Raw genomic sequence first — 405,445 nt, 5'->3', positions numbered from 1 at the left:
CAACCCTCCACCCGCTTGCCTTGGAGCTCGGTCAGGCGTCGTGCTCGATGGCCTCGAGCACGTCGGCGTCCTCGGCGTCCTCGTGGTCGTAGCTGACCTCGGAGTCGTACTCACCCGTGACGAGGTAGATGACGCGGCGAGCGACCGACACGGCGTGGTCGGCGAAGCGCTCGTAGTACCGGCCGACGAGCGTCAGGTCGAGGATCGAGCTGCGCGACCACGACGTGTTCTCGTCGAGCAGGGCGGCGAAGAGCTCGCGGTGGAGGTCGTCCATCGCGTCGTCGTCCTTCTCGAGCGCGATGGCCGCGGCGACGTCCTTGCTCGCGATGATCGACCCGCACTTGGCGACGATCGACTCGGCGACCTGACCCATCTGCAGGATGTGCGAGCGCAGCTCCGGCGGCACGGCCGAGTCGGGCGTGCGCAGGCGGGCGACCTTGGCGACGTGACGGGCGAGGTCGCCCATCCGCTCGAGGTCCGAGCTCATGTGCATCGCCGTCACGACGATGCGCAGGTCGGTGGCCACGGGCTGCTGGCGGGCCAGCAGGTCGATCGACAGCTCGTCGAGCTCGATGCGGATGTCGTCGAGCTTGCGGTCGGCCTCGATGACCGACTCCGCGAGGTGGACGTCGGCGTCGAGGAGCGCGGTCGTGGCGCGGGAGATGGCCGACCCCGCGAGCCGGGTCAGCTCGACGAGCTGGTCCGAGATCGTGTCGAGGTCCTCGTGGAACTGGTCGCGCATGGTCTTCCTGTCAGTTGCCGGTCGTGCGTGGTCGTGCCTGGTCGTGCGTTGCCGTCTGCACCGGTGTGACGTGCGGCGGCGCCGTGTCGGGAGCCAGCCTGCCACTCGCGACGCGCGCGGGACGGCATACGTTCGCGGTGTCACGTCCCCCGCTGGTGCAGAGGTTGGCAGGGCTTCGTGAATGGGTGGGGACGCCAAGGTGAACAGTGGGTTCGCGCTCCGCACGAGCGTGTCCCGCGTGGTCCGAGTCTGTCGGCCTGATGCGTACGCTGAGTGTCGTGGACCCGACGACAGCGGCAACGCTCGGTGGAATCGCCGGCCTCGCCCTGGGCGGCGTGGCGATGGTCGCCGTGCGCCTGTCGGACCGCTCGACGGCGGCCGAGATGCCCCCGCCGCCCGCCCCGCCGCTGCCCCCCGGCGTCGGTGAGGTCATCGCAGTGCTCCGCTCGAGCGGCATCCTCGTCGACTCGTCCGACCGGGTCGTCAACAACTCACCCGCCGCCGTCGCCCAGGGCCTGGTGCGCGGCCAGGAGCTCGTCCACCCGGAGCTGCTCCACCTCGCCCGCGCCGTGCGCCGCGACGGTGTCATCCGCGAGGCGGAGCTGACCCTGCAGAAGGGCATCGGCGACGGCCGTCTCGTCGTCGCGGCCCGGGTGGCGCCCCTCGGCGCCGACCACGTGCTCCTCCTCGTCGAGGACCGCTCCAAGGCGGCCCGCGTCGAGGAGATCCGCCGCGACTTCCTCGCCAACGTCAGCCACGAGCTCAAGACCCCGGTCGGGGGCATCTCGCTGCTCGCCGAGGCCGTGCTCGACGCGCACGACGACCCCGAGGCGGTCGCGCGCTTCGCGAAGCGGATCAGCGTCGAGTCCGAGCGTCTGACGCGACTCGTCAAGGAGATCGTCGAGCTCTCGCGCCTCCAGGGCGCCGACGTCATCAAGGACCCGACGGTCATCGACGTCGGTGCGTGCGCGCGCGACGCCGCCGACCGCAGCCGACTCATCGCCGACGAGCACCGCATCGAGATCGTGACGGCCGTCGACGAGGGCTGCGAGGTGTGGGGTGACGCCGAGCTCGTGACCACCGCCATCAGCAACCTCGTCGGCAACGCCATCGCCTACTCCGACGGCGGCACCCGTGTTGGCCTGATGGTGCGTCGAGGTCGCCCGGGTGTCATCGACGTCTCCGTCACCGACCAGGGACTCGGCATCGCGCCCGACGAGCAGCAGCGCATCTTCGAGCGCTTCTACCGCGTCGACACGGCCCGGTCGCGGGCCACCGGCGGCACCGGGCTGGGCCTGGCCATCGTCAAGCACGTCGCCGACAACCACGGCGGCAACGTGTCGGTGTGGTCCGAGCCGGGCCGGGGGTCGACGTTCACCATCGAGCTGCCCGCCGCCAACGCCTCCGCCGCGATCGCGCCCGCCGATCCGACGACGTATGCCGCCCTCCCGCCGTCCGAGCCCGACGTCCCCTCCGAGTCCCTGACCGAGTCCGAGGCCGAGACCGAGGTCGACGCGGGGCGCGGCGCCGCGCCCGAGGCCGAGCCGTCCCGCGGCGCCGGTCCGACCCCGTCCGTCAACGCCTAGTCACGTCCCCACTGCCTGAGCAGCCCACCAGCCCCACGCTGCCCGACCCCGAGAGGCCCGTAGTGAGTCGCATTCTCATCGTCGAGGACGAGGTGTCGTTCTCCGACCCGTTGTCCTACCTGTTGAAGAAGGAGGGCTACGACGTCGCCGTGGCCGAGACCGGGCCCGACGGCCTGGCCGAGTTCGACAAGAACGGCGCCGACCTCGTCCTGCTCGACCTCATGCTGCCCGGCCTCTCGGGGGTCGACGTGTGCCGCGCACTGCGCCAGCGATCCTCGGTGCCGGTCATCATGCTGACCGCCAAGGACAGCGAGATCGACAAGGTCGTCGGCCTCGAGATCGGTGCCGACGACTACGTCACGAAGCCCTACTCGAGCCGTGAGCTGCTCGCGCGCGTCAAGGCCGTGCTGCGTCGACTCGCCGAGCCGGAGGACCTGCTGCCCTCGACGCTCGAGTCGGGCCCGGTCCGGATGGACGTCGAGCGCCACACCGTGAGCGTCCAGGGACGGTCGGCGTCGCTGCCGCTCAAGGAGTTCGAGCTGCTCGAGATGCTGCTGCGCAACTCCGGTCGCGTCCTGACCCGCATGCAGCTCATCGACCGCGTCTGGGGCAGCGACTACGTCGGCGACACGAAGACGCTCGACGTCCACGTGAAGCGCCTCCGCGCGAAGATCGAGCCCGACCCCGCCAACCCGGTGCACATCGTCACCGTGCGCGGGCTCGGCTACAAGTTCGAGGCCGGCTGAGCCGAGCGGTGTGCGGCGGCCGTGCCCCGCACACCTCGCGCCGTCGAGAGGCCGCCTCGGTGCCGCCGCGGTGCCGCCTCGGTACGGCTGAAGGGCCACGTCTCGCGACGAGACGTGGCCCTCCTGCTGCGGTCTGACGATCGGGAGCAGTCTCCCGACGTGGGGCTCAGCTGCCGGTGGGCGCGGGCGTCACCGTGGCGTAGTAGCCGCTCGCCGTGAGCACAGGCACCTTGACGACGGTGGTGCCGCCGGCACTTGACGTGATGGTGACGGGGACGAGGCCACCCGGCTTGGTCTTGACGTCGGTCAGCTGCAGACCCTTGCCGGCGAGGTTGACCTGCTCGCGCGGGCCGAGCTGCACCTCCGAGCCGCTGGGCGCGCTCGTGGCGTTGGGGTCGGCCTGGGGCGCGATCTGGACGGTCATGTCCTGCTCGCCGAGGTTGATGGCCGAGCCGGAGATCACGACCGTCCCGCTGCCGTCACCGACGAGCGCGAGGTCGCGCACGGCGAGCTCTCCCACGTCGGCGGGGACGCCGTCGGCCGGGACGTAGGGCGTGTTGGTCTGGACGGGCGAGTTGACCTGGCACCCGGTCGTCACGACGGCGAGGGCGACACCGGCGAGCACCGTCGACACCCGGCGGGTGGACGAGCGACGCGCGGGGGTCAGGGCGGGGTATCGACGCTTCACGGGCGACAGCCTACCGGCGTACGACTCGTCGGACCCGTGCACCCGCCGTCACGGCTCGGCGGGGCCGCCGAACCGACGTCGGCCGCGGCTCCGACGCGATGTCCAGCGGCCGCCGACGGGCGCCTCGGCCGCCCTGATCCGTCGCCGCGAGGCTGGCGCGAAGCATGCCGAACGGCGTTCTGTCAAGACGTCACATATCGCGTCCCGGGCCTCGACTGTGGCTCTGACCTGCACAGATGCCGGATCCTGAGATCGCGATGTGCACAGCTTCGTGATAATCTGGAGGTCGCGAAAGGGGAAAACAGCAGATGGTTTTCAAGGTCGGCGAGACGGTCGTGTACCCCCACCACGGGGCTGCACTCATCGAAGAGATCAACACACGCACGATCAAGGGAGAGGACAAGCTCTACCTCAAGCTCAAGGTCGCCCAAGGTGACCTGACGATCGAGGTCCCCGCCGAGAACTGCGACCTCGTGGGTGTCCGCGACGTCGTCGGCAAGGAAGGCCTCGACCGCGTTTTCGAGGTGCTCCGCACGCCGCACACCGAGGAGCCGACCAACTGGTCGCGTCGCTACAAGGCGAACCTCGAGAAGCTTGCGTCGGGTGACGTCATCAAGGTCGCCGAGGTCGTGCGCGACCTGTGGCGTCGTGACCAGGACCGTGGTCTGTCGGCCGGCGAGAAGCGCATGCTCGCCAAGGCCCGCCAGATCCTCGTCTCCGAGCTCGCGCTCGCGGAGAAGACGAACGAGGAGAAGGCAGAGACCATCCTCGACGAGGTCCTCGCTTCCTGATCAGGGCAGCACACTGAACAACGAGACCGGAGCCGGTCGCGTCGGCGTCATCGTCGTCGCGGCCGGCTCCGGCTCGCGTCTGGGGGCACGTGTGCCCAAGGCGTTCGTGCCCCTCGCCGGGCTGCCCCTGCTCGGGCACGCCCTGCGGGGGGTCCTGTCGTGCGCCGCGGTGGCCCAGGTCGTCCTCGTCGTCCCCGACACCCACCGGGCGCAGGCCGACGAGCTCGCCGAGGGCGTATGCCGTGAGCTCGGGTCCGCGACGCCGGTGACCGTCGTGCCGGGCGGGGCCGAGCGGGGGGACTCCGTCGCGGCCGGTCTGCGGGTGCTCGGCGGCGACGTCGACATCGTCCTCGTCCACGACGCCGCCCGGTGCCTGACGCCGGTCGACGTCTTCGACCGGGTGGTCGCCGCCGTCGCGGCAGGCGCCGTGGCGGTCGTGCCCGGCACCGCGGTCGTCGACACGATCAAGCAGGTCGACGGCGACGGGTTCGTCGTCGGCACCCCCGACCGCTCCGGCCTGCGCGCGGTGCAGACGCCCCAGGGCTTCCGCCGTGACGTCCTCGAGCGCGCCCACGCCGTGTCGAGCGACGCCACCGACGACGCCGGGCTCGTCGAGCGGCTGGGGGAGCGGGTCCTCGTCGTCGAGGGCGACCCACGGGCCCTCAAGGTCACGACGCCGAGCGACCTCGAGGCCGCGGCCCGCCTGCTCGGGGCCTCCTGACCTCGGACCCGACCGCGGACCCGAGCTCGGGCCCCACCGTCGTTCGAGGTGTTCTGCGGTCACGGGTGACCGCGGCACGCATCGAACCCGGGAGTTGCCTATCCTCGGCAGCGTGACGACCGACCTCAGCACCGCCCTGTCCCGACCGACGGCTCTCATCACCGGTGGTGGCACCGGCATCGGTGCGGCCATCGCGCGGCGGCTGTCGCGCGACGGCTTCGACGTCGTCGTCGCCGGCCGTCGCCGCGAGAAGCTCGACGAGGTCGTGGCCGACATCGAGGGCGCCGGCGGCTCGGCCCATGCGCTCGTCATGGACGTCACCGATCCGGCGTCGGTGACCGAGGGCGTCGCGTCGCTCGGTCGGTGCGACGTCGTCGTCAACAACGCCGGCGGCGCGCTCGGGGTGACCCGCGTCGAGGACGGTGACCCCGAGGAGTGGGAGCGGATGTTCGCCTCGAACGTCGTGGGGACCCTGCGCGTCACCCAGGCCGTGCTGCCGCTGCTGCGACGCTCCTCCCGGGCCACGATCGTCGACATCAGCTCGATCGCCGGTGAGCGCGTCTACGAGGGTGGCGCCGGCTACGTCGCGGCCAAGCACGGCACGTCCGTCGTCTCCGAGACCCTGCGCCTCGAGCTCAACGGCGAGAACATCCGCGTCGTCGACATCCGGCCCGGCATGGTCCACACCGAGGAGTTCTCCCTGACCCGGCTCCACGGGGACCGCGCCGCGGCCGACAAGGTCTACGACGGGGTCGACCGTCCGCTCGTCGCCGACGACGTCGCGGAGTGCGTCGGCTTCGTCGTGGGACTGCCGCAGCACGTCAACATCGACACGATGGTCATCAAGCCGGTGGCGCAGGCCGCCCCGCACAAGATCCACCGCGGCCCGATCGACTGGAAGGACGTCTGATGACGGCGCTCCCGCGCGTCGGGGTGGGCGTCGACGTCCACGCGTACGCCCCCGAGGGGTCCGACCGCGAGCTGTGGGTCGCCGGGCTGCGCTGGCCGGGGGAGCGGGGTCTCGACGGCCACTCCGACGCGGACGTCGCGGCCCACGCGGCATGCGACGCGATCTTCTCGGCGGCCGGGATCGGTGACCTGGGCGCGCACTTCGGCACGTCGCGCCCCGAGCTCGCCGGAGCCTCCGGCGTCATGCTGCTCACCGAGGCGGCGCGGCTCGTGCGCGAGGCCGGCTACGAGATCGGCAACATCGCGGTCCAGGTCGTCGGCAACCGGCCCAAGGTCGGCACCCGCCGTGCAGAGGCAGAGGCGGTGCTCACCTCCGCCGCAGGAGCGCCCGTGTCGGTGAGCGGCACGACGACCGACGGGCTGGGCCTGACCGGCCGCGGCGAGGGCGTCGCCGCCGTCGCGACGGCTCTCGTCGTCCCCACCTCCCCGTCGAGTGAGCGCTTCGCACCAGTCGAGTGAGCGCTCCGTCCCAGACGGGGCACGCGCGTACGCACCGGACGTGACCGGCCGCTCACTCGGGTGTGGCTGGGCGCTCACTCGAGGGTGACGGGGAGGCCGCCCGCGTCGAGCGGTGGGAGGGTCTGTCAGGATCGAGGGGACCGCAGGGACGCACGCCGAGGGAGCCAACATGCCGCAGACCGTCAAGGGTGTCATCAGCCGCAGCAAGGGGGCCGACGTCGAGGTCGTCGACGTCGTCGTGCCGGACCCGGGCCCGGGTGAGGCGGTCGTCAAGATCGAGACCTGCGGGGTGTGCCACACCGACCTGCACTACCGCGAGGGCGGCATCAACGACGACTACCCCTTCCTGCTCGGCCACGAGGCCGCCGGCTACGTCGAGGCCGTGGGCGAGGGCGTCACCGACGTCGCCCCGGGCGACTTCGTCATCCTCAACTGGCGCGCCGTGTGCGGCCAGTGCCGGGCCTGCGCCAAGGGCAAGCCCTGGTACTGCTTCAACACGCACAACGCCACGCAGAAGATGACGCTGACCGACGGGACCGAGCTGACCCCCGCCCTGGGCATCGGAGCCTTCATCGAGAAGACGCTCGTCGCCGCCGGCCAGTGCACCAAGGTGCCCGAGGCCGACGCCGCTGCCGTCGGTCTGCTCGGCTGCGGCGTCATGGCCGGATTCGGTGCGGCCGTCAACACCGGCGGCGTGGGGCGCGGCGACTCGATCGCCGTCATCGGCTGCGGCGGCGTCGGCAACGCCGCGATCGCCGGTGCCAAGGTGGCCGGCGCGACGACGATCATCGCCGTCGACGTCAGCGACGCGAAGCTCGAGCAGGCCAAGCACTTCGGCGCGACGCACACCGTCAACAGCACGCACACCGACGCCGTCGAGGCGATCCGCAGCCTCACCGACGGCAACGGCGCCGACGTCGTCGTCGAGGCGGTCGGCCGCCCCGAGACCTACGAGCAGGCGTTCTACGCGCGAGACCTCGCCGGCACCGTCGTCCTCGTCGGCGTGCCCACGCCGGACCAGCAGGTCACCCTGCCGATGATCGAGATCTTCGGCCGTGGGGGCAGCCTCAAGTCCAGCTGGTACGGCGACTGCCTCCCGAGCCGGGACTTCCCGATGCTCGTCGACCTCTACAAGCAGGGCCGTTTCGACCTCGACGCCTTCGTCTCCGAGCGGATCGGCCTCGCGGACATCGAGGCGGCGTTCGACAAGATGCACGCCGGTGAGGTCCTGCGATCGGTGGTCGAGCTGTGAGCGCCGACGCGGCAGGCGACCGGGTCACGCCCTCGCAGGGCGGCGTCCGCATCGACCACACGACGACCTCGGGCACCTTCAGCCTCGACGGCGGCACGTGGGAGGTCGAGAACAACGTCTGGGTGATCGGCGACGACACGGAGTGCGTCGTCATCGACGCCCCGCACGATGCCGGCCCGATCCTCGAGCTCGTCGGTGACCGCCGCCTCACCCACGTCCTGCTGACGCACGCCCACGACGACCACGTCACGGTCGTGCCCGAGCTGCTCGCCGCCCATCCCGGGGCGAAGGTCGCGCTGCACCCCGACGACAGCGTCCTGTGGGACCAGAGCCACCCCGACCTCGCCCCGTCGCTGGACCTCGCCGACGGCGACGTCGTGCAGGTCGGCGACGTCGAGCTCTTCGTGCTGCACACCCCCGGCCACGCGCCCGGAGCCTGCTGCTTCCACGCCCGCGACCTCGGGGTCGTCTTCACCGGTGACACGCTCTTCCAGGGCGGCCCCGGCGCGACCGGTCGGTCCTACTCCGACTTCCCGACCATCGTCGATTCGATCAAGGACCAGCTGCTCTCCCTCCCACCCGAGACCGTCGTCCTCACCGGTCACGGCCGCGCGACGACCATCGGCGACGAGAAGCCGGACGTCGAGGAGTGGATCCGCCGGGGTCACTGACCCACCTGCCGAGCCACCCGGCATACGCAAGCGGGCGTATGCCGGGTGCCCGGGTCGGCGGTCCCCGCTCGCTCAGGCGCGGGGCGCGTCGCGCAGCAGGCTGATCTTCTGCCAGATCTTGCGGCCCATGCCGGTCGTGAGGTTCTCGATCTCGCTCACGGTGTCGAGGACGAGGGCGTCGGTCGACTCCTCGGCGCACAGGGCGGCGGCCTTGGACGTCAGCGACAGGAGCTCGGAGCAGTACTCGAGGTAGAGGGCGTAGTCGCGCACCGACATCGTGCGCGGGCTGACGACCTCGTCGCCGGCCACGGTGCCGAGCCGGGTGTCGGGCAGCAGGGCCGCCGGGTCCTTGCTCATCTGGTGCATGTCGATGATGTGGGCGAGCGAGCGGAGGCGGTGCAGCCGGCGGATGAGGTCGTTGCGCACGACACGGTCGGCGAGCGACAGGAGGAACCAGATCGCGATGCCGGCGAAGACGAGGTCGTTGATGAGGCTCTCGACGACGGGCAGCCACTCGAAGGCGGCGACGGACCCGGCCCGGCCGACGGCGTCACGCACCGCGATGCCGACCGCGACGAGCGACACGACGAGGACGACGACGATGAGGGCCCGCGAGGCCCACACCAGGGCGGCCCGCTGGGCGGGAGCGCGGCGGCGGCGGTCGAGGAGGGCGTCGACGACCTTGCCGAGCTCCTCGGTGGCCGCTCGCAGGCCCGGGTGGCGCGGCAGGTAGGTGTCGATGCGTTCGCCGAGGTAGCTGATGACGGCGCGCACCTCGGAGCCGTCGAGCCGCTCGTAGCTCGTGAGCCGCGGTTGCGCCATGGGCCGACTGTAGCCGCGCGGCGCCCGGGGGAGGGCTCGCTCGTGGGCCGGCCGGACGGCATACGTGCTCGTACGTGCGTGGTCGGGTGCGCGGCGACGCGCCGATAGACTTCGGCGGGTGAGCCTACGACTGTTCGACACCGCGACCCGGGAGCTGCGCGACTTCACGCCGCGCGAGGCGGGCAAGGTCGGCATGTACATCTGTGGCCTCACGACGCAGGGTGCGCCGCACATCGGGCACATCCGGTTCGCCGTCGCGTTCGACGTGCTGCGCCGCTGGCTCGAGGTCGGTCACGGCTACGACGTCACGCTCGTGCGCAACGTCACCGACATCGACGACAAGGTGCTGCGCAAGGCCGCCGACGCCGGTGAGGACTGGTTCGCCCTGACCTACCGCAACGAGCGCCTCACCTCGCAGGCGCTCGACGCGCTCGGCGTCGAGCCGGCCACCTACGAGCCGCGGGCGACCGGTCACGTCCCCGACATGGTGACCCTCATGGAGACGCTCATCGAGAAGGGCCACGCGTATGCCGCCCCCGACGGCAGCGGCGACGTGTACTTCGACGTGCGCTCGTGGCCCGAGTACGGCTCTCTGACGGGCCAGTCGCTCGACGACATGGTGGGCGCCGACGACGCCGACCCCCGCGGCAAGCGCGACCCGCGCGACTTCGCGCTCTGGAAGGGCCACAAGTCCGACGAGCCCGAGAGCGCGTCGTGGCCGACGCCCTTCGGCGCCGGTCGTCCGGGCTGGCACCTCGAGTGCTCGGCGATGGCCCGACGCTGGCTCGGCGACGAGTTCGACATCCACGGCGGTGGCATCGACCTGCGCTTCCCGCACCACGAGAACGAGCAGGCGCAGTCGCGCGCGGCCGGGCTCGGCTTCGCCCGCTACTGGCTCCACAACGCGTGGGTCACGGTCAAGGGCCAGAAGATGGGCAAGTCCCTCGGCAACGCCCTCGAGGTGCGTCACCTGCTCGAGCAGACGCGACCGATCGTGCTGCGCTACTACCTCACGGCCGCGCACTACCGCTCGATGATCGAGTACCACCCCGGCTCGCTCGAGGAGGCCGCGGCCGCCGTCGAGCGCATCGAGGGCTTCCTCGAACGCGCCGCACGACGCGGCACGATCGTGCCCCTGGCGGCTGCCGCGCTCCCGGCCGCCTTCGTCGCCTCGATGGACGATGACCTCGGCGTCAGCGGGGCGCTCGCCGTCGTGCACGACACGGTGCGTGCCGGCAACAGCGCCCTCGACGAGGACGACGACGAGGCGGCCCTCGAGGCGGCGGCCGCCGTCGTCGCCATGACCGAGGTGCTCGGCATCAACCCGCTCGCTGCGCACTGGGGCTCCGGCGGCAGCCGCGAGGACGCCGCCTCGGAGCTGGCCCTCGACGCCCTCGTGCGGGCCCAGCTCGACGCCCGCCAGGTCGCCCGCCAGGAGCGCGACTTCGAGCGGGCCGACGAGATCCGCGACACGCTCACGGCGGTCGGCATCGAGATCACCGACACCCCGTCCGGCGCCCAGTGGTCGCTCGCCCGCCCGGCGCGCGGCGACGCCGAGACCGCCACCACCACCGACCACCCCACCGCGGCCCCCCGGGCCGAGAAGGCACAGGGCTGACATGCCAGGCAACTCCCAGCGGCGCGGCGCCATCCGCAAGAACAGCAAGGGCGCGACCGTGGGCTCCGGCGGCCAGCGCCGCCGCGGACTCGAGGGCAAGGGCCCCACGCCCAAGGCCTCCGAGCGCGAGTACCACCCCGCCCACCAGCGCGCCAAGGCCGCGGCGAAGCGGTCCGGCTCCGGTGCGCCCGGACCGGGCGGACGCGGCCAGGCCCGCTCGAAGAGCCGCAGCAAGGCCTCGAGCGAGATGGTCTACGGCCGCAACTCCGTCGTCGAGGCGCTGCGAGCCGACGTGCCGGTGGCGACGATGTACATCGCCACCCGCATCGACACCGACGACCGCGTGCGCGAGGCGCTCAAGATCGCGACCGAGCGTGGCCTCGCGATCCTCGAGACGCCGCGTGGCGAGCTCGACCGCCTCACCGACGGCGGCGTGCACCAGGGCATGGCGCTGCAGGTGCCGCCCTACGAGTACGCCCACCCGAACGACCTCATCGACCCCGAGATGCCCGGCATCCCGCTCGTCGTGGCGCTCGACGGCATCACCGACCCGCGCAACCTCGGCGCCATCGTGCGCTCCGTGGCGGCCTTCGGCGGCCACGGCGTCGTCGTGCCCGAGCGTCGCTCGGTCGGGATGACCGCGTCGGCGTGGAAGACGTCGGCCGGTGCTGCGGCCCGCATCCCCGTGGCGCGCGCGAGCAACCTGACCCGCGCCCTCGAGGAGTTCAAGAAGGCCGGCTTCTTCATCCTCGGTCTCGACATGGACGGCGACGTCGAGCTGCCTGACCTCTCCCTCGCGACGGAGCCGCTCGTCATCGTGACCGGGTCGGAGGGCAAGGGCCTCTCGCGACTCGTCCGCGAGACGTGCGACCAGATCGTGTCGATCCCGATGAGCTCTGCCGTCGAGTCGCTCAACGCCGGCCTCGCCACGGGCGTCACGCTCTACGAGATCGCCCGCCAGCGCCGCCGCTGACTCTCGCCGGTGACCCCGGCCGGCCAGCCGGTGGCGGGCGGCGGGCGGCCGAGGTCACGATCCGGCCACTGGCGACCGTCCGGCATACGCTCAGGGAACTCCTACGGCCCGCCCGACGCTGGTCAGGTGGTGCTCGATAGAGTGCTGTCGACCTCCACTACGCCCTGTAGTACGCCGTGACGTGCCGGTGAGGGCGCGCAACCGAGCGCTGCGGCTCCGCAGCGGGACCGACCGAAGGACAAGATTCGTGGCGAAGAGCAACCGTGCCGAGACGGCCGCCAGGGCAGCGCAGCTGCGCGCCGAGGCCGCCCGCAAGGACCGTCAGCGCACGCAGGTCATCGCCGCGTCGGTCGCGGTGGTCGTCATCGTGATCGCGGTCGTCCTGGGGATCGTCATCTCCAACCGGCCCCAGGCTGCCCCCGCGGCGAGCGGCGGGGCGGCCGCGCTCGCCACCCTCGAGAAGCTGCCCGCCTCCCTCTTCGACCAGGCTCCCGCGCCGACGCCGGAGCAGGCCCCCGCCAAGCTCCAGGGGGGCACGGCACTGACCCAGGACGGCAAGCCGAAGGTGCTCTACATCGGCGCCGAGTACTGCCCGTTCTGCGCGATGGAGCGCTGGGCGCTCATCGGGGCGCTGTCCCGTTTCGGCACGTTCACCGGTGTCACCGAGACGACGAGCTCGAGCGACGACGTCCACCCGAACACCCCGACGTTCTCCTTCAAGGACGCGAAGTACACCAGCGACGTCGTCGCGTTCGAGGCCGTCGAGACCCAGGACCGCAACAAGCAGCCGCTGCAGACCCTGGACGGCGAGAACCTCGCGCTCTTCCAGAAGTTCAACCCCGGTGGCGGCATCCCGTGGATCACCTACGGCGGCACCCACGCCACCGACGGCGCGACGGTCGACGCCAACGCCTTCGAGGGCAAGACCTACGACCAGATCATCGCCGGCATCCAGGACCCGACGTCCGACATCGGCAAGACCGTGACGCCGGCCATCAACATGATCACCGCCCAGATCTGCGACCAGACCAAGGGCAAGCCCGCCAACGTCTGCACGAGCCAGGGCGTGGCGGCCGCGTCCGTGCTGCTCAAGCGGTGACGTCGGCGTGCGCCCGCAGCGTGACGACGTGACCACGGTCGACGGCGTCCCGGTCCGTGCCGGGCGAGTCCGACCCGGGTGGCTCGCCCCGGTGTCCGTCGGCCTCGCCGTCGTCGGGCTGATCGTCTCGGTCTACCTGACGTTCGAGCACTTCACCGCCAACGCGACCCTCGCCTGCAGCATCGGCGGCGTCGTCGACTGCGCGAAGGTGACGACGAGCGCGTGGAGCACCCTCATCGGCGTGCCCGTCGCGCTGCTCGGCCTCGTCTTCTTCGTCGTCGCCCTGGGCCTCTGCCTCCCGTCGGTCTGGCGGCGGCCGGAGCCCTGGCTCGACGCCGTCCGCCTCGCCTGGCTCACGATCGGCCTCGGCATGGCGCTCTACCTCGTGTGGGCCGAGCTCTACCGGATCCACGCGATCTGCCTGTGGTGCACGGCCGTCCACGTCGTGACGTTCCTGCTCTGGATCGTCGTCCTCTTCGGCCAGATCCTCTCGGGACCGGCTGACGACCTCGCGATGGGCACCGACGAGGACGCCGTGGCGGGTTGAGGTGTGCCGTCGCGCCGGGCGGCGACGAACCACCTCGACCCAGCCGGACGGCATACGTCCTCAGTCGAAACGGCCGATGACCGGCATCTCCTCGGTGTCGACGCCGACCACGGACTTCTCCTCGGGCTTCATCGGCAGCACCGTCGCGACGTAGTCGCGCAGCGCGTCCTCGATGGGGGTGTCGTGCCCGGCGCGCTCGCTCATGTACCAGCGGTGCTCGAGCACCTCGTGGAAGATCTCGGCCGGCTCGAGGCGGCCGGTCAGCTCTCGAGGCACGGCACGCGTCACCGGCTCGTAGATCTTGGCGAGCCAGTCGTGCGCGACGATCTCCTCGTCGTCACCCTGGCGGTCGGTCGCGGCGGCGTACGCGTCGAGGTCGTTGAGCAGGCGGCGGGCCTGGTTCTCGCCGACGTCGAGGCCGGTCAGGCGCAGCAGGCGGCGGGAGTGGTGGCCCGCGTCGACGACCTTCGGGGTGATGACGATCTCGGTGCCGCCGATGTCGGTCGTCATCGACAGCTCGTCGACGTCGAAGCCGAGCTCGTTGAGGCGCCGGATGCGCTCGTCGACCCGCCAGCGGTCACCGACCTCGAAGCGCTCCGTGCCGGTGAGGGCGTCCCACAGCGTGTGGTAGCGCTCGATGACCGATGCAGACACCTCGAAGGGGTCCGCGTGCTCCTCGAGGAAGCCCCCGGCCGCGAGGTCCATGAGCTCGCCGGCGATGTTGACCCGGGCGATGTCGAGGTCGTGCTCGCGCTGGCCGTTGGACAGCCGTGCGTGCAGCTCACCGGTCTCGGCGTCCACGAGGTAGGCGGCGAAGGCGCCCGCGTCACGACGGAAGAGCGTGTTGGAGAGCGACACGTCGCCCCACCAGAAGCCCTCGAGGTGCAGGCGCACGAGCAGGACCGCCAGCGCGTCCATGAGACGCACTGCCGTGTCGGGCCGGAGGTTCTGGCTGTAGAGCGCGCGGTAGGGCAGGGAGAACTGCAGGTGGCGCGTGATGAGGCAGGCGTCGAGCGGCTCCCCGTCGGCCGTCGTGCGACCGTGGACGACACCGAACGGCTCGACCGACGGCACGTCGAGGCGACGCAGGTTGCGCAGCATGGCGTACTCGCGGTCGGCGATGTCGTCCTTGATCTCCTTGACGGCGAGGACGCGCGGCCCGAGCTTGACGAAGCGCACGACGTGACGCGAGATGCCTCGGGGCAGCGCGGCGAGGTGGCTCTCGGGCCACTCCTCCAGCGGTGTCGACCACGGCAGGTCGAGCAGGGCGGACTCGGGCCTGGCGGTGGTGATCTCGAGCGTCACGCGTTCATCGTGGCACGGTCGCGCGACAGGCGTCGATCAGCCCAGAGCGCAAGGGCGGCCAGCGCCAGGAAGAGGACGGCGATGAGGGCGCAGTTGAGCAGGGTGCGGCCCAGGCCGATGGAGCCGACGTTGAGGAAGGGGTAGGGGTACCAGTCGACCAGCGGCCCGAGGGCGAGGGTGGCCACGAGCCAGAGGACCGGCCAGATGAGCGAGGGCAGCAGGTCCTCGCGGGTGACCTTGCCGCGCGGGCCGAAGACGGCCCACCCGACGAAGGTGAGGACCGGCACGACGATGTGCAGGAGCCGGTCGCAGACGAGAGAGCCCGTCGTGTAGTTCGGCGACGGGGGGAGTGCGATGGCGGCGACGATCCCGGTCACCGTGATCCCGACGAGCGACGCGAGGCGGACGACCCGGAAGACCTGCGACTCGATGCGTCCGCGCACGATGAGGAACGTCGAGACCGCGACGAGGAAGTTCGCCTGGATCGTGAAGTAGGAGAAGAAGCGCCGCACCTGCTCGGGTCGGGTGGTCGTCACCGCGCTCGAGTCGAGGATGTTGTCGCCCGTCGCCACGAGGTAGAGCTGGAAGGCGAGCGCGAAGACCGCGACGACGAGCGTCGCGACGTGCCAGTACCGCCCGATCGTCGACTTGGTCACACGCGGAGCCTAGGGCTTGCCGAGGTCCCGGTGCCGGATGCTGTCCAGCGTTGCGCCACAACGGCGCCGGGCCGGCACCCAGGAAGGGTGCCGGCCCAGCGGCGTGATGCGGTGGTACGCGAGTGGCTCAGTCGCCGACGCGCAGCCCCGACTCGGCGTTGAAGACGTGCACGTGGCCGGACTTCGGCTTGAGGTAGATCTTGTCGCCCTTCTCCGGGGGGCGGCGACCGTCGACGCGCGCGATGAACGGCACGGCGCCGGCGTTCTCGCCGGTGGCCTCGAGCAGCTTCTGCTCGGTGGAGCCGTAGATGTAGGCGTCGGCGCCGAGCTCCTCGACGACGTCGACCGTGACGGGGATGCCCGACTGGTCGGACGACAGCTCGAGGTCCTCGGGGCGGACACCGAGCGTGACGTTCTTGCCGACGTTGGCGAGGTCCTCACGCGCCACGGGGACGGTGTGGCCGTGCAGGTCGACGCCGCCGTCGGTGACCGGCACCTCCATGAGGTTCATGGCCGGCGAGCCGATGAAGCCGGCGACGAAGACGTTGGCCGGGTGGTCGTACATGCGGCGCGGGCTGTCGCACTGCTGGAGGATGCCGTCCTTGAGCACCGCGACGCGGTCACCCATCGTCATGGCCTCGACCTGGTCGTGCGTGACGTAGACCGTCGTGACGCCGAGACGGCGCTGGAGCGAGGCGATCTGCGTGCGGGTCTGGACGCGGAGCTTGGCGTCGAGGTTGGAGAGCGGCTCGTCCATGAGGAACACCTGGGGGGAGCGCACGATCGCACGACCCATCGCGACGCGCTGGCGCTGGCCACCGGAGAGGGCCTTCGGCTTGCGGTCGAGGTACGGCGTCAGGTCGAGGATCTTGGCGGCCTCCTCGACGCGCTTGCGGATCTCCGCCTTGTCGACGCCGGCGATCTTGAGCGCGAAGCCCATGTTGTCGGCGACCGTCATGTGCGGGTAGAGCGCGTAGTTCTGGAAGACCATCGCGACGTCGCGGTCCTTGGGGGACAGGTTCGTCACGTCGCGGTCACCGATGAGGATGCGTCCGCCGTTGACCTCCTCGAGGCCGGCGAGCATGCGCAGGGAGGTGGACTTGCCACACCCGGAGGGGCCGACGAGGACGAGGAACTCCCCGTCCGCGATCTCGATGTTGAGCTTGTCGACGGAGGGAATCGGGTTCCCGGGGTACTGCCTCGTCGCGTTGTCGAACGTCACTGTTGCCATGGCTTCATTGCCTTCCTTCACCGGCAGGAACGTGCCGGACGATCCGTTGTAAAGGTGTGCCTGCCCGGGTGAGCAGGCCTCGTCATCATGACCCATGCCCGCCCCGAAGGCCACCCCTGGTCCATCTGCACCCCTCTGACCTGCGGATTCGTGTTGTGTCCAGAACGTTGCAAAAAATTGCAGCAAGCGGGTTCCCGGTATCTGCAACTTCTTGCTAGATTCCGGGCACCGGTGGCGGCGTGTGCCACCTGGCTTCAAAGGAGAATCCATGCACAAGCGTGCGCTCGGCGCTGCTGCTGTCACGGGTGTTGCCGCCCTGGCCCTCAGCGCCTGCGGTGGGTCCAGCCCCACCACCCCGTCCGACACCGGCGCCGCCGGCACGAGCAAGGCGGCGACGACCACCGGTGTCCCGGAGACGCCGAGTGGCACCGCTGCTCCCGTCCGTGACGCCAACGTCGACCTCGTCATCTGGACCGACGCCGACCGCTCGAAGGCCGTGCAGAAGTATGCCGACCAGTTCGCCGCCGAGAACGGTGTGACCGTCAAGGTCCAGATCTCGACCGACACCCGCGCCCAGTTCAAGGACGCGACCAAGGTCGGCAAGGGCCCCGACGTCATCGTCGGCGCCCATGACTGGCTCGGCGAGCTCGTCCAGAACTCGACGGTCGCTCCGGTCAACCTCAGCTCCGACGTCGCGGCGAAGTTCCTGCCGAAGGCGATCGAGGCCACCAAGTTCAACGGCCAGTCCTACGGCGTGCCCTACGCCGTCGAGAACATCGGCCTCATGTACAACAAGGACCTCGTCCCGAACCCGCCCAAGACCATGGACGAGCTCGTCGCCACCGGCGAGAAGCTCGTCAAGGAGGGCAAGGCCAAGCAGGTCCTCAGCCAGTTCGTCTCCAAGGTCGGCAACGCGTACTTCGCCTACCCGTACCTCTCGGCGTTCCCCGAGGGCGGCATCTTCGCCATCAAGCCCAACGGCGACTACGACCCGAACAAGGTCATCGTCAACACCCCTGACTCGATCAAGGGTGGCGACGTCCTTGCCGAGCTCGGCAAGAAGAAGGTCCTCTCGACCAACGTCGACGACACGAACCAGGACGCGCTCTTCGACACGAAGGCCACCCCGTTCATGATCTCCGGCCCGTGGAGCGTCGCCAAGGCGAAGGAAGCCGGCATCAACTACGGCATCGCCCCGCTGCCGAGCCTCACCGGCGGCGGCGCCATGCGTCCGTTCCTCGGTGTCCAGATGTTCTACGTCTCGAGCAAGGCCAAGAACGCGGCCCTCGCGCAGGAGTTCGTCACGAACTACATCCCGCGCAAGGACGTCCAGCTGGCGCTCTTCGAGGTCGGCAAGCGTCCGCCGGCTCTCAAGGAGGCCTACGCCGAGGTCGCCGCGAGCGACCCCGACGTCAAGGCCTGGTACGAGGCCGGCATCGACGGCTCGCCCATGCCGAACATCCCCGCGATGAACTCGGTGTGGGGCCCCTTCGGCCAGGCGACCGCCGACATCATCGCCGGCAAGGCCGGCGCGAAGGAGCGTCTCGACGCTGCTGCCAAGGAGATCACGGCGAACATCGCCAAGGGCTGAGCTCCTCAGTCTTGACAAGGGTTCCGGGGTCCGTCCTGAGGGCGGACCCCGGAAACCCGGCCCGCGCACGGGCCACCGGGGAGCTCCGCGAGAGCTCCCCTTCGTGCATCTACGGCAACGGCGCCGGGTCGGCGCAAAAGGACGTGTCACATGACCAAGCCCATCGCTCTCGCGATCAAGTGGGTTCTCATCGTCGCGACGCTGGCCGGCATCCTGTGGATCGCCACCAGGCTCGCGCAGGCAGGCAACACGACGGCCGTCGTCATCGCGGGGCTCGTGGGGATGGGAATCCTCGTGGTCTATGCGACGAGACGTTCGGTCCCGCTCAAGTACCTCGTCCCGGGTCTGATCTTCATGACCCTCTTCCAGCTCTGGCCGGTCATCTACACCGCGAGCCTGTCGACGACGAACTACGGCGATGGACACCTCTACAGCAAGCAGGAGTCGGTCACCGACATCATCGCCCAGTCGGTGCGTGAGGTCCCTGACACGCCCCGCTACAAGATGTCGGTCGCGACCGCCGAGGGCGGCGACCCCACCACTGCAGACCTCGTCCTGCTCCTCACCAAGCCCGACGGCAGCACGTACGTCGGCGACAAGACCGGTCTCAAGCCGCTACCTGCGACCGGTGTCGAGAAGACCCCCATCGGCAAGATCACCAAGGCGCCCGGCTACACCGTCCTCACGGCCAAGCAGGCGAACGCCCGAAGCAAGGACCTGTCGGCCATCGCGGTGCCGACGAGCGACGGGGGTGGCATCAAACCGGTGGGTCTCTCAGAGGCCTTCGAGGGCAAGGCCACGGTCACCTACGACCCGGCCGCCGACAAGCTGACCGACACGTCCACGACGCCGGCCACGGTGTACGAGCCCAAGGATGCCCGCTGGGTCAACGTCGCCGACCCCAGCCAGTCCTTTCCACAGGGTTGGAAGGAGGGCGTCGGCCTCGCGAACTACTCGCGCATCTTCACCGACAGCACGATCCGAAGCGGCTTCCTCGGCATCTTCATCTGGAACATCGCCTTCGCAGTCCTGTCGGTGCTCACGACCTTCCTGCTGGGCATGCTCATCGCACTGCTCTTCAACGACCCGCGCCTGCGCGGCAAGTCCATCTACCGGTCGCTGCTGATCCTTCCCTACGCCCTGCCGTTCTTCGTGACGGCGCTGGTGTGGAAGGGCATGTTCAACCAGGACTACGGCATCATCAACCAGACGCTGGGACTGGACGTCGACTGGCTCGGAACGACGGGCGGAGCCCGTGCCGCGATCCTCATCACGAACCTCTGGCTGGGCTTCCCGTACATGTTCATCGTGTGCACGGGCGCGCTCCAGTCGATCCCGCAGGACGTGCGTGAGGCCGCGATCATCGACGGCGCGAACGCCTTCCGGACGCTCCGCTCGATCATCATGCCGTTGCTGCTCGTGGCCGTCGGCCCGCTGCTGCTCGCGTCGTTCGCGTTCAACTTCAACAACTTCGGGCTCATCTACCTGCTCACCAAGGGTGGCCCGTTCAACGGCGCCGACACGAGCATCGGCTCGAGCGACCTGCTCATCACGTACGCGTACCGCCTGGCCTTCTCGGGCAGCGCGCCCAACTACGGCTTCGCGGCCGCCGTGTCCGTGATCATCTTCCTGCTCGTGGCGCTGATGAGCATCCCGGGCTTCCGTCGCACCAAGGCCCTTGAGGAGGTCAACTGATGGCGACCGTCAACGCTCCCGTCCCTGCCGACCCGCGCATGGACACCCGCATCACGGAGGAGACCGGTGCCAGCACGCCGGCCTCGCCCAAGCGTGGCGGTCTCGGCGGCTCGGTGTGGTGGCGCCACGCCCTGGGCATCCTCGCCCTGATGTGGGCGCTCTTCCCGATCCTCTTCATCTACTCGGCCGCGACGAACCCCAGCGGCACGCTCAACACGGCGAGCCTGTGGCCCTCGGGCTTCTCGACGAAGAACTTCACCGACCTCTTCACCGACAGCTCGCGCCCGTTCTGGACCTGGTACAAGAACTCGATGATCATCTCGCTCTCGGGGGCGCTGGGCGCGGTCTTCATCGGCGCGTGCGCGGCCTTCGCCTTCTCGCGCCTGCGGTTCAAGGGCCGCCGGGGCGGCATGATGTTCCTGCTGCTGACGACGTTCTTCCCGGCGCTGCTCGCCATCGTCGCGCTGTACATCATCTTCGCGGGCATCGGTGACGTGCTGCCGGCCCTCGGCCTCAACACCGTCACCGGTCTGATCCTCGCCTATCTCGGTGGGGCGCTCGGGGCCAACGTGTGGCTCCTCAAGGGCTACTTCGACACCGTGCCGCGCGAGCTCGACGAGGCGGCGATCGTCGACGGCGCGAGCCACGTTCGCATCTTCTTCACGATGACGCTGCGCCTGGTCATGCCGATCCTCGTGACGGTCTTCATGCTCGTCTTCGTCGGCCTCTACGGCGAGTTCATGCTGGCGAGCGTCTTCCTCACCGACGTCGACAACCAGACGCTCGGTGTCGGCCTCTACGGCATGACGCTCGGCAACGACGCGAACACCCTCTTCGGGCGGTTCACGGCCGGCGCCCTGCTCGGCTCGATCCCCGTCATGCTGCTCTACCTCGCCTTCCAGCGTCAGCTGGTCGGTGGCCTGACCACGGGATCCGTGAAGTGACGCCTGCCCCGACCCGCCAGCTGACGTGGCTGAGCCAGCCGCACCACGACGGGTCGGGGCGGTACGTCTCCAACCAGGCGCCCCGGCTCGGCGACCGCGTCGACGTGCTCGTGCGCGTCCCGCTCGAGGCCGGGGTCGAGGCCGTCCACGTGCGCACCTCGCCCGACGGCGAGGCGACCTTCACGGTGGCGCGCAAGGTCCGCACCACGGGCGCCGACGACTGGTGGCGTGCCACCCTGACCTGCCACAACCCGGTCACGAACTACCGCTTCCTGCTCACGGGCGGCCCGACGAAGTACGCGTGGCTCAACGGGACCGGCGTCCACGATCGGGACGTCCCCGACGCGAGCGACTTCCGGTTCGTGGCGCACGCCACGCCGCCGCCCGAGTGGGCACTGGGGTCGGTCGTCTACCAGATCTTCCCCGACCGCTTCGCGCGCTCGAAGGGTGCCGACAAGCACGAGACGCCCGACTGGGCCGTCGCCGCGGCCTGGTCCGACCCGGTCGACCTCAGCCCGAAGGGTGTCGCCCACCAGCTCTACGGCGGCGACCTCGACGGCATCACCGAGCACCTCGACCACCTCGAGTCGCTCGGCGTCGACGTCGTCTACATGACGCCCTTCTTCCCGGCGCGCTCCAACCACCGCTACGACGCGTCGTCGTTCGAGCAGATCGACCCGATCCTCGGCGGGGCCCCGGCCCTGCGCCGGCTCACCAAGGCAGCCCACGATCGCGGCATGAAGGTGATGGGCGACTTCACGACCAACCACACGGGCAACGCCCACGAGTGGTTCCTCAAGGCGGCCGGTCCGGGCGGGAAGAACACGCCCGAGCGCGACTACTACATCTGGGAGGACGGGACCTACGTCGCCTGGCTCGGCGTCCCGTCCCTGCCGAAGCTCAACCACCTGAACGCCGCCCTGCGACACCGCATCTTCGAGGACCCCCAGGGGGTCGTACGCAAGTGGCTGGGCCGCTCGGGCGGGCTCGACGGATGGCGCGTCGACGTCGCGAACATGACCGGTCGCTGGCGTGCCACCGACGTCAACCACGACGTCGCCCGACAGATGCGTGACGTCATGGGCCGGGTCGCGCCGGACGCCCTGCTCGTCGGGGAGCACTTCCACGACTACACGCCCGACATGCCCGGCGACGGCTGGCACGGCGTCATGAACTACGCCGGCTTCTGCAAGCCGACGTGGACGTGGCTGCGCGAGGAGCCGAAGGACCCGCGCTTCCTCGGTGCCCCCGTGCCGCTGCCGCTCCTCGAAGCCGGTGCGGTCGTCGAGACGATGCGTGACTTCACGTCACGGATCGCCTGGCAGTCGCTCGTCCACTCCTTCAACCTCGTCGGGTCCCACGACGTGCCGCGGATCCGCACCCTCGTCGGCCCCGACGCCGTCGAGACGGCTGTCGGCCTGCTCATGACCTTCCCGTCGATGCCGATGATGACCTACGGCGACGAGATCGGCATGGAGGGAACCTTCGGCGAGGACGGTCGCCGTCCGATGCCGTGGGACGAGAACGCTTGGGACGCAGACACGCTCGCCGTCTATCGGGGCCTGATCCAGGCGCGCCAGCGCTCGGTCGCGCTGCGGCGTGGAGGTCTGCGCTGGGTGCACGCCGAGGGCGATGCCATGGTCTACCTCCGCGAGACGCTCGACGAGGTGGCACTGGTGCACGTGGCGCGCGCGGCGCACGAGCCCGTCGTCCTCGACCCGCGACACCTCGCGGGAATCGAGTCGGGCACACCGGCATACGGACCGCGTCCGAAGGTCGGCAAGCGTGCTGTCACACTGAGCGCCAGCGGGCCCGGGGTCAGCATCTGGACGTGGCGCCCGACCGACGACGGTCCACGACACGTGCGACGAAGGGGGAGGTGACGTGAAGGCAAGACTGCGTGACATCGCCGACCAGGCGAGCGTGTCGGAGGCCACCGTGTCACGGGTGCTCAACGGCAAGCCCGGGGTGGCCGAGTCGACCCGCCAGGCCGTGCTGACGGCGCTCGACGTCCTCGGCTACGACCGGCCGAGTCGCCTGCGGCGCAAGAGCGCCGGGTTGGTGGGGCTCATCGTCCCCGAGCTGACCAACCCGATCTTCCCGGCGTTCGCACAGATCATCGAGAACTCCCTCGCGCAGAACGGCTACACCCCGGTGCTGTGCACCCAGGTCGCCGGGGGAGTCCACGAGGACGACTATGTCCAGATGCTCCTCGAGCGCGGTGTCGCCGGCATCATCTTCATCTCCGGCCTGCATGCCGACACGACGACCGACTCGGCCCGCTACGTCGCGCTGCGTGACCGCAACCTGCCGCTCGTGCTCGTCAACGGTTACATCGAGGGTGTCGACGCGCCCTTCATCAGCAACGACGACGTCGCCTCGATGGGGCTCGCGCTCGAGCACCTCGTGAGCCTCGGGCACCGCGAGATCGGCCTCGCGGTCGGACCCGACCGCTACGTGCCGGTCATCCGCAAGATCGCCGGGTTCCGCCACTCGATGCAGGAGCTGACGGGTCGCTCCGACGTCGACGACCTCATCGAGCGCTCGCTGTTCAGCGTCGAGGGCGGCGCGACGGCGGCCGGCCGCCTCCTCGACCGCGGCGCCACGGCCGTCGTGTGCGGCTCGGACCTCATGGCTCTCGGTGCGATCCGCGAGGCTCGCAAGCGCGGTCTCAACGTGCCGCGCGACTTCTCGGTCGTCGGCTACGACGACTCGACGCTCATCGCCTTCACCGACCCACCCCTGACGACGGTTCGCCAGAGCGTCAACGCGATGAGTGCTGCGACCGTGCGCGCCCTGCTCGACGAGATCGCCGGGCAACCTTCTCCCCGAGCGGAGTACGTCTTCCGCCCCGAGCTCGTGGTCCGCGGGTCGACCGGCGCCGTCCGGCGCCACTGAGGGGCGTCACCCGACGCCAGCGGACGGCATACCTGCCCTGACCGACGGTTCGGGGGCCGTGGCGCCCTGATCTTCGGGTGCGTATGCCGGGTGGCCCGGTCGCGTCCGTCAGCTCGGGGCGTGGGCGGCGGAGCTGAGCTGCTCGAGATGCGTCAGCAGTGCGGCCACCGCCTGCTCGTCGTCGACGCGATAGCGGGCGGCCGTGGAGCCGGTGCCGACCTTGACCGTGATGTCCTCGGGTCGACGCATCCGCATGAACGCATCCTCATCAGTGACGTCGTCGCCGAGGTAGACGCGTGCGACGGCGCCGACGTGGCGGCCGAGGGCGGTGACCGCGGATCCCTTGTCCGCGTGGGAGACCGACAGCTCGAGCACCGACTTGCCCTTGAGCACCTTGACGCCGGGGTGGTCGAGGGCGACCCGCCGGGCGTCGGCGATCGCGGCGTCGCCGGTCTCGCGCGGGATGCCCCGGACGTGGACGACGACGGCGGCCGACTTGTACTCGATGCCGGCCTCGGGGTGATGCTCCTTGACGAGGGCCTCGATGTCGGTGCGCAGCTGGGCGAGCGTCACCTCGTCGTCGGGGGTGACGGCGGCCGCCTCCATGGCCTCGCGCACGGCCGGGCTCGACGACTCGGCGCCATGGCTGCCGATGAGGACGATCGGATCGTCCTCGGTGATGCCGGTGAGCTCACGCAGCGTGCCGAGGTCGCGGCCCGAGACGACGGCGACGTGCACGCCGGGCAGGCTCGCGAGCGACCGGAGCGTCTCGACGGTGCCCTCGACGGGAGTGGCCTGCATCGGGTCGGCGTCGAACGGCGCGAGCACCCCGTCGAAGTCGGTCGCGACGAGCAGGACGTCCGCGGAGGCCGCGGCCTCGAGGGCCTCGGTGGTCGGTGCGCCGGTGCTCATGACCGCGTCCCGTCCGTCGCGCTGCGGGATTCGTCGCGGGAGTCGCTGCCCGGACGGTCGGACGACGTGCCGGACGACTCGCTGGGCGCCGGCATGAGCGGTGTCTCCTCAGCGTGCGGTGTGGGCCGCGGGCGCGACTCGGCCCCCGGCATCTCGGGCGCCGCGGCGAGCGCGGCGAGGTAGCGGGCCGCCCAGCGCTGGACGTCGTGGTCGGACACGCGGCGGCGGAGCGCCTTCATGATCCGCTGCTTGTCCTTGGCCGGGGTGTTGATGGCGCGCAGGATCGTCTGCTTGAGCCCCTCGATGTCGTGCGGGTTGCACGCGAAGGCCTGGTGCAGCTCGTGCCACGCGCCGGTGAACTCCGACAGCACGAGGGCGCCCCCGAGGTCATGGCGGCACGTGACGTACTCCTTGGCAACGAGGTTCATGCCGTCGCGGAGCGGGGTGACGAGCATGACGTCTGCGGCCTGGAAGAGGGCCGCCATCTCCTCGCGCGGGTAGGAGTGGTGCAGGTAGTGGACGGCCGGGGCGCCGATCTTGCCGAGGTCGCCGTTGATGCGGCCGACGGTCTGCTCGATCTCGATCTTGAGGTTGCGGTAGGCATCGACGCGCTCGCGGCTCGGGGTGGCGACCTGCACGAGCGTGACGTCGGGCGGCCCGATGCGGCGCTCGCTCAGCAGCTCCTCGTAGGCCTTGAGACGGTGCCGGATGCCCTTGGTGTAGTCGAGCCGGTCGACACCGAGCATGAGGACCTTGGGGTTGCCGAGGCTCTCGCGGATCTCGCGAGCGCGCTCCATGACGTCGGGGCGCTTGGCCAGTTCCTCGAGTCCCTGGAAGTCGACGGAGATCGGGATGGCCGCCGCCCGGACCTGGCGGTGGGCACCCTCGACGGTGACGCGGTCGCGCTTGGTCGCGGCGCCGAGCAGCTGGCGGCAGGCGCGCACGAAGTTGCGGGCGTCGGCCTGGCGCTGGAAGCCGAGGAAGTCGGCTCCGAGCAGGCCCTCGAGCAGCTGGGCCCGCCACGGCAGCTGGGCGAAGAGCTCGACGGGCGGGAAGGGGATGTGGTTGAACCACCCGATGCGCACATCGGGCCGCAGCTGGCGCACGAGGGCAGGGACCAGCTGGAGCTGGTAGTCCTGCACCCACACGGTGGCGCCCTCGGCCGCGACCTCGGCGACGGCCTCGGCGAAGCGACGGTTGACCGTCTGGTAGCTCGACCACCACTCGCGGTGGAAGGTCGCGGGCACGATGACGTCGTGGTAGATCGGCCACAGGGTGTCGTTGGAGAAGCCCTCGTAGTAGTCCCGGACCTCGTCGGTCGACAGCGGCACGGGGTGCAGGTGGATGCCGTCCTCGTCGAACGGCTCGGGTGCCTCACCGGCGTCTCCGGCCCAGCCGACCCAGGCGCCGGGCTGCGTGCGCATCACCGACTCCATGGCCGTGACGAGGCCGCCGGGACTGCGTCGCCACTCGACCGCGCCGTCGTCGGTGACGACCTTGTCGACGGGCAGGCGGTTCGCGGCGATGACGAGGTCGTAGGTCGGCCGAGGGGTCGACACGCAATCAGCTCCTGCTGCTCGAGGGGAGGGCACGGCCCTCGACGTACCCAGACCCGGGGGAGGGGCGCCGCGGGGCGCGATCGGTCCCACTCTAACGAGCGAACGGTGGCGCCCGGTGCGGTCCCGCTCTAGGGTCGATACAGGGCATCTCTGGTGGAGCGGGTGGCCGCCTGAGGGCATCGCGCCGAGGTGAAGGAGTCGCCGTGAAGATTTCTGACGTGCTGCGCAAGAAGGGCAGCGAGGTCATCACCATCAAGCCCGACGAGACGGTCGCCGGCCTGCTCGGCCTGCTGGCCGAGCACCGCATCGGCGCGGTCGTGGTGAGCACGGACGGCACGAGCGTGGACGGGATCGTCAGCGAGCGCGACATCGTCCGGCACCTCCACAGCACCGGCACGAGCGTGCTCGAGGCGCCGGTGTCGCAGATCATGACGAGCGAGGTCACCACCGGTTCGGCCGACGACAACATCGCCGACCTCGCCGGGACGATGACGGAGATGCGAGTGCGCCACGTGCCGATCGTCGACGCCGACGGCAAGCTCGCCGCGATCGTCAGCATCGGCGACATCGTCAAGCACCGGCTCTCCGAGCTCCAGTCCGAGCGCGACCAGCTGCGCGACTACATCAGCAGCTGACGCCCCGGAGAAACCGGACAGAACCGACGAACCAGGACACTCCGCGGCTCGCTGCCGCAGGGTTCCTGCCGTGGCGCCCGTGTCGCATACCGTAGGGGTATGACTGCGTACGACCGGACCGAGCGGGTGCCCAACCCGCGGCCCGGCGCGCGCACCGGTGGCGTGCCCGTGGCAGCGCGCCCCGGCGGGCCGGGGTCCCCGCAGCGGATCGGCCCGTACCGCCTCATCGAGGAGATCGGCGAGGGCGGCATGGGCGTGGTCCACCTCGCCCTCGACCCGCGCGGCCGTGCCGTCGCGATCAAGGTCCTGCGCGCCCACGTCGCGCACGACGCCGACGCCCGGCAGCGACTGTCCCGTGAGGTCGACACCCTCTCGCGCATCCGCGACGCGCGGGTCGCGAGCGTCATCGACGCCGACGTCATGGCGCCCCGCCCCTACATCGTGACCCGCTACGTGCCCGGCCCGGCCCTCGACGAGGTCGTCGAGGACCACGGCCCGCTGGCCCCGGCGGACCTGCTTCGCCTGGCCCGCGGGATCGCCGAGGCGATCCGCGCCATCCACGCGTGCGGGGTCGTCCACCGCGACATCAAGCCGGGCAACGTCCTCATCGAGGACGGCGACCCGGTCCTCATCGACTTCGGCATCGCGCACCTGCAGGACGACGTGCGCCACACCGTCGGCGGGCTCGTCATGGGCACGCCCGGCTACCTCTCGCCCGAGCTCGTCGAAGGTGCCGCCATCACCGACGCCACCGACTGGTGGGGCTGGGCCGCCACGATCACGTATGCCGCGTCGGGCCGTCCGCCGTTCGGCCGCGCCCGCATGGACGCCGTGCTCACCCGCGTCCGTGCCGGCGACGTCGACCTCGAGGGGGTCGACCCGCGCCTCGTGCCGCTGCTGCGCGCGTCCCTCTCTCCCGATCCGCGGCTTCGCCCTCACGCCGACGAGGTCATCGCAGCGCTCGAGCTCTACGCCGCCGGCCGCGCGGCGACCGTGCCGACGCCGAGCGGCAACCCGTGGGACGACGGCCGCGTCAGCGCGACCCCCGGAGACACCCAGGTCGTGCAGCACGGCAGCACCGCCGTCATGCCGCCCGTCGGCACAGCAGGCACGGCAGGCGCGGTGGGCGCGGTGGGCGCGGTGGGCGCTGGCGCGGCCGCGGCGAACCCGGTGCGGTGGGCCCCGCCCCCGACCGGTCCGCGGTCGTCCGACCCCGGCCCGGCGGCATACGACCACGGCTGGGACGACGAGCCCGCGTCGCCGGACGACTGGGGCGGCGCCCAGGCCTACGATGCCCGGCACGGGCGCGGCGGGCAGGACGTCGAGCCGGCTCCGCAGGACGGCTACTGGCCCGACGACGAGTGGGACGAGGACGACGAGCCCGCCCAGCGCGAGGGCGACCCGCGCATCGGACTGCCGATGCGCACCGGACTGCTCGCCGCTGTCGCGATCGCCTGGGTCGGTGCCCTCATGGCGTGGCCGGGCATCGCCCTCGTCGTGCTCGTCGTCCTGTCGGCGCTCGCCCGGGCCACCGACCGCTCGGTCACGGCGCTCGTGCTGCGCCGCTACGACTTCGGCCGCCGCCGCAGCGACGTGCCCTTCGCCGTCGTGTCGAGCCCGTGGCACCTCGTCGTCGGCATCATCGCAACCGGGGTCGGGCTGCTCCTGCCCGTGGCGGTGGCGCTCGCCGGCGTCTTCGCGGCCGCCCTGCTCCTCGCCGGCACGCAGGGGACCGACCTCGGCCCGGGCACACCGATCACGCTCGCGATCGGCGGTGTCCTCGGCCTGCTCATGCTGTGGTGGGGCCCCGGCGGCGCCTCGCTGCGACGCGGTTCGCGCTCGATGGCGCGGCGCCTCGTGCCGGCCGGCCTGGCCGCGCAGATCGTGTCCGGGCTGCTCGCCGTCTTCGGCGTCGCGGCTGCGCTCGTGGCCCTGCAGCACGGGTCGAGCCTCACGTGGGACCCGTTCACGACGAACCCGTTCGGGAAGTGACGGCTCGGCGCGCGAGACGGTTGAGCGTGCGGGGCCGGGGCCTGTGGGGCGCCCGGGCGGCCCCTGTGCGAGGCCTGTGTGCATAGCGCATCGACCTGCATCTGGGGCTGAAAAAAAGATCACGGAAGTGTCTCGACGTGCCTTGTGCGCTGCGGAAACGTCCCGTACCGTCAGTGCTCGGCGGCCTCGACTTTCGGGTCGAACGGGAGCAGCACCACTCGGTTCCCGGGTCGCTTCGTCGCGTCCGGCTCCACACGAACGCTCCCACAACTTCACATGGACACCCATTTATCCGTTCCCTGAGCGCGCCGAGCCTCGCCAGCCAGGGATGTAGCCCACACCCGTGGGCCGGGCGAGGACGGGGGACCCAGTGTGGCCAGTGAGTGCATGTGTATCGAAGCGCATGTCAAGAGGACGAGATCTGGTCTCGGGGTGAAGTCGCATCCGCGACGGGGCACCTGACGCCCCAACCCGACAGCTAACCCCGCAGGCGCGCGTCAGGAAGGATCACCCATGCAGTACATGTCCAAGCATGCTGCGGCCAAGAAGATCTCGGTCAAGCAGCGCATCGCGGGAGTCGGAATCGCTGGAGCCGCCACCATCGTCGGTGGCATCGCCACGGGCGGGTCGGCCAAGGCCGCCTCGGTCTGGGATCGCGTCGCCCAGTGCGAGTCGAGCGGCAACTGGCACATCAACACCGGCAACGGCTACTACGGCGGCCTCCAGTTCGTGCAGAGCACGTGGCGTGGCTACGGCGGCACGGCCTTCGCGTCGCGCGCCGACCTCGCCACGCGGGCCGAGCAGATCGCCATCGCGCAGCGCGTGCTCGCCTCCCAGGGCCCCGGCGCCTGGCCGGTGTGCTCGCAGCGGGCCGGCCTGACCCGGGCCAACGGTGGCGCGACGACGACCCCGGTCTCGCGGTCGACCGTCCGCAAGCCCGTGACGACGAAGAAGGTCGTCAAGAAGAAGACGTACGCGACGAAGCCCACGGTCAAGAACACCGCCAAGGGCGCCAAGGTCACCGTGCGCAGCGGCGACACCCTCGGCAAGATCGCCGCGCGCTACCACGTGGCCGGCGGCTGGAAGGCCCTCTGGAAGGCCAACGGCGCCCGGGTCACCAACCCGAACCTCATCTTCGTGGGTCAGACTCTGCGACTCCCGTGAGTTCCTGATACAACTGAGCCGGACGGCCTCGCGCGACCAACCCCTGGGTTGCGCGGGGCCGTCCTTCTCATGTCCGGCGTCGGTTCGCGCCCGGTGTTTGGGCGTATGCCGTCTGGCTCGGTTACGCTTTCGCCCGTCCGCGGCGCTCGCGCCGAGACGTGCTGGCGTGGCGCAATTGGTAGCGCACCTGTCTTGTAAACAGGCGGTTAGGGGTTCGAGTCCCCTCGCCAGCTCCACCGTGACGTGCGAGTCCGGCTGACGGGGCCGCATCTGCGTGCCCACGGCGAGAGGCTCATCCCCGGCGGATGACGCGGCACGGACGAGCGGCTCCTAGCGTTGAGATCGGTCCCCCATCGGACGCACCGACCACCGGACGCACCCCAAGGAGAAGATGACATGACTCTCAACGTCGACGAGCTCGGTCCGGTGGACTGGATCGTCGTGGAGTTCGAGGGCAGCACCCTCAACGGCAAGATCGCCCCGATCCTCAAGGACTACGTGGATCGCGAGCTCATCCGGGTCCTGGACCTGCTGTTCTTCAAGAAGGCGGAGGACGGCAGCTTCGAGGCCTTCGAGGCAACCGACCTGGAGGACTCGGAGATCGGCGAGCTCCGTGCGTACGAGACCGAGCTGGCCATGCTGCTCAGCGAGCAGGACGTCGCCGACCTGGCCGACACCATCGAGCCCGGCAGCTCAGCGGCCGTCCTGGTGTGGGAGAACCTGTGGGCGGCTCCCTTCGGCGCGGCGGTGCGCCACGCCGGCGGCCAGCTCGTGGCCAGCGGGCGCATCCCGATCCAGGCCGTCATCGCCGCCATCGAGTCCGACCAAGAGGAAGGAGCCTGACATGCCACTCGCAGCCAGGCGCAGGAGAAGGACAGTGGCCGCCGTCGGCGGCGCCGTCGTCGTCGCGCACGGGATACACCGGCGCGGTGAACGCCGTGAGGACCGGCGCGACGATCGCCGCGATCGCCGCTGACGCATGACCCGGGCCGTGGGGCCCTCTCAGGGCTCCACGGCCCGTTGCGCTGCCCTACGCCGTCGCCGGCCCCGGTCGGAACGACGTGACCAGCAGGTGCAGGCTGAGGAGCAGGACCCACAACGGGAAGAGCAGGACGGCCCAGACCGTCCGCGGTGGTGCGAGGAGCAGGACCAGCGCGACGACGAACCCCACGGCCACGAGCCAGCGCGGCACGATCCCGGTGCGACGGCCGAGGTTCGTGACGACCATCGTGAAGACCGCTGCCATGCGGATGCCGAACGTCGTCAGGAGGGCCGTGCTGACCGCCCCCACCTGCCGGACGTACTCCGGCGAGACGCTGTCGGGCCCGTCGTAGAGGGCGAGCAGGGCTCCGACATCTGCAGATGCGGCGAAGAGCATGGCGACGAAGAGCAGCCCCGACCCGAGGAAGGCTGTCGCGAACAGCTTGTCCTCGCGGTGCCCGAGACGGGAACGGATCACCCCGATGAACCACAGGAAGGCGATGCCCGCGTACGGGGTGAGCTGCATCGCCAGCGTGACCCTGCCGCGGCGCTCCGCATCGGTGATCCACGTCGAGCGGCCGCCGGTGCCCGGGAGCGCCAGGTACATGAGGATGACGACCGCCCCCAGGAGCACGGCGAAGGCGATCCCGGCGATGGCCGCCGCCCGCGGTGTGCGGATCTCGTCGAGCACCCGCCCCCGTGGTTCGAGGTCGGCCGGTGACTCGGCCCGACCACGCTCGTCCTCATGCATGCTCATGCTCCAGCCGTGGGCCCGTGCGGCCTTCGTCGGGACCGATCGTGTGACGCCCCTGCAGGTCAGTGGCGGTTCACTCACGCATCAACATGCCCTGCGCCTCACGTTCCAGGTCGACGTAGGGCTCGCCGCTCACGTCGACGGCGACGCGCCTGATGGTGCCTCCCGTGAACCGGTACGGGCGCGCGCCGGGGTAGTCCTGCGTGACCGGGTCGCCCATGTCGCGCCCCACCGCCAGTCCCTCCCCGGCGATCATGTAGCTGCCGGGCTGGAGCTTGATCTGGCCTTCTCCGACCACGGTGTCGCCGTGGTAGAGCGACAGGGTGCCGGTGGCGACGGGGGTCTGCTCCGCGCCGTCCTTGACGAACGACGCCGACAGGATGAGGTTCTCGCCCGTGGGCAGGTCCTCGGTCGCGACGACCTTCTGCTCGAACAAGCCCACGAAGCTGTTGACGTAGTGCAGCCGGTTGTCCTTGACGTAGAGGCTGTGTCCGCCGAACCTCGACCCCTGGGCGAAGAGCACGCCCTGGGCGCCCGGCTCGGGGATGTCGACCAGCGCACCGATGACGAATGACCGGCCGCGCACCACGACGGCCTGGGCCTCGGGCACCTCGGCGTGGTTGGGGTAGTAGACGTACCGGTCGCGCGGGGCCGACAGCTGGGGCCGGGGGGACACGAGGATCTCCAGCGCCGAACGGTCATCGAGCGGGAACCCCTCGTTGGCGCCCGCCTGGGCGTACCAGAGGTTGACCATCTCACGGAGCTTGTCGGGCTGCTCCGCCGCCAGGTTGTGCAGCTCGGAGCGGTCGACCTCGACGTGGTAGAGCTCCCACTCGTCGTCGTTGAAGTGCGACCAACCGCTGATCGTCGGGTGCGTGGTGATGGCCTTCCAGCCGTCGTGCCAGATGCCCCGCGAGCCCAGCATCGAGTAGAACTGCGTCTGCCGCCGCCCGGGGGCCTCGGGGTCGTCGAAGCTGTAGCGCATGCTGACGCCGTCGAAGTGGCTCTGTGTGTGGCCCTTGATGGTCTCCGGGGCCTCGATGCCGAGGGCGTCGAGGACGGTGGGCACCAGGTCGATGGCGTGGTGGTACTGCTCCCGGATCTCACCCTTGGCGGTCATGCCGGCCGGCCACGAGATCACGCAAGGGTCGGAGGTGCCACCGTTGAACTCGTAGCGCTTCCACATCTTGAAGGGCGTGTTGAACGCCATCGCCCACCCGTTCGGGTAGTGGTTGTACGTCTTGGGCCCGCCCAGCTCGTCGAGCATGGCGAGGTTGACGTCGATGTCGTCGGGGATGCCGTTCATGAACAACATCTCGTTGACCGACCCGTCCGGGCCGCCCTCACCACTCGCACCGTTGTCCGAGACGAGGATGACCATGGTGTTCTCCCGCTGGCCCGTCTCCTCGAGGTAGTCGAGCAACCGACCGATCTGGGCGTCGGCATGGGACAGGAAACCGGCGTACACCTCCGCCATCCGGGCGAAGAGGCGCTGCTCCTGCTCGGACAGCGAGTCCCACGGCCGCGTGGTGTCGACGGCCGAGAACGGCTGGTCGTCCGGGCCGGTGCGCGTCTCCGGCGTGCCGATCGGGTTCATCGGTGGAAGCTCGGTGTTCGCGGGGACGATGCCCATCTCGACCTGACGGGCCAGGGTGGCCTCACGCATCGCCTCGTAGCCCGCGTCGAAACGCCCGGCGTACTTCTCGATCCACGCCTTGGGCGCGTGGTGCGGCGCGTGTGCGGCACCCGGTGCGTAGTAGAGGAAGAAGGGTTTGTCCGGCGCGACGGCCTTGGCGTCCATGATGAACTCGATGGCCTTGTCGGTGATGTCCTCACCGAAGTGGTAGCCCTCCTCGGGCGACCTCGGCTGGTCGACCGGGTGGTTGTCGTAGGTGATCTCCGGGTACCACTGGCTGGTCTCGGCCCCGAGGAACCCGTACCAGCGCTCGAAGCCACGCCCGGTCGGCCAGTTGCGACGCGTCGAGGCGAGGTTCATCTCGACCGTGGGGCACAGGTGCCACTTGCCGACCATGTAGGTGTTCCAGCCCCGCTCGCCGAGGATCTCCGGAAGCATCCCGTTCTCGGGCGGGATGGTGCCGCTGGCGTTGGCGAAGCCACTGGCCCCTTCCGTGATGCACGCCATGGAGTTCCGGGTGTGGTTGCGTCCGGTGAGCAGGCACGACCGGGTGGGCGAGCACAGGGCTGTTGTGTGCCACTGGGTGTAGCGCACCCCGTCGCCGGCGATCTTGTCGATGTTCGGGGTCTCGATGGGGCCGCCGTAGCAGCTCATGGCGGAGAACCCGACATCGTCGAGCACGATGTACACGACGTTGGGCGACCCTTCGGGTGCCTTCGGCGGGGCGAACGGGGCCCAGTCCTCCACCGAGTCCCTGATGTCGACGTTGACCACACCACGAAACGGTTGCGCCATGTCATGACTCCTTGCTCGCGACTGCTCACGATCGTCGGCGCTCGCCGATCCGACGAAGGGACGGGTGCTCCTCAGGCGGGGCTCCGCCCAGCATGTGACGGGGACGGTGCCCTGTGCCTCACCCTCGGCGGATGAAAAGGTCGGCGCTCACGAGAGCCGTGGTCAGGGGCGCGCGTCATCGCTCGTGCCGGCACCATGGCAGTCCGCCCACACGGCGCCACCGAGGCATGAGCAGGGGTCACCCGGGTGGCGCTCGGCGTCGCGGACGGCATACCACTCCCTCAGCCCCGTGGCGTCCCGGCCTCGACGCAACAGGGACGCCATGACGCGCATGGGTGCGTCGACGTGTCGGAAGAAGAGCTGGTAGCCCTCACAGAGGTAGTGCAGGCCGGCCTCGCCGTCGGGGGCGGTGAGGAAGCGGTCCTTGGGGCAGCCGCCGTTGCAGGCGAACCGGACGTCGCACGAGCGGCAGTAGGCCGGCAGCGTGTCGAGCTTGGCCTGCCCGAAGGCGCGCTGCTGGGGCGAGTCGACGAGCTGGAGCAGCGTTCGTCCCTGCCGGATGTTGCCGAGGAGGTAGCCCGGCTCCACGTAGTGGTCGCACGAGTAGAGGTCGCCGTTGTGCTCGAGCGCGACGGCGTCCCCACACGTGCGGGCATGGACGCACAGGCCGGCTTGGTCCATGCCCATCCAGTGGGCGAGGGCGGTGTCGAACATCGAGACGAAGACGTCGCCGACGTCGTGGCGGGCCCACTCCTCGAAGACGTCGACGAGGAAGCGGCCGTACTGGTGTGCACTGACCGTGCGGTGGGTGACGAGGCTGCCGTCCTGCACGTAGAGCGGCCGGTCACCGGACCGGGCGCCCCATCCCGACTCGGCAAGCGGGAGCAGCTCGGGCGTCACCCGCTCCACGATGGGGATGAGCTGCACGAACGTGGCCCCGAGCTCGTCGCGCAGGAAGCCGTAGACCTCGCGGCCGTGGTCGCCGTTGGCGGCGTTCACCGTGGTGAGGGCGTTCCACTCGACCCCGTTGCGCTTGAGCGCCTCGAGACCCCGGATGACCCGGTCGAAGGTGGGTTTGCCGCCCTTGTCGACACGGTAGGCGTCGTGCATCTCGCGCGGTCCGTCGATCGAGACGCCGACGAGGAAGTGGTGGTCGCGCAGGAAGGCGCACCACTCGTCGTCGAGGAGCGTGGCGTTGGTCTGCAGGGTGTTGAGGATCCGCTGCCCCGGCGCGGCGAGACGTTCCTCCAGCTCGAGCGTTCGTCGGAAGAAGTCGAGGCCCATGAGGGTCGGCTCGCCGCCCTGGAACGCCACCACCACCTCGTCGGCGCCGCGCTGGGCCGCGAGGAGCTGGCCGATGTACGCCTCGTGGACCTGCGGGTCCATCCGGAAGCTGCTGCCCGGGTAGAGCTCGTCCTTGGACAGGAAGAAGCAGTACTCGCAGTCGAGGTTGCAGATGGCGCCGGTGGGCTTGGACATGACGTGGAAGGACCGCGAGGCCGTCAGGGGCGCCGCGGCAGCTGTCCGCCCGTCAGGAGCCGCGGCCGGGGTCACCGTCACCCACCGTCCACGGCGGAGGGGCAGCCATCCCCGGACCTCATCCTCGTCATCGACACTCGCTGAGCGTGACACCGAGCAGGCTGCTGCGGATCATCCGGACGGGGTGAACGCACCCGCGTCCGGTGGCCCGCTCACGGGAGCGGTGGACATCCGTGAGGGCGCATCCCTGACGAGGTCTGGACACGGCGGAGCGTCCGGTGCCACGGTGAGCGGCACAGGCCGGGACCGGCGGCCTGGGGCGTCGACTCGCGAGAGTCCGGGATCCGACCAAGGGAGACACGTGAGCGACAGCGTGTTCGTGCTTCACACCGGTGGGACCATCGGGATGGTCGACACCCCGGACGGCTACGCGCCCGTGGCGGGTGCGCTCGCTCCCTATGTCGACTGGATCGTGGAGAACTCGAGAGGGGAGCTGCCCCCGATCGTCTTCGAGGAGCTCGACCCACCCATCGACTCCGCCAACGCGACGCCCGACGACTGGTGCGCCATCGCTCGAGTCCTCTACGAGCGCCGCAGCCGTCACCGGGGCTTCGTCGTCCTGCACGGGACGGACACGATGGCCTACACGGCGTCCGCGCTCTCGTTCCTGCTCCCGTCGTTCGGCAAGCCGGTCATCGTCACGGGCTCGCAGATCCCGGTCGCCCGCACCCGCAGCGACGGACGGCAGAACCTCATCGGGGCGCTCCAGGTCGCGGCGCGGTCCGACGTCCCGGAGAGCTCGCTCCTCTTCGGCGAGGTGCTGCTGCGGGGCAACCGGGCGACGAAGGTCGACGCCTCGGGCCTCGACGCCTTCGACTCGCCACGCTTCCCACCGCTCGCCGCGATCGGCATCGACATCGACGTCCGGGACTCCCTGGTGCGCCCCGCCGACGGGGAACCCGAGCTGCGGGCCGGGCGGCTGGGGGAGGTGGCAGCGGTGCGGCTCTTTCCCGGGTTCTCGGCCTCCATCCTCGCGAACCTGTGTCGACCGCCGCTGCAGGGACTCGTCATCGAGGCCTACGGGGCGGGCAACGGACCCTCGAACGACCGGGAGTTCATGGCCGTCGTCGAGGCCGCCACGGCCGAGGACATCGTCGTGGTGGTCGTCACCCAGTGCGTCCGCGGATCGGTGCAGCCGGGGGCGTACGCGACCGGGTCGGCACTGATGCGGGCCGGCGCCGTGCCGGGCTACGACATGACGTGCGAGGCAGCGCTCACCAAGCTCGCGGTCCTGCTCGGCCAGGGCCTCGACACCGGTGTCGTCGCCGACATGATGCAACGCGACATCGCCGGTGAGCTGACGAGGAAGGACGACGTCGAGGTTTCGCCGGTGGGTGGGGCGACCTGAAAGCCCTCGGGTCGCCGCTCAGGCGCGCGGCGTCGTCAGGGCGCGGGCAGGCGCGACCGCCGACTGCGGGTCGAGGGCGTCCGCCGGTGCGAGCCGGCGCCGCCTGACCAGCTTGCCGAGCTCGACGACGGCGGGGAGCGCGGCTGCCAGGGCTGCGCAGACGAGCCACTGGCCCGGCGTGAGCTCGGAGGTCAGCAGTGCCTGCTGCAACGTCGGCAGCTGGGTCGCCAGGAGGAGCATCCCGACCGGAATGAGGGCGATCGCCAGCGCCCTGAGGATCGGGGGTGTGAGTCCGCTGGTGGGGTCGCGCCGGTTGACCACCGCGTTGAACGCGGTGCCCAGGCCCATCACCACGAACGTCATCGTCATCGACACGGATGCTCGCGTGGGGCTGGGCTCGTCCGGCCCGAGCACCAACGGCATGAAGGCGGCGACGAACAGCACCGCCGCGTAGGCCAGCCACATGACGACGGCCGACCGGTTCGTGATGGTGAGGCCGGGGTCGCGGGGCGGCCGGCTCATGACGTCGGGGTCACCCGGGTCGACGGCGATGACGATGACACCGACGGCCGTCGCGAAGAACAGCAGGAAGAGCACCATGGTCGGGGTCATCGCGACACCCCGGTTGACGTCGAACACGGTTGCCGCGAGGAAGAGGAACACCAGCGAGAGCAGCTGGGTCATCTGGTAGCGCACGTACGAGACGACCTTGTCGTACGCGCGCCTCCCGATCTCGACGGCGTGGACGAGCGTCCCGAAGTTGTCGTCCGTGAGCACCATGCGTGCGGCCTGCTTGGTCACCTCGCTGCCGCTCCCCATCGCGACGCCGATGTCTGCCTGCTTGAGGGCGGCGGCGTCGTTGACGGCGTCGCCGGTCATCGCGACGATCATCCCCTCCTCCTGCATCGCCCGAGCCAGCCGGAGCTTGTCCTCGGGCGTGACGCGGCCGAACACGTGCAGCATCGGCAGCTGCTGCTTCAGCTCCTCGTCGCTCAGCGCCTGCAGATCGGCGCCGCTGATGGCCCCCGGACCCAGCCCCAGCTCCTGGCCGATCGCCTGAGCCGTGACGGCGTGGTCACCGGTGATCATCCGCACGTCGATCCCGGCCGTCAGGGCCGTCGCGACAGCGCTCCTCGCCTCGGTGCGCAGGGGGTCGATGATCCCGGCGAGCCCGACGAAGGACAGGCCCTGCGTCAGAGCCATGGGGTCGGCGTCCATGGTTGCCACCTCGTCGTCGGTGACGAGGCGAGCCGCGAACGCGAGCACGCGCAGTCCCTTGCCGCCCATCCGCTCGTTGGCCTCCAGGACGCCGTCGAGCGCCTGCCCGATGGGGACCTGCGAGCCACTCAGCGGACCACCCGCCAGGGTGCATCGGGCGATGACCACGTCGGGGGCGCCCTTGACGAGCTCGATGAGGTGCTCGGCCCCCTTGAGGGTCACCCGGTGGAACGTGGCCATGAACTTGTACTCGGAGTCGAAGGGCACCTCGGCCAGGCGCGGGTAGGTTCGGCGGGTCTCCTCGGCGTCGATCCCGAGCTTCGCGGCGAGCACCACCAGCGCCGCCTCGGTGGGGTCCCCGATCACCGAGCCGTCGTCGCCGACCACCGCGTCGCTGTCGAGGCACAACCCGAGGCCCAGGCGCGTGAAGTCGGGGACCGGTGTGCCGGCCACGGCCCGGATCGCCCCGCTCTTGCGGTAGCCCTCGCCGTCGACGGTGAACCACGACCCGCTCGCGTACAGCGTGGACACCATCATCTCGTTGAGGGTCAGCGTGCCCGTCTTGTCGGTGTTGATCGCGCTCGTCGACCCGAGCGTCTCGACGTCGGTGAGGTTCTTGACCACGGCCTTGGACGCAGCCAGCTGCTTGGCGCCCATCGACAGGAGTCCGGAGACGAAGGCCGGCATTCCCGTGGGGATCGCGGAGACGGCCATCGCCGTGCCCAGCAGCAGCAGGTCCTTGGCCGGCGTCCCGCGGACGAGACCGACGACGACGATGACGGCGACCGCTCCCCAGGCGATGACGCCCAGCACCTTGGTGAGGGTGTCGAGCTCCTTCTGCAGCGGTGAACGCTTTCGCGTGACCGAGCTGAGCATGGTCGCGATCTGGCCCATCTGCGTCCGCTGCCCCGTCGCGGTGACCACGATGGTGCCGGTGCCGCGAGTGACGGACGTGTTCTGGAAGAGCATGTTGGTCCGGTCGCCGAGAGCGACGTCCACGGATCCCAGAGCGGAATGGTCCTTTGCTATCGGCACGCTCTCCCCGGTCAGCGCGGCTTCCTGGGCCTCGAGGGTGGCGGAACGGACGATGCGTCCGTCTGCCGGGACGATGTCGCCTGCCTCGACCTGCACCACGTCCCCGGGCACGATCTCGGTGGCGGGGACGAGGGAGAGGGCGCCGTCACGGACGACCCGCGCCTGCGGTGTCTGCATCTTGGCGAGGGCGTCGACGCTGGCTCGGGCCGTCAGCTCCTGCCGGGTGCCGAGGGCGAGGTTGAGGACGATGAGCAGACCGACGATCACGCCGGTCGACACCTGGCCGATGGCCAGGCTCACGACCACGACGGCCACCAGCATGATGTTCATCGGATCGCGCAGCTGGCTCGCGGCGATGGCCCAGACGGACGGCGGTCTCTCGGCGGCGATCGCGTTGGGGCCGACGGCCGCCAGGCGACTCGCGACCTGAGCCCCGGTCAAACCGGAGTCCGTGTCGGAGCCGGCTGCGGCCACGACCTCGTCGGCGTCCAGCGCGAAGGGTGGGGTCTCGGTGTCCGCGCTCGACGCCGACGTGCCGCTCTCGCTCATGGGTCGTCCCCCGCTCCGGCTGCCTCAACCTCAGCGCTTGTCAGGCTAGTACCAACGAGCCCCTGCGTGGCAGGTCTGCGGCGCAACGTCGTCCGATGATCCGCTGAGCGGCCGCCATTTCCGTGCGAGCCTTGTCCGCGTGACGAGTCAAGATCCGCATTCGGTGCGCGTCGCCGGGGTCGACCTGGACCTGGAGCGGCTCACCTACGCGACCATCGTCGTGATGGCCGTGCTGTCCGCCTACTCCGGCTGGTCCGACCTGTCGTTCCCATCCGCTGCTGTCGTCGTCGTCTCACCGATCGTGGCCGTGTGCCTGGCGCACGCGTTCTCGGAGGTCCTCCATGAGCATGCTGCGGAGAAGCGGAGGCTCACCACCGCGGAATGGCTGGCAGTGGCGCGCCGGCAGGTGCACCTCCTGCTGGCGGCCGTGCCCCCGCTCGCCGTCCTGGTCATCGGTCGGGTGACAGCGCTGGGGAACGCCGACACCCTTCCCGCCGTGGAGCTGACCGGGCTGCTCACCCTGGCCTTCCTGTCGGCGGTCGCCAGCAGGCGGGCCGGCCTGCGGGGACCGTGGCTGGTCGCCGGCGCGCTCGCCGGGGGACTGGTCGGGCTCACGGTCATCGCTCTGCAGATCGTCCTGAAGCCGCACTAGTGCGCGGTGCTCCGGATCCCTCGCTGTCGATCGCGCCGGCTCCCGCCGCCGGGCGGGGCGTCCGGCGGAGCCCGATGGGCCACCAGATGCGGTCGCCGAGGTCGTAGGACACCGCCGGGACGAGCAGGCTGCGCACGATGAGCGTGTCGAGCAGGACGCCGAAGGCGACGATGAAGGCGATCTGGACGAGGAAGAGGATCGGCAGCACCGCGAGGGCCGAGAAGGTCGCAGCGAGGACGATGCCCGCACTCGTGATGACACCGCCCGTCACCGCGAGGCCCACGAGGATGCCGGGCCGCGTGCCACGGGTGCGCGACTCCTCACGGACGCGCGTCATGAGGAAGATCGAGTAGTCGATGCCGAGTGCGACGAGGAAGACGAAGCCGTAGAGCGGCGTCGACGGGTCGGAGCCCGGGAACCCGAAGACGTGGTTGAAGGCGATCGCGGAGACGCCCATCGTCGCGGCGAACGACAGGACGTTCGCGGCGACGAGGACGAGCGGCGCCACGATCGAGCGCAATAGCAGCATGAGCACGACGAAGATGACGGCGAGGATCGTCGGGATGATGACCTTGAGGTCGCGCTCGCTGGCGAGGCGCACGTCGAGGTTCGTCGCGGTGGTCCCTCCCACGAGCACGTCGGAGCCGACCCGGTCGAGGGATGCGCGCAGCGTCTCGATGGTGTCCTCGGCCGCGACGCTGTCGGCGGCGGCGTCGAGCGTGGCCTGCACGACGACCTGGCCGTCGACGACCTTCGGCGGCTGGCCGGGGACGAGCCCCACCTGTGGGCTGCTGACCCCGTCGGTCGACTCGAGCACCGCGACCACGGCATCGGCCTTGGCCTCGGGGGCGGCGATCTGGACGGGGGAGCCGGACCCGGCGGGGAAGTGGCGCGCGAGCACCTCCTGCCCGGTGACGGAGTCCACCTGGGTGAGGAAGAGGTCGGACTGGGCGATGCCCCGCGCGTTGAGCGTCGGGAGGAACGCCGCGCAGGTCGCGAGGGCGAGGAGGGTGACCACCCAGGTGCGCCGGGGGTGGCGCCCGACCATGCCGGCGACCCGGCCCCAGATGCCGCGGGTGCCCACCGCGTCCGCGCTGTGCACGTGGTCGACGTGGGGCACCTGCGGCCAGAAGACGCGTCGGCCGATGAGGAGCAGGAGCGCGGGCAGGAAGGTCAGGGACGCGACGAAGGCGCCGACGATGCCCAGCGCGCCGACGGGACCGAGACCCTTGGTGCTGCCGAGATCCGACAGGCGCAGGCAGAGCAGGCCGAGGACGACAGTGGCGGCGCTCGCGGCGATCGGCTCGAGCGAGGCCCGCCACGCGATCTTCATCGCCGCCCACGTCGACTCCTCGTCGTGCAGCTCCTCCTTGAAGCGCGCGACGAGGAGCAGGGCGTAGTCGGTCGCGGCGCCGACGACGAGGATCGACAGGATGCCCTGGCTCTGGCCGCTCAGGCTGATCGTGCCGTTCTTGGCGAGGGGGAAGACGACGAGCGCCGCGAGGGACAGGCCGAACACGGCCGAGATGAGCACGGCGAAGGGCAGGATCGGGCTGCGGTAGACGATGAGCAGGATGAGGAAGACGACGCCGAGGGCGACGAGCAGAAGGATGCCGTCGATGCCGCCGAAGGCGATGATGAAGTCGGCGAAGAAGCCGCCGGCACCCGTGACGTGGACAGTCAGGCCGGACGCACCCAACGTCGACGCAGCGGACTCGCGCAGGGCCTGCGCGACGGCATACAACGCGGTGTTCCCGGCGATGGTGTCCTCGGCCTTGTCGGCAAGGAAGGCGACGGGGACGAGCGCAGCCTGCTTGTCCTGGCTGGGGATCGCGAGGGTCGGGGGCGACTGCAGGAACTCGCCGACCGTGCGCCCGGGGTCGGCGAGCTTCAGGCCGGGGATGCCGTCGACGTAGCGCTGGACGGCCGCGAGGTCCGCCGGGGTCAGCCCGCCCTGCCGCTCGACCACGACGAGGTAGGGGAGTGTCTGGGTGTCGGTCGTGCGGCCCACGAGCTTGCTCACCGACGTCGACTCCGCCGACGGGGGAAGGAAGTTCGCGTTGTCGTTGGTGGCGACCTCGGACAGCCGCCCCACGAGGGGACCACCGACGCCCCCGATGGCGAGCCAGGCCAGCACCGCCAGGGCGGCCACCCACCGGACGGCGGCACGGCCCTTCGGCCTGCTCGACCCGTGCCTGCCCGCGGATGCGTCGCTCATGGACTCATCATGGGGCAGGCGCGCGCCACAAGGTTGGACAGTCGGCGAAGCACGGTCAGGCGGGCACGTCGGCGCCCGTCGGGTCCGTGTCGGTCTTCGAGACGGCCGTCTCGAAGTACGGGGAGGCGAGGGCCGCGATGGCACCGCCGATGAGCGGCGCGACGATGAACATCCACACGTGAGCCAGCGGCTCGCCGCCGTTGAGCAGGGCAGGACCGATGGACCGGGCCGGGTTGACCGAGGTGCCGTCGAGCGGGATGCCGACGATGTGGATCACGGTGAGCACGAGTCCGATCGCGAGTCCGGCGAAGCCCGGTGCCGCGGCCCGGCTCGTCACGAGCAGGACGACGAGGACGAGGAGGAAGGTGAGGACGACCTCGAGCACGAAGGTGCCACCCGCGGTGATCGTCGCGCCCCAGTTGTTGGTCCCGAGGGCGCCGGTCTCGTCCTTGACGCCACCGAAGCTCGAGACCATGAGCTTGAGCAGGGCCGCGCCGACGATCGCACCGACGAGCTGGGCGATCCAGTAGTAGATCGCCTCGGTCGTCGTGATGCCCTTGCGCATGAGCACGCCGAGGGTGACGGCGGGGTTGACGTGGCAGCCCGAGACGGGGCCGATGGCGTACGCCAGTGCGAGCAGCACGAAGCCGAAGGCCACGGCGACGGCGAGCCTGCTCATCGTCTCGAGGCCGACGACGGCGGCGCCCACGGCGAAGAAGACGAGGATGAACGTTCCGACGGCCTCGGCCACGGCCTTGCGCGTGAGGTCAGGAGTCGGGCCGGCAACGGTGCTGGAGTCAGGCATGAAAGTCCTTCCTTAGCAGGGCGAGCGGGCCCGTTCCCCCGGGGCGCTCGTCTTCAGAGTAGGGGTGAGGCGGTGCCGAGTGCAGTCATCTGCGCGCCGCCTCGCGGGGCGCCGGCTGGACCCCGTCGTCGAGCTCTTCGTATTCCCATGGTGCGCCGACCGTTCGGGGAGGACACTCGTGTGGGGACCACAGGGACTCACAGGTCGATGGGGGACTCGCATGAGCGGGTTCGAAGAGACGGGCGACGAGGCGGTCGGGGGTGCCCACCAGCTCGCCGACCGGCTGGCGACGACGCAGGAGCAGCTGCGGGCGACGAGCGACATCCTCAAGGTCCTCACGGCCTCGACGACGGGCGGCGCCGCCAGCCGCGACGAGGTCTTCGACGCGGTCGTCGACAGCGCCCGGCGGCTCCTCGGCGCGCAGGTCGCGCAGATCTACCTCGTGCAGGATGACTCGTTCGTGCTCGCGCGGTCGAGCGGACTGACGCCGGAGTTCGTCGACTTCGTCTCGCAGCACCCGATCGTCCGCGACCGCGCGACGTTGGTCGGACGGGTCACCATCGACCGGAGGGTGCACCAGATCGAGGACGTCCTCGCCGATCCGGACTACCGTCGCACCGACTTCCAGCGGGTCGGTGGCTACCGGACGATGATGGGCGCGCCGATGGTGGTCGGCGACCAGGTCGTCGGCGCCCTCAACGTGTGGCGCACGCAGGTCGCGCCCTTCGACGAGGCCGCCGAGGAGCTCCTGTCGACGTTCGCCGAGCAGGCGGCGCTCGCCCTTCGGCACGTCGAGCTCTTCTCGGCGCTCGAGAGCAGGTCGGCCGAGCTCGCCCGCAAGGTCGACCAGCTCGAGGCGCTCGCCGAGGTGGGGGAGGCGATCAGCTCGACGCTCGTCGCGGACGAGGTGCTGACGACGATCGTCAGCCACGCGGTCGAGCTGTCGGACACCGACGGCGGCTCGCTCATGGAGTTCGACGAGGCGACGGGACTCTTCCGGGTGCGCACGGCCTACGGCACGAGCGAGTACGTCATCGATGCGCTGCGGGCCGCGGAGATCCACATCGACCGCACGTGGGTGGGCCGGGCCGCGCGCGGCCGGCGGGTGCTCCAGATCCCCGACCTCGACGCCGCGCCCGGGCCGCTCGACCCGCACCTCGCCGTCCTCCACGGGTCGGGCTGGCGCTCGCTCGTTGCCATCCCGCTCGTGCGTCCCGACCGGGTCGTCGGGGCTCTCGTCGTGCGGCGCAAGTCGACGGGCTCGTTCAGCGACGAGACGTGCGAGCTGCTCGCGGCTTTCGCGAGTCAGTCGGCCGTCGCGCTGACCAACGCCCGCCTCTACCAGCAGCTCGAGCAGCAGAGCGTCGCGCTCGCCGAGGCCAGCCAGCACAAGTCGGAGTTCCTCGCGAGCATGTCGCACGAGCTGCGGACACCGCTCAACGCCGTCATCGGCTTCTCCGAGGTGCTCCTCGAGCGGATGTTCGGCGACCTCAACGAGCGGCAGGAGGACTACCTCCAGGACATCCACTCGGCCGGTCGCCACCTGCTCGCCCTCCTCGGCGACATCCTCGACCTGTCCAAGATCGAAGCCGGACGCATGGAGCTCGACCTCACGACCTTCCCCATCGACGACATCCTCGTCCAGGCGCTCTCGCTCGTGCGCGAGCGTGCGGCGCTGCACGGCATACGCCTGACGCTGGAGGCGTCGAACGGGCTCGGCCTCGTCACGGCGGACGAGCTGCGCCTCAAGCAGGTCCTGCTCAACCTGCTGAGCAACGCCGTGAAGTTCACGCCGGACGGCGGCAGCATCGTCGTCCGGGCCTGGCGCGACGGTGAGGAGGTCGGCGTCACGGTCACCGACACGGGCATCGGCATCGCGCCGGCGGACCAGGAGCGCATCTTCGACTCGTTCCAGCAGGGCGAGCGGACGGCGTCGTCGAGCGAGGGCACCGGCCTCGGTCTCACCCTGAGCCGCCGCATCGTCGAGCTGCACGGCGGGCGACTCTGGCTCACGAGCACACCGGGCGAGGGGAGCACCTTCGGGATCTCGGTCCCGCAGCCCGACGCCGACCGGGAGGCCGGCGGTGATTTCTGGACGGTCGACGGCGACGACGTCGACGGTCCGACCGTCGTCGTCATCGAGGACGACCCGCGCTCGGCCGAGCTCGTCGAGCTGCACCTGCGTGCAGCCGGTCTCCGCCCCGTCGCCGCGTCGACGGGCGAGCAGGGACTCGACCTCGTCCGGGCCCAGGACCCGGTGGCGGTCGTCCTCGACATCCACCTGCCCGGGATGGACGGGTGGGAGGTCCTCACCGAGCTCAAGAACGACCCGGCCACGGCCGACGTGCCCGTGGTCGTGGTCAGCGTCGAGCCCGAGCGCGGCCGTGGCTTCGCCCTGGGGGCCACGGAGTACCTCGTGAAGCCCGTGAGCGGCGAGCACCTCCTCGCCGCCGTGACGCGGCTGCTGCCACCGCCGCGCGCGGACGAGCAGAGTCCTCGGCTGCGCGTCGTCGTCGTCGACGACGACCCCCTCGCCCTCAAGCTCGTGCGCAGCACGCTCGAGCCGCTGGGCTGGGAGGTGCACACGTGCGCGGGCGGCCAGCAGGCGGCGGACCTCGTGCGTGCGGTCGCCCCGTCCGTCGTCGTCATCGACCTGCTCATGCCCCACGTCGACGGCTTCGCCGTCATCGACGAGCTGCGGCCGCACCGAGACTCCGATGGGCCGCCGATCGTCGTGCTCACCGCGAAGTCCCTGACACCACAGGACCGCTCGCGTCTCGAGGGGCGCATCGCGTTCGTCGCCGAGAAGGCCGGCATCGACCTGCCGGGGCTCGCGCGCCGGCTCGCGACGGTCGCCGCCGAGCACGTGCGGGAGGGGGAGGGGCCGTGAGCGAGCTGCCCGTCGTGCTCATCGTCGAGGACAACCCGCGCAACCTCAAGCTCGCGCGGGACGTGCTGGAGTATGCCGGCTTCTGCGTCCTCGTGGCCACCACCGGTGAGGATGCGGTCGAGCAGGCGAGGACCAGCCTGCCGGACGTCATCCTCATGGATCTCCAGCTGCCCGGCATCGACGGCTTCGCCGCCCTCGAGCTGATCCGGGACCACGAACCGACGGCGCACATCCCGATCGTCGCGCTCACGGCGTTCGCGATGCACCGCGACCGCGAGCGGGCCCTCGTCTCGGGCTTCGCCGGCTACCTCGAGAAGCCGATCAGCGTCCGTGAGTTCCCGGCACAGGTGCGCCGTCATCTGCCCCGACGGGAGGCGCCGGAGCCGTGACGCCCCTCGACCGCGATGCCAGGGTCCCGCCGCTCACGGGCGTGCGGGTCCTCGTCGTCGACGACCTCGAGCAGAACCGCAAGCTCATGCACGCCGTCCTCGAGCCGCGGGGCTTCGTCGTGCGCTCGGAGGCCTCGGGGCAGGCTGCCCTCGAGGCGCTCGCCGTGTGCGAGGTCGACGTCGTCCTGCTCGACGTGCTCATGCCGGTCATGGACGGCTACGAGACGTGCGAGCGCATCAAGGCCGACCCCCGCACGGCGATGCTGCCCGTGGTCATGGTGACGGCGAGCGGGACCCAGCAGCGGCTGCGCGCCCTCGAGGTGGGCGCCGACGACTTCATCACCAAGCCGTTCGACCAGGCCGAGCTCGTGGCGCGGGTCCGCTCGCTGGCGCGCGTCAAACGACTGCACGACACGGTGCTCGAGCAGACCGTCGCGCTCGAGCGCTGGAACGCCGAGCTCGAGACCCGGGTGGCCGAGCAGGTGGACGACCTCGACCGGCTGGGCCGCCTGCGCCGGTTCCTGTCTCCGCAGATCGCGGGCCTCATCGTCGAGTCCGGCGACGAGTCGTTCCTCGAGAGCCACCGACGCGACATCACCACGGTCTTCACCGACCTCCGGGGTTTCACCGCGTTCGCCGAGACCGCCGAGCCGGAGGAGACGATGTCCGTGCTGCGCGACTACCACGGCGCCCTCGGGGAGCTCGTCTTCGCCTACGAGGGCACGTTGGAGCACTTCGCCGGCGACGGGCTGATGGTGTTCTTCAACGACCCCCCGCCGTGTCCGGACGCACCCGAGCGGGCCGTGCGGATGGCGCTCGACATGCGCGACCGCATCGACGACCTCGCGTCCGGGTGGTCCCGGCAGGGGCACCAGCTCGGCTTCGGGGTCGGCATCGCGCAGGGCTACGCGACGCTGGGTCGGGTCGGCTTCGAAGGACGCTGGGACTACGCGGCGATCGGGACCGTCACCAACGTCGCGGCCCGCCTCTGCGCGGCCGCTGCCGCCCGCCAGATCCTCATCAGCCCCCGCGTGCGTGCCGGGATCGACGAGCGCTTCGAGACGCGCTCGCTCGGGCCGGTGGAGCTGCGCGGCATCTCGCGGCCTCTCGAGGTCCACGAGGTCATCGGCACCACCGACCGGGAGGACGACCCATGAATGCGACGACCCAGGCCCCGATCGTCCCGACGGTGGACGGCGGTGGCCTCGACGCGCTCGACGAGGCGGCGCGCGGCAGACTGTTCGACGACCTGCAGGAGGCCCTGCCCGAGGTCTGGCGCCGCTTCGGTCAAGCCGACCCACGGGAGTCGGTGGTCGTCGTGCCGTCGATGAGCGTCGACAACCTCACGCAGTCGGCGGGCGCCATGAACCAGGCCATGGAGGAGCGTTTCCTCTTCATGCTGCTGCTGCTGCGTCAGCCGCGCCTCCGGATGGTCTACGTGACGTCGATGCCGATCAACGAGCACATCGTCGAGTACTACCTGTCGCTGCTCCCCGGCGTCATCCCGAGCCATGCCCGGGCCCGACTCGACCTGGTCTCGGTGGGTGACTCCTCCCCGCGGCCTCTGACCGACAAGCTGCTGGCCCGCCCCCGGGTCCTGTCCCGCATCGCCTCCCTCGTGACGGACCCGGCAAGGTCGCACCTCGTCCCGTACACGAGCACGACGCGCGAGCGTGACCTGGCGCTGATGCTCGGCATCCCCATGTATGCCGCGGACCCGCGCCTCTATCCGCTGGGCACCAAGACCGGCTGCCGACGGATCTTCGCCGAGGCCGGCGTCGACCATCCCTTCGGCGCCGAGGACGTCCACTCCGTCGACGACGTCGTCGACGCCGTGCTCGAGCTGCATGCGTCGCGGCCCGGCGCACAGTGGGCGATGGTCAAGCTCGACGAGGGTGTCTCGGGCTCCGGCAACGCCCTCGTCGACCTGACCGCCGTGGACGCGGCGGCCGCGGCGGCCGCGGCGGCCGCGGATCCGGGCGGCGAGACAGCCGCGCTGCGTGCGGTCGTCACCGACCGGGTGCTCGGCATGCAGCTCGAGGACGCACGCATCGAGACCGGTGCCTACCTCGGACGGCTCGACGAGCGCGGTGGCATCGTCGAGGAGCGCATCGTCGGTGACGAGGTGCGCAGTCCGAGCGTGCAGCTGCGCGTGACGCCCCTGGGGGAGCTGGAGATCCTCTCGACCCACGACCAGGTCCTCGGTGGCCCGACGGGCCAGATGTACCTCGGTGCGCGGTTCCCGGCCGACCCGGCCTACGCGACGACGATCACGAGGGAGGCGGAGAAGGTGGGTCGGGTCCTCGCGGACAAAGGGGTGCTCGGGCGGTTCGCCCTCGACTTCGTCGTCGTGCGCCGGGGCGAGCAATGGCAGACCCACGCCATCGAGATCAACCTGCGCAGGGGCGGCACGACGCACCCGTTCCTCACGCTGCAGTTCCTGACCGACGGCACGTACGTCCACGAGGAGGGGCGCTTCGTCACCCCGTCCGGCGCCGAACGCCACCTCGTGGCGACCGACCACCTCGAGGACGAGACGCTCCGGGGCATGGGTGTCGACGACCTCTTCGACCTCGTGGCGCGCGCCGGCCTGCACTTCGACCAGTCGCGCCAGACGGGCGTCGTCTTCCACATGATCAGCTCGATCACCGAGTGCGGCCGCGTCGGCATGACCGCCATCGGGGACACGCCAGACTCCGCCCAGGATGTGTTCGACCGGGCGGAGTCGGCGTTGCTCGCCGAGGCGCGTGCGTCGCTGGCGCCGCTCCCCGTGCCCCTGCGGGGGCGCCTCGGCGAGGGTCTGCGGTGACCATTCAGGGAGCGATCGAGGCCGAGTGGATGAGGGCACCCACGAACGCCTGGTGCCACGTCAGGCGGGCCACGACGGAGCGGGCCGAGGCGCCGCCGCAGTCGCACTCCCACGTCCACCCACCGCGCGTCAGGCGCGTCACCCGTGGGTGGTGGTGTGCCAGGTCGGGGTGGACCCGGCGTCGTGCCGTTGTCGTCGTCATGGAACTGCCTTCCCTCGGTGAGGGGTTCGCTGCCCCTCGTGCTGCGGATGTCCCGGTGCGGTCACGTTCTGGTGTCGTCTCCCACGACGGTCCCGCCGACGCGGGTTGCTGTCTGTGCGCGCGGCGACACCCCGGGAGTGCTCGCCGGCACCGGGTCCGGACGGCAGGGCGGCCGTGACCCTCGACCTCGGGCTGCTGTCCGACCTCGCGCCGGCCGAGCGTCGGGAGGTCGTGGCGTCGATGCACCGCCACACGTACGACGCGGGCGACGTGGTCTTCCACGAGGGGGACGCCGCCGACACCGTGCACTTCGTCGTCGAGGGCCGAGTCGTCGCCCGCCGGTCGTCGGAGCAGGGGGACCGGCTGGCCTATGCCGTCATGGGCCCGGGCCAGGCCTTCGGCGAGCTCGCGATGATCGTGCGCGCCGGCCGGCGGACGGCGACGATCGAGGCCGTCGAGCGGACCGTGACCCTGGCGCTGTCCTTCGCGGACTTCGAGCGGCTGTGCGACCGCCACCCTGAGGTCAACCGTCTCCTCGTGCGCCTCCTCGCCGCCCGGGTCAGCCGACTGACCGACGCGCTCATGGAGGCCTTGCACACGCCCGCCGAGCTCCGTGTGGTGCGCAGCCTCGTGTCCCTGTGTGGGGTGTATGCCGTGGCTGCACCGTCACGCTCACCGGTGACGGTGCACCTCAACCAGTCCGAGCTGGCCGAGCTGGCGGGGGTCACCCGGCCGACGGCCAACCGAGTCCTGCGTCGCCTCGAGTCGGCCGGGGCCGTGGTCCTCGACCGTGGCCGCGTCACCGTCGTCGACCCGCAGGCCCTGCGCCGGTCGGCGACCCAGGCTCTCGGGCCCGGGCCGGCCTGACCTCCGCGCGAGACTCGATGGCGTCTCGGGTCGCGGCCCACGCCGACGTCAGCCGTGGATGAACCGCTCGAGGACGCTCGCGAAGCGGTCCGGCTGCTCGAGGTGCGGGAAGTGGCCGGCGCCCTCGAACAGCACGACCTCGGCGCCGGGGAACACCTCGTGGGCGCGCTCGGCGTGGCCGACGGGGATCATCCGGTCCCGGGTCCCCCAGATGACGAGGGTGCGGATGTGGTCTGCGGTCGTCAGCTGCCCGTGCGCGTTGACCGTCTGGCCGCCGGGGTCGATGACGCCGCGGGTCGTGGCCAGGAAGGCCCGACGGCTCTCGGCGTCCGAGAGGGACGTGAAGCCCTTCCACGCGGCCGAGACGTCGGCGCTCGGTCGCCAGCCGAGGCCGCGGACGGCGCGCCCGACGGTCTCGACGCGGTCGCGCACCCAGGCCGAGGCGATGACCGGCAGCACGAGCTCGGCACCGGGGAGGGTCGCCGAGCGCAGCAGTGGGCTGACAGATCTCCCGAGGCCTCCGCTGGAGACGAGGACGAGGGCCTCGACGCGCTCGGGGAAGAGGTAGCAGAACTGCATGGCGATGCCGCCACCGAGAGAGTGGCCCACGAGCGTGACCTTCGCGATGCCGAGCCGGTCGATGAGGTCGCGCAGGATCGCGGCGTGCGACCCGAGCGAGTAGTCGCCGACGGGCTTGGCCGAGGCGCCGTGCCCGAAGAGGTCGGGGATGACGACCCGGTGCTCGGTGTCGAGGCGGTCGACGAGGTGGGTCCAGTTCTCGTGCGAGCCGAGCAGGCCGTGGATGAAGAGGATCGCGGAGCCGTGGCCGGTGTCGACGTAGGAGAGGTCGTGACCGCCGAGGTTCGCCACGCTCGGCGGGTATCTCAGCTCGGCCTCGTCCCGAGGGTCCTGCGTCCTGGTCATGGTGCGCCGTCCTCCCAGCAGGTGCGTGCGGCCAGGGACTGCGGTCGACCGCGATCCACACCTCCAGCCTCTCTCTCCTCAGGGGGCGTGGGCGCTGCCTGAGATACACGTCACCGCCCGCGGGCCGGCTTGGTAGCGTCGCGCCGCATGATCTACCACCTGGCCGAGCAGGCCCACTGGCAGCAGGCTCTCCGGGACGGCACCTATGCGCGTTCGACGCGCGGCCGCTCGCTCGCCGAGGAGGGCTTCGTCCACGCCTCGTCGGCGGAGCAGTGGCCCGTCGTGCGGTCGCGCTTCTACGCCGACGTCACGGAACCCCTCGTGCTGCTGCACATCGACGAGTCGCGGCTGTCGTCGCGCGTGGTCCACGAGGTCGGGGACCCGGCGACGGGTGAGACGTTCCCGCACGTCTACGGCCCCATCGACGTCGACGCCGTCGTCGACACGACGCTGCTCGAGCCTCCGCACGCCTGACGTGTCGAGAAGGCCCCGCCCGGTCGGTTCCCGTACGTCGAGTGCTCCCGTCGTGCGCTCCGTCAGTCGGGTCGGATCCGGCCCCGACCCGACTTGACCTCGGAGCGGCGCTTCTTGCCCTCGATCCGCCGCCGCTGCGAGCCGCGCGTCGGTTTCGTGGCCCGTCGGGCCGGCGGCGGGGGAGCGAGGCCGTCGCGCAGCAGGTCGACGAGACGCTCGCGGGCCGCGGCCCGGTTGCGCAGCTGTGAGCGCTGCTCGGAGGCCACGATCGTGAGCCGTCCGGCGACGAGCCGACCGTCGAGGGCGGTGACGAGGCGCTCGCGCTGGGCCGGCGTCAGGGCGGTCGAGGTCTCCGGGTCGAAGACGAGCTCGACCCGGCTGTCGGTCGTGTTGACGCCCTGACCGCCGGGGCCGGACGACCGGCTGAAGCGCTCGACGAGCTCGCCGGCGGGGATGACGAGACCGCGCCGCAGGCCGGGACCGGCTGCGATCACGAGGTCACTGCCGGGCTCGTTCACACCCCCAGTGTCCCAGCGGTGGCCGGCTCGGCGTCCACACGTGTGAGGTCGTGCCCATTCGAGGGCTCACTCGACTGGGAGGGTGGCACTCGAGTGGGCGCTTCTCACGGCACCGAGAAGCGCGGATGCCGTCCCTCCGTGACGGGGGGACGGCATCCGGTGGAGCGGCGTGGGCGACTCAGCGCGGCGGCATGCGCAGGGCGCCGTCGAGGCGGATGACCTCACCGTTGAGCATCGGGTTGTCGACGATGTGGCGCACGAGGTTGGCGTACTCCTCGGGGCGGCCGAGGCGCGACGGGTGCGGCACCTGCTTCTCGAGGACCTCCTTGACCTCGCCCGGCAGGCCGGCGAGCATCGGCGTCTCGAAGGTGCCGGGTGCGACGGTCATGACGCGGATCGCCTTGTCCGCGAGGTCTCGAGCCGCCGACAGGGTGAGGCCGACGATGCCGCCCTTGCTCGCGGCGTACGCCGCCTGGCCGATCTGGCCGTCGAAGGCGGCGATGCTCGCCGTGTTGACGATGACGCCCCGGTCGCCGTCGACGGGCTCGTTGCCGAGCATCGCCGCTGCCGCGAGCCGGAGCACGTTGAACGAGCCGACGAGGTTGATGTCGATGACCGTCTTGAACGTGTCGAGCGAGAGCGGCCCACCCCGCCCGATGACGCGGCCCGGTGTCGCCACCCCCGCACAGTTGACGGCGATGCGCAGCTCGCCGAGAGCGGTGGCCCGGTCGATCGCGGCCTGCACCTGGGACTCGTCCCGCACGTCGGCCGCGACGAAGACGGCGCTGCCCTCGCGCTGCGCGTTGAGCTCGTCGACGAGCGCCGGAGCCGTGGAGCCCTCGAGGTCGATGATGACGACGGTGGCGCCGTCGGCGACGAGGCGGCGCGCGGTGGCACCGCCGAGGCCGGAGCCGCCACCGGTGACGACGGCGACGGTGGACGAGTTCAGCTGCATGACAGGCCTTTCGGGCGTCGGGAGGTCAGCGGGAGCAGATGCCGGTCGGCGTCAACGGGCGAGGAGCTGGCGCGAGATGACGAGGCGCTGGATCTGGTTGGTGCCCTCGAAGATCTGGGTCACCTTCGCCTCGCGCATGTAGCGCTCGAGCGGGAAGTCCTCGGTGTAGCCGGCGCCGCCGAGCACTTGGACGGCGTCGGTGGTCACCTTCATGGCCGCGTCGGTGGCGATGAGCTTGGCGACGGCGGCCTCCTTGCCGAAGCCGCGGCCGGCGTCCTTGAGGCGGGCCGCGTGGAGGTAGGTGGCGCGGGCCGAGGTGACCGCGGCCTCCATGTCGGCGATGAGGAAGGCGAGTCCCTGGAAGTCGGCGATGCGTCGGCCGAACTGCTGGCGCTCGGTCGCGTAGTCGGCGGCGGCGTCGAGGGCGGCCTGGGCCAGGCCGGTGGCGGCAGCGGCGATGCCGAGGCGTCCCGCGTCGAGGGCCGACAGGGCCATCTTCATGCCGTCGCCCTCGCGGCCGACCAGCCGCGCGCCGTCGACGGGGACGCCGTCGAACATGACCTGGGCGACGGGGTCGCAGTGCAGGCCCATCTTGCGCTCGGGCTCGGCGAAGGTCAGGCCTGCGGCGTCACCGGGGACGATGAAGGTCGACAGGCCCTTGCCGCCGTTGTCGGACGTGCGGGCGAAGGTCGTGTAGTAGTCGGCGTGCCCGGCGTGCGAGATCCACGCCTTGGTGCCCTTGAGTGACCAGCCGTCGTCGGTGCGGGTCGCCCGCGTCGTCATCGAGGCGATGTCGGAGCCGGCCAGGGGCTCGGAGAGGCAGTAGGCACCGAGCTGCTCGCCCGAGAGCATCCCGGGCAGCAGGGCCTGCTGCTGCTCGCGCGTGCCGAAGGTCGCGACGGGGTAGGCCGTGAGGCTGTGCACGCTGACGCCGACGGCCACGCTCATCCAGACGGACGCGATCTCCTCGACGACCTGGAGGTAGACCTCGTAGGGCTGGTCGGCCCCACCGAACTCCTCGGGGTAGGGCAGCGACAGCAGGCCCGCCCGGCCCAGGGTGCGGAAGGTCTCCTCGGGAAAGGTGCGGGCGCGTTCGGCGTCGTCGACCTTCGGCGCGAGGTCCTTGCGGCAGATCTCTCGCGTCAGCTCGATCAGGTCGGTGGCTTCGTCGGTCGGCATCAGCCTCGTCGCTGGCATGGATCGATACTAGGACGTCCGAGCATTTCGTCCAAAGTGTGAGACGGACCCGGTGGTCAGGGGTTAGCCGCTGGTGAGGCCACGTCCGCTCAGTGGCTCGTACAGGGCACCACCTCACCGCTCGGCAGGACGCGAGATGTTCAGGAGATTCGCAGTCGGAGTGGTCGCCGCCGCACTGGTGCTGGGGCAGCAAGGTCAACTGCCACCACGACCACAACGCTGCCGACATCTTCGCCGCGACCGGCACCCCTGCTGCGCAACGCCTTCCTCGCGCTCCCCTGAGCGCCCGACCGGTGGCCGGGACCGCTGAGGTCCCGGCCACCGCCCTGCCCGGGTGGCCCGGGTGGCCCGGGTGGCCCGGGGGTCTGGGGAGCCACCACCGACGGAGCCCACGTATGCCGCCCGGCCGGCCGGGCGGCATACGCCCCGGAAACCCCGGCGACGCGGGCACCGCGTGGGCCCTACCGTCGAAGCGTGCTCACGCTCCTGCGGCGTCCGCTGCGCGAGGCGGACGCGACGTCCACCTTCTACGTGCTGACGGCCGTGGCGGCCTTCGCCTTCGCGGCGTGCTTCACCCTCAACCTCGTGTTCCAGTACCGCGTCGTCGGCCTCGACCCGTTCCAGATGGTCCTCGTCGGCACGGTCCTCGAGGCGACGTGCTTCGTCTTCGAGGTGCCGACGGGGATCGTCGCCGACCTGCACAGCCGCCGCGTCTCGGTGATCATCGGCTTCTTCCTCGTCGGGGTCGGCTTCGCCGTCGAGGGCGTCGTCGCGACCTTCGCCGCCGCGATCGTCGGCAACGTCATCTGGGGCATCGGCTACACCTTCACGTCCGGTGCGCTGCAGGCGTGGATCACCGACGAGGTGGGTGAGGAGCACGTCGCGCCCGTCTTCACGCGCGAGACCCAGCTCGACCTCGCTTTCGGCTTCCTCGGCACGCTGGCCGCGGGCGGTCTCGGTCTCATCGCCCTCCGGGTGCCGATCGTCGTGGCCGGCGTGACGCTCGTGCTCCTCGCGGTGGGCCTCGCGGTGGCGATGCCCGAGCGCCACTTCCACCCGACGCCCCGCGGTGACCGTGAGACGTTCGGACACCTCAAGGACCAGTTCGTCGCGGGTCTCGCCGTCGCTCGCGGGCGGCGGGTCGTGCGCGTCTTCCTCCTCGTCAGCGTGCTCGTCGGCCTGTCGAGCGAGGTCTTCGACCGGCTCTGGCAGGTGCGTGTGCTCGACACCTTCGCGATGCCGTCGTTCCTCGGCGGCGATCCCGCCGTGGCGTTCACCGTGTTCGCGCTCGTCGGGTCGGTCATCTCGCTGCTCGCGTCGGGTGCGAGCAGCCGCTGGCTCCCCGCCCGGGTGGTCGAGGAGAACCCGGGACTGCCGGTCGCCCTCGCTGCCGCGGCGCAGGTCGTCGCCGTCGTCGGGGTCGCCCTGCTCGGCAACCTGTGGCTCGTCCTCGCGGCACTGTGGCTGCACAACGCGAGCAGCGCCTTCAGCGCGCCGATCCAGGCGACGTGGCTCAACCGCAACCTCGAGTCGTCGTCGCGGGCGACGGTGCTGTCGATGAACAGCCAGGCCAACGCGATCGGCCAGGTCGCGGGCGGGCCGCCGCTCGGGGCGCTCGCGACGCGGACGTCGATCCCCGTCGCGCTCCTCGTGGCGGCGGTCGTGCAGCTGCCGTCCGTGCTGGCCTTCCTCCGCGTCCGTCACTCCACCACTCGAGTGGAGGTCGGTGGGGCTCAGCGCGGGTAGGTGCGCACCTCGGTGGCCTTGACGGCCGCCCAGACGTCGTGGCCGACCTGCAGCCCGAGCGCCGTGACCGACTCGAGCGTCACCTCGGCGGTGAGCGGCACCTCGCCCACGAGACCGATGCGGGCCGACTGGCCCTGCATGGTCACGGACGCGATGCGCAGCCGCCAGGCGTTGCGCGGCGACCCTTCCGGGTGGTGACGGTGCAGCGACACGGCGCTCGGTGGGACCGTCGCCCACACGGCCCCCTCGGTCGGGCTCGTCGTGATGATGAGCCCACCGTCCGCGGTGTGCACGTGACCGTGCGAATCACCCTGTGCGGCATACAGGTTGAGCCCGACGACGGTGCCGACGTAGGCGCTCCGTGGCTCGCTCAGCACCTCGGCGGGCGTGCCGAACTGGGTCACCCGCCCGTCCTCGACGAAGACGAGGTGGTCGGCGAGCGTCAGCGCGTCGAGCGGGTCGTGGGTGACGAGCACCGTGACGCCGTCGTATGCCGTGAGGCGGGCTGCGAGGTCGCTCCGTGTCCGTGCGCGCGTGTCGGGGTCGAGGGCCGCGAGCGGCTCGTCGAGGAGGAGGAGCGCCGGGTCGGTGGCCAGGGCGCGGGCGAGGGCCACGCGCGCCTGCTGTCCCGACGAGAGCTCGCGCGGGCGCGAGGCGGCTCGGTCGGAGAGGCCGACGCGCTCGAGCTCGGTGCGGGCGCGGTCTCGCGCCTCGTGCCGCCCGACGCCGCGGCTGCGCGGGCCGTAGGCGACGTTGTCGAGGGCGCGCAGGTGGGGGAAGAGCAGGCTGTCGGCGAGCATGAGCCCGACGGCGCGCTGCTCCGGGGCGAGGCGGTGCCGTCCGTCGTCCCACACCTGGCCGCCGACCCGGACGTGGCCCTCGGCGAGGTGCAGCACGCCGGCGAGCGCGAGGACCGTGGTCGTCTTGCCGCCGCCATTGGGGCCGAGGACGCCGATGACCTGGCCGGGCTCGGCGGTCAGGGCCACGTCCACCTCGATCTCGCCGCGGGACAGGCGGATCCGCGCATCGAGGCCGGCGCCGACGCGGCTCGCGGCGCTCATCGGAGCCACCGCCCGCGCAGCACGCCGAGCACGAGCACGCTGACCGCGAGCAGCATGATGCTGATGGAGACGGCCACCTGCGGGTCGCGCTCGAGCTCGACGTAGACGAGCAGTGGCAGGGTCTGGGTGCGACCCTGGAAGTTGCCGGCGAAGGTGATCGTGGCGCCGAACTCGCCGAGCGCTCGCGCCCACGCGAGCGCGAGGCCGCTCGCGATGCCGGGCAGCACGAGCGGGATCCCCACGGTGCGCAGGTAGCGCACGTCGCTCGCCCCGAGCGTCCGGGCCACGGACTCGAGCCGGGGGTCGAGTCCGCGCATCGCCCCCTCGACGGCAAGGACGTAGTAGGGCATCGCCACGAAGGTCTCGGCGAGCACGACGGCCACCGTCGTGAACGGGATCTGGATGCCGAAGGGCGTCAGGTACTGGCCGATGAGGCCGTTGCGCCCCCACGTCATGAGCAGGGCGACGCCGCCGACGACGGGGGGCAGGACCAGGGGCACGGTGAGCAGCGCGCGGACCCAGCTCGTGGCCCGGTGCTCGGAGCGGGCGAGGAACCAGGCCAGGGGAGTGCCGAGCAGCAGGCACAGGACGGCCGTGACCGACGTCGTCGTCAGCGAGAGCCGCAGCGCCGGCAGGACGGTCGGGGTCGCGAGGTCGGACGGGATGCGGGCCCAGTCGGCGCGGAGCAGCAGCGCCACGAGCGGCACGACGAGCAGGAGCAGTGCGAGCGCCGCCGGCACGCCGAGCGCGACGCGCGAACGCCACCGGGCGGCATACCTCATGTCAGGTCATCCTGCCGGTGGCCGGACGGGCCGCCGCTCAGGGCGCGCCGAAGCCGAACGACTGCACGGTGGCCAGGCCCTCGGCGCTCAGCAGGTAGGCGACGAAGGCCTGGGTCGCGGCGTCGTCGGCGAGTGTGATGACGGGGTAGGAGAGGCTCGTGTTGAACTGCGCGGGGATCTCGACGCCCGTGACGGCGTCCTTCGCCGCGACGACGTCGGAGTGGTAGACCACGGCGGCGTCGGCCTCGGCGAGCTTGACCTTGGAGAGGGTCGCCTTGACGTCGACCTCCTTGCTCACGACGTTGGGCACGATCCGGGCCTTGGCGAAGGTGGCCTGCGCGGCTTTGCCGCACGGCACGGTGTCGGCGCAGAGGACGACCTTGACGCTCGGCTTCGCGAGGTCGTTGATCGAGGCGACCGCGCCGGGGTTGCTCGGGGGGACGGCGATCTCGAGGACGTTGGTCGCGAAGGTCTTCGTGTCCTTGACCATGCCCTGGTCCAGCGGCTTGGCCGCGGCCGTGCCGGCGAGGGCGATGACCGAGGCGGGCGCACCGTTGTCGACCTGCTGCACGAGGGTCGCGCTGGAGCCGTAGGAGGTCTCGACGGTGACCCCCGGGTGGGCCGCCTCGAAGTCCTTCTTCAGCTGGTCGAACGACTCGGTCAGGGACGCTGCGGCGAGGACCGTCACGGTGCCCTGGAGGGAGGCCGCCGAGACACCGGACTTCCCCGGTTGCCCGGTGCCGTCGGCGGACGGCGTGGAGCTGCCGCAGCCGGCGAGGAGCACGGCGGTGGCAGCGGCGAGGGCGGCGACGGTGGGCGCGAGGGTGTGGCGGGGGCTTCGGGTGGCTCGCGGGGTTCGGGGGGTTCGGGGGGTTCGGGGGGTTCGGGCAAGCGGCGTGCTCATGCGGGGACCTCCACCACCACGTGGGTCGACTTGACGCTGGCGACGGCGACGGAACCGACCTCGAGCGCGAGGTCGTCGACGGACTCGCTCGAGAGCAGCGAGACGATGCGGAACGGCCCGCACTGGAGCTCGACCTTGGCCATGACGGTGTCCTTCGTGATGGCGGTGACGATGCCGCGCATCCGGTTGCGGGCGGAGGCACCCCCGATGGTGCCGACCGCAGCCGGATGCGCGAGCTCCTGGGCCACGGCTGCGAGCTGGGCGCCGTCCACGGTCCGGCGGCCGGCGTCGTCGGTGGACCCGTCGAGGCGGCCGGAGTCGACCATGCGACGCACGGTGTCGTCGGAGACGCCGAGGAGGGAGGCGGCCTCGGTGATTCGCAGATGCGGCATGAGCTGGACCCTACACCCGCACCTGCGGCACCCGCCGTAGCGGTTTCCGCCGCTTCGGCCTACGCATCGCGCGCTCGTGAACGGAGCGCGCGGTCCACGGCTCGAGCGCGCGAGATGCCGCGCGCCTCTGCGAATCTCGCGCGCTCCAGACAGGAGCGCGCGAAACGGTTGACAAGGCGCGGACGGTCGGTCTTTAATCAATGCATTAGTTGATCAAGGAGTTAGTTGACAATGATTCTCTCGCCCGTCTCGGATGCGGACCTCGACCGCGCCTTCGCGGCCCTGGCCGATCCCGTCCGGCGCGCCATCATCGCCCGCCTCAGCCGGGGCGCGGCGACCGTCAACGAGCTCGCCGAACCGTTCGAGATCAGCAAGCAGGCCGTCAGCAAGCACATCCAGGTGCTCGAGCTGGCCGGCCTCGTGAGCCGGACCCGCGACGCCCAGCGCCGCCCGGTCCACCTCGAGGCCGCTCGCCTCGAGGCGATGACGGCCTGGATCGACCGCTACCGGCTCGCCGCCGAGCAGCGGTTCCGGTCGCTGGACGCCGTGCTCGAGCGCAGCACCTCACCCGCAGGGCCCGCAGCGCCTGCGGCAACCACGCAGAACACCGACAAGGAGCAGCAGTCATGACCAACCCACTCACCCTCGACATCCCCGCCGGCCTGCCGTGGATCGACTTCACCCGCGAGTTCGACGCCCCCGTCGAGGCCGTGTTCAACGCCCACCGGGACCCCGAGCTCGTCCGCCAGTGGCTCGGCCCGCGGGGCTACGAGATGCAGATCGAGCGCTGGGACTTCACGTCCGGCGGCGGCTACCGCTACACCCACCGCGACGGCGACAACGTCTACGGCTTCCACGGCACGTTCCACACGGTCCGCGACAACGACTTCGCCGTCCAGACCTTCGAGTTCGAGGGCGCGCCCGACGAGGTCGCCATCGAGTTCATGCACTTCGTCGACCTGGGCGACGGTCGCTGCCGGCTCGAGGGCCGCAGCGTCGGCCGCACGGTCGAGGGTCGCGACCTGATGGTCGAGAGCGGCATGGAGCAGGGAATGGCCCAGGGCTACGAGCGGCTCGAGGAGCTCGTCGCCGCGCCGGCCTCCGCATCCGCATCCGCGTCCGCCTCGGCCCAGGGCTGAGCGCCGTGGACTGGACGCTCGAGGTCGTCATCGTGCCGGTCAGCGACCTCGGGGCCGCGATCGCCTTCTACCGCGACCAGGTCGGCTTCGACCTCGACCACGAGACCCAGAACGAGCACATGCACGTCGCCCAGCTGACGCCGCGAGGCTCCGGGTGCTCGATCGTCGTCGGCGACCTGCCGTCGCAGAAGGCGATGGCACCCGGTTCCCTGCACGGCATCCAGCTCGTCGTGTCCGACGCCGCCGCGGCGCACGCGGAGCTCGTCGGCCGGGGCGTCGAGTGCTCCGAGGTCCGGGTCATCGACCCGCGCGACGGGGGCACGTTCTTCGGCTTCTCCGACCCGGACGGCAACTCGTGGGCTGTCCAGGAGCTCAAGGTCCGGGCCGAGAAGCCGCTCATCCCGCACGAGGCCCGCGGCCGTTTCGGCGAGGGCGTCGAGCTCTGACCGCCGGCCGGCGGCACGACGACAGGGTGTGCCGCCGGTCAGCGCAGGACACGTCACGTCACGACACGACACAGACCCGTCACCGAGGAGGAGCCATGAGCAGGACCGTCTTCGACATCAGCCTGTCCCTCGACGGGTTCGTCACCGCCGCCCCGCAGACCGCCGAGGAGCCGCTCGGACCGGGCGGCGAGCAGCTGCACGGCTGGCTCGTCGACCGGGACTACCTCGAGCGTGCCGTCGCCGACCTCGGCGCCGTGGTCGCCGGCCGCACCACCTACGACCACGCGATTGCGGGCTGGGGCGCCGACGGCCCGTCGGGCGACGCCCGACGCCCGGTGTTCGTCGTCACCCATGAGGCCCCGGAGCCCGGCTCGGTACCCGAGGGCGGCGTCTACACGTTCGTCACGGGCGGGATCGAGTCCGCTCTGGACCGGGCCCGCGCAGCGGCCGATGGTCGCACCGTGACCGTCATGGGCGGGGCGGACCTCGGCCGTCAGTGTCTCGCCGCCGGACTCGTCGACGAGGTCTCGTTGCACGTCGCCCCGGTGCTCTTCGGCAGCGGCACGCCGATGTTCGCCGGCCTCGACCTCGGCCACGTCCACCTCGAGCTGCTCGAGGCGGTGGGCACCCCGGAGACCGTCCACCTGCGGTACCGGGTCGTCCGTCCCGTCCGCTGACGCCGAACGACGCGTTCGGTCGTGAACTCAGCGTTCTGCCGCTGAGTTCGTGACCGAACGCGTCGTTCGAGTACGGAATGAGCAGGTGCGCGCGCGCCGACCCGGGTTCCGCTCATAGGCGTCCGGACGGCATACTAACGGGCATGAGCAACGTCCCCCAGCAGCGGCTCCTGCAGACCGCGATCCCCGGCCCCAAGTCGGCCGCGCTCCAGGCCCGCAAGACGGCGGCCGTGTCCGCCGGCGTCTCCACCGGTCTGCCGGTCTACGTCGAGCGCGCTGGCGGCGGCATCCTCGTCGACGTCGACGGCAACCAGCTCATCGACTTCGGCTCCGGCATCGCCGTGACGACCGTCGGCAACGCCGCGCCGCGCGTCGTCGACCGCGTCACCGCGCAGGTGCAGGACTTCACCCACACGTGCTTCATGGTGACCCCCTACGAGGAGTACCTCGAGGTCGCCGAGGCCCTCAACGACCTGACGCCCGGCGACCACGACAAGCGCACCGCGCTCTTCAACTCGGGCGCCGAGGCGGTCGAGAACGCCGTCAAGGTCGCCCGCCACTTCACCGGCCGCAACGCCGTCGTCGCGTTCGACCACGCCTACCACGGGCGCACCAACCTCACGATGGCGCTGACGGCCAAGAACATGCCCTACAAGCACCGGTTCGGCCCCTTTGCCGGCGAGGTCTACCGCGCGCCGATGAGCTACCCCTACCGCTGGCCCGGTGGCGCGGCCGACTGCGCCAAGGAGAGCTTCGACGCGTTCGTCACGCAGGTGCACGCGCAGGTGGGGGAGGACAACCTCGCCGCCGTCATCCTCGAGCCGATCCAGGGTGAGGGCGGGTTCATCGTCCCCGCCCCGGGATTCGTCAAGCAGGTCGCCGACTGGTGTGCCGACAACGGCATCCTCTTCATCGCCGACGAGGTGCAGACCGGCTTCTGCCGCACCGGTGACTGGTTCGCGAGCGAGTACGAGGGCGTCGTGCCCGACCTCATCACGACCGCCAAGGGCATGGCCGGCGGGCTCCCGCTCGCCGGCGTCACCGGCCGTGCCGACGTCATGGACTCCATCCACGGCGGCGGCCTCGGGGGCACGTACGGCGGCAACCCCGTCGCCTGCGCGTCCGCGCTAGGCGCCATCGAGACGATGAAGGAGGAGGACCTCTGCGGTCGCGCCAAGCAGGTCGAGGCCCTCTTCGTCCCGCGCCTGCAGGCCCTCGCCGAGAGGTACCCCCAGATCGGCGACATCCGCGGCCGCGGGGCCATGCTCGCCGTCGAGCTCGTCAACGGCCCCGGCGACCTCACGCCCAACGCCGCGCTGACCGGCGCCGTCAACCAGGCCTGCCACGCCGAGGGCCTCGTGACCCTGACGTGCGGCACCTACGGCAACGTCTTCCGCTTCCTCCCGCCGCTCGCCGCGGGCGACGAGCTGCTCTCCGAGGGTCTCGACATCTTCGAGAAGGCGTTCGCAGCCTCCGTCTGATCCCGTGCCGAGGGCGTATGCCGTCCGGTTGCCTTCCAGTGCACCCGAGCCGGACGGCATACCTCCTCCACGACCGTGAGGCCCGCCCCCAGCTGGGGGCGGGCCTCACTGTCTCACAAGGGGATCCGCGTCAGCGGAGCCAGACCTTGACCTGCATCGAGGTGCCGAACTGGTTGTCGATGCCGATGTTGACGCCGTTGTTCGGGACCTTGACGCCGGTGTACGGCGTGCTCGAGTACCAGAACTGCTTGGAGTCGTTGAAGACCGGTCGGGCCGCAGCACCGGCAACCGGGAAGGCCGCCCCGTTCTTGTGGAACGTGAACGAGTCGGACTGCTGCGTCGAGAACGGCGCGTCGTAGCCGGCGATGCGAGCCCGCAGCAGCGTGCCGTCGGACAGCAGGCGGGGCTCCGGGTTGGCGTCGACCGGGAGGATCAGGCCCTCGCCGGGGTGGGCGCCCGTGTTGTTGTCCGCCTGCGAGGTGTCCCAGTAGCTGACGAGCAGACCGTCCTGGTACGGGAAGTGCTCCACCTTGTCACCGTTGGTGTTGAGCCACCCGAAGTTGTACGGGCCGCTCTTGAGGTAGGAGTCGAACGACACGTAGTTGCGGTACGAGGCGATGTAGTAGTTGTCGTACGCCGTGGAGACGCTCGCCCCGGCTGACGACCAGCCGCTCGACGTCCAGCCCTCGAGGCCGCCCTCGGCGCCGGTGTCGACGACCGTCGCCCCGTTGCTCACGACCTTGACGTCGTCGACGAACCAGCCGAGCTCGGTGTAGGCCGGGTCCGTGTGGTAGCGGAAGCGCACCTGCACCGTCTTGCCCGCGTAGGCGGACAGGTCGAAGGACGCGTCCTTCCAGCCCATCTGGCCCTCAGCCGCTCCGCTCCAGCCGGTGATGCCGTTGCCCTCGGTGGCTCGGGTGTCCGTGCCGGGGATGGCAGTCCAGCCGGAGCCGTCGTTGACCTCCACGAATCCGTAGTCGCAGCCGCAGTCCTCGATGGCGTAGTTCGTCGCGAACGTGAGCGTCGACGTGCCGGAGCCGAGTGCCACCGAGCGGGTCAGTGTCGCCTCGGTCGCGTTGGCGCGACCGCCGTAGAAGTCCTTCGAGCCCGTCTTGGGGGTGACGAGCGGCGAGACGACGTTCTTCTTCGGCAGCGGGACGATGACCGCCTGCTTCTTGTCGGTGTTGTACTCGTGCGGACCGACCATGACCTTGGTGCCCTTGGCCGTGGGTGTCACGACCTGGTAGTCGAGCCAGCCGAGGAAGAGCTTCTCCCAGGCGCCGAAGTCGGAGCCGCGCGAGCCGATGGACTGGTCGTTGGGACCGGCCTGGCGGCTCTGGCTCATCATCGACCACCAGTTGACGCCGTTGTCCTGGCCGGTAGCGGAGTCGTAGAGGTCGGGCAGGCCGAGGTCGTGGCCGTACTCGTGCGTGAAGACCGACATGCCGCCGTTCTCGGGCTGGATCGTGTAGTCGCCGACCCACATGCCGGTGTCGGCGATCGGGGTGCCGTTCATGCCGTGGGGCCCACCGGCAGCAGTCGACGCGTACCAGCGGTGCGACCAGATGGCGTCCTCGCCCTGGTAGGGGTCACCGTCGGCCTGGTCGCCGCCGGAGTGCACGATCTGGAAGTGGTCGATGAAGCCGTCGGGCTCGTTGAAGTTGCCGTCGCCGTCGACGTCGTAGCGGTCCCACTGGTCGTACTGCGCCAGGTCGGCCTTGATCTGGTCGAGCGTGCGGCCGGCGGCCTTCTGGTCGGCGACCCACTGGTTGACCGCGTCACGGACGAGCGACCACGTGTTGTTGCAGACGTTGCCCGCGCACGGGTAGCCGTTCGAGCGGCCGTAGCGCGCCTCGTTGTAGCGCACCTTGACCCAGTCGGAGACCTCGCCGTCGATGCTGTAGCGGCCCGAGCTCTGGCGCTCGTACCACTGCTTGACGCTCTCCTGGGTGCCACCCTGGCCGATGGGGCCGCCGGCACCGAAGTAGAGGTTCTGGAAGTACGCGCGGCTGTAGTCCGCGTTCCAGTTCGTCGAGTTGTCGAGGGTCCGGTCGGGCGCCGGGATCGCGTTGTGGAGCGGGCCGTTGAAGACCGCGGGGCCGGGCGTGTTCGGGTCGGTGTCCTGGTCCGGGTAGTTCGCGCTCCGGTCGTTGCCGAACTCGGCGAGGATGACGAAGATCTTGTCGGTGCCCTCGCGGCTCAGCTCGACGTACTCGTCGGTCGGGCCCCGGCCGTTGCTCGCGCCCTTGACCTTGACGACGGTGCTCTTGCCCTTCTTGACGGGCGTGGCGGTGCCGTTCAGGACCTGCTTGATCGCCGTCTCCTTGAGAGCGCGGCGCTTGTCCTCCTTGGGGTTGGGGAGCTCGTCCGACCCCTTCTGGGCGGCGGCGTCGGCCGGCTGGGTAGCGACCCGGGCGACCGTCGGTTGGGCGCCGACCATGGGCGCGCCGACGGCGACCCCCATGCCGGCTGCGAGAGCGAGGCTGAGCAGCCCCCTGGACGTCCTGCGCACTGTTCCTCCTCGACTGGCAGCCGTCGTCGGCCGCCGGTCCGCGCGATGCGCGTGGCCCGATCGGGGTCACGCGCACCAGTGGTGTCGGGTTGGGACTCCCCCGAGCAACCCGAGAAGGAGAATGGCAGTGCGGACCGCTCTGCGCCAGAGGTTGGAGCCATCGAATTTCAGGAGATCTTCAGGTGGCGGGCAGCGCGCTCCGAAGAAGTGGTCGTATGCCGAGTGGCCGGCGGAGGATCCGGAGCCACGCCCCGGGAGCGTCCGCGGACCCGGCCGGAGGTGTTCGTGGTCCGTGGCGCGAGCGGCCTCAGTCGAACGGGGTCACGTCGGGGCGCTTGGCCTGGCGGTGGTCGCCCGAGCTGCGGCCGGTGAGTCGGCGGTGCACCCACGGACCGACGTACTCCTTGGCCCACTGCGCGTTGGCCTGCAGCGCCTCGCGGCGGCCGATCGGGGGAGCGGGCTCGAGCGGTGTGGCCCAGTCGGTCTCGGCCGGGGTGTGGCCGAGGGCCTCGAGGGCCGCGAGGGCGACGCGGCGGTGGCCTTCGGTCGTCATGTGGATGCGGTCCTCGCTCCACATCCGCCAGTCGCGCAGCGCGTGCAGGCCCCACTGGTCGATGACGTGGGCGCCGTTGCGCCGGGCGATGCTCCAGATGTTGGCGGTGTGGATCGCGGCCCGGCCGCGGGTGGCCTTGACGAGCGGGGCGTCCGCGGGGTCGACGGGGGTCGCCATGAGCACGTCGGCGCCGGTCGCCCGGATCCGGGCCACGGCGGCCTCGAGCCGGGCGGCGAGGCCGTCGAGGTCGGCCTTGGGCCGGAGGATGTCGTTGCCGCCACCGACGATGCTGACGAGGTCGGGCTGCAGCGACAGGGCGTCCTCGAGCTGGGGCCCGACGACGTCGGCGAGCTTGCGCCCGCGCACGGCGAGGTTGGCGTAGCCGAAGTCGAGCCCGTCGGCACGGGCGATCTCCGAGAGGTGCGACGCGAGCCGGTCGGCCCAGCCGGCGAACTCGCCGTCGTGGCCGAACGTCGGGTCGTCGTCGCACATGCCTTCGGTGAAGGAGTCGCCGATGGCGACGAAACGGGTCCAGACCGTCGGCCCGGAGACCTCGGGGGTGGGCTGGGTCATGTCAGCCTCCAGTCGATGGGAGCCGCGCCCTGCTGGGCGAGGAGGTCGTTGGTGCGGCTGAAGGGCCGCGAGCCGAAGAAGCCGGAGCGGGCGGAGAGCGGCGACGGGTGGGCTGACTCGATGCGCGGCACGTCGCCGAGCATCGGCGCGAGGGACTGCGCCTGCCGTCCCCAGAGGATGGCGACGAGCGGCCCGCCGCGCGACGCGAGAGCCGAGATCGCCTGTGCCGTCACGGTTTCCCAGCCCTTGCCCTGGTGGCTGGCGCTCGCCCCGGGGCGGACCGTCAGGACCCGGTTGAGCAGCATCACGCCGCGCTCGAACCACGGCGTCAGGTCGCCGTTGCCCGGCGTCGGCAGGCCGAGGTCGGTGCCGAGCTCCTGGTAGATGTTCTGCAGCGACCGGGGGACCGGCCGCACGTCCGGCGCGACGCTGAAGCTGAGCCCCACCGGGTGGCCGGGGGTCGGGTAGGGGTCCTGGCCGACGACGAGCACGCGCACGTCGGGCAGCGGCAGCGAGAAGGCCCGCAGCACGCGGTCGCCTGCAGGCAGGTATCCGCGGCCGGCCGCGACCTCGGCGCGCAGGAACTCGCCCATCGCGGTGATGGTGTCGGCCACCGGTTCGAGCGCCGGGACCCACGTCGGGTGGACGAGGTCGCTGAGGGGCTGGGCTGGCACGGCCTCACGCTACCCCCGCCGGGTGTGCGACAGAATCGACCCCGATGAACCTCACACTCCGCGGACCCGCCCTCGTCGACGACACCGTGCTGCCCGACGTCCTCGTCCACGTCGAGGGCGAGCGCATCACGGCGGTCACCCCCGTCACCGCAGGCGACGGATCCCCACCGGGCGACGGCGCGACCGAGCGGGTGAGTGGGACGATGGTGCCGGCATACGTCGACATCCACTGCCACGGCGGCGGCGGGACGGCGTTCACCGACCTGCGCGACGACGCCGCGGCGGCGGCGGCCGAGCACCACCACGCGCACGGCTCGACGAGCCTGCTCGCGAGCCTCGTCACGATGAGCCCGCGCGACCTCGAGCGGGGCGTCGCGATGCTCGCCGAGCTCGCCGACGACGGGGTCGTCGACGGCATCCACCTCGAGGGTCCGTGGCTGGCCGAGGCCCGCTGCGGCGCGCACGACCCGGCGCTGCTCCGCGACCCGTCGCTCGCCGAGGTGGAGCGGCTCATCGAGCTCGGCCGCGGTCACCTCCGCCAGGTGACGCTCGCCCCGGAGCGCGCCCGTGGCCTCGACCTCGTCCGCTGGCTCACGACGGCCGGCATCCACGCTGCGATCGGCCACACGACGGCCACGTACGCGCAGGTCGAGCAGGCCGTCGCGGCCGGCGCCGACCTCGCCACACACCTCTTCAACGGCATGGACCCGTGGCACCACCGCAAGCCGGGCGCCGTTGCGGCACTGATGCGTTCGGCCGCGCGGGGCCACGTCACCGTCGAGCTCATCGGCGACGGCGCGCACCTCTCGGACGACACCGTGCGCACCGTCCTCGACCTGGTCGGCGCCGACCACGTCGCCTTCGTCTCCGACGCCATGGCCGCGGCGGGGGTGGGGGACGGCGCGTACGTCCTCGGTGGCCTCTCGGTCGTCGTCGACCGCGGCATCGCCCGCCTGGCGCGCGACCCCGACGGCACGAGCCCCGGCTCCATCGCCGGCGGCACGAGCCACGTCGCCGACATCGTCGCCCGCGCCGTCGCCGCCGGCGTCCCGCTCGCGTATGCCGTCCGGCCTGCCACGCGCACGCCCGCCCGCGCGCTCGGGCTGGCCGACCGGGGCTCGATCGCGGTCGGGTCCCGGGCCGACGTGGTCGTCGTCGACACCGCCGGCCGCCCGACCCGGGTCATGAGACGAGGGCGGTGGCTGGAGCCGTCGCTGCCCTAGGCTCGGCCGGTGACTTCTCCCCGCTGGTCCACCGCCGTCTTCGACCTGGACGGCACGTTGGCCGACACGATCAACCTCATCGTCGAGTCCTACCAGCACGCGTTCCGCACGGTCCTCGGGCACGAGGAGGACCCGGACGTGATCCGCTCGTGGATCGGGCGCCCGCTCATCGGAGCCTTCACCGACCACTCGCCCGAGCACGCCGACGAGCTCTACGCGACGTACCTCCAGTGGAACGCCGACAACACCGAGCGGCTCATCCGGGGCTACGACGGCGTCGTCGACGTCCTCGGTGACCTGCGCGCCGCCGGCATCCACGTCGGGGTCGCCACGTCGAAGCGGCGCGAGTCGGCGCAGCAGGCCATGGACATCCTCGGCATCAGCGAGCACGTCGACGTCCTCGTCGCGATGGAGGACACCGAGCGGCACAAGCCCGACCCGACTCCGCTGCTGCTCGCGCTCGACCGGATGGGCCGCGGATGGGGTGGCGCCGTCTACGTCGGGGACGCCGTCGTCGACGTCCTCGCCGGCAAGGCCGCGGGCATGGACACCGTGGCGGTGACGTGGGGTGCGGGCCTGCCCGACGCACTCCACGGCGTGCGGCCCACCGCCGTCGTCGCGTCCGCCGACGAGCTGCGCACGGCCCTGCTCGGCTGAGCTCCCGCCCCACCCGTCACGCGGCCCCCGGGCGGTCGGTCGCACCCGACCGCAGGGCCTAGCATCTGTGCGTGCACAGCTTCGACAAGGATGCCGACCACGTCGCCGTCGACAAGGTCCTCAGCTACGCCCGCGAGCGCCTGCTCATGGACCCGATCCCGCTCGACGGAGCGCAGCCGGAGGCCTACCTCCGGGCGGCCGCCGGCCAGACCATCACCGCCGGTGGCCTCGGCTCGACGCGGGCGATGGAGCTCTTCGAGCACACCCTCGCGCCGGCCTGCCTCTCGACCGACCACCGGCGCTACCTCTCCTTCATCCCGTGCGCCCCGACGCGGGAGGCCGCGGCCTTCGACGTCGTCGTCGGCGCCTCGTCGATCTACGGCGGGTCGTGGATGGAGGGCGCGGGCGCGGTCTACGCCGAGAACCAGGCGCTGCGCTGGATCAGCGACCTCGCGGGCCTGCCGGCCGAGGCCGGCGGCGTCTTCGTCCCGGGCGGCACGGTGGGCAACCTGTCGGCGCTCGTCGTGGCTCGGCACACCGCCCGGGCGAAGGCCAAGGAAGCGGGCACGGGCGCGCGTCCCTACCGGATCGCCGCCACGGACAACGCCCACTCGTCCGTCGTCTCCATGGCGGCCGTCATGGACGCCGAGGTCTGCGGCGTGCACGTCGACGACAAGCTGCGCCTGACCGGGTCCGAGCTGCGAAAGACCTTGGAGGAGAACGGTCCCGAGACGTTCTTCGCCGTCGTCGCGACGAGCGGCACGACGAACTTCGGCGTCGTCGACGACCTCGAGTCGGTCGCCGAGGTGTGCCGCGAGTACGGCCTGTGGCTGCACGTCGACGGGGCCTACGGTGGCGCCGGCCTCGCTGCACCGTCGGTGCGACACCTCTTCAACGGCATCGAGCACGCGGACTCCTTCATCGTCGACCCGCACAAGTGGCTCTTCGCGCCGTTCGACTGCTGCGCCCTCATCTACCGCGAGCCGGAGCTGGCGCGGGTCGCGCACACGCAGGAGGCGGGCTACCTCGACGTCATCACGAAGTCGGCCGAGTGGAACCCGACCGACTACTCCATCGGCCTGACGCGACGCGCGCGCGGCCTGCCGCTCTGGTACTCCCTCGCCGTGCACGGCACCGACGCCTACGTCGACGCCATCGAGAGCACCCTCGAGGTGACCCGCTTCGCCGCCGACGAGATGGGGCGCCGCGACTACCTCGAGGCGGTGCGCGAGCCCGACCTGTCGGTCGTCGTCTTCCGCCGCCTCGGCTGGGGGCCCGAGGACTACCAGGCGTGGACCGACCGGCTCCTCGCGCAGGAGTTCGCCTTCGTCGTGCCGACGACCTTCCGCGGGGAGACGCTGACGCGCTTCGCCATCGTCAACCCGCACACCACCAAGGAGGACGTCAACGCCATCCTCGATACGATGTCCTGACCCAGGTGGGTCGTCGGCCTGTCGAGGACGGCCACCTGGCACCGACGCCAGGACGACACCCGACGGGACCGGACGACACCGGACGACGCGATGGGGCGTCACGGGTGGGGCGCACGGGGCTCGTGGGACGCATGTTCCGGGCGGTGCGACAGCCCGCCGACGACATGCCGCGCCACGCCTGAGCTGAATGACACCCTTGTCATTTCGGTCTAGGGTGTGACCGGAGCCAACGCACGACGCGACACGCAGCACGACTGCAGCGAGACGGGGACATGAGCACAGAACACGCCACGGCGCAGCCGCAGCGCCACGAGTCCGAGGACGGCCTCAGCGCGCGCGACCTCGAGATCCTGGCGTTCGAGCGCCAGTGGTGGAAGTACGCCGGCTCCAAGGAGCAGGCCATCAAGGAGCTCTTCGACATGAGCTCCACGCGCTACTACCAGGTGCTCAACGCGCTCCTCGACAGCCCGGAGGCCCTCGAGGCCGACCCGATGCTCATCAAGCGGCTGCGCCGGATGCGCGCGAGCCGCCAGCGGGCGCGCACGAGCCGCCGCCTCGGCATCAACGTCTGAGCGCTCTCGTCTGAGGCGTCCCACCGGCAGGGCATCGCACCCGGCCGAGCCGTGGTTGCGCGCCCTCGCGGCACGCCCGTGGTTCACTTCCCTCATGGCCGAGGTGACGATCCGCCGCGCGTCGGCCGACGACGCCCTCATCGTCGCCGCGCTGCACCTCCAGTTCGCCCGCGAGCTGGGTATGCCGTCCGAGACCGGCTACCTCGACCGTTTCGTCGACGCGTGGCTGGCCGAGCGGCCCGACCGGCCGACGTGGATCGCCGAGAGCCGGGGCGACCATGCCGGCATCCTCGAGACCCGGCGCATCCGCGCGCTGCCGTGGCCCGGGCGCAAGGACGTCTCGTGGCTGCACGTCGGCGGCCTCTTCGTCGCGCCGGGCTGTCGTGACCGCGGCGTCGGGCGGGCGCTGACCGAGGCGATGATCGAGTGGTCGCGCACGACCGACGTCAAGTGGATCCGGCTCAACGCTCCCGACGGCCGGGCCCAGGAGTTCTACGAGCGGCTCGGCTTCAGCTCGCCGGGGCGCCTCATGGAGTTCGACCTCAGGGACCCGTAGTGAGCGATGCCTCCTTCGTCGTGGCCCCGGGCCCGACGAACTCCCTCGTCGACGTCGCGGGCCTGCGGGTCGGCCACTGCACCCGTGACGAGCCGGGCTGGCTCACCGGCGTGACCGTGGTGCTCGCCCCTGACGGCGGTGCCGTCGCGGGCGTCGACGTGCGCGGCGGCGGGCCGGGCACGCGCGAGACCGACCTGCTGGACCCGCGCAACCTCGTCGACCGCGTCGATGCGATCGTCCTCGGCGGCGGGTCCGCGCTCGGCCTCGCCGCCGCCGACGGAGTCATGGACGCCCTGCTGGACGACGGGATCGGCTGGCCCATGGGCGAGCCGGGACACGTCGTGCCGATCGTGCCGTCCGCGATCCTCTTCGACCTGGGACGCGCTGGCACGTGGGGCCACCGTCCGCGCGCGGAGGACGGGAGGGCGGCATACGCCAGCGCGACGTCCTCGGCCGTCGCCCAGGGCTGCGTCGGTGCGGGCACCGGCGCCAAGCTCGGTGGCTTCAAGGGCGGGATCGGCTCCGCGAGCGTCGTGCTCGAGTCGGGCACGACGGTCGCGGCGCTCGTCGCCGTCAATGCCGTCGGCTCGGCGGTCGACCCGGCCACCGGGGTGCCGTATGCCGTGGGGCTCGGTCTCGGCGACGAGCTGGCCCACGTGGGTCGGCCGAGTGCCGCCGAGCTCGAGGCTGCGCGGGCCCGGGCCGAGGCGCTGCCCGCGAACACCGGCCGGCCGGGACTGGCCACGACCATCGGGGTCATCGCGACGGACGCCACCCTGTCCAAGGCCCAGTGCCAGAAGATGTCCGGCATCGGGCATGACGGCTATGCACGGGCGCTCAAGCCGGTGCACACGCTCTTCGACGGCGACACCCTCTTCACGCTCGCGACGGGCGATCGTCCGGCGCCGGACCCGATCGAGCAGACCGTGCTCATGGAGGCTGGTGCGGACTGCGTCGCCCGGGCGATCGTGCACGCGCTGCTCGCCGCGACGTCGGTCGACCGGACGGCCGACGGCGGCATCGCGCTGCGCTCCTGGTCCGACGCCTTCCCCTCCGCGCTCTCCGGCTGAGGTCCGCGACCGGCGCCCCTTTACTGCCTGCGACTGCGCACGTCGTGGAGTTCTTCCGGCACCTGGTGCCGGAAGAACTCCACGACGTGTCCGTCGGTGTCCACATCCCCCGCGAAACGCCGGGGGTTGCCCACAGCTGCGGCCCTCTACCTCGTGGGTGGCCGGAGCCGCAGCGACCCTCGAGGAATGGACCTGGCGAGTGCACGCGACGTGCTTCACGCGCAGGACGGCGTGATCTCGAGGACGCAGGCCCTCGAGTGCGGCCTCGACGACAGCGACCTGGAACGGCTGTTGCGCCGACGGGAGCTGGCGCGGATCCATCCCGGTGTCTACGTCGACCACACCGGGCAGCCGACCTGGACGCAGCGAGCCTGGGCCGGCGTGCTCTTCCACTGGCCGGCTGCGCTCGCCGGGGACTCCGCGCTTCGAGCGCACGGCCTCAGGTCGGCTGCGGTCGAGGTCGCGGCAGCGTCCTGGCTCGACCGCGAGATGACTCGCGGGCGGGTCGCCCTGGAACCCGTCCAGGTGGTGGTCGACGCAAGCCGGCGGGTCGCTCCACCTGCCGGGGTGGTCGTGACCCGTCGACATGACTTCGAGCGCCGGGTGCAGCTCCATCTCTCGCCGCCGCGCCTGCGGCTGGACGAGGCTCTGCTCGACGTCGCCTCCGCCTGTGCTGACGAGGCCACGGCCGTCGCCGTCCTGGCCGACGCCTGCCAGCAGCGGGTGACGACAGCGGCCCGACTGCACGACGAGCTGTCGGCGCGAGGTCGATTGCCTCGTCGGCGCCTGCTCCTTCCGATCCTCGACGACGTGGCCGCGGGCACGATGTCGGTGTTCGAACGGCGTTACCTGCATGACGTCGAGCGGTCGCACGGCCTGCCGACCGCGAGGCGGCAGGTCAAGGTCGTCACGAGGCGGGGCGTGACGTACCGCGACGTCGAGTACTCCGACTTCGCCGTCGTCGTCGAGCTCGACGGGCGGTTCGTCCACACGGGACCGCGGCGCGAGTGGGCCGACCTCGAGCGTGATGTCGATGCCGTCGCCCGCGGCGAGTCCACGCTGCGACTCAGGTGGCCCCACGTCCTCGAGCCCTGCCGGGCGAGCGTGCTCGTCGGACGGCTACTCCGGTCCCGCGGCTGGGACGGAGAGCCCAGCTCATGCGGCCGCGACTGCCTTGCGGGCCCAGGTCAGCGGCGCCCGGCGTGAACTGCGTGTCGTGGGAGCGGTTCGTGGAGTTCTTCCGGCACCACATGCCGGAAGAACTCCACGAACCGGCCACGGAAGGCTTCCGGCGCGGCGGGCGCCGGGGCGGTTGTCGCGTCAGGGGGTGGGTGGGGAGAGGTGGTCCCAGCCGCGGCGGATGGCGGAGTCCAGGTGGTCGAGGGGGTAGGGCAGGCGCGGGTCCGGCGCGTTCAACGCCTCCGTGAGCGATGCCGCGCCGAGCCGGCGCTCGCGGATCACGGCGGCGACGACAGCGAGCTCGTCGCGCTGGCGAGCCACGAAGGCGCCGTCCACGGGATGTCCGTGTCCCGGCACGACGACCGTGCGGTCCTCGGCCAGGACGAGGTGCGAGGTGAGGGTGTCGGCCCACTCGAGCGGCCAGCAGTCGTCGCCGAACGACGGGTGGGCGCTCTCCTCGACGAGGTCGCCGAGGAACATCGCGTCGGTGTCGGGCACGAGCACGGCCACGTCTCCGTCGGTGTGGCCGCGGCCGGCGTACGTCATCGTGACGACGCGGTCACCGAGGTCGATCGTCGCGTTCGAGCCGAAGGTGCGGTCGGGCCCGCGGACCACGGTCGCCATCACCTCGGCGGCGTCGCGCGCGGTGTAGCCGTACTCCGGGCCGTCTCCGGGGTCGGCCCGAAAGGCGGCCTTGATCCGCTCGGCATCGGCGTCGATGGTGCGCCCGACGTTGTCGTGGGCGTGGACGATGGCGGTCTCGAAGGCGGTGTTGCCGAAGGTGTGGTCGAAGTGGACGTGCGTGTTGACGACGTGGCGGACCTCGATGTCACGGCCGAGGCGTCGGATGTCGTCGAGGACCTGGCTGCCTTGGATGCCGCTCGCCCGCGTGTCGATGACGACGGCACCGTGACGACCGAGCACCAGGCCGACGTTGACGTCCCACTGCCGGTAGCGCGCGACGAAGACCCGGTCGGCGACCTCGACGAAGCCGGTCGTCGCCGCGGGACGGTCCCCGGACGGCGGCGCGCTCACCCCGCGTACCTCGGTGTGATCCACGTCTCCCCGAGCATGGGACCACCGTAGCGGCCACCCTCTGAGGAGGCGTCTCCCGCCCGATTCCTCTACGTTTGTGGACCATGTCGACCGAGAACCACACCTCCACTCCCGGCTCGAAGTCCCGACGCAAGGTCCTCATCGCCGCCGTCCTCGCGGCCGTCGCACTGCTCTCGACCGGCGCCGTCGCCTACTGGTCGGGCGACAGCTGGAGCGACGAGGCGATGTCGTCCAGCGGCTTCCCCGGCCTGCCCGACGGTGACTGGACGAGCACGACCTCCGACGACGGCTGGGGCTCGGCCGACACCTCCTCTGCCGCGACCGGCACGCCCACCGCCGCGACCGGGACCACCCGCCCCGGGACCACGCGCGCCCCGGCGACCGCCGTCGTCGAGCCGGCCTCCGACCCGACCTCGTCGGTGCCGACCACCTCGGCTCCCGCCCCGTCGTCGAGCCGGGCCACGACGCCGCCCGCGCCGACCTCGACCGTGGCCCCGAGCCCGTCGTCGACGCCCACGAGGGGCAACCCGAACCCGAAGCCGAAGCCGACCTCGACGAAGAAGCCCACCCCGACGCCGACCCCCTCGCCGACGTCGAGCGACGGCGGCTGCTTCCTGCTCATCATCTGCTGACCTGCCCGACCGGGCCGACGCGACCAGGCGTGGGAGCCTGTCGCCATGGACTGCATCTTCTGTTCGATCGTGGCGGGGGAGGTGCCGGCCGACGTCGTGCTCGACGAGCCGGACCTCGTCGCCTTCCTCGACCGCCGCCCGGTCTTCAAGGGTCACGTCCTGCTCGTGCCGCGACGACACGTCGACACCCTCCTCGACCTCCCGGCCGAGCTGCACGCCACGGTGCTCGGGGCCACCCAGCGCCTCGCCGCGGCCGTCGTCGGGGCGCTCGGCGCACAGGGCACGTTCGTGGCGATGAACAACGTCGTGAGCCAGTCCGTGCCGCACCTGCACGTGCACGTCGTCCCGCGCACCAAGGGCGACGGGCTGCGCGGCTTCTTCTGGCCGCGGACGACCTATGCCTCGGAGCAGGAGTCCGCCGAGCATGCCGCCCGGATCGCCGCCGCGCTGGCACCGGCCGTGGACGCCTGACCCGAGCGGACGGCATACGCCCCATCCCGTGGGGCCAGACGTTTGCACTCTCACCCCGAGAGTGCCAATAATGGCGTTAGCACTCTCCCTAGGGGAGTGACAGAAATGGGCCGTATGCCGAGGGGCTGGGTTCGCAGCTACATGAAGCTGGGGAGACCGGTCCCGTCCGTCGCGGGCGTCATGCGGGCCACCACCAACGATTCGCGTGGAGGACCACCCGAATGGCCAAGACCATTGCGTTTGACGAAGAGGCGCGTCGCGGGCTCGAGCGGGGAATGAACATCCTCGCCGACGCCGTCCGCGTGACCCTCGGCCCCAAGGGCCGCAACGTCGTCCTGGAGAAGAAGTGGGGCGCCCCCACGATCACCAACGACGGCGTCTCGATCGCCAAGGAGATCGAGCTCGACGACCCGTACGAGAAGATCGGCGCGGAGCTCGTCAAGGAAGTTGCCAAGAAGACCGACGACGTCGCCGGTGACGGCACGACGACGGCGACCGTGCTCGCCCAGGCGATGGTGAAGGAAGGCCTGCGCAACGTGGCCGCCGGCGCCAACCCGATGGCGCTCAAGCGCGGCATCGAGAAGGCCGTCGAGGCCGTCACCGCCCGCCTGCTCGAGCAGGCCAAGGAGATCGAGACCAAGGAGCAGATCGCCTCGACCGCCAGCATCTCGGCGGCCGACGAGGAGATCGGTGCTCTCATCGCCGAGGCGATGGACAAGGTCGGCAAGGAAGGTGTCATCACCGTCGAGGACTCCAACACCATGGGCCTCGAGCTGGAGATGACGGAGGGTATGCGCTTCGACAAGGGCTACATCTCCGCCTACTTCGTCACCGACACCGAGCGCATGGAGGCCGTCCTCGACGACGCCTACGTGCTCGTCGCGAACTCCAAGATCGGCAACATCAAGGACCTCATCCCGCTCCTCGAGAAGGTCATGCAGTCGGGCAAGCCGCTGCTGATCATCGCCGAGGACATCGAGGGTGAGGCCCTCGCGACGCTCGTCGTGAACAAGATCAAGGGCACGTTCAAGTCGGTCGCCGTCAAGGCTCCCGGCTTCGGCGACCGCCGCAAGGCCATGCTCACCGACATCGCCATCCTCACCGGTGGCCAGGTCATCTCCGAGGAGGTCGGTCTCAAGCTCGAGAACGCCACCCTCGACCTGCTCGGCCGCGCTCGCAAGGTCGTCGTCACCAAGGACGAGACGACCATCGTCGAGGACGCCGAGGACCGCTCGCAGATCGAGGGCCGCATCGCCCAGATCAAGGCCGAGATCGAGAAGTCGGACTCCGACTACGACCGCGAGAAGCTCCAGGAGCGCCTCGCCAAGCTCGCCGGCGGCGTCGCCGTCATCAAGGCGGGCGCGGCCACCGAGGTCGAGCTCAAGGAGCGCAAGCACCGCATCGAGGACGCCGTCCGCAACGCGAAGGCTGCCGTCGAGGAGGGCATCGTCGCCGGTGGTGGCGTCGCTCTCATCCAGGCCGCCAAGGCGCTCGACGAGCTCGTGCTCGAGGGTGACGAGGCGACCGGCGCCAACATCGTGCGCGTCGCGACCGAGGCCCCGCTCAAGCAGATCGCGATCAACGCCGGTCTCGAGGGTGGCGTCGTCGCGGAGAAGGTGCGCGGTCTCGAGGCCGGTCACGGTCTCAACGCCGCGTCGGGTGAGTACGTCGACCTGCTCGCCGCCGGCATCATCGACCCGGTCAAGGTGACGCGCTCGGCGCTGCAGAACGCAGCCTCGATCGCGGCGCTCTTCCTCACGACCGAGGCCGTCATCGCCGACAAGCCCGAGAAGCACGCGCCGGCCATGCCCGGTGGCGACGACATGGGTGGCATGGGCGGCATGGGCTTCTGAGCCCACCCGTCTGAGCCGCACCGCAGCACGTCGCAAGGGCGGCTCCTCCTCACGGGGGAGCCGCCCTTCGCCGTCCGCGACCCGACGCCTGGCGGCATCGGGAGGGCGGATGCCGTGCGCCTGGGAGGGGGTCAGCGGGCGAAGAGGGCGCGGGTCGCGTTCTCGTGCTCGGCGTAGGCCGACGACGCCTTGAGGGTGAGGCGACCGACATCGGCCAGGGCGTCGGTCATCTGGGCCTGGATGCGCTGGTAGTCGTGCATGACGCGCTCGAACTCGACCTTGGCCGGGCCCTGCCAGTCCGCGCCCATGCCGGCGAGGCGCCCGCGCAGCTCGGCGGTGCTCGACGTGATGGTGTCGGCGAGCCGGTTGATGTCGCCGGCCGCGGCGGCGATGCGTTCGGTGTCAACGACGGAACGGGACATGGGTGCTCTCCTCGATCGTGGGCCGACCGGACGGTGGCCGCGTTCGTCCGAGGCTAGGTCGGACGGGGGAGAGGCGGCCGGCGTCGTCCACAGGGCACCGGACGGCACGCGTCGGCGGGCTGGCCTAGGCTTCGAGGCATGACCGTGTGGATCGACCAGCCGATCTGGCCCGCCCACGGTCGGCTCTTCGCCCACCTCGTCAGCGACACCTCCTACGACGAGCTGCACGCCGTCGCACATGCCGCGCAGCTGCACCCGCGGTCGTTCGACGGCGACCACTACGACGTGCCGCAGGGGCGCTGGCAGGACGCCGTCGACGCCGGCGCGACGCCGACGACCGGGGTCGACCTCGCGCGCCGGCTCAACGCGTCCGGCCTGCGGCTGCGCAAGCGCAAACGTGACCGGGGGGTGCGTCGCATCCTCGACGTGTCCTTCCCCAACGGCGCGAATGATGTCGACCTCGTCGCCTCCGACGACCCGCTGGACCCGGCCCGGGTGCTCGCAGCGATGGTCTTCGTCCGCGACCGGCGGGGCGACTTCGTCGTGGTGCACAGCGTCCGTCGCGGCGAGTGGGGCTCCCCCGGAGGCTGGCGCGAGGACGACGAGACGCCGGTCGAGAACGCCGTGCGCGAGACGTTCGAGGAGACCGGCCTGCGGCTGCGCCATCCGGACGTGCTCCCTTGCGGCTACGAGCGGTTCACGCCGAAGACCGAGGACAACCTCTTCGGTCGCGAGAAGCCGTTCCTCCAGGTCTTCCGCACCCGGCTCGACGACGTGCGACCCGAGCTGACCGACGGCGACGACGGCATCCACGAGACGCGCTGGGTCACGCCGCAGGAGTACGCCGAGCTGTGCGGCCACCTCTTCTGGTGGGCCCTCGCGGTCGAGGTCTTCCCCGACCTGCGCGGTCTCGCCCGCCCGCTCTGAGACGCACGTATGCCGCCCACCGAGGTGGGCGGCATACGTGGCCTGTCGTGGTGGGTTCGCCTGTCACGCAGGCGGACCCGCGCGCTCAGCGCTGGTTGGTGAAGTTCAGCGCGACGTCGAGGTCGGCCTCGCGGAGCATCCGCTGGACGGCCTGGAGGTCGTCGCGCGACTTGCTCGAGACGCGCAGCTCGTCGCCCTGGATCTGGCTCTTGACGCCCTTGGGCCCCTCGTCACGGATCAGCTTGTTGATCTTCTTCGCGTTCTCCTGGGAGATGCCCTCCTTGAGGGGCGCGTCGAGGTGGTACTCCTTGCCGGAGAGGCGCGGGCCGGCCTCGGGGACGTCGAGGTGCTTGAGGCTGACCTTGCGCTTGACGAGGTGCGTCTGCACGACGTCGAGCACTGCGAGGCAGCGCTCCTCGGTGTTGGCCTTCATCTTGATGACCTCGCCGGCGAGGTCGACGGAGGCGCCGACGTTCTTGAAGTCGTAGCGCGTCGCGATCTCCTTGCTGGCGCTGTTGACCGCGTTCGCGATCTCCTGCTTGTCGAACTTGCTGACGATGTCGAACGAGGAGTCGGCCATCGGTGGGGTCCTTCCGGATGCTGTTGTCTGGTCTGTCGGGCGGGTGCGCTGAGGCGGTCCGGACACGACGGAAGCGTCGCCGGAGGCCCGATTTCGGACCGCGCCCGATCTCTTGCTATCCTTCCAGACGCACCAAGGCAGGTTGTCCGAGCGGCCAATGGAAACGGACTGTAAATCCGTCGCGAGAGCTACGAAGGTTCGAATCCTTCACCTGCCACCCAGTGCTCTGAAGGGCCTCTGACCAGCGTAAACGCCGGCCAGAGGCCCTTCTGCCGTGCCCGCCGCCGGTCGGGTCCTGCTCGGCACGGTGCGGGTCCGCACCGCCGGCATCCTGGTCGGTGAAGGCAAAGCCATCGTGGATGCCGTGAACCCGGAGCCTCCGCGCTCGGACGCGACACCAACCTCGGAGGGCCTCCCCGGGACGGGACGATCCCTGGAGGGCCCTTCGTGGTCCGTTCCCCCGACGTCGGTCGAGCGCATCCGCGGGGCGACCATCAAAAGTGACGGTCGCCTTGACGGGTCACTGCGGAGTGTCTCAATGCGACCAGGTGGTCGTAGGGTTGAGGCATCGCGGGACTGCTGGCAGCAGGCGACTGCCGCCACCCCCGCTGTGTGGTCGCGTGGGCCGCTTCGCACGCAGAAGTCGGCCCGTTTGCTCCTCCCGGGACTGCCGGGTCGGGCCTGGTGTCGAGCACGGCTCGGCGACGAAGAGGAGCGACCCGATGGATACGCATTCAGTCGAGGTGGAGCGTGGGTGGGCCGCTGAGAAGCGCGACTTCGTCGGTGACCGCCGTGACGAGGTCGCTGATGAGCGAGACGTGGCCGGCGACGTGCGAGACCTGAAGGCCGACGCGCGAGAACGAGCGCTCGACCAGCGGGAACGGGAGCTGGCCGCCAAAGAGGCCGAGCTGGGTCTGGCACGCGACTCCGCTGGGGCAGTGACGAATCGGGACGACGCCGAGGCCCGCGAACGGGCCCGGCAGGACCGAGACGGGTCAAGGGCCGAGCGACATGCCGCGGCTGGAGCGCGCGAGGATGCCACGGATCGACGGTTGGAGGCCACGCCCACGACGCGCCTGGCCTCAGCTTTCGCCGACATCGCCGGGAACCTCTACGCCGCCGACTCATACGACGCGATCCTCCTGCGCATCGCAGAGACGGCAGTCAGCACGGTCGCAGGGTGCCGGATGGCCAGCGTCACGGTCGGTGAGGACGGGACCTATCGCACGGCCTCTACGACGGACGCGAGTGCGTCGGCTGTCGACCAGGCGCAGTACGACGCGCGAGAGGGCCCGTGCCTGGACGCCATGGCCGCCCCGATCGTGTACGCGAAGTCATTCCCTGACAACCGCTGGCCCACGCTCTCGTCGCGTCCGGCTGACCTGGGCGCGCACTCGGCCGCGTCGTATCGCTTGGCTACGGTGAGTCAGGCAGCACGGAGCAGCGGAGCCTCGCTGAACACCTATGGCGCCGAGCCGGATGCGTTCAGCGAGGAAGCGCAGCAGATCGGGCTGATCCTGGCGGCGCACGCCTCGATGGCGTCAAGGGCGGTCCGCGAAAGAGACGGGCTTGCGGATGTGGCCGAGAACCTGCACAAGGCACTGCTGAACCGGGATGTCATCGGCCAGGCCAAGGGGATCCTCATGGAGCGGCTCAAGCTCACTCCCGAGGACGCCTTCGATGCCCTGCGTCAGGCGTCGAACCTGCTGAACGAAAAGCTTCACAGGGTGGCGCTCACACTTGCAGAGACCGGCGAGCTCCACAGCCCGGACAGCCCCGAGTGACGCCCACCAGTTCTGCGAGCAGTCAAGGCCTCGGCGAGGTGGTCGCGACGGTCGACGCGCAGCGGGTGATGCCGGCGAGGTCCTACCGGGGGTCGTTCTCGCTGACGCCGAGCCGGACCTTGCCCTTGCTCGGGCACTCGTCGGAGTGCGCGAGCGCGTCCTTGCGGGCCTTGTCCCGAGCCCGACGGGCCGGGCCCGTCCAGTCGCAGCTCTTGCAGTAGCCCAGCACGAACGAGCCGTCCTCCTGCGTCGAGTCGGCGTCGACGCGTTCGAGCGTCGCCTGGTGCTTGTTGCCCTCGCCGTCCTTGACCGTGAGCTCGTCACCGCGGCGCTTGAGGAACCGCGGACCACCCCCAGACTTCGCCATGGCGACATCGTCGCCTGCTTCGGCGCCGAGGCCAAGTCGCTGCCCAGCGCGCGGATGCCGCCCGAGGGCGCCCGGCTGGCACGAGACACGGATCGACCCGGGGAGGGCTCTGTCCCGGTGAACAGGGTCGGGTCACTGAAATCTGCGAATCATGATCTTGCACAGACGAACTCGTCGGTGCTACAACATTCCTACAGCGCATGCCACGACTCGTGAGATGCGGTCGTGGCCACCATGGAGCATCTGGACATGATGGAGGTGACGACGATGCTGATGCGCACTGACCCCTTCCGTGAGGCCTTCCGGGACCTCGACCGGGTGGCCCAGCTGGCCCTCGGGACCAGCGGCACGCTGGCCAGGCCCTCGGCCATGCCGATGGACGCCTGGCGAGATGGAGACACCTTCCACGTCGAGCTGGACCTGCCGGGCGTGGACCCGCAGTCGATCGACCTCGACGTCGAACGCAACGTGGTGACGGTCAAGGCCGAACGTCCCACCCGCGCGAGCGATGCCGACCTCGTCGCCGCTGAGCGGCCGCGTGGCGTGTTCAGCCGCCAGCTCGTGCTGGGCGACAGCCTCGACACCGAGCACATCCGCGCCAACTACGACGCCGGCGTGCTGCGGCTCGCGATCCCGGTGGCTGAGCGCGCCAAGCCGCGCAGGATCGAGATCTCGCACGACGCCGACGACCGGAAGACCATCACCGCCTGAGGGATGTGACGGTCATGGTCACACGCACCGAGGTGGTCGCCGACGTCGACGAGGTCTTCATGGCCCTCGTCTGCGACGACGACGAGCTGCTGCGCGCCGAGTTCGAGGCGATCGTCGGCGCCGGGTGGCCGCCCGTCGGCACGCCCTGCCGACCCGACCGCCCCGGTGGTGCTCCTCGCGAGCGCAGGCGCCTCGAGGACGGCCGCCGCGAGGAGACCCAACGCGCCGTGCGGCGGGACGGCGGTCCCGTCGACCGTGGTCGGGAGCGCGCTCCGCCGCCGTGAGCGGGCGCCCAGGAGCTCGTCCCACTGCCGGCTCACCGGGTGGCCCGCGCCACCCGGTGAGCCGGCGTCACGACGTTGGTGCGTGTGTCGTCTCGAGCACGCGGCGGGCGCTGCTGGCGCCCGTCGAAGTGCCTCACCCACCGGGTGGGCCCGGTGCTCGTCGGAGAGGATCTCGACACCCACGGGACGTCAGTGCGCGGGGATGCGCGGGGGGATGTTGTATGCCGTCACGACCTCGACGTTGGCCGCGACCGACGTGGGTGCCCCGGGCACGAGGCGGTGGGCACGCATGACCTGACGCACGCCGGCCCGCATGTCGGCGTGGAGGTCGTGGTGGAGCACGGCGGTGAGCACCCCGGAGCGCAGCAGGTCGAGGTTGTCCTCGTCGAGGTCGTGGCCGATGAAGACACCGGGTGACCGGCCGGCCGCGACGAAGGCCGCCGAGATGGCTCGGTTGCCGCCGCCGACCGAGTAGGCGGCGCGCACCTCCGGCTCCGACCGGAGCACGTCGGAGACGAGCGCGGACATCGTCGCGTCGAGCCCGTCGCTGTCGGTGATCGTGTGGACTCGCCGGTCGGGTGCCAGACGACCGAGGGCGACCGTGAACGCCTCGGCCCGTTCTCGCTCGCCGAAGAAGAACGACCGGCTGAGGCTCAGCAGCACGTCACCGGGCCGGTCGCCGAGCACCTGGGACACCAGGTAGGCGGCGGTGGCGCCGGCCGCGGCGTTGTCGAGCCCCACGTACGCCACCCGAGCGCTGTCGCGGACGTCGGTGACAAGCGTGACTACGGGGATGCCGCGGTCGGTGAGGCGGCCCACGGCCGCGGCCACGGCCGGGTCGTCCGGCGCCTTGAGCACGACGCCGTGGCAGACGCGCCCGCGCCGGCCGAGGCTGTCGAGCACCTCGACGGCGGCCGCGACGTCGGCGTTCTCACGCAGGTGGAAGCGCGCTCGGACCGCGGCCGGGCGCAGCGCGGGCAGCTCCTCCTCGAGCGCCGACCGGACTGCCGTGCTGAAGCGCGTCGGCGCCTGGATGACGACGTCGAGCAGGAGCGTGCGGGCCGCGAGGCGCAGCTGGGTCTGCTGGCGATCGAGGTCGAGCACGGCCTGCTCGACGGCGCGCACGGCGCGCGCGCTCGCCCCAGCCCGGCCGTGGAGCACCCGGTCGATCGTCGCCTCCGACAGCCCCGACTGCTCGGCGATGTCGCGGACGCGGTGCGACCGCGCGCGGTGCTGAACCATCCCCGGAGCGTAGTCCCGAGGGAACGCGCCTGAGGTGTTTCTGAGGTCATCCGGTGGGTCGCCGCCCCCGCCGTGGCCCGCATCCTTGAGGCACGGCCAGCGCTGCTCCGGGCGGCGCACGGTCGGACCCCGATCACCGTCGATCCGCCCGAGGAGGGCACCATGGCCATCACGCCGACCAGCTCACGCGCCGGCTGGATCCGTCCCGAGGACGCCCAGCTGTCCGACCTGCTCGAGGTGCTCGTCGAGCGGACCGACCTCGCCGACTACCCGCACGCAGCCCGCGTCGAGCAGGAGGTCCTCGTCTACGACTGGGCCACGCTGCGGCATGCGGCCGCGGACGACGTGACACGGCGTGACATCCAGGCCGAGCTGGCGCGGGCCTTCTCCGTCGGCCCCGGAATCGTCGTCCTGGCAGGCGCTTTCGAGGCCGAGCCCCTCGACCGGGCGACCGCAGCCTTCGAGTGGATGATCGCCGAGCAACGCGCGAGCGGCACGGCGGCGGGTGACCACTTCGCCAAGCCGGGCGCCAACGACCGCATCTGGAACGCCCTCGAGAAGCTCGCCGTGGCCGACCCCGGGGCGTTCGTCGACTACTACGCCAATGACGCCGTCGCGCTCGCTGCGCAGGCCTGGCTCGGGCCGGGCTACCAGGTCACCTCACAGCTCAACGTCGTCAACCCCGGCGGCGCCGGGCAGACGGTGCACCGCGACTACCACCTCGGCTTCCAGTCCGCCGAGACGTGCGCCCGCTACCCGTCGCACGTGCACGCGCTCTCGCAGGCGCTGACCCTGCAGGGAGCGGTCGCGCACGTCGACATGCCGGTGGAGTCCGGTCCGACGCTCTACCTGCCGCACAGCCAGAAGTACACGCACGGCTACGTCGCCTACCAGCAGCCGGATTTCCAGGCGTACTTCGTGGCCCACCACGTGCAGCTGCCGCTGTCGGCCGGCGACGCCGTCTTCTTCAACCCCGCGCTGCTCCACGCCGCCGGCACGAACCACACGACGGACGTGCGCCGGATGGCCAACCTGCTGCAGGTCAGCTCGGCCTTCGGCCGGGCGATGGAGACCGTCGACCGGGCGCGGGTCGTCGAGGCGATCCACCCGGCGTTGGTTGCTGCGCGCTCTGCCGGGATGCAGCCGCGGGAGATCGGCAACGTCGTCGCCGCGAGCGCGGAGGGGTACGCGTTCCCGACGAACCTCGACCGCGACCAGCCGGTCGACGGTCTGTCGCCGCGGACGCAGGCCGAGCTCGTCACCGAGGCGCTCGCCGCCGACCGGCCTCTCGACGAGCTGCGGGGCGCTCTGACGCGCCAGCTGTCCGGCCGCGAGAGCCACTGAAGAGGGGCGCAGTACCCTGAACCCCACGCCCTGACCGTTCGACCCCACAGATCCGGAGACCCCAGCACCGTGACGTCGCAGCCCGACTGGAGAAGCGGAACCCGACACCCCACCGGCGGCTACGACAAGGTGATCGTCGCGCGCGGGGACACCCTCTACTTCATCGCGGCGCGGCTGCACCGGCTCGACGGCCCGGCCGTCGAGGCCGAGGACGGCTCCGTGCAGTACTGGCTCTACGGCACGCGGGTGACCGAGCAGGAGTTCCACGACCGTCCACAGGCCTAACGGCCGACGGTCCGCCCGCTGGCGAAGCGCAGGGGTCCGGCCGCCCGGACGAGCGGCTAGCGGTGGGCGTCGTCGTACGCGGTGACCACGGCCTGCGGGATCCGGCCACGGGCGGGGGTGTGGTGTCCCGTCTCGGCCGCCCAGGCCCGGATCAGCGCGTTGCGGGACTCGCCCACCGCGGGCAGCACCGTCGTCGACCGCGCGGGCGCCGTGTGCGTCCGGCGCTCGTCCCCGGCCCGTCGAGCCCGGGCCACCCAGTCGTCGAGCGTCGAGCGGAGGGCGTCGGCGTTCGCCTCCGAGAGGTCGATCTCGAAGGAGTCCCCGTCGATGCCGAAGGTGACGGTCTCGGCGGCCTCGGTGCCGTCGAGGTCGTCGACGAGGGAGACGATGGTCCGGCGCATGGGATGAGCCTAGTGGGCGCCCCGGGGGGTGGAGGGAGGCACTCCCGACCGTGTGTAAGGTAAGGCTTACCTACTCAGGCGCGCCGTCCGACGGGACCGGCGCGCCCCTCCGGATCCACGAAGGCAGCTCACATGACCTCCCGCCCCCGCACCACCATCGGCGTCGCGCTCGCGGCCGTCGGCGCCCTCGCCCTGACGGCCTGCGGCTCCGGCTCGTCCGGCAGCGGCTCGACCGACGGAACGGGCAGCATCACCGTCTACAACGCGCAGCACGAGAGCCTGACGAAGGAATGGGTCGACGCGTTCACGAAGCAGACCGGCATCAAGGTCACCGTCCGCAACGGCGACGACTCGGAGATGTCCAACCAGATCGTCCAGGAGGCCGCGGCGTCGCCGGCCGACGTCTTCCTCACCGAGAACAGCCCCGCCATGACCCAGGTCGAGAACGCCGGCCTCTTCGCCGATGTCGACAAGGCCACCCTCGACCAGGTCCCGGTCGGGTTCCGCCCGTCCACCGGCAAGTGGACCGGGATCGCGGCCCGCTCGACGGTCCTCGTCTACGACAAGCGCAAGCTGCAGGAGAACCAGCTCCCCGCCTCGATGCTCGACCTCGCCAAGCCCGAGTGGAAGGGCCGCTGGGCGGCCTCGCCGTCGGGCGCCGACTTCCAGGCCATCGTCTCGGCGCTGCTCGAGCTCAAGGGCGAGACCGTGACGAACGACTGGCTCACCGCGATGAAGACCAACGCCAAGGCCTACAAGGGCAACAGCACCGCGATGAAGGCGGTCAACTCCGGCGAGGTCGAGACCGCGCTGATCTACCACTACTACTACTACGGGGACCAGGCGAAGACCGGCGAGAACTCGGCCAACGTCGGCACCCACTACTTCAAGAACGAGGACCCGGGCGCCTTCGTCTCCGTCTCCGGTGGCGGCGTGCTCAAGGCGTCGAAGAACGCCGCGGCCGCCCAGTCCTTCCTGAAGTTCGTCACCGGCAAGGCCGGGCAGGAGGTCCTGCAGAAGGGCACCTCCTTCGAGTACGCCATCGGCTCCGACGTGCCCTCCAACCCGGCGCTCGTGCCCCTGAAGGACCTCAAGGCCCCGACGGTCGACCCCGCCAAGCTCAACTCCGCCACGGTCACCGATCTGATGACCAAGGCGGGTCTGCTGTAGTTCTCGGGTGACCACCGACCTCACCGCACCCGGCGCGCACCGCGCGACCGGCACCGGCACGGCTCCCACGCCGGGCCCGGGCACCCGCCCGGGCCCGGCGTCCGGGCGTCGGCGACCACCCGCCCTCGCGGTCATCGCCGTGCTCATCGCGCTCTTCTCTCTCGTGCCCCTCGGCTACGTCATCGCGATGACGGTCGCCACCGGGTGGGACACCGCGGTCAGTCTCATCTTCCGGGCGCGCGTCGGTGAGCTGCTGCTCAACACCATCCTGCTCATGGCCGTCTCGGTGCCGCTGTGCCTCGTCCTCGGCGTCGGTGGCGCCTGGCTCGTCGAGCGGACCGCCTTGCGCGGCAACAGGTTCTGGGCCCTCGCGCTGGCCGCGCCGCTCGCCATCCCCGCGTTCGTCAACAGCTACGGCTGGGTCTCGGCCGTGCCGTCGCTCGCCGGCCTGTGGTCGGGCGTGCTCATCTCGGTGCTGTCGTACTTCCCGCTCGTCTACATCCCGGCCGCGGCGACCCTGAGCCGCCTCGACCCGTCGCTCGAGGAGTCCGCGGCCTCCCTCGGGCTCGGCCCGTGGCACGTCTTCCGCCGGGTCGTGCTGCCCCAGCTGCGGCTCGCGATGACGGGCGGCGCGCTGCTCGTCGGACTGCACCTGCTCGCCGAGTACGGCGCCTTCGCGATGATCCGCTTCGACACCTTCACGACGGCGATCATGGTGCAGTACCAGTCGACCTTCAACGGCGCCGCCGGCAACATGCTCGCCAGCGTCCTCGTCGTCCTGTGTCTCCTGCTGCTCGTCGCCGAGGTCCGCAGCCGCGGCACCGCGCGCTACGCCCGCGTCGGCTCCGGCGGCCAGGCGGCCCCGGGGCGTATGCCGCTCCGCCGGCTCCACGTGCCGGCTCAGCTCGCGCTCCTGCTCCTCGTCGTGCTCGCCGTCGGCGTCCCGATGTGGTTCGTGCTCCGGTGGGTCGTGCTCGGCGGATCGGAGATCTGGGCGCCCGACGAGCTCGTCCCGGCCCTGCTCCAGACGCTGCTCTACGGCGTGGCCGGCGCGGCGGCGACGACGCTCGTCGCCTTCCCGATGGCCTTCCTCGCCGTGCGGCGACCGAGCTGGTTCACCCGCTCCCTCGAGCTGTCCAACTACATCACGAGCTCGATGCCCGGCATCGTCGTCGGCCTCGCCTTCGTCACCGTGAGCATCCGCTTCCTGCCGGCGTTCTACCAGACGGCCGTCGTCCTGGTCGCTGCCTACGTGCTGCTCTTCCTGCCGCGTGCCCTCGTCAGTCTCCGCTCGGGGCTCGCGCAGGCGCCGCGGGAGCTCGAGGAGGCCGCGCAGGCGCTCGGGGTGCGTCCCCTCGGTGCCTTCGTCCGGGTCACGCTGCGGCTCACGGCGCCGGCCGCGGCCGGGGGAGCGGCCCTCGTCTTCCTCGCCATCGTCAACGAGCTGACGGCGACCCTCCTGCTCGCCCCGAACGGCACGCGTACCCTCGCGACGGAGTTCTGGGCCAAGAGCAGCGAGATCGACTACGCCGGCGCCGCACCGTACGCCCTGCTCATGGTCGTGCTCTCGGCGCCGATGACCTACCTGCTCTTCCAGCAGTCGAAGAAAGCGGCCGGACAATGACCACGACACCCCCGTCGACCTCCCCGCACGCGGCGGTCGACTACCACGACCCGTCGGCCCGGGGCCGTCTCGAGGTCACGGGACTGACGAAGAGCTTCGGCCCGCAGCAGGTGCTGCGCGGCGTCACGCTGTCGGTCGACCCGGGCAGCACGACGGCCATCGTCGGTCCGTCGGGCTCGGGCAAGACGACCCTGTTGCGGCTCATCGCCGGCTTCGAGCGCGCCGACGCGGGCTCGGTCACCCTGAGCGGGCGCGCGCTCGCCGGTGAGGAGGCCTGGGTGCCCGCGCACCACCGCGACGTCGGCTACGTCGCCCAGGACGGCGCCCTCTTCCCGCACCTCACCGTCGGCCAGAACATCGCCTTCGGCATCGACGCCTCCGACCTCACCGGGGGGCGCAAGGCCGTGCAGGCGCGGGTCGCGGAGCTGCTCGAGATGGTCTCGCTCGACAGCGGTCTGGCGGCGCGGCGACCCCACGAGATCTCGGGCGGGCAGCAGCAGCGGGTGGCGCTCGCCCGGGCGCTCGCCCGCGAACCCGAGCTCATGCTCCTCGACGAGTCCTTCTCGGCCCTCGATGCGGGTCTGCGGGTCGCGACCCGGCGCACCGTGGCCAAGGTGCTGCACGACGCCGGCATCACGACCGTCCTCGTGACCCACGACCAGGCCGAGGCCCTGAGCTTCGCCGACCAGGTCGCCGTGATGCGCGACGGTCTGCTCGCGCAGGTCGACAGCCCCCTCGAGGTCTACACGCGACCCGTCGACCGGGCCACGGCCGAGTTCCTCGGCGACGCCGTGATGCTCGAGGCGTGGGTCGACGGCGACACGGCGACGTGCTCGCTCGGGGCCGTCCCGCTCGCGGCGACGACCCTCCGCGGCCGGGTGCAGCTCATGCTCCGACCGGAGCAGATCCGCGTCGACGAGCACGGTCCGATCCGCGGCGTCGTCGTCGACACCGACTACTTCGGTCCCGAGAGCACGGTCCGTCTCGAGCTGACCTCGAGCCGCGAACCAGGTTGTGAGACATCGGCGCTCGCGCGAGAGGGCGAGATCATCAGCATCCGCCACTCCAACGCGTTCATCGCCGCCAAGGGCACCGAGCTCCGGCTGCGCATCGAGGGCGAAGCCATCGCCTTCCCGGCACTGGCACCTCCGCCCCCGGCCTGACGCGTCGGTGCCGGGCCGGCGCCCGAGGTCGTGCGCTCAGGGCATCGGCACCGGGACGTCGGTGCCGCCCTGGGGGGTGATGCGTCCACGGACCTGCACCACGCTCGGCATCGGGACGAACCCACCGGCGAGCAGGGCCTCACCCTGACGGAAGCGGGCGGCCTGGGCGAGCAGCCCGCGAGGCACGAACCCGAAGACCGACGCCAGCTGGTCGAGGTCGTCCCGCGAGTTCATCCGCATCAGTGTCAGGTTGTCGCACTGGGACACGACGCCCGGGTGCACCTTCGAGGGACGCTGGGTCGACAGGAGCAGCCAGAGACCGTACTTGCGGCCCTCCGCGGCGATCTGGATGAGCCGGTCGCGCACCGCGACTCCGAGGGGGGTCTCGGGCTCCGGTGGGCAGAGGTTGTGCGCCTCGTCGACGACGATGAGGAGGGGGCGGCGTTCGGTGCGCCGGGCCCACAGGTCGTCGAGGACGGCGAGCGCCACGGTGAGCTGCTCCTCGGGACGGTCGTAGCCACCGAGGTCGACGACCGTCGCGGCCGGTCGGCGCTCGATGACGTCCGTGACGGCCGTGGCGCCGAACGCCCAGGTCCTCGTCCACTCGGTGAGGCCGAGGTTCTCGAGGCGCTGCGCCAGGGCTTCGGCGTCCGGGTCGCCGAGCGAGCGCAGGTACGGGACGATCTGACCCGCGTCCACGGTCTGGAAGTCTCCTCCGAAGAGGCGCAGCAGCGCGTTGTACTCGGCCCGGTCGACGACCGGGTCGAGACGCAGGACCGCGGCCTTGGCCCGGGACGTGAGCTCGGTGAAGCGCACGCGCAGCGGGTTCTGCTCGTCGTCGGGCCGCAGGATGACGACCTCACGGTCATGGAGTGCGTCGGCCTGCTCGTCCTCCGCGCCGGCCTGGACGGCCTGCTCGTGGAGGCGCACGAAGTCGCTGTTGGGGTCGAAGACGACCATGGGGAGGCGGGTCGTCAGGAGAATCCGCTCGAGCAGCACGCCGAGGGCGTACGTCTTGCCGGAGCCGCTCTGTCCGCACCAGAACGTGTGTCGGTTGAGGCGGTTGGGCACGAGCGCGACGCCCACCGACTCCTGGCCCGCGAGGTGGCCGAGGTGCAGCCGGGGGTCGCCGCCCGACAGCAGCCGCTGCACGGTGTCGGGCCGGGTCGGCCGGACCGGGACCTCGTGCCGCGGCGAGTCCGCGGGTCGCCGCGAACCGGAGCCACTCCCGACCTGCACCAGCGTGCCGGTGGCGGCGAAGCCGACGCCCGACGCCTCGTCCGTGACCTCCTCGACGAACGCGAGGATGCCGACCTCGTCGTCGAGCTCGAGGTAGTCACCCGGCAGCGGGCGCTCGCTCCCGGGGCCGCGGGCGACGAAGGACCGGCCGTCCGTGGACTCCAGATGGGTCAGCGCCGCAGGCACGGAGGTCGGAGCGGTGGGCGGGTCGACCTCGACGTTCGCAGTCATGGATCCATGATGCTCACGCCTGAGGCCCGTTGGGCACCCGTTGGCGCAGAAGGCCGCCCGACGCGCCGGAAGATCACCCTGGAGGGGTGAGCGCAACCAGTCCCCACGTGACCATGCTCGAAGGTGGGCGGGTGCGACGTCAGGTCCACCTGCAGCTGGTCAGTGCCGGGGAGGGCTCATGGAGCAGTCGGACTTCGTCCACACCGGGCAGAAGGTCGGCCTCGTCATGGCCTCCTTCGTCACCCCGTCGACGCTCGCGCCGTCGCTGTCGAAGCGCTCCTGGCAGGACCAGGGGATCATCACCGGCTTGTCGACGGGCGCCCACTACCTCGTCGCGCTCTCCTCCCAGGACGTCATCGACGTCGTGGCGAGCGCCGCCGCCACGTGGGCGGTCTTTCCCGACAGCTGGTCCGTCGAACGCCGCCGGTCGGCCGCAACCCTCGGGTGCGAGCTGGTCATGGCGCCGTTGGGACTCGGTCTCGCGGCGTATCTCGACCGGCGCGGCGTCGCGACGGCGAAGGACGGCCTGCTACGGCAGGGCGCCTGGCGGATGGGCGCCACGGGCCTGTGCGGATCGGTGCTCATCGGGGCGACGGCCGGGGTGCGTCGGCTCGACCGCGCCGTCGGTGCCGACGGGCGCCTCGCGGCCCTCCCGCTGTCGATCCCCGTGGGTCTGGCCACGTCGGCCCTCATCGAGCGCGTCCAGCGCGAGTCCGGCTCGGAGGCCGGACTCGACACCGGGGCAGACGTGCCCACCCTCCGGGGGCTCGCAGCCGGCGGCGGGGTCCTCGCGGTGCTCTACGGAGCAGGCTGGGTCGAGCGGTGGACCGCCGAGCAGGTGCGCCGGCTCGCCCCCGGGCAGACACCGGGCGCCGGGCTCGCCTGGCAGCTCGTCTCGCACGCCGCCTTCATGGCCGGCGCCGGCATCGCCGTCAGCGCCCTCTGGACGCGCGTCATGCAGCGGATCGAGGCCGTGACGACGACGGTGGACCCGTGGATGCAGGCGGCACCCGGCGTCTGGACCGATCCGATGACGAGCGGTGACCCGGCGAGCCTCGTGTCGTGGGAGTCCTTGGGGCGGGAGGGCCGCCGGCACGCCGTCACCTATGTGCGCCCCGCACCCGTCGCGCACCCGCTGGCGCTCCCGGACGGCAGGACCCCGCCGGACCTGTCGATCGCGACGGTGATGGGCGAGCCCGCCCGCGCGCACCCCGTGCAGGTCTTCGTCGGCCTCGACAGTGCGGCGACCCCGACCGAGCGCGTCGAGCTCGCGATCGCCGAGATGGACCGCACCGACGCCTGGTCGCGCTCGCTGCTCATGCTCGTGTCGCCCACCGGGACGGGCTACGTCAACTACGTCGCGATCGCCGCCGCCCAGTACCTCACCCGCGGCGACGTCGCGAGCGTCACGATGCAGTACTCCAAGCGCCCGTCGCCGCTGTCGCTCGGCAAGGTCCGCGACGCGCGCGAGCAGAACCGGTTGCTGTGGTTGCACATCCTCCAGCGAGTGCGCGCCATGGCCCCCGACGAGCGGCCCGAGGTCGTGCTCTTCGGCGAGTCGCTCGGTGCGCACACGAGCCAGGACGTGCTGCTCGGCTGGGGGACCCTGGGGCCCCAGGCGCTCGGGATCGACCGGGCCCTGTGGATCGGCACCCCGGGGGCCAGCAAGTGGATGCACGAGGTCACCGGGGCGCCGCGCCCCGACGTCGACGCGAGCCTCGTCACCGTCGTCAACGACCACGAGCAGCTCGTCGCTCTCGGACAGGAGACCCGGGACCGGCTGCGCTACGTGCTGCTCAGCCACGACAACGACGGCGTGACGAAGTTCGGCCCCGACCTGCTCAACCGCAGGCCCGCCTGGCTGGGACCCGACCGACCGCGCCGCGAGGACGTGCCGATGCGGTCGCCACGCGGCATACCCGCGGGGATGCGGTGGCGTCCCGTCACGACCTTTTTCCAGACGCTCATCGACATGAAGAACGCGCAGGTGCCGGGCTCGTTCAGGGCCTGGGCCCACGACTACCGGGCCGACCTGCCTGAGTTCATCCGCGACGTCTACGACCTCGAGTGCACAGACGAGCAGATGCAGGCCATCCAGGACGCGGTGCGTGTGCGCGAGGAGCTGCGCGAGGGGGTCTTCGCCTGAGCGGCCCTCAGCACCACCAGCATCCGTCCGATCCTGACCCCGAGAAAGCAACCTGAACGGAGGACGCCATGGCAGGCGCCAGTCCCACCGCCCCCACCCGCCGTGCCCGCACGCTCTGGGCCGCCGGCGCGAGCACCTTCGCCGCGACGATCATGCTCGTCGTCGGCCTGTTCCAGTTCGTCGAGGGGCTCGTCGCCGTCGTCAACGGCCCAGAGTTCTACGTCAGCACGCCGAGCTACGTCTTCACCTTCAACGCGACCGCGTGGGGCTGGTTCCACATGGTCATCGGCCTGTCGGCGGCCGTCGCGGGCGGCTTCATCTTCACCGGCAGCCTGCTGGCCCGGTCGGTCGGCGTCGCGCTCGCGGTGCTGTCGGCACTCGCGAACTTCCTGTGGCTGCCGCACTATCCGCTCTGGGGGATCATCATCATCGCCCTCGACGTGCTCGTCATCTGGGGCCTGACCGCGGTCGACCTCAGCGACCTCTGAGCCGCCGGCATCAGTCGTGGGGGAGCATCGCCGGCCCGAGTCGGAGCAGCTCGGCGCGCAGCGTCTCGTCGTCGACGTCGGCGAGCATCGGGTCGATCCCGGCCTGGGCGACGCCGGCCCCGACGACGGAGACGGCGATCCGCCGGCGCAGGTCGGGCGAGGGCCCGAGCAGCAGGGAGGTCAGCCGTCCGATGAGCGAGTTGAGGTCGTCGTGGCCGGCCATGATGCGCTCGACCTCGGGGTCGCGCATCAGTGCGGCGACGACCTGGCGGTGGCCGATCATGAGGTCGACGAGCCCCCGCAGCGCTGCGGTCGCGGCCGCGTCGGGGGTCGCCTCCGCCTCTGCGGCCGAGACGAAGGCCGTCATGTCGACGAGCGCCTCCTCGAGGACGGCCAGGACGATGTCCTCCTTGGCGTGGAACTGGTAGTAGACGGCCGCCTTGGTGACCCCGAGGTGGTCGGCGATCATCTGCAACGACGTCCCCGTCACGCCGTGCTCGGCGAAGAGCTCGACGGCAGCCTCGATGACGCGCCGGCGGCCGTGGCCCCGCGGGGCCTGGGGTCGCGCCATGGTCGCCTCCTCGTCGGTCGTCCACGCGGGTGTAGGCCGTCGGCTGCGAGGTCGCGGTCGGCGTCCCGTCGACGGGCGTGGCGTGGTGGGCGTCACCCTAGCGGAGCTAGCCGATCGGCTTGTCATCGAGTTAGCCGAACGGTTAACTTGAGGAACGCTGGTCAGTGACGCCCGGCACCGAAGCACCTCGAGACCCCTTGGAGTCACCCCGATGGCCACCCTGCTCTACCGGATCGGACGCTTCGCGTTCGGTCGTCGCGGCGTCGTCACGTCCGCCTGGTTCGTCCTGCTCGCCGTGCTCGCCGGTGTGCTGCTGACCCTCGGCAGCGCCCCGACCTCGAGCGTCACGATCCCCGGCACGGAGTCCCAGCGGGCGCTCGAGGCGCTGGCCAAGGAGTTCCCGCAGGCGAGCGGGGCCTCGGGCACCGTCGTCGTCCGGGCACCCGATGGCCAGACCGTCCTCGCCCCGGGCGGCAAAGCGGTCGTCGACGACGTCGTCGCGAGGGCCGGAAAGGTCCCGGGAGTCGTCGGTGCCCTGAGCCCCTTCGACACCAAGGCGCTCAGCCCGGACGGCCGCTACGGCCTCGTCACGGTCCAGTTCGACCGGACGGCCGACGAGCTGACCGCCGAACAGCGCTCTGCCTATGAGGCGCTCGGCGACGGCGCCCCGAGCGGCTGGGCCGTGGCCGCCGGCGGGGAGCCCTTGCTCGCGACGCCCGAGATCGGCTCGACCGAGGGCATCGGTGTCCTCGTCGCGCTCGTCGTGCTCGTCATCACCTTCGGCTCGCTCGTCGCGGCGGGCATGACGATGGTCAACGCGCTCATCGGGGTGGGCGTCGGCATGATCGGGCTGCTCATCGTCGGACATGCCGTCGAGCTCTCGAGCGTGACCCCGGTGCTCGCCCTCATGCTCGGTCTCGCGGTCGGCATCGACTACTCGCTCTTCATCACCTCGCGCTACCGGCACAACCTCGCCCTCGGCCTCGAGCACCAGGAGGCGGCAGCGCGTGCCGTCGGCACCGCCGGCACCGCCGTCGTCTTCGCCGGCCTGACCGTCATCATCGCCCTCGCGGGCCTGTCGGTCGTCGGCATCCCGTTCCTCACCGCGATGGGCCTCGCCGCGGCCGGGACCGTGCTCGTCGCCGTCCTCGTGGCCGTGACGCTGCTGCCCGCGCTGCTCGGCTTCGCGGGCGACCGGGTGCTCTCGCGCCGGCAGCGCCGGGCCGACGCCGCCGGCACGGACCTCGACGAGAGGGCCGGCAACCGCGGCTTCGCCTGGGGACGCTTCACGGTCCGTCACCGTGTGCCGGTGCTCGTCGCGGGCGTCGTGCTCCTCGGCGCGATCGCCCTCCCGGCCGCCAGCATGCGCCTCGCCCTGCCCGACGACGGCACCGCCCCCGTCACGAGCAGCAAGCGCGTGGCGTACGACCTCATCTCCGAGGGCTTCGGCGAGGGCTTCAACGGTCGGCTCGTCATGGTCGTCCACGGCGACACCCCGCAGCAGGCCCAGCAGGCCACGGCCGGTGCGGCCAAGGCGGCGACCGGCCTGTCCGACGTGCTCGCCGTGGCACCCGGGCAGACGAGTGCCGACGGGCGCACGACGATCCTCGCCGTCATCCCGAAGTCCGGCCCCACGGCTGAGGCGACCTTCGACCTCGTCCGCGACCTGCGCTCGGCTCTCGCCGTGACGGCCGGCGCGACCGGAGCCGAGATCTCGGTCACCGGTGTCACGGCGGTCGGCGTCGACGTGTCCGACAAGCTCTCCGCGGCCCTACCCGTCTATCTGCTCGTCGTCGTCGGCCTCGGCTTCGTCCTGCTCATGCTGATGTTCCGGTCGCTGCTCGTGCCGCTCAAGGCGACCCTCGGCTTCCTCCTGACGATCGGCGCCGCGTTCGGGGCGACCGTCGCGATCTTCCAGTGGGGCTGGCTGTCCTCGCTCGTGGGGCTCGACACCGCGGGGCCGCTCGTCAGCTTCCTGCCGATCCTGCTCATCGGCATCCTCTTCGGCCTCGCCATGGACTACGAGGTCTTCCTCGTCTCGCGCATGCGCGAGGACTTCGTGCACGGCGAGACCGCGCGCGAGGCGGTCGTCGCGGGCGTGGGCCACGGTGCGCGGGTCGTCGTCGCCGCGGCGCTCATCATGATGTCGGTCTTCGCCGGCTTCGTCCTCGTCGATGACCCGATCATCAAGTCGATGGGCTTCGCCCTGGCCTTCGGTGTCGCGGTCGACGCCTTCGTCGTGCGCCTGTCGCTCGTGCCGGCGGTCATGTCGTTCCTCGGTGAGAAGGCGTGGTGGCTGCCGCGGTGGCTCGACCGGGCGATGCCAGACGTCGACATCGAGGGCGAGAAGCTCCGTCCCGCAGGCGGATCCGGTGGCCATGAGGATGCCGAGCGACCGGCGGTCCAGACCGCTCCCTGACGTCGCCGACCCCGTATGCCGCGTGTCGGAGGGGACACGGCATGCGGGGTCGTCAGCGGCTCGCGATGACGACGACGAGGACGAGGGCCGCGACCGCGAGGACCCCGGCGACCACGGCCGTCCTCGCCAGGGTCGCCGCGGCGAACGCGCGACCGTCCGGGTCGTCGTTGGTGCGCACGAGGCGGCTGCCGTCGCGGTAGCGGCGTCGTGCCGTCAGCGCCAGGTCGAGGCTCCACACCAGGCCGAGGATCGCGACGGCATACCCGAGCGGGCCGAGCTGTGGTGGGAGCACGCGCAGCGCGACGAGCGAGCCGACGGCCACCGAGAGCGCCGTGCGACGCCACGCGAGCGAGGTGCGCTCGGCCTGCAGCCCGGGGTCGGCCGGGGAGGTCACAGCAGCAGGCCCACGACGACGGCGAGCGCGACGAGCCCGAGCAGCAGGGCGATGGGCAGCTTGAGGCCCGACGAGGGCAGTGGGGCGAGTCGGCGCATGGCGCGTTCGGTGCGCACCCACGAGAGCCACGCCTGCGCCGTGGCGGCGATCCCGGCGAGGACGAGCAGGAGCGAGATGGTCACCCGGAGCCACTCGGTGAGCGGCACCTGCAGGGCCTCGACGGCGAGCCCGGCCGCGACGAAGGCCAGTCCGGTCCGGATCCAGGCGAGGAAGGTGCGCTCGTTGGCGAGGCTGAAGCGGGGATCGGGGTCCTCGCCGTGCTCGAAGACGGATCGTGGGAAGCGTCCGCGGTCCTGCGGCATGGGTGGGTCACCCTCCTCGTCGTCGACAACCCCGCGGGTAGCCGGGGTCGCTCCCGATCATCCTCCAGGGGCGAGCGGCCCGCCTCCGCCGGCACGCCCCAGCCCGCTCCCGGTGGGGGAGCGGACCGGCGTGTCGTGGGTGGGTTTCAGCGAGGAAGGGGGACCGTGCCGGCGAGCGCGGCCTCGAGCTCGGCCTGCCCCTCGAACGAGTTCGGCCGTCCGGCCCCGGACTCGATGAGCGAGCGCAGGCTGCCGAGGACGTACTGGCCCCAGGCCGTGTGACACACCTCGTAGCACTCCTGCTCGGTCGAGAGCCCGACGTGCGTGAAGCGGACGAAGGTCCGGCCCTCGACCTCGGAGAGGTCGAAGGTGACCGTCGTGCCGGCCCACTCCTCGGGGTCCTCGGTGAACGAGAGCCACGCGTCGAGCACGAGCCAGCTGACCCTGCGGGCCGGCTCGAGCTCGGTGATCCGGAAGGTCGACCGGTGGATGTCGGGCACGGAGTAGGAGAACTCCGCCCCGAGCCGGTCGGTGGGCCCCTCGATCGTGCCCGACCACCAGGCGCGGACGTCGGTGATCGCAGCGAAGGCCTCCTCGGGACTCTGGTCGACGGTGAACGACAACGTGAGGTCGGTGCTCATGGTCCTGCTCCCATCCATCGGCGTCGTCATCGGGCGATGACGACCACTTGCATCATGCAAGTGACGATAGGACCAGACGCTTTCATGATGCAAGCACCTGGGTAGGATGGGTGCGTGCTCGGACGGACGTATGACCAGCAGGTGTGCTCCATCGCCCGCGCCCTCGAGGTGGTGGGTGAGCGCTGGAGCCTGCTCATCGTCCGCGACGCGCTGTTCGCCGGCGTGACCCGCTTCGGCGACTTCCAGCACAACCTCGGCATCGCCACCAACGTCCTGGGGGCGCGCCTCGAGGCGTTCGTCGAGGCCGGCATCATGGAGCGCCGTCGCTACTCCGAACGCCCCGAACAGTTCGAGTACGTCCTCACCGACAAGGGGCGGGACCTGGCGCCAGCCCTCGTCGCGCTGACGCGCTGGGGCGACCGCTGGGCCGCTCCCGACGGGCCACCGATCCTCTACCGCCACCGCACGTGCGGCGACGCGGTCGCCGAGGTCCTCGTGTGCGCGACGTGCGGTCCCGTCGACGCCGCCGAGATCACGGTGGCGCCGGGCCCCGGTATGCCGCCCGAGTACCTCGCCCAGCGCCGCCCTCGCCCGACCGACTGAGCGCCGCGGTCGGCTGCTCCTCGTCGGCGCCGTGCTCGCGGCGCTCGAGTTCGGGTGTCGACGCCCGGCTTCACGGCGTCCCGCCCCCGCCATTCGGGGTGGTGGGCGGGGGTGCGTCACAGTTGCCCGCCGAGAGGCGGGGCGCGGAGGAGGATCGAAGGGGACCGGACCGAGGCGCCGCCGGCGGTCGGCCGGGTGAGTGGGCCACCGGCGCGTGGCCGGAGGGGTGAGGGTCATGCAGGTCGAGGGAAGGGTCTTCGTCGTGACCGGAGGTGGCAACGGCGTCGGTCGCGAGGTCGTGCTGGGTCTGCTCGCTCGCGGGGCGCGCGTCGCGGCCGTCGACCTGCGCGCCGACGGGCTCGCCGAGACCGTGGAAGCGGCCCGGGGCGGTGACCGGCTGAGCACCCACGTCGTCGACGTGACCGACCGTGCCGCCGTCGAGGCGCTCGCGGTCGCAGTCATCGACGAGTACGACCGGGTCGACGGGCTGATCAACGTCGCGGGCGTCATCCCGCCTTTCCTGCCCTTCTCCGAGCTCGACCTCGCCACGATGGAGGAGGTCATGGCGGTCAACTTCTGGGGCGTCGTCCACACCGTCAAGGCGTTCCTCCCGCACCTCGTGACCCGTCCGCAGGCATGCGTCGTCAACGTCTCGAGCATGGGCGCCTTCGCACCGGTGCCGGGCCAGGCGGTCTACGGCGCGAGCAAGGCCGCCGTCATGCTCCTCACCGAAGGGCTCTGGGCCGAGCAGCGCGGCACGTCGGTGGCGGTGACGTGCGTCTTCCCGGGTGGGGTCGCCTCCGACATCGGCGGGCACAGCGCACTGCCGATGCCGGACGTCGCCTCCGCGGACGAGGACACCCCGACGTCGATGACGTCACCGGCCGAGGCGGCCCGCCGGATCATCGTCGGCGGGGTCGAGGAGGGGCGCTTCCGCGTCGTCATCGGCAGGGACGCGCGGATGCTCGACCGGCTGACCCGACTCGCACCCCGGCGCGCCACGGAGCTCGCCGCCAGGAGGACGGCGTCCCTGCTCGACCGCTGACTCCCGACGGATCTCTCCCACCGGTCGGCCGACCCTCGCCCCGGGGTCGCCGAGTGCCTAGGTTGGACCCATGACCCAGGTTCCGACACGCACCCTCGGCGACGGCACGACCCTCCCCGCCACCGGCTTCGGCACGTACCCGCTCACGGGCGAGGACGGCATACGCGCCATCGTGTCGGCGCTCGAGGCCGGCTACCGTCTGCTCGACACGGCGGTCAACTACGGCAACGAGGCGGAGGTCGGCGAGGCCATCCGCCGGTCGGGGGTGCCCCGCGACGAGATCGTCGTCCAGACGAAGGTGCCGGGGCGCGACCACGCGTACGACCGTGCCATCGCCTCCGTCGAGGGGTCGCTCGAGCGCCTCGGCCTCGAGCAGGTGGACGTCGCCGTCATCCACTGGCCCAACCCGAGCGTCGGGCTCTACGGCGACGCGTACCGCGCTCTCCTCGAGTGCCGCGAGCGCGGCCTCGTGCGGTCCGTCGGTGTCAGCAACTTCACCGAGCAGCATCTCGCCGACGTCATCGAGGCGACGGGTGTCACGCCGGTGCTCAACCAGGTCGAGCTGCACCCGCTCTTCCCGCAGGAGCGTCTGCGAGCGGTCCACGAGCGGCTCGGGATCGTCACCGAGGCGTGGAGCCCGCTCGGCAAGCGGAACGCCCCCTTCGGCGCCGACCCGGTGGCTGCTGCCGCGGAGGCGCACGGCGTCACCCCGGCCCAGGCGATCCTGCGCTGGCACGTGCAGCTCGGCGTCGTGCCGCTGCCGAAGTCGTCGGACGCCCAGCGGCAGCGCGCCAACCTCGACGTCTTCGGCTTCGAGCTGTCCCAGGCCGAGGTCACCGCGATCTCGGCACTCGCGCGCGCGGACGGGCGCCTCTTCGGGGGCGACCCGGACACGCACGAGGAGATGTGACGCTCGACCCGTCGGGCTAGGCCAGGAAGCCGCGCACGGCAGCGAGCTGCTCGACGTCGAGCCGGAACCATGCCCAGCTGCCCCGGCGCTCGCGGGTGAGGATGCCCGCGTCGACGAGGGTCTTGAGGTGGTGGCTGACGGTCGGCTGGGAGACCTGCACGGCCTCGGTCATGTCGCACACGCAGGCCTCGCGGCCGGGGGCGGCGCTGATGATGCTGAGCAGCTGGAGGCGCACGGGGTCGGCGAGGGCCTTGAGCAGCGCGGCCCGGCGGTCGGCCTCCGCGCGGTCGAGGACGTCGACGGGGGAGGTGCCACAGGCGGAGACCTCCTGGGGGGTCGTGCTCAGCGTGGTCACGCTCACGGGTTCACCTTCCGTTCACCGACATCGACGATGGTCCATATTGACACATGCCGATGCGGCTGCCAACGTTGACGGATCGACCGTGGTCGATGCAGGCCAGCGACCACGACCCAGCGTTCGAAGGACACCGGTGACCGACCCGACCAGCCACTCTGCACGCCGGGCATCCTCCGCCCACGATCCGGTCGCCGCACGGCTCTCGACCCTCGACCGGTTCCTGCCGGTGTGGATCGGGCTCGCCATGGTGGCCGGCCTGCTGCTCGGGCGTCTCGTGACCGGGCTCGGCGACGGCCTGGCGCGCGTGGAGGTCGACGGCGTCTCGCTGCCCATCGCCCTCGGTCTGCTCGTGATGATGTATCCCGTCCTCGCCAAGGTCCGCTACGACCGGCTCGACTCGGTGACCGGCGACACGCGCCTCCTGCTCAGCTCGCTGCTGCTCAACTGGGTCCTCGGGCCCGCCCTGATGTTCGCCCTGGCGTGGATCTTCCTGCCCGACCTGCCTGCCTACCGCACCGGCCTGATCGTCGTCGGCCTCGCTCGTTGCATCGCCATGGTCATCATCTGGAACGACCTCGCGTGCGGGGACCGGGAGGCGGCCGCGGTGCTCGTGGCGATCAACTCCGTCTTCCAGGTCGTCGCCTTCGCCGGGCTCGGGTGGTTCTACCTCTCCGTCCTGCCCGGGTGGCTCGGCCTCGAGCAGACCGGCATCGACGCGTCGACGTGGGACATCGCCCGGTCCGTGCTCATCTTCCTCGGCATCCCGCTGCTGGCCGGTTTCCTGTCCCGCCGCATCGGAGAGAAGCGTCGCGGGCGGGACTGGTACGAGACGAAGTTCATCCCGAGGGTCGCTCCCTGGGCGCTGTACGGCCTGCTCTTCACGATCGTCATCCTCTTCGCGCTCCAGGGCGAGGCCATCACCTCGCGGCCGCTCGACGTCGTGCGCATCGCGCTCCCGCTGCTCGTCTACTTCGCCCTCATGTGGGGCGGCGGGTTCGGGCTCGGAGCGGGTCTCGGACTCGGCTACGAGCGCACGGCGACCCTCGCCTTCACGGCGGCGGGCAACAACTTCGAGCTCGCGATCGCGGTGGCCATCGCCACCTTCGGCGCGGCCTCCGGACAGGCTCTCGCCGGCGTCGTCGGTCCCCTCATCGAGGTGCCGGCCCTCGTCGCGCTCGTCTACGTGAGTCTGGCGCTGCGCAAGCGGTTCACTGCTCGATCCGGTGGTCCCGGCGTGCCCCTCGAGTCGCAGGCCGCCGGGTCCCGCCGTGCCTGACCTCGGGGTCCAGGAGCTGGCACCGTGCTGATGCAGCGCGTGCCGTTTCTCGACGACCTGCCGCGGTTCCTCTTCTTCACCGGCAAGGGCGGCGTCGGCAAGACCTCGCTGGCCTGCGCGACCGCGGTACGCCTCGCGGGGCAGGGCCGGCGGATCCTGCTGACGAGCACCGACCCCGCCTCGAACGTCGGGCAGGTCTTCGGGGTCAGCGTCGGCAACACCATCACGCCGGTGCCGACCGTCCCCGGCCTCGATGCCCTCGAGATCGACCCGCAGCAGGCGGCTGACGCCTACCGTGCCACGATCATCGACCCGGTCCGCGACCTCCTGCCGGCGGCGGAGGTCTCCGCGATGACGGAGCAGCTGTCCGGGGCGTGCACGACCGAGATCGCCTCCTTCAACGAGTTCACGTCGCTGCTGGCCGACGGGACCGCGACGGCGGCCTACGACCACGTCCTGTTCGACACCGCGCCGACGGGCCACACCGTCCGCCTGCTCCAGCTGCCGGGGGAGTGGACCACCTACCTCTCCGACGGCAAGGGCGACGTGTCGTGCCTCGGGCCGGTGGCGGGCCTTGACCGGCTGCGCCACGACTACGCGGGCGCCCTGGCCGCGCTGACGGACCCGACGCGTACCCGACTCGTCCTCGTCACCCGACCGCAAGGGTCCTCGCTCCGTGAGGCCGCGAGGACGTACGGCGAGCTGCGCGAGCTGGGCATGACGAACGCCCACCTCGTCGTCAACGGCGTCCTGCCGGCGTATGCCGTCACGAGCACGCCCGGGGACGAGCTGGCCCACGCGGTCGGCGCGCGGGAGGACGCCGCCCTCGACGCCGTCCCCGGGGTCCTGGCCGCCCTACCCCGGACCACCCTGCCGCTGCTGGCCGTCAACACCGTCGGCGTGCCCGCCCTCCGGGCGCTGCTCGGGCCGGAGGCCCCGTCGCTCCCGGAACCTGCCGCCGAGATCGCCACGCTCCCGGACGGATTCACGGATCTGCGTGGTCTCGTCGACGAGCTGGAGGCCGGTGGGCACGGGCTCGTCATGTGCATGGGCAAGGGCGGCGTCGGCAAGACCACGGTCGCTGCGGCCATCGCCCTCGAGCTCGCCTCCCGAGGCCACGAGACGCTGCTCACGACCACCGACCCGGCGGCACACCTCAACGAGACCCTGCAGGCCGAGGCCCCGCACCTCACCGTCGAGCGCATCGACCCCCAGGTGGCGATCAAGGGGTACCGCGAGCGGGTCATGGCCGGCAAGGGCAAGGCTCTGGACGACGCCGGCCGGGCCGTCCTCGCCGAGGACCTCAAGTCGCCGTGCACCGACGAGGTCGCCGTCTTCCAGCAGTTCTCCCACGTCGTCTTCCGGGCCCGGAAGCAGTTCGTCGTCCTCGACACGGCGCCGACCGGGCACACCCTGCTCCTGCTCGACGCGACCGGTTCGTACCACCGTGAGATCACCCGTCAGATGAGCGAGGGTGCACACTTCGTGACCCCGCTCATGCGGCTGCAGGACCCAGCGCAGACCAAGGTCGTCATCGTCACCCTTCCGGAGACGACCCCCGTCCTCGAGGCCGAGCAGCTGCAGGGCGACCTCGCCCGGGCCGGCATCACGCCGTGGGCGTGGGTCGTCAACGGCAGCCTGACCGCAGCAGCGCCGAGCTCGCCGTTCCTGCGGGCCCGCGCCCACGCCGAAGCGGAGCCGCTGACCCGCGTGAGGGGGCTCTGCCGTCGCGTGGCCGTCCTGCCGCTGCTGGCCCGCGAACCCGTCGGCGCCGCAGCGCTGTCCGAGCTCACCCGTGCCTTCACGGAAGACACGTCGGTCGATGCGTACTGACACTCGGGCCGCGTCACCCGGCTGCTGCACGACCTCGGAAGCCGACCCTCCCCAACCATCGACCCAGGAGCACCCATGACCGACAAGCCCTCCGTCCTCTTCGTCTGCATCCACAACGCCGGCCGCTCCCAGATGGCCGCCGCCTACCTCGCCCACCTCTCCGGCGGTGCCGTCGAGGTGCGCTCCGCCGGATCTGCGCCCGCCGACGAGGTCAACCCCTCCGCCGTCGCGGCCATGGCGGAGGAGGGCATCGACATCACCGCCGAGACCCCCAAGATCCTCACGACCGAGGCGGTCAAGGAGTCCGACGTCGTCGTCACCATGGGGTGCGGCGACACGTGCCCGATCTTCCCCGGCAAGCGCTACGAGGACTGGGAGCTCGCCGACCCGGCGGGCCAGGGCGTCGAGGCGGTGCGCCCGATCCGCGACGAGATCAGGCAGCGCATCCTCGGCCTGCTGGAGTCGCTCGACGTCACCGCCGTCAACGCCTGACGCCGCTCGCATCCACTGATCGGTGCGCCGCGCATCGGGAGGGATTCGCCGCGCGGCGGCGATCGTCGCGGGACACTGGGGCATGGCCACCGTGGCGTCCGTCGATCGGCAACGCCTCCACGATGATCTGGAGAGAGTCCGCGCCGACCTTCACCAGATCGTCGCCGCCGCGGGCGCCCGGGAGCTCCGACGGCGCAGCAACGGAACCCGTTGGACCAACGGGCAGCTGTTGTGGCACATGGTCTTCGGGTTCCTCATCGTGTCCAGGCTGCTCCCGCTGGTCAGGCTTTTCGGCCGGCTGCCGGACGGCTTGAGCCGGGCCTTCGCAGCGGTGCTCGACGCGGGGACCCGACCGTTCCACTCCGTCAACTACCTCGGGTCTGTCGGTGGCGCGCTCGTCTTCCGCGGCCCACGGTTGACCCGCCGGCTCGACCACACCATCGCGCGACTGCACCGCCGGCTCGACGCCGAGTCAGCCGAAGCGCTCGGCAGGCGGATGCACTTCCCGCTCGGATGGGATCCCTTCTTCCGGGACACGATGACGCTGGCCGACGTGTACGCGTACGGCATGCAGCACTACGACTTCCACCGGAAGCAGCTCACGATCGACGGGTAGCGGTGCCCGTGCGCGACCGGAGGGTCATCGAGCGCCCCGGGTCGGATCAGGTGTTGACCGGTGAGAGCAGGTCCGACATGACCCTGAGCGCCGACGGGGCGAGGCGGTAGTAGACCCAGCTGCCCCGTCGCTCTGACTCGAGCAGGCCCGCCTCGCGCAGCTTCTTGAGGTGGTGCGACACCGTCGGCTGGGAGACGCCGACATCCTGGATGTCGCAGACGCAGGCCTCGCCGCCCTCGGCCGAGGCGACGTTGGAGAAGAGCCTCAGACGCACCGGGTCGCCCAGGGCCTTGAACATCGCAGCCACGCGCTCCGCATCCGACTCTCCGATCGGGGAACGGGTCAGCGGCGCGCAGCAGGCTGTCGCGGTGACGTCGAGGACGGGCAGCGGATTTGACATACGTCTATGTTGACATCTGTCTATGCCGGTTGCAAGATGGGAAATGTCGACATCGACAACCATCGAAACAGCGTGGGTCCCGCTCAGCTCGGGACGTCATCTACCGAACCGGAGGCCGTCCCGTGACCAGCACCGCGCACGCACCCACCGACACCGCCGGCGCCTCGTCCCCGGTCGGCGCGACGGTCGCCGTCATCGGCGCCGGCCCGATCGGTCTGGCCGCCGCAGCGCACCTTCTCGAGCGAGCGCTCGAGCCGGTCGTGTTCGAGCGCGGAGACCGCGCGGGCGCCTCGGTGGCGTCATGGGGTCACGTGCGGCTCTTCTCCCGCTGGTCCGAGCTCATCGACCCGGCCGCCCGGCGACTGCTGGCCGGCCGGGGCTGGGTCGAGCCCGACCCGAACCGCTGTCCGACCGGCGCCGAGTGGGCGCAGGAGTACCTCCAGCCGCTGGCCGAGGCCCTCGTTGACCGGATCCGCTACGAGACCACGGTGACCGGAGTCGCCCGGCAGGGTCGGGACCGGGTCGTCGACTCCGGTCGCGAGGACCAGCCGTTCACGGTCCACGTGCGTCACGAGGACGGGCGCACGGGCCGCGTCACAGCCGACGCCGTCGTCGACGCCTCCGGTACGTGGACGAGCCCCAACCCGCTCGGCAGCGACGGCTACCCGGCAGACGGAGAGCACGAGGCCGCCGTCGCAGCCCACGTCTCCTACCGCGTCCCCGACGTCAGCACCGCAGACGACGTGGCGCGTTTCGGGGGACGGCGCACGGCAGTCGTCGGGTCGGGCCACTCCGCCCTGACGGCCCTGGTCGCCCTGGCCACGCTCGCCGAGAAGGCGCCCGGGACGACGGCCGTCTGGGTCCTGCGCCGAGGGGCCGTCGGCAGCGCCTACGGCGGTGGGGACGCGGACCAGCTGCCGGCTCGAGGCGCCCTCGGCCTGCGCGCGCGCGACGCTGTCGCGGCCGGGCACGTCGAGGTCGTCACCGGCTTCCGGACGCAGGCCCTCGAGCACGTCGCCGGCGGTGCCTTGGCGCTGGTCAGCGAGGACGGGCGCCGCGTCGACGGCCTCGACGAGGTCGTCGGACTCACCGGGTTCCGTCCGGACCACTCGATCATGTCGGAGCTGCGCCTGCGCCTGGACGACCGGCTCGAGGCGCCACGCGGACTCGCGCCGCTCATCGACCCCAACGTCCACTCGTGCGGCACCGTCTACCCGCACGGTGCCGGCGAGCTGGCCCATGACGAGCAAGGGGTCTACGTCGTCGGGATGAAGGCGTACGGCCGTGCGCCGACGTTCCTGGCGCTCACCGGTTACGAGCAGGTCCGCTCCGTGGCGGCTGCGCTGGCCGGTGATCACGAGGCGGCCTCCCGGGTCGAGCTGGCGCTCCCGGAGACCGGGGTCTGTGGCGGGGCGGGGCTGTTCGACGAGCCGGCCGCCGCCACGGCAGGCGCCGACGGCGAGGAAGCCGTCGGCGGCTGCTGCGCCCCCGCCGTACCGCAGCTCGTCCAGATCGGCGCCCCGTCGGGCAGCGGGGGAGCGTGCGGACCCACCGGATGCTGAAGCCTCTCGCCGGCCACGGCGTCGAGGTGAGCGCGGTGAGCGCGGTGAGCGCTGTGAGCGCGGTGTCGTCGGGGGCCCACGCCGACGACGCCGTCCACGTCGCCACGCCCTCGGGCCCTCCGCACCGTCCCCGCTGGGCGCTCCCGGCGCTGTGCGTCACCCAGGTCGTCGGCTGGGGCGTGCTCTACTACGCCTTCCCCGTCGTGCTGCCCGCCCTCACTCGCGAGACCGGATGGCCCGCCACGACCACGACGGCAGCCTTCTCCGCCGCGCTCGTGGTCTCGGCCCTCGTCGGCCTACCGGTCGGACGCCTCATCGACGCAGCCGGACCCCGCCGGCTCATGACGGCAGGCTCCGTGCTCGGCGCGGCCGGGTTCGCCGCCATCGCCGTCGCCCCGAACCTGCCCGTGTTCACGGTCGGATGGATGCTGACCGGTGTCGCGATGGCAGCGACCTTCTACCAGCCTGCCTTCGCCGCCCTCACACGCTGGTACGGCCGTGACCGGGTCCGGGCCCTGACCATCCTCACCCTCGCGGGCGGCCTCGCCAGCACCGTGTTCGCCCCGATCACGGCAACACTCACGGACCACCTCGGGTGGCGTCACGCCACCCTCGTGCTTGCCGGTGTCGTCCTGGTCATCGCTGCACCGCTGCACGCCGTGGGTCTCCGGGGCCCGTGGCCGCCGCACCCTCCCGACCAGACGTCGGAGCCGATCGCCGACGCGGCACCCAGTGCTCGCGCCATCACGACGAGCAGGCGCTTCCTCCAGCTGGCCGTCGCGCTGACCCTGTCCGGCTTCGCGATGTATGCCGTCGTGTTCGGGCTCATCCCGCTGCTCACCGAACGCGGCGCCTCCACGTCCCAGGCCGCATGGGCACTCGGTCTCGGAGGCCTCGGCCAGACCATGGGCCGCCTGCTCTACACGACTCTTGCGGCACGGACCAGCGCCCGGACGCGCACCGCAGTCCTCGTCCTCGCCGGGGGCGTGACGACCGCGCTCCTCGCATCCCTCGCCGGGCCGATCTGGCTCGTCACCGTCGTGGCGATGGGCGCTGGAATGGTCCGCGGCAACCTCACCCTCCTGCAGGCGACCGCCGTCACGGACCGCTGGGGCACCCACGCCTACGGACGTCTGACCGCGACCCTGGCCGCCCCCGTCACCATCGCCGGGGCGCTGGCTCCGTGGGTCGGAGCCGCCCTCGCCGGACCGCTCGGCGGGTATGCCGCCCTCTTCTCGTTGATGGCTGCGGTCTCAGCCGTCGCCGCGGGTGTCGCCGTGACGGCCTGACCGACGTCTCCACTGTGACGACGGCGCGTCAGTCGCGCGGCTCGTCGTCGTCGTCCCAGTGACACGCGCACGAGCAGGTGTGGTCCACCGTTCCGTTCGCCGGGCACCTCTTGTGCCAGCCGTTCTCGCACTCCGCACTCATGGACATCTGCTCACCCCTGTGAGGTCTCCACTCTGCACCGCCCGCGCCACCGAGGGCAGTCTGCTCCCGGTGGGTGCGTCCCGGCCGCACGGCCCGGCAGCCGGTGGTCAACCGGTGGACGCACCCACGAGCAAACGCCTGAATCCTGAACGACGGCTGTGGGCAGGGTACGGTGAAGCCGGGCCGAGCGGCCGGTCACCGCGGTAGCCGGCGGTCGAGCGGTCGGCCCGAACGTGTCGCAGGCGTGACCCCTCACGAAAGTGCACCGTGATGACCCTCCCAGCACGTCCTCCCTCCCACCGACAGGCCACCGACCCCCCGGAGACCTCCGGGCGACCTCCAGCGTCCTCCGGCCAGGGCTGACGCCGTGCACTCGGGGACTGCGCGCACGACCGACGGCCACATCGACGGGCGCGGCTCCGCCGCCCTCCGCCGCGCGCCCAAGCACCGACCGCCCGGCCTCACGGTTCGCACGGTGCGACGTGCCACGATCCCGCCGCCGCTCCCGCTGGACTCGGCGACCGAGCGTGCCAGCGGCACGGTCGTGCTCGTCGCCGGCTCCGTCGGCACGGGCAAGACGACGTTGCTCGCCGACTGGTCGGGCGCGTTGGAGCAGCGCGGCGACCTCGTCGGCTGGGCCTCCCTCGACCGTGAGGACAACGACCCCCAGGTCATGGGCGAGACGCTGCTCGGCGCCCTCCGGGCGGCCGTCGCCGCCGACGTCCCTGCCGTCGACGCGGAGACCGTCCCGAGCCGGGTCGGGCACGCGTTCGTGTCCCGTCTCGTCCAGCTCGCGGGTGAGGCTCCGGCGGACACGTGGCTCGTCCTCGACGACCTGCACCTCGTCCGCGACCCGCGGTGCGTCGAGCTCGTCGAGCTGATCGTCCGCTGGGCCCCGGCGCACCTGCACGTCGTCGTCGGCACGCGTGCCGACCCGGGACTGCACCTGGCCCGCCTGCGGCTCGAGGAGCGGCTCCTCGAGGTGCGCGAGCACCAGCTGCGCTTCTCGGTCGACGACACCCGTGAGCTGCTGTCCCGGCACGACGTCGCCCTCGACGACGGCCAGGTGCGCCACCTGCAGGAGCTCACGGAGGGGTGGGCGGCCGGGGTGGCCCTGGCGGCCGTCTCGCTGGCGCGCGGTCGCGACGCCGACGCCTTCCTCCGCGAGTTCGCACGGAGCCACCGCGCGATGTCGGGCTACCTCGTCGAGGAGGTGCTGGCGAGCCTCGACGAGGAGGTGCGTGACTTCCTCGTCTCGACCTCGGTCCTCGAGGACCTCACGCCCGACCTCGCCGCCGCCGTGACCGGGCGCGACGACGCGGGTGCGCTGCTCGAGGCGCTCTCGTCGGACAACGCCATGGTCACCGCCGACCGGGTCGGGCCGCCGACCTATCGCTACCACGTGCTGCTGCGCAGCTACCTCGGCGCGATGCTCGAGTCCCGCAGCCTCCGGGGTGCCCGGGAGGTCCACGCCCGCGCCGCACGGTGGTATGCCGCCCACGACGTCCCGGGACAGGCGCTGCGTCACGCCGAGGCGGCGGGGGATCTCGACCTCATGAGCGACGTGATCCACCACCACGCGCTCCACCTGCTGCTCGACGGCCGGGCCGCCGACATCGATGCCGCCGTGCGCACGGTCCCGATCGGTGACCCCGTCATGACCGCGGTCGCAGCCCTCGCGAGCCTCGACCTGTCGGACCCGGAGGCCGCCCGGATCCAGCTCGTGTCCCTCGCGACGCAGCCCGACACATGGCTCGTGGGCGAGGCAGATGGTGCCCAGGCCGACGTCGAGCCGGCGCCCGACGGCACCGGGCTCGACGATCCCGGTGCGCTGCCCCTCGAGCGTCTGCTGGCGGTCGGCCTCCGCTGGCTCTCCTTCGTCGGTGACGACGTGGGCCGACGCTCGGTCGCTGACCCGGCCGCGCGCCTCGGCGCCCAGCCCAGCGGCGACGAGAGGGTCGCCGACGGGCTGGCCGCCGAGCTGTCCTCCACCTTCCGGACGTGGTCGGGCAGCCGGTCCGCACGCGCCCACGTCGTGCCTCCCCTCGACGATCCCGTCGCGAGCCCTCTTGTGGGAGAGGGGCTCTCGGAGCGAAGTCGGCAGATGGGTCGCCTGCCCCATGAGCATGCCCGGGCCGACCTCGACCTGCTCGACGAGCTGACGAGCGGTGGCGTCCTCTTCGGCGCCGGACGTCTCGACGACGCCCGGACGGCCTACGGTGCGGCCCTCGGGACCGCCCGCCGTGCCGGGCACCTGCTGTCCGCCCTTCAGGCCATGGTCGGGCTCGCGTCGGTCGCGGCCGGCAAGGAGGACCTCGTCGAGATGACGGCATGGTCCGAGCGCGTGCTCGCCGAGGCGCAAGGCACGCCGTGGGCTCGGTCGCCCCGGCTGCTGCCCGCCCATGTCTTCGCGGCGTGGGGCGCCCATCAGGTCCTCGACATCGCGACCGCGCGGGACCGCAACGTGACCGCCCTCGCGCTGATCGCCGAGGTCTCGTCGATGATGCCCGCGCCCGCGCCCGCGCCCGCGCTCGCGCCCGTGCCCGGGGACGGGGAGTCCGGCGACGACGCCTACACGACCGCGGCACGCGGCCTCGAGCAGCTGGGTCGGCTCGCGCGGATGCTCGAGGCCGACCTCGATCTCGAGGAGGCCGCGGACGAGCCCGGTGCCCGGCAGGACGTGGTCACCCGGGTCATGACGGGAGCCAGGGACGTGTCGCGACTGTCGATGACCCCGGACCTCGCCGTGGGCGAGCTGTCCCGGGCGCATCGGATCGTGCTGCTCGCAGGCTTCCCGAGACTCGCCCTCGAGGTCGAGCAGCTGAGTGCCGGGCTGCCCGGGTGCGAGGTCGAGGTCGCCGTCATGTCGGGGGTGCGCCACCTGTGGGACGGCGACGACGCCGCTGCCAGATCGGCGGTCGCGCCCCTGCTCGCGGTCGACCCGGCGATGCTGCCCCTGCGCGCGGCGGTCACGGCGCACCTCGTCAAGGCGGTGGTGGCCCACCGCAACGCCCAGGCGACCGTCGCGCACGAGGGACTCGTCGTCGCCCTCACCCGAGCCGCTCCCCAGCACGCGCTCCGGACCGTGCTCGAGGTCGCGCCGGAGGTCGCCGAGGTCCTCGCCGTCGGTGCGGGCCGGTTCGGCGAGCTCGAGCCGTTCGCGCTCGAGCTGCGCGAGCACTCCCGTCAGGCTGCGGACCTGCGGCCGGAGCCGCTGCTCGACATCGCCCTCAGCGCCCGCGAGCTGAGCCTGCTCCGCGAGCTGCCGTCGCTGCTCACCGTCGCCGAGATCGCCGACGCGCGGGCCGTGAGCCGCAACACCGTCAAGACGCAGATGCGCTCGCTCTTCCAGAAGCTCGGCGTCGGGTCGCGCCGTGACGCGGTGGCCGCAGCGCGCCGCCTCGGGCTCCTCTAGGTCGCCGGCAGGTCGAGGTCACCCGCCCGGGGTGACGCCACGACGCACCCGGAACGGCACGATCGGATCAAGAGCCTTCGGCATCCGGTCCGACCCGCGAAGGGGGCGGCGTGCGCTACGAGTTCATCCTGGCCGAGCAGATCCCCGAGGTCGCCCGCGCGGCCTTCCCGGAGCTTGACGAGTCGACCGTCCAGGTCGGCGCGTTGGGCTCGGTCATGTACGGCGACGTCGTCGACGCACCGCACCTGCACGGCATCCTCGACCGCTTCCAGGATCTCGGCTTCACGCTCCTCGAGCTGCGGCGCCTCCCGGACTAGCGCCGGTGACCCAGGAGCCCGTGGGGGACTCTGCGGTTGGCCCGCCATGGCGGGCCGGACAGCCGCAGGAGCCGCCGTCGCGAGCCGAGCGGTCGCTACGGTCGACGCGGCGACGGGCGCTGCTCGTCGGTGCCCTGCGGATCGGCCTGACGCTCGTCGCGCTGTGGTGGTTCTCCCGCGTCGTGCGACGGGTCAACTGGTCGGCCGTGTGGGACGCCGTCACCGGCCTGGCTCCGGTCCAGCTCGTGGCGTTGCTGTGCGTCGTCGCGCTGCGCCAGTGTCTCAACGCCGGCCCGCTCGCGGTCTTCGTGCCGTCCCTCGGACTGCGTCGGGCCGTGTCGAACGACCTGTCGGCCAACCTCGTCGCGACGGTCGCACCCCCACCGGGCGACGTCGTGCTGCGCATCGCGATGCTCCGATCGTGGGGGATCCCGTCCGCCGAAGGCCTCGCCGGCATCTCGCTCAACACCCTGACCTACTACGTCGCGCGCTTCGGCGCGCCCGTCCTCGGGCTGGGACTGGCCGCGGTCGCGGGACAGGCCGAGCCGGCATACGTCTGGACTGCTGTCTCGAGCGGCGCGGTCAGCCTCGTCGTCGTCGCGGGGCTCGTGATCGCGTCGCGCGGTGAGCGGCCCGCCGCGCGTGCCGCTGGATGGGTCGGCCACCAGCTGAGGCGCGTCACCCCGCGGGTCGATCCCGCGGCGTGGTCGACCCGCGCCACCGAGTTCGTCCGGCAGGCCGGCGACGTGCTGCGCCGCGGCTGGGGCCGGGCCATGGCCTGTCAGGTCGGGCTGGTCCTCAGCGAGGCGCTGCTGCTCGTGCTGTCGCTGCGCTTCACGGGCGTGCCGGCGCTCGTGGCCCCGACCGTGACCATCGTCGTGGCCCTGCTTGTCAGCTATCCCCTCACGGCGCTGCCCTTCGGCGGCGTCGGGGTGCTCGACGCCGCCGTCATCGCCATCCTCGGCCTGGAGCAGGGACCGTTCGAGACGAAGGCCGTCGCCGGGCTCGTCGTCTTCCGCGTGTGCTGGATGCTCGTTCCGCTCGCACTCGGAGCCGTGACGGTCACGCGGTGGCGGCGCGCCCACGTCGCCGAGGCGGCGGCCGTCAGAAGCGCCACACGAGGGGAATGACGGTGACGGCCACGACCAGCCACAGGAGCAGGACCGGCAGCCCGAGGCGCCAGTAGTCGCCGAAGCGGTAGCCGCCCGGGCCCATGATCATCATGTTGGCGGGCGTCGCGATCGGGGTGAGCAGCGACGCGGCCCCGGCGACCGCGACGAGCATGAGGACCGGGAGCACCGAGACGCCGGTCTCCTGGGCCGCTGCGACCGCGATCGGCACGACGATGAGCACCGTCGCGGTGTTGCTGACGACCTGCCCGACCACCGCGGTGAGGGCGAAGAGCGCGACGAGGAGGAGGTAGGGCCGGCCCTCGCCCACGACGTCGATGAGCCCCCTGGCCACGAGATCGGCCGCGCCGCTCGTCTCGATCGCGGTCGACAGCGGGATGAGGCCGCCGATGAGCACGACGGTCTGCCACGAGACGGCGCGGTAGGCCTGGTTGACGCTGACGACCCTCATCAGCACCATCGCGGTGGCCGCGGCGAGGCCCGCGATCGCCGGCGGCACGAGTCCCAGTGCGAGCAGGACGACCATGACGAGGAGGACCGCGATCGCCCGGCCCGACCGTGGACCGAGCGGAACTGCTTGTCGCCGAACGAGATCCGGGGAGTCGACCAACAGCACGTCACGGTCGTGCACGAGCTCCTCGATCGACGTCCACGTGCCGTGCAGCAGGAGACTGTCCCCGGCGGTCAGCTCGTGCGGCGTCGCACCCAGGTCCTTCCCGAGCCGGCGGATCCCGAGCACGACGAGGTCGCTGCCACGCATCTGGCCGGGGAAGGACGTCTCACCGACGAGTGGCGAACGTGGCGGGACGACGACCTCGGCCACGCCCACCTCGCGGTTCATGATGCCGGCCGACTCGACCGTGATCGGTCGCATCGCGACGGCGAGGCGCAGCTCGGGCACGAGGCGGCTCACGGCATCGCTCGCCCCGCTGACGACGACGACGTCGTCGTCCCCCACCGGGGTCGCCCCCGTCACGGCGTGACCGCCGGCACTCTGCACGCCGATGAGGGTCACTCCCGGGTATGCCGTGAGGTCGAGTCTCGACGCGGGCACCCCGACGACGGCCGACCCGGGGCGCACCCGGAGGCGGTAGAAGCCGTCGTGGAGCTCGTAGTAGGCGGCGAGCCGGCTCGCGTGCCGACCGAGGTCACGGACCGGCTGGGAGGAGGACCGGCGGGGCAGCACCCGTGGCCCGAGCAGGACCCCCAGCGTCACGGTGCCGATGACGAGGGGCAGGCCGACGACGGCGAAGTCGAAGAAGCCGAACGGCTCGACACCGGCGTCGACGGCAGCGTTGGAGACGATGACGTTGACCGGGCTGCCCGTCAGGGCGAGGAGGGATCCGGCGCTCCCGGCGAAGGCCATCGGCATGAGCATGAGCGAGGGCGACCGCCGGATCCGGGTGGCGAGGACGAGAACCATGGGCAGGAGGGCGGCAACCGAGCCGTTGAGGGTGATGACGGCGGTCAGGACCGCACACAGACCGAGCACCGCGACCATGAGGCGCACCGCTCCGTCACCGACGACGTCGATGAGCCGCTGGCCCGCCCACGTCGTCACACCGGCCGAGTCGATGGCCTCGCTGACGACGAAGAGGGAGGCGATGAAGACGACGACCGGGTCGCCGAACCCGGACAGGGCCGTGTCCGCGTCGACGAGTCCCGTCGCGTAGAGCGCGAGGCAGGTGAGGACGGCCACCCCGCCCACCGGCAGGCGGTTCCAGATGAAGAGGACGACGGTTGCCGCGAGGACCACCAAGCTCGTCGTCGCGGGGCTCATCGCCCCATCGTCCGTGCCGGGAGGCGTGGTGCGGTCACCCCCGACGGGTGAATCGGTCGCGGGGGCGGCGCGGCCATGCTCGGAAGGACCAAGACCATCGTCTCCGGAAGGAGTCGGCGTGAGCACTCCTGCGATGCGCACTCTGGATCCCATCCCGTCCACCCGGTCGTCCGTCACGGTCGACGTCGTCGCCGACCTGCCCGGAGCCGACGAGGTCGGGGCGGTCGCGGTGCCGGTGGCGGAGGGCGCCGAGCCGCCGGCCGACCTCGGGCAGGACGCGGCCGCCCTCGCCGCCGCCGGCTTCACCGGCAAGCGCGGGCAGACGATCGTGATCCCCAGTGGTGGCCGAGCCCTCGTCGCCGTCGGCATCGGGGCGGTCGACGACGTCGACGAGGCTGCGGTGCGTGACCTCGCCGCGACGTTCGCCCGGGCCGTGCCCCTGCACACCCGCCTCGCGGTCGAGCTGCCCGACCGGGAGATCGGCCTGTCGCCGGCCGACTTCGCCCGCGCCGCCACCGAGGGAGTCCTCCTCGCCCGATGGCGCTTCCGGATCAGCGAGACCGACGACGAACCGGTCCTCGAGCGGCTCGTCCTCGTCGCCCCCGCCGAGCACTCCGAGGCCGTCGTCGAGGGCGTCCGCCGTGGTGAGGTGCTCGCGCGAGCGGCAGCGATCGGCCGCGACCTCGCCAACTGTCCTGCCGCGGCGCTCACCGCGACCCGCATGGGTGAGGTGGCGCAGGAGCTCGGCCCCGACGCCGGACTGGACGTCGACGTCGTCGGCCTCGACGAGCTCGTCGAGCTGGGGTGCGGGGGGCTGCTCGGGGTCAACCTCGGCAGTGTCGAGGAGCCACGCATGGTGCGTCTGCACTACGTGCCGGAGGGCGAGTCGCGCGGGCACCTCGCCCTCGTGGGCAAGGGCATCATGTACGACTCCGGCGGCATCAGCCTCAAGCCGAGCGACGAGTCGCACGCGCAGATGAAGAACGACATGACCGGTGCCGCCACGGTGCTCGCCGCCATGACCGCGCTGCGTGCCGTCGGCTGCCAGACCGAGGTGACCGGCTACCTCATGTGCACCGACAACATGCCCTCCGGCTCGGCGCTCAAGCTCGGCGACGTGCTCCGGATGCGCAACGGCAAGACCGTCGAGGTGCTCAACACCGATGCCGAGGGACGTCTCGTCATGGCGGATGCGCTCGCCCTCGCCGTCGAGCTCGACGTCGACGCCATCGTCGACATCGCCACCCTGACCGGTGCGTGCCTGCGCGCGCTCGGTGTCGACATCGCCGGTGTCATGGGCAACTCGGACGCGCTCGTCGACCAGGTCCGGGCGGCGGGGGAGGTGGTCGACGAGCCCGTCTGGCCGCTGCCGCTGCATCGCCGCTACCGGTCGCAGCTCGACTCGCCGATCGCCGACATGACCAACCTCGGCGGCCCGAACGCCGGCCAGATCACGGCGGCCCTCTTCCTCGAGGAGTTCGTCGGCGACAAGCCGTGGGCCCACATCGACATCGCGGGCACGGCACAGCTGCCGGAGGCGAGGGGCTGGCGCAACAAGGGCGCTACCGGCTTCGGGAGCCGGCTGCTCATCGAGCTCGCCTGCGCGTTCGAGAGACCGGCCACGCCCGGCACGTGAACGCCGTCGGTGCCCCGCGGTGCGGACCGACCCCGGCGAAATGGCTGGCCCGCGGCCGGGGACGCGGCGACAATCGTCGGGTGGACATCGACGTCGAGGTCACGGGTGGCGTCGTGCGCGGCGCCACCGAGGACGGCCTCGCCGTCTTCCGCGGCATCCCGTACGCGGCCCCGCCCGCTCCCTTCGCCGCCCCCGAACGGGTGCGGCCCTGGACCGGAACCCGTCCGGCCCGCGCGTTCGGTCCGCCGCCGCCGCAGTCGGCCGCCTTCGGCATGGACGCCCTGACCGACGAGGGCGACGACTGGCTGACCGTCAACGTCTGGTCGCCGGGGCTGGGGCGCCGGTCACCCGTCATGGTCTGGATCCAGGGAGGCGCCTACCTCTTCGGCACGTCCGGCCTGCCTGAGTACGACGGGGGCCTCCTCGCGCACGGCGGGGTCGTCGTCGTGACCTTCAACTACCGGGTCGGCCTGGACGGTTTCGGCTGGGTCGACGGCACGCCCGCGAACCGTGGCCTGCTGGACCAGGTCGCCGCGCTCGAGTGGGTGCGCGACAACATCGGCGCCTTCGGCGGCGACCCCGAGCGGGTCACGGTCTTCGGCCAGTCCGCGGGTGGCGGTTCGGTGGCGGCGCTGCTCGCCATGCCCCGCGCCGCCGGGCTCTTCCACCGGGCCGTCGCGCAGAGCCTGCCCGGCACGTTCTTCACCCCTCGGTTGGCCGCCGACATCACCCGGGCCTGCGCGGCCGAGCTCGGTCTGGACCCCTCCGAGCTGCCGGCGGCCGACCCCCGGACCCTGCCCGCAGCCGCCGACGCAGTGGCGGCGACGATGGGGCTGCACGCGGACCGCTGGGGGCGCGCGGCTCACGCACACGTCCCCCTGGCGCCGGTCGTCGACGGTGACGTGCTCCCGACGACCCCGTGGCTCGGGCTCACCGGGCGGGTCGAGCTGATGGTCGGCCACACGCGCCATGAGCAGCGGCTGCTCACGGCGCTGAGCGGGCAGCTGGGCGCGATCACCGAGGAGCAGGCCGCCGAGGCGGCCGAGATCTTCGGCCCCGACCCGGGGCGCTACCGCGCGAGCTTCCCCGACCCCGAGGAGCTCTACGACGTGGTGCGGTCGGACTGGCTCTTCCGGATGCCGTCCCTGCACCTCGCCGAGGCCCAGCTGGCCGCGGGCGGGCGGGTCCACCTCTACGAGCTGACCTGGCCGGCACCCGGCATGGGCGGGGTCCTCGGGGCCTGCCACGGGCTGGACGTGCCGCTCGTGTTCGGCACCCTCACGGCCGGTCAGCCGGCCCTGCTCATCGGCCACCCCACGGCGGAGGCCGAGGCGGTGTCCGAGCAGATGCGGAGCGCGTGGACGGCGTTCGCGACGAACGGCGACCCCGGGTGGCCCTCCTACGACACCGGAGCGACGCGACTGTTCGACGCCGAGCCGGAGGTCACGAGCTATCCCGAGCAGGTCTCCCGCCTGATCTGGAGCGAGCCGCCTCAGGTGCTCGACCTGGCCCAGGTGTAGTCGGGTCCGGAGGGGCACGCCTGGGGCCCGTGGGTCACGTCGCCGTCACCCGGTCACGCCGACGGAGGCGCCGTCCACCGTCGGCGGACGGGCATCTCCTCGTCGGTGTACTCCGTGGCCACGGCCTCCGCGACCGAGCACGCATAGTGGACCAGGCCGTATGCCGTCTGGCTCGGGCGCGCCACCACTGCGGGGTGCGAGGGAGCGAGCTCTTCCAGCGAGCCGCGTGCCATGAACTCCCCGTGGTCGCCGGTGTGGTCGTCCCACGGCTGCGCCGTGTGGAACGCGTACCGCGGGTCACGTCCCACCTCGCGGAGCCTCGGGCTGGTGTCGCGGAACGACACACACAGCAGCCCGGCCGCGAGCCACGGGGACACCGGGTGCACACGTGGGCCACCGTCGAGCCGCAGCGTGGCCAGGTAGACGATCCGACCCGCCATCCGCTCCCGAGCGAAGGCCGCGAGATCTGGTTCGGCGTCGGCGAACTCAGCCCACGTGGCCACGGCGGTCGCCGGCCCCTTCGTCGGTCCGGATCACGAGCGGCCGTCGACCGGTCGTGGGGTCAGTGGTCGGAAGAGTCATCGACCGTGAGCACGATGAGCGGGCTGTACCGGAGCATCTCCGGCACGTCCGTGCGCCGCCAACGTCTGGCGGCAGCCTCGATGAAGGGCCGGCGCTCGTCAGGGTCCGTGACGACGCGCGCCGTGGCGGGCACGTCGACGACGACCGACTGCTTCAGGTGGACCACGACGTGGGGGTCGGCCTCGATGTTGTGGATCCAGTCGCGCGTCCGGTCGGCCCGGGGCATCCCGGTGATGAAGAGCTGCCCGTTGTCGTGGTGCAGAAAGATCTCGATACGTCGTCGTCGACCGGTGCGCCGGCCTGTCGTCGTGAGGTCGATGAGCTGGCTGTGGCTCAATGCGGCCCGGGTGGCCGCACCCGGTGAGTTCTCGGGGTCCATGGCGCGATCCTCTCGACTGAGCTCGGCGCTCGCAGGTCTGGCGGGTCGGCTCCCGTCAGCTCGTCGCCGGTGCCACGGGGGAGACGGGCGAGACGGTCGGCAGACCGAAGCCGTCGACGAAGACGTTGACCGTGACGCTCCCGGCCTTCTCGAAGCGGAAGGTCACGGGCAGGAGCCGACCGGCGCGCACGTCGAGCTCGAGGTCGACCATCTCGAGGTGGAGGCCGCCGGGGTACTGCAGCGAGACCACCCCGTTGGCGGGGACGTCGACCTTGACGGGGGCCTCGGGCCCGTCGGTGCCCTGGCGCATGATGACCTGCCTGGCGTAGGCGGTGCTCACTGCCACGAGACGGTCCGCCGTGGCGCCGTCGTTGGCGAGCGTCGTGAAGAGTCCCGTGTTCGACCCGGTGAGCAGCTTCCGGTCCTCCGGGGCGTCGATCCTCGTCGCAAGGAGCCGGAGGGAACCGACTTCGGCGTTGACGCTCGTGCCACGCGCCGGGTTGGTGATGCGCGCCTGGACGGGGTCCGGCTGCGAGGTGCACGCAGCGAGCGGGACGACGCTGACCGACAGGAGCGCGGCGACGACGATCGGGCTGGTCCTCATGGCCGCCACGCTAGGCGGGACGCGCATCGGGCGATTCCCCCGTCGAGGGTGACCCTCAGGCGGTGGAGGTGGTCGCCGGGGCGGGCCGACCCGGAGCCGCGGGCTCCGGCTCGTCCCTCAGCACTGCGCGTACGGCGTCGTCGTCGGGCTCGGCGTCGCGGGGGTGCGCGGCGTCCGGGTCGCCGAGCCCGTGCCGCCCGTCGAACCGGGCGTCGTGGACGTCGGCGTCGGTGTCTTCGCGAGCTTCGGCGCGGCGATCCCCTTCCTGACGAGGGCGCGGACCTTCGCGTAGTCGGGGTCCCACGGCTTGATGCCGTCGTCGAGGGTCAGCGTCACGCTGTTGACCTTGGCCTTCTGCACCCGCTCGACGAGGTCGACGAAGGCAGGCAGGCTCCGGGCCGGGATGTCGGTGTAGATGTTGTCGCGCGCGATGCGCGCCAGCTGGGGGTACTGCCCCACCATCTGGGCCGGGTTCACCTGCCCGACGATCGCCTGGACGACGCACCGCTGCCGGGCCTGCCGGAACGTGTCGCTGTCGGCGGCACGCGAGCGGGCGTACCAGAGCGAGTGCCACCCGTCGAGGTGCTGGCGCCCGGGCCTGAACCACGCCTTGACGTCGACGATGCGCTGGTCGGCGGTCACGCGCCCACCGATCGGCAGCGGCCCGCCCGTGCCGGCGTTCTTGACGTTGATGTCGAGCCCGCCCATGGCGTCGATGAGCAGCGAGAATCCCTTGAGGTCGATGACGACGACGTGGTCGATCGTGAGCCCGACGATCTGCTGGACGGTGCCGCGGATCTCCTCCCGGCCCGGCACGACACCCTTGGGGTAGGCGCCCGGGTGGTCGACGGCATACGCCTCCGCCTCGCTGTAGAGGTTGGTCAGCAGGCACTGGCCGGTCACGCCGGGCTCGTTCTGGGCGCAGGACCGCTCGGGCGAGCCGAAGTGGCCGGACGGGTAGCGGGCACGGAGGGGGCTGCCGGGGGCGAGCGGTGCCTTGAGCAGGTTGCGGGGCATCGAGATGAGCGTCGTGCGCCCGGAGTGCGTGTCGATGCTCGCGACGATCATCGAGTCGGTGCGGGTGCCGATGCGGTCGGAGCCCGCGTCGGAGCCGAGCAGCAGGATGTTGACCCGAGCCTGCTCGGCCCACGGGTCGTCGCCCTCGACGACCTTCGCGCCCACGCCCGGTCGCGACGGCGGCGCCGAGAAGACGACCTCGACGGTGTCCTGGGTGATGAGGGCGTAGTCCGCGGCGGTGAAGGCCCCGCCGCCGACGACGAGCACCATGAGTGTCGTGAAGGAGGCGAGCAGGCCGGTGCGGCCGCGGTCGAGCGTGCCCGGTCGCGCCTGGACGGCCGTGAGGACGATCGACGCGCACCAGACGAGTCCCCAGAGCGCGATGACGACGACGGCGCCGCGGAGCAGTTCGGGCCGGGCGACGACCGTGAGAGCAGCACTCGTGACACCCTGGGTCAGCACGGCGTAGGCCGCGCCGGCGCTCGCGGCGAGGGTGATGCCGAGGATGGTCCAGCCGACCCAGCGGCTGCGGGTCTGCGTCAGCCCGGCGCCCGGCAGGACGGTGCCGAGGACGGTGAGACCGAGTGCGCGGCGGAAGCCGGACCCGCGCTCACGGCGCACCTGGCTGCGACCCCGCTCACCCGGCGCACCCGGCCCGGCCGCGGCCGGTTCCGGCGCGTCCTGCGGCCGCGGCTCGTGCGCAGCGCCGTCCGGCTGCATCGTGCTCCTCCCGGCCTGGCCACGTGCGCAGGTCACCGATCTACATCATGTCTCTCGGAGGCGCCGAGCAGAAGCACCACGACGAAAGGACCATCCCGAGGCAGGGACGGGGACGTGCCGGGGGGGGTCGGCGGGGCGGCGGCCCCGCGGGTCACGACTGATCGATGCGCCCCGTCTCGACGACCTCGAGCGCGAGCACGTGCAGCTTGACGTTGCGCGCCATGCTGGCCCGCCTGAGCTCGTCGAACGCCTGCCCCCGCGTCATGCGACGCAGCGCCATCAGGATGCCGATGGCGGCGCCGATGTCACGGCTGTGGGCGAGGGCGGCCTCGAGGTGGAGGGCGCGCGACTCGGCGGCGTCGAGACGCTCGAGCGCCTCGAGGAGGTAGGTCTCGACCGGGGTCAGCTGCTCGTCGGCGTCGTCGGACGCCCCGAAGACCGTGTCGACCCCGTCTCTGGGCGAGGTGCCCGCCACGACGTGTGGCTCCATGCGAAAACTCCTACTGGTACCCCGCCGGCGGCCTTTGCTCGACCGCGATTGGCGCGCGTCAAGCCTAGGGGACCGGTCCGACGGATGGTGCCGAGCGGGTGGGGCGTCCGGTTCGTCCGGTACGGCGGGACACGAGGCGGGCGACTGACGCGGCTCTCGCTGGGTACTCGTCACCCGGCGCCATCGTCGCCCTTCAACCAGCCAGGGGCGGCGGTGACGTCGCCGGCGGGACCGACGCCGGACAGGCAGCGAGACGGCACCCGCTCGGGGGATCGGGTGCCGCCTCACCCACACCATCGCGGCCCGCGTGCATCCGTTACAACCGTCGGCTCGGCGTATGCCGTCACCTGCGTTCGTGGTGCTCCGCGGGCTCCGTGCCGTGCTGGGCGCCGTAGACCGCGGCCTGGGTGCGGCGCTCGAAGCCGAGCTTGGCGAGCAGGCCGGACACGTAGTTCTTGACGGTCTTCTCGGCGAGGTGCAGGCGGTCGCCGATCTGGCGGTTGGTCAGTCCCTCGGCGATGAGGGTGAGGATCTCCTGCTCCCGGTCGGTCAGGGTCCCGGTGCGCGAGCCCGGTCGCGCCGATCCGACCCGCCCCGACGGGTGCTCACCGCCGCCGTCCGCGGTGTCGGCGCCCTGGGGTCGGCGGATCCGCTCGAGCAGGCGCTCGACGAGGGCAGGGTCGATGAGGGAGTGGCCGGCGGCGACGTGCGCGACCGCCTCGGTGAGGGACGTGCCGCGGATCTGCTTGAGCAGGTAGCCCGAGGCCCCGGCCATGACCGCGGCGAAGAGAGCATCGTCGTCGTCGTAGGAGGTGAGGATGAGACAGCGCGTGCCGGGGCTGCTCACCTGGACCTCGCGGCACACGTCGATGCCGCTCCCGTCGGGGAGCCGCGCGTCGAGCAGCGCCACCTGCGGGGCGAGCGTCGGGATGCGTCGCAGGGCCTCGGCGGCGGTGCCGGCCTCCCCGACGACCCGGAAGCCGTCGTGCGACTCGAGCAGGTCGACGAGCCCTCGGCGGACGATCTCGTGGTCGTCGAGCAGGGACACCGTGATCGGCGTCGTCACGGGGTCAGCAGGGCGGTCCATCTCAGCACCGTCTCCCTCTCGTCGGTCGTCAGCGTGCAGTCCCCGCCGCGGTCGTGGGCGCGCTTCGTGAGGTTGGCGAGGCCGCGGTGACGTCGCTCGGGCGGGCGCGTGGTCCGTCCGGCGCCGTCGGTGGCGTCGGTGGCGTCGCGGTCAGCCGGTGTCCCCGAGCTGCCGCGGCGCGTGCCGTCGGCCCCCGAGCCCCGCGCGGCCGGGCCGTCGTCGGTCACCTCGACCGTGACGGCCTCCGCCGTGACGGCGACGCGGACGGAGACGGCGGAGCACCGCGCGTGCTTGACGACGTTGGTCAGCGCCTCGCGGAGGACGGCCGTGACGTCGTGGACCAGCACGGGGTCGATGACCGTCGCGACCGGTCCCTCGAGGCTCAGGGTCGGCTCGACGCCGAGACCTGCGGTCGCTGCGGCGACCACCTCGAGCAGCACGGCGCGGGCGTCGAGCGACGACGGGGGTTCCTGCAGCTCGAAGATCGAGGCCCGGATCCGTCGGATCGTCTCGTCGAGGTCCTCGACCGCTCGGCCCAGGGCCCCGCGGACCGTCGTGTCGGCGGCGCGCTCGGTGACCGCCTCGAGCGACAGGGCCGTGGCGAAGATGCGCTGGATGACGTGGTCGTGCAGGTCGCGGGCGATGCGGTGGCGGTCCTCGAGCACCGCGATGCGCTCCTCGTCGGCGCGACCGTCCGCGAGCTCGAGTGCGAGCGCGGCGTGGGTCGCGAGCTGCTCGGCCATCTCGACGTCGGCGCGGGTGAACGGGTGGCTCCCGGCCCGTCGGGCGACGACGACGGCGCCGCGCACCCCGGCCTCGCCGACGAGCGGACAGGCCATGGCCGGCCCGCCCGACCCGGCCCCGTCGACCGAGAGGAGGGTCGGGTCGGCGGGCCCGGACGCCTCGGCGAGGACCGCCCGGCGCTCGCGCATCGCCGTGCCGGCCAGCGAGGGACCGGATCGGTATGCCGTTCCGACGAGGCCGTCGGCCCCCACCCCGCGCGCGACCCCGACGACGAGGCGGACGGCATACGCCAGTGGTTCGTCGGCGTCGGCGAGGGCGGCGTCCGTCTCGCGGTCGGGGAAGTCGAGGGTGACGACGTCGGCGTCGGCGAGGCGCAGCACCGCGTCGGCGATGCGGACGAGGACCTGCTCGCCGAGGCCGGGCCGGAGCAGGTCGCGGCTGATCTCGGCCGACGCCCGCAGCCACTCCTGGCGTCGTCGCGACTCCTCGTAGAGGCGAGCGTTCTCGATGGCCACACCGGCGCTCGCGGCGAGGGCCACGACGAGGTCCTCGTCGTCGGACGAGAAGTCCGAGCCGTCGACGCGCTCGGCCAGGTAGAGGTTGCCGAAGACCTCGCCCCGGGAGCGCACCGGCACCCCGAGGAAGCCGTGCATCGGAGGGTGCCCGGCGGGGAATCCGACGGACCGCGGGTCGTCGGAGATGGCGTGCAGCCGGATCGGCTCCGGCTCCTCGATGAGGGCGCCGAGCACGCCGCGCCCGGTGGGCAGGTGGCCGATCAGCTCGACCACCTCGGCGTCCATGCCCGAGTGGATGAACTGCTCGAGCCGGCCGTCGATCCCGATGACCCCGAGCGCGGCGTAGCGGGCGCCGGCGACGGCGCGTGCTGCCTCGACGATGCGGCGGAGCACGGCAGGGAGCGCGAGCTCCGAGACGACGGAGCGGTTGGCCGCGAGCAGGCCGCGCAGCCGGTCCTCCGCCGAGCCCGTCGAGCCCGTCGAGCCCGTCGAGGCCGCCACGCCTGCCCTGGGTGCCGAGCCGCGCGGGCCCGGTGTGCCGGCCGGGCGGGGCGACGGGACACGCTCGACCATCAGCGTGTCGTCCGCGCAGGCACGGCGGCCGTCCGCACCCGTCGGCCGGTCGCGCGCGTCGCCGTCATCACCCAAGGCTAGGCCCGCGCGGCTGCGCCGGTGGCTCGTTGTCGCAGGACGGGGCGGGCCGTCAGCGGGCACTGCGTCGCGCGGCGGACGGCACGCGCTGCGATCCGAAGGAACGACCGGTGATCCGCTCGACGCTGATCCCGATGAAGACGTTGCGCACGCCACCGGCCCACGGCTCGGCACCCTCGACCGTCCACAGGTGCGTGAGCAGCGCGGGTGACGCGACGGCCTGGGCGCGACCGCGTGCGATGACGCTCCACCCCGTGTGTGCCATGTCGTCGAGGTCGTCGACCTCGAAGACCACCTGGGTCGGCCGCACGAGCTCCGAGAGCACGCCGAAGGGCGAGGTCCGGAAGACGATGAGGTCGGCCGCGCAGGCATAGCTGACGGGGAAGATCTGGGGGCCGTGGCCGGCATTCCACCCGATGCGCCCGACGTTGCGGGACTCGAGCAGGGCCTGGCACTCGGTCGGGGTCAGGTCGGCGTAGTTGATGCGTCGGCTCGACCGCTGCCCGTGGTCCGCGTGGTCCGCGCTCTCGCCGGTCGGCCGGCCGGTCGTCGTCATGTCAGGACCTCGGCGTCGGCCCGGCCGAGGCCAGGCGCTGGGGGTGGTGGGCGCGGCCGGAGTCACGTCCCACGGGCCGTCCGAGCTCGACGGCGCTGACCGGGCGCGGCTCGGGAGTCACGGCGCGGAGCATCGCTCGGCACCGGTCGAGCTCGGCACGCACCCGGGCCAGCTCGGTGCGCACCTCGAGGAAGTGCACGAGGTGGTCGCCGACGCTGCGCGCCCACGCGTCGACGGCACGCCAGTCGGCGCACCACGTCATCGGGATGGTGGACCGGCCGTCCTCCGGTCCCGCCTCGGCGCCGGGGTCCGGCGGCTCCGTGGGCCGGACGGGGACCGACGGCCGGCCGCTCCAGTGGCTGACGTGCAGGTGGTCGACGGCGACGACGAGGTCGAAGCCCTCCGTCGACGTGATCGCGACGCACGGGCGGCACGTGACGCGGTGCCCGGCGCGCGAGAGCTCATCGGCGATCGACGCGGCGATGGCCTCGTCGATCCCCGCGGTCGTCGCCGCGAACGAGGACGACGAGGGGGGCGTGGCCGGCGCGCCCGTGGCCACTCCGGTCGGGAGCACGCCCGTGGCGTACGACTCGGGCGCCGTCTCCGGCGGCGGTGGTGGGGTCGAGTAGGTGATGAGGACGGTGCACATGGTGCTCTCCCTGGTCGGCGGCGCCGGGCACGGCGCTGCATCGATGGTGCGCGCCGGTGGGCGGGTCATGACACGGCCGAAGGTCGCCAGGTGCCGGGACCAAGGTCCCGGATCGGACAGGACCGATGCATCTGTCGGCAGTGCGGTCCGCGGCAGACGCTGGACCCAGAGGTGAGCACCATGGACGAGACGAGACAGCGCGACCCAGGTCCGGCCCGCCCCGGGGCGGCACGTGTGGCGACACGGCCCGCTGGGGAGCGCGGGGCTGACGCGCCTCGGCCGAGGGGCAGGATCGTCGTGGGGGTGGACGGCTCGAAGCAGAGCCGGGCCGCGCTGCGCTGGGCCTGTGCCGACGCCCACGCCAAGGGGGCCGTGGTCGTCGCGGTCGCGGTGTGGCACCTCTACCCGCTGGCGCCGCCCGAGCGGATCGGTGCGTCGCCGTGGTGGTTCACGGCCGACCCGGAGGAGGCCACTCAGGCCTTCCTCGGGGAAGTCGTGGACGAGGTGGCCGACGACTTCCCGGACGTCGTCATCGAGCAGAAGGTGCTCTCCGGGCATGCTGCCGAGCAGCTGATCAGCCTGTCCGCGGTCGCGGACCTCGTCGTCCTCGGGGCGACCGGGAGCGGTGGCTTCGCCGGCATGTCGCTCGGCTCGACGAGCCGGGCCGTCGTCGAGCACGCCCTCAGCACCGTGGTCCTCGCCCGCTGACGTTCAGCCGGGCGCGTCTCCGGTGACCTGCCACGTGCCGTCGGGGTCGCGCCGGGCGAGCCCCAGGGTGGCGAACGCGTCGAGCCACCCCTCCATCGGCCACCACCCCCACCGGCGGGCGAAGCGGTTGGCGTTGGCGACGACGTCGTGCACGTGCTGGACGGGCGGCGAGCTCGTCGGGTGGTGCTGGTGGTGTGCCACGGCACCGCCGACCCAGAGCAGGCGCCCACCGGAGGCGCCGAGGCGCTGGCCGAAGTCGGTGTCCTCGCCGCCGTAGCCGACGTACGCCTCGTCGAAGCCCCCGACGGCGTTCCACGAGCGCACCGTCAGCGCGAAGGACAGGGACCAGAAGAGCCGCAGGTCCTCCGCAGGACGCACCTCGTCCGAGGCCAGGGTCGGCCGGGCCGGGTGCGGCGAGGCCAGGGCCGCGAGGTCGAGGTCGCGGTAGTCGCGTCCCGCCGGGGCCGGTGGCAGGTAGGCCACCTCTCCGGAGAGGACCAGCGGTGCCACGCCCGGCCCGGGACTGCGCGGGTGCTCGTCGCGCAGCACGGCGGCATACCGCTCGACGAGCCGTGGTGACGGGATGCAGTCGACGTCGAGGAGCACGACCTGCTCGGCGCCGGCGCGGGAGGCGACGGCGACCCCGAGGTTGCGCGCGGCGGCGAGGGGTAGCCTTCCCCGTCGACGCGGCAGGCTCGCGACCCGCACGTCCCACGGCCCCGCCTGCGACCGGGCGAGCGGCTCGACCTCCGGGTCGTCCATCGCGACGACCACCTGCAGGTCCGGCAGTCGGGTCTGGCGACGCAGGCCCCACAGCTGGCGCGCGAGGTGCGTGTGGCGCCCGTGCACGATCGTCACCACGGCCACGCGGGGCGCCCTGCCCGCGGGCGTCCCGGCTGTCGGTGAGAGGGCGCGTGTCACGACGCCGTGCGGATGTCGTCGCCGGTGCGGGCGTGGCGGGCGTGGCGGGCGTGGCGGGCGGCGAGCTCGTCGAGCCTGGCCGCTGCGGAGGCCGCCCCGTGACCGGTGGACCACCGGCGCCAGCCCTCCCCGCCCCGGTCGAGGGCCCGGTCGAGCAGGCCGGGCCAGGCCGTGGCGCGCGGCCAGGCGCGGACGCCGACCGCAGCCCCGAGCCGGTCGACGGCGGCGGCCGTCGCCACCTGCTCGTCGAAGGGGCGCGGCTGGGCCACGACGACGGCGGGACGGCGCGCCGCGGCGACCTCGGCGACCGCGTTCTGGCCGCCGTGCGTGACGACGACGTCGGCGGACTCGAGGTCGGCCCACAGGTCGGGCGACGGCGAGCCCGGGCCGCGCTCGACCCACTCCCAGCCCGGTGTCGCGGCCCGGGCGGCGGCCACCTCCGCGGCGGACGTCGACCGTCCGCCGCCGCCCCAGAGGACGAGGACGCGTCGCGGCGATGCCTCGGCGGGTTCCGGCCCGGCAGAGGCGGGGCCGTCCGCCAGGGCGTCGATGCCGTCCGCGGCCGAGCCGAGGGACGTGCGTCGACGCGACGGGACCCGGTCGTCGAATCGCGAGATGCCCCCGACCGCCCACAGCTTGTCTCGCCACGACCCGGGCCAGGCGGTCGCATGGGCCGCCTCGGGCCACGGGGCGAGCAGGGCATCGGCGAGGTCGTAGGCGAGGACGTGGGCGCGGTCGGTGCGCTCTCCGGGCATGGCAAGCACGACGACCGGTACGCCGCACAGCCGGACGAGCGTCGCCACCTCCACCGACACGTCGACGACGACGAGTGAGGGCCGCGTCCGGGCGATCCACTCGGTCAGTGCAGCGGCACGGTGGGCCAGTCCGGCGTCGTGCCGCGGGACCCAGTGCAGCACGTCGCCGGCCGTGGGGTCGGCGCGGACGACCTCGCCGGCGGGCATCTGGTCGTCGCGGTCGAGCTGCAGCCACTCCGACGGCCATCCGTCGGGGGCTGGAAGGGAGCTGATCCCCGTGACGGGCGAGCTGAGGTGCTCGGCGACGGTCTGCAGGCGGGTCAGGTGGCCGAGCCCCTGGTGGTGGACGTACCAGCCGATCATGCGGCACCGGACATCGCGCTGAGGGACTCGTAGATCCCGAGGTAGCTCTCGACCATGCGGTCCACCGAGCAGGCGACGACGGCGTGCGCCCGGCACGCAGCGCGGTCGAGGTCGACGGCTGCGGCCACGGCCTCGGCAGCGGCCGCGTCGTCGCAGTCCCGGGGCAGCAGCAGCCCGACGCCGGGCACGACGAACTCGCGCAGGCCACCGCGGTCCAACGCCACGACCGGCGTGCCGCACGCGAGGGACTCCGCGGCGACGAGGCCGTACGGCTCGTCCCACTCCGGCGTCACGAGCATGGCCGCGCTCGCCCCGACGAGGGCGACGAGGCCGTCGGTACCGAGGTGGCCGACGTACTCGACGTCGTCGCCGAGCTCGCCCGCGACGTGCCGGGTGAAGTAGTCCGCGTCGCCGACCGGGCCCGCGAGGCGGAGCCGGCGGCCTGCCGCCCGGGCCATGGCGATGGCCCGGTGTGGTGCCTTCTCCGGCACGAGCCGGCCCACCCAGACGAGGTCGTCGCCGCCGGGTCCTTCGACCCATCGGTCGACGTCGACGCCGTTGTGGACGACGTGCGCCGGAGTGACGTGCGCCCACGACCGCGCGGTGTGCTCACTCACGGCGACGAAGTGGCTGTGCCGCAAGGGGTTTCGTGACCGAGCGCCGATCTCGATCGCGGGCTCGAGCCACGGGGTCGGCGGAGTGTGCAGGGTCGTGAGCACGGGTGACGGCAGCGAGCCGGCCATGGCGACGGGCAGGTGGTGGAGGCTGTTGTTGTGCACGACCGCGACATCGGGACGTTGCTGGAGCGCCAGCATGACCTGCAGGTATGCGTGGTGCTCGCGCAGCCACGCCTCCGGCACCATCGACGCGTCGCTCCGGGCGGTGTGGCTCAGGCGCAGGGGCTCGACGTCGAGCGGGGTCGCCCCCAGCGCCGGGTCGCTGCCCGGGCCGGCGAAGAAGGACACGTCGACACCCTGTCGCCGCAGCCCTCGCACGAGGTGCCACGTCAGCGACTCCAGGCCACCGGCGAACGGCTCCGCGATGGGGTGCCTCGCGGCAGCGAGGATCACGACGCGCACGCGACACCCCGCTCCGCAGCGGCAGCCAGCGCGTCGGCATACACCTGCTCGTGAGCACGCGAGACGTCGTGGCGCTCGCGTCGGCGTTCCTCCGGCTCGGCCCGCCACGAGGGCCGCTCGTGGTAGGCCCTCAGGAGGGCGTCCCGGAGCGTCGGGGCACCGTCGTCCGGAAGGGATCCAGGCGCGCTGTAGAGGAGGCACGGACGCTGGTCGGCGTAGTGGCCGCAGTCGGGGGCGACGACCGTCGTCCCGAGGTCGTGGCACGCCTCGAGCCAGCCCGAGTGCGTGCCGAAGCGGTAGGGCAGCACCGAGACGTCGAGGGACTGGAGGTAGTCCCACAGCTCGTCGTCGCTGAAGTAGTCGTGGACCCGCAGGTCGACGCCGTCGGTCGCTGCGAGCTCCCGGAGCCGGGGCTCGAGGTCGCTCGCGTGTCGGGGGCCGCCCGGGGTCATGACGTCGGTGTGGGCGTCGACGCGCAGCCGGGCGCCGGGCATCTCCGGCAGGGTGGCGACGATCTGCTCGATGACGGGTAGCGGGTCCATGCCCGCTCGCAGGCTCTTGGCGTGGACCCCGATGACGTAGCCGCGGTGCGGCACTCGGGGCCGGGACAGGCGCGGCTCCTCGACGACGTGCGGGTGGGGCACGACGAGCGCCTCGCGCCCCCATCGCTCGGCGATCTCCGCCGCGGCGCCGGGAGTGAGCGTGATGAGGGCGTCAGCCGCCTCGACGAGGACCCCGAGCTGTGCGTCGTGCAGCTCGCGCTCGTGGTGGTGCGGGTTGCGCAGGTCGTGAACGGTCAGCACGAGGGGCTTCCCGTGGCGGCGCAGGCTCGAGGCGACCCGGGCGAGGTCGTCGGGTGACACGGCATCGAAGCCGAAGTGCACGTGCATGACGTCGAAGTCGGCGGCATGGGCGTCGACCCAGCCCGGCTCGAGCATCCGCGGCGGCCACCACTGGGCGTCGGGCACGTCGGCGCGGGGACGGGGGTCCGGCAGCCGCGTGACCGTCGTGTCGCCGTCAGGTGGAGCGAGGTGACGGACGTAGACGTGGCCTGCGGGGACGGACGCGATGACGGGACTCAACCGGTTGCCTCTCGGTGCACGCCGCCCGACGCACCGAGGGAGGAAGAGGGGGCGCCGGCGCGGGTTCGGGGGGCCGCTGGGCTGGAGCCTCCAGCAGGCCCATACCCGGGTAGCGGCCCGGCCACACCGATCCGGTGGATCGTGCGCGGTATGGGGTGGTTTCGCCGGACCGGCGGGGGTATGCCGTCAGGCCGGCCCTGCGACCCCGGCGCGCTCCCGCCGGCGCTCGAGGTAACGCATGACGGGGGTGGCGAGGGTGCCGTGGACCATGACTGACAGCAGGATGGTGAAGGCGACCGTCGACCACAGCCACCGCTCGTCGGCGAAGGCGTGCTCGCCGGCCGCGAAGGCGAGGTAGTAGAGCGAGCCGATGCCGCGCACTCCGAAGAACGCCGTCGCGAGCGTCTCGCGGCGGCCGAGCCCGCCCGGGAGGTCGGCCGGGCGGGCGCGCAGCCGCAGGCTCGCCCAGCCGGACAGCGGGCGGACGACGAAGACGAGGGACACGGCGATGACGACGCCGCGCCAGTCGAGCTCGCCGAGGACGCCCTTGGTCATCGCCATCCCGAGCATGAGCAGGATGACGAGGGTCAGCAGGCGCTCGAGGCGCTGGACGACCTCGTGCATCGAGCGGTGGTACCGGTGGTTGCGCTCGGCGGCCCGCAGCGTCATGCCGCACGCGAAGACGGAGAGGAAGCCGTAGCCCCCGACGAGCTGGCTCAGCCCGTAGGTCATGACCAGCGCGGCGAGCGCGAGCAGTGGCTCGCCCTGCTCCGCGAGTCGCAACGACCGGCGCGGCGAGCGGAAGGCGACGGTGGCCAGTCCCCACCCGACGGCCACGCCGACGAGCACGCCGACGACGACCTTGCCGACGAGGTCCCAGGCCAGCCAGTGCAGACCCCACGACGAGAAGCTTCCGGCCGATGCGAGGAGCACCGCGGCCGTGACGAAGGGGAACGCGAGCCCGTCGTTGAGGCCGGCCTCGGACGTCAGGGCGAAGCGGACGTCGTCCTGCTCGTCGACGGGCTCCCCGAGGGCCTCGCCGTCGTCGCCGTCGTCGTCGGCCTCGCCCGCGTGGCCGGTGCCGTCGACCCGGGGACCCTCCACCTGCACGTCGCTGGCGAGCACCGGGTCGGTCGGAGCGAGCGCGGCGCCGAGCAGCAGGGCCGCCGCGGGCGCGACGCCGAGACCCCAGCCGAGCAGGGCCACCGACGCGATCGTCAGGGGCATCGCGACGGCGAGCAGCCGCCACGTCGGTGACCACGCGGCCCAGGCGGCGCGGCTGCGCCAGTCGAACGAGCGGTCGATCGCGAGACCGACGCCCATGAGCGCGACGAGGATCGTGAACTCGGTGACCCGCTCGACCTGCGGCCGGATGACGACCGGGTCGAGGCGCATCCCCTCGGGCAGTGGCAGCAGCCCGATGGCCATGCCGAGGAGCAGGAGCACCATCGCGGCCGACACGGCATACCGGTCGAGGACGGCCGGGAGGACGGCTGCGAGGAACATCGCCAGACCGGCGATGAGGTAGATCAGGTTGATCGACATGACGACATGCGGGAGCTGCTCCTCGGGGTGGGCCTCATGATGACCTACCCGCGACGGTAGCCCTCCGGTCACGGGGACCCGGATGCGTCTCGCGCGGACCGGCAACCGGTGGTCCCTCAGCCATGGGACGCTGTCCTCCTGGCGCCCGCAGGGTGCCCGACGACCAGCAGCAGCACCGACCCGTGGACCCCTCGCCCGCCGCGCACCGGTCCACCGTCGGCACGGACCGAAGGTGGGTGGACCCGTGAGCGTGGACCAGCAGGCCGACGACGTCGTGCGCGAGATCGCCGAGACCTTCGCCAAGCTCGGCTCCGAGCTCGGCTCGATGGGGCCGACCGACACGCTGGACGCCGTCGCCCGCATCGCGGTCGAACGCGTACCCGGCGCCAAGTGGGCGAGCATCACGAGCTACGTGCACGGCCGGTTCCGCACCGTCGCCGCCACCGACGACGTGGCCCGCCGTGCCGACGCGATCCAGTATGCCGTCGGGTCGGGTCCCTGCATCGACGCCATCATCGACGACGCCCTCTACCGCCCGCGGGACCTGCGCCACGACGGCAGGTGGCCGGAGTTCGGCGCGAGGGTCTCGCGGGAGCTCGGGATGCGCAGCATGCTCTCCTACCGACTGGGGCGGGAGGTCGGTGACGGCATCGACGGGCTCAACATCTACTCCGACGAGGTCGGCGGCTTCTCCGAGCAGTCCGAGCTGGTCGGCCTGATGCTGGCCACGCACGGCGCGCTTGCTGCGGCGCTCTCGGCCCACCAGGAGCAGGTCGAGAACCTCCAGCGGGCGCTGCTGTCCAACCGCGAGATCGGCGTCGCGATGGGGGTGCTCATGACCCGACACCACGTGACGCGCGACCAGGCGTTCGGGCTGCTGCGGATGGCGAGCCAGAACTCCAACCGCAAGCTGCACGACGTGGCGCTCGAGGTGACCGAGACCGGTGCGCTGCCGGCGATCACGGGTGACCGACCGCGGCGCGCGCCCACCACGGACTGACGGCGTCAGTGGCCTGCGCTGCCTCCGCCGACTCCGCCGGGTCGCTCAGGAGGCGGTGCCCATCTCGGCGGCGGCCTCGGTGGGCGGGGTGTGTGTGTCCTGCTCGGCAAGGTGGTCATGGAGCCGGACGGTGATGCGCCGCAGGGTCCGAGACACCTGCATCTGGCTCACCCCGCGTGCCTCGCCGATCTCGCGCTGGGTCATGCCCTCGACGTAGCGCATGAGCAGCAGCTCACGCTCGTCGTCGTCGAGCTCGGTCAGCGCGTCGGCGAGGCACACCCGGTCATCCGCTCCGGCGAGGTCGTCGTCGTCCGCGGCGAGGAAGGCCTCGAGGCCGGGGCGCTCCTCGTCCGACGGGCTGCAGTCCAGCGACAGCGGACGGAAGCCGGTGGCTGCCGTGGCCACCTCGCGGACCTCCTCGACGGTCGCGCCGACTGCCTGGGCCAGCTCGGCGTCCGTGGGTGTGGCGCCGAGCTCCTGCTCGAGACGCCCCCGGACGGACTGCAGGTTGGCGCGGAGCTCCTGGAGGCGTCGCGGCGGCCGCACGACCCAGCCGCGGTCACGGAACCATCGCTTGAGCTCGCCCGAGATCGTGGGCACGGCGTACGCGGCGAACGAGGGGGCGTGGCCGGGTTCGTAGCGACGGACAGCCTTGACGAGGGCCAGGCGCGCGACCTGGACGAGGTCGTCGTGCTCGACGCCACGCCCGTCGTAACGTCCGGCCATGGAGGCGCAGAGATCGAGGTAGAGGTGGACGATCTCCTCGACGATCGGCTCGGAGTCCTCCGGTGTGCGAGCGGCGGCAAGGCGGCGGAAGAGCTCGGACGTCTCGGCGTCACGCTCGGCGAACGACAGTCGGGGATGCAGAGGGTGCTGCGACATGACTCATCTCCGGATTCCGGTGACGGAGTCGGCGCTGTGATTGGACCGCTCAGACGAATCGACAGTGCCACGCAGGAGCCCCTTCGCGCAACGGTCGCTGCCAACAAACGTCAGGTCCGCGTCCGGTCGGATGCCACAGCCGCTCGTGACGCCGGACGTCCGAGACCGCGTCGCCGGACCCGGCCGTGGGTAGGAGGAAGGCGTAGCGAACCCGAATGGAAGGACCGTCCGTATCCGAGATCGCCGACCGCGCCGAGAGCATGGTGCGCCACGACGACCAGGGCGGCTTTCCCGCCCAGCAGCAGGAACCACCCGGGCTGACGAGCGAGATGCATCCGGTTCCGGACCACGGGGAGGAGACCTACGTCGGGCACGGCCGGCTCGAGGGCAAGCGGGCGCTCATCACCGGTGGGGACTCCGGCATCGGACGAGCCGTCGCGATCGCGTTCGCCCGCGAAGGCGCCGACGTCGCGATCAGCTACCTGCCCGCCGAGCAGTCCGACGCCGAGGACACCCTCGGCTGGATCGAGAAAGCCGGTCGCGCGGGCGTCCTCGTGCCCGGAGACCTCGTCGAGCGCCAAGCCTGCATGCGCGTCGTCGCGGACGCCGTGCGCGGTCTCGGCGGACTCGACATCCTCGTCAACAACGCCGGCTACCACTGGGACCGTGGGCCGGAGGGGCTCGAGGGCCTCCAGCCGGAGCACGTGGAGCGCGTCATGCGCACCAATCTCCACGCGGTGCTCTGGCTCTGCCAGGCGGCGCTGCCGCACCTGCAGCCGGGCTCATCGATCATCAACACGACCTCGATCCAGGCCTACGACCCGTCACCGGCGTTGCTCGACTATGCGGCCACCAAGGCTGCCCTCAACAACCTCACCGTCAACCTGGCAGCCTCACTGGGCCCCAGGGGAATCCGTGTGAACGCAGTCGCGCCGGGTCCGATCTGGACGCCATTGCAGCCGGCGACCCGTGACAGCCGGAAGATCGAGACGTTCGGTGCCGACACCCCGCTGGGACGGGCCGGCCAGCCGGGGGAGGTCGCTCCGGCATACGTCTTCCTGGCGTCCCCGACGGAGGCCAGCTACGTGTCGGGCACCGTGCTCGGCGTCACCGGCGGTGGCGCGGTCTTCTGAGCCCCGCGGGGGTGTCAGCCTTCGCGCTCCCAGGGAGCGTCCTCGCCCATCTTCGCGTAGTACTTCGCGAGGTGGCTACGGACGCGGTCGCGGTCCTTCTCGGGCAGGTCGACCCCGCCGCGTGAGCCCTGCATGACGGCGGCGGCCGCCATGACGGCCCGGGGGACGGCCCTGAGACGCCCGTCGACCACGTCGGCGATGAGGAGCTTGTAGGCCGTGAAGTTCGTCTTGCTGTCCGCGTCGTACCAGACGTGCGCGTCGCGGTACTTCTCGTTGGGCCCCTCCTCCGCGCCTGCCCACGCCCGCACCCGCTTCTCGGCAGCGTCGCCGTCCCACTCGCGGTCGCGGTCAGCGAGGGGAAGGTCCTGGAAGCTCGTCACGCTCATGAAGGCATCTCCTTGTCGGGTGGTTGTCTGGACTGTGGTTGGACCGGTGAGCCGTGTCGCTCAGGGACGGAGGACGACCTTGAGGCATTCGTCCTGCTTCTCCTGGAAGACGCGGTAGAGGTCCGGCGCGTCCTCCAGGCTGCCGTGGTGGGTGGCGAGACTCTCGAGCTCCAGGACATCGTCGTCCGTGCGGACGATGTCGAGGAGCTCGTCGCTCCAGCGGCGCACGTGGCACTGGCCCATCCGAACCGTCAGGCCCTTGTCGAAGAGCTCCATCATCGGCATCGGGTCGGCCATGCCCCCGTAGACGCCGCTGATGGACAGGGTGCCGCCCCGGCGCACGGCTGCGACCGCGGTGTGCAGGGCCGCGAGCCGGTCGATCCCGAACGTCTCGACCACCCCTCGAGCGATGGGCTTGGGCAGACGGCTGGCGCCGGCGATGACCTTCTCCGAGAACGGGTTCCCGTGGGCTTCCATGCCGACCGCATCGATGACGGCATCCGGTCCTCGGCCTTCGGTCAGGTCCTTGAGCGCCTGCGCCACGTCGGTGTCGGACGCATCGATGACCTCGGCCCCGCTGACCCGGGCCCGCTCGATCCGGTCGGGCACGAGGTCGACGCCGATGACCCGGCCGACGCCGCGGTGCAGCGCCGAGCGGACGGCGAGCTGACCCACCGGACCGAGCCCCAGCACGGCCAGGGTGTCGCTGCCGTTGACGTCGGCGTACTCCACGGCCTGCCACGCCGTGGGCAGGATGTCGGAGAGGTAGAGGAATCTCTCGTCGGGCATGTCGTCGGGGACGACGATGGGCCCGAAGTCGGCGTGCGGCACCAGGACCCTCTCCGCCTGACCGCCGGGCACCGAACCGTAGAGGCTCGTGTAGCCGAAGAGGCTGGCGCCCTTGCCGGAGTCGGTGTTCTGCGTCGTCTCGCACTGCGCGAACAGGCCGCGCTGGCACATCCAGCAGCGACCGCAGGAGATGTTGAACGGCACGACGACACGATCGCCGACGGCGAGCGTCGCGACACCTGGACCGACCTCCTCGACGATCCCCATGAACTCGTGCCCGAGCACGTCCCCGGGCTTCAGGTACGGCGCCAGCACCCGGTAGAGGTGCAGGTCCGAGCCGCAGATGGCGGTCGAGCTGACGCGCACGACGGCGTCGGTGGTGTGAGCGATGACGGGGTCGGGTACGTCGGTCACACGAACGTCCTCGATGCCGTGCCAGGTCAGAGCCTTCATGTGGCGGACCTACCCATGGTGAGCACAGAGAAACCTGCCGGCGGATGGGGTCACGGTGTGTACGACGCCAGGAGGCGAGCATGAGTTCGACCGAAGAGCCTGTCCGGGACCAGCCGGTGGCCCTCGTCCTGGGGGCCTCCCGCGGGCTGGGCTTCCTCGTCGCGAGGGAGTTGCTGACGCGAGGTCACCGGGTCGTCGTGGCGGCCCGTGACCAGGCGGAGGTCGCGGCTGCCGCCCAGGCCCTGGCCGCGCACGGTCCGGTCACGGCGGAGCACTGCGACGTACGCGACCGGCACGACGTGGGCGACCTGATCGGCCGGGTGGAGCACTCGGTCGGACCCATCGAGGTGCTTGTGACGGTGGCAGGCGTCATCCAGACCGCACCGGTCGAGTCGTTGGTCCTGCACGAGTTCGAGGACGCCATGGACACGATGGCCTGGGGGCCGATCCATGCGGCGATGACGGTGCTGCCGCACATGCGTCGGCGTGGCCACGGCCGGATCGGGACGGTGACCTCGATCGGTGGCATGGTCTCACCCCCGCACCTGCTGCCGTACGCGACGGCGAAGTTCGCCGCGGTCGGCTTCTCGGACGGTCTCGCCGCCGCGCTGAGCGGGACCGGCGTCACGGCGACGACGATCGTCCCGGGCCTGATGCGGACGGGCGGTCACGTGCACGCGCGGTTCGGGGGAGACCCTGAGGCCGAGTACGCGTGGTTCGCCCCTGCGGCCTCGCTGCCGCTGCTCTCGATCGACGCCGAGCGTGCAGCTCGGCGCATCGTGGACGCGGTGCTGTCGGGTCGGCCGATGGTCGTGCTGACGCCGTTGGCCTGGGTCGGCATCCGCGTGCGAGGCCTCGCGCCGGCGACGACGACGCGCGTGATGGGGCTCATGGGCTGGCTCCTTCCGAGCGCGCCCGCACGCGGCGGGGCGCACACCGTCGACGGCGCCGAGGCACGGCGGCGGCTCGGGTCGCCCCTCGTCGACCGGCTCGCGACGCTCGGCGACCGAGCGGCCAGACGCAACAAGGGCTGAGCGACGACCCGTCGGCCGTGAGCCGCAAGGGTGGCCGGGCGTCCGACGACGACGACGGGACGAAGGACCGGCTGATGAAGCGCGCCCGCGAGGTGGGCATCGGGGGCCGGTCGGGCATGAACGCGTCGCAGCTCACCCCCGCCCTGCGCCACCACAGAGGCACTCACGCGGATCGTCAGAGGAGCGGGTCGTCGCCCTCGCCAACCACGAGCAGCCAGCGGTAGCCGTACGGCTCGATGTCGACCTCGACAGGCCCCGACGGCGGCACGGTGACGTCGGGACGGTCCCCGAGGACGTCGACGAGCCGGGCGCCGGCGGGCAGATCGGGCACGGTGAAGGGCACGATGGCGCCGTCCTCGCCGAAGTTGTGCAGCGCGACCATCGCCCAGTCACCGGAGCGGCTGACGTGCGCGAGGACTGCCGGTACCGGGTGGTCGAGCACCTCGACGGTCGCCCACCCGCTCTCGGGGAGCTGGCGGTAGCGGCGCGCCAGACGGCGGACGAACCACCACAGCGACTCCGGGTCGCGGCGCTGGTCGGAGACGTTGACGTGCTGCGGTCCCCAGACCCCGGCGGGCATCGGGCGGGTCAGGCGCTTCGGGGTGGCGGAGGAGAAGCCGCCGCTGGGTGTGGGTGTCCACTGCATCGGGGTCCGCACCGCGAGCCGGCCCGGGACGTCGAGGTTCTCACCCATGCCGATCTCCTCGCCGTAGAAGAGCACGGGCGTGCCGGGCAGGGAGAACATGAGGGAGTATGCGAGCCGCACCCTTCTCTGGTCACCGCTCACCATGGGCGGGAGGCGGCGTCTCAGACCCCGGTCGTACAGCTGCATCTCCGGATCAGGTCCGAAGGCGTCGAAGACCTCGCGTCGCTCCCGCGTGGTCAGCTTGTCGAGGGTGAGCTCGTCGTGGTTGCGCACGAAGCTGGCCCACTGGCTCGTCACGTCGAGCGGCGGGCGCTCGCGCAGGGCCTCGGCCAGCGGTCCGGCGTCTCCGCGGGCGAGGGAGAGGTAGAAGCGCTGCATGCCGATGAAGTCGAACTGCATGTTGAGACCGTCGCCGTCGTCACCGCCGAAGAAGCGCCGCTGCTCGGGGTAGGGCAGGTTGACCTCACCGAGGAGCACCGCGTCCCCGACGCGACGGGTGACGAACGACCGGACGTCGCCGAGGTAGCGGTCGGGGTTGAACGCGTCCGCGTCGTCGACGCCCGGCACCCCGTCGCGGGCGAAGAGGAACGGCACGGCGTCCACCCGGAAGCCCGAGACGCCGAGCTCGAGCCAGAAGCCAAGCGTCCGGGAGATCTCCTCCTGGACAGCAGGATTCGCGACGTTGAGGTCCGGCTGGTGCTTGTAGAAGTGGTGGAGGTAGTAGTCGCCCGTCTTCTCGTCGCGCTCCCAGATGCTGTCCTCCTGGTCGGGGAAGACGACGTCCTTGGCGCTCGACCGGGGCTTCGTGCGGCTCCACACGTAGTAGTCGCGGTACGGGTCCTCACGGCTGCGCCGGGCGGACTTGAACCACGGATGCTGGTCGGAGGTGTGGTTCATGACGAAGTCGATGATGACCCTGATCCCGTGGGCACGGGCGGTGCGCATCAGCTCGACGAAGTCACCCAGTGTGCCGAGGCGTGGGTCGACGCCGAAGAAGTCGGTGATGTCGTAGCCGTCGTCCTTGCGGGCCGTCGGGTAGAAGGGCATCAGCCAGAGGCACGTCACGCCGAGGTCGGCGAGGTACTCGATGCGGTCGGTCATCCCGCGCAGGTCGCCCACCCCGTCGCCGTCGGAGTCCTGGAACGTCTCGATGTCGGCGCAGTAGAGGACGGCGTTCTTCCACCACACGTCTCCCGTGTCGCTCATCCTCATCGGTCCTCCTCCCGTGCACCCTGAGGTGAGGCGCCTTGCGCCGCTGGGCTGGTCACCGAAAGCTGGGGCAGCACGGATGTGCCGAACGCCTCGATGAAGGGTGCCTGGTGCTGGCCGACGAAGTGCACGTAGAGCTCGTCCCAGCCCATGTCGGCGTAGTCCTGGAGCCACTGCGCGTGGCGGTCGAGGTCCGCCGAGACGAGCACCGCCTCGCGGACCTGGTCCGGCGAGACCGTCTCGCCGATGAGGTCGAAGGCCTCGACCGTCTCGGTGTCCCACGCGACGGGCGGCCCGATCACGTTGCTGCGCCACTGGTCGTGGGCGACGTGCAGGGCCTCGTCCTCCGTGGGAGCCCAGCTCACGTGCACCTGCAGGCGGGCGGGACCGCGTCCACCGGCGTCGCGGTAGGCCGCCAGGACCGTGCGCAGCGTCTCGGGTGGTTGGTTCACCGTGATGAGGCCGTCGGCCCACCCGGCGTGACGTGCGGCCGTCTCTGCGGTCACCGCCGGCCCGACGAGGTCGGGCACGGGATCCGCGAGGGTCCAGAGCCGCGCCCGGTTGACCGACACGAGCCCGTCGTGGCTCACCCGCTCTCCGGCGAGGAGGCGACGGATGACGTCGACGCACTCGACGAGGCGGGCGTCACGGACCTCCTTGCGGGGCCACACGTCACCGGTCACCCGCTCGTTCGAGGCTTCGCCCGACCCGAGCGCGGCCCAGAAGCGTCCGGGGAACATCTGTCCGAGCGTCGCGATGGCCTGCGCGGTGACGGCGGGGTGGTAGCGCTGCCCCGGCGCGGTGACGACGCCGAACGGGAGGGTCGTGGTCGCCAGGGCCGCACCCAGCCAGCTCCACGCGTACCCGGACTCGCCCTGCCGGCTGCTCCACGGCGAGATGTGGTCGGACGACATGGCCGCCGTGAAGCCGGCGTCCTGCGCCGCACGGACGTCCCGGAGCAGCTGGGCGGGGTCGATCTGCTCGTGCGAGCAGTGGAAGCCGATGACGGTCATGCCTCCCCACGCAACCGCACCTGAGGGTGCGCCGTCAACGCCCAGCGGTCCGGAGTGCCTGCGGCTGTTGGGATCTCGACTGAATGGGTATGAGGCAAGACCTCGTCCGTCCAGCCCACACTCCAGCCCACTCCGGTCGACCCTCAGGACGCCCCGCGCCAGGCCGCGACCGCCCCCGCCGTGGCGAGCTCGTCCACGACGGCGGTCGAGAGGAGGGTGTGGCCACTCGAGTTCGGGTGGTCACCGTCGTCGAGGAGGTCACCCGTCGGGTCCCGGGTGCCCGACGTGCCCTTGAGCGGGCTGTACGCGTCCACGTAGACCGCGCCCGTCGTCGCGGCCACCTGGTGGACCGTGTCGTTGACCAGGCGGGTGAGCTCGTCGCTGCCGAGGACGAAGTCCTCGCCGAGAGCCCGGCCGACCGAGCCGTCGACCGTGACGTTCCAGTAGCCGAGCAGGGCGATCCGCAGGTCGGGACGGTGGTCGACGCGGTGGATCGCCGTGATGATCCGGGTCAGGCCGTCGCGCAGGCCGGCGATCGTGGCGGACCAGCAGCCCGACCCGGCGGCCGGGAAGCAGCCCTGGTCGTCGACCCGGTCGAGATCGAAGTCGTTGGCCCCCACCTCGACGAGGACGAGGTCGGCGCTCGCGAGGTGGCCACGGGTGGACGAGGAGCCGAGGTCGTCCTCGACGTCCGACGTGGTCCAGCCGCCGTTCGCGTCGTTGTGCACCACCCAGCCCCGGTGGGTCAGCGCGCCGAGCCGCTGACCGACCTGCTCGACGTAGCCGGTGCAGCCGCACGTCTCGGCCGACGGCACGGAGTCCCCGAGACCCACGAGCGTCAGCGGTCCGGCCGGCGTCGTCTCGGAAGCGGACGGCGTCGCGGGAGCCGGGCCCACCGTCGTGGCAGACGCTTTCGGTGCCGCGCCGGGATCTCCCAGGAGGGTCGGCGGTCCGAGTCCGGGCACGACACCGCTCAGCCCCAGGGCGGCGAGGACGGCCAGGCCGAGCAGCGCCGCGAGGAGGTGGCGAGGTCGCGGGCGCACCCCGCGCCCCCGGGGCCGGCCGCGGCTCGAGGGGCCGTCAGGGGCCCGGCCCGGCGGCATACGTCGTCCGGTCTCAGGCACGGAAGCCCGGCAGGGTCTGGGCCAGCCACGCGAGGGCGGCCGGGACGTAGGGGGTGAACACCGAGTCCCGGTGGCCACCGTGTGCGAGGACGGTGCCCGTCACGTCGAGCGGGCTCCGGGCGACGCTGAGGAACTTCGACGTCGTGGGGTAGGACAAAGGGTCCTCGCGGGAGGTGAGCACCCACATCGCCACCGGCGGCGGCGCGGTGTGCGCCATGGTCACCAGGTCGTAGCCGCGCTGGGTCGCGGTCGTCAGGGGGTCGTAGGCCGCACTGAAGTCCGGACGGAAGTAGCCGAGGAGCACGACGGCGGCGCCGAAGACGTCGGGGTGGCGCATCGACAGCGACGCTGCGCACCAGGCACCGTAGGAGTAGCCGAGCGTGGCCCACGACGTCCGCGCCAGCGTGACCCGGAAGTGGTGCGCGGTCCACGCGGGGATGTCGTGGGCGAGCCACGTGTCCGTCTGCGGCTGTCCGACCCCGCCGTTGACGCACTCGGTGTCGAGGCTCGCCGGGGTGTCGATGCGCGGGACGACGACGATCGAGGGGGCCAGCCGGCGCTCGGCGGTCAGGGCGTCGACGGAGCTGAGGAAGTCGAGCTTGAGGAAGCCCTTCGGCCCGCTCGGGAAGCCGTGCAGGCCGAGGATGACGGGATAGGTGCGCGAGGACCTCGGGTCGTAGCCGACGGGCAGGTGGACGTAGACCTGGCCCTCGGCGTTCGACCGCGTGTCGACGACCGTGTACGTCTGCAGCCGCGAGCCCGGCTGGGGGAGGGGTGGCAGCACTGCCGGTGTCGTGACGCCGCGGAGACCGGGACCGGCCACGGCGGCCGTGACGACCTCGGGGCTCGTCCCGCCGTGGTGCACCTGGACGGACGTCGAGCGGGAGCCGAAGAGGTCACCCCAGCTGGAGTAGAAGAGGTACTGGTCGTTGAGGGCGGCGCCTGCGAGGGCGAGGACGAGGACGTTGAGCAGCACGACCTGCACGCCTCGGACGACGGCGCGCGAGATGCCGGAGCCCCACCGGGGCAGGCCGGCGACGACCAGTCCGAAGACGACGAGCGCGAGCACGGAGAGCAGGACGATGGGGCCGGGATCGGTCAGCTCCATGCGGGGCTCGTCTCTCGGTCGGCCCGACGCGCGCCCATCGGACGCACGAACGGGAACGTCAGCACCGAGCGGATCGAGCTGTGGGTCAGGAGCATGACGAGCCGGTCGACACCGATCCCGAGACCTCCGCTGGGTGGCATCCCCAGCTCGAGGGCGTGGAGGAAGTCCTCGTCGACCTCCATCGCCTCGGGGTCGCCTGCGGCGGCCTTGAGCGACTGCTCGGTGAGCCGCGCCCGCTGGTCGACGGGGTCGGTCAGCTCGCTGTATGCCGTGCCGACCTCCATCCCGGCCACGACGAGGTCCCAGCGCTCGACGAGCCCGGCCTCCGTCCGGTGCGGCCGGGTCAGGGGCGAGGTCTCGACGGGGAAGTCGATGTAGAAGGTGGGCAGCATCGTGACCGGCTCGACGAGCTCGGCGTAGAGCTCCTCGATGACGGCCCCGGCGCCCATCTCGGGGCGCACCGTGATGCCGTGGACCTCGGCCAGGCCGAGCAGCACGTCGATGTCGGTGTCGACGGTGACCCGCTGTCCGACCGCGTCGGAGACCGCGTCGAGGACCTTCACCACCGGCCACTCCCCGCTGATGTCGACGAGGTCGACCCCCTGCATGCCGTCGCCGTCGAGCGCGTCGAGCCCGTCGAGCGCGTCGCGGCGCGGACCCGGCACGGGCAGCGGGATGACCTCCCGGCCGTGGACGGTGCGTGCCGCGGCGCGGACGAGCCGCTCGGTGAGGTGGCGCATCGTCGTGTAGTCGGCGTGCGGCTGGTAGACCTCGAGCGAGGTGAACTCCGGGTTGTGCGTGGCGTCCGCCCCCTCGTTGCGGAAGTTGCGACCGAGCTCGAAGACGGGACCGAGCCCGGCGACGAGGAGCCGTTTGAGGTGCAGCTCGGGCGCGATGCGCAGCGACAGGTCGACGCCGTAAGCGTTGATGAACGTCCGGAAGGGGCGCGCGCTCGCACCGCCGTGGGTCGTGTGCAGCATCGGGGTCTCCACCTCCAGGAAGCCAGCGTCGCCCAGCGTCCTCCGGATCGACCCGACGACGGCCGAACGGCGCCGCAGCAGCTCGACGTCGCGCGGGTGGACGAGCAGGTCGGTCGAGCGCCGGCGCGCCCGGGTTGCCGGGTCGTCGAAGGCGCGGAACGGGACGGGGTGCAGGCACTTGGCCTCCATCCGCCAGTCGTCGGCGAGCAGGCTCGGGGTGCCGGTCCGGGACCGGCCGGTCGTGCCGTCGACGCGGACGAGGTCGCCGACGTCGACGAACGAGGTGAACCGGTCGAGGCATTCCCGGCCGAGGCGGGCCGCGTCGAAGAGCACCTGCAGGCGCGACTCGCCGTCGACGAGGGTCGCGAAGGCGACGCCGCCGTGGTCGCGCACCTCCCGCACCCGTCCCACGACGGACAGCGTTCGGGGGGCCTGCCACGCGTCCGGGCCGAGGGTGGCGATCGGGATCGTCGTCACCGAGGCCGCGCCGACCGGGTAGGCGTCGACCCCGGCCGCGCGCATCCGGTCCAGGGCGGCGGCGCGGTGGCGGAACTGGTCGGACCGGCGCGGGCCGAGGCCCTCGACGTCGACGGGCGGCGCGCTGATCTCGGCCACCTGGGCGAGGTGCTCGGCGTCGAGCTCGGTACGGCCGGTGCGGACGTTGCGGATCGACGGGTGTCGCACGAAGCCCTCGGCCGCCCCGGCGGCGAGCGCGACCTGTGGGAGGGACACGGCGTCGTCGTAGCAGAGGAAGCGCGGCTGCCACGCCGGCTCGTACTTCTCGTTGGCCCGGTAGAGGCGCTCGAGCTGCCAGACGCGGTCGAAGAGGCCGAGGACCGACGCGCCCACCCGCGTCAGCGACCGGGACCCCAGCCGCTCGGCGTCCTCGAACACCGAGCGGAACATGCAGAAGTTGAGCGAGACCCGTGCCAGGCCGAGCCGGTGGGCGTGGGCGAGCAGCTCGCTCACCATGAGCTCCGTGACGCCGTTGGGGGCGTCGGGGGAGCGCCGCATGACGTCGAGCGAGACGCCTGAGCGGCCCCACGGCACGAGGGAGAGCACCCCGACGAGCGACCCGTCGGCGGCGTGGGCGGTCACGTGGAGGACGTCCCCGTCGGCGGCGTCGCCGCCGCGCCCGAGGGCCATCGAGAAGCCGCGGTCGGTCTCGCCCCCGCGCCACGCCTCGGCGCGGTCGGTGATCTCGGCGACCTCGTCGGCCCGCAGCTCGCGCTGGCGACGCACGCGGACCTCGAGTCCGGCTCGGGCCGCCCGCGCCACGGCGTGCCGGACCGGCGAGAGCGAGGCCCTCCGGAGGTCGAAGCGCGCGGGGTCGAGGATCGCCTCGTCCCCGAGGAGCAGCACGCGCATGCCCCCGGTGGCGGCGTAGGCCCGGGCGCCGCGCTCGCTCGCGCCGACGACGGCCGGCACCCAGCCGAACTCGCGTGCCTCGGCCCGCCAGGCCTCGATGGCCGGCTGCCAGCTGTCCGGATGCCCGACCGGGTCGGCGCTCGCCAGGGAGACCCCGGCGACGACCCGGTAGGTGACGGCGGCCCGACCGTCGGGGGAGAAGACCGAGGCCTTGTCACGACGGGTCGCGAAGTAGCCCAGGGAGTCCTCGGACCCGTCGCGGGCGAGGAGGCCGCGCAGGGCCACCTCGCGGTCCGGCGACCAGCGGCTGCGTGGGCGGGCCGAGGCGAGGAAGAGGGTGACGGCCGCGAGGATCGTCAGGCCGGCGCAGACCGCCACGACGTCGACGACCCAGGGTGGGACGAGCGCGAGGGTGCGGCGGCTCACACCCCCGAAGACGGCGAGCACGGTGTCGAGGAGGGGGTCGACCTGGGAGCGGGGAGCGCCGACGGCGCCGAGGAGCAGCCAGGCCACCCCCAGCGTCACGACGGAACCGACGGCGAGCGCAGCGAACGCAAGGCCCCACGAGCCACGCTGGAGCCGGCCGGTGAAGTCGTGCCGGATCCGCCAGAGCCACCACAGGGCCAGGGCTGCGACGAGGGTCGAGACGATGTCGAGTCCGCGCCCGAGCTCGCCGCGACTCACCCACATCTCGGTCCGGGGGAGCCGTGCGGCCGGCACGAGCGCCACGAACCCGACGTAGATGCCGAGGACCTGGAAGACGGCGACGAACCACAGCCCGATCCGCTTGCGGCCCAGCAGTGCCCGAGTGGCCAGGGCGAGGACGACCACCGACACGAAGGTCGGGGCCACCGGCACGTTGAGGAGGCCGAAGATGCCCTCGGCGAGGAACGGGTGCGGTCGGCGTCGGGCCAGCAGGGTCAGCAGCAGAGCGACGAGGGTGGCGAGAGCGTAGAGGCCGGTGAGCAGTCGCGCGGGACGGTGCGAGGCCGGCGCCCGCAAGGTTCGGGTGCCCATGTCGCAGACGATCCACCTGCGCGCTGGACGGTCGCTGGGCGTTGCCTGCGAACGCCCCCCACAGGCCGCGCCCAGCCCGCATCCAGTCTCGTACGGGCCCAACCGGTTCAGGAACCTCTCAGGTATGCGGTTCACCGTCGCGGGTAGGTCTCGGGTGGACGCGAACGTCGGAGTGCTCGTCCCGAACGGGCACCCGGGGCGGACGAGCACGGGTCGCGCAAGGCGGCACGTCGGGCGAGGAGGCAGTCGTGGGTCGAAGCAGGTGGGTGGTCGGTGGAGCCGGGGCGGGTGCGGTCGGACTCGCGGCCTGGGACCTCCTCCAGCGCAAGCACACGATCCTGCGGCGCTATCCCGTCGTCGGGCACCTGCGCTACCTCCTCGAGGACATCCGGCCCGAGCTGCAGCAGTACTTCATCGAGCGGGACTGGGACGGCCGCCCGTTCGACCGCGACACCAGGTCGGTCGTCTACGAGCGGGCCAAGGGCATCCACGGCGAGCGCCCGTTCGGGACCGAGCTCGACGTCAACGAGGTCGGCTACGAGTACCTCGTGCACTCTGCTGCTCCGGCTGACCCGCCCGACACTCCGGCCCGCGTCCTCGTCGGCGGTCCTGACTGCACCAAGCCCTACTCCATGGCGCTGCTCAACGTGTCGGCGATGAGCTTCGGTGCCCTGTCCGCCAACGCGATCCGCGCGCTCAACCAGGGCGCGGCGCTCGGTGGGTTCGCGCACGACACCGGTGAGGGTGGCCTGTCGCCCTATCACCTCGAGAACGGGGGCGACATCGTCTGGGAGATCGGCACCGGCTACTTCGGTGCGCGCACCAAGGACGGCGACTTCGACCCGGCAACCTTCTCCGACAAGGCATCCGGCGACTCGGTCAAGTGCGTCTCCCTCAAGCTGAGCCAAGGCGCCAAGCCCGGCATCGGCGGGGTGCTGCCGGGGGCCAAGGTGACGAAGGAGATCGCCGACATCCGCCAGGTGCCGCAGGGGGAGAAGTGCGTCAGCCCGTCGAGCCACCGCGTCTTCCGCACGCCGGTGGAGCTCATCGAGTTCATCGGCCGCATGCGTGAGCTGGCCGGCGGCAAGCCCGCCGGTTTCAAGCTCTGCGTCGGCTCCCGGGTCGACGTCCTCGCCATCTGCAAGGCCATGCTCGAGGTCGGAACGACGCCCGACTTCATCGTCGTCGACGGCTCCGAGGGTGGCACGGGTGCTGCGCCGCTCGAGTTCGAGGACCACGTCGGGATGCCGCTCACCCACGGCCTCATGACCGTGCACAACGCGCTCGTCGGCGTCGGCCTGCGTGACCGCGTGCGCATCGGCGCGAGTGGCAAGGTCGCGGCCGGCAACGACATCGTCAAGCGCATCATCCAGGGGGCGGACTACACCAACTCGGCCCGCGCCATGATGATGGCCGCCGGCTGCATCCAGGCCCAGCGCTGCCACACCGACAAGTGCCCGAGCGGCGTCGCCACCCAGAACCCGCGCCGCGCGCGAGCGCTCGACGTCGGCGACAAGAGCGAGCGCGTCCACCGCTACCAGCAGGCCACGGTCGACGAGGCGATGCGGATCATGGCGGCCATGGGTGTCACGGACCCCTCGCGCCTGACGCCGCACCACCTGCGGATCAACGTGTCGGCGACCCGCAACCAGTCCTACGCCGAGCTCTACGACTGGCTCGCGCCGGGGCAGCTGCTGGCCGAGCCCCCGCGGGACTGGGCCCATGACTGGGCCGCAGCGAGCGCCGACCACTTCGGCGGGAGCCCGTCATGACCACCGTCGCCGAGCACATCATCACCTCGCTGGCGGACGCCGGGGTGACGCAGGTCTGGGGGGTCGTCGGCGACGCCCTCAACCCGCTGACCGACGCCATCCGCACGGAGGACCGCATCGAGTGGGTCGGGGTGCGCCACGAGGAGGTGGCGGCCTTCGCCGTCAGCGCCCAGGCGCAGCTGACCGGCACGCTCGGGGTGTGCATGGGCACGGTGGGACCGGGGTCGATCCACCTGCTCAACGGGCTCTACGACGCGAAGAAGTCGCACGCGCCGGTCCTCGCCATCTGCGGCCAGGTGCCGAGCCCCGAGATCGGGACCGACTTCTTCCAGGAGGTCGACAACAACGCCCTCTTCGCCGACGTCTCGGTGTGGTCCCAGACCCTGACCTCGGCGGGACAGCTGCCCTACCTGCTCGAGCAGGCCGTCAACGCGGCACAGTCGATGCGCGGCGTCGCCGTGCTGACGCTGCCGGGCGACGTCGGCGACCTCGCACTCGACAAGGGCGTGCGTCCCGCGACGTTCGCACCGACCGCGGTGCCGGCGCCCGCACCGGTCGCGCAGGTCGAGGCCGCCGTCGCCGCCCTCGCCGGTGACGCTCCCGTGACGCTCCTCGTCGGGTGCGGTGCGCGCGGGGCCCGCTCGCAGGTGCTCGAGCTGGCCGACGTCCTCGCCGCCCCGATGGTGCTGACGCTCAAGGCGAAGGAGGGACTCGAGCACGACAACCCCTTCGAGGTCGGCCAGTCCGGCCTCATCGGCAACCCCGCCGCCGCCCAGGCCATGGACGACTGCGACGTGCTCGTCCTCGTCGGCACCGACTTCCCCTACCGCGACTGGTACCCGACCGGCAAGACCGTGATCCAGCTCGACGCGCGCGGGGAGCACGTCGGCCGGCGCACCCCCGTGCAGCACGCCCTCGTCGGCGACGCCGCGTCGACGCTGGACCTGCTCGTGCCGCGGCTCCGCCGACGCGAGGACCGCGGGCACCTCGAGAGGGCGCGCACGGCATACGCGACGTGGCACGGGCGTCAGCGCTCGTTGCTCGACCCGGACCACGACCGCACGCTCCTCGGGCGGGCCCGAGCCGTCCTCGACAACCCCGACGAGCGCATCCGGCCGGAGGCGGTGGCGGCTGCCGTCGACCGGCTGGCGCCCGACACGACGATCTTCACGAGCGACACCGGCATGTCCACCGCGTGGCTCGCCCGGTTCGTGACCATGCGTGGCACGCGTCGGCTCGTCGGCTCCTACAACCTCGGCTCGATGGCCAACGCGATGCCGATGGCGCTCGGGGCGCAGGCGCTCGACCGAACGCGTCCGGTCGTGGCCTTCGCCGGCGACGGTGGACTGATGATGCTGCTCGGCGACCTGCGCACCGCGGTGACCTATCGGCTGCCCGTCGTCGTCGTGGTCTTCGACAACGGTCGGCTCGGCATGGTCAAGCTCGAGCAGGAGCAGGGTGGGCTGCCGGAGTTCGGGACCGAGCTCGACAACCCCGACCTCGCTGCGGTCGCTGCGGCCATGGGTCTGACGAGCCGCCGGGTCACCGAGGCCGACCAGCTCGACGACGCCGTGACGTGGGCCCTCGCCACCGACGGCCCGGTGCTGCTCGACGTCGTGACCAACCCCGACGAGGTCGCGATCCCGCCCAAGCCCAAGCTCGCCCAGGGCTGGGGCTTCGCCATCGCCAAGTCCAAGGAGGCCGTGGAGAGCAGGTAGCCGTGTGTCGTCTCTTCGGGATGAGTGCCGGTCGCGCGCGGGTGTCCGCGACGTTCTGGCTCCTCGACGCACCGGACAGCCTGAGTCGCCAGTCGCACCGCAACCCCGACGGCACGGGCCTCGGCACCTTCGACGAGGCCGGCCGCCCGGTCGTGGAGAAGCAGGCGCTGGCGGCCTGGGACGACGCGGACTTCGCGAGCGAGGCGAAGGAACGGCGCAGTGCGACCTTCGTGGCGCACGTCCGCCACTCGTCCGGCACCGGGCCGCGCCCCGAGAACACCCACCCCTTCGAGCTCGACGGCCGGCTCTTCGCGCACAACGGTGTGGTCCAGGGGCTGCCCCGTCTCGAGGAGCACCTCGGCGCGGCGATGGCGACGGTGCGCGGCGACACCGACTCCGAGCGCCTCTTCGCGCTCGTGACCGCCGAGACCGCCGCTGCCGGCGGGGACGTGGCCGTGGGGATGGAGCGTACCCTCGGCTGGGTGGCCCGGCACCTGCCCGTGTATGCCGTCAACGTCGTCCTGACGACGCCCACCGAGCTGTGGGCGTGCCGCTACCCCGACACCCACGCCCTGTGGCTGCTCGACCGTCGGCAGCCCGGCGAGGTCCTCGACCACCGCAGTGACACCGGCACGCACGTCGTCAGCGACGAGCTGGCCGACGCACCGTGCGTCGTCGTCGCGAGCGAGCGCCTCGACGACGACCCCGCGTGGCGGATGCTCGACCCCGGCGTCCTCGTCCGGGTCGGCCCGGACCTGTCGGTGACCGAGCGGGCCGTCGTCGACCCGGAGCCGCGGCACCGCCTGCAGCCGGCCGATCTCGGCGCGGCCGCGGCCTCGCAGCGACCGACCGGGAGGTGAGGCTCAGCCGGCCTCGACGACGCGACGCACGAGATCGGTCCAGGTGGCGAGGATGCGCTCGCGGGTCACGCCGGCCTCGAGCTGGGGCAGGACGAAGGTCACGTCGAGCGGGGCGAGGAGGGACAGGGCCATGACCGGCAGGTCCCCGGTCACGTCGAGCTCGGCGAGCAGGTGGCGCACGTGGGCCACGAGGAAGGCGACCGCGGGCAGCGACCGGCCGTGGCGACCCGCAGCGGCGACCATGAGGTCGCCGCTGACGAGGGTGCGCTCGAGCCGGGACTCGCCGAAGGCGAGGAGCCGGTCGAGCGCGGGCGCGCCGGGTCCGAGGGGTGGTGGACCGGAGATGACCCGGCCCTGCCACCGTGCCTCGCCGTGGTCGAGGAGGGCCGACATGAGGCCGGCTCGGCTGCCGAAGCGACGGAACACCGTGCCCTTGCCGACACCGGCCTCGGCGGCGACGGCATCCATCGTCACCGCGTCGACCCCGTCGCGGTCGACGAGCCGGTGCGCGGCGTCGAGGAGGAGCTCGCGGTTGCGCGCCGCGTCACGCCGCTCGGGGCGGCGGTGCAGGTCGAAGAGCGGTGGCTCGGTGGACACGGTCGTGATCCTAGGTCGGACGACGGAGCGTGCAGGGCGACCGCGATGACCGGTCGCCCTCGGGAATACAAGCGGACCGCGGTCCGTTTGTCCTCCCATGACCACTGCTGCCCCTACCCGCACGCGCGTCGCCGTCCTCGTCGGAAGCCTGCGCACCGAGTCCGTCAACCGTCGCATCGCCGAGTCGCTGCGCGACCAGGCGCCCGAGGGTGTCGAGATCGACATCATCGACGGCCTCGGCGCCCTGCCGTTCTACAACGAGGACATCGACGGCGACGACGTGCCTGCCACGGCTGCCCAGCTGCGCGAGAGCGTCGCGGGCGCCGACCGCGTGCTCGCCGTGACGCCGGAGTACAACGGCACCATGCCTGCCGTGCTCAACAACGCCATCGACTGGCTGTCCCGCCCCTACGGTCAGGGCGCCATCACCGGCAAGCCCTTCGCCGTCGTCGGCGCGACCCCGACCCCCTACGGCGGCAAGTGGGCCCACGACGACACCCGTCGGTCGGCAGGCATCGCCGGTGCCGTCGTGCTCGACGACGTCATCGTGTCGCAGACGACCATCGACACCGACGTGCTCGGCGACCCCGAGGTCTTCGGGCGACTGCAGGATGCGCTCAGCGCCCTCGTCGACCACCGACCCGCGGCCTGACCCGCCTGCCCCACGTCCGACCTCCCGGCTCGCGACGAGCCGACGACCCGCTGGGCCCGGACCGATGTCCGGGCCCAGCGGCATACCCGGGCCCAGCGGCGTACCCGGGCCCAGCGGCGTACCCGGGCCGTCGCGCCCCGTCGGGTCGCGCTCAGTCGGTCACCGTCGTGGCGGCGATGACCCGGGTCAGTGAGGCGTGCAGCGCCTGGAGGTCCTCGACCCGCACCCCGAGCCGCTCGACGATCTGCGGCGGCACGTCGAGCGCCTGCTCGCGCAGCCGCCGGCCGCGCGGCGTCAGGGTGATGGCGAGGGCACGCTCGTCGTCGGGGTGCCGGTCGCGCGTCACGAGACCTGCGGCCTCGAGCCGCTTGAGCAGGGGCGAGAGCGTGGCCGGCTCGAGGCTGAGGAGCCGGCCGATCTCGCGGACGGTGAGGGGTGACCGCTCCCAGAGGGCGAGCATGACGAGGTACTGCGGGTGGGTGAGCCCGAGGGGCTCGAGCACCGGGCGGTAGAGCCCGATGACGTTGCGGGCCGCCACGGCGAGGGCGAAGCAGACCTGCTGGTCGAGCTTGAGCAGGTCGTCGGGGGAGACGGTGGAGCCGGCGGTCTCTCCGAAGCGGGTGGTCGGTCGCGGCGTGGTGCGGGCGGTGGCGCTGCGGGTCATCGAGGCCTCGTCGTCGGGGTGGCTGGATCTGTGTACACTAACAGTTAGTGCACTAACTAACTGGAGGCAGCATCGTGTCGAGATCGACGCCCCGTGACGGACTCTCGATCGGGTACCGCATCGGCTACCGCCTGCGCCTGGTCGCCCTGACCGTCTTCGGCCCGGCGCAGCTGGGCGAGGGCAATGACCCGACGGCCCGGCTCGCGCGCGAGCGCGCGGCGAAGGTCGCCGCGGCCCGGGCCGCCCGCGACGCACACTGACCCCGGCGATCCGAGCAGCTCCGGGCCGCTGCGGGCTGCGCGACCCGCGCGGCATCCGTTCGCGCACAACGGGCCTCACGCGGAGCCGACGGGAGTACCGTCGGGAGTGACGCATCGGACCCTGGAGGTGCCCATGGGTGATCGTGTAGGACTCATCGTCATGCTGGCCGTCGTCGTGATCCTCGTGATCGGCCTCGTCATCGTGGGGCCCCGTCGAGCCGGACGCGACTCCAGCGAGTCGCTCAACAAGCATCGCGACGACACCGAGCAGGCGCGTCGCGACCACCCGGAGGGAGCCGAGCGCTCCCACCTCGTCGGCAACCCGCCCGTCGACACCATCACCGCCGACGGCTGGGGCGTGGCCCGTCCGGGCGAGGGTGCCGAGCCCGAGGAGCTGCCCGAGGACGTCCACCCCGAGCTCCACGAGGACCGCAGCCACCGCCGGCGTCACCAGACCTGACACTGCTGACCTCGCCTCGGCCGCCGCGGGCAGACTGGGGCCATGGCGGAGACGAACTGGGCCGGCAGTCACACCTACCGGTCCCCGATCGAGGGGGTGCGCTCGGTCGAGCACCTGCAAGAGCTCGTCGCGGCGGCCCCGCGCGTGCGCGCCCTCGGGTCGCGGCACAGCTTCACCGACCTGACCGACGTCACGGACGCTGACGACGGCGTGCTCGTCTCGCTCGTCGACCTGCCGACCGCCGTGGTCGTCGACCCGACGACCCGCACGGCCCGCGTGACGGGGCACGCGGCATACGGCCAGGTGGCGACCCGGCTGCACGCGGCGGGGTGGGCCCTCGGCAACCTCGCGTCGCTCCCGCACATCTCCGTCGCGGGTGCCGTCGCCACCGGCACGCACGGCTCGGGCGCCGGAAACGGCTCTCTCGCAACGGCCGTCGCCTCCCTCGACCTCGTCGGTCCCGACGGTGAGCTGCGCACCGTCAGCCGTGGGGACGCCGACTTCGAGGGCAGCGTCGTCGCCCTCGGTGCGCTCGGGATCGTCACCTCCGCCACCCTCGACGTCGAGCCCACCTACGACGTGCGACAGGACGTCTTCACCGGCCTGTCGTGGGACGCGCTCACCTCCGGGCTCGACGCGGTCACGAGCAGCGCCTACAGCGTCAGCCTCTTCACCCGGTGGGGCGAGGCGGGCATCGACCAGGTCTGGCTCAAGAGCCGCGGCGAGCAGGCGCCCTGCGAGCCGTTCGGCGCGGTGCCGGCGACCACGACGATGCACATGCTCGACGGTGCCGACCCGGAGTCGGTGACGGCCCAGGGCGGCGTGCCCGGCCCGTGGCTCGACCGGCTGCCGCACTTCCGGATGGGCTTCACCCCGAGCCGCGGCGAGGAGCTCCAGAGCGAGTACCTCCTGCCCCGCGAGCACGCCCTCACCGCGATCGAGCGCCTCCGCGGCCTCCGGAACCTCATGGCGCCGGTGCTCCAGGTCTCGGAGCTGCGCACCGTCGCCGCCGACGGCCTCTGGCTCAGCGGCTCGCACGGGCACGACGTCGTGGCCGTGCACTTCACGTGGGTCCGCGACGTCGAGCGCGTGTATGCCGTCCTGCCGGCGGTCGAGGCAGCCCTCCTGCCGCTCGGGGCGCGGCCGCACTGGGGCAAGTGCTTCGTCGCGGGCGTCGACGAGCTCGAGCCGCTCTACCCGCGGATGGCCGACTTCCGGTCGCTGCGGGCGAGGGTCGACCCGGAACGCGTCTTCGGCAACGCCTTCCTCGACCGCGTCATCGGCTGAGGCACGACCGGTCTGGACGACGCCGCGCTCAGTGGCGCTTGCGGCGCCCGGGGCTCGACGTGTGCGAGGTGTCGATCCGGGTGGTGACCTCGCGCAGCGAGGCGGCGAGGGTCCCCAGCGTGGCGGCCACGTCGTGCAGGTCGTCCCCGTCGAACGCGTCGAAGGCCTGGGGCAGCCAGTCCCTGACCTCGCGGAGCCGGAGCACGCCCGACTCGGGGATCTCCACCGAGCTGCGCCGCCGGTCGGTCGGGTCGGGGACGCGTCGCACCATCTCGCGCTGCTCAAGGCGGTCGAGGAGCGTCGTCGTCGAGCTCGTCGTCAGGCCGAGGGCGGTCGAGAGCTCGGTCTGGCCCATGGCGCCACGGGCCAGGAGGTAGCTGATGGTCCGACTCTCGTTGACCGAGAGGTCGAGGCGCGCGGCCACCGCGATGCGGTAGCGCTCACCGGCGAGGATCAGCTCTCTCAGGGCGACCGTCGCGTCGTCGCGGGCCTGGGCGCGGGGGCTCATGCGCCCAATCTACTGAGGCCGTCTCGTTCGTTGGTCTGGTCGCTTGATTGTCGAATGAACTGTCCGTACCGTGACAGGTGTCGGGAGCCGGCGACCGTCGCCGCAGGGCGTGCCGGGATCCGGGATCCTTCGGACTCGGGGTTGAGCAGCCAGCCCCGAGTCCGTGACCTCCACTGACGCTGCGATCGCGCGAGGCGGACTGACATGGACGGAAATGACACAGCGGTCGAGAGGCTGTTGACCCCGGCGGAGGTCGCGACGATCTTCCGCGTCGATCCCAAGACCGTCAGCCGGTGGGCACGGACCGGCCGGCTCCACGCGCTGCGGACGCTGGGCGGACATCGCCGCTACCCGGAGAGCGAGATCTGGGCCCTCGTCGACCGGCAGCAGGACTAGGCGGTCCGAGCCGACTGGAGGTGCCCGTCCCGGAGGGCCCCGGCGAACGACGTGATCTCGCCGAGCGCGCCGACGAGGCACGCCTGGTAGGCGTGGTAGACGTCCGGGCGTCCCTGCCAGACGACGCTCGACGGCGCGAGCTCGGGTGAGAGCTCGTGGCGCCACGACCCCTGCTCGGGGTCGACGAACCACGCGTGGGCGTGCTCCCACCACCGGTCGTACCAGGCGGCATACGTCGGGTCGCCGGTCGCGAGGTGGAGTGTGCGGGCGGCGCCGATGGCCTCGGCGACGACCCAGTGCAGCCGGTCCCGCACGACGGGCCGACCCTCGAAGTCGGTCGTGTAGACGAAGCCCTCGTGCCCGTCGACGTCCCAGCCCTCGTGCACCGCGACGTCGAAGAGCGAGCGCGCCTCGTCGAGCAGCCACGCCGGCGCCTCGGCCCCGAGGGCGTGGCGCAGGTGCAGCGACAGCCTCGACCACTCGAGCAGGTGGCCGGGCGTCACGCCGAACGGGCGGAACTTGTCGGTCGGTCGCTCGCGGTTGTAGTCGGGGCGCGGCTCCCAGGACGAGTCGAAGTGCTCGGGGAGGCGGTAGTTCCACGAGCGGGCGAAGCCGTGCACGACGCGCTCGGTGATCCGGAGCGCGTGACCGAGCCAACGCGGGTCGCGCGTGACGTCCCACGCCGCGAGCAGGGCCTCGAGCGAGTGCATGTTGGCGTTGACGCCGCGGTAGTCCTCGAGGTCGGTCCACGTGCGGTCCCAGACGTCGAGGGCGAGACCGTCGGACTCCCGCCAGAAGCGCTGCTCGTAGGTCTGCAGCGCGCGGTCGAGCAGGTCGTCCGCCCCGGGACGCCGGGCGGCTGACGCGGAGGTCGCGGCGAGCACGACGAACGCGTGCTCGTAGGCCCGCTTGTCGGACACGTCGGGCGTGCCGTCGCCGTGGACCGACGCGAACCAGCCACCGTGCTCGGGATCGTGGAGCAGGCCGCCGGGGGCGAAGGTCGCGACGCCGTGGTCGACGACCGCCTCGAACGACGTGTCGCCCTCGAGCACCGCCAGGGCGGCGACGTGGGTCATCCGTGCCGTGATCCACAGCTCGACGCCGTATGCCGGGTCGAGCCTCCCGTCGTCGCCGAGCCATCCGAACCCTCCGCCGGGCCGCTGCGCGGCGCGCGCGAGCTCGCGCAACGACCGCCGCTGCTGCGCGAGCCGGTCGAGGTGGTCCGGGGGCAGCGGGGTGTCGGGCATGCCCCCCAGTCTGCCGAGGTCGCGCCCCGGCCGCTGCCGGTCCGCGTAACGAACTGGGTCAGAAGTCGCCCGCGTCGCGTCGCAGCCGCGTCAGGACGTCGACGAGCGAGCGGACGTCGGTGGCTCCGAGGTCGGGCTGCTCGAAGACCTCGGCGTTGAGGGCCTTGGTGGCCCGCTCCGCGAGCTCGCGGCCGGTCGGGGTGAGGGCGACGAGCATCGCGCGCCGGTCCTCGGGATGCGTCGAGCGCGTCACGAGCCCGGCGTCCTCGAGGCGGTCGACCGCGTTGGTCACGCTCGTGGGGTGCACCTGCAGGCGGCTGCCGATGACCTTCATCGGGAGGGACCCGCGCCGGCTGAACCACAGGAGCATGAGCACCTCGTAGCGCGCGAAGGTCACCCCGAGCGGCCGGAGCGTCGCCTCGACGCGGGCGAGCACGATCTGGTGCGCGCGCATGAGCGAGGTGATGGCGGCCATCCCGTCGGCGGCCGGGCCCCAGCCCTGCTCGACCCACTGCTCCCGCGCCCGGGCGATCGGGTCGAAGCCGAGGCCGGACCCGGCGGCGACGCCGGCGCTCGCACCGCCCGCTCCGGCGCTCATGCCGCCCTCGGCGTTGGTCTGCGCACTCATGGCGCCATCGTAGGACGCCGACGCGTTGACGTCCATTAGTAGGAAGTCCTACTATTTTTGCATGTCCGACGCAACGAAGCGCGATCACCACCAGCCGTCCCACCACGTCCGCCTCGTCACGGCGAGCAGCCTCTTCGACGGGCACGACGCGTCGATCAACATCATGCGGCGCATCATGCAGACGCAGGGGGCCGAGGTCATCCACCTCGGGCACAACCGCTCGGTCCAGGAGGTCGTCGACGCGGCGATCGAGGAGGACGTCCAGGGCGTCGCCGTCAGCTCCTACCAGGGCGGGCACGTCGAGTACTTCGAGTACCTCGTGAAGCTGCTCGAGGAGAACGGCGCCGGCCACGTCCGCGTGGTCGGCGGGGGCGGCGGCGTCATCGTCCCCGAGGAGATCGCGCGGCTGCGTGAGTCCGGCGTCACGATCTTCAGCCCCGAGGACGGCCAGCGCCTCGGCCTCGCCGGCATGATCAACACCGTCGTCGCCGACTGCGACTTCGACCCGTGGGAGCTCGGTGCGCCCGCACTCGAGGCCGTGCTCGCCGGCGAGCGGGCCGCCGTGGCGCGCGCCATCACCGGCGCGCAGGAGGGTGACATCGACGACGCCATGCTCTCGGGCATCCGCGAGGCGGCCGCCCGGCGTCGCGTGCCGGTCCTCGGCATCACCGGCACCGGAGGCTCCGGCAAGTCGAGCCTCACCGACGAGCTGATCCGCCGGCTGCGCCTCGACCAGCAGGACAAGCTGCGGGTCGCCGTGCTCGCCGTCGACCCGACCCGCAGCCGTGGCGGCGGAGCGCTCCTCGGTGACCGCATCCGGATGAGCTCGCTCGACGGCGACCGCGTCTTCTTCCGGAGCCTCGCCACGCGCGGCGGCTCGCAGGTGCCGACGCACCTCGATGACGTCCTCGACGTCGTGCGCGCCGCCGGCTTCGACCTCGTCATCCTCGAGACGCCGGGCATCGGCCAGGGCGACGCCGCCGTCATCGACTACGCCGACGTCTCCCTCTACGTCATGACGCCGGAGTTCGGCGCCAGCAGCCAGCTCGAGAAGATCGACATGCTCGACCGCGCCGACGTCGTGGCCATCAACAAGTTCGAGCGCCGCGGCGCCGAGGACGCCCTGCGCGACGTCGGCCGCCAGATGGTGCGCAACCGCGAGGCCTTCGGCAAGAGTCCGGCCGACATGCCCGTCTACGGCACCTCGGCGGCCACCTTCAACGACGACGGCGTCACCGCGCTCTACCAGCAGCTGCGCGAGCTGCTCTCGGAGAAGGGGATGCCCGTCGACGAGGGCGTGCTGCCGCGCGTCGCCACGAGGCAGTCCACCCGCATCGCGACCATCGTGCCCGCGTCCCGGGTGCGCTACCTCGCCGAGATCAGCGACACGGTCCGCGGCTACCACGAGGCCACCGAGCGGTATGCCGCCGCGGCCAGCAGGGTGCAGCGGCTCGAGTTGGTGCGCGGGGAGCTCGCGGCCGCAGCGGCGGCCGACGACGTCGACAGCGCCGAGAGCGCGGTCGACGCCGTCGAGGCCCTCCTCGACCATGCCCGCACCGACGTGCCGACCGACGTGGCGAGCGCGCTCGCCGACTGGCCCTCCGTCGTCGAGTCCTACTCCGGCGACGAGCAGGTCGTGACGATCCGGGGCAAGGAGATCCGCAACACCCTGACCCGGGAGTCGCTGTCGGGCAACAAGATCCCCCGAGTCTCACTGCCTCGCTACCGCGACCACGGCGAGCTCGTCAGCTTCCTGCGCCGCGAGAACCTCCCCGGCTACTACCCCTTCACCGCCGGAGTCTTCCCGTTCAAGCGCGAGGGGGAGGACCCGGCGCGCATGTTCGCGGGGGAGGGTGACCCGTTCCGCACCAACCGCCGCTTCAAGCTCGTCTCCGAGGGGCAGCCGGCCACCCGCCTGTCCACGGCTTTCGACTCCGTGACGCTCTACGGCCGCGACCCCGACCCGCGCCCCGACGTCTACGGCAAGGTCGGCACCTCGGGCGTCTCCGTCGCCACGCTCGACGACATGAAGGCCCTCTACGACGGCTTCGACCTGGTGTCGCCGACGACGAGCGTCTCCATGACGATCAACGGTCCGGCGCCGACGATCCTCGCCTTCTTCCTCAACACCGCCATCGACCAGCAGGTCGACGCCTTCCGGGCGCGGGAGGGCAGGGAGCCCGGCGACGTCGAGCGCGAGGAGCTCACGGCATACGCCCTCGCCAACGTCCGCGGCACGGTGCAGGCCGACATCCTCAAGGAGGACCAGGGCCAGAACACCTGCATCTTCAGCACCGAGTTCAGCCTCAAGATGATGGCCGACATCCAGGAGTGGTTCATCGAGCGGAAGGTCCGCAACTTCTACTCCGTGTCCATCTCCGGCTACCACATCGCCGAGGCCGGGGCGAACCCCATCAGCCAACTCGCCTTCACCCTCGCCAACGGCTTCACCTACGTCGAGAGCTACCTCGCGCGCGGCATGGCGGTCGACGACTTCGCGCCCAACCTCAGCTTCTTCTTCAGCAACGGCATGGACCCGGAGTACTCCGTGCTCGGACGCGTGGCCCGCCGCATCTGGGCCGTGGCGATGAAGGAGAAGTACAACGCGGGTGAGCGGTCCCAGAAGCTGAAGTACCACGTGCAGACGTCGGGTCGCTCGCTCCACGCGCAGGAGATGGACTTCAACGACATCCGTACGACGCTCCAGGCGCTCATCGCGATCTACGACAACGCGAACTCCTTGCACACCAACGCTTTCGACGAGGCCGTGACGACCCCGTCGGAGGAGTCGGTGCGTCGCGCCCTCGCCATCCAGCTCATCATCAACCGCGAGTGGGGGCTCGCGATGAACGAGAACCCGCTCCAGGGCTCGTTCGTCGTCGACGAGCTGACCGACCTCGTCGAGGCGGCCGTCCTCAAGGAGTTCGACCGCATCACCGAGCGCGGCGGCGTGCTCGGGGCCATGGAGACCGGCTACCAGCGTGGCCGCATCCAGGACGAGTCGATGCTCTACGAGCACCGCAAGCACGACGGCAGCCTGCCGATCATCGGCGTCAACACCTTCCGCAACCCGCACGAGGGTGACGTGCCCCGCACGGTCGTGCTCGCCCGTGGCACCGAGGAGGAGAAGCAGAGCCAGCTCTCGCGCGTCCGGGCGTTCCGCGCAGAGCACGAGGTCGAGGCGGCGGCGGCGCTCGAGGAGCTCAAGGCCGTTGCCATCGAGGGCGGCAACGTCTTCGACGTCCTCATGCGGGCGGCGCGGGTGTGCTCGCTCCAGCAGGTGACCGAGGCCTTCTTCGAGGTCGGTGGCCAGTACCGCCGCAACGTCTGACCCACCCCGCAACCGTCGAAAGGCCACGAACCGTGCCGGTGACACTCGCCGACGACCTGGCGTATGCCGTGTCGTTGCCGACACCGCCGCGCCGGGTCGTGTCGTTGGTGCCGTCGATCACCGAGGCGTTGGCGACGACGTGCCCGGAGCGGCTCGTCGGCGCGACCGACTGGTGCACGCATCCGAAAGGTCTTGCGGTGCAACGGGTTCGGGGCACCAAGAACCCCGACCTCAGGGCCATCGCGGCTCTCGAGCCGGATCTCGTCGTGGTCAACAAGGAGGAGAACCGCGAGCTCGACGTCCGGCGGCTGCGGGCTGACGGCATACCCGTCTGGGTCACCGACATCGAGACGGTGCCGGGGGCGCTCGACTCGCTCGAGCGACTTTTCGTCGAGGTGCTCGAGGTCGGCACGCCCGACTGGCTCGTCGCCGCGCGGGGCGAGTGGGGTGGGCCCGTGCCCGATCCCGTCGTCGACGTGGCCGTGGCGATCTGGCGCGATCCGTGGATGGCGGTCGGGCGCGACACCTTCACCGGTGACCTCGTGTCCCGGCTCGGCTGGCGCAACGTCCTCGCCAACGCCCCGGAGCGCTACCCGCACGTCGAGGTGGCCGACCTCGACCGTGAGGGCGTGACCGTCCTGCTGCCCGACGAGCCGTACGTCTTCTCGGCGGCCGACGGTCCGGAGGCCTTCACGCAGGCCCGCACCGCGCTCGTCAGCGGACGCCTGCTCACCTGGTACGGCCCGAGCCTCGTCGGCGCCCAGGCGATCTTGAGTGCGGCCGGCACCGCCTGAGCCCCGGCACCGACTGACCTCTCGACCATCGCCACCCGACACGACGTGGCCCCTCGACGGATCAACCGTCGAGAGGCCACGTCGTGCCTCAGTCGTCGGCGACGACGAGCAGGCCGGAGAGCATCAGCCGACGAGCCAGCTCGAGCCCGACCATGTCGGCACGCAGCACTCCGCCCGCCAGGAGCGCCACGAAGGTGCCGACGTCGTGCGACTCGACCGGGAAGTCGGCGAGGCGGCTGCGCAGCCGAGCCGGGCCGTCGCCCGAGGGCACGAGCCGCGCGGCCACGTGCGGCCGGAGCCGGAGCGTCGTCTCGGGTCGGAGGGCCTCCGCGGCCGCCACCTGGGCGAGCGGGCTGATCGGCGCAGGGCGCTGCGAGCCGCGGGCTCTTGCCTCGAGGGCGTCGACGACCGTGGCCACGTCGATCTCGCCCAGGGCGCGTACGAGCGCTTCCCGCACGAGCTCGACGTCGGGGGCGATGGCCTCGTGGTCGAAGCCCGTCGGCGCGACGTCGAGCGAGGCGCGCACGCCCTCGTCGCGGCTGGCCTCGGCCAGCGCGATCGACACGAGCTCGTCGGCCACGTGACGTCGCGTCCAGACGTGGACGCCGAGAGTGAGGTGCGTGCTGACCCCGCCGAGCGCGGTGGCCGAGTGCACCCAGCCGCGCGGCAGGTAGAGGACGTCACCGGCACGGAGCGTGAACTCGTGGTCAGGTGCTCGACGTCCTGCCTCCTCGACCTCGGCCCGGTGGTCGGTCCACGGCTCGTCGCGCAGCGGTGACTCGTGCACCGGGGGCCGGACGCGCCAGGTCTTCTCCCCGGCCATCTGGAGCACGAAGACGTCGTGCACGTCGTAGTGGTCGCTGAAGCCGGTGTTCTGGCTGGGCGTGACGTAGGCGTTGGCCTGGACCGGGTGCCCCAGCTCCTCCGCGAGCTGCTGGGTGAAGTCGATGAGAGGTCCCCACGTGCGGTGCAGCCCCTGCAGGACGATGGTGGCACCGTCGGCGAAGAGCCCGAGCAGCTTGTCATCGCTCACCTGGTCGGCGACGGATGCACCGACGCCTCCGCTCTGGGTGAACTCCCGGTCACCGAGCGTGCGGCCGTTCTGGGCGACCCGCAGGAAGGGGGCGCGCAGCCCGCGTCGGGAGACGAGCTCGTCGACGGAGCCCTCGCCGAAGAGGTCGAGCAGTCCGCCCGGCAGGTCGGCTGCCCTGGTGACGACCGGCGTGTGCGACCAGTGATCCCTGGCGAACTCGTCGGCGGCGAAGGGGACGAGACGCCCGAGCGCCGAGCGCCCACGTTCGTGCGTGGGCACCCGGCTCGTCGTGCCAGCGGTCATCAGATCGAGCTGGTCGGGTCCGCTCCGGCCCCGCCGTCGGCGCCGCCGTCGTGGCTGCTCGTGTCGGCTCCGCCGTCAGCGGGGCCCTCGGTGTCGGCGCCACCGTCGGCGCCGCCGTCGTGGCTGCTCGTGTCGGCTCCGCCGTCAGCGGGGCCCTCGGTCGTCGGGTCGTCGCTCACGGGGTCCAGCGGGTTGTCGCTCATGGCTTCTCCTCCACGGGTGTGGCGCGGCGCCGGACGACGCCGTCGGGGTGCACCTACCCACTGGACGCGTCTCGGGCACGACCTGGCGCCGCGTCCTCACGTCAGGTGGTCGAAGTCTCCCCGCGTCCACGCCGCGTGGCGGTCGGCGGACCGTCGCAGCATGGCCTTGGCCCCTGACGGCACTGCGGTGCCGAAGTTGTTGTAGAGGCGGTCGAAGTGCAGGGCCTCCAGCTGACCGGCAACGCGCTGGACGACGTTGCCCGACAAGGGGATCCGGTTCGGATAGCTGCGCATGAAGCTCATCGACCGACGGTCTGGGTTGGGGAAGACGGCATCGCCCGCCAGCAGCACCCCGCGTCCTTCGGCGCCTGCCGTCCACTCGACAACGGCCTGACCGCGGAAGTGCCCGCCGACGCGGTGCAGCGTCAGACCCGGTGCGACCTGCCGCTGCTCGTCATAGAGCTCGACGAGCGGGTCTCGCCGGCGCACCCACTCGGCGTCGGGCGCGGCCACGAGCACCGGGACGTCGCCGAGCGCCCGGGCCCACTCCGTCTGCACGCCGTACATGTGCGGATGGCTCGAGGCCACCGCGAGCGTGGGCCCGAGCGATCGCACGAGCTCGACGGCGGCGTCGTCGATGTAGCCGACGCAGTCGAAGAGCAACACCCCCTCGGGGACGCGCACGACCATCGTCTGCTGCCCGATGCCGACCTCGGGCTCGGCGCGCAGCCCCCAGAGGTCGTCCTCGACCGCCTCGACGCGGATGCGCGTCCCGGACTCCCGCAGCCGGTCCACCGTCGTCCAGCGCTGCCCCTGCTCGGGCACCCACTGCCGCTCGTCCTCGCAGACGGCGCACGCGTCCGGAGGCTCGGGCAGGTCATCGGTCTCGACGGCGCACGTCGCACAGATCCAGATCACGGCCCCAGCCTGCCCGTCCCGCGCGGGCCGCACCAGCGGGTTTGCGGGAGGATGCAGAGGTGATCCTGCACCTGCGCGCCGCCGTCGAGCAGCTGTATGCCGCCCCGCCCGCTCGCTTCACCCCGCTCCGTTCCGAACTGGTGGCCCAGGCGAGGTCCGCGGGCGAGAAGGACCTCGCCGCCTCGGTGGGTGCCCTGCGCAAGCCGACCCTCGCCGCCTGGGCGGTGAACCACTTCGTGCGCGAGCACGCGGACGAGCTCGAGGAGCTCCGGTCGTTCGCCGAGCTGCTCCGTGAGGCCCAGCGCACCCTCGACGCCGACCAGCTGCGGTTGCTCGGCCGGGAGCGCGCCATCCGCGTCGACGCCCTGGCCGACCGCATCGCAGAGGTCGCGGCCGAGGACGGCCAGAAGCTCGGCGCCGGTGCGGCCCAGGAGGTGCGCGAGACGCTGACCGCGCTCATCGCCGACGAGGACGCCGAGGCCTCGGTCCTCACGGGCGCGCTCGTCAAGGCGCTCAGCTACTCGGGTTTCGGCTCGGTCGACGTGGCCGACGTCGTCGCCATCACGGACCCCGAGGAGCTCGGGTCGTCCGTGCCCGACCGCGCCCGACCGTCGCTCTCGGTCCTGCCCGGCGGGGGAGGAGGGGACGCCGTCGACCTCGAGGAGCGACGACGCAGCCGGCGCGCCGCCGAGCGGGCCCGACTCCAGTCGACACTCGAGACCGCACGGGCCGACCTGCGGTCCGCCGACCGACAGGTGGCGGTCCTCACGGCCCGGCAGGAGGAGGTCACGGAGGGCATCGCCGACCTCGAGCGGCGGCTCGCGACGGCGAGGTCCCGGCTCGAGAAGGTCACGGGTGAGCTCGACGAGGCGGGCGGCATACGCAGTCGCCGTGAGGCGGAGGAGGCCACGGCCCAGCAGGCGCTGGATGCCCACGACGCGCACGACGGGGAGTGACAGCGGCCGTCAGGGCCTCGGGTGCGGGCTACGTCTCCGGGCCCGACGTGTCGTGCCGGGAGAACCAGTGGCGCAGCGTCGCGCGCAGACCCGTCGGCTCCGGCGCCGCCGCGGGCGTCGGCGGCTCGGGTGCCTTCGCCCGGGCTCCGGGCAGCACCGGGAGGCGGGCCGTGAAGGACGCGTGCTGGTGGTCGGCCTTCTGGCGCTCACCGGGCTGCGGCGCGGCGAGCTGGGGGAGCAGCTCGTACTTGCGCGAGTAGATGTCGAAGAGGGCGAGCATCAGCGCGGCCACGGGCACCGCCACGAAGGCCCCCGAGACGCCGAAGAGCGCCGCGCCGAACATCACGGCTGCGAAGGACACCGCGGGATGCACGTCGACGGCGTCGGCCGAGATGCGCGGCTCGATCGTCACGTTCTCGATCTGCTGGTAGACGAGGGCGAAGCCGAGCAGCGCCAGCCCCTGCCACGGCTCCGGTCCGACGAGGCCGACGAAGACCGGCAGCGCGATCGCGATGTAGGTCCCGATGGTCGGCACGAACTGGGCCACGAGGCCGGTCCAGATGCCGAGGGCCAACCAGTAGTCCATGCCGATGATGAGCATGAACAGGCTCGACAGTCCGCCGCAGATCCCGGCGAGCACGAGCCGGGCCGACACGTAGCCGCCGGTCTTGATCACCGCGAGGTCCCACGCCACCCCGATGACCGCCTGCTGGCGCGGCGGGGCGAGCTGGGCGACCCAGCGACGCAGGCGCAGGCTGTCGGCGGAGAAGTAGAAGGTGAAGAAGAAGAAGGTGATCGACGAGAAGAAGGCGCCGAGCACCGTGGCGACGGCACCGATGAGGCCGCCGGCCACGCTGCCGGCCAGGGTGCTCAGGCCGCCGACGTCGCTCGTGAACTGGGCCAGCAGCTTGTCGGGGCTGAGCTCGACGCCGAAGGTCTCGTTGGCCCACGTCGTCGCACTCTGGACGAGCGAGGGGATCGAGGCGACGAAGGTGGCCAGCTGGTCGGCCAGCAGGTTGCCGAAGGCGAGCATGAAGACGATGCAGAAGACGAGCACGCCGAGCATGACGATCATGGTCGCCATGCCGCGCCGCATCCGGCGCGAGAGCCGTGCGACGGCCGGCTCCATCGCGATCGAGGCGAGCATGGCCATGATGAGGGTGAAGATGACCGAGCCGCCGTCGTCGATGACGAACTTGCCGAGGGCGGCGATCGCGACGATGGCGACCGCGAGCCAGCCCGCGCGCCACACGCTGCGCCGGTCGAAGCGCACCTGGACGTCGACCAGGCGGGTGTCCACGTCACCGACGTCGGTGCCGGGCGGTGGGCCCCCGGACCCGACCGGTGGGTCCGGCGGTTCGGTGGCCGGACCCGGGTCGTGCTGGCCGTCGATGAGACCGCTCATGCCCTGATCCTCCCAGTTGGGACGCCGGCCGTCGGTCATCTGCTCGATTTCGTATCCGCGCCGCCGACCGTGTAGTCTCACCGTCGCACAACAGGTCGTCCTGAAGACGTTCTCGCAACGTTTCTCGGTGTCGGCCGCGCCCCAATAGCTCAGTCGGCAGAGCGTTTCCATGGTAAGGAAAAGGTCTAGGGTTCGATTCCCTATTGGGGCTCTGGTCGGTCGGTTCCCGGCCTCGTCGCTTCTGCGGCGGGCCGGGGGACGACAGCCCATGGCGGGGTAGCTCAGCTGGTTAGAGCGCACGACTCATAATCGTGAGGTCGCGGGATCGAGCCCCGCTCCCGCTACCACCTCCGCGCGCACCCGGTTCGATTTCTCGAATCATCGGGGTGTCGCGTAGCCTTGGACGTCGCGCCTGCGTGTCACCCCGGGATGCCGCCCGGAACGCGTGACGCGCCGCGCGACACCCGTCGCAAGACGACCGAACACCCAAAGTACGTTCCCGAAAGAGCAGGTTGCCGTGGCCAGCAAGAGCAGCGACGTCCGTCCGAAGATCACGATGGCGTGTGTGGACTGCAAGGACCGCAACTACATCACCAAGAAGAACCGTCGGAACAACCCCGACCGTCTCGCCATGAACAAGTTCTGCCCGAAGTGCGGCAAGCACACGGAGCACCGCGAGACCCGCTGAACCATCGCGTTCCTCGACGCTCCCTCGGCCATCGGCCGGGGGAGCGTCGTCGTTCCCGGACGCCCACCGGGCGGCGCGGGCGCCGGTCGGCAGCGGTCGATAGGCTGCCCGTATGCCGGTGAACTCAGACTTCCAGGGCCGGGTCTACCCGCCCACCGAGACCTATCGGGTCAGTGCCGCCAAGATCCGTGAGTTCGCCGAGGCCGTCGGCTCGGCCGACCCGGTGCACGTCGACGCCGAGGTCGCCCGGGCCCGCGGCTACGCCGACGTCATCGCGCCTCCGACGTTCGCGGTCCTCATCGCCCAGCAGTGCGACGGCCAGCTGATCCGCGACCCCGAGGCCGGCATCGACTTCTCCCGCGTCGTGCACGGCGAGCAGCGCTTCGTCCACCACCGCCCCCTGACCGCCGGCGACGCCGTCGTCGGCACGCTCCACGTCGACACCGTGCGCGAGGCCGGCGGCCACGCCATGGTCACGACCCGCACCGAGCTCGCCACCGAGGCGGGTGAGGCCGTCTGCACGGCCACGTCGACCATCGTCATCCGAGGGGGCGAGTGATGAGCACCACTCCGAGCACTCCGAGCACTCCGAGCACGACGCCGGCGGCCGTGCGGTCCTTCTCCGAGGTCTCCGTCGGTGACGCGCTGCCCGCGACGACCGTCCACGTCGACCGGGCGCGCCTGGTCCAGTACGCCGGCGCCTCCCTCGACCGCAACCGCATCCACTGGGACGAGCCCTTCGCCAAGGCGGTCGGGCTGCCCGACGTCATCGCTCACGGCATGTTCACGATGGGCTCGGCGGTCACGCTCGTCACCGCCTGGGTGGGCGACGCCGGCCGCGTCGTCGAGTACGGCGTGCGCTTCACCCGCCCCGTCGTCGTGCCCTACGACGCCGGCGCCGACATCGAGGTCTCGGGCGTCGTCAAGTCCGTCGACCCCGAGACGAAGCGGGTCACCGTCGAGCTGACCGCCACCGCGGCCGGCGAGAAGGTCCTCGGCCGGGCGCTCGCCGTCGCGGTCCTCGACTGAGCCGGCCGGTCCACCGCGTGCAGGAGCAACACGACGTCCTCCTCTCGACCCTCACGACGATGCGGGTCGGTGGCCCGGCCGCGCGCGTCGTCACGGCCACGACCACCGACGAGCTCGTCGACGCGGTCCGTGAGGTCGACGACGCCGACGAGCCGCTGCTCGTCGTCTCGGGCGGCTCCAACCTCCTCGTCTCGGACGACGGCTTCGAGGGCACGGTCGTGCGCGTCGCCACGTCGGGCATCACGCCCGAGTCCGCCGACTACTGCGGCGGAGCCGTCGTCCGGGTGGCCGCCGGCGAGGCGTGGGACGACGTCGTGGCCCACGCCGTCGTGCAGGGATGGGCGGGCGTCGAGGGGCTGAGCGGCATACCCGGCCTCACCGGGGCCACGCCCATCCAGAACGTCGGCGCCTACGGCCAGGACGTCTCGCAGACGGTCGCGCAGGTGCGCACGTGGGACCGGCAGGAGCAGGCCGTGCGCACCTTCATGAACGCCGACTGCGCCTTCACCTACCGCCACTCGCGCTTCAAGGGGCACTCGCGCTACGTCGTGCTCGACGTGGTGTTCCAGTTCGAGGTCGCCGACCTCAGCCGCCCGGTGGCGTATGCCGCCCTGGCGAAGGGTCTCGGGGTCGAGCTCGGCACGCGCGTGCCCCTCCAGGACGCCCGTGAGGCCGTCCTCGCGCAGCGCCGGTCCCGCGGCATGGTGCTCGACGACGCCGACCCCGACACGTGGTCGTGCGGGTCGTTCTTCACCAACCCGATCCTCAGCCGCCACGAGTTCGACGACCTCGTCGAGCGCGTGGGGGAGCGGCTCGGGTGGGAGGGGCCGACGCCTCCGCGCTTCCCCGAGCCCGACGGCCGGGTCAAGACGAGCGCCGCGTGGCTCATCGACCACGCCGGCTTCGCCAAGGGCTTCGGCCTGCCGGCGCCTGCGGCGCTGTCCACGAAGCACACCTTGGCCGTGACCAACCGGGGCGGTGCCACGACCGCGGACGTCCTCGCCCTCGCCCGGCAGGTGCGCGACGGGGTGCGCGACACCTTCGGCGTGACGCTTGTCAACGAGCCGGTCATCGTCGGCGACCAGCTCTGAGAGCAGTTCCGGCGAGCGCTCGATCACCCGGCAAAGGCTCCGGTTCCCTTGGGAACCGGAGCCTTTCGCGTCAGACCGCGGGCCGCGACTACTTCGTCAGGACGACGGAGAAGGTCTTGGCCGGGATGCTCTTGTCCGTCGTGCTGACGGCGTAGGCCGGCCGGTTGAAGGCCAGGCGCAGGGCCGTCGTCGTGCCCTTGTCGACCTTGAAGAAGACCCACCCACGGTCGCGCTCGTCGCGCTTCGTCGTGAGCAGCGGGTCGGCCTTGTACGCCTTGCCGAACTCGGCCGTGGGCGCGACGTTCTGCTTGGGCTTCGTCGCGATGAGCGTCAGCATCTTCGGGTCGAGCGACGCCGAGTATCGAGAGCCGGCGGCGAACTCGACCTTGACCCCGACGATCTCGAAGGCCTCGGCCCCGACGGGCTGGTTCTTCGGGAACGGCAGGCCGCGCGAGACGCGCATGGCCGTGATCGTGTGGCCCAGCTGAGGGTCCTTGATGACGGCCTTGACGGTGCGCGTCGAGTACTTCGCCGGGGCGGCGGTCGTCGGCGCGGCCGTGGTGGGCGCTGCGGTCGTCGTGGACGTCGTCGAGGTGCTCGTCGCGGCCGGGGTCGTGCCGGCCGGCGCCGTCGGGTCGGCGGTCACGGGCGACTCCCCGCTGCACGCCGCGAGCGCGACGACGGGGGCGACGAGACCGACCACGGCGAGTCGTCGCAGACGGGCGCCGGAGGCGGTCGATGGGCGGGTGGTGGCGGGGGCAGAAGTCTTCATCTCCCGACCAGCATGACCGGGCGCACCGATCCTGAGCAAACCCGGTGGGGATGGGCGAGCAGGCCGGCTCCGTGGGGAGCGGCCCGTTATGACCGGTTACGACCCGGTCCTGCGTGTGGTCGGTGTCACGCCGGCCCGGCGAGCCAGGCGTCAACGTCGGCGAGCGCGGCCTTGCGCAGGCGGTCGGGCATCCGGCTGCCCTCGAGGGAGCCGCGGGCGAGCGCGGCGAGGCCGTCGTCGTCGAAGCCGAGCTCTCGGGCCGCGGCGTACTGCGCGGCCAGGCGGGACCCGAAGAGGAGCGGGTCGTCCGCGCCGAGCGCCACGGGGATGCCGGCCTCGACGATCCGGCGCAACGGGACGTCGCCCGCGTCGGCGTAGACCCCGAGGGCGACGTTGCTGCCCGGGCACACCTCGAGGGTCACGCCGGCCTCGGCGACGGCGTCGAGCACCTGTGGGTCCTCGACGCTGCGCACGCCGTGCCCGATGCGGTCCGGGGCGAGGTGCTCGAGCGTCTCCATGACGGACTGGGCGCCGAGGAGCTCGCCGCCGTGCGGCACGAGGGCCAGACCGGCCCGGCGGGCGATGGCGAAGGCCGGCGCGAAGTCGGCGACGGCTCCGCGCCGCTCGTCGTTGGACAGGCCGAAGCCGACGACGTCGCCGGCCTCCTCGCCCGCGTGGTGGGCGGCGAGGCGAGCGAGCGTGCGGGCCTCGAGGGGGTGGCGCATGCGGCTCGCCGCGACGACGACTCCGACCCCGATGTCCCCCGCGGCCGACACGGCGCGTGCCTCGTCGAGCACGATCTCGAGCGCCGGCGTGATCCCGCCGACGAAGGGGGCGTACGACGTCGGGTCGACCTGGATCTCGAGCCAGCGTGACCCCTCGGCCGCGTCGTCGGCCGCGGCCTCGCGCACGATCCGGCGCATGTCGTCCTCCCCGCGCACACAGGACCGGGCGGCGTCGTAGAGGCGCTGGAAGCGGAACCAGCCGCGCTCGTCGGTGGCTCGGGCGAGTCGAGGCGGCCAGCCCGTCACGAGGGCGTCGGGCAGGCGGATGCCGTGCCGGGCGGCGAGGTCTCGCACCGTGTCGATGCGCATCGAGCCCGTGAAGTGCAGGTGCAGGTGCGCCTTGGGCAGGTCCTGCACCGCACGCGTCATGCGGGTCAGTGTGTCATCCGGTCCCGGGCGGCGCAGAGCGGCCACGGCGCGGCTGGTGCCGGGCCGTGGCCTCTCTGCGGGTCGGGCGGGACTCAGTCCTCGTCGGGCTCGTCAGCGATCTCGTCGACGATGTGCATCGCGGCCTCCTCGGCCGACGCGCCGGCCCCGTCGACGCCGACGTCGCTGGCCCAGGCCTGCTTCTCGTCGTCGTCGTGGGCGCCCTCGTCGTCGGCCACGAGGCGACCGGCGCGGGCGTCGCCCACCTCGTGGTCGCCGAGCCAGTCGTCCTCGGCGTCGATGGCGTCGGGGTCGTCGCCACCGACGCGGTCGCCGTCGAGGCCGCTCTCGTTGTCGGGCGCGCCGTAGGCGGAGTCGGGGTCCGGCACCTCCTGGCGGATGCGCTCGTCGATGGTCTCGTCGACGGACTCCTCGTAGGCGGTCGTGCCGTGGGCGGTGACGCCCTGCGGCCGGTCGTTGGGCGAGTAGCCGCGGTCGAGCACGTCCTCGAGGTCACCGTCGTCGAGGGTGTCCTCGGGCTGGAGCTGGTCCTCGTCGTCGACGCTGTAGGTCGTCAGCTCGTCGTCGATGGTCTCGTTGGGATCCTGGTCGCTCATCGCGAGGCTCCTTCGGTGGCGGTGTGCGAGGGGCTCGTGGCGTCCCCGGCCGACGGCGTCTCGCCGTCGCCCTCTGCCCCTACCCCCGCGGCGCGGTCCTGCGTCAGCTTCTCGGCAGCGGCGAGGGCGACGCACGTCGCGACGCCGGCCATGGCCGTGCGCACCTCGTCGAGCACGGGGAAGGTCGGGGCCAGGCGGATGTTGCGGTCGCGCGGGTCGTGGCCCAGCGGGAAGGACGCGCCCGCCGGCGTCAGCGCGATGCCGGCCTCCTTGGCGAGCGCGACGACCCGGGACGCGGTCCCGTCGAGCACGTCGAGGTTGACGAAGTAGCCCCCGGTCGGGTGGCTCCACTCGGCGACCTCGAGCCCCGCGAGGCCGTTCGTCAGCGCCTCTGCGACCGCCGCGAACTTCGGCGCGATGATCTCGCGGTGCTTGCGCATGTGCGCACGCACGCCGTCGGCGTCGTGGAAGAACTCGACGTGACGCAGGTGGTTGACCTTGTCGGGACCGATGGAGCCCATCGCGAGGTGTCCGAGGTACCAGGTGACGTTGGCCGCGCTCGCGGCGAGGACGGCGACTCCGGCGCCCGCGAAGGTGATCTTCGAGGTCGAGGCGAACATGATCGGCCGGTTCGGGTGCCCGGAGGCGGCGGCGAGGCTGAGGATGTCGGCGCTCTTGGCCTCGTCCTCGGTGAGGTGGTGGAAGGCGTACGCGTTGTCCCAGAAGATCGTGAAGTCGGGCGCCGCTGCAGGCATGGCCGCGAGGCGGGCGGCGATCTCCTGCGAGACGACGGCACCGGACGGGTTGGCGTAGGTCGGGACGATCCAGATGCCCTTGACGCTCGGGTCGTCCTTGACGAGCGCCTCGACGGCGGCGATGTCGGGGCCGTCCGCGTGCATGTCGACGGTGACCATCTCGATGCCGAACGACGCGAGCATCGAGAAGTGGCGGTCGTAGCCGGGGACGGGGCAGATGAAGCGGACCTTCTCCTCCTGCGACCAGGGCCGCGGCGAGTCGACGCCGCCGAAGAGGAGGAAGTCGACGATCGTGCTGTACATCATCGTCAGGCTCGAGTTGCCGCCGGCGACGACCTGGCTGGGCTCGACCCAGAGCAGCTCGGCGAAGAGATCGCGCAGCTCGGCGAGGCCCTCGAGTCCGCCGTAGTTGCGCACGTCGACCCCGGCGCGGTCCTTCGTCGTGGTCGGCAGGCGCAGGAGGTCGTCGGAGAGGTCGAGCTGCGCGGCGGACGGCTTGCCCCGCGTCAGGTCGAGCCTGAGACCGCGCGACTGCAGGGCCGCGTAGGCTTCACGCTGCTCGGCGAGGAAGCCGGCCAGGTCGTCGTCGGACAGGGACGCGAGGGGGGTGCGCGGGTTCGTCACCTCTCGATCCTGCCACTGCGGCGGCCGGGTGGGGCGGCCGAGTCCGTATGCCGGGTCGCGCGGTTCCCCCCGCGGGCGCGGCAGGTGCCCGAAGGCTTCCCGAAGGGTCACGTGCCGGCGACGGGGGAGGGCCCGCGGAGGGGTTTCGGGTCGGTTCGCGTTGGGGCGCATCCGTCCCGTATGATCGTCCCTCGGACGGCTTCGCTGGCCATGCTGACGCATGCCGTCCCGCCGTGGACACCCAACGTCCCCGGCGAAGGGCAATAGCTCAATTGGTAGAGCACTGGTCTCCAAAACCAGCGGTTGGGGGTTCGAGTCCCTCTTGCCCTGCGCATCCCAGTGATGTGGTCGTCGTGCAAGGCGGCACGCGGCTTCTGCCCTGACGTGGGACTCCACGGTCCGGGTGTGGCGCCCGCGGGCCGACACCCAGGCAGAAAGAAGGAATCGTGACGGAGACGAGCGCCAAGCGCGGGTCCGGCCGTGCCGACAAGGCTCGCGGCGGCAACCCCGTATCGCGCCTCTTCGGCGCGATCAGCCTCTTCGTGCGCCAGATCCTCGACGAACTGCGCAAGGTCGTGCGGCCGACGGGTCCTGAACTCGTGCGCTACACGACCGTCGTGGTCGTGTTCGTCGTGATCATGATGGCGCTCGTGTCAACGCTCGACTTCGGTCTGAGCCGACTGGTCTCCTGGGTCTTCACCGGCTCGGCCACCTGAGGCACGAGCCACCGGCACCCGACCGGGATGTCACTGCCGGCCGTCACGGCCGGTCCACGAGCAAGGAAGTAGGTCAGAGCGTGTCCGAGCAGTTCGCCCACGAGGGCGCCCCGAACGGCGAGAGCACCGAGAGCGACGTCGTCGACCCCGCGGTCGAGACCGACGACCTCTCGGCCTCCGACGTCGAGTCGGGTGCTGAGGACGACGCCACCGACTCCGACCTCGACACCGTCGAAGCGGAGACCGACGACGAGTCCGGCGACGAGTCCGGCGACGACGTCGATGCCGCCGTTGACTCCGAGACGTCCGAGACCTCCGGTGACGACGAGCCGGTGGCCCAGGGCAGCGGCGACCCCGTCGCCGACTTCAAGGCCGACCTGCGCACGCGCTTCGGTGACTGGTACGTCATCCACTCCTACGCCGGCTACGAGAACCGCGTGAAGGCCAACCTCGAGACGCGCATCCAGACCCTCAACATGGAGGACTTCATCTTCGAGATCGAGGTCCCCATGGAGGAGGTCACCGAGATCAAGAACGGCCAGAAGAAGCAGGTCCGTCGCGTCCGGATGCCCGGCTACGTCCTCGTCCGCATGGACCTCACCGACGAGAGCTGGGGCGCCGTGCGCCACACGCCCGGCGTCACCGGGTTCGTCGGCAACGCCCACCAGCCGGTGCCGCTGTCGATCGACGAGGTCTTCACGATGCTCGCCCCGAACTTCGAGGCCGCTGCGGCCGCCGACGGCTCCGGCGCGTCGTCGAGCTCGAGCGCCGGCAAGGACGTGCGGGTCGTCGACTTCGAGGTCGGCGAGTCCGTCACCGTCATGGAGGGCCCGTTCGAGACCCTTCCCGCGACGATCTCCGAGATCAACCCCGACACCCAGAAGCTCAAGGTGCTCGTCTCCATCTTCGGCCGGGAGACCCCGGTCGAGCTCTCCTTCGCCCAGGTCGCCAAGATCTGATCGAGGGTCGTACGACCTCGTGCGGCTGACCGCACGAGGACATGCAACCGGGTCATCGCCCAAGGCGTCGGCCCAGCAACACAGAAGGTAGGCATCCATGCCCCCCAAGAAGAAGGTCTCCGGCTTCATCAAGCTGCAGATCCAGGCCGGTCAGGCCACCCCCGCCCCGCCCGTCGGCCCCGCCCTCGGTCAGCACGGCGTCAACATCATGGAGTTCGTCAAGGCGTACAACGCCGCGACGGAGTCCCAGCGCGGCAACGTCATCCCGGTCGAGATCACGGTCTACGAGGACCGCTCGTTCACCTTCGTGACGAAGACCCCGCCGGCCGCCGAGCTCATCAAGAAGGCCGCCGGCGTCGCCAAGGGCTCGGGCGAGCCGCACAAGACCAAGGTCGCCAAGCTCTCGCGCGACCAGGTCCTCGAGATCGCCCGTCAGAAGATGGAAGACCTCAACGCCCACGACGAGGAGATGGCGGCGCGCATCATCGCCGGCACCGCCCGCTCGATGGGCATCGACACCGAGCTCTGACGAGCTCGCGTCACCAGACGCCGGGACGCCCGCCCTCCGCGTGAGGGCGGGCACCCCCGGACCGGGCCACACGGCATACGGCCGTGAGGTCCCGTGGGAGACCAGCGCACGGTCGCACCACGACTCCACGAAGAAAGCAGGAGCAGTCATGAAGCGCAGCAAGAACTACCGCGCAGCCGCCGAGCTCGTCACGCCCGGCAAGGTCTACGCCCCGCTCGAGGCCGTCCGCGTCGCCAAGCAGACCGCCAAGGCCAAGTACGACGAGACCGTCGAGGTCGCCATGCGCCTCGGCGTCGACCCCCGCAAGGCCGACCAGGCCGTCCGCGGCACGGTCAACCTGCCGCACGGAACGGGCAAGACCGCCCGCGTCCTCGTCTTCGCCAACGGCGACAAGGCCGAGGCCGCCCGTGAGGCCGGCGCCGACCACGTCGGCTCCGACGACCTGCTCGAGAAGGTCCAGGGCGGCTGGCTCGACTTCGACGCGGTCGTCGCCACGCCTGACCTCATGGGCAAGGTCGGTCGTCTCGGCAAGGTCCTCGGCCCGCGTGGTCTCATGCCGAACCCGAAGACCGGCACCGTGACGATGGACGTCGCCAAGGCCGTCGCCGACATCAAGGGCGGCAAGATCGAGTTCCGCGTCGACAAGCACGCGAACCTCCACTTCATCATCGGCAAGGCCTCCTTCGACGAGACGAAGCTCGTCGAGAACTACGCCGCTGCCCTCGAGGAGATCCTGCGTCTGAAGCCGGCCAGCTCCAAGGGCCGCTACATCGAGAAGGCCACCGTCTCCACGACGATGGGCCCGGGCATCCCGCTCGACTTCTCCAAGACGCGCAACCTCCTCGCCGAGGAGGACCAGGCCTGACCGCCTGACGCACCCGACGCAGAGCCCGTCACCCTTCCGGGGGTGGCGGGCTCTCGTGCGTCTCCGACCGTCCTGGCTGGGGACGCTCCCGGCGCCGACGCCATTCGCTCACTCGAGTGAGCGCCCCGTCCCAGTCGAGTGGCCTCGTGGTCACACCCTGTCCCAGACCTCGGATCGGCGGGGTTCTCGGGGCGATCTGCGGCGTTTGCGCGGGTACGGTCGAAAGATGAGTCGTCACAGCGTATGCACCACGACACGTTCCCGATGGGTCCTCGGCGCTCTCGTCGTCGGGCTCCCTCTCTCCCTGTTGCCGGCCACGGCCGGCGCGCAGCCGGCGGTCGCGCCCGCCGCCGCAGCGGCTGACCGCGGCTGGCACGGCCAGCCCACCCCGCTACCGAAGGTCCCCGTCATGACGGGCTCCGGGGGTGCCGTCAGCTCGGTCGACCGCGACGCCTCGCAGGTCGGCATCGACGTCCTCGCCCGCGGGGGCAACGCAGCTGACGCTGCGGTCGCGACCGCAGCGGCGCTCGGCGTCACGGAGCCCTACAGCGCCGGCATCGGCGGCGGTGGCTTCCTCGTCTACTACGACGCGCGCAGCAGGAAGGTCTCGACCATCGACGGCCGCGAGACGGCTCCGGCGACGTTCACCGGCAAGACCTTCACCGATCCGGCCACGGGCAAGGCGATGGACTTCAACACCGTGGTGAACTCGGGGCTGTCGATCGGCGTACCCGGCACGCCCGCCCTGTGGGCCAAGGCGTTGCGCGACCACGGAACGCTGTCGCTCAACGCGGCGCTCAAGCCGGCCGAGCGCCTCGCCGCCACGGGCTTCGTCGTCGACCAGACGTTCGCCGACCAGACGGCAGCCAACGCCGCACGCTTCTCCGTGTTCCCCGAGACGGCGAAGGTCTTCCTGCGGGGCGGCCAGGCTCCGGCCGTGGGCTCGGTCTTCACCAACCCCGACATGGCCAGGGCGTACCGGACGCTGCGCACCCAGGGCACGGAGGCGCTGTATGCCGGCGCGCTCGGACGGGCGATCGTCGCCGAGTCCCGGGCGCCGCACACCAAGGCGGGTTCCTCGGTCATGGGCGGAAGGATGACGACGGCCGACCTGCGCGCCTACCGCGCCCTGACCAAGGCCCCGATCCACTCGCAGTACAAGGGCTACGACGTCTACGGCATGCCGGTCCCGAGCTCGGGCGGCATCGCGGTGGCCGAGATCCTCAACCTCGTCCAGGCCTACGAGGACCGCACGGGCGTCTCGACGTCCGACCTGTCGGACGTCGACTACCTGCACCGGTTCTCGGAGGCGTCGGCGACGGCCTTCGCCGACCGCAACCGCTGGGTGGGTGACGTCCCCGACGTGCCGGTCAAGGAGCTGACCGATCCTGCCTTCGCCGCAGAGCGCGCCTGCCTCTTCGACCCGATGAAGGCCCAGGCCCGTCCGATCCCGTTCGGCTCGCCCGACGGTGCCTACACCGCCTGCACGCCCGGCACGGTCGCGCAGAGCGAGCCCTACGAGGGGCAGTCGACGACGCACCTGACGGCCACCGACCGCTGGGGCAACGTCGCGTCGTACACCCTGACCATCGAGCAGACCGGTGGCTCGGGCATCACGGTCCCCGGGTACGGGTTCCTGCTCAACAACGAGCTCACCGACTTCAACTTCACGCCGCTGACCCCGGGCGTCCCGGACCCGAACCTGCCCGGCCCCGGCAAGCGTCCGCGGTCGTCGATGAGCCCGACGATCCTGCTCGACGACGGCAAGCCCTTCCTCGCGGTGGGTTCGCCGGGCGGTGCCACGATCATCACGTCGGTGTCGCAGACGATCCTCGGCTACCTCGACCGCGACCTGTCGCTCGTCGACGCGATCGCGGTGCCGCGCCTCAGCTCACGCAACGGCTCCAGCGAGGGCGCCGAGCCCGCGATCCTCAGCGGTCCGACCGGTGCGGCGCTGACGGCGATGGGCCACAAGCTGGCATCGGCGGGCACGCCGAACGAGATCGGTGCCGTGACGGCGATCCGCAGCCTGCGCGGGGGCCTGTTCGAGGCTGCCGCGGAGACGACGCGTCGTGGCGGCGGCTCGGCCATGGTCGTGCACCCCCGCTGACCTGACGACGAGACCCACGCGACGGGTGAGGCCGGTCCCGACGGGGCCGGCCTCACCTGTGTGCCAGGGCTCCGGCAGGTGCTTGAAATCGCAATCAGCGCATTACCACACCAACCTTGTGATTGACGCATCCAGCCCATAACACGCCGAGAGTCCGTGTCGTTGACATGAGTACATCGGTCAGGGGATCGATGAGCAGGGCATCGATGACAGGAGCACGACCATGAACAGGAAACTCACGGCGATCCTCGCAGCAGCGGCCATCTCCACGATGGCCGCGCCCCTCGGTGCCGCACCGGCATCCGCAGCACCGCCGGCGACCGGAGTCTCGGCCCTCGCCTACGGCACCTACGTCGTGGTCGGGGGCCTCGTGCGTTCCGGGCCCACGGCTCTCGCCTCGATCGGCTGCACGACTGCCTTCGGCCACACGGCCACGGGATCCACGGCGGCAGTCACCGTCCCGACGGCCGGGTCGGTGGGGGCGACGCGCACCTCGGCCGCGACCTCGACGACGACGACCTACAAGATCAGCCGTGCCACGGCGACCACGGGGGCGGTCAACCTCCTCGGCGGGCTCGTCCGAGCCGATGCCGTCACCGGGGCCAGCACGGCGACGTTGAGCACGTCAGGCGTCTACGGCGGCGGCAACCGCGCCGAGCTGATCGGCCTCAAGATCGGCGGGCGTGCCCTCAATGCGAACCCGGCTCCGAACTCGGCGATCCCGCTGCGGACCTCGGCCGGGGCCGCTCTCGCCACGGTCTACCTCAACACGCAGACGAAGGCGTTCTCCGGCAACGACTGGCGAGTCAGCACGACGGCCCTGCGGGTCGTCATCACCGCACAGAACTCCCTCGGCCTGCCGGTCGGGTCACGCATCGACGTCGGGGTCGCCAATACCTCCTTGTCGCGACCGGTGGTCGGGCTCGTCTCCGGCATGGGCTACGCCACGTCGGCCAACCTCGCCGACGGCGCCGTGTCCTCGAGCCGGACCGCTCTCGCGTACCCCCCGTGCACCGGAGGCTCGGGACGTGCGACGGTGGCCACGGCAGGGGTGCCGGGGGTCGTGTCGACCGGCACGACGACGACAGACGTCATCTCCACCATCACGGCCACGTCCCGTCGCAGCCAGGTGAAGAGCACCATCGGTGCGCCCCGCGTGCTGAACGGCCTCATCAGCGCCGACACGATCGTCGCCGAGACCTCGGCGGCCCAGTCGAGCGCGGGCGCCACCCCGGTGACCACCGACGCCTCGCGGTTCGTCGGGCTGCGCATCACCGGTCTGCCCTCCATCACCTCGACGGTCAAGCCCAACACGGTCGTGACCGTGCAGGGGCTCGGCCGGGTCACCCTGCACAAGGTGACCCGCACCGCGACGTCGGTCGAGGTCGTCATGATCGAGGTCGTCACCGACCGCGTGCTGGGCTCGCTGCCGACGGGCTCCGTCGTCCGGGTCGGCTACTCCGCGAGCTCGCTGCTCTGAGGCGGCACCCATCGTGACGAGGCCGCGGTCGGCATCACCGACCGCGGCCCGTCATTTGGGGGAGAGAGGGCATATGCCGGCCGCGACGTGGGAGGTCAGGCCGGCTTGGGGGTCGGCCAGGGCCACGCCGTGCAGCCCTTGAGGCCGTAGGTCTGCTGCATCATGACCGGGGCCACCTTGCCCGAGCCGCCGCAGTAGGCGTGCGCGTGCCCGATGCCGTGGCCGACCTCGTGGTTGACGAGGTAGGTGCGGTAGCCGGCGATGTCGGTGCCGTAGGCCTCCGCGCCGAGGACCCACCGTCGCAGGTTGAGCACCACCCGCCCGGAGTTGTGGCAGCTGACCTGGCCGCGGGTCTGCAGCGGCGCGCAGAGCCGGTCGGTCGTGTCGGGGCTCGCGAGCGAGATGCGCAGGTCGACCGCGGCACCCTTGGCGGCTGCGGCGGGGGAGACGTTGACGAAGCGGACGCCGTCCTTCGCCTGCCAGCCCCGCGGATCGGTCAGCACGCTCCCCACCGTGGTGGCCAGGTCCGCGGCCTTGATGTCGAGACCACCTTCGAGCTCCACGGTGTAGCGCACCGTGCGGCCGCTCGGGGGGGTCGGGCGCAGGGCGGCCGCGGGCATGGCCACGACCGTGAACCTCCCGGACCCAGCCTGGACGACCGCGCCCTTGTCGTCTTTGCCGTCGTCCTTGCCGTCGTTCTTCCCGGCGGCCACCGCGTCGTCCGACGACGTCGAGCCCGTGGTGCCTGCCGCACCGGTCGCACCCGTCGAGGCGGAGCCGTCGACCTGCGAGTCCGTCGCGGCCTCGGGCACTCGCTCGACCTGGTCGATGGGGACCGCGGGTGCCGTGCCGGCCGTCAGGGAGACCCGCGCGGCACGTGAGACCGCGCCCTCGGGGACCGGCTCGTCGGCGCCGGCCGACGTCACGACCCAGAGGTCGGCAGCCACGCACAGCACGACGGCCAGACCCGCCCACGTCCGGCGGCGGCGGATCGCCTGCCGCCGTGACGGGGTCGGGCGGCGGACTGCGCTGCCACTCGCCATGGGGGTCACGCTAGGTCACGTACCCGGTGTGGTGGGGGATCGTGCGTCGGACCCGCCGACAGGGCCCGGGCTCGATTTGGTCCGCAGCGGTCCAGCCCGTACTGTGGTCCACGACCAATGACCGCCGGTTGGAGGGCGTGGGCAACCACGATCTCCCGAAGGTTCCGCACGATGCGGGCAGCCAGCGCAGGACACTCAGCCTCACGGCATACCTCGAGTATGTCGCTGCGAGCCCCGAGCGCCCTGCGCCGGGGCTCTTTTCGTGCAGGCCCTCCGGGCCCCTTCGACAGGCGGCACCACGCAAGGGAAGGAGGCCCAGATGGCGAACTCCGAGAAGACGGCTGCCATTGCCGAGATCGCGGACAAGTTCCGTGAGTCCGGTGCGGCCGTTCTCACCGAGTACCGCGGTCTGACCGTGGCCCAGCTCTCGCAGCTGCGCACCTCGATCCGGGAACACGCCACCTACGCCGTGGTCAAGAACACGCTCACGGAGCGCGCCGCCAAGGAGGCCGGTATCACGGCCTTCGACGGTCACCTCCAGGGCCCCTCGGCCATCGCCTTCATCACCGGTGACCCGGTCGAGGCGGCCAAGGGTCTGCGTGACTTCGCCAAGGCACACCCCCTCCTCGTGATCAAGGCTGGCGTCCTCGACGGCAAGACCTTGTCTCCCGAGGAGATCACGAAGCTCGCGGACCTCGAGTCCCGCGAGGTTCTCCTGGCCAAGCTTGCGGGCGCCATGAAGGGCTCCCTCAACAAGGCCGCCTACCTCTTCGTCGCTCCTCTGTCGCAGACGGCCCGCGTGGTCGACGCCCTGCGCCAGAAGGTCGAGGCGCAGGGTCCCGCCACGGAGGCCGCTCCGGCCGCCGAGGCAACCACCGACGTCGCCGAGGGTGGCGACGAGAGTTGATTGCGCTCCTGCGCACCAGCTCGATTCAACAACACGCCACTCACGGCAATATCTAGGAAGGAAGCCACCATGGCGAAGCTCAGCACCGACGAGCTCCTTGACGCTTTCAAGGAGATGACCCTCATCGAGCTCTCCGAGTTCGTGAAGCAGTTCGAGGAGACCTTCGAGGTCACCGCTGCTGCCCCCGTTGCCGCGGTTGCCGCCGCTGCCGGTGGCGGCGCTGCCGCCGTCGAGGAGGAGGAGAAGGACTCGTTCGACGTCGTTCTCACCGCCGCGGGCGAGAAGAAGATCCAGGTCATCAAGGAGGTCCGCGCGCTCACGAGCCTCGGCCTCAAGGAGGCCAAGGACCTCGTTGACGGCGCCCCCAAGCCCGTCCTCGAGGGTGTCGACAAGGCTGCGGCCGAGAAGGCCAAGGAGCAGCTCGAGGGCGCCGGCGCGTCCGTCGAGCTCAAGTGATCTGACCCGGCTCTGCCGGGATCACTGCTCTACCGCGAAGGCGGGTCCGACCACACGGTCGGGCCCGCCTTTCGCTGTCCCGGTTTGCGGGGGTTGCTGGTTGGGCGGTCGTGCGGCGCGACGGCGCTCGCGGCGTGGAGCGTCGGCGGGGCGTATGCCGGCACGCTCGCTCCCAGCGTCAGCGCCCGCCGTCGATGCCGCGACCACCGCCACGCCCCGCGCCCCTCGAACGGGGGGCTGCGTCAGGCGGCGTGGGCCATGGCGTCCTTCAGGGCGGCGAGGACGAGGGCGACGCGGTCGGGGCGCGCGTTGTGGCCCATCAGGCCGATGCGCCAGACGGTGGAAGCGAACTCGCCCACGCCGGCGCCGATCTCGAGGTTGTGGCGCTCGAGCAGGTAGGCGCGGACGGCGGCTGAGTCGACCCCGTCGGGCACGCGGACCGTCGTCAGCTCGGGCAGGCGGGAGCCCTCGGCGGCGAAGAGGGCGAGGCCCATCTCCTCGAGGCCGTACTGGAGGAGGCGGCCGGCCTCGGCGTGGCGGTCCCAGACCTTCTCGAGGCCCTCGTCGGCGATGCGCTGGAGGCCTGCATGGAGGCTCGCGACCATCGCGGTCGGCGCCGTGTGGTGGTAGGTGCGCTTGCCCGAGCCAGAGGCCTCACCGACGTAGCCGCCGAGCAGGCCGAGGTCGAGGTACCAGGACGACGGCTTCTCGACGCGGCGCTCGAAGGCGCGGTCGCTGATGGTGAAGGGAGCGAGGCCGGGCGCGACGCCCAGGCACTTCTGGGTGCCGGCGTAGCCGATGTCGATGCCCCAGTCGTCGGCGCGCAGCTCGATCCCGCCGATGCTGGTGACCGCGTCGACGAGCAGCAGGGCGTCGCCCTTGACCGCGCCGAGGGCGGCGACGTCGGAGCGGACGCCGGTGGACGTCTCGGCATGGACTGCGGCGATGATCTTCGGTGCGGGGTGGGCGGCGGCGACCCTCTCGGCATCGACGGGTGTGCCCCACTCGTGGTCGACGCGGACCACCTCGGCGCCGTGACGGCCCGCGACGTCGACCATGCGCTCCCCGAAGAGCCCGTTGACCGCCACGACGACGACGTCGCCGGGGGAGACGGTGTTGACGAAGGCGGCCTCCATGCCCGCTGACCCGGTGGCCGAGAGTGGGAGGGTGCGGCGGTTGTCGGTGCCCCAGGCGTACCGGAGCAGGTCGCACGTCTCGTCCATGATCGCGAGGAAGTCGGGGTCGAGGTGTCCGAGCAGAGGTGCTGCGAGGGCGAGGGTCGCCTCGGGGTAGGGGTTGCACGGACCGGGACCGAAGAGGTGCCGGTCGGCGATCGGGCGGCGGGTCGTGACGGGCGGGGTCGCGGTCATCAGAATCCTGCTCCGGGGTTGAGGATGCCCTGCGGGTCGAGGGCGTTCTTGATGCGGTGGGTGAGGGCCATGACGTCGGGCCCGAGCTGCTCGGGCAGGGCCGCGCGCTTGAGCCGGCCGACGCCGTGCTCGCCGGTGATGGTGCCGCCGAGCCCGATCGCGAGGCTCATGACCTCCGAGAAGGCCTGTGCCGCACGGGAACCGGCGTCCGTGTCGCCCGGCGGATAGACGATGACGGGGTGCGTGTTGCCGTCGCCGGCGTGGGCCACGACGGGGATCTCGAGGTCGTATCTGCGTGAGATGTCGGCGATGCCGGTCAGCAGGTCGGGGAGGCGCGGCACCGGCACGCCGACGTCCTCGAGCATGATCGCACCTCGCCGCTCGATGGCGACGATGGCGGCTCTGCGGGCCGCGACGAACATCTCGCCCTCGGCGGCATCCGTCGTCGTGAAGCACTCGCGCGCGCCGCCATCCCTGCACAGCCGCTCCATCACGGCGATCTCCTCGCCGCGGGCCGCGCCGGGGGCGTCGGACTGCGCGAGCAGCATGGCTCCGGCCTCGCGGTCGAGCCCCATGCTGCGGTGGTCCTCGACGGCGTTGACCGACGCCCGGTCCATGAGTTCCATCATCGACGCGCGGAGGGTGTTGCCGATGGCGACGACCACCCGCGCGGCGTCCTCGACGGTGTCGAAGGTGGCCACGAGGGTGGCGGGCGGCGCCTGCGCGGGGACGAGACGTAGCGTCGCCCGGGTCACGACGCCCAGAGTCCCCTCGCTGCCCACGAAGAGCTTGACGAGCGAGAGGCCTGCGGTGTCCTTGACGCGCTGGCCGCCGAGGTGCACGAGCGTCCCGTCCGCGAGGACGACGTCGAGGCCGAGCACGTAGTCGGTCGTCACGCCGTACTTGACGCAGCACAGGCCGCCCGCGTTCGTCGCGACGTTGCCGCCGATCGAGCAGATCTCGAAGGACGACGGGTCGGGCGGGTACCAGAGCCCGTGCTCGGCGGCCGCCTGCTTGACCTCGACGTTGAGGGCTCCGGCCTCGACGACCGCCGTGCGCGTGGTCGGGTCGATCTCGACGGTCCGCATCCGCTCGAGACTCAGCACGATGCAGCCGTCGACGGCGTTCGAGCCCCCTGAGAGCCCGCTGCCGGCACCGCGGGGCACGACGGGGACCTCGTGCTCCCCGGACCAGCGCACGGTGGCCTGCACGTCGGCGGCGCTCGTCGCGCGGACCACGGCGAGCGGCACACCGGCTCCGGCGTCAGCCGTGTAGTCGAAGCGGTGGGCCGCCACGGTGTCGGGGTCGGTCAGCAACGCGCCGGGCGTCAGGGACTCGGCGAGCCCCTCGAGGGCGCGCAGGTCGGGAGCGTCCTTGCTCACTGTCGTCACCGGTCCACCGTAACCACGACCGGTGGGCGCGGGCGTCCCGGGCGAGGAGATGGCGTACGCCGTCCCGCGATCCGCCGATGGGCCCCGGTAGGTTTGCCCGCATGGGATGGCTGTCGCGCACCTTCAGGCCCGCTGCTGACGACGACGCGGACACCGCCGCCGAGCAGGCGCCCCCCGTTGACCCCGACGCGCCCGAGGTGGCAGCGGCGCCGACGGTGCCCGCCCAAGCGCACAGCCCGGCCGCCGCGCCCGGCCCTGCTGCGGCAACCAGCCCTCTCGGGGCACTGACCGCCTCGATCCGCACGGCGCCTCCGACCCCGACGGCGGGCCCGATGGCCGACGCCTCGAGACCGACGACCGACGCCTCGAGTCCGACAGGACGCTACGGGCCCCTGGTGTGCGTGACGCGCTTCGACAGCGCGCCGCCCGAGCTGGAGTGGCAGCTGCCGCTCAACGGCGAGCTGTACCGGCTCATGCCGGGCTCTGACCGGCCGGACTACTCGCTGCTCGTCCTCGAACGCCCGCTGCACTTCTACCCCCGCGACGGGTTCGACCTGCGTCGCGTTGAGCCAGAGCAGCAGGTGCAGGACCGCAAGGGCCGGACGATGGTGCGCGTGCACGCGCTGCTGCTGTGTGCGCGCTTCGTCGGCCAGCAGCTGCACCCGGGCATGGCCGACCTCGCCGTCAACCTCGCCTACGTCATCGACAACTCGCTGGCCCGCGACGCCGAGGTCGACTTCGCCAAGATCCAGTTCGCCGCGATCGGCTTCCTCAGCGAGGGCCACGCCCCGCTAGCCACGGCAGAGCCGGCCACCGAGGCCCCCGCGACGCCCGTCACCGATCCCATGGACGAGCCGGTCACCGACCCCGCCACGGAGCCGACCCCGCCGACCCCGTCGGTCACGTCGGACGCAGCGGCGGGCGGACGGCATACGCCCCCCACGCGGCTCGACGGGCTGCTCGACGAGCTGGCGACGACCCTGCGCCGCGGCGTCGAGGAGCAGCGGGGCGCGCCGGTCCAGCGGATGACCGCAGCCCTGACGATGGACGCCGACCACCGACTGACGGGGCTGTCGGGCAACGCCGACGGCCGGGCACCCGTGCCCAGCCCCGAGACCTTCGGCCGGATCGCCGACCTGCTCGCCCGCCTCGCGGACCTCGAGGGGGCCGACCGCGTCGCTGCGGTCACCCTGCGCGTCGACGGGGACGTCGTGACCCACGAGGTCACGGCCACGCACGACGGAGGTCAGTCGCCGGCGACCTCGCGGTAGCCGCGCACGCGTGCCGGGTCGGCGAGTCGACCGACACTGATCTCCCACATGCCGCCGTCGAAGCTCTCGTAGACGAGGACGGCATCGGATGAGTCCGTCGCGACGAACTCGACGAAATCGCACGTGCCCCGGACGCCGAGACCCGTGTCACCCTCGGCCGTGTAGGTGAGCGACCCGGCCTCGAGCAGCGTCCAGTCGCGGCCGTCGAGACTCATGGCCCCGTGCTCCGGGTCGCCGAAGAGGTCATCCCGAGTCCGCCAGTGGATGACGCACCCGGCGCCGCGCGGCTGCAGCGAGAGCCACTCCCGCGGCCCCGACGAGGTGATGCAGTGCTCGCCCCACCGAGTGCCGCCGAGGTCGAACCGGACGGTCCCGACGACCCGGTACGTGCTGCCCTCGACCTCGAGCAGAGCCCCCGGTGCGACCTGTGACGGCCGCAGTTCTGCGCGCATGCATCCTCCTGGCTCCACATGACTCGCACAGGTTAACCGTGGGGGAGCCGCCTGGCCGGGAGAACCCGACTGGCGCGTAACTTCCGCCCGGCGCCCTCGTTTCCCCCGTAGCCGAGTCGAGACGGCCAGGAAGACATAGGTGGATGCCACATGGGTGTGGAGATCGCGGTGCAAGGTCTGACCAAGACCTTCGGTTCGCAGACGATCTGGCGGGACGTGACCCTCACGCTTCCCGCGGGAGAGATCTCGGTCATGCTCGGGCCCTCGGGCACCGGCAAGTCCGTGTTCCTCAAGACGCTCGTCGGCCTGCTCAAGCCCGATGCCGGGTCGATCGTCATCAACGGACGTGACCTGACCCGCCTGCGCGAGGCCGACCTCTACGAGGTGCGCAAGCTCTTCGGCGTCCTCTTCCAGGACGGCGCCCTGTTCGGGTCGATGACCCTCTACGACAACGTCGCCTTCCCGCTGCGCGAGCACACGAAGAAGACCGAGGCCGAGATCAAGCGCATCGTGACCGAGAAGATGGACCTCGTCGGTCTGTCCGGTGCCGAGGGCAAGCTCCCGGGAGAGATCTCAGGCGGCATGCGCAAGCGCGCCGGACTGGCCCGGGCGCTCGTTCTGGACCCCGAGATCCTCCTCATCGACGAGCCGGACTCCGGTCTCGACCCGGTGCGCACGAGCTACATCAACCAGCTCTTCGTCGACCTCAACGCGCAGATCGACGCGACGTTCCTCATCGTCACGCACGACATCAACACGGCCCGGACGGTGCCCGACAACATCGGCCTGCTCTACCACAAGCACCTCGCGATGTTCGGGCCGCGCGAGATGTTGCTCAGCTCGGAGGAGCCCGTCGTGCGGCAGTTCCTCAACGCACAGACGATCGGCCCGATCGGCATGTCGGAGGAGAAGGACGCCGACGAGCTGGCCGCCGAGTCCGGTCAGGAGCTGCCGCCCCTGCCGCCGATCGCCCTCCAGCTCCCGACGAGCGACGGCAAGCCGCGTCGCGCGGAGCGGCCCGCCGGCGGCTGGTGCCGCGACAACGGCATCACCCCGCCTCCCGGCTCCTTCGAGTCGCGCAACGCCGGCATCCCCGGTGTCCGGGCGGGGGTGAGCTGACGTGGCCGCACCCCTCACGGGCGCCCTGCGCCAGTCCGGCTCGCTCTTCGCACTCGCCCTCGACGTGTTCCGGGCCCTGCCCAAGCGCCCGTTCCAGGTCAAGGAGTTCATCCAGCAGGCGTGGTTCATCGCGAGCGTGACGATCCTGCCGACCGCCCTCGTCTCCATCCCGTTCGGCGCGGTCATCGCCCTCCAGCTCGGCACCCTGACCCGTCAGCTCGGCGCCCAGTCCTACACCGGCGCGGCTAGCGTCCTCGCCGTGCTGCGCGAGGCCAGCCCCATCGTCACAGCGCTGCTCATCGCCGGCGCGGGTGGCTCGGCCATCTGCGCCGACCTCGGCTCGCGCAAGATCCGCGAGGAGATCGATGCGATGGAGGTGCTCGGTATCAGCCCGATCCAGCGCCTCGTCGTGCCGCGCGTGCTCGCCTCGATGCTCGTCGCGGTCCTGCTCAACGGGCTCGTGTCGGTCGTCGGCGTCGTCGGCGGCTACGTCTTCAACGTCATCGTCCAGGGCGGCACACCGGGCGCGTACATCGCGAGCTTCACCGCGCTGGCCCAGCTGCCCGACCTCTGGACCGCCGAGATCAAGGCCCTGATCTTCGGTGCCATCGCGGCCGTCGTCGCGGCCTACAAGGGGCTCAACGCGGGCGGTGGTCCCAAGGGCGTCGGCGACGCGGTGAACCAGAGCGTCGTCATCACCTTCATGCTGCTCTTCGTCGTCAACTTCGTCATCACGGCCGTGTACTTCCAAGTCGTCCCGCAGAAGATCTGAGGAGAGGGCGATGGCGACCAGGACCCAGAACCGGACTCGACCGGGCTCGGAGCGGCTGCTCCACCTCGCGAGCCGGCCCTCCCGCGCGCTCGACTCGCTGGGCGAGCAGATGCGCTTCTACGTGCGCTCCCTCGCGTGGAGCGGACGCACGATCCGCCGGTACAAGAAGGAGGTGATCCGGCTGCTCGCCGAGGTCTCCCTCGGCACCGGTGCGCTCTCGGTCATCGGCGGCACGGTGGGCGTCATCGCCTTCCTCGCCTTCTTCACCGGCACCGAGGTCGGCCTGCAGGGCTACTCCTCGCTCGAGCAGCTCGGCACCGGGGCCTTCACGGGCTTCTTCTCGGCCTACCTCAACACCCGGGAGATCGCCCCGCTCGTCGCGGGACTGGCGCTCGCGGCCACGGTCGGCTGCGGCTTCACCGCCCAGCTCGGCGCCATGCGCATCTCGGAGGAGGTCGACGCGCTTGAGGTCATGGGCATCCCGTCGCTGCCGTTCCTCGTCACGACCCGCATGATCGCCGGCTTCATCGCCGTCATCCCGCTCTACGTCCTCGGGCTGCTCAGCTCGTATGCCGCCACGCGCTTCATCTCGACGGCGTACTTCGGGCAGTCGGAGGGCACCTACGACCACTACTTCCACCTGTTCCTGCCACCGGGTGACGTCTTCTGGTCGTTCTCGAAGGTCATGGTCTTCGCGGTCGTCATCATCCTCATCCACTGCTACTACGGCTACACGGCGTCGGGCGGCCCGGCCGGGGTCGGCGTCGCCGTCGGCACCGCGGTGCGCACGTCGATCGTCGCCATCAACATCGTCGACTTCTTCCTCTCCCTGGCCATCTGGGGCGCGACGACGAGCGTGAGGATCGCCGGATGAGCGACACCAGTCCAGGCCCGCTCACCCAGCTGACGCGGTGGCGCATCGGCGTGAAGGCCTACGGCATCGTCTTCCTCCTCGTGCTGGCGCTGCTCGTGGGCCTGGCCATCGCGTCCTTCCAGAAGCGCTTCACGCCCGTCGTCATGGTCACGCTCGAGACCGACCGCCTCGGCAGCCAGCTGCAGGAGAGCTCCGACGTCAAGCTGCGCGGCCTGCTCGTCGGCGAGGTGCGCCACGTCGAGGCCACCCCCACGGGAGCGCGTCTGGAGCTGGCCCTTCAGCCCGACGAGGTCGCAAAGATCCCGTCCAACGTCAGTGCACGGCTGCTGCCCAAGACGCTCTTCGGCGAGCGCTACGTCGACCTCGTGACGGCCACGTCGAACGCCCGGCCCATCGAGGCGGGGGACACCATCCCGCAGGACCGCAGCCGGGTGTCCATCGAGCTCGAGACGGTCCTCGACAACCTCTACCCGCTGCTGCGCACGGTGCAGCCGGCCAAGCTCGCGACCACCCTCAACGCGCTGTCGACCACGCTCGACGGCCGCGGCGACCAGATCGGCCGCAACCTCGTGCTCGTCGACCGCTACCTCAAGGCGCTCAACCCCAGCATGCCCACGATCCGACAAGACATCTCGCTGCTCGCCGACACCGCCGACCTCTACGCCGGCGTCGCGCCCGACTTCTTCCGTCTGACCGAGTCGCTGCGCGTCACGAACAAGACCATCGTCGAGAAGGACCAGCAGCTCGCGGCCTTCCTCGTCGGCACCGCAGGGTTCGCCAACGAGGCGGCCGGCTTCCTGCGCGACAACGAGCAGCGCATCATCCAGGTCGGCCAGGTCAGCAAGCCGACGCTCCAGCTGCTCGCCGAGTACTCTCCGATCTACCCCTGCGTGGCCTCGGGCCTGGTCAACTGGCTGCCGCGCGCCAACGCGGCCTTCGCCGGCGGAACCTTCCACATCACCCTCGAGGTCGTGCCTCCCCGACAGCCGTACAGGCCGGGGGAGGAGCCCCGTTGGGACGACCAGCGCGGGCCCCACTGCTACGGCCTGCCCACGCCCGACGGTTCACAGGCGAACCCCTTCGCGGGCAACCACTTCGACGACGGCACCCAGCCCGCGAGCGACGCGACGCCCTTCTCGTCCGTGCCCCAGGCACTGCTCGGCGACGCCTCCGCGGCCGACTCCGGCAGCGCCGGCACGGTCGACGAGCAGCGCGTCGTCGGGGCGCTGCTGGCCCACGGCGGACAGCCGTCCGACGGCGGCGAGAGCGGCATCCAGACCCTGCTCGCCGGGCCGATGATGCGCGGCACGGTGGTGAGCACCCGATGAAGGTCAAGGGCTCACTCATCAAGCTCATCGTCTTCGCGGCGGTCACGCTCTTCGCGACGAGCGTTCTCGCGCTGACGATCGCCAACATCCAGCTCGGCTCCAAGTCGACCTACACGGCCGTCGTCACCGACGCGACGGGTGTCATCGCCGGGCAGGACGTCCGCATCGCCGGTGTCAGGGTCGGCGAGGTCACCGACGTCCGCGTCGCCCACGACGCGACGTCCGAGGGCGCCACGGCCGAGATCGACTTCTCGGTGCTCAAGAGCTCGGTGCTGACGCAGGGCACCGAGGTGACGGTCAAGTACCGCAACCTCGTCGGCCAGCGCTACCTCGCGCTGAGCCAGGGCACCGGCGCCCCCGCCCCGCTCGCCGACGGCTCGACGATCCCGCTCTCGCGCACCCACCCCGCGCTCGACCTCACCGTCCTCTTCAACGGCTTCAAGCCGCTCTTCGCCGCGCTGTCGCCGAGCGACGTCAACGAGCTCTCGGGCCTGCTCATCCAGACGTTGCAGGGGGAGGGCGGCGACGTCAACACCCTGCTCGCCAAGACGGCCAGCCTCACGTCCGCCATCGCCGACCGCGACGCCGTCATCGGCCGCACCATCGACAACCTCAACACCGTGCTCGGCACCGTCGATGCCCACGACCAGCAGCTGCTCTCGCTCATCGACCAGCTCCAGCGCTTCACGAGCGGGCTCGCGGCCGACCGCGAGACGATCGGCCGTTCGCTGTCCGGGATCAACACCCTCTCGGCCGAGACCGCCGACCTGCTCGTCTCGACGCGCCCGCTCATCAAGGACGACGTCTCCCAGCTGCGCACGCTGGCCACGACGCTCAACAAGCCGGCCAACGTCAAGGAGTTCGAGGACTTCATCACCGGCGCGCCGGGGCGCATCGCCACGCTGACGCGCACGGCGACCTACGGGTCCTGGTTCAACTTCTACCTCTGCAAGTTCGACGCCTTGAGCCCGATCCTCCCGGGCGTGAGCCCCACCTACGACGTCTCGTCAGCGAGGTGCGAGTCATGAGCATCCCCTTCCGAGAGCGCAACCCGGTCCCGATCGGTGCGATCGGCCTGCTCGTCATCGCGGTGGTGCTCTACCTGGCGTTCAACGCCTCCAGCCTTCCGCTCATCGGCGGCGGGACGGCATACAGCGCGGCCTTCTCGGAGGCCGGCGGCATCAAGCCCGACGACGACGTGCGCATCGCCGGGGTCAAGGTCGGCAAGGTGACCGGCGTCGACCTCGAGGACGGCCACGTCCGCGTCGACTTCACCATCACCGAGGACGCGAGCTTCGGCCCGCAGACCGGTGCCTCGATCCGGATGAAGACGATCCTCGGGGAGAAGTACGTCGCGCTCGACCCCAAGGGGCAGGGCCAGCTCGCCGCCGACGCGCAGATCCCGGTCTCGCGCACCGTCAGCTCCTACGACGTCATCAACGCCTTCCAGGACCTCACGACGACGACCGAGCGCATCGACACCGACCAGCTCGCGAAGTCCCTGACGGTCATCGCCACGGAGTTCAAGGACAGCCCGCAGTACGTCAAGGCCACGCTCGACGGCCTCTCACGCCTCTCCCGCACGGTGGCGAGCCGCGACGCCGAGCTCGGCTCGCTGCTCCAGCGGGCCAACGGCGTCACCGGCCTCGTCCGCAGCCGCAACGAGCAGGTCAGCACGCTCATCCGTGACGCCGACCTGCTCATGGTCGAGCTCGTCAAGCGTCGCGACGACATCCGCACGCTCTTCCGCAACACCTCGGCGCTCGCCAAGCAGCTGACCGGCCTCGCGCGCGACAACCGGGCACAGCTGAAGCCGGCCCTCGCCCAGCTCGACACGACGCTCGCCATGCTCCAGAAGCACGACGCCGACCTCCAGAAGACGATCCAGGCGATGGCGCCCTTCACGCGGGTCTACGCCAACACCCTGGGCACCGGACGCTGGTTCGACACGTGGGTCTCCAACCTCGTCGTGCCGGTCGGCACGCCCGGGCTCGCCCTGCCCGGCACGAAGCTGCCCGACCTGCTCCTTCCCGGCACCTCCGGAGGTGGTCGCTGATGCCTGCGCGCCAAGGATCCCGTATCCCGTTCGGCCGGCTGCACGGCCCCGCCACCGTGCTCGGCAAGGTCGTCAGCGGCCTCGTCGTCGTCGCGCTCGTCGCGGCCGGCATCGTCTTCTGGCCCCGCCAGGGCCAGACGTCGGTCAGCGCCGACTTCACGCGCGCCGTCGGTCTCTACCCCGGGTCCGACGTGCGCATCCTCGGGGTCAAGGTCGGCCAGGTCGACACCGTGACGCCCGAGGGCGACCACGTGCACGTCACCTTCAGCTACGACGACAAGTACCGCGTTCCCGCCTCGGCCAAGGCCGCGATCGTCGCGCCGTCGCTCGTCTCGGACCGCTACGTCCAGCTGCTCCCCGTCTACGAGGCGGGCCCGGCCCTGGCTGCCGGGACGCGAATCCCCTTGGAACGCACGGCCGTTCCGGTCGAGCTCGACCGTGTGTCGCAGAGCCTCGACGACCTCATGGTGGCGCTCGGTCCCGACGGGGCCAACAAGGACGGTGCTCTCAACGAGCTGCTGCGCACCTCTGCCGCCAACCTCGACGGCAACGGCGACAAGATCAACGGCACGGTGCACGACCTCTCGACCGCGCTCTCGACCCTGTCCGGCAGCCGCGACGACCTCTTCGGCACCGTGAAGAACCTCCAGTCCTTCACCTCGATGCTCGCGACGAACAACGCGCAGGTGCGGCGGCTCAACACCGACCTCGCGACCGTGGCGACCCAGCTGAGCGAGGAGCGCGAGAACCTCAAGGCGACGCTCGAGAGCCTCGGGGTCGCGGTCGACGAGGTGTCGGGCTTCGTCTCCGACAACCGGGCGCTGCTCAAGAGCAACCTCGACCGGGCGGTCACCGTCACCAACGCCTTCGCGAAGAACCGTCAGGCCCTGGCCCAGCTCCTCGAGAACGCCCCGGTCGCGCTGTCGAACCTCCAGAACGCCTACCACCCCGAGACCGGCACCCTCGACACCCGCAACAACGCCAAGGGCCTCGACGACCCGCTGCTGCTCGTGTGCTCGATCCTCACCGGCCCGACGCACACCGGCAACACCAAGCTGTGCGACTCCCTCAAGAAGGCGTTGCTGCCGAAGCTGCCCACCCTGCCGTCGCTGCCGAGCGGCACTGCGCTGCAGGGCACTCCGCAGTCGAGCGGCCTCGTCAACCTGCGTGGCGCCGACCCCACCCTCGGCGGACTGCTCGGAGGCTCCCGATGACGTATGCCGTCCGCTCCCGTTCCCGACGCCGGTCCGCCGTCGTCGTGCTGGCCTCCCTCGCTCTCGGGGGCTGCAGCGCCTACGACCTCCCGCTGCCGGGTGGCGCCGGCACCGGCGACGACTCCTACACGGTCACCGCCGAGTTCGCCGACGTGCTCGACCTCGTGCCGCAGTCGTCGGTCAAGGTCAACCAGGTGACCGTGGGGTCCGTCGAGGACATCCAGGTGACCGGGTGGACCGCGACGGTCCGGCTGCGGCTCCCCGGCAACGTCGTGCTGCCCGACAACGCCACGGCCGAGCTCAAGCAGACCTCGCTGCTCGGCGAGAAGTACGTCGCGCTGGCGGCCCCCACCGACGTGCCGGCCCAGGGCCGCCTCGGGCAGGGTGACCGCATCCCGCTGTCGCGCACGAGCCGCAACCCCGAGGTCGAGGAGGTCCTCGGCGCGATGTCGTTGCTGCTCAACGGTGGTGGTGTCGCACAGCTGAAGACCATCGAGGCCGAGCTCAACAACGCCCTCCGCGGTCGCACCGGCGACGTCAAGGACCTCGTCACGCAGCTCAACACGTTCGTCGGGGGACTCGACGCCCAGAAGGGCGAGATCGTCCGGGCCATCGACAGCATCGACCGGCTCTCGTCGACCCTGGCCCGGAACCAGGCCAAGATCGCCGCGGCACTGGACGAGCTGCCCAAGGGCCTGACGATCCTCGCCGACCAGCGTCGGCAGCTGACGGCGATGCTGACGGCGCTGCGTGACCTCGGCGAGGTCGGCACCCGGGTGATCCGAGGGTCGCGCGCCGACCTCGAGGCCAACCTCCGGGCCGTGAGCCCGATCCTGCGCCAGCTCAACAAGGCCGGTGACGACCTGCCGAAGAGCTACCAGCTGCTCCTGACCTACCCCTTCCCCAACAACGCCCAGAACACGATCAAGGGTGACTTCACGAACCTCTGGGCCACCCTCGACACCAACCTCGACACCATCGCCGGCAACCTCGGCGTCGGGAAGCTCCCGAACCTCCCGGGCATCCCGGGGGTGCCGCTGCCCTCCGTGCCACTGCCGTCGGTGCCGCTGCCCTCGGTCCCGCTGCCCTCGGTCCCGCTGCCGAGCGTCACCGTGCCCTCGGTGCCCGGGGTGCCCCTGCCGACGACGCTGCCGGGCGGCCTGCTCGGCTCGAGCCGGCCCGGCTCGGGAGCCGGCACCGCCGACGCGGCGTCGTGGTCCACGCTCTTCCCCACGGGAGGCTCTCGATGATCACCCGCACCGTCCGACTCCAGCTGGCCGCCTTCGCCCTGCTGTCCATCACCCTCGTCGCGATCCTGTCGGCCAACTACGTCGATCTCACCGACAAGATCGCCGGCGGGAGCTACGTCGTGTCCGCCGACCTCGCCCAGTCGGGTGGCATCTTCGTCGGCGCCGAGGTCACCTACCGAGGCGTCACGGTCGGGAAGGTCGACGGGATGCGCCTGGCGGGCGACGGCGTCGTCGTCGACGCGCGCCTCGACCGCGGCACGGAGGTCCCCAAGGACACGAGGGCCGTCGTCGAGAACCGCTCGGCGGTGGGGGAGCAGTACCTCGACCTCCAGCCACGCACGCCTCGGGCGCCCTACCTCGCCGCCGGTGACGTCATCCCGCGCGACCGGACCGCGTTCCCGCTCCGTATCGACCAGCTGCTCCAGCACGTCGACGACACGGTGTCGTCGGTGCCGCGCGACGCCCTCGTGACGACGGTCGACGAGCTGGCCGAGGCGTTCAAGGGTGGTGGCTCCGACCTGCAGCGGCTCATCGACTCGGGTGACGCCCTGACCGCGGCCGCCTCCGAGGCGCTTCCCGAGACGACCCGTCTCATCGACGACGGACGGATCGTCCTCGACACGCAGGTCAAGAGCGGCGACGACATCCGCACCAGCGTGTCCGGCTTCGCGAACGTCGCCGACGCGCTCCGTCAGGCCGACCCCGACCTGCGCGTCGTCCTCGACCGAGGGTCCGTCGCGGTCGAACAGCTCGATGCCCTCATCTCGGAGAACAAGCAGAGCCTGGCTGCGCTCCTCGCCAACTTCATCACCATCGGCAACGTGACGACGGCGCGGCTCGACGGCATCGAGCAGCTCCTCGTCACCTACCCCGACGTCGTGACGGGTGGCTTCAGCGTCGTGCCCGGCGACGGCACCGCGCACTTCGGGCTCGTGCTCAACGTCGACGACCCCAAGGCGTGCGAGGCCGGCTACGAGGGCACGACGAAGGTCGACCCGCACCGCACGACGGGCCTGCCGCCCGTCAACCTCGACGCGCACTGCGCGGCCTCTCGCGGCTCGGGCGTCAACGTGCGCGGGGCCCAGAACGCCCCCAAACCCACCCGAGGGGGGCAGAGCGGGCAGAGCTACCCGATGTCCTTCGGGGCGACCCCGGTCGCCCTCGGCAACCGGGCCGTGACCTCCGGCAGCCCTGAGTCGTTGTCAGTCCAGTCGCCGGTCGCTCCGGCCGGTGGCGACGAACGGACCGACAACGGCACGAGCTGGCTCTGGATGATGCAGGAGGCGCTCCGCTAGCCGGTGACGGAAGGAATCCCCTCGATGACGATGGTCACCACCCGCTCGGAGACCGAGCGATCGCCGCGATCGCAGCGGTCGCCCGAGAGCTCCACCGACCGCGAGCCCGATGAGCTCGACGAGCGCCACGAGCCTCACGACCCCGCTGAGGCCGCGGTTGGCTCCGGTCCCCCCGACGCGCCACGTGCGGGCCTTAGGGGTGTCCGCACGTGGCGCCCCACCCCGCGCCTGCTGTGGATCGTCACGGCCGTGCTGCTGCTCGCGGCGGTCGCCGTCACGGCGACGTTGGGGCGCACCGCGTGGCAGCAGCAGCGCGAGGCCGACAACCGCGCCGCTGCCCTCGCCGCCGGGCGGCAGATCGCCGTCAACTTCGTGACGATGAACGCCACGACGTTCGACGCCGACACCCAGCGCGTCCTCGACGACTCGACCGGGGCCTTCCGCAAGGAGTACGCCTCCACGCTGGCCCAGCTCAAGCCCGTCGTCACCGCCAACAAGACCGTCTCGACCGTCGAGCGGGCCGAGGCCTCGCTCGTGTCGGGCGACGACGACTCGGCCAAGGTCATCGTCGGGGTCGTCGCGCCGACCTCGAACGCCTCGACCCCCAAGGCCGAGAAGAAGACGTACCGGCTCCGGCTCGACCTCGTGAAGGTCGGCGACGCCTGGAAGGTGAGCACCCTTGACTTCGTCAGCTGACCCCCGCCGTCCCCTCGCAGTGTCGGCCTCGTCCGCCGCGAGCTCGCGCAAGCGCGTGGCTGGTGCCCGCCGCCGGTCCTCCGGCGCCGGAGCCCCTGCGACCTCGACGATCGTCCTCGACCGGGGCTCGTCCACCACCGACGAGAGCCGTGGTGGTCCCTCCGCAGGTGACACCGCCGGCACGACCACCACCACCAGCACCGGCGACCGCGAGGCAGTGGTCGTCGAGCGCCAGGTAGGCCCGACCGGCGCACAGGAAGTGGACGCAGACGACGCGCAGACAGAGGACGCCTCGCGCTCGCGCGGCACTGCCGGACTCTGGGCGTCCGCCATCGGCGCCACCCTGGCGCTCGCCCTGCTCGCGGCCTCGCTCGTCTACGGCCTGCGCCCCGGGGTGTCCGACACCGACCGGACGGCCGCGGTGGGTTCGGCGCGGACCACTCTGGAGAGCCTGCTCAGCTACAGCGGCTCCGCGTTCGACAAGCACATCGGGGAGGTCACCCCGCAGCTGACCGCCCCCTTCAAGGACCAGTTCACCAAAGTCGCCGCCACCGACATCAAGCCGATGGCCGTCAAGAACGACGCCACCGTCCAGGCCAAGGTCTACGACGCAGGCGTCATGGACGCCGACGGCGACGGCGGCGAGGGGACGACCGTGCGGGTCATGGCGTTCGTCAACCAGGCCACGACCACCAAGGCCCAGCAGGCACCGGCGATCGACCAGAACCGGGTCATCGCCACGATGCGGAAGGTGGGCGACCGCTGGCTCGTCAGCGAGCTGTCCGCCTTCTGACGGGGGAACGAGGGGGGAAGGTCCCGGGCGCCCGAGAGGTCGCCCGGGACCGAGCGGCCCACGGCGGCGCGCCGGACGCTGCACCCCGGGCGGTGACGCTGACGGGCGCCGTGAGTCGTGGCCCGGACCGCCCGCTGGGCGCTGCGGCATACTGCACGCTGTGAAGCTCATCCAGGCCAATGGCGTCCCAGAGTCCCTCGCCCGCGTCGACCAGCCGGAGGCCACGCCCGTGCGCGTCGGCGTCGTGCAGCACGAGTGGGTCGACGACCCCGCGGCCCTCGTCGAGACCCTCCGCGACGGCATCCGTACGGCCGCCGAGGCCGGCGCCACCATCGTGTTCCTGCCCGAGCTGACCTTGTCGCGCTACCCGGCCGACACCCTGCCCGAGGGCACCCCGTCCGCGACGGCCGAGGACCTCGAGACGGGCCCCACGGTGACCTTCGCCCGCGACGCGGCCCGTGACTTCGACGTCCACGTCCACGCCTCTCTCTACGAGCGCGCCGACGAGGGCGACGGGCTCGGCTTCAACACCGCGGTCGTCGTGGCCCCGAGCGGGGAGGTCGTGGCCCGCACCCGCAAGACCCACATCCCCGTCACGGCCGGCTACTACGAGGACAAGTACTTCCGTCCGGGCCCGTCCGAGGATGCGTATCCGGTTGTGGCACTGGGCGACCCGTCGCTCAAGCTCGGCCTGCCGACCTGCTGGGACGAGTGGTTCCCCGAGGTCGCCCGTCTCTACTCGCTCGGCGGCGCCGAGGTGCTCTGCTACCCCACGGCGATCGGCTCCGAGCCCGACCACCCGGACTTCGACACCCAGCCGCTGTGGCAGCAGGTCATCGTCGGCAACGGCATCGCCAACGGCCTCTTCATGGTCGTGCCCAACCGTTTCGGCACGGAGGGGCTCATCACCTTCTACGGCAGCTCGTTCATCTCCGACCCGTACGGCCGCGTCCTCGTCCAGGCCCCCCGCGACGAGGCCGCCGTCCTCGTCGCCGACCTCGACCTGGCGCAGCGTCGCGACTGGCTCGAGCTCTTCCCCTTCCTCGCCACCCGTCGTCCCGACTCGTATGCCGCCCTGACCGCCCCCGTGCGCGAGGAGCACCGTCGCGAGGTGACGCCGTGACCGACACCGCCGTGACCGACGCTTCTGCGGCGGAGGCCGGTGGGGCAGCGCCCGGCTGGATGATGCCGTCCGAGACGGCCCGGCACGACCGCACGTGGATGGCGTGGCCGAGCCAGGGCTACACGCTCGGCGAGACCACCGAAGAGGTGGCCGCGGCGCGTCGCACGTGGGCCGCGGTCGCCAACGCGGTCGTCGAGTTCGAGCCCGTGCGCATGGTCGTCGTCCCCGCCGACCTCGAGGTGGCCGCCGGCCACCTGCACCCCGACGTCGAGCTCGTCCCGGCCGCCCTCGACGACGCGTGGATGCGCGACATCGGCCCGACCTTCGTCCGCTCGGCCGACGGCTCGCGGCTCGGGGCGGTCGACTGGGTCTTCAACGGCTGGGGCGCGCAGTCCTGGGCCACGTGGGAGCACGACGCCCGGATCGGTGCCTTCGTCGGCGGCCTGTCCGGGGCCGAGGTCGTCGGCTCGTCCCTCGTCAACGAGGGCGGGGGCATCCACGTCGACGGGCTGGGCACGGTGCTGCTCACCGAGACCGTCCAGCTCGACCCGGGCCGCAACCCGGGGCTGGCGCGCAGCGACGTGGAGGCGGAGCTCGCCCGCACCATCGGCGCCACGACATGCATCTGGCTGCCGCAGGGCCTGACCCGCGACTACGACGAGTTCGGCACCCGGGGCCACGTCGACATCGTGGCCACCATCGCGAGCCCGGGCGTCGTGCTGCTCCACGAGCAGCGGGACCCCTCCCACCCCGACCACGCGGTGTCGCGCACCCTGCGCGAGCTCCTCGAGGAGGCGCGGGACGCTCGTGGCGAGCGTTTCGAGGTCGTCGGCGTGCCGGCTCCGCGCACCCTGGCCGACGCCGAGGGGCCCGTCGACTGGTCCTACATCAACCACCTCGTCGTCAACGACGGCGTCATCGCCTGCACCTTCGGGGACGAGCAGGACGACGCGTCCCTCGGTGTCCTCGCCGACGCGTACCCGGGCCGACGGGTGGTCGGCGTCGACGCGCGGCCGCTCTTCGACCGTGGCGGCGGCATCCACTGCATCACCCAGCAGCAGCCCTCCCTCTGAGGCGGGCGCACACTCCCGTCCGACGGGAGCCCCGGAACGCCGAGTGGGCACGTCCCCCACAGGGACGTGCCCACTCGACGTGGTGGTACGGGCGTCGCCCGGGCGGTCAGGCCTGGGGGAGGCGCTGGTGGATGTCCTCGCTCATCCGGACGACCGACAGGTAGAACTCGAGGGTCATGCGGATGACGGCGAGGTAGATGATCACGAAGATCGGACCGAGGATGAGCGCGGCGAGACCGGTCCCGACGCTGTTGGCGAAGCCGGCGAAGACGAAGATGAGCCAGCTCGCGACGAGCGCGACGGTCGCCAGCAGGTAGACGAAGCGCACGAGGATCGGCGTGACGAAGTTCGTGAAGCTGAAGTCGAAGAGAGCCGTGAAGAAGCCGGCCCCTTCCCGCGTGGGGTCGGGGATGCTCGACATCCCGCTCGGTCCACCCGTCGGAGCCACGGGCGGCGGCGGGGGAGGCGTGCTGCCGCCCACAGGTGCGCCGGCGGCGCCGGGTGCGCCAGGTGCCGCCGGTCCGGGCGAGGCGGGCTGGCTGCTCGGGATCGGCGTGGTGGGGTCGCTCCCGGCGGGCTGGTTGAAGGACGGTTGCTCGGGCGGGTTCGGATCGGACATGGCTTCCCTCTCGGAAGGAGACGTCAACGGATCTCTGGCGTGCTCCATGCTAGGGCGGGGGCCGTCCCGACGGTCCTCAACGAGGCCCGCCGCCGCCGTGTTCGTGCAGGTCAGCGGGGTTCCGGGCGGTCCTCGGCGGCGTGTCGCGACGCGCCTGCGAGGGCGAGGGTCTTGACGTCCGGCCCGCGGAGGGCCATATTCGTCGCGTTCGCATCGCGAGCTCCCGGTCCGGGGGGCGTGGCAGGTCACGTCGAGGGCGCCCGGTCGTTCGAGACCGGGTGGGCACCTCGGGAGACGATCTCCGTCCCTTGACCCGGCTGGACACTCCTGCCCTTTACCGGTAGGCTAGGCCTTTGCGCTGCCCATGCCCACCCTTCGCGACCTCGGTCAGGCCCAACACCATGCCATCCGGCATCCGGTATGACCTCGGGACCCGCGAGCGGAGCCATGCGGCAACGCGGATCTGAAGATTCGAAAAAGGCCCGTGGAAGGACCCTCCTTGGCTGCCTCGCGTACTGCGACGAACATGTCCACCGCACAGACCCCTTCGGGGCGTCTGTCCTTCGCGAAGATTCGCGAACCACTCGAGGTCCCCGACCTCCTGGCGCTTCAGACGGAGAGCTTCGACTGGCTGCTCGGCAACGAGCGCTGGCAGGCTCGCGTCGCCGCGGCCAAGGCCGAGGGACGCACCGACGTCCCGGACCGGTCCGGGCTCGAGGAGATCTTCGAGGAGATCTCCCCGATCGAGGACTTCAGCGGCTCGATGTCGCTGTCGTTCCGCGACCACCGCTTCGAGGAGACCCGCAAGACGATCGAGTCGTGCAAGGAGCGCGACCAGACGTACGACGCACCGCTCTTCGTCACCGCCGAGTTCATGAACGCCCAGACGGGTGAGATCAAGAGCCAGACGGTCTTCATGGGCGACTTCCCGCTCATGACCGAGCGCGGCACCTTCATCATCAACGGCACCGAGCGTGTCGTCGTCTCGCAGCTCGTCCGCAGCCCGGGCGTCTACTTCGAGCGCACGCCCGACAAGACGTCCGACAAGGACATCTACACGGCCAAGATCATCCCGAGCCGCGGCGCCTGGCTCGAGTTCGAGATCGACAAGCGCGACATGGTCGGCGTCCGCGTCGACCGCAAGCGCAAGCAGTCGGTCACCGTCCTCCTCAAGGCCCTCGGCTGGACCGAGGCCCAGATCCTCGAGGAGTTCGGCGAGTTCGAGTCGATGCGCCTCACCCTGGAGAAGGACCACACCCAGGGCCAGGACGACGCGCTGCTCGACATCTACCGTAAGCTGCGCCCGGGCGAGCCGCCGACCAAGGAGGCCGCGCAGACCCTGCTCGACAACCTCTACTTCAACGGCAAGCGCTACGACCTCGCCAAGGTCGGCCGCTACAAGGTGAACAAGAAGCTCGGTCTCGACGCCTCGATCAACGACTCGACCCTGTCGATCGACGACATCGTCAAGACGATCAAGTTCATCGTCACGCTGCACGACGGCCAGGACTCGATGAAGGGCGTCAAGAACGCCGAGGAGATCGACGTCCGCGTCGAGGTCGACGACATCGACCACTTCGGCAACCGTCGCCTCCGCTCCGTCGGCGAGCTCATCCAGAACCAGGTCCGCACGGGCCTGTCGCGCATGGAGCGTGTCGTCCGCGAGCGCATGACGACGCAGGACGTCGAGGCGATCACCCCGCAGACCCTGATCAACATCCGCCCCGTGGTGGCCTCGATCAAGGAGTTCTTCGGCACGTCGCAACTCTCGCAGTTCATGGACCAGAACAACCCGCTCGCGGGTCTGACGCACAAGCGTCGTCTGTCCGCGCTCGGCCCGGGTGGTATCTCCCGTGACCGCGCCCAGATGGAGGTCCGTGACGTCCACCCGTCGCACTACGGCCGCATGTGCCCGATCGAGACGCCGGAAGGCCCGAACATCGGCCTCATCGGCTCGCTCGCGTCCTACGGTCGCATCAACGCGTTCGGCTTCATCGAGACGCCGTACCGCAAGGTCACCGGCGGTCACGTGACCGACGACGTCGACTACCTGTCCGCCGACGAGGAGGACCGCTACGTCGTCGCCCAGGCCAACGCGCCGCTCGACAAGCAGAACAACTTCACCGAGGACCGCGTGCTCGTGCGCACCAAGGGTGGAGAGGTCGAGCTCGTCCCCGGCGACGAGGTCGACTACATGGACGTCTCACCGCGCCAGATGGTCTCGGCCGCGACCGCGATGATCCCGTTCCTCGAGCACGACGACGCCAACCGTGCCCTCATGGGCGCCAACATGCAGCGTCAGGCCGTCCCGCTCGTCAAGAGCGAGGCGCCCATCGTCGGTACCGGCATGGAGTTCCGCGCCGCCCTCGACTCGGGCGACGTCGTCCGTGCCGAGAAGGCCGGTGTCGTCCAGGAGGTGTCGGCCGACCTCGTCACCGTCGCCAACGACGACGGCACGTACCAGACGTACCGCATCGCCAAGTTCGCGCGCTCCAACCAGGGCACGAGCTACAACCAGGTCGTCGTCGTCAACGAGGGCGACCGTCTCGAGGCCGGTGGCGTCATCGCCGACGGTCCCGCGACCGAGGGTGGCGAGATGGCGCTCGGGCGCAACCTGCTCGTGGCGTTCATGTCGTGGGAGGGCCACAACTACGAGGACGCGATCATCCTCAGCCAGCGTCTCGTCCAGGACGACGTCCTCTCCTCGATCCACATCGAGGAGCACGAGGTCGACGCCCGCGACACGAAGCTCGGCCCCGAGGAGATCACCCGGGACATCCCGAACGTCTCCGAGGAGGTCCTCGCCGACCTCGACGAGCGCGGCATCATCCGCGTCGGCGCCGAGGTCCGTGACGGCGACCTGCTCGTCGGCAAGGTCACGCCCAAGGGCGAGACCGAGCTGACGCCGGAGGAGCGCCTGCTGCGCGCCATCTTCGGTGAGAAGGCCCGCGAGGTCCGCGACACGTCGCTCAAGGTGCCCCACGGCGAGACCGGCACGGTCATCGGCGTCAAGGAGTTCCGTGCCGACCTGGGCGACGACCTGCCGCCCGGCGTCAACCAGCTCGTCCGCGTCTACGTGGCCAACAAGCGCAAGATCACCGACGGTGACAAGCTCGCCGGCCGCCACGGCAACAAGGGCGTCATCTCCAAGATCCTCCCGGTCGAGGACATGCCCTTCCTCGAGGACGGCACGCCGGTCGACGTCGTGCTCAACCCGCACGGTGTTCCCCGTCGTATGAACCTCGGCCAGATCCTCGAGCTGCACCTCGGCTGGGCCGCCTCGCGCGGCTGGAAGATCGAGGGCAGCCCGGAGTGGGCCAAGGAGATCGCGCCCGACGCGCACGAGGCCCCTGCGGGCACGCGCGTGGCGACGCCGGTCTTCGACGGTGCCTCCGAGGACGTCGTCACGGGTCTGCTCGACTCGACGCTCAAGACGCGCGACGGGGTCCGCCTCATCGATGCCTCGGGCAAGACGCGCCTCTTCGACGGCCGCTCCGGCGAGCCGTTCCCGGAGCCCGTCGCGGTCGGCTACATGTACATCCTCAAGCTCCACCACCTCGTCGACGACAAGATCCACGCTCGTTCGACGGGTCCCTACTCGATGATCACCCAGCAGCCGCTCGGCGGTAAGGCCCAGTTCGGTGGCCAGCGCTTCGGTGAGATGGAGGTCTGGGCCCTCGAGGCGTACGGCGCCGCCTACACGCTCCAGGAGCTGCTGACGATCAAGTCGGACGACGTTCCCGGCCGCGTGAAGGTCTACGAGGCCATCGTCAAGGGCGAGAACATCCCCGACTCGGGCATCCCGGAGTCGTTCAAGGTCCTCCTCAAGGAGATGCAGTCCCTGTGTCTCAACGTCGAGGTCCTGAGCAGCGACGGGACGACGATCGAGATGAAGGAGTCCGACGAGGAGGTCTTCCGCGCGGCGGAGGAGCTCGGCATCGACCTGAGCCGGCGTGAGCCGTCCAGCGTCGAAGAGGTCTGAGAAGGCCCCCTAACGACAAGCGGTGCGTATGCCGCTGGGCCCGCTCAGCGGCATACGCCCCCTCGTCAACGAACACCACTCAGACCAAAGACTTAACGAGAGTTACGAGAGAAGGAACCACGTGCTCGACGTCAACTTCTTCGACGAGCTGCGCATCGGCCTCGCCACCGCGGAATCCATCCGCCAGTGGAGCCACGGCGAGGTCAAGAAGCCGGAGACCATCAACTACCGCACGCTCAAGCCCGAGAAGGAGGGCCTGTTCTGCGAGCGCATCTTCGGCCCCACCCGGGACTGGGAGTGCAACTGCGGCAAGTACAAGCGTGTCCGCTTCAAGGGCATCATCTGTGAGCGCTGTGGCGTCGAGGTCACGCGCGCCAAGGTGCGGCGTGAGCGGATGGGCCACATCGAGCTCGCCGCCCCCGTCACCCACATCTGGTACTTCAAGGGTGTCCCGAGCCGCCTCGGCTACCTGCTCGACCTCGCCCCGAAGGACCTCGAGAAGGTCATCTACTTCGCGGCCTACATGATCACGTCCGTCGACGAGGACCAGCGTCACGCTGACCTGCCGTCGCTCGAGGCGCAGATCCAGGTCGAGAAGAAGGAGATCGAGAACCGCCGCGACGCCGACGTCGAGTCGCGCGCGCAGCTGCTCGAGCGCAACGTCGCCGAGCTCGAGGCCGAGGGTGCCAAGGCCGACGCGAAGCGCAAGGTCCGCGACCAGGCCGAGCGCGAGATGAACAACATCCGCAAGCGTGCCGACCAGCAGGTCGAGCGCCTCGAGCAGGTCTGGGACCGCTTCAAGAACCTCAAGGTCCAGGACCTCGAGGGCGACGAGATCCTCTACCGCGAGATGCGTGACCGCTTCGGTCTGTACTTCGAGGGCGGCATGGGCGCCGCGGCGATCCAGAAGCGCCTCGAGTCCTTCGACCTCGACGCCGAGGCGGACCTCCTCCAGGAGATCATCGCCACCGGCAAGGGCCAGAAGAAGACCCGTGCGATCAAGCGCCTCAAGGTCGTCAACGCCTTCCAGATGACGACGAACCACCCGTCGGGCATGGTCCTCGACGCGATCCCGGTCATCCCCCCGGACCTGCGCCCCATGGTGCAGCTCGACGGTGGCCGCTTCGCGACCTCGGACCTCAACGACCTCTACCGTCGCGTCATCAACCGCAACAACCGCCTGAAGCGCCTGCTCGACCTCGGTGCCCCCGAGATCATCGTCAACAACGAGAAGCGCATGCTCCAGGAGGCCGTCGACAGCCTCTTCGACAACGGCCGTCGTGGTCGCCCGGTCACGGGCCCCGGCAACCGGCCGCTCAAGTCGCTGTCCGACATGCTCAAGGGCAAGCAGGGTCGTTTCCGCCAGAACCTGCTCGGCAAGCGCGTCGACTACTCCGGCCGTTCGGTCATCGTCGTCGGCCCGCAGCTGAAGCTGCACCAGTGCGGTCTGCCCAAGCAGATGGCGCTCGAGCTCTTCAAGCCGTTCGTGATGAAGCGTCTGGTCGACCTCGACCACGCGCAGAACATCAAGTCGGCCAAGCGCATGGTCGAGCGTGCTCGCCCGGTCGTGTGGGACGTCCTCGAAGAGGTCATCACGGAGCACCCGGTGCTGCTCAACCGCGCACCCACGCTGCACCGTCTCGGCATCCAGGCGTTCGAGCCGCAGCTCGTCGAGGGCAAGGCCATCCAGATCCACCCGCTCGTCTGCTCGGCCTTCAACGCCGACTTCGACGGTGACCAGATGGCCGTCCACGTGCCGCTGTCGGCAGAGGCGCAGGCCGAGGCCCGCATCCTCATGCTGTCGAGCAACAACATCCTCAAGCCGGCTGACGGTCGCCCCGTGACCATGCCGACCCAGGACATGATCACCGGCATCTACCACCTGACCGACGCGGTCGACGGTGGCGGCATCGGTGCAGGTCGCGCGTTCTCGTCCCCCTCGGAGGCCCGCATGGCCTTCGACCGTGGCGAGATCCTGCTCGGTTCGGCGATCAAGCTGCGCCTGACGGACGCGGTGCCCCCGGCCGGCTTCGAGCTGCCCGAGGGTGTCGAGGCCGGCGAGGACGGCATCGTCAAGAGCATCACGCTCGAGACGACGCTCGGCCGCGCGATCTTCAACGACACGCTGCCGCTCGACTACCCGTTCGAGAACCGCCCGGTCGACCGCAAGCGCCTCTCGGCGATCGTCAACGACCTCGCGGAGCGCTACTCCAAGGTCCAGGTCGCCGCGTCCCTCGACGCCCTGAAGGAGGCCGGTTTCCACTGGTCCACCCGCTCGGGCTGCACCGTCGCCATCTCCGACGTCACGACGCCGGACAACAAGACGGCGATCCTCGAGGGCTACGAGACGAAGGCCGCCAAGGTCCAGACGCAGTACGAGCGCGGTCTCATCACCGACGACGAGCGTCGTCAGGAGCTCGTCGAGATCTGGACGCAGGCGTCCAACCAGGTCGCCAAGGAGATGGAGACCAACTTCCCGCGCACGAACCCCATCTACCGGATGGTGTCCTCGGGTGCTGGTGGTAACTGGTTCCAGATCCGTCAGATCGCCGGCATGCGTGGCCTCATGGCCAACCCGAAGGGCGAGATCATCCCGCGCCCGATCAAGGCGAACTTCCGTGAGGGCCTCACGGTGCTCGAGTTCTTCATCTCGACGCACGGTGCCCGTAAGGGTCTGGCCGACACGGCTCTTCGTACCGCCGACTCGGGCTACCTCACGCGTCGTCTCGTCGACGTGTCGCAGGACGTCATCATCCGTGAGGACGACTGTGGCACCGAGCGCGGCCTCAAGCTGCCGATCGCCCAGGTCAACGAGACCACGGGCACCCGGTCGCCGAGCGAGGTCGTCGAGGCCTCGGTCTACGCCCGCACGCTGGCCGAGGACGTGGTCGTCGACGGCGAGACGCTCGCCGTGGCCGGCATCGACCTCGGTGACGTCGTCATCGACGCGCTCTACGCGGCGGGTGTCGACGAGGTCCGGATCCGTTCGGTCCTCACCTGCGACAGCAAGGTCGGCACGTGTGCGGCCTGCTACGGCCGGTCGCTCGCGACGGGCAAGCTCGTCGACATCGGCGAGGCCGTCGGCATCATCGCGGCCCAGTCGATCGGTGAGCCCGGCACGCAGCTGACGATGCGTACCTTCCACACCGGTGGTGCGGCCGCGGCCGACGACATCACCCAGGGTCTGCCGCGTGTCGTCGAGCTCTTCGAGGCGCGGACGCCCAAGGGTGTCGCCCCGATTGCCGAGGCCACCGGCCGCGTCGAGATCGAGGACACCGACAAGGCGCGTCGCGTCCTGCTCACGCCGGACGACGGCTCCGAGCAGCACGCCTACCCGGTGAGCAAGCGTTCGCGCCTGCTCGTCGGCGACGGTGACCACGTGACCGTGGGTGACAAGCTCGTCCAGGGCGCGATCGACCCGAAGCAGGTCCTTCGCATCCTCGGCCCGCGTGCCGCCCAGAAGCACCTCGTCGACGAGGTGCAGCGGGTCTACCGTCAGCAGGGTGTGTCGATCCACGACAAGCACATCGAGGTCATCGTCCGACAGATGCTGCGTCGCGTGACGATCATCGAGGCCGGCGACGCCGACCTGCTGCCCGGCGAGCTCGCCGAGCGTGGTCGCTTCGAGGAGGAGAACCGCAAGGTCATGGCCGAGGGTGGGCGTCCGGCCGCCGGTCGTCCCGAGCTCATGGGCATCACCAAGGCCTCGCTCGCGACCGAGTCGTGGCTGTCGGCCGCGTCCTTCCAGGAGACGACCCGCGTGCTCACGCAGGCCGCCATGGAGGCCAAGTCCGACCCGCTGCTCGGCCTCAAGGAGAACGTCATCCTCGGAAAGCTCATCCCTGCCGGCACGGGTCTGCCCCGCTACCGGAACGTCAAGGTCGAGCCCACCGAGGAAGCCAAGGCCGCGATGTACTMGCGGCGGACGACGACCACCACGTATGCCGCTGGGCCGGCTCCCCGACAGGGGAGCCGGCCCTCGGCGTATCCGGGACGGGCGGGTTCCGGCGCCACCGTCTACTCCGCGCGCGACGCCGCCCTGCGCCGCGAGGTGGGCCGGCTCATGACCGACCCGAGCGTGACGGCCTCGACGGCGCACGTGGGAGTCGTGGTGGCCGACGCCTCCACGCGTACGCCGGTCTACGTCCGCTACGCCAACACCCCGCTCGCGCCGGCGTCGACGCAGAAGACGTTCACCGCCGCCGCGGCGATGTCCACCCTCGGCAGCGGCTACCGCTGGCGCACCGACGTCTACGCCCCGTCGGCACCGAACGGGGGAGCGGTCTCACGGCTCTATCTCAAGGGCAGCGGCGACCCGACACTGCTCGAGCGCGACCTGACGTCGCTGGCGAGCGCACTGAGGGCCAAGGGGGTCACGCGGGTCACGGGTGACGTCGTCGGCGACGCGTCCGCCTTCGACGAGGTGCGTTACAACCCCTACTGGCCGACGTCGTACGCGTCGAGCTACTACGCCGCGCAGGTGTCGGCCCTGACGCTGGCCCCGGACACCGACTACGACGCCGGCGCCGTCATCGTCACCGCGACGCCCGGCACGAGCACCGCCAGCGCGCCGCGGCTCACCGTGACGCCGGCGTCCGCGGCCTCGCACGTGCGCCTGGTCTACAGGTCGCCTACCTCCGCCACCGGGTCGGCGACCACGATCTCGGTCGCCCGAACGGTCGGCACCAACACGCTGACGGTCTCCGGTCAGGTGCCGCTCGAGCACTCGGCCGCCAAGAAGTGGGTCACCGTCGACGACCCCGCCCTCATGACCGCGCGTGCGCTGCGCGCGCGGCTCGTGGCCGCTGGCATCCAGGTCGACGGGACCGTCGTGCGCGGCAGGACGCCGGCCGGTCAGGCGCTGCTGGCGCGGCACACGTCGATGACCCTGGGGCAGCTGCTCGTGCCGTTCCTCAAGCTGAGCAACAACGGCCACGCTGAGGCCATCACGAAGACCCTCGCGGCCCGGTCGGGGCGTCCGGGCAGCTGGGCGGACGGCACGAAGGTACTGCGCGACTACGCGTCTCGCATCGGTTCCCCACCGCGGGACTGCGGTTCGTCGACGGCTCGGGACTCGCCCGGGCCGACCGCCTGACCCCCCAGCTCGCGAGCCTCCTCGACAAGGTCCAGCGCACGTCGTGGTGGCCCATCTTCCGTGCCGCGCTGCCGGTCGCGGGGGCCGACCCGGCCCGGTGGACCGGCGGGACCCTGGCGAGCCGCATGCGGGGCACCGCGGCTGCGGGCAACCTGCGCGCCAAGAACGGGAGCCTGACCGGCGTCACGTCTCTCGCTGGCCATGTCACGGGCTCGGACGGCCGCCGCTACGTCTTCGTCATGATGAGCAGCTACTCCGTCACCTCGCCGCGGCCGGTCGAGGACCGTCTCGGCGTGCTGCTCGCGCGCTGGCGCATGACCAACCGCTGAGCCGTGAGACCTGCTGCCTCGGTAGGGTGGTCGCATGACCGAGCCCACGGCCGACGTGCCGAACGCGCCCGAGACCGCCGAGCCCGCGGCGACCGAGCCCACCACCGACGCGCCTGGTGTCGAGTCTGCCGCGGAGCCCGCTGCCGGGCCGGCCGACCGTCGCACGGACGAGAGCGACAGCGGTCCCGCACCGACGATCATCGTGCTCACCGAGGAGGCGCTCAAGCCCGTCGACGTCGACAAGATCATCGGGCTGCACGAGGACGAGGCGCCGACCTACCGGGTCCTCGTCCCCGCCGACACGGAGCGCAACCTGCTCAGCTCCTTCCTCAACCACCTCAGCCTCTTCGAGATGCGAGAGGCGCTCGAGTCGCTGCGCCCGGTGGACCGGAGCGAGGCCCACACCGATGCCGACGCCGCGTTGTCGACGACGCTGGCTGAGTTCGGGGGCCACGACGTCGTGGCGACCGGCGAGATCACCGCCGACGACCCCATGCCGACGCTCGTCGAGGAGGTGGCCCGCCTCGGCGCCCTCGAGGTCGTCGTCGTCACCGAGCCGCACGCCGTCGAGGACACCTTCCACACCGACTGGGCCTCCCGGGCCCGGGAGGCCCTCGGCGTGCCCGTGCTGCACATGTACGCCGGTGACTGGCGTCTGGGCTGACCGGGCGCGTCGGTGCCGTGGCGGGGTGCGCGCCGGACGGCATACCGCATCGGCCCCGTAGGGGCCGGTCTAACCGATTTGGTCGGCGTGCCGCGCCCCGGTACGCTTGAACACTGTGTCTGAGGCACGTAATCAGGCATGCGCGATGACGGCCTCGGTGCCCTGTCCGCCCGCTCACCGCGGGACGTGACATCACTGCGGTCCAGAGCACACCTTTCGCCGGGCAACCCTTCCCACCGACGGCCTCCCGGCCGTCGTGAAGCAGGGGAGTGCAGGGGGAAGTACCGGTTCCGACACACCCGACCTCGGGGGTCGAGGGGCCGAACAGTCAAGGAGTCGCCCGCCAGGGCGACTGACCACGAGCAACGTTATGGAGTAACCAGGTTGCCTACCATCAACCAGCTGGTCCGCAAGGGCCGCCAGGACAAGGCCAGCAAGGCCAAGACCCCGGCGCTCAAGGGTTCGCCCCAGCGCCGCGGTGTCTGCACCCGCGTGTACACCACCACCCCCAAGAAGCCGAACTCTGCCCTCCGCAAGGTCGCCCGCGTGCGCCTCAGCTCGGGCATCGAGGTCACGGCCTACATCCCCGGCGTCGGCCACAACCTGCAGGAGCACTCGATCGTGCTCGTGCGTGGTGGTCGTGTGAAGGACCTCCCGGGTGTGCGTTACAAGATCGTCCGCGGCACGCTCGACACCCAGGGTGTCAAGAACCGCAAGCAGGCTCGTAGCCGTTACGGCGCGAAGAAGGAGAAGAGCTGATGCCTCGTAAGGGACCCGCTCCGAAGCGCCCGCTCGTCGTCGACCCGGTCTACCAGAGCCCGCTCGTCACGCAGCTCGTCAACAAGATCCTCCTCGACGGCAAGAAGTCGATCGCTGAGATGATCGTCTACGGCGCCCTCGAGGGTGCTCGCCAGAAGACCGGCACCGACCCCGTCGCCACGCTCAAGCGTGCGCTCGACAACGTCAAGCCGGCCATGGAGGTCAAGAGCCGTCGCGTCGGTGGCGCGACCTACCAGGTGCCGATCGAGGTCAAGCCGAACCGCTCGACCACGCTCGCCCTGCGCTGGCTCGTCGGCTACTCGCGGCAGCGTCGCGAGAAGACGATGACCGAGCGCCTCATGAACGAGATCCTCGACGCGAGCAACGGCCTCGGTGCCGCTGTCAAGCGCCGCGAGGACACGCACAAGATGGCCGAGTCCAACAAGGCCTTCGCGCACTACCGCTGGTGACCCAGCGGTCCGGTCGGTATGCCGGGGAGCTCGCTCCACGGCATACCGCCGGGCACGCGCCCGCCCGTCACATGACGTGGCCCACGGCGCCCACGATTTTCACCCCACGACGAATGAGACGAGAAACCTGACGTGGCACTCGACGTCCTGACGGACCTCAACAAGGTCCGCAACATCGGCATCATGGCGCACATCGACGCTGGCAAGACCACGGTGACGGAGCGCATCCTCTTCTACACCGGTGTCAACCACAAGATCGGTGAGACCCACGACGGTGCGTCGACGACCGACTGGATGGAGCAGGAGAAGGAGCGCGGCATCACGATCACGTCTGCCGCCGTGACCTCCTTCTGGGAGGGCACCCAGATCAACATCATCGACACCCCCGGACACGTGGACTTCACGGTCGAGGTCGAGCGCTCGCTGCGCGTCCTCGACGGTGCCGTCGCGGTGTTCGACGGCAAGGAGGGTGTCGAGCCGCAGTCCGAGACGGTGTGGCGTCAGGCCGACAAGTACGACGTGCCGCGCATCTGCTTCGTCAACAAGATGGACAAGCTCGGCGCCGACTTCTACTTCACCGTGGCGACCATCAAGGACCGCCTCGGTGCGGAGCCGCTCGTCATGCAGCTGCCGATCGGTGCCGAGAACGACTTCCTCGGTGTCATCGACCTCGTCTACATGCGTGCCCTCGTGTGGCCCGGCGACGCCAAGGGCGACGTGACCATGGGTGCCAAGTACGAGATCGCCGAGATCCCTGCCGACCTCCAGGCGAAGGCCGAGGAGTACCGCATGGCCCTAGTCGAGCGCGTCGCCGAGTCCGACGACGAGCTCATGGAGAAGTACCTCGGTGGCGAGGAGCTGACCCCCGAGGAGCTCAAGGCCGGCATCCGCAAGCTCACGGTCAACTCCGAGCTCTACCCGGTCTTCTGTGGCTCCGCGTTCAAGAACCGCGGCGTCCAGCCGATGCTCGACGCCGTCGTCGACTACCTCCCGTCGCCGCTCGACGTGCCGCCGATGATCGGTCACAAGCCGGGCGACGAGGCCGTCGAGCTGACCCGTGCGCCGTCCACCGAGGAGCCCTTCTCCGCGCTGGCGTTCAAGGTCGCGACGCACCCGTTCTTCGGCACGCTGACCTTCATCCGCGTCTACTCGGGCCACATCAGCTCGGGCACGAGCGTCATCAACTCGACCAAGGGCCGCAAGGAGCGCATCGGGAAGCTCTTCCAGATGCACGCCAACAAGGAGAACCCCGTGGAGGAGGCCCTCGCCGGCCACATCTACGCGGCCATCGGCCTCAAGGACACGACGACCGGCGACACGCTGTCGGACATCAACGAGCAGATCGTGCTCGAGTCGATGACCTTCCCGGACCCCGTCATCCAGGTCGCCATCGAGCCCAAGACCAAGGGCGACCAGGAGAAGCTCGGCACGGCCATCCAGAAGCTCTCGGCCGAGGACCCGACCTTCCAGGTCCACCACGACGAGGACACCGGCCAGACGATCATCGCCGGCATGGGCGAGCTGCACCTCGACATCCTCGTGGACCGCATGAAGCGCGAGTTCAAGGTCGAGGCCAACGTCGGCAAGCCGCAGGTGGCCTACCGCGAGACGATCCGCCGCGCCGTGCTCAAGTACGACTACACGCACAAGAAGCAGACCGGTGGCTCGGGTCAGTTCGCCAAGGTCCAGGTCAGCTTCGAGCCCCTGGGCGAGACCGAGGACGGCTCGATGTACGAGTTCGTCAACGGTGTCACCGGTGGTCGCGTCCCGCGTGAGTACATCCCGTCGGTCGACGCCGGTATCCAGGACGCCATGCAGTACGGCGTGCTCGCCGGGTACCCCCTCGTGGGCATCAAGGCGACCCTGAACGACGGCGCCTACCACGACGTCGACTCCTCGGAGATGGCGTTCAAGATCGCCGGCTCGATGGTCCTCAAGGAGGCCATCAGGCAGGCGGACCCCGTCCTGCTCGAGCCGATGATGGCCGTCGAGGTCCGTACGCCCGAGGACTACATGGGCGACGTCATCGGTGACATCAACTCCCGCCGTGGCCAGATCCAGGGCATGGAGGACATCAGCGGTGCCAAGGTCGTCAAGGGCCTCGTCCCGCTGTCCGAGATGTTCGGCTACGTCGGCGACCTGCGCTCCAAGACGCAGGGTCGCGCGAGCTTCTCCATGGAGTTCGACTCCTACGCAGAGGTCCCCAAGGCCGTTGCCGAGGAGATCATCAAGAAGACCCGCGGGGAGTGACTGCGGGACATCCCGTAGTCTCTTCCATCGGAAACCACCCCAACAGCGCCACGTCCTGCCCTGGTCGTACGGCGTAACACGAGATAGTCCTGAGGAGGACCACAGTGGCGAAGGCAAAGTTCGAGCGGACCAAGCCGCACGTCAACATCGGCACCATCGGTCACATTGACCACGGCAAGACGACGCTGACGGCTGCGATTTCCAAGGTTCTGCACGACAAGTACCCCGACCTGAACCCCCAGTTCGCGTTCGAGGACATCGACAAGGCTCCCGAGGAGCGCCAGCGCGGTATCACGATCTCGATCGCGCACATCGAGTACCAGACGGAGGGTCGTCACTACGCCCACGTCGACTGCCCGGGCCACGCTGACTACGTGAAGAACATGATCACGGGTGCGGCTCAGATGGACGGCGCGATCCTCGTGGTCGCCGCCACCGACGGCCCCATGCCGCAGACGAAGGAGCACGTCCTCCTGGCCCGCCAGGTCGGCGTCCCCTACATCGTCGTGGCGCTCAACAAGGCCGACATGGTCGACGACGAGGAGATCCTCGAGCTCGTCGAGATGGAGGTCCGTGAGCTCCTGTCGCAGTACGAGTTCCCGGGCGACGACCTCCCGGTCGTGCAGGTCTCGGCGCTCAAGGCGCTCGAGGGCGACGAGAAGTGGGGCCAGTCGGTCCTCGACCTCATGGACGCCGTCGACAACTCCATCCCCGAGCCCGAGCGCGACGTCGACAAGCCGTTCCTCATGCCCGTCGAGGACGTCTTCACGATCACCGGTCGTGGCACCGTCGTCACCGGTCGTATCGAGCGCGGCATCCTCAAGGTCAACGAGGAGATCGAGATCGTCGGCATCCACACCGGTCCGCCGGCCAAGACGACCGTCACGGGCGTCGAGATGTTCCGCAAGCTCCTCGACGAGGGTCGCGCCGGTGAGAACGTCGGTCTGCTCCTTCGTGGCACGAAGCGCGAGGACGTCGAGCGCGGGCAGGTCATCTGCAAGCCGGGCTCGATCACCCCGCACACGGACTTCGAGGCTCAGGTCTACATCCTCTCGAAGGACGAGGGCGGCCGTCACACGCCGTTCTACGACAACTACCGTCCGCAGTTCTACTTCCGTACGACGGACGTGACGGGTGTCGTGCACCTGCCCGAGGGCACCGAGATGGTCATGCCCGGCGACAACACCGACATGACGGTCGAGCTCATCCAGCCGATCGCCATGGAGGACGGCCTCAAGTTCGCCATCCGCGAGGGTGGCCGCACGGTCGGCGCCGGTCGCGTCACCAAGATCATCAAGTGATCTGACGCTGCACCTGCAGCAACTGCTTCACCGGTAGGGCCCGTTCCGCTTCGGCGGAGCGGGCCCTTCCGCCGTCCGGGCGGCGCGAGGCGCCCGACGGCCCGAGCGGCGTCAACCGTCGAGAGGCCAAAGTTCGCCCCCTGAACCGTCGAAGGGCCAAAGTTCGCCCCCTCCAAACCGTCGAGTGGCCAACGTTCGCCGTCCTTCTGCCGCGCGTCAGGTCAGGGTCTGGTGGCGGTGGTGTAGCGGACCTGCTGGGTGAGGTGCAGGAGGCCGTCCTCGCCCCGGTCGGGCTCGAGAGCTGACTCGATGTCGGCCAGCACGGCGGGGAGCCCGGGGTCGGGGACGGAGGCCCAGAACTGGCGCATGCCGAGCGTCATCGTCCAGGCGCGCCAGGCGGCTGCGTCCGGGAGGGTGACGTCGAGCGGCTCGTCGTGGCTGTCGACGTCGGTGGCCCCTGCGGACTCGAGGAGCGCGGTCACCGAGTCCGTGGTGGCGAAGGGGCCGGTCCGACCGGTGGTGCGGGCGTCGAGGACCTGGGGCGGCGCATACGCCATGAGCACGGCCTCGGCGGCCGTCCAGGCAGGGTCGGTGGGACCGAAGGTCGACAGGCCGAGGCGACCGCCGGGGCGCAGGAGGGCGATCCAGCAGCCGAGGGTCTCGGCGGGCTGGGGGTCGAAGAAGAGCACGAGAGACGCGGTGACGACGTCGAAGGTGTCGGGCGGCATCGTGTCCGGGGTGGCCTCACCCGTCCGGGTGTGGAGGGTGCTGACCGCTCGGGTCTCGGCCTCGGTGCGCAGCTGGTCGAGCATGGCGGAGGAGAGGTCGACCGCGGTGACGTGGCCGGTGGGGCCGACGGCGTCGACGAGCGGGAAGGTCGCGGCTCCGCGGCCTGCGCCGACGTCGAGGGCGCGGTCACCGGGTCGGGGCGAGGTCAGCTCGACGAGGCGGGCGCCGATGGGTCCGAACCACGGCACGTTGCTGCGGTCGTAGCCGGGAGCGAGCTGGTCGAAGAGCGCGGCGACGCCGGCGCGGCGTTCGGAGGGGTCCATGGCCCGATGGTCCTCCTGGCGGGGGCCGGCCGGCGGGTTGCACGGCCGCCGATCCGGTGCGGCTACTGGCCGAGGGCGACGAGGACGACGGTGTCGGAGTCGGCGGCGAGGTAGGCCTTGGCGCGGAAGGATCCCTGGGCGAAGAGCGCGTCGAGCGAGGTAGAGCGGAGCAGCTGACCCGACGGCAGAGCGGAGCGGACGCCGTCCTCGACGTCGGGGGTCTCGGTGGTGGGCTCCGGTGAAGCTGCGCGGAGGGTGGCCGCGGTCTCGGGAGTGACCTCGACGACGGCGTCGATCCAGTACGTCGACGGTCCCGGTGCGTCGCCGCCGAGGGTCCCCGACATCCACGTCGCGGAAACCGGTGTGCCGAGCGCGCTGAAGCGCTTGGTCAGCGGCTCCAGGTCGGTGCGCACGTCGCCGGTTCCGGTCTTGGTCGCGCTGCTCACGGTGCTCCTCGTGCGGTCGTTGGCGGGGGTGGGTTCGGTGCTGCACCCCGCGGTGACGGTGACGGTCAGGGCGGCCGCGAGCGCGGCCAGGGCGGGGCGGGTCCTCATCGGCTGCTCCCTCGTTCGTCGGCTCGGTCCTCCCGACCCAGGCCCGGGGTGCGCTCGACATCCCCCGGTCCCACGTCGATGCTCGGCGGCGGCGAGCCGACCGGCCACGTGATCGTACGCGTGACGTCGCCGCTCGACGGGAAGGGCTTGGCCCAGCCGATCTCGGTGAAGCGCCCGTTCTCGTTGTCGCCGGCGCCGCTCGCGATGTCGGACTGGTCGGGGTTGAAGTTGTAGCAGTCCTCGGCGTGCACCGTGACCTGCATCGAGACCTTGCCGTTCAGGGCGGTGACGTCGGCGCTGCTCCACTGCTGGTAGCCGCCGATCGTCTTCTGCCAGTTCTCGGTCGTCGGGTAGGCGGTCGCCGGGTGAGCGTCCCCGGTCATGCTGAAGTGCGAGTTGCCGTTGCGGACCATCTCGTCGACGGCCGCGGCGGTGCGGGCGACCTCGGAGTTGACGTTCGCCGCGATCGACGGGTCCTCCTGGTAGCCCTCCTCGTAGTCGAAGCGCATCGGCTCGCCGTTGTTGTCCCAGTAGTGGGCATACATCGCCGTCGCGTCATCGAGGTCCGACTTGACGATGCGGCCACCCTCGAGCTTCGCCATCCACTCGAGCTTGGCGATGTGGTCGTGCCAGTTCGAGTCCTTGGAGTCGTACTCGAACCCCTCGTCCCACTCGATGTGGGGCTTCGTCGGCTCACCGAAGTCGTAGCCGTCGACGGGACCACCGGTGCCCGTCGTGGCAGGCGGCGGAGGGGAGGACGGGGTGGGCGCGGGTCCCGGCGACGGTGACGGGGTGGGGCCGAACGACATCGGGACGCCGGCGCCGAAGGGAACTCCAGCTGCGGTGCCACCGGATCCGCTTGTCCCACCGGCGTTTCCGCTGGCACCGCGCTGCTTCGCGGCGTTCTCGCGCAGCTTCGCGCCGAGGCCGTGCAGGGCGCGCTCCAGTGCGTCGATGCTGGGGGCGGACGACCGCCAGTCGCCACGGAAGGAGTCGAAGTCCCTTCCGCCCCAAGCGGTTCCGAGCGCGCCGAACGCGTGGTCGACGGCGTTGCGTACCGCCCGGCACTCGCCCGCGAAGCGGTCGAGCTCGCTGGCGCTGCGATCGAGGACGTCAGGATCGGCGCCCTTCTTGTACACGACCACGGCTGATGCCCTCCCCGAGCTGTCGGCGTCCGTGGCGACCGAGGCGTGGCCGCTCCCCAAACCCTAGGCAGGGTGGGCCGGCTCGGCCAATGGGGAGCTCTCCCCGTCACAGGCGGTCCGCGGCCGCCAGAACCACGGCGTCACATCGGCCAGGAGCGAGGCGATCTCGCGTCGGACCGGCTCCCCGTGCGGCACGGCGACCGGCTCACCGTCCCGGAGCACCTGCTCGTCGAGGGCCACGTGCAGCGAGCGCAGCGTCCGCATCGTGTTGCTCGCCTCGGCGGGCACCGGACCCGGAGATCCCGCCGCGAACATCGCGCGGGAGTGACCGAGCCACCCGATGGCCGTGGCCTCGTCGACGTCGTCGCGGGTCAGCACGAGGGCGATCGCGTAGGCGAGCCGATCGTCCTCCTGGTCGCGCCACACGGACGTCGTCGGTGCGACGAGCCGAAGACCCAGGGCGTCGAGCAGGGCCGCGGGGTCGCCGACACCGGCGGCGCCACACGCCCCGAAGAAGTCGGCGCCGTGCGCGACGGCGTGCACCCACCCGAGGACGGGGTCGTGCCCCCGGAGGTCCGGCTCGGCGACGTACCACCGGGTGACGTCCTCGACCCAGCCCGGCTCGAAGTCGCCGGCGGAGACGAGTGCGGCGAGGACGAGCGGCGCGAAGGCCCGCGCCTCCACCCGTGAGTGGTCGAGCCGCTCGAGCATCTCCACGGCGAGCCACGAGCGGGCGTCCGCGCCGAGGGCACCCTCCCGCACGAGGCGCGCCAGGGCGGCATACGCCCTGTCGTCCCGCACCGCGGGGTCGGGGGAGGCCAGGTCGTCGACGAGGGAACGCAGCATGGTCTCGGGCATGCGGGGGATCCTGCCACCCGCCCCCACGGCGTGGCCGCGGCGACGTTCGTTGCCGCCGGTGCCCGGATGCCGTATGACTGGCCGCATGGTCTCGACAGGGGAGAGGGTGTCGGCGCGGCGCCCGGCAGGTGGCAGGGGACCCGGCCGTGGGAGAGGGAGCCGGTGGGCCTCGGTGCTCGGCGTCGTGCTGGTGCTCTCCGTGTCCGGGTGCGCCAAGGACGGCGGCTCCGCCTTCTCCCTTCCCCGGGCGGGATCGCAGGCGGGTCCGGCCGCCGCTGACCCGACGTCCCGGGCACCGACCGACCCGGTCCCGACCACCCCCTCGCCCGCCACGCCGGCCTCGACCGTGGCCACGGCGACGTCGGACCCTGCCGCGCCGGTGGTCGTCGCGGGCCGCGTCACGGCCCGGAGGGCGGGCCTGTCCTTCGAGGTGCCGGACGGGTGGCAGGCCATCGACCCGTCGTCCGCTACTCGCGCCGGCGCCTCCGTGCTGCCGGACTCGTTCCGGACGCTCGCCGAGCAGTGAGGCCCTCGTCGCGAGGTCGCGGGTGCCCCTCGCGACGATGATCGTCGCGAGCCGGTCCCTCGCCGTCCAGCTGGACGGGCACGTCACCTACATCACCGTCTCGGCCTCCGACTGGGACACCGCCGACGCCATCGCCGACGGCATCCTGCGGACCCTGCGCCGCGTCTGACCCCGCGCGTCCCCTCCGGCCGGCCCGACCCGAGGCGCCGGCCGACCGGCGGATAGGGTCGGGAGCCATGGCGCACTCGTTCGACACGGATACCGAAGCCCAGGGCCTCATCGACTACGTCGACGCCTCACCGACGCCGTTCCACGCGTGCGAGCAGGCGGCGGCGCGGCTCGTCACTGAAGCCTTCACCGAGGTCGTCGAGACCGAGCCGTGGCCCACCGAGCCGGGCCGGCGCTACCTCGTGCGGGGCGGGTCGCTCATCGCCTGGGACACCACCGGCGCGCACGGGGCCGGGGCCGGTCCCGCGGCGGGCTTCCGCGTCGTCGGGGCCCACACCGACAGCCCCAACCTGCGCGTCAAGCCCAACCCCGACCACGCGCGCGCCGGCTGGCAGATGCTCGGCATCGAGCCCTACGGCGGCCTCATCCTCAGCTCGTGGCTCGACCGCGACCTCGGTCTCGCCGGCCGGGTCGCCGTGCGCGGCGCCGACGGCGTCGAGTCGCGGACGTTCCACGGGCGGGACGCGCTGCTGCGCGTCGCGCAGCTCGCCATCCACCTCGACCGCACCCAGAACGAGGCGCTCACCCTCAACAAGCAGGCCCACATGGAGCCGCTCTGGGGCGTCGGCGACGAGCCCGGCGACTTCGTCGGCTACCTCGCCGAGCAGGTCGGGGTCGACCGCGAGGACGTGCTGTCCTGGGACGTCATGACCCACCCGGTCCAGCCGTCCACCCGCCTCGGTCGGGCGCGAGAGCTCATCGCGGCCCCGCGCCTCGACAACCTCGCGACGTCGTATGCCGGTGTGCGGGCGCTGCTCGACGCCGTGGCCACCGAGCCCGCCCACGTGCCTGTCCTCGTGCTCTTCGACCACGAGGAGATCGGCAGCACGTCCGAGCGCGGCGCCACCTCGACCCTGCTGCCCTCGGTGCTCGAGCGCATCGTCACGGCCGGCGGCGGCACCCGCGACGACTACTGGCGGGCCCTGGCAGCGACGGTCATCGCGTCCGGCGACATGGGTCACGCCACCCACCCCAACTACGCCGACCGCCACGAGCCGATGCACCAGATCCGCGTCAACGGCGGACCCGTGCTCAAGGTCAACACCAACCTGCGCTACGCGACCGACTCGGTCGGTGCGGCGGCGTTCCGCCTCGCCTGCGAGCAGGCCGGCGTCCCCATGCAGACCTTCGTGACCCGCAGCGACCTGCCGTGCGGGTCGACGGTCGGGCCGGTGACGTCGTCCCTGACGGGCGCGACGACCGTCGACTTCGGGGCGGCGGCCCTGTCGATGCACAGCACGCGCGAGCTCATGGGGGCCGAGGACCCGGCGATGTATGCCGGAGCGCTGAGCGCGTTCCTCGCCCCCGCCTGAGCACGCGGCGGGGGAGTCGCAGCACGCTCCCGCGGGACGGTCCGTGGCCACCCGGGCGCGACGGCATACGTCCGCGGCCGAGGTGGCTCCGTGCGGACCTGCTGCTGCGGGGTGCGATGATCACGGCGTGGAGACCACGCTCGTCGTGCCGGACCGGCCGACCCTCGTCTACGACGCCGACTGCGGGTTCTGCACGCGCAGTGTGCGGTTCATCGAGCGATGGGTAGACCGGCGCCAGCGCTACGACGTGCGTCCCTGGCAGTCGCTCGACCTCGCCGCCGTGGGACTCACCGCGCAGGACTGTGACGAGGCGGCCCAGTTCATCACCGCCGACGGCCGCGTCCTGTCGGGTCACCGCGCGATCGCGAGCGCCGCGACCCACGGCGCCCCGGCCTGGCGACCGGCCGGCCACCTCCTCATGGCGCCGGGGATCTCGTGGGTGGCCGCCAAGGCCTACCGCTGGGTGGCCGCGCACCGGCACCAGCTGCCGGGTGGCACCGCCGCGTGCGCCCGCCCTGCCGCCTGACGACGCGCCACGTGCACGGCCCTGCAGTGACGGCCCGGCTCGATTTGATAGTGCGGTGCGCGCTCTGGCACACTGTTCAGGTTGCTTGACGCGCGTCGCTGACCCATGTCGGTGCCGCCGCCCCTTGAGAGCCTCCTGACGGGGACTCGCCCGGACTCCTCTCGGAGGCCCGAGGGAAGCGCAAGTTACCCGGTTCGGCCGGGCAATCCACACGAAAGTGGCACTCAGGTGCGCACCTTTCACCGCGAAGCGGGCGCGACACGCCCGACCTCGGGGGTCGGATGGCCAAGGGAACCGGTAGTCAGAAGCGAGAGAGAGACGTTCATCAGATGGCGGGACAGAAGATCCGCATCCGGCTGAAGTCGTACGACCACGAGGTCATCGACAACTCGGCGCGGAAGATCGTTGACACAGTGACGCGCGCCGGCGCGACCGTGGTGGGACCCGTCCCGCTGCCGACGGAGAAGAACGTCTTCGTCGTCATCCGGTCGCCGCACAAGTACAAGGACAGCCGCGAGCACTTCGAGATGCGCACGCACAAGCGCCTCATCGACATCATCGACCCGACGCCCAAGGCCGTCGACTCGCTGATGCGTCTCGACCTGCCGGCGGACGTCAACATCGAGATCAAGCTCTGAGGCGGTTGTAGAGATGACTGTTGCTCAGAAGAACGTCAAGGGCGTGCTCGGCGAGAAGCTCGGCATGACCCAGGTGTGGGACGCAGACAACAAGCTCGTCCCCGTGACCGTGGTCAAGGCCGGCCCCTGCGTCGTGACGCAGGTGCGTGCCGACGAGACCGACGGCTACTCCGCGGTCCAGATCGCCTTCGGTGCGATCGACCCGCGCAAGGTGAACAAGCCCATGAGCGGCCACTTCGAGAAGGCCGGCGTCACGCCGCGCCGTCACCTCGTCGAGCTCCGCACGGCCGACGCCGCCGCCTACGAGCTCGGCCAGGAGATCACGGCCGAGTCCTTCGAGGCCGGCCAGCGCGTCGACGCGACGGGCACGACCAAGGGCAAGGGCTTCGCCGGTGTCATGAAGCGTCACGGCTTCCACGGCGTCAGCTCCTCCCACGGTGCGCACCGCAACCACCGCAAGCCGGGCTCCATCGGCGGCTGCTCGACCCCGGGCCGTGTCTTCAAGGGCATGCGCATGGCTGGTCGCATGGGTGGCGTTCGCCAGACGACCCAGAACCTCCAGATCCACGCCGTTGACGCCGAGAAGGGCCTCCTGCTCATCAAGGGTGCCGTTCCCGGCCCCCGCGGTGGCATCGTCCTGATCCGCACGGCTGCGAAGGGTGCATGATCCACATGGCCACGAAGACCCCCACGCTTCCCGCTGACATCTTCGACGTCCAGACCAACGTCCCGCTGATCCACCAGGTCGTGGTGGCACAGCTCGCGGCCGCTCGTCAGGGCACGCACTCGACGAAGACCCGCGGCGAGGTCCGCGGCGGTGGGCGCAAGCCCTACCGCCAGAAGGGCACCGGTCGCGCCCGTCAGGGCTCGACCCGCGCCCCGCAGTTCGCCGGCGGTGGCGTCGTCCACGGCCCGCAGCCGCGTGACTACTCGCAGCGCACCCCCAAGAAGATGAAGGCCGCCGCCCTGCGCGGTGCCCTCTCCGACCGGGCCCGCTTCGACCGCATCCACGTCGTCGACTCCATCGTCTCGGGCGACCTGCCCTCGGCGAAGGACGCCGCCGCGCTGCTCGCCGGTCTGACCGAGCGCCCCAACCTGCTCGTCGTGCTCGAGCGCGGTGACGAGGTGGCGTTCAAGTCGGTCCGCAACCTGCAGAACGTCCACGTGCTGGTCGCCGACCAGCTCAACACGTACGACGTCCTGTGCGCCGACGACATCGTCTTCACCCAGGCCGCCCTCGACGCGTTCGTCGCCGGTCCCGTGAAGGCTGACAAGGCCGACAAGGAGGCCACCAAGTGAGCATCCACACCAAGGACCCCCGCGACATCCTGATCGCGCCGGTCGTCTCCGAGAAGTCGTACGGTCTGCTCGACGAGGGCAAGTACACCTTCATCGTCGACCCCCGTGCGAACAAGACGGAGATCAAGATCGCCATCGAGCAGATCTTCAACGTCAAGGTCGACAAGGTCCACACCCTGAACCGTCAGGGCAAGACCCGTCGCACCCGTTTCGGCCTCGGCAAGCGCAAGGACACCAAGCGTGCGATCGTCTCCCTCCGCGAGGGAACGATCGACATCTTCGGTGCGGGCGCCTGAGATCGACGAAGAATAAGGACACACGAACATGGGTATCCGTAAGTACAAGCCGACCACGCCGGGCCGTCGTGGCTCGTCGGTCGCCGACTTCGTCGAGATCACGCGTTCCACCCCGGAGAAGTCGCTCGTCCGCCCCCTGTCGAAGACGGGTGGCCGCAACAACGCGGGCCGCATCACCACGCGTCACATCGGTGGCGGCCACAAGCGTGCCTACCGCGTCATCGACTTCCGTCGCCATGACAAGGACGGCGTGCCGGCCAAGGTCGCTCACATCGAGTACGACCCCAACCGCACCGCGCGCATCGCGCTCGTCCAGTACTCCGACGGCGAGAAGCGCTACATCCTGGCTCCGAACAAGCTGAAGCAGGGCGACCCGATCGAGAACGGCCCCGCGGCCGACATCAAGCCGGGCAACTCGCTTCCGCTGCGCAACATCCCGGTGGGTACGGTCGTCCACGCGATCGAGCTCAAGCCCGGTGGTGGCGCGAAGATCGCCCGCTCCGCGGGTGCTCGCGTGCAGCTCGTCGCCAAGGACGGCCCCTACGCCCAGCTGCGTATGCCGTCCGGTGAGATCCGCAACGTCGACGCGCGCTGCCGCGCGACCGTCGGCGAGGTGGGCAACGCCGAGCAGAGCAACATCAACTGGGGCAAGGCCGGCCGCATGCGCTGGAAGGGCAAGCGCCCGACCGTCCGTGGTGTCGCCATGAACCCGGTCGACCACCCGCACGGTGGTGGTGAGGGCAAGACGTCCGGTGGACGTCACCCCGTCAGCCCGTGGGGTCAGGCCGAGGGCCGGACCCGCAAGGGACACAAGGAAAGCGACAAGCTCATCGTTCGTCGCCGCCGTACTGGCAAGAAGCGCTGATAAGGAGCCTTTGGAATGCCTCGTAGCCTGAAGAAGGGCCCCTTCATCGACGACCACCTTCAGAAGAAGGTGGACGCCCAGAACGAAGCGGGCACCAAGAACGTCATCAAGACCTGGTCGCGTCGTTCGGTCATCAGCCCGGACATGCTGAGCCACACCTTCGCCGTCCACGACGGCCGCAAGCACGTCCCGGTGTTCGTCACCGAGTCGATGGTCGGCCACAAGCTCGGCGAGTTCGCACCGACCCGCACGTTCAAGGGTCACGTGAAGGACGACAAGAAGGGTCGTCGTCGCTGATGGCCACCGAATCCAAGGAAGAAGTCATGGAAGCCAAGGCTTCGGCGCGGCACGTCCGTGTCAGCCCGCAGAAGGCTCGCCGTGTCGTGGACCTGATCCGCGGCAAGGCCGCCACCGACGCCGTCACGGTGCTCACCTTCGCCCCGCAGTCGGCCTCCGAGCCGGTCAAGAAGGTGCTCGAGAGCGCCATCGCCAACGCTCGGGTCAAGGCTGACCGCGAGTCGGTCGCCTTCGACGAGCGCAACCTCGTCATCACGGCCGCGTTCGTGGACGAGGGCCCGACGATGAAGCGATTCCGGCCGCGCGCCCAGGGCCGCGCCGGTCGCATCAACAAGCGCACGAGCCACATCACCGTGGTCGTCACGCAGCCGGAGAACACGAAGGGAGCCCGCTGATGGGTCAGAAGGTCAACCCGCACGGCTTCCGTCTGGGCATCACCACCGACCACAAGAGCCGCTGGTTCGCAGACTCGACGAAGTCGGGTCAGCGCTACCGCGACTACGTCAAGGAAGATGTCTCGATCCGTCGCCTGATGGAGAAGGGCATGGAGCGCGCCGGCATCGCATCGGTCGAGATCGAGCGCACCCGTGACCGCGTCCGCGTGGACATCCACACCGCCCGCCCCGGCATCGTCATCGGTCGCCGCGGCGCCGAGGCCGACCGCATCCGCGGCGAGCTCGAGAAGCTCACGGGCAAGCAGGTCCAGCTCAACATCCTCGAGGTCAAGAACCCCGAGATCGTGTCGCAGCTGGTCGCCCAGGGCATCGCCGAGCAGCTCTCGGCCCGTGTCGCGTTCCGTCGCGCCATGCGCAAGGGCATGCAGTCCGCCCAGCGCGCCGGCGCCAAGGGCATCCGCGTGCAGGTCTCCGGCCGCCTCAACGGCGCCGAGATGAGCCGCACCGAGTTCTACCGCGAGGGCCGCGTCCCGCTGCACACCCTGCGTGCGCAGATCGACTACGGCTTCTACGAGGCCCGCACCACGTTCGGCCGCATCGGCGTCAAGGTGTGGATCTACAAGGGCGACATGACGGCCAAGGAGCTCGCTGCCCAGCAGGCCGCTGCTCCGCGCCCGTCGCGTGGTCCGCGTCGTGACGGCGGTGACCGTCCGAACCGCGCCCGTCGTGGTGACCGCAACGAGACCGCCGCTGCTCCGGCAGTGAACGAGACCGCTGCTGCCGAGGCCCCCGCCGCGGCCAGCACCGAGAATGAGCAGGCCTGACCATGTTGATTCCCCGTCGAGTCAAGCACCGCAAGCAGCACCACCCGAACCGCCACGGTGCGGCCAAGGGTGGCACGACGATCGCCTTCGGTGACTACGGCATCCAGGCTCTCGAGCCGGCCTACGTGACCAACCGTCAGATCGAGTCCGCTCGTATCGCGATGACCCGCTACATGAAGCGTGGCGGCAAGGTGTGGATCAACATCTACCCCGACCGTCCGCTCACCAAGAAGCCCGCCGAGACCCGCATGGGTTCCGGTAAGGGTTCGCCGGAGTGGTGGATCGCCAACGTCAAGCCGGGTCGCGTCATGTTCGAGATCTCGGGCGTGGCGGAGCCGGTGGCGCGTGAGGCCATGCGCCTCGCGATGCACAAGCTCCCCATGAAGTGCCGCTTCGTTCAGCGTGAGGGTGGTGACATCTGATGGCAGTCGGAACCAAGGACCTGGCTCCCGAGCAGCTGCGTGGTCTGGACGACACGAAGCTGGCGGACGAGCTGAAGAAGGCCAAGGAAGAACTGTTCAACCTGCGTTTCCAGTCGGCCACCGGCCAGCTGGACAACCACGGCCGTCTGCGCGCCGTCAAGAAGGACATCGCGCGCATCTACACCGAGATGCGTGAGCGCGAGCTCGGCATCGGCTCGGCCCCCGCCGCCCCCAAGGCGCCGGAGAAGGCCGAGAAGGTCGAGAAGAAGGCTGCCAAGGCCGACAAGAAGGCCGACAAGGCCGAGAAGGCTGACAAGGCCGAGAAGGCTGACAAGGCCGAGAAGAAGGCCAAGAAGGCTGACAAGGCGCAGGAGGCTGACGCATGAGCGAGCAGGAGAAGGTCGTGAGCGACCAGGCGAGTGAGCGCAACTACCGCAAGACCCGTCAGGGCTACGTGGTGAGCGACAAGATGGACAAGACCGTCGTCGTCGAGGTCGAGGACCGCGTCAAGCACGCGCTCTACAGCAAGGTCATCCGCCGCACCAGCAAGGTCAAGGCGCACGACGAGCAGAACGAGGCCGGCGTGGGCGACCGCGTGCTCATCATGGAGACGCGTCCGCTCTCCGCGACGAAGCACTGGCGCATTGTCGAGATCCTCGAGAAGGCCAAGTAAGCCACCCCCCATTTCCGTTCGGCAAGGCTCATCCGGGCAACCGGTGAGAACCAGCACGACGACAGGAGTTAGACAGTGATTCAGCAGGAGTCGCGGCTGCGCGTCGCCGACAACACCGGTGCCAAGGAAATCCTTTGCATCCGTGTTCTCGGCGGCTCGGGCCGTCGCTACGCCGGCATCGGCGACACCATCGTCGCCACCGTCAAGGACGCGATCCCTGGCGGCAACGTGAAGAAGGGTGACGTCGTCAAGGCCGTCATCGTCCGCACCGTCAAGGAGCGTCGCCGCGCCGACGGTTCCTACATCAAGTTCGACGAGAACGCTGCGGTGATCCTCAAGGCCGACGGTGACCCTCGTGGTACCCGCATCTTCGGCCCGGTGGGCCGTGAGCTGCGCGAGAAGAAGTTCATGAAGATCATCTCGCTCGCGCCGGAGGTGCTGTGAACATGGCGAAGACCACCATCAGCAAGATGAAGATCAAGAAGGGCGACCTCGTCCAGGTCATCTCCGGCCGCAGCCAGAAGAACGGCGGCGACCGGGGCAAGCAGGGCAAGGTCATCGCGGTCTACCCCGAGACCCAGCGTGTGCTGGTCGAGGGCATCAACCGCGTCACCAAGCACGTCAAGGCCGGCGCGACCGCCCGTGGCACCCGCACCGGTGGCCTGACGCACACCGAGGCCGCGATCCACGTGAGCAACGTGGCGATCGTCGACCCCGAGTCGAAGAAGCCGACCCGCGTCAAGACGCGTGTCGAGACCGTCGAGCGCAATGGCCGTCAGAAGGCGTCCCGCGTCCGTGTCGCGGTCAAGTCGGACAAGGACCTCTGAGAATGACTGACACCAGCACCAAGCCGCGCCTTCAGCAGCGCTACCAGGACGAGATCAAGAGCTCGATGCTCGAGCAGTTCGGCTACGCCAACGTCATGCAGGTTCCCGGCGTCGTCAAGGTCGTCGTCAACATGGGTGTCGGCGACGCGGCCAAGGACAGCAAGCTCATCGAGGGTGCCGTCCGCGACCTCACCGCCATCACCGGTCAGAAGCCGGTCGTGACGAAGGCTCGCAAGTCGATCGCCCAGTTCAAGCTGCGTGAGGGCATGCCCATCGGCGCCCACACGACGCTGCGCGGTGACCGCATGTGGGAGTTCCTCGACCGTCTCGTGACGATCGCCCTCCCACGCATCCGTGACTTCCGTGGCCTCTCGCCGAAGCAGTTCGACGGCAACGGCAACTACACGTTCGGCCTGACCGAGCAGTCGATGTTCCACGAGATCGACCAGGACCGGATCGACCGCGTGCGAGGCATGGACATCACCGTGGTCACCACGGCGACCAACGATGACGAGGGTCGCGCGCTGCTCAAGCAGCTCGGCTTCCCCTTCAAGGAGAACTGACATGGCCAAGACCGCGCTCGTTAACAAGGCGAACCGGAAGCCGAAGTTCAAGGTCCGCGCGTACACCCGTTGCCAGAAGTGCGGTCGCCCGCACTCGGTGTACCGCAAGTTCGGCCTCTGCCGCATCTGCCTTCGCGAGATGGCTCACGCGGGCGAGCTGCCGGGCGTGACCAAGAGCTCCTGGTAATCGGCTTCCCGAGCCCAGAGCAACCCCAAGACCAACACACCTCTGACACCGTAGGTCGGCCACACGACGGCCCAGCCGTCGCCGGGCAGATAGCCCCGGTCGAAACCCCGGTGAGGAAGGGCGGAGAGCCCACATGACCATGACTGACCCGATTGCGGACATGCTGACCCGCGTCCGGAACGCCAACTCGGCGCACCACGACGTCGTCTCCATGCCGTACTCGAAGCTGAAGAAGAACATCGCCGAGATCCTCCAGAGCGAGGGCTACATCGCCTCGTGGAAGATCGAGGAGGCCGAGGTCGGCCAGACGCTGACCATCGACCTCAAGTACGGCCCGAACCGCGAGCGCTCCATCGCCGGCGTGCGTCGCGTGAGCAAGCCCGGTCTGCGCGTCTACGCCAAGTCGACGAACCTGCCCAAGGTTCTCGGTGGCCTCGGCGTCGCGATCCTGTCGACGTCGAACGGTCTGCTGACCGACCGCCAGGCACACGAGAAGGGCGTGGGTGGGGAAGTCCTCGCCTACGTCTGGTAAGGAGACACTGACATGTCGCGAATCGGACGACTTCCGGTCTCCATCCCCTCGGGTGTGGACGTCAAGGTCGAGGGCCAGGACGTCATCGTCAAGGGCCCCAAGGGTGAGCTCTCCCTGACCGTCGTGCAGCCGATCACGGTCGAGCTGGGCGAGGGCAACCTCGAGGTCAAGCGCCCCAACGACGAGCGCGACTCGCGCTCGCGCCACGGCCTGACCCGGTCGCTCATCAACAACATGGTCCTCGGTGTCACCGAGGGCTACGAGAAGAAGATGGAGATCCACGGCACGGGTTACCGTGTCGCCGCGAAGGGCTCGGACCTCGAGTTCTCGCTCGGATACTCGCACCCGATCCTCATCCAGGCTCCCGCCGGCATCAGCTTCGCCGTCGAGAACCCGACCCGCTTCTCGGTGCAGGGCATCGACAAGCAGCTCGTCGGTGAGGTCGCGGCGAACATCCGCAAGCTGCGCAAGCCCGACCCGTACAAGGGCAAGGGCGTTCGCTACGCGGGCGAGCAGATCCGTCGCAAGGTCGGAAAGGCCGGTAAGTAAGCCATGGCAATGATCATCAAGCGCGGTAAGTCCAAGGCTGCCGCCCGCATCCGTCGCCAGGTTCGCGGTCGCAAGAAGATCGCCGGCACCGCGGCGCGCCCCCGCCTCGTCGTGTCGCGCTCGAGCCGTCACCTCTTCGTCCAGGTCGTCGACGACACCGTCGGCAAGACCGTGGCCTCGGCCTCGACGATGGAGGCCGACCTGCGCTCCTTCGACGGTGACAAGACGGCCAAGGCCAAGAAGGTCGGCGAGCTCGTGGCCGCCCGTGCCAAGGACGCCGGTATCGAGGCCGTCGTGTTCGACCGTGGTGGCAACAAGTACCACGGCCGTGTCGCGGCGATCGCCGAGGGCGCCCGCGAAGGCGGTCTGTCCCTGTGAGCAACTTCGTGAACGCAATTGTTGAGATGAGGAACATCTGATGCCCGGACAGCAGCGTCGAGGCACCGGCCCCGCCGGTGGCGGCGAGCGCACCGAGCGCGGAGACCGCCGTGACAACCGCGGCGGCCGCGACAACCGCGACAGCCGTGACGACAAGAACCAGTACGTCGAGCGCGTCGTGACCATCAACCGTGTCGCCAAGGTCGTCAAGGGTGGTCGTCGCTTCAGCTTCACCGCCCTCGTCGTCGTCGGTGACGGTGACGGCACGGTGGGCGTCGGCTACGGCAAGGCCAAGGAAGTTCCCGCGGCCATCGCCAAGGGTGTCGAGGAGGCCAAGAAGAACTTCTTCAAGGTCCCCCGCATCCAGGGCACCATCCCGCACCCCGTCCAGGGTGAGGCCGCCGCTGGTGTCGTCATGCTCCGCCCCGCCGCCCCCGGTACCGGTGTCATCGCCGGTGGCCCGGTGCGTGCGGTGCTCGAGTGCGCCGGCGTCCACGACGTCCTCAGCAAGTCGCTGGGCTCCGACAACGCCATCAACATCGTGCACGCGACGGCCCAGGCCCTGCGCGAGCTCGAGCGCCCCGAGTCGGTCGCTGCCCGTCGTGGCAAGACCCTCGAGGAGGTCGCTCCGGCGGCCATGCTCAAGGCCCGTGCCGCCGGTATGGCCGAGGCCCAGGCTGCGAAGGCTGGTGCGTGATGGCTCGTCTCAAGGTGACCCAGACCCGTTCCGAGATCGGTGGCAAGCAGAACCAGCGTGACACGCTGCGCAGCCTCGGTCTGAAGCGCATTGGCGACGTCGTCGTCAAGGAGGACCGTCCCGAGATCCGCGGGATGGTCAAGACGGTCACGCACCTCGTGTCCGTCGAGGAGGTTGACTGACCATGGCCGACAACGCCAAGAAGTCGGGCGAGTCCGCCCTCAAGGTCCACCACCTGCGTCCGGCCCCCGGAGCCAAGACCGCCAAGACCCGCGTCGGTCGTGGTGAGGGCTCCAAGGGCAAGACCGCTGGTCGTGGTACCAAGGGTACGAAGGCCCGTTACCAGGTCCCGGAGCGTTTCGAGGGCGGCTCGATGCCGATGCACATGCGCCTCCCGAAGCTCCGCGGATTCAAGAACCCGTTCCGCACGGAGTACCAGGTCGTGAACCTGGACCGCCTGCAGCTGCTCTTCCCGGAGGGTGGTCAGGTGTCCGTCGCCGACCTCGTCGCCAAGGGTGCCGTCCGTGACGGCTTCCCGGTGAAGGTCCTCGGCACGGGCGAGATCTCCGTCAAGGTCGAGGTCGAGGCACACAAGTTCTCGGCCTCCGCCAAGGAGAAGATCGAGGCCGCCGGCGGCACGGTCACGGCCCTCGCCGGCTGAGACCAGGCTTCAGTGAACACCACACATCTCGTGTGAGCAGCGCCCCGGGCGCCCGACCCGCGAGCCGACGTGACGTCGGCCACCGCGGTGGGAGCCCGGGGCGCTGCGCCTTTGCGTTAACCTTCCACGGATTGCATGAATTACGCCGCGCCACCCCGCGGCCCCCCAGGAGGACCCAGTGCTCGCCGCCTTCGCACGCGCGTTCCGTACCCCGGACCTGCGCAAGAAGCTGCTCTTCACGCTCGGCATCATCGTGCTGTTCCGGCTCGGATCACACGTGCCGACGCCGGGCATCAGCTACAGCCTCGTGCAGGACTGCCTGCAGGCCAGCAAGGGTCAGAGCGGCGACCAGAGCGGCTTCCTGAACCTGGCCAACCTCTTCAGCGGCGGTGCGCTGCTGCAGCTGTCCGTGTTCGCGCTCGGGATCATGCCGTACATCACGGCCAGCATCATCATCCAGCTGCTCACGGTCGTCATCCCGCGCTTCGAGGCGCTCAAGGAGGAGGGCCAGTCAGGGCAGAGCAAGCTGACGCAGTACACCCGCTACCTGACGATCGGTCTCGCGATCCTCCAGTCGGCGACCCTCGTCACCTTCGCGCGCAACCCGTCCAGCCTCTTCGGCGGCTCCTGCGACTCGATCATGACCGACCAGTCGATGGTCACGATCCTCATCATGGTCCTGACGATGACGGCCGGCACCGGCCTCATCATGTGGTTCGGCGAGCTCATCACCGACAAGGGCGTCGGCAACGGCATGTCCCTCATGATCTTCACCTCGATCGCCGCCGGCTTCCCCGCCTCGCTCTGGGCCATCAAGGAGAACAAGGGCTGGGGCACCTTCCTCGGCATCCTCATCCTCGGTGTCTTCGTCATCGCCGCGGTCGTCTTCGTCGAGCAGTCCCAGCGCCGCATCCCGGTGCAGTACGCCAAGCGGATGGTCGGACGCCGGATGTACGGCGGCACGTCCACGTACATCCCGCTCAAGGTCAACATGGCCGGCGTCATCCCGGTCATCTTCGCCAGCTCCCTGCTCGCCCTGCCGGGCCTCGTCGCGCAGTTCAACACCCGCGCCGACGGCAACAACCCGGGCTGGGTCTCGTGGGTGCAGGAGAACCTCGTCAAGGGTGACCACCCCTTCTACATGGCGACCTACGTCGCGCTCATCCTCTTCTTCACGTTCTTCTACGTGTCCATCACGTTCAACCCGACCGAGGTCGCGGACAACATGAAGAAGTACGGCGGCTTCATCCCGGGTATCCGGGCCGGGCGACCCACGGCCGAGTACCTCAACTACGTCCTGACCCGAATCACCGTGCCGGGTGCCATCTACCTCGCGATCGTCTCGCTCATCCCGCTCGTGGCCCTCGTGCTCGTGGGCGCCAACCAGAACTTCCCGTTCGGTGGCACCTCGATCCTCATCGTCGTCGGTGTGGGCCTGGAGACGGTGAAGCAGATCGAGGCGCAGCTGCAGCAGCGTCACTACGAAGGGTTCCTCCGTTAATGCGACTGATCATCCTCGGCCCGCCCGGCGCCGGTAAGGGCACGCAGGCCGCCCGGATCGCCGAGCGCCTCGGCGTCCCGGCCATCTCGACCGGCGACATCTTCCGCGCCAACATCAAGGACCAGACCCCGCTCGGCGTCAAGGTCCACGAGATCATCACGTCCGGCGGCTACGTCTCCGACGACATCACCAACGAGATCGTCGAGGACCGGCTCACCTGGGACGACGCCGCCCACGGCTTCCTCCTCGACGGCTACCCACGCACTGCGGGGCAGGTCGACGCGCTCGACGAGATGCTGTCGCGGCGCGGGCACGCGCTCGACGCGGTCCTCGAGCTCGAGGTCGACGAGGACGCCATCGTCGAGCGACTGCTCAAGCGCGCCGAGACCGAGGGTCGCGCCGACGACACCGAGGACGTCATCCGCGAGCGCCAGGCGATCTACCGCAAGGAGACCGCACCCCTCGCGGAGCACTACGAGGTCGCCGGCCTGCTCGTCAAGGTCGACGGCATGGGTGCCGTCGACGACGTCACCGACCGTGTCATCGCGGCTCTGCCGCAGCACGCCTGAGCACACCGCCGCGACGTCGCCGTCAGGCGTCGTCAGGTGTCGTCACCGAGAAGGACCACCGATGTTCGGACGCCGGAACCGGCTCCAGGGCCGCACCGACGAGCAGCTCCGCCTCATGCGTGAGGCGGGGCTGCTCGTCGGGCGCACGCTGGAGCTGCTCGCGAGCGAGCTGCGTCCGGGCCTGACGACGCTCGAGCTGGACCGCCTCGCGGAGGACTTCATCCGCAGCAACGGCGGCATCCCCAACTTCCAGCTCGTCCCCGGCTACAGCCACACGCTGTGCACGAGCGTCAACGACGAGGTCGTCCACGGCATCCCGGGTCCGCGCGTCCTCGAGGCCGGCGACATCGCCTCGGTCGACTGCGGCGCCGAGGTCAAGGGCTGGAACGGCGACGCGGCCTTCACCGCCGTCGTCGGCGGCCGCGAGGCGGGTCGTCCCGAGGACCTCGCCCTCATCGACGCCACCGAGGCCAGCCTCTACGCCGGGATCGCCGCGATGCTGGTCGGCGGTCGTCTCTACGCCGTCGGTGACGCCGTCGAGGCGAGCATCGAGGCTGCCGCCGCGCGCGACGGTCGCACCTACGGCGTCATCGACGAGTACGTCGGCCACGGCATCGGCACCCAGATGCACATGGACCCCCAGATCCCGAACTACGCGGTGCGCGAGACGGGGCCCAAGCTCGTCGACGGCTTCACCGGTGCCATCGAGCCGATGGTCACCCTCGGCGGCATCGACACCAAGGTGCTCGCCGACGACTGGACCGTGGTGACGCTCGACGGCACGCGGGCCGCGCACTGGGAGCACTCGGTCGCGGTCCGCGAGGACGGCCTGTGGATCCTCACGGCCGTCGACGGTGGCCAGGCTGCCCTCGCTGCTGCCGGGGCGGCATACGCCCCCCTCGACGTCACCGCCTGACCGCGCGCGACTCGGGGCCGTCACCGACCCACCGACGGGCTCCGGACGCGTAGCCTCACGCTCGTGAGCCTTCCCCGCAGCACCCCGTCGGCGCAGGGCGTCGACGCCGCCGGCATCCACGCGTTCGTCGACGCCGCCGAGCGTGACAACCTCGGGCTGCACAGCCTCATGGTCGTGCGTCACGGACACGTCGTCGCGGAGGGCTGGTGGAGGCCGTACGCCGCCAACCGCGTCCACCTCGCGTACTCCCTCTCGAAGACGGTGACGGCCACGGCCGTCGGCTTCCTCCTGCAGGAGGGGCGCCTGTCGCTCGACGACCGGGTCCTCGACCACTTCCCCGAGCTCGACCGCGCCCTGGTGGCCGACGGCTGGGAGGACGTGCGGATCACGCACTGCCTCTCGATGACCGTCGGGCACGAGGAGGACGCGTGGGCACACGTCTTCGACCGGCTGAGCGGCAGCGAGGGCGGCGACGGGGACGACTGGGTCCCGCGCGTCTTCGCGACCCGGCCGACCCGGCAGCCGGGGACGGTCTTCGCCTACAACCAGGTGGCGACCTACCTGCTCGCCGTCATCGTGCGGCGTGTCGTCGGGGTCGGCGTGGCCGAGATGCTGCGACCGCGGCTGCTCGCGCCCCTCGGGCTGCCCGACGTCCCCTGGCACCGCGACCCGCTCGGGCGCGAGCTCGGGTTCACCGGGTCGCACCTGACCACCGAGGCCATCGCTTCCATCGCCCAGCTCTACCTCGACCGTGGCCGGTGGGAGGGGCGCCAGCTGCTGGCCGAGGCGTGGGTCGCCGAGGCCACCCGCGGGTTCGGACCGGTCAGCGAGGACCCCGACGCCGACGACGACTGGCGCCGCGGCTACGGCTACTCGTTCTGGATGCAGCGCCACGGCTATCGCGGCGACGGTGCCTACGGCCAGTTCCTCGTCGTGCTGCCCGAGCACGACACGGTCGTGGCGATCACCGCTGAGCAGTCGCGCATGCAGTCCACCCTCGACGGGCTGTGGGCCCACGTCGTGCCGGCCATCAGCGGGAGCGGTTCCGCCGACTCCGACCGTGCCCTCACCGAGCGCCTCGCCGGTCTCGAGATCCCCGCGATGTCCGGGGACGCGCTCGGTCCGGAGTACGCCGAGTTCACCCGCTCGGAGGGCTCCGACCTGTCGGCCGACTACACCGCCGTCTCCGTGACCCGCGACGGCCCCGACGTCGTGCTCGGGCTCAGCCGGCGCGGTGAGTGGCTGCGCGTCCCTGTGGGGCGAGGGCTGTGGCGTGAGGGGGAGCTCGTGGCCGCGGGCGCGAGCCTGCCCGTCGTCTCGAGCGGCGGCTGGGTCGACGAGGACACCTTCCGAGCGGAGGTCATCGCCGTCGAGACGCCCCACCGCTTCCGCATCGAGGCGCGTCTGCGCGGCGCCGACGCCGACCTGACGTGGCGGATGGTGCCGCTCACCGGCCACGACCCGCTGTGGCTGGCGACGCGCTGGTCGTACGCCTGAGGGGCCCGTGCCGTCATGGGCCGGTCGGGCGTCCGTCCCGGGGGCGCTCGAAGGACCCTCGCACGGACCCTCGGACGGACCCTCGACGGGAGCCTGACGGCTGTCGGTGCCCGGGTGCACAATCGAAGGTGCTGCGTCAGGCAGCGGAAGAGGGGGCCACCGTGGCCGGCGAGGACAGCACCACCGACGTGACCGGACGCGACGCGACGGGAGAGGTCGTGGCGCCCGGGGCCGCCCCCGTGACGCCGCTGGGCGGGGTGCCCGACGGGCACAACCCGTGGCCGGCCCTCTGGGCGATGGTCATCGGCTTCTTCATGATCCTCGTCGACTCGACCATCGTGTCGGTGGCGACACCCGCGATCCTCAAGGGACTCGACACCGACGTCAACAGCGTCATCTGGGTCACGAGCGCCTACCTGCTCGCCTACGCCACGCCGCTGCTCATCACGGGCCGGCTCGGCGACCGCTACGGACCGAAGAACCTCTACCTCGTCGGGCTGACGGTCTTCACGCTCGCTTCCCTGTGGTGCGGGCTCACCGGCACGATCACCGGGCTCATCCTCGCCCGCGTCGTGCAGGGACTCGGCGCCTCGATGCTGACGCCGCAGACGATGGCCGTCATCACCCGCACGTTCCCCGCGGCCTCCCGCGGCCAGGCCATGGCGCTGTGGGGTGCCACGGCCGGCGTGGCGATCCTCGTGGGCCCCGTCGTCGGCGGCCTGCTCGTCGACGGTCCCGGGTGGGAGTGGATCTTCTTCATCAACGTGCCCGTCGGGGTCGTCGCCTTCGCGCTCGCCGCCCGGCTCGTGCCGCGGCTCGAGACGCACAGCCACAGCTTCGACTGGATCGGCGTCGCGCTCTCGGCGGTCGGGATGTTCCTCGTCGTGTTCGGCGTCCAGGAGGGCGAGACCTACGACTGGGGGACCATCTCCGGGTTCGTCTCCGTGCCGCTCCTCATCGGCGTCGGTCTGCTCGTGCTCGGCGTCTTCATCTGGTGGCAGGCGCACAACACCCGCGAGCCGCTGTTGCCTCTGCGCCTCTTCGACGACCGCAACTTCTCGCTCGCCAACGTCGCGATCACGACCATCGGCTTCTCCATCACGGCGATGGCCTTCCCCCTCATGCTCTACGCCCAGGCGGTGCGCGGGATGTCGCCGACCGCCTCGGCGCTCCTGCTCGCGCCGATGGCCGTCATCTCGGGTGGCTTGGCCCCCGTGTCCGGCCGGCTCGCCGACCGGGTCCACCCGCGCGGCATCACCGCGGCCGGGATCGGCCTCACGGCCCTGTCGCTGCTCTGGCTCGCCCTCGTCATGCACCCCGAGACCGAGACGTGGGTGCTGCTCCTGCCCATGGCCCTCATGGGAGTCGGCAACGCCTTCATGTGGGGCCCGCTCGGCGCGACCGCCACCCGCAACCTGCCGCTGTCGTCGGCCGGTGCCGGGTCGGGCGTCTACAACACGACCCGCCAGGTCGGTGCCGTCCTCGGCAGCGCAGCCATCGCGGCCCTCATCGAGGCCCGGCTCGCCGCCGACCTGCCGGGCATCTCCGGCCAGCTCGGCGGACTGCAGGGGTCCGGAGCGACGATGCCGGCGCAGGTCGCGAGCGGCTTCGCCGATGCGATGGCCGAGTCGATGATGCTGCCCGCCGCGGTCCTGCTCATCGGCGTCGTCGCCGTGCTCTTCTTCGAGCGACCGGCGATCCACCGGGTCTGAGGAAGGCACGGGGCGCCGTCGACCCGGGCCGACACGGCGCGGCGGTCGCCGGCGTACCCGCCCAGCGGCGAGCGCTCTAGCGGCCGAGGCCCCCTGGCGTGCCGCCCACGTGGACGACCATCCGCTCGGCGACGACGCGCGCGTTCGCCCGGAGCACGTCGAGGGGGACCCGGGGGAGGTTCTCCTCCCAGTCGATGAGGGGTGACCCGCGGAACTGGAGCATGCGCGCGGGACGGCCGAGGAAGAACAGGTGCAGGTGCGCGCCGCCGTCGCCGTACTTCGCCAGCTGGACGCGGCCGACGCTCGGCACGTGCTCGACGGCGTCGGAGACCGCCACGACGAGCTGGCCCATCTCGGCGGCGAGGTCGCCCGGCAGGGAGGGCAGGTCGTGGTGCGCGAGTGGCATGAGCATGAGCATCACCGGCAGGCCGGTGTCGACGGAGAGCGTGAGGCGCCAGCGGGCGTTCGACCAGACGAGCCGGTCGTCGGCGTCCCCGAAGCCGTCGGCGCACCAGCAGTCGCGGGCCTGCTCGCCCCGCCGGGCCGGCTCCTCGTCGGCCGGAGGCTGCACCGGCTTGAGACGCAGGCCCTCGATCTCGTAGGGGTAGATGTCCCAGCCGGGCATCTCCTCGACCGCGACGGGAAGGCGACCGTCGTCGCCGGCCGCGGCCGCGATGCGCGCGAAGTAGTCCTCGACGCTCTCCGCCTCCGAGGGGGCCGTCACCCTTTCGGTGCGGTCGGGCGACGTCGCCCGGGCCTCCGACGGCGTGGAGGTGGCGGGTGGGACGTGGGCGTCAGCGCCGGGCTCGGTCACCCGGCCAGTATGCCGCTCCCACCCGCCTCGATCACGGGCTAGTTCGAGGGCTGGGGCGTCGAGCAGCCGATGCGCGGGTCGAGCCCGACGTAGTTGAGCGGGCCGGCGACGATCGTCACGGCCGTCGTGGCCAACCGGCTGCAGCTCGGGTCGGACGAGCCGAAGTAGCCGCGCTGGAAGGCGGCGAAGACGCCGATGAGGAGCCAGAGGAGCACGACGATGGTCGAGGTCCGCGTGCGCGTGCGGGTGCGAGCGCTCATGGATGGCCTTTCGTGGAGGGACGTCGTGACGACGGCCGTGGAGGGGTCGTCCACCCATACCCGGGCGAGCGGGTGCCTCGAACAGGCCCGTGGCGAGGACGATGGTGCCACCATGGCCGGGTGGGAACCATCGCTGACTACCTCGTCGGACTCGAGCCGGACCAGCGCGCAGCCCTGCAGCACGTCGTCGACGTCGCCCGGCGGGTGGCGCCGGACGCGGACGAGGGGACGAGCTACGGCATGCCGGCCCTGCGCCTCGCCGGTCGTCCGCTCCTCGGGATCACGGCCGCGGCCAGGCACCTGTCGGTCTTCCCGTTCAGCCCCGCCGTCGTCGAGGCCGTCGCACCCGACCTGACGGGGCACTCCCTGAGCAAGGGCACGATCCGTTTCAGCGTCGAGCGGCCGATCCCCGACGAGGTCCTCGAGCGCGTCGTCACCCTCCGCCGGGCCGAGCTCGAGGGCTGAGCGTCGCGGCAGCGTCCGAGGCGTGGTCCGGGGCAGCCACCGGTCCGTGGACCGCGAAGGGACTGCCTGTGACGTGGGCCCAGTAGCGGTCCCCGAACGACCAGTGCCACCACTCGGTCGGGTAGTTCACGAGGCCCGCCGGGACCAGGGCGCAGGCGAGCACGCGCCGCAGGTGGCGTGCCTCGTCGTCGAGACCCGGGGCGTCGAAGTAGCACGCCCCGCCGCTCTCCTCCGGGGTCGCGTCGACGGGACAGCCGAGGTCGAGCGGCCGGCCGTCGCCGTCGGCGAGCGTCACGTCGACGGCGGCCCCGCTGACGTGCGGCGCCGTGGCCGGTGGGGCGACGAACCTGCTCGTGAGCCGGTCGAGGGCGTGCGTGGCGATTCCGGGCCGCTCGGTCGCGAGACGGGCCCGGTACGCCGCATGGATCATCCGCTGGGTGCCCACCGGCCGCAGCCCCTCGACGACAAGCAGGCGCAGGGCGTCGGGGAGCAGGGTCTCCGCCTCCGCGAGACGCTCGGCCAGCGTGCGTCGGACCAGCCGGTGCGATCCGGGCCGTGCCCCCGGGACCGGGTCGGTCGATGTGGGCGGCAGGCCGAGACCGGGCGGCGGAGGCGGCGGCTGAGAACTGACCCGAAGCCCGACGCCGGCGAGGTCGACGAGAGGGGAGCCGTCCTCGACGACGGGGATGGCGCTGACCCTCGGGTCCGCGAGCAGCACCGGGCCGGTGGACCCGGTCGGCGCGACGTCGCTCGGCGACGCGCTCATACGACGACCACGCCGCGGGTCGCGTCGACCGGATGGCCGGTCGCTGAGACCGGTCGTGCCGCCGCCGTGCGCACGAGGACGTCGACGAGCTCCGGGTAGGTCAGACCGGCGGCGGCCCACATCCGCGGGAACTGCGAGGCCGGGGTGAAGCCCGGGAAGGTGTTGACCTCGTTGAGCACCGGTCCGTCCCGCCCCACGATGAAGTCGACGCGGGCGAGGCCCCGGCATCCGAGCGCCCGGTAGGCCGTGGTCGCGAGCCGCTCCAGGCGTCGGGTCTGCTCCGGGGGGAGCCCGGCGGGCACGGTGAACCGCGTCCCGGCACTGACGTACTTGGCGGTCTCGGTGAAGAACGGCTCGTCGGGGTCGCTCTCGACGAGCAGGGTCGGGCCGCACCGCACCTGCCCGTCGGGCAGCTCGAGGACCGGCACGTCGACCTCGAGCCCGGCCACCTCCGCCTCGACGATCACGGCGTCCGTCCCGCCCTCGAGCGCGGTCGACAGGGCCGTCGACAGTGCAGCCGACAGCGTCGCCGACAGCTCCGCAGCGAGGGCCCCTGGCCGCCCGCGGTGCGTGCGGTCGGCGACGACGTCGATCCGGGTGACCCCCACGCTCGACCCTCCGTGCACCGGCTTGACGAAGAGCGGGCCGAGCAGGCCCGCCGCGGTCACGTCGTCGACGAGCCGCTCGAGCTCACCGGCCGAACGCGTCGCGGCGACCGCCCGCTCGGAGGGCACGAGCAGGCCCGGTGCGACCGGCACCCCGGCCGCGGCCACGACGAGCTTCGTCAGCTGCTTGTCCAGGCAGACGGCGCTCGCCGCCACGGGCGAGCCGACGTAGGGCACGCCGAGGATCTCGAGGAACCCCTGGATGGTGCCGTCCTCGCCGACGACCCCGTGCAGCGCGGGCACCGCCACGTCACAGCCCAGCAGGGTCTCGGCGGCGTGCCGCACGCCCGAGCCGGTGCCGGTCCGCCACTCGCCCGACCGCTCGAGGAGGACGGGAACGACGTCGTGGCCGGCGCTGCGCAGGCCGGCGATGATCCCTTGACCGCTCGCGACGGACACGGCGTGCTCGGTGCTCGTGCCTCCGTGGATGACCGCGACCCTCATCGTTCCTCCATTCCGACGCGGGGCCGCTGGATGCCCGCGGCGAACCCGACGTGCCGGCGCTCGACGCGTGCGCCGATGCCCGTGTAGATCTCGTGCTCGTTGGTGCCGGCCCAGCGCGCCCAGTCCCGGGCGGTCGGCTCGCCGCGGTCGCCCGCTCCGAGGACGAGCACCTCGGCGCCGACCGGGACCGGCTCCGGGCCCAGGTCGACGACGACCTGGTCCATGCAGACCCGGCCGATGAGCGGGGCCCGTCGCCCGCCGACCCACACGCTCGCCCGCCCCGTCGCGGCGCGTGGCAACCCGTCGGCGTAGCCGAGCGGGACGAGTGCCAGATGGGTGTCGCGCGTCGTGCGGCCGACGTGGTCGTAGCCGACCCCGCGACCCGTCGCGACACGACGCACCTGCACGACCCGGGTGCGCAGGGTCAGCGCGGGGCTCAGTCCGTCGCCGATCCCGTAGATCCCGGCTCCGACCCGGACGAGGTCGTATGCCGTGTGGCGTGAGTTCGCCTGCACTGCAGCCGTGTTCGCGAGGTGGACGACCTCGGGGCGCAGTCCGGCGGCACGGGCGAGGTCGACGCCGACGCGGAACATGAGCAGCTGGCGGTGGGTCGCGACCGCGTCCGGCTCCCCGCCGTGCGACAGGTGGGACCACAGGCCGACCACCCGCACCCGACCGGCCGACTCCAGGGCCGCAGCGGCCGACACGAGCCCGGCCCAGTCCTCGCCGGGGCAGCCGCTGCGGTGCAGGCCGGTGTCGAGCTTGAGGTGGAGGCGGGGGCGTCCCGTCGCGCGGGCGACCGCTGCGAGGTCACCGGGGCTGCTCACCGAGAGGTCCACGTCTGCGGTGACCGCCTCCTCGGCGCGGGACGGCTCGAAGAGCCACGCGAGGACCGGCGCCGTGATGCCGGCCCGACGCAGCTCGAGCGCCTCGCCGACGCGGGTCACCCCGAGCCAGGACGCGCCGGCGGAGAGGCAGGTGCGGGCGACCGGCACGGCACCGTGCCCGAACGCGTCGGCCTTGACGACGGCCATGAGCCGGGTGCCGGCGGTCGCGCGGAGGGTGCGGACGTTCGCCGCGATTGCCCCGTGGTCGACGACGGCCTCGGCGAGCTCGCCGGCCATCGAGGTGGTCCCCGGGGGTGCGAGCGCGGCGGTGGCCGACGGGTCTGTCTCGATCATGACTCGACGCTAGGAGCGCGAGCCCGAGGCCGCATCGGGCCGTGGACCGAGCTCGGCATCCTCCTCCGGGAGGAGCGCGGCGCAGGCCCGGTGGAGAACGCGGCTGTGTCCGCGCCCTCGCCCGGCTCAGGACAGCGCCACGGCGCCCGTCTGGTAGGCCAGCACGACGAGCGCGACGCGGTCGCGGACACCGGTCTTGGCCAGGATGTGGCCGACGTGCGTCTTGACCGTCGTCTCGGACACGAAGAGCGCCTCGGCGATCTCGGAGTTCGTCAGGCCGTTGGCGATGGCCACCCAGACCTCGCGCTCCCGGTCGGTCAGGGCCGTCGTGCGGTCGAGGAGGGCCGGCGCCACGGGAGCGCTCCGGACGTACGTCTCGACGAGCCGGCGCGTCGTCGACGGCGCGATGACGGCGTCGCCGGCGTGCACCGTCCGGATCGCCGCGAGGAGGTCCTCGGCTGGCGCGTCCTTGAGGAGGAAGCCGGAGGCGCCGGCACGCAGGGCCGTGAAGGCGTACTCGTCGAGGTCGAAGGTCGTCAGCACGAGAACTCTCGTGGCGCAGTCGCGTTCGACGATCAGGCGGGTGGCCTCGATGCCGTCCATCCGTGGCATCCGGACGTCCATGAGGACGACGTCCACCGGCACCGTCGAGAGGGTGTCGAGGCACTGCTGCCCGTCGGCGCACTCGGCGACCACGACGAGGTCGGGCTGCGAGCGCACGAGCATGGCGAAGCCCGCCCGGACCAGCGCCTGGTCGTCGACGATCATGACGCGGATCACGGCGCGACCTCGATGGGTCGGGTCGCCCCGGCCGCGAGCCGGGGCAGTGTCGCCACGACGCGGTACCCCCCGCGAGGATCAGGTCCGGTGAGGAGCGAGCCGCCGAGCACCTCGACCCGCTCGGCCATGCCACGCAGGCCGTGGCCCGCACCGCCGTCGACGTCGCCCCCGCCGGCGCCGTCGTCGACGACCTCGACGACGACGCGGCTCGGTCCGACCGTCACGCTGACCCAGGCCGTCGCGTCCTCGCCGGCGTGCTTCATGACGTTCGTCAGGGCCTCCTGGACGATCCGGTATGCCGTCAGCCCGGTCGCGGCGTCACCCTCGGTCGCGTCGTGGGGCAGCAGCTCGCCCTCCTGGCGCAGGTGCACGACCCTCCCGCCCGCGGTGAGGCCCGCCACGAGCGTCTCGATGTCGGCCAGTCCCGGCTGCGGCGCCTCCGGGACGCCGGTCGTGTCGTCGCGGAGCACGCCCAGCAGCCGCCGCATCTCGGCCAACGAGGCCCGCCCGGTCGCGGCGATCGTCGCGAGCGCGGTCGTCGCGGCGTCCGGGTCAGAGGCGGCCGCGAAGCGCGCACCGTCGGCCTGCACGATCATGACCGAGAGTCCGTGCGCCACGACGTCGTGCATCTCGCGGGCGATCCGCTGCCGGTCGGCCAGGCCGTCAGCGCGGCTCACGGCAGCGCGCTCGGCCTGTTCGTGGGCGGCCGCGTCGGCCGCGTGCGACGCGGACTCGTCCTGGAGCGCGGCCCGCTCCCGGGCGGCGCGCACCTGGTCGGCCACGGCCCAGGTGAGCACGACGACGGCGGCACTGTTGAAGAGGAAGACGGCGACCCGGTCGGACAGGAAGGTCTCGAGGGGCGGGAGGAGGTAGCCGAAGCGGAGAAGGAGCAGCACGGTGGCGAGGCCGATCGAGCCGAGCGCCGCCGCGAGGGCCCACAGCCCGCCGCGCCGGTCGGTCCAGAGGGTGACGCCGAAGAGCGCGACCAGGGCCATGAGCACCGTCGGCAGCCCGAGCATGGCCCCGACGGCGTACAGCAGGTAGGCGAGCACCCCGCACGCCGCGAACGTCGCGCGAGGGAAGCGGGGGAGCAGGAGCAGGGCGAGGGCGCCGAGCCCGATGCCGACGTAGCCGAGGACCGCAGGCTGGTCCCGCACGTTGACCCACCAGGCGCTGCGGCCCAGCCCTGCGGCGACCGTGATCGACGTGACGAAGTAGAGCAAGGCGATGATCGCCCCGACGCGGTCGACGAGCGGCCGGGCCGCCCCGCCGGGTGCGGCCGGCGCAGCATCAGCCTGGGGTGCGGGCCGGACGGTCACGCGAGCACGCTACCCAAGGCGACGGCATACGGGATCCTCCCGTGGGAGGACCTTCCGCAGGGCCCCGACGGGGGTTGGTCCGGGTGGGTCGTCCCCCACGGCCACGATTTCGGGGAACGGGCCCCCGTGGCGTAGTCTTGTGCGTTGGGTGTCGTGTGCCTCGGCGCCTGAGTTCTCGCTGTGCGACGAGCACGGCACCCAGGCACGTCCCAAAGGCCGGTTCAGTCCGGGTCGGCCACCAACAGATAGACGGAGGATATGGCCAAGAAGGACGGTGTCATCGAGATCGAGGGCACGATCGTCGAGGCTCTCCCGAACGCGATGTTCCGGGTGGAGCTCTCCAACGGTCACAAGGTGCTCGCACACATCTCGGGCAAGATGCGACAGCACTACATCAGGATCCTCCCGGAGGACCGTGTGGTGGTCGAGCTCTCGCCCTATGACCTGACCCGCGGTCGGATCGTCTTCCGCTACCGCTGAGCACCAGGGTCCGGCCGCGACCGGTCCGCGAGAGCGGGCATGTCAGGCCGGGACGAGTGCGAGGCACCAACTCCCGATTACACAACCAAGCACCTGATCGTCACGTGCCCTCCGGGGCCCGCGGTGGCAGGCGCGCGATCTGAAGACAGCAGGCAGATGAAGGTTCAGCCGAGCGTCAAGAAGATCTGCGACAAGTGCAAGGTGATCCGCCGCAACGGTCGGGTCATGGTGATCTGCGAGAACCTGCGCCACAAGCAGCGCCAGGGCTGAGCAGAAGCACCACCCTCGCCGTCGACAGAACTTCGACAGCACGCAAGACAAGTGAATGAAAGCAGCACCCGGCCCCTGATGACCGACCGTCGTGTCGGCGCAGGACGTCACCCCCGGCACGGAGGCCGGGGACCGGTGGCCCGTCCTTCTGTGTGGCGGACCGTGACCCCGGATCGGTGCACTGCTCCAGACCTCCGCGTCACAGAAATCAGGAGACAAACCAACATGGCTCGTCTTGTTGGAGTCGACCTTCCGCGCGAGAAGCGCGTCGAGGTCGCACTGACCTACATCTTCGGTGTCGGTCGCACCCGTTCCAAGGAGGCGCTGGTTGCCACCGGCGTCGACCCCAACACCCGCGTCAAGGACCTCGGTGAGACCGAGCTCGTTGCGCTTCGTGACTTCCTCGAGGGCAACTACCGCCTCGAGGGTGACCTTCGCCGTGAGGTGCAGGCCGACATCCGCCGCAAGGTCGAGATCGGCTCCTACGAAGGTCTGCGTCACCGTCGTGGTCTGCCTGTGCGCGGTCAGCGCACCAAGACCAACGCGCGCACCCGCAAGGGCCCGAAGCGCACCGTGGCCGGCAAGAAGAAGGCCAAGTGACGCTGATCGCCTCGCGATCACGTCTCACCGACATTCAGTTCTGACGTAGGAGAAAAATGCCTCCCAAGGCTCGTGTGACGAAGGTTCGTCGCAAGGAGAAGAAGAACGTCGCCCACGGGCACGCTCACATCAAGAGCACGTTCAACAACACGATCATCTCGATCACGGACCCCACCGGCGCCGTGATCGCGTGGGCCTCTGCCGGCCAGGTCGGCTTCAAGGGCTCGCGCAAGTCCACCCCGTTCGCCGCCCAGATGGCCGCCGAGGCTGCTGCCCGCCGCGCCATGGAGCACGGCATGCGCAAGGTCGACGTCTTCGTCAAGGGCCCGGGCTCGGGCCGCGAGACGGCGATCCGTTCGCTCACCGCCACCGGCCTGGAGGTCGGCGCGATCAGCGACGTCACGCCCACGCCGCACAACGGTGTCCGCCCGCCCAAGCGCCGTCGCGTCTGATCCGGCCTGAGCGAGAGAGAGAACTAGAAACATGGCTCGTTACACCGGCCCGATCACCAAGAAGTCCCGCCGCCTCAAGATGGACCTCGTCGGCGGCGACAAGAACTTCGAGCTCCGTCCCTTCCCGCCCGGCCAGCACGGCCGTCGCCGGATCCAGGAGAAGGAGTACCTCACCCAGCTCCAGGAGAAGCAGCGCGCCCGCTTCCAGTACGGCGTCATGGAGAAGCAGTTCGTCCGCTACTACAAGGAAGCGGCGAAGCGCCCCGGCAAGACCGGTGAGAACCTCCTCCAGATCCTCGAGTCCCGTCTGGACAACGTGGTCTACCGCGCGGGCCTGGCCCGCACGCGTCGCCACGCCCGCCAGCTCGTGACGCACGGTCACTTCGAGGTCAACGGCGTGCGCGTCGACGTCCCGAGCTACCGCGTCGAGCAGTACGACATCATCACGGTTCGCAAGCAGTCCGTCGAGAGCTTCCCGTTCGAGCTGGCTCGCCAGACGTTCGGCGAGCGTCCCGTCCCGGCCTGGATGCAGGTCGTCGACGGCTCGCTGCAGATCCTCATCCACCAGCTCCCGGTGCGCGCGCAGATCGACTCGCAGCTGACCGAGCAGCTGATCGTCGAGCTCTACTCGAAGAACTGATCAAGGCCCCGTATGCCGTGAGGCCCGCTTCACGGCACACGGGGACCCTTGTGCCTGGGGTCGCGCTCGCAGACAGAGCCGAGCCGGCCCGCCCGGATCACGACCGGGCAGTTTCACGAGGCGTCATATGGCGGTCGCCCGTGGGAAGGAAATGAACAGTGCTCATCGCACAGCGTCCCGTGCTCTCCGAAGAGGTCGTGGTCGAGAACCGCAGCCGCTTCACCATCGAGCCGCTCGAGCCCGGCTTCGGCTACACGCTCGGCAACTCCCTCCGTCGCACCCTGCTCTCGAGCATCCCGGGCGCGGCGGTCACCTCCATCCGCATCGACGGCGTGCTCCACGAGTTCACGACCGTTCCGGGCGTGAAGGAGGACGTCACCGAGATGATCCTCAACATCAAGGGCCTCGTCGTCTCCTCGGAGCACGACGAGCCGGTCGTCATGTACCTGCGCAAGCAGGGTCCGGGTGCGGTCACCGCCGCCGACATCACGCCTCCGGCTGGTGTCGAGGTGCACAACCCCGACCTGCACATCGCGACGCTCAACGACAAGGGCAAGCTCGAGATGGAGCTGACCGTGGAGCGTGGCCGTGGCTACGTCTCGGCGCAGCAGAACAAGTCCGGTGACCAGGAGATCGGCCGTATCCCGGTCGACTCGATCTACAGCCCGGTGCTCACCGTGACCTACAAGGTCGAGGCGACCCGTGTCGAGCAGCGCACCGACTTCGACAAGCTCATCGTCGACGTCGAGACGAAGAACTCGATGACCCCGCGTGACGCCATGGCCTCGGCCGGCAAGACGCTGGTCGAGCTCTTCGGTCTGGCTCGCGAGCTCAACGTCGAGGCCGAGGGCATCGACATGGGCCCGTCGCCGACGGACGCCGCGCTCGCCGCCGACCTCGCCCTGCCGATCGAGGATCTCGACCTCACCGTTCGTTCCTACAACTGCCTCAAGCGCGAGGGCATCCACACCGTGGGTGAGCTCGTGGGCCGCAGCGAGGCCGACCTGCTCGACATCCGCAACTTCGGTGCGAAGTCGATCGACGAGGTCAAGGCCAAGCTCGTCGGCATGGGTCTGGCCCTCAAGGACAGCCCGCCCGGGTTCGACCCGTCTGCCCTCGTCGACGGCTACGGCGAGGACGACTACAGCGACGACGACGACCAGTCGTTCGTCGAGGACGAGCGTCTCTGACCAACCGCTTCTTGACCGAGCCCTCGGCGAACTGCTCGAGAACGGCCTGGTCGGACTTCTAGGAGAAACGAAATGCCCACCCCCACCAAGGGTCCCCGCGTCGGTGGCGGCCCCGCCCACGAGCGGCTGATCCTGGCCAACCTCGCGACGTCGCTCTTCGAGCACGACAAGATCACGACGACCGCGGCCAAGGCCAAGCGTCTGCGCCCGCTCGCCGAGCGTCTCATCACGTTCGCCAAGCGTGGCGACCTGCACGCCCGTCGCCGCGTCCTCACGGTCGTGCGCGACAAGGGTGTCGTCCACCGCCTGTTCGCCGAGATCGCCCCCGACATGGCGGCCCGCGACGGTGGCTACACCCGCATCACGAAGATCGCCGCCCGCAAGGGCGACAACGCCCCCATGGTCGTCATCGAGCTCGTCCGCGAGCCGCTGTCGGCCAAGAAGGCGACGGTCAAGGAGGCCGAGGCCGCCACGAAGCGCGCTGCGAAGCAGAGCGAGTCGAAGCAGGCCGCTGCCGAGACGAAGGCCGCTGAGGACGCCGAGAAGGCCGAGGCCACCGAGGCTGCTGTCGAGCTGCCGAAGGGCGCCGTCGCCGCGAACGAGGACGGCTCGTCGCCCGAGGACGGCTACACCGTCAAGGGCAACGCCGACTCCGGCAAGTACCACGAGGCCGACGGTCAGTGGTACGACCAGACGATCGCCGAGTTCTGGTTCAAGTCCGCCGAGGACGCCGAGGCCGCCGGCTTCACGAAGGCCGGCTCCGGCTCCTGAGCCACCTGAGCCACCCAGAGTGACCTCGCGCTCCGGCGCGACGAGAAGGGCCCCGCACCAGTGGTGCGGGGCCCTTCTCGTTCACCACCGGTGGGCGACGTCGACGACGAGACGGCGGCCACCGTCGGCGTCGGTCAGGACGAAGGCGCGCATCGGCAGCCGCGCCCGCACGCCGAGCCCGTAGTCGGTGTAGCCCTCGAAGCTGCCGACGCCCCGCAGCTGCCGGAAGGTGGTCCATCCGGAGAAGGTCGTCGTGGTCCGACCGAGGACCGATGGCGCGTCGACGGTGACCTGGATCTTCGCGCCACCGCTCACGGGCACGGGGAGGCCGCTGCCCGGCGCGATGACGGCGCCGACGTAGCGGACGTCGTAGCCGAGGGTGCCACGGCCACGGGCGAGGTCGATGACGAGCCGGTCGTAGCAGGCGTGCCGGCCGGCCCGGACCCCCGTGACGGCGCCGGTCCAGAGCTGGGTGGGGCTCGTCGCCTTCGCGCCGGATCCCCACGTGATGCCGCAGGAGGGCGCGGTCGAGGCGGTGGCGGGGGTGACGGTGCCGGCGGACGCGACCGGGGCGGTGAGTGCGGCCGCGCACGCGGCGACGAGGAGGCAGCGGGTGACGGTGTGCATGGAGGTTCCCCCTTCTGGCGGGCCCGGACCGGGTCGTCCGGTGTCCCACTCATAGGACGGGCAGGGCCCCGGCGCGGTTGACGGGCGCGCGTCACGGCCCCATCGGATCCCGTTAGGCTCGGGCGCCATGAGCGAGTCGAGCGGGTCCACGCTGCGCGTGCGCCTCGACCTGGCCTATGACGGGACAGCCTTCTCGGGGTGGGCCGCCCAGCCGGCGCTGCGCACGGTGCAGGGCGAGCTGACCGCTGCCCTGTCGACGGTGCTGCGCAGCGCTGAGCCCGTCCGGGTCACCGTGGCCGGCCGCACCGATGCCGGCGTCCACGCGCGCGGTCAGGTCGCCCACGTCGACCTCGACGCCCACGCCTGGGCCGCCCTGCCGGGTCGCTCCGACCGGGAGCCGGGGGTCGCCCTCGTCAGTCGTCTCGGGGGCCTGCTGGGCACGGACGTCGTCGTGCGCCGTGCGGTGGCGGCCCCCCTTGGCTTCGACGCACGCTTCTCAGCCGTCGAGCGGCGCTACCTCTACCGCCTCGCCGACCCCGACGCGGACCGTGACCCGCTGCGACGCCACGACACGGTCTGGTGGCGCCGGCCCCTCGACGTTGCGGCCATGGACGAGGCGTCGCGCTCGCTCGTCGGGCTGCGCGACTTCGCTGCGTTCTGCAAGCAGCGGGAGGGTGCGACGACCGTGCGAACGCTGCTCGACTTCTCATGGGTCCGCCTTGCCGACGGCGTGCTCGCCGCCACGGTGCGGGCCGACGCGTTCTGCCACTCGATGGTGCGGTCGCTCGTCGGTGCCGTCGTGCCCGTCGGCGAGGGCCGTCGCGCTGTGGACTGGCCGCGGGCGCTCCGGGACCGGGCCGAGCGCACCGCGGGAATCCACGTCATGCCGCCGCACGGCCTCAGCCTCGAGGAGGTCGTCTACCCGGACGACGACGGCCTGGCGGCGCGGGCCGTGGCCACGCGGGCACGCCGTTCTGCCGTCTGAGCGGTGTCTCAGGCCCGAGACCGGACCGGCGGTCACCAGCCACCTGTGGTTGGATCGTCCGCATGAAGGCCCGCCCCACCCGTGTCGTCTCGGTGGGCGTCCTCACCTGCGCCCTGGTGCTCACGGGCTGTTCGAAGGACACCACCGCCTCGCCACCGGCGAGCAGCCCCGCCTCCGCGTCGGGTGCGACGTCCACGGCGACCGGCTCGGCCGCGACGGCAGCGGGCGACGAGGTCCGGGGCCGCTCGGGTGCCTTCACCGTGGTGCCTCCGGAGGGGTGGACCGAGGCGACCGACAAGGCCACCGGCGTGGCCGACATCGACCTCGTGCTCCTCTCGTCCAAGAAGGTCGGTGCCTTCGCCAACAACCTCGTGGTCACCTCGGCCGCCGGCGACCAGTCGGTCCTCGACGACGAGCTGGCCAAGGGCCGCCAGCAGCTCGGTGCTGCCGGACGCACCGTGTCCTCGGCTCCCGGCAAGAGCGTGTCGGGCTCCGCGGCCGCCGGCTTCACGACGACCTTCGAACAGCAGGGCATCAAGGTGCTCGCCCGCTCCTACGGCGTCTCGCGCGGCGGCCGCATCTACCTGCTCACCCTCAGCTCCTCCCAGGCCGACGCGACGCACGCGATGGCCGAGTTCGACGAGCTCCTCTCGACCTGGGCGTGGACGTAGCCCCATGGCATCTCGCGTGAGGACGTCGGCGGCACTGCTTCCGGCGATCGCCCTGGTCGTGGCCCCGTGCCTCGCCGGCTGCTCCGCCGACCCAGCCCCGGTGGCGCCGACGCCGACCGACGTCGGCGTCGTCCACCTGCCGACGTCAGCGGCGCCGACGACCGACAGCGGCGGCCACCGCATCGAGTCGCTCCCCGCCGCGGTCGGCCCGGTGGCCATGACCGAGGACCGCGTCCGCGGCGTGGACTACAGCTACCTCCAGCCCGCCGGGTGGAGCCGGGCCGAGCGCGACCTCGACCCGCCGCCGGACACCCTCGTGCAGCCCGACGACGACGGTGTGCCGGCGTTCATCGCGGTCGAGCGCCCGATCAAGGTGGGCTCGCACTCGCTGGCAGAGGTCGTCGACGGGATCCGTCAGGGCTTCGAGGCCAAGGGCCTGACGCCCATGGCGGCCCCCGAGCGCGAGATCGCCGGCTACCGGGCGATGGGCATCGTCGTCGACCAGTCGGAGCAGGTGCGCCACGTCTACTACGTCGTCGCCTACACCGAGCAGGCCTTCGCGATCCGGCTCACCTACGACCCTGCCCACCCGGAGGCGCTCGACGTCTACCGCGCCGTGCTCGACTCCTGGGCGTGGGGGTGACGCGTGCGCGACCGGATGCTTAACCGGGTGACGCGGCCACACGGCATACGTCAGGCTTGACTCTCGTGGGCCATGTCGACGTCAACTCCGTCTCGTTCAGCCTGCCTGACGGCAGGCCGCTGCTCAACGACGTCTCCGTGCGGGTCGGGGAGGGCGCCAAGGTCGCGCTCATCGGCCCCAACGGGACCGGGAAGACGACGCTGACGCGGATCATCGCGGGCGACATCGCGGCCCATGAGGGCGCGGTGACGCGCTCGGGCGGTCTGGGCGTCATGCGCCAGTTCATCGGCAAGGTGCGCGACGACACGACCGTGCGCGACCTGCTCGTCTCGGTGGCGCCCGACCGCATCCGCGCCGCCGCCGAGGAGATCGACCGCAGCGAGCTGCTCATGATGGAGCGCGACTCCGAGGACGACCAGATGGCCTATGCCCACGCGCTCGTCGAGTGGGGCGAGGCGGGTGGCTACGAGCAGGAGACGCTCTGGGACCAGTGCACCGTCGCGGCCCTCGGCATCCCCTACGAGCAGGCGCAGTGGCGCACGGTCACGACGCTCTCCGGCGGTGAGCAGAAGCGGCTCGTGCTCGAGGCGCTGCTGCGCGGACCCGAGGAGGTGCTGCTCCTCGACGAGCCCGACAACTACCTCGACGTGCCGACGAAGCGCTGGCTCGAGGAGGCGCTCGTCGCCTCGCCCAAGACGGTGCTCTTCATCAGCCACGACCGCGAGCTGCTCGACCGGGTCGCCACCCGCGTTGCGACGCTCGAGCCCGGAGCCGCCGGCGCCACCCTCTGGGTGCACCCCGGCCGTTTCGCGACCTACGCCCAGGCCCGCACCGACCGCAACGACCGCCTCGAGGAGCTGCGCCGGCGCTGGGACGAGGAGCACGTCAAGCTCAAGACCCTCGTGCAGACGCTCAAGGTCAAGGCCAAGTTCAACGACGGCATGGCCTCGCGCTACCAGGCCGCGCAGACCCGTCTTGCGAAGTTCGAGCAGGCCGGCCCGCCCGAAGAGACGCCGATGACGCAGTCGGTCAAGATGCGCCTCACCGGGGGTCGCACGGCCAAGCGGGCCATCGTCGCGACGGGGCTCGAGCTGACCGGCCTGATGAAGCCCTTCGACCTCGAGGTCTGGTACGGCGAGCGCGTCGCGATCCTCGGTAGCAACGGCTCGGGCAAGTCGCACTTCCTGCGGCTGCTCGCGTGCGGTGGCACCGATCCCGAGCGCGAGCACCAGCCCGTCGGCGACGTGCGTCCGGTGCCCGTCGATCACTCCGGCGTCGTGCGGCTGGGGTCGCGCGTGCGTCCGGGATGGTTCGCGCAGACGCACGAGCACCCCTCGCTCATGGGACGCACGCTGCTCGAGATCCTGCACCGGGGTGACGAGCACCGCGAGGGGCGCCCGCGCGAGCAGGCCGCCCGCGCGCTCGACCGCTACGAGCTGGCACGCTCGGGCGAGCAGAAGTTCGAGTCGCTGTCGGGCGGGCAGCAGGCCCGCTTCCAGATCCTGCTGCTCGAGCTCTCGGGCGCGACGATGCTGCTGCTCGACGAGCCCACCGACAACCTCGACCTCCAGTCGGCCGAGGCGCTCGAGGAGGGGCTCGACCGCTTCGAGGGGACCGTCGTGGCCGTGACCCACGACCGGTGGTTCGCGCGCGGCTTCGACCGCTTCCTCGTCTTCGGCGCCGACGGCCGCGTCTACGAGTCGACCGAGCCGGTGTGGGACGAGGGGCGGGTCGTCCGGCCGCGGTGACCCAGCCCACACTCCCCACGCCGGCCGCACGGCCCGGTGCCGCGGGCGGGGGAGCGGAGTAGCGTCGGGGCATGCTGCTGCGAACGCTCGAGACCGGTGTCGTCGGCGCCCCGATGGCGGGAGGCCCGACCTCTCCCGAGCTCGTCGCCGCGGTCGGCGAAGCCGGTGGTCTGGGCTTCCTCGCTGCCGGATACCTCACCGCACCTCAGCTCGCCTCGGCGATCGCCGAGGTGTGGGACGCGAGCTCGCGCCCCTTCGGCGTCAACCTCTTCGTGCCCGCCCAGGCGAACGCGTATGCCGTCGGGCCGGGGGAGCTGACCGGCGCCGAGCGCGCGGATGCGGTGGCCGCCTACCGCGAGACGCTGGGCGACGACGCGCGGTCCGTCGGCGTGGAGCCCGGTGAGCCGAGACCCGGCGACGACGACGACTGGGAACGCAAGCTCGACCTCGTCGTGCGGGAGCGAGTTCCCTTGGTGTCCTTCACGTTCGGGCTGCCGAGCACGGCGGTGCTCGGTGAGCTGCGCCGCGCCGGCATCGAGACCGTCGCCACGGTCACCGACGTCGACGAGGCGGCAGCGGCCCTCGGTGCCGGCGTCGACGGGCTCTGTCTCCAAGGACCGGAGGGCGGCGGACACCGTGGCACCCTCGATCCGGCCAAGGAGCCGTCGGCCTCCGACCTGCTCGACCTCGTCGCCGCCGTGCGGTTGCAGACGGACGTGCCGATCGTCGCCGCCGGCGGGATCTCGACCCCGGAGCGGGCCGCGCAGGTGCGGGCCGCCGGGGCTGACGCCGTCCAGGTCGGGACCGCCCTGCTCCTCACTCCTGAGGCCGGGACCGGCCTCGCCTACCGCCGCGCCCTCGCCGACCCTTCCTACGAGCGCACCGCCGTGACGCGGGCCTACTCGGGCCGCCTCGCCCGCGGTCTCGAGACCGAGTTCCTGCGTCGGCACGACGGCCACGCCCCGGCCGCCTACCCGGAGGTCCACCACCTCACGGTGCCGTTGCGGCGGGCGTCGGCACGGGCGGAGCGCTCGGACCTGCTCGCCCTGTGGGCCGGCTCGGGCTGGAGGTCGGCGCGGCCGGTGCCCGCGGCCACGGTCGTCGCCGAGCTCTCGCACTGACCCGGGCGTCGGCCGCGTGAGAGCGCCGGTTTCGAGTTGCGAGGGACCGGCCGCGGCGGTTGACGTGCCGCACGTTCTTGCAGTTGTGCGCAGACCGTATGCCGTCGGGCGGGCCGACGGCATACGGGCCCTCTGGGCGGTGCGGAATCGGGCGGCATACGCTCGGGCCATGCCGAGCGCCGAAGGAAACCTGACGTGGGTGGCCGCCTCCGAGCGCCCCGACCTGCTCGCCCCGCCCGTCGCGGCGGCACTCGAGCACGTGCCGGGGGTCCGGGTCGCCCCGATCGACGCCACGCTCGCCGACACGGCGGCCTTCTGCGAGGCCTACGACGTCGCGCCCGAGGCGTCGGCCAACTGCGTCGTCGTCGAGGCACGCCGCGGTGACGACACGACCCTCGCGGCCGTCATGGTGCTCGCGACCGACCGGGCCGACATCAACCGCGTCGTGCGCAAGCACCTCGGCGCCCGCAAGATCTCCTTCGCCGACCAGGCGAAGGCCCAGGAGCTGACCGGGATGCAGCAGGGTGGCATCACGCCGGTCGGGCTGCCGGCGGGCTGGCCGGTGCTCGTCGACGAAGCCGTCGTCGCGGCAGGTCCGGTCGTCATCGGCGCCGGCGTCCGCGGCGCGAAGCTGCTGCTCGACGGGGCGTCCCTCGCCGGACTGCCGACGGCACAGGTCATCGCCCTCGCCGTGCGCTGACGGCTCGGTCAGCCGGCGACGTCCCAGAGCATCTGGGCGCGTTCGGTCGGCGTCGTGCCGCCCCAGATGCCGAAGGTCTCGGGAACCCGGAGCGCGTGGTCGAGGCACCGCTCACGGACGGGGCACGAGGCGCACACCATGCGGGCGGCCTCGGTCTGCTCGCGGCGCTCGCGCTGGTCGAGCTCCTGGTCGTCGGCGAAGAACTGCTCGACGGCCTTGGTGCGGCAACGACCCTGCTCCTGCCACTCGTACGAGGAGTAGGTGGGGCGCGGAAGGCGAGTGATCGTCATGGCTTCCTCCGTCGGTCCGGTCGAGCGATCTGATGCAGAACCTACGCAGAACTTATGCATTGCACAAGAGGTCTGCATAAGTTTATGATCCGGGGAGCCCGATCGGCGCTGGAGCGGTCCATGACGGGAATCTCGGACCGCTCCGCCCGACGCGGGTGACCAACGTGAAACGGTGATGATCGACATGAACCCGCAGCCGGCAGCCTCGAGGGAGCCTGGCCAGACGGAGCCTGACCACCCCGAGCCGGGGGAGCGGGCGCCCGAGCTGGGCTGGCCCGTGGGAGTCGTGTCCGAGCGACTCGCCATCGCCGCGCCGACGCTCCGGTCCTGGGATCGCCGCCACGGCATCGGGCCGAGCCTGAGGACCCGGGGCAACCACCGCCGGTACACCGAGCTCGACATCCGGCGCGTGCTGCTGATGTCCCGCCTGACCGCCCAGGGGGTGCCCGCGCAGAGCGCCGCGGACTCGGTGCTCGCGATGGACTCACAGGCGATCGCCGAACGTCTCGAGGGGGACCGCGGGTTCGCAGCACCGGGCGAGGGGGACGGGCTGGGTCGCGTGCCCGGCGGGTCCCGTGGGCCCGGTGAGCCCGGTGAGCCCCGTGAGCCCGGTGTCGGTGGTGCGCGCGCCGGTGAGGTGGAGGGCTCCGAGCAGGATGCGACCGACCTCGTCGAGGCCATCGTGGGCGCGGCCCGGGCTCTCGACCCCCGCACCATGGCGCTGCTCTACCGCCAGGTCATGCGCCGTCGCGACGTCGGTCGGGCCTGGGTCGAGGTCTTTGCGCCGGCACTGCGCCGCGTCGGTGACCTCTGGGAGGAGGGCCGGCTCGGGGTGCAGTCCGAGCACCTGACGAGCGAGCTGCTCCAGTCCGAGCTGCGCGCGGTCGTGCGGGCCAACCGGCTCCGGGTCGCAGGTCTGCCCGTCGTGCTGGCCAGCGCCGACGACGAGCAGCACCACCTCCCGCTGCTCGCGCTCGAGGCCGAGCTAGCGCGCCACGGGGTGGCGAGCCTCTTCCTCGGCCCGCGCGTGCCGTCCGACGCCCTCGTGTCGGCGCTGCGTGAGTCGCAGCCGCGGGCCGTCTTCCTCTGGGCCTCGCTCGCGCGCCCGCAGGCCGAGCCGTTCTGGCGCGACCTCGAGATCATCGACTGGCCGCTCGAGGTCGTCATCGGCGGGCCCGGCTGGCCCGACGGGATCGCCGTGCCCGAGGGGCCGGTGACCGTGACGCGAGTTGCTGACTTCGGCGCGGCCGTGACGGCCCTCGTACCGCGCCCGGGTGCCTCGGTGGGCTGATCTGCTGTCGTTCGGCGCAAGAAACCGCAATATCCTGAGCCTGAGTGCAAAATTTTGCAGTGCAGGTCTGGCGCGGTGTCCGATTCGGGCGCTAAGTTCTCCCCCGGTGGTCGAGCGTCCAGACGCGGGCGTGAGCGACCCAGCCCACGAAGGAGTGCGCATGCGCCGTCGCCCGGCCCTGTCCGTCGCCAGCATCTCGGCCCTGGTCATGGCGGGACTCGCCGTCCCGCTGGCCGGGGCACCGACCGCCCGGGCGGACGCTCCGCGCACCGCGACGGTCGTCGGGTCCCTCCAGGACGAGCTCGGCTGCAGCGGCGACTGGACGCCCGACTGCACCGCCACCGACCTCGCGCTCGAGCCGGGCACGACGACGTATGCCGCCGAGTTCCGTCTGCCCAAGGGCAGCTACGAGCTCAAGGTGGCCATCAACCACTCGTGGGACGAGAGCTACGGCCAGGGCGGCGGCAACGTGCCGCTCGTCCTCGCCGGCCCGGCCACGCTGCGCTTCACCTACGACGACACGACCCACGCCATCGGCATCGCCCCCACCGACCTGCCCGGTGCCGCCACGAAGGCCGACACGAAGCTGGCCGCCTCGTCGCTGCGCTCGCTCGCGACGAAGGAGCGCTTCTACTTCGTCATGGCCGACCGCTTCGCCAACGGCGACACGGCCAACGACCAGGGCGGCCTGACAGGCGGACCGCTCTCCACCGGCTTCGACCCGACGAACGAGGGGTTCTACCACGGTGGTGACCTCAAGGGCCTGACCGGCAAGCTCGACTACATCAAGGGCCTCGGCACGACCGCGATCTGGCTCACGCCGTCGTTCAAGAACCGCCCCGTGCAGGGCAGCGGCTCCGACGCGAGCGCCGGCTACCACGGCTACTGGATCACCGACTTCACCCGGATCGACCCGCACCTGGGCACGAACGCCGACATGAAGGCGCTCATCTCGGCCGCCCACGCGAAGGGGATGAAGGTCTACTTCGACATCATCACCAACCACACGGCCGACGTCATCTCCTACGAGGGCGGCTCCTATTCCTACGTCAACAAGGAGACGAGCCCCTACAAGGACGCCCGCGGCAAGGCCTTCGATGACGCCGCCGTCGCCGGCAAGCCGGCCTGCGCCGGCGACACCGTGCCGGACTGCTTCCCGAAGATGACGGCGGGCACGTCCTTCCCGTACGTGCCGAAGGTCGCCGACGCCGACAAGGACGTCAAGGTCCCGGCCTGGCTCAACGACACGACGCTCTACCACAACCGCGGTGACTCCACGTATGCCGGCGAGTCGTCGACCTACGGTGACTTCTCCGGCCTCGACGACCTCTTCACCGAGAACCCCAAGGTCGTCACGGGCATGGAGGACATCTACAACTCCTGGGTCGACTTCGGCGTCGACGGCTTCCGCATCGACACCGTCAAGCACGTCAACATGCAGTTCTGGCAGGCCTTCTCGCCGGCAATCCTCAGCCATGCCAAGGCGATCGGCAACGACGACTTCTTCATGTTCGGTGAGGTCTACGACGGCAACCCCGCCTACACGAGCCAGTTCACGACGAAGGGTGCGCTGCCGGCGACCCTCGACTTCGGCTTCCAGGGTGCGGCGCTCGGCTTCGCCCAGGGCAAGGCGACCACCGGCATCCGCGACCTCTTCGCGGGTGACGACTACTACACCGACACGGACTCGAACGCCTACGAGCTGCCGACGTTCCTCGGCAACCACGACATGGGTCGCGTCGGCGCGATGCTGCTCGCCGGCGGCGCCACGGGTGACGACCTGCTGGCCCGCGACCGCCTCGCGACGTCCCTGATGTTCCTGACCCGCGGCAACCCGGTCGTCTACTACGGCGACGAGCAGGGCTTCACCGGTCCGACGAGCGACTTCGGCGACAAGCGTGCGCGCCAGGACATGTTCGCCAGCCGGACGCCGATCTACCAGGACGACGTCGTCGTCGGGAGCAGCAAGCCCGCCGGCTCCGGCTCGCACTACGACACGTCCGCACCGCTCTACCGGGAGATCAAGGCGCTCTCCGCCCTCCGCGCGGCCAACCCGGCCCTCGCGGACGGGGCGCAGGTGCACCGCTACGCCTCGGACGCGGCCGGCATCTACGCGATCAGCCGCATCGACAAGGCGGCCAAGCGCGAGTACGTCGTCGTCGCCAACAACGCCACGACGGCGAAGACCGCGACCTTCTCGACCTACTCCGCCGGCTCGAAGCTCGTGCCGCTCCTCGGCGCCACCTCGGACCTGCGCGCCGCGGCCGACGGGCGCGTCACGGTGACCGTCCCGCCGCTGTCGGTGGCGGTCTATCGGGCGAACTCGACCATGGCGCAGCCGAAGTCGGCTCCCGCGATCTACCCGACGTCGCCCAGCGCGGGTGGTGTCGTGGGTGGTCGTGCGGAGATCGGCGCCGCCCTGCCCGGTAACACGTTCGCGGAGGTCTCCTTCCTCCAGCGCCCGGTAGGCACCTCAGCCTGGACGCCGCTGGGCACGGACGACAACGCGCCCTACCGCGTCTTCCACGACGTGTCCGGCCTCGCCAAGGGCACGCTCGTCGAGTACCGCATCGTGGCCAAGGACGTCGCCGGCCACGTCTCGGCGACCTCCACCTACGGCATCGTGGGCGAGCCCGAGACGTCCGGCGGCGGTGGCGGCGGTGGCGTCGGCCCCGTCACCCAGCCCGACAACGTCAGCGTCCCCGGCAACCACAACTCCGAGATGGGCTGCCCGGGCGACTGGCAGCCGGACTGCGCGGAGGCGCAGCTCGCCCTCGACGCCAAGGACGACATCTGGAAGGGCACCTTCGACGCCATCCCGGCCGGCGACTACGAGTACAAGGCCGCGATCGACAAGTCGTGGGACGAGAACTACGGTGCCGGAGCGGTCAAGGGCGGCGGCAACATCGCCTACACAGCCGCCGGCAAGACCATCACCTTCTACTACGACCACCGCACCCACTGGGTGACCAACGACGCGACGGGCCCGATCATCACGGCTCCCGGCAGCTTCCAGAGCGAGCTCGGCTGCCCGGGAGACTGGGCGCCCGACTGCATGCGGTCGTGGCTGCAGGACCCCGACGGTGACGGCACGTACGTCTTCACCACGGACCAGATCCCCGCGGGCTCCTACGAGTTCAAGGTCGCCGTGGGTCTGTCCTGGACCGAGGCCTACCCGGCCAACAACGTCGCGTTCTCGGTCCCGGCCGACGGCGTGCTGACCACGATCACCTACAAGACCTCGACGCACGAGGTCACGGTCAAGACGTCCAAGGCGGGCGCCGCGCCCGACCTGACGAAGTCCAAGGCCTACGTCGTGGGTCCCGACCTCGTCGCCTGGCCCGCATCGGCGCTGCCGGCCGGCACCGACCCCGCGACGCTCGACTGGCGCCTGCACTGGTCGGCCGACGGCGGTCTCGCCGTCGACGCGGAGGCTGTCACCGGCGGCTCCGTGGCGAGCCTGACGCGCGACCCGGCAGGGCTGCCCGCCTCGCTCGTGGCCGCCCACCCGGAGCTCAAGGGGGCCGTGGCCCTGCGTCTCGACAAGGCGACCGCCGCGCTGATGCCCGAGATCCTCAAGGGTCAGGTCGCCGTCGCGATGTACGCCTCGACGGGCCAGCTGCTCGACGCGACGGGCGCGCAGACGGCCATCGCCCTCGATGCGATCTACGCCGCCAGGGCGGCCGCTCGCACCTACGGTGTCGGCTTCACGCGCAGCCGCGCGACGTTCAGCCTCTGGGCCCCCACGGCGCAGCAGGTCACCCTGCTCACCTGGCCGGCCCGTTCGGCGGACCGTCCGGTCGACACGGCCCGACGCACGACGATGACGCGCTCGTCCGACGGGGCGTGGACGACGAGCCTCAGCACCTCGACGGCGCTCAACGCCCGCTACCTCTACGAGGTGAAGGTGTGGGCGCCGACGACGGGGACGGTCGAGACCAACGTCGTCACCGACCCGAGCTCGGTGGCGCTGACGCAAAACTCCACGCGGTCCGTCGCCGTCGACCTGACGAGCCCGGCGTTCATGCCCTCGGTGTGGAGCCGCACCCCGTCGCCGAAGCTCGCCCAGGACGTCGACTCGACGATCTACGAGCTGCACATCCGCGACTACTCCATGTCGGACGCCAAGGTCCCGGCGGCCTTGCGTGGCAGCTACCTCGCCTTCGCCGCGGACGGTGACGGCAGGGCGCACCTCAAGGCGCTCGCCAAGGCGGGTCTCAACACCGTGCACCTGTTGCCGAGCTTCGACATCGCCTCGATCGAGGAGGACAAGGCCAAGCAGCAGACGCCGCAGTGCGACCTCGCCTCGTATGCGCCCGACAGCGAGGAGCAGCAGAAGTGCGTCGGGGCCGTCGCGGCCAAGGACGCCTTCAACTGGGGCTACGACCCGTACCACTACAGCGTTCCCGACGGCTCGTACGCGTCGAGCACCAGCGCGGCCGACGGCGGGACCCGCGTGGCCGAGTTCCGCACGATGGTCGGAGCCCTGCACCAGGACGGCCTCCGCGTCGTGCTCGACCAGGTCTTCAACCACACGGCCCAGTCGGGCCAGGGCGACAAGTCCGTGCTCGACAAGGTCGTGCCCGACTACTACCACCGCCTGAACGCGAGTGGCGCCGTCGAGACCTCGACGTGCTGCCAGAACGTCGCCACCGAGCACGCCATGGGCCAGAAGCTCATGGTCGACTCCGTGGTGTCCTGGGCCCGCAACTACCGGGTCGACGGCTTCCGCTTCGACCTCATGGGCCACCACAGCAAGGCCAACATGCTCGCCGTGCGCTCGGCCCTCGACGCCCTGACGCTCTCGAAGGACGGCGTCGACGGCAGGTCGATCTACCTCTACGGCGAGGGCTGGAACTTCGGCGAGGTCGCCGACAACAAGCTCTTCGTGCAGGCGACGCAGGGCCAGCTCGGTGGCACGGGCATCGGCACCTTCTCCGACCGCCTGCGTGACGGCGTGCGTGGAGGGGGACCGTTCGACGAGGACCCGCGTCGTCAGGGCTTCGGCTCCGGCGAGGCGACCGACCCGAACGGTGCCGCGACCAACGCCGACGCGGCCACCCGCCTCGGCAGCGACACCGACCTCGTCCAGCTCGGCCTGGCCGGCAACCTCAAGACGTTCACCTTCCGCAGCCAGAAGACCGGGACGGTCGTCAACGGCACACAGGTCGACTACAACGGGTCCCCGGCCGGCTACGCCGACCAGCCCGACGAGGTCGTCAGCTACGTCGACGCCCACGACAACGAGACGCTTTTCGACTCGCTGACGTACAAGCTGCCGGTCGCGACGTCGATGCAGGACCGGGTGCGGATGAACACCCTGTCCCTCGCCACGACCGCTCTGGCGCAGACGCCGTCGTTCTGGCACGCCGGCGCCGACCTGCTCCGCAGCAAGTCGCTCAACCGCGACTCGTACGACAGCGGTGACTGGTTCAACAGGCTCGACTGGACCGGCGCCGACAACGGCTTCGGCCATGGCCTGCCGCCGCAGGAGCAGAACTCCGCCAAGTGGCCGTTCATGAAGCCGCTGCTCGCCAACATGGCGCTCAAGCCGTCCGCCGCCGACGTGCGCAGCGCCGACGCGATGGCTCAGGACCTGCTGCGACTTCGCTTCAGCACCAAGCTGTTCCGTCTCGGCAACGCGGCTGCCATCAACGCCAAGGTGACCTTCCCGGTCTCCGGCACGGCCGACGCGAAGCAGGGTGTCATCGTCATGCGGATCGACGACACGAAGGGAGTCGACGTCGACCCGGCGCTGCGCGGAGCGGTCGTCGTCTTCAACGCGACCCCCGACGCCGTGACCCAGAAGGTCCCCGGCCTCAGCGGCGCGGTCTCGCTGAGCGCGGTCCAGGCGAACGGCGCCGACAACGTCGTCAAGCAGGCGGCATACGACGCGGGAAGCAGCTCGTTCTCCGTGCCCGCGCGCACGGTCGCGGTCTTCGTCCAGCCGAACTGACCACGCGGCCTCCTCGAAGGCCGGTCCCCGCGACGCGGGGGCCGGCCTTCGTCATGGGTGCGGGACCTGCCGACCGGTCGGGCCCGGGCATAGGTTGGACGGGTGACTGCGACTCCTGACATGACCTACCGGCAGCTCGGCGACAGCGGGCTCACCGTCTCGACCGTCGGCATCGGCTGCAACAACTTCGGTCGGCGCCTCGACCAGGACGGCACGAACGCCGTGGTGCGCCAGGCCCTCGACAGCGGCATCACGCTCTTCGACACCGCCGACATCTACGGCCAGGGCGCCAGCGAGGAGATGCTCGGCCTCGCTCTGGGATCTGAGCGCGAGAACGTCGTGGTGGCAACGAAGTTCGGCATGGACATGCAGGGCGCCAACGGTCCCGACTGGGGTGTGCGTGGGTCGCGCCGCTACGTGCGCAAGGCCGTCGAATCGAGCCTGCGTCGCCTCGGCACCGACTGGATCGACCTCTACCAGCTGCACCGACCCGACCCGCAGACCCCGATCGGCGAGACGCTCGCGGCGCTCGACGAGCTGGTCCGCGAGGGCAAGGTGCGCTACCTGGGCAGCAGCAACTTCACGGGCTGGCAGGTCGTCGACGCCGACTGGACGGCGCGGGCCGCCGGCACCTCACGGTTCGTCTCGGCGCAGAACGAGTACTCGCTGCTCGAGCGCGACGTCGAGGACGAGGTCGTCCCCGCGTGCGAGCACGTCGGCGTCGGGCTGCTCCCGTTCTTCCCGCTGGCCTCCGGCCTGCTCACCGGGAAGTACCGTCGTGGCGAGCCGGCCCCCGAGGGCACGCGCCTGGCCGGGATGGCCGACCGGCTCGGCGGCGCCGACTGGGACACGATCGAGGCCCTCGAGGCGTATGCCGCCCAGCGCGGTCTGCGCCCCATCGACGTCGCGATCGGCGGGCTCGCGGCCCAGCCGGCGGTCGCCTCGGTGATCGCGGGGGCGACGCGGCCCGAGCAGGTCGTCGACAACGTCCGGGCCGGCCTGTGGGAGCCCACCGTCGAGGACCTCGCCGAGATCGACGCCGTCACCACCCCGCCCGCCTGACCCCCGCTTCACGTCGAGTGAGCGCCCCGTCCCACTCGAGTGAGCGCCCCGTCCCACCCCTTCCGTCGAGTGGCCCCATCGTCCGAGTGGCCCCGTCGTCCCACCTGGCGCACGCCCGCGATCGTCGAGTGGCCCCGCCGTCACAGGCCCGGGAGGCGGGTGTGGCGGCGGGGCCACTCGAGTGGGTGTCGAGGCCGGCTCAGTCGACGGCGGGGTGGAGCGCAGGCCCGGTCGTGACGCTTTCGGCCGCTCGGGCCTTCTCGGCGCGCAGGGCGTGCCGGTAGAACCACGCGCCGAGGATGCTGACGGCTCCTGCGGTCACCATGGCGACCTGTGTCGAGGTGCGCTCGGCGAGCAGGCCCAGGAGCGGGGCTGCGATGCCGAAGGCCGCGGAGGCGACCATCGAGTTCATCGAGAGGACCGTGGCGCGGTTGCGGGCCCGGGCCTCGCGGTGGAGCAGCGCGGAGTGGGCCGGGCCGGCCGCGCCGTGCAGCAGGTACGTGACGCCGTAGGCGGCGATGAGCGCCGCAGGCCCCGCAACGAGTCCCATGACGACGGCGCCGAGGCCGTTGAGCACGCGAGCGGCGATCGCGGTGCGGGTGACGCCGATGCGGCGGCTCGACCATCCCGAGAGGGCCGCGCCGAGGGCGAAGACGGCCCACCCGGCGGCGGCCACCGGGCCCATGATCGCGCCGGCGCGCTCCTCGCCCCCGACCAGCTCGGCGAGACGGATCGGCTGGAAGGTCTCGAAGACGATCATCGCCACCGACCAGAACACCTCGACGCAGACGATGCCGCGCAGCGCGCGGTTGCTCCGCAGCAGGCCCAGGCCGTCGCGCACGACGGCGGGAGCCTCCTTCGCGGAGGCGAGGGCGCGCCGGGCACCCGAGGCGTCGAGGTGCTCGGCGCCGCGCGGCTCGCGCAGGAGGACGAGGACCGCGACGAGGTGCACGACGTTGAGGGCGACGAAGACGGCCACGGGCAGCACGAGCGCCGACGCGCCCGCGAACGGGTGCCACCAGACGAGCCCGCCGGAGACGAGGGCCCCGGAGGCGATGGCTCCGCCGAGCACGGTGCCCTGGGCGGCGAGGGCTCCGTCGACGTCGGCGCCGGGAGTCGTGGCGTGCACCGTGTCGACGAACCACGCCTCGAGCGGGCCGGAGTCCAGGGCGCGGAAGATGCCGGTGAGCACGGCGGCCGCGAAGAAGGCCCAGAAGGAGTGCGCCACGAGCAGGATGCTGCTCGCGAGGACGTTGACGACGGCCGAGACGACGAAGACCGGCCGGCGGCCGAAGGCGTCCGCGAAGCCGCTCGTCGGCAGCTCGAGCGCGAAGATCGTCAGCCCGGCGGCGGACGAGATGGTCATCGCCTGCGCCACGGTGAGGCCTCGCTCGAGCTGCCACAGGGTGAGCAGGCCGACGACGAGCCCGACCGGGAACCACCGGGTGAAGCTCAGGGCGAGGAAGACGCGGCGGGCCGCAGTGGGGGAGAGCAGGGTGTCCCGTGGGCTCATCGGGCTCAGTCCTTCGTCGTCGTCGTCGGGGGTCGGTCGAGGTCGAGCGGGTAGGCGAAGGCGTAGACGGCGATCCGCCGCGCCTGCGGGTTGCCCTGTCCGACGCGGCGGTAGCGCTCGATGAGGTCCCACATCTCCTCCCGCATCGCCTCGAGGGACTCGGCGGTGACGAGCACGGCCGCGTCGCTCGAGCCGCAGGCGTCCTGCCACGCGGTGGGCCATGTCGTCGAGACGTCGAGCCACTTGTCGTACTGCTCGCTGAAGTGGCGGGCGTAGTCGCGGGTGAGCCAGTTGAGGGCGGTCTCGGAGTCCTCGTCACCCTCGAAGTCGCTCGGGTGCCAGGAGTGGTACTCGGAGCTCGCGCGCCACAGCCGGCGCTTGCCCTCGCCCTCTTGGGTGTCGTGGACGAGCCCGACGGACTCGAGCTTGCGCAGGTGGTAGCTCGTGGCGCCGGAGTTGGTGCCGAGGAGCGTGGCGAGGTCGGTCGCGGTCGACGGGCCGCCTCGGCGCAGCGCCCCGAGCAGGCGTGACCGAAGCGGATGGGCGAGGACGCGCACGCTCTCCGGCGTGAGCCAGACGTTCTCGTCGTCGGAGGGCCCGGACGACGCGGTCGGGGAGGGGTTCGAGGGGTCCTGTGCAGCCATAGTGTGCACAATACCTCTGCACACTTCATGTGCACAAGATCTGTGCACGGAGGTCTCGATGTGCCATCCGTGCAGGTCAGGCACTGTTTTCGGTGTCCGTGCCCGTGATTTGGGCACAGGCACGCGACCCCGTAACATGGATGAAGTTGTGCACCGGGCCGTCAGGCGAACCCGTCATCACCACCCTGTGGACGAGACGGGCGACGCGGACCGAGCCCAGCGGCATTCACTGCTCCACCATTTTCAGAAGCGAAGGCAGACTCCATTGCGCACGTACACCCCGAAGCCCGGCGAGGTCACTCGCACGTGGCACGTCATCGACGCGACCGACGTCGTGCTCGGCCGTCTCGCGAGCCAGGCCGCTGTCCTGCTCCGGGGCAAGCACAAGCCGCAGTTCGCACCGCACGTCGACACCGGTGACTTCGTCATCATCATCAACGCCGACAAGGTTGCCCTGACCGGCGCCAAGCTCGAGCAGAAGAAGGCCTACCGCCACTCGGGCTTCCCGGGTGGCCTGCGGTCGACCTCCTACACCGAGCTGCTCGCCAAGAGCCCCGAGAAGGCCGTCGAGAAGGCCATCCGCGGCATGCTCCCGAAGAACTCGCTGGCCCGCCAGCAGCTCTCCAAGCTCAAGGTCTACCGCGGTGCCGAGCACCCGCACGCGGCCCAGCAGCCCGTCCCCTTCGAGATCACCCAGGTTGCGCAGTAAGCCCCCCGGCTGCTGCGTAGAAAGCGACAAGACACGTGACTGACATCGTGAACGAGGAAGTCCTCGACACCGACGAGCCCGAGCTGACCGAGTACACCTCGGAGTCCGACGGCTCCGTCGCCGGCGAGCCGAAGCGCGCCCGTGAGGTCTCGACCCCCGGCGCTGCGACCGGTCGCCGCAAGCAGGCCATCGCCCGCGTGCGCATCGTCCCCGGCACCGGCGAGTGGAAGATCAACGGCCGCACCCTCGACGCCTACTTCCCCAACAAGGTGCACCAGCAGATCGTCAAGGAGCCCCTGACGCTCCTCGAGCTCGACGGCTCCTACGACGTGCTCGTCCGCGTGCACGGCGGTGGCCCCTCCGGCCAGGCCGGCGCGGTCCGCCTCGGCGTCGCCCGCTCGCTGAACGGCATCGACGAGGAGCTCAACCGTCCCGCCCTCAAGAAGGCCGGCTTCCTCACCCGTGACCCCCGCGTCCCGGAGCGCAAGAAGGCCGGTCTCAAGAAGGCCCGCAAGGCTCCCCAGTACTCCAAGCGCTGATGCTTCGGCTGGCGCCGAGCGTCACCGCTTGGCTCCAGTCGCGCTGATGCTTTGGCTGGCGCCGAGCATCACCGCTTGGCTCCAGTCGCGCTGATGCTTCGGCTGGCGCCGAGCATCACCGCYTGGCTCCAGTCGCGCTGAGTCGGCTGCCCAGCTGGTTGTACGAAGGCCCCCGAGCGCTGCTCGGGGGCCTTCGTCGTTCCCGAGGGCGTATGCCGCCGGGCGGGTCGGTGACGCGTCAGCCAACCGTCGCGTGGCTGAGGTCGCACCGGTTGGTGTCGTTGGACCACGTGGCCTGCATCGCGAAGCTGCCGGACGTCGTCGAGACGTTGCCCGCGCCGCCCGCGCCGCCCGGTGCGATCCACGCGCACTCGTCGGCGTTCTCCTGACCGGAGTAGGTGCGCGACGTCGTGTTCGTCCATCCGCCCGCCGGGTTCTGGTCGGTGATCGTCTCGGCGTACTCGTGGCCCTCGACCATGGAGTAGCCGTCGTCGGTGCCCGCGGCGCCGGTGTTGACGAAGTCCTGCCCGCAGCTCGTGCCCATGTCCATGACGTAGGGCATGTTCGTGAAGGCGATGTCGCCGTACGGGCTGGTCGACCCGACGTAGGGGTCACCGTTGTAGTCGTGCCAGGCGCAGAACTGCCCGGACGAGGTGTTGAAGCCGTCCGGGTGCGTGCCGGTCGGGGAGAGGACGACGTACTGCGCGTCGCGGTTGCTGGCGGCGGTGCTGTTGCCGAAATGCCCTGCGGCGCGGACGGCTTCGTCGCCGAGCTGCTTGGCCGTGGCGTTCGCGGGCGCTGCGACCGACGGGTCGAACCACACGCCGGCGAGAGCCCCACCGGTCGGGTAGCGCACGTGCGCAGCGCTCGACGGGCAGGAGGTCGCGCCCTTGGCCACGAGCGGACCGTCGCAGTACTGCGTCATGACGCCCGACCAGGCCTCGCCGCCCGTCCCCAGGCCCTTGAAGAGCTTCTGCACGACCGGGGCCCCTGACTTCGGGTCGCCGGTGAAGGTGAGGTTGCCGCCGGCGTCGGTGCCCTGGCTGCCCCACTGGCTGCCGTAGAACACGAGGTAGACCTTCTCGGCGCCGCCGCTCGTGACGCCGATCCCGTCGACGCCGCCGCCGTAGGAGAGCGTCTTGGCCTGCGTGGGCCGCGCCCCCTTCGTCTGTGCCTCCCACCGGTGCATCTGGGTGTTGAGCTCACGGGTCGGCACCGCGCCGTGGCGGTAGGGGTGGCCGTAGGCCGGAGAGTACGGGTTGGTCACCCCTGCGCCGGACGCGCCGGCAGCGGGCGCGGACGTGCTCGGTGCCGCGGCGGACGCGCCGAGCGCCGTCGCCACGCTGAGGACGGTGGCGGCGGTGGCGGTGGCGGCGACCAGTCGCCGTGAACGTCGAGTGCTCATCGAGTGCCTCTCTGGGAAGGACCCGGGAAGGCCCGCGGGTGTCGGGCCCCGGGATGGCCACATCGTCGCGGGGTGCGTCTGTGAAGTGGATGGGAGCCACCTGCCAGTTCCCTGCCACTTTCCGGCACGATCAGAGCGGGTATGTCCGTTGTGACCCTTTGGGGCTCCGCCGGATGGTCGTATGCCGTCGGGGCGGTATCGTCGTGCGAGCACATCAGCCGGCCCAGTGGGTCGGACCCATCGGGAAGGCACACAAGCGTGGCTCGACTCTTCGGCACGGACGGCGTCCGTGGTGTGGCGAACAAGGACATCACCGCCGAGCTCGCGCTCGACCTCTCCGTCGCCGCGGCGCACGTCCTCGGCGAGGTGGGCGCCTTCAACGGTCACCGCCCCGTCGCCGTCGTCGGCCGCGACCCCCGGGCGTCCGGCGAGTTCCTGGCGGCCGCCACGGTGGCCGGCCTCGCATCGGCGGGCATCGACGTGCGCGACGCGGGCGTGCTGCCCACACCAGCGATCGCCTACCTCGTGGGCGAGCAGGACGCCGACCTCGGTGCCATGCTCTCGGCGTCGCACAACCCGATGCCCGACAACGGCATCAAGTTCTTCGCCCGGGGCGGGCACAAGCTCGCCGACGACCTCGAGGACCGCATCGAGGCCCGGCTGCGCGACGAGTGGCAGCGTCCCACGGGCGGTGACGTCGGCCGCATCACGCCCCTGCTCGACGGCGCGGACCGCTACGTCGCGCACCTGCTCTCGGTGCTGCCGCACCGGCTCGAGGGTCTGCACGTCGTCGTCGACGCCGCGCACGGTGCCGCGTCGGAGGTCGCTCCGCGCGCCTTCCGTGAGGCCGGGGCGCAGGTGACCGTCATCGGCGGCGAACCCGACGGGCTCAACATCAACGACGGCTACGGCTCCACGCACCTCGAGCACCTCAAGGAGACCGTCGTCTCGGTCGGCGCCGACTTCGGCATCGCCCTCGACGGCGACGCCGACCGCTGCCTCGCCGTCGACGCCGCCGGCCACGAGGTGGACGGCGACCAGATCATGGCGATCCTCGCGCTCGCCATGAAGGAGCAGGGGGTGCTGCGCGGCGACACGCTCGTCGCGACCGTCATGTCCAACCTCGGCATGATCCAGGCTCTCGGCGGCGCCGGCATCAAGGTGCTGCAGACCGCTGTCGGCGACCGCTACGTCCTCGAGGGGATGAAGTCCGGCGGCTATGCGCTCGGCGGCGAGCAGTCCGGTCACGTCGTCATGCTCGACCACGGCACGACGGGCGACGGCACCCTCACCGGGCTCATGCTCGCCTCACGGGTCGCCGCGACCGGTCGGACTCTCGCCGACCTCGCCGGCATCATGACCCACTTCCCGCAGGTGCTCGTCAACGTCAAGGACGTCGACAAGTCGGCCCTCGAGGCCAACACGGCCGTCGCCGACGCCGTGCGTGCGGCGGAGGGAGAGCTGGGGGAGAGCGGTCGGGTCCTGCTGCGCAAGTCCGGCACCGAGCCGGTCGTCCGCGTCATGGTCGAGGCCGCCGACGGCGACCAGGCCCGCACCCTCGCCGACCGCCTCGTCGGGGTCGTCAGGGCCGAGCTGTCGCTCTGAGCCCGCCGGACGGCATACGCCCTCGGGGGTCCGGTCGAAACGGGGTCGAGCGCGGGGGCGCTGCTGCGTAGGGTTCGGTCCATGCCCGACGAGACCCCGGCCGCCAACCCGCTGCTCGACCCGAGCCCGCTGCCCCACGGGCTGCCGCCCTTCGCCCTGATCCGCGACGGGCACTACCGCGAGGCGTTCGACCGCGGCATGGCCGAGCACCGTGCCGAGGTCGAGGCGATCGCGGCCGACCCGGCGCCCGCGACCTTCGAGAACACCGTCGTCGCGCTGGAGCGCTCGGGGCAGACGTTGAGCCGGACGAGCCTGGCCTTCTTCGGGACGTCGAGCTCCCTCGCCACCGACGCCGTGCAGGCGATCGAGGAGGAGTATGCGCCGCGTCTCACCGCCCACGCTGACGCGGTCCGGCTCGACCCGCGCCTCTACGCCCGGATCCGGGCCGTCCACGACGACGAGGTGGCGATGGCCGCCCTCGACCCGGAGTCGCGACGGCTCGTCGAGCGGCACCTCACCGAGATGACCGTCGCCGGGGCCGGGCTCGACGAGAGCGCCAAGGACCGCCTGCGCGAGCTCAACGGGCGGCTCGCGAGCCTCGGCACCCAGTTCGAGAAGCGCCTGCTCGCCGACTCCAACGACCTCGCCGTCCTCGTCGACGACGTGGCGGCCCTCGACGGGCTGACCACCGGCGAGATCTCGGCCGCCGCGGCGGCAGCGGCCGAGCACGGGCACGAGGGGGGCTGGCTGCTCACGCTCGTCCTGCCGACCGGGCACCCGCACCTCGCCTCGCTCACCGACCGGGACCTGCGCCGCCGGCTCCACGAGGCGCAGGGCTCCCGCGGCAACCGCGACAACGCGAACGACACCAAGGCGCTCGTCCTCGAGACCGTCCGGCTCCGGGCCGAGCGGGCCCGGCTCCTGGGCTACGACACGCATGCCGCCGCGGCGCTCGCCGACTCCACGGCGCGCACCCCCGAGCGCGTCATGGACCTGCTGGGGCGCCTCGCCCCGGCCGCGGCCCGCAACATCGAGGCCGAGCGGGCGCTGCTCGAGGACGAGGCGGGCCATCCGATCGAGGCGCACGACTGGGCCTTCTGGGCCGAGAAGGTCCGTGCGTCGAGGTATGCCGTCGACCTCGCGGCGATGCGACCCTACTTCGAGGCCGAGCGGGTGCTCCACGACGGGATCTTCCACGCGGCCGGGCTGCTCTACGGCCTGACCTTCCACGAACGCGACGACCTCGAGGGCTACCACCCCGACGTCCGCGTCTTCGAGGTGCGCGACGCCGACCGGACGCCCTTCGGGCTCTACCTGCTCGACCTCCACACCCGCGACACGAAGAAGGGTGGGGCGTGGATGAACAGCCTCGTCCACCAGAACACCCTGCTGGGCCGGACGAGCGCCGTCGTGTGCAACAACCTCAACGTCCCCAAGCCCGGTCCGGGTGAGCCGACGCTGCTCACCTACGACGAGACTCGCACGTTCTTCCACGAGTTCGGGCACGCGATCCACGGCCTGCTCGCCCGGGTCACCTACCCGCACTTCGCCGGGACCCGCGTCTTCCGCGACTTCGTCGAGTACCCGAGCCAGGTCAACGAGATGTGGATGCTCTGGCCCGAGGTCCTCGGGAACTACGCCGTCCACCACGAGACGGGGGAGTCCCTGCCGCAGGAGCTCGTCGACCGGCTCGTCGCCGCGCAGACGTTCGGGGAGGGCTTCGCGACGGGCGAGTACCTCGCGGCAGCGCTGCTCGACCAGGCGTGGCACGCCATCGACGTCGAGGAGGCCTCACACGTGACGGACGTCGGGGCCTTCGAGGCGTCCGCCCTGGCCGCGGTCGGGCTCGCGAACCCGCTCGTGCCGCCGCGCTACCGGTCGACGTACTTCGCGCACACCTTCTCGTACGCCTACGACGCGCAGTACTACGCCTACATCTGGAGCGAGGTGCTCGACGCCGACACCGTCGCGTGGTTCCGCGAGAACGGCGGCTTGACCCGTGCCAACGGCGACCACTACCGCCGGCACGTCGTCGGGATCGGGGGCGCGGCCGACCCGCTCGAGTCCTACCGCGAGTTCCGGGGCGCCGACGCCGACATCCGGCACCTCATCGAACGGCGCGGCCTCGGCTGACGGGGGCACCCGCCGGCGCGCTGCTGGCAGACTCGGCCCGTGAGCCACGTCAACGTCGTGCCCCTGTCACGGCGCATGCAGCCCCGTGACCCCCACGAGCCGCATCGCGTCGCGACCCCGCTCGAGCTGCTCTTCGACCTCGTCTTCGTCGTCGCGATCGCCAGTGCCGCCGCGCAGTGGCACCACGGCCTCGCCGAGGGACACCTGGGTGACCTCGTCAACTTCGTCATGGTCTTCTTCGCCATCTGGTGGGCGTGGATGAACTACACGTGGTTCGCCTCGTCGTACGACTGCGACGACGTGACGTACCGCCTGCTGACCTTCGCCATCATGGCGGGCTCGCTCATGCTCGCCGCGGGCATCCCCGAGCTCTTCAGCACGGAGCAGTCGGGACTCGTCGTCGGCGGCTACGCCGTGATGCGCTTCGCGATGGTGGCCATGTGGCTCCGCGCTGCGGCCGGCCACCCCGAGGGGCGGCGCACCGCGCTGACGTACGCGTCGGGCATCGCGATCGTGCAGGTGCTGTGGATCGCCCGGCTGCTCCTGCAGGGGACGACGGCGCTGCTCGTGTCGTTCTTCGCCCTCGTCGTCCTCGAGCTTCTCGTGCCCATCGTGGCCGAGCGGCACGGCATCACGCCGTTCCACCCGCACCACATCGCCGAGCGCTACGCCCTGCTGACGATCATCGTGCTCGGCGAGGTCATCCTCGCCTCGGTGCAGGCGGTCCAGGGGGCGCTGGAGCAGGGGGCGGAGGCCGGGCTGCTCGCCATCGTCGTCGGCGGGCTGCTCATCGTCTTCTCCATGTGGTGGCTCTACTTCAAGCGCGAGCACGCGGGGCTCTTCGAGGTCGGCATCCGGAGCACGTTCGTCACCGGCTACGGCCATTACCTCGTCTTCGTCTCGGTGGCGGCGACCGGTGCGGCGCTCGCGGCCGCCGTCGACCTCGTCCAGGGCGAGGCGCACACGACGGACCGGGTCGTGGGGGTGGCGCTCGCCGGTGCCGTGGCCGTCTACGCGTGGTGCCTGTCGGCCATGCACGCGATGGCGGGAGCGCCCGTCGTCGAGACCCGGGTGGGCGTCGTCGTCGGGCTCGTCCTGCTGGGCGTCGCTGCCATCGGCCCGCCGGTGGGCGTGACGGTGCTGTCGACGGGGCTCGTGCTGGCCGCCGCGGTCGCACACCACGTCTGGACCACGCGCGCGGTCACCTGACCCCCGACCGGGAGCGGGTCAGGCGACGGGCTGGAGCAGTCCGGAGTCGACGTCGTAGATGAAGCCGGCGACCTTGACGCCCTCGGCGATGAGCGGGTGCGTACGCACCCTGGCGAGGTCCTCGCGCAGGGCGCGCTCCTGGTCGGCGATGGCGTGGAACGTCATCCACGACGCGTCCTTGCCGGCGCTCGCACCCACACGTTCACGCAGCTCGGCCTCGCTGTTCGACGCCATGGCGCACCGGGTGTGGGGCACGACGAGGATGCGGTCCACGTTGAGCAGGTGGGTGGCGAGGACGAGCGCCTCGAGGGCCTCGGAGGCCACGCGCCCGCCCGGGTTGCGGAAGATCTTGGCGTCGCCCGGCTTGAGGCCGACGAGGCCGAGGGGATCGATGCGGGAGTCCATGCACGTGACGATCGCGACGCCGGCCTGGGCGATGCCGTCGAAGCCGGCCATCTCGAAACGGTCGGCATAGGCGCGGTTGGCGGCGAGGAGGTCGTCGAATCCCGCTCCTGCAGAGGCGTTCTCGCTCATGTCTGTCCTTTCGGTCACTGGAGGCCGGGTCGCTTCGAGATGGTGAAGGCCATCGGCTTGCTCACCTCGGCGAAGAAGTCGTTGCCCTTGTCGTCGACGACGATGAAGGCGGGGAAGTCCTCGACGTCGATCTTCCACACCGCCTCCATGCCGAGCTCTTCGTACTCGAGCACCTCGACGTGCTTGATGCAGTCCTGGGCCAGCCGGGCCGCCGGGCCGCCGATCGAGCCGAGGTAGAAGCCGCCGTGTGCATCGCACGCCTCGGTGACCTGCTTGCTCCGGTTGCCCTTGGCGAGCATCACCTTGGACCCACCGGCGGCCTGGAACTGGTCGACGTAGGAGTCCATCCGCCCGGCGGTGGTGGGCCCGAACGAGCCGGACGGCATACCTGCTGGCGTCTTGGCGGGGCCGGCGTAGTAGACGGGATGGTCCTTGAGGTACTGCGGCATCTCCTCGCCCGCGTCGAGCCGTTCCTTGATCTTGGCGTGCGCGATGTCGCGCGCGACGACGAGCGGACCGGTGAGCGAGAGCCGGGTCTTGACCGGGTGCCTGGCGAGCTCGGCGAGGATGTCGTCCATCGGCTGCGTCAGGTCGACCTTGACGACGACGTTCTTGCTGATCGAGCTGACGCCCACCGCCTCGTCCTCGTGCTCGCCGAGGTCGACGGCGCCGGCGTCGGGCAGGAAGCGTGCCGGGTCGGTCTCGAGCTGCTCGATGAAGACGCCCTCGGCCGTGATCTTGCCGAGCACCTGCCGGTCGGCCGAGCACGAGACGGCGATGGCCACCGGGAGGCTCGCACCGTGTCGGGGGAGGCGGACCACGCGCACGTCGTGGCAGAAGTACTTGCCGCCGAACTGGGCGCCGATGCCGAACTGGCGGGTCAGTTCGAGCACCTTCTCCTCGAGCTCGGTGTCGCGGAAGCCGTGAGCCGTCAGCGACCCCGAGGTGGGCAGCGTGTCGAGGTACTTCGCCGACGCGTACTTGGCTGTCTTCAGGGCGAACTCGGCGCTCGTGCCGCCGATGACGATGGCGAGGTGATAGGGCGGGCAGGCCGCCGTGCCGAGGGAGCGGAGCTTCTCGTCGAGGAAGCGCATCATGGCGTCCTCGTTGAGGATCGCCTTCGTCTCCTGGTAGAGGTAGCTCTTGTTGGCCGAGCCGCCGCCCTTGGCCATGAAGAGGAACTTGTACTGCGCCTCGTGGCCGGGCAGCGTGTCGGCGTAGAGCTCGACCTGCGCCGGCAGGTTGGAGCCGGTGTTCTTCTCCTCCCACGTCGTGAGGGGGGCCATCTGCGAGTAGCGCAGGTTGAGGCGGGTGTACGCGTCGTAGACGCCCTCGCTGATCGCCTGCTCGTCCGTGCCCGGCGTCAGCACGTGCTGGCCCCGTTTGCCCATGACGATCGCCGTGCCGGTGTCCTGGCACATCGGCAGCACGCCACCGGCCGCGATGTTGGCGTTCTTGAGCAGGTCGAGCGCGACGAACTTGTCGTTGTTGCTGGCCTCGTCGTCCTCGAGGATGTTGCGCAGCTGCTGCAGGTGCGCCGGGCGCAGGTAGTGGGCGATGTCGTGCATCGCCGTCTCGGTCAGCAGCCGCAGCGCCTCCGGGTCGACCTCGAGGAACGTGCGCCCTCCCGGCCCGTCGACGGCGCGCACGCCCTCGGTCGTCAGCAGCCGGTAGGGCGCCTCGTCGGCGCCGATGGGCAGCAGGTCCTCGTAGGCGAAGTCGGCCACGAAACGCTCCTTGCGATACAGGTGGGCTCGAGCTGGTCGGGCGTATGCCGCCGAGCCCCACGGCAGACGACAGTCCCCTCCCAGCCTAGTGACGGCTGGGAGGGGACTGTCGAGCAGGTCGGTGCAGGTGCGAGGCGGTGCCTCAGCCCTTGACCGCGCCGGACGTCATGCCGCGGATCATGTAGCGCTGCAGCGTGACGAAGACGATCATCGGGACGATGATCGTGATGAACGCGCCCGCGGTCAGGAGCTCCTGGCCCTGCCCCTGGGAGCCCAGGAGCTGCTGGAGCTTGACGATGACGGTCGTGTTCTCGCTCTTGAGGAAGAGCTTGGCGATGAGAAGGTCGTTCCACACCCAGAGGAACTGGAGCGTGGCGAACGCCGCGATGGCCGGGATCGACATCGGCGCCACGAGCCTCCAGAACGTCTGGAAGTGGCTGCACCCGTCGATCTTGGCCGACTCGACGACGCTGCGCGGCAGCGTGCTCATGTAGTTGCGCAGGGTGTAGATGCACAGCGGCATGCCGAAGCCCGTGTGCAGCAGCCACACCGCGATGTACTGCCCGCTGATGCCGAGGCCGCGCGGGCCGAGGATGTTGAGCATCGGCTGGAAGGCCACTTGGATGGGGACCACCATGACCGCGATGATCAGCAGGAAGAAGAACTCCTTGAAGGGGAAGTCCATGAAGGTGAACGCGTAGGCCGCGAACGCCGCGAACATGATCGGGATGACGGTGGCCGGGATCGCCACGATGATGCTGTTGACGAATCCCGAGCTGAGGTCCGCCCCGGTCCACGCTCCCGAGTAGTTGCTCGTCGTCCAGTCGGCGCCGAAGGGGTTGAACAGCGCCGTCCACCAGCCGGAGGTCGCCGCGTCGTCACGGGTGCGGAACGAGGTGACGAGCAGTCCCAGCGTCGGGATCGTCCAGAGGAGGGCCAGGATCGTCATGGTGACGATCGAGAAGGGGCTGCGGGGGCGCCCGTCCTTCATCAGGGATCGGCTCATCGACCTGCCTCCTCGTCGCGGAAGTGCTTGACCTGGTACCAGATGAGCGGAATCACCGCGATGAGCAGGACGACGACGATGGCCGTCGCCTGTCCGGCCTCGCTGGCCGCGAACAGCTTGTTGAAGAAGAGGTTCGCGATGACGTTGGTGCCGTAGGCGCCGTTCGTCGTGACGTAGACGATGTCGAAGACCTTGAGGACGGTGATGAAGACCGTGACGAACACCGTGATGATCGTCCCCTTGATCTGCGGGATGATCACCTGCCAGAAGATCTGGAACTCGCCGGCGCCATCGATGCGCGCCGCCTCGACGGTGTCCTCGGGAACCCCCTTGATGGCCGAGGACAGCAGGACCATGGCAAAGCCCGCCTGGAGCCAGATGAGGATGACCATGAGCAGGATCGAGTTGAGCTTGAGCGTGTCGATGGCGAGCCACGTCTGCGGGTCGCCGCCGAGACCGGTCCAGATCGCGTTGAGCAGACCGGTCTGGGGCTGGCCCGGGTTGTTGTACGCGTAGACGAGCAGCCAGATCGCGGAGGCGCCGACGGCCGAGATCGCCATCGGCAGGAAGACCATGCTCTTGGCGACCTTCTCGCCGCCGGCGGACAGCTTGTCGGCGAGCACCGCGACGATGACCCCGAACGCGACGACGAGCGCCGGCACGATGAGCAGCCACAGGATGTTGTTGACGATGGACTGCCAGAACTCGCTGCTGCCGAAGATCGTCTTGTAGTTCTGCAGACCCACGTAGGCGGTGCTGTCGGCATTGGCGAACGAGTAGTTGATCGTCTGGAACGTCGGGTAGATGAGCATGAGCCCGACGAGCAGCAGCCCGGGGAGGATGAAGGCGTAGGGGATCACGCCCTCCGACAGCCGGCGCGGCAGGCCCTCGACGAACATGTTGAGGAAGTAGAAGAGCAGGGCTGCCCCACCCACTCCCGCGACGATCGCGAGGATGCCGATGACGAACTTGTTGCCGAACCACTGGGGGTAGTAGCCGAACGCGAGGAAGAGGTTGGCCAGACCCCAGATCACGGCGATCATGCCGACGAGGCCGACGCCGATCTTCATCGGGTTGGTGCGCAGGTGCGCGTCGGGGTCGTCCCCGGTGCGCAGTCGTTGACGCGGCGCTGCCGCGCTGGTGTCGGCGGTCATGACTTCGGCCAGGACGCTTCGATGTTGTCAGCGGTCTGCTGCGAGCTCTGCCCGCTCTCCCACTTGACCATCTCGGTCCAGAAGGTGCCCGAGCCGACGGCCTTGGGCATGAGGTCCGAGCCGTCGAAGCGCAGCACGGCCGACTTGTTGGCGATGTCGGCGATCTTCTTCGTCGTCTCGTTGGGGTAGTTGTTGAGGTCGAAGGTCTTGTGCGGTGACAGCCAGCCACCGGCCTTGGCCCACGGTGCACCGAACTTGTCGGAGGTGAGGAACGCCATCACCTTCTGGGCGTCCGGGTCGGTGCCGTTGAAGAGCGCCGCGAGGTCACCGCCGCCGAGGATGGCCTGACCGTCGTAGCCGCCAGAGAACTTCGGGAAGACGTAGATGCCCACCTGGTTGTCGAGGTCGGCCTGGACGTTCTTCGGGTAGAACGTCGTGGCGAAGTTGCCCTGACGGTGCAGCATGCACTTCGGCGGGTTGGAGAAGGCCGGCGTCATCGCGTCGCCGAACTTGGTGTTGAGCACGCCCTTGGTGCCGCCGAGGACCATCTTCGGGTCCTTGTTGAACTTGGCGGCCTCGTCGAGGGCCTTGACGACGCGCGGGTCGTTGAAGGGGATGCGGTGGGAGGTCCACTGGTCGTAGACGTCGGGGCCCCACATGCGCAGCATGAGCTCCTCGACCCAGTCGGTGCCGACCCAGCCGGTGGCCTGGTCGGACCCCCAGCCGATGCACCACGGGGTGATGCCGTTCGCCGCGATCTTGTCGGCGACGTTGCTCTGCAGCTGCTGGATGGTTTGGGGCGCCGTGTCGTAGCCACCCTTCTCGTAGGCCGCCTTGGGGTACCAGACGATGCTCTTGACGGCGTTGCGCATCGGCGCGCCGTAGACCCGGCCCTTGTACCGTGCGGCGTCGAGGAAGCCGGGCAGCAGGGTGGACTGGAGCTTGTCGTAGTCGAGGTACGTGTCGACCGGCCAGACCTTCTTCTGGGCCGCGAACTCGAGCATGCCGCCCGGCTGCGGGAAGAGCCCGATGTCGGGGGAGTCTCCCGCCGCGACCTTCTGCTTGACGGTCGTCGTGAAGTCCTGGTCACCGGTGTACTGGATCTTGATGCCGCTGCTCTTCTCGAAGTCGGCGAGCGAGGCGTTGAAGTTCTTCTCCTCGTCGCCGCCGAAGGCGCCGAGGATCGTCACGACCTTGTCGCCGTCAGCCGTGCCGCTGTCGATGAAGCCGCCGGCGCCTCCTGCCCCGCCTGAGCCGCCGCCACCCCCGTTGGGGTTCTGCAGACAGCCGGTCAGCACCAACGCTGCCGCGGCGACCACCCCGCCTGCTTGCAGTGCGCGTCTGGGAAATCCGCTCATGGTCGCTCCTCGTCGTTGAGTTGTGCGTCGATCCCCACCGATCAACGTGACCATGGTCACGTGGAACACCTCATTCCTACCGCGTCGCCGCAGGCGGGTCTAGTGGGGTGACCTGCTCGTGACCTACCCGCGACGGGCCGTCTCTGGACGGCCGGGAAACGGCCACGGCCCCCGGCGGGCCGGGGGCCGTGCGTGTTTCTGCTGTGAAAGGTGAGGCGTCGGCGCCGTCTGGACCGTCGGGTCAGACGCAGCGACCGTTCTTGCACTCGTGGTCGAAGAGCGCCCGGGCGAGGACGGTGGTCATGTCGGCCGGGGACGGCGCCGCGTAGAAGTCGGAGTAGGTCATCTTCGAGATCTGCGACAGCGCCTTGGGGTCGACGTCGGGACCGATGCCGATGGTCGTGATGGCGATCGGCTTGGACGGGTCGCTCGCGGCCCGGAGGTTCGCCTTGAGCTGCTCGAGCGAGATGCCCTTCGGGTCCTCGTTGCGGCCGTCGGTGAGGATGACGACGGCGTTCACCCGGTTGGGGTCGTACTGCTGCTTGACCTTCTGGTAGGCGGCCCAGATCGTGTCGTAGAGCCCGGTACCGCCGCCGACGTTCTTGGCGAGGGTGCTCGCCGCCGTCGCGACGACGGCCCGGTGGGAGTCGTCGTCGAGGCGACCGATGGGCGCGAGCTCGCGCCAGTCCTGGCCCTTGCCGCCCTTGTCGATGGAGAAGATCCAGAGCCCGAGCTTCGTCGTCTTGGGCAGGGCCGCCAGGGCGATGCCCGCCGCCTCCTGCGTGATGGCGACGCGGGTCGTGTCGCTGACCTTGTCGTTCATCGAGCCGGAGACGTCGAAGACGGACAGGATCGAGAAGTCGGTCGTCGCAGACTGCCAGACGTTGGTGGCGGCGGTGACGGTCTCTGCGTCGGGGCTCGGCCCGATCTTGACCTCGCCCACGCTGCCCGCCGGCGTCGGCATGGTGACGGGGACGGCCGTCGAGCGGATGCCGTACTGCGCGAAGATCTTGGCGGCGGTCGGCGTCATGAGGTAGGCACGGAGCAGCTCCACGGCCTGGTCGCGGACCGGGTCGGTCGCGACGTTGACGAGGGAGAACTCGAAGGCCGGAGTGCCTTCGCTCGGGGTGACCGACACCATCTTGTGGTCGGGGTAGAGGCGGTTGTGGTCGATGAGATCGGCCTCGGACACCGGGAAGGCCGCCGCGGTCGCGGGGTCGGCGTTGTAGGCGCTGAAGAGGTCGTCGACCGAGGCGGCCGCACCCTTGGCGAGCTTGGGGAAGACGACGCGTCCCTGCTCGTTCGACAGCTCCGGCAGGGCCGAGGCGAGCGTCAGCATGCCGGCCGTGGTCGAACGGGGGTCGCTCATCCGGATCGGGCTGTCCGACGCGACGAGCTCGAGCCACTTCGGCTGGTCACCGAGCTTGTCGGCCTGGGCGGGGTCCATCGCGATGACGAGAGGGCTCTTGGCGAAGGCGCTCGCCGGTTTGGCGTTGAGCTTGGCGGCCTCGTTGACGCGCTCGACCCAGCGCGGGGAGTCGGGGATCCAGGCGTCGGGCCGGTCCGGCTGCCCCTGGCCCAGACCGATCATGGCCTCGATCGGTGCCTTGCCCTTGACGACGTAGTCGACGCACGGGGAGTCCGGGTCGGCCTGGTACTCCTTGGCGAGCGCGAGAACCGCAGGCTGGGCCGCCTCGGACACCCAGACGGAGACCGGGGTGCGGTCGGGGCACGACTTGCCAGGAGTCGCCGTGAGGGCGGCGACGGGAGCCACCTCCCGGCCCTTCCACCAGACGAAGCCGCCGACGCCGGCCCCGGCGAGCAGCACGACGCCGAGCACGGCGGCGATGATGCGGTTGCGGCGAGCCGCGGCAATCCTGGCCTCGAGGGCCTTACGGTTGGCGCGGCTCTCGATGAGACTCTGCTCGTACGGGCCGACGGGGCGTTGTGGAGGGGTGGGGTTGGACACGAGGTTTCCTCACATGAGGACGCCCCGGCACCGGGGCGTCAGGGTGAACCACCGGCCAAAACTACCCGGCGAGTCGCGCAGAATGGTGCCCGACTGCTGGCCTTCTTGTCGAATGCCCGAATTGTCCTCAGGCCAGGTCGTTTCGGGTCGGCGCATGGGCCCCGGCGCGCTCGACGGTGAGTGCGCCGGTGCGCAGCGCGCGCTCCACCGCGGGCACGACGTCGGCGAGGGACGCCGCCTGCAGACGGGTCCGCGCGTCCGGTCCGCCGAGCAGCCCGGCATCGATGAGGCCCGACACGAGCCCCGCCATGAACGAGTCACCGGCCCCGACCGTGTCGACGACGGTGACGGTGGGCGCCGGGAGCGCCTCCTGCTCGCCGGTGCGGGTGACCCGGACGATCGTGCCCTCGCCCCCGCGGGTCACGACGACGAGCGAGGGTCCGAGCTCGCCCCACGCGCGGACGACGTCGTCGATGGCCTCGCCGGGGCACAGCCACTCGATGTCCTCGTCGCTGACCTTGACGACGTCGGACAGTGCGATCGAGCTCTCGATGGTGTGACGGGCCTGCTCGGGACGCCCCATGAGCGACGGCCGCGCGTTCGGGTCGTAGGACACGGTGGCGCCCAGCTCGCGGGCCGCGGTGAGGATCTCGCGCACCTGATCGCCGCCGGGCTCGAGGACGGCGGCGATGCTGCCCGTGTGGACGTGGCCGTATGCCGTGAGGCCGGGGACCGCGGCCACCTGCCACTCGAGGTCGAAGACGTACGTCGCGGCACCCGTGGCGTCGAGCGTCGCGTGCGCGACGGAGGTGAAGGGTGCACCCTGCGAGCCCGCCGTCAGGGCGACGCCGCGCTCCCGGCATACGTCCTCGATGCGGCGACCTCGCTCGTCGGTCGCGATCCACGTCGCGAGGTCGACGGGGTGCTCGAGGGCCGCCAGACCGAAGGCGACGTTGGCGGGGCTGCCGCCGACGTGCTCAGCGGTGTCGCCGCCGGCGGTCGTGACCGCGTCGACGAGGGCCTCGCCGACGACGAGGGTGTGGACGGGCGACGAGGGGGGTGTCGGGTCGGACATCGTGGCGGTCCTCACTCCTCGATCATGTCGGTGCTGCCGAACCAGCCCGGGCGGTCGAAGCGGTGCTCGCTGTCGATCGTGCGGATGGTGCCGCTGCGCGAGCGCATGACGAGGGAGTTGGTGCGCGCCGACTTCGCGCCGTAGCGCACGCCTCGGAGCAGCTCGCCGTCGGTGATGCCGGTCGCGACGAAGAAGCACTCACCGACGACGAGGTCGTCGGTGGACAGGACGCGCTCGAGGTCGTGACCGGCGTCGAGGGCCTTCTGGCGCTCCTCGTCGTCCTTGGGCCAGAGCCGGCCCTGGATGACGCCGCCGGTGCACTTGATGGCACAGGCGGCGATGATCCCCTCGGGGGTGCCGCCGATGCCGAGGAGCAGGTCGACACCGGTGCCCGGGCGGGCGGCCATGACCGCGCCGGCGACGTCGCCGTCGACGATGTAGCGGATGCGGGCGCCCGTGTCGCGGATCTGCTCGGCGAGGTGCTCATGGCGTGGCCGGTCGAGCATGACGACCGTGACGTCGGCCGGCGTCTCCTTCTTGGCCTTGGCGATGCGCCGGATGTTCTCGGCGACGGGGAGCCGGATGTCGACGACCTCGGCCGCCTCGGGACCGGTCGCGAGCTTGTCCATGTAGAACACGGCCGAGGGGTCGTACATCGCGCCCCGGTTGGCGACGGCCATGACGGCGACGGCGTTGTTCATGCCCTTGGCCGTCAGCGTCGTGCCGTCGATCGGGTCGACGGCGACGTCGACCTCGGGGCCGGTGCCGTCACCGACCTGCTCACCGTTGAAGAGCATCGGGGCGTTGTCCTTCTCGCCCTCGCCGATGACGACGACGCCGCGCATGCTGACGGTCGAGATCATGGCGCGCATCGCCTCGACGGCGGCACCGTCGGCCTTGTTCTTCTCGCCGCGGCCGACCCAGCGGCCCCCGGCCATGGCTGCTGCCTCGGTCACCCGGACCAGCTCGAGAGCGAGGTTGCGATCCGGCTGGCTGTGCTTCATCAAAGGTCCTCCGTCGGCGCAGAACGAGTCGGCGCCAGCCTATCGGTGGCCACACCCGCGTTTGGACCGCGTCCGGGAGTCGGGGACCATGGGGGCATGAGCACCCCGTCGACGCCGTCGACACCCCCGGCAGAGACCACCCCCGCTCCGGCGACCGGGTCAGCGGAGGCCGCGGGCCCCACCACGCCGGCCGCTCCGCCGAGCCGCTACTCGCTCGGGACCTTCCCCAACATGTTCCGCTCGATGTTCGTCATCGGGCTGTTCGTGCTCGCGCTCGTCGCGATCGTCCCTCGCATCACCCAGGTGCAGCGCCCGGCCGTCGACGCGGCCGGCAAGGCGAGCCAGGTCGCGGCGCAGACGTCGTGGCCGGTCCAGCTGCCGAGGGGCCTTGGCGACGGCTGGGTGCCGACCGTGGCGACGTATGCGCCGGGCACCGAGAAGGTCCAGACCTTCACGACGGTCTGGACGACCCCGAGCGGCAAGGACATCGCCCTGAAGCAGGCGGCGGGCGCGACCCAGGGCTGGGTCGCCCGCTCGGTCGACGACGGGGACGCCGCCGGCACCGTGACGGTCTCGGGGCGCACGTTCGAGAAGTTCGTCGCGAACGACGCGGGCCAGGTCGCCTACGTCGCCCGCGGTGACGGCGCTCGCGGGTTGACCCTCGTGGCGAGCGGCACCGCGCCCGAGGACGAGCTCAAGGCGTTCGTCGCGGCCCTCGCGCCCGTGACGCCCGCGCCCGGCGTGACCCCCGCGCCGTCGACCACGACCGGCTGACCCGACCCGGTCGAGGCCCGTCGGTCAGGGGCGGTCGGTCACGACTCGTCGTCCTCGTCGAAGATCTCGTCGTCGGCGTGCAGCTCGCCGGCCGGTGCGGCGGGAGACGTCGGACGCGTCGCCCGCTCGATCTCGGCCTGGGCGCCGTCGAGCCACGTCGCGCAGTGCGCGGCGAGCGCCTCACCGCGACGCCAGAGGTGCATCGAGTCCTCGAGCGGGGCCTGCCCGGCCTCGAGCTTGGCGACGATCGCGATGAGCTCCTCACGGGCGTCCTCGTAGCGCATCCCGGCGATGTCGGGGAAGCCGTCGGTGGTCGTCGCGTCAGCCATGGGCGCCACCCTACGGCGTCGCGGCGTCGCCGCCGCCGGTCGGCTCCGGCGGGGTGTCGGGCCGCTTGCCCGCGCGGGGCGTGCGTGGCGAGTCCGCCTTCCTGGCAGGGGCGCTCGACGTCTTCCGAGCCGCGGTCCTGCGCGTCGAGGCCTTCGGTGGCTTCGGTGGCGCGTCCTCGGCGCCAGCGGTCACGGGGCGTACGCCGAAGTCGCCGCGAGCGACGCGGACCCGGAGCAGCTCGCCGACCCCGACGTCGTCCTGGTCCATGACGATCCGGCCGTCGCGGTGCTGCACGACGGCATACCCGCGCTCGAGGGTCGACTGGGGGGAGAGGGCCACGACCTGGCGACGGAGGTGCTCGGCCTGGTCGGCGGCGCGGTGCAGTCGGGCCTCGATGCGCGTCGTGGCCCGCGCCCGGAGGGCGGCGACCTCCTGACGACGCGCGCGGACCAGGGCGACCGGGTCGGCCATGACGGGACGGGAGACGAGGGAGCGCAGCCCGGACCGCTCGGCCTCCACCCGGCGCACGAGCGCGCGGCGCACGCGGTCGCGTGCCGCGTCGACGAGGGCGCGCTCGTGGGCGGCATCGGGGACGACCTTCTTGCCGGCGTCGGTCGGTGTCGAGGCCCGCCAGTCGGCGACGAGGTCGAGCAGCGGGGTGTCGACGTCGTGCCCGATGGCGCTGATGACGGGAGTACGGGCCTGGGCGACCGCACGGACCATCGCCTCGTTGGAGAAGGGGAGCAGCTCCTCGAGCGCACCACCACCGCGGGCGATGACGATGACGTCGACGGACGGCATCCCATCGAGCTCGCGGAGCGCCTCGACGACCTCGGTGACGGCCGACGTGCCCTGCACGGCGACCTCGCGGATCTCGAAGACGACCGCGGGCCAACGGCGCCGGGCGTTCTCGACGACGTCCTTCTCGGCCGCGGAGTTGCGTCCGGTGATGAGGCCGACGCGGTGCGGGAGGAAGGGGATCGGTCGCTTGCGTCCCGCGTCGAAGACGCCCTCGGCAGCGAGCGTGCGCTTGAGGATCTCGACCCGGGCGAGGAGGTCGCCGATGCCGACGGGACGGATCTGGCGTGCCTCGAGCTGGAGGCTGCCGCGCTTGGTCCAGAACGTCGGCTTGGCCTGGAGCACGACCCGGGCGCCCTGGGCGAGCGGGATCGGCATGGCGTTGACGGCGTTCATCGGCACGGAGACCGACAGGGACATGTCGACGTCGGGGTCGCGCAGGGTGAGGAACGCCGTGCCGCCGCGTGGGTTGAACTGGACGACCTGGCCCTCGACCCACAGCTGGCTCATCCGGTCGACGTAGTCGGAGATCTTGAGGCTGAGCACCCGCACCGGCCACGGCTGCTCGGCCGTGGTGTCGGCGGCCTTGTCGGGCAGCGGGCTCGTCATGCTCACCCGCGTCACCCTAAAGGTGTTGCCGGGTCGATGTGACGCGTCTGGCGTCGGCGCGGTGATCCCCGAGCCTGACGAGACGGCGCCCTGGGTGGCCGACCGCTACGCGCTCGGTTCGGTCCGCTCGATGAACCGGGTCGAACTGGTTCCGTGGGGAGGTCCACCGGCTCGGCACGGATACGGCTGTGCAGCGCGGCCCCCGTACGATGGGCCCATGAGCGAGCCAGCCGACCAGACGTCCGCCAAGAAGGTCCTCCTCGCGGCGCCACGCGGCTACTGCGCCGGTGTCGACCGGGCCGTCGTGACCGTCGAGAAGGCCCTCGAGCTCTACGGGCCGCCGGTCTACGTGCGCAAGCAGATCGTGCACAACAAGCACGTCGTCACCACCCTCGAGAAGCGCGGCGCGATCTTCGTCGACGAGACCGACGAGGTGCCCGAGGGTGCCACCGTCATCTTCTCGGCCCACGGGGTGGCCCCCGTCGTGCACGAGGAGGCGCGGGTCCGCAGCCTCAAGACGATCGACGCGACCTGTCCCCTCGTGACGAAGGTGCACCGCGAGGCCGTCCGCTTCGCCGACGACGACTTCGACATCCTCCTCATCGGGCACGAGGGGCACGAGGAGGTCGTGGGCACCGCGGGCGAGGCCCCCGAGCACATCACGCTCGTCGACGGTCCCGACGACGTCGACAACGTCACCGTGCGCGACCCGGAGAAGGTCGTCTGGCTCTCGCAGACCACACTGTCGGTCGACGAGACGATGGAGACGGTCGGCCGCCTCAAGGAGAAGTTCCCGGCGCTGCAGAGCCCGCCCTCCGACGACATCTGCTACGCCACCCAGAACCGCCAGCTCGCCGTCAAGCAGATGGCCAAGGACACCGACCTCATGATCGTCGTCGGGTCGCGCAACTCGTCCAACTCGGTGCGCCTCGTGGAGGTCGCGATCGAGCACGGCGCCCGGGACGGGCATCTCGTCGACTTCGCCGACGAGATCGACGAGGCGTGGCTCGACGGTGTCTCGACCGTGGGTGTCACCTCGGGTGCCAGCGTGCCGGAGGTGCTCGTGCGTGACGTGCTGACGTGGCTCGCGGAGCGTGGCTACGGCGAGGTCGAGGCGGTCATCGCGGCCGAGGAGTCGCTGCTGTTCTCGCTGCCCAACGAGCTGCGCCGTGACCTCAAGGCCGCCAAGGGCGAGGACGCCGGCACGGTGCGCCACGACGCCGCCTTCGAGGACTCCGGCTCGCTCCACTGACGCGGCGACGCCCTCGCGTCCCCGCCGCCCCGTCAGCCGCCGAGCGCCGTGGTCAGGGCCGGCTGGAGGTCCTCGACCGTCTCGGTCGAGACGTACTGGCCACCCGTGATCGCCACGACCTGGCGCATCGCGGCCGCGTCCGCGCGACCGCCGATGCCGAGCACGACGACCCGGACCGGCCGCTTCGGGTCCTTCGCGGCGGCAAGACGCTTCTTGAGCAGCTCGAGGGTCAGGCCGTAGTCGTCCTCGTTGGGGCCGTCGGCGACGATGACGAGGGTGTTGGCGTAGCCGGGCCTCCACGCGGACCGGGCGCGGTCGTAGGCGGCGGCGATGGTGTCGTAGAGCCCGCTCCCGCCGCCGACGTAGGTGTCGAGCCGAGCGACGGCGTCGTCCAGCGCGCCGAGGCTCTTGCTGACGCCGAGCCTGCCGTAGTCGGTCAGCTGCCGGTAGTCGTCGGCGCGGCTGCCGACGTGGAGCGAGTAGATCCACAGGGACGCCATCGTCGTCGGGGAGACGGCGGCCACGGCGCGGGCCGTCGACTTCTGAACGATCGCGAGGCGGGTGCCGTTGTCGGTGCGGTCGAGCATCGAGCCGGAGACGTCGACGGCGAGCAGGGCCTGGGTCTTCTTCGCTGCGGCATTCCAGAGGCCGGCGGCCTTCGTGAGCGAGGCGCCCTCGGCCTCACCGGCCACGCGGATCTCGCCGTACAGCGGCGACGGATCCTTGGGGTCGCCATCGGCGGTGCGGAATCCGCTGTCCTGCAAGATCTTCCGCGTGTCCGCCGATGTGAGGTAGTGCTCCAGCGCGGTGACGGGACCGGTCTTGTCCGGATCCTTCGTCAGCGACACGAGGGAGTACTCCAGGGCCGGGGCTCCCTCGGACGGTGCCACGGCCGCCAGCGCCTGGTCGGGGTGGGCGGTGTTCCACGCGACGAGCTGCGCCTGCGAGACGACAGCCCCGACGCTGCGGCCGGCCGTCGCGATGCCGGCGAGAGACACGCCGCCGGTGCCCGTGGGCGCGGACGTCGCCGCGAGCGTGCGCAGCCGGGCGTCCGGGAGCGACGTCGACGCGACGCCCAGCGCGATCCGGGCGATCGCCGACCGGTTCGGGTCGGGGATGCGCATCGGCACCGGACCGCCGAGCAGGTCGGCCCAGCGCAGGCGGCTGCCGAGGCCGGACGCGGTCTCGTCCTTCATCGCCACGAGGACGGCGCTCGAGGCGAAGGGTTCACCGGGCGTGACCGGGGAACCGGAGACAGCGTTCGCACGCCCGACCCAGACGGACGAGTCGGTGATCCAGGCGTCCGGGCGCCCCGCACCACCGAGCGACCCGGCGACCGAGAAGGGCTCCTCGGAGTCGATCGTGTAGGCCGCGCACGGGCCGTCCGACCGTGCAGCGAGGGAGTCGGCGGCGGCGGCCACGGCGGGCGCGATGGCCGGGGCCACGGACACCCGGACCTTGACCGGGTCGGCGCACGACGTCGGCTGGGCCGCGGTGGTGGGCAAGGCGGTCGGGACCTCACGGAGTCCGACGTAGCGGAAGGCGCCGTAGCCGACGCCGGCGACCACCGCGAGGGTCGCGACGGCCGCGATGACGCGCGTGCGACGGCGCCGGCGGGCAAGCTCGCGCTCGGCCGCCTCGAGACGCTCGCGCGACTCGCGCAGGCTCTGCTCGTACGGACCGATGCGCCGGGTCGGCGCGCTGGAGTCCTCCGGACCCGGGCCCCCCGCCCCGGTCACGATCTACCCAATCCCACGCGCGTATTGTCCGCGGCGCCGTAGCAGGTGTCCACTCACCGGACAAATCGGACATCGACGTCCGCGAACCGAACTGCCTGCCGCACAGGGGCGCCCACGGCTGCAACACCGACGAGCCGACGACCGCGCTCCCGCGTCGACCGGCCGCGCCGGACGGTCCGGCTCAGGCGGACTGCTCGCGGGGATCGTCGTCGGACCCCGGACGGGAGTCGACGCCGGCGGCGCCCGTGCCCCCCTGGCCAACCGCCCCGGTGCGCCCGACGGCACGGCCGAGGAACGCGTCGTCCCGGGCCGTGCGCCCGAGGTCGTCGGTCAGCTCCGCCGCGCTGAGCGAGCGCGGCGCGACCTCGAGCGGCTCGAGGGTCGGGGGCGCGTCGGTGGTCAGGTGCAGCTCGTGCATGCGGCGCGCCGTGACGAGCACCCGCGACTCGAGGGTGCCGACGAACCGGTTGTACTGCTCGACGGAGCGCGAGAGGGACTGGCCCATCGTCGTCACGTGCCCGCCGAGGGTCGTCAGACGCGCATAGAGGTCCTGGCCGATGACGAGCAGCTCGCGGGCGTTCTGCTCGAGGGCGTCCTGCTGCCAGATCGCCCCGATGGTGCGCAGCACGGCGAAGAGCGTGCCCGGGGAGGCGAGGACGACCTTGCGCGAGAGGGCGTGCTCGTAGAGGCCGGGGTCGTCGGAGAGGGCGGTCGCGAGGATCGCCTCGCCGGGGACGAAGCAGATGACGACCTCGGGGGAGCGGGTGAAGGCCGTCCAGTACGCCTTGGCGGCCAGGCCCTCGACGTGCCGCCGCAGTGAGGTGGCGTGGGCGGCGAGCAGCTCGGCACGCTCGACCTCGGACACGGTGTCGCCGTGGGCCTGGAGGAAGTGCGCCATCGGCGCCTTCGAGTCGACGACGACGTGACGGGAGCCGGGCAGGTTGATGACCGCGTCGGGTCGCACCGTCGCGCCGTGCCGGCTGACGTGGGTCACCTGCTCGTCGAAGTCGCAGCGGGCGATGAGGCCCGCCAGCTCGAGCACGCGCCTCAGCTGGACCTCGCCCCAGGCGCCGCGGACGGTGGAGGCGTTGAGGGCGCTCGCGAGCGTCGCCGTCTCGGAGCGGAGTGACTCGGTCGAGCGGCTCACCTCGGTGAGCCGCTCGCCCAGCTGACCGAACTGGAGGGACCGGTCGCGCTCGAGCGCCCCGACCTGGCGCTCGACCCGGCCGATGGTGTCGCGCAGCGGGGCGAGCAGGCTCACGGTCGTGTCGTCGACGTCGCGGGCGGCCTCGAGGTCGGCCACGCGCTCCCGGAGCACGTCCCGCTCGGCCTCGGCGCCGGCCGACCGGGCCAGCAGCGCGGAGCGGGCCGAGAGCCAGGCCAGCAGGCCCCCGACGAGTGCCCCGATGGCGAGGCCGACGAGCAGAGCGGTGAGGTCCATGCGAGCACCGTCCCAGACGGCGCCGACACCGTGGGGACGCGACACCCGGCCACGTCGCAGAACGCTGCGGTGGGCGGGACGTGGCGGACGGCATACGCCCGGGGTGGGCGGCGCGTCGGGGACGTCTGTTACACCTTGTCCGTGAGCGAGTACGACGACGCGACCCGGCTCGAGACCGGCGACGACCCCACGCAGCGGCACGGCACCTTCCACGAGGAGTGGATGATCGGCAACGCCGTCAACGGCGGCCTCGTCATGACGACCGCCCTCCGGGCCCTCGGCGAGCACCTCGCCGCCGACCCGACCGAGACGACCGAGCACGTCGACCCCGTCGTGCTGTCGGCGTACTTCATGACCGCCTCGCAGCCCGGGCCGTTCACCGTCACCACCGAGGTGATGCGGTGCGGCCGGAAGCTCTCGACGGGGCAGATGACGATCCACCAGACCGGCGACGACGGCCGGCCCGTCGAGCGGATGCGCGCCATCGGCTCGTTCGGCAACCTCACCGACCTCGACGTGCAGCGCCAGGCGAGCCCGCCCGAGATGCCGCCGCCCGAGCAGTGCGTCTCGGCCGAGCAGGCGCCGCCCGACTTCCTCGCCAACGCGAAGTTCCTCGAGCGTCTCGACCTGCGGCTCGACCCGAGCACGGCCGGGTGGGCGCTCGGCAAGCCCTCGATGCGCGGGGTCATGCGCGGCTGGCTGCGGCTGCGCGACGGCCGCGCGCCCGACACGACCATGCTCATGATGGCGCTCGACGCCCTCCCGCCCGTCGCGTTCGACCTCGGGCTCTTCGGCTGGACCCCGACGCTCGAGTTCACCGGCCACGTGCGCCGTCGGCCCGAGCCGGGCTGGCTGCAGGTGACGCTCGGCAGCGACACCCTCGGCGGCGGGATGATGGAGGAGGACGCGATGATCTGGGACTCCGCCGGCAACCTCGTCGCGCAGTCCCGCCAGCTGTGCGGCGTGCGGCTGCCCAAGGCCGGCGGGTGAGCGTCGAGCTCGTCTACGAGACCCACTCGATCACCGACGACAACGAGGCCGGGGTCGCGACCGGCTGGCTCCCCGGTCGTCTCTCGGAGGAGGGTCGTCGTCTCGCCGTCGAGCTCGGGCGACGGCGACCCGCGGCCGGGTTCGCCGCGGTCTACACCTCCGACCTGGCCCGTGCCGTCGAGACGGCCGAGCTCGCCTACGGCGGCACCGACGTGCCACGGCACGCCGACGCCCGGCTGCGCGAGTGCGACTACGGCCGGCTGAACGGGGGGCCCGTCGCCGACCTCGAACGCGTGCGGCTCGACCACGTCGACGTGCCCTTCCCGGGCGGCGGCCAGAGCTACCGTGACGTCGTCGACGCGACGGCGGACGTGCTGCGCGACCTGCGGCGCGACCACGACGGCGAGCGTGTGCTCCTCATCGCCCACTCCGCCAACCGCTGGGCGCTCCAGCACCTGCTCGACGGGGTGCCGCTCGAGCAGCTCGTCACCGCGCCCTTCGCGTGGCAGCCCGGCTGGGACTGGACGCTGGGGTGAGCGGGGGAGGGCGGCATACGCCCTCGTGGTCGGAGCCGGGCCCGATCGCCACTAAACTCTTGTCCTCGTGGCACTCACCATCGGAATCGTCGGTCTCCCCAACGTCGGCAAGTCGACGCTCTTCAACGCGCTGACCAAGAACAACGTGCTCGCCGCGAACTACCCGTTCGCGACGATCGAGCCGAACGTCGGCGTCGTCCCGCTGCCGGACTCGCGCCTCGGCGCGCTCGCCGAGATCTTCGGCTCGGAGAAGATCCTCCCGGCTACGGTGAGCTTCGTCGACATCGCCGGCATCGTCCGCGGCGCCTCCGAGGGGGAGGGGCTCGGCAACAAGTTCCTCGCCAACATCCGTGAGGCCGACGCGATCTGCCAGGTCGTCCGCGCCTTCGAGGACGGCGACGTCGTCCACGTCGACGGCAAGGTGAGTCCCGCGAGCGACATCGAGACGATCCACACCGAGCTCATCCTCGCCGACCTCCAGACGCTCGAGAAGGCGGTGCCCCGCCTCGAGAAGGAGGCCCGGGTCAACAAGGACAGGAAGGCCGCCGTCGACCTCGCGGTCGCCGCGCAGAAGGTCCTCGAGGAGGGTCACACGCTGTATGCCGCCGGGCCGGCCGCAGGGGTGGACCTGGCCGAGGCGAAGCAGCTGGGTCTGCTGACGACCAAGCCCTTCATCTACGTCTTCAACCTCGACGAGGACCAGCTCGCCGACGCGGACCTCCAGGCGTCGCTGCGTGAGCTCGCGGCACCGGCTGATGCCGTCTTCCTCAACGCCAAGCTCGAGATGGATCTCATGGAGATGGAGCCCGACGAGGCGCTCGAGCTGCTCCAGAGCTTCGGGGCCGAGGAGTCCGGCATGGACCAGCTCGCCCGAACCGGCTTCCACACGCTCGGGCTGCAGACCTACCTCACGGCCGGCCCCAAGGAGTCGCGTGCGTGGACGATCGGCAAGGGGTGGACCGCCCCGATGGCCGCCGGCGTCATCCACACCGACTTCCAGCGCGGCTTCATCAAGGCCGAGGTCGTCTCGTTCGACGACCTCGTCTCGGCGGGGAACATGAACGCCGCCAAGGCCGCCGGCAAGGTCCGCATCGAGGGCAAGGACTACGTCATGGCCGACGGCGACGTCGTGGAGTTCCGGCACAATGTAACTACTAAGTAACGGGTCGGGGGAGTGAGGCGGTGTTTGGAATCAAGTGGCGTCTGTCGGCCGCCGCCCAGCAGTTCGCATGTAGTCGGTACATGGGGGGCGTCCAGCGACTTCAGACCCTACGCAGACTGGGCATGGTAGGAATCGGCAATTGTTGGATCGAGCCTGGCGTCGAGTTCCGGTTTCGCGACATCCAGATCGGGGACGGCTCCTACATCAACACCGGCAGCTTCTTCGAGGGCGACCCCCCGGTTGTGATCGGTCGTAACGTCGCGGTCGGGCCATACTGCCGGGTGCTGACTCGCTCGCATGAGTTGGATCGCGGTGAACGTCGAGCGGGACCACTAACCTATGGATCGGTCACCATAGGCGACGGCACCTGGACGGGTGCCAGCGTCACGATCCTGCCAGGAGTCGATGTCGCGCCTGGGTGTGTGATAGCGGCCGGGACGGTGGTCGCCAAGTCGACCGCGCCCGACGGTTTGTATGCAGGGGTCCCGGCGCATCGGATCCGTGACCTTCAATCTCACCGTGGTGAGCACGGCTAGAACCGTGCGAACGGACGGCGACGCGTCGAGTTCCGCTTCAACGTCTGAGCGGCTCACCCCCAGGGTCGGTTCGCGCTGTCACGCATGCGTTTGACCTCGAGGAGCTCCCGGCTGCCGCACCGCTGGCAGATGATCACGTCCTTGTCACCCGGCTGGCGTCGATACATGTGCCCCATGACCCAGCACGGGGCGTTCCTCAGTCGCATGATCGGTCCTCTCGCCCGCGCTCAACTGCCGCCGCTGCCGTCGCCACCGCAGCCGCCGCCGTCGAAACCGCCCCCGTCGAAGCCGCCGGAGAATCCCCCGCCGAACCCGTCGCCGTTGGAGTAGCCCCAACCGCTCTCGGCCCCGAAGCCGGCGGAGTCGCATCGACCTGCGCCGAGCCGGGCGCCTCGCGCACCGGGACGGTGCCTACCGCACTCCGTGCAGGTGCGGCCGTGTGTCGGGTCGTCCGCCGCAGGCTCCCAGCGGTGCCGGCCGATCATGCACGTGAAGCTCTTGGTGATGTCCATGCCTCAGGATCGGCCGCGACCGGCCCGCCGTCTGTGCGCGTCGCCACACATGGCGAGGTTCCCTGCTCGTGGCGACCGGTGGACAGCGAGCCGTCACCGCCGGTGCGGCCTGCGAGGGCTCGCCCGTGAAAAAGCAGATCCCCGACCAGAAGGTCGGGGATCTGCGCGGGACCGAAGTCACCGAAGGCTGTTGGGGGTCAGATGCCCTTGACCTTCTCCGCCTGGGGGCCCTTCGGGCCCTGCGTGACGTCGAACTCGACCTTCTGGCCCTCCTGGAGCTCGCGGTAGCCGCCGCTCTCGATGGCCGAGTAGTGAACGAAGACATCGGCGCCGCCGCCGTCCTGCTCAATGAAGCCGAAGCCCTTTTCGCTGTTGAACCACTTCACGGTGCCTGTTGCCACTGGTGTTGCCTCTTCTTGTCTGCGAGGCCTCCCGTGCGGAGACCTCAGGCTGCCGCTGGTCACGACGGGCGCGTCACGCGAACCTTCGCGCAGCAGCTTCGTCGTGCCGAGCCCGCACCTGACGGACTGGGACGGCAACTGGGAACGAAGGTAGCAGTCGCAGGCTCCCCTGACCCCGTCCCGGTGGGTGCGAGCCCAGTGTGTCCGGACCTCGAGATGCGCCGGGGACCGCGTTGGCGCACGGTCCACGTGCATTCGGTGCCGCTCCTGCGTCGCAGTTCTGACGAAGGCCTGTCGGGCGCGACAGCGACGAGTAGCGTTCGTAGGAGTCACATCGGGCCCGGACGAGGGAGATCGAGATGCCGAACCAGGCAGACGGAGCACTGCTCGTGCAGGTGGCCCAGTGGGGCTCCACGATGGGCATCGAGGAGGCCCAGCAGGCGATCTGGTCCGACGACTTCGACCCCGAGACCGCCTCGACCGACGACGTGCTCGTCGCCCGAGTCCTCAACTGGGGTGAAACCATCGGGACGCTCACGAAGAACGGGCTCCTGGACACCGACCTCGTCCTCGACTGGCTCTGGATGTCGGGACTGTGGTCGCGCGTCGGGCCCGCAGCCAAGAAGCTGCGCGAAGAGCACGGCGTGCCCGAGCTGTACGAGAACTTCGAGGCCCTGGCCACGCGGCAGGTTTGAGGCGCACCCCCCGACACTCAGTGGCCGGCGACGCCGGTGTGTCGGGCGAGCGTCGAGCCGTAGGTGCCTGCGCCGGGACTGCGGACGAAGAGCGAAGGGTCGACCTGCGCGGCCTCCGGAGAGTTGGGGAAGCCTGCGAGCCATTCCGTGACCGCAGGTGACACGGCCACCGCGGCGGCGACGGACGCGAGGAGCGAGTGCGCGTAGAGCAGCGCGCCACCCTCAGCCGCGCCGGAACCGACCGCGTGCCCTTCGGTGACACCCTGGCCCGGGCGGCGCAGGATCCTGACCAGATGTCCGTGGTCGAGCAGCTCCGCCGAGAAGGCGGCCTGGGCGAGGTCGGCCGGCTCTGCCGTCGGCGGCCGCAGTCCGTCCGGCAGGTCGTGGGCGAGACGCAGGAAGAGGGCCTCCGACTGCTCCGACGAGAGCGTGGCGAAGGCTTCGCGGTGTGCTTGGCGGAGCGCGTCCGAGGACGCCACGCGCAGCAGGAAGGCGTATCGGGCGACGTCCAGCGCCTGCCCGTCGGATGCGTCGTCACCGTGCTTCCGTGGCCTGACCTTGCTGAGCCTGTCGCCAATCCCCATGAGCACTCCTCGAGCACCACGCGTCGTCGCCGCGGACCATCCTGACCCGTCGATCGTCCTCCGGTGTCGTACGAGGGGACAAGGGGCTGGGCCACCCTCGTCCCGGTGCGTCGCCGGTCGACGCTAGGGTTCGGCGCCATGAGCGACGTGACGATCCTGCACAACAACCGCTGCTCGACGTCCCGGGCTGCCCTCGAGCGCCTCGACGACGCGCACGTCGCGGCCGAGGTCGTCGACTACCTGCGCCACCCGCTCGACGCGGCCGCGCTGGGCGGCCTGCTCGACAAGCTCGAGGACCCACCGACCGACCTCGTCCGCCGCGACGCGCACTTCGCCGGGCTCGGGCTGACCGACGCCGACGTCGAGACCCGCGAGCAGGTCGTCGCCGTCTTGGCCGAGCACCCACGGCTGCTCCAGCGACCCGTCCTCGTCAGGGGTGACCGCGCCATCATCGGCCGGCCGAAGGAGCGGGTCGCGGCCTTCCTCGCCGACTGAGCTCAGTCGAGGCCGAGCCCCCGGCGTCCCGTCTCGTTGAGCTGCTCGGGGGCGAACCGGTCGGGCCAGCTGCGCTCGTAGTCCTCCTCTGGGAAGTCGCTCGGGCTGGAACCGCTGAGGAACGCCTCACGCACGCTGGCGGCATACCGCTCGTTGCGCTCGCACCAGGGCGCGGCGGGGATGTACATGACGTTGCCCCAGCCCTGCTGGTCGGTGACGGGCGCGACGCTGTGGATCATGTCGCAGTGCCACCACACGGAGTCGCCCGCGCGGACGTCCGGGATGCCGCTCAGGGCCTCGAGCAGGAGCGGGTGCCACCGCTCGCTGGCCGGGAAGACCTGGTTCGTCGTGACCCCGCACATGTCGTCGTCCGGGACGTCGTCGAGCAGCGGGCGGAGCATGAGGTATGCCATCGCCTCGGGGATCGGGACCGTGTGCAGGACGCCCTGGTCGTGGTCCATGTCGGACAGCGCGGTCCAGCCCTGGAAGGTGCGGAAGGCCGAGCACATCGTCGTGCCCGGGTACTGCGGGCCGGAGGTGCGGTGGGCGGCGTCCCAGGGGTCGTACTGCTCGACGCTGCCGTCGAAGAGGTGGCGGAAGGCCTGCTGGTAGCCCCGCGTCATCCAGAGGTCCAGCGTGCCGGGGTCGCAGTGCGCCCCGAGGCCGTTCGAGTCGGCGCCCGGCGGCCGGCGGCGGATGCGGTCGGGGTAGAGGGAGTCGCGGTCGGGGTCGAACCACTGCACGCCGTCGGACTCGTGCGTCCACTGCGCGTTGAGCAGCGACTGGACCGTGGCCATCCGCTCGCTCTGTCGTGCCTCCATCTGCGCGGGGGACCAGTAGACGGGGTAGATCTCGGGCTTCGAGCCGACGCTGCCGAAGAAGTCGTCGCCCGGCCCCCGGTAGCTCTCGAAGAAGGCGTTGCCCTCGACGTAGTCGACGATGCCGGCATCCCAGGCGAGCGCTTGCTCGCGCGGGAAGTGGCCGCGGACGACGAGGCAGCCGCGCCGACGCAGCGCCTCGAGCTGCTCCGGGGTGACCGTGCCCTGCTCGATGTCGGCGTAGTGGATGACGGGCCAGACGTCCTCGCCGCGCTCGCGGGCCGCGCGGATCTCGGCGACGCGCTCGGCGACCCGCGCCTCGACGACCGCGAAGACCTCGGCGACGGTGCGGCCGGACGCCTCGATGCGCGCCCGGATCGCGCTCTTGACCTCGCGGATCGCTGCGGGCAGGTCGTCGGGCGGGGTCTCCCAGTGCGGGAGGTCCGTGTCGGCGGGGGTGACGTGCGTGGTGGTCATGATGGTTCCTTTGGTCAGGACTCCTTACGAAGAATGACGGTAGCGCGTCGTGACGCATTTGGGCAAGAGTCCTAACTAGAATGGGTGCATGTCGTCCGCGAAACCGAGCCTCGACTTGCTCCGCTCGCTCACCGAGGAGCACGTGCTGCACGCCCTGATGGAGCACGGGCGCCTCACCCGGGCCGAGGTCGCGGCCCTGACCGGCATCTCGAAGCCGACGATCTCCGAGGGAGTGCGGCGTCTCGTCGACGCCGGCCTCGTCGTCGACACGGGGGAGCGCAGCTCGGGCCGTGGTCGGGCCGGGTCCTACTACACGCTCGCGCCCGACTCCGGCGCCGCCCTCGTCGTCAGCATCACCCCGCACGGGGTCGTGGCCGAGGCCGTCGACGCCTTCGGCGAGGTGGTCGCCGCGACCGAGATCGCCTTGGCGCGCGACGCCGGCGTCGGCGCCGTGGGCCTGGCCCTGACGCGGGCCGTCGCCGAGATCGCCGGCGGCGGACGAGCCGGCACCGGCGAGCGTGCGGGGGCGGGCGCGGCGCCCAGGCTGCGCGTGGCGGTGGTCAGCGCGGCCGACCCCGTGGACCGCGGGACCGGCCGGCTCGTGCACCTGCCCGACGCCCCCTTCCTCGTCGGTGACCTCGACGCGCCGGCGCTGCTCGCGGGAGCCGTCGAAGGGCCCGTCCTCGTCGACAACGACGTGAACTGGGCGGCCCGGGCCGAGCGTGCGTCCGGCGACGCCGGGGCCGTCGGGGGCTCGCACGACTTCGTCTACCTCTACCTCGACGAAGGGCTCGGCTGCGCCGTCGTGTCCGACGGTGAGGTACGGCGTGGTCACGCCGGCCTGGCCGGGGAGATCGCCCACCTCCTGACGGAGGGGCCGGACGGTCGGGCCGTGCGTCTGACCGAGGTCTTCGCCCACCTCGGGCTGCGTCGACCGGGCTCGACCGCCATCGACGTCGAGCTGTTGCGGAAGAGGATCGGCGAGGCCGCCGCTGGCGACAGCACGCTCGTCGCCCTGGGCACCGCCGTCCTGGGTGTCCTCGGCGCGGCGATCGCGCTCGCCGACCCGGAGATGGTCGTCGTCGGTGGCGCCTGGGGGCGCGACGTCGCGTTCGTCGACGAGCTGCGTCGCCGGTCCGCCGAGCTGCCGCGACCCGTTCCGGTCGTCGCTGCTCTCGACGGCGACCGGCCGCAGCTCTCCGGTGCCCGCGCGGCGGCCCTGCACCAGCTCCGCGAGTCGGTCGTCGCCGCGGTACGTGCTCCAGGCGGGCGGCTGGTCGACCGGCAGTCGCCCCGGTAACACGCCGAGTCACGGAGTTCATCCCGTCGACATCTTCATCCGCTGTACTGGACGTCCGACGAAGGGGAGCCCACATGTCCGGAACGGAACGCAGCAGGGTGGATTCGTTCAGCCACCCCGAGGACGGCCTCCACGGGGCCACCCCGTGGTACGACTGGGGGCCCTACCTCTCCGAGCGGGCCTGGGGAACCGTGCGTGAGGACTACAGCGCCGGCGGGGCTGCCTGGGACTACTTCCCCCACGACCACGCCCGCTCCCGGGCCTACCGCTGGGGCGAGGACGGCATGGCAGGCGTCAGCGACGTCGACCAGAACCTGTGCATGGCCCTGGCGCTGTGGAACGGCCGCGACCCGATCCTCAAGGAGCGGATGTTCGGCCTCACCGGCCCCGAGGGCAACCACGGCGAGGACGTCAAGGAGTACTGGTGGTTCCTCGACGCCCTGCCGAGCCACGCGTGGCTGCACTGGCGCTACCACTACCCGCAGGCCGAGTACCCGTATGCCGCCCTCGTGGCCGAGAACGGCCTTCGCGACCAGACGCAGCCGGAGTACGAGCTCATGGACACGGGTGTCTTCGACGACGACCGCTACTGGGTGGTCGACGTCGTGCACGCCAAGGCCGACCCGTACGACCTGCTCATGGAGGTCCGCGTCACCAATGCGGGCCCCGACGTGGCGACGCTGCACGTCCTGCCGCAGCTGTGGTTCCGCAACACGTGGTCCTGGGACGTGGGCGCCACCCGGCCCTCGCTCAGCGCGACGGGCCCCGACCGGGTCGCGGTGGAGCACCCGCGGTTCGGCGAGCTCGAGTGGGAGCTCGCGCCCGGGCCCACCGGTGAGTCGCCCGAGCTGCTGTTCTGCGAGAACGAGACCAACAGCCGGCGGCTGTACGGCTCCGACTCCTCAGCGGACTACCCGAAGGACGGGGTCAACGACCACGTCGTGACCGGCGCGCCGACGGTCAACCCGGAACGGGTCGGGTCGAAGAGCGCGGCCTGGTACCGCCTGACCGTGGCCCCGGGCGAGACGCAGGTCGTGCGCGTCCGCCTCCGGGCGCCGTCCTCGGCGCCCGCCTTCGGCGCGCCGTTCGACGCAGTCATCGAGCAGCGTCGCGCCGAGGCCGACGAGTTCTATGCCGAGGTGATCCCGGCAGACGTCGAGCAGGACGCCCGCCTGGTGGCGCGGCAGGCCTTCGCGGGGATGATCTGGGGCAAGCAGTTCTACCGCTACGACGTGAAGCGCTGGCTGGAGGGGGACCCCACGCAGCCCCCACCGCCGGCGGAACGACGGTCCGGGCGCAACGCCGGCTGGCTCAACGTGGACGCCCGCGACATCCTGTCCATGCCGGATCCGTGGGAGTACCCCTGGTTCGCTGCCTGGGACATGGCGTTCCACACCGTCGCCCTGGCTCATCTCGACCCGGCGTTCGCCAAGTACCAGCTGCTCGTGCTCTGCCGGGAGTGGTTCCAGCACCCGAACGGGGCCCTCCCGGCCTACGAGTGGGCCTTCGGCGACGCCAACCCGCCCGTGCACGCCTGGGCGGCCCTGCACGTGTGGGACATCGACGGCAGGCGCGACACCGACTTCCTCGCCTGCCTGATGCCCAAGCTGCTCATGAACTTCACGTGGTGGGTCAACCGGATGGACCCGGAGGGCGACAACCTCTTCGCCGGTGGCTTCCTCGGTCTGGACAACATCAGCGCCATCGACAGGTCGCACCTGCCGCCCGGTGGTCGACTGGAGCAGGCGGACGGGACGAGCTGGATGGCGTTCTACTCGCTCACCCTCCTGGAGATCGCGAGGATCCTCGCCGAGAAGGACGACGCCTGGACCGACATCGAGGTGAAGTTCATCGAGCACTTCGTCCTCATCGTCGACGCCATGCACTCCCAGGGACTCTGGGACGAGGAGGACGGCTTCTTCTACGACGTCTTCCACTCCACCGACGGCAGCACCGTCCCGATCAAGGTGCGGTCGATGGTGGGGGTGCTGCCGCTGATGGGGATGGTCGTCGTGGGGCCCGACCTGCTGGCAACGCTGGCGACCCTCCAGAAGCGCTTCTCGGGCTTCCTCGGCCGACAGGACTCCAGCCACCCGGACCGCGGCGCTGGACGAGTGGTCCCGGTTCCCGGCACCGAGGCGGTCGCGTTGGGCGTGGTCCCGGCGAAGGAGGTGCGCCGGGTCCTGGCCCGGGTCTTCGACGAGGACGAGTTCCTGTCCTCGCACGGGCTGCGAGGGCTGTCGAGGTACCACCTCGAGCACCCCGTGTCGCTCGAGCTCGCGGGGTCGACGGTCACGGTCGACTACGAGCCCGCCGAGTCCACGACGGGCATGTTCGGCGGCAACTCCAACTGGCGCGGACCGGTCTGGATGCCGGTCAACTACCTCGTGCTGCGCAACCTCCAGCGCTATGCCCACTCACTCGGTGCAGCGGGTGAGGTCGAGTACCCCACGGGCAGTGGACGCACGCAGGGCCTGGGCGACTGCGCCGAGGATCTGCGCCGGCGTCTGATCTCGTTGTTCCTCAGGGGCCCCGACGGCCGTCGGCCCTGCCACGGCTGGGTCGACAAGCTGCAGGACGACCCCCGATGGCGGGACAACGTGACCTTCTACGAGTACTTCCACGGCGACAACGGCGCCGGCCTGGGAGCCAGTCACCAGACCGGGTGGACCGGACTCGTGGCAGACCTGATCTGCCGGCCCGACCCGTTCGCCGGCAGCGAGCAGCCGTGGGGCCCGTGAGCCCCCCGAGGCCCGCCACCGGGATCGCGTTCGGTCGGGGTGTCTGCGGCTCCCTCGACGAGGCATCGTCGAGGGAGTGGCTGGTGACCGACGGGCTCGGCGGGTACGCCTCCGGCACGGTCTCAGGCCTGCACACCCGTCGATACCACGGCCTGCTGTTGGCCCCCACGGCACCGGCTGGTGCGTCCCGGATGCTCGGGCTGGCCGCGCTCGACACGGTCGTGGTGGTCGGCGACCGCCGCATCCGGCTGTCGACCCACGAGTGGGAAGGGGGCGTCGTCGATCCCCGCGGGCACGAGCAGCTCGCCTCGTTCGACCTGGCCGACGGGGTGCCGCGATGGCGCTTCGACCTCGGCGCCGTCCAGCTCGAGGTCGAGGTGGCCATGGCTCACGGTCTCAGCGCGGTGGCGGTGGTGCACCGCCTGCTCGGCGGGGAGGCGCGCCTGGAGCTGACTCCGCTCTGCACGTGGCGCGACCAGCACGGTGACCGGTTCGCCGGTGCCGACCCTGACGTGGAGCCGACCGGGTCCGGCCTCGTCTTCGAGTCCGCCTACCGGGTGGAGGGCCCGAACTACCGTCCCGGGGGCGAGTGGTACCGCGGGGTCCACCATCGGGAGGAGGCGGCCCGAGGGCTGGGTGCGACCGAGGACCTCTGGGCCGCAGGCACCTTCACCGCCGAGCTCAGGGCCGGTGACGTGCTCGCGGTGACGGCTACGACAGACCTGGGCGCCCCGTCTCCGGACGCGGTGGCCCTCGTGGCCGACGCCCGGGCGCGTGCCGACGCGCTGGCGGTGCAGGCCGGTGCACGTGGCGCTGTCGATCGGACCCTGGCCGTCGCGGCGGACCGGTTCGTGGTGCGGACCCCGAGCGGCCCCACCGCGGTGGCCGGCTACCCGTGGTTCGGTGAGTGGTCGCGTGACCTGTTCACCTCCTACGAGGGACTGTTCCTCGCGACGGGCCGGGCCGAGGAGGGCCGCTCGGTGCTCGTCCGAGCGGCCGACAGCGTGTCCGAGGGCATGCTGGCCAACACCGCTGACGTCGGCACGCTGGAGTACAACACCGTCGACGCCACGCTCTGGTTCCTGCACGCACTGGGTCGGCACGTCGCAGGCACCGCTGACCTGGACCTGGCCGCGCAGCTCGCCGACACCGTCGTCGACATCCTGTCCGCACATCGGGCCGGCACCCGCTTCGGCATCCGCGTCGACCCGGCCACCGGTCTCGTGCGGGGCGGGGCCGACGGATGGGCCCTGACCTGGATGGATGCGCGGATCGACGGCCGGCCGGTCACCCCGCGTTCCGGCTGTCCCGTGGAGGTCGAAGCGCTCTGGATCAACGGGCTCGGGAGCGCCATCGACCTGCTGGAACAGGTCGGGCGCGCCACCGAAGACTGGGTCGCTTTGCGGGACAAGGCAATCACCTCCTTCATGACTCTCTTCCCCGTCGGCCCGAACGGCCTGCCCGACCTGGTCGACGACGCCGGACAGGCGCGCACCGAGTGCCGCCCGAACCAGCTCTTGGCCGCGTCGCTGCCCCACGGCCCCGTGCAGGACCCCCGGGCCGCTGCGGCTGTCGTCGCTGCCTGCCGCGCCGACCTGGCGAGCTCGGTCGGGCTTCGGTCCTTGTCGCCCGAGGACCCCGCCTACCTCGGCCGACACCGAGGCGGCCCCGCCGCCCGTGACCGGGCCTACCACCAGGGAACGGTCTGGCCCTGGCTCATGGGTCCGTACGTGGACGCGGTGCGCCGTGCCCAGGAGGACACGACCGGCCTCCTCGACGGACTCGAGCTGCACCTGTCCGAGTTCGGGCTCGGCTCGGTGTCCGAGACGGCGGACGGGGACGCGCCGCATGGCGCGACCGGCTGCCCCTTCCAGGCCTGGTCCGTCGCCGAGCTCATCCGGGCGAGGGCCTCACTCGCGGACGGCCCCCCGATCCCACCGACGTAGGAGCAACGCCATGAACGACACACCAGCCGTGGCCCGGACCTCGACCGACCTGCGCCGGGTCCTGATCCCGCTGGCCCTGGCCCAGTTCATCTGCAGCTTTGCCGGCTCGAACATGAACGTCATGATCAACGACATCAGCGAAGACCTGGACACGACGGTGCAGGGCGTGCAGACGGCCATCACGATCTTCCTGCTCGTCATGGCCGCGCTGATGATCCCGGCCGGCAAGCTGACCGACCGGTACGGCCGGCGGCGCTGCTTCACCGTCGGTCTCGTCCTCTACGGCATCGGCGCCCTCATGAGTGCGGCGGCCCCTGGTCTGGGGGTCCTCATCCTCGGCAACTCGATCCTCGAGGGGGTCGGCACGGCCCTGCTGATCCCGCCGGTCTACATCCTGACGACGATGCTGTTCACCGAGACCACCTCACGGGCCCGCGCGTTCGGCGTCATCAGTGCCCTCGGCGGGGTCGGGGCCGCAGCCGGCCCACTGATCGGTGGCCTGATCACCTCGGCAGTCAGCTGGCGGGCAGCGTTCCTGTTCCAGGCCGTCGTCGTGGGCGTCATCGTCCTGCTCAGCCGGCGGATCGAGGACCCCGTGCCAGCGGATCCCACGCGTCAGTTCGACACGCGCGGGGCGGTGCTGTCCGCGGTCGGTCTCGTGCTCGTCGTCATGGGCATCCTCGCTGCCGACGAGAGCGGCTGGCTGATGGTCGCCCTGCTCGCCCTCGGTGCAGCGGTGCTGTTCTGGTTCTTCCGCTCGGTGATCGCCATGGAACGCGCAGGCGAGGAACCGCTGCTGTCTACCTCGCTCTTCCACAACCGCACCTCGAACCTGGGGCTCATCACGCAGAGCGCGCAGTGGCTGATCCTCATGGGTGTGTCGTTCGTCGTCTCGGCGTACCTGCAGGTGGTCCGTGGCTACGACGCGATCTCGACCGGCGTGATCTTCACGGCGGCCACGGTCGGCCTGCTCGTCTCCTCCTTGGCAGCCGGCCGTCTAGCCCAACGTCTCGCCCAGCGGACTCTCATCCTGGCGGGCTTCGCCATCTCGACCAGCGGCATCGCCTTGCTCCTCGCCCTGGTGACGGGGTCGTCGAACGCCTGGGCCTTCATCCCGGGGCTGCTCATGATCGGCGTCGGCCTCGGCACGATGCTGACCCCCTCGGTGAACGTGGTCCAGTCCAGCTTCAGCCAGGACCGTCAGGGCGAGATCTCGGGCCTGTCGCGAAGCGTCTCCAACCTCGGCTCCTGCCTCGGGACGGCCGTCGCCGGCACGATCCTCGTCGCCGGTCTGACGACGACCCCGGAACGGGGCTACGGACTCGCCATGGCCGCTCTGGGCGTGGTCGGGATGGCGGGCCTCGCCGCTGCCGCGCGGCTTCCTCGGACGGCCACCACCCGATCGACCTCGGCCACGGAGCCGGTGCAGCAGACCTGACCAGAAGGGGCCGCCCCGACACGCCCTGCGTGGCGGGCACGGTCCCCGGCGCGCACGTCAGGCCACGAGGGGTGGCCCACCCGCCGGGGCGTCGTCGGTCAGGGAGCGGTCGCCGAAGTCGGGACGCACCGGCGTGTAGTGACCCGAGAGCAGGGGCGAGGAGATCATCAGATCGGCGCTCGCGACGTTGCAGGCGACGGCCGTGTTCCAGACCGCGGCCACCCGCAGGAGCGCCTTGACGTCGGGATCGTGCGGTTGGGGCTCGAGGGGGTCCCAGAAGAAGACGAGCAGGTCGATGAGGCCCTCGGCGATCCGGGCGCCGATCTGCTGGTCGCCACCGACCGGACCGCTGAGCAGCCGGGTGACGGGCAGGCCCAGCTCGTACTGCAGCAGCGTGCCCGTCGTGCCCGTGGCGAAGAGGCGGTGCTTCGCGAGCGTCTCGCTGTTGAAGGCAGCCCACCGGAGCAGGTCGGGCTTCTTGTTGTCGTGGGCGACGAGGGCGATCCCTCGTTCGGTCGTCGTCATGGGGTCTGGCCTCCGTGGGTCGGGGCTGATCACTCCACGGTGACCGACCGACGTGACGCCGCGGTTGCCAGCGCGTGAGCCCCGTGTTGCGGCTGAGGTGGATGGCGCGGAACAAACTTCTCGGATCGCTGTAACGCCCCGGCTGGCCCTGCCGATGGAGGGGTCAGAAGAGGCGCCACTCGGACCCCCGAGCGAGTGGCGCCTCTCCTGTGTCCGGGAGGCCTGCTCGCGTATGCGTGTGGCGGCGTCAGCGCGCCGGTGGCAGCACGACGCCGAAGCCGGCCACGGCCAGCCGGAGCAGCACCTGTCCGGGGGCGAGCAGGTCGGCGATGCGAGCGGCGCTGAGCACCTCCAGCTCGGCGAGCCGGACGGCATACGCCTCCGGGCCATCGACGCGAGCCCGCTGGAGCTCGGTCGTGTTGTGCCACACCTTGGTGCGGGCCTCGCGCAGGAAGCGGGTCGAGGCGGCGCGGTTGAGCGGCGTCAGCACCCGGTCGAGCGCGCTCTTGGCACTCAGGGTGGCCAGCTCGTCGTCCTCCGCGGCGACCCGGGCGGACAGCACCCCGTCGATGCGCTCGTGGTCGCGTCGCCGCCGGTCGAGCCGGACGGGGTCGGCGAAGTCGGCGTCGCTGATGACGCCGAGGAGGGCCTGCGGCAGGTCGTAGTTGATGTGCGCGTTGATCCCGAGGAGCACCTGCCGCAGCGGCGGCAGGTCGGCGGGAGCCCCGAACGCGAGCCGCCACGGGCGCGGTGCCTGACGTCCCGGGTCACCCGACAGGTCGGCGTCGAGGGCGTCGAGGTAGAGGTCGGCGAAGACGACGTCCCACACCTCGACCCACTCCGGGTCCTCGAAGGCGGCGGCCTCGATGGCGTCGCCGACGGCCCGCGTCGTGCGCTGGTAGGTCGCGAGGAACGCTCGCCGGGCGGAGAGCTGCGGCGGTATCTGCTCGAGGGTCGCGGTCATCCGCTCGAGGACGTCGTCGATGGTGCGCCCACCCTCGGTTCCGGTCATCGCGTTCTCCTCACGCATGCCGCCCCTCGCTCCTATTCTGGAGCGGGAGTCGCACGGTGTCAGTCGAATCCGGACGCCGTCGCGCGGGGGCGCTACTGGTCGAGGAGGCCTGATGAGAGCACGGACGCACGGGCCCAGGTCGTTCGACGCGGTCACCGTCGGGCAGCGCGAGACGGATGGGTGGGTGGCCCACTACCGGCACGAATGGGCGACGTTCCTGCGGGCGTCGGTGGCGATGGTGGCGGCGGGCTTCGGGATGAACGGGCCCGACACGCTGCGCGGTGCGTGGCTCGTGCTCCGGGCCAACCAGGCGTGGGCGCCCTTCCCCGACAACGACCCCCAGCGTGCGCGTGACCTGATGCGCCGCTTCTACGCGCTCGTCGCGGGGGCGGCGGGCCTCGACCTCGACCCCACGCAGGCCAGCGCCCTCGTCGACCTCGACGCGGTCGGACGATCGAGGGGTTGAGGGGCCGTGGGGCGCGTCGACCCTGCGTCCCCGCCCTCGACGACTCGGAGGGACGACCGCGTCCTGCCGGCCACCCGGGTCCTCTGCGTCGTGCTCGTGCCGATCCTGCTCACCGCGTTCGTCATCCTCTACGGCTTCCCGTCCGACACCGGGCGCCTCTTCGCCTGGACGATCAGGCCGAGCCTGACCCCCATGGTGCTCGGGTCGGCCTATCTCGGCGGGGCGTGGTTCTTCGTCCGCGTCGCGCGTGAGCGGCGGTGGGCGCGGGTCGGTGCCGGCCTGCTGTCCGTCACCCTCTTCGCGGCCCTGCTCGGGGTCGCCACGGTCATCCACTGGGACCGGTTCAACCACGGCCACGTCGCCTTCTGGCTCTGGGCCACGCTCTACTTCGTCGCCCCGTTCCTCGTGCTCGCGGCCTGGGTGGCCAACACCAGGGTCGCCGCGCTGCCCCGCCCCGACGAGCTGCGCCTCCGTCCGGGTGCGCGGGCGGTCGTCGCCGGCGGTGCTGGCCTCGCGCTCGCGCAGGGCCTCGTGATGTTCGCCGTCCCGAGCCTCGTGATCCCGGTCTGGCCGTGGCTGCTGACACCGCTCACGTGCCGCGTCGTCGGTGCGGTCTTCTGCCTCGGCAGCGCCGGTCTCGTCGTGCTCCGTGACACCAGGTGGGTACGCCTGCGGCTCATGGTCGAGGTCGAGGTCGTCATGCTGACGCTCATCCTCGTCGGGGCCGTGCGGGCGCGGTCCGACCTCTACACCGACCGTCCCCTGACCTGGCTGCTCCTCACCGGCCTCGCCGCCACGCTCGGGACCTCGCTGCTGCTCTGGAGGGCCATGGCCGGGCGTGAGCGGGCGCGAGGGACGTCCGCGCGACCGGCGCCCCCGCGGACGTCCGCCCGCTGAGGTGGAGCCTCAGCGCGGTGAGAGCACGAGGAACGGCGGTCTCCGGAGCAGGTCGTCCGACACCCACGTCGGGTCCGACGACGTGACGACCGGCAGGCGCCCGTCATCAACGTCGTCGCATCGTGCCCATCGTCCTCTCGACCATCCCGGTCTGGCTGGCCCAGCGACTCTGCGGGCGTACCTAGACGACGTCGAACAGCTCGGTGTGGATGCGCCGCGAGGGCACGCCGCGGTCGCCGATGATCTCGGTCGCGGCGGCCACCATGGGCCCGGGTCCGCAGACGAAGTAGTCGACGACCTGCTTGGACCGACGCTGGGGCAGGGCCCGCTCGAGCACCGCCGCCGTGAACCGCCCCACCTCGCCGTCCCACTCGTCCGGCGGCTCCTCGAGGATCTCGACCACGTGGAGGTCGAGTCGCTCGCCGAGGTGCTCCCCGTCGGCGCGGTGCAGCAGGTCGTCGGCCGTGCGGCCGGCGACGACGAGCAGCACGGGTCTCTCGTCGCCCCGGTCGGCCAGGGTGCGGATCATGCTGAGCATCGGGGTGATGCCGACGCCGCCGGCAATGAGGACGAAGCGGTCGGAGCGCAGTCCGTCGAGGGTGAACGACCCGTGCGGTCCGTCGATGAAGACGCTGCGTCCGGGACGCAGGCCCGCGATGAGCTCGCTGAAGTCGCCCATGCCCTTGATCGTGAACTCCTTGCGCCAGGGCTCGGTCGCGGCCGAGGCGATGGTGAAGGGGTGCTCCTCGAAGACGTACGGCGAGGTGCCGATCTTGAGCCAGGCGAACTGTCCGGGCCGGAAGGCCACGCCGGAGTGACCGGCGGCGTGCAGCACGAGGGTCGTCGCGGTCGGCGAGACGTGCCGCACCTCGTCGACGACATAGCGGTTGCGGTAGGACCGCAGAGGTCGCCAGACCCAGCGGTGCACGAAGGCGAGGACGAGGAGCAGGGCGAGACCCTCGAACCAGAGGCGAGCTGACGAGAAGCGGGTCAGGTCGTCCAGCCACAGGACGTGCAGTGCCGTCGCGAGGAGCACCACGTGCGCGAGCAGCACGTGGACGAGGCGCCACCCCTCGTACCGTGGCCGCCGGCGCCGGCGGCTGAGGCCCAGCGCGACGACGCCGACCAGACCCACCGTCGCGATGGTCGCGGCCCAGACGCGTGGCGGCGCGACACGGAGGTCGAGCAGCGCGATCCCCGGGCCGGGCCGCAGGACCACGACGACGACGTGGGCGACGACGAGCGCCACCGCCGCGAGCGCCAGGGCTCGGTGGTTGCGCAGGAGCCGCTCGACGCCGAGGTAGCCCGTGACGGGGCGGAAACGGCTCGGCAGCACGAACGTCAGCACGAGCAGCGAGGCGGCGGCGAGGGCCGTGACGAGCGAGACCACCCTCAGCGGCCCCTGGTGCGCGCCGTCGGGCGCCGACCACAGAGCCCACAGCGGCACGACGAGGGCAGCGGCGACGAGCAGCGCCCACAGTGCAGGGGCGAGTCGCCGCCGAGATGCGCCGCCCCTGCCGCCCCACCACATGCGCCGACCGCCGACGGGGGTCGAGCCCACGATGACTCCATCCGGAGGCGGAAGATCCTCCCGAGCCTACGGAGTCGCTCGACCAGCCGCCTCAAGCCCGGGTCAAGAAACCCTTAAGCCGGACGGACCGGATCTCACGCCCGTCGGGCCGTGACGAGGAGGTACTCCCACCCCATCCGCCCGTGCGCGTCCAGGTGGTCGCGGGCCAGGTCCAGCAGGGCCGCGTCGAGGGCTGCGACCGCGTCCGGGGAGTCGGCGATGCCGCGGTAGGTGACGATCGTCGGACCGTAGGCGCGCTTGAAGAAGTCCCGGAAGTCCTCGGGGTGCTCGAAATGCACTGCGAGCGAACGCTTCTCGGCCGTGAGGTCTGCGACCTGGCTCCCGAGGAGCTCGCGTACGTGCGACTCGTCGCCCCACAGCGGGGGCGGCTGCGCGCCCGGAGGCGGCGGCGCGGCATACGGCTTCATCGTCGCGAACATCTGCCCGATGAAGCCCTGCGGCGTCCAGCTGGCGAGCCCCACCGTTCCGCCCGGTCGTGCGACGCGGACGAGCTCGTCCGCAGCGGCCCGGTGGTGCGGCGCGAACATCACGCCGACGCACGAGAGGACGACGTCGAAGGAGGCGTCGGCATACGGAAGGGCCTCCGCATCGCCCTGCTCCCAGTCGATCGCGACTCCGGCCTCGGCGGCGAGCCGGCGGCCGACGTCGAGCAGCTCGGGGGCGAGGTCGCTCGCCACGACGCGTGCGCCGGTCCGGGCTGCGGGGATGGCGGCGTTGCCGGTCCCTGCGGCGACGTCGAGGACGTCCTGTCCGGCCGCGACGCGGCACGCATGGACGAGCACGCGGCCGAGCTCCGGGATGACCTCCCGCGCCACGGCCGGGTAGTCGCCGAGCGCCCACATGGCGGCATGCCGGGCCTTGAGTGCGGCGTCGGCGGCGGTGGCCTCCGTCGTCCGGGTGTGTGTCGTCATTCGCGTTCCCTCCATCGGTGACGGGACCGGTGCGATCCGGCGGCCCGGCGGCCCACCCGGGCCGTCTGTCTCCAGCGTCCGCTGCCGCCGACGCGGGCTCCAGTACACGAAGTGGACTGACGCGGTGCACGTCGAGGACCGATACTGGGCGGTGGGCCGCGGTGCAGGTCAGGGTCCGCGGCCTCCGACCGGAGGTGGGCCATGGGACGACATGATCCCGGGGCGGGCCAGTACTGCCCGATCTCACGGACGCTGGACGTCGTGGGGGAGCGGTGGTCGCTGCTCATCCTGCGCGACCTGTTGACGGGGACGACGCGCTTCAACGACCTCTCGCGGGGCCTGCCCGGGCTGTCGCGCACGCTGCTGACGAAGCGGCTGCGCCATCTCGAGCGGTACGGCGTCGTCGAGCGGTCGGGCACCCGCTACGTGCTGACCCCATCGGGGCGCGCGCTCGAGCCGGTCGTCTTCGGTCTGGCGCAGTGGGGAGCCGACTGGATGTTCGGCGATCCGCAGCCGGAGGAGCTCGACGCCCAGCTGCTCGTCTGGTGGATGCACACGCGCGTCGACACCTCCGTCCTGGCGGGTGACCGGCACGTGCTCCACCTGCGTTTCGACGACGATGCGCGCCACTTCTGGATCCTCGTCGAGCACGGCACGCCCTCGGTGTGCATGACCGACCCGGGCTTCCCCGTCGACGTGACGATCAGCAGCGACGTGGCGTCGTTGTATGCCGTGTGGCTCGGCCGTCTGCCCCTGACCACGGCGCTGCGGTCGGGCCGGGTGCACCTCGACGGGTCGACGGCGGTGACGCGCCGTCTCGACGAAGTGCTCCGGCTCAGCCCGGTGGCACCTTTCGTCGCGGCCATGCGAGCGCGGCCGGCGTGACCCCGGGGGAGCGCTCAGCAGCCCTCGGGCCCGCAGGCGACCGTGTCGGTGGCGTCGGTGGCGATCCCCGTCGCGACGGGCTGGAGCATGACGAGGGGGTGCGACTCGCGCCAGGCCTGCTCGAGCGCCTGGGTGAAGAGCTCGGTGGGCTGAGCGCCGGACACGCCGTACTTCTCGTCGAGCACGAAGAACGGAACGCCTCTGATGCCAAGGGAGTTCGCGGCGGTGATGTCGGCGACGACCGCGTCCCGCCACGTGTGTGACGCGAGGTCGCGCGCGATCTCGTCGGCGTCGAGCCCTGACTGGACGCCGATGCGAACGAGGACCTCACGGTCGCCGATGTCCTCCCCGTGCTCGAAGTGCGCCGACAGCAGCGCCTCCTTGACCTCCTCGCCCACGCCGCGGGCCTTCGCGAGGTGGAGCAGCTCGTGCCCGGCGAAGCTGTTGGCCACGACGACGGACCCGAAGTCGTAGCGCAGGCCCTCGTCGGCGGCGATCGCCGTCACCTGGTCGAACATCTGGCTCACCTGGGCGCGCGACATGCCCTTGCGGTCGACGAGGTAGTCGAGCTCCGTGCCGTCGTGGTGGTCGGGCAGCGTCGGGTCGAGCTGGTAGCTGCGCCACTGCACCTCGACCTCGTCGCGGTGCGGGAACGCGGCCAGTGCCTTCTCGAAGCGGCGCTTGCCGATGTAGCACCACGGGCAGGCGATGTCAGACCAGATCTCGACCTTCATGCACCGCTCAACGACGGCGACGGGGGATTGCTTCCCCGAGGGTCAGGCGCGCAAGCCGTCGCCGTCGTCGGTGGCGTTTTGCTCGGGGGTGAGGGGGGCACCGGTGGCGTCCGCGCGGGGGGCGTCGTCGGGCACGACGTCGCCGAGCGGGGCGCCCGCCCGGGCCGGTGCCGGAACGTCGGTGTTCTCCGGGAAGTGGCAGGCGACCTGGTGCAGGGGCGCGAGCTCGACGAGCGGCGGCTCCTGCGTCTTGCAGATCTCCTGGGCCTTCCAGCAGCGCGTGTGGAACCGGCAGGCCGGCGGCGGGTTGACCGGGCTCGGGACGTCGCCCTCGAGGCGGATGCGCTCGCGCTTCGTGCGCCGCTGCGTGTCGGGGATCGGCACGGCCGAGAGCAGCGCGGTCGTGTACGGGTGCATCGGTCGCGTGTAGAGCTCGTCGCGCTCGGCGATCTCGACGAGCTTGCCGAGGTACATCACGGCCACGCGGTCGGACATGTGGCGCACGACCGACAGGTCGTGGGCGATGACGACGTAGGTCAGGCCCAGCTCGTCCTGGAGGTCCTCGAGGAGGTTGATGACCTGCGCCTGGATCGACACGTCGAGGGCGGACACGGGCTCGTCGGCGATGATGAGCTTGGGCTTGAGGGCGAGCGAGCGCGCGATGCCGATGCGCTGGCGCTGACCGCCTGAGAACTCGTGCGGGTAGCGGTTGTAGTGCTCCGGGTTGAGGCCGACGAGCTCGAGGAGATCCTGGACCTCACGCTTGATGCCGTGCTCGGTCTTGATCCCCTGCAGGTGGTACGGCGCCCCGACGATGGTGCCGACGGTGTGTCGCGGGTTCAGCGAGCCGTAGGGGTCCTGGAAGATCATCTGCACGTCGCGGCGCAGTGGCCGCAGCTTGCCGGCGGACCAGTGGGTGATGTCCTCTCCCTCGAGCAGGATCGTGCCACCGGTCGGCTCGAGCAGGCGCGTCAGCATGCGGCCGGTCGTCGTCTTGCCGCAGCCGGACTCGCCCACGAGCGACAGCGTCTCGCCGCGCGACACGTTGAACGTCAGGCCGTCGACCGCCTGGACCGCACCGACCTGGCGCTGGAGCAGGCCACGCGTGATCGGGAAGTGCTTCGTCAGGCCGGTGACCTGCAGCAGCGACTCGCCCGCCTGCTTGGACGCGGTCGGCTTGACGTGGGTGGTGGTCACGATGGGGCTCCTGTGCTGAGGTCGCGGGCTGCGCGGCCGGACGCGGTGTGGACGGACGGCGCGGGCATCACAGCGTCGGCCTGATGTCGTTCTCCCAGATCGCGGTCCGCTCCTCGCGAGTGAGGTGGCACGCGGAGTAGTGGCCCGGGTGCGTCTCGGCGAAGGGCGGCCGCTCGGACTGGCTCAGCCCGTTCGTGCGGTCGGCGTAGGCGCACCGCGGGTGGAACGGGCAGCCCGACGGCACGTTGATGAGGCTGGGCGGGGCGCCCTTGATGGGGCGCAGGCGCTCGGTGCGCACGCGGTCGAGGCGGGGCATCGAGCTGAGCAGCCCCCACGTGTAGGGGTGCTGGGGCCGGGTGAAGACCTCGTCGGCCGTGGCGTACTCGACCGAGCGGCCGGCATACATCACCATGATGTCGTCGGAGAGCTCGGCGACGACCCCGAGGTCGTGGGTGATGAGGATGACGGCCGAGTTGAACTCCGACTGGAGGTCGCGGATGAGGTCGAGGATCTGGGCCTGCACCGTGACGTCGAGCGCCGTCGTCGGCTCGTCGGCGATGAGCAGGTCCGGGTCGCACGACAGGGCCATCGCGATCATGGCGCGCTGGCGCATCCCGCCCGAGAACTGGTGGGGGTAGTCGTCGACCCGGCTCGAGGGCTGGGGGATGCCCACGCGTCCGAGCATGTCGATCGCGTGCTTCTTCGCGACGGACGTGCTGACCTTGTTGTGGATCCGGTAGGCCTCGATGATCTGGTGGCCCACCGTGTAGAAGGGGTGCATCGCCGAGAGCGGGTCCTGGAAGATCATCGCCATGCGCTTGCCGCGCAGCTCGCGCACGCGCTCGGCCTTGGCGCCGATCAGCTCGGTGTCGTCGAGCTTGATCGAACCCGTCATCCGGACCGTGCCGGGCTTGTGCAGGCCCATGATCGACATGCTCGTGACGCTCTTGCCCGAGCCGGACTCACCGACGATGCCCAGGGTCTTGCCGCGGGCCACGTCGAAGGAGAGGCCGTCGACGGACTTCACGACGCCGTCGTCGGTGGGGAAGTGGACGCGGAGGTCACGCACCGACAGGAACGCGTCGGCGGCCGGGGCCCCCAGGCCCCCGATGCCGTCGAGGGTGTTCGCCGACGTGGCCCCGCCCTTGTCGCTGCGGCGCGTGCGGTCGTCCGCGCGGCTCGTGGTCTCGTTGGTGGACTGGCTCATGAGGTGCGCACCCTGGGGTCGAGGACGGCGTAGAGGAGGTCGACGATGAGGCTCGCGAAGATGACGAACACGGCGCCGAAGAGCGTCACGCCGAGCACCTTCGGCAGGTCGTTGTTCGTGATCGCCTGAACAGCGTAGTAGCCGATGCCCTGGAGCGAGAACGTCGTCTCCGTCAGCACGGCGCCACCGAGCAGGAGGCCGAGGTCGAGACCGAAGATCGTGAGGATGGGCGTCAGCGCCGAGCGCAGCCCGTGCCTGACGACGACGTCGTGCTCCTTGAGGCCCTTGGCGCGGGCCGTGCGGATGTAGTCCTCGTTCATCGTCTCGAGCATGCCGGCGCGGGTCAGGCGGGCGTACGACGCCGCGTAGAGGAACGCGAGCGTGATCCAGGGCAGCAGCATGCGATGGACGAGGTCGAGCGGACCGGTGGCGTCCATGGGACTGGCGCCTCCGGCATACGTCCATTTGAGGCCGTAGCTGAAGATCGTCAGCGAGAGCAGGCCGGTGAAGAAGATCGGGAGGGACACGCCGGCGAGGGCGACGCCCATGAAGCCGCGGTCGAGGACGCTCCCGCGCTTGAGCGCGGAGATGACGCCGGTGCCGACGCCGCCGACGAGCCACAGGAACGCGGCGCCCGCCGCGAGGATCCCGGTGACGGGGAGGCGGTCGAGGATGTCGGGCAGCACGGGGTTCTGCGTGATGTAGGAGTAGCCGAGGCACGGGGCCGGGCAGTGGTCGATGCCGGCACCGGTGTCGTAGTCGGATCCCGTGAGGACGCCCTTGACGAACCGGCCGTACTGCACCCAGATCGGGTCGGTGAAGCCCAGCTTGATCGCCTGTGCGTGGATCTGGGCCTCGCCGGCGCTCTTGCCGACGTAGCGGGAGGCGAGGTCGTCCGCCGTCGCGCCGCCGATGCGAGGTACGAGGAAGAAGATGACGAAGACGACCGCGCTCACGATGAAGAGCAGCAGGACGGCGGCGAAGAGCCGGCGGATCAGGTACGTCAGCACGATGTGGTGGCCGGACGCGACGACGAGCAGCTCGATGCTGCTCGTCGCCGCGTCACGCCTTCACCTACTTTCGATGAAAAGGTTCGAACCGGAGGACCCGAGGACGGGTCCGTGGGTCACGGGTTGGCGACGCCCGTCGAGGCGTAGTCGTAGTAGGAGTAGCCGTCGTTGACGAACACGTTGGCGATCGTGTCCGGGCGGAAGAGCAGCGACTTGGGCCAGACGCCGGGGATGACCTCGGCGTTCTCCATGACGACCTTGTCGATCTGGCCCCAGATGGCCTCACGCTTGGTCGTGTCGGCCTCGTTGAGCGCCTGGTCCATGAGCTTGTCGACCTCGGGCAGCTTGATGCCGAGGTTGGTGTTGCCCGCGGGGCGGATGACGCGGCTGTCGACGATCTGCTGCAGGAACCCGAAGCCGTCAGGCCAGTCAGCACCCCAGCTCATCACCATGAGGCCGAGCTTGTTGGCCTTGGCGAAGTCCGGCTTGCCGGCGTAGAGCTTGAAGTAGTCACCGGCCGGGTACGGCTTGAGCGTCAGCTTGACGCCGATCTTGGCGAGCGACTGCTGCATGGACTCGGCGGCGGCCTTCTCCTTCGGGCGCTCCGGGCGGTAGGAGATGTTGGTCTCGAAACCGTTGGGCTGACCGCACTTGACGAGTGCGGCCTTGGCCGAGTCGACGTCTCCGGTCGGCTTGGACTTGGAGTTGTAGAGGTCCATCTCCTGGAAGCCGGGGATGATCGGGGGCAGCAGACCGGTGGCGATGGTGCCGCCGATGTCGCCGCCGTAGGCGCGCTGGTAGCCCGTCTTGTCGGCCGCGAAGATGACGGCCTTGCGGCAGTCGATGTTGTCGAACGGAGCGACGTCGCCGTTGATCTGCGCGTAGTTCGCGCGCGCGGTCGTCGGGTTGTCGGTGCGGGCCTTGAGGGCCGGGTCGGCGAGGATCTTGCCCTGCGCCGCAGCCTGCACGCCGGTGCCGGCCAGGTCGATGTCGAGGTCACCGGCCATGAGGCGGTTGTCGAGGTCGGCGGCGTTGACGCCGATCTCGACGGTGATCTTGTCCGGCAGCGCCTTGCGGCCCGTGTCCGGGTCCGTGGCGGGGTCGTACTGGTCGTTGCGGACGAGCTCGATGCGCTTGCCCGTCTGGTAGACCGAGAACTTGTACGGCCCGCTCGAGATGACGTGCTCCTTGTACTTCGAGCCGGTGTCCTTGGCCTGAGGCACGGGGGAGGTGTTGGACAGCTGGGCGAAGTAGTCGAAGCCGGCGAAGGGCTTGCTGAGGTGGAAGACGATCGTCTTGTCGTCGGGCGTCTCGATGGCCTTGAGGCTGTCGAGGTTCTTGTCCTTGTAGACCGAGTAGCCCTCAGGGACGTTGGCGAGGAAGTCGTTGAAGTACGTCGGGCCGTTGGGGAACGTTCCCTTGTCGAGCGAGCGGGCGACGCCGTACTTGATGTCCTTGCTCGTGATCGGCGTGCCGTCCTCGTACTTCAGGCCGTCACGAAGGGTGTAGGTCCACGTCTTGTTGCCGTCGCTGGCCTTGCCGAGCGAGGTGGCGAGGTCGGGCACGAGCTGCGCACCCTCCTTGCCCGGCGCCGACTTGAACGACACGAGCTGACGGGCGTAGTTGCGCAGGAAGTCCCACGACAGGCCGTAGTACGTGTCACCCGGGTCGACGGAGTCCCAGTCGCTCGAGATGCCGAAACGCAGCGTTCCGCCCTTCTTGTCGGACGGGTTGAAGACCGCGCTCAGGGCGGCGTTCGCGGTAGGGGTCGTGCCACCTCCGCCGCCGCCGGCCGTGCCGCTGGGCGTCGTGCCCGGCGTCGTGCTGCCCGCGCACGCGGACAGACCCAAGGCGAGGGCGGCCGCGGTCGCGGCCACCATCACGCGTGTGTTTCTCATGAGTGGATGCGCTCCTTCGTGTTGCGGGATGCGGCCCGCGGTGGGTTACCGAGACCGCGGATCGAGGGCGTCACGCAGGCCGTCCCCGAAGAGGTTGAAGGCCAGCACCGTCACGAAGATGGCGAGGCCGGGCCAGAGCATGAACCAGGGGTCGATCTGGTACCACTGGGCGGCGTCGGAGAGCATGCCGCCCCACGTGGCGGTGGGCGGCTGGACGCCGACACCGAGGAACGAGAGGCCGGCCTCGAAGAGGATGTTGCTCGGGATGAGCAGCGTCGCGTAGACGAGGATCGGCGCCAGGAGGTTGGGCAGCAGCTCCTTGAAGAGGATGTAGGGCGTGCGCGCCCCGAGGCTGCGTGCAGCGTCGACGAACTCACGCTCACGCAGCGACAGCGTCTGCCCGCGCACGATGCGGCCGATGTAGGGCCAGTTGAAGAAGCCGATGATGAAGACGATGACGGAGATGCGCAGCGCGTCGCCCTTGAGCCCGAACGCCTCGTCGGGCACGACGCCGGCAAGGGCCAGCGCGAAGACGAGCAGTGGGAAGGCGAGGAAGACGTCCATCGTGCGGCTGATCAGGGTGTCGATGGTGCCGCCGAAGAAGCCGGCGACGACCCCGAGGACCGTGCCGATGACCACCGAGAGCAGGGTCGCGAGGAAGGCGATGAGCAGGGAGACCTGCGAGCCGTAGATGACGCGGCTGAAGATGTCGCGGCCGTTGACCGGCTCGAGACCGTAGAGGAAGTCCCAGGACATGCCGCCGTAGGGGCCGATCGGGATCTGGGTGTTGGGATCGATGAGCTCCTGGTGGAACTCGTTCGGCGGGTGGCCGAGCAGGCCGACGACGAGCGGCGCGGCAATCGCGACGACGATGAGGTAGAGGACGAAGAAGCCGCCGGCGAGGGCGACCTTGTCGCGCTTGAGCCGCGACCAGGCGATCTGACCCAGCGACCTGCCCTCGATGCGCTTCTCGCCCTGCAGGACCGACTCGGGCTCAGCCGAGGTCGCGCCGGGCTCGAGGTCAAGGGGAGTGCTCATGGATGCCGTCACCTCCGGGTCGTGATCGGTGCCGGAGACCGGGTCGGCCCTCCAACATGCTGGGTAGCAGCCGCAACCTACCGCCCCCACGACCGCGCGCTTCATCATTCAGCGGCTTTACACGGTCAGCAACCGACTTGGCCGAATCGTGACTCGGAGGAGATCTTCCGGCGACCTGGCCCGCACGACCGGAAGATCGCCCGCGCCCGCCGCCCTGCGTCGTGAGCCCGTCGTGAGCCCGTCGTGATTTCCCCCGTGGGACAGGCCGGCCGCCCGCGAGCGGACCCCGGACGCCCGCGACGGCCACGAGGCCCCTCCGAGCGAACTCGGAGGGGGCCTGGAGGAGGCTCGGAGGGGACTCCCAGCAGGAGCCCAGCGCCACCCGTGACGCACGCGGCCGTACGCGTACGGCCCGGTCCGGACGGACGCGCGCCTACGCGTCCGTCTCGTCGTCGAACTGACCGAGGACGCGCTCGAGGAGGTCCTCCATGGTCACGAGGCCGGCCGGGCCGGACGGGCCGTCGACGAGGACGAGCTGGACGTGCTGCGCTCGCATCGCCGACACGGTGTCGAGCAGCGAGAGCGCGGCGTCGACGTGGACCGCCGGCGACGTGACGGTGGTGACGGGCGCGCCGGGAACCGCGCGGACGATGTCGCGCACGTGGGCGACGCCCACCGGCGTGTCGCCCTCTCGGACGACCAACCTCGAGCGGCCGGTGCCGCGCGACACGGCCTCGGCCTCGGCGCACGTCGCGGTCGTGTCGACCCCGACAGCCCGCTCGATGGGGACGAGGACCTCGCGGACCGGTGTCGTGTCGAGGTCGATGGCACCGGCGAGGACGCGGTGCTCGGGCTCGGCGAGCATGCCGTGGTCCTTCGAGCTCGCGATGAGCAGCTGCAGCTCCTTGGGGCCGTGGACCTGGCCGAGCTCGTCCTGCGGCGTCACGCCGACGAGGCGCAGGCAGCCGTTGGCCATGGCGTTGAGCAGGCTGAGCGCCGGGCGCATCACGCGGGCGAAGCCGCGGAACGGCAACGCCAGCAGCACCGCTGACCGCTCGGGGTGGGCGATCGCCCACGACTTGGGGGCCATCTCACCGACGACCATGTGTAGGAACACGACGATGCCGACGGCCAGCACGACGGAGACGACGTATGCCGCCGCCTCCGGGACGCGCGCGAAGGTGAACACGGGGGTGAGCAGCTCCGCCACGGCCGGCTTGGCCAGCGAGCCGAGCCCCAGGGTGCACAGCGTGATGCCGAGCTGGGCGCCGGCGAGCATGAGCGAGAGCTCACGGCTGCCGCGCACGGCGGCCCGCGCCGCGACGCTGCCACGCTCGGCGAGGTCCTCGAGCCGGTGGCGCTTGCTGGCCACGAGCGCGAACTCCGCCGCGACGAAGAAGGCGTTGAGCACGAGGAGCAGGAGGGACACGAGCAGGGCGGTCGTCATCGGCCGGACTCCGTCCGTGAGCCGGCCGTGCGGTCGGTCGCATCGCCGCCGGCGGCGTCCGACCCGTCGGGGTCGGAGCCGGGGTCGATGTCGAGGGCCTCGAGGTCGGACATGAGGTCGAGCACCTCGACGCGCACCACCGACGGCACGTGTCGCTCGACGGCCTCGACGGTGAGCCGAACGGAGACCGGCAGGTGCCGGTGCTCGCGGTCGTGCTCGCGGTCGGGCTCACCCGGGTCGCCCGAGCGCCCCGGGGCCTCGTGGTCGCCGGCCGGCTCTGCGTTCTCGTCGGCGTCACCGGCGCGGACGTCGGCACCGTCACCCTCGGAGCCGTGGTGACCGTCGGACACGACCTCGCGGCGCGCCTCGACGTGGACCTCGTCGCCGACGACTGCCGTGCGGCCCAGGTCCTCGAGGATGCGCCCGCTGATGGTCGAGTACTCGTCGCTGCTCGCGAGGCGCAGCTCGGTCGCGGTGTCGAGCTCGTCGAGGCGCAGGTGGCCCGGGACGAGCCACGTGTCGGCGCCCGTCTCGACGACGCCCGGCTCCGGGGTGTCGTCTTCGTCGAGGATCTCGCCGACGACCTCCTCGGCGATGTCCTCGAAGGTGACGATGCCGGCGAAGCCACCGTGCTCGTCGACGACGACGGCCAGCTGCCGGTGGTCGGCCCGGATCTGCTCGAGGACGCGGGGCAGCGGAGCGCTCGTCGGGACGACGGTCGGGTCGGAGACGACGGAGCCGACCGTCGTCGTGCGGCGCCGGTCGGGCTCGACGGCCAGCACCTCGGCGATGCCGGCGACCCCGACGATGTCGTCACCGTCGCGGCCGGTCACCGGGAAGCGTGACCAACCGGTGTCGAGCAGGTCGACGAGGGCCGAGACCGGGGCGTCGGCGTGGATCGTCGTGACGCGCACGCGCGGCGTCATGACGTCTCCCGCGTCGAGCTCGCGGAAGCGCAGGCCGCCCTCGAGCACGTCGGACAGGTCGTCGTCGAGCAGGCCGCCCGCGTGCGACTCGTCGATGATGCGGGTGAGGTCCGCGGCCGTCGCGCCCTGCTCGAGCTCCTCGACCGGCTCGATGCCGACCCTGCGCAGCAGGGCCGTCGACGAACGATCGAAGAGCCGCACGATCGGGCCGGCCACCGTGAGGTAGGCGAGCGTCGACCGGCTCAGGGAGCGGGCCAGGGGCACGGTCCGCGCGATGGCGAGGTTCTTGGGCGCGAGCTCGCCGAAGACCATCTGCACGACGGTCGAGAAGACGAGGACGGCGGTGACCGAGAGGCTGAGCCGGGCGGCATACGACATCGAGGGGTCGAGCAGCTCGGCGATGCCGGCGCCGACGAGCGGCTCGGAGACGTAGCCGACGAGCAGGGCGGTCACGGTGATGCCGAACTGGGCGGCCGACAAGGTGAACGACAGCTGCGACGTGACGCGCAGGGCGCGTTCGGCGGGGGCGTCACCCTCGGCCGCGAGCTGCTTGAGGGCGTTGCGGTCGACGGCGACGTAGGCGAACTCCTGGGCCACGAAGTAGCCGGTCGCCGCCGTCAGGGCGAGGATCAGTGCGATGCCCAGGCAGATGCCGAGGGCGGTGCTCATGCGTTCACCACCCGGGTGAGCGAGCGGTGCGTCTGGGGCGGCCGGATCGGGTCCGGCCAGGGACTATGGCCCTCCCGGGACTCGGCACGCGAGTCGGAGCGTGAGTGGGATCGCATGAGGCAATCCTAAGTTACGGGCGCGACCCGCCCACCCGGCGACGTCCAGACCGGACCCGGGCGATCCTCAGGCGACTCCCAGAGGTCCTCGGCCGAGCCGGCACGGCTCAGCCCGTCGCGGCGGCGCCCCGGCGGATGGCCTCCTGGCTGATCTGGTGCGCGAGCTCGACGTCGAGCTGGGTCAGGCCGCCCTCGGAGTGGGTCGACAGCGCGAAGGCGACGGTGCGCCAGCGGATGTCGATGTCGGGATGGTGGTCCATCGTCTCCGCGGCGGACGCGACCTCCTGCACGAGGGCGATGCCGGTCAGGAAGTCCGGCGCCTCGAAAGAAGCCCGGATCGTGTCGTCGTCACGCGTCCAGTCGGGCAGGTCGCCCAGCTGGCGCTCGATCTCCTCGTCGGTGAGCCGTCGTGTCATGTCACCAGTAAACGCCCCACCGTGCTCGCCCGGTCGTCCTGGACCTCGTGCTGTGGCACCATCGGTGGCGCCATGAGCAGCCCAGACCCCGTCCAGCACCCGGTACGCCTCGTCGTCGGGGCCGCCGTCGTCGACGACCTGGAGCGACCGACCCGACTGCTGTCGGCCCGCCGCACGGAGCCGTCGGCGCTCGCCGGCGGCTGGGAGCTGCCCGGCGGCAAGGTCGACGAGGGCGAGTCCCCGCTGTCGGCCCTGCACCGCGAGCTGCTCGAGGAGCTCGGCGTCCGCGTGCGCCTCGGCGCGCACGTGCCCGGTCCGAAGCCGGGCTCCACGTGGCCGCTGGGCGATCGGTACGAGATGCTGGTGTGGTTCGCCGAGGTCGTCGAGGGCACGCCCGAGCCCCTCGAGGACCACGACGAGCTGCGCTGGCTCGACCGGGGCGACCTCCGTGCCGTCGGGTGGCTCCCCGCCGACCTGCCCATCGTCGAGCAGCTCGAGCAGCTGCTGCGCCCGCCTGCGTCCGACCCGGACGCCCGAAGCGCCTCCTGAACCACACGCGAACCACCCACGACGCCGTGGTCCGAACCACCCTCGAAACCCTGAGAGACTGTCCCTCATGCCAATGAAGACCCGCGCGGACATCCGCAACGTCGCCATCGTCGCCCACGTCGACCACGGCAAGACCACCCTCGTCGACAAGATGCTCTGGCAGTCCGGCGCGTTCGGCGAGCACCAGCACGTCGACGAGCGCGCGATGGACTCCGGTGACCTCGAGCGCGAGAAGGGCATCACGATCCTCGCGAAGAACACCGCGGTGCACTACACGGGCAAGGCCGCCCAGGACCGCGGCCTGACCGACGGCGTCACGATCAACATCATCGACACCCCCGGCCACGCCGACTTCGGTGGTGAGGTCGAGCGCGGCCTGTCGATGGTCGACGGTGTCGTCCTGCTCGTCGACGCGTCCGAGGGCCCGCTGCCCCAGACCCGCTTCGTGCTGCGCAAGGCGCTCGCCGCGAAGATGCCGGTCATCCTGTGCATCAACAAGGTCGACCGTCCGGACTCGCGCATCGCCGAGGTCCTCGACGAGGCCTACGAGCTCTTCCTCGACCTCGACGCGACGGAGGAGCAGATCGACTTCCCGATCGTCTACGCCTCGGCCAAGGCCGGCCGCGCGTCGCTCGAGCGCCCCGACAACGGTGGCCTGCCGGAGGGCGAGGACCTCGAGGCCCTCTTCGAGACGATCCTCCAGACGATCCCCGCGCCGACGTACGACGACGAGGCGCCCCTGCAGGCGCACGTCACCAACCTCGACGCCTCCAACTTCCTCGGCCGCCTCGCCCTGCTCCGTGTCTTCAACGGCACGATCAAGAAGGGCCAGCAGGTCATGTGGTGCCGCCACGACGGCTCCCAGCAGCGCGTCAAGATCACCGAGCTGCTCATGACCGAGGCGCTCGAGCGCAAGCCCGCCGAGGAGGCGGGCCCCGGTGACATCATCGCCGTCGCCGGCATCCCCGAGATCACCATCGGCGAGACGCTCGCCGACCCCGAGAACCCCGTCCCGCTGCCCCTCATCACGGTTGACGAGCCGGCGATCTCGATGACCATCGGCACCAACACGAGCCCGATGGTCGGCCAGGTCCGCGGCTCGAAGGTCACGGCCCGCATGGTCAAGGACCGCCTCGACAAGGAGCTCATCGGCAACGTGTCGCTGCGCATCCTCAACACCGAGCGTCCGGACGCCTGGGAGGTCCAGGGCCGTGGTGAGCTCGCGCTCGCCATCCTCGTCGAGCAGATGCGCCGCGAGGGCTACGAGCTGACCGTCGGCAAGCCGCAGGTCGTCACCCGCGAGGTCGACGGGAAGGTCCACGAGCCCGTCGAGCGCCTCACCATCGACACCCCCGAGGAGTTCCTCGGCGCCATCACGCAGATCATGGCCGCCCGCAAGGGCCGCATGGAGCAGATGACCAACCACGGCACCGGCTGGATCCGCATGGAGTTCCTCGTGCCCAGCCGTGGCCTCATCGGCTTCCGCACCGAGTTCCTCACCGAGACGCGCGGCACGGGCATCGCCCACCACGTCTTCGAGGACTACGAGCCGTGGTTCGGCGCCATCACGACCCGTACGAGCGGCTCCCTGGTCTCCGACCGCAAGGGCGTCGTCACCTCCTACGCCATGGTCAACCTCCAGGAGCGCGGCACGCTCTTCGTCGACCCGACGACGGAGGTCTACGAGGGCATGATCGTCGGCGAGAACTCCCGCGCCGACGACATGGACGTCAACATCACCAAGGAGAAGAAGCTCACCAACGTGCGCGCCTCCTCCTCGGACAACTTCGAGAAGATCGTCCCGCCGCGCAAGCTGAGCCTCGAGCAGAGCCTCGAGTTCTGCCGCGAGGACGAGTGCGTCGAGGTCACGCCCGAGTCGGTCCGCATCCGCAAGGTCGTCCTCGACGCCGGCGAGCGCGCCCGAACCGCGTCACGGGCGCGTTCGGCGGCGAAGGCCGAGGGCTGACCGAGCCGTGCGCAACGTGGTGCGCGGGCTGAGGAGGTCGTCGGCCGTCGCGGTCGTCGCTGCCGTCCTGGCAGCGGGCGCCGCGGCGTGCACCGGGTCGAGCGACCCGACGAGCACCCAGGAGGCCTTGGGGGCCGCCCCATCGGCAGCGACGGGGCAGCCCCAGCCCGGCGGGACGCTGCAAGTCCTCGTCTCGGGCACCATCGCGACGTGGGACCCGCAGCTGATGTACGTCGGGCCCGAGGCGTTCTTCGCCCAGCGCACCTTCGCCCGCGGCCTCACGGCATACGGCACGGGTGAGCACCAGCGCGACGTCGAGGCCGACCTCGCCACCGACACCGGCACCCCGAGCGACGGCGCACGCACGTGGTCCTTCACGCTGCGCGAGGGGCTGACCTGGCAGGACGGCTCGCCGATCACGTGCGACGACGTGCGCCACGGCGTCGCGCGCACCTTCGACCGGCGCACGCACGTCGGCGGCACCAACTACGCGAGCTACCTGCTCGCGATGCCGACGAAGGTGACGCCCGAGGGTCTCGAGAAGCCCGTCTACGCCGGGCCGTCCGACAGGGCCCACCAGTCCGACTTCGACCGCGCCGTGTCGTGCAAGGGCCGCACCATCACCTTCCGGCTGCGCGACGCCGAGCCCGACTTCGCGCACATCGTGGCGCTGCCCGAGTTCGCGCCGCGCAAGGTCGCGGCCGACACCACGAGCGACAAGGCGACGTATGCCGTCATGTCGAGCGGGCCCTACCGCCTCAAGGAGCCGTGGGTCATCGGCAAGGGCGGCACCTTCGTGCGCAACGAGCACTGGGACGCCCGCACCGACCCGATCCGGCACGCCTACCCCGACGAGATCCACGTGACGTCCGGGCTGGGGGAGTCGACGGTCATCCAGCGGCTGCTCAACCAGCAGGACGACGACGCGTACGCCGTGTCGTGGGTCCAGGCGAGCCCCACCCTGCGCAACCAGGCCGGCACCGACCTCCAGACGCGGCTCACCTTCCCCTACACGGGCAACGTCGACTACCTCGCCGTCAACATGCGCAGCAAGGTCATGTCCGACCCGGCAGTGCGCAAGGCGCTGTCCCTGTCGACGAACCGCGCGACCTACGTCACCGCGACCGGGGGTGAGGGGGCGGGCACGCCGACGTGGTCGGTCCTGTCTCCGACGGTCGACCCCGAGTCCGTGTCGCCGCCGCCCGGCCTCGGCGTCGAGGGCGACCCCGAGGGAGCCCGGAAGCTGCTCCAGAAGGCCGGCGTCACCCTCCCCGTCCCGCTGCGCGTCGTCTACGCCCGCTCGGTGCTCGGCGACAAGGCGTATGCCGCCCTCGCCGCCGGGTGGGAGCGCGCGGGCTTCAAGGTCGAGCTCACGGGCGTGCCGCCCGAGGAGTACTACGAGACGATCGAGAAGCCGACCTCGGTCGACTCCTACGACGTCTTCCGGGGGGTGTGGACCCCCGACTGGCCGTCCGCCGGAGGGGTGCTGCCGGCGCTCTTCGACCCCCGCATCAACATCGACTCGTCGGGTCCGGGCCAGGACGTCGGCTACTTCAGCAACGACGCCGTCAACGCGCTCATCGACAAGGCCGACGCCACGGCCGACCCCGCTGCCCGGTCCAGGGTGTGGGAGCAGGCCGACCGGTCGATCCGCGACGAGGGCGGCTACATCGCGCTGTCGGCGACGAAGGCCCTCTACCTGCACGGAGCGGGCGTCAAGTCCTACGAGGACCACAGCGTCGGTGGCATCGTCGACCTCGCCACCGTGTCCGTGCGCTGACGCACCGAGCGCCCCGACGCTCCCCGACGCTCCCCGACGCTTCGAGAGGACCACCGTGCCCCGCCTGCTCTTCGTCCACGCCCACCCCGACGACGAGACCCTGACGTGCGGCATCGCGATGGCCCACCACGTCGCCCGTGGCGACGAGGTGCACGTGCTGACGTGCACCCTGGGTGAGGAGGGCGAGGTCATCCCCCCGGGGCTCGCCGAGCTCGAGGGTGACCCCGACGACCGGCTCGGACCCTACCGCCACGGTGAGCTGACGCGCGCCCTCGACCGGATCGGGGCCGTCGTGCACGTGCTCGGGGCCGACGAGGCGGCCGGGCGGCTCTCGCGCTTCCGGGACTCCGGCATGGTCGGCTCCCCGGCTGCGGCTCGCCCCGAGGCCTTCGCGGCGGCGGACCTCGACGTGGCCGGCGGTCTCGTCGCCGAGCTCGTGCGCGACCTGCGACCCGACGTCGTCGTCACCTACGACGAGCACGGCGGCTACGGCCACCCCGACCACGTCCAGACCCACCGGGTCACGCGGCGCGCCCTGGAGCTCCTCGACGCCGCCGACCGGCCTACGCGCGTGTACGAGATCCTCACGCCGCTCGGCTGGGCGCGCGAGGACCGCGCGTGGCTGGCCGCCGCCCACCCCGACCTGCTCGACACCAGCGCGTGGTGGAGCCGTCAGGATCTCGGCCCGGAGCCGCCCGCGCCGCCGCGGCTCGTCGTGCCCGCGGCCCACGACGCGTTCCCGCCGTCGGTCGTCGACGACGACCGCGTCACGCACGCCGTGGTCGACGAGGCCGCGCGCACGGTCCAGAGCGACGCGTTGCGCGAGCACGCGACCCAGGTCATCGTCGCGAGCGCGGACGTGCACGCCCTGTCCAACCTCGTCGCCGCGCGGACGACGGCCCGCGAGGGCTTCCGGCGTGTCGACCCGCTCACGTGGCAGACCGTGGGTGGACCCGTGCAGGCGGGCGAGGCCGGCCTGCTCGCCTGACCGACGGCAACGATCTCGTCACGGAGCCGACACCTCGCGGTGCTTCGCTGCAATCGGAGCGCCGCGGCGTTACCTTCGTGCCACACGATGTCCCCTGCCCGGAGAGCCGATGGCCCACGACTGGTCCGACGACACGCGCCGCGAGCGGCGCTCGACGGTGCTGCGCCTGCTCGTGGCCACGATCGTCCTCGGCGGCGGCTACGCCGGCCTCTGCGTGTGGTCCTCCCAGCACGTCCCGGCATCCGTGTCGGTGGGTGACATCCGGGTCGGTGGGATGACGCCCGAGTCCGCCCGGGCGGCCATCGACAAGGGCTCGCGGTCGCTGCTCGACACGCCCATCGTGCTCAGCGTGCCGGGCCGTGCCGCGCCGATCGAGGTCGTGCCGCGTGACGCCGGACTCACGGTCGACGCCGAGCGCTCCCTCGAGGGGCTCACCGGCTTCACGCTCGACCCGCGGGTCGTGTGGGACAAGCTCACGGGGTCGGTCCGGACACCGCTGCTCACGGCCGCGGACGACGAGGCCCTCACGGCCTACCTCGACCTGCTCGCACCCGGACTGGCCGTCGCCCCCGTGGAGGGCGGGGTGACCTTCCCCGACGGCTCCGTCTCCGTCGACATGCCGGCGCCGGGCAGCACGCTCGACGTGGCCGCGACGAAGCTCGCGCTGCGCCGCGCCTTCCCCGACTCCACGCAGGCCACGGCAGTGGTGCGCCAGGTTCCGCCCGCCGTGAGCGCGGACGTCGTCCAGCAGGTCGGCTCGCAGTTCGGCAGCACGGCGATGTCCCGGCCGCTCACCCTCGTGTCCGGCTCGACGCGCGTGCTGCTCTCCCCGGCCGAGTACGCCCCGATGGTCTCGGTCGTGCCCGACGGGTCGGGCGGGCTCACGCCGCGCTTCGACGAGCCCGGCCTCGCCCGGCTCGTCGCCGGCAAGGTGACCGTGCCGAGCCGGACGGCGAGCAGCGCCCGCTGGGTCTTCGAGCCGAACAACGGCAAGCCCCGCCTCGTGCCCTCCGTCGACGGGCTCACCTTCGACGAGGACGCGGTCGCCAGGCAGGTCGTCGCCGCCATCTCCGGCACCGAGCGCACGGTGGACGTGCGGCCCGCGGTCGCCCAGCCACCCTTCACCACCGAGGACGCCCAGCAGGCCGGCGTCACCACCCTCGTGGCGGACTTCCGCTCGCCCTTCCCGACGAACGACGCGACGCGCACCAACAACCTCGTCGTCGCGACGAAGCGCATCAACGGCATCTACGTGCCGCCCGGGGGCACCTTCAGCCTCAACGGGATCCTCGGCGAGCGCACCGAGGACAAGGGGTATGCCGACGGCACCGTCATCATCGACGGCAGGCTGACACGCGGGACCGGGGGCGGCATCAGCCAGGTGTCCACCGTCGTCTACAACCTGGCCTACTTCGCCGGTGTCGACTTCCTCGCGTTCAGCCCGCACGCGTTCTTCATCCCGCGCTACCCGGAAGGCCGTGAGGCCACCGTCTACTGGCCGACGATCGACAACAAGTGGAAGAACGACACCCCCTACGGGATGCTGCTGCAGACCTGGGTCGAGGGTGGCTTCGTCCACGGACGGGTGTGGAGCACGAAGACCTGGGACATCACGTCGGTCAAGGGCCCGAGGCGAAACGTCGTGCCCCCCAAGACGATTCGCACCGACAGCCTGAAGTGCTACCCGCAGCAGCCCAACCCGGGCTTCGACGTCACCGTGACGCGTGAGTGGCGCCGCCCCGGGTCGAGCACCCTCGTCAGGAGCGAGCCGGTCAGCACCCACTACGTGCCCGAGGACCACATCATCTGCACGAACCCCGCCGCCACGCCGCCGTGACCGGTGCGCGCCCGCGACGGTGCTACGCCGGGTGCGCCCCGGTGCTCAGGCGGTCGGACGGGCGAGGTAGGTGTACTCGTGGTGCACACCGAACCCCAGTCCCTCCCAGAACGCGACACCGTCGGTGTTGTCGGCCGAGACCTGCAGGTAGATCGCCGGCATGTTGTTCTCGCGGGCGACCATGGCGATCGCCGAGACGATGGTCGTGGCCAGGCCCTTGCGGCGGTGGTCGGGGTGCACCCAGAGCCCGAAGATGCCGGCCCACCCGGGGTGGATCGCCATGCGCGCCAAGGCGATGATCCGCTTCGACTCGGGATCGGTGACCGAGAGGAAGAGCTGCCCGTCGCTGCCCGTGAGGACCGCCTCGGTCGCTCCCGGCACGACGGTGCGCTGCTCGGCGTAGCTCATGAGCCAGTCGAGCTTGAGCTCCGCGTCGGCGGTGACCGGGACCGACGCTTCGGTGAGGGGCGGCACCGCGGCGGACAGGCCCGTCATGACGAGGACCCGCTGCCAGTCGTCACGGCCGCCGCCGATGGCATAGCCGCGCTCGAGCAGCGCAGCAGCAGCGGGGATCCCGTCGACGGCGAACCCACGCTCGCCGTGGACCTGGAAGATCGGCGGACGGTCGCGCTCGGCGTACCACTTCTCGACGAAGTCGATCGCCTTGTCGACCGGCAGGCTCGGGTCGCCCACGACGAGCGCCGAGTTGGCCCGACCCGTGAAGCCGTCGGACGCGCGGAGCACCCAGTCGCCGATGCCGCCGCGGTCGAGCGCCTGCCAGCCCTTGGCCATCAGCTTCTCGAGGTCGTCGGCCGACACGCGCTCGTGCGCGCGGCCGGGGCGGCTGGCGGGCGGCGGCACGTCCTTGGCGGCGACGACGTCCGTACGGATCAGCTTCACCCGCTCCGTCTTCGTGTCGACGACGAGGAAGTCGTCGTTGCGGGCGACGAGCTCGCCGACGAAGTCGGTGGCGGCCGCCTCGGCGCCCTCGGCGAGCCGGTAGCGCACGACGACCCTGCTGCCGATCGTCAGGCCCGCGGTGAGGCGGTGGCCGGTGGTGTCCGCGGCAGCGGTGGGGGAGATCGGGGTCGCCTCCGAGCCCTTCGTGGTGTCCTCCGAGGACGTCGTCTCCGGGTCGGTCTCATCCGTGGGGCCGTGCGTGGGCTCGCCGTTCATGTCCGGCATACTAGGCCGTGCAGCATCCGCTCCCGAACGCTCCACAGCAGGAGGTCCGCTCCCCATGACCTATGTCATCGCCCAGCCTTGCGTCGATCTCAAGGACCGTGCCTGCATCGAGGAGTGTCCGGTCGACTGCATCTACGAGGGCAAGCGGTCGCTCTACATCCACCCCGACGAGTGCGTCGACTGCGGCGCCTGCGAGCCCGTGTGCCCCGTCGAGGCGATCTACTACGAGGACGACGTCCCCGAGCAGTGGGCCGACTACTACAACGCCAACGTCGAGTTCTTCAACGACCTCGGCAGCCCCGGTGGCGCCGCCAAGCTCGGCATCATCGACAAGGACCACCCGCTCATCGAGGCGCTCCCGCCGCAGGAACACGACGAGTGACCGTGCCCGGCGCGCCCAGCGCGTCCGTGCGGGGGCTCGACCTCCCGGACTTCCCGTGGGACTCGCTCGCGCCCTACAAGGCGCGAGCGGTCGCACATCCGGAGGGCATCGTCGACCTGTCGGTCGGCACGCCGGTCGACCCGACCCCCGAGGTCGTGCGTCGGGCGCTTGCGGACGCGTCCGATGCGCCGGGCTACCCGCTGACCGTCGGCACCGCCGACCTGCGGGCCGCGATCTGCGAGTGGTTCGAGCGTCGCCGCGGCGTCCCGGGCCTGACCGTCGACGCGGTCCTGCCGACCATCGGCAGCAAGGAGCTCGTGGCCTGGCTGCCCACCCTGCTCGGCCTGCGCGCCGGTGACGTCGTCGGCATCCCCGCGGTCGCCTACCCGACCTACGACATCGGCGCGCGCATCGCCGGCGCGACGGGCGTCGTCGCCCAGTCGCTGACGAGCCTCGGCCCGCTCACGGCGGCCACGACGCCGAAGCTGTTGTGGCTCAACAGCCCCGGCAACCCCAACGGCCAGGTGCTGGGCGTCCCGCACCTGCGCAAGGTCGTCGAGTGGGCGCGTGGGCACGGGGTCGTCGTCGCCAGCGACGAGTGCTACGCCGAGCTCGACTGGCGCGAGGGCCACGTCGGCACCGCGACGCCGAGCATCCTCCACCCTGACGTCTGCGGCGGGTCCCACGAGGGCCTGCTCGCCGTCTACTCGCTGTCCAAGCAGTCCAACCTCGCCGGCTACCGCGCCGCGTTCGTCGCCGGCGACCCCGCGCTCGTCGGCGCGATCCTCGAGGTGCGCAAGCACGCCGGAATGATCATGCCCACACCCGTCCAGCACGCCATGGCTGTCGCCCTGCGCGACGACACCCACGTGCAGACGCAGCGGACGGCATATGCCCGCCGTCGCGAGCAGCTGCTCGCCGCCGTCACCCGAGCGGGGCTGCGCGTCGACCACTCCGAGGCCGGGCTCTACCTCTGGGCCACCCGCGAAGAGGACTGCTGGACAACGGTTTCCGATCTCGCCGACCGCGGCATCCTCGTCGCGCCGGGCGCGTTCTACGGCGCGGCCGGCAGCCAGCACGTGCGCATCGCGCTCACGGCCACCGACGAACGCATCGCCGCCGCCTGCTCCCGGCTCTGACGCCGAGACCGTCTTGGCCCCCGTTGCGGCCCGACGTCGTGCGGTGGTATGGGGTGGACCTGTTTTCTCAGCGGACCCGACGCTGGGGTAACGTCGCTCGCGGATACGTCCGGCGCCGTTGGGCCGGAGTGACAGGAGGCGAGGAACAGTGACGAAGGCAGTGGACGCGACACTCAAGGTCGCAGACAAGGAACTCACGTTCCCGGGAGTCGACGCCGTCGAGGGCAACGACGGGCTCGGGGTGGGGTCCCTGCTGAAGGAGACCGGCCTCGTCACCTATGACGTCGGCTTCGTCAACACCGCGTCGTGCAAGAGCGCGATCACCTACATCGACGGCGACGAGGGCATCCTGCGCTACCGCGGGTACCCCATCGCCGAGCTGGCCGAGAAGTCCACGTTCGTCGAGGTCTCCTACCTGCTCATCTACGGCGAGCTGCCCACGCCTGAGGAGCTGACCCGCTTCGAGGACTCGATCCGCCGGCACACGATGCTGCACGAGGACCTCCGCGCGTTCTTCAACGGCTTCCCGCGCGACGCGCACCCGATGCCCGTGCTCAGCTCGGCCGTCTCGGCGCTCGGCACGTTCTACCAGGACAGCCTCGACCCCTTCGACCAGGAGCAGGTCGAGATCTCGACCGTCCGCCTCCTCGCCAAGCTGCCGACCATCGCGGCCATGGCGCACAAGAAGAGCGTCGGCCAGCCGTACATGTACCCCGACAACTCGCTGTCGTTCGTCGAGAACTTCCTGCGGATGACGTTCGGCTACCCCGTCGAGCCCTACGAGGTCGACCCGACCGTCGCCAAGGCCCTCGACCTGCTCTTCATCCTGCACGCCGACCACGAGCAGAACTGCTCGACCTCGACGGTGCGCCTCGTCGGCTCGGCCCACGCGAACCTCTTCAACTCGGTCTCGGCCGGCATCCACGCCCTGTCCGGCCCGCTCCACGGCGGCGCCAACCAGGCGGTCCTCGAGATGCTCGGCAAGCTCCACGAGTCGGGCGACGACCCGAAGAAGTTCATGGAGAAGGTCAAGAACAAGGAGGACGGTGTCCGCCTCATGGGCTTCGGGCACCGCGTCTACAAGAACTACGACCCGCGCGCCGCGATCATCAAGAAGGCCGCCGACGACATCCTCGAGAAGCTCGGCCAGAACGACCCGTTGCTCGAGATCGCCAAGGGCCTCGAGGAGATCGCGCTGGCCGACGACTACTTCGTCGAGCGCAAGCTCTACCCGAACGTCGACTTCTACACCGGCCTCATCTACAAGGCCATGGGCTTCGAGTCGAAGATGTTCACGGTGCTCTTCGCCATCGGCCGTCTCCCGGGCTGGATCGCCCAGTGGCGCGAGATGATGACCGACCCGGAGACGAAGATCGGCCGTCCGCGCCAGATCTACACGGGCGAGGCCCAGCGCAGCTACCCCGCCTGAGCCGTCGGCTCACCCGAGATCCACCCGATGCCCCCGCCCCTCCTGGGACGGGGGCATCGGCATGATGGGGCGATGGCCAAGTACCTCGTCAACGACGCGGCCGTCGCCCGGTGCCGCGACCTCATCGACAAGCGGCAGTACGTCCTCGACAGCGACTGGGGACAGGTGCAGCCGGATGCAGAGGCGCAGAATGCCTACCTCGAGCGGCACCCGTGGGACGACTACGCCGCGTGGCACCTCGGCCTGACCGAGGGCGCGAACGACGGGACCAAGGCGCGCTACGCCTTCGTCGTCGGCGACTTCCGGCGAGTCCACCGAACGGCGCTCATCGCCTGCGTCTACCGCGCGAGCGAGTGGCGGCACAAGGACGTCGAGCTCGCCGCGCACGACCTGCTCCAGCACCTCGACCGGGTGTCCGGCTGACCACGACCCGTCCCACGGAGCCGGCAGGGAGCCCGCCCGGGGGCGTATGCCGCCGGGCTCAGCCGAGGGTGATCGTGACCGTCGTGCCGTCGGAGCCGGACGACCAGCCCTCGTCGCCCTTCGAGCGGTCCCACACGCGGTCTCCGATGCTGACCTTGCTCGCCCCGTAGATCTCGGCGCGCGCCACGGCCCACTGCGCGACGGCCCAGGCGGTCGTGCGGTCGCGGGCCGTCACGGTGAGCATGCCCTCACCGGGTCGGACCGAGGTGACGCCCATCTGCTCGGACAGGTCGGCAGCCACGCGCTGCGGCGCGAGGCTGGTCTTCACCGCGTCGAGGCGGCACGTCAGGCCGGCGGGGGAGTGCCCGGTCAAGGTCGAGGCGAGCACCCGGCCCTGGCCCTCGTGGTCGCGGTAGGCCTCGGGGAAGCCGCTCTTCTGGACGCGCTGGGCGATCTTCGTGATGTCGGCGGTCTCGTAGCCCTGGTACTTCTCGAGGGCGTCGTAGAACGCGTTGGTCGCGTGGACGGGGTCAAGGATCTGCTCCTTGGTGCCCCAGCCCTGGCTCGGCCGCTGCTGGAAGAGGCCGAGCGAATCGCGGTCGCCGTAGCGCAGGTTGCGGATCTTCGACTCCTGGAACGCCGTCGTCAACGCGATCGTGGCCGCACGCGGCGGCATCTCACGTTTGATCGACAGCGCCGCAATGAGGGCGGCGTTGGCCGTCTGGTCGGGGTCGAAGGTCTCGGTGATCCCGCCGGCCTTGATCGTGCACTGCGGGTTGACGACGCTCTGGATGAGGAAGCGGGCGCCGAACCACCCGGCCGTGCCGACGACCGCCAGCACGAGCAGGATCGGCACCCAGCGGGGGCGGCGACGAGCGCGCGGGCGGCCCCGGGAGTCGGCAAGGGTCGGGCCCGGTCGGTTCTTCGGCATGGGGTCCTCAGGTGGTCCGGCTCTGGTCTGAACCGGTGGCGTCCGGTCTGGGTCAGTCGTTGGCGTGCAGGGCGGCGTTGAGAGTGATGCCCGTCCCCGCGCGGTCGCGGGCCTCGACGGCACCGCTCACGCTGTTGCGGATGAACAGGATGTTGCTCGACCCCGACAGCTCCCTGGCCTTGACCACGGTGCCGTCGGGCAGCGTCACCTTCGTGCCCGCCGTCACGTAGAGCCCGGCCTCGACGACGCAGTCGTCCCCGAGCGCGATGCCGATGCCGCCGTTGGCTCCGACGAGACAACGCTCGCCAATGCTGACGCGTTCCGTCCCGCCACCGGACAGGGTGCCCATGATCGAGGCGCCGGCGCCGATGTCGGACCCGTCCCCGACGACGACGCCCTGCACGATGCGACCCTCGACCATCGAGGTGCCGAGCGTGCCGGCGTTGAAGTTGCAGAAGCCCTCGTGCATGACCGTCGTGCCCGCCGAGAGGTGCGCGCCGAGGCGCACCCGGTCGGCGTCGGCGATGCGCACGCCCTGCGGTACGACGAAGTCGGTCATCCTCGGGAACTTGTCGACGCCGTAGACGGCGACGTGCTGGCCCCGGGCCCGCAGCCGCATCCGCGTCTGCTCGAAGCCGTCGACGGCGCACGCACCGGCGCTCGTCCAGACGATGTTCGGCAGGGCACCGAAGACGCCGTCGAGGTTGATGGTGTTGGGCTCGACGAGGCAGTGCGACAGCAGGTGCAGACGCAGGTAGGCGTCCGGCGCGTCGGCCGGGGGGGCGTCGAGGTCGATCTCGACGAGCCGGACCTCGGTGCGCACGCGGCGCGCCTCGTCGGTGCCGACGAGGGCGTCGAGGCCCTCGGGGACGGTCGCGCCGGCCGGGCGCTCCCCGAGCGCCGGCTGCGGGAACCACGTGTCGAGCACCTGCCCGTCATCAGTGGTCGTCGTCAGTCCGTGTCCCCATGCGTTGCGCTCCGACATGGCCGCAAGGATATGGGGACCGCCCGCACCGGTGAAACGCGGACCCGCACCGTGGTCACCGGACGGTGACGGTCGGACGGTCCCGCGGGCGCCGCGACCTGGTGGCCTCCGGATAACCTTCGCGTATGCCGTCCACCTCGCCGCCCGCCGACCCGACCACCGTGCCCGCCGACACGGGGGCCCGCGCCGCCACCCTCGACCTGTCCGCCGATGTCACGACGCTCACGGCCGCGATCTGCGACATCGAGTCGGTCAGCCAGGACGAGGCGGCGCTCGCCGATGCGATCGAGGCCGCCCTGCGGCCCCTCGCGCACCTCGAGGTCGTCCGCGACGGCAACACCGTCTTCGCCCGCACCTCCCTCGGCCGCTCGGAGCGGGTCGTGCTGGCCGGACACATCGACACGGTGCCGCTGACCGCGGTGCCCAACCTGCCCACGCGCCGCGTCGACGGCGAGCTGTGGGGCCGGGGCACGGTCGACATGAAGGGCGGTGTCGGCGTCATGCTCCGCATCGCGGCGCAGGTGCCCGAGCCGAGTCGTGACCTGACCTTCCTCTTCTACGAGTGCGAGGAGATCGACGGGAAGTACAACGGTCTGGCCCGCCTCGCCGACACCTCGCCAGGGCTGCTCGCCGGCGACTTCGCCGTCCTCCTCGAGCCGACCGACGGTGCCATCGAGGGCGGCTGCAAGGGCACCCTCCGCGCCGAGGTCGTCACCAAGGGCGTCGCCGCCCACTCGGCCCGCCCGTGGAAGGGCCACAACGCCATCCACGACGCCGCGGCGGTGCTCTCGCGGCTGACCGCCTACGAGGCCGAGACCATCACCGTCGACGGACTCGACTACCACGAGGCCCTCCAGGCCGTCGGGATCAGCGGCGGGATCGCCGGCAACGTCATCCCCGACCGGTGCACCGTCACCGTCAACTACCGCTACGCGCCCGACAAGAACACCGAGGAGGCCTTCGCGCACGTGCGCCAGGTCTTCGACGGCTTCGACGTGACGCTCGGCGACGCGGCCGACGGCGCGCGACCGGGTCTGCTGCTGCCCGCCGCCAAGGCGTTCATCGACGCGCTCGGTGTGCCCGTCAACCCGAAGGAGGGGTGGACCGACGTCGCGCGCTTCTCCGCGCTCGGCATCCCCGCCGTCAACTTCGGGCCCGGAGACCCCAACCTCGCGCACATGGACGACGAGCGCTGCCCGGTCGAGCAGTACGTCGAGGCCGAGGCCGCCCTGCTGCGCTGGCTCGGCTGACCTCTCCGCATAGGGTGGCGCTGTGACCGACCACCAGCCTGCACCCGTCACCTCGGGGAGCCCGCACGAGGACCGGCGCCAGACCGGTCCGGTGACGCTGCGCCGTCACAAGGTGCCCGTGACGACGACCGACCAGCGACTGCTCGAGGCGCACCAGCAGGGCGAGTGGCTGCACGCCGACCCGTGGCGCGTCATGCGCATCCAGTCCGAGTTCGTCGAGGGTTTCGGCACGCTCTCCGAGCTCGGACCGGCGGCCGCGGTCTTCGGCTCGGCGCGCACGCGACCCGAGGACCCGGCATACGCCATCGGGGTCGAGGTGGGCCGCCTGCTGGCGGAGGCGGGCTACGCCGTCATCACCGGCGGTGGGCCGGGGGCGATGGAGGCGGCCAACAAGGGTGCCTTCGAGGCGAAGGGGACCTCGGTCGGGCTCGGCATCGAGCTGCCCTTCGAGACGGGACTCAACGAGTACGTCGACCTCGGCATCAACTTCCGGTACTTCTTCGCCCGCAAGGTCATGTTCCTCAAGTACTCCCGCGGCTTCATCGTGCTGCCGGGAGGCTTCGGCACCCTCGACGAGCTCTTCGAGGCGCTGACGCTCGCGCAGACGCAGAAGGTCACCGAGTTCCCCATCGTGCTCATGGGCGCCGCGTACTGGCAGGGGCTCATCGACTGGCTGGGCGACACGGTGCTCGACCACGGCATGATCAGTCCGGCGGACCTCAAGCGACTCATCGTCACCGACGACCCGGACGAGGCCGTCAAGGCGATCCGCACGTACGAGGAGCCGCGCGCGTGAAGTGGTTCATCCTCCTCGTCGGGATCGTCGTCCTGTGCTTCGTCGTCGCGCTCATCCTCGGGCTCGCTGGCGGTGGCCTCGGCCGCAACACGACGAGCCTGAGCCACGAGCCCCTGCCCGACGAGCCGATCCGCGACACCGACTTCGACGACCTCGTCTTCGACGTGGGCGCCCGGGGCTACCGGATGAGCCAGGTCGACGGGGTCGTCGACCGGCTGAGGCGCGAGCTCCGCGAGAAGGACGAGGAGATCGCCGTGCTGCGCCGGGACACCCGGGCTCACTCCGCGCCCGAGCCGGCCGAGCGGTCCGACCCCGCGGAGCCCGCCGAGGCGGCGGAGCCCGCTGAGGCGGCCGAGGCGGCGACGGAGGGGCTCGAGCCGACCCCCGAGCCGGCCGAGCCGTCCGATCCGACGGTCGGCCGCGAACGCACCACATGACCGAGGTGCTCTCGCTGCGTTCGCGGGGCGTCTTCGTCGCCTGGGTGCTCGCGGTCTACGCGCTGGCCCGGGTCGTCACGACGACGATCCTGCTGCTCGTCATGCAGCACCAGGTCCCGTCCGGCATGACCGGCGGCGACGACGTGCCCGTGTCCTACTTCCCGTTCACGGCACTCTGGGATGGCCAGTGGTACCAGACGATCGCCCAGCACGGGTACCCCTCGGAGCTTCCGGTCGGCGAGAGCGGGGCCGTCCAGCAGAACCCGTGGGCCTTCTACCCGCTCTTCCCGTTCATGGCCCGCGCCGGCATGGCCGTGACCGGGCTCGACTTCCCGGCGGTGGGCTCGACGATCGCGCTCCTCTGCGGGGCCGGCGCGGCCGTGCTCATGGGACTGCTGCTGCGTGAGCGCATCGGCGACCCGGCCGCATACCTCGTCATCGCCCTGTGGGCGAGCTTCCCCGCGTCGGTGACGCTGCAGCTGGCCTACACCGAGTCGCTCGCCATGCTGCTGCTCGTCGGCTACCTCTACGCGCTGGCCAAGGAGCGGTGGCTCGTCGCGACGGTCGTGGCCCTGCTCGTCGGGCTCTCGAGACCGATCGCCGTGCCGCTGGGACTCGTGACGCTCGTCGTGGTCTTCCTGCGTTGGCGGGCGCGCCGCGAGCGTCCGATCAGTCGCGGGACGTATGCCGCGATGCTCGCCTCGCTCGTCGGCTGCGGTGTCGCCGGGCTGCTGTGGCCCGCCATCGCGTGGTGGCGCACCGGCGTGCCGTCGGCCTACACCGACACGATGGCGTCGTGGCGTGGCTCGGGCACCGTCGAGCCGTTCACGCCGTGGGTCGGGATGTCGGAGTATGCGTTCGGCGATACGTGGGGGCCGGTGATGCTCGTCCTCGTGCCGCTCGTCGTCATCGCCATGGTGGCCGGGCCGTGGGCCCGCAACCTGGGCGCCGACCTGCGCACGTGGACGCTCGCCTATCCGGCCTACCTCGCGGCGGTGCTCGACCCCTTCACGAGCATCTTCCGCTACCTCATCCCGCTCTTCCCGCTCCTCGTCGTCGTGCTCGGGGCGGGCTGGGCCGACCGTCGCGGCAACGCGTGGAAGCGGCTGCTGTGGCGCTTCGTCCCGCTCCTCGTCCTCAGCGTCGTGGGCCAGTACTACTGGACCGACATCCTGTGGCGCTTCGTCCCCCCGAGCGACTACCCACCGTGACCCGTCACCGGTCGGACCCCGCCGTTCTCGGTGGTTCGACCGGCAGATGATCTGCCGATCAGTGTGCTGATCACCCCACCATCACGCAGACCATGCTGCGGGTCACGCCTGGTCCACACCCATGACCAGGCGTGACCCGTCGTCCACAGCGTCGCCCGCCGCAAGCGCGCCACTCGCCTCAGCGGGGCAGGGTGACGGAATGACCCTGACGGACGCGGCAACTGCTCTGGCCGAGGTGCAGTGCGGAGTGGTGTCCCGGCGTCAGCTCCTCGAAGCCGGTGTCACGCGCGAGACCCTGCGCTGGCGGGTCGGTCGGGACTGGAGGCTCCTGCTGCCCGGCGTCTACGCGCTTCAGACCGGCCTGCCTTCGGTGCGGCAGCGGCTCGTCGCTGCGCAGCTCGTGGGCGGCGAGGGAGCGTGGCTCGCAGGATCCACCGCCGCCTCGCTGCACGGGATCACGAGCGCCCCTATATCGATGCCGATCCGGGTGCTCGTGCGTGCACCACGCAGGTCCAGGCGGATCTCGTGGGTCGACGTCCGGAGCACGACCCTGCTGGGCGAACGCGTTGTCGAGCGCGGCCCGCTCCGCCTCGGATGCCTCGCCCGCGCCGTCGTCGACGCAGCACATGAGACTCCTGATGAGCGAGCGGCGCGTGGTGTCGTCATCGAGGCGGTCCAACGCCGTCTCGTCCGGCTCGACGACCTGGAGCACTGGGTCGATGCCAGGGGCCGTCGTGGCTCCGCGCGGCTGCGGCGGATTCTCGCCGAGGTCGCGGAGGGCGCGTGGTCGGTGCCCGAGAGCGACCTGCTCGCGCTGGTCCGGACCTCGCGCCGACTGCCCCCGCCGATGGCTAACCCGATCCTCACCGGTCCGGGCGGCGAGACCTTGACCTCGCCCGATCTCTGGTTCGACGACGTGGGCCTGGCCGTCATGGTGCAGTCTCGTCGATTCCATGCCGACGGCCTCGACTGGGAGGCCACCGTGGAGCAGGGATCCGATCTGTCGACGATGCGCGTCGTGGTCGTCGGCGTCACCCCGACTGCACTCGCGCGCGACCCCGAGGCGCAGTTGCGCCGCATCGAGCGGGCTCACGAGGCGGCTGCACGCACCGGTGTGCGAGCGCCGGTCACCGCCAGCGTCCGCGCCACCGTGCCCCTCGGGGTGACGGGCTGAGCCAGAAATGCGTGGTGATCGGGCTGATCATCGCGCATCTGGTGGGGTGACCACCACACCAGATGCAGCACCATGGGCAGGTTCATCAGGAGACGCGCGCGAGCGGGTCCGGCGGTCAGGTGCCGGTGTAGGTGGGCTTCTCCTTGGCGAGGAAGGCGTCGACGGCGGCCCGGTGGTCGCTGCTGCCACCCGTCAACGCCATGAGCTCGGCCTCGTGCGCCAGGGCCGCGGGCAGGTCGGCGCCCGCCGAGTAGGCGACGGCCCGCCGGATCGAGCCGTAGGCCAGCGTCGGGCCCTCGGCGAGGGTCCGGGCCAGCTCGGTCACCGTCACCTCGAGCTCGTCAGCGGGCACGACCTTCGTGACGAGCCCCATCGCCAACGCCTCTGCCGCCGAGACCGTGCGCGGCAGGAGCAGCAGCTCCTTGGCGCGGGCGGGCCCGACGAGACGGGGCAGCGTCCACGAGGCCCCGGAGTCGCACGAGAGCGCGATGCCCGCGAACGAGGTGTTGAGCCCGGACTGCTCCGACGCGACCCGGAAGTCGCACGCCAGCGCGAAGCTCATCCCCGCCCCGGCCGCCACGCCGTTGAGGGCCGCGACGACGGGCTTGTTCATCGTCGAGAGCGCGATCACGATCGGGTTGTAGTGGTCGGTCACGGTCGTCTCGAGCGTCGACGTCGGGTCGCCGAGGCTGCGGACGTGCTCCTTGAGGTCCTGCCCGACGCAGAAGGCCCGCCCGGTCCCCGTGAGCACGACGCACCGCACGGCGGGGTCCTCACCGACCTCGCGGAGCGCCGCGACGAGGGCATCCTTGAGGGCGTTGTCGAGGCTGTTCATGGCGTCCGGGCGGTTGAGCCGGAGCCAGGCGATGCCGTCGGCGACCTCGACGAGCAGGGGCTCGGTGGCGGGCGAGGAGGAGGAGTCGGGCGTCTGCGTCATGGGCGCCACTCTGTCCCAATCCGTCCCCAGGCGGAAGCGTGACGAGCCTCGGAGGGGCCGGACGTGCCCTCTGTCACATCCCCAATTAGGTCTCGCAAACGAGACACGGAATAATGGGGCCAAAGACCGAGGATTCCTAGGGAAGGGGAACCATGGCAGCAATGAAGCCGAGGACCGGCGATGGCCCGCTCGAGGTCGTCAAGGAGGGCCGCGGCATCGTGCTGCGGATGCCCCTTGAGGGCGGCGGGCGTCTCGTCGTCGAGATGACCCCCGACGAGGCTGCAGCTCTGCGTGACGCGATCCAGGGTTGTGACGGCGTCAACTGACCCTTCCGCCTGATCCAGGTTCGACGGCCCCTGACCTCACGGTCGGGGGCCGTTTCGCATGCCCACCCCGGGCGGAGGATGGCGTATGCCGTCCGGCCGGCCGGACGGCATACGTGCGCTCAGCGCTTGACGGCCACGAGCAGACCGTCGCCGACCGGCAGCAGCGACACCGTGAACTGGTCGTGCTCGCGGATCGCGCGGCCGACCTCGCGGAGGGTGCGCGTCTCGGCGTCCCGGTTGGCGGGGTCGGACTCCTTGTCGGTCCACGTCATGACGAGGGTGCCGCCGGAACGCAGCAGGCGGGTGGCCTGGGCGAGGTACTCGGGGTACTCCTCCTTGTCGGCGTCGACGACGACGAGGTCATAGGCGCCGTCGGTCATCCGGGGGAGCACCTCGAGGGCACGGCCGGCGATGCAGCGGGTGCGCTGGTGGGCGATGCCGGCAGCCGCGAAGGCGTCGCGCGCGGCCCGCTGGTGCTCGGTCTCGAGGTCGATGGTCGTGAGGATGCCGTCGGCGGGCATGCCGCCGAGCAGCCAGAGACCCGAGGCGCCCGCGCCGGTCCCGATCTCCATGACCGCCTTGGCCTCGGTCGCGGCCGCGAGCATCTGGAGCACGGCGCCGACACCGTTGCCGACGGCCGGCGCACCCAGCTCCTCACCGCGGTGGGTGGCCTCCTCGACGTGCTCGCTCGGGGTGACGAACTCCTCGGCGTGTGACCACGCGGCGACCTTCTGGGTGCTCATGTTCGTCACCCTACTGTGACGTGCCGGGCCGATTCGGCACCCCGTCGCCCTGAAGCGGGTAAGGATCAGGTCATGGACGAACACGACAAGCCGACCGCGGAGCACCTGCGTCCGGGCGGCGTCGACGACGCCACGGTCGAGGCCCTGGGCAAGCTGTCCGAGGCCCTCGAGGTCGTCGAGGACGCCCGCGGCCATCTCTACGGCTTCCACCGGCTCACGGGGATGGCGGACCTCACCCTGGGCGAGGCCGTCGACCTCTTCCGCGAGGCGGGCCACACCGAGCTCGCCGACCGGCTGCAGACCGAGCTCGTCGGCCGCAACGTCGTGCAGGGACGGTGGACCTTCCAGATCGTCGAGGAGTACGACGACGACTACTACGCGACCTTCAAGGAGCTCGAGAAGACGGCGCGCGACGACCTCGTCGGTGGCCGACGCCACCTCTTCGAGGCGGAGATGAAGGAAGACCGACGAACGCACGGCCGGGCCCACCACGAAGCGGTCCCGCACGACGGCAGCGAGCAGTCCCGCTGACCACCCCGCCCGCCGTCCGGCTACCCCGTCCACAGCAGAACCACAGGTTCTGGCTGGCGGTCGGACAGGGCAATCCGAGACGATCGACGGGAACGAAACGAGATCTGACGGCGTTCTTGTCGTTGACCCCTCTCCGTGAAAGGCCCAGCCCCCTGTGAGCACCAGCGTGACGTCCACCTCTCCCACCTCGGTGGAGCAGGCCGACTCGACGTGGACTCCCCCCACGTGGGAGGAGATCGTCGAGCAGCACTCGGCGCGCGTGTACCGCCTGGCCTACCGCCTCACGGGCAACCCGCACGACGCGGAGGACCTGACGCACGACGTCTTCGTGCGCGTCTTCCGGTCGCTGCACTCCTACCAGCCGGGCACCTTCGAGGGCTGGCTGCACCGCATCACGACCAACGTCTTCCTCGACAAGATGCGTCGCAAGCAGCGCATCCGCTTCGACGCCCTGCCCGACGACGCTGCCGGTCGGCTCCCCAGCAACGAGAAGGGGCCGGAGCAGACCTACCACGACGCCCGTTTCGACGACGACGTGCAGCGGGCGCTCGACGCTCTTGCGCCGGAGTTCCGCGCGGCCGTCGTCCTCTGCGACATCGAGGGCCTCAGCTACGAGGAGATCAGCGCGACGCTCGGCGTCAAGCTCGGCACCGTCCGCTCGCGCATCCACCGTGGCCGCGCCCAGTTGCGCGAGGCCCTCGCGCACCGCGCCCCCGAGGTGGCCGCCGCCGCCCGTACGGCCAAGCCCGAGTCGCGCGCCGCTCGCGCCGGCCTGCGCCTTCCCGGCCGCCGAGTCGCGGCGAGCTCGCGCTGATGGGTCCGGAGGTGATGTCGTGACGCCGCACCTCAAGGGATACGTCCGCGCCTACGTCGACCGCGCCCTGCCGCCGGCGATGCTGCACCTCTACGACAAGCACCTCGTGTGCTGCACCGTCTGCCGCGCCGCCGCCGACCAGGAGCGCCGCATCGTCGCGTCGCTGCGCTCCGACACCGGCGTCCCGATGAGCCTGCGCACCTCCCTCATGGGTCTCGGTGCTGCTCCTTCGGGTGAGCCCCAGCCCGCGCCCGCTCCCTCGCGTGAGACCAGGGCCCCCCGCATCCCGCTGCCGCCCGTGGGTTTCCGTATGCCGTCGACGCCGTCCTACGAGCCCGTGCCCACCGTTCGGCCCACCGCTCCTGCCCTGCACCGCTCGCCGATGCGTGCTGCGGTGGTGGCCTCGATCGCGGCGGGCGCGTCGGTCGCTGCCGCGTGGGGACTCGCGATCGCGCCCGTGCCCGGCTCGCGGACCCCTTCGGTGCGGGGCCCGGTGGCCAACTTCGGGGCCGGTCCCGTCAGCGCCGTGAACTTCGGCGGCTCCGTGCTGCCCGGCAACAGGATCTCTCCCGTCACGCGTCAGACGCAGGGTCTCGGCGACGTCGGCGCCGGCAACGTCCCGTACTGGGTCGTCACGACCCGCACGTCGGCCCGTACCGCGTCGCTGGCCGTCGACCCGACCTCCGCCCTGGTGGCCCCGGTTCGGGTCACCAACGTCCGTTCGGCACAATCAGGGCCATGAGCGACGAGTCGACGACGCCGGAGCCCGACCCCACGGCAGCTCGCGAGACCGACGAGCGCACTGAGGCCCTCGGGCACGCAGGAGCGCCCGACGTGGAGCAGACCGGCATCATCGACCTGCACGACACCCGGGCCATCCCCTCCGCGTCGCCGACGACACCGGCCCCCGTCCCGACCGCATCGGAGGCGCAGCCGCCGGTGAGGGCCTCCGACTCTCGTCCCGCCGACACGGGTGACGACGCGTGGTTCGACGTCTTCGGAGGCGAGCACCCGACCGAGGGTGCCGGCGTCCCTGCCCGGGCCGATGCCGCCTGGGGCAGCGACCGCGCCGACTCGCTCGCCGAGGAGGCCTACCGCTCGGCCTACGCCCCGCCCACCCCCGAGGCCGACGCGCCCTCTGCGACCGGGCCCGGTGCGTCCACCCCCCCGGGCGACGCGCTGGCCGGCGCCGCCGCGGCAGCCGGCGGGACGGCACACCTCGGCTCCGTGCCCCAGGCACCCGCGGGGGGCGACCCTGATCTCGGGAGCGGCCCCGTGCCGCCCGCGGGCGTCGCACTCGCCGACCCGCCGGCGCCGTCCGCCCGCCGCGGTCGCGGCAAGCTGGTCGCCGCCGTCGTCGGGCTCTGCCTGCTTTCCGGTGTCATCGGTGGCATCGCGAGCCAGGTCGCCGAGGACCGCATCAACCTCGCCGGCTCGACCCTGCCCGAGCCCGGTCCGGGCGCCACGCAGCGACCTGCCGGCTCGGTCGCCAACATCGCCGCCGTCGCCCTGCCGAGCGTCGTGACCATCAAGGTCGACGCCGGCAGCGAGGGATCGGCGACCGGATCCGGCTTCGTCATCGACGGCAAGGGCCACGTCCTGACGAACAACCACGTCGTCGAGCCCGGCGTCAACGGTGACATCGAGATCGTGCTGAGCAACGGCGACACCGAGAAGGCGACCATCGTCGGGCGCGACGCGAGCTACGACCTCGCCGTGCTCAAGATCAACCGCACCGACCTGAAGCCCCTGACGCTCGGCGCGTCCGACAAGGTCGTCGTCGGCGACCAGGTCATCGCCGTCGGTGCACCGCTCGGCCTCGACCAGACCGTCACCACCGGCATCGTCAGCGCGCTCAACCGCCCCGTGACGCCGGGAGAGGGCAGCGAGTCCTCCTTCATCAACGCCATCCAGACGGACGCGGCGATCAACCCCGGCAACTCCGGTGGCCCGCTGCTCGACATGACGGGCAAGGTCATCGGCGTCAACAGCGCCATCGCCCGGGTTCCGGGGACGAGCGGCTCCACCGGCGGCAGCATCGGGCTCGGCTTCGCCATCCCGAGCGACCAGGCCCGGCGCACCGCCGACCAGCTCATCGCGACGGGCAAGGCCACCCACCCGGTCATCGGCGTCAACCTCAGCCGCACGTTCGTCGGTGACGGCGCCCAGGTCCTCGACGCGCCCGACGCGGTGACCTCCGGGGGGCCGGCCGCCAAGGCCGGCGTCAAGGCCGGCGACGTCATCATCGGCTTCGAGGGCAAGCGCATCCGCACCCCGGACCAGCTCATCGTCTCGATCCGCGCGCGGGCCGTCGGCGACACCGTGAGCCTCAAGGTCGAGCGTGACGGCACGGAGCTCGAGCTCCAGATGACGCTGGAAGCGGATCCGGCCAAGTAGAGCACGACGCGCCACCGTAGGATGGCGCAGCCGGTACGCGTGGAAGCGAGGGACTGTGTTCGACATCAACGGGTGGGAGCTGCTCCTGCTCGGTCTGCTCGCGATCCTCATCCTGGGTCCCGAGCGCCTGCCCGAGTACGCCGCCAAGTTCGGCAAGTTCGTCCGCCAGGCCCGCGGCATGGCCGACCGGGCCAAACAGCAGCTCAAGGACGAGATGGGGCCGGAGTTCTCCGACGTGGACTGGCGGGCCTACGACCCGCGCCAGTACGACCCGCGCAAGATCGTGCGCGACGCGCTCTCCGCGCCACCCGACGAGGACGACCAGCAGTCGCCCGTCGTCGACAAGCCCGTGAGCACGCCTCGCGGCCACGACCCGTCGGTCCCGACGCCCTGGGACAGCGAAGCGACGTGAATCTCTGACCCAGAGGCATCTCTGTCGTTGGTCGGGGTTATCGTCACTCCTTGATGCCTGCTGATCCTGCTTCTCAACCGCCCGCCTCCGTCCGGTCCCTGTGGCGGCTGCGCGGCTACCTGCGCCCGCACCGCTGGGCCCTCGTCGTCATGTTCGTCGCGTCGCTCGCCGGCGTCGGCCTCTCCATCGCGGTCCCCCTCGTGACACGGGCCGTCATCGACGGGCCGATCACCGAGCACGAGCTCGGGCCGGTCCTCCCGCTCGGCCTGCTCGCCCTGGCCCTCGGCGTGCTCGAGGCCGTCCTCATCTTCGTGCGCCGGTGGGTGCAGTCCAACGCCGTGCTGGGGCTCGAGACGCAGCTGCGCCGCGACCTCTACGAACGCCTCCAGGCCCTTCCGATGAGCTTCCACACCCGGTGGCAGTCGGGGCAGCTGCTCTCCCGCGCGACGACCGACCTCTCGGCCATCCGCCGGTTCAGCGGTTTCGGCCTGCTCTTCCTCGTCGTCAACGTCCTGCAGGTCACGGCCGTCACGATCGTGCTCCTGACGATGTACTGGCCGCTCGGGCTCGTCGTCGCGGCGACGGCGGTTCCCATCACCTGGCTCTCGATGCGCTTCGAGAAGGCTTATGTCGTGATGTCCCGGCGCGTCCAGGACCAGCAGGGCGACCTCGCGACCCAGGCGGAGGAGGGCGCGGTCGGCATTCGCGTCATCAAGTCGTTCGGACGCAGCGACCACATGGCCCGTCGCTACGACGAGGCGGCGCTCGAGCTGCGGGCGACGAGCCTCGACAAGGTCCGCCTCTCGGCGAAGTTCTGGACCTTCCTCGAGGTCATCCCCAACCTCGCCGTCGTCGTCGTGCTCCTGCTCGGCGCCATCGGCGTCGGCCAGGGTGACCTGACGCCCGGCGAGCTCGTCGCCTTCATCACCCTGATGCTCTCGCTCGTGTGGCCCGTGTCCTCCCTCGGCGTCATCCTCGCGATGGCGCAGGAGGCCATGACCGCGGCCGCGCGTGTGCTCGAGATCTTCGACACCGAGCCCGACATCGTCTCCGGCGCGCACGAGGTCGGTGCGCGCCGCGGCCACCTGCGCTTCGAGCACGTCGACTTCGCCTTCCCCGACGCGCCCGACCAGCCGGTGCTGCGCGACGTCAACCTCGACGTCGCTCCCGGCGAGACCCTCGCGCTCGTCGGCGCGACCGGCTCGGGCAAGACCGCCCTCACCGCGCTCGTCCCGCGCCTCTTCGATGTCACCGCTGGCCGCATCACCATCGACGGCGTCGACGTGCGCGACTTCGAGCTCGCCGCGTTGCGCAGTGTCGTCGCGACGGCCTTCGAGGAGCCGACGCTCTTCTCCATGAGCGCCCGCGAGAACGTCACCCTCGGACGCGCCGACGCCTCGGAGGACGACGTGCTCGCCGCCCTCGAGATCGCCCAGGCCGGCTTCGTCCTCGACCTCCCCTGGGGTCTCGACACCCGCATCGGCGAGCAGGGCCTGTCACTCTCAGGTGGTCAGCGCCAGCGCCTCGCCCTGGCCCGAGCCGTCCTCGCCCGTCCGGCCGTCCTCGTCCTCGACGACACCCTCTCGGCCCTCGACGTGCACACCGAGAAGCTCGTCGAGGAGGCCCTGTCGAGAGTCCTTTCGGAGACCACCGGCCTCGTCGTGGCGCACCGCGCCTCGACGGTGATGCTCGCCGACCGGGTCGCGCTCCTCGAGCACGGCACCATCACCCACGTCGGCACCCACCGCGAGCTGCTCGACGGCGTCCCGGCCTACCGCGAGCTGCTCGCGGCCGACGCCGTGGAGGAGGCGGAGGCCTCCGCGACGGGCGGCCGCGCCACCGACGCGACCCAGGAGGTGCCGGCGTGACGGCCTCGGCCCAGCAGTGGCGCGGCGTCGCCGCCGACGACATCGACGGCGACCTGACGGCCGAGACCTCGGCCCGGCTCGCCGGCCGCTCCAGGCGGCTGCTGCGCGACGTGCTCCGGCCGTGGCGCCAGGCGCTCTGGTGGCTCATGGTCGTCGTCGTCATCGAGAACGCCGCTCGGCTGTCCATCCCGTACCTCGTCAAGGTGGGCATCGACACCGGCATCCCGCCGATCCGGGAGTCGGGCGACCTCGGCCCGCTCCTGCTCGTCGTCGGGCTCGTCCTCGTCGCCACGCTGACGCAGGCAGTCTCGCGCAACCTCTTCCTCGTGCGCTCCGGCCTGATCGGCCAGGACATCCTGCTGTCGATCCGGCGACGCGTCTTCCGCCACTTCCAGCACCTGAGCCCGGCTTTCCACGACCGCTACACGTCCGGGCGCGTCATCTCCCGGCAGACCTCCGACGTCGACGCCATCTACGAGATGCTCGAGACCGGGTTCGACGGGCTCGTCACGGCCGCGCTGACCCTCGTGGGCACCTCCGTGCTGCTGCTCGTCCTCGACGTCAAGCTCGGCCTCGTGGCGCTCCTCTGTGGTCCCGCTCTCGCGCTGCTGACCAACTGGTTCCGCAAGGCGTCGGCCAAGAGCTACCGCGCCACCCGAGAGAAGGTCGCCCTCGTCATCGTCCACTTCGTGGAGTCGATGAACGGCATCCGGGCCGTGCAGGCCTTTCGCCGCGAGCCGCGCAACCAGGCGATCTTCGAGGACGTCAACGACCAGTACCGCCGGGCCAACCTCGTCGCGTTCCGGCTCGTGGCGTGGTTCATGCCGGGCATCCGGCTCATCGGCAACGTCACGATCGCCGTCGTCCTCGTCTACGGCGGCTACCTCGCTTATCAGGGCGAGGTCACCGTCGGGGTGCTCGCGGCCTTCCTGCTCTACCTGCGGCAGTTCTTCGAGCCGATGATGGAGATCTCGCAGTTCTACAACACCTTCCAGTCGGCCTCGGCCGCGCTCGAGAAGCTCTCCGGCGTGCTCGAGGAGGTGCCCGACGTCCCCCTGCCGATCGACCCGATGCCTCTCGGGGCGCCCCGCGGTGAGGTCCGCTTCGACGACGTCCGCTTCGAGTACGTCGCGGGCACCGCGGTGCTACCCGGCCTCGACCTGACCGTGCCGGCCGGGCAGACGCTCGCGCTCGTCGGCACGACCGGTGCGGGCAAGACCACCATCGCCAAGCTCGCGACCCGCTTCTACGACCCGACCGCCGGGACGGTGAGCCTCGACGGGGTCGACCTGACCCGGCTGGCGTCCGACGACCTGCACCGCGCCGTCGTCATGGTGACGCAGGAGAACTACCTCTTCAGCGGCACCGTCGCCGACAACATCCGTTTCGGCCGGCCCGATGCCACCGACGACGAGGTCAAGGCGGCGGCCCGCTCGCTCGGCGCGCACGACTTCATCGTGGAGCTGCCGCAGGGGTATGCCACGCCAGTGTCCAACCGGGGTGGGCTGCTGAGCGCCGGTCAGCGTCAGCTCGTCGCCTTCGCGCGGGCCTTCCTCGCCGATCCGGCGGTGCTCATCCTCGACGAGGCGACGTCGTCGCTCGACGTGCCCTCCGAGCGGCTCGTGCAGCAGGCCCTCGGGACGATCCTCGCCGGGCGCACCGCCATCGTCATCGCGCACCGCCTCTCGACGGTCGAGATCGCCGACCGGGTGCTCGTGCTCGAGCACGGCCGCATCGTCGAGGACGGCGCGCCGAGCGATCTCGTCGCGGCCGGCGACGGCCGCTACTCGGACCTCCACCGAGCCTGGGTCGACTCGCTCGCCTGACCTCTCACCACCGAACGCGGCGTCCGGTGGTGAGGCGGTGGGCGGGAGAATGCGTCAGAGGGCCCTCCCGCTGGGTCAGCGGCCGGCTGGGGTGAGGCCGAGCGAACGGCCGGCGAGGCCGCGGGCGCGAGAGCCGAGGTTGCGGGCGATGCCGCGCAGAGCGACGGCAGCAGCGGTGTCGGGATCGCCGAGCACGACCGGCGTGCCGTTGTCGCCGCCCTCGCGCAGGCGCGTGTCGAGGGGGATCTGGCCGAGCAGCTCGACCGGGGCACCGATGCTCTTCGTCAGCGAGTCGGCGACCGCCTGCCCGCCGCCGGAGCCGAAGATCTCCTGGCGGGTGCCGTCCGGCAGCTCGAGCCAGCTCATGTTCTCGATGACGCCGACGACCCGCTGGTGGGTCTGCAGGGCGATCGAGCCGGCCCGCTCGGCCACCTCGGCGGCGGCCTGCTGCGGGGTCGTCACGACGAGGATCTCGGCGGTCGGGATGAGCTGTGCGACGGAGATCGCGATGTCGCCGGTGCCGGGCGGCAGGTCGAGCAGGAGGACGTCGAGGTCGCCCCAGAAGACGTCGCCGAGGAACTGCTGGAGCGCGCGGTGCAGCATCGGGCCACGCCACACGACGGGCTGGTTGCCGGGCACGAACATGCCGATCGAGATGACCTTCACGTCGTGGCTGATGGGCGGCAGGATCATGTCGTCGACCTGCGTGGGCCGCTGCTCGACGCCGAGCATGCGCGGCACCGAGAAGCCGTAGACGTCGGCGTCGACGACGCCCACCCGCAGGCCCTGCGCGGCCATCGCGGCGGCGAGGTTGACGGTCACCGACGACTTGCCGACACCGCCCTTGCCGGAGGCCACGGCATACACCCGCGTCAGGCTGTTGGGCTTGGCAAAGGGGATCTCCTTCTCCGGGGCGCCGCCACGCAGCTGCGAGCGCAGCTCGGCGCGCTGCTCGTCGCTCATGACGTCGAGCTCGACCTCGACCGAGGTCACGCCGTCGAGGGCGAGGAGCGCGTTGCTCGAGTCCTTGGTGAGCGTCTCCTTCATGGGGCAGCCGGAGACGGTCAGGAAGATCGCGAGGTCGACCTTGCCGGCGTCGTCGATCTCGACCGACTTGACCATGCCGAGCTCGGTGATCGGCTTGCGGATCTCGGGGTCGTTGACCTTCGACAGCGCCGTGAGCATGGCGTCACGGCTGGGCAGTGCGGCGACAGACATGTGTTCCATCGTATGCCGACGTGCCGGGCCTCCCGACCACGGCCGGGGTGCGCTCGCTCACGGTCGGTGCCGGTTGTCCTTGGGCTCGTCGTCGGCGCCGTGGACGATCCCGCGGTCCTCCATCTCCTCGAGCAGCGAACGCAGCTCGGAGCGCACGAAGTCACGCGTGGCCTGCTCACGCAGGGCGAGACGCAGGGAGGCCACCTCGCGGGTCAGGAACTCGGTGTCGGCGAGGTTGCGCTCGTCGCGGGCCCGGTCCTGCTCGAGGGCCACCCGGTCGCGGTCGGCCTGGCGGTTCTGCGCGAGGAGGATGAGCGGTGCGGCATACGACGCCTGGAGGCTCAGCATGAGCGTCAGGAAGATGAACGGGAACTCGTCGAAGACGAGCCCCGGGGGCGCGAGGACGTTCCAGGCGATCCAGGCGGCGACGAAGACCGTCATCCCGATGAGGAACTGGGCCGTGCCCATGAAGCGGGCGAACTGCTCGGACAGGACGCCGAAGGCCTCCTGGGTCAGGGTGATCCGGGGCAGGACCCGGGCACGCTTCTCCTGCGGCTGGTCGAGCTTGTCCCCGCGGACCGCCCGGGCGCCAGGACGACGCTCGGCGCGCTCGCTCACGGCTTCACCCCCAGCTCGTGCCGCTCCTCACGCCAGTCCTCCGGGAGGATGTGGTCGAGCACGTCGTCGACGGTGACCGCTCCGATGAGGCGTCCGTCGTCGTCGACGACGGGCAGCGAGACGAGGTTGTAGGTCGCGAGGGTGCGCGTCACGGTCTCGAGCGACGCGGTGGCCACGACGGGCTCGATCTCCTTGTCGATGATCGACCCGACGGCGCCGTGCGGCGGCTCGCGCAGCAGGCGCTGGATGTGGACGAGGCCGAGGTAGCGGCCGGTCGGGGCCTCGAGCGGCGGGCGGCAGACGTAGACCATCGACGCCAGCGCCGGGGCGAGCTCCTCGCGGCGCACCGTCGCGAGGGCCTCGGCGATGGTCGCCTCGGGTCCGAGGATGACGGGTTCGGTCGTCATCATGCCGCCGGCGGTCTTCTCGTCGTAGGCGAGCAGACGACGCAGGGGAGCGGCCTCGTCGGGCTCCATGAGCTGGAGCAGCTCCTCGGCCTGCTCGGGCGGCAGGTCGGCGAGCAGATCGGCCGCGTCGTCGGGCTCCATCGCCTCGAGGACGTCGGCCGCGCGTTCGTTGGCCAGGCCGGCGAGGATCTCGACCTGGTCGTCCTCCGGCAGCTCCTCGAGCACGTCGGCGAGGCGCTCGTCGTCGAGCGCGGCGGCCACCTCGGCCCGGCGCTTGGGGTTGAGGTCGTGGATGACCTCGGCGAGGTCGGCGACCTTGAGGTCGTCGTAGGTCTCGAGGAGGCGCTCGGCGCTCTGGGCGCCGGCCTGCTCGTGGAGGCCGACGACGTCGCGGATGTCGACGAGCATCGTCTTGCCCGAGCGGCGACGCGTGAGCCGGGACATCGCCTTCGAGGCCGACGAGACCCCCGCCGGCGCCTGCCGGACGAAGACCCGCGTGCCGATCCAGTCGCGACGCGGGCCCTGCTCGATGGCAAGGTCCTCGACGAGCGAGTCGGCGAAGCCGGCCTCGACGGCCTCGGCCGTCGTGACGCGGACGGTCCGGTCGAACAGCTCGGCGGCGACGAGGACCTCGTTGGTGCGCTGTTCGAAGCGGCGCATGTTTACCAGGCCGGTCGTGATGACGGCGCCGGCGTCGATCGACGTGACCCGGGTCATCGGCACGAAGACCCGGCGGCGACCGGGCACCTCGACGACGAGGCCGATGACGCGGGGCTCGGGTCGGTTGACCGAGAACATCACGACGACGTCGCGCACGCGCCCGACCTGGTCACCGAGCGGGTCGAAGACGCTCAGTCCGGTCAGGCGCGCGACGAAGACGCGGGTGCTCGCACTCATGGCCCAAGGCTATGGGGTCAGCGTCCGCGGCGACGGGTGCCACGTCGCTGGCGCTTCTTGCGCAGCTTCGCGCGCTCCTTCGCGGCGTTGCGCGCGGCCTTCGCCTCGTCCTTGGCCCGCTTGCGCTCGGCCTTCTCCTCGCCGCGCCCACCCCAGTGCCACGGGCGCCAGGACGTGGTCGTCGCGGCGGTGCGGGCCGGGGGCTCGCGGTGGTCGTGGGCGGCATATGCGCCGGGGGACTCGAGCGGGCTGTCGAAGGGCACGAGGGCGGTGACGGTGCACTCGGCCGCCCAGCGTGTCAGCGAGTCGTCGACCGAGTTGAGCCGCGACGCGCGGAGGAGCTCGGCCGCGCGCTGCCACTCGGGGGTGCCGGGCTCGAGGACGTGGACGTGTGCGCGGACCGTGAGCAGGCGGCCCCCGGTGTCCTTGCTGCGCAGGATGACCCTGACCTCCTTGGGCAGCCACGGGAGTGGCTGCTCGCCCGGTCCGCTCACGACGAGGGCCGCCCCGTCGTCCCACACGTGCCAGGCCGGCCACGTGCGGTCGTCGGCGACCTCGATCCAGAGCAGACCGGACTTCGCCATCGCCTCGCCGAGCAGGGCGGTCGCGGAGGCGGCGGACGCGGCGGACTGCGGGTCGGCCTGCGTGGGCGGCGCCGTGGGCGCGGAGGGCACCTGTTCGGTGCCCGTCCCCGTGCCCTTCTCGGGGCTCGTCCCTGCGCCCTGCTCGGTCACAGGCTCGGTCGCGCGCTCGGTCACACCGCCACCTTAGTGATCCCGCCCTCATCGGCGGTACGCGTGACTGTCGTCATAACGCGGGCCGTCCGCCCGTTGCTACGTTGACGCCCATGCGCAGCGCCAAGGACTTCTTCCGGCCGCTCGCGGTGGGGGCGCCGACGCCCCTGACGCAGGTGCCGGCCCGCCCGTCCCGGGTCATCCACTTCTTCGACCCGAGCAACCCGAAGATGGCCGCGAAGGTGCCGGATCTCGTCGGCACCGTCGACGTCCTCCTCGGCAACCTCGAGGACGCCGTCAAGGCCGACCGCAAGGAGGCGGCCCGGGCCGGCCTCGTCGAGATCGCGAAGGCCACCGACTTCGGCGAGAACACCCAGCTCTGGACGCGCATCAACGCGCTGGACAGCCCGTGGGCGCTCGACGACCTCACGACCCTCGTCACGGAGATCGGCGACAAGCTCGACGTCGTCATGGTGCCGAAGGTGCAGGGCGCCGAGGACATCCACTACGTCGACCGCCTCCTCGCCCAGCTCGAGGCGAAAGCGGGCCTGACCCGTCCGATCCTCGTGCACGCGATCCTCGAGACGGCGCGCGGCATGGTCAACGTCGAGGAGATCTGTGGCGCCTCGCCGCGCATGCAGGGCCTGTCGCTGGGACCGGCCGACCTCGCGGCCGACCGACGCATGAAGACGACCCGCGTCGGCGGCGGGCACCCCGGCTACCTCGTGCGCACCGACCCCGTCGACGGTGACATCACGGGAGCGCGCGCGACGGCGCAGCAGGACCTCTGGCACTACACGATCGCCCGCATGGTCGATGCGTGCGCGATGCACGGGATCTACCCGTACTACGGACCGTTCGGCGACATCCAGGACGTCGTCGCGTGCGAGGACCAGTTCCGCAACGCCTTCCTCCTCGGCTGCGTCGGCACGTGGTCGCTGCACCCGGTGCAGATCGAGATCGCCAAACGCGTCTTCAGCCCGTCGGCCGAGGACGTCGCGCACGCGCGACGCGTCGTCGCCGCGATGGGCGACGGCACGGGTGCCGTCATGCTCGACGGGAAGATGGAGGACGACGCCAGCCTCAAGCAGTGTCTCGTCATCGTCGAGCTCGCCGAGCGTCTCTCCCAGACCGACCCCGCGCTCGCCGAGCTGTATGCCGCCGAGCCCGCCCCGCAGGAAGGCTGACTGCCGTGCCCGTCGAGCCCGACGCATACCGCCCCCGACGCTCGGTGCTCTACATGCCGAGCTCCAACGAGCGCGCCCTGGAGAAGGCGAAGACCCTTCCCGTCGATGCCCTCATCCTCGACCTCGAGGACGCCGTCGCCCCCGATGCGAAGGGGACGGCGCGCGAGAAGGCATGCGCCGCAGTGCAGTCCGGAGACTACGGCCGGCGTGAGCTGACGATCCGGGTCAACGGCCTGGGGTCGCAGTGGCACGACGCCGACCTCGCGGCGGCGGCCGCAGCCGGACCTGACGCGATCGTCGTGCCCAAGGTCGGCTCGGCCGACGAGGTGCGCGGCCTCGTCGCCGCGATGGAGGCCGCCGGCGCTCCGGAGCACACGCGGCTCTGGGCGATGGTCGAGACGCCGGTGGCCGTGCTGCACGCCGAGGAGATCGCGCGCGCGTCCGACCGTCTTGCCTGTCTCGTGCTCGGCACGAACGACCTCTACAAGGAGCTCGGCGCGAGCTTCGCCCCGGGACGGATCGCGATCCAGACCTCGCTCCAGCTCGCGGTCCTCGCGGCGCGGGCTGCCGGGGTGGCTGTCGTCGACGGCGTCTACAACGACGTCAAGGACTCCGACGGCTTCCTCGCCGAGGCGCGCCAGGGCCGGGAGATGGGCTTCGACGGCAAGACGCTGATCCACCCGGGGCAGGTGGAGGCGTGCAACGACGTCTTCGCGCCGAGCGCCGAGCAGGTCGAGCAGGCGCGGGCCGTGATCGCCGCCTTCGAGACCGCGCGGGCCGAGGGCAAGGGCGTCGTCACCCTCGACGGGAGGCTCATCGAGAGCCTGCACGTCGACACCGCCCACAAGGTCCTCGCGACCGCCGAGGCCATCGCCGCGCTGTCCTGACCGACACCCGTGGACACCGCTCGCCGCAGGGCACGGTGCCGTCGCAAAACGAGGTGTGCGCTCGCGCGTGGACGGTGTTGGATCGGGGCATGTCGATCGAGCTGAGCGCGCCGGGAGTCCAGGGCCTCGTCGAGGCCGTGAACGAGATGCGCGAGTGGCAGCAGGACGGGATACCGGTCCAGCTGCACCCCGGCGACCTCGGCTGGAACTGGAGCTTCGGCGCCGACGCGACCGCGGCGGCCGTTCGCACATGGAGCCGCGACGGGCGCCTCGTCGCAGTCGGGTTCCTCGACGACCCGCGCGTGCTCCGGATGGCGATCGCGCCGGAGGCCGGTGACGACGACGAGCTGGCGCAGCAGCTGCTCTCCGACGTGTCGCGTCCCGAGCGTGGCGTGCTCCCCGCCGGGGAGGGCTCGGTGGAGGCGCGTTTCGGTGATGCCTTCCGCGCCCGCCTCGCGGACGACGGATGGGCCGACGGCGAGCCGTGGACGCCGCTCGTCCGAGACCTGACCGAGCCCGTCGAGGACAGCGGACTGCGGGTGGAGGTCGTCGGCGCGGACCCGGAGCCGGAGCGGCTCCGTGACCGGGTGGCGGTCCAGCGCGCGTCGTTCGAGACCTCGACGTTCAGCGAGGAGCGGTGGCGGGAGATGGCGTCCGGGCCTGCCTACGTCGACGCGAGGTGCCTCGTCGCCTACGACGAGTCCGGAGCCGCGGTGGCAACCGCGACCGTGTGGTCGGCCGGACCGGGGCGACCCGGTCTCATCGAGCCGCTGGGGGCGCACCGCGACCACCGGGGCCGCGGCCACGGGCGCGCGATCACCCTCGCGAGCGCGGCCACCCTCCGGGAGCTGGGCGCCTCGAGCTGCCTGGTCTGCACCCCGAGCGCCAACGTCGGTGGTGTCGCCGCCTACGTCTCGGCCGGCTTCCGCCGCCTGCCGGACGCCCACGACCTGCACCGCGCTGCGTGAGCCGGGCCGTCAGGACCGGGCGGCCGCCCAGGTCATCTCGGCGCTGACGTTGCCGCTCCAGAAGCCGTCGTCGTGGCCACCTGGGGTGAAGTGGGCCTCGGTGCCCGGAAGGCGCAGGGCCAGAACGCGGTTCGCGGCGATGAACGGGTCGGACATGCCGCAGTCGAGCCTCACGGGAATGCCCTGCAGCCGGTCCAGCCGGTTGAAGATCGAGTGCCGGTCGAAGTCGGCCCGCCCGTCGTAGGCGCGGGCGGGCGTCTCGCTGCCCTTCTGCCACAGTGCTGCGCTCGCGGCGACGACGCCGCTGACGCGAGAACGCCCGAGCTCGCTCGCGATGAGAAGCGCACCGAAGCCGCCCATCGACCACCCGAGCAGGACGACCGGCGAGGACGCCGGCAGCCCGGCAGCCTTCAGCGCCATCGGCACGAGCTCGTCACGGACCATCGCCCCGGTGTCGCTGCCGTCGCGGCGTGGGTGCCAGTAGCTGTTGCCCCCGTCGACGGAGACCAGCGCCATCCTGGAGGGCTCGACGGCATCGCCGAAACCGAGGTTGAACGCGTCGTCGGCGCCCCCTCCGAAACCGTGCAGCGCCACGACGAGCCCCCGGGTTCGGCCTGCGCGGGGCACGGCCATCCGCCAGCGTGGGGCCTCGACACCGAAGCGGTCCGACAGCACCCCGTCGCTGAGGGTCGGCCCGTCGGTGGCGGAGCAGCCGCCGACCCCGGTCGTCGCCGTCGCCAGACCGAGCGCTCCGAGCAGGACGACGCGTCGAGACGGCCCGGTGTCGGAGGACATGCGGGGAGCGTAGGACTCAGGCGGCCACGCGACGGGGCGACGCGCGCCGGGACGCACCCGGCTGACGACGAAATGCCCCGATCGAGCGAGGTCGGGGCGGCGTTCTGCTCCCGGGACGGCGCCCCCCGCTGGCTTCCTTGAGTCTGCCCATCGGCTTCGTTGCCCGGGGGACACCCTGACCGCCTCGCACGTTGGACCAGGCATGGGCCAGCAGATGCGGACGGGGGAGCAGGCAGCCCGGCGCCCCGAGCCGGACGCGCCGCGATCCGGTCAGAGCGGACTGACCCGCCGCCGCCTGCTCACGCTCGGCGCGGTGGGTGCCGTCGCCGCCGGAGGGGCGTATGCCGTGTCGCGCGGTCCCGGCCTCGCGTCCCTCCCGCGGCTGGCGGGCCTGGGTGAGCCGACGCCGCCGGAGCTGCGCATCGACCCGCAGCCGGTCGACCGCTCGGCCCTGCAGGCGCGGCAGCGCATCGGGGCCGCGGCCTACGTCTACGAGGTGACGGCCCGTCCCGCCACGTACTACGTCACCGAGCCGTTCGGGGCGCGCCTCGACCGGTGGCTCGCCCTGCACCGGCGCCACGTCGGCCAGGTGCCCGACGAGGTGCGCTCCTACGGGGCCTGGGTCCGCGGCTCGGCGACGTCGTGGCACAGCTCGGGGGAGGCCATCGACATCGCGCGGCTGCGCGCCGACGGCCGCGACCTGACGAGCCTGCGCTACGACCTGTGGCGTGACGCACCGGCGCCCGAGCTGCGTCGTCGCCTCGCGCTCTACTGGCGCACGGCCGCCGGACTGCACCACGAGTTCGCCGACGTCCTGACCTACCTCTTCGACGCGGCGCACAGCAACCACATCCACGTCGACCTCGGCCGGTTCGGGCCGGAGCGTCCGCGCCTCATCCGTCGTTCCGACGCCCAGGTGCAGGCCGTCCAGGCGATGTGCCGGCACGTCTGGGGTCGCACCGACGTGGAGATCTCCGGCGACTTCGACGACGTGACCCGGGAGGCGACCACCCGCATCCTCGAGCAGACCGGCAGCCCGGCGGAGCTCGGCGACAGCCGAGAGGCCTGGCAGGCCTTCATGGTCGCCACGATGGAGCGGGCCTAGGCGGAATCGACGTGACGGCGCCCCCGGGGCCGATCATAGGATCGGGGCCATGGCCAAGACCGTGCTCACACCCCAGTCCGAGGACTTCCCCCGGTGGTACCAGGACATCGTCGCCAAGGCGGAGCTCGCCGACAACGGTCCGGTGCGCGGCACCATGGTCATCCGACCGTACGGCTACGCGATCTGGGAGCGGATGCAGGCCGACATGGACCGGCGCATCAAGGAGGCCGGCGCACGCAACGCCTACTTCCCGCTCTTCATCCCGGAGTCCTACCTCAGCCGCGAGGCCGAGCACGTCGAGGGCTTCAGCCCCGAGCTCGCGGTCGTGACCCATGCGGGCGGCAAGGAGCTCGAGGAGAAGGTCGTCGTGCGCCCGACCTCCGAGACGGTCATCGGCGAGTACATGGCGAAATGGACGCAGAGCTACCGCGACCTGCCGCTGCTGCTCAACCAGTGGGCCAACGTCGTGCGGTGGGAGCTGCGCCCGCGGATCTTCCTGCGCACGAGCGAGTTCCTCTGGCAGGAGGGCCACACGGCGCACGCCACCGAAGAGGACGCGCGCCTCTACGCGAAGCGGATCCACGAGGAGGTCTATGCGCCGTTCATGCGCGAGATGCTCGCCATGCCCGTCGTCCTCGGTCGCAAGACGAAGCGCGAGCGTTTCGCCGGTGCGACGAACACCCTTGCGCTGGAAGGGATGATGCGCGACGGCAAGGCCCTGCAGATGGGCACGAGCCACGAGCTCGGCCAGAACTTCGCCAAGGCCTTCGACATCACCTACCTGTCCGAGCAGGGCCGCCAGGAGACGTGCTGGACGACGTCGTGGGGCAGCTCGACCCGCATGCTCGGCGGCCTCATCATGGGCCACGGTGACGACCACGGTCTGCGTATGCCGCCGAGGCTCGCTCCCGTCCAGGCGCTCGTCATGGTCGTCAAGGACGGCGAGGGCGTGGTCGAGGCAGCGCGTCAGGTCGTCGCCGACCTCCTCGCGCGCGGGGTGCGGGCCGAGCTCGACGCCCGTGTCGACACGCCGTTCGGACGTCGCGCCGTCGATGCCGAGCTCAAGGGCATCCCGCTGCGGGTCGAGGTCGGTCCCCGCGACCTCGCCGAGGGCTCCGTCACCGTCGCCCGACGCATCGCCGGTGGCAAGTCGTCGGTGCCGCTCGGCGGCGTCGTCGACACGGTGACCGGCGCGCTCGACGAGGACCACGACGCGCTGTACGCCGCCGCGCTCGCCCACCGCGACACGAACACCGCCGCCGTGAGCACCATCGAGGAGGCCGCCGAGGCGGCCCGCGCCGGCTGGGCCACCATCCCGTGGTCGACCCTCGGTGAGGAGGGAGAGTCGCTGCTCGCGGAGTCGGCAGTGACGGTCCGGTGCCTGACGATGCCTGACGGCTCCGTGCCGACCTCGGAGTCCGACGCCGGCGTGGTCGCGGTCGTCGGCCGCGCCTACTGACGTGGCACGTCGCCGGTCCCTCGGCCACCGGCGTGGTGCCGCCCACACCCGGGCCGGGAAGACGCCGGGCTGCGGCATGGTTGACGAGTGCGTGAGGACGGCGATCGAGACGTGAGTGACGAGACGGTGGTCGGCGGACGGCATGCGCCCGCGGTTCAGATGGCGCCCACGGCGCAGCCGGAGACGCTGACGCCCCTGCTACGCGACCGCGAGAGCGTCATGGTCTACGACCGGTCGCACGTGCTCGGCCCCGACACCCTGCGCGCGATCCTCGAGGCCGCGCGGTGGTCGCCGTCGGCCGGCAACTCGCAGCCCTGGGGCTTCATCGTCGGTCTGCGCGGCGACGACACGCACGCGGCCATGGTCGAGGTCCTCTCGTCAGCCAACCAGGTGTGGGCGCCGTCCGCCTCGGCGATCATCCTGACGCTGCACCAGGTCGCGACCGACGAGGACCACGAGCTCGCCTACAGCGACTACGCGATGTTCGACCTCGGGCAGGCGGTCGCCCACATCACCGTGCAGGCTCGCTCGATGGGCCTGCAGGTGCGTCAGTTCGGCGGCTTCGACCACGGTGCGGCGACCGAGCGGTTCGCCGTGCCGCCGCACTGGGCGGTCACGACGGGCATCGCGCTCGGACTGCCCGCCGGCCCGGACGACGACGGCGAGATGCCGGACTGGGTGCTGGCCCGGGCGCGGCTGCCGCGGTCCCGCCTGCCGCTCGAGGCCTTCGTCCACTCCGGGAAGTTCGGCCACCCGGCGGACTTCCTCACCGACTGACCGAGAGCGCCCGCACAGACGATGGAGGCCACCCCACGAACGGGTGGCCTCCATCTGGTCTGTGGCCCGTCGGTGTGACGACGAGCGTCGCTACCACCGCGACGTCGCCGCCGCGATGAGGTCACCGAAGAGCAGGCCCTCGTCGACCGCATACCCACGACGGGTGAACCAGTCACACATGTTGCGGGTGTCGCGTTCGAGGAACTCCGGGCCGTGCGGGTTGCCGATGACGTCGACGACCTGCGGCCAGTCGATGAGGACGAGCCGCGTGTCGTCCCCTTGGCCCTCGAGCAGCACGTTGTACGGGGAGAGGTCACCGTGCGCCCAGCCGAGCTCGGCGAGCCGCAGCATCGCCTCACGCAGCTGCTCGAACAGCACCGGCAGCAGGTCCGGGTCCGGACGCACCTGCGCCAGCCGCGGCGCGGCCTGCCCGTCGGGGGTGCCGATGAACTCCATCAGCATCTCGTCGTCGGACATCTGCACCGGGTAGGGCACCGGCAGCCCCTCGTGCCAGAGGCGGACCAGCGTCTCGAACTCGGCGAACGCCCAGAGGCCGCTGATCAGCTCCTTGCCGAACGCGGTGCGGGTCCGGATGGCCCGCGTCTCGCGCGACTTCCGCACCCGCCGGCCCTCGAGGTAGCCGGAGTCGCGGTGGAACATGCGGTGCTTGCTCGACCGGTACCGCTTGCCGGCCATGAGCACGTCCCGGTCGGCGGAGCCGGGCACCCACCGTCGGACGAGGTGGACGTCGGCCTCCTTGCCGGTCTTGAGCACCCCGAGGTCGGCCTCGACGGCGCCGAGGTCGGTGATGACCCAGTCGGGGCGGGGCTTCGGGCCGTGGGTGGCTCCGTCCCAGCTCGACCACCGGTCACCTTCGGGAGGGCCGTCGGGGTCGGTGTCGACCGCGTACGGCTCGTCCTCGAGGCCGAGGGTGCGCCGAGCGGTCAGTCTGGTGTCGACGACCGCGAGGTCGTCGTCGTGAAAAGCGTTGAATGACAAGAGAACTCCAAGGAAGAAGAGATGTGGGCAGGCATGCCCGGGGCCGTGATGGTCATGTCACCCTCCTTGGGGTCTGGCGTGCGGCCGTGTGCCACTGCGCTCGCGAAGAGACTGGCGCATCCAGCGGGTCCCGCGCAACGGAATTGATTCCGCGTGGCTTCGAGTGTTTGCCGCGATCTGTATCACCGAGCCCCCCGTTCACCTCTACCGTGGCAAGGAGCAGGGGAGACGTCTCGGAGGGAGCCCAGGTATGCCGTCCGCGTCCTTCGGCGGGGGAGCGGTGCGCGTGCGTGCGCCCCGCGGCTACGACGCGTCCGCCGCGACCGACCGCACCGACCGGGACCTGCCGTCAGGAGACCGGCGGGCGGCCGAGCGGGCCGCCCTCGTCGAGGCCCTGCGCACCGACGACTTCGTCGTCGTCGACCGGATCGACCTGACACCACAGCGATCTCGCGACCTAGGTGGTCCCGCGCCGGCCAACAGGGTGGGCACCGTGAAGCTCGACGTCGACGTGCCGGCCGGCAACGACGCCGTCATCCTGCTCGAGCGCGACGGGGTCTACTCGTGGCACCTGCCGGTCGATGCGGCCGAGCGCACGCGGTCGATCGACCCCGGCCCCCGCACCGTGTCCTTCGCCCTGTCGGTGCAGCCGGAGCGCCCGCGCCGTCCGCGACCGCGGTCACGGGGCCTCGACGGGCCGGGCGCAGAACCGGCTGACCGTGGGCTGCTCGGCGATCTCGCCCACGGCGTCCTCCAGGCGATCGTGCTGCGCTTCGCCGCGCCCGTCATCGTCGGCAAGGTCGTCGAGCGACTCGAGTCGGGCGTGCGCACCGGGCTCGTCCACGTCACGGGGGGAGCGCTCGACGCGTGGAAGCCCGTCGGCTCGCTCGCGGAGGTGGGCCTCCCCACCGACCGCGCGGCACGGGTTCTGCTCCTCGTCCACGGCACGTTCTCGTCGACCACCAGTGCCTTCGGGGCTCTCGCCGTCACGCCCGGCGCGGAGGGCTTCGTCGACACCCTCGTGTCCGCGTACGACGCCGTCATCGGCTTCGACCACCGCACGCTCAGCGTCGACCCGGAGCGCAACGCCCGCGACCTGCTCGCCCTGCTCGCGCCCCACGACGGCGAGCTCGTCCTCGACGTCATCACGCACAGCCGCGGCGGGCTGGTCACGCGGTCGTTCGTCGAGTCGGTGCTGCCGGGTGCCGGACTGCGCGTGGCGGTCGACTCCATCGTCTTCGTGGCCTCCACCAACGGCGGCACCCACCTCGCCGACCCAGAGCGCTGGCACGACCTCGTCGACCTCTACACGAACCTCGTCATGGTGACCGCCGCCGGTCTCTCCCTCGTGCCCGGCGGGGCCCCCTTCGCGGCCGTCGTCAGCGGTGTCGTCCGTGGCCTCGGCGCGCTCGTGAAGTACCTCGTGTCGTATGCCGCCGGCGACGACGGCGTGCCCGGCCTCGCCGCCATGACGCCCGACGGGCCCTTCGTCACGACCCTCAACGAGGACCAGCCGGGCCAGCCCCGACCCGGGACGAGCTGGTACGTCGTCTCGTCCGACTTCCACGTGTCGCTCCTCGACGACCACCACAACCCGCCCGAGTTCCCCCGCGAGCTCGCCGTCCGTCTCGCCGAGGGCTTCGTCGACGGGATCTTCAAGGGGCGCAACGACCTTGTCGTCGACACCGACTCGATGTCGGCGATCGGCCTGCCGACCGGCGGCTACGTGCGCGACACGTTTGCGCTCGGCACCAACGACGTCGTCTACCACGTCAACTACTTCTCACAGCTCTCCGTCATCGGTGCGATCTCGCAGTGGCTGCCCCTCGGGCTCGGCGCGTCCGAGGAGGAGGCGCACCTGCCCGAGTGGATGACCGCGGGGCCGGTGCTCGGCGCCGACGGTGGTGGGGACGAGCGTGGACTCGAGATGGCCGAGATGGAGGCGTCGACCACCGCCGCCCGGCCACCGACGGCCGCCCGTCCGCCGTCCGCGACCAGGCCTCCCGGCTCGACCGCACGCCCGCCTGCGAGACCCTCCACTGGCCCGCGGGCGGAGCCGCCGGCGCGGACGGGCGTCCGGAAGACGACGTCGAAGAGGGCGACGAAGGCGACGGCGAAGAAGGCGACGGCGAAGAAGGCGACGCGCCGTGACCGCGAGAAGCCCCCGAGCGCTGGACCGACGAGCCCTCTCGAGGGAACGACGGAGGCCGAGCTCGCGGCGGAGATGCCCTCCACGGTGTGCCCGGGTGCCGACGCCACGGTGCGGGTCCGGCTGGCACGGCAGACGCTGGCACCGACGGAGGGCACGGTCCACGTCTCGAGGACGGTCCACGTCGACGCGGAGCGCCCGATCAGCGTGCAGGTCTACGCCAAGGACAACGTGCAGGTCCTCGAGACCGACGCCAAGGTCTTCGGCCTGCCGAGCGGCGACTGGGCCAGCGAGCTGACCTTCCGGGTACGTGCCCTCGCGCCCGGGCCCGTCCGCGTCTCCGTCGTCCTGCGACAGGGCTGGGTGCCCGTCGCCTCGGTCACCCTGGAGTCGACCGCAGCCGCTGCGGGGCTGGTCGCCGCGACGCCCGTCACCGCCACGGTCCACACCGGCATCGACGCACCAGAGCTCGACGGCCTGCCCTGCCTCGACATCGTCGAGAGTCGTCGCGTCACGGGCGAGCGCGTCTACAGCTATGCGCTCCGGCTCGTGCCGGGCGAGGCCGAGCGGGTCTTCGAGTCGGCACCGATCCTCGGGCGCGACGAGTTCGTGCGCGACCGGATCGCCGAGGTGGAGCGGGTCATCAAGGACCCCGACCTGACGCCGCGCCAGAGGATGTCGCAGCTGCAGAACACCGGCACCATGCTCTTCGACCAGTTCTTCCCCGAGGACATGCAGGCCTACCTCTGGGAGCACCGCGACCTCGTGCACGACCTCATCGTCTACACCGACGAGCCGTTCGTGCCGTGGGAGCTCGTCCACCTCAAGCCCGCTCGCGGCAAACGCGGCACCACGCCACGCTTCCTCGCGTCCGGCGGGCTCGTGCGCTGGCAGCTCGGCAGCTTCCCGCCCCGGGCCGTCCGCGTGCGGCGGGGCCACGCACGGTCGATCTGTCCCGTCTACGCCAACCCGATGTTCAAGAACGACGTCGGTGCCGCCGAGGCCGGCTACCTCAAGGACCGGTTCGGCGCCAAGGCCGTGACGGCGACCCCGAGCGGCGTCGAGCGTCTCCTGCGCGGCGGCGGCTTCGACCTGCTCCACTTCTCGGGCCACGGGGCGGCACGTTCCGACGACATCGCCGAGGCGAAGGTGCTGCTCAAGGGCCAGCGGCGCGGCACCACCGTGCGCGAGCAGTACCTCAGCTCGACCGACGTGTCCCAGAACCTCGACTGGACCGGACCCGACAGCGTCGGTCCCATCGTCGTCCTCAACGCCTGCCAGACCGGACGGTCCGGCGAGCTCTTCACGACGGTGGGCGGTTTCGCCAAGGCGTTCCTCGACGCCGGTGCCTCGGCGTTCGTGTCGTGCCTGTGGTCGGTCCAGGAGGAGCCGGCACGGGTTTTCGTCGAGACGCTCTACGAGGAGCTGCTCAAGGGCACCCAGATGTCCCGGGCGAGCGCGCTCGCCCGGGCGGCCGCGCGGGACGCGGACGACCCGACGTGGCTCGCCTACGTCGTGTACGCGAGACCCGACGCGGTCCTCGAGACACTGTGAAACGGCATACACCCCAGTCGAACCCGCTCAACCGAGGGGTTCCGAGAAGGAAGGAACGGCCATGGCAAGCAGGGCGCTGTGCGTGGGGATCAACGAGTTCGAGTCGCTGCCGCAGACGAGCTGGCTCAACGGCTGCGTCAACGACGCGAACGACATCGCCAAGGCGCTGCGGCCCCTCGGCTTCACGGCCCGCGCGACGACGGTGCTCACCGACGCCGGCGCGACGAAGAAGGCCGTCATGACGGCGCTGACGACGCTCGTCGACACCGCGAAGGCCGGTGACCACCTCATCTTCACCTTCTCCAGCCACGGCACGCAGGTGCCCAACGAGCCCGGTGGCGACGACGAGCCGGACGGTCTCGACGAGGCCTTCGCGTGCCACGACATCCGCCAGAAGGGCGACCAGTGGGACCGCGACACCGTCATCGTCGACGACGAGCTGCGCGACCTCTTCGCCCGCGTGCCCGCCGGCGTGCTGCTCGAGGTGCTGCTCGACACGTGCCACAGCGGCACCGGCCTCAAGGACCTCGACGAGATCCTCCAGGCCCAGCTCCTCGGCCGCAAACCGCGCTACCTTCCGCCACCCACCCCCCGCGGACTCGACCAGTCCCGGGCGATCCGCGCCGTCACGCCGGTGCGCACCGTCGACCGCAAGGCGCTCGTCGAGCTGACGAAGAGCCGCGCCACGGCCTCGAAGCCCGTCCTCTTCGCGGCGTGCAAGCCCAACCAGACGGCGTCGGACGCGACGTTCGACGGCCGCTCCAACGGGGCCTTCACCTACCTCTTCCTCAAGGCCATGAAGGCAGGCCCGACGGCGACCCGCACCGAGCTGCTCCGCACCGTGACGGCCGGGCTCAAGGACGGCGACTTCAGCCAGCGTTCGACGCTCGAGGGTCCGGTCAAGGCCAAGAAGGTCGCCTTCGGCCAGCTCTGGTAGCTGGTGGCTCCGACGAACTCCGGTGACCGAGGACACAGGTGTCGACACTCACACGCGGGCGCGCTGACCGCGTGCCCGGGGCGACGGCATACTCGGTCGCAGTTGTCCGAGAGCCCAGACGCAAGGTGGCGATCCGAGCATGTCCCGACTGCAGCAGACCGACGGCCTCACCGAGGAGCAGACCGAGCTGATCAAGCTCGTCCGTGAGTTCGTCGACGAGCAGATCATCCCCGTCGCCATGGAGCTCGAGCACCGGGACGAGTACCCCCAGGCCATCGTCGACGGAATGAAGGAGATGGGGATCTTCGGGTTGATGATCCCCGAGGAGTACGGCGGCCTGGGCGAGTCCCTGCTGACCTACGCCCTCTGCGTCGAGGAGATCGCGCGCGGCTGGATGAGTGTCAGCGGCATCATCAACACCCACTTCATCGTCGCGTACATGGTGCTCCAGCACGGGACCGAGGAGCAGAAGCAGCACTACCTGCCGAAGATGGCGACGGGCGAGATCCGGGGTGCGTTCTCGATGAGCGAGCCGGGCTGCGGTTCGGACGTGGCCGCCATCAAGACCAAGGCCGTCAAGGGCGACGACGGCGAGTGGTCGATCACCGGACAGAAGATGTGGCTGACCAACGGCGGCTCCGCCAACCTCGTCGCCGTCCTCGTCAAGACCGACACTGGCGCCGACTCCGTCTACAAGAACATGACGACCTTCCTCGTCGACAAGGAGTCGGGCTTCGGCGAGACCGCCCAGGGCGTCACGGTGCCCGGCAAGATCGACAAGATGGGCTACAAGGGCGTCGACACGACCGAGCTCATCTTCGACGGGCACCGCACGACCGACGCGCAGATCCTCGGAGGCGAGCCGGGCAAGGGCTTCTACCAGATGATGGACGGCGTCGAGGTCGGCCGTGTCAACGTCGCTGCCCGCGGATGTGGTGTCGCGAGAAGGGCTTTCGAGCTCGGCATCTCCTACGCCCAGCAGCGCGAGACCTTCGGCAAGAAGATCGTCGACCACCAGGCCGTGCTCTTCCGCCTCGCCGACATGGCCGTCAAGGTCGAGGCCGCGCACGAGATGATGGTCAAGGCCGCCCGCAAGAAGGACTCCGGCCAGCGCAACGACCTCGAGGCCGGCATGGCGAAGTACCTTGCGTCCGAGTACTGCTCGCAGGTCGTCGAGGACAGCTTCCGCATCCACGGCGGCTACGGCTACTCCAAGGAGTACGAGATCGAGCGCCTCTACCGCGAGGCGCCGATGCTGCTCATCGGCGAGGGCACGGCCGACATCCAGCGGATGATCATCGGCCGCCGCCTCGTCGAGGACTACAAGCTCAAGGCCTGAGGGCCCCTCTCCACCGGAGCGGGGATGCGAGGATGGACGCATGAGCCTGCAACCGAAGGGTCCGGGGGGACGCCAGGGATTCGCGACACTCTCCCTGGAGTACCCCATGTCGCTGGGTGTGTTCGAGCAGTACGTCGACGCGCAGAAGGCCGTCGACACGCTCTCCGACAACCAGTTCCCGGTCGAGAACTGCCTCATCGTCGGCACCGACCTCAAGCAGATGGAGCGGGTGACCGCGCGCCTCACGTGGGGACGTGTCGCTCTCGGCGGTCTGCTCTCCGGCGTGTGGCTCGGGCTCTTCGTGGGCCTGATCCTCTCGCTCTTCTCCCGCCCCTCGAACCCGTTGACCCTGCTGCTCTACACCGCCCTCTACGGTGCCGTGTTCGGCCTCATCTGGTCGCTCGTCGGCTACGCCTTCACCCGCGGTGCACGCGACTTCTCGTCGGTCAGCCAGGTCGTCGCGACGCGCTACGAGGTCTTCTGCGAGCACAAGTTCGCCCAGCAGGGTCGCCAGATCCTCGCCGACGCGGGCATCGGCGTCGGCGGCCGGGCGGGCATCGGCATCGCCCCGGTCACTCCGACCTCGCCGCCGACGCAGCCGTCGAGTCCGGACCAGCCGGGTCCGCCGCCTCCCGCCGGCTGACGCAGCTGCAACGAAAGCGCTCGCCCAGGTGTCCTTCCCGATGACGGATCCCCGACGAAGGAGCGCCCGATGCAGTCCCGAAGGCCTCGCCCGTATGCCGTCGGCCGCGTCCTCGCGACCGGCGTCGCCGCCGCGCTGGCGCTCGTCGCATGCGGCACCACCACCGCGCCCCAGCCGGGGGAGACGTCGCTCGCCGGCGGCCCGGTGCGGCCCGTCACCAGCCAGCCCGTCGAGGCCGACGGGGGTCTGCGGTGCCCCGAGTCCATCGACACCGCGGCCCTCGACAAGCCCGTGCCCGTGCCGCAGAAGCCGCAGGGCGTGGACGCCACGGGTCGGCTCCTGCCCGACCGCGACCCGACCTCGCTCGTCGTCTGCGGCTATCCGGCCGCCGACATCATGAAGCCGGTCTCGGCCCCGTTCCGCCTGGCCAAGCGCACCGTCGCGAGCGACGCGCAACGGGCGGCACTGGTGGAGGCTCTGACGTGGTCGCCGCGCGACACCGGGGCCCAGCGGGTGTGCACGCTCATGGCCGGCAACGAGACGGCATACGTCGTCGGTGCCGCCTACGGTGACGCGATCGTGTGGGTCGGCGCGCTGGCCGACGCCAACGCCTGCTCGACGTCGACGAACGGCGACTTCCGGTCGGGTCCCGGCCCGGCGGTCGTGCTCGACCAGATGTTCGGCAGCCGCACCCCTCCCTCCGCCGGGGTCGCCGCGTGCAACCGGGCGTCGTGGGGACGCCTGGGCGACGACCGGAGCCTGGCCCCGGAGGGCAACCCGACGGCGACCGTGTGCCGTGACGCGGCGGACGGCACGGTGAAGGCGGCGCAGCTGGACGCCGCGAAGTCGGCCGAGGTCGCCGCGGCGCTGCGCGCCCTGCCGACGAAGCCGACAGGGCAGACGTGCCAGGGCCCGGACAACCCGAGCAACGGGCGGTTCACGCTCCTGCTCACGTATGCCGTGGGGCCGCCCGTGCGCCTCTCCATCGACCCGGACTGCGCACCGGCCGTGCTCGGCTCGAACCTCGAGTCCGCCGACGCGTCCTCGCTCGTCGAGCTCGTCGAGCAGTGGAGCGCGAGGATCCCCGGTCCCGACCTGAACGGCTCGGTGTCGTCGACGTCGCCCTGACCCACCGAACGCGGCGTTCGGTCTCGAAAGCGGTGTTCGGGCCGCTGAGCTCGAGACCGAAGCCGCGTTCGGTCAGGTGGGGGAGGGTCGGTCAGGCGCTCAGGCCTCGGCGCCGTCCCAGATGCGGGCGATCCACTGCTCGACCTCGTCGGAGCTGCGCGGCATCGCGGCCGAGAGGTTCTCGCAGCCGTCCTCGGTGATGAGGATGTCGTCCTCGATGCGCACGCCGTTGCCGCGGAACTCGTCGGGGACGAGCTCGTCGTCGGCCTTGAAGTAGAGGCCCGGCTCGACGGTGAGGACCATGCCCGGCTTCAGCTCGGCGTCCGAGTACTCCTCGCGGGTCGCGAGGGCGCAGTCGTGCACGTCGATGCCGAGGTGGTGGCTCGTGCCGTGCACCATCCAGCGGCGGTGGTGCTGACCGTGGTCGGCGTCGAGCGTGCCCTCGACGTCGATGCCCTCGGGGAGCAGGCCCCACTCATGGAGGTGCTCGGCGATGACCCGGATGGCCGCTGCGTGGACGTCGCTGAACCTGTTGCCCGGCTTGCAGGCGGCGATGCCGGCCTCCTGGGCTGCGAACACGGCGTCGTAGATCTTGCGCTGCGCGTCGGTGAAGGTGCCGCTGACCGGCAGGGTGCGGGTGATGTCGGCGGTGAAGAGCGAGTCGACCTCGACGCCGGCGTCGAGGAGCAGCAGGTCGCCGTCCTTGATGTCGCCGGTGTTCTTGATCCAGTGCAGCGTGTTGGCGTGGTCGCCGCTGGCGCAGATCGAGTCGTAGCCGACACCGTTGCCGTGGTGGCGGGCGTGCAGGCCGAAGACGCCCTCGACCCAGCGCTCGCCGCGGCCGCGGCGGACCGCCTCGGGCAGGTCGGCGATGACGGCGTCGAAGCCCTTGTGGGTGCCGTCGACGGCGTCGCGCATCTGCTCGACCTCCCACTCGTCCTTGACGAAGCGGAGCGTCGAGAGGAACGCAGCGAGCTGCTCGTCGGCCTCGCGCTGGCGGTCGACGCGGGTCTCGGCCTCGGCGGACTCCTGCGTCTCGGCCGCGGCGGCGCGGGCCTTGTCGACGCGGGTCGCGACCTCCGCGTCGGCGTCGCGCACGACGCGGATCGCCACCTGGCCGGCGTCCTTGCCGACGGCCTCACCGAACTCGTCGATGTGGCGGGCCGTGACGCCGAGCTCGGACTCGATGTCGGCGAGAGTGGGGCGGGCCCCGACCCAGAACTCGCCGTGGCGCGAGTCGCCGAAGAACTCCTCGGTGTCGCGGTCGGCGAGCGGGCGGAAGTAGAGAACGGCCTCGTGCCCGTCGCCGGCCTCGCCGTCGGCGGAGGCGCGCGGCTCGAGCACGAGCACGGCGTCGGGCTCGCGGTCGCTGCCGAGGCCCGTCAGGTGGGCGAAGGCGCTGTGCGGACGGAAGACGTAGTCGCAGTCGTTGCTGCGCACCTTGAGGCCGCCGGCCGGGACGACGAGGCGCTCACCGGGGAAGGCGGCACTGACGGCGTCACGGCGACGGGCTGCGTGGTCGGCGACCTCGGCCCGGGGGGTCACCCCGGTGTCGCGCGGCGCCCACCCTGTCGCGACGAAGGCCCGGAACTCGTCGGTTGTCGGGCGCTTGCGGCTCGGAGAGGTCTTCTGCTCTTCACTCATCACCCCGCCATGGTGCCACGCGGCACGGGGACCGCCGAACCAGGTTTCCCCGCGCCCGCGTACCTCCCGTCCCGCTCCCGCCGGGCACCCCGGTGGGGTACCTGCGGGTCCGGGGCGGTGGCATACGGTCTGGGGGTGGCCCGCACCGACCGACTCGCCCGGCCGACCACCGCCCACCGGAGCCTGCCCTCGCTGAGGGCGAGCACCCGTCGGGCCATGAGACCGAGCGGGCCGCCGACCGACGAGATCCCCATCTGGACGACGCCGGACGGGGTCGACTCGGTGACCGCCCAGGCCGTCATCGACCTCGCCATGCGCGCCGGCGTCGCGATGATCGCCACCGGTGCGGCCGCCGCGGACGTCACGGCGACCGTGCTCACCCTGACCAAGGCGTACGGCCTCAGCTCGGTCCACGTCGACGTCACCTACACGTCGGTCACCGTCTCCTACCACCGCGGCCCGAACGCCGACCCGATCACCGTCATGCGCATCGTGCGGTTCCGCGTGCAGGACTACACGCGGCTCGAGCGCCTCCGCGGGCTCATCGTCGACCTGTCACGGGATCCGGTGCCCGTCGACGAGGCCCGGGTGCGCTTCGACTCGGTCATCACGGCCCCACACCCCTACCGCCGCTGGCTCGTCACCGTTGCGGGCGGCGCGCTCGCGGCGGGTGCCGCCGGCCTCGTGGGCGCTGGGCCGTTCATCATCCTGCTCAGCTTCCTCACCGCGACGGTCGTCGGCCGCGTCCTCAGCTGGTTGACCGGCGCGGGCGTCGCGGCCTTCTTCGCGCAGTGCGTCGGCGCGGCCATCCCGACCGCAGTGGCGACCCTCGTCGTCGCGGCCCAGTCGGCCGGGATGACCTTCGTCGGCGACGTGTCACCCTCGCTCGTCGTCGCGTCCGGCATCGTGCTGCTGCTCTCGGGACTGTCGGTCGTCGGCGCCGCCGAGGACGCCCTCGAGGGCTATTACGTCACGGCCGGCGCGCGGGCTTTCGAGGTGATCGTGCTCTCGCTCGGCATCGCGGTCGGCATCTCCGTCGTGCTCTCCCTCGGCAACCGGCTCGACTACCCGATCGCGATCAGCTCGCAGACCTTGCTCAGCGACGACGTCGTCGTGCAGGTCGTCTGCGCCGTCATCATCGCCGTCTCTTTCGCCGTCATGTCCTACGCCAGCGGCCGTGCGGTCGCCGTGGCCGGGGTCGCGGGCGGCCTCGGCTGGGCCGTCCTCGCGCTGGGGGAGCGGCTGCTGCAGCTCGGCGCTGTGAGCGCGTCGGCGACGGCCGCGCTCGTCATCGGCTTCGCAGCCCGGCTCGTCGCCCGGCACCTGACCATCTCTGCGCTCGCCGTCACGACGGCCGCGATCGTGCCGCTGCTGCCAGGGCGGATGGCCTACGAGGGCATCTCGCAGATCGTCACGAACCCCGACGGCAACGGGTTCGCGGTCGGCGTGCCGACGCTCCTGCTGTCCTTCGGGCTCGGCCTCGGGCTCGCCGCGGGCGTCTCGCTCGGCACGTACTTCGCGAGCCTGCTCGTCGCCAAGAGCCAGGGCGTGCGGCCGCGTCCCGCCGCCGGCGCGACCCTCCCCGCCGACCCCGACCCCGACGCGTCCGGCAGCACCGCGCCGGTGCTCTCCGAGACGAGCGACCTCGCTGCCACGAGCGACGCCGACGCGCAGGCGTGAGCAAGCACACGGCATACGACCATGGGCGTATGCCGCCCGCTCCGGCAGGCTGGGAGCCGCTCGTCCCAGCGGGGCCGGGTGACCACCTTCGACGAGGAGCGGGCATGCAGTTCGGACGCAGCTACGAGGAGTTCGAGGTCGGTGCGGTCTACCGGCACTGGCCCGGCAAGACGGTCACGGAGTACGACGACCACCTCTTCTGCCTGCTGACGATGAACCACCACCCGCTCCACCTCGACACCCACTACGCCGCGGGGTCGACGCAGTTCGGGCAGAACGTCGTCGTCGGCAACTACGTCTACTCGCTGCTCCTCGGCATGTCGGTGCCGGACGTGTCGGGCAAGGCCATCGCCAACCTCGAGATCGAGTCGCTGCGCCACGTCGCGCCGACCTTCCACGGCGACACGATCTACGGCGAGACGACCGTGCTCGACAAGTGGGAGTCGACCTCGAAGGACGACCGCGGCGTCGTCCACGTCGAGACGATCGGCTACAAGCAGGACGGCACCGTGGTGTGCATCTTCCGGCGCAAGGTCATGGTGCCCAAGGAGAACTACCTCGAGGCCCGCGGCGGCGAGCAGCCCGGCCGCCCCGTGCCGGTGCCCGACAAGAACTGGCCCGGCCGCGAGGCGGCTCCCGAGGCACGCGGCCAGTCCTGACCCACGGGGGTTGAGTGGAGATCTCCCGGCACCAGGTGCCGGAAGACCTCCACGGACGCGTGACATCAGGAGCTAGGGAACTCCCACGACGCGACCTTCTGCGTCTCGCCCCCGCCGGTCACCGTGACCGTGCCCTTGACCTCGGACTGGGTCGACCTCGCCACGAACGGGGTGCGTCCGCCGACCGGCTGGCCGTAGGCGACCGTGAAGGCGTCGGCCGGGTCGGTCGAGGTCAGGGCGATCGGTCCGGCAGTCACCCACCCGACGGCGAGGTCGTGCTCCGTGCCGGGCGCGGCAACCGAGTGCGGCTCGACCCCGACCTGCAGGCTGCCGGCGTCCTTCAGGGCGAGGGGGCCGCTGCGCCGACCGAAGCCGAAACGCTCGCCGTCGCGCCACAGCAGGACCGACGTCCGTGCGCTCACGGTGACCACGGCCGCGTCCACGCCTCCCGCCCGCCCGCTTCGCAGGGCGGCGCCGTCGGCGAGCCAGTCGACGGCGGGTGTCGCGGTGGTGGTCGGCCGGGTCCGGCTCCAGATGATCCCGATCACCTGCTCGGGGTCGGCGGAGCCCAGGTCGCTGCGGAAGACGGACCCGACAGCCTTCCTGCTCGTCGGGTCGCTGAGCGTGCCCCGGCTGCTCCCGGCTCCACCCGTCGCCAGGCCCGGCGCGGTCACGAGCTGGGCCATGGCGTAGCCGGTCTCGGGCCCCTCGGCTCCGGTGAGGGCGTAGCCGTAGACCACGCCCGGCTGGCCGGACTCGGACGGCATGAGGAAGCTCGCTCGACCGAGGGGCGTCGCCGGAACGGTGCGCACCACGGTGCGCTGGACCTCAGCACCGTCGGACAGCTCCCACCGCTCGACGACCTGACCGGCACCCGTCGGAGACACGTCCACCGTCACGCCGGCCCCGACCCGGGGCACACCGGCGTCGAAGGTCGTGCCGTCGAGGACCAGGGGGGCGTCGGTCACCACACCGTTCGTGGTCGTGGGGCCGGCCGGGAGGGCGCGGGGCTGGCCCGTGCCGAGCTGGACCGCGATGACGGCGATGCCGGCGACGGCAGCAGCGACGAGGCCCGTGGTCGCGACGCGGCGGCGGCGCACGACGCGCCGTCCCCGCGTCAGCACGGTCTCGGGATCGAAGGCCAGGCCCGTGACGTGAGCCGCGTCGGCCAGCGCCGCCCTGACGTCTGTGTCCGGTGCTGCATTCATCGGGCGCTCCTGCCTGCATCGGTGCGGTCATGGGTCTCGGTGGGCGGGGCTGCGTCAGGTGCCTCGGCGCTGTGCGTGGCGGCCAGGGCCGTGCGGAGGGAGGCGAGGCCGCGGGAGCCGGCGCTCTTGACGGCGCCGACCGAGATGCCGAGCACGTCGGCCGTGGCCTGCTCGGACAGGTCGGTGTAGTAGCGCAGGACGACGACGGTGCGCTGCTGCTCCGGGAGCGTGCGCAGCAGGCGCACGACGAGGTCGCGGTCGTCGCTCGTCCCGACCGCGTCGCGCCGGGTCCGCCCTCCGGGCGTCTCCGGCGGGGTGTCGGTCGTCAGCTCGCGTCGCGTCGCGCGCCACACGTCGGTGCGGTGGTTGACGAGGATCCGGCGGGCGTACGCCAGTGCCTCGCCCTCGCGCACCCGCGGCCAGGCGACGTACGTCTTGACGAGCGCCGCCTGGGTCAGCTCCTGGGCGGCGTGGTGCTCACCCGTGAGCAGCCACGCCGTGCGCAGCAGGGCGGGCCCGGCCTGCTCCATGAAGGTCGTGAAGTCGGTGTCGCGTGCGGCACTGCGGCGGCTCACGTCGTTCCCCTGTCCGTGCTCGTCATGCCCTACCTACGGGCCGTGCCCCGCAAAGGTTGCCAGCAACGGTGACCGGACGCTCACCGGCACGGACGGGGCGTGGCCGAGGCGGCCCGCGGACGCCCCTACGCTTGGGGGCGTGACTCCGACCGGGACCGACAGTGCAGGGCACCCACGCCCGGTCATCGACCTGCACGCCCACTCGGCGGTCAGCGACGGCACGGAGGCACCGACCGAGCTCGTCGCCGCTGCAGCCACGGCCGGCGTCGACGTCCTCGCCATCACCGACCACGACACGGTCGGCGGCTGGGCCGAGGCCGCCGACGCAGCGCGTGTCCACGGTGTGACGCTCGTGCGCGGCATCGAGATCTCGTGCGCCTGGCGCCACTCCTCGATCCACCTGCTCGGCTACCTCCCCGACGCCGACGACCGGCCGCTCCGGGACGAGCTCGCTCGTGCCCGAGACTCCCGCTCGACGCGTCTCGAACGGATGGTCGCGCTCATGGCGGCGGACGGCATACCCCTGGGCTACGACGAGGTGCTCGCGCAGGTCGGCCCCGGTGCCACCCCGGGACGCCCCCACATCGCCGACGCCCTCATCGCCAACGGCACGATCCGCCACCGCGACGAGGCGTTCCGCTCGTGGCTCGGCGACGACTCGCCCTACTATGTCGGCCACTACGCGCCCGACCCCGTCCGGGCCGTCGAGCTCGTGCGCGCAGCGGGCGGCGTGCCGGTCATCGCGCACCCCTTCACGCGGACCCGGTCGGGCGACCTCGACGACGCCCTCGTGGCGCGGATGCGCGAGGCCGGGCTCGTGGGGCTCGAGGCGCACCACCGCGACCACGGGCCCGAGGAGGTCGCCCGCGCGACGGCGCTCGCCGACCGGCTCGGGCTGCTCCTCACGGGCTCGAGCGACTACCACGGCGAGGGCAAGCGCAACCGCCTCGCCGAGAACACGACGACCCTCGAGGTGCTCGAGGCGATCGAGGCAGCCTCGAGCGGGGCCACGGAGGTCATCAGGCCGTGAGCGTCGTCGACACGACCGTCTTCCTCAGCACCTTCATCACCCTGGTCGTCATCCTCGACCCGCCCGGCGCAGTGCCGATCTTCCTCGCCCTGACCGGTTCGCTGACCAAGGTCCAGCGCCACGTCGCGGCCCGTCGTGCCTCGCTCGTCGCCGTCTTCGTCATCGGGATGTTCGCGCTCTTCGGCAAGAGCATCCTCGACTACCTCCACATCTCGATCGCCGCGCTTCAGGGGGCCGGCGGCCTGCTCCTGCTCCTCGTCGCGCTCGAGCTGCTGACCGGCAAGGAGTCCGACTCGCTCGCCGACGCAGGCGTCAACGTGGCCCTCGTGCCGCTCGGGACGCCGCTGCTCGCGGGTCCGGGCGCCATCGTCGCGACGATGCTCGCGGTGCAGGGCTCGGACACGACCGGCGCGTACGTCGCCGTCGGTTCCGCCCTCGTCGGGGCGATGCTCGTCGTCTACCTCGTGCTCCGCTTCGCCGGGCAGGTGCGCCGACTGCTGCGTGAGAGCGGCACGATGCTGCTCACCCGCATCGCCGGGCTGCTGCTGTCGGCGATCGCCGTGCAGATGGTCGCCGACTCGGTGCGGGCGTTCGTCAACGGCGAGGGCTGACGGCCGAAGCGCCGGGCGGCTCAGCCGTCGACGCGCTCGACGAGCACGGCCGTGCCGAGTCCGGCGGCACCGCTGACGGCCGCGACGCCCCAGCGCCCGCCGCGGCGCTCGAGCGCCTCGACGCACTGGCCGACGAGGATCGCGCCCGTCGCCCCGAAGGCGTGCCCCATCGCCATGGTGCCGCCGTCGGGGTTCATCCGGTCCGGCCCGGCGTCGAGGTCGCGGCGGAAGCGCAGGCACAGCGCAGAGAAGGCCTCGGCGAACTCGAAGACATCGACGTCCTTGGGAGACAGGCCGGCCCGCGCTAGCACCTGCTCGACGGCCGACTGCCCGGCCGTGAGCATGACGACGGGGTCGACGGCCGTCGAGGCGGCGGCGACGATGCGGGCCCGTGGCACGAGCCCCGCCGTCCGGGCCGCCCTCGCCGCACCGATGAGCAGCAGCGCTGCCGCGTCCGCGACGGCAGGGGAGGTGCCCACCGTGTGCAGGTGCTCGATCCGGTCGAGGGGGCGTATGCCGTGCGCCGCCGCGAGCGCGATGTCGTCCTGGCCGTCCGCCCCCAGCTGCGCGAAAGCGGGCGCCAGGGCCGCGAGGGACTCGGCGGTCGTGCCGGGCCGGACGAGCTCGTCGTGGTCGAGGCCGGGGCCGCGGTCGTCGGCCGGTACCGGGACGAGCGACCGGGCGAAGGCACCCTCCACGCGGGCCCGCGTCGCCTTGGCCTGCGTCTCGAGGGCATACGCGTCGAGCTGCTCGCGGGTGAAGCCCTCGAGCGTCGCGTTGAGGTCTGCAGCGATGCCCATGTGGACCGAGCCGAGACGGCGCACGAGGGCGGGGTCGGCATACAGCGCGCCGCGGTCGGCGAACATCGGCACGCGCGACACGCTCTCGACGCCCCCGGCAACGGCGAGCGAGAGGTCGCCGGCGCGGACCCGGGCCGCAGTCTGGCCGACGGCGTCGATGCCGGACGCGCAGAAGCGGTTGAGCGTGACACCCGGCACGGAGGTGCCCCAGCCGGCGACGAGGGTGGCCGTGCGGGCGAGGTCGGCGCCCTGCTCGTCGACCTGGGTCGCGCAGCCCAGCGTCACGTCGTCGATGCGCTCCGGGTCGATCCCGGTGCGTTCGACGAGGGCCCGTTGGAGGTGCACGACGAGGTCGACGGCGGTGAGGCCGTGCAGCGACCCGCGCGCGGACCCGCGCCCGCGGGGGGTGCGGACGACATCGAGGACGTACGCGTCGTCGCCGTCGTCCATGCGTCCTCCGTTCGGTCCTGCCGGAGCTCACGAGACCTGCCGCTCCTGGTCGCCGGCCCGGACCCGCAGCGGCCGCGTCGCACCCGGCGAGTCACTCTGCTAGTTGTAGTACCGTGCCCGGAGAAGGGCAAGGCTGGGCACCGACGGCGGCGTCGGGAGCGGAGGCGGACATGACGGGCGGCAGCTCGAGCACCTCCCCGACGGGGGTCTGGGTGCTCGGTGGCTCGCAGACGGACTTCGCGCGCCACCTGACCCGTGAGGGGCGAGACGTCTCCGACCTCGTGGGGGAGATCGTCGACCGCACCCTCGAGGCGAGCCGCGCCGGCGCGGCCGAGGTGGAGGTCATCCACGTCGGCAACGCCTTCGGCCAGCTCTTCACCGGTCAGGGCCACCTCGGGGCGATGCCCGCGACGGTCCGGCCCGACCTGTGGGGGGTTCCGGCCGCCCGGCACGAGGCCGCGTGCGCGTCGGGCGGGGTGGCGCTGCTCGCCGCCATGGCCGACCTCCGGGCAGGGCACTACGACTGCGCCCTCGTGCTCGGCGTCGAGCTCGAGAAGACCGTGCCCGGCGACGAGGCGGCCACGCACCTCGGCGCGGCCGCCTGGGTGGGCCACGACGGTGAGGGCGCTCGCTTCATGTGGCCCCACGTCTTCAGCGCCATCGCCGACGAGTACGACCGGCGGCACGGCCTCGACGACGCCCACCTGCGCGCCATCGCGGCTCTCAACCTCGCGAACGCCCGACGCAACCCCAACGCCCAGACCCGCGGCTGGGATGTCCCGGACCTCAACGGCCCCGACGCCACCGACGACACGCGAAACCCCGTCGTCGAGGGCCGGATCCGCCGCTACGACTGCAGCCAGGTCACCGACGGCGCCGCGGGGGTGGTCCTCGTCTCCGACGCGTGGCTGCGCGACCACCCGGGGCGGCGACCCGTCGCGCGCATCGAGGGATGGGGCCACCGCACCGTGGGCCTCGGGCTCCGGCAGAAGCTCGACCGTGACCGCGACGAGCTCTACGTCCTGCCGCACGTGCGCCGGGCTGTGACCGACGCGTTCGACCGGGCCCACGTCACCCTCGAGGACCTCGACGGGTTCGAGGTGCACGACTGCTTCACCCCGACCGAGTACCTCGCCATCGACCACATCGGGCTGACCGGTCCGGGGGAGTCGTGGAAGGCCGTCGAGGACGGCTCCATCGCGCTGGGTGGTCGCCTGCCCATCAACCCGAGCGGTGGGCTCATCGGCGGCGGCCACCCGGTGGGGGCCAGCGGCATCCGCATGCTCGTCGACGCGGCCAAGCAGGTCAGCGGGACTGCCGGCGACTACCAGGTCGAGGGTGCCCGCACCTTCGGCACGCTCAACTTCGGTGGCAGCACCGCCACCACCGTCAGCCTCGTCGTCGGTGCCGTCGCCGACTGAACGCGAACTCCCCGAACCACGGAAACCACTGAGAGCCAAGGAGACCCGGATGGATGTCGACATCGTCGGTCGGATGCTGTCGACCCTGCCCGCGGACGACGACCATCCCTACCGCACGGGCCCGTGGCAGCCGCAGACGACCGAGTGGAGGGCGGACGACCTCGACGTCGTCGAGGGTGAGGTGCCCACCGACCTCGACGGGGTCTACCTGCGCAACACGGAGAACCCCGTCCACCCCTCGCTCAAGCACTACCACCCGTTCGACGGCGACGGGATGGTCCACGTCGTCGGCTTCCGTGACGGAAAAGCCTTCTACCGCAACCGGTTCGTGCGCACTGACGGCTTCCTCGCCGAGCAGGAGGCAGGACAGTCGCTGTGGGCCGGGCTCGCCGAACCGCCCTACCTCTCGCTCCGCGAGGACGGCTGGGGCGCCCGGCGCCAGATGAAGGACGCGTCGTCGACCGACGTCATCGTCCACCGCGGCACGGCCCTCACGAGCTTCTACCAGTGCGGCGACCTCTACCGCGTCGACCCGATGTCGGCCGAGACCCTCGGCAAGGCGACGTGGAACGGCCGCTTCCCCTTCGACTGGGGCGTCTCGGCCCACCCGAAGGTCGACGACCGCACCGGCGAGCTCCTCTTCTTCAACTACAGCAAGGAGGCGCCGTACATGCACTACGGCGTCGTCGACGAGGCGGACGACCTCGTCCACTACGTCGACGTCCCGCTGCCCGGCCCGCGGCTGCCGCACGACATGGCCTTCACCGAGAACTACGTCGTGCTCAACGACTTCCCGCTCTTCTGGGAGCCGGAGGCCCTCGCCAAGGGCGCACACGTCGCGCGCTTCCACCGTGACATGCCGAGCCGCTTCGCCGTCATCCCGCGGCGCGGGAAGACGAGCGACATCCGGTGGTTCGAGGCCGACCCGACGTACGTCCTGCACTTCGTCAACGCGTACGAGGACGGCGACGAGATCGTCCTCGACGGCTTCTTCCAGGGCGACCCCGAGCCGCAGGACAACGGCATGGGCAACCGGTGGGAGCGGGCCTTCCGCTTCCTCGCCCTCGACCGCATGCAGGCACGCCTGCACCGCTGGCGGCTCAACCTCCGCACCGGCCTCGTCACCGAGTCGCCGCTCTCCGACAGCATCACCGAGTTCGGCATGATGAACGGCTCGTACGCCGGTGGGAAGTACCGGTATGCCTACGCCGCGACCGGCAAGCCCGCCTGGTTCCTCTTCGACGGCCTCGTCAAGCACGACCTCCACTCGGGCACGGAGGAGCGATACTCCTTCGGAGACAACGTCTTCGGCAGCGAGACCGCGATGGCGCCGCGCGTCGGGAGTGCCGGCGAGGACGACGGCTACCTCGTGACCCTGACGACCGACATGAACGACGACGCCTCCTACTGCGTCGTGTTCGACGCCGCCCGGGTCTCCGACGGGCCGGTCTGCAAGCTCAGGCTGCCCGAGCGGATCTCGAGTGGCACCCACTCGACCTGGGCCCCGGGTGCCGAGCTGCGACGGTGGAGCACGGCGGACACGGCAGCGGATGCGATCGGTCTCTGAGCCGGTGGTCGACGACGTCGACCCCGGCACCGTGCCCACCAGGCTCGATCCCGGGTCGACGAACGCCATCGGACGCATGCTCGGGCTGCTCGGCGACGAGTGGACCCTCCTCATCCTCCAGCGGGCGCTGCGCGGCACGACCCGCTACGGCCAGTTCCTCGACGAGGTCGCCATCTCCAACGCGGTCCTCACCTCCCGCCTCGCGACGATGGAGCGCGAGGGCCTGCTGCGCCGCGTCGTCTACCAGGAGCGCCCCGTCCGGGCCGAGTACGTCCTCACCCAGCGCGGCCGTGGGCTGTGGCCGGTCACCATCGCGATCTGGGACTGGGAGCGACGCTGGGTGCCGCGGCACGCCGCGACGCTCCCGGCGATGCGCCACGCGCTCTGCGGCCAGAACTTCGCACCGGTCCTGACATGCACGGGCTGCCGCGAGGTCGTGCGCTCCGGCGACGTCCACGCCGAGTGGGGGCCGAGCGGCTCGTGGGAGCGGTCCGTCCCGGAGTCGACGACGCGACGGCGCTCAGACCCCCGCGTGGACCGGTCCTCTGCGGGACTCTTTCCCGAGACGATGGCGATCTTCGGCAACCGCTGGTCCTCCGCCCTCATCGGCGCCTCCCTCCGGGGGCTGACGCGCTTCGGTGACTTCGAGGAGGCACTCGGCGCGCCGCCGAGCCTCGTCGCCGAGCGGCTCCGCGCCTTCTGTGACATCGGCGTGCTCGAGGCCAGGGGTCGCCGGAAGGGTGGTGCCGACGGCCGAGCCGAGTACCACCTCAGCGACAAGGGCCACGCCTTCTACCCGGTCGTCGCCGTGGCCATCGACTGGGCGCAGCACTGGTATGCCGCCGAGGAGGGTCCCGCGCTCGTGCAGCAGCACGTGCCGTGCGGGTCTCCGCTCGCCGTCGCGCTCGCCTGTGACCAGTGCTCGGCCGACCTCCACGGCAGCGACATCGAGGTCGTGCCACGCGCGCACCGCCGGTCCGACCGCTAGAGGCGAGCAGCCACTCCCCAGACGAAGGACCCGCAGCCGCAACGCAGCTCAGGCACACGTACACGCACATCGCAGTGACCACCTCACGCCGAACCACGAAGGAGCGCCGAGCCATGGCGAACGCACGGGGACTGCACGCGCCGGAGAAGGTCGCCGACTACCGGGCCAGGGGCTGGTGGGGCGAGGACACCCTCGACGGGCTCTTCGCCGAGCGGGTGCGCGCCCGCGGGGACGCCCTTGCCGTCGTCGACCCCGCCAACCGCGAGGCGCTGCTCGGCTCGGCGCCGCGACGGCTGACGTGGCGCGAGCTCGACGACGAGGTCACGGCCCTCGCCGCGCGACTGCTGTCGCTCGGTCTCGTCCGAGGTGACGTGGTCGCGGTCCAGCTCGCCAACTCGGTCGAGCTCGTCGAGGTCTACCTCGCGGCTTGGCGCCTTGGCGTCGTCGTGTCGCCGTTGCCCGTGCAGCTGCGCGAGCGCGAGGTGGCCGCCATGTGCGCGAGGGCCGGCGTGACGGCATACCTCGGCAGTGCCCGGTTCGGTGACCGGGCCCTGGCCGTGGACGCGGCGACGGCGCTCGGTGGGATGGAGTCGGTGCAAGCCGTCATCGCCTACGGCCCCGAGGAGGAGACGGCCGACGTGCCCATCGGCGTCCGCGTCTGGCACCCGGGCCCGGCCACGGACGCTGATCGCGAGGCGGTCGAGGCACGCGCCGCCGCCGACCCCAACGAGGCCAACGACGCCGTGACGATCTGCTGGACGTCGGGCACCGAGAGCGCGCCCAAGGGCGTCCCGCGCTGTCACATGGACTGGCTCGCCGTCGGCGTCGCGACCACCGAGGCACCACAGGTGACGGTCGACGACGTGCTGCTCAACCCCTTCCCGATGATCAACATGGCCGGCATCAGCGGGATGTTCCTGCCGTGGCTGCTCACCGGCTGCGTCCTCGTGCAGCACCACCCCTTCGACCTGCCGACGTTCCTCGGCCAGGTCGCCGTCGAGCGCGCCACCTACACATGCGCCCCTCCCGCGCTGCTGTGGATGCTGCTCGGCAACGAGGCGCTGATGGCGACCGTCGACGTCAGCAGCCTGACGCGCATCGGCTCCGGCTCGGCGCCGCTGCAGCCCGCGATGGTGCGCGGCTGGCAGGAGCGGCACGGCATCAGTGTCATCAACTTCTTCGGGTCCAACGAGGGGATCGGCCTGCTGTCGAGTCCTGTCGACTTCCCTGACCCCGACGACCGCGCGCAGTTCTTCCCGCGGTTCGGCGCGCCGGGGGTCACGTGGTCGACCCGGGCCGGGGAGTGGACCGACACCCGGCTCGTCGACATCGTCACGGGCCAGGACGTCACCGAGCCCGGCCACCCGGGTGAGCTGCACATCAGCGGGCCGAGCGTCTTCGCCGGATACCTCCACGGCGAGGAGCTGCAGAGCCCCTTCGACGACCGCGGCTACCTGCGCACCGGGGACCTCTTCGAGATCGCGGGGGACCACGGACAGTTCCTCCGCTACCTCGACCGGGCCCGCGACCAGGTGATCCGCGGCGGCATGAACATCGCCCCGGCCGAGCTCGAGGGACTCATCGCCGACCACCCGGCCGTCGCCGACGTCGCCGTCATCGGCGACCCGGACGAGCGGCTCGGCGAGCGTGTCGCGGCCGTCGTCGTGCTCCGCCCGGGCACGAGCCTGACGCTCGACGAGCTCGTCGGGTGGCTGCGGGAGCGGAGCATCGCCTCGTTCAAGCTGCCCGAGCGGCTCGAGGTGCGCGACGAGCTCCCCCGCAACCCCGTCGGCAAGGTGCTCAAGCGGCTCCTGCGGCAACCGGACGCGCCCGCGGTCCGCGACCTCCCCGACGCTGGCGGAGCCGGGACGCCGGGGGCGAGGGGGTGACGCCGCAGGAGCTGCTCGCGGCGCTGCGGCTCCCCGTCGTGGCGGCGCCGATGTTCCTCGTCTCAGGGCCCGAGCTCGTCGTCGCGGCGGCCCGGGCGGGCATCCTCGGCGCTTTCCCGACGCAGAACTGCCGCACGCCCGAGCAGCTCGACGAGTGGCTCGGAGCGATCGCCTCGGGCTCGGGTGACGCACCGTGGGCGGTCAACCTCGTCACGCACCGGAGCAACACGCGCCTGGCCGACGACCTCGCCCTCGTCGCGGCGCACCGACCGCCCGTCGTCATCACCGCCCTCGGCTCGCCGCGTCCGGTCATCGACACCGTCAAGGCCTACGGCGGGCTCGTCGTGGCCGACGTCATCGACCTCGTCCTCGCCCGCAAGGCGATCGCGGCGGGCGTCGACGGCCTCGCCTGCATCAGCGCCGGGGCCGGGGGACACACCGGGCACCTGTCGCCTTTCGCCTTCGTCTCCGCGGTGCGCGACCTCTTCGACGGTCTCGTCACCGTGGGCGGGGGCATCGCGGACGGTGCCGGCGTCGCGGGCGCTGTGGCCGCGGGTGCCGACCTCGTCTACATGGGCACCCGCTTCCTCGCGACGACGGAGAGCCGGGCCGCCGACGACTACAAGCAGATGGTCGTCGCGCACGGCCCCGACGACCTCGTCGTCAGCGACGGCATCACGGGAGCCGATGCGTCCTGGCTGCGGCCGAGCCTGCGGGCTCACGGGCTCGACCCCGACCACCTCGTGCACGACGGGGTCCGCAGCTACGACGTGGCCGAGTCACCGGCGAAGAAGTGGTCGCAGCTGTGGGCCGCCGGGCAGGGGCTCCAGAGCATCCGGTCGGTGCTCCCGGTCGCCGACGTCGTCGACGAGCTCGAGCGCGAGTTCCGGGCCGCCGCGGCACGCCTCGACCGCGTCGCCTCCCGCCCCCACTGACCGGGGCTGGGGATGTCGTCGGCTGGATGTCGCGGGCGGGTCGTAGGGTGTCGGCGTGACGACGGGACCGGCTGAGCAGACGACCTTTGCGGGCATGCCCACGCCGCTCTACTCCGGCTCGCCGTCGCGGCTGCTCGCGTGGCTCGACTGCCCGCGGCGCTACCGCATGCAGTACCTCGACCGACCACGCCCACAGGCCCGCCCGCAGCGCGCCCACACCTCGGTCGGCATCGCGACCCACAACGCACTCCGCGACTTCTGGGACCTCCCGGTGGGCCAGCGGACGCCGGCCGGCGTCGCCGAGCTCGTCCGCTCGTCGTGGATCGACGTGGGCTTCCGTGACCCCCAGCAGTCCGCCGGGTGGCGGCTGCGGGTCCGCGACGCCGTCACCGAGTACCTCCGGTCCAGCGACCGCGACAACCAGCCCGTCGGCATCGAGCGCAGCGTCTCGCTCAAGACCGACGAGGTCGCCATCACCGGCCGCATCGACCGGCTCGACGACCGCGCGGGCGAGCTCGTCGTCGTCGACTACAAGACGGGCCGCCAGGTCCCCACCGACGACGACGTGCGCACCTCGCTGCCCCTCGCGTTGTATGCCGTCGCAGCCTCCCGGATGTTCCGCCGGCCGTGCCACAGGGTCGAGCTGCACCACGTGCCCTCCGGCACGATCGCCGCGCACGAGCACACGGACGAGTCCCTCGCGCGCAAGATCGCCGAGGCCGAGTCGATCGCCGCCGACCTGCGCCGGGCCGACGCCGAGTTCAGGGAGCTCGGCGTCGAGTCGACGAGGTTCGCGCCGCGCACCTCCGCGATCTGTTCGTGGTGCGACTTCCGCGCGCACTGCCCCGAGGGCCAGCAGATGGGCCCCGAGAAGTCCGACTGGGCCGGCCTCGAGCCCGCCGGCTACGAGACGACCCCACCGGAGCGCGACGATGCCTGAGCCCACCACTGAGCCCACCACCCGGTCCGCACCCGAGCGCGACCTGCGGCCGGCGTTCCTCGCGGCCACCGATCACGTCATCGCCATCCTGTCCCGGGACGGCGTCGCCGCCGCCCGGCACCAGCCGAGCGCGCTGCCCGAGTGGAGCGTCGGCGGCCTCGTGGCCCACCTCCCGGCAAGGCGATGATTCCCGTCGACATCGAGGTCGCCCGGTTCGACGGTCTCGCGATCACGGACGTGCCCGACTCGTCAGGATCGACGTCGAAGGTGCGGAGTGCCGCGTGCTCGCAGGGATGTTGCCGTCCATCGCGCTGTGGTCACCACTGCCGGTCATCCTCTGCGAGGTCGGTTGGGGTGCCAGGCACCCGGAGTGGCCCCAGGAGCTGGCAGCCCTCGACGCGCTGAAAGCGCTCGGCCACGGGACCACGCTGGTGAACGGCGACGAGGTGGACGTCCGCGACCTGCGGAGCACGACGGACGTCCTGTTCATCCCGGGCCCCCGCGCCTGACACACTGTCGGGCATGGGGACCCGCAGCCGTAGCAGCGACGTGAAGAGAGCACCGACCGTCGTGGCCCTGGCCAACCAGAAGGGCGGCGTCGCCAAGACGACGTCGGTCGCGAGCATCGGCGCCGCGCTCGCCGAGCTCGGGCAGCGCGTCCTCCTCGTCGACCTCGACCCGCAGGCCTGCCTCACCTTCTCGCTGGGCGTCGACCCCGACACCGTCGAGCGGTCGATCCACGACGTCCTCACCGGCTCCGCCGAGCTCGGTGACGTCGTCGTCAGGTGCGAGGAAGGCATCGACCTCGTGCCATCGGCGATCGACCTCGCGGGCGCCGAGGCCATGCTGCTGCCGCGACCCGGTCGCGAGTACGTCCTGCGCTCGGCCCTCGAAGGCGCCGACACGGCATACGACGTCGTGCTGCTCGACTGCTCGCCGAGCCTCGGGGTGCTGACGCTCAACGCGCTGACGGCCGCCGACGCCCTCATCATCCCGATGCCCTGCGAGATGCTCAGCCACCGCGGTGTCGGACAGCTCCTCGACACCGTCGCCGACGTGCAGAAGATCCTCAACCGCGACCTGGAGGTGTGGGGCATCCTGCCGACCCTCTTCGACGGTCGAAGCAACCACGCGCGCGAGGTGCTCGCCGACGTGGGGGAGCGCTACGACCTGCCCGTCCTCGAGCCACCGATCCCCAAGACCGTGCGCTTCGCGGAGGCACCCGCCGTCGGCCGCTCGATCCTCACGACGGCCCGCACGTCGAAGGGCGCGCAGGCCTACCGCGAGGTCGCCGCCTCGCTGCTCGCGAGGCTGTGAGCAAGGTCCCAGACGTTCGACCGGACCCATCGACGGGGAATGAACCGTGGTGAGGGCGCGCTGCACCTGAGAGCGTCGCCACCCACCACGAAGGAGAATCCCCTTGATTTCCACCCCCGCACTGGTCGCACCGAGCGCCGGAGCCGCCTTCGAGGCCCGGACCGTCGAGCACCGCGACCTGCGAGACGACGACGTCCTCATCGACATCAAGTTCGCCGGCATCTGCCATAGCGACATCCACCAGGTCCGCGAGGAGTGGGGCAGCGCGATCTTCCCCATGGTCCCCGGCCACGAGATCGCCGGTGTCGTGTCCGCCGTCGGTGACGGTGTCACGAAGTACCAGGTCGGCGACCGCGTCGGTGTCGGCTGCATGGTCGACTCGTGCGGCGAGTGCGAGTTCTGCAAGGACGGCGAGGAGCAGTTCTGCTCCAAGGGCGCGGTCATGACCTACAACGGCAAGGGCTACGACGGCGAGCCGACCAAGGGTGGCTACGCCCAGCAGGTCGTCGTCTCCGAGCGCTTCGCCGTCCGCATCCCCGACGGCATCGAGCTCGACGTCTCCGCCCCGCTGCTCTGCGCCGGGATCACCGTGTGGTCCCCGCTGAAGCGCTGGGGCGCCGGCCCCGGCAAGAAGGTCGCCGTCATCGGGCTCGGCGGCCTGGGCCACATGGCCGTCAAGCTCGCCGCCGCCATGGGCGCCGAGGTCAGCGTGCTCAGCCGCACCGACGCCAAGAAGGGCGACGGCGAGGCGCTCGGCGCGACGCACTACTTCGCGACCGGCGACGAGGGTGTCCTCAAGGGCCTCAAGGGGACCTTCGACATCATCATCAACACGGTGAGCGCCGACCTGCCGATGCAGACCTACATCGGCCTCCTGCGCCCGCTCGGTGTCATCGCCAACGTCGGGCTGCCCACGGGCAACTACGACTTCGCGCCCGGTGCCGTCGTCGGCGGCAGCCGCGTCGTGGCCGGCTCGAACATCGGCGGAATCCCCGCGACCGCCGAGATGCTGGCCTTCTGCGCCGAGCACGGCATCGGCGCGTCGGTCGAGACGATCTCGGCCGACGAGGTCGACGCGGCCTACGACCGCGTCGTGGCCGGCGACGTGCGCTACCGCTTCGTCATCGACACCGCGACGATCAACGCCTGATCCAAACCGTCGCCCCACCGAGGGCGTATGCCGTACGGCCGGGTCCCACGAGGGCCCGGCCGTCCGCGTTCCCGGCGTCACCTGCCCCTCGAGGGGTGGGTGGCGACGTCAGTCGGTTGCGGCTGATGGTGTGGCCGTCGGGTCGAGGGCGGGGAGGCCGTCGATGGAGGTCGCGTTCTTCGTCGCACGGTAGGTCGCCAGGCCCTCGTCACCCCGGTTGCCTGCCCACCGGGTCAGTAGGTCCCGGTCGCTCTCGTGGCTCATGAACGGCACGGCATAGCCGCACGAGTCCGAGACGCGTTCGACGTCGATGACGACGACTCCCCGTGCCCCGGGGTGGTCGGCGAAGAGCCCACGGTACGAGTCGAACTCGCTTTCACCGAGCGCCACGTAGCGACCGGTCCCGTGCAGCCGCACGATGTTCGGCGGCCCCTCGAACGCGCAGAACATGACGGTGACGCGACCGTTCTCGCGCAGGTGTGCCGCGGTCTCGGAGCCGCTGCCCGTGAGGTCGAGATAGGCGACCTCGTGCTCGCCGAGCACCGCGAAGGTGCCGTCGAGGCCCTTGGGGGAGAGGTTGACGTGCCCGTCGGAGGCGAGCGGCGCCGTCGCGACGAAGAAGAGGTGCTGCGCCTCGATGAAGGCGCGCAGGCGCTCGTCGATGCGATCGTGCAGCTTCATGGGTGGGCCTCCTCGGTGCCGGCGTCTCGCCCCAGCGTAGGAGCCCGTCACGGCGCCGACCCGGGCTGACCGCAGCGTGGACCCGACCGGGTGCGCGAGCGGCCCCCCGGGCTGTGCGAAGGCCCGGGCGGACACCGTGTGGTGTCGGCCCGGGCCTCTCACGCGCTGGAGGCGACGTCAGCCGATGTGGCTCGACGTCGCTGCGTCACTCGGCAGCGGCCGTCGCGGGCGCGGACTCGCCGCGACCCGCACCACCGCGGCCGGCACCGCCACGACGGCGACGGCGCGGCGGACGCGCCCCACCCTCGGCGGCGTCGGACGCATCGTCGGGGCCGTTGCCGGCAGCAGCCGACGACTCGGAGCCACCGGCCTCGCCTGCGGCACCGGCGGCTGCAGCGCCGGCGCCACGGGTGCGACGGCGGTTGCGGCTGCGGCGGGGGCGGTTCTCGCCGCCCTCGGCGGCCGGCGTCTCACCGGCGTCGGACGAGCCGGACGAGCCGGACGAGCCGTTCGCCTCGGCGTCGCCGCGGCCGCGGTCGGAGCGCGAGCGCCCACGGTCGCCGCCACGGTCACCGCGGTCACCGCGCTCACCCCGGTCACGGTCGCCGCGACCGGCTCCGGCGCCCGCGCCGGACTTGCCGTGGCGCTTGCCCGTCTCGCCGAGGTCCTCGATCTCCTCGGCACCGAGGCCCGCGAGCTTCTGCTGCGAGCGACGCAGGCGGCCCTTGGCGTCGGTGGGGATGTCGAGGTCGCTGTAGAGGTGGTCGGAGCTCGAGTAGGTCTCCTGCGGCTCGGGGATGCCGAGGTCGAGCGTCTTGTTGATGAGCGCCCAGCGGTGCAGGTCGTCCCAGTCGACGAAGGTCACCGCGACACCGGTGTTGCCGGCGCGGGCCGTGCGGCCGATGCGGTGCAGGTAGGTCTTCTCGTCCTCGGGGCACTGGTAGTTGATGACGTGCGTGACGTTCTCGACGTCGATGCCGCGGGCCGCGACGTCGGTGGCGACGAGGATGTCGACCTTGCCGTTGCGGAAGGCGCGCAGCGCCTGCTCGCGGGCACCCTGCCCGAGGTCACCGTGGATCGCGGCAGCCGCGAAGCCACGCTCGACGAGCTCGTCGGACACCTTGGCGGCGGTGCGCTTGGTCCGGCTGAAGATGATCGTCAGCCCACGGCCGTTGGCCTGGAGCATGCGCGAGAGCATCTCGACCTTGTCCATGGCGTGCGCACGGTAGACGAACTGCTCGACGGCCTTGACCGTGTGGGCGTTCTCGTTCTCGTCGCCCATCGCCCGGATGTGCGTCGGCTGGGACATGTAGCGACGGGCGAGGGCCACGATGGCGCCCGGCATCGTCGCGGAGAAGAGCATCGTCTGGCGCGAGGCCGGCGTCAGTGACATGAGGGTCTCGACGTCCGGGAGGAAGCCGAGGTCGAGCATCTCGTCGGCCTCGTCGAGCACGACGGTGCGCGCCTGCGACAGGTCGAGGTGACCCTGCTTGGCCAGGTCGATGAGGCGGCCGGGCGTGCCGACGACGACCTCGACGCCCTTCTTGAGGGCCTCGATCTGCGGCTCGTAGGCGCGGCCGCCGTAGACGGTGAGGACGCGGACGCCGCGCTTGCGGCCGGCCCGCTCGAGGTCGCTCGCGACCTGGACGGCGAGCTCGCGCGTCGGGGCGACGGCGAGGGCCTGCGGCTTGCCCGGACGGGCCTGCTCGTCGAAGCCGGCGTCGCCGGGGGCGAGGACGCGGTTGAGGATCGGCACGCCGAACCCGAGGGTCTTGCCGGTGCCGGTCTTGGCCTGGCCGATGATGTCGTGGCCACCGAGGGCGACCGGCAGCGTCATCGCCTGGATGGGGAAGGGGTGGACGATCCCGTGCTCGGCGAGCGAGGCGACGATGTCGGGGTGGACGTCGAAGTCGGCGAAGGTCAGCTCGGGGGCGACCGGCTCCTCGGCCGCGGGGGTGAGCGGCTCGGCCGACTCGGTGGGGGCCTCGGGAGCCGTGTCCGCGACCGTCTCGGCGACGGTGGGCTCGGGCGCGTCCGTGGCGACCCCCGCGTCGGCAGGGGTCTCGTGGGGCTGGGTCATGGGCATCTCTCGATCGGCACGAGCACCCCGACGGTGCGGGAGCTCAGTGGCGCGTGACGGGCCGATCGGAGACTGTCAGGGACGGTGGGTGGCTCTCGCACTGCTTGGACGCCGTGCGGGCTCCACCGGTGCGCGGGGACTCCGCGAGCACCATCTGGGCAAACCATCGGGCCGACCGGGCACCGAGTTGTCAAGCCCAGTCTACCGGCATGCGGGCAGAACGCCCGAACTCCGTCACTAGATTGGGCGCATGAGCGACGACGCGACGCCCGGACCCCACGTCGACACGGACCATGGGAGCCGCGAGGAGAGCACCGACGAGCCCGGCTACCTCGCCGCCGTCACGGACCTGCTCGGTGCGCTCGCGTACGGCGAGCTGCGTGCCTTCAGCCAGCTGGCCAAGGACGCCGAGCTCGCGCCCACGCTGCACCACAAGTCGGCGCTCGCCGTCCTCGCCGCCCACGAGCTGAAGAACTACTCGGTGCTCACCGAGCGCCTCCAGTCCCTCGGCGTCGAGCCGGAGTCGGCCATGGAGCCGTTCGTGGCGGCCGTCGACGCCTTCCACGAGCGCACGGCCGCCTCCGACTTCCTCGAGGGACTCGTCAAGGCCTATGTCGGCGAGGGCATCGCCCAGGACTTCTACCGCGAGATCTCGCGCTACGTCGACGAGGACACGCGCGCGCTCGTCGTCAGCGTCCTCGAGGACACCGGTCAGGCCGACTTCGCGGTCACCGTCGTCCGCGAGGCCATCGCCGCCGACCCGCGCCTCGCGGGCCGGCTCGCGCTCTGGGGCCGTCGCCTCGTCGGCGAGGCCATCACCCAGGCCCAGCGCGTGGGCGTCGAGCGTGACGCGCTGGCCAGCATCCTCGTCGGGGCCCCCGGGCGTGCCGGGGCCGACCTCGCCGAGCTCGGCCGCATGTTCGCCCGCCTCACCGACGAGCACTCCCGCCGGATGGAGCGCCTCGGCCTGTCCGCCTGAGAGGGCGTATGCCGCCCTCCCGGCCACCGACGGAGGCCGCGGTCCCTCGGACCGGGCGACACGGCATACGCCACGGGGTGGGCGGACATGCCGAAGGGCCCGACCGCGTGCGGTCGGGCCCTTCGGTCGTGCGGTCGGTCAGACCGACTTGTGGCTCATGCGGCCGTAGAGAACGATGATGATCGCCGCCACGATGGCGCCGAGGATCAGCGGGATCCACGCGATGCCCGAGTTGTTGGAGTAGCCGAGCTGGCGCACGACGAACGTCACGAGGACGTTGGCGACGATGCCGATGAGGATCGTCACGACGAGCGAGATGTTCTGCTTGCCGGGGAGGATCAGACGGCCGAGTGCACCGATGATGGCACCGACGATGATGGCCCCGATGATTGTTCCGATCATGTGACGCTCCTTCTGGCCGCCACAGGGCGACCGCTTGGTCCGCGAGGGGCGCGGACAACACATGCGACGAGATCAATGTCCCATCGCGTGGGGCTGGTGTGGTGGATGTGGCGCCTGCCAATTCCACGGGGATTCGCCCGCGAGGGGACGAAGGGGACGAGCGACCCGGGTCGGGAGCTCGTCCGAAAGCGTCAGCGCGTCTGGCGGTTGCCGGTGATCATGCCGTAGCCGACGATGAGCGCGGCTGCGACGACGACGCCGATGAGGCCGGAGATCCAGTCGATCCCCTTGGTGTCGTTGACACCGGTGGCCTTGTAGTAGATGAACGCGCCGATCAGGGAGCCGATGGCACCGAGGATGACGGTGAGCAGGACACTCATGTCCTGCTTCCCAGGGAGCACCAGCCGGGCGAGCGGTCCCACGATCGCACCCGCGACGAGGGCGGCAAGGATGGTTCCGATCATGTCTACGCTTCCTCCTTCGAGCCCGCAGGACGGGCGGCGACGACCCGGCGATCCCGGCTCGTTCCTCCACCTTGTACCCGCATGGTCGCTCCGGGCCACACCCCGACGGAGGACGTGTCGGGACGCCGTCTCGGCGGGCATGACGAAGGCCGCCGACCGTGGTGGTCGGCGGCCTTCGTCATGCCCGGACGGCCCGTCCTCGGGCGGTGGTCCTCCGGCGGGTCGCGGCGGTCGCCGTGGCCGGTACCGGGAATGTCGGCGGGGTCGTGCTCCTCGGACGCGTTCAATGAGCGCCGAAGCCGACCCCCGACTTGCGCTCGGCACCCGTCGTCACGTAGCCGATCGAGGCGGACGGGACCATGATGCGACCGCCCTTGTCGTCGGTCAGCTCGAGGGCCTCGGAGCCGAGCGACGCCTTGACGGCGGCGAAGATCTCGTCGCTGCTCTGGGTCGTCTCGAAGGTGATCTCGCGTGCCACGTTCTGCACGCCGATGCGGACCTCCACGTCAAACCTGCTTTCTCAGTTCTGGTGGACGCGGTCGACCGCGTCCTGTCGTCACCTTAACGAGCCGGCGTGCCGACCGATTCCCTGGCCGCGCCGCCGGGCCTGTCGCCCTCGTCGCCGCGGCCCTCGCCCCGTCCGACGACCGGGAACGCACCGAAGCCGCGGCGGATGAGCGCGGCGGTGAGGCGCACGGCCGTCTCCTTGGAGAGCGTCGCCTCGTGGGTCAGCCAGTGGCGGGCCGACGTCTGCGCCAGGCCGACGAAGGCCACGCCGACGAGGACGGCCTCCTCTTGGTCCATCGAGGTCTCGCTGCGGATGATCTCGGCCATCGCCTCGGCGCACGTGAGGTCGATCTGGTCGAGACGGCGGCGCACCTCGGGCTCGTTGGCGAGGTCGGACTCGAAGATGAGCCGGAACGCCGCGCCCTCCTGGCCGACGAAGTCGAAGTAGGCGCGCGTCATCGTGTTGATGCGGGCCTTGTTGTCCGACAGGGCCAGGGCGTCGCGAACGAGCTCCTCGAGCTCGCCGGTGTGCTGGTCGATGAGCGCGAGGTAGAGCTCGAGCTTGCCGGGGAAGTGCTGGTAGAGCACCGGCTTGGACACCCCGGCCCGCGCCGCGATGTCGTCCATCGCGGCAGCGTGGTAGCCGTTCTCGACGAAGACGCCGAGCGCGGCGTCGAGCAGCTGGGCGCGCCGCTCCGATCGGGGCAGCCGCTGGCCGCGGCCCGGCGGGGTGGTCTCGTCTGCCATGCGGATCCTCTTCGGGTGTGGGCGCGTTGCTCGTCGGTCCTCGGCGTCCGCCCCCGCAGACGACCGTGTCCGTCTCACCATACCGAGCAGTACGGTGAGGGCATGTCGACGGATCCGCTGGTCAAGACGGGTCGGGCGCTCAGCAAGGCCGAGACGACGAGGTACGCCCGCCACGTGCTGCTGCCCGACGTGGGCCGCGACGGGCAGGAGCGCCTGGCCGCCGCCCGGGTGCTCGTCGTCGGTGCCGGTGGTCTCGGGTCGCCCGCGCTGCTCTACCTCGCCGCGGCGGGGATCGGCACGATCGGCGTCGTCGACGCCGACGTCGTGGACCTCACCAACCTCCACCGCCAGGTCATCCACTCGGACGCCGACATCGGTCGACTCAAGACCGAGTCCGCGGAGGCCGCCGTCCACCGCGTCAACCCGCACGTCCAGGTGGTCCGACACGACGTCGCGCTCGACTCGGGCAACGCCCTGGGGATCATCGGCGACTACGACCTCGTCGTCGACGGCACCGACAACTTCCCGACCCGCTACCTCGTCAACGACGCCTGCGTCATGCTCGGCAAGCCGCACGTGTGGGGCTCGATCCTCCGTTTCGACGGCCAGGTCTCGGTGTGGTGGGCCGGTCAGGGGCCGTGCTACCGCTGCGTCTTCCCCGACCCACCGCCGCCCGGTTCGGTGCCGAGCTGCGCCGAGGGCGGCGTGCTCGGGGTCCTGTGCGCCGTCATCGGGTCGATCCAGTCGACCGAGGCGATCAAGCTCCTGCTCGGCATCGGCGAGCCGCTCGTCGGCCGGCTCGTGGTCCACGACGCGCTGCGCCAGACCTGGGACACCCTGACGGTCAGGGCCGACCCCGAGTGCCCGGTCTGCGGCGACCAGCCGACCGTCACCGAGCTCATCGACTACGTCGAGTTCTGCGGCGTGCCCGGTGCCGCCGCCCTCGACGAGGGCGACCTGCCGACGGTCACCGTCCACGACATGGTGGGCGAGCTCGCCGCCGACGAGCCGCCCCTGCTCGTCGACGTGCGCGGCGACGAGGAGCGGGCCATCGCCTCGATCCCCGGCGCCGTCGCGATCCACCTCGACCGCTTCCGGTCCGGGGAGGCGTTCGACGAGCTGCCCACGGACAGAAGGGTGCTCATCCACTGCAAGGTGGGTGGCCGATCGGCCGAGGCGACTCGGCTCGCGCTGCGCGCGGGGCTCACGGACGTCGCGAACGTCGAGGGCGGCATACTCGCCTACCTCCGGGAGATCGACCCGAGCCAACCCGAGTACTGAGAGGACGCCCGTGCCGCTGGAGGACCACGCCGAGCGCGTGCTCGACCTCGTCGCGACCATCCCCGAGGGGCGGGTGCTCGCCTACGGCGACATCTCCAAGCGCCTCGGCGGCATGGGTCCGCGCACGGTGGGCACCGTGATGAGCCGCTACGGGTCCGACCTGCCGTGGTGGCGGGTCATCCGCTCCGACGGTCGGCCGCCGCAGGGCCTCGAGGACGAGGCCCTCGAGCACTGGCGGGCCGAGGGGACGCCCATGGTGGGCGGGCTCGTCGAGGGTGGCCGCGCCGACATGGGCCGGGCACGCTGGGACTTCGGCGGAGCGCCGGCGGCGTCCGGTGCCACCAGGGGAGCGGGGCCGCGCGGCGGGCTGCACCACATCGAGATCTGGGTCGACGACATCACCGCCGCCACGCGCGAGTGGGGCTGGCTGCTCGGACGGCTCGGCTACCACCTCGGTGACGACTGGGGGCACGGCCAGGCGTGGGAGCTCGGCTCGCTCTACGTCGTCGTCGAGGCCGGCCCCGACGTCGTCGCCGGACGCCATGAGCGCACCCGCGCGGGCCTGAACCACTGTGCTTTCCATGGCGGTTCGCGCGCCGAGGTCGACGCGCTCGTCGACGCCTGCGGCGAGGGCGGCTGGACGCTGATGTTCGCCGACAGCCACCCGCATGCCGGTGGCGCGCAGCACTACGCCGCCTACCTCGAGAGCGGCGAGGGCTTCGAGGTCGAGGTCGTCGCGGCTGACACCTGACGCGGGATCCCGGACGCACGGTCCCGTCCGGACGTCGGGACCCCTGCCGGGACCTTCGGCCCTGCCGGTCCGGGCCGCGGCGCGTGAGGGTGGGAGAGCGGCCCGTGGCTGCGGGTCGCTCACGAGGGTGACGCCACGTCGTCAGCCAGGTCACCAGGGAGACGGTCCGATGGTCACGTCCACGTACGCCTCTGCGCCGGGCAGCGCGAGCGCCGCGGTGACGGGGTCGGACCCGTCGTGGGCCCGCCTCTACCGGATCGGTGGGGTCTGCGGCGGGTGCCTTCGTCGTCATGGTGACGGCCGGCATCGTCCTGGCCGTGGCGGCTCCGGCCGCGCCCACCGAGGGCGGCTGGGCCACGCTCGCCCACATCGCCGCGCACCGATCGCTCTCTACGGGGTCCTGCTGCCGATCTGGATGGCCGCAGTGGCCTGGCACCTCTACCGGCTCGGTCGCCAGAGAGTGGTCAAGACTTGATTTGTTCCAGACAAGCCGGGAGACTCGGGGCATGACCGGAGCCGACGTCGAGGTGCAGCTGCGCGAGTCCGGGATGCGCGTCACGCGCCAGCGCGTCGCCGTCCTCTCGGTCCTGCACGACCACCCGCACACCGACACCGACACGGTCATCCGGCGCGTTCGCGAGGTCGCCGGCGACGTGTCCCACCAGGCCGTCTACGACGTCCTGCGCGCCCTCACGGACGCAGGACTCGTGCGCCGCATCCAGCCGACGGGCTCCGTCGCCCGCTACGAGGTGCGCGTCGGCGACAACCACCACCACGTCGTGTGCCGCTCGTGCGGCTCCATCGCCGACGTCGACTGCGCCGTCGGCCACGCCCCCTGCCTCACGGCATCCGACCCCCACGGATTCGTGATCGACGAGGCCGAGGTGACGTACTGGGGCATCTGCCCCGAGTGCGCCGCCGAGGCCGCCTCCTGAAGTTGCCCACCCCAGAAAGAGAAGGACGTCCTCGTGTCTGAGCTCCACCAGCCCAACGCCGAAGTCGGCGAGATGAACGAGCCGGAGGCCAGCAAGTGCCCCGTGGCCCACGACCGGTCGACCCGCCCCGCGGGCACGAGCAACGAGGACTGGTGGCCCAACCGCCTCAACCTCAAGATCCTCGCCAAGAACCCCGCGGTCGCCAACCCGCTCGGTGAGGACTTCGACTACGCCGCGGCCTTCACCAGCCTCGACCTCGCCGCCGTCAAGGCCGACATCGCGGCCGTGCTCACCGAGTCGCAGGACTGGTGGCCCGCCGACTTCGGCCACTACGGCCCGTTCATGATCCGCATGGCCTGGCACAGCGCCGGCACCTACCGCGTGCAGGACGGTCGCGGCGGCGCGGGTGCCGGGCAGCAGCGTTTCGCCCCGCTCAACTCCTGGCCCGACAACGGCAACCTCGACAAGGCCCGCCGCCTGCTGTGGCCGGTCAAGAAGAAGTACGGCCAGAAGCTCTCGTGGGCCGACCTCATCGTCCTCACCGGCAACGTCGCCCTCGAGTCGATGGGTTTCGAGACGTTCGGCTTCGGCGGCGGACGCGAGGACGTCTGGGAGCCGGACGCCGACGTCTACTGGGGCTCGGAGGCCGAGTGGCTCGGCGACGAGCGCTACACCGGCGACCGCGACCTCGAGAACCCGCTCGCCGCGGTCCAGATGGGGCTCATCTACGTCAACCCCGAGGGTCCCAACGGCAACCCGGACCCCCTGCAGTCCGCCCGCGACATCCGCGAGACGTTCGGCCGCATGGCGATGAACGACGAGGAGACCGTCGCCCTCATCGCCGGTGGTCACACCTTCGGCAAGACGCACGGCGCCGCCGACCCGCTGAAGTACGTCGGCACCGAGCCAGAGGGTGCCCCGCTCGAGGAGCAGGGCCTCGGCTGGAAGCAGTCCTACGGCACCGGCAAGCTCCAGGACGCCATCACGTCCGGCCTCGAGGTCACGTGGACGCCCACGCCGACGCAGTGGGACAACACCTTCTTCGACGTGCTCTTCGGTCACGAGTGGGAGCTGTCGCAGAGCCCCGCGGGCGCGGCCCAGTGGGTCGCCAAGGATGCCGAGGCGATCATCCCGGCCCCGAACGAGGGCGGCGCCAAGCGCCTGCCCACGATGCTGACGACCGACCTGGCCCTGCGCGTCGACCCGGCGTACGAGAAGATCTCGCGCCGCTTCCACGAGAACCCGGCCGAGTTCGCCGACGCCTTCGCGCGTGCCTGGTTCAAGCTGACCCACCGCGACATGGGCCCGGTCGAGCGCTACCTCGGCCCCGAGGTGCCGCAGGAGGAGCTGCTGTGGCAGGACCCGCTCCCCACCGCCGCCGGTGAGCCGATCGGTGCCGACGACATCGCGACGCTCAAGCAGGCCATCGCCGACTCCGACCTCACCGTCACCCAGCTCGTCAAGGCCGCGTGGGCGTCCGCGTCGACGTTCCGCAGCAGCGACAAGCGCGGTGGCGCCAACGGTGCCCGCGTGCGCCTCGAGCCACAGAGCGGCTGGGACGTCAACGACCCGGCCGAGCTCGCGACCGTCCTGCGCGCCCTCGAGGGCATCCAGGCCGACTTCAACGGCCGTGGCGGCGCCACCGTCTCGCTCGCCGACCTCATCGTCCTCGGCGGCAACGTCGCGGTCGAGCAGGCCGCTGCTGCAGGCGGCGTCACGGTCGAGGTGCCCTTCCGCGCCGGCCGCGTCGACGCCACGCAGGAGCAGACCGACGTCGAGTCGTTCGGCTACCTCGAGCCGCGGCACGACGGCTTCCGCAACTACGTCGGCAAGCCCGGTCGCGTGCCGGCCGAGTACCTCCTCGTCGACCGTGCCAACCTGCTCGGCCTCTCGGCCCCGCAGATGACGGTCCTCGTCGGCGGCCTGCGCGTCCTCGGCGCCAACACGGGTGGCTCGACGACCGGTGTCCTCACCGACCGCGTCGGCACGCTGACGAACGACTTCTTCGTCAACCTGCTCGAGCTCGGCACGACGTGGACCGCTGCGAACGAGGGCGGCGACACGTTCACCGCGACGAACGCCGCCGGCGAGCAGACGTGGACCGGCAGCCGCGTCGACCTGCTCTTCGGCTCCAACTCCGAGCTGCGCGCCCTCGCCGAGGTCTACGCGAGCGACGACGCCGCCGAGAAGTTCGTCCACGACTTCGTCGCTGCCTGGTCGCAGGTCATGGAGGCCGACCGCTTCGACGTCAGGTGACGGCCTGAAGCACCGCACGGGGCCCGGGATGGCGTATGCCGTCCCGGGCCCTTCGCGTGCCCGCAAGCGCCGCGGGCGGCTGGGTCGAGGTCGGGTCACCGAGGGCCTGGGTCCCCGCCGAGACGGGAACGGGGCGCGTCCGCCGGGACGGGGCTGACGGCATACGCCATCGGGTCGTGCGCGGGTGTCGGTCGGGCGTGATGGAATCCTCCGGTGGTCATCCTCCGTCGAGCTCCCGCCCTCGCCCCGGCGCAGGTGCGGCTCGACGAGCGGCAGCAGGCCGCGCTCGACTCCTCGGCCCGGGTGCTGCGGGTCCTCGGCGGGCCGGGCACCGGCACGTCGACCGTCGCGGTCGAGCTCGTCGTCGACGCCGTGCGCCGTCAGGGGCTGCGGGCCGACTCGTGCCTCGTGCTCACCTCGAGCCGCAGCGCGGCCGGCGCGCTGCGCCAGCAGGTCACGGAGCGGCTCGGCGGCACGTCCACCGAGTCGCTCGCCCGGACGTGGCAGGCCTTCGGCTTCGGGGTGCTCCGGGCCGAGGCGGCGCTGCGTGGCGACCCACCGCCTCGGCTGCTCAACGGCCCCGAGCAGGACGTCATCCTGCGCGACCTGCTCGCCGGGCACGCGTCGGGGGAGGTGCGCGGGCCGGCATGGCCTGAGCAGCTGCGCGAGGCGCTTACGACCCGCGGCTTCCGCAACGAGCTGCGCGACCTGCTCATGCGCTCGGTCGAGCTGGGGCAGGGCCCCGACGGTCTCGCTCGTCTCGCCGACGAGCACGACCGGCCCGAGTGGGCTGCGGCGGCGCACGTGCTGCGCGAGTACGACCAGGTCACCTCGTTCAGCCGGCACGGCTCCTACGACCCCGCGTGGGTGCTCACCGCGGTGGCCGAGCTGCTCGACGACGACCCGTCGGCACTCGACCGGCTGCACGAGCGCATCCGCCTCGTCGTCGTCGACGATGCCCAGGAGCTGACGTCGGCAGCGGCGCGGCTGCTGCGCGTCGTCGCCGGTGCCGGTGGCCCTCGGGTGGTGCTCCTCGGCGATCCCGACGTCGCCGTCCAGACCTTCCGCGGCGCCGACCCGCGCTTCCTCGCCGACGGCTGGACCGACCTCGCGGGGAGCGGGCGCGACCCCCGCTTCGTCGGCGGGCTCTTCGACCTCATCGACGACGCCGGTGACGGTGCGAGCGAGACCGTCGTCCTCGACCGGACCTACCGGCTCGGCGCGGCCATGGTGGGGGTGGCCGACCGGGTCTCGCGGCGCATCGGGGCGCTCGGCGGCGGCGAGCAGCGCCGGATGTCGTCGGCGACCGGCGACCCGTCGCGGGGCACCGTCGAGGTGGCCCTGCTGCGGTCCGCCGCCCAGGAGACGGCTCACGTCGCGGCACTGCTGCGCCGGGCGCACCTCGTCGAGGGCGTGCCCTGGACCGACATGGCCGTCATCGTGCGCGGATCGGGCCGCGCCGACGCGATGCGTCGCCTGCTCGGGCAGGCCGGGGTGCCGGTCGAGGCCGGGAGCGCCGAGACGCCGGTGCGCGACGAGAGCGCGGTGCGCCCGCTGCTGCACCTGCTCGACGAGAGCATCGCCATCGCCCGCGCCGAGCACCGCGGCGAGAGCCACGTCATCGACCCCGTGCGGGCCGCCGACCTCGTGCTGTCGCCGGTCGGGGGGAGCGACACCGTCGGTCTGCGGCGGCTGCGGCGACTGCTCCGGCAGGACGAGCTCGCCTCCGGGGGTGGGCGATCGAGCGACGAGCTGCTCGCCGAGCTGCTCCAGTCACAGCCCCGCGCCCGGATGCTCGGGCCGACCGCCCGGCCCGCCGAACGCATCGCGACGGCGCTCGCCGCAGGCGCCGCGGCGGCGAGAGTCGCCGACGACGGCCGGTGGGCGCGCGGGGTCACGGCCGAGTCCGTGCTCTGGGCCATCTGGCAGGGCGCGGGGGTTGCCGACGGATGGCGGCGGCAGGCGCTCTCCGGAGGCACGTCGGGCGAGCGGGCCGACCGCGACCTCGACGCCGTGCTCGCGCTCTTCGACGCGGCGGGCGCCTTCGTCGACCGGCTGCCGACCGCCGGCCCCGACAAGTTCCTCGAGCACATCCAGGGCCAGGACGTCCCCGGCGACACCCTGCTCGTCGGCGGTCAGTCCGGTGGCCGGGTCGCGCTGCTGACGCCGCAGACCGCCGCCGGCCGGGAGTGGCGCATCGTCGTCGTCGCGGGCGTGCAGGAGGGCGTGTGGCCCGACCTGCGCCTGCGCGGCTCGGTCCTCGGGTCCGAGGACCTCGTCGACGTCGTCGCCCAGCGGCCGCTCGGCTTCCGCGCCGCCCAGGCCGCGGTGCGCTACGACGAGACGCGCCTCTTCCTCGTCGCCGTCACCCGCGCCACCGAGCGGCTGCTCGTCACCGCCGTCGGCAACGAGGACGAGCAGCCGTCGGTCTACCTCGACCTCGTCGACCCGCCTGCCACGACGCGTCTGGCCGACGAGGTGCGCCCGCACTCCGAGGTGGCGCGCACCATGGCCCTGCCGGGGCTCGTCGGAGAGCTGAGGCGCGAGGCCGTCAGCCCCGACCCCGGCGTCGCCGAGCCGGCCCTCAACCTGCTCGCAGCCGCGGCGCGCGAGGGCGTGCGCGGGGCCGACGCGACCTCGTGGTGGGCGCTCCGGTCGGTCACGAGCGAGCGTCCCGTGCGCCGACCCGACGAGCCCGTGCCCGTGTCGCCGTCGAAGGTCACCTACTTCGCCGAGTGCGGGCTGCGCTGGTTCCTCACGTCGGTCGGTGGCGAGGGCGTGTCCCTCGGCGCAGCCTCCGTCGGCACCTTCGTCCACGACATCGTCGCCGAGCTGCCCGACGCGCCGCTCGAGGAGCTGAAGCACGAGGTCGACGCACGGTGGGGA

General features: G+C 71.4%; 386 protein-coding genes, 5 tRNA genes, 1 pseudogene and 1 riboswitch (1 of these 393 only partly in view). Of the genes and pseudogenes, 246 read left to right on the top strand and 146 right to left on the bottom strand.

Annotation, left to right across the window (positions count from 1 at the left end):
• Window positions 1-31 precede the first annotated feature (31 nt).
• Entirely contained in the window at window positions 32-742 is a 711-nt protein-coding gene (gene phoU / locus AB4Z14_RS12070; protein ID WP_020145712.1) for a phosphate signaling complex protein PhoU, read from the bottom strand.
• A 278-nt stretch (window positions 743-1,020) separates the two neighbouring features.
• Between phoU and AB4Z14_RS12065 the strand changes: the two genes are divergently transcribed.
• Window positions 1,021-2,328: a sensor histidine kinase gene (locus tag AB4Z14_RS12065; protein ID WP_442275368.1), complete on the top strand. Its 1,308-nt coding sequence runs from the start codon at window positions 1,021-1,023 to the stop codon at window positions 2,326-2,328.
• 62 nt (window positions 2,329-2,390) lie between these two features.
• Window positions 2,391-3,074 (top strand): response regulator transcription factor, encoded by a 684-nt coding sequence (locus tag AB4Z14_RS12060; protein ID WP_020145710.1) that lies wholly within the window; start codon window positions 2,391-2,393, stop codon window positions 3,072-3,074.
• 166 nt (window positions 3,075-3,240) lie between these two features.
• Here AB4Z14_RS12060 and AB4Z14_RS12055 read toward each other — a convergent pair whose 3' ends face one another.
• On the bottom strand, window positions 3,241-3,762 hold the full coding sequence (locus AB4Z14_RS12055; RefSeq protein WP_056772675.1) for a hypothetical protein: 522 nt from the start codon (window positions 3,760-3,762) through the stop codon (window positions 3,241-3,243).
• Window positions 3,763-4,070: 308 nt separating this feature from the next.
• On the opposite strand from AB4Z14_RS12055, the gene AB4Z14_RS12050 reads away from it, so the two are divergent.
• The 6 genes from AB4Z14_RS12050 to AB4Z14_RS12025 all read left to right on the top strand — a co-directional run bounded on the left by AB4Z14_RS12050 (window position 4,071) and on the right by AB4Z14_RS12025 (window position 8,625).
• Entirely contained in the window at window positions 4,071-4,553 is a 483-nt protein-coding gene (locus AB4Z14_RS12050) for a CarD family transcriptional regulator (protein ID WP_020145708.1), read from the top strand.
• Window positions 4,554-4,566: 13 nt separating this feature from the next.
• On the top strand, window positions 4,567-5,274 hold the full coding sequence (gene ispD / locus AB4Z14_RS12045; protein WP_442275392.1) for a 2-C-methyl-D-erythritol 4-phosphate cytidylyltransferase: 708 nt from the start codon (window positions 4,567-4,569) through the stop codon (window positions 5,272-5,274).
• Window positions 5,275-5,386: 112 nt separating this feature from the next.
• The gene (locus AB4Z14_RS12040; protein WP_442275367.1) at window positions 5,387-6,184 is read left to right on the top strand and encodes an SDR family oxidoreductase; all 798 of its coding nucleotides are present in this window, start codon (window positions 5,387-5,389) and stop codon (window positions 6,182-6,184) included.
• A complete protein-coding gene (gene ispF / locus AB4Z14_RS12035; RefSeq protein ID WP_442275366.1) occupies window positions 6,184-6,702 on the top strand; it encodes a 2-C-methyl-D-erythritol 2,4-cyclodiphosphate synthase in 519 nt (172 codons plus the stop codon). The genes AB4Z14_RS12040 and ispF overlap by 1 nt, the downstream gene beginning before the upstream one ends.
• 169 nt (window positions 6,703-6,871) lie before the next feature.
• Window positions 6,872-7,954 (top strand): S-(hydroxymethyl)mycothiol dehydrogenase, encoded by a 1,083-nt coding sequence (locus AB4Z14_RS12030; protein ID WP_442275365.1) that lies wholly within the window; start codon window positions 6,872-6,874, stop codon window positions 7,952-7,954.
• Window positions 7,951-8,625, top strand: coding sequence for an MBL fold metallo-hydrolase (locus tag AB4Z14_RS12025; RefSeq protein ID WP_442275364.1), 675 nt, complete (start codon window positions 7,951-7,953; stop codon window positions 8,623-8,625). Before AB4Z14_RS12030 ends, AB4Z14_RS12025 begins: the two co-directional genes overlap by 4 nt.
• Window positions 8,626-8,697: 72 nt before the next feature.
• Here AB4Z14_RS12025 and AB4Z14_RS12020 read toward each other — a convergent pair whose 3' ends face one another.
• The gene (locus AB4Z14_RS12020; RefSeq protein WP_442275363.1) at window positions 8,698-9,447 is read right to left on the bottom strand and encodes a hypothetical protein; all 750 of its coding nucleotides are present in this window, start codon (window positions 9,445-9,447) and stop codon (window positions 8,698-8,700) included.
• A gap of 118 nt (window positions 9,448-9,565) precedes the next feature.
• Here AB4Z14_RS12020 and cysS point away from each other — a divergent pair, with 118 nt between their 5' ends.
• From cysS to AB4Z14_RS12000, 4 genes are all read left to right on the top strand, one after another.
• Complete coding sequence (gene cysS / locus AB4Z14_RS12015; RefSeq protein WP_442275362.1) at window positions 9,566-11,065, top strand: cysteine--tRNA ligase; 1,500 nt, start codon at window positions 9,566-9,568, stop codon at window positions 11,063-11,065.
• A 1-nt stretch (window position 11,066) separates the two neighbouring features.
• The gene (gene rlmB / locus AB4Z14_RS12010; RefSeq protein ID WP_442275361.1) at window positions 11,067-12,038 is read left to right on the top strand and encodes a 23S rRNA (guanosine(2251)-2'-O)-methyltransferase RlmB; all 972 of its coding nucleotides are present in this window, start codon (window positions 11,067-11,069) and stop codon (window positions 12,036-12,038) included.
• Between the two features lie 247 nt (window positions 12,039-12,285).
• A complete protein-coding gene (locus AB4Z14_RS12005) occupies window positions 12,286-13,137 on the top strand; it encodes a DUF929 family protein (protein ID WP_442275360.1) in 852 nt (283 codons plus the stop codon).
• Between the two features lie 28 nt (window positions 13,138-13,165).
• Window positions 13,166-13,684, top strand: a complete 519-nt coding sequence (locus tag AB4Z14_RS12000; RefSeq protein ID WP_442275359.1) for a vitamin K epoxide reductase family protein — start codon at window positions 13,166-13,168, stop codon at window positions 13,682-13,684.
• A gap of 60 nt (window positions 13,685-13,744) precedes the next feature.
• Here the strand turns inward: AB4Z14_RS12000 and AB4Z14_RS11995 are convergent, their stop codons facing one another.
• From AB4Z14_RS11995 to AB4Z14_RS11985, 3 genes are all read right to left on the bottom strand, one after another.
• Window positions 13,745-14,989 (bottom strand): DUF4032 domain-containing protein, encoded by a 1,245-nt coding sequence (locus tag AB4Z14_RS11995; protein ID WP_442275358.1) that lies wholly within the window; start codon window positions 14,987-14,989, stop codon window positions 13,745-13,747.
• Complete coding sequence (locus AB4Z14_RS11990; protein ID WP_442275357.1) at window positions 14,986-15,645, bottom strand: Pr6Pr family membrane protein; 660 nt, start codon at window positions 15,643-15,645, stop codon at window positions 14,986-14,988. Before AB4Z14_RS11990 ends, AB4Z14_RS11995 begins: the two co-directional genes overlap by 4 nt.
• A 127-nt stretch (window positions 15,646-15,772) precedes the next feature.
• A complete protein-coding gene (locus AB4Z14_RS11985) occupies window positions 15,773-16,876 on the bottom strand; it encodes an ABC transporter ATP-binding protein (protein ID WP_028785824.1) in 1,104 nt (367 codons plus the stop codon).
• 268 nt (window positions 16,877-17,144) lie between these two features.
• Here AB4Z14_RS11985 and AB4Z14_RS11980 point away from each other — a divergent pair, with 268 nt between their 5' ends.
• The 5 genes from AB4Z14_RS11980 (at window position 17,145) to AB4Z14_RS11960 (ending at window position 24,004) form a co-directional block, all read left to right on the top strand.
• Window positions 17,145-18,467, top strand: a complete 1,323-nt coding sequence (locus AB4Z14_RS11980; protein WP_442275356.1) for a sugar ABC transporter substrate-binding protein — start codon at window positions 17,145-17,147, stop codon at window positions 18,465-18,467.
• A gap of 150 nt (window positions 18,468-18,617) precedes the next feature.
• Window positions 18,618-20,162 carry an ABC transporter permease subunit gene (locus AB4Z14_RS11975; RefSeq protein WP_442275355.1) on the top strand — a complete coding sequence of 515 codons (1,545 nt, stop codon included), beginning with the start codon at window positions 18,618-18,620 and terminating at the stop codon, window positions 20,160-20,162.
• Complete coding sequence (locus AB4Z14_RS11970; protein ID WP_442275354.1) at window positions 20,162-21,106, top strand: sugar ABC transporter permease; 945 nt, start codon at window positions 20,162-20,164, stop codon at window positions 21,104-21,106. Before AB4Z14_RS11975 ends, AB4Z14_RS11970 begins: the two co-directional genes overlap by 1 nt.
• Entirely contained in the window at window positions 21,103-22,989 is a 1,887-nt protein-coding gene (locus tag AB4Z14_RS11965; protein ID WP_442275353.1) for a glycoside hydrolase family 13 protein, read from the top strand. The genes AB4Z14_RS11970 and AB4Z14_RS11965 overlap by 4 nt, the downstream gene beginning before the upstream one ends.
• Window position 22,990: 1 nt before the next feature.
• Window positions 22,991-24,004, top strand: coding sequence for a LacI family DNA-binding transcriptional regulator (locus tag AB4Z14_RS11960; RefSeq protein ID WP_020145689.1), 1,014 nt, complete (start codon window positions 22,991-22,993; stop codon window positions 24,002-24,004).
• Between the two features lie 108 nt (window positions 24,005-24,112).
• On the opposite strand, the gene otsB is transcribed toward AB4Z14_RS11960, so the two are convergent.
• Together otsB and AB4Z14_RS11950 are read right to left on the bottom strand one after the other, a co-directional pair.
• Window positions 24,113-24,916: a trehalose-phosphatase gene (gene otsB / locus AB4Z14_RS11955; RefSeq protein ID WP_442275352.1), complete on the bottom strand. Its 804-nt coding sequence runs from the start codon at window positions 24,914-24,916 to the stop codon at window positions 24,113-24,115.
• Window positions 24,913-26,475, bottom strand: coding sequence for an alpha,alpha-trehalose-phosphate synthase (UDP-forming) (locus tag AB4Z14_RS11950; RefSeq protein ID WP_442275351.1), 1,563 nt, complete (start codon window positions 26,473-26,475; stop codon window positions 24,913-24,915). Before AB4Z14_RS11950 ends, otsB begins: the two co-directional genes overlap by 4 nt.
• A gap of 203 nt (window positions 26,476-26,678) precedes the next feature.
• Here AB4Z14_RS11950 and AB4Z14_RS11945 point away from each other — a divergent pair, with 203 nt between their 5' ends.
• From AB4Z14_RS11945 to AB4Z14_RS11925, 5 genes are all read left to right on the top strand, one after another.
• Window positions 26,679-27,110, top strand: coding sequence for a CBS domain-containing protein (locus AB4Z14_RS11945; protein WP_442275350.1), 432 nt, complete (start codon window positions 26,679-26,681; stop codon window positions 27,108-27,110).
• Between the two features lie 99 nt (window positions 27,111-27,209).
• Window positions 27,210-29,102 carry a protein kinase domain-containing protein gene (locus AB4Z14_RS11940; RefSeq protein ID WP_442275349.1) on the top strand — a complete coding sequence of 631 codons (1,893 nt, stop codon included), beginning with the start codon at window positions 27,210-27,212 and terminating at the stop codon, window positions 29,100-29,102.
• 322 nt (window positions 29,103-29,424) lie between these two features.
• A riboswitch (cyclic di-AMP (ydaO/yuaA leader) is annotated at window positions 29,425-29,612 on the top strand.
• 3 nt (window positions 29,613-29,615) lie between these two features.
• Window positions 29,616-30,266: a transglycosylase family protein gene (locus tag AB4Z14_RS11935; protein ID WP_442275348.1), complete on the top strand. Its 651-nt coding sequence runs from the start codon at window positions 29,616-29,618 to the stop codon at window positions 30,264-30,266.
• Window positions 30,267-30,426: 160 nt separating this feature from the next.
• Window positions 30,427-30,502: transfer RNA gene (locus AB4Z14_RS11930), tRNA-Thr, on the top strand.
• A 160-nt stretch (window positions 30,503-30,662) separates the two neighbouring features.
• Complete coding sequence (locus tag AB4Z14_RS11925; RefSeq protein ID WP_442275347.1) at window positions 30,663-31,109, top strand: DUF6325 family protein; 447 nt, start codon at window positions 30,663-30,665, stop codon at window positions 31,107-31,109.
• A 187-nt stretch (window positions 31,110-31,296) separates the two neighbouring features.
• Here AB4Z14_RS11925 and AB4Z14_RS11920 read toward each other — a convergent pair whose 3' ends face one another.
• The 3 genes from AB4Z14_RS11920 to AB4Z14_RS11910 form a co-directional block, all read right to left on the bottom strand.
• Complete coding sequence (locus tag AB4Z14_RS11920; protein ID WP_442275346.1) at window positions 31,297-32,004, bottom strand: hypothetical protein; 708 nt, start codon at window positions 32,002-32,004, stop codon at window positions 31,297-31,299.
• A gap of 70 nt (window positions 32,005-32,074) precedes the next feature.
• The gene (locus tag AB4Z14_RS11915) at window positions 32,075-34,432 is read right to left on the bottom strand and encodes an arylsulfatase (protein WP_442275345.1); all 2,358 of its coding nucleotides are present in this window, start codon (window positions 34,430-34,432) and stop codon (window positions 32,075-32,077) included.
• Between the two features lie 162 nt (window positions 34,433-34,594).
• Window positions 34,595-35,911 (bottom strand): anaerobic sulfatase maturase, encoded by a 1,317-nt coding sequence (locus AB4Z14_RS11910; RefSeq protein WP_442275344.1) that lies wholly within the window; start codon window positions 35,909-35,911, stop codon window positions 34,595-34,597.
• 361 nt (window positions 35,912-36,272) lie between these two features.
• Between AB4Z14_RS11910 and AB4Z14_RS11905 the strand changes: the two genes are divergently transcribed.
• Window positions 36,273-37,319, top strand: a complete 1,047-nt coding sequence (locus AB4Z14_RS11905; protein ID WP_442275343.1) for a type I asparaginase — start codon at window positions 36,273-36,275, stop codon at window positions 37,317-37,319.
• A gap of 18 nt (window positions 37,320-37,337) precedes the next feature.
• On the opposite strand, the gene AB4Z14_RS11900 is transcribed toward AB4Z14_RS11905, so the two are convergent.
• The gene (locus AB4Z14_RS11900; protein WP_442275342.1) at window positions 37,338-40,121 is read right to left on the bottom strand and encodes a cation-translocating P-type ATPase; all 2,784 of its coding nucleotides are present in this window, start codon (window positions 40,119-40,121) and stop codon (window positions 37,338-37,340) included.
• Window positions 40,122-40,284: 163 nt separating this feature from the next.
• On the opposite strand from AB4Z14_RS11900, the gene AB4Z14_RS11895 reads away from it, so the two are divergent.
• Entirely contained in the window at window positions 40,285-40,773 is a 489-nt protein-coding gene (locus AB4Z14_RS11895; protein ID WP_442275341.1) for a hypothetical protein, read from the top strand.
• Here AB4Z14_RS11895 and AB4Z14_RS11890 read toward each other — a convergent pair.
• Together AB4Z14_RS11890 and AB4Z14_RS11885 are read right to left on the bottom strand one after the other, a co-directional pair.
• Window positions 40,739-42,991 (bottom strand): MMPL family transporter, encoded by a 2,253-nt coding sequence (locus AB4Z14_RS11890; RefSeq protein WP_442275340.1) that lies wholly within the window; start codon window positions 42,989-42,991, stop codon window positions 40,739-40,741. The genes AB4Z14_RS11895 and AB4Z14_RS11890 overlap by 35 nt on opposite strands.
• Before the next feature lie 55 nt (window positions 42,992-43,046).
• Window positions 43,047-43,796, bottom strand: coding sequence for an MIP/aquaporin family protein (locus AB4Z14_RS11885; protein WP_442275339.1), 750 nt, complete (start codon window positions 43,794-43,796; stop codon window positions 43,047-43,049).
• 220 nt (window positions 43,797-44,016) lie between these two features.
• Between AB4Z14_RS11885 and AB4Z14_RS11880 the strand changes: the two genes are divergently transcribed.
• From AB4Z14_RS11880 to AB4Z14_RS11865, 4 genes are read left to right on the top strand one after another with little or no spacing between them, the layout of a single operon-like run.
• Window positions 44,017-46,686 carry a response regulator gene (locus AB4Z14_RS11880; RefSeq protein ID WP_442275338.1) on the top strand — a complete coding sequence of 890 codons (2,670 nt, stop codon included), beginning with the start codon at window positions 44,017-44,019 and terminating at the stop codon, window positions 46,684-46,686.
• Window positions 46,683-47,075, top strand: a complete 393-nt coding sequence (locus AB4Z14_RS11875; RefSeq protein WP_442275337.1) for a response regulator — start codon at window positions 46,683-46,685, stop codon at window positions 47,073-47,075. Before AB4Z14_RS11880 ends, AB4Z14_RS11875 begins: the two co-directional genes overlap by 4 nt.
• Window positions 47,072-48,232: a response regulator gene (locus tag AB4Z14_RS11870; protein ID WP_442275336.1), complete on the top strand. Its 1,161-nt coding sequence runs from the start codon at window positions 47,072-47,074 to the stop codon at window positions 48,230-48,232. The genes AB4Z14_RS11875 and AB4Z14_RS11870 overlap by 4 nt, the downstream gene beginning before the upstream one ends.
• Window positions 48,229-49,884, top strand: coding sequence for a peptide ligase PGM1-related protein (locus tag AB4Z14_RS11865; protein ID WP_442275335.1), 1,656 nt, complete (start codon window positions 48,229-48,231; stop codon window positions 49,882-49,884). Before AB4Z14_RS11870 ends, AB4Z14_RS11865 begins: the two co-directional genes overlap by 4 nt.
• Before the next feature lie 4 nt (window positions 49,885-49,888).
• Here the strand turns inward: AB4Z14_RS11865 and AB4Z14_RS11860 are convergent, their stop codons facing one another.
• Window positions 49,889-50,086 (bottom strand): hypothetical protein, encoded by a 198-nt coding sequence (locus AB4Z14_RS11860; RefSeq protein WP_442275334.1) that lies wholly within the window; start codon window positions 50,084-50,086, stop codon window positions 49,889-49,891.
• A gap of 174 nt (window positions 50,087-50,260) precedes the next feature.
• On the opposite strand from AB4Z14_RS11860, the gene AB4Z14_RS11855 reads away from it, so the two are divergent.
• A complete protein-coding gene (locus AB4Z14_RS11855; protein ID WP_442275333.1) occupies window positions 50,261-50,953 on the top strand; it encodes a Crp/Fnr family transcriptional regulator in 693 nt (230 codons plus the stop codon).
• A 48-nt stretch (window positions 50,954-51,001) separates the two neighbouring features.
• On the opposite strand, the gene AB4Z14_RS11850 is transcribed toward AB4Z14_RS11855, so the two are convergent.
• On the bottom strand, window positions 51,002-51,877 hold the full coding sequence (locus AB4Z14_RS11850; protein ID WP_442275332.1) for an alpha/beta fold hydrolase: 876 nt from the start codon (window positions 51,875-51,877) through the stop codon (window positions 51,002-51,004).
• Window positions 51,878-52,024: 147 nt separating this feature from the next.
• On the opposite strand from AB4Z14_RS11850, the gene AB4Z14_RS11845 reads away from it, so the two are divergent.
• The gene (locus AB4Z14_RS11845; protein WP_442275331.1) at window positions 52,025-52,351 is read left to right on the top strand and encodes a DUF952 domain-containing protein; all 327 of its coding nucleotides are present in this window, start codon (window positions 52,025-52,027) and stop codon (window positions 52,349-52,351) included.
• 62 nt (window positions 52,352-52,413) lie between these two features.
• On the opposite strand, the gene arfB is transcribed toward AB4Z14_RS11845, so the two are convergent.
• The 3 genes from arfB to AB4Z14_RS11830 all read right to left on the bottom strand — a co-directional run bounded on the left by arfB (window position 52,414) and on the right by AB4Z14_RS11830 (window position 55,021).
• Complete coding sequence (gene arfB, locus AB4Z14_RS11840) at window positions 52,414-52,869, bottom strand: alternative ribosome rescue aminoacyl-tRNA hydrolase ArfB (protein WP_442275330.1); 456 nt, start codon at window positions 52,867-52,869, stop codon at window positions 52,414-52,416.
• A 178-nt stretch (window positions 52,870-53,047) separates the two neighbouring features.
• Window positions 53,048-53,824: an SDR family NAD(P)-dependent oxidoreductase gene (locus tag AB4Z14_RS11835; protein ID WP_442275329.1), complete on the bottom strand. Its 777-nt coding sequence runs from the start codon at window positions 53,822-53,824 to the stop codon at window positions 53,048-53,050.
• A 51-nt stretch (window positions 53,825-53,875) separates the two neighbouring features.
• Window positions 53,876-55,021: an acyl-CoA dehydrogenase family protein gene (locus tag AB4Z14_RS11830; RefSeq protein WP_442275328.1), complete on the bottom strand. Its 1,146-nt coding sequence runs from the start codon at window positions 55,019-55,021 to the stop codon at window positions 53,876-53,878.
• Window positions 55,022-55,495: 474 nt separating this feature from the next.
• On the opposite strand from AB4Z14_RS11830, the gene AB4Z14_RS11825 reads away from it, so the two are divergent.
• Window positions 55,496-56,767 carry an MFS transporter gene (locus AB4Z14_RS11825; RefSeq protein ID WP_442275327.1) on the top strand — a complete coding sequence of 424 codons (1,272 nt, stop codon included), beginning with the start codon at window positions 55,496-55,498 and terminating at the stop codon, window positions 56,765-56,767.
• Here the strand turns inward: AB4Z14_RS11825 and AB4Z14_RS11820 are convergent.
• The 4 genes from AB4Z14_RS11820 to AB4Z14_RS11805 are packed head-to-tail and all read right to left on the bottom strand — an operon-like array spanning window position 56,755 to window position 59,906.
• A complete protein-coding gene (locus tag AB4Z14_RS11820; protein WP_442275326.1) occupies window positions 56,755-57,828 on the bottom strand; it encodes an ABC transporter ATP-binding protein in 1,074 nt (357 codons plus the stop codon). The two genes, AB4Z14_RS11825 and AB4Z14_RS11820, sit on opposite strands and share 13 nt — an antisense overlap.
• A complete protein-coding gene (locus AB4Z14_RS11815; RefSeq protein ID WP_056771491.1) occupies window positions 57,825-58,610 on the bottom strand; it encodes an ABC transporter permease in 786 nt (261 codons plus the stop codon). Before AB4Z14_RS11815 ends, AB4Z14_RS11820 begins: the two co-directional genes overlap by 4 nt.
• Before the next feature lie 37 nt (window positions 58,611-58,647).
• A complete protein-coding gene (modA, locus tag AB4Z14_RS11810) occupies window positions 58,648-59,514 on the bottom strand; it encodes a molybdate ABC transporter substrate-binding protein (protein WP_442275325.1) in 867 nt (288 codons plus the stop codon).
• The gene (locus AB4Z14_RS11805; RefSeq protein ID WP_020143406.1) at window positions 59,511-59,906 is read right to left on the bottom strand and encodes a TOBE domain-containing protein; all 396 of its coding nucleotides are present in this window, start codon (window positions 59,904-59,906) and stop codon (window positions 59,511-59,513) included. Before AB4Z14_RS11805 ends, modA begins: the two co-directional genes overlap by 4 nt.
• Window positions 59,907-60,137: 231 nt before the next feature.
• Between AB4Z14_RS11805 and AB4Z14_RS11800 the strand changes: the two genes are divergently transcribed.
• From AB4Z14_RS11800 to gabT, 5 genes are all read left to right on the top strand, one after another.
• Window positions 60,138-60,536 carry an ArsR/SmtB family transcription factor gene (locus AB4Z14_RS11800; RefSeq protein WP_442275324.1) on the top strand — a complete coding sequence of 133 codons (399 nt, stop codon included), beginning with the start codon at window positions 60,138-60,140 and terminating at the stop codon, window positions 60,534-60,536.
• Complete coding sequence (locus AB4Z14_RS11795; RefSeq protein WP_442275323.1) at window positions 60,533-61,045, top strand: SRPBCC family protein; 513 nt, start codon at window positions 60,533-60,535, stop codon at window positions 61,043-61,045. Before AB4Z14_RS11800 ends, AB4Z14_RS11795 begins: the two co-directional genes overlap by 4 nt.
• 5 nt (window positions 61,046-61,050) lie before the next feature.
• Window positions 61,051-61,491 (top strand): VOC family protein, encoded by a 441-nt coding sequence (locus AB4Z14_RS11790; RefSeq protein ID WP_442275322.1) that lies wholly within the window; start codon window positions 61,051-61,053, stop codon window positions 61,489-61,491.
• A 95-nt stretch (window positions 61,492-61,586) separates the two neighbouring features.
• Complete coding sequence (locus tag AB4Z14_RS11785) at window positions 61,587-62,168, top strand: dihydrofolate reductase family protein (RefSeq protein WP_442275321.1); 582 nt, start codon at window positions 61,587-61,589, stop codon at window positions 62,166-62,168.
• 143 nt (window positions 62,169-62,311) lie between these two features.
• The gene (gene gabT, locus AB4Z14_RS11780; protein WP_442275320.1) at window positions 62,312-63,649 is read left to right on the top strand and encodes a 4-aminobutyrate--2-oxoglutarate transaminase; all 1,338 of its coding nucleotides are present in this window, start codon (window positions 62,312-62,314) and stop codon (window positions 63,647-63,649) included.
• 130 nt (window positions 63,650-63,779) lie between these two features.
• Here gabT and AB4Z14_RS11775 read toward each other — a convergent pair whose 3' ends face one another.
• From AB4Z14_RS11775 to AB4Z14_RS11765, 3 genes are all read right to left on the bottom strand, one after another.
• Window positions 63,780-66,161, bottom strand: a complete 2,382-nt coding sequence (locus AB4Z14_RS11775; RefSeq protein WP_442275319.1) for an immune inhibitor A domain-containing protein — start codon at window positions 66,159-66,161, stop codon at window positions 63,780-63,782.
• A 307-nt stretch (window positions 66,162-66,468) separates the two neighbouring features.
• Window positions 66,469-67,287 carry an SGNH/GDSL hydrolase family protein gene (locus tag AB4Z14_RS11770; RefSeq protein WP_056771467.1) on the bottom strand — a complete coding sequence of 273 codons (819 nt, stop codon included), beginning with the start codon at window positions 67,285-67,287 and terminating at the stop codon, window positions 66,469-66,471.
• Window positions 67,284-67,961, bottom strand: coding sequence for a uracil-DNA glycosylase (locus AB4Z14_RS11765; protein ID WP_442275318.1), 678 nt, complete (start codon window positions 67,959-67,961; stop codon window positions 67,284-67,286). The genes AB4Z14_RS11770 and AB4Z14_RS11765 overlap by 4 nt, the downstream gene beginning before the upstream one ends.
• Before the next feature lie 44 nt (window positions 67,962-68,005).
• On the opposite strand from AB4Z14_RS11765, the gene AB4Z14_RS11760 reads away from it, so the two are divergent.
• The 7 genes from AB4Z14_RS11760 to AB4Z14_RS11730 all read left to right on the top strand — a co-directional run bounded on the left by AB4Z14_RS11760 (window position 68,006) and on the right by AB4Z14_RS11730 (window position 74,678).
• Window positions 68,006-69,184: an N-acetylglucosamine-6-phosphate deacetylase gene (locus tag AB4Z14_RS11760; protein WP_442275317.1), complete on the top strand. Its 1,179-nt coding sequence runs from the start codon at window positions 68,006-68,008 to the stop codon at window positions 69,182-69,184.
• A gap of 9 nt (window positions 69,185-69,193) precedes the next feature.
• Entirely contained in the window at window positions 69,194-69,841 is a 648-nt protein-coding gene (locus AB4Z14_RS11755; RefSeq protein WP_442275316.1) for an HAD family hydrolase, read from the top strand.
• A 71-nt stretch (window positions 69,842-69,912) separates the two neighbouring features.
• On the top strand, window positions 69,913-71,274 hold the full coding sequence (locus tag AB4Z14_RS11750) for a pyridoxal phosphate-dependent decarboxylase family protein (protein ID WP_442275315.1): 1,362 nt from the start codon (window positions 69,913-69,915) through the stop codon (window positions 71,272-71,274).
• Window positions 71,275-71,546: 272 nt separating this feature from the next.
• On the top strand, window positions 71,547-71,846 hold the full coding sequence (locus AB4Z14_RS11745) for a DUF3263 domain-containing protein (RefSeq protein ID WP_056771452.1): 300 nt from the start codon (window positions 71,547-71,549) through the stop codon (window positions 71,844-71,846).
• 94 nt (window positions 71,847-71,940) lie between these two features.
• The gene (locus AB4Z14_RS11740; protein ID WP_442275314.1) at window positions 71,941-72,402 is read left to right on the top strand and encodes a GNAT family N-acetyltransferase; all 462 of its coding nucleotides are present in this window, start codon (window positions 71,941-71,943) and stop codon (window positions 72,400-72,402) included.
• Window positions 72,402-73,472, top strand: coding sequence for a P1 family peptidase (locus AB4Z14_RS11735; RefSeq protein ID WP_442275313.1), 1,071 nt, complete (start codon window positions 72,402-72,404; stop codon window positions 73,470-73,472). Before AB4Z14_RS11740 ends, AB4Z14_RS11735 begins: the two co-directional genes overlap by 1 nt.
• Before the next feature lie 186 nt (window positions 73,473-73,658).
• Window positions 73,659-74,678, top strand: coding sequence for a type IV toxin-antitoxin system AbiEi family antitoxin domain-containing protein (locus tag AB4Z14_RS11730; protein WP_056822284.1), 1,020 nt, complete (start codon window positions 73,659-73,661; stop codon window positions 74,676-74,678).
• 114 nt (window positions 74,679-74,792) lie between these two features.
• Here AB4Z14_RS11730 and AB4Z14_RS11725 read toward each other — a convergent pair whose 3' ends face one another.
• Window positions 74,793-75,686, bottom strand: coding sequence for an MBL fold metallo-hydrolase (locus tag AB4Z14_RS11725; protein WP_442275312.1), 894 nt, complete (start codon window positions 75,684-75,686; stop codon window positions 74,793-74,795).
• A 104-nt stretch (window positions 75,687-75,790) separates the two neighbouring features.
• Between AB4Z14_RS11725 and AB4Z14_RS11720 the strand changes: the two genes are divergently transcribed.
• The 3 genes from AB4Z14_RS11720 (at window position 75,791) to groL (ending at window position 78,663) form a co-directional block, all read left to right on the top strand.
• Complete coding sequence (locus AB4Z14_RS11720) at window positions 75,791-76,339, top strand: hypothetical protein (protein WP_442275311.1); 549 nt, start codon at window positions 75,791-75,793, stop codon at window positions 76,337-76,339.
• 45 nt (window positions 76,340-76,384) lie between these two features.
• Entirely contained in the window at window positions 76,385-76,810 is a 426-nt protein-coding gene (locus AB4Z14_RS11715) for an HIT family protein (protein WP_442275310.1), read from the top strand.
• A gap of 221 nt (window positions 76,811-77,031) precedes the next feature.
• Complete coding sequence (groL, locus tag AB4Z14_RS11710) at window positions 77,032-78,663, top strand: chaperonin GroEL (RefSeq protein ID WP_056771437.1); 1,632 nt, start codon at window positions 77,032-77,034, stop codon at window positions 78,661-78,663.
• A gap of 131 nt (window positions 78,664-78,794) precedes the next feature.
• Here the strand turns inward: groL and AB4Z14_RS11705 are convergent, their stop codons facing one another.
• Window positions 78,795-79,085 carry a WXG100 family type VII secretion target gene (locus tag AB4Z14_RS11705; protein ID WP_442275309.1) on the bottom strand — a complete coding sequence of 97 codons (291 nt, stop codon included), beginning with the start codon at window positions 79,083-79,085 and terminating at the stop codon, window positions 78,795-78,797.
• Window positions 79,086-79,223: 138 nt separating this feature from the next.
• Here AB4Z14_RS11705 and AB4Z14_RS11700 point away from each other — a divergent pair, with 138 nt between their 5' ends.
• The gene (locus AB4Z14_RS11700; RefSeq protein ID WP_442275308.1) at window positions 79,224-80,012 is read left to right on the top strand and encodes a DUF4031 domain-containing protein; all 789 of its coding nucleotides are present in this window, start codon (window positions 79,224-79,226) and stop codon (window positions 80,010-80,012) included.
• Between the two features lie 85 nt (window positions 80,013-80,097).
• Here the strand turns inward: AB4Z14_RS11700 and AB4Z14_RS11695 are convergent, their stop codons facing one another.
• Entirely contained in the window at window positions 80,098-80,592 is a 495-nt protein-coding gene (locus tag AB4Z14_RS11695) for a YajQ family cyclic di-GMP-binding protein (protein WP_256794589.1), read from the bottom strand.
• A gap of 136 nt (window positions 80,593-80,728) precedes the next feature.
• On the opposite strand from AB4Z14_RS11695, the gene AB4Z14_RS11690 reads away from it, so the two are divergent.
• Together AB4Z14_RS11690 and AB4Z14_RS11685 are read left to right on the top strand one after the other, a co-directional pair.
• A tRNA-Tyr gene (locus tag AB4Z14_RS11690) sits at window positions 80,729-80,809 on the top strand.
• 505 nt (window positions 80,810-81,314) lie between these two features.
• Complete coding sequence (locus AB4Z14_RS11685) at window positions 81,315-82,376, top strand: ANTAR domain-containing protein (protein ID WP_442275307.1); 1,062 nt, start codon at window positions 81,315-81,317, stop codon at window positions 82,374-82,376.
• 82 nt (window positions 82,377-82,458) lie between these two features.
• On the opposite strand, the gene AB4Z14_RS11680 is transcribed toward AB4Z14_RS11685, so the two are convergent.
• Window positions 82,459-82,743, bottom strand: coding sequence for a hypothetical protein (locus AB4Z14_RS11680; protein WP_442275306.1), 285 nt, complete (start codon window positions 82,741-82,743; stop codon window positions 82,459-82,461).
• A gap of 267 nt (window positions 82,744-83,010) precedes the next feature.
• On the opposite strand from AB4Z14_RS11680, the gene AB4Z14_RS11675 reads away from it, so the two are divergent.
• A complete protein-coding gene (locus AB4Z14_RS11675) occupies window positions 83,011-83,454 on the top strand; it encodes an Hsp20/alpha crystallin family protein (protein WP_442275391.1) in 444 nt (147 codons plus the stop codon).
• A gap of 14 nt (window positions 83,455-83,468) precedes the next feature.
• Window positions 83,469-83,738, top strand: coding sequence for a hypothetical protein (locus AB4Z14_RS11670; RefSeq protein WP_442275305.1), 270 nt, complete (start codon window positions 83,469-83,471; stop codon window positions 83,736-83,738).
• Between the two features lie 189 nt (window positions 83,739-83,927).
• Here AB4Z14_RS11670 and AB4Z14_RS11665 read toward each other — a convergent pair whose 3' ends face one another.
• Window positions 83,928-84,980, bottom strand: a complete 1,053-nt coding sequence (locus AB4Z14_RS11665; RefSeq protein ID WP_442275304.1) for a LacI family DNA-binding transcriptional regulator — start codon at window positions 84,978-84,980, stop codon at window positions 83,928-83,930.
• A gap of 162 nt (window positions 84,981-85,142) precedes the next feature.
• Here AB4Z14_RS11665 and AB4Z14_RS11660 point away from each other — a divergent pair, with 162 nt between their 5' ends.
• Together AB4Z14_RS11660 and AB4Z14_RS11655 are read left to right on the top strand one after the other, a co-directional pair.
• A complete protein-coding gene (locus AB4Z14_RS11660; RefSeq protein ID WP_442275303.1) occupies window positions 85,143-86,324 on the top strand; it encodes a phytanoyl-CoA dioxygenase family protein in 1,182 nt (393 codons plus the stop codon).
• A gap of 69 nt (window positions 86,325-86,393) precedes the next feature.
• Entirely contained in the window at window positions 86,394-86,609 is a 216-nt protein-coding gene (locus AB4Z14_RS11655; RefSeq protein WP_442275302.1) for a hypothetical protein, read from the top strand.
• A 56-nt stretch (window positions 86,610-86,665) separates the two neighbouring features.
• Here AB4Z14_RS11655 and AB4Z14_RS11650 read toward each other — a convergent pair whose 3' ends face one another.
• Complete coding sequence (locus AB4Z14_RS11650) at window positions 86,666-87,010, bottom strand: histone-like nucleoid-structuring protein Lsr2 (protein WP_442275301.1); 345 nt, start codon at window positions 87,008-87,010, stop codon at window positions 86,666-86,668.
• 132 nt (window positions 87,011-87,142) lie between these two features.
• Between AB4Z14_RS11650 and AB4Z14_RS11645 the strand changes: the two genes are divergently transcribed.
• Genes AB4Z14_RS11645 through AB4Z14_RS11635 form a run of 3 tightly spaced genes read left to right on the top strand, consistent with a single transcriptional unit; the run spans window position 87,143 to window position 90,967 of the window.
• The gene (locus AB4Z14_RS11645; RefSeq protein ID WP_442275300.1) at window positions 87,143-88,180 is read left to right on the top strand and encodes an iron ABC transporter substrate-binding protein; all 1,038 of its coding nucleotides are present in this window, start codon (window positions 87,143-87,145) and stop codon (window positions 88,178-88,180) included.
• A 7-nt stretch (window positions 88,181-88,187) separates the two neighbouring features.
• A complete protein-coding gene (locus tag AB4Z14_RS11640) occupies window positions 88,188-89,804 on the top strand; it encodes an ABC transporter permease (RefSeq protein ID WP_442275299.1) in 1,617 nt (538 codons plus the stop codon).
• Window positions 89,801-90,967, top strand: coding sequence for an ABC transporter ATP-binding protein (locus AB4Z14_RS11635; protein ID WP_442275298.1), 1,167 nt, complete (start codon window positions 89,801-89,803; stop codon window positions 90,965-90,967). The genes AB4Z14_RS11640 and AB4Z14_RS11635 overlap by 4 nt, the downstream gene beginning before the upstream one ends.
• A gap of 36 nt (window positions 90,968-91,003) precedes the next feature.
• Here the strand turns inward: AB4Z14_RS11635 and AB4Z14_RS11630 are convergent, their stop codons facing one another.
• Window positions 91,004-92,437, bottom strand: coding sequence for an ATP-binding protein (locus AB4Z14_RS11630; RefSeq protein ID WP_442275297.1), 1,434 nt, complete (start codon window positions 92,435-92,437; stop codon window positions 91,004-91,006).
• Window positions 92,438-92,615: 178 nt separating this feature from the next.
• On the opposite strand from AB4Z14_RS11630, the gene AB4Z14_RS11625 reads away from it, so the two are divergent.
• Together AB4Z14_RS11625 and AB4Z14_RS11620 are read left to right on the top strand one after the other, a co-directional pair.
• On the top strand, window positions 92,616-94,583 hold the full coding sequence (locus tag AB4Z14_RS11625) for an alpha/beta-hydrolase family protein (RefSeq protein WP_442275296.1): 1,968 nt from the start codon (window positions 92,616-92,618) through the stop codon (window positions 94,581-94,583).
• A gap of 68 nt (window positions 94,584-94,651) precedes the next feature.
• Window positions 94,652-95,071 carry a DUF7144 family membrane protein gene (locus AB4Z14_RS11620; RefSeq protein WP_442275295.1) on the top strand — a complete coding sequence of 140 codons (420 nt, stop codon included), beginning with the start codon at window positions 94,652-94,654 and terminating at the stop codon, window positions 95,069-95,071.
• Between the two features lie 10 nt (window positions 95,072-95,081).
• Here the strand turns inward: AB4Z14_RS11620 and AB4Z14_RS11615 are convergent, their stop codons facing one another.
• Window positions 95,082-95,642, bottom strand: a complete 561-nt coding sequence (locus AB4Z14_RS11615) for a TetR/AcrR family transcriptional regulator (RefSeq protein WP_056771379.1) — start codon at window positions 95,640-95,642, stop codon at window positions 95,082-95,084.
• Window positions 95,643-95,853: 211 nt separating this feature from the next.
• Between AB4Z14_RS11615 and AB4Z14_RS11610 the strand changes: the two genes are divergently transcribed.
• Window positions 95,854-98,061 carry an MMPL family transporter gene (locus AB4Z14_RS11610; protein WP_442275294.1) on the top strand — a complete coding sequence of 736 codons (2,208 nt, stop codon included), beginning with the start codon at window positions 95,854-95,856 and terminating at the stop codon, window positions 98,059-98,061.
• A 52-nt stretch (window positions 98,062-98,113) separates the two neighbouring features.
• Here the strand turns inward: AB4Z14_RS11610 and AB4Z14_RS11605 are convergent, their stop codons facing one another.
• The 3 genes from AB4Z14_RS11605 to AB4Z14_RS11595 all read right to left on the bottom strand — a co-directional run bounded on the left by AB4Z14_RS11605 (window position 98,114) and on the right by AB4Z14_RS11595 (window position 99,458).
• Window positions 98,114-98,455, bottom strand: coding sequence for a DUF202 domain-containing protein (locus tag AB4Z14_RS11605; protein WP_442275293.1), 342 nt, complete (start codon window positions 98,453-98,455; stop codon window positions 98,114-98,116).
• Window positions 98,452-98,817, bottom strand: a complete 366-nt coding sequence (locus tag AB4Z14_RS11600; RefSeq protein WP_056771370.1) for a YidH family protein — start codon at window positions 98,815-98,817, stop codon at window positions 98,452-98,454. Before AB4Z14_RS11600 ends, AB4Z14_RS11605 begins: the two co-directional genes overlap by 4 nt.
• 146 nt (window positions 98,818-98,963) lie before the next feature.
• The gene (locus AB4Z14_RS11595; protein WP_442275292.1) at window positions 98,964-99,458 is read right to left on the bottom strand and encodes an SRPBCC family protein; all 495 of its coding nucleotides are present in this window, start codon (window positions 99,456-99,458) and stop codon (window positions 98,964-98,966) included.
• Window positions 99,459-99,572: 114 nt separating this feature from the next.
• On the opposite strand from AB4Z14_RS11595, the gene AB4Z14_RS11590 reads away from it, so the two are divergent.
• The 3 genes from AB4Z14_RS11590 to AB4Z14_RS11580 all read left to right on the top strand — a co-directional run bounded on the left by AB4Z14_RS11590 (window position 99,573) and on the right by AB4Z14_RS11580 (window position 102,016).
• Window positions 99,573-100,061 (top strand): winged helix-turn-helix transcriptional regulator, encoded by a 489-nt coding sequence (locus AB4Z14_RS11590; protein WP_442275291.1) that lies wholly within the window; start codon window positions 99,573-99,575, stop codon window positions 100,059-100,061.
• Window positions 100,062-100,296: 235 nt separating this feature from the next.
• Window positions 100,297-101,106, top strand: a complete 810-nt coding sequence (locus tag AB4Z14_RS11585) for an SDR family NAD(P)-dependent oxidoreductase (RefSeq protein ID WP_442275290.1) — start codon at window positions 100,297-100,299, stop codon at window positions 101,104-101,106.
• A gap of 70 nt (window positions 101,107-101,176) precedes the next feature.
• Window positions 101,177-102,016, top strand: a complete 840-nt coding sequence (locus tag AB4Z14_RS11580) for an aldo/keto reductase (protein ID WP_442275289.1) — start codon at window positions 101,177-101,179, stop codon at window positions 102,014-102,016.
• Between the two features lie 16 nt (window positions 102,017-102,032).
• On the opposite strand, the gene AB4Z14_RS11575 is transcribed toward AB4Z14_RS11580, so the two are convergent.
• Window positions 102,033-102,377 carry an ArsR/SmtB family transcription factor gene (locus AB4Z14_RS11575; protein ID WP_442275288.1) on the bottom strand — a complete coding sequence of 115 codons (345 nt, stop codon included), beginning with the start codon at window positions 102,375-102,377 and terminating at the stop codon, window positions 102,033-102,035.
• Window positions 102,378-102,507: 130 nt separating this feature from the next.
• Between AB4Z14_RS11575 and arsB the strand changes: the two genes are divergently transcribed.
• The 4 genes from arsB (at window position 102,508) to AB4Z14_RS11555 (ending at window position 106,591) form a co-directional block, all read left to right on the top strand.
• Entirely contained in the window at window positions 102,508-103,650 is a 1,143-nt protein-coding gene (arsB, locus tag AB4Z14_RS11570; RefSeq protein WP_442275287.1) for an ACR3 family arsenite efflux transporter, read from the top strand.
• Between the two features lie 30 nt (window positions 103,651-103,680).
• The gene (arsA, locus tag AB4Z14_RS11565; protein WP_442275390.1) at window positions 103,681-105,483 is read left to right on the top strand and encodes an arsenical pump-driving ATPase; all 1,803 of its coding nucleotides are present in this window, start codon (window positions 103,681-103,683) and stop codon (window positions 105,481-105,483) included.
• A 75-nt stretch (window positions 105,484-105,558) separates the two neighbouring features.
• On the top strand, window positions 105,559-105,975 hold the full coding sequence (locus AB4Z14_RS11560; protein WP_442275286.1) for an arsenate reductase ArsC: 417 nt from the start codon (window positions 105,559-105,561) through the stop codon (window positions 105,973-105,975).
• A 22-nt stretch (window positions 105,976-105,997) separates the two neighbouring features.
• Complete coding sequence (locus tag AB4Z14_RS11555) at window positions 105,998-106,591, top strand: DinB family protein (RefSeq protein WP_442275285.1); 594 nt, start codon at window positions 105,998-106,000, stop codon at window positions 106,589-106,591.
• Window positions 106,592-106,637: 46 nt separating this feature from the next.
• Here the strand turns inward: AB4Z14_RS11555 and AB4Z14_RS11550 are convergent, their stop codons facing one another.
• Window positions 106,638-106,991, bottom strand: a complete 354-nt coding sequence (locus tag AB4Z14_RS11550) for an ArsR/SmtB family transcription factor (protein ID WP_442275284.1) — start codon at window positions 106,989-106,991, stop codon at window positions 106,638-106,640.
• 122 nt (window positions 106,992-107,113) lie between these two features.
• On the opposite strand from AB4Z14_RS11550, the gene AB4Z14_RS11545 reads away from it, so the two are divergent.
• The 5 genes from AB4Z14_RS11545 (at window position 107,114) to AB4Z14_RS11525 (ending at window position 114,846) form a co-directional block, all read left to right on the top strand.
• Complete coding sequence (locus AB4Z14_RS11545; RefSeq protein ID WP_442275283.1) at window positions 107,114-108,553, top strand: FAD-dependent oxidoreductase; 1,440 nt, start codon at window positions 107,114-107,116, stop codon at window positions 108,551-108,553.
• Window positions 108,547-109,842 carry an MFS transporter gene (locus AB4Z14_RS11540; RefSeq protein ID WP_442275282.1) on the top strand — a complete coding sequence of 432 codons (1,296 nt, stop codon included), beginning with the start codon at window positions 108,547-108,549 and terminating at the stop codon, window positions 109,840-109,842. Before AB4Z14_RS11545 ends, AB4Z14_RS11540 begins: the two co-directional genes overlap by 7 nt.
• Window positions 109,843-110,351: 509 nt before the next feature.
• Window positions 110,352-113,399: a LuxR C-terminal-related transcriptional regulator gene (locus tag AB4Z14_RS11535; protein ID WP_442275281.1), complete on the top strand. Its 3,048-nt coding sequence runs from the start codon at window positions 110,352-110,354 to the stop codon at window positions 113,397-113,399.
• A gap of 110 nt (window positions 113,400-113,509) precedes the next feature.
• Window positions 113,510-113,716, top strand: a complete 207-nt coding sequence (locus tag AB4Z14_RS11530) for a hypothetical protein (protein ID WP_056771338.1) — start codon at window positions 113,510-113,512, stop codon at window positions 113,714-113,716.
• A gap of 5 nt (window positions 113,717-113,721) precedes the next feature.
• Window positions 113,722-114,846: a lysylphosphatidylglycerol synthase transmembrane domain-containing protein gene (locus tag AB4Z14_RS11525; protein WP_442275280.1), complete on the top strand. Its 1,125-nt coding sequence runs from the start codon at window positions 113,722-113,724 to the stop codon at window positions 114,844-114,846.
• Here the strand turns inward: AB4Z14_RS11525 and AB4Z14_RS11520 are convergent.
• Window positions 114,821-116,626 (bottom strand): SLC13 family permease, encoded by a 1,806-nt coding sequence (locus AB4Z14_RS11520; protein ID WP_442275279.1) that lies wholly within the window; start codon window positions 116,624-116,626, stop codon window positions 114,821-114,823. The genes AB4Z14_RS11525 and AB4Z14_RS11520 overlap by 26 nt on opposite strands.
• Before the next feature lie 118 nt (window positions 116,627-116,744).
• Here AB4Z14_RS11520 and AB4Z14_RS11515 point away from each other — a divergent pair, with 118 nt between their 5' ends.
• Window positions 116,745-118,262, top strand: a complete 1,518-nt coding sequence (locus tag AB4Z14_RS11515) for a leucyl aminopeptidase family protein (protein ID WP_442275278.1) — start codon at window positions 116,745-116,747, stop codon at window positions 118,260-118,262.
• Window positions 118,263-118,342: 80 nt separating this feature from the next.
• Window positions 118,343-119,782: a carboxylesterase/lipase family protein gene (locus AB4Z14_RS11510; RefSeq protein WP_442275277.1), complete on the top strand. Its 1,440-nt coding sequence runs from the start codon at window positions 118,343-118,345 to the stop codon at window positions 119,780-119,782.
• A gap of 53 nt (window positions 119,783-119,835) precedes the next feature.
• On the opposite strand, the gene AB4Z14_RS11505 is transcribed toward AB4Z14_RS11510, so the two are convergent.
• From AB4Z14_RS11505 to AB4Z14_RS11465, 9 genes are all read right to left on the bottom strand, one after another.
• The gene (locus AB4Z14_RS11505) at window positions 119,836-120,285 is read right to left on the bottom strand and encodes a hypothetical protein (RefSeq protein ID WP_442275276.1); all 450 of its coding nucleotides are present in this window, start codon (window positions 120,283-120,285) and stop codon (window positions 119,836-119,838) included.
• 59 nt (window positions 120,286-120,344) lie between these two features.
• Window positions 120,345-120,743 carry a nitroreductase family deazaflavin-dependent oxidoreductase gene (locus AB4Z14_RS11500; RefSeq protein ID WP_442275275.1) on the bottom strand — a complete coding sequence of 133 codons (399 nt, stop codon included), beginning with the start codon at window positions 120,741-120,743 and terminating at the stop codon, window positions 120,345-120,347.
• A 55-nt stretch (window positions 120,744-120,798) separates the two neighbouring features.
• Entirely contained in the window at window positions 120,799-121,347 is a 549-nt protein-coding gene (locus AB4Z14_RS11495; RefSeq protein ID WP_442275274.1) for a copper chaperone PCu(A)C, read from the bottom strand.
• Between the two features lie 117 nt (window positions 121,348-121,464).
• A complete protein-coding gene (locus AB4Z14_RS11490) occupies window positions 121,465-123,084 on the bottom strand; it encodes an LCP family protein (protein ID WP_442275273.1) in 1,620 nt (539 codons plus the stop codon).
• 151 nt (window positions 123,085-123,235) lie between these two features.
• On the bottom strand, window positions 123,236-123,574 hold the full coding sequence (locus AB4Z14_RS11485) for an ANTAR domain-containing protein (protein ID WP_442275272.1): 339 nt from the start codon (window positions 123,572-123,574) through the stop codon (window positions 123,236-123,238).
• Between the two features lie 343 nt (window positions 123,575-123,917).
• Window positions 123,918-124,661: a response regulator gene (locus AB4Z14_RS11480; protein WP_442275271.1), complete on the bottom strand. Its 744-nt coding sequence runs from the start codon at window positions 124,659-124,661 to the stop codon at window positions 123,918-123,920.
• On the bottom strand, window positions 124,637-126,493 hold the full coding sequence (locus tag AB4Z14_RS11475) for a GAF domain-containing protein (RefSeq protein WP_442275270.1): 1,857 nt from the start codon (window positions 126,491-126,493) through the stop codon (window positions 124,637-124,639). Before AB4Z14_RS11475 ends, AB4Z14_RS11480 begins: the two co-directional genes overlap by 25 nt.
• Window positions 126,494-126,623: 130 nt before the next feature.
• Complete coding sequence (locus tag AB4Z14_RS11470) at window positions 126,624-127,127, bottom strand: pyridoxamine 5'-phosphate oxidase family protein (protein ID WP_442275269.1); 504 nt, start codon at window positions 127,125-127,127, stop codon at window positions 126,624-126,626.
• Between the two features lies 1 nt (window position 127,128).
• Entirely contained in the window at window positions 127,129-127,776 is a 648-nt protein-coding gene (locus tag AB4Z14_RS11465; protein ID WP_442275268.1) for a hypothetical protein, read from the bottom strand.
• Between the two features lie 180 nt (window positions 127,777-127,956).
• Here AB4Z14_RS11465 and AB4Z14_RS11460 point away from each other — a divergent pair, with 180 nt between their 5' ends.
• Window positions 127,957-128,484: a universal stress protein gene (locus tag AB4Z14_RS11460; RefSeq protein ID WP_442275267.1), complete on the top strand. Its 528-nt coding sequence runs from the start codon at window positions 127,957-127,959 to the stop codon at window positions 128,482-128,484.
• Between the two features lie 3 nt (window positions 128,485-128,487).
• On the opposite strand, the gene AB4Z14_RS11455 is transcribed toward AB4Z14_RS11460, so the two are convergent.
• The 5 genes from AB4Z14_RS11455 to AB4Z14_RS11435 all read right to left on the bottom strand — a co-directional run bounded on the left by AB4Z14_RS11455 (window position 128,488) and on the right by AB4Z14_RS11435 (window position 134,229).
• Window positions 128,488-129,351 (bottom strand): glycosyltransferase family 2 protein, encoded by an 864-nt coding sequence (locus AB4Z14_RS11455; protein ID WP_442275266.1) that lies wholly within the window; start codon window positions 129,349-129,351, stop codon window positions 128,488-128,490.
• Between the two features lie 50 nt (window positions 129,352-129,401).
• The gene (locus tag AB4Z14_RS11450) at window positions 129,402-130,523 is read right to left on the bottom strand and encodes a glycosyltransferase (protein WP_442275265.1); all 1,122 of its coding nucleotides are present in this window, start codon (window positions 130,521-130,523) and stop codon (window positions 129,402-129,404) included.
• A complete protein-coding gene (locus tag AB4Z14_RS11445) occupies window positions 130,520-131,602 on the bottom strand; it encodes a glycosyltransferase (protein WP_442275264.1) in 1,083 nt (360 codons plus the stop codon). Before AB4Z14_RS11445 ends, AB4Z14_RS11450 begins: the two co-directional genes overlap by 4 nt.
• Entirely contained in the window at window positions 131,590-132,684 is a 1,095-nt protein-coding gene (locus AB4Z14_RS11440; protein ID WP_442275263.1) for a glycosyltransferase family 1 protein, read from the bottom strand. The genes AB4Z14_RS11445 and AB4Z14_RS11440 overlap by 13 nt, the downstream gene beginning before the upstream one ends.
• A gap of 186 nt (window positions 132,685-132,870) precedes the next feature.
• The gene (locus tag AB4Z14_RS11435) at window positions 132,871-134,229 is read right to left on the bottom strand and encodes a cation:proton antiporter domain-containing protein (protein WP_442275262.1); all 1,359 of its coding nucleotides are present in this window, start codon (window positions 134,227-134,229) and stop codon (window positions 132,871-132,873) included.
• A 244-nt stretch (window positions 134,230-134,473) separates the two neighbouring features.
• On the opposite strand from AB4Z14_RS11435, the gene AB4Z14_RS11430 reads away from it, so the two are divergent.
• Window positions 134,474-135,229: an ANTAR domain-containing protein gene (locus AB4Z14_RS11430; RefSeq protein ID WP_442275261.1), complete on the top strand. Its 756-nt coding sequence runs from the start codon at window positions 134,474-134,476 to the stop codon at window positions 135,227-135,229.
• A 45-nt stretch (window positions 135,230-135,274) separates the two neighbouring features.
• Here AB4Z14_RS11430 and AB4Z14_RS11425 read toward each other — a convergent pair whose 3' ends face one another.
• Window positions 135,275-136,111, bottom strand: coding sequence for a sigma-70 family RNA polymerase sigma factor (locus AB4Z14_RS11425; RefSeq protein WP_442275260.1), 837 nt, complete (start codon window positions 136,109-136,111; stop codon window positions 135,275-135,277).
• Window positions 136,112-136,326: 215 nt separating this feature from the next.
• On the opposite strand from AB4Z14_RS11425, the gene AB4Z14_RS11420 reads away from it, so the two are divergent.
• Window positions 136,327-137,244, top strand: a complete 918-nt coding sequence (locus AB4Z14_RS11420) for an SDR family oxidoreductase (RefSeq protein ID WP_442275259.1) — start codon at window positions 136,327-136,329, stop codon at window positions 137,242-137,244.
• A 14-nt stretch (window positions 137,245-137,258) separates the two neighbouring features.
• On the opposite strand, the gene AB4Z14_RS11415 is transcribed toward AB4Z14_RS11420, so the two are convergent.
• Window positions 137,259-137,630 (bottom strand): hypothetical protein, encoded by a 372-nt coding sequence (locus tag AB4Z14_RS11415; protein WP_442275258.1) that lies wholly within the window; start codon window positions 137,628-137,630, stop codon window positions 137,259-137,261.
• Between the two features lie 60 nt (window positions 137,631-137,690).
• On the bottom strand, window positions 137,691-138,872 hold the full coding sequence (locus AB4Z14_RS11410) for a zinc-dependent alcohol dehydrogenase (protein ID WP_442275257.1): 1,182 nt from the start codon (window positions 138,870-138,872) through the stop codon (window positions 137,691-137,693).
• Between the two features lie 80 nt (window positions 138,873-138,952).
• Here AB4Z14_RS11410 and AB4Z14_RS11405 point away from each other — a divergent pair, with 80 nt between their 5' ends.
• Complete coding sequence (locus AB4Z14_RS11405) at window positions 138,953-139,906, top strand: SDR family NAD(P)-dependent oxidoreductase (protein WP_442275256.1); 954 nt, start codon at window positions 138,953-138,955, stop codon at window positions 139,904-139,906.
• A gap of 175 nt (window positions 139,907-140,081) precedes the next feature.
• Here the strand turns inward: AB4Z14_RS11405 and AB4Z14_RS11400 are convergent, their stop codons facing one another.
• The 5 genes from AB4Z14_RS11400 to lysX all read right to left on the bottom strand — a co-directional run bounded on the left by AB4Z14_RS11400 (window position 140,082) and on the right by lysX (window position 148,371).
• The gene (locus AB4Z14_RS11400) at window positions 140,082-141,764 is read right to left on the bottom strand and encodes an alpha-amylase family protein (protein ID WP_442275255.1); all 1,683 of its coding nucleotides are present in this window, start codon (window positions 141,762-141,764) and stop codon (window positions 140,082-140,084) included.
• Window positions 141,761-142,774 carry a TIGR03885 family FMN-dependent LLM class oxidoreductase gene (locus AB4Z14_RS11395; RefSeq protein ID WP_442275254.1) on the bottom strand — a complete coding sequence of 338 codons (1,014 nt, stop codon included), beginning with the start codon at window positions 142,772-142,774 and terminating at the stop codon, window positions 141,761-141,763. Before AB4Z14_RS11395 ends, AB4Z14_RS11400 begins: the two co-directional genes overlap by 4 nt.
• A 143-nt stretch (window positions 142,775-142,917) precedes the next feature.
• A complete protein-coding gene (locus AB4Z14_RS11390; RefSeq protein ID WP_442275253.1) occupies window positions 142,918-143,817 on the bottom strand; it encodes an SGNH/GDSL hydrolase family protein in 900 nt (299 codons plus the stop codon).
• 73 nt (window positions 143,818-143,890) lie between these two features.
• The gene (locus tag AB4Z14_RS11385; protein WP_442275252.1) at window positions 143,891-145,006 is read right to left on the bottom strand and encodes an alpha/beta hydrolase; all 1,116 of its coding nucleotides are present in this window, start codon (window positions 145,004-145,006) and stop codon (window positions 143,891-143,893) included.
• Window positions 144,997-148,371 (bottom strand): bifunctional lysylphosphatidylglycerol synthetase/lysine--tRNA ligase LysX, encoded by a 3,375-nt coding sequence (gene lysX, locus AB4Z14_RS11380; RefSeq protein WP_442275251.1) that lies wholly within the window; start codon window positions 148,369-148,371, stop codon window positions 144,997-144,999. The genes AB4Z14_RS11385 and lysX overlap by 10 nt, the downstream gene beginning before the upstream one ends.
• A gap of 248 nt (window positions 148,372-148,619) precedes the next feature.
• Between lysX and AB4Z14_RS11375 the strand changes: the two genes are divergently transcribed.
• From AB4Z14_RS11375 to AB4Z14_RS11365, 3 genes are read left to right on the top strand one after another with little or no spacing between them, the layout of a single operon-like run.
• Window positions 148,620-150,143 (top strand): FMN-binding glutamate synthase family protein, encoded by a 1,524-nt coding sequence (locus AB4Z14_RS11375; RefSeq protein ID WP_442275250.1) that lies wholly within the window; start codon window positions 148,620-148,622, stop codon window positions 150,141-150,143.
• The gene (locus AB4Z14_RS11370) at window positions 150,140-151,861 is read left to right on the top strand and encodes a thiamine pyrophosphate-dependent enzyme (RefSeq protein ID WP_442275249.1); all 1,722 of its coding nucleotides are present in this window, start codon (window positions 150,140-150,142) and stop codon (window positions 151,859-151,861) included. Before AB4Z14_RS11375 ends, AB4Z14_RS11370 begins: the two co-directional genes overlap by 4 nt.
• 2 nt (window positions 151,862-151,863) lie before the next feature.
• Complete coding sequence (locus AB4Z14_RS11365; RefSeq protein ID WP_442275248.1) at window positions 151,864-152,721, top strand: class II glutamine amidotransferase; 858 nt, start codon at window positions 151,864-151,866, stop codon at window positions 152,719-152,721.
• A gap of 3 nt (window positions 152,722-152,724) precedes the next feature.
• Here AB4Z14_RS11365 and AB4Z14_RS11360 read toward each other — a convergent pair whose 3' ends face one another.
• Window positions 152,725-153,318 carry a TetR/AcrR family transcriptional regulator gene (locus AB4Z14_RS11360; RefSeq protein ID WP_056822168.1) on the bottom strand — a complete coding sequence of 198 codons (594 nt, stop codon included), beginning with the start codon at window positions 153,316-153,318 and terminating at the stop codon, window positions 152,725-152,727.
• A 97-nt stretch (window positions 153,319-153,415) separates the two neighbouring features.
• Between AB4Z14_RS11360 and AB4Z14_RS11355 the strand changes: the two genes are divergently transcribed.
• Window positions 153,416-153,970: an NADPH-dependent FMN reductase gene (locus AB4Z14_RS11355; protein WP_442275247.1), complete on the top strand. Its 555-nt coding sequence runs from the start codon at window positions 153,416-153,418 to the stop codon at window positions 153,968-153,970.
• A 151-nt stretch (window positions 153,971-154,121) separates the two neighbouring features.
• Here the strand turns inward: AB4Z14_RS11355 and AB4Z14_RS11350 are convergent, their stop codons facing one another.
• Complete coding sequence (locus AB4Z14_RS11350; RefSeq protein WP_442275246.1) at window positions 154,122-154,634, bottom strand: MarR family winged helix-turn-helix transcriptional regulator; 513 nt, start codon at window positions 154,632-154,634, stop codon at window positions 154,122-154,124.
• A 74-nt stretch (window positions 154,635-154,708) separates the two neighbouring features.
• Between AB4Z14_RS11350 and AB4Z14_RS11345 the strand changes: the two genes are divergently transcribed.
• From AB4Z14_RS11345 to AB4Z14_RS11335, 3 genes are all read left to right on the top strand, one after another.
• Window positions 154,709-154,894 (top strand): hypothetical protein, encoded by a 186-nt coding sequence (locus AB4Z14_RS11345; RefSeq protein ID WP_442275245.1) that lies wholly within the window; start codon window positions 154,709-154,711, stop codon window positions 154,892-154,894.
• Window positions 154,895-155,027: 133 nt separating this feature from the next.
• Window positions 155,028-155,354, top strand: a complete 327-nt coding sequence (locus AB4Z14_RS11340; RefSeq protein ID WP_442275244.1) for a hypothetical protein — start codon at window positions 155,028-155,030, stop codon at window positions 155,352-155,354.
• 42 nt (window positions 155,355-155,396) lie between these two features.
• A complete protein-coding gene (locus AB4Z14_RS11335; protein ID WP_442275243.1) occupies window positions 155,397-156,641 on the top strand; it encodes a D-arabinono-1,4-lactone oxidase in 1,245 nt (414 codons plus the stop codon).
• Between the two features lie 28 nt (window positions 156,642-156,669).
• Here the strand turns inward: AB4Z14_RS11335 and AB4Z14_RS11330 are convergent, their stop codons facing one another.
• The gene (locus tag AB4Z14_RS11330; RefSeq protein ID WP_442275242.1) at window positions 156,670-157,149 is read right to left on the bottom strand and encodes a MarR family winged helix-turn-helix transcriptional regulator; all 480 of its coding nucleotides are present in this window, start codon (window positions 157,147-157,149) and stop codon (window positions 156,670-156,672) included.
• A 204-nt stretch (window positions 157,150-157,353) separates the two neighbouring features.
• Between AB4Z14_RS11330 and AB4Z14_RS11325 the strand changes: the two genes are divergently transcribed.
• A complete protein-coding gene (locus AB4Z14_RS11325; protein WP_028785469.1) occupies window positions 157,354-157,545 on the top strand; it encodes a BldC family transcriptional regulator in 192 nt (63 codons plus the stop codon).
• On the opposite strand, the gene AB4Z14_RS11320 is transcribed toward AB4Z14_RS11325, so the two are convergent.
• Window positions 157,542-158,792, bottom strand: a complete 1,251-nt coding sequence (locus tag AB4Z14_RS11320) for an AGE family epimerase/isomerase (protein WP_442275241.1) — start codon at window positions 158,790-158,792, stop codon at window positions 157,542-157,544. The genes AB4Z14_RS11325 and AB4Z14_RS11320 overlap by 4 nt on opposite strands.
• Window positions 158,793-158,850: 58 nt before the next feature.
• Window positions 158,851-159,390 carry a MarR family winged helix-turn-helix transcriptional regulator gene (locus AB4Z14_RS11315; RefSeq protein ID WP_442275389.1) on the bottom strand — a complete coding sequence of 180 codons (540 nt, stop codon included), beginning with the start codon at window positions 159,388-159,390 and terminating at the stop codon, window positions 158,851-158,853.
• Between the two features lie 91 nt (window positions 159,391-159,481).
• Between AB4Z14_RS11315 and icmF the strand changes: the two genes are divergently transcribed.
• Together icmF and AB4Z14_RS11305 are read left to right on the top strand one after the other, a co-directional pair.
• Complete coding sequence (icmF, locus tag AB4Z14_RS11310; protein ID WP_442275240.1) at window positions 159,482-162,751, top strand: fused isobutyryl-CoA mutase/GTPase IcmF; 3,270 nt, start codon at window positions 159,482-159,484, stop codon at window positions 162,749-162,751.
• A 32-nt stretch (window positions 162,752-162,783) separates the two neighbouring features.
• Window positions 162,784-163,545: a helical backbone metal receptor gene (locus tag AB4Z14_RS11305; RefSeq protein ID WP_442275239.1), complete on the top strand. Its 762-nt coding sequence runs from the start codon at window positions 162,784-162,786 to the stop codon at window positions 163,543-163,545.
• A gap of 88 nt (window positions 163,546-163,633) precedes the next feature.
• Here AB4Z14_RS11305 and AB4Z14_RS11300 read toward each other — a convergent pair whose 3' ends face one another.
• The 3 genes from AB4Z14_RS11300 to AB4Z14_RS11290 form a co-directional block, all read right to left on the bottom strand.
• Window positions 163,634-164,881 (bottom strand): cupin domain-containing protein, encoded by a 1,248-nt coding sequence (locus tag AB4Z14_RS11300; RefSeq protein ID WP_442275238.1) that lies wholly within the window; start codon window positions 164,879-164,881, stop codon window positions 163,634-163,636.
• Window positions 164,881-165,084, bottom strand: coding sequence for a hypothetical protein (locus tag AB4Z14_RS11295; RefSeq protein WP_056771211.1), 204 nt, complete (start codon window positions 165,082-165,084; stop codon window positions 164,881-164,883). The genes AB4Z14_RS11300 and AB4Z14_RS11295 overlap by 1 nt, the downstream gene beginning before the upstream one ends.
• Before the next feature lie 96 nt (window positions 165,085-165,180).
• Window positions 165,181-166,002 carry a hydrolase gene (locus AB4Z14_RS11290; RefSeq protein WP_442275237.1) on the bottom strand — a complete coding sequence of 274 codons (822 nt, stop codon included), beginning with the start codon at window positions 166,000-166,002 and terminating at the stop codon, window positions 165,181-165,183.
• 59 nt (window positions 166,003-166,061) lie between these two features.
• On the opposite strand from AB4Z14_RS11290, the gene AB4Z14_RS11285 reads away from it, so the two are divergent.
• Window positions 166,062-166,958: a hypothetical protein gene (locus AB4Z14_RS11285; protein WP_442275236.1), complete on the top strand. Its 897-nt coding sequence runs from the start codon at window positions 166,062-166,064 to the stop codon at window positions 166,956-166,958.
• A gap of 28 nt (window positions 166,959-166,986) precedes the next feature.
• Here the strand turns inward: AB4Z14_RS11285 and AB4Z14_RS11280 are convergent, their stop codons facing one another.
• Window positions 166,987-168,363, bottom strand: coding sequence for an AI-2E family transporter (locus AB4Z14_RS11280; RefSeq protein ID WP_442275235.1), 1,377 nt, complete (start codon window positions 168,361-168,363; stop codon window positions 166,987-166,989).
• Between the two features lie 138 nt (window positions 168,364-168,501).
• Here AB4Z14_RS11280 and AB4Z14_RS11275 point away from each other — a divergent pair.
• The 6 genes from AB4Z14_RS11275 (at window position 168,502) to AB4Z14_RS11250 (ending at window position 171,171) form a co-directional block, all read left to right on the top strand.
• Window positions 168,502-168,574, top strand: a tRNA-Thr gene (locus AB4Z14_RS11275).
• 59 nt (window positions 168,575-168,633) lie between these two features.
• Window positions 168,634-168,710, top strand: a tRNA-Met gene (locus tag AB4Z14_RS11270).
• Between the two features lie 170 nt (window positions 168,711-168,880).
• Entirely contained in the window at window positions 168,881-169,051 is a 171-nt protein-coding gene (rpmG, locus tag AB4Z14_RS11265; RefSeq protein WP_020143294.1) for a 50S ribosomal protein L33, read from the top strand.
• 112 nt (window positions 169,052-169,163) lie between these two features.
• Complete coding sequence (locus tag AB4Z14_RS11260; protein WP_442275234.1) at window positions 169,164-169,610, top strand: FAS1-like dehydratase domain-containing protein; 447 nt, start codon at window positions 169,164-169,166, stop codon at window positions 169,608-169,610.
• Complete coding sequence (locus AB4Z14_RS11255) at window positions 169,610-170,080, top strand: MaoC/PaaZ C-terminal domain-containing protein (protein WP_056822143.1); 471 nt, start codon at window positions 169,610-169,612, stop codon at window positions 170,078-170,080. The genes AB4Z14_RS11260 and AB4Z14_RS11255 overlap by 1 nt, the downstream gene beginning before the upstream one ends.
• A 17-nt stretch (window positions 170,081-170,097) precedes the next feature.
• Window positions 170,098-171,171, top strand: coding sequence for a UDP-N-acetylmuramate dehydrogenase (locus tag AB4Z14_RS11250; RefSeq protein ID WP_442275233.1), 1,074 nt, complete (start codon window positions 170,098-170,100; stop codon window positions 171,169-171,171).
• 88 nt (window positions 171,172-171,259) lie between these two features.
• Here AB4Z14_RS11250 and AB4Z14_RS11245 read toward each other — a convergent pair whose 3' ends face one another.
• The 4 genes from AB4Z14_RS11245 to AB4Z14_RS11230 form a co-directional block, all read right to left on the bottom strand.
• Entirely contained in the window at window positions 171,260-171,943 is a 684-nt protein-coding gene (locus AB4Z14_RS11245) for a hypothetical protein (RefSeq protein ID WP_442275232.1), read from the bottom strand.
• A 125-nt stretch (window positions 171,944-172,068) separates the two neighbouring features.
• The gene (locus tag AB4Z14_RS11240) at window positions 172,069-173,097 is read right to left on the bottom strand and encodes an adenosine deaminase (RefSeq protein WP_442275231.1); all 1,029 of its coding nucleotides are present in this window, start codon (window positions 173,095-173,097) and stop codon (window positions 172,069-172,071) included.
• Between the two features lie 92 nt (window positions 173,098-173,189).
• Entirely contained in the window at window positions 173,190-173,711 is a 522-nt protein-coding gene (locus tag AB4Z14_RS11235; RefSeq protein WP_056771184.1) for a DUF5709 domain-containing protein, read from the bottom strand.
• A complete protein-coding gene (locus AB4Z14_RS11230) occupies window positions 173,708-175,090 on the bottom strand; it encodes an aminotransferase class I/II-fold pyridoxal phosphate-dependent enzyme (protein WP_442275230.1) in 1,383 nt (460 codons plus the stop codon). The genes AB4Z14_RS11235 and AB4Z14_RS11230 overlap by 4 nt, the downstream gene beginning before the upstream one ends.
• Window positions 175,091-175,347: 257 nt before the next feature.
• Here AB4Z14_RS11230 and AB4Z14_RS11225 point away from each other — a divergent pair.
• From AB4Z14_RS11225 to AB4Z14_RS11195, 7 genes are all read left to right on the top strand, one after another.
• A tRNA-Trp gene (locus AB4Z14_RS11225) sits at window positions 175,348-175,420 on the top strand.
• A gap of 116 nt (window positions 175,421-175,536) precedes the next feature.
• Window positions 175,537-175,806 carry a preprotein translocase subunit SecE gene (gene secE / locus AB4Z14_RS11220; protein ID WP_056752708.1) on the top strand — a complete coding sequence of 90 codons (270 nt, stop codon included), beginning with the start codon at window positions 175,537-175,539 and terminating at the stop codon, window positions 175,804-175,806.
• An 80-nt stretch (window positions 175,807-175,886) separates the two neighbouring features.
• On the top strand, window positions 175,887-176,765 hold the full coding sequence (gene nusG, locus AB4Z14_RS11215) for a transcription termination/antitermination protein NusG (RefSeq protein WP_442275229.1): 879 nt from the start codon (window positions 175,887-175,889) through the stop codon (window positions 176,763-176,765).
• Window positions 176,766-176,862: 97 nt separating this feature from the next.
• Entirely contained in the window at window positions 176,863-177,294 is a 432-nt protein-coding gene (gene rplK, locus AB4Z14_RS11210) for a 50S ribosomal protein L11 (RefSeq protein WP_147066061.1), read from the top strand.
• A 148-nt stretch (window positions 177,295-177,442) separates the two neighbouring features.
• Window positions 177,443-178,159, top strand: coding sequence for a 50S ribosomal protein L1 (rplA, locus tag AB4Z14_RS11205; protein WP_056771168.1), 717 nt, complete (start codon window positions 177,443-177,445; stop codon window positions 178,157-178,159).
• Window positions 178,160-178,385: 226 nt separating this feature from the next.
• Window positions 178,386-180,269, top strand: a complete 1,884-nt coding sequence (ggt, locus tag AB4Z14_RS11200) for a gamma-glutamyltransferase (RefSeq protein ID WP_442275228.1) — start codon at window positions 178,386-178,388, stop codon at window positions 180,267-180,269.
• 223 nt (window positions 180,270-180,492) lie between these two features.
• Window positions 180,493-181,749, top strand: coding sequence for a choice-of-anchor P family protein (locus AB4Z14_RS11195; RefSeq protein WP_442275227.1), 1,257 nt, complete (start codon window positions 180,493-180,495; stop codon window positions 181,747-181,749).
• 95 nt (window positions 181,750-181,844) lie between these two features.
• On the opposite strand, the gene AB4Z14_RS11190 is transcribed toward AB4Z14_RS11195, so the two are convergent.
• A complete protein-coding gene (locus AB4Z14_RS11190; RefSeq protein ID WP_442275226.1) occupies window positions 181,845-182,792 on the bottom strand; it encodes a DUF3152 domain-containing protein in 948 nt (315 codons plus the stop codon).
• A 319-nt stretch (window positions 182,793-183,111) separates the two neighbouring features.
• Between AB4Z14_RS11190 and rplJ the strand changes: the two genes are divergently transcribed.
• Both rplJ and rplL read left to right on the top strand, forming a co-directional pair.
• Entirely contained in the window at window positions 183,112-183,699 is a 588-nt protein-coding gene (gene rplJ / locus AB4Z14_RS11185; RefSeq protein WP_056771162.1) for a 50S ribosomal protein L10, read from the top strand.
• Window positions 183,700-183,768: 69 nt separating this feature from the next.
• Window positions 183,769-184,155: a 50S ribosomal protein L7/L12 gene (gene rplL, locus AB4Z14_RS11180; RefSeq protein ID WP_056771157.1), complete on the top strand. Its 387-nt coding sequence runs from the start codon at window positions 183,769-183,771 to the stop codon at window positions 184,153-184,155.
• Window positions 184,156-184,397: 242 nt separating this feature from the next.
• Here rplL and AB4Z14_RS11175 read toward each other — a convergent pair whose 3' ends face one another.
• Together AB4Z14_RS11175 and AB4Z14_RS11170 are read right to left on the bottom strand one after the other, a co-directional pair.
• Complete coding sequence (locus AB4Z14_RS11175; RefSeq protein WP_442275225.1) at window positions 184,398-185,525, bottom strand: pyridoxal-phosphate-dependent aminotransferase family protein; 1,128 nt, start codon at window positions 185,523-185,525, stop codon at window positions 184,398-184,400.
• Window positions 185,525-186,916: an FAD-binding oxidoreductase gene (locus tag AB4Z14_RS11170; protein ID WP_442275224.1), complete on the bottom strand. Its 1,392-nt coding sequence runs from the start codon at window positions 186,914-186,916 to the stop codon at window positions 185,525-185,527. Before AB4Z14_RS11170 ends, AB4Z14_RS11175 begins: the two co-directional genes overlap by 1 nt.
• A gap of 101 nt (window positions 186,917-187,017) precedes the next feature.
• On the opposite strand from AB4Z14_RS11170, the gene AB4Z14_RS11165 reads away from it, so the two are divergent.
• Window positions 187,018-188,187 carry a hypothetical protein gene (locus AB4Z14_RS11165; RefSeq protein ID WP_442275223.1) on the top strand — a complete coding sequence of 390 codons (1,170 nt, stop codon included), beginning with the start codon at window positions 187,018-187,020 and terminating at the stop codon, window positions 188,185-188,187.
• Here AB4Z14_RS11165 and AB4Z14_RS11160 read toward each other — a convergent pair.
• Entirely contained in the window at window positions 188,163-188,639 is a 477-nt protein-coding gene (locus AB4Z14_RS11160; protein ID WP_442275222.1) for a DUF4178 domain-containing protein, read from the bottom strand. The two genes, AB4Z14_RS11165 and AB4Z14_RS11160, sit on opposite strands and share 25 nt — an antisense overlap.
• A 150-nt stretch (window positions 188,640-188,789) precedes the next feature.
• Here AB4Z14_RS11160 and AB4Z14_RS11155 point away from each other — a divergent pair, with 150 nt between their 5' ends.
• The 13 genes from AB4Z14_RS11155 to AB4Z14_RS11095 all read left to right on the top strand — a co-directional run bounded on the left by AB4Z14_RS11155 (window position 188,790) and on the right by AB4Z14_RS11095 (window position 202,232).
• Window positions 188,790-189,758, top strand: coding sequence for an ABC transporter ATP-binding protein (locus AB4Z14_RS11155; RefSeq protein WP_056771142.1), 969 nt, complete (start codon window positions 188,790-188,792; stop codon window positions 189,756-189,758).
• A gap of 1 nt (window position 189,759) precedes the next feature.
• Window positions 189,760-190,530, top strand: coding sequence for an MlaE family ABC transporter permease (locus AB4Z14_RS11150; RefSeq protein WP_056752740.1), 771 nt, complete (start codon window positions 189,760-189,762; stop codon window positions 190,528-190,530).
• 10 nt (window positions 190,531-190,540) lie between these two features.
• Window positions 190,541-191,404 (top strand): MlaE family ABC transporter permease, encoded by an 864-nt coding sequence (locus AB4Z14_RS11145; protein WP_442275221.1) that lies wholly within the window; start codon window positions 190,541-190,543, stop codon window positions 191,402-191,404.
• The gene (locus tag AB4Z14_RS11140) at window positions 191,401-192,732 is read left to right on the top strand and encodes an MCE family protein (protein ID WP_442275220.1); all 1,332 of its coding nucleotides are present in this window, start codon (window positions 191,401-191,403) and stop codon (window positions 192,730-192,732) included. Before AB4Z14_RS11145 ends, AB4Z14_RS11140 begins: the two co-directional genes overlap by 4 nt.
• The gene (locus AB4Z14_RS11135) at window positions 192,729-193,760 is read left to right on the top strand and encodes an MCE family protein (RefSeq protein ID WP_442275219.1); all 1,032 of its coding nucleotides are present in this window, start codon (window positions 192,729-192,731) and stop codon (window positions 193,758-193,760) included. The genes AB4Z14_RS11140 and AB4Z14_RS11135 overlap by 4 nt, the downstream gene beginning before the upstream one ends.
• Window positions 193,757-194,788, top strand: a complete 1,032-nt coding sequence (locus AB4Z14_RS11130; protein ID WP_442275218.1) for an MCE family protein — start codon at window positions 193,757-193,759, stop codon at window positions 194,786-194,788. The genes AB4Z14_RS11135 and AB4Z14_RS11130 overlap by 4 nt, the downstream gene beginning before the upstream one ends.
• Window positions 194,788-196,002 (top strand): MCE family protein, encoded by a 1,215-nt coding sequence (locus tag AB4Z14_RS11125; RefSeq protein ID WP_442275217.1) that lies wholly within the window; start codon window positions 194,788-194,790, stop codon window positions 196,000-196,002. The genes AB4Z14_RS11130 and AB4Z14_RS11125 overlap by 1 nt, the downstream gene beginning before the upstream one ends.
• Window positions 195,999-197,252, top strand: a complete 1,254-nt coding sequence (locus AB4Z14_RS11120; protein WP_442275216.1) for an MCE family protein — start codon at window positions 195,999-196,001, stop codon at window positions 197,250-197,252. Before AB4Z14_RS11125 ends, AB4Z14_RS11120 begins: the two co-directional genes overlap by 4 nt.
• On the top strand, window positions 197,249-198,547 hold the full coding sequence (locus AB4Z14_RS11115) for an MCE family protein (RefSeq protein WP_442275215.1): 1,299 nt from the start codon (window positions 197,249-197,251) through the stop codon (window positions 198,545-198,547). The genes AB4Z14_RS11120 and AB4Z14_RS11115 overlap by 4 nt, the downstream gene beginning before the upstream one ends.
• A gap of 24 nt (window positions 198,548-198,571) precedes the next feature.
• Entirely contained in the window at window positions 198,572-199,243 is a 672-nt protein-coding gene (locus tag AB4Z14_RS11110; RefSeq protein WP_442275214.1) for a hypothetical protein, read from the top strand.
• Complete coding sequence (locus AB4Z14_RS11105; protein ID WP_442275213.1) at window positions 199,227-200,036, top strand: hypothetical protein; 810 nt, start codon at window positions 199,227-199,229, stop codon at window positions 200,034-200,036. Before AB4Z14_RS11110 ends, AB4Z14_RS11105 begins: the two co-directional genes overlap by 17 nt.
• A gap of 160 nt (window positions 200,037-200,196) precedes the next feature.
• Window positions 200,197-201,159: a nitrilase-related carbon-nitrogen hydrolase gene (locus AB4Z14_RS11100; RefSeq protein ID WP_056771115.1), complete on the top strand. Its 963-nt coding sequence runs from the start codon at window positions 200,197-200,199 to the stop codon at window positions 201,157-201,159.
• A 62-nt stretch (window positions 201,160-201,221) separates the two neighbouring features.
• Entirely contained in the window at window positions 201,222-202,232 is a 1,011-nt protein-coding gene (locus AB4Z14_RS11095) for an agmatine deiminase family protein (RefSeq protein WP_442275388.1), read from the top strand.
• A 106-nt stretch (window positions 202,233-202,338) separates the two neighbouring features.
• Here the strand turns inward: AB4Z14_RS11095 and AB4Z14_RS11090 are convergent, their stop codons facing one another.
• A complete protein-coding gene (locus AB4Z14_RS11090) occupies window positions 202,339-202,851 on the bottom strand; it encodes a DUF4282 domain-containing protein (RefSeq protein ID WP_442275212.1) in 513 nt (170 codons plus the stop codon).
• A 499-nt stretch (window positions 202,852-203,350) separates the two neighbouring features.
• Between AB4Z14_RS11090 and rpoB the strand changes: the two genes are divergently transcribed.
• From rpoB to tuf, 9 genes and pseudogenes are all read left to right on the top strand, one after another.
• Window positions 203,351-206,833 carry a DNA-directed RNA polymerase subunit beta gene (gene rpoB, locus AB4Z14_RS11085; RefSeq protein WP_056822101.1) on the top strand — a complete coding sequence of 1,161 codons (3,483 nt, stop codon included), beginning with the start codon at window positions 203,351-203,353 and terminating at the stop codon, window positions 206,831-206,833.
• A 121-nt stretch (window positions 206,834-206,954) separates the two neighbouring features.
• Window positions 206,955-210,749, top strand: a pseudogene (locus tag AB4Z14_RS11080) (DNA-directed RNA polymerase subunit beta'); the annotation flags it as partial.
• Window positions 210,744-211,928: a D-alanyl-D-alanine carboxypeptidase/D-alanyl-D-alanine endopeptidase gene (gene dacB / locus AB4Z14_RS11075; RefSeq protein ID WP_442275387.1), complete on the top strand. Its 1,185-nt coding sequence runs from the start codon at window positions 210,744-210,746 to the stop codon at window positions 211,926-211,928. The pseudogene AB4Z14_RS11080 and the gene dacB, both read left to right, overlap by 6 nt.
• On the top strand, window positions 211,820-212,257 hold the full coding sequence (locus tag AB4Z14_RS11070; RefSeq protein ID WP_442275386.1) for a D-alanyl-D-alanine carboxypeptidase: 438 nt from the start codon (window positions 211,820-211,822) through the stop codon (window positions 212,255-212,257). The genes dacB and AB4Z14_RS11070 overlap by 109 nt, the downstream gene beginning before the upstream one ends.
• 34 nt (window positions 212,258-212,291) lie before the next feature.
• Complete coding sequence (locus AB4Z14_RS11065) at window positions 212,292-212,921, top strand: hypothetical protein (RefSeq protein ID WP_442275211.1); 630 nt, start codon at window positions 212,292-212,294, stop codon at window positions 212,919-212,921.
• 384 nt (window positions 212,922-213,305) lie between these two features.
• Window positions 213,306-213,680, top strand: coding sequence for a 30S ribosomal protein S12 (gene rpsL, locus AB4Z14_RS11060; RefSeq protein WP_020143255.1), 375 nt, complete (start codon window positions 213,306-213,308; stop codon window positions 213,678-213,680).
• On the top strand, window positions 213,680-214,150 hold the full coding sequence (rpsG, locus tag AB4Z14_RS11055) for a 30S ribosomal protein S7 (protein WP_020143254.1): 471 nt from the start codon (window positions 213,680-213,682) through the stop codon (window positions 214,148-214,150). The genes rpsL and rpsG overlap by 1 nt, the downstream gene beginning before the upstream one ends.
• 132 nt (window positions 214,151-214,282) lie before the next feature.
• Window positions 214,283-216,400 (top strand): elongation factor G, encoded by a 2,118-nt coding sequence (gene fusA / locus AB4Z14_RS11050; protein ID WP_056771105.1) that lies wholly within the window; start codon window positions 214,283-214,285, stop codon window positions 216,398-216,400.
• Between the two features lie 104 nt (window positions 216,401-216,504).
• On the top strand, window positions 216,505-217,701 hold the full coding sequence (gene tuf, locus AB4Z14_RS11045) for an elongation factor Tu (protein WP_020143252.1): 1,197 nt from the start codon (window positions 216,505-216,507) through the stop codon (window positions 217,699-217,701).
• Between the two features lie 221 nt (window positions 217,702-217,922).
• Here tuf and AB4Z14_RS11040 read toward each other — a convergent pair whose 3' ends face one another.
• From AB4Z14_RS11040 to AB4Z14_RS11025, 4 genes are all read right to left on the bottom strand, one after another.
• A complete protein-coding gene (locus AB4Z14_RS11040) occupies window positions 217,923-218,753 on the bottom strand; it encodes a class I SAM-dependent methyltransferase (protein ID WP_442275210.1) in 831 nt (276 codons plus the stop codon).
• A gap of 62 nt (window positions 218,754-218,815) precedes the next feature.
• The gene (locus AB4Z14_RS11035; protein ID WP_442275209.1) at window positions 218,816-219,307 is read right to left on the bottom strand and encodes a hypothetical protein; all 492 of its coding nucleotides are present in this window, start codon (window positions 219,305-219,307) and stop codon (window positions 218,816-218,818) included.
• Window positions 219,304-220,452: a WXG100 family type VII secretion target gene (locus AB4Z14_RS11030; protein WP_442275208.1), complete on the bottom strand. Its 1,149-nt coding sequence runs from the start codon at window positions 220,450-220,452 to the stop codon at window positions 219,304-219,306. The genes AB4Z14_RS11035 and AB4Z14_RS11030 overlap by 4 nt, the downstream gene beginning before the upstream one ends.
• 63 nt (window positions 220,453-220,515) lie before the next feature.
• A complete protein-coding gene (locus tag AB4Z14_RS11025; RefSeq protein ID WP_442275207.1) occupies window positions 220,516-221,310 on the bottom strand; it encodes a DUF2785 domain-containing protein in 795 nt (264 codons plus the stop codon).
• Between the two features lie 172 nt (window positions 221,311-221,482).
• On the opposite strand from AB4Z14_RS11025, the gene AB4Z14_RS11020 reads away from it, so the two are divergent.
• The 30 genes from AB4Z14_RS11020 to AB4Z14_RS10875 all read left to right on the top strand — a co-directional run bounded on the left by AB4Z14_RS11020 (window position 221,483) and on the right by AB4Z14_RS10875 (window position 240,201).
• Window positions 221,483-221,836 (top strand): hypothetical protein, encoded by a 354-nt coding sequence (locus AB4Z14_RS11020; protein WP_442275206.1) that lies wholly within the window; start codon window positions 221,483-221,485, stop codon window positions 221,834-221,836.
• 22 nt (window positions 221,837-221,858) lie between these two features.
• Window positions 221,859-222,005 carry a hypothetical protein gene (locus AB4Z14_RS11015; RefSeq protein WP_442275205.1) on the top strand — a complete coding sequence of 49 codons (147 nt, stop codon included), beginning with the start codon at window positions 221,859-221,861 and terminating at the stop codon, window positions 222,003-222,005.
• A gap of 67 nt (window positions 222,006-222,072) precedes the next feature.
• Entirely contained in the window at window positions 222,073-223,377 is a 1,305-nt protein-coding gene (locus tag AB4Z14_RS11010; protein WP_442275204.1) for a M18 family aminopeptidase, read from the top strand.
• 127 nt (window positions 223,378-223,504) lie between these two features.
• The gene (locus tag AB4Z14_RS11005; protein ID WP_200961744.1) at window positions 223,505-223,903 is read left to right on the top strand and encodes a thiol-disulfide oxidoreductase DCC family protein; all 399 of its coding nucleotides are present in this window, start codon (window positions 223,505-223,507) and stop codon (window positions 223,901-223,903) included.
• A gap of 329 nt (window positions 223,904-224,232) precedes the next feature.
• Window positions 224,233-224,541: a 30S ribosomal protein S10 gene (rpsJ, locus tag AB4Z14_RS11000; protein ID WP_009775966.1), complete on the top strand. Its 309-nt coding sequence runs from the start codon at window positions 224,233-224,235 to the stop codon at window positions 224,539-224,541.
• Window positions 224,542-224,554: 13 nt separating this feature from the next.
• Window positions 224,555-225,208 (top strand): 50S ribosomal protein L3, encoded by a 654-nt coding sequence (gene rplC, locus AB4Z14_RS10995; RefSeq protein ID WP_030194212.1) that lies wholly within the window; start codon window positions 224,555-224,557, stop codon window positions 225,206-225,208.
• Window positions 225,205-225,840 carry a 50S ribosomal protein L4 gene (gene rplD / locus AB4Z14_RS10990; RefSeq protein WP_056752799.1) on the top strand — a complete coding sequence of 212 codons (636 nt, stop codon included), beginning with the start codon at window positions 225,205-225,207 and terminating at the stop codon, window positions 225,838-225,840. Before rplC ends, rplD begins: the two co-directional genes overlap by 4 nt.
• On the top strand, window positions 225,837-226,136 hold the full coding sequence (gene rplW, locus AB4Z14_RS10985) for a 50S ribosomal protein L23 (RefSeq protein ID WP_056771080.1): 300 nt from the start codon (window positions 225,837-225,839) through the stop codon (window positions 226,134-226,136). The genes rplD and rplW overlap by 4 nt, the downstream gene beginning before the upstream one ends.
• Window positions 226,137-226,164: 28 nt before the next feature.
• Window positions 226,165-227,001: a 50S ribosomal protein L2 gene (gene rplB / locus AB4Z14_RS10980; protein WP_020143241.1), complete on the top strand. Its 837-nt coding sequence runs from the start codon at window positions 226,165-226,167 to the stop codon at window positions 226,999-227,001.
• A gap of 15 nt (window positions 227,002-227,016) precedes the next feature.
• Window positions 227,017-227,298: a 30S ribosomal protein S19 gene (rpsS, locus tag AB4Z14_RS10975; RefSeq protein ID WP_020143240.1), complete on the top strand. Its 282-nt coding sequence runs from the start codon at window positions 227,017-227,019 to the stop codon at window positions 227,296-227,298.
• Window positions 227,299-227,324: 26 nt separating this feature from the next.
• Window positions 227,325-227,693 (top strand): 50S ribosomal protein L22, encoded by a 369-nt coding sequence (gene rplV, locus AB4Z14_RS10970; protein ID WP_020143239.1) that lies wholly within the window; start codon window positions 227,325-227,327, stop codon window positions 227,691-227,693.
• Window positions 227,693-228,517 carry a 30S ribosomal protein S3 gene (gene rpsC, locus AB4Z14_RS10965; protein WP_020143238.1) on the top strand — a complete coding sequence of 275 codons (825 nt, stop codon included), beginning with the start codon at window positions 227,693-227,695 and terminating at the stop codon, window positions 228,515-228,517. Before rplV ends, rpsC begins: the two co-directional genes overlap by 1 nt.
• A 2-nt stretch (window positions 228,518-228,519) precedes the next feature.
• The gene (rplP, locus tag AB4Z14_RS10960) at window positions 228,520-228,939 is read left to right on the top strand and encodes a 50S ribosomal protein L16 (RefSeq protein ID WP_020143237.1); all 420 of its coding nucleotides are present in this window, start codon (window positions 228,520-228,522) and stop codon (window positions 228,937-228,939) included.
• The gene (gene rpmC, locus AB4Z14_RS10955) at window positions 228,939-229,325 is read left to right on the top strand and encodes a 50S ribosomal protein L29 (RefSeq protein WP_344254811.1); all 387 of its coding nucleotides are present in this window, start codon (window positions 228,939-228,941) and stop codon (window positions 229,323-229,325) included. Before rplP ends, rpmC begins: the two co-directional genes overlap by 1 nt.
• The gene (gene rpsQ, locus AB4Z14_RS10950; RefSeq protein ID WP_020143235.1) at window positions 229,322-229,612 is read left to right on the top strand and encodes a 30S ribosomal protein S17; all 291 of its coding nucleotides are present in this window, start codon (window positions 229,322-229,324) and stop codon (window positions 229,610-229,612) included. Before rpmC ends, rpsQ begins: the two co-directional genes overlap by 4 nt.
• 75 nt (window positions 229,613-229,687) lie before the next feature.
• Window positions 229,688-230,056 carry a 50S ribosomal protein L14 gene (gene rplN / locus AB4Z14_RS10945; protein ID WP_020143234.1) on the top strand — a complete coding sequence of 123 codons (369 nt, stop codon included), beginning with the start codon at window positions 229,688-229,690 and terminating at the stop codon, window positions 230,054-230,056.
• Window positions 230,057-230,058: 2 nt separating this feature from the next.
• Window positions 230,059-230,439: a 50S ribosomal protein L24 gene (gene rplX, locus AB4Z14_RS10940; protein ID WP_056771076.1), complete on the top strand. Its 381-nt coding sequence runs from the start codon at window positions 230,059-230,061 to the stop codon at window positions 230,437-230,439.
• Window positions 230,440-230,441: 2 nt separating this feature from the next.
• Entirely contained in the window at window positions 230,442-231,002 is a 561-nt protein-coding gene (rplE, locus tag AB4Z14_RS10935) for a 50S ribosomal protein L5 (protein ID WP_056752812.1), read from the top strand.
• A gap of 1 nt (window position 231,003) precedes the next feature.
• Window positions 231,004-231,189 carry a type Z 30S ribosomal protein S14 gene (locus AB4Z14_RS10930; protein ID WP_020143231.1) on the top strand — a complete coding sequence of 62 codons (186 nt, stop codon included), beginning with the start codon at window positions 231,004-231,006 and terminating at the stop codon, window positions 231,187-231,189.
• 133 nt (window positions 231,190-231,322) lie between these two features.
• Window positions 231,323-231,721, top strand: a complete 399-nt coding sequence (gene rpsH / locus AB4Z14_RS10925; RefSeq protein ID WP_020143230.1) for a 30S ribosomal protein S8 — start codon at window positions 231,323-231,325, stop codon at window positions 231,719-231,721.
• A gap of 12 nt (window positions 231,722-231,733) precedes the next feature.
• Window positions 231,734-232,270 (top strand): 50S ribosomal protein L6, encoded by a 537-nt coding sequence (rplF, locus tag AB4Z14_RS10920; RefSeq protein WP_028785452.1) that lies wholly within the window; start codon window positions 231,734-231,736, stop codon window positions 232,268-232,270.
• 3 nt (window positions 232,271-232,273) lie between these two features.
• Entirely contained in the window at window positions 232,274-232,648 is a 375-nt protein-coding gene (rplR, locus tag AB4Z14_RS10915; protein WP_056752819.1) for a 50S ribosomal protein L18, read from the top strand.
• A gap of 40 nt (window positions 232,649-232,688) precedes the next feature.
• The gene (gene rpsE, locus AB4Z14_RS10910; RefSeq protein ID WP_020143227.1) at window positions 232,689-233,345 is read left to right on the top strand and encodes a 30S ribosomal protein S5; all 657 of its coding nucleotides are present in this window, start codon (window positions 232,689-232,691) and stop codon (window positions 233,343-233,345) included.
• Window positions 233,345-233,527: a 50S ribosomal protein L30 gene (gene rpmD / locus AB4Z14_RS10905; RefSeq protein ID WP_020143226.1), complete on the top strand. Its 183-nt coding sequence runs from the start codon at window positions 233,345-233,347 to the stop codon at window positions 233,525-233,527. The genes rpsE and rpmD overlap by 1 nt, the downstream gene beginning before the upstream one ends.
• Before the next feature lie 2 nt (window positions 233,528-233,529).
• A complete protein-coding gene (gene rplO, locus AB4Z14_RS10900; protein ID WP_020143225.1) occupies window positions 233,530-234,006 on the top strand; it encodes a 50S ribosomal protein L15 in 477 nt (158 codons plus the stop codon).
• A gap of 178 nt (window positions 234,007-234,184) precedes the next feature.
• Entirely contained in the window at window positions 234,185-235,507 is a 1,323-nt protein-coding gene (gene secY / locus AB4Z14_RS10895) for a preprotein translocase subunit SecY (protein WP_442275203.1), read from the top strand.
• Entirely contained in the window at window positions 235,507-236,076 is a 570-nt protein-coding gene (locus AB4Z14_RS10890; RefSeq protein WP_442275202.1) for an adenylate kinase, read from the top strand. Before secY ends, AB4Z14_RS10890 begins: the two co-directional genes overlap by 1 nt.
• A 61-nt stretch (window positions 236,077-236,137) precedes the next feature.
• On the top strand, window positions 236,138-236,992 hold the full coding sequence (map, locus tag AB4Z14_RS10885; protein WP_442275201.1) for a type I methionyl aminopeptidase: 855 nt from the start codon (window positions 236,138-236,140) through the stop codon (window positions 236,990-236,992).
• Between the two features lie 63 nt (window positions 236,993-237,055).
• Window positions 237,056-238,489, top strand: coding sequence for a serine hydrolase (locus AB4Z14_RS10880; RefSeq protein WP_442275200.1), 1,434 nt, complete (start codon window positions 237,056-237,058; stop codon window positions 238,487-238,489).
• 296 nt (window positions 238,490-238,785) lie between these two features.
• Entirely contained in the window at window positions 238,786-240,201 is a 1,416-nt protein-coding gene (locus AB4Z14_RS10875) for a DHA2 family efflux MFS transporter permease subunit (protein WP_442275385.1), read from the top strand.
• Window positions 240,202-240,277: 76 nt separating this feature from the next.
• On the opposite strand, the gene AB4Z14_RS10870 is transcribed toward AB4Z14_RS10875, so the two are convergent.
• Together AB4Z14_RS10870 and AB4Z14_RS10865 are read right to left on the bottom strand one after the other, a co-directional pair.
• The gene (locus tag AB4Z14_RS10870) at window positions 240,278-241,015 is read right to left on the bottom strand and encodes a hypothetical protein (RefSeq protein WP_442275199.1); all 738 of its coding nucleotides are present in this window, start codon (window positions 241,013-241,015) and stop codon (window positions 240,278-240,280) included.
• Between the two features lie 38 nt (window positions 241,016-241,053).
• Window positions 241,054-241,275, bottom strand: coding sequence for a hypothetical protein (locus AB4Z14_RS10865; RefSeq protein ID WP_442275198.1), 222 nt, complete (start codon window positions 241,273-241,275; stop codon window positions 241,054-241,056).
• A 120-nt stretch (window positions 241,276-241,395) separates the two neighbouring features.
• Here AB4Z14_RS10865 and AB4Z14_RS10860 point away from each other — a divergent pair, with 120 nt between their 5' ends.
• On the top strand, window positions 241,396-241,740 hold the full coding sequence (locus AB4Z14_RS10860) for an iron chaperone (protein WP_442275197.1): 345 nt from the start codon (window positions 241,396-241,398) through the stop codon (window positions 241,738-241,740).
• On the opposite strand, the gene AB4Z14_RS10855 is transcribed toward AB4Z14_RS10860, so the two are convergent.
• The 5 genes from AB4Z14_RS10855 to AB4Z14_RS10835 all read right to left on the bottom strand — a co-directional run bounded on the left by AB4Z14_RS10855 (window position 241,709) and on the right by AB4Z14_RS10835 (window position 246,895).
• Window positions 241,709-242,506, bottom strand: coding sequence for a M15 family metallopeptidase (locus tag AB4Z14_RS10855; protein ID WP_442275196.1), 798 nt, complete (start codon window positions 242,504-242,506; stop codon window positions 241,709-241,711). The two genes, AB4Z14_RS10860 and AB4Z14_RS10855, sit on opposite strands and share 32 nt — an antisense overlap.
• The gene (locus tag AB4Z14_RS10850) at window positions 242,503-243,615 is read right to left on the bottom strand and encodes a D-alanine--D-alanine ligase family protein (RefSeq protein WP_442275195.1); all 1,113 of its coding nucleotides are present in this window, start codon (window positions 243,613-243,615) and stop codon (window positions 242,503-242,505) included. The genes AB4Z14_RS10855 and AB4Z14_RS10850 overlap by 4 nt, the downstream gene beginning before the upstream one ends.
• A complete protein-coding gene (gene alr / locus AB4Z14_RS10845) occupies window positions 243,612-244,796 on the bottom strand; it encodes an alanine racemase (RefSeq protein WP_442275194.1) in 1,185 nt (394 codons plus the stop codon). Before alr ends, AB4Z14_RS10850 begins: the two co-directional genes overlap by 4 nt.
• Window positions 244,797-244,922: 126 nt before the next feature.
• Window positions 244,923-245,564: a response regulator gene (locus tag AB4Z14_RS10840; RefSeq protein ID WP_442275384.1), complete on the bottom strand. Its 642-nt coding sequence runs from the start codon at window positions 245,562-245,564 to the stop codon at window positions 244,923-244,925.
• An 8-nt stretch (window positions 245,565-245,572) separates the two neighbouring features.
• Window positions 245,573-246,895 (bottom strand): sensor histidine kinase, encoded by a 1,323-nt coding sequence (locus AB4Z14_RS10835; RefSeq protein ID WP_442275193.1) that lies wholly within the window; start codon window positions 246,893-246,895, stop codon window positions 245,573-245,575.
• Between the two features lie 258 nt (window positions 246,896-247,153).
• Between AB4Z14_RS10835 and infA the strand changes: the two genes are divergently transcribed.
• From infA to rplQ, 7 genes are all read left to right on the top strand, one after another.
• Window positions 247,154-247,375 carry a translation initiation factor IF-1 gene (gene infA, locus AB4Z14_RS10830; protein ID WP_013493543.1) on the top strand — a complete coding sequence of 74 codons (222 nt, stop codon included), beginning with the start codon at window positions 247,154-247,156 and terminating at the stop codon, window positions 247,373-247,375.
• Window positions 247,376-247,531: 156 nt separating this feature from the next.
• Complete coding sequence (gene rpmJ / locus AB4Z14_RS10825; protein WP_006592630.1) at window positions 247,532-247,645, top strand: 50S ribosomal protein L36; 114 nt, start codon at window positions 247,532-247,534, stop codon at window positions 247,643-247,645.
• A gap of 225 nt (window positions 247,646-247,870) precedes the next feature.
• Window positions 247,871-248,245: a 30S ribosomal protein S13 gene (gene rpsM / locus AB4Z14_RS10820; protein WP_020143209.1), complete on the top strand. Its 375-nt coding sequence runs from the start codon at window positions 247,871-247,873 to the stop codon at window positions 248,243-248,245.
• A 56-nt stretch (window positions 248,246-248,301) separates the two neighbouring features.
• Complete coding sequence (gene rpsK, locus AB4Z14_RS10815) at window positions 248,302-248,697, top strand: 30S ribosomal protein S11 (RefSeq protein ID WP_020143208.1); 396 nt, start codon at window positions 248,302-248,304, stop codon at window positions 248,695-248,697.
• 31 nt (window positions 248,698-248,728) lie between these two features.
• A complete protein-coding gene (gene rpsD / locus AB4Z14_RS10810; RefSeq protein ID WP_045191881.1) occupies window positions 248,729-249,337 on the top strand; it encodes a 30S ribosomal protein S4 in 609 nt (202 codons plus the stop codon).
• 158 nt (window positions 249,338-249,495) lie between these two features.
• Window positions 249,496-250,527 carry a DNA-directed RNA polymerase subunit alpha gene (locus tag AB4Z14_RS10805; RefSeq protein WP_020143206.1) on the top strand — a complete coding sequence of 344 codons (1,032 nt, stop codon included), beginning with the start codon at window positions 249,496-249,498 and terminating at the stop codon, window positions 250,525-250,527.
• Between the two features lie 72 nt (window positions 250,528-250,599).
• A complete protein-coding gene (gene rplQ, locus AB4Z14_RS10800) occupies window positions 250,600-251,298 on the top strand; it encodes a 50S ribosomal protein L17, sunset domain variant (RefSeq protein ID WP_056771050.1) in 699 nt (232 codons plus the stop codon).
• 81 nt (window positions 251,299-251,379) lie between these two features.
• On the opposite strand, the gene AB4Z14_RS10795 is transcribed toward rplQ, so the two are convergent.
• Window positions 251,380-251,925, bottom strand: a complete 546-nt coding sequence (locus tag AB4Z14_RS10795; RefSeq protein ID WP_442275192.1) for an AMIN-like domain-containing (lipo)protein — start codon at window positions 251,923-251,925, stop codon at window positions 251,380-251,382.
• A 127-nt stretch (window positions 251,926-252,052) separates the two neighbouring features.
• Between AB4Z14_RS10795 and truA the strand changes: the two genes are divergently transcribed.
• From truA to AB4Z14_RS10765, 6 genes are all read left to right on the top strand, one after another.
• Window positions 252,053-252,910, top strand: a complete 858-nt coding sequence (truA, locus tag AB4Z14_RS10790; protein WP_442275191.1) for a tRNA pseudouridine(38-40) synthase TruA — start codon at window positions 252,053-252,055, stop codon at window positions 252,908-252,910.
• A 62-nt stretch (window positions 252,911-252,972) separates the two neighbouring features.
• Window positions 252,973-253,581: a hypothetical protein gene (locus tag AB4Z14_RS10785; protein WP_442275190.1), complete on the top strand. Its 609-nt coding sequence runs from the start codon at window positions 252,973-252,975 to the stop codon at window positions 253,579-253,581.
• 4 nt (window positions 253,582-253,585) lie between these two features.
• Window positions 253,586-254,224 (top strand): hypothetical protein, encoded by a 639-nt coding sequence (locus AB4Z14_RS10780; protein WP_442275189.1) that lies wholly within the window; start codon window positions 253,586-253,588, stop codon window positions 254,222-254,224.
• A gap of 65 nt (window positions 254,225-254,289) precedes the next feature.
• Window positions 254,290-255,972: an ABC-F family ATP-binding cassette domain-containing protein gene (locus AB4Z14_RS10775; RefSeq protein ID WP_020143200.1), complete on the top strand. Its 1,683-nt coding sequence runs from the start codon at window positions 254,290-254,292 to the stop codon at window positions 255,970-255,972.
• 71 nt (window positions 255,973-256,043) lie between these two features.
• Window positions 256,044-257,093 (top strand): nitronate monooxygenase, encoded by a 1,050-nt coding sequence (locus tag AB4Z14_RS10770; protein WP_442275188.1) that lies wholly within the window; start codon window positions 256,044-256,046, stop codon window positions 257,091-257,093.
• A gap of 169 nt (window positions 257,094-257,262) precedes the next feature.
• Window positions 257,263-257,793, top strand: coding sequence for a YbaK/EbsC family protein (locus tag AB4Z14_RS10765; RefSeq protein WP_056772612.1), 531 nt, complete (start codon window positions 257,263-257,265; stop codon window positions 257,791-257,793).
• Between the two features lie 8 nt (window positions 257,794-257,801).
• Here AB4Z14_RS10765 and AB4Z14_RS10760 read toward each other — a convergent pair whose 3' ends face one another.
• Window positions 257,802-258,083: a WhiB family transcriptional regulator gene (locus tag AB4Z14_RS10760; protein WP_020143197.1), complete on the bottom strand. Its 282-nt coding sequence runs from the start codon at window positions 258,081-258,083 to the stop codon at window positions 257,802-257,804.
• A 184-nt stretch (window positions 258,084-258,267) separates the two neighbouring features.
• On the opposite strand from AB4Z14_RS10760, the gene AB4Z14_RS10755 reads away from it, so the two are divergent.
• The 3 genes from AB4Z14_RS10755 to AB4Z14_RS10745 all read left to right on the top strand — a co-directional run bounded on the left by AB4Z14_RS10755 (window position 258,268) and on the right by AB4Z14_RS10745 (window position 266,392).
• Window positions 258,268-259,374 carry a MerR family transcriptional regulator gene (locus AB4Z14_RS10755; protein ID WP_442275187.1) on the top strand — a complete coding sequence of 369 codons (1,107 nt, stop codon included), beginning with the start codon at window positions 258,268-258,270 and terminating at the stop codon, window positions 259,372-259,374.
• A 160-nt stretch (window positions 259,375-259,534) separates the two neighbouring features.
• Window positions 259,535-265,330, top strand: coding sequence for a pullulanase-type alpha-1,6-glucosidase (pulA, locus tag AB4Z14_RS10750; RefSeq protein WP_442275186.1), 5,796 nt, complete (start codon window positions 259,535-259,537; stop codon window positions 265,328-265,330).
• A gap of 120 nt (window positions 265,331-265,450) precedes the next feature.
• Complete coding sequence (locus tag AB4Z14_RS10745; protein ID WP_442275383.1) at window positions 265,451-266,392, top strand: aldo/keto reductase; 942 nt, start codon at window positions 265,451-265,453, stop codon at window positions 266,390-266,392.
• 199 nt (window positions 266,393-266,591) lie between these two features.
• Here AB4Z14_RS10745 and AB4Z14_RS10740 read toward each other — a convergent pair whose 3' ends face one another.
• Together AB4Z14_RS10740 and AB4Z14_RS10735 are read right to left on the bottom strand one after the other, a co-directional pair.
• Window positions 266,592-267,905: an MFS transporter gene (locus AB4Z14_RS10740; RefSeq protein WP_442275185.1), complete on the bottom strand. Its 1,314-nt coding sequence runs from the start codon at window positions 267,903-267,905 to the stop codon at window positions 266,592-266,594.
• Between the two features lie 5 nt (window positions 267,906-267,910).
• The gene (locus tag AB4Z14_RS10735) at window positions 267,911-268,549 is read right to left on the bottom strand and encodes an ArsR/SmtB family transcription factor (RefSeq protein ID WP_442275184.1); all 639 of its coding nucleotides are present in this window, start codon (window positions 268,547-268,549) and stop codon (window positions 267,911-267,913) included.
• A gap of 265 nt (window positions 268,550-268,814) precedes the next feature.
• On the opposite strand from AB4Z14_RS10735, the gene rplM reads away from it, so the two are divergent.
• Complete coding sequence (rplM, locus tag AB4Z14_RS10730; RefSeq protein WP_020143191.1) at window positions 268,815-269,258, top strand: 50S ribosomal protein L13; 444 nt, start codon at window positions 268,815-268,817, stop codon at window positions 269,256-269,258.
• Window positions 269,259-269,293: 35 nt separating this feature from the next.
• Window positions 269,294-269,797: a 30S ribosomal protein S9 gene (gene rpsI, locus AB4Z14_RS10725; protein WP_020143190.1), complete on the top strand. Its 504-nt coding sequence runs from the start codon at window positions 269,294-269,296 to the stop codon at window positions 269,795-269,797.
• A gap of 238 nt (window positions 269,798-270,035) precedes the next feature.
• Here the strand turns inward: rpsI and AB4Z14_RS10720 are convergent, their stop codons facing one another.
• Window positions 270,036-271,202 (bottom strand): hypothetical protein, encoded by a 1,167-nt coding sequence (locus tag AB4Z14_RS10720; protein WP_442275183.1) that lies wholly within the window; start codon window positions 271,200-271,202, stop codon window positions 270,036-270,038.
• A gap of 258 nt (window positions 271,203-271,460) precedes the next feature.
• Here AB4Z14_RS10720 and glmM point away from each other — a divergent pair, with 258 nt between their 5' ends.
• The 3 genes from glmM (at window position 271,461) to AB4Z14_RS10705 (ending at window position 276,149) form a co-directional block, all read left to right on the top strand.
• Complete coding sequence (glmM, locus tag AB4Z14_RS10715) at window positions 271,461-272,807, top strand: phosphoglucosamine mutase (protein WP_056771011.1); 1,347 nt, start codon at window positions 271,461-271,463, stop codon at window positions 272,805-272,807.
• Between the two features lie 81 nt (window positions 272,808-272,888).
• A complete protein-coding gene (locus tag AB4Z14_RS10710; protein ID WP_442275182.1) occupies window positions 272,889-274,940 on the top strand; it encodes a M3 family metallopeptidase in 2,052 nt (683 codons plus the stop codon).
• Window positions 274,941-274,979: 39 nt separating this feature from the next.
• A complete protein-coding gene (locus AB4Z14_RS10705; protein WP_442275181.1) occupies window positions 274,980-276,149 on the top strand; it encodes a low temperature requirement protein A in 1,170 nt (389 codons plus the stop codon).
• Window positions 276,150-276,167: 18 nt separating this feature from the next.
• On the opposite strand, the gene AB4Z14_RS10700 is transcribed toward AB4Z14_RS10705, so the two are convergent.
• From AB4Z14_RS10700 to glpX, 8 genes are all read right to left on the bottom strand, one after another.
• Window positions 276,168-276,683 (bottom strand): beta-class carbonic anhydrase, encoded by a 516-nt coding sequence (locus AB4Z14_RS10700; protein WP_442275180.1) that lies wholly within the window; start codon window positions 276,681-276,683, stop codon window positions 276,168-276,170.
• A 14-nt stretch (window positions 276,684-276,697) separates the two neighbouring features.
• Window positions 276,698-278,410 (bottom strand): fumarate hydratase, encoded by a 1,713-nt coding sequence (locus AB4Z14_RS10695; protein WP_442275179.1) that lies wholly within the window; start codon window positions 278,408-278,410, stop codon window positions 276,698-276,700.
• 142 nt (window positions 278,411-278,552) lie between these two features.
• Window positions 278,553-279,416, bottom strand: a complete 864-nt coding sequence (locus AB4Z14_RS10690; protein WP_256794758.1) for a carbohydrate ABC transporter permease — start codon at window positions 279,414-279,416, stop codon at window positions 278,553-278,555.
• Entirely contained in the window at window positions 279,413-280,570 is a 1,158-nt protein-coding gene (locus AB4Z14_RS10685) for a carbohydrate ABC transporter permease (RefSeq protein ID WP_442275178.1), read from the bottom strand. The genes AB4Z14_RS10690 and AB4Z14_RS10685 overlap by 4 nt, the downstream gene beginning before the upstream one ends.
• Window positions 280,567-281,928, bottom strand: a complete 1,362-nt coding sequence (locus AB4Z14_RS10680; RefSeq protein ID WP_442275177.1) for an ABC transporter substrate-binding protein — start codon at window positions 281,926-281,928, stop codon at window positions 280,567-280,569. Before AB4Z14_RS10680 ends, AB4Z14_RS10685 begins: the two co-directional genes overlap by 4 nt.
• Window positions 281,929-282,169: 241 nt before the next feature.
• The gene (locus tag AB4Z14_RS10675; RefSeq protein WP_442275176.1) at window positions 282,170-283,897 is read right to left on the bottom strand and encodes a substrate-binding and VWA domain-containing protein; all 1,728 of its coding nucleotides are present in this window, start codon (window positions 283,895-283,897) and stop codon (window positions 282,170-282,172) included.
• A 127-nt stretch (window positions 283,898-284,024) separates the two neighbouring features.
• The gene (locus AB4Z14_RS10670; RefSeq protein ID WP_442275175.1) at window positions 284,025-284,987 is read right to left on the bottom strand and encodes a carbohydrate kinase family protein; all 963 of its coding nucleotides are present in this window, start codon (window positions 284,985-284,987) and stop codon (window positions 284,025-284,027) included.
• Window positions 284,984-285,976 (bottom strand): class II fructose-bisphosphatase, encoded by a 993-nt coding sequence (gene glpX, locus AB4Z14_RS10665; RefSeq protein WP_056770987.1) that lies wholly within the window; start codon window positions 285,974-285,976, stop codon window positions 284,984-284,986. Before glpX ends, AB4Z14_RS10670 begins: the two co-directional genes overlap by 4 nt.
• Before the next feature lie 96 nt (window positions 285,977-286,072).
• Between glpX and AB4Z14_RS10660 the strand changes: the two genes are divergently transcribed.
• Window positions 286,073-286,750 carry a DUF4245 domain-containing protein gene (locus AB4Z14_RS10660; RefSeq protein ID WP_442275174.1) on the top strand — a complete coding sequence of 226 codons (678 nt, stop codon included), beginning with the start codon at window positions 286,073-286,075 and terminating at the stop codon, window positions 286,748-286,750.
• A gap of 38 nt (window positions 286,751-286,788) precedes the next feature.
• Here AB4Z14_RS10660 and AB4Z14_RS10655 read toward each other — a convergent pair whose 3' ends face one another.
• Window positions 286,789-287,079, bottom strand: a complete 291-nt coding sequence (locus AB4Z14_RS10655; RefSeq protein ID WP_256794765.1) for an exodeoxyribonuclease VII small subunit — start codon at window positions 287,077-287,079, stop codon at window positions 286,789-286,791.
• A 10-nt stretch (window positions 287,080-287,089) separates the two neighbouring features.
• The gene (gene xseA, locus AB4Z14_RS10650; protein ID WP_442275382.1) at window positions 287,090-288,487 is read right to left on the bottom strand and encodes an exodeoxyribonuclease VII large subunit; all 1,398 of its coding nucleotides are present in this window, start codon (window positions 288,485-288,487) and stop codon (window positions 287,090-287,092) included.
• Window positions 288,488-288,704: 217 nt separating this feature from the next.
• Here xseA and AB4Z14_RS10645 point away from each other — a divergent pair, with 217 nt between their 5' ends.
• Window positions 288,705-289,739, top strand: coding sequence for a 4-hydroxy-3-methylbut-2-enyl diphosphate reductase (locus tag AB4Z14_RS10645; protein WP_442275173.1), 1,035 nt, complete (start codon window positions 288,705-288,707; stop codon window positions 289,737-289,739).
• A 32-nt stretch (window positions 289,740-289,771) separates the two neighbouring features.
• On the opposite strand, the gene AB4Z14_RS10640 is transcribed toward AB4Z14_RS10645, so the two are convergent.
• Window positions 289,772-291,478 (bottom strand): substrate-binding domain-containing protein, encoded by a 1,707-nt coding sequence (locus AB4Z14_RS10640; RefSeq protein ID WP_442275172.1) that lies wholly within the window; start codon window positions 291,476-291,478, stop codon window positions 289,772-289,774.
• 181 nt (window positions 291,479-291,659) lie between these two features.
• On the bottom strand, window positions 291,660-292,919 hold the full coding sequence (locus AB4Z14_RS10635) for a DNA recombination protein RmuC (protein ID WP_442275171.1): 1,260 nt from the start codon (window positions 292,917-292,919) through the stop codon (window positions 291,660-291,662).
• 141 nt (window positions 292,920-293,060) lie between these two features.
• Between AB4Z14_RS10635 and AB4Z14_RS10630 the strand changes: the two genes are divergently transcribed.
• From AB4Z14_RS10630 to AB4Z14_RS10615, 4 genes are all read left to right on the top strand, one after another.
• Entirely contained in the window at window positions 293,061-293,909 is an 849-nt protein-coding gene (locus AB4Z14_RS10630; protein ID WP_442275170.1) for a thioesterase family protein, read from the top strand.
• Complete coding sequence (locus AB4Z14_RS10625) at window positions 293,906-294,445, top strand: histidine phosphatase family protein (protein WP_442275169.1); 540 nt, start codon at window positions 293,906-293,908, stop codon at window positions 294,443-294,445. Before AB4Z14_RS10630 ends, AB4Z14_RS10625 begins: the two co-directional genes overlap by 4 nt.
• A gap of 67 nt (window positions 294,446-294,512) precedes the next feature.
• Window positions 294,513-295,607 carry a redox-regulated ATPase YchF gene (gene ychF, locus AB4Z14_RS10620; RefSeq protein WP_442275168.1) on the top strand — a complete coding sequence of 365 codons (1,095 nt, stop codon included), beginning with the start codon at window positions 294,513-294,515 and terminating at the stop codon, window positions 295,605-295,607.
• A gap of 80 nt (window positions 295,608-295,687) precedes the next feature.
• Entirely contained in the window at window positions 295,688-296,143 is a 456-nt protein-coding gene (locus tag AB4Z14_RS10615) for an acyltransferase (RefSeq protein ID WP_442275381.1), read from the top strand.
• Between the two features lie 227 nt (window positions 296,144-296,370).
• Here the strand turns inward: AB4Z14_RS10615 and AB4Z14_RS10610 are convergent, their stop codons facing one another.
• Window positions 296,371-296,655, bottom strand: a complete 285-nt coding sequence (locus tag AB4Z14_RS10610; RefSeq protein ID WP_442275167.1) for a hypothetical protein — start codon at window positions 296,653-296,655, stop codon at window positions 296,371-296,373.
• Window positions 296,656-296,852: 197 nt separating this feature from the next.
• Entirely contained in the window at window positions 296,853-297,056 is a 204-nt protein-coding gene (locus AB4Z14_RS10605) for a cold-shock protein (protein ID WP_009777120.1), read from the bottom strand.
• Window positions 297,057-297,415: 359 nt separating this feature from the next.
• Between AB4Z14_RS10605 and AB4Z14_RS10600 the strand changes: the two genes are divergently transcribed.
• Window positions 297,416-297,751: a DUF4760 domain-containing protein gene (locus AB4Z14_RS10600; protein ID WP_442275166.1), complete on the top strand. Its 336-nt coding sequence runs from the start codon at window positions 297,416-297,418 to the stop codon at window positions 297,749-297,751.
• A 17-nt stretch (window positions 297,752-297,768) separates the two neighbouring features.
• Here AB4Z14_RS10600 and AB4Z14_RS10595 read toward each other — a convergent pair whose 3' ends face one another.
• Window positions 297,769-298,335, bottom strand: a complete 567-nt coding sequence (locus tag AB4Z14_RS10595) for a hypothetical protein (protein ID WP_442275165.1) — start codon at window positions 298,333-298,335, stop codon at window positions 297,769-297,771.
• A gap of 138 nt (window positions 298,336-298,473) precedes the next feature.
• On the opposite strand from AB4Z14_RS10595, the gene AB4Z14_RS10590 reads away from it, so the two are divergent.
• On the top strand, window positions 298,474-298,830 hold the full coding sequence (locus AB4Z14_RS10590; RefSeq protein WP_442275164.1) for an arsenate reductase family protein: 357 nt from the start codon (window positions 298,474-298,476) through the stop codon (window positions 298,828-298,830).
• Between the two features lie 2 nt (window positions 298,831-298,832).
• Here the strand turns inward: AB4Z14_RS10590 and AB4Z14_RS10585 are convergent, their stop codons facing one another.
• Complete coding sequence (locus tag AB4Z14_RS10585) at window positions 298,833-300,125, bottom strand: DUF1479 domain-containing protein (protein ID WP_442275163.1); 1,293 nt, start codon at window positions 300,123-300,125, stop codon at window positions 298,833-298,835.
• An 88-nt stretch (window positions 300,126-300,213) separates the two neighbouring features.
• On the opposite strand from AB4Z14_RS10585, the gene AB4Z14_RS10580 reads away from it, so the two are divergent.
• From AB4Z14_RS10580 to AB4Z14_RS10565, 4 genes are all read left to right on the top strand, one after another.
• A complete protein-coding gene (locus AB4Z14_RS10580) occupies window positions 300,214-301,425 on the top strand; it encodes an ROK family protein (RefSeq protein ID WP_442275162.1) in 1,212 nt (403 codons plus the stop codon).
• Window positions 301,426-301,499: 74 nt separating this feature from the next.
• Complete coding sequence (locus AB4Z14_RS10575; protein ID WP_442275161.1) at window positions 301,500-304,166, top strand: MGH1-like glycoside hydrolase domain-containing protein; 2,667 nt, start codon at window positions 301,500-301,502, stop codon at window positions 304,164-304,166.
• Window positions 304,167-304,249: 83 nt separating this feature from the next.
• Complete coding sequence (locus AB4Z14_RS10570) at window positions 304,250-306,112, top strand: amylo-alpha-1,6-glucosidase (RefSeq protein WP_442275160.1); 1,863 nt, start codon at window positions 304,250-304,252, stop codon at window positions 306,110-306,112.
• A 10-nt stretch (window positions 306,113-306,122) separates the two neighbouring features.
• Complete coding sequence (locus AB4Z14_RS10565) at window positions 306,123-307,550, top strand: MFS transporter (RefSeq protein WP_442275159.1); 1,428 nt, start codon at window positions 306,123-306,125, stop codon at window positions 307,548-307,550.
• Window positions 307,551-307,607: 57 nt separating this feature from the next.
• Here AB4Z14_RS10565 and AB4Z14_RS10560 read toward each other — a convergent pair whose 3' ends face one another.
• The gene (locus AB4Z14_RS10560) at window positions 307,608-308,075 is read right to left on the bottom strand and encodes a methylglyoxal synthase (protein ID WP_442275158.1); all 468 of its coding nucleotides are present in this window, start codon (window positions 308,073-308,075) and stop codon (window positions 307,608-307,610) included.
• A gap of 247 nt (window positions 308,076-308,322) precedes the next feature.
• Window positions 308,323-309,087: a DUF5995 family protein gene (locus AB4Z14_RS10555; RefSeq protein ID WP_442275157.1), complete on the bottom strand. Its 765-nt coding sequence runs from the start codon at window positions 309,085-309,087 to the stop codon at window positions 308,323-308,325.
• A 112-nt stretch (window positions 309,088-309,199) separates the two neighbouring features.
• Between AB4Z14_RS10555 and AB4Z14_RS10550 the strand changes: the two genes are divergently transcribed.
• Window positions 309,200-309,553, top strand: a complete 354-nt coding sequence (locus AB4Z14_RS10550; RefSeq protein ID WP_442275156.1) for a hypothetical protein — start codon at window positions 309,200-309,202, stop codon at window positions 309,551-309,553.
• Window positions 309,554-309,559: 6 nt separating this feature from the next.
• A complete protein-coding gene (locus tag AB4Z14_RS10545; protein ID WP_442275155.1) occupies window positions 309,560-310,450 on the top strand; it encodes a hypothetical protein in 891 nt (296 codons plus the stop codon).
• 181 nt (window positions 310,451-310,631) lie between these two features.
• Here the strand turns inward: AB4Z14_RS10545 and AB4Z14_RS10540 are convergent, their stop codons facing one another.
• Complete coding sequence (locus AB4Z14_RS10540; protein WP_442275154.1) at window positions 310,632-312,011, bottom strand: ferredoxin reductase family protein; 1,380 nt, start codon at window positions 312,009-312,011, stop codon at window positions 310,632-310,634.
• A 104-nt stretch (window positions 312,012-312,115) separates the two neighbouring features.
• Window positions 312,116-312,952 carry a class I SAM-dependent methyltransferase gene (locus tag AB4Z14_RS10535; protein ID WP_442275153.1) on the bottom strand — a complete coding sequence of 279 codons (837 nt, stop codon included), beginning with the start codon at window positions 312,950-312,952 and terminating at the stop codon, window positions 312,116-312,118.
• 201 nt (window positions 312,953-313,153) lie between these two features.
• On the opposite strand from AB4Z14_RS10535, the gene AB4Z14_RS10530 reads away from it, so the two are divergent.
• Window positions 313,154-313,837 carry a winged helix-turn-helix transcriptional regulator gene (locus tag AB4Z14_RS10530; RefSeq protein ID WP_442275152.1) on the top strand — a complete coding sequence of 228 codons (684 nt, stop codon included), beginning with the start codon at window positions 313,154-313,156 and terminating at the stop codon, window positions 313,835-313,837.
• Between the two features lie 14 nt (window positions 313,838-313,851).
• On the opposite strand, the gene AB4Z14_RS10525 is transcribed toward AB4Z14_RS10530, so the two are convergent.
• The 9 genes from AB4Z14_RS10525 to AB4Z14_RS10485 all read right to left on the bottom strand — a co-directional run bounded on the left by AB4Z14_RS10525 (window position 313,852) and on the right by AB4Z14_RS10485 (window position 324,495).
• The gene (locus AB4Z14_RS10525; protein WP_442275151.1) at window positions 313,852-314,571 is read right to left on the bottom strand and encodes a DsbA family oxidoreductase; all 720 of its coding nucleotides are present in this window, start codon (window positions 314,569-314,571) and stop codon (window positions 313,852-313,854) included.
• Window positions 314,572-314,613: 42 nt separating this feature from the next.
• Window positions 314,614-315,768 (bottom strand): ABC transporter ATP-binding protein, encoded by a 1,155-nt coding sequence (locus AB4Z14_RS10520; protein ID WP_442275150.1) that lies wholly within the window; start codon window positions 315,766-315,768, stop codon window positions 314,614-314,616.
• Window positions 315,769-315,835: 67 nt separating this feature from the next.
• Complete coding sequence (locus AB4Z14_RS10515; RefSeq protein WP_442275149.1) at window positions 315,836-316,975, bottom strand: ABC transporter ATP-binding protein; 1,140 nt, start codon at window positions 316,973-316,975, stop codon at window positions 315,836-315,838.
• Window positions 316,972-317,985: an ABC transporter permease gene (locus AB4Z14_RS10510; RefSeq protein WP_442275148.1), complete on the bottom strand. Its 1,014-nt coding sequence runs from the start codon at window positions 317,983-317,985 to the stop codon at window positions 316,972-316,974. Before AB4Z14_RS10510 ends, AB4Z14_RS10515 begins: the two co-directional genes overlap by 4 nt.
• Window positions 317,986-318,101: 116 nt before the next feature.
• Window positions 318,102-319,883 carry an ABC transporter substrate-binding protein gene (locus AB4Z14_RS10505; RefSeq protein WP_442275147.1) on the bottom strand — a complete coding sequence of 594 codons (1,782 nt, stop codon included), beginning with the start codon at window positions 319,881-319,883 and terminating at the stop codon, window positions 318,102-318,104.
• A gap of 45 nt (window positions 319,884-319,928) precedes the next feature.
• The gene (locus tag AB4Z14_RS10500; RefSeq protein ID WP_442275146.1) at window positions 319,929-320,921 is read right to left on the bottom strand and encodes an ABC transporter permease; all 993 of its coding nucleotides are present in this window, start codon (window positions 320,919-320,921) and stop codon (window positions 319,929-319,931) included.
• Between the two features lie 433 nt (window positions 320,922-321,354).
• Window positions 321,355-322,368 carry a hemolysin family protein gene (locus AB4Z14_RS10495; RefSeq protein WP_442275145.1) on the bottom strand — a complete coding sequence of 338 codons (1,014 nt, stop codon included), beginning with the start codon at window positions 322,366-322,368 and terminating at the stop codon, window positions 321,355-321,357.
• Window positions 322,365-323,963 (bottom strand): hemolysin family protein, encoded by a 1,599-nt coding sequence (locus tag AB4Z14_RS10490; RefSeq protein WP_442275144.1) that lies wholly within the window; start codon window positions 323,961-323,963, stop codon window positions 322,365-322,367. The genes AB4Z14_RS10495 and AB4Z14_RS10490 overlap by 4 nt, the downstream gene beginning before the upstream one ends.
• A 223-nt stretch (window positions 323,964-324,186) precedes the next feature.
• Window positions 324,187-324,495 carry a 4a-hydroxytetrahydrobiopterin dehydratase gene (locus AB4Z14_RS10485; protein WP_442275143.1) on the bottom strand — a complete coding sequence of 103 codons (309 nt, stop codon included), beginning with the start codon at window positions 324,493-324,495 and terminating at the stop codon, window positions 324,187-324,189.
• 72 nt (window positions 324,496-324,567) lie between these two features.
• Here AB4Z14_RS10485 and AB4Z14_RS10480 point away from each other — a divergent pair, with 72 nt between their 5' ends.
• From AB4Z14_RS10480 to AB4Z14_RS10460, 5 genes are all read left to right on the top strand, one after another.
• Window positions 324,568-325,044, top strand: coding sequence for a (deoxy)nucleoside triphosphate pyrophosphohydrolase (locus tag AB4Z14_RS10480; protein WP_442275142.1), 477 nt, complete (start codon window positions 324,568-324,570; stop codon window positions 325,042-325,044).
• A gap of 67 nt (window positions 325,045-325,111) precedes the next feature.
• Window positions 325,112-327,010, top strand: a complete 1,899-nt coding sequence (typA, locus tag AB4Z14_RS10475; RefSeq protein WP_442275141.1) for a translational GTPase TypA — start codon at window positions 325,112-325,114, stop codon at window positions 327,008-327,010.
• A gap of 7 nt (window positions 327,011-327,017) precedes the next feature.
• Window positions 327,018-328,790: an ABC transporter substrate-binding protein gene (locus tag AB4Z14_RS10470; RefSeq protein WP_442275140.1), complete on the top strand. Its 1,773-nt coding sequence runs from the start codon at window positions 327,018-327,020 to the stop codon at window positions 328,788-328,790.
• Between the two features lie 55 nt (window positions 328,791-328,845).
• The gene (mshB, locus tag AB4Z14_RS10465; RefSeq protein ID WP_442275139.1) at window positions 328,846-329,778 is read left to right on the top strand and encodes an N-acetyl-1-D-myo-inositol-2-amino-2-deoxy-alpha-D-glucopyranoside deacetylase; all 933 of its coding nucleotides are present in this window, start codon (window positions 328,846-328,848) and stop codon (window positions 329,776-329,778) included.
• 109 nt (window positions 329,779-329,887) lie between these two features.
• Window positions 329,888-331,615 carry a VanW family protein gene (locus AB4Z14_RS10460; RefSeq protein WP_442275138.1) on the top strand — a complete coding sequence of 576 codons (1,728 nt, stop codon included), beginning with the start codon at window positions 329,888-329,890 and terminating at the stop codon, window positions 331,613-331,615.
• Between the two features lie 45 nt (window positions 331,616-331,660).
• Here the strand turns inward: AB4Z14_RS10460 and AB4Z14_RS10455 are convergent, their stop codons facing one another.
• The gene (locus AB4Z14_RS10455) at window positions 331,661-332,791 is read right to left on the bottom strand and encodes a GNAT family N-acetyltransferase (RefSeq protein WP_442275137.1); all 1,131 of its coding nucleotides are present in this window, start codon (window positions 332,789-332,791) and stop codon (window positions 331,661-331,663) included.
• 64 nt (window positions 332,792-332,855) lie between these two features.
• On the opposite strand from AB4Z14_RS10455, the gene fdxA reads away from it, so the two are divergent.
• The 4 genes from fdxA to AB4Z14_RS10435 all read left to right on the top strand — a co-directional run bounded on the left by fdxA (window position 332,856) and on the right by AB4Z14_RS10435 (window position 336,173).
• Window positions 332,856-333,182: a ferredoxin gene (fdxA, locus tag AB4Z14_RS10450; protein ID WP_056770903.1), complete on the top strand. Its 327-nt coding sequence runs from the start codon at window positions 332,856-332,858 to the stop codon at window positions 333,180-333,182.
• Window positions 333,183-333,184: 2 nt separating this feature from the next.
• Window positions 333,185-334,321 carry a succinyldiaminopimelate transaminase gene (gene dapC / locus AB4Z14_RS10445; RefSeq protein WP_304437909.1) on the top strand — a complete coding sequence of 379 codons (1,137 nt, stop codon included), beginning with the start codon at window positions 333,185-333,187 and terminating at the stop codon, window positions 334,319-334,321.
• Window positions 334,322-334,469: 148 nt separating this feature from the next.
• Window positions 334,470-335,750, top strand: coding sequence for a citrate synthase (locus AB4Z14_RS10440; RefSeq protein WP_081633811.1), 1,281 nt, complete (start codon window positions 334,470-334,472; stop codon window positions 335,748-335,750).
• A gap of 72 nt (window positions 335,751-335,822) precedes the next feature.
• Window positions 335,823-336,173, top strand: a complete 351-nt coding sequence (locus tag AB4Z14_RS10435; RefSeq protein WP_056770898.1) for a hypothetical protein — start codon at window positions 335,823-335,825, stop codon at window positions 336,171-336,173.
• Between the two features lie 58 nt (window positions 336,174-336,231).
• Here the strand turns inward: AB4Z14_RS10435 and AB4Z14_RS10430 are convergent, their stop codons facing one another.
• Window positions 336,232-337,104 carry a hypothetical protein gene (locus tag AB4Z14_RS10430; RefSeq protein ID WP_442275136.1) on the bottom strand — a complete coding sequence of 291 codons (873 nt, stop codon included), beginning with the start codon at window positions 337,102-337,104 and terminating at the stop codon, window positions 336,232-336,234.
• Between the two features lie 52 nt (window positions 337,105-337,156).
• A complete protein-coding gene (gene dapD, locus AB4Z14_RS10425; protein ID WP_442275135.1) occupies window positions 337,157-338,089 on the bottom strand; it encodes a 2,3,4,5-tetrahydropyridine-2,6-dicarboxylate N-succinyltransferase in 933 nt (310 codons plus the stop codon).
• Between the two features lie 125 nt (window positions 338,090-338,214).
• Here dapD and dapE point away from each other — a divergent pair, with 125 nt between their 5' ends.
• From dapE to AB4Z14_RS10400, 5 genes are all read left to right on the top strand, one after another.
• Window positions 338,215-339,339: a succinyl-diaminopimelate desuccinylase gene (gene dapE / locus AB4Z14_RS10420; RefSeq protein WP_442275134.1), complete on the top strand. Its 1,125-nt coding sequence runs from the start codon at window positions 338,215-338,217 to the stop codon at window positions 339,337-339,339.
• 22 nt (window positions 339,340-339,361) lie between these two features.
• The gene (locus tag AB4Z14_RS10415) at window positions 339,362-340,135 is read left to right on the top strand and encodes a TIGR00730 family Rossman fold protein (protein ID WP_442275133.1); all 774 of its coding nucleotides are present in this window, start codon (window positions 339,362-339,364) and stop codon (window positions 340,133-340,135) included.
• Entirely contained in the window at window positions 340,132-340,572 is a 441-nt protein-coding gene (locus tag AB4Z14_RS10410; protein ID WP_442275132.1) for a cell division protein DivIVA, read from the top strand. Before AB4Z14_RS10415 ends, AB4Z14_RS10410 begins: the two co-directional genes overlap by 4 nt.
• Entirely contained in the window at window positions 340,569-341,783 is a 1,215-nt protein-coding gene (locus tag AB4Z14_RS10405; RefSeq protein WP_442275131.1) for a hypothetical protein, read from the top strand. The genes AB4Z14_RS10410 and AB4Z14_RS10405 overlap by 4 nt, the downstream gene beginning before the upstream one ends.
• A 199-nt stretch (window positions 341,784-341,982) precedes the next feature.
• Window positions 341,983-342,957 carry a hypothetical protein gene (locus AB4Z14_RS10400; RefSeq protein WP_442275130.1) on the top strand — a complete coding sequence of 325 codons (975 nt, stop codon included), beginning with the start codon at window positions 341,983-341,985 and terminating at the stop codon, window positions 342,955-342,957.
• A 115-nt stretch (window positions 342,958-343,072) separates the two neighbouring features.
• On the opposite strand, the gene AB4Z14_RS10395 is transcribed toward AB4Z14_RS10400, so the two are convergent.
• Window positions 343,073-343,894, bottom strand: a complete 822-nt coding sequence (locus AB4Z14_RS10395) for an enoyl-CoA hydratase/isomerase family protein (RefSeq protein WP_442275129.1) — start codon at window positions 343,892-343,894, stop codon at window positions 343,073-343,075.
• 152 nt (window positions 343,895-344,046) lie between these two features.
• Between AB4Z14_RS10395 and AB4Z14_RS10390 the strand changes: the two genes are divergently transcribed.
• Window positions 344,047-344,220 (top strand): DUF3117 domain-containing protein, encoded by a 174-nt coding sequence (locus AB4Z14_RS10390; protein WP_013493416.1) that lies wholly within the window; start codon window positions 344,047-344,049, stop codon window positions 344,218-344,220.
• 119 nt (window positions 344,221-344,339) lie between these two features.
• On the opposite strand, the gene AB4Z14_RS10385 is transcribed toward AB4Z14_RS10390, so the two are convergent.
• Window positions 344,340-344,963 carry an O-methyltransferase gene (locus AB4Z14_RS10385; protein WP_056772578.1) on the bottom strand — a complete coding sequence of 208 codons (624 nt, stop codon included), beginning with the start codon at window positions 344,961-344,963 and terminating at the stop codon, window positions 344,340-344,342.
• A 72-nt stretch (window positions 344,964-345,035) separates the two neighbouring features.
• Between AB4Z14_RS10385 and AB4Z14_RS10380 the strand changes: the two genes are divergently transcribed.
• The 7 genes from AB4Z14_RS10380 to AB4Z14_RS10350 all read left to right on the top strand — a co-directional run bounded on the left by AB4Z14_RS10380 (window position 345,036) and on the right by AB4Z14_RS10350 (window position 352,811).
• The gene (locus tag AB4Z14_RS10380) at window positions 345,036-345,494 is read left to right on the top strand and encodes a hypothetical protein (RefSeq protein ID WP_442275128.1); all 459 of its coding nucleotides are present in this window, start codon (window positions 345,036-345,038) and stop codon (window positions 345,492-345,494) included.
• Window positions 345,495-345,660: 166 nt separating this feature from the next.
• Window positions 345,661-346,308, top strand: a complete 648-nt coding sequence (gene sigE, locus AB4Z14_RS10375) for an RNA polymerase sigma factor SigE (RefSeq protein WP_442275127.1) — start codon at window positions 345,661-345,663, stop codon at window positions 346,306-346,308.
• Window positions 346,309-346,327: 19 nt separating this feature from the next.
• The gene (locus tag AB4Z14_RS10370; protein WP_442275126.1) at window positions 346,328-347,050 is read left to right on the top strand and encodes a hypothetical protein; all 723 of its coding nucleotides are present in this window, start codon (window positions 346,328-346,330) and stop codon (window positions 347,048-347,050) included.
• Window positions 347,047-348,705 (top strand): trypsin-like peptidase domain-containing protein, encoded by a 1,659-nt coding sequence (locus tag AB4Z14_RS10365; RefSeq protein WP_442275125.1) that lies wholly within the window; start codon window positions 347,047-347,049, stop codon window positions 348,703-348,705. Before AB4Z14_RS10370 ends, AB4Z14_RS10365 begins: the two co-directional genes overlap by 4 nt.
• Window positions 348,706-348,760: 55 nt before the next feature.
• Window positions 348,761-349,117: a twin-arginine translocase TatA/TatE family subunit gene (locus tag AB4Z14_RS10360; RefSeq protein WP_442275124.1), complete on the top strand. Its 357-nt coding sequence runs from the start codon at window positions 348,761-348,763 to the stop codon at window positions 349,115-349,117.
• Between the two features lie 53 nt (window positions 349,118-349,170).
• Window positions 349,171-350,985, top strand: a complete 1,815-nt coding sequence (locus AB4Z14_RS10355) for an ABC transporter ATP-binding protein (protein ID WP_442275123.1) — start codon at window positions 349,171-349,173, stop codon at window positions 350,983-350,985.
• Window positions 350,982-352,811 (top strand): ABC transporter ATP-binding protein, encoded by a 1,830-nt coding sequence (locus AB4Z14_RS10350; protein ID WP_442275122.1) that lies wholly within the window; start codon window positions 350,982-350,984, stop codon window positions 352,809-352,811. Before AB4Z14_RS10355 ends, AB4Z14_RS10350 begins: the two co-directional genes overlap by 4 nt.
• Before the next feature lie 75 nt (window positions 352,812-352,886).
• Here AB4Z14_RS10350 and AB4Z14_RS10345 read toward each other — a convergent pair whose 3' ends face one another.
• The 4 genes from AB4Z14_RS10345 to AB4Z14_RS10330 are packed head-to-tail and all read right to left on the bottom strand — an operon-like array spanning window position 352,887 to window position 356,709.
• Window positions 352,887-354,029, bottom strand: coding sequence for an Mrp/NBP35 family ATP-binding protein (locus tag AB4Z14_RS10345; protein ID WP_442275121.1), 1,143 nt, complete (start codon window positions 354,027-354,029; stop codon window positions 352,887-352,889).
• 57 nt (window positions 354,030-354,086) lie between these two features.
• The gene (locus AB4Z14_RS10340) at window positions 354,087-354,647 is read right to left on the bottom strand and encodes a DUF1003 domain-containing protein (RefSeq protein ID WP_442275120.1); all 561 of its coding nucleotides are present in this window, start codon (window positions 354,645-354,647) and stop codon (window positions 354,087-354,089) included.
• Window positions 354,644-355,951, bottom strand: a complete 1,308-nt coding sequence (locus AB4Z14_RS10335; protein ID WP_020143111.1) for a magnesium transporter MgtE N-terminal domain-containing protein — start codon at window positions 355,949-355,951, stop codon at window positions 354,644-354,646. The genes AB4Z14_RS10340 and AB4Z14_RS10335 overlap by 4 nt, the downstream gene beginning before the upstream one ends.
• Window positions 355,952-355,968: 17 nt before the next feature.
• Window positions 355,969-356,709 (bottom strand): hypothetical protein, encoded by a 741-nt coding sequence (locus AB4Z14_RS10330; RefSeq protein ID WP_442275119.1) that lies wholly within the window; start codon window positions 356,707-356,709, stop codon window positions 355,969-355,971.
• Between the two features lie 89 nt (window positions 356,710-356,798).
• On the opposite strand from AB4Z14_RS10330, the gene AB4Z14_RS10325 reads away from it, so the two are divergent.
• The 3 genes from AB4Z14_RS10325 (at window position 356,799) to AB4Z14_RS10315 (ending at window position 359,727) form a co-directional block, all read left to right on the top strand.
• Window positions 356,799-357,872, top strand: coding sequence for an HpcH/HpaI aldolase/citrate lyase family protein (locus tag AB4Z14_RS10325; RefSeq protein WP_442275118.1), 1,074 nt, complete (start codon window positions 356,799-356,801; stop codon window positions 357,870-357,872).
• A 5-nt stretch (window positions 357,873-357,877) separates the two neighbouring features.
• A complete protein-coding gene (locus tag AB4Z14_RS10320) occupies window positions 357,878-358,759 on the top strand; it encodes an HpcH/HpaI aldolase/citrate lyase family protein (RefSeq protein ID WP_442275117.1) in 882 nt (293 codons plus the stop codon).
• A gap of 89 nt (window positions 358,760-358,848) precedes the next feature.
• Window positions 358,849-359,727 (top strand): GNAT family N-acetyltransferase, encoded by an 879-nt coding sequence (locus AB4Z14_RS10315; RefSeq protein ID WP_442275116.1) that lies wholly within the window; start codon window positions 358,849-358,851, stop codon window positions 359,725-359,727.
• Between the two features lie 9 nt (window positions 359,728-359,736).
• Here the strand turns inward: AB4Z14_RS10315 and AB4Z14_RS10310 are convergent, their stop codons facing one another.
• Window positions 359,737-360,522, bottom strand: a complete 786-nt coding sequence (locus tag AB4Z14_RS10310; RefSeq protein ID WP_442275115.1) for an alpha/beta hydrolase-fold protein — start codon at window positions 360,520-360,522, stop codon at window positions 359,737-359,739.
• Window positions 360,523-360,724: 202 nt separating this feature from the next.
• Between AB4Z14_RS10310 and AB4Z14_RS10305 the strand changes: the two genes are divergently transcribed.
• The 3 genes from AB4Z14_RS10305 to AB4Z14_RS10295 all read left to right on the top strand — a co-directional run bounded on the left by AB4Z14_RS10305 (window position 360,725) and on the right by AB4Z14_RS10295 (window position 363,863).
• Entirely contained in the window at window positions 360,725-361,627 is a 903-nt protein-coding gene (locus tag AB4Z14_RS10305) for an extensin family protein (protein WP_442275114.1), read from the top strand.
• A 49-nt stretch (window positions 361,628-361,676) separates the two neighbouring features.
• Window positions 361,677-363,086 carry a proline--tRNA ligase gene (gene proS, locus AB4Z14_RS10300; RefSeq protein ID WP_442275113.1) on the top strand — a complete coding sequence of 470 codons (1,410 nt, stop codon included), beginning with the start codon at window positions 361,677-361,679 and terminating at the stop codon, window positions 363,084-363,086.
• Between the two features lie 111 nt (window positions 363,087-363,197).
• Window positions 363,198-363,863, top strand: a complete 666-nt coding sequence (locus AB4Z14_RS10295; protein ID WP_442275112.1) for a nitroreductase family protein — start codon at window positions 363,198-363,200, stop codon at window positions 363,861-363,863.
• Window positions 363,864-363,953: 90 nt separating this feature from the next.
• Here AB4Z14_RS10295 and AB4Z14_RS10290 read toward each other — a convergent pair whose 3' ends face one another.
• Window positions 363,954-364,862 carry a serine protein kinase RIO gene (locus AB4Z14_RS10290; protein WP_442275111.1) on the bottom strand — a complete coding sequence of 303 codons (909 nt, stop codon included), beginning with the start codon at window positions 364,860-364,862 and terminating at the stop codon, window positions 363,954-363,956.
• Window positions 364,863-365,112: 250 nt separating this feature from the next.
• On the opposite strand from AB4Z14_RS10290, the gene AB4Z14_RS10285 reads away from it, so the two are divergent.
• From AB4Z14_RS10285 to AB4Z14_RS10265, 5 genes are all read left to right on the top strand, one after another.
• Window positions 365,113-368,565 (top strand): DUF7379 domain-containing protein, encoded by a 3,453-nt coding sequence (locus AB4Z14_RS10285; RefSeq protein ID WP_442275110.1) that lies wholly within the window; start codon window positions 365,113-365,115, stop codon window positions 368,563-368,565.
• 61 nt (window positions 368,566-368,626) lie between these two features.
• A complete protein-coding gene (locus AB4Z14_RS10280) occupies window positions 368,627-369,502 on the top strand; it encodes a caspase family protein (RefSeq protein WP_442275109.1) in 876 nt (291 codons plus the stop codon).
• A gap of 139 nt (window positions 369,503-369,641) precedes the next feature.
• The gene (locus AB4Z14_RS10275; RefSeq protein ID WP_442275108.1) at window positions 369,642-370,841 is read left to right on the top strand and encodes an acyl-CoA dehydrogenase family protein; all 1,200 of its coding nucleotides are present in this window, start codon (window positions 369,642-369,644) and stop codon (window positions 370,839-370,841) included.
• 40 nt (window positions 370,842-370,881) lie between these two features.
• A complete protein-coding gene (locus tag AB4Z14_RS10270; protein ID WP_442275107.1) occupies window positions 370,882-371,484 on the top strand; it encodes a general stress protein in 603 nt (200 codons plus the stop codon).
• A gap of 69 nt (window positions 371,485-371,553) precedes the next feature.
• Window positions 371,554-372,612 carry a hypothetical protein gene (locus tag AB4Z14_RS10265; RefSeq protein WP_442275106.1) on the top strand — a complete coding sequence of 353 codons (1,059 nt, stop codon included), beginning with the start codon at window positions 371,554-371,556 and terminating at the stop codon, window positions 372,610-372,612.
• Between the two features lie 99 nt (window positions 372,613-372,711).
• Here AB4Z14_RS10265 and AB4Z14_RS10260 read toward each other — a convergent pair whose 3' ends face one another.
• On the bottom strand, window positions 372,712-374,256 hold the full coding sequence (locus AB4Z14_RS10260) for an aminopeptidase P family protein (RefSeq protein ID WP_442275105.1): 1,545 nt from the start codon (window positions 374,254-374,256) through the stop codon (window positions 372,712-372,714).
• Window positions 374,257-374,391: 135 nt separating this feature from the next.
• Here AB4Z14_RS10260 and AB4Z14_RS10255 point away from each other — a divergent pair, with 135 nt between their 5' ends.
• Both AB4Z14_RS10255 and AB4Z14_RS10250 read left to right on the top strand, forming a co-directional pair.
• The gene (locus tag AB4Z14_RS10255; protein WP_442275104.1) at window positions 374,392-375,936 is read left to right on the top strand and encodes a threonine/serine ThrE exporter family protein; all 1,545 of its coding nucleotides are present in this window, start codon (window positions 374,392-374,394) and stop codon (window positions 375,934-375,936) included.
• A 29-nt stretch (window positions 375,937-375,965) separates the two neighbouring features.
• Entirely contained in the window at window positions 375,966-376,595 is a 630-nt protein-coding gene (locus AB4Z14_RS10250; protein WP_442275380.1) for a MaoC family dehydratase, read from the top strand.
• Between the two features lie 65 nt (window positions 376,596-376,660).
• Here AB4Z14_RS10250 and AB4Z14_RS10245 read toward each other — a convergent pair whose 3' ends face one another.
• Both AB4Z14_RS10245 and AB4Z14_RS10240 read right to left on the bottom strand, forming a co-directional pair.
• Window positions 376,661-377,803 carry a hypothetical protein gene (locus AB4Z14_RS10245; protein WP_442275103.1) on the bottom strand — a complete coding sequence of 381 codons (1,143 nt, stop codon included), beginning with the start codon at window positions 377,801-377,803 and terminating at the stop codon, window positions 376,661-376,663.
• On the bottom strand, window positions 377,800-378,378 hold the full coding sequence (locus AB4Z14_RS10240) for a SigE family RNA polymerase sigma factor (RefSeq protein WP_442275102.1): 579 nt from the start codon (window positions 378,376-378,378) through the stop codon (window positions 377,800-377,802). The genes AB4Z14_RS10245 and AB4Z14_RS10240 overlap by 4 nt, the downstream gene beginning before the upstream one ends.
• 139 nt (window positions 378,379-378,517) lie before the next feature.
• Between AB4Z14_RS10240 and AB4Z14_RS10235 the strand changes: the two genes are divergently transcribed.
• Both AB4Z14_RS10235 and AB4Z14_RS10230 read left to right on the top strand, forming a co-directional pair.
• A complete protein-coding gene (locus AB4Z14_RS10235; protein WP_442275101.1) occupies window positions 378,518-379,408 on the top strand; it encodes a PHP domain-containing protein in 891 nt (296 codons plus the stop codon).
• Window positions 379,405-380,019, top strand: a complete 615-nt coding sequence (locus tag AB4Z14_RS10230; RefSeq protein WP_442275100.1) for a MarC family protein — start codon at window positions 379,405-379,407, stop codon at window positions 380,017-380,019. The genes AB4Z14_RS10235 and AB4Z14_RS10230 overlap by 4 nt, the downstream gene beginning before the upstream one ends.
• A gap of 20 nt (window positions 380,020-380,039) precedes the next feature.
• On the opposite strand, the gene AB4Z14_RS10225 is transcribed toward AB4Z14_RS10230, so the two are convergent.
• Window positions 380,040-381,269, bottom strand: coding sequence for an acetyl-CoA C-acyltransferase (locus tag AB4Z14_RS10225; RefSeq protein ID WP_442275099.1), 1,230 nt, complete (start codon window positions 381,267-381,269; stop codon window positions 380,040-380,042).
• A 170-nt stretch (window positions 381,270-381,439) separates the two neighbouring features.
• Between AB4Z14_RS10225 and AB4Z14_RS10220 the strand changes: the two genes are divergently transcribed.
• From AB4Z14_RS10220 to AB4Z14_RS10175, 10 genes are all read left to right on the top strand, one after another.
• Window positions 381,440-382,690 (top strand): acetyl-CoA acetyltransferase, encoded by a 1,251-nt coding sequence (locus AB4Z14_RS10220; RefSeq protein WP_442275098.1) that lies wholly within the window; start codon window positions 381,440-381,442, stop codon window positions 382,688-382,690.
• A gap of 49 nt (window positions 382,691-382,739) precedes the next feature.
• Complete coding sequence (locus tag AB4Z14_RS10215) at window positions 382,740-384,257, top strand: carotenoid oxygenase family protein (protein ID WP_442275097.1); 1,518 nt, start codon at window positions 382,740-382,742, stop codon at window positions 384,255-384,257.
• The gene (locus AB4Z14_RS10210; RefSeq protein WP_442275096.1) at window positions 384,241-385,245 is read left to right on the top strand and encodes a winged helix-turn-helix transcriptional regulator; all 1,005 of its coding nucleotides are present in this window, start codon (window positions 384,241-384,243) and stop codon (window positions 385,243-385,245) included. Before AB4Z14_RS10215 ends, AB4Z14_RS10210 begins: the two co-directional genes overlap by 17 nt.
• Before the next feature lie 113 nt (window positions 385,246-385,358).
• The gene (locus AB4Z14_RS10205) at window positions 385,359-387,134 is read left to right on the top strand and encodes a class I adenylate-forming enzyme family protein (protein ID WP_442275095.1); all 1,776 of its coding nucleotides are present in this window, start codon (window positions 385,359-385,361) and stop codon (window positions 387,132-387,134) included.
• Complete coding sequence (locus AB4Z14_RS10200) at window positions 387,131-388,069, top strand: NAD(P)H-dependent flavin oxidoreductase (protein WP_442275094.1); 939 nt, start codon at window positions 387,131-387,133, stop codon at window positions 388,067-388,069. Before AB4Z14_RS10205 ends, AB4Z14_RS10200 begins: the two co-directional genes overlap by 4 nt.
• Window positions 388,070-388,124: 55 nt before the next feature.
• Entirely contained in the window at window positions 388,125-389,009 is an 885-nt protein-coding gene (locus AB4Z14_RS10195; protein WP_442275093.1) for a RecB family exonuclease, read from the top strand.
• A complete protein-coding gene (locus AB4Z14_RS10190; protein WP_442275092.1) occupies window positions 389,002-389,196 on the top strand; it encodes a hypothetical protein in 195 nt (64 codons plus the stop codon). The genes AB4Z14_RS10195 and AB4Z14_RS10190 overlap by 8 nt, the downstream gene beginning before the upstream one ends.
• Window positions 389,197-389,290: 94 nt before the next feature.
• Entirely contained in the window at window positions 389,291-389,518 is a 228-nt protein-coding gene (locus AB4Z14_RS10185) for a hypothetical protein (protein ID WP_442275091.1), read from the top strand.
• Between the two features lie 40 nt (window positions 389,519-389,558).
• Entirely contained in the window at window positions 389,559-390,326 is a 768-nt protein-coding gene (locus AB4Z14_RS10180; RefSeq protein ID WP_442275090.1) for a ParA family protein, read from the top strand.
• A gap of 103 nt (window positions 390,327-390,429) precedes the next feature.
• Complete coding sequence (locus AB4Z14_RS10175; protein WP_442275089.1) at window positions 390,430-391,476, top strand: NAD(P)-dependent alcohol dehydrogenase; 1,047 nt, start codon at window positions 390,430-390,432, stop codon at window positions 391,474-391,476.
• Between the two features lie 108 nt (window positions 391,477-391,584).
• Here AB4Z14_RS10175 and AB4Z14_RS10170 read toward each other — a convergent pair whose 3' ends face one another.
• Window positions 391,585-392,157 (bottom strand): pyridoxamine 5'-phosphate oxidase family protein, encoded by a 573-nt coding sequence (locus AB4Z14_RS10170; RefSeq protein ID WP_442275088.1) that lies wholly within the window; start codon window positions 392,155-392,157, stop codon window positions 391,585-391,587.
• Window positions 392,158-392,362: 205 nt separating this feature from the next.
• A complete protein-coding gene (locus AB4Z14_RS10165) occupies window positions 392,363-394,237 on the bottom strand; it encodes a DEAD/DEAH box helicase (RefSeq protein WP_442275087.1) in 1,875 nt (624 codons plus the stop codon).
• A gap of 250 nt (window positions 394,238-394,487) precedes the next feature.
• On the opposite strand from AB4Z14_RS10165, the gene AB4Z14_RS10160 reads away from it, so the two are divergent.
• Window positions 394,488-395,216 carry a ferritin-like fold-containing protein gene (locus tag AB4Z14_RS10160; RefSeq protein ID WP_442275086.1) on the top strand — a complete coding sequence of 243 codons (729 nt, stop codon included), beginning with the start codon at window positions 394,488-394,490 and terminating at the stop codon, window positions 395,214-395,216.
• Window positions 395,217-395,354: 138 nt separating this feature from the next.
• On the opposite strand, the gene AB4Z14_RS10155 is transcribed toward AB4Z14_RS10160, so the two are convergent.
• The 4 genes from AB4Z14_RS10155 to AB4Z14_RS10140 form a co-directional block, all read right to left on the bottom strand.
• On the bottom strand, window positions 395,355-395,618 hold the full coding sequence (locus tag AB4Z14_RS10155; protein ID WP_056770758.1) for a GlsB/YeaQ/YmgE family stress response membrane protein: 264 nt from the start codon (window positions 395,616-395,618) through the stop codon (window positions 395,355-395,357).
• Between the two features lie 191 nt (window positions 395,619-395,809).
• Complete coding sequence (locus tag AB4Z14_RS10150; protein WP_056770754.1) at window positions 395,810-396,082, bottom strand: GlsB/YeaQ/YmgE family stress response membrane protein; 273 nt, start codon at window positions 396,080-396,082, stop codon at window positions 395,810-395,812.
• 283 nt (window positions 396,083-396,365) lie between these two features.
• Window positions 396,366-396,587 (bottom strand): DUF3107 domain-containing protein, encoded by a 222-nt coding sequence (locus AB4Z14_RS10145; protein ID WP_026864027.1) that lies wholly within the window; start codon window positions 396,585-396,587, stop codon window positions 396,366-396,368.
• Window positions 396,588-396,643: 56 nt separating this feature from the next.
• Window positions 396,644-397,336 (bottom strand): TetR/AcrR family transcriptional regulator, encoded by a 693-nt coding sequence (locus tag AB4Z14_RS10140; RefSeq protein ID WP_442275085.1) that lies wholly within the window; start codon window positions 397,334-397,336, stop codon window positions 396,644-396,646.
• Window positions 397,337-397,438: 102 nt separating this feature from the next.
• Here AB4Z14_RS10140 and moeB point away from each other — a divergent pair, with 102 nt between their 5' ends.
• The 5 genes from moeB to AB4Z14_RS10115 form a co-directional block, all read left to right on the top strand.
• Window positions 397,439-398,617, top strand: coding sequence for a molybdopterin-synthase adenylyltransferase MoeB (gene moeB / locus AB4Z14_RS10135; protein ID WP_442275084.1), 1,179 nt, complete (start codon window positions 397,439-397,441; stop codon window positions 398,615-398,617).
• A gap of 10 nt (window positions 398,618-398,627) precedes the next feature.
• Window positions 398,628-399,368: an MGMT family protein gene (locus AB4Z14_RS10130; RefSeq protein WP_442275083.1), complete on the top strand. Its 741-nt coding sequence runs from the start codon at window positions 398,628-398,630 to the stop codon at window positions 399,366-399,368.
• A 506-nt stretch (window positions 399,369-399,874) separates the two neighbouring features.
• Window positions 399,875-400,303 (top strand): Fur family transcriptional regulator, encoded by a 429-nt coding sequence (locus tag AB4Z14_RS10125; protein WP_442275082.1) that lies wholly within the window; start codon window positions 399,875-399,877, stop codon window positions 400,301-400,303.
• A gap of 72 nt (window positions 400,304-400,375) precedes the next feature.
• Entirely contained in the window at window positions 400,376-402,559 is a 2,184-nt protein-coding gene (katG, locus tag AB4Z14_RS10120; protein ID WP_442275379.1) for a catalase/peroxidase HPI, read from the top strand.
• 213 nt (window positions 402,560-402,772) lie between these two features.
• Window positions 402,773-405,445, top strand: the 5' portion of a protein-coding gene (locus AB4Z14_RS10115) for an ATP-dependent helicase (RefSeq protein ID WP_442275081.1). It continues 564 nt past the right edge of the window; only the first 2,673 of its 3,237 coding nucleotides appear in the window; the start codon lies at window positions 402,773-402,775; its stop codon lies off the right edge, out of view.

Origin of the sequence: Terrabacter sp. 2TAF16, assembly GCF_052115065.1 — a bacterium.
Taxonomy (GTDB): Bacteria; Actinomycetota; Actinomycetes; order Actinomycetales; family Dermatophilaceae; genus Terrabacter.
This window is presented reverse-complemented; position numbering and strand designations above follow the sequence as displayed.

Coding starts and splice junctions, on each gene's coding strand:
- phoU (WP_020145712.1), bottom strand. CDS start 742: ATGCGCGACCAGTTCCACGAGGACCTCGACACGATCTCGGACCAGCTC.
- AB4Z14_RS12050 (WP_020145708.1), top strand. CDS start 4,071: ATGGTTTTCAAGGTCGGCGAGACGGTCGTGTACCCCCACCACGGGGCT.
- ispF (WP_442275366.1), top strand. CDS start 6,184: ATGACGGCGCTCCCGCGCGTCGGGGTGGGCGTCGACGTCCACGCGTAC.
- AB4Z14_RS12030 (WP_442275365.1), top strand. CDS start 6,872: ATGCCGCAGACCGTCAAGGGTGTCATCAGCCGCAGCAAGGGGGCCGAC.
- AB4Z14_RS12020 (WP_442275363.1), bottom strand. CDS start 9,447: ATGGCGCAACCGCGGCTCACGAGCTACGAGCGGCTCGACGGCTCCGAG.
- rlmB (WP_442275361.1), top strand. CDS start 11,067: ATGCCAGGCAACTCCCAGCGGCGCGGCGCCATCCGCAAGAACAGCAAG.
- AB4Z14_RS11985 (WP_028785824.1), bottom strand. CDS start 16,876: ATGGCAACAGTGACGTTCGACAACGCGACGAGGCAGTACCCCGGGAAC.
- AB4Z14_RS11980 (WP_442275356.1), top strand. CDS start 17,145: ATGCACAAGCGTGCGCTCGGCGCTGCTGCTGTCACGGGTGTTGCCGCC.
- AB4Z14_RS11975 (WP_442275355.1), top strand. CDS start 18,618: ATGACCAAGCCCATCGCTCTCGCGATCAAGTGGGTTCTCATCGTCGCG.
- AB4Z14_RS11970 (WP_442275354.1), top strand. CDS start 20,162: ATGGCGACCGTCAACGCTCCCGTCCCTGCCGACCCGCGCATGGACACC.
- otsB (WP_442275352.1), bottom strand. CDS start 24,916: ATGAGCACCGGCGCACCGACCACCGAGGCCCTCGAGGCCGCGGCCTCC.
- AB4Z14_RS11940 (WP_442275349.1), top strand. CDS start 27,210: ATGACTGCGTACGACCGGACCGAGCGGGTGCCCAACCCGCGGCCCGGC.
- AB4Z14_RS11935 (WP_442275348.1), top strand. CDS start 29,616: ATGCAGTACATGTCCAAGCATGCTGCGGCCAAGAAGATCTCGGTCAAG.
- AB4Z14_RS11925 (WP_442275347.1), top strand. CDS start 30,663: ATGACTCTCAACGTCGACGAGCTCGGTCCGGTGGACTGGATCGTCGTG.
- AB4Z14_RS11920 (WP_442275346.1), bottom strand. CDS start 32,004: ATGAGCATGCATGAGGACGAGCGTGGTCGGGCCGAGTCACCGGCCGAC.
- AB4Z14_RS11915 (WP_442275345.1), bottom strand. CDS start 34,432: ATGGCGCAACCGTTTCGTGGTGTGGTCAACGTCGACATCAGGGACTCG.
- AB4Z14_RS11910 (WP_442275344.1), bottom strand. CDS start 35,911: ATGTCCAAGCCCACCGGCGCCATCTGCAACCTCGACTGCGAGTACTGC.
- AB4Z14_RS11900 (WP_442275342.1), bottom strand. CDS start 40,121: ATGAGCGAGAGCGGCACGTCGGCGTCGAGCGCGGACACCGAGACCCCA.
- AB4Z14_RS11890 (WP_442275340.1), bottom strand. CDS start 42,991: ATGAGCGACGCATCCGCGGGCAGGCACGGGTCGAGCAGGCCGAAGGGC.
- AB4Z14_RS11885 (WP_442275339.1), bottom strand. CDS start 43,796: ATGCCTGACTCCAGCACCGTTGCCGGCCCGACTCCTGACCTCACGCGC.
- AB4Z14_RS11880 (WP_442275338.1), top strand. CDS start 44,017: ATGAGCGGGTTCGAAGAGACGGGCGACGAGGCGGTCGGGGGTGCCCAC.
- AB4Z14_RS11865 (WP_442275335.1), top strand. CDS start 48,229: ATGAATGCGACGACCCAGGCCCCGATCGTCCCGACGGTGGACGGCGGT.
- AB4Z14_RS11860 (WP_442275334.1), bottom strand. CDS start 50,086: ATGACGACGACAACGGCACGACGCCGGGTCCACCCCGACCTGGCACAC.
- AB4Z14_RS11850 (WP_442275332.1), bottom strand. CDS start 51,877: ATGACCAGGACGCAGGACCCTCGGGACGAGGCCGAGCTGAGATACCCG.
- AB4Z14_RS11845 (WP_442275331.1), top strand. CDS start 52,025: ATGATCTACCACCTGGCCGAGCAGGCCCACTGGCAGCAGGCTCTCCGG.
- AB4Z14_RS11835 (WP_442275329.1), bottom strand. CDS start 53,824: ATGCAGCTGAACTCGTCCACCGTCGCCGTCGTCACCGGTGGCGGCTCC.
- AB4Z14_RS11830 (WP_442275328.1), bottom strand. CDS start 55,021: ATGCCAGCGACGAGGCTGATGCCGACCGACGAAGCCACCGACCTGATC.
- AB4Z14_RS11820 (WP_442275326.1), bottom strand. CDS start 57,828: ATGAGCGCCGCGAGCCGCGTCGGCGCCGGCCTCGATGCGCGGATCCGC.
- AB4Z14_RS11815 (WP_056771491.1), bottom strand. CDS start 58,610: ATGAGGTATGCCGCCCGGTGGCGTTCGCGCGTCGCGCTCGGCGTGCCG.
- modA (WP_442275325.1), bottom strand. CDS start 59,514: ATGAGCACGCCGCTTGCCCGAACCCCCCGAACCCCCCGAACCCCCCGA.
- AB4Z14_RS11805 (WP_020143406.1), bottom strand. CDS start 59,906: ATGCCGCATCTGCGAATCACCGAGGCCGCCTCCCTCCTCGGCGTCTCC.
- AB4Z14_RS11800 (WP_442275324.1), top strand. CDS start 60,138: ATGATTCTCTCGCCCGTCTCGGATGCGGACCTCGACCGCGCCTTCGCG.
- AB4Z14_RS11795 (WP_442275323.1), top strand. CDS start 60,533: ATGACCAACCCACTCACCCTCGACATCCCCGCCGGCCTGCCGTGGATC.
- AB4Z14_RS11785 (WP_442275321.1), top strand. CDS start 61,587: ATGAGCAGGACCGTCTTCGACATCAGCCTGTCCCTCGACGGGTTCGTC.
- gabT (WP_442275320.1), top strand. CDS start 62,312: ATGAGCAACGTCCCCCAGCAGCGGCTCCTGCAGACCGCGATCCCCGGC.
- AB4Z14_RS11770 (WP_056771467.1), bottom strand. CDS start 67,287: ATGACCCAGCCCACCCCCGAGGTCTCCGGGCCGACGGTCTGGACCCGT.
- AB4Z14_RS11760 (WP_442275317.1), top strand. CDS start 68,006: ATGAACCTCACACTCCGCGGACCCGCCCTCGTCGACGACACCGTGCTG.
- AB4Z14_RS11745 (WP_056771452.1), top strand. CDS start 71,547: ATGAGCACAGAACACGCCACGGCGCAGCCGCAGCGCCACGAGTCCGAG.
- AB4Z14_RS11740 (WP_442275314.1), top strand. CDS start 71,941: ATGGCCGAGGTGACGATCCGCCGCGCGTCGGCCGACGACGCCCTCATC.
- AB4Z14_RS11730 (WP_056822284.1), top strand. CDS start 73,659: ATGGACCTGGCGAGTGCACGCGACGTGCTTCACGCGCAGGACGGCGTG.
- AB4Z14_RS11720 (WP_442275311.1), top strand. CDS start 75,791: ATGTCGACCGAGAACCACACCTCCACTCCCGGCTCGAAGTCCCGACGC.
- AB4Z14_RS11715 (WP_442275310.1), top strand. CDS start 76,385: ATGGACTGCATCTTCTGTTCGATCGTGGCGGGGGAGGTGCCGGCCGAC.
- groL (WP_056771437.1), top strand. CDS start 77,032: ATGGCCAAGACCATTGCGTTTGACGAAGAGGCGCGTCGCGGGCTCGAG.
- AB4Z14_RS11705 (WP_442275309.1), bottom strand. CDS start 79,085: ATGTCCCGTTCCGTCGTTGACACCGAACGCATCGCCGCCGCGGCCGGC.
- AB4Z14_RS11700 (WP_442275308.1), top strand. CDS start 79,224: ATGACCGTGTGGATCGACCAGCCGATCTGGCCCGCCCACGGTCGGCTC.
- AB4Z14_RS11695 (WP_256794589.1), bottom strand. CDS start 80,592: ATGGCCGACTCCTCGTTCGACATCGTCAGCAAGTTCGACAAGCAGGAG.
- AB4Z14_RS11685 (WP_442275307.1), top strand. CDS start 81,315: ATGGATACGCATTCAGTCGAGGTGGAGCGTGGGTGGGCCGCTGAGAAG.
- AB4Z14_RS11680 (WP_442275306.1), bottom strand. CDS start 82,743: ATGGCGAAGTCTGGGGGTGGTCCGCGGTTCCTCAAGCGCCGCGGTGAC.
- AB4Z14_RS11675 (WP_442275391.1), top strand. CDS start 83,011: ATGCTGATGCGCACTGACCCCTTCCGTGAGGCCTTCCGGGACCTCGAC.
- AB4Z14_RS11670 (WP_442275305.1), top strand. CDS start 83,469: ATGGTCACACGCACCGAGGTGGTCGCCGACGTCGACGAGGTCTTCATG.
- AB4Z14_RS11665 (WP_442275304.1), bottom strand. CDS start 84,980: ATGGTTCAGCACCGCGCGCGGTCGCACCGCGTCCGCGACATCGCCGAG.
- AB4Z14_RS11660 (WP_442275303.1), top strand. CDS start 85,143: ATGGCCATCACGCCGACCAGCTCACGCGCCGGCTGGATCCGTCCCGAG.
- AB4Z14_RS11650 (WP_442275301.1), bottom strand. CDS start 87,010: ATGCGCCGGACCATCGTCTCCCTCGTCGACGACCTCGACGGCACCGAG.
- AB4Z14_RS11645 (WP_442275300.1), top strand. CDS start 87,143: ATGACCTCCCGCCCCCGCACCACCATCGGCGTCGCGCTCGCGGCCGTC.
- AB4Z14_RS11635 (WP_442275298.1), top strand. CDS start 89,801: ATGACCACGACACCCCCGTCGACCTCCCCGCACGCGGCGGTCGACTAC.
- AB4Z14_RS11630 (WP_442275297.1), bottom strand. CDS start 92,437: ATGACTGCGAACGTCGAGGTCGACCCGCCCACCGCTCCGACCTCCGTG.
- AB4Z14_RS11625 (WP_442275296.1), top strand. CDS start 92,616: ATGGAGCAGTCGGACTTCGTCCACACCGGGCAGAAGGTCGGCCTCGTC.
- AB4Z14_RS11620 (WP_442275295.1), top strand. CDS start 94,652: ATGGCAGGCGCCAGTCCCACCGCCCCCACCCGCCGTGCCCGCACGCTC.
- AB4Z14_RS11615 (WP_056771379.1), bottom strand. CDS start 95,642: ATGGCGCGACCCCAGGCCCCGCGGGGCCACGGCCGCCGGCGCGTCATC.
- AB4Z14_RS11610 (WP_442275294.1), top strand. CDS start 95,854: ATGGCCACCCTGCTCTACCGGATCGGACGCTTCGCGTTCGGTCGTCGC.
- AB4Z14_RS11600 (WP_056771370.1), bottom strand. CDS start 98,817: ATGCCGCAGGACCGCGGACGCTTCCCACGATCCGTCTTCGAGCACGGC.
- AB4Z14_RS11595 (WP_442275292.1), bottom strand. CDS start 99,458: ATGAGCACCGACCTCACGTTGTCGTTCACCGTCGACCAGAGTCCCGAG.
- AB4Z14_RS11585 (WP_442275290.1), top strand. CDS start 100,297: ATGCAGGTCGAGGGAAGGGTCTTCGTCGTGACCGGAGGTGGCAACGGC.
- AB4Z14_RS11580 (WP_442275289.1), top strand. CDS start 101,177: ATGACCCAGGTTCCGACACGCACCCTCGGCGACGGCACGACCCTCCCC.
- arsA (WP_442275390.1), top strand. CDS start 103,681: ATGCAGCGCGTGCCGTTTCTCGACGACCTGCCGCGGTTCCTCTTCTTC.
- AB4Z14_RS11560 (WP_442275286.1), top strand. CDS start 105,559: ATGACCGACAAGCCCTCCGTCCTCTTCGTCTGCATCCACAACGCCGGC.
- AB4Z14_RS11550 (WP_442275284.1), bottom strand. CDS start 106,991: ATGTCAAATCCGCTGCCCGTCCTCGACGTCACCGCGACAGCCTGCTGC.
- AB4Z14_RS11540 (WP_442275282.1), top strand. CDS start 108,547: ATGCTGAAGCCTCTCGCCGGCCACGGCGTCGAGGTGAGCGCGGTGAGC.
- AB4Z14_RS11520 (WP_442275279.1), bottom strand. CDS start 116,626: ATGAGCCCCGCGACGACGAGCTTGGTGGTCCTCGCGGCAACCGTCGTC.
- AB4Z14_RS11500 (WP_442275275.1), bottom strand. CDS start 120,743: ATGGACCCCGAGAACTCACCGGGTGCGGCCACCCGGGCCGCATTGAGC.
- AB4Z14_RS11495 (WP_442275274.1), bottom strand. CDS start 121,347: ATGAGGACCAGCCCGATCGTCGTCGCCGCGCTCCTGTCGGTCAGCGTC.
- AB4Z14_RS11490 (WP_442275273.1), bottom strand. CDS start 123,084: ATGCAGCCGGACGGCGCTGCGCACGAGCCGCGGCCGCAGGACGCGCCG.
- AB4Z14_RS11485 (WP_442275272.1), bottom strand. CDS start 123,574: ATGGAGCCACACGTCGTGGCGGGCACCTCGCCCAGAGACGGGGTCGAC.
- AB4Z14_RS11480 (WP_442275271.1), bottom strand. CDS start 124,661: ATGGACCGCCCTGCTGACCCCGTGACGACGCCGATCACGGTGTCCCTG.
- AB4Z14_RS11475 (WP_442275270.1), bottom strand. CDS start 126,493: ATGGTCGAGCGTGTCCCGTCGCCCCGCCCGGCCGGCACACCGGGCCCG.
- AB4Z14_RS11470 (WP_442275269.1), bottom strand. CDS start 127,127: ATGACGACGACCGGCCGGCCGACCGGCGAGAGCGCGGACCACGCGGAC.
- AB4Z14_RS11465 (WP_442275268.1), bottom strand. CDS start 127,776: ATGTGCACCGTCCTCATCACCTACTCGACCCCACCACCGCCGCCGGAG.
- AB4Z14_RS11460 (WP_442275267.1), top strand. CDS start 127,957: ATGGACGAGACGAGACAGCGCGACCCAGGTCCGGCCCGCCCCGGGGCG.
- AB4Z14_RS11450 (WP_442275265.1), bottom strand. CDS start 130,523: ATGATCGGCTGGTACGTCCACCACCAGGGGCTCGGCCACCTGACCCGC.
- AB4Z14_RS11435 (WP_442275262.1), bottom strand. CDS start 134,229: ATGTCGATCAACCTGATCTACCTCATCGCCGGTCTGGCGATGTTCCTC.
- AB4Z14_RS11425 (WP_442275260.1), bottom strand. CDS start 136,111: ATGTCGCAGCACCCTCTGCATCCCCGACTGTCGTTCGCCGAGCGTGAC.
- AB4Z14_RS11420 (WP_442275259.1), top strand. CDS start 136,327: ATGGAAGGACCGTCCGTATCCGAGATCGCCGACCGCGCCGAGAGCATG.
- AB4Z14_RS11415 (WP_442275258.1), bottom strand. CDS start 137,630: ATGAGCGTGACGAGCTTCCAGGACCTTCCCCTCGCTGACCGCGACCGC.
- AB4Z14_RS11410 (WP_442275257.1), bottom strand. CDS start 138,872: ATGAAGGCTCTGACCTGGCACGGCATCGAGGACGTTCGTGTGACCGAC.
- AB4Z14_RS11405 (WP_442275256.1), top strand. CDS start 138,953: ATGAGTTCGACCGAAGAGCCTGTCCGGGACCAGCCGGTGGCCCTCGTC.
- AB4Z14_RS11400 (WP_442275255.1), bottom strand. CDS start 141,764: ATGAGGATGAGCGACACGGGAGACGTGTGGTGGAAGAACGCCGTCCTC.
- AB4Z14_RS11395 (WP_442275254.1), bottom strand. CDS start 142,774: ATGACCGTCATCGGCTTCCACTGCTCGCACGAGCAGATCGACCCCGCC.
- AB4Z14_RS11385 (WP_442275252.1), bottom strand. CDS start 145,006: ATGGAGCTGACCGATCCCGGCCCCATCGTCCTGCTCTCCGTGCTCGCG.
- lysX (WP_442275251.1), bottom strand. CDS start 148,371: ATGGGCACCCGAACCTTGCGGGCGCCGGCCTCGCACCGTCCCGCGCGA.
- AB4Z14_RS11370 (WP_442275249.1), top strand. CDS start 150,140: ATGACCACCGTCGCCGAGCACATCATCACCTCGCTGGCGGACGCCGGG.
- AB4Z14_RS11355 (WP_442275247.1), top strand. CDS start 153,416: ATGACCACTGCTGCCCCTACCCGCACGCGCGTCGCCGTCCTCGTCGGA.
- AB4Z14_RS11350 (WP_442275246.1), bottom strand. CDS start 154,634: ATGACCCGCAGCGCCACCGCCCGCACCACGCCGCGACCGACCACCCGC.
- AB4Z14_RS11340 (WP_442275244.1), top strand. CDS start 155,028: ATGGGTGATCGTGTAGGACTCATCGTCATGCTGGCCGTCGTCGTGATC.
- AB4Z14_RS11335 (WP_442275243.1), top strand. CDS start 155,397: ATGGCGGAGACGAACTGGGCCGGCAGTCACACCTACCGGTCCCCGATC.
- AB4Z14_RS11330 (WP_442275242.1), bottom strand. CDS start 157,149: ATGAGCCCCCGCGCCCAGGCCCGCGACGACGCGACGGTCGCCCTGAGA.
- AB4Z14_RS11325 (WP_028785469.1), top strand. CDS start 157,354: ATGGACGGAAATGACACAGCGGTCGAGAGGCTGTTGACCCCGGCGGAG.
- AB4Z14_RS11320 (WP_442275241.1), bottom strand. CDS start 158,792: ATGCCCGACACCCCGCTGCCCCCGGACCACCTCGACCGGCTCGCGCAG.
- AB4Z14_RS11315 (WP_442275389.1), bottom strand. CDS start 159,390: ATGAGCGCCGGAGCGGGCGGTGCGAGCGCCGGCGTCGCCGCCGGGTCC.
- icmF (WP_442275240.1), top strand. CDS start 159,482: ATGTCCGACGCAACGAAGCGCGATCACCACCAGCCGTCCCACCACGTC.
- AB4Z14_RS11300 (WP_442275238.1), bottom strand. CDS start 164,881: ATGACCGCTGGCACGACGAGCCGGGTGCCCACGCACGAACGTGGGCGC.
- AB4Z14_RS11295 (WP_056771211.1), bottom strand. CDS start 165,084: ATGAGCGACAACCCGCTGGACCCCGTGAGCGACGACCCGACGACCGAG.
- AB4Z14_RS11280 (WP_442275235.1), bottom strand. CDS start 168,363: ATGAGCGGTCTCATCGACGGCCAGCACGACCCGGGTCCGGCCACCGAA.
- AB4Z14_RS11260 (WP_442275234.1), top strand. CDS start 169,164: ATGCCGGTGAACTCAGACTTCCAGGGCCGGGTCTACCCGCCCACCGAG.
- AB4Z14_RS11255 (WP_056822143.1), top strand. CDS start 169,610: ATGAGCACCACTCCGAGCACTCCGAGCACTCCGAGCACGACGCCGGCG.
- AB4Z14_RS11245 (WP_442275232.1), bottom strand. CDS start 171,943: ATGAAGACTTCTGCCCCCGCCACCACCCGCCCATCGACCGCCTCCGGC.
- AB4Z14_RS11240 (WP_442275231.1), bottom strand. CDS start 173,097: ATGACGCGTGCGGTGCAGGACCTGCCCAAGGCGCACCTGCACCTGCAC.
- AB4Z14_RS11235 (WP_056771184.1), bottom strand. CDS start 173,711: ATGAGCGACCAGGATCCCAACGAGACCATCGACGACGAGCTGACGACC.
- rplK (WP_147066061.1), top strand. CDS start 176,863: ATGCCCCCCAAGAAGAAGGTCTCCGGCTTCATCAAGCTGCAGATCCAG.
- rplA (WP_056771168.1), top strand. CDS start 177,443: ATGAAGCGCAGCAAGAACTACCGCGCAGCCGCCGAGCTCGTCACGCCC.
- ggt (WP_442275228.1), top strand. CDS start 178,386: ATGAGTCGTCACAGCGTATGCACCACGACACGTTCCCGATGGGTCCTC.
- AB4Z14_RS11195 (WP_442275227.1), top strand. CDS start 180,493: ATGAACAGGAAACTCACGGCGATCCTCGCAGCAGCGGCCATCTCCACG.
- AB4Z14_RS11190 (WP_442275226.1), bottom strand. CDS start 182,792: ATGGCGAGTGGCAGCGCAGTCCGCCGCCCGACCCCGTCACGGCGGCAG.
- rplJ (WP_056771162.1), top strand. CDS start 183,112: ATGGCGAACTCCGAGAAGACGGCTGCCATTGCCGAGATCGCGGACAAG.
- rplL (WP_056771157.1), top strand. CDS start 183,769: ATGGCGAAGCTCAGCACCGACGAGCTCCTTGACGCTTTCAAGGAGATG.
- AB4Z14_RS11175 (WP_442275225.1), bottom strand. CDS start 185,525: ATGACCGCGACCCCGCCCGTCACGACCCGCCGCCCGATCGCCGACCGG.
- AB4Z14_RS11165 (WP_442275223.1), top strand. CDS start 187,018: ATGGGATGGCTGTCGCGCACCTTCAGGCCCGCTGCTGACGACGACGCG.
- AB4Z14_RS11160 (WP_442275222.1), bottom strand. CDS start 188,639: ATGCGCGCAGAACTGCGGCCGTCACAGGTCGCACCGGGGGCTCTGCTC.
- AB4Z14_RS11155 (WP_056771142.1), top strand. CDS start 188,790: ATGGGTGTGGAGATCGCGGTGCAAGGTCTGACCAAGACCTTCGGTTCG.
- AB4Z14_RS11145 (WP_442275221.1), top strand. CDS start 190,541: ATGGCGACCAGGACCCAGAACCGGACTCGACCGGGCTCGGAGCGGCTG.
- AB4Z14_RS11140 (WP_442275220.1), top strand. CDS start 191,401: ATGAGCGACACCAGTCCAGGCCCGCTCACCCAGCTGACGCGGTGGCGC.
- AB4Z14_RS11135 (WP_442275219.1), top strand. CDS start 192,729: ATGAAGGTCAAGGGCTCACTCATCAAGCTCATCGTCTTCGCGGCGGTC.
- AB4Z14_RS11130 (WP_442275218.1), top strand. CDS start 193,757: ATGAGCATCCCCTTCCGAGAGCGCAACCCGGTCCCGATCGGTGCGATC.
- AB4Z14_RS11125 (WP_442275217.1), top strand. CDS start 194,788: ATGCCTGCGCGCCAAGGATCCCGTATCCCGTTCGGCCGGCTGCACGGC.
- AB4Z14_RS11120 (WP_442275216.1), top strand. CDS start 195,999: ATGACGTATGCCGTCCGCTCCCGTTCCCGACGCCGGTCCGCCGTCGTC.
- AB4Z14_RS11115 (WP_442275215.1), top strand. CDS start 197,249: ATGATCACCCGCACCGTCCGACTCCAGCTGGCCGCCTTCGCCCTGCTG.
- AB4Z14_RS11110 (WP_442275214.1), top strand. CDS start 198,572: ATGACGATGGTCACCACCCGCTCGGAGACCGAGCGATCGCCGCGATCG.
- AB4Z14_RS11095 (WP_442275388.1), top strand. CDS start 201,222: ATGCCGTCCGAGACGGCCCGGCACGACCGCACGTGGATGGCGTGGCCG.
- AB4Z14_RS11090 (WP_442275212.1), bottom strand. CDS start 202,851: ATGTCCGATCCGAACCCGCCCGAGCAACCGTCCTTCAACCAGCCCGCC.
- AB4Z14_RS11065 (WP_442275211.1), top strand. CDS start 212,292: ATGACCGAGCCCACGGCCGACGTGCCGAACGCGCCCGAGACCGCCGAG.
- rpsG (WP_020143254.1), top strand. CDS start 213,680: ATGCCTCGTAAGGGACCCGCTCCGAAGCGCCCGCTCGTCGTCGACCCG.
- AB4Z14_RS11040 (WP_442275210.1), bottom strand. CDS start 218,753: ATGGACCCCTCCGAACGCCGCGCCGGCGTCGCCGCGCTCTTCGACCAG.
- AB4Z14_RS11035 (WP_442275209.1), bottom strand. CDS start 219,307: ATGAGGACCCGCCCCGCCCTGGCCGCGCTCGCGGCCGCCCTGACCGTC.
- AB4Z14_RS11025 (WP_442275207.1), bottom strand. CDS start 221,310: ATGCCCGAGACCATGCTGCGTTCCCTCGTCGACGACCTGGCCTCCCCC.
- AB4Z14_RS11010 (WP_442275204.1), top strand. CDS start 222,073: ATGGCGCACTCGTTCGACACGGATACCGAAGCCCAGGGCCTCATCGAC.
- rpsJ (WP_009775966.1), top strand. CDS start 224,233: ATGGCGGGACAGAAGATCCGCATCCGGCTGAAGTCGTACGACCACGAG.
- rplC (WP_030194212.1), top strand. CDS start 224,555: ATGACTGTTGCTCAGAAGAACGTCAAGGGCGTGCTCGGCGAGAAGCTC.
- rplD (WP_056752799.1), top strand. CDS start 225,205: ATGATCCACATGGCCACGAAGACCCCCACGCTTCCCGCTGACATCTTC.
- rplB (WP_020143241.1), top strand. CDS start 226,165: ATGGGTATCCGTAAGTACAAGCCGACCACGCCGGGCCGTCGTGGCTCG.
- rpsS (WP_020143240.1), top strand. CDS start 227,017: ATGCCTCGTAGCCTGAAGAAGGGCCCCTTCATCGACGACCACCTTCAG.
- rplV (WP_020143239.1), top strand. CDS start 227,325: ATGGAAGCCAAGGCTTCGGCGCGGCACGTCCGTGTCAGCCCGCAGAAG.
- rpsC (WP_020143238.1), top strand. CDS start 227,693: ATGGGTCAGAAGGTCAACCCGCACGGCTTCCGTCTGGGCATCACCACC.
- rplP (WP_020143237.1), top strand. CDS start 228,520: ATGTTGATTCCCCGTCGAGTCAAGCACCGCAAGCAGCACCACCCGAAC.
- rpmC (WP_344254811.1), top strand. CDS start 228,939: ATGGCAGTCGGAACCAAGGACCTGGCTCCCGAGCAGCTGCGTGGTCTG.
- rpsQ (WP_020143235.1), top strand. CDS start 229,322: ATGAGCGAGCAGGAGAAGGTCGTGAGCGACCAGGCGAGTGAGCGCAAC.
- rplX (WP_056771076.1), top strand. CDS start 230,059: ATGGCGAAGACCACCATCAGCAAGATGAAGATCAAGAAGGGCGACCTC.
- rplE (WP_056752812.1), top strand. CDS start 230,442: ATGACTGACACCAGCACCAAGCCGCGCCTTCAGCAGCGCTACCAGGAC.
- AB4Z14_RS10930 (WP_020143231.1), top strand. CDS start 231,004: ATGGCCAAGACCGCGCTCGTTAACAAGGCGAACCGGAAGCCGAAGTTC.
- rpsH (WP_020143230.1), top strand. CDS start 231,323: ATGACCATGACTGACCCGATTGCGGACATGCTGACCCGCGTCCGGAAC.
- rplF (WP_028785452.1), top strand. CDS start 231,734: ATGTCGCGAATCGGACGACTTCCGGTCTCCATCCCCTCGGGTGTGGAC.
- rplR (WP_056752819.1), top strand. CDS start 232,274: ATGGCAATGATCATCAAGCGCGGTAAGTCCAAGGCTGCCGCCCGCATC.
- rpsE (WP_020143227.1), top strand. CDS start 232,689: ATGCCCGGACAGCAGCGTCGAGGCACCGGCCCCGCCGGTGGCGGCGAG.
- rpmD (WP_020143226.1), top strand. CDS start 233,345: ATGGCTCGTCTCAAGGTGACCCAGACCCGTTCCGAGATCGGTGGCAAG.
- rplO (WP_020143225.1), top strand. CDS start 233,530: ATGGCCGACAACGCCAAGAAGTCGGGCGAGTCCGCCCTCAAGGTCCAC.
- AB4Z14_RS10890 (WP_442275202.1), top strand. CDS start 235,507: ATGCGACTGATCATCCTCGGCCCGCCCGGCGCCGGTAAGGGCACGCAG.
- map (WP_442275201.1), top strand. CDS start 236,138: ATGTTCGGACGCCGGAACCGGCTCCAGGGCCGCACCGACGAGCAGCTC.
- AB4Z14_RS10875 (WP_442275385.1), top strand. CDS start 238,786: ATGGTCATCGGCTTCTTCATGATCCTCGTCGACTCGACCATCGTGTCG.
- AB4Z14_RS10865 (WP_442275198.1), bottom strand. CDS start 241,275: ATGAGCGCTCGCACCCGCACGCGCACGCGGACCTCGACCATCGTCGTG.
- AB4Z14_RS10855 (WP_442275196.1), bottom strand. CDS start 242,506: ATGAGCGCGTCGCCGAGCGACGTCGCGCCGACCGGGTCCACCGGCCCG.
- AB4Z14_RS10850 (WP_442275195.1), bottom strand. CDS start 243,615: ATGAGGGTCGCGGTCATCCACGGAGGCACGAGCACCGAGCACGCCGTG.
- alr (WP_442275194.1), bottom strand. CDS start 244,796: ATGATCGAGACAGACCCGTCGGCCACCGCCGCGCTCGCACCCCCGGGG.
- AB4Z14_RS10840 (WP_442275384.1), bottom strand. CDS start 245,564: ATGATCGTCGACGACCAGGCGCTGGTCCGGGCGGGCTTCGCCATGCTC.
- infA (WP_013493543.1), top strand. CDS start 247,154: ATGGCCAAGAAGGACGGTGTCATCGAGATCGAGGGCACGATCGTCGAG.
- rpmJ (WP_006592630.1), top strand. CDS start 247,532: ATGAAGGTTCAGCCGAGCGTCAAGAAGATCTGCGACAAGTGCAAGGTG.
- rpsM (WP_020143209.1), top strand. CDS start 247,871: ATGGCTCGTCTTGTTGGAGTCGACCTTCCGCGCGAGAAGCGCGTCGAG.
- rpsK (WP_020143208.1), top strand. CDS start 248,302: ATGCCTCCCAAGGCTCGTGTGACGAAGGTTCGTCGCAAGGAGAAGAAG.
- rpsD (WP_045191881.1), top strand. CDS start 248,729: ATGGCTCGTTACACCGGCCCGATCACCAAGAAGTCCCGCCGCCTCAAG.
- rplQ (WP_056771050.1), top strand. CDS start 250,600: ATGCCCACCCCCACCAAGGGTCCCCGCGTCGGTGGCGGCCCCGCCCAC.
- AB4Z14_RS10795 (WP_442275192.1), bottom strand. CDS start 251,925: ATGCACACCGTCACCCGCTGCCTCCTCGTCGCCGCGTGCGCGGCCGCA.
- truA (WP_442275191.1), top strand. CDS start 252,053: ATGAGCGAGTCGAGCGGGTCCACGCTGCGCGTGCGCCTCGACCTGGCC.
- AB4Z14_RS10785 (WP_442275190.1), top strand. CDS start 252,973: ATGAAGGCCCGCCCCACCCGTGTCGTCTCGGTGGGCGTCCTCACCTGC.
- AB4Z14_RS10780 (WP_442275189.1), top strand. CDS start 253,586: ATGGCATCTCGCGTGAGGACGTCGGCGGCACTGCTTCCGGCGATCGCC.
- AB4Z14_RS10770 (WP_442275188.1), top strand. CDS start 256,044: ATGCTGCTGCGAACGCTCGAGACCGGTGTCGTCGGCGCCCCGATGGCG.
- AB4Z14_RS10765 (WP_056772612.1), top strand. CDS start 257,263: ATGCCGAGCGCCGAAGGAAACCTGACGTGGGTGGCCGCCTCCGAGCGC.
- AB4Z14_RS10760 (WP_020143197.1), bottom strand. CDS start 258,083: ATGACGATCACTCGCCTTCCGCGCCCCACCTACTCCTCGTACGAGTGG.
- AB4Z14_RS10755 (WP_442275187.1), top strand. CDS start 258,268: ATGAACCCGCAGCCGGCAGCCTCGAGGGAGCCTGGCCAGACGGAGCCT.
- pulA (WP_442275186.1), top strand. CDS start 259,535: ATGCGCCGTCGCCCGGCCCTGTCCGTCGCCAGCATCTCGGCCCTGGTC.
- AB4Z14_RS10745 (WP_442275383.1), top strand. CDS start 265,451: ATGACCTACCGGCAGCTCGGCGACAGCGGGCTCACCGTCTCGACCGTC.
- AB4Z14_RS10740 (WP_442275185.1), bottom strand. CDS start 267,905: ATGAGCCCACGGGACACCCTGCTCTCCCCCACTGCGGCCCGCCGCGTC.
- AB4Z14_RS10735 (WP_442275184.1), bottom strand. CDS start 268,549: ATGGCTGCACAGGACCCCTCGAACCCCTCCCCGACCGCGTCGTCCGGG.
- AB4Z14_RS10720 (WP_442275183.1), bottom strand. CDS start 271,202: ATGAGCACTCGACGTTCACGGCGACTGGTCGCCGCCACCGCCACCGCC.
- AB4Z14_RS10710 (WP_442275182.1), top strand. CDS start 272,889: ATGCCCGACGAGACCCCGGCCGCCAACCCGCTGCTCGACCCGAGCCCG.
- AB4Z14_RS10700 (WP_442275180.1), bottom strand. CDS start 276,683: ATGAGCGAGAACGCCTCTGCAGGAGCGGGATTCGACGACCTCCTCGCC.
- AB4Z14_RS10690 (WP_256794758.1), bottom strand. CDS start 279,416: ATGAGCCGATCCCTGATGAAGGACGGGCGCCCCCGCAGCCCCTTCTCG.
- AB4Z14_RS10685 (WP_442275178.1), bottom strand. CDS start 280,570: ATGACCGCCGACACCAGCGCGGCAGCGCCGCGTCAACGACTGCGCACC.
- AB4Z14_RS10680 (WP_442275177.1), bottom strand. CDS start 281,928: ATGAGCGGATTTCCCAGACGCGCACTGCAAGCAGGCGGGGTGGTCGCC.
- glpX (WP_056770987.1), bottom strand. CDS start 285,976: ATGAAGCACAGCCAGCCGGATCGCAACCTCGCTCTCGAGCTGGTCCGG.
- AB4Z14_RS10660 (WP_442275174.1), top strand. CDS start 286,073: ATGAGCACCCCGTCGACGCCGTCGACACCCCCGGCAGAGACCACCCCC.
- AB4Z14_RS10655 (WP_256794765.1), bottom strand. CDS start 287,079: ATGGCTGACGCGACGACCACCGACGGCTTCCCCGACATCGCCGGGATG.
- xseA (WP_442275382.1), bottom strand. CDS start 288,487: ATGACGAGCCCGCTGCCCGACAAGGCCGCCGACACCACGGCCGAGCAG.
- AB4Z14_RS10645 (WP_442275173.1), top strand. CDS start 288,705: ATGAGCGAGCCAGCCGACCAGACGTCCGCCAAGAAGGTCCTCCTCGCG.
- AB4Z14_RS10635 (WP_442275171.1), bottom strand. CDS start 292,919: ATGGACCTCACCGCTCTGCTCGTCGGCCTCGCCATCGGGGCACTCGTC.
- AB4Z14_RS10615 (WP_442275381.1), top strand. CDS start 295,688: ATGGGGGGCGTCCAGCGACTTCAGACCCTACGCAGACTGGGCATGGTA.
- AB4Z14_RS10610 (WP_442275167.1), bottom strand. CDS start 296,655: ATGGACATCACCAAGAGCTTCACGTGCATGATCGGCCGGCACCGCTGG.
- AB4Z14_RS10600 (WP_442275166.1), top strand. CDS start 297,416: ATGCCGAACCAGGCAGACGGAGCACTGCTCGTGCAGGTGGCCCAGTGG.
- AB4Z14_RS10595 (WP_442275165.1), bottom strand. CDS start 298,335: ATGGGGATTGGCGACAGGCTCAGCAAGGTCAGGCCACGGAAGCACGGT.
- AB4Z14_RS10590 (WP_442275164.1), top strand. CDS start 298,474: ATGAGCGACGTGACGATCCTGCACAACAACCGCTGCTCGACGTCCCGG.
- AB4Z14_RS10585 (WP_442275163.1), bottom strand. CDS start 300,125: ATGACCACCACGCACGTCACCCCCGCCGACACGGACCTCCCGCACTGG.
- AB4Z14_RS10580 (WP_442275162.1), top strand. CDS start 300,214: ATGTCGTCCGCGAAACCGAGCCTCGACTTGCTCCGCTCGCTCACCGAG.
- AB4Z14_RS10575 (WP_442275161.1), top strand. CDS start 301,500: ATGTCCGGAACGGAACGCAGCAGGGTGGATTCGTTCAGCCACCCCGAG.
- AB4Z14_RS10565 (WP_442275159.1), top strand. CDS start 306,123: ATGAACGACACACCAGCCGTGGCCCGGACCTCGACCGACCTGCGCCGG.
- AB4Z14_RS10560 (WP_442275158.1), bottom strand. CDS start 308,075: ATGACGACGACCGAACGAGGGATCGCCCTCGTCGCCCACGACAACAAG.
- AB4Z14_RS10555 (WP_442275157.1), bottom strand. CDS start 309,087: ATGACCGGAACCGAGGGTGGGCGCACCATCGACGACGTCCTCGAGCGG.
- AB4Z14_RS10550 (WP_442275156.1), top strand. CDS start 309,200: ATGAGAGCACGGACGCACGGGCCCAGGTCGTTCGACGCGGTCACCGTC.
- AB4Z14_RS10535 (WP_442275153.1), bottom strand. CDS start 312,952: ATGACGACACACACCCGGACGACGGAGGCCACCGCCGCCGACGCCGCA.
- AB4Z14_RS10530 (WP_442275152.1), top strand. CDS start 313,154: ATGGGACGACATGATCCCGGGGCGGGCCAGTACTGCCCGATCTCACGG.
- AB4Z14_RS10525 (WP_442275151.1), bottom strand. CDS start 314,571: ATGAAGGTCGAGATCTGGTCTGACATCGCCTGCCCGTGGTGCTACATC.
- AB4Z14_RS10515 (WP_442275149.1), bottom strand. CDS start 316,975: ATGAGCCAGTCCACCAACGAGACCACGAGCCGCGCGGACGACCGCACG.
- AB4Z14_RS10505 (WP_442275147.1), bottom strand. CDS start 319,883: ATGAGAAACACACGCGTGATGGTGGCCGCGACCGCGGCCGCCCTCGCC.
- AB4Z14_RS10500 (WP_442275146.1), bottom strand. CDS start 320,921: ATGAGCACTCCCCTTGACCTCGAGCCCGGCGCGACCTCGGCTGAGCCC.
- AB4Z14_RS10495 (WP_442275145.1), bottom strand. CDS start 322,368: ATGACGACCGCCCTGCTCGTGTCCCTCCTGCTCCTCGTGCTCAACGCC.
- AB4Z14_RS10490 (WP_442275144.1), bottom strand. CDS start 323,963: ATGAGCACCGCCCTCGGCATCTGCCTGGGCATCGCACTGATCCTCGCC.
- AB4Z14_RS10485 (WP_442275143.1), bottom strand. CDS start 324,495: ATGACACGACGGCTCACCGACGAGGAGATCGAGCGCCAGCTGGGCGAC.
- AB4Z14_RS10480 (WP_442275142.1), top strand. CDS start 324,568: ATGAGCAGCCCAGACCCCGTCCAGCACCCGGTACGCCTCGTCGTCGGG.
- typA (WP_442275141.1), top strand. CDS start 325,112: ATGCCAATGAAGACCCGCGCGGACATCCGCAACGTCGCCATCGTCGCC.
- AB4Z14_RS10460 (WP_442275138.1), top strand. CDS start 329,888: ATGGCCCACGACTGGTCCGACGACACGCGCCGCGAGCGGCGCTCGACG.
- AB4Z14_RS10455 (WP_442275137.1), bottom strand. CDS start 332,791: ATGAACGGCGAGCCCACGCACGGCCCCACGGATGAGACCGACCCGGAG.
- fdxA (WP_056770903.1), top strand. CDS start 332,856: ATGACCTATGTCATCGCCCAGCCTTGCGTCGATCTCAAGGACCGTGCC.
- AB4Z14_RS10435 (WP_056770898.1), top strand. CDS start 335,823: ATGGCCAAGTACCTCGTCAACGACGCGGCCGTCGCCCGGTGCCGCGAC.
- AB4Z14_RS10430 (WP_442275136.1), bottom strand. CDS start 337,104: ATGCCGAAGAACCGACCGGGCCCGACCCTTGCCGACTCCCGGGGCCGC.
- dapD (WP_442275135.1), bottom strand. CDS start 338,089: ATGTCGGAGCGCAACGCATGGGGACACGGACTGACGACGACCACTGAT.
- dapE (WP_442275134.1), top strand. CDS start 338,215: ATGCCGTCCACCTCGCCGCCCGCCGACCCGACCACCGTGCCCGCCGAC.
- AB4Z14_RS10405 (WP_442275131.1), top strand. CDS start 340,569: ATGACCGAGGTGCTCTCGCTGCGTTCGCGGGGCGTCTTCGTCGCCTGG.
- AB4Z14_RS10400 (WP_442275130.1), top strand. CDS start 341,983: ATGACCCTGACGGACGCGGCAACTGCTCTGGCCGAGGTGCAGTGCGGA.
- AB4Z14_RS10395 (WP_442275129.1), bottom strand. CDS start 343,894: ATGACGCAGACGCCCGACTCCTCCTCCTCGCCCGCCACCGAGCCCCTG.
- AB4Z14_RS10390 (WP_013493416.1), top strand. CDS start 344,047: ATGGCAGCAATGAAGCCGAGGACCGGCGATGGCCCGCTCGAGGTCGTC.
- AB4Z14_RS10385 (WP_056772578.1), bottom strand. CDS start 344,963: ATGAGCACCCAGAAGGTCGCCGCGTGGTCACACGCCGAGGAGTTCGTC.
- AB4Z14_RS10380 (WP_442275128.1), top strand. CDS start 345,036: ATGGACGAACACGACAAGCCGACCGCGGAGCACCTGCGTCCGGGCGGC.
- AB4Z14_RS10365 (WP_442275125.1), top strand. CDS start 347,047: ATGAGCGACGAGTCGACGACGCCGGAGCCCGACCCCACGGCAGCTCGC.
- AB4Z14_RS10355 (WP_442275123.1), top strand. CDS start 349,171: ATGCCTGCTGATCCTGCTTCTCAACCGCCCGCCTCCGTCCGGTCCCTG.
- AB4Z14_RS10345 (WP_442275121.1), bottom strand. CDS start 354,029: ATGTCTGTCGCCGCACTGCCCAGCCGTGACGCCATGCTCACGGCGCTG.
- AB4Z14_RS10335 (WP_020143111.1), bottom strand. CDS start 355,951: ATGAGTGCGAGCACCCGCGTCTTCGTCGCGCGCCTGACCGGACTGAGC.
- AB4Z14_RS10325 (WP_442275118.1), top strand. CDS start 356,799: ATGCGCAGCGCCAAGGACTTCTTCCGGCCGCTCGCGGTGGGGGCGCCG.
- AB4Z14_RS10315 (WP_442275116.1), top strand. CDS start 358,849: ATGTCGATCGAGCTGAGCGCGCCGGGAGTCCAGGGCCTCGTCGAGGCC.
- AB4Z14_RS10310 (WP_442275115.1), bottom strand. CDS start 360,522: ATGTCCTCCGACACCGGGCCGTCTCGACGCGTCGTCCTGCTCGGAGCG.
- AB4Z14_RS10305 (WP_442275114.1), top strand. CDS start 360,725: ATGGGCCAGCAGATGCGGACGGGGGAGCAGGCAGCCCGGCGCCCCGAG.
- proS (WP_442275113.1), top strand. CDS start 361,677: ATGGCCAAGACCGTGCTCACACCCCAGTCCGAGGACTTCCCCCGGTGG.
- AB4Z14_RS10285 (WP_442275110.1), top strand. CDS start 365,113: ATGCCGTCCGCGTCCTTCGGCGGGGGAGCGGTGCGCGTGCGTGCGCCC.
- AB4Z14_RS10280 (WP_442275109.1), top strand. CDS start 368,627: ATGGCAAGCAGGGCGCTGTGCGTGGGGATCAACGAGTTCGAGTCGCTG.
- AB4Z14_RS10275 (WP_442275108.1), top strand. CDS start 369,642: ATGTCCCGACTGCAGCAGACCGACGGCCTCACCGAGGAGCAGACCGAG.
- AB4Z14_RS10270 (WP_442275107.1), top strand. CDS start 370,882: ATGAGCCTGCAACCGAAGGGTCCGGGGGGACGCCAGGGATTCGCGACA.
- AB4Z14_RS10265 (WP_442275106.1), top strand. CDS start 371,554: ATGCAGTCCCGAAGGCCTCGCCCGTATGCCGTCGGCCGCGTCCTCGCG.
- AB4Z14_RS10260 (WP_442275105.1), bottom strand. CDS start 374,256: ATGAGTGAAGAGCAGAAGACCTCTCCGAGCCGCAAGCGCCCGACAACC.
- AB4Z14_RS10250 (WP_442275380.1), top strand. CDS start 375,966: ATGCCGCCCGCTCCGGCAGGCTGGGAGCCGCTCGTCCCAGCGGGGCCG.
- AB4Z14_RS10245 (WP_442275103.1), bottom strand. CDS start 377,803: ATGAATGCAGCACCGGACACAGACGTCAGGGCGGCGCTGGCCGACGCG.
- AB4Z14_RS10225 (WP_442275099.1), bottom strand. CDS start 381,269: ATGGACGACGGCGACGACGCGTACGTCCTCGATGTCGTCCGCACCCCC.
- AB4Z14_RS10220 (WP_442275098.1), top strand. CDS start 381,440: ATGACGGGCGGCAGCTCGAGCACCTCCCCGACGGGGGTCTGGGTGCTC.
- AB4Z14_RS10215 (WP_442275097.1), top strand. CDS start 382,740: ATGGATGTCGACATCGTCGGTCGGATGCTGTCGACCCTGCCCGCGGAC.
- AB4Z14_RS10210 (WP_442275096.1), top strand. CDS start 384,241: ATGCGATCGGTCTCTGAGCCGGTGGTCGACGACGTCGACCCCGGCACC.
- AB4Z14_RS10205 (WP_442275095.1), top strand. CDS start 385,359: ATGGCGAACGCACGGGGACTGCACGCGCCGGAGAAGGTCGCCGACTAC.
- AB4Z14_RS10190 (WP_442275092.1), top strand. CDS start 389,002: ATGCCTGAGCCCACCACTGAGCCCACCACCCGGTCCGCACCCGAGCGC.
- AB4Z14_RS10170 (WP_442275088.1), bottom strand. CDS start 392,157: ATGAAGCTGCACGATCGCATCGACGAGCGCCTGCGCGCCTTCATCGAG.
- AB4Z14_RS10165 (WP_442275087.1), bottom strand. CDS start 394,237: ATGACCCAGCCCCACGAGACCCCTGCCGACGCGGGGGTCGCCACGGAC.
- AB4Z14_RS10160 (WP_442275086.1), top strand. CDS start 394,488: ATGAGCGACGACGCGACGCCCGGACCCCACGTCGACACGGACCATGGG.
- AB4Z14_RS10155 (WP_056770758.1), bottom strand. CDS start 395,618: ATGATCGGAACAATCATCGGGGCCATCATCGTCGGTGCCATCATCGGT.
- AB4Z14_RS10150 (WP_056770754.1), bottom strand. CDS start 396,082: ATGATCGGAACCATCCTTGCCGCCCTCGTCGCGGGTGCGATCGTGGGA.
- AB4Z14_RS10140 (WP_442275085.1), bottom strand. CDS start 397,336: ATGGCAGACGAGACCACCCCGCCGGGCCGCGGCCAGCGGCTGCCCCGA.
- moeB (WP_442275084.1), top strand. CDS start 397,439: ATGTCGACGGATCCGCTGGTCAAGACGGGTCGGGCGCTCAGCAAGGCC.
- AB4Z14_RS10125 (WP_442275082.1), top strand. CDS start 399,875: ATGACCGGAGCCGACGTCGAGGTGCAGCTGCGCGAGTCCGGGATGCGC.
- katG (WP_442275379.1), top strand. CDS start 400,376: ATGAACGAGCCGGAGGCCAGCAAGTGCCCCGTGGCCCACGACCGGTCG.